Source organism: Streptomyces sp. NPDC043726, from assembly GCF_056436565.1.
Map to the genome: position 1 here is coordinate 339609 of NZ_JBWKCI010000001.1, position 452326 is coordinate 791934.

General features: G+C 71.0%; 416 protein-coding genes, 3 pseudogenes and 2 riboswitches (2 of these 421 only partly in view). Of the genes and pseudogenes, 162 read left to right on the forward strand and 257 right to left on the reverse strand.

What is annotated here, in order from left to right; translation table 11 throughout:
- From AC068Z_RS01565 to AC068Z_RS01585, 5 genes are all read right to left on the reverse strand, one after another.
- On the reverse strand, positions 1-187 hold the beginning of the coding sequence (locus tag AC068Z_RS01565) for an ABC transporter permease (RefSeq protein WP_478551235.1). 794 nt of this gene lie to the left of the window's left edge; only the first 187 of its 981 coding nucleotides appear in the window; it begins with the start codon at positions 185-187; its stop codon lies off the left edge, out of view.
- A 90-nt stretch (positions 188-277) separates the two neighbouring features.
- Positions 278-2086: an ABC transporter substrate-binding protein gene (locus tag AC068Z_RS01570; RefSeq protein ID WP_478551237.1), complete on the reverse strand. Its 1809-nt coding sequence runs from the start codon at positions 2084-2086 to the stop codon at positions 278-280.
- A 108-nt stretch (positions 2087-2194) separates the two neighbouring features.
- Positions 2195-3229: an ABC transporter permease gene (locus AC068Z_RS01575; RefSeq protein ID WP_478551239.1), complete on the reverse strand. Its 1035-nt coding sequence runs from the start codon at positions 3227-3229 to the stop codon at positions 2195-2197.
- A 662-nt stretch (positions 3230-3891) separates the two neighbouring features.
- Entirely contained in the window at positions 3892-5799 is a 1908-nt protein-coding gene (gene typA / locus AC068Z_RS01580) for a translational GTPase TypA (RefSeq protein WP_478551241.1), read from the reverse strand.
- 159 nt (positions 5800-5958) lie between these two features.
- Positions 5959-8034, reverse strand: coding sequence for an ABC transporter family substrate-binding protein (locus AC068Z_RS01585; protein ID WP_478551243.1), 2076 nt, complete (start codon positions 8032-8034; stop codon positions 5959-5961).
- 287 nt (positions 8035-8321) lie between these two features.
- On the opposite strand from AC068Z_RS01585, the gene AC068Z_RS01590 reads away from it, so the two are divergent.
- The 4 genes from AC068Z_RS01590 (at position 8322) to AC068Z_RS01605 (ending at position 12383) form a co-directional block, all read left to right on the forward strand.
- Positions 8322-8621 (forward strand): hypothetical protein, encoded by a 300-nt coding sequence (locus AC068Z_RS01590; RefSeq protein WP_478551245.1) that lies wholly within the window; start codon positions 8322-8324, stop codon positions 8619-8621.
- 227 nt (positions 8622-8848) lie between these two features.
- Complete coding sequence (locus AC068Z_RS01595; protein ID WP_478551247.1) at positions 8849-9682, forward strand: hypothetical protein; 834 nt, start codon at positions 8849-8851, stop codon at positions 9680-9682.
- Positions 9682-11610, forward strand: coding sequence for a fumarate reductase/succinate dehydrogenase flavoprotein subunit (locus AC068Z_RS01600; RefSeq protein ID WP_478551249.1), 1929 nt, complete (start codon positions 9682-9684; stop codon positions 11608-11610). Before AC068Z_RS01595 ends, AC068Z_RS01600 begins: the two co-directional genes overlap by 1 nt.
- Positions 11607-12383: a succinate dehydrogenase/fumarate reductase iron-sulfur subunit gene (locus tag AC068Z_RS01605; RefSeq protein ID WP_478551251.1), complete on the forward strand. Its 777-nt coding sequence runs from the start codon at positions 11607-11609 to the stop codon at positions 12381-12383. Before AC068Z_RS01600 ends, AC068Z_RS01605 begins: the two co-directional genes overlap by 4 nt.
- On the opposite strand, the gene AC068Z_RS01610 is transcribed toward AC068Z_RS01605, so the two are convergent.
- Positions 12375-13298, reverse strand: a complete 924-nt coding sequence (locus tag AC068Z_RS01610) for a class I SAM-dependent methyltransferase (RefSeq protein WP_478551253.1) — start codon at positions 13296-13298, stop codon at positions 12375-12377. The genes AC068Z_RS01605 and AC068Z_RS01610 overlap by 9 nt on opposite strands.
- Before the next feature lie 123 nt (positions 13299-13421).
- Positions 13422-13947 (reverse strand): annotated as a pseudogene (locus AC068Z_RS01615) (hypothetical protein); the annotation flags it as partial.
- A 62-nt stretch (positions 13948-14009) separates the two neighbouring features.
- Between AC068Z_RS01615 and AC068Z_RS01620 the strand changes: the two are divergent.
- Entirely contained in the window at positions 14010-15425 is a 1416-nt protein-coding gene (locus AC068Z_RS01620; protein WP_478552255.1) for a hypothetical protein, read from the forward strand.
- A gap of 3 nt (positions 15426-15428) precedes the next feature.
- Here AC068Z_RS01620 and AC068Z_RS01625 read toward each other — a convergent pair whose 3' ends face one another.
- From AC068Z_RS01625 to AC068Z_RS01650, 6 genes are all read right to left on the reverse strand, one after another.
- The gene (locus AC068Z_RS01625; RefSeq protein ID WP_478551255.1) at positions 15429-18077 is read right to left on the reverse strand and encodes a SpoIIE family protein phosphatase; all 2649 of its coding nucleotides are present in this window, start codon (positions 18075-18077) and stop codon (positions 15429-15431) included.
- Between the two features lie 262 nt (positions 18078-18339).
- Entirely contained in the window at positions 18340-18768 is a 429-nt protein-coding gene (locus AC068Z_RS01630) for an ATP-binding protein (RefSeq protein ID WP_478551256.1), read from the reverse strand.
- A 128-nt stretch (positions 18769-18896) separates the two neighbouring features.
- Positions 18897-19295, reverse strand: a complete 399-nt coding sequence (locus AC068Z_RS01635; RefSeq protein ID WP_478551257.1) for a (deoxy)nucleoside triphosphate pyrophosphohydrolase — start codon at positions 19293-19295, stop codon at positions 18897-18899.
- 32 nt (positions 19296-19327) lie between these two features.
- A complete protein-coding gene (locus AC068Z_RS01640; RefSeq protein ID WP_451728810.1) occupies positions 19328-19519 on the reverse strand; it encodes an SPOR domain-containing protein in 192 nt (63 codons plus the stop codon).
- 325 nt (positions 19520-19844) lie between these two features.
- Positions 19845-20597: a GntR family transcriptional regulator gene (locus AC068Z_RS01645; RefSeq protein ID WP_451728813.1), complete on the reverse strand. Its 753-nt coding sequence runs from the start codon at positions 20595-20597 to the stop codon at positions 19845-19847.
- Between the two features lie 147 nt (positions 20598-20744).
- The gene (locus tag AC068Z_RS01650) at positions 20745-21926 is read right to left on the reverse strand and encodes a DUF4190 domain-containing protein (RefSeq protein ID WP_478551259.1); all 1182 of its coding nucleotides are present in this window, start codon (positions 21924-21926) and stop codon (positions 20745-20747) included.
- A gap of 120 nt (positions 21927-22046) precedes the next feature.
- On the opposite strand from AC068Z_RS01650, the gene AC068Z_RS01655 reads away from it, so the two are divergent.
- Entirely contained in the window at positions 22047-23240 is a 1194-nt protein-coding gene (locus AC068Z_RS01655) for a serpin family protein (RefSeq protein WP_478551261.1), read from the forward strand.
- On the forward strand, positions 23237-24439 hold the full coding sequence (locus tag AC068Z_RS01660; protein ID WP_478551263.1) for a serpin family protein: 1203 nt from the start codon (positions 23237-23239) through the stop codon (positions 24437-24439). The genes AC068Z_RS01655 and AC068Z_RS01660 overlap by 4 nt, the downstream gene beginning before the upstream one ends.
- 3 nt (positions 24440-24442) lie before the next feature.
- Here the strand turns inward: AC068Z_RS01660 and AC068Z_RS01665 are convergent, their stop codons facing one another.
- Together AC068Z_RS01665 and AC068Z_RS01670 are read right to left on the reverse strand one after the other, a co-directional pair.
- On the reverse strand, positions 24443-26017 hold the full coding sequence (locus AC068Z_RS01665; RefSeq protein ID WP_478551265.1) for a S8 family peptidase: 1575 nt from the start codon (positions 26015-26017) through the stop codon (positions 24443-24445).
- A 260-nt stretch (positions 26018-26277) separates the two neighbouring features.
- A complete protein-coding gene (locus AC068Z_RS01670; protein WP_478551267.1) occupies positions 26278-27108 on the reverse strand; it encodes an oxidoreductase in 831 nt (276 codons plus the stop codon).
- 93 nt (positions 27109-27201) lie between these two features.
- Here AC068Z_RS01670 and AC068Z_RS01675 point away from each other — a divergent pair, with 93 nt between their 5' ends.
- Positions 27202-28101 (forward strand): LysR family transcriptional regulator, encoded by a 900-nt coding sequence (locus tag AC068Z_RS01675; RefSeq protein WP_478551269.1) that lies wholly within the window; start codon positions 27202-27204, stop codon positions 28099-28101.
- Positions 28102-28492: 391 nt separating this feature from the next.
- Here the strand turns inward: AC068Z_RS01675 and AC068Z_RS01680 are convergent, their stop codons facing one another.
- Complete coding sequence (locus AC068Z_RS01680) at positions 28493-30805, reverse strand: DUF4132 domain-containing protein (protein ID WP_478551270.1); 2313 nt, start codon at positions 30803-30805, stop codon at positions 28493-28495.
- A 158-nt stretch (positions 30806-30963) separates the two neighbouring features.
- Between AC068Z_RS01680 and AC068Z_RS01685 the strand changes: the two genes are divergently transcribed.
- Positions 30964-34383, forward strand: coding sequence for a DUF4132 domain-containing protein (locus AC068Z_RS01685; protein WP_478551272.1), 3420 nt, complete (start codon positions 30964-30966; stop codon positions 34381-34383).
- 58 nt (positions 34384-34441) lie between these two features.
- Here AC068Z_RS01685 and AC068Z_RS01690 read toward each other — a convergent pair whose 3' ends face one another.
- On the reverse strand, positions 34442-35653 hold the full coding sequence (locus AC068Z_RS01690; RefSeq protein ID WP_478551274.1) for a hypothetical protein: 1212 nt from the start codon (positions 35651-35653) through the stop codon (positions 34442-34444).
- The gene (locus AC068Z_RS01695) at positions 35650-36771 is read right to left on the reverse strand and encodes a HesA/MoeB/ThiF family protein (protein WP_478551276.1); all 1122 of its coding nucleotides are present in this window, start codon (positions 36769-36771) and stop codon (positions 35650-35652) included. Before AC068Z_RS01695 ends, AC068Z_RS01690 begins: the two co-directional genes overlap by 4 nt.
- Positions 36772-36989: 218 nt before the next feature.
- Here AC068Z_RS01695 and AC068Z_RS01700 point away from each other — a divergent pair, with 218 nt between their 5' ends.
- The gene (locus AC068Z_RS01700) at positions 36990-38273 is read left to right on the forward strand and encodes a M14 family zinc carboxypeptidase (protein WP_478551278.1); all 1284 of its coding nucleotides are present in this window, start codon (positions 36990-36992) and stop codon (positions 38271-38273) included.
- Positions 38274-38314: 41 nt separating this feature from the next.
- Positions 38315-38908, forward strand: coding sequence for a Uma2 family endonuclease (locus tag AC068Z_RS01705; RefSeq protein ID WP_478551280.1), 594 nt, complete (start codon positions 38315-38317; stop codon positions 38906-38908).
- Between the two features lie 57 nt (positions 38909-38965).
- Here the strand turns inward: AC068Z_RS01705 and ychF are convergent, their stop codons facing one another.
- Positions 38966-40054, reverse strand: a complete 1089-nt coding sequence (gene ychF, locus AC068Z_RS01710) for a redox-regulated ATPase YchF (RefSeq protein ID WP_478551282.1) — start codon at positions 40052-40054, stop codon at positions 38966-38968.
- A 377-nt stretch (positions 40055-40431) separates the two neighbouring features.
- Between ychF and AC068Z_RS01715 the strand changes: the two genes are divergently transcribed.
- Complete coding sequence (locus tag AC068Z_RS01715; protein WP_478551284.1) at positions 40432-40824, forward strand: DUF6542 domain-containing protein; 393 nt, start codon at positions 40432-40434, stop codon at positions 40822-40824.
- Positions 40825-40849: 25 nt separating this feature from the next.
- Here the strand turns inward: AC068Z_RS01715 and ppgK are convergent, their stop codons facing one another.
- Together ppgK and AC068Z_RS01725 are read right to left on the reverse strand one after the other, a co-directional pair.
- Positions 40850-41590, reverse strand: a complete 741-nt coding sequence (ppgK, locus tag AC068Z_RS01720; RefSeq protein WP_478551286.1) for a polyphosphate--glucose phosphotransferase — start codon at positions 41588-41590, stop codon at positions 40850-40852.
- A gap of 29 nt (positions 41591-41619) precedes the next feature.
- Complete coding sequence (locus AC068Z_RS01725) at positions 41620-42630, reverse strand: 4-hydroxy-3-methylbut-2-enyl diphosphate reductase (RefSeq protein WP_478551288.1); 1011 nt, start codon at positions 42628-42630, stop codon at positions 41620-41622.
- Positions 42631-42693: 63 nt separating this feature from the next.
- Here AC068Z_RS01725 and AC068Z_RS01730 point away from each other — a divergent pair, with 63 nt between their 5' ends.
- The 4 genes from AC068Z_RS01730 (at position 42694) to AC068Z_RS01745 (ending at position 46660) form a co-directional block, all read left to right on the forward strand.
- Positions 42694-44070: an APC family permease gene (locus AC068Z_RS01730; RefSeq protein WP_478551290.1), complete on the forward strand. Its 1377-nt coding sequence runs from the start codon at positions 42694-42696 to the stop codon at positions 44068-44070.
- Between the two features lie 371 nt (positions 44071-44441).
- The gene (gene xseA, locus AC068Z_RS01735) at positions 44442-45650 is read left to right on the forward strand and encodes an exodeoxyribonuclease VII large subunit (RefSeq protein ID WP_478551292.1); all 1209 of its coding nucleotides are present in this window, start codon (positions 44442-44444) and stop codon (positions 45648-45650) included.
- Between the two features lie 9 nt (positions 45651-45659).
- Complete coding sequence (locus AC068Z_RS01740; RefSeq protein ID WP_478551294.1) at positions 45660-45896, forward strand: exodeoxyribonuclease VII small subunit; 237 nt, start codon at positions 45660-45662, stop codon at positions 45894-45896.
- 173 nt (positions 45897-46069) lie between these two features.
- A complete protein-coding gene (locus tag AC068Z_RS01745) occupies positions 46070-46660 on the forward strand; it encodes a malonic semialdehyde reductase (protein ID WP_478551296.1) in 591 nt (196 codons plus the stop codon).
- 57 nt (positions 46661-46717) lie between these two features.
- On the opposite strand, the gene AC068Z_RS01750 is transcribed toward AC068Z_RS01745, so the two are convergent.
- A complete protein-coding gene (locus tag AC068Z_RS01750) occupies positions 46718-47239 on the reverse strand; it encodes a DUF4245 domain-containing protein (protein ID WP_478551298.1) in 522 nt (173 codons plus the stop codon).
- A 128-nt stretch (positions 47240-47367) separates the two neighbouring features.
- Between AC068Z_RS01750 and glpX the strand changes: the two genes are divergently transcribed.
- Positions 47368-48402 (forward strand): class II fructose-bisphosphatase, encoded by a 1035-nt coding sequence (glpX, locus tag AC068Z_RS01755; RefSeq protein WP_478551300.1) that lies wholly within the window; start codon positions 47368-47370, stop codon positions 48400-48402.
- Between the two features lie 65 nt (positions 48403-48467).
- Here the strand turns inward: glpX and AC068Z_RS01760 are convergent, their stop codons facing one another.
- Together AC068Z_RS01760 and AC068Z_RS01765 are read right to left on the reverse strand one after the other, a co-directional pair.
- Complete coding sequence (locus tag AC068Z_RS01760; protein ID WP_451728868.1) at positions 48468-48845, reverse strand: WhiB family transcriptional regulator; 378 nt, start codon at positions 48843-48845, stop codon at positions 48468-48470.
- Positions 48846-49008: 163 nt separating this feature from the next.
- Complete coding sequence (locus AC068Z_RS01765; protein ID WP_478551302.1) at positions 49009-49692, reverse strand: DUF1707 SHOCT-like domain-containing protein; 684 nt, start codon at positions 49690-49692, stop codon at positions 49009-49011.
- A gap of 156 nt (positions 49693-49848) precedes the next feature.
- Here AC068Z_RS01765 and AC068Z_RS01770 point away from each other — a divergent pair, with 156 nt between their 5' ends.
- The 6 genes from AC068Z_RS01770 to AC068Z_RS01795 all read left to right on the forward strand — a co-directional run bounded on the left by AC068Z_RS01770 (position 49849) and on the right by AC068Z_RS01795 (position 59558).
- Positions 49849-51516, forward strand: a complete 1668-nt coding sequence (locus AC068Z_RS01770; RefSeq protein WP_478551304.1) for a fumarate hydratase — start codon at positions 49849-49851, stop codon at positions 51514-51516.
- Positions 51517-51791: 275 nt separating this feature from the next.
- Positions 51792-52118: a hypothetical protein gene (locus tag AC068Z_RS01775; protein ID WP_478551306.1), complete on the forward strand. Its 327-nt coding sequence runs from the start codon at positions 51792-51794 to the stop codon at positions 52116-52118.
- Positions 52119-52131: 13 nt separating this feature from the next.
- Positions 52132-54987, forward strand: coding sequence for an NACHT domain-containing protein (locus tag AC068Z_RS01780; RefSeq protein ID WP_478551308.1), 2856 nt, complete (start codon positions 52132-52134; stop codon positions 54985-54987).
- Positions 54988-55042: 55 nt separating this feature from the next.
- Entirely contained in the window at positions 55043-56428 is a 1386-nt protein-coding gene (locus AC068Z_RS01785) for a class II fumarate hydratase (protein ID WP_478551310.1), read from the forward strand.
- 72 nt (positions 56429-56500) lie between these two features.
- On the forward strand, positions 56501-57208 hold the full coding sequence (gene fomD, locus AC068Z_RS01790) for a cytidylyl-2-hydroxypropylphosphonate hydrolase (protein WP_478551312.1): 708 nt from the start codon (positions 56501-56503) through the stop codon (positions 57206-57208).
- A gap of 268 nt (positions 57209-57476) precedes the next feature.
- On the forward strand, positions 57477-59558 hold the full coding sequence (locus AC068Z_RS01795; protein WP_478551314.1) for a SpoIIE family protein phosphatase: 2082 nt from the start codon (positions 57477-57479) through the stop codon (positions 59556-59558).
- A 49-nt stretch (positions 59559-59607) separates the two neighbouring features.
- On the opposite strand, the gene AC068Z_RS01800 is transcribed toward AC068Z_RS01795, so the two are convergent.
- Positions 59608-61899: a transglycosylase domain-containing protein gene (locus tag AC068Z_RS01800; RefSeq protein ID WP_478551316.1), complete on the reverse strand. Its 2292-nt coding sequence runs from the start codon at positions 61897-61899 to the stop codon at positions 59608-59610.
- Between the two features lie 247 nt (positions 61900-62146).
- Between AC068Z_RS01800 and AC068Z_RS01805 the strand changes: the two genes are divergently transcribed.
- From AC068Z_RS01805 to AC068Z_RS01825, 5 genes are all read left to right on the forward strand, one after another.
- Positions 62147-63082 carry an SPFH domain-containing protein gene (locus AC068Z_RS01805; RefSeq protein ID WP_478551318.1) on the forward strand — a complete coding sequence of 312 codons (936 nt, stop codon included), beginning with the start codon at positions 62147-62149 and terminating at the stop codon, positions 63080-63082.
- The gene (locus AC068Z_RS01810) at positions 63079-63306 is read left to right on the forward strand and encodes a type II toxin-antitoxin system antitoxin (protein WP_478551320.1); all 228 of its coding nucleotides are present in this window, start codon (positions 63079-63081) and stop codon (positions 63304-63306) included. Before AC068Z_RS01805 ends, AC068Z_RS01810 begins: the two co-directional genes overlap by 4 nt.
- Before the next feature lie 105 nt (positions 63307-63411).
- The gene (locus AC068Z_RS01815; protein ID WP_108708487.1) at positions 63412-63936 is read left to right on the forward strand and encodes a PadR family transcriptional regulator; all 525 of its coding nucleotides are present in this window, start codon (positions 63412-63414) and stop codon (positions 63934-63936) included.
- Entirely contained in the window at positions 63933-64622 is a 690-nt protein-coding gene (locus AC068Z_RS01820) for an ABC transporter ATP-binding protein (protein ID WP_478551323.1), read from the forward strand. The genes AC068Z_RS01815 and AC068Z_RS01820 overlap by 4 nt, the downstream gene beginning before the upstream one ends.
- Complete coding sequence (locus AC068Z_RS01825) at positions 64619-66946, forward strand: ABC transporter permease (protein ID WP_478551324.1); 2328 nt, start codon at positions 64619-64621, stop codon at positions 66944-66946. The genes AC068Z_RS01820 and AC068Z_RS01825 overlap by 4 nt, the downstream gene beginning before the upstream one ends.
- Before the next feature lie 45 nt (positions 66947-66991).
- On the opposite strand, the gene AC068Z_RS01830 is transcribed toward AC068Z_RS01825, so the two are convergent.
- The 4 genes from AC068Z_RS01830 to AC068Z_RS01845 all read right to left on the reverse strand — a co-directional run bounded on the left by AC068Z_RS01830 (position 66992) and on the right by AC068Z_RS01845 (position 69916).
- Positions 66992-67420, reverse strand: coding sequence for a hypothetical protein (locus AC068Z_RS01830; RefSeq protein WP_478551325.1), 429 nt, complete (start codon positions 67418-67420; stop codon positions 66992-66994).
- Between the two features lie 4 nt (positions 67421-67424).
- On the reverse strand, positions 67425-67841 hold the full coding sequence (locus AC068Z_RS01835) for a roadblock/LC7 domain-containing protein (protein ID WP_478551326.1): 417 nt from the start codon (positions 67839-67841) through the stop codon (positions 67425-67427).
- Positions 67842-67883: 42 nt separating this feature from the next.
- Positions 67884-68771: a MarR family transcriptional regulator gene (locus AC068Z_RS01840; RefSeq protein WP_478551328.1), complete on the reverse strand. Its 888-nt coding sequence runs from the start codon at positions 68769-68771 to the stop codon at positions 67884-67886.
- A 185-nt stretch (positions 68772-68956) separates the two neighbouring features.
- On the reverse strand, positions 68957-69916 hold the full coding sequence (locus AC068Z_RS01845) for a LysR substrate-binding domain-containing protein (RefSeq protein ID WP_478551330.1): 960 nt from the start codon (positions 69914-69916) through the stop codon (positions 68957-68959).
- 133 nt (positions 69917-70049) lie between these two features.
- Here AC068Z_RS01845 and AC068Z_RS01850 point away from each other — a divergent pair, with 133 nt between their 5' ends.
- Positions 70050-70604, forward strand: coding sequence for a peroxiredoxin (locus AC068Z_RS01850; RefSeq protein WP_478551331.1), 555 nt, complete (start codon positions 70050-70052; stop codon positions 70602-70604).
- 3 nt (positions 70605-70607) lie between these two features.
- Positions 70608-71141 carry an alkyl hydroperoxide reductase gene (locus AC068Z_RS01855; protein WP_478551332.1) on the forward strand — a complete coding sequence of 178 codons (534 nt, stop codon included), beginning with the start codon at positions 70608-70610 and terminating at the stop codon, positions 71139-71141.
- 25 nt (positions 71142-71166) lie between these two features.
- Here AC068Z_RS01855 and AC068Z_RS01860 read toward each other — a convergent pair whose 3' ends face one another.
- From AC068Z_RS01860 to AC068Z_RS01880, 5 genes are all read right to left on the reverse strand, one after another.
- Positions 71167-72471: an AI-2E family transporter gene (locus AC068Z_RS01860; RefSeq protein ID WP_478551333.1), complete on the reverse strand. Its 1305-nt coding sequence runs from the start codon at positions 72469-72471 to the stop codon at positions 71167-71169.
- A gap of 122 nt (positions 72472-72593) precedes the next feature.
- Positions 72594-73286 (reverse strand): aggregation-promoting factor C-terminal-like domain-containing protein, encoded by a 693-nt coding sequence (locus tag AC068Z_RS01865; protein WP_478551335.1) that lies wholly within the window; start codon positions 73284-73286, stop codon positions 72594-72596.
- Between the two features lie 398 nt (positions 73287-73684).
- Entirely contained in the window at positions 73685-75010 is a 1326-nt protein-coding gene (locus tag AC068Z_RS01870) for a PhoH family protein (protein WP_478551337.1), read from the reverse strand.
- A gap of 370 nt (positions 75011-75380) precedes the next feature.
- A complete protein-coding gene (locus AC068Z_RS01875) occupies positions 75381-76154 on the reverse strand; it encodes an isoprenyl transferase (protein WP_478551339.1) in 774 nt (257 codons plus the stop codon).
- A 117-nt stretch (positions 76155-76271) separates the two neighbouring features.
- The gene (locus tag AC068Z_RS01880) at positions 76272-76706 is read right to left on the reverse strand and encodes a hypothetical protein (protein WP_478551341.1); all 435 of its coding nucleotides are present in this window, start codon (positions 76704-76706) and stop codon (positions 76272-76274) included.
- A 657-nt stretch (positions 76707-77363) separates the two neighbouring features.
- Here AC068Z_RS01880 and AC068Z_RS01885 point away from each other — a divergent pair.
- Entirely contained in the window at positions 77364-78515 is a 1152-nt protein-coding gene (locus AC068Z_RS01885) for a winged helix DNA-binding domain-containing protein (protein WP_478551342.1), read from the forward strand.
- Here AC068Z_RS01885 and AC068Z_RS01890 read toward each other — a convergent pair.
- Positions 78512-79390, reverse strand: a complete 879-nt coding sequence (locus tag AC068Z_RS01890) for a class I SAM-dependent methyltransferase (protein WP_478551344.1) — start codon at positions 79388-79390, stop codon at positions 78512-78514. The genes AC068Z_RS01885 and AC068Z_RS01890 overlap by 4 nt on opposite strands.
- A 51-nt stretch (positions 79391-79441) precedes the next feature.
- Between AC068Z_RS01890 and AC068Z_RS01895 the strand changes: the two genes are divergently transcribed.
- A complete protein-coding gene (locus AC068Z_RS01895; protein WP_478551346.1) occupies positions 79442-79963 on the forward strand; it encodes a DinB family protein in 522 nt (173 codons plus the stop codon).
- Here the strand turns inward: AC068Z_RS01895 and AC068Z_RS01900 are convergent.
- From AC068Z_RS01900 to AC068Z_RS01935, 8 genes are all read right to left on the reverse strand, one after another.
- Complete coding sequence (locus AC068Z_RS01900) at positions 79958-80437, reverse strand: GNAT family N-acetyltransferase (protein ID WP_478551347.1); 480 nt, start codon at positions 80435-80437, stop codon at positions 79958-79960. The genes AC068Z_RS01895 and AC068Z_RS01900 overlap by 6 nt on opposite strands.
- A gap of 35 nt (positions 80438-80472) precedes the next feature.
- Positions 80473-81345, reverse strand: a complete 873-nt coding sequence (locus AC068Z_RS01905; protein WP_478551349.1) for an LLM class flavin-dependent oxidoreductase — start codon at positions 81343-81345, stop codon at positions 80473-80475.
- Complete coding sequence (locus tag AC068Z_RS01910) at positions 81342-82043, reverse strand: hypothetical protein (protein WP_478551351.1); 702 nt, start codon at positions 82041-82043, stop codon at positions 81342-81344. Before AC068Z_RS01910 ends, AC068Z_RS01905 begins: the two co-directional genes overlap by 4 nt.
- Positions 82040-82669: a hypothetical protein gene (locus AC068Z_RS01915; RefSeq protein ID WP_478551353.1), complete on the reverse strand. Its 630-nt coding sequence runs from the start codon at positions 82667-82669 to the stop codon at positions 82040-82042. The genes AC068Z_RS01910 and AC068Z_RS01915 overlap by 4 nt, the downstream gene beginning before the upstream one ends.
- 97 nt (positions 82670-82766) lie before the next feature.
- A complete protein-coding gene (locus AC068Z_RS01920; protein ID WP_478551355.1) occupies positions 82767-84038 on the reverse strand; it encodes a zinc ribbon domain-containing protein in 1272 nt (423 codons plus the stop codon).
- Entirely contained in the window at positions 84035-84355 is a 321-nt protein-coding gene (locus tag AC068Z_RS01925; protein WP_478551357.1) for a hypothetical protein, read from the reverse strand. The genes AC068Z_RS01920 and AC068Z_RS01925 overlap by 4 nt, the downstream gene beginning before the upstream one ends.
- A gap of 86 nt (positions 84356-84441) precedes the next feature.
- Positions 84442-85464 (reverse strand): hypothetical protein, encoded by a 1023-nt coding sequence (locus tag AC068Z_RS01930; RefSeq protein WP_478551359.1) that lies wholly within the window; start codon positions 85462-85464, stop codon positions 84442-84444.
- Positions 85452-86111 carry a hypothetical protein gene (locus AC068Z_RS01935; RefSeq protein WP_478551360.1) on the reverse strand — a complete coding sequence of 220 codons (660 nt, stop codon included), beginning with the start codon at positions 86109-86111 and terminating at the stop codon, positions 85452-85454. The genes AC068Z_RS01930 and AC068Z_RS01935 overlap by 13 nt, the downstream gene beginning before the upstream one ends.
- 298 nt (positions 86112-86409) lie before the next feature.
- Here AC068Z_RS01935 and AC068Z_RS01940 point away from each other — a divergent pair, with 298 nt between their 5' ends.
- Positions 86410-86817 carry a DUF192 domain-containing protein gene (locus AC068Z_RS01940; RefSeq protein WP_478551361.1) on the forward strand — a complete coding sequence of 136 codons (408 nt, stop codon included), beginning with the start codon at positions 86410-86412 and terminating at the stop codon, positions 86815-86817.
- A gap of 17 nt (positions 86818-86834) precedes the next feature.
- Here AC068Z_RS01940 and AC068Z_RS01945 read toward each other — a convergent pair whose 3' ends face one another.
- From AC068Z_RS01945 to AC068Z_RS02010, 14 genes are all read right to left on the reverse strand, one after another.
- Positions 86835-87461: an OmpA family protein gene (locus tag AC068Z_RS01945; RefSeq protein WP_478551363.1), complete on the reverse strand. Its 627-nt coding sequence runs from the start codon at positions 87459-87461 to the stop codon at positions 86835-86837.
- 8 nt (positions 87462-87469) lie between these two features.
- Positions 87470-88054 carry a hypothetical protein gene (locus AC068Z_RS01950; RefSeq protein WP_478551364.1) on the reverse strand — a complete coding sequence of 195 codons (585 nt, stop codon included), beginning with the start codon at positions 88052-88054 and terminating at the stop codon, positions 87470-87472.
- Positions 88055-88088: 34 nt separating this feature from the next.
- The gene (locus tag AC068Z_RS01955; protein WP_478552257.1) at positions 88089-88685 is read right to left on the reverse strand and encodes a pilus assembly protein TadG-related protein; all 597 of its coding nucleotides are present in this window, start codon (positions 88683-88685) and stop codon (positions 88089-88091) included.
- Positions 88685-88849 carry a Flp family type IVb pilin gene (locus AC068Z_RS01960; RefSeq protein WP_478551366.1) on the reverse strand — a complete coding sequence of 55 codons (165 nt, stop codon included), beginning with the start codon at positions 88847-88849 and terminating at the stop codon, positions 88685-88687. Before AC068Z_RS01960 ends, AC068Z_RS01955 begins: the two co-directional genes overlap by 1 nt.
- A 105-nt stretch (positions 88850-88954) precedes the next feature.
- Entirely contained in the window at positions 88955-89701 is a 747-nt protein-coding gene (locus AC068Z_RS01965) for a response regulator (protein WP_478551368.1), read from the reverse strand.
- Positions 89702-89705: 4 nt separating this feature from the next.
- The gene (locus tag AC068Z_RS01970; protein ID WP_478551369.1) at positions 89706-91049 is read right to left on the reverse strand and encodes a sensor histidine kinase; all 1344 of its coding nucleotides are present in this window, start codon (positions 91047-91049) and stop codon (positions 89706-89708) included.
- 42 nt (positions 91050-91091) lie between these two features.
- On the reverse strand, positions 91092-91979 hold the full coding sequence (locus AC068Z_RS01975) for a DUF5936 domain-containing protein (RefSeq protein WP_478551370.1): 888 nt from the start codon (positions 91977-91979) through the stop codon (positions 91092-91094).
- 15 nt (positions 91980-91994) lie between these two features.
- Positions 91995-92942: a type II secretion system F family protein gene (locus AC068Z_RS01980; RefSeq protein WP_478551372.1), complete on the reverse strand. Its 948-nt coding sequence runs from the start codon at positions 92940-92942 to the stop codon at positions 91995-91997.
- 13 nt (positions 92943-92955) lie between these two features.
- Positions 92956-94293 carry a CpaF family protein gene (locus AC068Z_RS01985; protein WP_478551373.1) on the reverse strand — a complete coding sequence of 446 codons (1338 nt, stop codon included), beginning with the start codon at positions 94291-94293 and terminating at the stop codon, positions 92956-92958.
- On the reverse strand, positions 94290-94691 hold the full coding sequence (locus AC068Z_RS01990; RefSeq protein ID WP_478551374.1) for a TadE/TadG family type IV pilus assembly protein: 402 nt from the start codon (positions 94689-94691) through the stop codon (positions 94290-94292). Before AC068Z_RS01990 ends, AC068Z_RS01985 begins: the two co-directional genes overlap by 4 nt.
- 1 nt (position 94692) lies before the next feature.
- Entirely contained in the window at positions 94693-95070 is a 378-nt protein-coding gene (locus AC068Z_RS01995) for a TadE/TadG family type IV pilus assembly protein (protein ID WP_478552258.1), read from the reverse strand.
- Positions 95071-95228: 158 nt separating this feature from the next.
- Positions 95229-96464, reverse strand: coding sequence for a CpaE/TadZ family protein (locus tag AC068Z_RS02000; RefSeq protein WP_478551376.1), 1236 nt, complete (start codon positions 96462-96464; stop codon positions 95229-95231).
- A 9-nt stretch (positions 96465-96473) separates the two neighbouring features.
- Positions 96474-97181 carry a Flp pilus assembly protein CpaB gene (gene cpaB / locus AC068Z_RS02005; RefSeq protein WP_478551378.1) on the reverse strand — a complete coding sequence of 236 codons (708 nt, stop codon included), beginning with the start codon at positions 97179-97181 and terminating at the stop codon, positions 96474-96476.
- Between the two features lie 60 nt (positions 97182-97241).
- Positions 97242-98105 carry a hypothetical protein gene (locus AC068Z_RS02010; protein ID WP_478552259.1) on the reverse strand — a complete coding sequence of 288 codons (864 nt, stop codon included), beginning with the start codon at positions 98103-98105 and terminating at the stop codon, positions 97242-97244.
- 220 nt (positions 98106-98325) lie between these two features.
- Between AC068Z_RS02010 and AC068Z_RS02015 the strand changes: the two genes are divergently transcribed.
- The 3 genes from AC068Z_RS02015 to AC068Z_RS02025 all read left to right on the forward strand — a co-directional run bounded on the left by AC068Z_RS02015 (position 98326) and on the right by AC068Z_RS02025 (position 101937).
- A complete protein-coding gene (locus tag AC068Z_RS02015) occupies positions 98326-100023 on the forward strand; it encodes a chitinase (protein WP_478551379.1) in 1698 nt (565 codons plus the stop codon).
- An 88-nt stretch (positions 100024-100111) separates the two neighbouring features.
- The gene (locus AC068Z_RS02020) at positions 100112-100645 is read left to right on the forward strand and encodes a SigE family RNA polymerase sigma factor (protein ID WP_478551381.1); all 534 of its coding nucleotides are present in this window, start codon (positions 100112-100114) and stop codon (positions 100643-100645) included.
- Positions 100646-100689: 44 nt separating this feature from the next.
- Positions 100690-101937 (forward strand): hypothetical protein, encoded by a 1248-nt coding sequence (locus tag AC068Z_RS02025; RefSeq protein ID WP_478551383.1) that lies wholly within the window; start codon positions 100690-100692, stop codon positions 101935-101937.
- A 16-nt stretch (positions 101938-101953) separates the two neighbouring features.
- Here the strand turns inward: AC068Z_RS02025 and AC068Z_RS02030 are convergent, their stop codons facing one another.
- The 4 genes from AC068Z_RS02030 to AC068Z_RS02045 all read right to left on the reverse strand — a co-directional run bounded on the left by AC068Z_RS02030 (position 101954) and on the right by AC068Z_RS02045 (position 107491).
- Positions 101954-103273 carry an Nramp family divalent metal transporter gene (locus tag AC068Z_RS02030; RefSeq protein WP_478551385.1) on the reverse strand — a complete coding sequence of 440 codons (1320 nt, stop codon included), beginning with the start codon at positions 103271-103273 and terminating at the stop codon, positions 101954-101956.
- 58 nt (positions 103274-103331) lie between these two features.
- Positions 103332-103745 (reverse strand): ATP-binding protein, encoded by a 414-nt coding sequence (locus AC068Z_RS02035; protein WP_478551386.1) that lies wholly within the window; start codon positions 103743-103745, stop codon positions 103332-103334.
- 76 nt (positions 103746-103821) lie between these two features.
- Complete coding sequence (locus AC068Z_RS02040) at positions 103822-104718, reverse strand: anti-sigma factor RsbA family regulatory protein (RefSeq protein WP_478551388.1); 897 nt, start codon at positions 104716-104718, stop codon at positions 103822-103824.
- Between the two features lie 52 nt (positions 104719-104770).
- The gene (locus AC068Z_RS02045) at positions 104771-107491 is read right to left on the reverse strand and encodes a LuxR C-terminal-related transcriptional regulator (protein WP_478551390.1); all 2721 of its coding nucleotides are present in this window, start codon (positions 107489-107491) and stop codon (positions 104771-104773) included.
- A 423-nt stretch (positions 107492-107914) separates the two neighbouring features.
- Between AC068Z_RS02045 and AC068Z_RS02050 the strand changes: the two genes are divergently transcribed.
- Positions 107915-109261, forward strand: coding sequence for a M14 family metallopeptidase (locus AC068Z_RS02050; RefSeq protein WP_478551391.1), 1347 nt, complete (start codon positions 107915-107917; stop codon positions 109259-109261).
- Here the strand turns inward: AC068Z_RS02050 and AC068Z_RS02055 are convergent.
- From AC068Z_RS02055 to AC068Z_RS02075, 5 genes are all read right to left on the reverse strand, one after another.
- The gene (locus AC068Z_RS02055) at positions 109258-109758 is read right to left on the reverse strand and encodes a hypothetical protein (protein ID WP_478551392.1); all 501 of its coding nucleotides are present in this window, start codon (positions 109756-109758) and stop codon (positions 109258-109260) included. The two genes, AC068Z_RS02050 and AC068Z_RS02055, sit on opposite strands and share 4 nt — an antisense overlap.
- Before the next feature lie 98 nt (positions 109759-109856).
- A complete protein-coding gene (locus AC068Z_RS02060; RefSeq protein ID WP_478551393.1) occupies positions 109857-111323 on the reverse strand; it encodes a GntP family permease in 1467 nt (488 codons plus the stop codon).
- Between the two features lie 91 nt (positions 111324-111414).
- On the reverse strand, positions 111415-111825 hold the full coding sequence (locus AC068Z_RS02065) for a RidA family protein (protein ID WP_478551395.1): 411 nt from the start codon (positions 111823-111825) through the stop codon (positions 111415-111417).
- The gene (locus AC068Z_RS02070; RefSeq protein WP_451720892.1) at positions 111822-112583 is read right to left on the reverse strand and encodes an IclR family transcriptional regulator; all 762 of its coding nucleotides are present in this window, start codon (positions 112581-112583) and stop codon (positions 111822-111824) included. Before AC068Z_RS02070 ends, AC068Z_RS02065 begins: the two co-directional genes overlap by 4 nt.
- Entirely contained in the window at positions 112580-113623 is a 1044-nt protein-coding gene (locus tag AC068Z_RS02075; RefSeq protein ID WP_478551398.1) for a sugar kinase, read from the reverse strand. Before AC068Z_RS02075 ends, AC068Z_RS02070 begins: the two co-directional genes overlap by 4 nt.
- Positions 113624-113736: 113 nt before the next feature.
- Between AC068Z_RS02075 and AC068Z_RS02080 the strand changes: the two genes are divergently transcribed.
- On the forward strand, positions 113737-115002 hold the full coding sequence (locus AC068Z_RS02080) for an amino acid deaminase (RefSeq protein WP_478551400.1): 1266 nt from the start codon (positions 113737-113739) through the stop codon (positions 115000-115002).
- 10 nt (positions 115003-115012) lie between these two features.
- On the forward strand, positions 115013-116599 hold the full coding sequence (locus AC068Z_RS02085; RefSeq protein ID WP_478551402.1) for an N-acyl-D-amino-acid deacylase family protein: 1587 nt from the start codon (positions 115013-115015) through the stop codon (positions 116597-116599).
- 10 nt (positions 116600-116609) lie between these two features.
- Here the strand turns inward: AC068Z_RS02085 and AC068Z_RS02090 are convergent, their stop codons facing one another.
- A complete protein-coding gene (locus AC068Z_RS02090; protein WP_478551404.1) occupies positions 116610-117452 on the reverse strand; it encodes a S1 family peptidase in 843 nt (280 codons plus the stop codon).
- A 158-nt stretch (positions 117453-117610) separates the two neighbouring features.
- The gene (locus AC068Z_RS02095; protein ID WP_478551406.1) at positions 117611-118198 is read right to left on the reverse strand and encodes a hypothetical protein; all 588 of its coding nucleotides are present in this window, start codon (positions 118196-118198) and stop codon (positions 117611-117613) included.
- Positions 118199-118323: 125 nt separating this feature from the next.
- Between AC068Z_RS02095 and AC068Z_RS02100 the strand changes: the two genes are divergently transcribed.
- The 6 genes from AC068Z_RS02100 (at position 118324) to AC068Z_RS02125 (ending at position 124591) form a co-directional block, all read left to right on the forward strand.
- Positions 118324-119535, forward strand: a complete 1212-nt coding sequence (locus AC068Z_RS02100; protein ID WP_478551408.1) for a pyridoxal phosphate-dependent aminotransferase — start codon at positions 118324-118326, stop codon at positions 119533-119535.
- Between the two features lie 81 nt (positions 119536-119616).
- Positions 119617-120030 (forward strand): SCO4983 family protein, encoded by a 414-nt coding sequence (locus tag AC068Z_RS02105; protein ID WP_478551409.1) that lies wholly within the window; start codon positions 119617-119619, stop codon positions 120028-120030.
- A gap of 202 nt (positions 120031-120232) precedes the next feature.
- The gene (locus AC068Z_RS02110; RefSeq protein WP_478551411.1) at positions 120233-121309 is read left to right on the forward strand and encodes a substrate-binding domain-containing protein; all 1077 of its coding nucleotides are present in this window, start codon (positions 120233-120235) and stop codon (positions 121307-121309) included.
- Positions 121310-121321: 12 nt separating this feature from the next.
- Positions 121322-122485 carry a toxic anion resistance protein gene (locus AC068Z_RS02115; protein ID WP_478551413.1) on the forward strand — a complete coding sequence of 388 codons (1164 nt, stop codon included), beginning with the start codon at positions 121322-121324 and terminating at the stop codon, positions 122483-122485.
- Positions 122482-124008: a substrate-binding and vWA domain-containing protein gene (locus tag AC068Z_RS02120; RefSeq protein ID WP_478551414.1), complete on the forward strand. Its 1527-nt coding sequence runs from the start codon at positions 122482-122484 to the stop codon at positions 124006-124008. Before AC068Z_RS02115 ends, AC068Z_RS02120 begins: the two co-directional genes overlap by 4 nt.
- Positions 123995-124591 (forward strand): hypothetical protein, encoded by a 597-nt coding sequence (locus tag AC068Z_RS02125; RefSeq protein WP_478551416.1) that lies wholly within the window; start codon positions 123995-123997, stop codon positions 124589-124591. The genes AC068Z_RS02120 and AC068Z_RS02125 overlap by 14 nt, the downstream gene beginning before the upstream one ends.
- A gap of 133 nt (positions 124592-124724) precedes the next feature.
- Here AC068Z_RS02125 and AC068Z_RS02130 read toward each other — a convergent pair whose 3' ends face one another.
- Entirely contained in the window at positions 124725-126512 is a 1788-nt protein-coding gene (locus AC068Z_RS02130; RefSeq protein WP_478551418.1) for a phosphoenolpyruvate carboxykinase (GTP), read from the reverse strand.
- A 282-nt stretch (positions 126513-126794) separates the two neighbouring features.
- Here AC068Z_RS02130 and trhA point away from each other — a divergent pair, with 282 nt between their 5' ends.
- The 4 genes from trhA to AC068Z_RS02150 all read left to right on the forward strand — a co-directional run bounded on the left by trhA (position 126795) and on the right by AC068Z_RS02150 (position 130533).
- Positions 126795-127508 (forward strand): PAQR family membrane homeostasis protein TrhA, encoded by a 714-nt coding sequence (gene trhA, locus AC068Z_RS02135; protein ID WP_478551419.1) that lies wholly within the window; start codon positions 126795-126797, stop codon positions 127506-127508.
- A 101-nt stretch (positions 127509-127609) separates the two neighbouring features.
- Positions 127610-129142: an MFS transporter gene (locus tag AC068Z_RS02140; protein ID WP_478551421.1), complete on the forward strand. Its 1533-nt coding sequence runs from the start codon at positions 127610-127612 to the stop codon at positions 129140-129142.
- A 5-nt stretch (positions 129143-129147) separates the two neighbouring features.
- Positions 129148-129774 (forward strand): TetR/AcrR family transcriptional regulator, encoded by a 627-nt coding sequence (locus AC068Z_RS02145; protein WP_478551422.1) that lies wholly within the window; start codon positions 129148-129150, stop codon positions 129772-129774.
- Between the two features lie 33 nt (positions 129775-129807).
- Positions 129808-130533: a Mut7-C RNAse domain-containing protein gene (locus tag AC068Z_RS02150; protein ID WP_478551424.1), complete on the forward strand. Its 726-nt coding sequence runs from the start codon at positions 129808-129810 to the stop codon at positions 130531-130533.
- Positions 130534-130621: 88 nt separating this feature from the next.
- Here AC068Z_RS02150 and AC068Z_RS02155 read toward each other — a convergent pair whose 3' ends face one another.
- From AC068Z_RS02155 to AC068Z_RS02175, 5 genes are all read right to left on the reverse strand, one after another.
- Positions 130622-133024, reverse strand: coding sequence for a galactose oxidase-like domain-containing protein (locus tag AC068Z_RS02155; RefSeq protein ID WP_478551425.1), 2403 nt, complete (start codon positions 133022-133024; stop codon positions 130622-130624).
- Positions 133021-134220, reverse strand: a complete 1200-nt coding sequence (locus AC068Z_RS02160; protein ID WP_478551426.1) for a glycosyltransferase — start codon at positions 134218-134220, stop codon at positions 133021-133023. The genes AC068Z_RS02155 and AC068Z_RS02160 overlap by 4 nt, the downstream gene beginning before the upstream one ends.
- A complete protein-coding gene (locus AC068Z_RS02165) occupies positions 134217-135845 on the reverse strand; it encodes an ArnT family glycosyltransferase (protein ID WP_478551428.1) in 1629 nt (542 codons plus the stop codon). The genes AC068Z_RS02160 and AC068Z_RS02165 overlap by 4 nt, the downstream gene beginning before the upstream one ends.
- The gene (locus tag AC068Z_RS02170) at positions 135842-137110 is read right to left on the reverse strand and encodes a glycosyltransferase (protein ID WP_478551430.1); all 1269 of its coding nucleotides are present in this window, start codon (positions 137108-137110) and stop codon (positions 135842-135844) included. Before AC068Z_RS02170 ends, AC068Z_RS02165 begins: the two co-directional genes overlap by 4 nt.
- 202 nt (positions 137111-137312) lie before the next feature.
- Complete coding sequence (locus AC068Z_RS02175) at positions 137313-139343, reverse strand: thioredoxin domain-containing protein (RefSeq protein ID WP_478551432.1); 2031 nt, start codon at positions 139341-139343, stop codon at positions 137313-137315.
- 139 nt (positions 139344-139482) lie between these two features.
- Between AC068Z_RS02175 and AC068Z_RS02180 the strand changes: the two genes are divergently transcribed.
- The gene (locus AC068Z_RS02180) at positions 139483-142677 is read left to right on the forward strand and encodes a tetratricopeptide repeat protein (protein ID WP_478551433.1); all 3195 of its coding nucleotides are present in this window, start codon (positions 139483-139485) and stop codon (positions 142675-142677) included.
- Between the two features lie 99 nt (positions 142678-142776).
- Here AC068Z_RS02180 and AC068Z_RS02185 read toward each other — a convergent pair whose 3' ends face one another.
- Both AC068Z_RS02185 and mca read right to left on the reverse strand, forming a co-directional pair.
- A complete protein-coding gene (locus AC068Z_RS02185) occupies positions 142777-143019 on the reverse strand; it encodes a hypothetical protein (protein ID WP_478551435.1) in 243 nt (80 codons plus the stop codon).
- Complete coding sequence (gene mca, locus AC068Z_RS02190) at positions 143012-143893, reverse strand: mycothiol conjugate amidase Mca (RefSeq protein WP_478551437.1); 882 nt, start codon at positions 143891-143893, stop codon at positions 143012-143014. Before mca ends, AC068Z_RS02185 begins: the two co-directional genes overlap by 8 nt.
- Positions 143894-144020: 127 nt before the next feature.
- Here mca and AC068Z_RS02195 point away from each other — a divergent pair, with 127 nt between their 5' ends.
- The gene (locus AC068Z_RS02195) at positions 144021-144419 is read left to right on the forward strand and encodes a DUF4307 domain-containing protein (protein WP_478551439.1); all 399 of its coding nucleotides are present in this window, start codon (positions 144021-144023) and stop codon (positions 144417-144419) included.
- Between the two features lie 191 nt (positions 144420-144610).
- Positions 144611-145111, forward strand: coding sequence for a transcription elongation factor GreA (gene greA / locus AC068Z_RS02200; protein WP_451720832.1), 501 nt, complete (start codon positions 144611-144613; stop codon positions 145109-145111).
- Between the two features lie 98 nt (positions 145112-145209).
- Here the strand turns inward: greA and AC068Z_RS02205 are convergent, their stop codons facing one another.
- The 3 genes from AC068Z_RS02205 to ilvA all read right to left on the reverse strand — a co-directional run bounded on the left by AC068Z_RS02205 (position 145210) and on the right by ilvA (position 148359).
- A complete protein-coding gene (locus AC068Z_RS02205; protein WP_478551442.1) occupies positions 145210-146016 on the reverse strand; it encodes an ABC transporter permease in 807 nt (268 codons plus the stop codon).
- Positions 146013-146996, reverse strand: a complete 984-nt coding sequence (locus tag AC068Z_RS02210) for an ATP-binding cassette domain-containing protein (RefSeq protein ID WP_478551443.1) — start codon at positions 146994-146996, stop codon at positions 146013-146015. The genes AC068Z_RS02205 and AC068Z_RS02210 overlap by 4 nt, the downstream gene beginning before the upstream one ends.
- 133 nt (positions 146997-147129) lie before the next feature.
- Complete coding sequence (gene ilvA / locus AC068Z_RS02215; protein WP_478551444.1) at positions 147130-148359, reverse strand: threonine ammonia-lyase; 1230 nt, start codon at positions 148357-148359, stop codon at positions 147130-147132.
- Positions 148360-148520: 161 nt separating this feature from the next.
- On the opposite strand from ilvA, the gene AC068Z_RS02220 reads away from it, so the two are divergent.
- The 3 genes from AC068Z_RS02220 to AC068Z_RS02230 all read left to right on the forward strand — a co-directional run bounded on the left by AC068Z_RS02220 (position 148521) and on the right by AC068Z_RS02230 (position 150105).
- Entirely contained in the window at positions 148521-149027 is a 507-nt protein-coding gene (locus AC068Z_RS02220; protein ID WP_478551446.1) for a MarR family winged helix-turn-helix transcriptional regulator, read from the forward strand.
- Between the two features lie 329 nt (positions 149028-149356).
- Positions 149357-149860: a sigma factor-like helix-turn-helix DNA-binding protein gene (locus AC068Z_RS02225; RefSeq protein WP_478551448.1), complete on the forward strand. Its 504-nt coding sequence runs from the start codon at positions 149357-149359 to the stop codon at positions 149858-149860.
- On the forward strand, positions 149857-150105 hold the full coding sequence (locus AC068Z_RS02230) for a hypothetical protein (RefSeq protein ID WP_478551450.1): 249 nt from the start codon (positions 149857-149859) through the stop codon (positions 150103-150105). The genes AC068Z_RS02225 and AC068Z_RS02230 overlap by 4 nt, the downstream gene beginning before the upstream one ends.
- A gap of 16 nt (positions 150106-150121) precedes the next feature.
- Here AC068Z_RS02230 and AC068Z_RS02235 read toward each other — a convergent pair whose 3' ends face one another.
- Positions 150122-151276 carry a cystathionine gamma-synthase gene (locus AC068Z_RS02235; RefSeq protein WP_478551451.1) on the reverse strand — a complete coding sequence of 385 codons (1155 nt, stop codon included), beginning with the start codon at positions 151274-151276 and terminating at the stop codon, positions 150122-150124.
- A gap of 108 nt (positions 151277-151384) precedes the next feature.
- On the opposite strand from AC068Z_RS02235, the gene AC068Z_RS02240 reads away from it, so the two are divergent.
- The 6 genes from AC068Z_RS02240 (at position 151385) to AC068Z_RS02265 (ending at position 156265) form a co-directional block, all read left to right on the forward strand.
- On the forward strand, positions 151385-152503 hold the full coding sequence (locus tag AC068Z_RS02240; protein WP_478551453.1) for a hypothetical protein: 1119 nt from the start codon (positions 151385-151387) through the stop codon (positions 152501-152503).
- A gap of 59 nt (positions 152504-152562) precedes the next feature.
- Positions 152563-153267, forward strand: coding sequence for a peptide-methionine (S)-S-oxide reductase MsrA (gene msrA / locus AC068Z_RS02245; RefSeq protein WP_478551455.1), 705 nt, complete (start codon positions 152563-152565; stop codon positions 153265-153267).
- A gap of 49 nt (positions 153268-153316) precedes the next feature.
- A complete protein-coding gene (locus tag AC068Z_RS02250) occupies positions 153317-153832 on the forward strand; it encodes a hypothetical protein (protein ID WP_478551457.1) in 516 nt (171 codons plus the stop codon).
- Positions 153833-153968: 136 nt separating this feature from the next.
- Positions 153969-154469, forward strand: coding sequence for a DUF4291 domain-containing protein (locus AC068Z_RS02255; RefSeq protein ID WP_478551459.1), 501 nt, complete (start codon positions 153969-153971; stop codon positions 154467-154469).
- A 63-nt stretch (positions 154470-154532) separates the two neighbouring features.
- Positions 154533-155642 (forward strand): serine hydrolase domain-containing protein, encoded by a 1110-nt coding sequence (locus AC068Z_RS02260; RefSeq protein ID WP_478551461.1) that lies wholly within the window; start codon positions 154533-154535, stop codon positions 155640-155642.
- Entirely contained in the window at positions 155639-156265 is a 627-nt protein-coding gene (locus AC068Z_RS02265) for a hypothetical protein (RefSeq protein WP_478551462.1), read from the forward strand. Before AC068Z_RS02260 ends, AC068Z_RS02265 begins: the two co-directional genes overlap by 4 nt.
- Here the strand turns inward: AC068Z_RS02265 and AC068Z_RS02270 are convergent.
- Positions 156176-157429 (reverse strand): MFS transporter, encoded by a 1254-nt coding sequence (locus tag AC068Z_RS02270; RefSeq protein ID WP_478551463.1) that lies wholly within the window; start codon positions 157427-157429, stop codon positions 156176-156178. The genes AC068Z_RS02265 and AC068Z_RS02270 overlap by 90 nt on opposite strands.
- A gap of 54 nt (positions 157430-157483) precedes the next feature.
- Between AC068Z_RS02270 and AC068Z_RS02275 the strand changes: the two genes are divergently transcribed.
- Positions 157484-158224 carry an AraC family transcriptional regulator gene (locus AC068Z_RS02275; protein ID WP_478551464.1) on the forward strand — a complete coding sequence of 247 codons (741 nt, stop codon included), beginning with the start codon at positions 157484-157486 and terminating at the stop codon, positions 158222-158224.
- 126 nt (positions 158225-158350) lie between these two features.
- On the opposite strand, the gene AC068Z_RS02280 is transcribed toward AC068Z_RS02275, so the two are convergent.
- Entirely contained in the window at positions 158351-159394 is a 1044-nt protein-coding gene (locus tag AC068Z_RS02280; RefSeq protein WP_478551466.1) for an NAD(P)-dependent alcohol dehydrogenase, read from the reverse strand.
- Between the two features lie 169 nt (positions 159395-159563).
- On the opposite strand from AC068Z_RS02280, the gene AC068Z_RS02285 reads away from it, so the two are divergent.
- The gene (locus AC068Z_RS02285; RefSeq protein ID WP_478551468.1) at positions 159564-160484 is read left to right on the forward strand and encodes a helix-turn-helix domain-containing protein; all 921 of its coding nucleotides are present in this window, start codon (positions 159564-159566) and stop codon (positions 160482-160484) included.
- Here the strand turns inward: AC068Z_RS02285 and AC068Z_RS02290 are convergent.
- Complete coding sequence (locus AC068Z_RS02290) at positions 160475-161245, reverse strand: globin domain-containing protein (protein WP_478551470.1); 771 nt, start codon at positions 161243-161245, stop codon at positions 160475-160477. The two genes, AC068Z_RS02285 and AC068Z_RS02290, sit on opposite strands and share 10 nt — an antisense overlap.
- Positions 161246-161437: 192 nt before the next feature.
- On the opposite strand from AC068Z_RS02290, the gene AC068Z_RS02295 reads away from it, so the two are divergent.
- From AC068Z_RS02295 to AC068Z_RS02305, 3 genes are all read left to right on the forward strand, one after another.
- A complete protein-coding gene (locus AC068Z_RS02295; RefSeq protein ID WP_478551471.1) occupies positions 161438-162925 on the forward strand; it encodes an ABC transporter permease in 1488 nt (495 codons plus the stop codon).
- A 45-nt stretch (positions 162926-162970) separates the two neighbouring features.
- Entirely contained in the window at positions 162971-163654 is a 684-nt protein-coding gene (locus AC068Z_RS02300; protein WP_478551472.1) for an ABC transporter ATP-binding protein, read from the forward strand.
- 199 nt (positions 163655-163853) lie between these two features.
- Positions 163854-167090, forward strand: a complete 3237-nt coding sequence (locus AC068Z_RS02305; protein WP_478552261.1) for a S8 family peptidase — start codon at positions 163854-163856, stop codon at positions 167088-167090.
- 70 nt (positions 167091-167160) lie between these two features.
- On the opposite strand, the gene AC068Z_RS02310 is transcribed toward AC068Z_RS02305, so the two are convergent.
- Complete coding sequence (locus AC068Z_RS02310) at positions 167161-168423, reverse strand: L,D-transpeptidase (RefSeq protein WP_478551474.1); 1263 nt, start codon at positions 168421-168423, stop codon at positions 167161-167163.
- 203 nt (positions 168424-168626) lie between these two features.
- On the reverse strand, positions 168627-168971 hold the full coding sequence (locus tag AC068Z_RS02315) for a hypothetical protein (RefSeq protein ID WP_478551476.1): 345 nt from the start codon (positions 168969-168971) through the stop codon (positions 168627-168629).
- A gap of 120 nt (positions 168972-169091) precedes the next feature.
- Here AC068Z_RS02315 and AC068Z_RS02320 point away from each other — a divergent pair, with 120 nt between their 5' ends.
- Positions 169092-169394: an LPXTG cell wall anchor domain-containing protein gene (locus AC068Z_RS02320; protein WP_478551478.1), complete on the forward strand. Its 303-nt coding sequence runs from the start codon at positions 169092-169094 to the stop codon at positions 169392-169394.
- Positions 169395-169436: 42 nt separating this feature from the next.
- Positions 169437-170219: a hypothetical protein gene (locus tag AC068Z_RS02325; RefSeq protein WP_478551479.1), complete on the forward strand. Its 783-nt coding sequence runs from the start codon at positions 169437-169439 to the stop codon at positions 170217-170219.
- A 52-nt stretch (positions 170220-170271) separates the two neighbouring features.
- Here the strand turns inward: AC068Z_RS02325 and hutH are convergent, their stop codons facing one another.
- The 3 genes from hutH to AC068Z_RS02340 all read right to left on the reverse strand — a co-directional run bounded on the left by hutH (position 170272) and on the right by AC068Z_RS02340 (position 173944).
- Positions 170272-171810, reverse strand: coding sequence for a histidine ammonia-lyase (hutH, locus tag AC068Z_RS02330; RefSeq protein ID WP_478552263.1), 1539 nt, complete (start codon positions 171808-171810; stop codon positions 170272-170274).
- 64 nt (positions 171811-171874) lie between these two features.
- A complete protein-coding gene (locus tag AC068Z_RS02335; protein ID WP_478551481.1) occupies positions 171875-173023 on the reverse strand; it encodes a GGDEF domain-containing protein in 1149 nt (382 codons plus the stop codon).
- Between the two features lie 117 nt (positions 173024-173140).
- Positions 173141-173944, reverse strand: coding sequence for an enoyl-CoA hydratase/isomerase family protein (locus AC068Z_RS02340; protein ID WP_478551482.1), 804 nt, complete (start codon positions 173942-173944; stop codon positions 173141-173143).
- A 181-nt stretch (positions 173945-174125) separates the two neighbouring features.
- Here AC068Z_RS02340 and AC068Z_RS02345 point away from each other — a divergent pair, with 181 nt between their 5' ends.
- On the forward strand, positions 174126-174776 hold the full coding sequence (locus AC068Z_RS02345; RefSeq protein ID WP_478551484.1) for a hypothetical protein: 651 nt from the start codon (positions 174126-174128) through the stop codon (positions 174774-174776).
- A gap of 9 nt (positions 174777-174785) precedes the next feature.
- Here AC068Z_RS02345 and AC068Z_RS02350 read toward each other — a convergent pair whose 3' ends face one another.
- Complete coding sequence (locus AC068Z_RS02350) at positions 174786-175895, reverse strand: adenylate/guanylate cyclase domain-containing protein (RefSeq protein ID WP_478551486.1); 1110 nt, start codon at positions 175893-175895, stop codon at positions 174786-174788.
- A gap of 136 nt (positions 175896-176031) precedes the next feature.
- Positions 176032-176901, reverse strand: coding sequence for a biotin--[acetyl-CoA-carboxylase] ligase (locus tag AC068Z_RS02355; protein ID WP_478551488.1), 870 nt, complete (start codon positions 176899-176901; stop codon positions 176032-176034).
- Positions 176902-177012: 111 nt separating this feature from the next.
- Between AC068Z_RS02355 and AC068Z_RS02360 the strand changes: the two genes are divergently transcribed.
- The 4 genes from AC068Z_RS02360 to AC068Z_RS02375 all read left to right on the forward strand — a co-directional run bounded on the left by AC068Z_RS02360 (position 177013) and on the right by AC068Z_RS02375 (position 179671).
- Positions 177013-178599 (forward strand): acyl-CoA carboxylase subunit beta, encoded by a 1587-nt coding sequence (locus AC068Z_RS02360; protein WP_478551490.1) that lies wholly within the window; start codon positions 177013-177015, stop codon positions 178597-178599.
- Between the two features lie 34 nt (positions 178600-178633).
- Positions 178634-178843: an acyl-CoA carboxylase epsilon subunit gene (locus tag AC068Z_RS02365; protein ID WP_478551492.1), complete on the forward strand. Its 210-nt coding sequence runs from the start codon at positions 178634-178636 to the stop codon at positions 178841-178843.
- A gap of 74 nt (positions 178844-178917) precedes the next feature.
- Positions 178918-179046 carry a morphogenic membrane protein MmpB gene (gene mmpB, locus AC068Z_RS02370; protein ID WP_451720774.1) on the forward strand — a complete coding sequence of 43 codons (129 nt, stop codon included), beginning with the start codon at positions 178918-178920 and terminating at the stop codon, positions 179044-179046.
- Positions 179047-179050: 4 nt separating this feature from the next.
- The gene (locus AC068Z_RS02375; RefSeq protein ID WP_478551495.1) at positions 179051-179671 is read left to right on the forward strand and encodes a Maf family protein; all 621 of its coding nucleotides are present in this window, start codon (positions 179051-179053) and stop codon (positions 179669-179671) included.
- Here AC068Z_RS02375 and AC068Z_RS02380 read toward each other — a convergent pair.
- Positions 179640-180113 (reverse strand): hypothetical protein, encoded by a 474-nt coding sequence (locus AC068Z_RS02380; protein ID WP_478551497.1) that lies wholly within the window; start codon positions 180111-180113, stop codon positions 179640-179642. The genes AC068Z_RS02375 and AC068Z_RS02380 overlap by 32 nt on opposite strands.
- A 392-nt stretch (positions 180114-180505) precedes the next feature.
- Between AC068Z_RS02380 and AC068Z_RS02385 the strand changes: the two genes are divergently transcribed.
- Positions 180506-182278: an acetyl/propionyl/methylcrotonyl-CoA carboxylase subunit alpha gene (locus AC068Z_RS02385; RefSeq protein WP_478551498.1), complete on the forward strand. Its 1773-nt coding sequence runs from the start codon at positions 180506-180508 to the stop codon at positions 182276-182278.
- Here AC068Z_RS02385 and AC068Z_RS02390 read toward each other — a convergent pair.
- The gene (locus AC068Z_RS02390) at positions 182268-182756 is read right to left on the reverse strand and encodes a hypothetical protein (protein ID WP_478551500.1); all 489 of its coding nucleotides are present in this window, start codon (positions 182754-182756) and stop codon (positions 182268-182270) included. The genes AC068Z_RS02385 and AC068Z_RS02390 overlap by 11 nt on opposite strands.
- Before the next feature lie 213 nt (positions 182757-182969).
- Here AC068Z_RS02390 and AC068Z_RS02395 point away from each other — a divergent pair, with 213 nt between their 5' ends.
- A complete protein-coding gene (locus AC068Z_RS02395; protein ID WP_478552264.1) occupies positions 182970-183518 on the forward strand; it encodes a TetR/AcrR family transcriptional regulator in 549 nt (182 codons plus the stop codon).
- Between the two features lie 102 nt (positions 183519-183620).
- Here the strand turns inward: AC068Z_RS02395 and AC068Z_RS02400 are convergent, their stop codons facing one another.
- Positions 183621-184556, reverse strand: coding sequence for a DeoR/GlpR family DNA-binding transcription regulator (locus AC068Z_RS02400; protein ID WP_478551502.1), 936 nt, complete (start codon positions 184554-184556; stop codon positions 183621-183623).
- 166 nt (positions 184557-184722) lie between these two features.
- On the reverse strand, positions 184723-186171 hold the full coding sequence (locus AC068Z_RS02405) for an NAD(P)H-quinone dehydrogenase (protein WP_478551503.1): 1449 nt from the start codon (positions 186169-186171) through the stop codon (positions 184723-184725).
- A 97-nt stretch (positions 186172-186268) separates the two neighbouring features.
- Between AC068Z_RS02405 and AC068Z_RS02410 the strand changes: the two genes are divergently transcribed.
- The 5 genes from AC068Z_RS02410 to AC068Z_RS02430 all read left to right on the forward strand — a co-directional run bounded on the left by AC068Z_RS02410 (position 186269) and on the right by AC068Z_RS02430 (position 191284).
- Positions 186269-186706 (forward strand): gamma-glutamylcyclotransferase family protein, encoded by a 438-nt coding sequence (locus AC068Z_RS02410; RefSeq protein ID WP_478551505.1) that lies wholly within the window; start codon positions 186269-186271, stop codon positions 186704-186706.
- Positions 186707-186733: 27 nt separating this feature from the next.
- Positions 186734-187015 (forward strand): type II toxin-antitoxin system RelE family toxin, encoded by a 282-nt coding sequence (locus AC068Z_RS02415; RefSeq protein ID WP_478551507.1) that lies wholly within the window; start codon positions 186734-186736, stop codon positions 187013-187015.
- Between the two features lie 103 nt (positions 187016-187118).
- Positions 187119-187943, forward strand: a complete 825-nt coding sequence (locus tag AC068Z_RS02420) for a purine-nucleoside phosphorylase (protein ID WP_478551509.1) — start codon at positions 187119-187121, stop codon at positions 187941-187943.
- 132 nt (positions 187944-188075) lie between these two features.
- On the forward strand, positions 188076-189707 hold the full coding sequence (locus tag AC068Z_RS02425; protein ID WP_478551511.1) for a phospho-sugar mutase: 1632 nt from the start codon (positions 188076-188078) through the stop codon (positions 189705-189707).
- 383 nt (positions 189708-190090) lie between these two features.
- Positions 190091-191284 carry a hypothetical protein gene (locus AC068Z_RS02430; RefSeq protein WP_478551513.1) on the forward strand — a complete coding sequence of 398 codons (1194 nt, stop codon included), beginning with the start codon at positions 190091-190093 and terminating at the stop codon, positions 191282-191284.
- Between the two features lie 135 nt (positions 191285-191419).
- Here AC068Z_RS02430 and AC068Z_RS02435 read toward each other — a convergent pair whose 3' ends face one another.
- Both AC068Z_RS02435 and AC068Z_RS02440 read right to left on the reverse strand, forming a co-directional pair.
- Positions 191420-192880 carry a hypothetical protein gene (locus AC068Z_RS02435; RefSeq protein WP_478551515.1) on the reverse strand — a complete coding sequence of 487 codons (1461 nt, stop codon included), beginning with the start codon at positions 192878-192880 and terminating at the stop codon, positions 191420-191422.
- 441 nt (positions 192881-193321) lie between these two features.
- The gene (locus tag AC068Z_RS02440) at positions 193322-194032 is read right to left on the reverse strand and encodes a PH domain-containing protein (protein WP_478551517.1); all 711 of its coding nucleotides are present in this window, start codon (positions 194030-194032) and stop codon (positions 193322-193324) included.
- 82 nt (positions 194033-194114) lie between these two features.
- Here AC068Z_RS02440 and deoC point away from each other — a divergent pair, with 82 nt between their 5' ends.
- Genes deoC through AC068Z_RS02455 form a run of 3 tightly spaced genes read left to right on the forward strand, consistent with a single transcriptional unit; the run spans position 194115 to position 197417 of the window.
- Positions 194115-195077, forward strand: coding sequence for a deoxyribose-phosphate aldolase (gene deoC, locus AC068Z_RS02445; protein WP_478552266.1), 963 nt, complete (start codon positions 194115-194117; stop codon positions 195075-195077).
- Positions 195078-195082: 5 nt separating this feature from the next.
- The gene (locus AC068Z_RS02450) at positions 195083-196525 is read left to right on the forward strand and encodes an aldehyde dehydrogenase family protein (RefSeq protein WP_478551519.1); all 1443 of its coding nucleotides are present in this window, start codon (positions 195083-195085) and stop codon (positions 196523-196525) included.
- Positions 196518-197417, forward strand: a complete 900-nt coding sequence (locus AC068Z_RS02455) for an aldehyde dehydrogenase family protein (RefSeq protein ID WP_478551521.1) — start codon at positions 196518-196520, stop codon at positions 197415-197417. Before AC068Z_RS02450 ends, AC068Z_RS02455 begins: the two co-directional genes overlap by 8 nt.
- 76 nt (positions 197418-197493) lie before the next feature.
- Here AC068Z_RS02455 and AC068Z_RS02460 read toward each other — a convergent pair whose 3' ends face one another.
- Positions 197494-197904, reverse strand: coding sequence for a hypothetical protein (locus tag AC068Z_RS02460; RefSeq protein WP_478551523.1), 411 nt, complete (start codon positions 197902-197904; stop codon positions 197494-197496).
- 59 nt (positions 197905-197963) lie between these two features.
- On the opposite strand from AC068Z_RS02460, the gene AC068Z_RS02465 reads away from it, so the two are divergent.
- Complete coding sequence (locus AC068Z_RS02465) at positions 197964-198668, forward strand: uridine kinase family protein (protein ID WP_478551525.1); 705 nt, start codon at positions 197964-197966, stop codon at positions 198666-198668.
- A 139-nt stretch (positions 198669-198807) separates the two neighbouring features.
- Here the strand turns inward: AC068Z_RS02465 and AC068Z_RS02470 are convergent, their stop codons facing one another.
- Positions 198808-199575, reverse strand: coding sequence for a SigE family RNA polymerase sigma factor (locus AC068Z_RS02470; RefSeq protein WP_478551526.1), 768 nt, complete (start codon positions 199573-199575; stop codon positions 198808-198810).
- Positions 199576-199806: 231 nt separating this feature from the next.
- On the opposite strand from AC068Z_RS02470, the gene afsQ1 reads away from it, so the two are divergent.
- The 5 genes from afsQ1 to AC068Z_RS02495 all read left to right on the forward strand — a co-directional run bounded on the left by afsQ1 (position 199807) and on the right by AC068Z_RS02495 (position 203632).
- Entirely contained in the window at positions 199807-200484 is a 678-nt protein-coding gene (afsQ1, locus tag AC068Z_RS02475) for a two-component system response regulator AfsQ1 (protein WP_031477770.1), read from the forward strand.
- Positions 200481-202049 (forward strand): ATP-binding protein, encoded by a 1569-nt coding sequence (locus AC068Z_RS02480; RefSeq protein WP_478551529.1) that lies wholly within the window; start codon positions 200481-200483, stop codon positions 202047-202049. Before afsQ1 ends, AC068Z_RS02480 begins: the two co-directional genes overlap by 4 nt.
- Positions 202049-202651: a hypothetical protein gene (locus AC068Z_RS02485; RefSeq protein ID WP_478551531.1), complete on the forward strand. Its 603-nt coding sequence runs from the start codon at positions 202049-202051 to the stop codon at positions 202649-202651. The genes AC068Z_RS02480 and AC068Z_RS02485 overlap by 1 nt, the downstream gene beginning before the upstream one ends.
- Before the next feature lie 133 nt (positions 202652-202784).
- Positions 202785-203330 carry a VanZ family protein gene (locus tag AC068Z_RS02490; protein ID WP_478551533.1) on the forward strand — a complete coding sequence of 182 codons (546 nt, stop codon included), beginning with the start codon at positions 202785-202787 and terminating at the stop codon, positions 203328-203330.
- 101 nt (positions 203331-203431) lie between these two features.
- The gene (locus tag AC068Z_RS02495; protein ID WP_478551535.1) at positions 203432-203632 is read left to right on the forward strand and encodes a PspC domain-containing protein; all 201 of its coding nucleotides are present in this window, start codon (positions 203432-203434) and stop codon (positions 203630-203632) included.
- A 73-nt stretch (positions 203633-203705) separates the two neighbouring features.
- Here the strand turns inward: AC068Z_RS02495 and AC068Z_RS02500 are convergent, their stop codons facing one another.
- Positions 203706-204068: an ATP-binding protein gene (locus AC068Z_RS02500; protein WP_478551537.1), complete on the reverse strand. Its 363-nt coding sequence runs from the start codon at positions 204066-204068 to the stop codon at positions 203706-203708.
- A gap of 138 nt (positions 204069-204206) precedes the next feature.
- Positions 204207-205364: an adenosine deaminase gene (locus AC068Z_RS02505; protein ID WP_478551539.1), complete on the reverse strand. Its 1158-nt coding sequence runs from the start codon at positions 205362-205364 to the stop codon at positions 204207-204209.
- A 113-nt stretch (positions 205365-205477) separates the two neighbouring features.
- Here AC068Z_RS02505 and AC068Z_RS02510 point away from each other — a divergent pair, with 113 nt between their 5' ends.
- A complete protein-coding gene (locus AC068Z_RS02510; RefSeq protein WP_478551541.1) occupies positions 205478-206233 on the forward strand; it encodes an alpha/beta hydrolase in 756 nt (251 codons plus the stop codon).
- A 12-nt stretch (positions 206234-206245) separates the two neighbouring features.
- Here AC068Z_RS02510 and AC068Z_RS02515 read toward each other — a convergent pair whose 3' ends face one another.
- Positions 206246-207199 carry a LysR family transcriptional regulator gene (locus AC068Z_RS02515; protein ID WP_478551542.1) on the reverse strand — a complete coding sequence of 318 codons (954 nt, stop codon included), beginning with the start codon at positions 207197-207199 and terminating at the stop codon, positions 206246-206248.
- Positions 207200-207261: 62 nt separating this feature from the next.
- Here AC068Z_RS02515 and AC068Z_RS02520 point away from each other — a divergent pair, with 62 nt between their 5' ends.
- Both AC068Z_RS02520 and AC068Z_RS02525 read left to right on the forward strand, forming a co-directional pair.
- The gene (locus AC068Z_RS02520; RefSeq protein ID WP_478551544.1) at positions 207262-208539 is read left to right on the forward strand and encodes an MFS transporter; all 1278 of its coding nucleotides are present in this window, start codon (positions 207262-207264) and stop codon (positions 208537-208539) included.
- A gap of 112 nt (positions 208540-208651) precedes the next feature.
- Positions 208652-209665, forward strand: coding sequence for a sigma-70 family RNA polymerase sigma factor (locus AC068Z_RS02525; RefSeq protein WP_478551546.1), 1014 nt, complete (start codon positions 208652-208654; stop codon positions 209663-209665).
- Here AC068Z_RS02525 and AC068Z_RS02530 read toward each other — a convergent pair.
- A complete protein-coding gene (locus AC068Z_RS02530; protein ID WP_478551548.1) occupies positions 209549-209938 on the reverse strand; it encodes an STAS domain-containing protein in 390 nt (129 codons plus the stop codon). The genes AC068Z_RS02525 and AC068Z_RS02530 overlap by 117 nt on opposite strands.
- A gap of 120 nt (positions 209939-210058) precedes the next feature.
- Here AC068Z_RS02530 and AC068Z_RS02535 point away from each other — a divergent pair, with 120 nt between their 5' ends.
- Complete coding sequence (locus AC068Z_RS02535) at positions 210059-210979, forward strand: AEC family transporter (RefSeq protein WP_478551550.1); 921 nt, start codon at positions 210059-210061, stop codon at positions 210977-210979.
- Positions 210980-210984: 5 nt separating this feature from the next.
- Here AC068Z_RS02535 and AC068Z_RS02540 read toward each other — a convergent pair whose 3' ends face one another.
- The 10 genes from AC068Z_RS02540 to AC068Z_RS02585 all read right to left on the reverse strand — a co-directional run bounded on the left by AC068Z_RS02540 (position 210985) and on the right by AC068Z_RS02585 (position 223232).
- Complete coding sequence (locus tag AC068Z_RS02540) at positions 210985-211572, reverse strand: Uma2 family endonuclease (protein WP_478551552.1); 588 nt, start codon at positions 211570-211572, stop codon at positions 210985-210987.
- Positions 211573-211666: 94 nt separating this feature from the next.
- Positions 211667-212959, reverse strand: coding sequence for a thymidine phosphorylase (locus tag AC068Z_RS02545; protein WP_478551554.1), 1293 nt, complete (start codon positions 212957-212959; stop codon positions 211667-211669).
- Positions 212960-213029: 70 nt separating this feature from the next.
- Positions 213030-213425, reverse strand: coding sequence for a cytidine deaminase (locus tag AC068Z_RS02550; protein WP_478551556.1), 396 nt, complete (start codon positions 213423-213425; stop codon positions 213030-213032).
- Positions 213422-214699 carry an ABC transporter permease gene (locus tag AC068Z_RS02555; protein WP_478551558.1) on the reverse strand — a complete coding sequence of 426 codons (1278 nt, stop codon included), beginning with the start codon at positions 214697-214699 and terminating at the stop codon, positions 213422-213424. The genes AC068Z_RS02550 and AC068Z_RS02555 overlap by 4 nt, the downstream gene beginning before the upstream one ends.
- Positions 214696-215817, reverse strand: coding sequence for an ABC transporter permease (locus tag AC068Z_RS02560; RefSeq protein WP_478551560.1), 1122 nt, complete (start codon positions 215815-215817; stop codon positions 214696-214698). Before AC068Z_RS02560 ends, AC068Z_RS02555 begins: the two co-directional genes overlap by 4 nt.
- The gene (locus tag AC068Z_RS02565) at positions 215817-217385 is read right to left on the reverse strand and encodes an ABC transporter ATP-binding protein (protein WP_478551562.1); all 1569 of its coding nucleotides are present in this window, start codon (positions 217383-217385) and stop codon (positions 215817-215819) included. Before AC068Z_RS02565 ends, AC068Z_RS02560 begins: the two co-directional genes overlap by 1 nt.
- 208 nt (positions 217386-217593) lie before the next feature.
- The gene (locus tag AC068Z_RS02570; protein WP_478551564.1) at positions 217594-218643 is read right to left on the reverse strand and encodes a BMP family lipoprotein; all 1050 of its coding nucleotides are present in this window, start codon (positions 218641-218643) and stop codon (positions 217594-217596) included.
- 290 nt (positions 218644-218933) lie between these two features.
- Entirely contained in the window at positions 218934-219983 is a 1050-nt protein-coding gene (locus AC068Z_RS02575) for a BMP family lipoprotein (protein ID WP_478551566.1), read from the reverse strand.
- Positions 219984-220242: 259 nt separating this feature from the next.
- Positions 220243-221466, reverse strand: coding sequence for a M20 family metallopeptidase (locus AC068Z_RS02580; protein ID WP_478552268.1), 1224 nt, complete (start codon positions 221464-221466; stop codon positions 220243-220245).
- Between the two features lie 218 nt (positions 221467-221684).
- On the reverse strand, positions 221685-223232 hold the full coding sequence (locus tag AC068Z_RS02585; RefSeq protein ID WP_478551568.1) for a PH domain-containing protein: 1548 nt from the start codon (positions 223230-223232) through the stop codon (positions 221685-221687).
- 100 nt (positions 223233-223332) lie between these two features.
- Here AC068Z_RS02585 and AC068Z_RS02590 point away from each other — a divergent pair, with 100 nt between their 5' ends.
- Entirely contained in the window at positions 223333-224001 is a 669-nt protein-coding gene (locus tag AC068Z_RS02590) for a class I SAM-dependent methyltransferase (RefSeq protein WP_478551570.1), read from the forward strand.
- Here the strand turns inward: AC068Z_RS02590 and AC068Z_RS02595 are convergent.
- From AC068Z_RS02595 to AC068Z_RS02610, 4 genes are read right to left on the reverse strand one after another with little or no spacing between them, the layout of a single operon-like run.
- Positions 223998-225068, reverse strand: a complete 1071-nt coding sequence (locus AC068Z_RS02595; RefSeq protein WP_478551572.1) for a hypothetical protein — start codon at positions 225066-225068, stop codon at positions 223998-224000. The genes AC068Z_RS02590 and AC068Z_RS02595 overlap by 4 nt on opposite strands.
- 47 nt (positions 225069-225115) lie before the next feature.
- The gene (locus tag AC068Z_RS02600) at positions 225116-226057 is read right to left on the reverse strand and encodes an N-acetylneuraminate synthase family protein (protein WP_478551574.1); all 942 of its coding nucleotides are present in this window, start codon (positions 226055-226057) and stop codon (positions 225116-225118) included.
- Between the two features lie 14 nt (positions 226058-226071).
- Positions 226072-227301, reverse strand: a complete 1230-nt coding sequence (locus AC068Z_RS02605; protein WP_478551576.1) for a cytidylyltransferase domain-containing protein — start codon at positions 227299-227301, stop codon at positions 226072-226074.
- Between the two features lie 35 nt (positions 227302-227336).
- Positions 227337-228692 carry a DUF6716 putative glycosyltransferase gene (locus tag AC068Z_RS02610; RefSeq protein ID WP_478551577.1) on the reverse strand — a complete coding sequence of 452 codons (1356 nt, stop codon included), beginning with the start codon at positions 228690-228692 and terminating at the stop codon, positions 227337-227339.
- A 177-nt stretch (positions 228693-228869) separates the two neighbouring features.
- Between AC068Z_RS02610 and AC068Z_RS02615 the strand changes: the two genes are divergently transcribed.
- The 3 genes from AC068Z_RS02615 to AC068Z_RS02625 all read left to right on the forward strand — a co-directional run bounded on the left by AC068Z_RS02615 (position 228870) and on the right by AC068Z_RS02625 (position 232317).
- Positions 228870-229856 (forward strand): glycosyltransferase family 2 protein, encoded by a 987-nt coding sequence (locus tag AC068Z_RS02615; protein WP_478551579.1) that lies wholly within the window; start codon positions 228870-228872, stop codon positions 229854-229856.
- The gene (locus AC068Z_RS02620; RefSeq protein ID WP_478551581.1) at positions 229856-231190 is read left to right on the forward strand and encodes an alpha-2,8-polysialyltransferase family protein; all 1335 of its coding nucleotides are present in this window, start codon (positions 229856-229858) and stop codon (positions 231188-231190) included. Before AC068Z_RS02615 ends, AC068Z_RS02620 begins: the two co-directional genes overlap by 1 nt.
- Before the next feature lie 140 nt (positions 231191-231330).
- The gene (locus AC068Z_RS02625; protein WP_478551582.1) at positions 231331-232317 is read left to right on the forward strand and encodes an O-methyltransferase; all 987 of its coding nucleotides are present in this window, start codon (positions 231331-231333) and stop codon (positions 232315-232317) included.
- A gap of 68 nt (positions 232318-232385) precedes the next feature.
- Here AC068Z_RS02625 and AC068Z_RS02630 read toward each other — a convergent pair whose 3' ends face one another.
- Both AC068Z_RS02630 and AC068Z_RS02635 read right to left on the reverse strand, forming a co-directional pair.
- On the reverse strand, positions 232386-234710 hold the full coding sequence (locus AC068Z_RS02630) for a glycosyltransferase (RefSeq protein WP_478551584.1): 2325 nt from the start codon (positions 234708-234710) through the stop codon (positions 232386-232388).
- The gene (locus tag AC068Z_RS02635) at positions 234707-236161 is read right to left on the reverse strand and encodes a glycosyltransferase family 29 protein (protein WP_478551586.1); all 1455 of its coding nucleotides are present in this window, start codon (positions 236159-236161) and stop codon (positions 234707-234709) included. Before AC068Z_RS02635 ends, AC068Z_RS02630 begins: the two co-directional genes overlap by 4 nt.
- A gap of 256 nt (positions 236162-236417) precedes the next feature.
- Between AC068Z_RS02635 and AC068Z_RS02640 the strand changes: the two genes are divergently transcribed.
- Both AC068Z_RS02640 and AC068Z_RS02645 read left to right on the forward strand, forming a co-directional pair.
- Positions 236418-237527 (forward strand): acyltransferase family protein, encoded by a 1110-nt coding sequence (locus AC068Z_RS02640; protein WP_478551588.1) that lies wholly within the window; start codon positions 236418-236420, stop codon positions 237525-237527.
- A 93-nt stretch (positions 237528-237620) separates the two neighbouring features.
- On the forward strand, positions 237621-238556 hold the full coding sequence (locus AC068Z_RS02645; RefSeq protein WP_478551590.1) for a class I SAM-dependent methyltransferase: 936 nt from the start codon (positions 237621-237623) through the stop codon (positions 238554-238556).
- Here the strand turns inward: AC068Z_RS02645 and AC068Z_RS02650 are convergent.
- Positions 238480-239169, reverse strand: coding sequence for a TetR/AcrR family transcriptional regulator C-terminal domain-containing protein (locus AC068Z_RS02650; RefSeq protein ID WP_478551592.1), 690 nt, complete (start codon positions 239167-239169; stop codon positions 238480-238482). The two genes, AC068Z_RS02645 and AC068Z_RS02650, sit on opposite strands and share 77 nt — an antisense overlap.
- Positions 239170-239242: 73 nt before the next feature.
- Here AC068Z_RS02650 and AC068Z_RS02655 point away from each other — a divergent pair, with 73 nt between their 5' ends.
- A complete protein-coding gene (locus AC068Z_RS02655; protein WP_478551594.1) occupies positions 239243-240634 on the forward strand; it encodes an FAD-dependent oxidoreductase in 1392 nt (463 codons plus the stop codon).
- A 25-nt stretch (positions 240635-240659) separates the two neighbouring features.
- Here AC068Z_RS02655 and leuE read toward each other — a convergent pair whose 3' ends face one another.
- Positions 240660-241310 carry a leucine efflux protein LeuE gene (gene leuE / locus AC068Z_RS02660; RefSeq protein ID WP_478551596.1) on the reverse strand — a complete coding sequence of 217 codons (651 nt, stop codon included), beginning with the start codon at positions 241308-241310 and terminating at the stop codon, positions 240660-240662.
- A gap of 68 nt (positions 241311-241378) precedes the next feature.
- Entirely contained in the window at positions 241379-242959 is a 1581-nt protein-coding gene (locus tag AC068Z_RS02665; protein WP_478551598.1) for an acyl-CoA mutase large subunit family protein, read from the reverse strand.
- A gap of 283 nt (positions 242960-243242) precedes the next feature.
- Between AC068Z_RS02665 and AC068Z_RS02670 the strand changes: the two genes are divergently transcribed.
- Positions 243243-244088, forward strand: a complete 846-nt coding sequence (locus AC068Z_RS02670; RefSeq protein ID WP_478551600.1) for a L,D-transpeptidase family protein — start codon at positions 243243-243245, stop codon at positions 244086-244088.
- A gap of 239 nt (positions 244089-244327) precedes the next feature.
- Here AC068Z_RS02670 and AC068Z_RS02675 read toward each other — a convergent pair whose 3' ends face one another.
- The 5 genes from AC068Z_RS02675 to AC068Z_RS02695 form a co-directional block, all read right to left on the reverse strand.
- Positions 244328-245350 (reverse strand): hypothetical protein, encoded by a 1023-nt coding sequence (locus AC068Z_RS02675; RefSeq protein WP_478551602.1) that lies wholly within the window; start codon positions 245348-245350, stop codon positions 244328-244330.
- The gene (locus tag AC068Z_RS02680) at positions 245350-246024 is read right to left on the reverse strand and encodes an RNA polymerase sigma factor (protein WP_478551604.1); all 675 of its coding nucleotides are present in this window, start codon (positions 246022-246024) and stop codon (positions 245350-245352) included. Before AC068Z_RS02680 ends, AC068Z_RS02675 begins: the two co-directional genes overlap by 1 nt.
- Before the next feature lie 305 nt (positions 246025-246329).
- On the reverse strand, positions 246330-247031 hold the full coding sequence (locus tag AC068Z_RS02685) for a hypothetical protein (protein ID WP_478551606.1): 702 nt from the start codon (positions 247029-247031) through the stop codon (positions 246330-246332).
- Between the two features lie 72 nt (positions 247032-247103).
- Entirely contained in the window at positions 247104-247721 is a 618-nt protein-coding gene (locus AC068Z_RS02690) for an RNA polymerase sigma factor (protein WP_478551608.1), read from the reverse strand.
- A gap of 123 nt (positions 247722-247844) precedes the next feature.
- A complete protein-coding gene (locus tag AC068Z_RS02695) occupies positions 247845-248276 on the reverse strand; it encodes a hypothetical protein (protein ID WP_478551609.1) in 432 nt (143 codons plus the stop codon).
- 232 nt (positions 248277-248508) lie between these two features.
- On the opposite strand from AC068Z_RS02695, the gene AC068Z_RS02700 reads away from it, so the two are divergent.
- Positions 248509-251184 carry an FG-GAP-like repeat-containing protein gene (locus AC068Z_RS02700; protein ID WP_478551611.1) on the forward strand — a complete coding sequence of 892 codons (2676 nt, stop codon included), beginning with the start codon at positions 248509-248511 and terminating at the stop codon, positions 251182-251184.
- A gap of 65 nt (positions 251185-251249) precedes the next feature.
- Here AC068Z_RS02700 and AC068Z_RS02705 read toward each other — a convergent pair whose 3' ends face one another.
- Both AC068Z_RS02705 and AC068Z_RS02710 read right to left on the reverse strand, forming a co-directional pair.
- On the reverse strand, positions 251250-253109 hold the full coding sequence (locus tag AC068Z_RS02705; RefSeq protein ID WP_478551613.1) for a glycine-rich protein: 1860 nt from the start codon (positions 253107-253109) through the stop codon (positions 251250-251252).
- A 186-nt stretch (positions 253110-253295) separates the two neighbouring features.
- Complete coding sequence (locus AC068Z_RS02710) at positions 253296-253682, reverse strand: hypothetical protein (RefSeq protein WP_478551615.1); 387 nt, start codon at positions 253680-253682, stop codon at positions 253296-253298.
- Positions 253683-253840: 158 nt separating this feature from the next.
- Here AC068Z_RS02710 and AC068Z_RS02715 point away from each other — a divergent pair, with 158 nt between their 5' ends.
- On the forward strand, positions 253841-254335 hold the full coding sequence (locus AC068Z_RS02715; RefSeq protein WP_478551617.1) for a DUF1877 family protein: 495 nt from the start codon (positions 253841-253843) through the stop codon (positions 254333-254335).
- Positions 254336-254347: 12 nt separating this feature from the next.
- Here the strand turns inward: AC068Z_RS02715 and AC068Z_RS02720 are convergent, their stop codons facing one another.
- The 4 genes from AC068Z_RS02720 to AC068Z_RS02735 all read right to left on the reverse strand — a co-directional run bounded on the left by AC068Z_RS02720 (position 254348) and on the right by AC068Z_RS02735 (position 258092).
- On the reverse strand, positions 254348-254905 hold the full coding sequence (locus tag AC068Z_RS02720; RefSeq protein ID WP_478551619.1) for a hypothetical protein: 558 nt from the start codon (positions 254903-254905) through the stop codon (positions 254348-254350).
- A 75-nt stretch (positions 254906-254980) separates the two neighbouring features.
- A complete protein-coding gene (locus AC068Z_RS02725) occupies positions 254981-255481 on the reverse strand; it encodes a hypothetical protein (protein ID WP_478551621.1) in 501 nt (166 codons plus the stop codon).
- A 138-nt stretch (positions 255482-255619) separates the two neighbouring features.
- Positions 255620-256315: a DUF4328 domain-containing protein gene (locus tag AC068Z_RS02730; protein WP_478551623.1), complete on the reverse strand. Its 696-nt coding sequence runs from the start codon at positions 256313-256315 to the stop codon at positions 255620-255622.
- Positions 256316-256433: 118 nt separating this feature from the next.
- Complete coding sequence (locus tag AC068Z_RS02735) at positions 256434-258092, reverse strand: beta-N-acetylhexosaminidase (RefSeq protein WP_478551625.1); 1659 nt, start codon at positions 258090-258092, stop codon at positions 256434-256436.
- 154 nt (positions 258093-258246) lie between these two features.
- Between AC068Z_RS02735 and AC068Z_RS02740 the strand changes: the two genes are divergently transcribed.
- The 5 genes from AC068Z_RS02740 to AC068Z_RS02760 all read left to right on the forward strand — a co-directional run bounded on the left by AC068Z_RS02740 (position 258247) and on the right by AC068Z_RS02760 (position 262369).
- The gene (locus tag AC068Z_RS02740) at positions 258247-258798 is read left to right on the forward strand and encodes a 2-oxo-4-hydroxy-4-carboxy-5-ureidoimidazoline decarboxylase (RefSeq protein ID WP_478551627.1); all 552 of its coding nucleotides are present in this window, start codon (positions 258247-258249) and stop codon (positions 258796-258798) included.
- Between the two features lie 167 nt (positions 258799-258965).
- A complete protein-coding gene (gene sdhC, locus AC068Z_RS02745; RefSeq protein WP_451720603.1) occupies positions 258966-259346 on the forward strand; it encodes a succinate dehydrogenase, cytochrome b556 subunit in 381 nt (126 codons plus the stop codon).
- 5 nt (positions 259347-259351) lie between these two features.
- On the forward strand, positions 259352-259834 hold the full coding sequence (locus AC068Z_RS02750) for a succinate dehydrogenase hydrophobic membrane anchor subunit (protein ID WP_478551629.1): 483 nt from the start codon (positions 259352-259354) through the stop codon (positions 259832-259834).
- 19 nt (positions 259835-259853) lie between these two features.
- Positions 259854-261608, forward strand: a complete 1755-nt coding sequence (gene sdhA / locus AC068Z_RS02755; RefSeq protein WP_478551631.1) for a succinate dehydrogenase flavoprotein subunit — start codon at positions 259854-259856, stop codon at positions 261606-261608.
- Positions 261608-262369, forward strand: a complete 762-nt coding sequence (locus AC068Z_RS02760; RefSeq protein ID WP_478551632.1) for a succinate dehydrogenase iron-sulfur subunit — start codon at positions 261608-261610, stop codon at positions 262367-262369. The genes sdhA and AC068Z_RS02760 overlap by 1 nt, the downstream gene beginning before the upstream one ends.
- 67 nt (positions 262370-262436) lie before the next feature.
- Here the strand turns inward: AC068Z_RS02760 and AC068Z_RS02765 are convergent, their stop codons facing one another.
- Positions 262437-262712, reverse strand: coding sequence for a hypothetical protein (locus AC068Z_RS02765; protein WP_478551633.1), 276 nt, complete (start codon positions 262710-262712; stop codon positions 262437-262439).
- Positions 262713-262779: 67 nt separating this feature from the next.
- Here AC068Z_RS02765 and AC068Z_RS02770 point away from each other — a divergent pair, with 67 nt between their 5' ends.
- The 5 genes from AC068Z_RS02770 to AC068Z_RS02790 all read left to right on the forward strand — a co-directional run bounded on the left by AC068Z_RS02770 (position 262780) and on the right by AC068Z_RS02790 (position 266030).
- Positions 262780-263190 (forward strand): VOC family protein, encoded by a 411-nt coding sequence (locus AC068Z_RS02770; RefSeq protein WP_478551634.1) that lies wholly within the window; start codon positions 262780-262782, stop codon positions 263188-263190.
- 104 nt (positions 263191-263294) lie between these two features.
- Entirely contained in the window at positions 263295-263690 is a 396-nt protein-coding gene (locus AC068Z_RS02775) for a hypothetical protein (RefSeq protein ID WP_451720585.1), read from the forward strand.
- The gene (locus AC068Z_RS02780; protein ID WP_478551636.1) at positions 263687-264142 is read left to right on the forward strand and encodes a thiol-disulfide oxidoreductase DCC family protein; all 456 of its coding nucleotides are present in this window, start codon (positions 263687-263689) and stop codon (positions 264140-264142) included. The genes AC068Z_RS02775 and AC068Z_RS02780 overlap by 4 nt, the downstream gene beginning before the upstream one ends.
- A gap of 134 nt (positions 264143-264276) precedes the next feature.
- The gene (locus tag AC068Z_RS02785) at positions 264277-265257 is read left to right on the forward strand and encodes a trypsin-like serine peptidase (protein ID WP_478552270.1); all 981 of its coding nucleotides are present in this window, start codon (positions 264277-264279) and stop codon (positions 265255-265257) included.
- Between the two features lie 23 nt (positions 265258-265280).
- Positions 265281-266030, forward strand: a complete 750-nt coding sequence (locus AC068Z_RS02790) for a TetR/AcrR family transcriptional regulator (RefSeq protein ID WP_478551638.1) — start codon at positions 265281-265283, stop codon at positions 266028-266030.
- Between the two features lie 8 nt (positions 266031-266038).
- On the opposite strand, the gene AC068Z_RS02795 is transcribed toward AC068Z_RS02790, so the two are convergent.
- Positions 266039-268417, reverse strand: coding sequence for an MMPL family transporter (locus AC068Z_RS02795; RefSeq protein WP_478552272.1), 2379 nt, complete (start codon positions 268415-268417; stop codon positions 266039-266041).
- A 169-nt stretch (positions 268418-268586) separates the two neighbouring features.
- On the opposite strand from AC068Z_RS02795, the gene AC068Z_RS02800 reads away from it, so the two are divergent.
- Both AC068Z_RS02800 and AC068Z_RS02805 read left to right on the forward strand, forming a co-directional pair.
- The gene (locus tag AC068Z_RS02800; RefSeq protein WP_478551640.1) at positions 268587-269276 is read left to right on the forward strand and encodes a response regulator transcription factor; all 690 of its coding nucleotides are present in this window, start codon (positions 268587-268589) and stop codon (positions 269274-269276) included.
- Positions 269273-270715, forward strand: a complete 1443-nt coding sequence (locus AC068Z_RS02805; RefSeq protein WP_478551642.1) for a sensor histidine kinase — start codon at positions 269273-269275, stop codon at positions 270713-270715. Before AC068Z_RS02800 ends, AC068Z_RS02805 begins: the two co-directional genes overlap by 4 nt.
- On the opposite strand, the gene AC068Z_RS02810 is transcribed toward AC068Z_RS02805, so the two are convergent.
- The 3 genes from AC068Z_RS02810 to AC068Z_RS02820 form a co-directional block, all read right to left on the reverse strand.
- Positions 270712-272268: an ABC transporter substrate-binding protein gene (locus tag AC068Z_RS02810; RefSeq protein ID WP_478551644.1), complete on the reverse strand. Its 1557-nt coding sequence runs from the start codon at positions 272266-272268 to the stop codon at positions 270712-270714. The genes AC068Z_RS02805 and AC068Z_RS02810 overlap by 4 nt on opposite strands.
- A 374-nt stretch (positions 272269-272642) precedes the next feature.
- Positions 272643-273872, reverse strand: a complete 1230-nt coding sequence (locus AC068Z_RS02815; protein ID WP_478551646.1) for a metallophosphoesterase — start codon at positions 273870-273872, stop codon at positions 272643-272645.
- A 39-nt stretch (positions 273873-273911) separates the two neighbouring features.
- Positions 273912-274154 (reverse strand): SCO4848 family membrane protein, encoded by a 243-nt coding sequence (locus tag AC068Z_RS02820; protein WP_186281261.1) that lies wholly within the window; start codon positions 274152-274154, stop codon positions 273912-273914.
- A 91-nt stretch (positions 274155-274245) separates the two neighbouring features.
- Here AC068Z_RS02820 and AC068Z_RS02825 point away from each other — a divergent pair, with 91 nt between their 5' ends.
- Positions 274246-275541: a D-alanyl-D-alanine carboxypeptidase family protein gene (locus AC068Z_RS02825; RefSeq protein ID WP_478551648.1), complete on the forward strand. Its 1296-nt coding sequence runs from the start codon at positions 274246-274248 to the stop codon at positions 275539-275541.
- Here AC068Z_RS02825 and AC068Z_RS02830 read toward each other — a convergent pair.
- The 5 genes and pseudogenes from AC068Z_RS02830 to AC068Z_RS02850 form a co-directional block, all read right to left on the reverse strand.
- Positions 275495-276397, reverse strand: a complete 903-nt coding sequence (locus AC068Z_RS02830) for a YihY/virulence factor BrkB family protein (protein WP_478551650.1) — start codon at positions 276395-276397, stop codon at positions 275495-275497. The genes AC068Z_RS02825 and AC068Z_RS02830 overlap by 47 nt on opposite strands.
- The gene (locus AC068Z_RS02835; protein ID WP_478551652.1) at positions 276385-276846 is read right to left on the reverse strand and encodes a GtrA family protein; all 462 of its coding nucleotides are present in this window, start codon (positions 276844-276846) and stop codon (positions 276385-276387) included. Before AC068Z_RS02835 ends, AC068Z_RS02830 begins: the two co-directional genes overlap by 13 nt.
- On the reverse strand, positions 276843-277829 hold the full coding sequence (locus AC068Z_RS02840) for a decaprenyl-phosphate phosphoribosyltransferase (protein WP_478551654.1): 987 nt from the start codon (positions 277827-277829) through the stop codon (positions 276843-276845). The genes AC068Z_RS02835 and AC068Z_RS02840 overlap by 4 nt, the downstream gene beginning before the upstream one ends.
- Positions 277826-277966 (reverse strand): annotated as a pseudogene (locus tag AC068Z_RS02845) (phosphatase PAP2 family protein); the annotation flags it as partial. The pseudogene AC068Z_RS02845 and the gene AC068Z_RS02840, both read right to left, overlap by 4 nt.
- 312 nt (positions 277967-278278) lie before the next feature.
- Positions 278279-278632: pseudogene (locus tag AC068Z_RS02850) on the reverse strand (phosphatase PAP2 family protein); the annotation flags it as partial.
- 133 nt (positions 278633-278765) lie between these two features.
- Here AC068Z_RS02850 and AC068Z_RS02855 point away from each other — a divergent pair.
- Both AC068Z_RS02855 and AC068Z_RS02860 read left to right on the forward strand, forming a co-directional pair.
- On the forward strand, positions 278766-280121 hold the full coding sequence (locus tag AC068Z_RS02855) for an FAD-binding protein (protein ID WP_478551656.1): 1356 nt from the start codon (positions 278766-278768) through the stop codon (positions 280119-280121).
- Between the two features lie 53 nt (positions 280122-280174).
- Positions 280175-280930, forward strand: coding sequence for a decaprenylphospho-beta-D-erythro-pentofuranosid-2-ulose 2-reductase (locus tag AC068Z_RS02860; protein ID WP_478551658.1), 756 nt, complete (start codon positions 280175-280177; stop codon positions 280928-280930).
- Between the two features lie 69 nt (positions 280931-280999).
- On the opposite strand, the gene AC068Z_RS02865 is transcribed toward AC068Z_RS02860, so the two are convergent.
- Complete coding sequence (locus tag AC068Z_RS02865) at positions 281000-281578, reverse strand: 2'-5' RNA ligase family protein (protein WP_478551660.1); 579 nt, start codon at positions 281576-281578, stop codon at positions 281000-281002.
- 138 nt (positions 281579-281716) lie between these two features.
- The gene (gene trpS, locus AC068Z_RS02870; RefSeq protein WP_478551662.1) at positions 281717-282727 is read right to left on the reverse strand and encodes a tryptophan--tRNA ligase; all 1011 of its coding nucleotides are present in this window, start codon (positions 282725-282727) and stop codon (positions 281717-281719) included.
- A gap of 199 nt (positions 282728-282926) precedes the next feature.
- On the opposite strand from trpS, the gene AC068Z_RS02875 reads away from it, so the two are divergent.
- The 3 genes from AC068Z_RS02875 to AC068Z_RS02885 all read left to right on the forward strand — a co-directional run bounded on the left by AC068Z_RS02875 (position 282927) and on the right by AC068Z_RS02885 (position 285201).
- Entirely contained in the window at positions 282927-283487 is a 561-nt protein-coding gene (locus AC068Z_RS02875; RefSeq protein ID WP_478552274.1) for an RNA polymerase sigma factor, read from the forward strand.
- Entirely contained in the window at positions 283480-284358 is an 879-nt protein-coding gene (locus AC068Z_RS02880) for a hypothetical protein (RefSeq protein WP_478551664.1), read from the forward strand. The genes AC068Z_RS02875 and AC068Z_RS02880 overlap by 8 nt, the downstream gene beginning before the upstream one ends.
- A gap of 99 nt (positions 284359-284457) precedes the next feature.
- The gene (locus AC068Z_RS02885; protein ID WP_478551666.1) at positions 284458-285201 is read left to right on the forward strand and encodes a hypothetical protein; all 744 of its coding nucleotides are present in this window, start codon (positions 284458-284460) and stop codon (positions 285199-285201) included.
- Positions 285202-285399: 198 nt separating this feature from the next.
- Here AC068Z_RS02885 and AC068Z_RS02890 read toward each other — a convergent pair whose 3' ends face one another.
- On the reverse strand, positions 285400-286848 hold the full coding sequence (locus AC068Z_RS02890; RefSeq protein WP_478551668.1) for a glycine hydroxymethyltransferase: 1449 nt from the start codon (positions 286846-286848) through the stop codon (positions 285400-285402).
- A gap of 34 nt (positions 286849-286882) precedes the next feature.
- A riboswitch (ZMP/ZTP riboswitch) is annotated at positions 286883-286972 on the reverse strand.
- Between the two features lie 102 nt (positions 286973-287074).
- Here AC068Z_RS02890 and rocD point away from each other — a divergent pair.
- Positions 287075-288280: an ornithine--oxo-acid transaminase gene (gene rocD / locus AC068Z_RS02895; protein WP_478551670.1), complete on the forward strand. Its 1206-nt coding sequence runs from the start codon at positions 287075-287077 to the stop codon at positions 288278-288280.
- Positions 288281-288379: 99 nt separating this feature from the next.
- Here the strand turns inward: rocD and AC068Z_RS02900 are convergent, their stop codons facing one another.
- The 3 genes from AC068Z_RS02900 to pdxR are packed head-to-tail and all read right to left on the reverse strand — an operon-like array spanning position 288380 to position 291387.
- Positions 288380-289564, reverse strand: coding sequence for a glutathionylspermidine synthase family protein (locus tag AC068Z_RS02900; RefSeq protein WP_478551672.1), 1185 nt, complete (start codon positions 289562-289564; stop codon positions 288380-288382).
- Between the two features lie 20 nt (positions 289565-289584).
- The gene (locus tag AC068Z_RS02905) at positions 289585-289950 is read right to left on the reverse strand and encodes a hypothetical protein (RefSeq protein ID WP_478551674.1); all 366 of its coding nucleotides are present in this window, start codon (positions 289948-289950) and stop codon (positions 289585-289587) included.
- A 39-nt stretch (positions 289951-289989) separates the two neighbouring features.
- Positions 289990-291387 (reverse strand): MocR-like pyridoxine biosynthesis transcription factor PdxR, encoded by a 1398-nt coding sequence (gene pdxR, locus AC068Z_RS02910; protein ID WP_478551676.1) that lies wholly within the window; start codon positions 291385-291387, stop codon positions 289990-289992.
- A 47-nt stretch (positions 291388-291434) separates the two neighbouring features.
- On the opposite strand from pdxR, the gene AC068Z_RS02915 reads away from it, so the two are divergent.
- A complete protein-coding gene (locus tag AC068Z_RS02915) occupies positions 291435-291965 on the forward strand; it encodes a carboxymuconolactone decarboxylase family protein (protein ID WP_478551678.1) in 531 nt (176 codons plus the stop codon).
- Positions 291966-292144: 179 nt separating this feature from the next.
- Here the strand turns inward: AC068Z_RS02915 and AC068Z_RS02920 are convergent, their stop codons facing one another.
- The 5 genes from AC068Z_RS02920 to AC068Z_RS02940 all read right to left on the reverse strand — a co-directional run bounded on the left by AC068Z_RS02920 (position 292145) and on the right by AC068Z_RS02940 (position 299328).
- Positions 292145-293098, reverse strand: coding sequence for an ABC transporter substrate-binding protein (locus tag AC068Z_RS02920; protein ID WP_478551680.1), 954 nt, complete (start codon positions 293096-293098; stop codon positions 292145-292147).
- A 1-nt stretch (position 293099) separates the two neighbouring features.
- Entirely contained in the window at positions 293100-295037 is a 1938-nt protein-coding gene (locus tag AC068Z_RS02925; protein WP_478551682.1) for an ABC transporter permease, read from the reverse strand.
- Positions 295037-296221 carry a quaternary amine ABC transporter ATP-binding protein gene (locus AC068Z_RS02930; protein WP_478551684.1) on the reverse strand — a complete coding sequence of 395 codons (1185 nt, stop codon included), beginning with the start codon at positions 296219-296221 and terminating at the stop codon, positions 295037-295039. The genes AC068Z_RS02925 and AC068Z_RS02930 overlap by 1 nt, the downstream gene beginning before the upstream one ends.
- Entirely contained in the window at positions 296221-297750 is a 1530-nt protein-coding gene (locus tag AC068Z_RS02935; protein ID WP_478551686.1) for a GMC family oxidoreductase, read from the reverse strand. Before AC068Z_RS02935 ends, AC068Z_RS02930 begins: the two co-directional genes overlap by 1 nt.
- Before the next feature lie 78 nt (positions 297751-297828).
- The gene (locus AC068Z_RS02940) at positions 297829-299328 is read right to left on the reverse strand and encodes an aldehyde dehydrogenase family protein (RefSeq protein WP_478551688.1); all 1500 of its coding nucleotides are present in this window, start codon (positions 299326-299328) and stop codon (positions 297829-297831) included.
- A 170-nt stretch (positions 299329-299498) separates the two neighbouring features.
- On the opposite strand from AC068Z_RS02940, the gene AC068Z_RS02945 reads away from it, so the two are divergent.
- The gene (locus AC068Z_RS02945; protein ID WP_478551690.1) at positions 299499-300323 is read left to right on the forward strand and encodes a LolA-like protein; all 825 of its coding nucleotides are present in this window, start codon (positions 299499-299501) and stop codon (positions 300321-300323) included.
- Between the two features lie 2 nt (positions 300324-300325).
- Here the strand turns inward: AC068Z_RS02945 and AC068Z_RS02950 are convergent, their stop codons facing one another.
- The gene (locus AC068Z_RS02950; protein ID WP_478551691.1) at positions 300326-300889 is read right to left on the reverse strand and encodes a DinB family protein; all 564 of its coding nucleotides are present in this window, start codon (positions 300887-300889) and stop codon (positions 300326-300328) included.
- An 83-nt stretch (positions 300890-300972) separates the two neighbouring features.
- On the opposite strand from AC068Z_RS02950, the gene AC068Z_RS02955 reads away from it, so the two are divergent.
- Positions 300973-301863: a GNAT family N-acetyltransferase gene (locus AC068Z_RS02955; protein ID WP_478551692.1), complete on the forward strand. Its 891-nt coding sequence runs from the start codon at positions 300973-300975 to the stop codon at positions 301861-301863.
- Positions 301864-301896: 33 nt separating this feature from the next.
- Here AC068Z_RS02955 and AC068Z_RS02960 read toward each other — a convergent pair whose 3' ends face one another.
- From AC068Z_RS02960 to AC068Z_RS02980, 5 genes are all read right to left on the reverse strand, one after another.
- Positions 301897-302631, reverse strand: coding sequence for a hypothetical protein (locus tag AC068Z_RS02960; RefSeq protein WP_478551694.1), 735 nt, complete (start codon positions 302629-302631; stop codon positions 301897-301899).
- A 123-nt stretch (positions 302632-302754) separates the two neighbouring features.
- The gene (locus AC068Z_RS02965; protein ID WP_478551695.1) at positions 302755-303744 is read right to left on the reverse strand and encodes a malate dehydrogenase; all 990 of its coding nucleotides are present in this window, start codon (positions 303742-303744) and stop codon (positions 302755-302757) included.
- 506 nt (positions 303745-304250) lie between these two features.
- The gene (locus AC068Z_RS02970; RefSeq protein ID WP_478551696.1) at positions 304251-305549 is read right to left on the reverse strand and encodes a helix-turn-helix domain-containing protein; all 1299 of its coding nucleotides are present in this window, start codon (positions 305547-305549) and stop codon (positions 304251-304253) included.
- 573 nt (positions 305550-306122) lie between these two features.
- Positions 306123-306593 (reverse strand): DUF3017 domain-containing protein, encoded by a 471-nt coding sequence (locus AC068Z_RS02975; RefSeq protein ID WP_478552276.1) that lies wholly within the window; start codon positions 306591-306593, stop codon positions 306123-306125.
- A 148-nt stretch (positions 306594-306741) separates the two neighbouring features.
- Positions 306742-307599: a bifunctional methylenetetrahydrofolate dehydrogenase/methenyltetrahydrofolate cyclohydrolase gene (locus tag AC068Z_RS02980; RefSeq protein ID WP_478551698.1), complete on the reverse strand. Its 858-nt coding sequence runs from the start codon at positions 307597-307599 to the stop codon at positions 306742-306744.
- Positions 307600-307889: 290 nt separating this feature from the next.
- Here AC068Z_RS02980 and AC068Z_RS02985 point away from each other — a divergent pair, with 290 nt between their 5' ends.
- Both AC068Z_RS02985 and AC068Z_RS02990 read left to right on the forward strand, forming a co-directional pair.
- On the forward strand, positions 307890-308486 hold the full coding sequence (locus AC068Z_RS02985; protein ID WP_478551700.1) for a hypothetical protein: 597 nt from the start codon (positions 307890-307892) through the stop codon (positions 308484-308486).
- A 1410-nt stretch (positions 308487-309896) separates the two neighbouring features.
- Entirely contained in the window at positions 309897-310100 is a 204-nt protein-coding gene (locus AC068Z_RS02990) for a hypothetical protein (protein ID WP_478551702.1), read from the forward strand.
- A gap of 166 nt (positions 310101-310266) precedes the next feature.
- Here the strand turns inward: AC068Z_RS02990 and purH are convergent, their stop codons facing one another.
- Complete coding sequence (gene purH, locus AC068Z_RS02995; RefSeq protein WP_478551704.1) at positions 310267-311832, reverse strand: bifunctional phosphoribosylaminoimidazolecarboxamide formyltransferase/IMP cyclohydrolase; 1566 nt, start codon at positions 311830-311832, stop codon at positions 310267-310269.
- Entirely contained in the window at positions 311829-312446 is a 618-nt protein-coding gene (gene purN, locus AC068Z_RS03000; RefSeq protein ID WP_478551706.1) for a phosphoribosylglycinamide formyltransferase, read from the reverse strand. The genes purH and purN overlap by 4 nt, the downstream gene beginning before the upstream one ends.
- 296 nt (positions 312447-312742) lie before the next feature.
- Here purN and AC068Z_RS03005 point away from each other — a divergent pair, with 296 nt between their 5' ends.
- Positions 312743-313603, forward strand: a complete 861-nt coding sequence (locus tag AC068Z_RS03005; protein WP_478551708.1) for a hypothetical protein — start codon at positions 312743-312745, stop codon at positions 313601-313603.
- 104 nt (positions 313604-313707) lie between these two features.
- On the opposite strand, the gene AC068Z_RS03010 is transcribed toward AC068Z_RS03005, so the two are convergent.
- A complete protein-coding gene (locus AC068Z_RS03010; protein WP_478551710.1) occupies positions 313708-315399 on the reverse strand; it encodes a cell division protein PerM in 1692 nt (563 codons plus the stop codon).
- Between the two features lie 96 nt (positions 315400-315495).
- Here AC068Z_RS03010 and AC068Z_RS03015 point away from each other — a divergent pair, with 96 nt between their 5' ends.
- Positions 315496-316671 carry a helix-turn-helix domain-containing protein gene (locus AC068Z_RS03015; protein ID WP_478551712.1) on the forward strand — a complete coding sequence of 392 codons (1176 nt, stop codon included), beginning with the start codon at positions 315496-315498 and terminating at the stop codon, positions 316669-316671.
- A 102-nt stretch (positions 316672-316773) separates the two neighbouring features.
- Here AC068Z_RS03015 and sucD read toward each other — a convergent pair whose 3' ends face one another.
- The 8 genes from sucD to AC068Z_RS03055 form a co-directional block, all read right to left on the reverse strand.
- Entirely contained in the window at positions 316774-317658 is an 885-nt protein-coding gene (gene sucD / locus AC068Z_RS03020) for a succinate--CoA ligase subunit alpha (RefSeq protein ID WP_315885969.1), read from the reverse strand.
- Positions 317659-317685: 27 nt separating this feature from the next.
- A complete protein-coding gene (gene sucC, locus AC068Z_RS03025; RefSeq protein ID WP_478551715.1) occupies positions 317686-318867 on the reverse strand; it encodes an ADP-forming succinate--CoA ligase subunit beta in 1182 nt (393 codons plus the stop codon).
- Between the two features lie 450 nt (positions 318868-319317).
- Positions 319318-321345 (reverse strand): TrbL/VirB6 family protein, encoded by a 2028-nt coding sequence (locus AC068Z_RS03030; RefSeq protein WP_478551717.1) that lies wholly within the window; start codon positions 321343-321345, stop codon positions 319318-319320.
- A 114-nt stretch (positions 321346-321459) separates the two neighbouring features.
- Positions 321460-322458 carry a hypothetical protein gene (locus tag AC068Z_RS03035; protein ID WP_478551719.1) on the reverse strand — a complete coding sequence of 333 codons (999 nt, stop codon included), beginning with the start codon at positions 322456-322458 and terminating at the stop codon, positions 321460-321462.
- A gap of 142 nt (positions 322459-322600) precedes the next feature.
- Positions 322601-323764 (reverse strand): vWA domain-containing protein, encoded by a 1164-nt coding sequence (locus AC068Z_RS03040; protein WP_478551721.1) that lies wholly within the window; start codon positions 323762-323764, stop codon positions 322601-322603.
- The gene (locus AC068Z_RS03045; protein WP_478551722.1) at positions 323761-323922 is read right to left on the reverse strand and encodes a hypothetical protein; all 162 of its coding nucleotides are present in this window, start codon (positions 323920-323922) and stop codon (positions 323761-323763) included. The genes AC068Z_RS03040 and AC068Z_RS03045 overlap by 4 nt, the downstream gene beginning before the upstream one ends.
- Positions 323919-326309 carry a DUF5682 family protein gene (locus AC068Z_RS03050; protein ID WP_478551724.1) on the reverse strand — a complete coding sequence of 797 codons (2391 nt, stop codon included), beginning with the start codon at positions 326307-326309 and terminating at the stop codon, positions 323919-323921. The genes AC068Z_RS03045 and AC068Z_RS03050 overlap by 4 nt, the downstream gene beginning before the upstream one ends.
- A 289-nt stretch (positions 326310-326598) precedes the next feature.
- A complete protein-coding gene (locus AC068Z_RS03055) occupies positions 326599-327729 on the reverse strand; it encodes an ATP-binding protein (RefSeq protein WP_478551725.1) in 1131 nt (376 codons plus the stop codon).
- A 133-nt stretch (positions 327730-327862) separates the two neighbouring features.
- On the opposite strand from AC068Z_RS03055, the gene AC068Z_RS03060 reads away from it, so the two are divergent.
- Both AC068Z_RS03060 and AC068Z_RS03065 read left to right on the forward strand, forming a co-directional pair.
- Positions 327863-329218 (forward strand): SWIM zinc finger family protein, encoded by a 1356-nt coding sequence (locus tag AC068Z_RS03060; protein WP_478551727.1) that lies wholly within the window; start codon positions 327863-327865, stop codon positions 329216-329218.
- A gap of 52 nt (positions 329219-329270) precedes the next feature.
- On the forward strand, positions 329271-330908 hold the full coding sequence (locus tag AC068Z_RS03065) for a DUF5691 domain-containing protein (RefSeq protein WP_478551729.1): 1638 nt from the start codon (positions 329271-329273) through the stop codon (positions 330906-330908).
- 175 nt (positions 330909-331083) lie between these two features.
- On the opposite strand, the gene AC068Z_RS03070 is transcribed toward AC068Z_RS03065, so the two are convergent.
- The gene (locus AC068Z_RS03070) at positions 331084-331500 is read right to left on the reverse strand and encodes a cobalamin B12-binding domain-containing protein (RefSeq protein WP_478551730.1); all 417 of its coding nucleotides are present in this window, start codon (positions 331498-331500) and stop codon (positions 331084-331086) included.
- Between the two features lie 572 nt (positions 331501-332072).
- Here AC068Z_RS03070 and AC068Z_RS03075 point away from each other — a divergent pair.
- Together AC068Z_RS03075 and AC068Z_RS03080 are read left to right on the forward strand one after the other, a co-directional pair.
- Positions 332073-332936 (forward strand): esterase/lipase family protein, encoded by an 864-nt coding sequence (locus AC068Z_RS03075; protein WP_478551731.1) that lies wholly within the window; start codon positions 332073-332075, stop codon positions 332934-332936.
- 95 nt (positions 332937-333031) lie between these two features.
- Positions 333032-334696: a M23 family metallopeptidase gene (locus AC068Z_RS03080; RefSeq protein WP_478551733.1), complete on the forward strand. Its 1665-nt coding sequence runs from the start codon at positions 333032-333034 to the stop codon at positions 334694-334696.
- Positions 334697-334727: 31 nt separating this feature from the next.
- On the opposite strand, the gene pcrA is transcribed toward AC068Z_RS03080, so the two are convergent.
- Positions 334728-337202, reverse strand: a complete 2475-nt coding sequence (gene pcrA / locus AC068Z_RS03085) for a DNA helicase PcrA (RefSeq protein WP_478551734.1) — start codon at positions 337200-337202, stop codon at positions 334728-334730.
- A 63-nt stretch (positions 337203-337265) separates the two neighbouring features.
- The gene (locus AC068Z_RS03090) at positions 337266-338342 is read right to left on the reverse strand and encodes a ScyD/ScyE family protein (protein WP_478551736.1); all 1077 of its coding nucleotides are present in this window, start codon (positions 338340-338342) and stop codon (positions 337266-337268) included.
- 266 nt (positions 338343-338608) lie between these two features.
- Positions 338609-338780: riboswitch (cyclic di-AMP (ydaO/yuaA leader) on the forward strand.
- 8 nt (positions 338781-338788) lie between these two features.
- Here AC068Z_RS03090 and AC068Z_RS03095 point away from each other — a divergent pair.
- Together AC068Z_RS03095 and AC068Z_RS03100 are read left to right on the forward strand one after the other, a co-directional pair.
- On the forward strand, positions 338789-339973 hold the full coding sequence (locus tag AC068Z_RS03095) for a C40 family peptidase (RefSeq protein WP_478551738.1): 1185 nt from the start codon (positions 338789-338791) through the stop codon (positions 339971-339973).
- Between the two features lie 199 nt (positions 339974-340172).
- Positions 340173-341183: a tellurite resistance/C4-dicarboxylate transporter family protein gene (locus tag AC068Z_RS03100; protein ID WP_478551740.1), complete on the forward strand. Its 1011-nt coding sequence runs from the start codon at positions 340173-340175 to the stop codon at positions 341181-341183.
- On the opposite strand, the gene AC068Z_RS03105 is transcribed toward AC068Z_RS03100, so the two are convergent.
- A complete protein-coding gene (locus AC068Z_RS03105) occupies positions 341161-341514 on the reverse strand; it encodes a hypothetical protein (RefSeq protein WP_451720412.1) in 354 nt (117 codons plus the stop codon). The genes AC068Z_RS03100 and AC068Z_RS03105 overlap by 23 nt on opposite strands.
- Positions 341515-341929: 415 nt before the next feature.
- Here AC068Z_RS03105 and AC068Z_RS03110 point away from each other — a divergent pair, with 415 nt between their 5' ends.
- Entirely contained in the window at positions 341930-342991 is a 1062-nt protein-coding gene (locus AC068Z_RS03110) for a C40 family peptidase (RefSeq protein ID WP_478551743.1), read from the forward strand.
- A gap of 12 nt (positions 342992-343003) precedes the next feature.
- Here AC068Z_RS03110 and AC068Z_RS03115 read toward each other — a convergent pair whose 3' ends face one another.
- Positions 343004-343714: a LuxR C-terminal-related transcriptional regulator gene (locus AC068Z_RS03115; protein ID WP_478551744.1), complete on the reverse strand. Its 711-nt coding sequence runs from the start codon at positions 343712-343714 to the stop codon at positions 343004-343006.
- Positions 343711-345003, reverse strand: coding sequence for an ATP-binding protein (locus AC068Z_RS03120; RefSeq protein WP_478551746.1), 1293 nt, complete (start codon positions 345001-345003; stop codon positions 343711-343713). Before AC068Z_RS03120 ends, AC068Z_RS03115 begins: the two co-directional genes overlap by 4 nt.
- A gap of 180 nt (positions 345004-345183) precedes the next feature.
- Between AC068Z_RS03120 and AC068Z_RS03125 the strand changes: the two genes are divergently transcribed.
- Both AC068Z_RS03125 and AC068Z_RS03130 read left to right on the forward strand, forming a co-directional pair.
- A complete protein-coding gene (locus AC068Z_RS03125; RefSeq protein WP_478551748.1) occupies positions 345184-346632 on the forward strand; it encodes a PspC domain-containing protein in 1449 nt (482 codons plus the stop codon).
- The gene (locus AC068Z_RS03130) at positions 346619-346873 is read left to right on the forward strand and encodes a hypothetical protein (protein WP_478551750.1); all 255 of its coding nucleotides are present in this window, start codon (positions 346619-346621) and stop codon (positions 346871-346873) included. Before AC068Z_RS03125 ends, AC068Z_RS03130 begins: the two co-directional genes overlap by 14 nt.
- A 64-nt stretch (positions 346874-346937) precedes the next feature.
- Here AC068Z_RS03130 and AC068Z_RS03135 read toward each other — a convergent pair whose 3' ends face one another.
- Together AC068Z_RS03135 and AC068Z_RS03140 are read right to left on the reverse strand one after the other, a co-directional pair.
- Positions 346938-347465 (reverse strand): DoxX family protein, encoded by a 528-nt coding sequence (locus tag AC068Z_RS03135; RefSeq protein ID WP_478551752.1) that lies wholly within the window; start codon positions 347463-347465, stop codon positions 346938-346940.
- Between the two features lie 146 nt (positions 347466-347611).
- The gene (locus AC068Z_RS03140) at positions 347612-348889 is read right to left on the reverse strand and encodes a hypothetical protein (RefSeq protein ID WP_478551754.1); all 1278 of its coding nucleotides are present in this window, start codon (positions 348887-348889) and stop codon (positions 347612-347614) included.
- Positions 348890-349162: 273 nt separating this feature from the next.
- On the opposite strand from AC068Z_RS03140, the gene AC068Z_RS03145 reads away from it, so the two are divergent.
- A complete protein-coding gene (locus AC068Z_RS03145; RefSeq protein WP_478551756.1) occupies positions 349163-350050 on the forward strand; it encodes a DUF4429 domain-containing protein in 888 nt (295 codons plus the stop codon).
- Between the two features lie 4 nt (positions 350051-350054).
- Here the strand turns inward: AC068Z_RS03145 and AC068Z_RS03150 are convergent, their stop codons facing one another.
- The gene (locus AC068Z_RS03150; protein ID WP_478551758.1) at positions 350055-350849 is read right to left on the reverse strand and encodes a class II aldolase/adducin family protein; all 795 of its coding nucleotides are present in this window, start codon (positions 350847-350849) and stop codon (positions 350055-350057) included.
- Positions 350850-351022: 173 nt separating this feature from the next.
- On the opposite strand from AC068Z_RS03150, the gene AC068Z_RS03155 reads away from it, so the two are divergent.
- Positions 351023-351649: a hypothetical protein gene (locus tag AC068Z_RS03155; RefSeq protein WP_478551760.1), complete on the forward strand. Its 627-nt coding sequence runs from the start codon at positions 351023-351025 to the stop codon at positions 351647-351649.
- Between the two features lie 42 nt (positions 351650-351691).
- Positions 351692-352165 carry a pyridoxamine 5'-phosphate oxidase family protein gene (locus AC068Z_RS03160; RefSeq protein WP_478551761.1) on the forward strand — a complete coding sequence of 158 codons (474 nt, stop codon included), beginning with the start codon at positions 351692-351694 and terminating at the stop codon, positions 352163-352165.
- Positions 352166-352168: 3 nt separating this feature from the next.
- On the opposite strand, the gene guaA is transcribed toward AC068Z_RS03160, so the two are convergent.
- Entirely contained in the window at positions 352169-353743 is a 1575-nt protein-coding gene (guaA, locus tag AC068Z_RS03165) for a glutamine-hydrolyzing GMP synthase (RefSeq protein WP_478551763.1), read from the reverse strand.
- A gap of 305 nt (positions 353744-354048) precedes the next feature.
- Between guaA and AC068Z_RS03170 the strand changes: the two genes are divergently transcribed.
- Complete coding sequence (locus tag AC068Z_RS03170; protein ID WP_478551765.1) at positions 354049-354330, forward strand: chorismate mutase; 282 nt, start codon at positions 354049-354051, stop codon at positions 354328-354330.
- Positions 354331-354942: 612 nt separating this feature from the next.
- On the forward strand, positions 354943-356013 hold the full coding sequence (locus AC068Z_RS03175; RefSeq protein ID WP_478551767.1) for an LAETG motif-containing sortase-dependent surface protein: 1071 nt from the start codon (positions 354943-354945) through the stop codon (positions 356011-356013).
- A 132-nt stretch (positions 356014-356145) separates the two neighbouring features.
- Here AC068Z_RS03175 and AC068Z_RS03180 read toward each other — a convergent pair whose 3' ends face one another.
- From AC068Z_RS03180 to AC068Z_RS03215, 8 genes are all read right to left on the reverse strand, one after another.
- Positions 356146-357921 carry a GMC family oxidoreductase N-terminal domain-containing protein gene (locus AC068Z_RS03180; RefSeq protein ID WP_478551769.1) on the reverse strand — a complete coding sequence of 592 codons (1776 nt, stop codon included), beginning with the start codon at positions 357919-357921 and terminating at the stop codon, positions 356146-356148.
- A gap of 80 nt (positions 357922-358001) precedes the next feature.
- Positions 358002-359615: a succinic semialdehyde dehydrogenase gene (locus tag AC068Z_RS03185; RefSeq protein WP_478551771.1), complete on the reverse strand. Its 1614-nt coding sequence runs from the start codon at positions 359613-359615 to the stop codon at positions 358002-358004.
- A 104-nt stretch (positions 359616-359719) separates the two neighbouring features.
- Complete coding sequence (locus tag AC068Z_RS03190) at positions 359720-361345, reverse strand: serine/threonine-protein kinase (protein ID WP_478551773.1); 1626 nt, start codon at positions 361343-361345, stop codon at positions 359720-359722.
- A 14-nt stretch (positions 361346-361359) separates the two neighbouring features.
- Positions 361360-363027, reverse strand: coding sequence for a serine/threonine-protein kinase (locus tag AC068Z_RS03195; RefSeq protein ID WP_478551775.1), 1668 nt, complete (start codon positions 363025-363027; stop codon positions 361360-361362).
- Between the two features lie 81 nt (positions 363028-363108).
- The gene (locus tag AC068Z_RS03200) at positions 363109-364212 is read right to left on the reverse strand and encodes a serine/threonine-protein kinase (protein WP_478551777.1); all 1104 of its coding nucleotides are present in this window, start codon (positions 364210-364212) and stop codon (positions 363109-363111) included.
- Between the two features lie 58 nt (positions 364213-364270).
- The gene (locus tag AC068Z_RS03205) at positions 364271-365854 is read right to left on the reverse strand and encodes a protein kinase domain-containing protein (RefSeq protein ID WP_478551779.1); all 1584 of its coding nucleotides are present in this window, start codon (positions 365852-365854) and stop codon (positions 364271-364273) included.
- 163 nt (positions 365855-366017) lie between these two features.
- A complete protein-coding gene (locus tag AC068Z_RS03210) occupies positions 366018-368867 on the reverse strand; it encodes a protein kinase (protein ID WP_478551781.1) in 2850 nt (949 codons plus the stop codon).
- Positions 368868-369041: 174 nt separating this feature from the next.
- Positions 369042-371156 (reverse strand): serine/threonine-protein kinase, encoded by a 2115-nt coding sequence (locus AC068Z_RS03215; protein WP_478552278.1) that lies wholly within the window; start codon positions 371154-371156, stop codon positions 369042-369044.
- 194 nt (positions 371157-371350) lie between these two features.
- Here AC068Z_RS03215 and AC068Z_RS03220 point away from each other — a divergent pair, with 194 nt between their 5' ends.
- Positions 371351-372397 (forward strand): serine hydrolase domain-containing protein, encoded by a 1047-nt coding sequence (locus AC068Z_RS03220; protein ID WP_478551783.1) that lies wholly within the window; start codon positions 371351-371353, stop codon positions 372395-372397.
- A 98-nt stretch (positions 372398-372495) separates the two neighbouring features.
- Here AC068Z_RS03220 and AC068Z_RS03225 read toward each other — a convergent pair whose 3' ends face one another.
- Positions 372496-374202, reverse strand: coding sequence for a glycerol-3-phosphate dehydrogenase/oxidase (locus AC068Z_RS03225; protein ID WP_478551785.1), 1707 nt, complete (start codon positions 374200-374202; stop codon positions 372496-372498).
- A 294-nt stretch (positions 374203-374496) separates the two neighbouring features.
- Between AC068Z_RS03225 and AC068Z_RS03230 the strand changes: the two genes are divergently transcribed.
- Positions 374497-375705 carry a nucleotide sugar dehydrogenase gene (locus AC068Z_RS03230; RefSeq protein WP_478551787.1) on the forward strand — a complete coding sequence of 403 codons (1209 nt, stop codon included), beginning with the start codon at positions 374497-374499 and terminating at the stop codon, positions 375703-375705.
- Between the two features lie 66 nt (positions 375706-375771).
- Here the strand turns inward: AC068Z_RS03230 and AC068Z_RS03235 are convergent, their stop codons facing one another.
- The 4 genes from AC068Z_RS03235 to AC068Z_RS03250 form a co-directional block, all read right to left on the reverse strand.
- Entirely contained in the window at positions 375772-376896 is a 1125-nt protein-coding gene (locus tag AC068Z_RS03235; protein WP_478551789.1) for a GuaB3 family IMP dehydrogenase-related protein, read from the reverse strand.
- Between the two features lie 105 nt (positions 376897-377001).
- Entirely contained in the window at positions 377002-378510 is a 1509-nt protein-coding gene (gene guaB, locus AC068Z_RS03240; protein ID WP_478551791.1) for an IMP dehydrogenase, read from the reverse strand.
- Positions 378511-378652: 142 nt separating this feature from the next.
- Positions 378653-379240 carry a sigma-70 family RNA polymerase sigma factor gene (locus AC068Z_RS03245; RefSeq protein ID WP_127178445.1) on the reverse strand — a complete coding sequence of 196 codons (588 nt, stop codon included), beginning with the start codon at positions 379238-379240 and terminating at the stop codon, positions 378653-378655.
- 256 nt (positions 379241-379496) lie between these two features.
- Positions 379497-380108, reverse strand: coding sequence for a response regulator transcription factor (locus AC068Z_RS03250; RefSeq protein WP_003948568.1), 612 nt, complete (start codon positions 380106-380108; stop codon positions 379497-379499).
- Between the two features lie 381 nt (positions 380109-380489).
- Here AC068Z_RS03250 and AC068Z_RS03255 point away from each other — a divergent pair, with 381 nt between their 5' ends.
- The gene (locus AC068Z_RS03255; RefSeq protein ID WP_186281178.1) at positions 380490-380819 is read left to right on the forward strand and encodes a WhiB family transcriptional regulator; all 330 of its coding nucleotides are present in this window, start codon (positions 380490-380492) and stop codon (positions 380817-380819) included.
- Positions 380820-380860: 41 nt separating this feature from the next.
- Here the strand turns inward: AC068Z_RS03255 and AC068Z_RS03260 are convergent, their stop codons facing one another.
- Positions 380861-381823 (reverse strand): LysR family transcriptional regulator, encoded by a 963-nt coding sequence (locus AC068Z_RS03260; protein ID WP_478551794.1) that lies wholly within the window; start codon positions 381821-381823, stop codon positions 380861-380863.
- Positions 381824-381902: 79 nt separating this feature from the next.
- On the opposite strand from AC068Z_RS03260, the gene AC068Z_RS03265 reads away from it, so the two are divergent.
- The 3 genes from AC068Z_RS03265 to AC068Z_RS03275 all read left to right on the forward strand — a co-directional run bounded on the left by AC068Z_RS03265 (position 381903) and on the right by AC068Z_RS03275 (position 384188).
- Positions 381903-382571: an MOSC domain-containing protein gene (locus tag AC068Z_RS03265; RefSeq protein WP_478551796.1), complete on the forward strand. Its 669-nt coding sequence runs from the start codon at positions 381903-381905 to the stop codon at positions 382569-382571.
- A gap of 88 nt (positions 382572-382659) precedes the next feature.
- The gene (locus tag AC068Z_RS03270; protein ID WP_478551798.1) at positions 382660-383433 is read left to right on the forward strand and encodes an SDR family NAD(P)-dependent oxidoreductase; all 774 of its coding nucleotides are present in this window, start codon (positions 382660-382662) and stop codon (positions 383431-383433) included.
- A 47-nt stretch (positions 383434-383480) separates the two neighbouring features.
- Complete coding sequence (locus AC068Z_RS03275; protein WP_478551800.1) at positions 383481-384188, forward strand: ester cyclase; 708 nt, start codon at positions 383481-383483, stop codon at positions 384186-384188.
- Between the two features lie 147 nt (positions 384189-384335).
- Here AC068Z_RS03275 and groL read toward each other — a convergent pair whose 3' ends face one another.
- From groL to AC068Z_RS03295, 4 genes are all read right to left on the reverse strand, one after another.
- Complete coding sequence (groL, locus tag AC068Z_RS03280; RefSeq protein WP_478551801.1) at positions 384336-385964, reverse strand: chaperonin GroEL; 1629 nt, start codon at positions 385962-385964, stop codon at positions 384336-384338.
- Positions 385965-386082: 118 nt separating this feature from the next.
- Positions 386083-386391, reverse strand: coding sequence for a co-chaperone GroES (groES, locus tag AC068Z_RS03285; protein ID WP_190072550.1), 309 nt, complete (start codon positions 386389-386391; stop codon positions 386083-386085).
- 186 nt (positions 386392-386577) lie between these two features.
- Entirely contained in the window at positions 386578-387273 is a 696-nt protein-coding gene (locus tag AC068Z_RS03290) for a polysaccharide deacetylase family protein (protein ID WP_478551804.1), read from the reverse strand.
- The gene (locus AC068Z_RS03295; protein ID WP_478551806.1) at positions 387270-388157 is read right to left on the reverse strand and encodes a polysaccharide deacetylase family protein; all 888 of its coding nucleotides are present in this window, start codon (positions 388155-388157) and stop codon (positions 387270-387272) included. Before AC068Z_RS03295 ends, AC068Z_RS03290 begins: the two co-directional genes overlap by 4 nt.
- A 141-nt stretch (positions 388158-388298) precedes the next feature.
- Here AC068Z_RS03295 and AC068Z_RS03300 point away from each other — a divergent pair, with 141 nt between their 5' ends.
- A complete protein-coding gene (locus AC068Z_RS03300) occupies positions 388299-389486 on the forward strand; it encodes a THUMP-like domain-containing protein (protein WP_478551807.1) in 1188 nt (395 codons plus the stop codon).
- Here AC068Z_RS03300 and AC068Z_RS03305 read toward each other — a convergent pair.
- From AC068Z_RS03305 to AC068Z_RS03325, 5 genes are all read right to left on the reverse strand, one after another.
- Positions 389483-390736, reverse strand: a complete 1254-nt coding sequence (locus tag AC068Z_RS03305) for an RNA polymerase sigma factor (protein ID WP_478551809.1) — start codon at positions 390734-390736, stop codon at positions 389483-389485. The two genes, AC068Z_RS03300 and AC068Z_RS03305, sit on opposite strands and share 4 nt — an antisense overlap.
- Positions 390737-390775: 39 nt before the next feature.
- Entirely contained in the window at positions 390776-391129 is a 354-nt protein-coding gene (locus AC068Z_RS03310; protein WP_478551810.1) for a YciI family protein, read from the reverse strand.
- 108 nt (positions 391130-391237) lie between these two features.
- A complete protein-coding gene (locus AC068Z_RS03315; protein WP_478551812.1) occupies positions 391238-392281 on the reverse strand; it encodes an LCP family protein in 1044 nt (347 codons plus the stop codon).
- A gap of 73 nt (positions 392282-392354) precedes the next feature.
- The gene (locus tag AC068Z_RS03320; protein WP_478551813.1) at positions 392355-393707 is read right to left on the reverse strand and encodes an endo-1,4-beta-xylanase; all 1353 of its coding nucleotides are present in this window, start codon (positions 393705-393707) and stop codon (positions 392355-392357) included.
- Positions 393708-393796: 89 nt separating this feature from the next.
- Positions 393797-394861, reverse strand: a complete 1065-nt coding sequence (locus tag AC068Z_RS03325; RefSeq protein ID WP_478551815.1) for a LacI family DNA-binding transcriptional regulator — start codon at positions 394859-394861, stop codon at positions 393797-393799.
- Between the two features lie 173 nt (positions 394862-395034).
- Between AC068Z_RS03325 and AC068Z_RS03330 the strand changes: the two genes are divergently transcribed.
- Both AC068Z_RS03330 and AC068Z_RS03335 read left to right on the forward strand, forming a co-directional pair.
- Positions 395035-397329 (forward strand): beta-xylosidase/alpha-l-arabinosidase, encoded by a 2295-nt coding sequence (locus tag AC068Z_RS03330; RefSeq protein ID WP_478551817.1) that lies wholly within the window; start codon positions 395035-395037, stop codon positions 397327-397329.
- Positions 397308-397622 (forward strand): hypothetical protein, encoded by a 315-nt coding sequence (locus AC068Z_RS03335; RefSeq protein ID WP_478551819.1) that lies wholly within the window; start codon positions 397308-397310, stop codon positions 397620-397622. The genes AC068Z_RS03330 and AC068Z_RS03335 overlap by 22 nt, the downstream gene beginning before the upstream one ends.
- Here the strand turns inward: AC068Z_RS03335 and AC068Z_RS03340 are convergent.
- The 4 genes from AC068Z_RS03340 to tsaB are packed head-to-tail and all read right to left on the reverse strand — an operon-like array spanning position 397544 to position 400044.
- Positions 397544-397822, reverse strand: a complete 279-nt coding sequence (locus AC068Z_RS03340) for a hypothetical protein (protein WP_478551821.1) — start codon at positions 397820-397822, stop codon at positions 397544-397546. The genes AC068Z_RS03335 and AC068Z_RS03340 overlap by 79 nt on opposite strands.
- Positions 397819-398904, reverse strand: coding sequence for a tRNA (adenosine(37)-N6)-threonylcarbamoyltransferase complex transferase subunit TsaD (gene tsaD / locus AC068Z_RS03345; RefSeq protein ID WP_478551823.1), 1086 nt, complete (start codon positions 398902-398904; stop codon positions 397819-397821). Before tsaD ends, AC068Z_RS03340 begins: the two co-directional genes overlap by 4 nt.
- Positions 398897-399370 carry a ribosomal protein S18-alanine N-acetyltransferase gene (rimI, locus tag AC068Z_RS03350; RefSeq protein ID WP_478552280.1) on the reverse strand — a complete coding sequence of 158 codons (474 nt, stop codon included), beginning with the start codon at positions 399368-399370 and terminating at the stop codon, positions 398897-398899. Before rimI ends, tsaD begins: the two co-directional genes overlap by 8 nt.
- Before the next feature lie 17 nt (positions 399371-399387).
- Positions 399388-400044 carry a tRNA (adenosine(37)-N6)-threonylcarbamoyltransferase complex dimerization subunit type 1 TsaB gene (gene tsaB / locus AC068Z_RS03355; RefSeq protein WP_478551824.1) on the reverse strand — a complete coding sequence of 219 codons (657 nt, stop codon included), beginning with the start codon at positions 400042-400044 and terminating at the stop codon, positions 399388-399390.
- Positions 400045-400143: 99 nt separating this feature from the next.
- Between tsaB and AC068Z_RS03360 the strand changes: the two genes are divergently transcribed.
- Complete coding sequence (locus AC068Z_RS03360) at positions 400144-400698, forward strand: hypothetical protein (protein ID WP_478551826.1); 555 nt, start codon at positions 400144-400146, stop codon at positions 400696-400698.
- A gap of 26 nt (positions 400699-400724) precedes the next feature.
- Here the strand turns inward: AC068Z_RS03360 and AC068Z_RS03365 are convergent, their stop codons facing one another.
- The 5 genes from AC068Z_RS03365 to AC068Z_RS03385 form a co-directional block, all read right to left on the reverse strand.
- The gene (locus tag AC068Z_RS03365; RefSeq protein WP_478551827.1) at positions 400725-400889 is read right to left on the reverse strand and encodes a hypothetical protein; all 165 of its coding nucleotides are present in this window, start codon (positions 400887-400889) and stop codon (positions 400725-400727) included.
- A 150-nt stretch (positions 400890-401039) separates the two neighbouring features.
- Positions 401040-401546, reverse strand: coding sequence for a tRNA (adenosine(37)-N6)-threonylcarbamoyltransferase complex ATPase subunit type 1 TsaE (tsaE, locus tag AC068Z_RS03370; protein ID WP_478551829.1), 507 nt, complete (start codon positions 401544-401546; stop codon positions 401040-401042).
- A complete protein-coding gene (locus AC068Z_RS03375) occupies positions 401518-402735 on the reverse strand; it encodes an alpha/beta fold hydrolase (RefSeq protein WP_478551830.1) in 1218 nt (405 codons plus the stop codon). The genes tsaE and AC068Z_RS03375 overlap by 29 nt, the downstream gene beginning before the upstream one ends.
- Before the next feature lie 21 nt (positions 402736-402756).
- Positions 402757-403944: an alanine racemase gene (gene alr / locus AC068Z_RS03380; RefSeq protein ID WP_478551832.1), complete on the reverse strand. Its 1188-nt coding sequence runs from the start codon at positions 403942-403944 to the stop codon at positions 402757-402759.
- 44 nt (positions 403945-403988) lie between these two features.
- A complete protein-coding gene (locus tag AC068Z_RS03385) occupies positions 403989-404861 on the reverse strand; it encodes a L,D-transpeptidase family protein (protein WP_478551834.1) in 873 nt (290 codons plus the stop codon).
- Between the two features lie 101 nt (positions 404862-404962).
- On the opposite strand from AC068Z_RS03385, the gene AC068Z_RS03390 reads away from it, so the two are divergent.
- The 3 genes from AC068Z_RS03390 to AC068Z_RS03400 all read left to right on the forward strand — a co-directional run bounded on the left by AC068Z_RS03390 (position 404963) and on the right by AC068Z_RS03400 (position 407445).
- Positions 404963-405334, forward strand: coding sequence for a holo-ACP synthase (locus AC068Z_RS03390; protein WP_451730636.1), 372 nt, complete (start codon positions 404963-404965; stop codon positions 405332-405334).
- A gap of 96 nt (positions 405335-405430) precedes the next feature.
- Positions 405431-406861, forward strand: a complete 1431-nt coding sequence (locus AC068Z_RS03395) for an NAD(P)H-hydrate dehydratase (protein ID WP_478551836.1) — start codon at positions 405431-405433, stop codon at positions 406859-406861.
- Between the two features lie 71 nt (positions 406862-406932).
- Entirely contained in the window at positions 406933-407445 is a 513-nt protein-coding gene (locus tag AC068Z_RS03400; protein ID WP_478551838.1) for a hypothetical protein, read from the forward strand.
- Positions 407446-407453: 8 nt separating this feature from the next.
- Here AC068Z_RS03400 and glmS read toward each other — a convergent pair whose 3' ends face one another.
- The 3 genes from glmS to AC068Z_RS03415 all read right to left on the reverse strand — a co-directional run bounded on the left by glmS (position 407454) and on the right by AC068Z_RS03415 (position 411194).
- Positions 407454-409301 (reverse strand): glutamine--fructose-6-phosphate transaminase (isomerizing), encoded by a 1848-nt coding sequence (glmS, locus tag AC068Z_RS03405; RefSeq protein WP_478551840.1) that lies wholly within the window; start codon positions 409299-409301, stop codon positions 407454-407456.
- Positions 409302-409383: 82 nt separating this feature from the next.
- Positions 409384-410193, reverse strand: coding sequence for an ABC transporter permease (locus AC068Z_RS03410; RefSeq protein ID WP_478551842.1), 810 nt, complete (start codon positions 410191-410193; stop codon positions 409384-409386).
- 2 nt (positions 410194-410195) lie between these two features.
- On the reverse strand, positions 410196-411194 hold the full coding sequence (locus tag AC068Z_RS03415; RefSeq protein WP_478551844.1) for an ATP-binding cassette domain-containing protein: 999 nt from the start codon (positions 411192-411194) through the stop codon (positions 410196-410198).
- Between the two features lie 175 nt (positions 411195-411369).
- Here AC068Z_RS03415 and coaA point away from each other — a divergent pair, with 175 nt between their 5' ends.
- Positions 411370-412338 carry a type I pantothenate kinase gene (coaA, locus tag AC068Z_RS03420; protein WP_451730619.1) on the forward strand — a complete coding sequence of 323 codons (969 nt, stop codon included), beginning with the start codon at positions 411370-411372 and terminating at the stop codon, positions 412336-412338.
- Positions 412339-412354: 16 nt separating this feature from the next.
- On the forward strand, positions 412355-413302 hold the full coding sequence (locus tag AC068Z_RS03425) for a DUF389 domain-containing protein (protein ID WP_478551847.1): 948 nt from the start codon (positions 412355-412357) through the stop codon (positions 413300-413302).
- On the opposite strand, the gene glmM is transcribed toward AC068Z_RS03425, so the two are convergent.
- The 4 genes from glmM to AC068Z_RS03445 form a co-directional block, all read right to left on the reverse strand.
- Positions 413299-414657, reverse strand: coding sequence for a phosphoglucosamine mutase (gene glmM, locus AC068Z_RS03430; protein ID WP_478551849.1), 1359 nt, complete (start codon positions 414655-414657; stop codon positions 413299-413301). The genes AC068Z_RS03425 and glmM overlap by 4 nt on opposite strands.
- 191 nt (positions 414658-414848) lie before the next feature.
- On the reverse strand, positions 414849-415361 hold the full coding sequence (rpsI, locus tag AC068Z_RS03435) for a 30S ribosomal protein S9 (RefSeq protein WP_019526966.1): 513 nt from the start codon (positions 415359-415361) through the stop codon (positions 414849-414851).
- Positions 415362-415403: 42 nt separating this feature from the next.
- Positions 415404-415847 (reverse strand): 50S ribosomal protein L13, encoded by a 444-nt coding sequence (gene rplM / locus AC068Z_RS03440; RefSeq protein WP_478551851.1) that lies wholly within the window; start codon positions 415845-415847, stop codon positions 415404-415406.
- Positions 415848-416055: 208 nt separating this feature from the next.
- On the reverse strand, positions 416056-417204 hold the full coding sequence (locus AC068Z_RS03445) for a glycosyltransferase 87 family protein (protein WP_478552282.1): 1149 nt from the start codon (positions 417202-417204) through the stop codon (positions 416056-416058).
- A gap of 110 nt (positions 417205-417314) precedes the next feature.
- Here AC068Z_RS03445 and AC068Z_RS03450 point away from each other — a divergent pair, with 110 nt between their 5' ends.
- On the forward strand, positions 417315-418205 hold the full coding sequence (locus AC068Z_RS03450) for a hypothetical protein (protein WP_478551853.1): 891 nt from the start codon (positions 417315-417317) through the stop codon (positions 418203-418205).
- A 31-nt stretch (positions 418206-418236) separates the two neighbouring features.
- Here AC068Z_RS03450 and AC068Z_RS03455 read toward each other — a convergent pair whose 3' ends face one another.
- The gene (locus AC068Z_RS03455; protein ID WP_478551855.1) at positions 418237-419658 is read right to left on the reverse strand and encodes a cellulose binding domain-containing protein; all 1422 of its coding nucleotides are present in this window, start codon (positions 419656-419658) and stop codon (positions 418237-418239) included.
- A 287-nt stretch (positions 419659-419945) separates the two neighbouring features.
- Here AC068Z_RS03455 and AC068Z_RS03460 point away from each other — a divergent pair, with 287 nt between their 5' ends.
- Positions 419946-421217, forward strand: coding sequence for a nucleotide sugar dehydrogenase (locus AC068Z_RS03460; RefSeq protein WP_478551856.1), 1272 nt, complete (start codon positions 419946-419948; stop codon positions 421215-421217).
- Complete coding sequence (locus AC068Z_RS03465; RefSeq protein ID WP_478551858.1) at positions 421214-423250, forward strand: glycosyltransferase; 2037 nt, start codon at positions 421214-421216, stop codon at positions 423248-423250. Before AC068Z_RS03460 ends, AC068Z_RS03465 begins: the two co-directional genes overlap by 4 nt.
- Before the next feature lie 3 nt (positions 423251-423253).
- Here AC068Z_RS03465 and AC068Z_RS03470 read toward each other — a convergent pair whose 3' ends face one another.
- A complete protein-coding gene (locus AC068Z_RS03470) occupies positions 423254-424648 on the reverse strand; it encodes a polysaccharide deacetylase family protein (RefSeq protein WP_478551860.1) in 1395 nt (464 codons plus the stop codon).
- 173 nt (positions 424649-424821) lie between these two features.
- Between AC068Z_RS03470 and AC068Z_RS03475 the strand changes: the two genes are divergently transcribed.
- Positions 424822-426627 carry a glycine-rich protein gene (locus tag AC068Z_RS03475; RefSeq protein WP_478551862.1) on the forward strand — a complete coding sequence of 602 codons (1806 nt, stop codon included), beginning with the start codon at positions 424822-424824 and terminating at the stop codon, positions 426625-426627.
- Positions 426628-426667: 40 nt separating this feature from the next.
- Here the strand turns inward: AC068Z_RS03475 and truA are convergent, their stop codons facing one another.
- The 36 genes from truA to fusA form a co-directional block, all read right to left on the reverse strand.
- Positions 426668-427510 carry a tRNA pseudouridine(38-40) synthase TruA gene (gene truA / locus AC068Z_RS03480; RefSeq protein WP_478551864.1) on the reverse strand — a complete coding sequence of 281 codons (843 nt, stop codon included), beginning with the start codon at positions 427508-427510 and terminating at the stop codon, positions 426668-426670.
- Between the two features lie 138 nt (positions 427511-427648).
- Positions 427649-428149 (reverse strand): 50S ribosomal protein L17, encoded by a 501-nt coding sequence (rplQ, locus tag AC068Z_RS03485; RefSeq protein WP_478551866.1) that lies wholly within the window; start codon positions 428147-428149, stop codon positions 427649-427651.
- Positions 428150-428234: 85 nt separating this feature from the next.
- Entirely contained in the window at positions 428235-429257 is a 1023-nt protein-coding gene (locus AC068Z_RS03490; RefSeq protein ID WP_003966937.1) for a DNA-directed RNA polymerase subunit alpha, read from the reverse strand.
- 150 nt (positions 429258-429407) lie between these two features.
- A complete protein-coding gene (gene rpsK / locus AC068Z_RS03495; protein WP_003956432.1) occupies positions 429408-429812 on the reverse strand; it encodes a 30S ribosomal protein S11 in 405 nt (134 codons plus the stop codon).
- A 66-nt stretch (positions 429813-429878) separates the two neighbouring features.
- Complete coding sequence (rpsM, locus tag AC068Z_RS03500) at positions 429879-430259, reverse strand: 30S ribosomal protein S13 (RefSeq protein ID WP_451730588.1); 381 nt, start codon at positions 430257-430259, stop codon at positions 429879-429881.
- Positions 430260-430449: 190 nt separating this feature from the next.
- Entirely contained in the window at positions 430450-430563 is a 114-nt protein-coding gene (rpmJ, locus tag AC068Z_RS03505) for a 50S ribosomal protein L36 (RefSeq protein WP_003998809.1), read from the reverse strand.
- A 59-nt stretch (positions 430564-430622) separates the two neighbouring features.
- Entirely contained in the window at positions 430623-430844 is a 222-nt protein-coding gene (gene infA / locus AC068Z_RS03510; RefSeq protein WP_003948620.1) for a translation initiation factor IF-1, read from the reverse strand.
- Positions 430845-430985: 141 nt separating this feature from the next.
- On the reverse strand, positions 430986-431822 hold the full coding sequence (gene map, locus AC068Z_RS03515; protein WP_478551869.1) for a type I methionyl aminopeptidase: 837 nt from the start codon (positions 431820-431822) through the stop codon (positions 430986-430988).
- Positions 431823-431925: 103 nt separating this feature from the next.
- Complete coding sequence (locus AC068Z_RS03520) at positions 431926-432588, reverse strand: adenylate kinase (RefSeq protein WP_478551871.1); 663 nt, start codon at positions 432586-432588, stop codon at positions 431926-431928.
- Positions 432588-433901 (reverse strand): preprotein translocase subunit SecY, encoded by a 1314-nt coding sequence (gene secY / locus AC068Z_RS03525; protein WP_478551873.1) that lies wholly within the window; start codon positions 433899-433901, stop codon positions 432588-432590. Before secY ends, AC068Z_RS03520 begins: the two co-directional genes overlap by 1 nt.
- Positions 433902-434135: 234 nt before the next feature.
- Positions 434136-434591: a 50S ribosomal protein L15 gene (gene rplO / locus AC068Z_RS03530; RefSeq protein ID WP_067018996.1), complete on the reverse strand. Its 456-nt coding sequence runs from the start codon at positions 434589-434591 to the stop codon at positions 434136-434138.
- Positions 434592-434593: 2 nt separating this feature from the next.
- Positions 434594-434776 (reverse strand): 50S ribosomal protein L30, encoded by a 183-nt coding sequence (gene rpmD / locus AC068Z_RS03535; RefSeq protein WP_003974250.1) that lies wholly within the window; start codon positions 434774-434776, stop codon positions 434594-434596.
- Between the two features lie 2 nt (positions 434777-434778).
- Positions 434779-435384 carry a 30S ribosomal protein S5 gene (gene rpsE, locus AC068Z_RS03540; protein WP_009190144.1) on the reverse strand — a complete coding sequence of 202 codons (606 nt, stop codon included), beginning with the start codon at positions 435382-435384 and terminating at the stop codon, positions 434779-434781.
- A gap of 38 nt (positions 435385-435422) precedes the next feature.
- Positions 435423-435806, reverse strand: coding sequence for a 50S ribosomal protein L18 (rplR, locus tag AC068Z_RS03545; RefSeq protein WP_055632352.1), 384 nt, complete (start codon positions 435804-435806; stop codon positions 435423-435425).
- Positions 435807-435809: 3 nt separating this feature from the next.
- Positions 435810-436349: a 50S ribosomal protein L6 gene (gene rplF / locus AC068Z_RS03550; protein WP_478551876.1), complete on the reverse strand. Its 540-nt coding sequence runs from the start codon at positions 436347-436349 to the stop codon at positions 435810-435812.
- 24 nt (positions 436350-436373) lie between these two features.
- Positions 436374-436772: a 30S ribosomal protein S8 gene (gene rpsH / locus AC068Z_RS03555; RefSeq protein WP_015658459.1), complete on the reverse strand. Its 399-nt coding sequence runs from the start codon at positions 436770-436772 to the stop codon at positions 436374-436376.
- A gap of 213 nt (positions 436773-436985) precedes the next feature.
- Positions 436986-437171 carry a type Z 30S ribosomal protein S14 gene (locus tag AC068Z_RS03560; RefSeq protein ID WP_003948630.1) on the reverse strand — a complete coding sequence of 62 codons (186 nt, stop codon included), beginning with the start codon at positions 437169-437171 and terminating at the stop codon, positions 436986-436988.
- Positions 437172-437176: 5 nt separating this feature from the next.
- Positions 437177-437734, reverse strand: coding sequence for a 50S ribosomal protein L5 (gene rplE / locus AC068Z_RS03565; RefSeq protein ID WP_189958138.1), 558 nt, complete (start codon positions 437732-437734; stop codon positions 437177-437179).
- Positions 437734-438057 (reverse strand): 50S ribosomal protein L24, encoded by a 324-nt coding sequence (rplX, locus tag AC068Z_RS03570; protein ID WP_269661072.1) that lies wholly within the window; start codon positions 438055-438057, stop codon positions 437734-437736. Before rplX ends, rplE begins: the two co-directional genes overlap by 1 nt.
- 2 nt (positions 438058-438059) lie before the next feature.
- Entirely contained in the window at positions 438060-438428 is a 369-nt protein-coding gene (rplN, locus tag AC068Z_RS03575; RefSeq protein WP_003998823.1) for a 50S ribosomal protein L14, read from the reverse strand.
- Positions 438429-438528: 100 nt separating this feature from the next.
- Positions 438529-438813 carry a 30S ribosomal protein S17 gene (gene rpsQ, locus AC068Z_RS03580; protein ID WP_018543912.1) on the reverse strand — a complete coding sequence of 95 codons (285 nt, stop codon included), beginning with the start codon at positions 438811-438813 and terminating at the stop codon, positions 438529-438531.
- Complete coding sequence (rpmC, locus tag AC068Z_RS03585) at positions 438813-439037, reverse strand: 50S ribosomal protein L29 (protein WP_007494763.1); 225 nt, start codon at positions 439035-439037, stop codon at positions 438813-438815. Before rpmC ends, rpsQ begins: the two co-directional genes overlap by 1 nt.
- Positions 439037-439456, reverse strand: a complete 420-nt coding sequence (gene rplP, locus AC068Z_RS03590) for a 50S ribosomal protein L16 (RefSeq protein WP_009327094.1) — start codon at positions 439454-439456, stop codon at positions 439037-439039. Before rplP ends, rpmC begins: the two co-directional genes overlap by 1 nt.
- A 5-nt stretch (positions 439457-439461) precedes the next feature.
- Complete coding sequence (rpsC, locus tag AC068Z_RS03595; protein WP_015658463.1) at positions 439462-440283, reverse strand: 30S ribosomal protein S3; 822 nt, start codon at positions 440281-440283, stop codon at positions 439462-439464.
- Positions 440283-440630, reverse strand: a complete 348-nt coding sequence (rplV, locus tag AC068Z_RS03600; RefSeq protein ID WP_019329637.1) for a 50S ribosomal protein L22 — start codon at positions 440628-440630, stop codon at positions 440283-440285. Before rplV ends, rpsC begins: the two co-directional genes overlap by 1 nt.
- Positions 440631-440674: 44 nt before the next feature.
- Positions 440675-440956 carry a 30S ribosomal protein S19 gene (gene rpsS, locus AC068Z_RS03605; RefSeq protein WP_003992359.1) on the reverse strand — a complete coding sequence of 94 codons (282 nt, stop codon included), beginning with the start codon at positions 440954-440956 and terminating at the stop codon, positions 440675-440677.
- A gap of 12 nt (positions 440957-440968) precedes the next feature.
- Positions 440969-441805, reverse strand: a complete 837-nt coding sequence (gene rplB, locus AC068Z_RS03610; RefSeq protein ID WP_059192905.1) for a 50S ribosomal protein L2 — start codon at positions 441803-441805, stop codon at positions 440969-440971.
- A gap of 38 nt (positions 441806-441843) precedes the next feature.
- Positions 441844-442263, reverse strand: coding sequence for a 50S ribosomal protein L23 (rplW, locus tag AC068Z_RS03615; protein WP_451730568.1), 420 nt, complete (start codon positions 442261-442263; stop codon positions 441844-441846).
- Positions 442263-442919: a 50S ribosomal protein L4 gene (gene rplD, locus AC068Z_RS03620; protein WP_478551882.1), complete on the reverse strand. Its 657-nt coding sequence runs from the start codon at positions 442917-442919 to the stop codon at positions 442263-442265. Before rplD ends, rplW begins: the two co-directional genes overlap by 1 nt.
- A gap of 8 nt (positions 442920-442927) precedes the next feature.
- Positions 442928-443572, reverse strand: a complete 645-nt coding sequence (gene rplC, locus AC068Z_RS03625; RefSeq protein ID WP_387508150.1) for a 50S ribosomal protein L3 — start codon at positions 443570-443572, stop codon at positions 442928-442930.
- A gap of 17 nt (positions 443573-443589) precedes the next feature.
- Positions 443590-443898 (reverse strand): 30S ribosomal protein S10, encoded by a 309-nt coding sequence (gene rpsJ / locus AC068Z_RS03630; RefSeq protein ID WP_003948644.1) that lies wholly within the window; start codon positions 443896-443898, stop codon positions 443590-443592.
- 445 nt (positions 443899-444343) lie between these two features.
- Positions 444344-444856, reverse strand: a complete 513-nt coding sequence (locus AC068Z_RS03635) for a hypothetical protein (protein WP_478551884.1) — start codon at positions 444854-444856, stop codon at positions 444344-444346.
- Positions 444844-449490, reverse strand: coding sequence for an RHS repeat-associated core domain-containing protein (locus tag AC068Z_RS03640; protein ID WP_478551885.1), 4647 nt, complete (start codon positions 449488-449490; stop codon positions 444844-444846). Before AC068Z_RS03640 ends, AC068Z_RS03635 begins: the two co-directional genes overlap by 13 nt.
- A gap of 108 nt (positions 449491-449598) precedes the next feature.
- The gene (locus tag AC068Z_RS03645) at positions 449599-450714 is read right to left on the reverse strand and encodes an acyltransferase family protein (protein WP_478552284.1); all 1116 of its coding nucleotides are present in this window, start codon (positions 450712-450714) and stop codon (positions 449599-449601) included.
- Positions 450715-450956: 242 nt separating this feature from the next.
- Positions 450957-452150 (reverse strand): elongation factor Tu, encoded by a 1194-nt coding sequence (gene tuf / locus AC068Z_RS03650; RefSeq protein ID WP_451725270.1) that lies wholly within the window; start codon positions 452148-452150, stop codon positions 450957-450959.
- Positions 452151-452305: 155 nt separating this feature from the next.
- On the reverse strand, positions 452306-452326 hold the 3' portion of the coding sequence (gene fusA / locus AC068Z_RS03655) for an elongation factor G (protein ID WP_478551888.1). Its footprint extends 2106 nt past the window's final position; the window shows 21 of its 2127 coding nt (coding positions 2107-2127); its start codon lies beyond the right edge, outside the window; it ends in the stop codon at positions 452306-452308.

Sequence of the window (452326 nt, forward strand, 5' to 3'; positions counted from 1 at the left end):
CGGGGATCGACTTGTCGATGCCGAGCGTGCGATGGATGTTCTCCAGGGCCTCGGGCGTACACGTCTTGCCGCACATCAGCAGCGCCGGATCACGGGGCATGCCGAAGAAGAGCAGGAAGGCGACGACGGTCAGCAGGATCAGGATCACGATCGAGCCGAGGATCCGGCGGAAGAGGAAGCGCAGCATCTCAGTGGCAGCTTTCGGACTCGAAGGCCGTGCGGCGCGGTGCGCCCCGTCACGGGACGGGGCGCACCGGGCACCGCGGTCGGGAAGGGATTACTTCACGAACAGCCGGCGCGGGTCGACGCCACCGATGACGTCGTCGTACACCAGGCCGCCGATCTTGGAACCGGCGATCTGGGTCTGCTTGTAGTACGCCGTCGGGATGTTGGAGATGACGTCCTTGACGATGTACTCGTTGATCGCGTTCCACGCCTCGGCGGCCTTCACCGGGTCGGTGATGGTGCCGGCCTTGTCGATGTCCGCGTTGACCTTCGGGTCGTCGATGTGCGAGTAGTTCGAGGCGCCGTCCTGGATCTGGCGGCCGTCGTACAGCGGCGGGATGACGGTCGAGGCGCTCGGCCAGTCGGCACCCCACGCGGTGTGGAAGATGTCGAAGTTGTTCTTCACCTTGGAGACCTGGTCGTAGTAGGTCTCGGCCGGGATGTCCTGGCGCTGCACGTCGAAGCCGGCCTTCTCCAGGCCCGCCGCCATGGCGGTGGAGTACTGCTGGCCCTCGGGGGTGTTGATGTAGCCGAAGGTCAGCTTCATGCCGCTCTTGCCGGCCTTCTCCAGCAGTTCCTTGGCCTTCTCCGGGTCACCGGCCGGCTTCTTCTTCTTGCCGAAGGGGTCGAAGCTCGGGTCGTAGCCGGAGACGGTCGGGCTGATCAGACCGCCGGCGACCTCCATCGCGTCGGTGCCGCCGTAGGCGCGCACGAACGGCGTGATCGGCAGGGCGTAGGCGATGGCCTCGCGGACCGTCTTGTCCTGCATCTCCTTCTGGGACAGGTTGACGTTGATCTGGCCCACGTACGGCTGGTAGCCGGAGATCGTACGGTTCTTCAGCGAGGCGTCCCCGAGCACCTTGGACAGGTTGCCCGCGTCGACCTGGTTGCTGAAGCTGACCGCGGTGGCGTTGGCGCCGGAGTCGTCGAGGATGGCCTTGGTGGAGTCCTCGTACTGCTTGTTGAACTGGAAGTTGAACTGGTCGACGTACTGCCGGCGGATCGGGTCCGTGTTGCCGTCCCAGTTGGTGTTCTTCACCAGGGTCATCGACTTGCCGGACTTGAACTCCTGGATCTTGTACGGACCGGCCGTCATCGGCTCCTTGTCGTACTTCTCCTTGGTGTCGTTCTTCTCCGAGACGATCGAGTAGCCCGCCATGGCCAGCGCGTAGGGCAGGTCGGGCTTGGCCGTCTTGAACTTGAAGACGATCGTCTTGTCGTCCGGGGTCTCGAGGATGGTGTCCGGCAGGTGCTTGCCCTTGTACGGACCGTCCTTGAGCAGACCGCGGTAGTCGGTGCCCGGGGTGTCGGCGAGCCACTGCTGGATGTAGGTCGGACCGTTGGAGATGAACGGCGCGAACAGGCGCTCGAAGGTGTGCCGTATGTCGGCGGAGGTGATCGCGGAGCCGTCGGCCCACTTGATCCCGTCCTTCAGCGTGTACTTCCAGGTCTTGCCGCCGTCCGTGGTGGTACCGGAGTCGGTGGCCAGGTCGCCGACGACCTCGTGCTCCTTGCCGTCGTCGCTGGTGGCCTTGTAGCCGGTGAGCCCTCGGTGGATCAGCTGCGACAGGGCCATCTCGTCGGAGACGTAGATCTGGCCGGGGTCGAGGTGCGCGAAGCTGTCGCGCTGGAGCACCGTGATGCTGCCGCCCGGCTTGGCGCCGGCGACCTCCTCGGCGGGCCCGGTCGAGGCCTTGGCGTCGCCGAACTCGATGCCGGACTGCTGGCGTTCGGCGTTCTCCTTGTCCTGCTTGTCGTTGTTGGTGCCTTCACTGCCGCCCTCGCTGCAGCCGGTGAGCACAAGAGCTCCCGCCGCGAGCAGGGAGATCGCGGCGTACGCGTGGCGTCCACCCTTACCCATCACTCAATTCCCACCCATCTTTGTGTTCACCAGTGCCGATGAAGTGCTGTCCCGCCGACGGTCGTGCCGTCGGCCGGGTTCGGGCGAGGACGCCCCTCAATTGCTCGGTCAGCGGGCCGTCTTGGGATCGAAGGCGTCCCGGACCGAGTCCCCGAGCAGGTTGAAGGCCACGATGAAGATGATCATCGAGATGCCCGGGAAGAACATGTAGGTGATGTCGTTCTGCATGACGAGCTCGGTGGCCGCCTTGGAGAACATCTGGCCCCAGTCCGGGGTCGGTTCGACGAGCCCCACTCCGAGGAAGGACAGACCCGCCTCCGCGGTCACGAAGTTGGGCAGCATGTAGGTGGCCTGCACCAGGATCGGGGTGACCAGGTTGGGCAGGATCTCCTTGCGGATGATGCGGCCCGGTGGTGCCCCGCTCACCTTGGCGGCCTCGATGAACTCCCGTTCTCGCAGGGCGAGTGCGGTGCCGCGCAGAATGCGCGCGAGGCTCATCCAGCCGAGCACCCACATCACCGCGATCAGCGCCACCACCCGGACGTAGACCGGGGTTTCGTCGCGTGGGCTGACGAACAGGGAGACCACGACCGGCATGCTCGCGATGAAGAACAGCTGGGAGGGGATGGCGAGCAGGAAGTCGATCACCCGGCTGATCCAGAAGTCCGTCTTGCCGCCCAGGTATCCCGCGGCGACACCGAGGAGGATGCCGGTGAGCACGGTGGCCAGGGTCACCGCGAGCGAGATGCCGAGCGAGTTGCGGATGCCGTAGAGCAGCTTGGTGAAGACGTCGTAGCCGTTGCCCGGTTCGAGGCCGAACCAGAACTCGCCGCTGATGCCGCCGTTGGGCTGCACCGGCACACCCGCGCTGTCGAACAGCTCCGGACGCTCGTCGGCGAAGACCGTGTACGGGTCCTTGCCGTACAGCTTGGAGATCAGCGGGGCGAGCAGTCCGACCACGAAGAAGAAGATGACCACGTAGGCCGAGATCACGCCGGTGCGGTCGCGTTTGAAGCGGATCCACATCAGCTGGCCGGGGGACCGGCCGACGAGTTGCTCGTCCTCGGGCTTCGTCTTCGGCTCTGGTTCGCCGTCGACGAGGACCGAACTCCCGCCGCCCTCGATGTCGATAGGACTTGTCACAGTTCGTCCGTTTCACAGGTGTGGGTGTGCCGAACCCACGACCGGCGCAGGGTGTGCGTGGTCGCGGATCGGATCATGAAGAAACGTCGGGGCACCCCGGGGCGTGCGGAAAATCCGCAGCCGGACGCGCGTAGGCGAACGGCGGTTCTAGCCCGCCGACGGCCACGTCAGCGGCAACTGCCCCGAGCGGAGCGTGGTGCGACGAAAACGGACGGCACGACCCACCTGGTGCACAGGACACCGCACATGGGTTCCTCCTCGTGACTCAACGCGTTCACCGACTGGAGGGGAAACGTGTCTTTCCTCCGACACCCCTGACGGAGGGTCAGACACCCCCTGGTGCTCGTGAGCCGGCGCTGTCCCCACAGCGCGAGACCCATTGACCCGAGCGCTACGCGGCTAACTATCTGCCATGTGCCAACTACCGACCACTGTCTTTAAATCTCAATTCAGTCACAGCTGACGCGTAGACCTTCCAAAATCTGGACAAACTGTTCGCCCCGAGAAGGGCGCGAAACGGACGTGTTACATGGCTATCGGGCGAGGATCTCCGCATTTCGGACACTCGGGGGTCGAAAAACCGGTTGCAAAAAGCCCGGATCCCCTCACCATGAGGGGACCCGGGCTCAAGTGCCGGTGCCAGGCGTGCGCCTGGCGGCGGATCAGCCGTGCTTGGCGCGGCTCGCGGTACGGGCGCGGTCCCGCTGGTCGAGCACGACCTTGCGGATGCGAACGGCCTCCGGGGTGACCTCGACGCACTCGTCGTCGCGGCAGAACTCCAGGGACTGCTCCAGCGAGAGCTTGCGCGGCGGGACGATCGCCTCGAACGAGTCGGCCGAGGACGACCGCATGTTCGTGAGCTTCTTCTCCTTGGTGATGTTCACGTCCATGTCGTCGGAGCGCGAGTTCTCGCCGACGATCATGCCCTCGTACACCTCGGTGCCGGGGTCGGTGAACAGCACACCGCGCTCCTGGAGGTTCGTCATCGCGAACGCGGTGACGGCGCCGGCCCGGTCGGCCACCAGCGAACCGTTGTTACGGGTCTGCAGCGTGCCGAACCAGGGCTCGAAGCCCTCGTGGATGGAGTGGCCGATGCCGGTGCCGCGGGTCTGGGTCAGGAACTCGGTACGGAAGCCGATCAGACCGCGCGAGGGGACGACGAACTCCATGCGGACCCAGCCGGAGCCGTGGTTGGACATGTTGTCCATACGGCCCTTGCGGACGCCCATGAGCTGCGTGACCGCGCCCATGTGCTCCTCGGGCACGTCGATCGTCATGCGCTCGACGGGCTCGTAGGTCTTGCCGTCGATCTCCTTGGTGACGACCTGGGGCTTGCCGATGGTCAGCTCGAAGCCCTCGCGGCGCATCTGCTCGACCAGGATGGCGAGCGCGAGCTCACCACGGCCCTGGACCTCCCAGGCGTCCGGGCGCTCGGTGTCGAGCACGCGGAGCGAGACGTTACCGATCAGCTCGCGGTCCAGGCGGTCCTTGACCTGCCGGGCGGTGACCTTGCGGTCCTTGACCACGGCCTTGGCGTCCGCGCCCTTGCCGGTGGCGCCACGGCCGACCAGCGGCGAGGTGTTCGTACCGATGACCATGGAGATCGCGGGCTCGTCGACCGTGATCAGCGGGAGCGCGACCGGGTTCTCGGGGTCGGCGAGGGTCTCACCGATCATGATGTCCGGGATACCGGCGACGGCACAGATGTCACCGGGGCCGGCCACCTCGGCGGGCTTGCGGGTGAGCGCCTCGGTCATCAGCAGCTCGGTGATGCGGACGTTGGACATGGTGCCGTCGCGCTTGATCCACGTGACGGTCTGGCCCTTGCGCAGCTCGCCCTGCTCGACGCGGAGCAGCGCGATACGGCCGAGGAAGTTGTCGGCGTCCAGGTTGGTGACGTGGGCCTGGAGCGGGGCGGCCTCGTCGTAGTTCGGGGCCGGGATGTGCTCCAGGATCGTCGAGAAGAACGGCTCCAGGCTGGTGGAGTCCGCGGGAACGGTCCCGTCCTCCGGCTTGGTCAGCGAGGCGACGCCGTCGCGGCCGCAGGCGTAGACGATCGGGAACTCGATCTGGTCCTCGTCGGCGTCCAGGTCGAGGAAGAGGTCGTACGTCTCGTTGACGACCTCGTCGATCCGGGAGTCCGGGCGGTCCGTCTTGTTGATGCACAGGATGACGGGCAGGCGCTGCTGGAGCGCCTTGCGCAGCACGAAGCGGGTCTGCGGGAGCGGGCCCTCGGAGGCGTCGACCAGGAGCACCACACCGTCGACCATCGACAGACCGCGCTCGACCTCGCCACCGAAGTCGGCGTGGCCCGGGGTGTCGATGATGTTGATGGTGATCGGGTCCCCGCCGTCCTTGGGGTGATACTTCACCGCCGTGTTCTTGGCGAGGATCGTGATGCCCTTCTCACGCTCCAGGTCGTTCGAGTCCATCATGCGGTCGTCGACGGAGTCGAGCTGGTGAGCGGCGAAGGCACCGGCCTGCTTCAGCATGCCGTCGACGATGGTGGTCTTGCCGTGGTCGACGTGGGCGACGATGGCGACGTTGCGGATGTCGTGGCGCGTGGCCATATTGCGGCGTTCTCCCGGAGTGTGAGGACGGCCTGCGCGTACGTCTGTGTCTACGCGGGCCCTGCCGGGCTTGACATGCCACGGCCTCACCCCATGGTACGGGGCCCCGGCACTACAAGCGCGCCGGGTCCCTTCTGTGCAGGTCGGAGCGGGTTCGGGCTACTTCTTGCTGGGCCCGGCGGCCGGGCGAGCGCCCTTCTTCAGGAAGCCCATGTCCTCGTAGACCGGGGTCTGGAAACCGAAGGCGCCCGCGTTGACCAGGCTCTTCCTGGCCGCCGTCAGCTGGGGGCGCTGGTAGAGCGGGATGGAGCCCGCCGCCGCCCAGATCCGGGAGTCGGCCTTGCGGATCAGGCTCCTGGTCTCGCCCTCGTCCAGGGTGGAGATCGCCTGGTCGAAGAGCTGGTCCACCTGGTCCGTGCCGACCCGGGTGTAGTTCTGCTCGACGTTCAGGGAGCCGTCCGCCGCCGGGACCGGCTTGGCGTAGATCGGCCGCGCGTCCGTGGCCGGGAAGGCCGAGGCCGGCCAGGAGTACAGGGCCAGGTCGTACTCGCCGGAGGCGATGTGGTCCTTGAAGTAGCTCTCGTCCGAGACCTTCGACAGTTCGGTGCGGATCCCGACCCGGTCCAGCATCCGCCGGATCCGCTCCGCCACCGTCCGCAGCGACTCCGAGCCCGGCCCCGAGGGCAGCACGAACCGCAGCGTCAGCGGCTTGCCGTCCTTCGCCAGCGCCGCGGGCGCCGCCGCCGCGGGAGCGGCCGTGCCCTTCGGGGCGTACGCGCCCGGCGCCCCGCCCTGCTTCAGCTCGTGCCGCTTCTTCTCCCGGTCCGCCTCCGCGGGCGCCTTGTCGTCCTCGCCGACGATGTACGTGCCGTCCTCGCCACCCCCGGACTCCTTCTCAGAACCCTTGCCCTCGGAGCCCTTCTTCTCCTTCTCCCCCTCCGACCCGGCCGCCTTCTCGCCCTTCTCCTTCACCGGGCCGCCGAGCACCCACCCGGCGTCGGCGAGCAGCGCCCGCGCCTCGGCCGTGTCCTGGTCGCCCAGCGCGCCGCTGTTGTCGGCGTAGGCGGCCTGCCCGGCCAGCGCCAGATGACTGCCGACAGGCTCGGCGGGCAGCCCCAGCGGCTTCAGTACGGCCCCGGCGAGCTTGTCCCGGTCCAGGGCCCGGGCCACCGCCCGGCGGACCCGCTCGTCGGCGAGCGGACCGTCCGCGCCGTTGAGGGCGAGCTGGGTGAAGGCGGGCTCCAGGGAGCGGCGCACGTCGATGTCCCGGAAGGCGGGGTCCTTGGCCTTGGCGCCCTTGGCGGGGCCCGGCAGCGGGGAGGCCGAGCCCTTGCCCTCCGGGGCGGCCGTGCCCTTGCCGCCGGCCCGTCCGGAGAACCCGATGCGGTGCGCCGTCCCGGGGTCGATCTCGGCGAGGTCGAGCTTCCCGGCGGCCAGCTCCGCGGCCCGCTCGTCGCGCGGGACCGCGCGCAGCACGATCTCGTCGAGCTTGGGCGGGGCGCCCCACCAGCGCGGGTTACGGGCGAGGGTGATCTCGTCGTCCTTGCGGTCGACCTTGCGGACGGCGAAGGGCCCCGCGGTGACCTTGAGCTTGCGCCGGGCGCCGTCGTTGAAGGAGTCCGGGGTGCCCATGACGTCCTTCGGGTACAGCGGCGAGAACAGCGAGCGCCAGTCGGCGTAGGGCCGGGCGAAGGTGACCTTGACCTCCAGGTCGTTCTCGCCGCGCTCGATGCGCTGGATGCGGTCGTAACCGGCGTTGCGCGCGGTCCAGTACGCCGAGTCCTTGCCGGACAGCGCCCGCCACTGGGCGGCGAAGTCGGCGGCGCCGATCTCCCGGCCGTCGCTCCAGACGGCCTGCTGGTTCAGCTTGTACAGCACGACCTGCTTCGGCTCGGTGTCGACGACCTTCGCGGACTCCAGGTAGTCGGGGTTCAGCTCCGGCCGCCCGGTCCCGTCGAGGCGGTACAGGGACGGCAGTACGGCCTGGGCGACCCGGGTGGTGGTGGCGTCGGCGTCGGCCTGGAAGGTGTTCAGGGTGTCCGGTACGGCGTCCACGGCCCAGCGCAGGGAGCCGCCGTCGGCGACCAGGGAGCGGGCGGCGGGGGCGATGTCCTGCTCGGCGAGCGGCTTGCCCGCGGGGTCCTCGGTGGCACATCCGGCCAGCGCGAGCGCGCCGGCGGTGAGGAAGAGGACCGAACGCGTCACAGCACGTGGTCCGGGGCCGTCGTAGGACATCTCTGCTTACCTCCGGGAGCCGCGGGGGTTATGATCACTTTTGGCGGTATATGGAGCTGATCACATCTATGCGGCCACTGAAGAGGAAAGGGTTCGGCAACGGGCGGCGACACGGCGAGGGACGCCGGGAAGCCCACCCGTGCGGCGCAACGCACCACGGGATGCACCTACGCGCCTCGGCCAATCGGTGCACGTCCCTTCACAGCGACAGGTGTGACGCGCAACACTCGCAGGCGCATGAACGTTGCCGCCCACGGCCGCAGAGCCGACGGAAGTGAGGTCACGTCATGTCCGTGCACGACGACCTGACGGCAGTCCAGCGGTGTCTCGACGATCTGAACCGGTCGGTGAGCCGCCTGGAACAGCAGCTCGGCAGCGGCGGTCTGGACATCCGCCGCGTCCGTACCGACTGCGATCACCTGCGCGAGAGCGTGGCGCTGCTGCGCGCGGCGGCCTCCGCCCCCGCGGCCCAGCAGACCCAACGGCGCCCCGACCTCGTCACGATCCCCGACACCCCCTACGACGGTTCGCTCTGGATCGACACGGACGACGAGGGCCTCGGCGCCCGGGACCGGCGAGCACCCTGAGGGTCTGTCCGGCGGATCATCCCGGCGTCGCGGGCCCTGGCACGCGCTCCCCCAGAGGGGGGACCCCCAGCCGCGTTGTCGTCGGTCGCCGACGCTCCGCGTCGACTCCCTCCTCCGCCTTGCAGCTGCACGCACCAGACCCCGCTCGGCCCCGCCGACACGCCCCCTTCTCACAGCCGGCCTGATCCGCCGGACAGACCCTCACCCGAACCGACCGGAGTCAAAAGTTGGCCACTGGTACGGAACCCCCTGACACCGACCCCCATCCGCCCGGCGGCGTGCGTGCGCCTTCGCGCGCCGCCATCAGCGCCCCGCATCTGCGGACCGACCGCTGGTGGCTGGCGCCCGCCGCCACCGCGGCCGGGCTGCTGGCGTTCATCGTCTACTCGACGTGGCGCGCCTTCGCCAACGCCGACTACTACGCGGCCCCGTACGTCTCGCCGTTCTACTCCCCCTGTCTCGCGGAGAACTGCGAGCCGATGCGGGGCGGTCCCAACTGGGAGATTTTCGGCGGCTGGTGGGGCATCTCACCCGCGATCATCATCCTGATCTTCCCGCTGGGCTTCCGGCTGACCTGCTACTACTACCGCAAGGCCTACTACCGGGGCTTCTGGGCGTCCCCGCCGGCCTGCGCGGTGGCCGAGCCGCACAAGAAGTACACCGGCGAGACCCGCTTCCCGCTGATCCTGCAGAACATCCACCGGTACTTCTTCTACGCCGCGATCCTGGTCGCCGGAATCCTGACCTACGACACCGTGCTGGCCTTCCGCGATGAGCACTACGAGTGGGGCCACATGGGCCTCGGCACCCTGGTGTTCCTCCTCAACATCGTGCTGATCTGGGCCTACACGATCTCCTGCCACTCCTGCCGGCACATCGTCGGCGGCAAGCTGAAGCACTTCTCCAAGCACCCCGTGCGCTACCGGATGTGGCAGTGGGTCGGCAAGCTGAACGCCCGGCACATGCTGCTCGCCTGGTCGTCGTTGGTGAGCGTGGCGCTCGCCGACTTCTACGTCTATCTCGTCGCGTCCGGTGCCTTCGACGATCCGAGGTTGTTCTGATGTCCGTGGTGGACCGGCAGGAGTGGGACGTCGTCGTGATCGGCGCGGGCGGCGCGGGCCTGCGGGCGGCCGTCGAGGCGCGCGAGCGGGGCGCCCGTACGGCGGTGATCTGCAAGTCGCTGTTCGGCAAGGCGCACACGGTGATGGCCGAGGGCGGGATCGCGGCCGCGATGGCCAACGCCAACGAGCACGACAACTGGCAGGTGCACTTCCGCGACACCATGCGCGGCGGCAAGTTCCTCAACCAGTGGCGGATGGCCGAACTGCACGCGCAGGAGGCCCCGGACCGGGTCTGGGAGCTGGAGACCTGGGGCGCCCTGTTCGACCGTACGAAGGACGGCCGGATCTCCCAGCGCAACTTCGGCGGCCATGAGTATCCGCGGCTCGCGCACGTCGGCGACCGCACCGGTCTGGAGCTGATCCGCACGCTCCAGCAGAAGATCGTGTCCTTGCAGCAGCAGGACTTCAAGGAGACCGGCGACTACGAGTCCCGCCTGAAGGTCTTCCAGGAGTGCACGGTCACCCGGGTGCTCAAGGAAGGCAACCGCGTCTCCGGTGTCTTCGCCTACGACCGTGAGACCGGCCGCTTCTTCGTCCTGGAAGCGCCTGCCGTCGTCATCGCCACCGGTGGCATCGGCAAGTCCTTCAAGGTGACGTCGAACTCCTGGGAGTACACCGGCGACGGCCACGCGCTGGCGCTGCTCGCGGGGGCACCCCTGCTGAACATGGAGTTCGTGCAGTTCCACCCGACGGGGATGGTCTGGCCGCCGTCGGTGAAGGGCATCCTCGTCACGGAGTCCGTCCGCGGCGACGGCGGGGTGCTGCGGAACTCCGAGGACAAGCGGTTCATGTTCGACTACGTCCCGGACGTCTTCAAGGAGAAGTACGCCGAGTCCGAGGAGGAGGCGGACCGCTGGTACGAGGACCCGGACAACAACCGGCGGCCCCCCGAACTGCTCCCCCGCGACGAGGTGGCCCGCGCCATCAACGCCGAGGTGAAGGCGGGCCGGGGCTCCCCGCACGGCGGGGTCTTCCTGGACGTGTCGACGCGGATGCCCGCCGAGGTGATCAAGCGCCGGCTGCCGTCGATGTACCACCAGTTCAAGGAGCTGGCGGACGTCGACATCACCGCCGAGGCGATGGAGGTCGGGCCGACCTGTCACTACGTGATGGGCGGGATCGCGGTCGAGTCGGACACCGCGGCGGCGCGCGGGGTGCCGGGGCTCTTCGCGGCCGGTGAGGTCGCGGGCGGGATGCACGGCTCGAACCGGCTCGGCGGCAACTCCCTGTCCGACCTGCTGGTCTTCGGGCGCCGGGCGGGCTGGCACGCGGCCGAGTACGCGGCGGCCCTCGCCTTCGAGCGGCCCGAGGTGGACGACGTCCAGGTCGACACCGCGGCGGCGGAGGCCCTGCGCCCCTTCTCCGCGGAGAGCCCCGATCAGGCCGCGCCGGAGAACCCGTACACCCTCCACCAGGAGCTCCAGCAGACCATGAACGACCTGGTCGGCATCATCCGCCGGGAGGGCGAGATGGCGCACGCGCTGGAGAAGCTGGCCGAGCTGCGGGTCCGGGCCCGCAGGGCCGGGGTCGAGGGGCACCGGCAGTTCAACCCGGGCTGGCATCTGGCGCTGGACCTCAGGAACATGCTGCTGGTCAGCGAGTGCGTGGCGCGGGCCGCCCTGGAGCGCACCGAGTCGCGCGGCGGCCACACCCGCGAGGACCATCCCGCGATGGAGCGCACCTGGCGCAACGTCAACCTGCTGTGCCGGCTCGCCGATCCCACCGGCGGGCTGGCGGCCACCGACCCGGAGCGCGGCCAGATCGACCTCAGCCGGGAGACCACCGACCCCATCCGCTCTGACCTGCTCGCCCTCTTCGACAAGGAGGAGCTGGTCAAGTACCTCGCCGAAGAGGAGCTGTACGAGTGAGCAGCTACGAGGCCCGCTTCAAGGTGTGGCGGGGTGACGTCGGGGGCGGCGGCCTGGAGGATTTCAAGGTCGAGGTGAACGACGGCGAAGTGGTGCTGGACATCATCCACCGCCTCCAGGCCACGCAGGCGCCCGATCTGGCCGTCCGCTGGAACTGCAAGGCGGGCAAGTGCGGTTCGTGCTCGGCGGAGATCAACGGCCGCCCGCGGCTGATGTGCATGACGCGGATGTCGGTGTTCGAGCGGGAGGAGACGATCACCGTCACTCCGCTGCGCGCCTTCCCGGTGGTCCGGGACCTCGTCACGGACGTCGGCTTCAACTACCAGAAGGCCAGGGAGGTCCCCTCGTTCGTCCCGCCGGAGAAGCTGGGCCCCGGCGAGTACCGGATGATGCAGGAGGACGTGGACCGCTCGCAGGAGTTCCGCAAGTGCATCGAGTGCTTCCTGTGCCAGGACACCTGCCATGTGGTCCGTGACCACGAGGAGAACAAGCAGGCGTTCGCCGGGCCGCGGTTCCTGATGCGGGTGGCCGAGCTGGACATGCACCCGCTGGACGCCGCCGCCGAGTCCGGCCTGGACCGCAAGAGCACCGCCCAGGACGAACACGGCCTCGGTTACTGCAACATCACCAAATGCTGTACGGAGGTGTGCCCCGAGGGCATCAAGATCACGGACAACGCGCTGATCCCGCTGAAGGAGCGGGCGGTGGACCGCAAGTACGACCCGCTGGTGTGGCTGGGATCCAAAATCCGCAGGCGCTCCGGCTCAGGCTGAGGCGGCTCGCAGGTACCCCGAGTGGGCCACCTGGCCCAGGAACGTGAACCGGGTGTCCGTGGTCATGTGCTTCTCGAACGCCTCCTTGATCCCGGGCCACTTGGGGTGCCCGAAGTCGTCCAGCACGACGATCCCGCCCGGCGCGACGATCTGCTCGGCCCACTCCAGGTCGGCGGCGACACCGGCGGCGGAGTGGTCGCCGTCGACGATGACCACGCCGTAGGAGCGATCGGCGACCAGGGCCCGCACCTCGGGGTCCTCGGAGAAGCCCTGCTGGATGCGGGCGGCGGCGCCGGCCGCTCCGGCGAGGCTCAGATTGGTCCGTACGGCGGCCAGGTTGACCGGGGTGCCGGAGGCGTCGTCGCCCATGCTCGCGCCGGGCTGGAGCTGGGTTCCGGCGAGCGGGTCGACGATGGTCAGGCTCGGTGTCCGCCCGGCGCGCTCCGACATCCGGATGAGCGCGGCGCTGAACATGCCGTACAGCGTGCCGATCTCGAGGATCTCGTCGTTCGGGGGGTCGAGCAGGGGTACGGCGGAGAGCTTGCCGACGATGTTCATCGTGCCGCCGGCGATCCGGCCGACGCCGAGCGCCTCCATCGCGATCAGGAGCCGGAAGGCCTGGGCGACATTGCGCTCGGCGGCCTGCCGGTCGACGCCCGCGGTCTGCTCCAGCTCCGTGATGGTGCGGTTGAGATGGGGCGCGGAGGGCAGCCGGGACGCGCCGCGTCCGGTGCCGTCGAAGAAGAGCTCCAGGGGGCGCTGGCGGTTGCGCAGCGTCCGCAGCTCCTTCTGGAGGGCGTCCTTCGAGGAGATCTCGATGTGGCGGCGGACCTCGCGTTCGATCCGCTGGTCGATCAGCTGCACTATGGGCCGCAGGGCGCGTCTGGCGGCCTTGCTGGATATCAACGCTCGCATTGGTGGACCGTAGGTCGCCCACAGCTCGGCCACAACTAACAAGAGGGTGCGCCGAGTTAAAGCACGCATGACGTCTGGGTCACGGTTTGTTCACCGCACCACCCAGTCCTCGCGGTACGCGGTCCAGTGGGCGCCGTCGAAGCCGGTGTCGAGGATCTGCCGGGTGGAGGCGACGACGGCGGCCCGGGTGTCCGGTCTGTCGAGGCGCAGCCCGTCCGGGCTCTCGCCGGCGAGCTTGTCGCCGAGCCAGGCCTGGACGCGGATGTGCGGGGCCGATCGCTGTACGGCGTCCAGGAACCAGCGGGCCCTGGGGTACTTGCGCGCGGGAAGGGTGCCGTCGTGCTCGAGGGGCCCGGCGTGGACGTAGAGGTCACGGATCCCGGTGCTCTCCAGCCGCCCGCTTGCGTCCGTCGACCCACGCATGGCCGAGCCGGATCGCGTCACGGTTTCTGGTGTACGTGCCGTCCTCGGGGGCGCCCGCGTAGTTCAGGCGCAGGGCCAGGGCTGCGGTGAGGGTGGGCAGGAGGAGCAGGAGGGCGAGGACCAGGGCGGTGCGGACCGCCCTTCGGCGCCACTTGGCGCGCCGCCGCGGACGCACCCCGGTCGCGTCCGTGCATTCCTGCTCATACTCTCCGAAATGTGACGTCATCCTTGATCCGGGGTCGGCCTCGGCGGGCCACCGCGCAGATATCCGTGCGGGTGGCGCTTGCCCTGGTGGGTGTGCTGATCGCCTTGGCGTGGCTGGTTCTGCCGGGGATGACGACAAGGGCCGATGTGCCGGTCGCGGCCGGCACGGACGGACCGGTCGCGGGCGCTGCCGCCCAGGAGGAGCCGGACGACTCCTCGGCCGGTGATCTCGTGCTCCCGCTGGTCGCGGCCGTCGCCGCCGTCGCGGTCGCCGGATACGCGTACGTACGGCGCAGTCGGCGGGCGCGGACCCGGACCACACCGGGCGGCGGACCCTCCCCGGCGTCCGAGCCGAACCTCGCCGAGCTCGACGAACGGGCCCGGGGCCTGCTCGTCGAGGCCGACGACTGGGTGCGCACCAGCCGGGAGGAGCTGTCCTTCGCCGAGGGGCGCTCCGGGACGGAGGCCGCCGCGTCGGCCCTCCGGGCCGCCTCCGCCGAGCTGGCCTCCGCCTTCCGGATGCGGCAGCGCTACGACGACGGGCTTCCGGAGGACGACGCCGGGCGGCGGCAGGCGCTCGCGGGGATCGTCGGCCGGTGCGAGGAGGCGGGGCGGCGGCTGGACGCGGAGGCGGCCGGGTTCGATCAACTGCGGGGTCTGGAGGGCGACATCGGCGGGGCGCTGGAAGTCGCGGAGGGCCGCTTCCGGGAACTCACCGCCCGTACCTGGAGCGCGGGCGCCGCGCTCGCCGAGCTGGGGAAGCGGTACGGCTCGGCGGCGGTCGCCGATGTGGGCGGTCACGTCGAACAGGCCAAGGACCGGCTGGTGTTCGCCACCTCCCGGCTCAACGAGGCCCGGCAGGGCGCCGACCGCGCCGAGACCGACGTGGCCGTCCGCCAGCTGCGGGCCGCCGAGGGGGCCGTCGCGCAGGCAGAGATCCTCGTCCACGGCGTCGAACGGCTCGCGGAGGAGCTGGCGGCGGCCGCCGCCCTGGTCCCGGCCGCGCTGACCGGCGCCGAGGCCGAGATCGCCGGGGCCCGCGCACGGGCCAGGGGCACGGGCTCCCCCGGGGGTCCGCCGGACGTCCGGACCGGCCACGCGGACGGCGTCCTGGCCGCCGTACGAGAGGAGCTGACCTCGGGGCCGTACGACCCGGTGGACGCGTTGCGGCGGATCGTGCGCGCAGTCGTGCCGGTCGCGGACGGGCGGGCCGGGGTGCTGTCGGCCGCCGCGTCGCTCGTGGCGCGCAGTGCCACCGCGGCGGCGGACGATCACATCGCGGCCCACCGGGACGCGGTGGGCGGCACGGCCCGCACCCGGCTCGCGGAGGCGGTACGGCTGCTGTCCGCCGCCCCCGGCCTCACCGACCTGCTCGCCGCCGACGCCCTCGCCCGCCGGGCCCGGGAGCTGGCGGAGCAGGACGTACGCCTGCGCGGCGCCGGCGAGGCTCCGGCGGCGGGGAGCTACGGCGGGCCCCGGACCCGGGCTCGCCGCGGGTGAGGGTCAGAACAGGCTCAGCAGGGCCTCCGCCGGGTCCGTGAGGCCTGTCTCGCCGTCCGGGAGGGGCAGCTCGAACCAGACCGTCTTGCCGCGCGGGGTGCGGCGCGAGCCCCAGGCCGCGCTGAGCAGGCCCACCAGCTGGAGGCCCCGGCCGCCCTCGTCCGTGTCGCGGGCCCTGCGGCGGCGGGGCTGGACCAGACCCGCGTCCCAGACCTCGCAGACCAGGGTGCGGTCGAGGAGGAGGCGGAGCCGGATGTCGCCCTCGCCGTACCGCAGGGCGTTCGTCACCAGCTCGCTGACCAGCAGTTCCGTCGTGTCGACCAGGGGCTCAAGGTCCCAGGTGAGGAGCTGGCCGCGGGCGTACTCGCGGGCCCGGCCGACGCTGCGCGGCTCGCGGGGCAGCGTCCAGTCACCCACCGATTCGGCGGGCAGGCCTTGGACGCGGGCCATGAGCAGCGCGATGTCGTCCTCGCCGTGATGGGTGTCGAGGGTGTTGAGGACGTGGTCGCAGACGTCCTCCAGCGGGCTGGCCGGGTCGGTCAGCGCCCCCACGAAGGCCTGGAGTCCTTCGTCGAGGGGGTGATCGCGGCTTTCGACCAGTCCATCCGTGTAGAGCGCCAGCAGGGCGCCTTCGGGCAGTTCGACCTCCACCTCCTCGAAGGGCTCCCCGCCGACGCCGAGCGGCATGCCCGGCGGTACGTCCAGCATCAGCGCGTCCTCGCCCGGCTCGACCAGGACGGGCGGCAGGTGGCCGGCGTTGGCGAAGGTGCAGCGGCGGGTCACCGAGTCGTACACGGCGTACACGCAGGTGGCCAGGTACACCTCGGAGAGGTCGGCCTCGCGGGGGCGGCGGGCCGCCCGGGTCGCCTGCTGCACGCCGCCCGGGGCGCCGAGCCCGCGCGCGATCTCGTCCAACGCGCTCAGCACTTCGGCCGGTTCGAGGTCCAGCAGGGCCAGGGTGCGCACAGCGGAGCGGAGTTCGCCCATCGCGACCGCGGCGCGCAGCCCGCGGCCCATCACGTCGCCGACCACCAACGCCGTACGGTGTCCGGGCAGTTCGATCACGTCGAACCAGTCGCCGCCCACCTCGCTCGGCCGGTCCGAGGAGGAGTTGCCCGGCAGATAGCGGCAGGCGATGTCCAGGCCCGAGGCGACCGGGTCGCCGGGCGGGAGCAGGGACCGCTGCAGTATCAGCGCCCGTTCGTGCTCCCTGCGGTACAGCCGGGCGTTGTCGATGCACACGGCCGCCCGCGCGGCCAGCTCCACCGCGAGGTCCCGGTCCCGGTCCCCGAACGGCTCGCTGCCCTTCGTCCGGGAGAACTGCGCGAGGCCGACGACCGTGTCGTGGGCGACCATCGGCACGGCCAGCGTGGACTGGACGAGGCCGCCCTCCTCGGCGGGCACGGACTGCGGCCGTGCGGTGCGCAGGGCGTCCGCGCACGGGGAGTTGAAGGGGTAGTGGTGGACCGCGCCGACCGCGACCGGGGCGCCGCCGCCGACGAAGGGCGCGTCGGAGACCGCGCTGGCGAAGGCGACCCGGCGCAGTTCGGCGCTGCCGTCGGCGAGTCCCGGCGGGGTCTCGTCGCCGGCCAGGAGCCCCTGGTAGAGGTCGACGGTGGCCAGGTCGCAGAAGCCGGGGACGACCACGTCGAGCAGTTCGCGGGCCGTGGTCTCGAGGTCGAGGGAGTTCCCGATGCGGGCGCCGGCCTCGTTGAGAAGGGCGAGATTGCGCCGCGCGGCGGCGGCTTCCCGGGCGGCGGCCCTGCGGGCCGTGATGTCGGTTCCGAGCCAGGCGATCCCGATGGGGCGGCCGGAGCCGCTGTGCACCCGGTAGAGGTTGACGGACCAGTGCCGACGGTCGTCGGAACCCGGCAGAAAGCCGGTGACGTGCATGTCCGTGATGGAGTCGCCGGTCTCCATGACGCGGCGCAGGGTGGCCGTCACCCGCTCCGCCTCGGGCCTCGGCAGATAGTCGTGCACGCCCTTGCCGCGATGCTCGTCGGGGGTGCCGCCGAAGAGCGAGGCGAACCGCTGGTTGGCGCGGCGCACCCGCAGGTCGGGGTCGATCAGCAGGAAGCCGAAGGGAGATTGACCGAAAATCGCCTGAGCCGCGGCGAGGTCGGTCTCGATTCCGCGCAGGGTCCGCACATCGACGACGATGCAGACGGCGGCCTTCTCCCCGTCCTCGGTCCGCGTCGGCATGACGTAGACCTCGGCCAGCGCCTCCTCCCCGCGTCCGCCGGTCTCCGGGTCGGGCTTGCGGAAGGGGACGACTCCGGTCCACTCCCGGCCGTCCAGGATCTCGGCCATCTTGCGGTGGCCCTGCTCACGCCGGTCGGGGTCGATGAAGGCCGCGATGGGGTCCATGCCGACGGCACGTGAGGCGGGGATCCCGAAGAGCTGCTCGGCGCGCAGGCTCCACTGGTCGACCAGACCGTCGGGGCCGATGGAGAAGGACGCGACGCGGATGTAGTCGTACATGGAGCCGGGCGGGCTGCTCTGCCACATGGCGTCGGCGGGCGGCACCTCGTCGGAGGCACGCGCCGCGTCGACCGCATCGACCGCGGCGGCCCCGTCGGCAGCCGCGGCCGCCGTCCTCGCGCCGTCCGACGGGTCCTCGGACTCCGTGGCCTTCGCTGGTATCTCGCTCACGCGAACCGTCCCCTCCAGCTCACCGCGTCCGGCACCGGTCACCGAAAGGCGGCTGCCCGCAGTATCCAGCACTACGGGGCCGCGCAACACGGTGTTCACGATCACAGCACGTTCCCGATCGTTTTTGGACCGGACCGCGGAAACACTTCCAGTCTTCTAACCAGCCAACACGCTGTCGAATCCCGCACTCCGACAACTGCCAGTGGCCTGAACCAGTAGGTCGACAGGGCGGGGGCGGACGTACAGGGTTCCGCCACGCCTCTCAGGGCACCGCGAGTTCGAACCACACCGTCTTGCCGGAGCCCCCGGGGCGGGTGCCCCAGCGGCGGGAGGAGTGGGCGACCAGCTGCAGGCCGCGGCCGCTCTCGTCCTCGGGGCGGGCGACCCGTTCGCGGGGCAGGTCCGGGATCGGGTCGGAGACCTCCACCAGCAGGACGTCGCCGATGTGGGAGGGGCGGACGAGGCGGACGCCGATGGGGCCGGTGGCGTGCCGGAGTGCGTTGGTGACGAGCTCGCTGACCAGAAGGGCGGCGATGTCGGCGAGGCTGTCCAGGTCCCAGGCGTGCAGTCGGCTGCGGACGGCGGCCCGGGCGGCACGAACGGCACCGGGCTCGGCGGAGAAGGTCCACTCGACACAGTCGCCTTCGGTGTCGATCACACCGATCACTTCCCAGGCAGCGGCTCTACCCATGTCCGATTTCGTGGGGTTAATGGCCACATACCCGATATTCGGGGCGGTGTATCGCCCCTACGGGCGCACAGTGGCACGAACGGCGTAGGAAGCGCGCACTCTCAGCGCGCCCCAGCGGACGCACGCCCTCACCCCAGCCCGCGCGCCACCTCACGCACCGCCGGTACGTCCTGCGGCAGCCAGTCCACGTCCCACAACTCGTCCGGCGTGAGCCAGCGCAGCTCGTCGTGGTCCTCCAGGGGCTTGGGCGCCGGGGAGCCGGGCAGCAGGCGCGCCGTCCACACCTTCAGTACGTACGGATCGCGCAGGGGCCATTCCCCGGGTACCCGCTCGCGCGGCTCCGCCTCCACACCCAGCTCTTCGCGCAGCTCGCGGACGAGTGCCGCCTCCGGGGTCTCGCCCGGTTCGACCTTGCCGCCGGGGAGTTCCCAGCGGCCGGCCAGCTCGGGGGGCGCGCTGCGGCGCGCGGCGAGGAGGCGGCCGCCGTCCAGCAGGGCGGCGCCCACCACCACGATCGGTTCCGTCATGTGCCGGAGCCTACGGGAGCCCGGAGGGCGGCTCAGTTGGCGGTCTCGCTGCCGCCCTGGCCGATCCGCTCGACCCAGTAGAGCTGCTTGTGCCCGCGCGAGTCGAGGCTGTCCGCGATCTTCTGGGCCTCGGCCCGGGTCGCGTACCGGCCGACGCGGTAGCGATTGCCGTTGTCGTCCTGGCGTATCACGAGCCAGGGGAGAGTGATCGTGCTGTCGTTCATCGCGCCCCACCACCCCTTCCCGCCCGAGGCCGTCCCGCCCGCGGCCTGTGCCGTGCCCCGCCCGCTAAGGAAACCGCAATCCGCATATGCCCGAGCCTACGCCTAACCTTTACGCAGCGAATACGCCTTTTCACAAAGAGGTACGCAACCGGCCAGGACGCAGGGGGCGCACGTCATCGAATGCGCCGTCCGCGCAGGCCGACGCGTCCGGTCAGCGGCCTGCTGGAAACATCGTCGGCGACCTGCGAGAACGACCAGATTCCAACCCTGCGCCAAACGGGTCCGGTTGACCGGGTGACGGGGGCAACCGCCCCGGAGTTGTGCGCTACTTCACTGGAAGGTGATAGGCGACCCGGTAGCGGTCGGCCGGGACGACCACGTCCGCGGTCTCCACGGGGCGTCCCGAGGCGTAGTAGGTGCGCTGGACGACCAGGACGACATGGCCGGGGACGCCGCCCAGCGCGTGCAGTTCCTCGGCGAGGCCGGGGCGGGCGCCGACCTCCTCGGTGACGTTGTCCACGATGACGTCGATCGCGCGCATCCGCTCCACGACGCCCATGCCGCCCAACGGCCCCTCCTCGGGCAGCATCACGGGGGTGCGGCCGGTGACCGCGAGGGGCTCCCAGGAGGTGGAGAGCATCATCGCCTCGCCGGCCTCCCGGAACAGATACCGGGTGCACATGACCCGGTCGCCGGGCTGGATGCCGAGCCGCTCGGCGACCGCCCCGCTCGCCTCGGCCTGCTCGCTGCTGGACTCCCAGGTGCCGCGCGTCTCGCCGTCGGCCTGCTCCTGCCGGAAGGGCGTGGCCCCGCCGGAGGGGCGGAACCCGGAGCGGGCGATACGGCGGGGCACCGGCCGCTCGCGGACGTAGGTCCCGGAGCCGGAGCGGCCCTCGACCAGCCCTTCGGCCATCAGCACCTTGCGCGCCTCCAGGGCGACGGTGTCCGAGACGCCGTACTCCTCGCGGATCCGCGCCTGGGACGGGAGGCGGGTGTGCGGGGGCAGTGAACCGTCGACGATCTTCTGGCGGAGATCACCCGCGACGCGCAGGTAGGCCGGCTGCTCACCGAATGTCACTGGCCGCTCCCATCAGGTTGTACAGACAGCAACAGCGTGGCAACCGTGGGTTGTGCCATGCAAGCAAAGGCCAGAGAATCACTCGATGTGATGACTTGTGCCCGGTGAGGGCTTTACGCAGGCACTTTCTCCCCGCTATAGCCGCGCTCACACATCGAGTTCGTCACCGCCCGGGCTCTCGCTCCCGCCGTCGTACTCCCCGTCGTAGGCCGGCACCGTGGTGGCGAGGCCCAGAGCCTCGCGCGCGGTGACGGTGGTGGGGCCGTCGACGTACCCGTAGCCGGTGTCGTAGTGCTCGTAGAAGGTGTCCACGTCGTCCGTGCCGGCCGCCTTCGCCCACGCGGTACGGGCGCCCTTCATGTCCTCGACCAGGTCGGCGACCGGCTTCTCGGCGGCGGCCGGCCAGCCGTGTCCCTCCAGGGCCTCGATCTGCTCGCCGAGGACGCGCTCGACGTCCTTCGCCCAGGCCCGGTTGGCGGGCAGGTCGTCCTCGGGGAAGTCCTCGGGCTCCTCGAAGAGCACGTCGTCCACGGTGTTGAGCGCCTCCAGGAGGGCGATCTGGTCCGCGTCGAGCGTGGTCGCGTCGCTGCGCAGCGAGCCGGTGAGGGTGCCGGCGTCCTCGGTGCTGCCGAACAGGCAGGTGATCTCGCGGTCCCCGTAGCGCCAGCTCTGGCTGGACGGGACGAGGTAGTAGACGTCCACGTCCTCCGGTACGGCCCAGGGGTCCATGGCGTACTCGGCTTCCAGGGTGTAGCACCTGTCCTCGGCGGTCCGGGTCACCGAGTCGTCACCGGGGTAGCGTCCGCCGGGCAGCGTGACCACGGCGAACACCTCGCCGTCGTGCCGCCCGGCGCAGGGCACCTCCTCGACGTCGTAGGTGGCGCCCTCCAGGGATCCCGACGGGGAGTCGAAGCAGTCGCCCTTGTCGAGCGCGTAGGCCGTGCCGTTCTCGCTCGCGGCGGCCTTCAGGTCGTCCCAGACGTCGGTCGCGAACCCGGTGGACAGCGTCACCGTCCACAGCACGAGCCCGACCGTGGACAGCACGGAACCGGCGATCGCCATGCCCCGGCCGCGCTCACCCTTCCTCTTGATCTGGGCCAGCGCCACCAGACCGAGGACCAGGCCCACGGCCGGCAGGAAGCAGAGGATGCCGAGGACCAGGGCGGCGATGGCGAGGCCGTTGAGCGGCGCGGGGCGGCCGTAGGGCCCGTAGGGGTGGTACGTGTACGGGGCGTAGGGGCCCGGAGCGGGTGCGTACGGTCCGTAGGGTCCCGGGGGCTCCTGGGGCCCCTGCGGCTGGTGCGGCCCGTGAGGCGGAGGTATGGACACGAGTACCGTGCTCCTGGTTCGGGCGGTGAGGCCGGGACGACGGGGGAACCGCCGTACGACGCGAACTGTCGTACGAGGAAACGCAACGCGCATGGTAAGCGCGGTACGGGTGGGGGTGGAATGCGGGTCACGAATGCCACGATCCGGGCGGTCAACGGGCTGACCGCGCGCTGGGCCGGGGTCGCGGAGGGCGGCACCGTCTTCTCGGCGGCCGGCGTGTGGCCGCTGCTGGCCTTTCTCGCGGACGGCGCGGCGGGGCGGGCGCGCGAGGAGCTGGCGGACGCGGTGGGAATGCCGGCGGACCGGGCGGCGGGTGCGGCGCGGGAGTTGCTCGCGGGGCTGGGGGCGGCGCGCGGGGTGGACGCCGCGCTCGGCCTGTGGACCAGCCGGGCCCTGGAGCTGCGCGAGCCGTGGGAGGCGGGCCTGCCGGCGGACGCGCACGGGGTGCTCTCCGGTGACGGCGACGCCGACAAGCGGGCGCTGGACGCCTGGGCCGCCAAGCGGACGGGCGGGCTGATCGAGCGGATGCCGGCTCGGGTGACGGCCGGGACGCTGCTGGTCCTGGCCAGCGCGCTGGCGATGCGGACGCGGTGGCTGCGGCCCTTCCGCGAGTGGCCCTGGCAGCCGGAGGGCGGGCCGTGGGGCGAGCGCGTGCTGCTCGGGCTGCGGCGGACCACCGAGCTGCTGGACCGGATCGGGGTCGCGGACACGCCCGCGGGCCATGTCACCGAGCTGAAGGTGCTCGGGAACAACGCCGTCGACGTCCATCTCCTCCTCGGCGAGGAGGGAATGACGCCGGGACAGGTGCTGGGCACGGGCGTGGACCTGCTCGGCGACCGCCACCTGGTCGTCCCCGGGTCCCGGCTTCCCTACGGCGAGGTGGGACCCGGCCTGCGCGTGGCGAGAGAGCTGTCCACGAGCCCCGCGCCGCCGACCCTCGACGTCATCACGCCGGCCTACGAGGTGACCGCGAGCCACGACTTGCTGAAGCACCACGAGCTGTTCGGCCTGACGACCGCCCGCACGGCGGTCCCCGGCCACTTCCCGGACGTGAGCCCGACGCCGCTGTGCGTCGAGGCGGCCCGGCAGTCGGCGATGGCGCGATTCGGCGCCCGGGGCTTCGAGGCCGCCGCGGTGACGGCCGTGCCCATGGCGGCGGGATCGGCGATGCCCCGGCTGCGCTGGCGGGTGACGACCGTCGAGGCCGAATTCGACCGCCCCTTCGCCTTCCTCGCCGTACACCGCCACACGCGGTTGGTCCTGGCGGCCGGCTGGGTCACGGATCCGACGCCGTTTCCCGGGATGAGGTGGTGAACCCGGTTCACGCCGTGAACCGGCTGACCGCGCGCTGGGCCGACACCGTGGAGCACGGCACCGTCTTCTCCGCCGTGGGGGTCTGGCCACTGCTCGCCTTCCTCGCGGACGGTGCCGCCGAGCTGACCCGGGAGGAGCTGGCGGAGGCTCTCGGGGTGCCCGCGGATGAAGCGGCTGCCCTGGCACGGGAGTTGCTGCAGTCGCTGGATCACGTCGAAGGGCTGGACTCCGCCCTCGGGCTCTGGACCAGGCGCACGCTGAGCCCCCGCGAGGAGTGGCTGGCCGGGCTCCCCGCAGGGGCCCACGGTGTGCTCGGCGGGGAGCCCGAAGCCGATCAGAAGGCCCTGGACGCCTGGGCGGTGGAGCGGACCGGCGGGCTCGTGGACGCCCTGCCGGTGGAGCTGACGGAGCTGACCGAACTGGTGCTGGCGAGCGCGCTGGTGCTGCGGACGACGTGGGAGGAGCCGTTCGAAGGGGCCTACGGCTTCTGGCTCGGCTCCTTCGGCCGCGCCGGGCTCAGCCGCACCACCGAGGGCCTGGACGCCCTCTCGGTCGCCCGGACGGACACCGGCAAGGTCACCCGGGTCGAGGTGCGCGGCGACAGCGGCGTCGACGTCCATCTGCTGCTCGGCGAGCAGGAGATGCCCCCTGGTCAGGTCCTCGGCGCCGGTCTCGGCTGTCTCTCCGGCGAACTGCGGCCGACCCCCGGCGAGCGGCTGAAGCAGGAAGCGGCGGGTCCCGGCCTGCGCATCTCCACACACGGCAGCGCACATCCGGTGACTCCGTGTCTGACCTTGGACACCGTCGAGTTCGGCATCGATGTCAGGCACGACCTGCTCGCCCGTCCTGAGCTGTTCGGGCTCTCCTGTGCCACCGACCCGGCGTGGGGCGGCTTCCCCCTCATCAGTGACGCCCCGCTCGGCGTCGGCTCGGCGGGGCAGTCCGTGACCGCCGTCTTCAGCGCCGAGGGCTTCCGGGCGGCGGCGGTGACCGTGGCGGGCATGGCGTGGCTGGGCGCGCCGGGCGGGGAGCTGCCGTACGAGACGACCAAGGCGTACGTCCGGATCGACCGGCCCTTCGGGTTCCTCGCCGTCCACCGGGCGACGCGGCTCGTCCTCGTCGCGGGCTGGGTGACGGATCCCAGGCCCTGGGACGAGGACGAGTACAGCGGTCCGGAGGACACTCCGGACGTCATGTGAGCGTCAGAACTGCAGGGCCCAGGCGTCGATCCGCCCGGTGTCCAGGTTCGCGTTGTCGCTGACCCTCAGCTTCCACGTGCCGTTGGCGGCCTCGGAGGAGGCGTTCACCGTGTACGTGGTGTTGATGTTGTCCGAACTGCCGCCGGTGCCGTAGCCCTTGAGCGTGTACGCCGTCCCGTCGGGGGCGATCAGCTGGACCTGGAGGTCACCGATGTAGGTGTGGACGATGTTCACCTGCACGGCCAGGGCCGCCGGAGCGTTGCCGGACACGCCGGAGACGGTCACCGGGGACTCCACGGTGGAGTTGTCGCTGATCGCGTAGTCGCCGGTGTTCTCGAAGCGCGGTCCGGGCGGGGTGGTGGTGCCGCCGCCGACGTAGAGCAGCCGGTTGGGCGAGCCGGTGCCGGGGCTGGTGACGACGTTCGGGGTGGCCGCGGTCGTCAGTGCCGAGGAGACCTGCGCGGGTGTGGCCGTCGGGTTCGCGGCCAGGTGGAGCGCGGCCGCGCCCGCCACGTGCGGCGCCGCCATCGACGTACCGGAGATGGTGTTGGTGGCGGAGTCGCTGGTGTTCCACGCCGAGGTGATGGACGAGCCGGGGGCGAACAGGTCCAGAACCGAACCGTAGTTGGAGTAGCTGGCCTTCGCGTCCGACGAGGTGGTCGCGCCGACCGTGATGGCCTCCGTCACGCGGGCGGGGGACCTGGTCGAGGCGTTGGTGGACTCGTTGCCCGCCGCGACCGCGAAGGTGACGCCGGAGGCGATGGCGTTGCGGACCGCGGTGTCGATCGCGGTGTCCGCGCCGCCGCCGAGGGACATGTTGGCCACGGCCGGCTTGACCGCGTTCCGGGCCACCCAGTCGATTCCGGCGACGACCTGGGCGGTGGTGCCCTGACCGCTGTTGTTGAGCACGCGGACGCCGACGATCCGGGCCTTCTTGGCGACACCGTAGGCGGTGCCCGCGACGGTGCCGGCGACATGGGTGCCGTGGCCGTGGCCGTCCTGGGCGGTGTTGTCGTTGTCGACGGCGTCGTAGCCGTAAGAGGCACGGCCGCCGAAGTCGCCGTGGCTGATACGGACGCCGGTGTCGATGACGTACGCGGTCACGCCCTGCCCGCCCGAGTCCGGGTAGGTGTACGAGCTGTTGAGCGGGAGGTTGCGCTGGTCGACCCGGTCCAGGCCCCAGGAGGGCGGGTTGGGCTGGGTCGCGGCGATGCCGAGGGTGCGGTTCTGCACGACGGAGGCGACGGCCGGGTCGGCGGCGAACCGCTTCGCCTCGGCGGCGGAGGCCTCGACCGCGTAGCCGTTGAGCGCCTTCTGGTACGTGCGCTCGATGTCGGCCCCGTACTTGTGGGCCAGCGCCCGGCCCTCGGCGGAACCGGCGCGGGCCGCCTCCGGCTTGAGGGTGACGATGTAGCTGTCCGCCACGGCGTTGGCCGCTCCGGCGTACTGGACCCGGCCGTCGTCGGCGGTCGGGGCGGCACCGGCGGGGAGGGCGGAGACGAGGCCCGCGGTGAGTACCGCGGAGGCCGCCACGCTGATCGCGGCCAGTCTTCGCCGGGTAGAACGCATCACTGCCATCTGAGGGATCCTCCTCAATCGGTGGTGCGCTGGTGGGGGGAGGTGCGGGCACGCCGGAGTCCGCCCAGGATGGACGTGATCATGTCAACTCGGTTCCTGTGCGAACTCTGTGCACCAGCCGAAAGATTGAGGCTTCCACAGGAATTCCACAAGGGCCCTGCACGGACGTAACACACGTGCCATGCGCCTGTCATGACACGCCGTCACCTCGTACGGGGCCCTTGCGATCGGGGTGGTCCAGGTTCCGGATCCGGTCCTCGTCAGTCGTCGAACGCGGTCGCCCGGGTGCGCTTCTCCCAGGCGACGACGTCCTCGCGCACCTGGTCCAGGTGGCCGAGTACGGCGGTCACCGCGTCGTCGCCGAGCGGCAGCCGGAGCGGGGTCCGCTCGGCCCGGAGCGCGGCCAGGACGGCGGCCGCCGCCTTCGCCGGGTCGCCGGGCTGGGTGCCGTCGCCGCCCTCGACCATGCCCCGGGTCCCGCTGACCTTGGGGTACAGGCCGCTGTCGGGGCTGGCCCCGGCCCGGTCGGCCGCGAACAGCGAGGTGCGGAAGGCACCGGGCTCCACGATCAGCACCTTGATCCCGAACTCGGCGACCTCGTCCGCGAGGCCCTCGGACATGCCCTCCAGCGCGAACTTGGTCCCGCTGTACGCGGAGAACCCCGCGAAGGACAGCTGCCCGCCCATGCTGCTCATCTGCACGATCGCCCCGGCCTTCCGCTCGCGCATGTGCGGCAGCACCGCGCGGGTGAGGGCGGCCGGGCCGAAGACATGCACGTCGAACAGGTCCCGCAGCTCCTGCTCGGTGGTCTCCTCGAAGGCGCCCACATGGGTGCGGCCCGCGTTGTTGACCAGCACGTCGATCCGCCCGTGCCGAGCGAGCACGTCCCGCACGGCGGCCTCGGCGGCCGAGGTGTCGCCGACGTCCAGGCGCAGCGCCTCCAACTGGTCCGGACGGGTGGCCACGAGTTCGTCCAGCGCCTCGGGGCGCCGTACCGCGCCGACCACCACATCGCCCTCGGCGAGCGCGGCCTCGGCGATGGCCCGCCCGAAACCGCTGCTCGCGCCCGTGATCAGCCAGACCTTGTTCATCGGTAGCTCCCCGTGGTCGGTGTCGCATCGACTTGACGTGAACCACCTTGTGGGTGCGGCCGGTTGCCTGTCCAAGACCCACGGTGATAACCGATGGCTATGACGACGGACGTTCATGTGCGGGACCTGCGCTACTTCGTGACGGTGGCGGACGAACTGCACTTCACCCGCGCGGCCGAGCGGTTGTACGTCTCCCAGCCCGCGCTCAGCAAGCAGGTGCGCGCGCTGGAGCGGCAGCTGGGCGTGACGTTGTTCCGGCGCGGACCCCAGGGCGTGACGCTCACCGGGGCGGGCGCGGCCCTGCTGCCGCACGCCCGTCGGGTGCTGTCCGCCTGGGAGGAGGCCTCGGCGGCGCTGGGGGCGGCGGGCGAGGCCCTGGTGGTGGGGATGAGCACCAGCCCCGGGCGGGGCGGACTGCTGCCCGCGATCCGTTCCCGGTTCACGGCCGCCCACCCGGAGACCGTGCTGCGGCTGCGCCAGGTGAGCTGGGACGATCCGACGGCGGGCCTGGCGGACGGCGAGGCGGACGTGGCCTTCGTCTGGCTGCCGCTGCCCGACGCCGACCGCTACGGCTGGGTCGTGGTCGCCGAGGAGCCGCGGCTCGTGGCCCTGCCGGAGGACCACCGGCTCGCCCGGCACGCCGAGATCGACCTCGCCGACCTCTTCGACGAGCCCTTCCTCGCCCTGCCGCCGAGCGCGGGCCCGCTGCGCGACCACTGGCTCGCGGTGGAGGAACGCGCGGGGCGACCGCCCCGGATCGGCGCGGAGATCGCCGGTACGGAGGAGACGTACGAGGCGCTGGTGGCCGGCCTCGGCGTCTGCCTCGTCGCCACCGGGAACGCTCCGCTGGTCACCCTGGGCGGTGTCGTCACCCGCCCGGTACGGGGCCTCTCGCCGAGCCGGTACGCACTGGCCTGGCGGAGGGAGGACGAGCACCGGGGTGTGGTGCGGGGGTACGCGGAGGCGTGTGCGCGGGTGGTGGCTGGGGCATGACGGGGTGGCCGGTGGGTCATGACGGGCAGGCGGTGGCTCATGACCGGGGGGCCGGTGGGCCATGACGGGTGGTCGCTGGGTCATGACCGGGTGACCGGCAGGGGCCAAACCGGGTGGCCGGCAGGGGCCAAACCGGGTGGCCGCAGGGGTCATGACCGGGGGGCCGGTGGGCCATGACGGGTGGTCGCTGGGTCATGACCGGGTGACCGCAGGGACCAAACCGGTTGGCCGCAGGGGTCACGACCGTGTGGCCGCAGGCCATGACGGGTGGTCACTGGGTCATGACCGGGTGACCGCAGGGACCAAACCGGGTGGCCGCAGGGGTCACGACCGGGGGGCCGGTGGGCCATGAGCGGGGCGCCGTAGGGGCCACGGGCGGGTGGACCGTGGGTCATGGGTGGGTGGTGCGTCTGCCTATCTGTCTGCGGATCGTCTCGTCCGTGATCTCCGTGTCCGCGGCCAGCAGGAACGCCTTGCTGAGGATCAGGGAGAGGCGCTCGTCCTCGAAGGGCAGGAAGACCCTGCCGTCGCCCTTCCGGCGGTCCGGGACGACGCAGAGGTAGGCGCCGTCCGGGTCCATCAGGATGTTGGCCGAGCCGAGGTGGATCCGGTACGTGCGCAGGTCGCCGCGGACCACCAGGAAGCGGCCGTCCAGGGCGCAGCGGTCGGCAATCTTCAGCCGGGGCAGGATGCGCGCCAGGGCGTCCCGGCGGGCCTCGGCGGTCTCGGGCAGTTCGGCGACCGAGGCCCGCTCCCAGTACGCCCGCACGGGGCCGCCGTCGGTCCAGTCGGGGTCGGCGGCGATCGAGGTGACGCCGATGAACAGGTCCACGTCCCGCATGGCCTCGCTGAACACCAGCTCGGGCACCTCGGCCAGCGGCACCGCGCGCCAGCCGGTGTCGTCCCTGCGCTCGAAGCGGACCCGTTCCGTCGCCGCGATCCCGTCCTCGCCCGCCTGGTCGTACCAGCCGTGGTCGAAGCCGATCCGCCACTCCCCCGCCCCGAGGACACGTTCCGCCGCCTCGACATCGCAGTCCCAGGGCCCGATCCGGGGGCTCGACCAGCCCCGCGCGCGGAACAGCGCGAACAGTCGGCGGTAGTGGACGAGGTGCCCGGCGAAGCGGTTGGAGTAGAGGCGGGTCTCCTCCTCGGCCGGGGTGAGCCGGTAGGTCTCGCGGAAGGCCTGCTTGAACGGCTGCTGGACCCGCGCTTCGAGCAACAGGTCCCGCCAGCCCCGGACGGAGTCGGCGTCGGCGCGCAGGGGGTGCCAGAGCCGTACGGACTCGCCCTCGGGCACCTCGTCCGCCGTTTCCGGGAGTACGGCCCGCCACTCGCCGGGCGCGGTCTCGATCTCCCAGATCAGTCGGCGGACGACGGTCCGGGCGAGGGGGTGTTCGGCCAGCTCGGCGCGCCACCAGGCGTAGGGGTGGGCGGTGTCCACGGTGAAGCCGCCCTCCAACGCGCGGGCGAGGGTGCGGAGGTGGGCGTCCACCCGCTTGACCAGCTCGCGCAGCTCCTTCACCAGCTCGGGGTGGTCGCGGCGGACCGGCGCCGGGGTGCTGCGCAGCGGGCGGCCGTCCTTCTCCCAGGTCAGCGTGGCGCTGTCGGTGACCGTGACGACGGCGGTGTAGTCGCCTGCCTCGCGGCGCAGGACGCCGTCGTCGGGGAAGTCCAGTCTGGGCAGGCGGAGCGCCACGTCGGTGCGCTCGGCCAGGGCCGCCTCGACCTTGCTGAGCATCTTGTCCAGCTGCTTGGGCACCCCGGCGTGCCGGACCTGCCGGCGCACCGTGCGGATCGTGGTGACCAGCTCGGGCGTGGGGAAGTCCTGGGCGGCGCGCATCAGTTCGTAGAGCATCGCCTGCGAGGGGAGCGTCCGGGCGGCCGTGGGGGCGAGGGCGACGCCGGGGAGCAGCCGGTCGAACACCTCCGGCAGCCACGGCTCGTCGCGCAGCAGCGCCACCCGCGCCGCCTGCCCGATCGTCATGACCTCCCGGTCCGTGAACGCCTTGTCCGAGCGGTAGGGGATCTCGCCCGCGCGGATCGCGTCGGTGCGGTCGGCAGCCGCCTCCAGGGCGCGGCGGGCGAACGCGACGTAGGCGGAGTTGGCGGCCGAGTGGCGCCAGGCCTCCGGGGGCGGCTGGGTGCCGAACGGGTGGTCGCGGTCGATCGCGGCGATGAGTCTCTGTTCCGCCCAGGGAAGGGCGGCGACCACGGCGATCTCGTCCGCCACGATGGGCCCCTCCCGCTGGGCCATGCGCTCCACGGTGTAGCCCAGGACGGCCTCGCCCGCGAGCCGGGCGAGCGCGAGGATGGCGTACGCCTGGCGGTACTTGTCCTCGTCCAGCCGCCATTCGACCAGGCCGGCGACCAGGTCCGAGAGGTCCGGAAGCGGGCCCGTGCAGTGCTCCACGGCGGACAGGCCCAGGGTGAGATCCGCGAAGTCGAACCCCTCCGTGCGCTCGACCAGCGCCTCGAACATCCGGCGGCACGCCTCGGGCGTGAAGCGCGGCTGCCGTTCCCCGGCCGCCCGCTGGATCGCGAAACCGGCCTGCACGGCCGCCTGGGTCCGGGCGGTCGTGCCGTAGGACTCGGCGAGGAGAGTGCCCAGTTCCTCGTCGGAGATCCGGGACAGGTCGGGGAACGGCTCGTCGTACGACGATTCGGGGTCGGTGAGCGCGTTCTGCAGCCGGTCGGCGAGGTTCATCGGGCGTGCCTCTCGTTGAGCCTGCCCGGATCATGGCAGCCGCCACTGACAACGCCGCCGGCCCGGCCGCCCGGCGGTCACTGTCAGTGGGGGCGGCTACGGTGACAGCCACTTGATCGAGAGGTCACGGCCGGGGGGCCGGGCGGAGGGGAGGGGCCGTGCGCCGGACGGAAGCGGAGGTCGGGGAGGTGCGCCCGACGGAAGCGGGGGCCGGTCAGGCGCGCCCGACGGAAGCCGGTGTGGGTGAGGTGCGCCCGGACGAGGATGTCTTCGTCATGCCCGCCGCCTGGCGGCGGCTGGTCCACCCCAGGCGCGGCGGCATCCGCCGGACGGTGCCCGAACCGCGCTCCGACGCCGAGGAGTTGCTGGCCGCGCGACTCAGGGAGGAGTCGGCGTGGATCGAGGAGGTGCTCGCCGCGCCGGAGAGCGATCCGACCGTCGTCGAGGCCCTGCGCGCGCATCTGAACGGCGGTCACAGCCCGCTCGGCGCCGCCGCGCTGGCCCCGCTGACGATGCACTACCAGCTCCCCGAGGGCGTGTTCGTGGACGCCTGGACGCGGGCGCACGGTCTGGTGTTCGCCGCTCGGGCGGTCGTGGAGTACTTCGAGGTCGAGGCCCACTGGATCCAGTACGGCATGCGGCGGGAGGACTCCCGGATCCGCTTCCGCGCCGACTCGGTCTCCGCTGACGGCCAGTGGGCCCGGCCCTTCGCCGACCGGCTGCGTGCTCTGCTGGCCGTGACCGACGAGAAGACCTACCGGCAGGCGGTCACCGTTCTGGCCAAGTGCCGGACCACCCCGCGTGGCCGCGTCGTCGTGTCGTACGTCGTGCCCGGCGAGCGCGAATGGGTGGCCGAGGCCGCGGCGGACGCCGGTGCGGTCGACCCGACGCTGCGCGCGATGCTGCTCTGCTCGCTGAACTCCCCCGAGCAACTGGAGGCTTTCGGCAGCCGCTTCGAGCTCGGCTGGAACGACTGGTCGATGGCCCTGGTCGCCACGCTCGCCGAGGGCCTCGGCAAGGACATCGCGCCCGTGCTGGAGCGGGGCATCGAGGAGGCGTACGGCACCGACCGGCTGCGCACCTTCGCCGGCGCCCTGGTGGAACTGCCGACGGACGACGCGTTCCGGGTGCTGCTGTCCCGCGTCGAGGACAAGAACGTACGGCCGTACCTGATGGAGGCGATGCGCCGGTGGCCGGTGCGCGCGCTGCGGCTGATGGGCGCGGCGGCGACCGGTACGGGCAAGAGCGCCACGATGGCGGAGCAGTTGCTGGCCGCGCACATCCGCACCCACCCCGAAACGACCGCCGCCGTGCTGCCCGAACTACCCGCGCGGGTGGTCGAGTTCGTGGAACCGTGGCTCTCCTTCCGGGACCGGGTGGCAGAGGCGCCGGCGGAGGCGCTGCCTAAGCTGCTGGTCAGCCCGCCGTGGGCGACGAAGCGCAAGGCCGCGAAGGCGCGGGTCGCCTCGTCGCCGCCCGCGGCCCCGGAGCCGCGGGTCGTCTGGCAGCCCGACGAACGGCAGGCGTGGGCCGGGACGACGTCGTGGTACAGCAGCTGGCGGGGCAAGTACGACTTCAAGGAGGAGATCAAGGAGCTGCGCGACGGCGGGCGGATGCCGGACGTCCGGCAGGCCCGGCTGTTCGTCACCGGGCCCGAGGACGTCGTACGCCCGCTGCTCGCCGACTGCGCTCCCGAGGACTACTGGGACGGCGAGGCCGCGCTCAAGCCGGTGGCCGCGCGGTTCGGGGTGGACGCCCTGCCGCTGCTGTCCCGCGCCGCCACCCGGCATCCCGCCACCCTGGGCGTGCTGGTCATGCCGTATCTGAGCGTCGAGGTCGCCGCGCTGGTGGGCGACTGGGTGACCCGGCTGAAGTCGGCGGACGCCATGGGCCGCGCCTGGCTGAAGCGGCACGCTCTGGCCGCCGTTCCGTACCTGCTCCCGCACGCGCTGGGGAAGGCGGGCCCGGCCCGCCGCGGCGCCGAGCGGGCACTGCGGCTGCTGGCGGAGGCCCACGGCGGGGAGGCGGTGCTGGCGGCCGTCGCCGGGGCCTGCCGGGAGGGCGCGGGCGCCGAAGCCGTCGGCATCGTCGGGGAGGCGCTGGCCGCCGATCCGCTGGTCAGCGCCCTTCCGGCCCGGATGCCGGTCGTCGGTGCCTGGGCCGAGCCCGCGCTGTTGCCGCAGATCGTGCTCGAGGAGGGCGGTGCGCTGCCCGTCGAGGCGGTGCACCACGTCCTCACCGTCCTCGCGCTGTCCAAACCGGGCGACGTCTACCCCGGCCTCGACATCCTGACCGAGCACTGCACCGCCGACTCGCTCGCCGGCTTCGCCTGGGGCCTGTTCGAGCAGTGGCGCCTGGCCGGCATGCCCCCCAAGGAGAGCTGGGCCCTGCACGCGCTCGGCTGGCTCGGCAACGACGAGACCGTACGGCGGCTCACCCCCGTGGTGCGGGCCTGGCCCGGCGAGAGCGCCCACCACCGCGCGGTGGAGGGGCTGAACGTGCTCGCGGCGATCGGCACCGATGTCGCCCTGATGCATCTGCACGGCATCGCCCAGCGGGTGCCGTTCAAGGCCCTGAAGACCCGCGCCCAGGAGAAGATCGCCGAGGTCGCCGAGGGGCTCGGGCTCACCGCCGAGCAGCTGGGCGACCGGCTCGTCCCCGACTTCGGCCTGGACGCGGACGGCAGCACAGTCGTCGACTACGGCACCCGGCGGTTCACGGTCGGCTTCGACGAACAACTGCGCCCCTACGTCCGGGACGCCGACGGCAGGCTTCGCAAGGCGCTGCCCGCACCGGCCGCGAAGGACGACCCGGAGCTGGCCCCGGCCGAGCGCAAGCGGTTCGCCGCGCTGAAGAAGGACGTCCGGACGGTCGCCGCCGCCCAGGTACGGCGGCTGGAGGCGGCGATGGTCGCCCAACGGTCCTGGACGGCGGGCGAGTTCCAGGAGCTGTTCGTGGCGCATCCGCTGCTGTGGCATCTGGTCCGGCGCCTGGTCTGGCTGCGCGAGGCCGGCGACGGGGTGACGGCGTTCCGGGTCGCGGAGGACCGTACGTTCGCCGACGTCCGGGGCGAGGAGCTGACGCTGCCCGAGGGGGCGGGCGTCCGGCTGGCCCACCCGCTGCGGCTGGGCGAGGAGTTGGGCGCGTGGGCGGAGCTGTTCGCCGGCCACGAGATCGTGCAGCCCTTCCCGCAACTGGGCCGGGCCGTGTACGCCCTCACCGAGGAGGAGACCCTGGACCACCGGCTGGCCCGGTTCGAGGGGGCCACGGTGCCGGTCGGCAGACTGCTCGGCCTCACCAAGCGGGGCTGGGAGCGGGGGCAGCCGCAGGACGCGGGCGTGGAGCGCTGGTTCCACCGGCGGATCGACGACGACCGGTACCTGGTCATCGACCTGGACCCGGGCATAGCCGTCGGCGCCGTCGACATGCTCGGCGACCAGACCTTCAACGCCGTATGGCTGAACGCCGGCCCGGACGACTACTGGCCGGGCCGCCGCAACGAGCTCCGCTTCTCCGGCCTGGACCCGATCACGGCCTCCGAACTGCTCGCCGACCTCACGGAGGTGACCACCGAGTGACGGACACCCCGGCGGCCGTCGCCCAGGGCAGGCGGAGCCGCTTGTTCCGGCGTGATCCTCAGCTGCCGTGGTGCCGCCGCTTCCCGCGGTTGCGCCACCAGGTGACCAGCCACAGCACGTTGACCCCGCCCAGCACGACCAGCACGACCAGCGAGTCGAGGTTCCCGGCGAGGGAGTGCCCCGGCCCGAGGCCCCGTGCGGCGCGGACCAGCAGGGCGATGTCGAGGGGGAGGGTGACGGCGGCCATGAACGCCAGGCAGGCCGCCGTACCGACGACCAGGACGACGCTGTAGACGCGGACGGCGCGGCGCTCGTGCGCGGGGAGCGCCGTGCTCGGGTCGGCGGCGCCGCGCGCGCGGCGGACGGTCCGGCGGAACAGATAGCGGGCGTAGGCGAGGCCGTCGCCGTACAGGTTCCGGCAGCGGGTGAGGTCCTGGAGGACGAAGTAGAGGTCCGTGCGGGTGAACACCATGCACTGGAAGGGGAGCGGGAGCAGGGCCAGCAGTACGCCCGCGGCCAGCAGCCGGTGGACGGTCGTGCCGGGGTCCGTGACGGCGAGGACCAGGAGCAGGGACGCGGCGACGGAAAGGTTCAGGGCGATACCGGCCAGGTAGGCGGTCAGCCGCTGGCGCCGGGGCGCGAGTTCGATGCCGCTGATGTCGGTCTGCATGACGAGGAACTGCAGCCGGGTGCCGAGCCGGATCCTCCCCGGTACGCCCACGGCGCGGGCGGTGACCAGGTGCGCCAGCTCATGGGCCAGCACCAGCGTCCATCCGGCGGCCGCGCCGCTGAGCAGCACCAGGCTGCCGTGCGGGCTCCACAGCAGGTCGCGGTAGCCCGGCAGCAGGTCGGGGCGGCGGATCAGGACGACGACGGCGGCCAGCAGCAGCGCCCCGACCAGCACGGGGAGCGCCGGGTGCAGGGCGAGGCGGACATGGCGGGGGCGCAGCCGGGGCAGCGAGGCGGGCGGCGGTTCGGCGTCCGGCAGCGGGCGGTCACCGATCCGGGCCACGAACCCCAGCGCGGCCAGATCGCCCACGAAGTCCGCGATCCCGACCTCCTCGCCGGTCTCCTCGTACAGGACCTCGGCGGTCCGGGCCACGGTCAGCCCTTCGCCGAGCAGTTCCACCGCGCGCGCCCCGACCGCCGGCAGGGCGACGAAGGTCCGGGTCGCCATCCGGCCGACGATCCACTCGTCGCCGTCTCGGCGCATCGCCAGTTCGTGCAGCGTCACCCGGGCCGACGGCGCGATCGCCGCCGTCTCCGTCATGCGCGGTCCCCTCCGCAGGCGGGGCAGTCGGGCCGGCGCTCCGAGCGCTGGAGGATCGGGTCGCCGGGCACCATGAGGTTCAGCCCGAACCGGCAGCCGGGGTCCACATGCGGGACGCCGCACAGCAGGGCGAGGCCGGCGTGCGCGAGCAGGCTCCCCGAGAGGCTCGCGGTGACGGCGTTCGCCGGATTCCAGGGCATCCGGGGAGAGGCGACCTCCTCGTCCTGACCGGGCCCGAGCCGCAGGTCGCGGCGCTCGGCCTCCGAGCCGCGCAGGCACTCCCAGCACGCGCCCCGGCCGGGCGTGAACACCCCGACGCTCACCAGCGGCCCGCGATACCCCGCTTCGGCCCAGGGGGTGCCGGTGGCGAGGCAGACCTCGTTGGCCCAGCGCCGGATGACGGCGGGGCGGTCGGCGGCGAGTAGCAGGAGGTCGTACGACGGCACCAGGCGCCGGAGGTCCTCCGGCCCCCGCACCTCGCGGCGCTCCCCGGTGACCGTCGCGTCGGAGTTGAGGGCGCGCAGGGCGGGCAGCGCCGCGTCGAGCTTGGGCGTCCCTATGTCGTGCTCGCCGTAGAGGGTCTGCCGGTTGAGGTTGGACAGCTCGACGACGTCCGGTTCGACGCAGTGCAGCCGGCCCACTCCGGAGGCCACGAGGTCCCGTGCGGCGGCTCCGCCGGTGCCGCCGAGGCCGACCAGCAGGACGCGGGCCCGGCGCAGCCGCAGTTGCGGTTCCCAGGTGCTCTCCCGCGGCCGGAGATCCATCCACCGCTGCAGGGTCATGCTCCGGCTGTACCGCTCGCGCTCCCGCTCCGACAGCTCCACCGGGGGCGGGGCGCCGACGTCCTCCACGTATCCGGCGTCGGTGAGGTCGGTCATGGCCCGCGCGATGTCGGGGGCCGGAAGGCCGGGGTGGCCGCGGGACACCTCGGCGACGACGTCCTCGGCGGTGCGAGTGCCGTCCATGGCCTCGACCAGCGTCCACACCCAGCCGTCGGGATCCTTGACCTCGGCGCCGATGCCGTAGACGACGCTCCCGATCCTGATGTGCCCGTCCGACGTCCGGTAGGCCCGGTGCTCCGGCTTGATCCGCGGCCGCCGCATCGCGCGCAACGTCATTTTCCCGCCAATGTCACAGACCTCAACTACCCCTCCAGCAACGGACATTGACAACAGTGACCCGAGAGGCGAACGCTGGCAAGAGCACGATCACCGCACGCCACGGCCATCAACGGGAGGACACGGCATGCCGAACAAGATCGAGATTCGTCCGCTGGACAAGAAGGAGACCACCGGCGACAGCGGTGGCAACGGCGGCTCCTGACCGGCCGCAGCCGATGGACCGCTACCTCACGGTCGCGGACGTCACCGAGTCGGCGCGGCGGCTGGTCTCCCGGTTCCCGGGGGCGGTCCGCCTGCGCCGGATCGGGATGTCCCGCGCGGGCCGCCCACTGCTGATGCTGTCCGTGGGACACGGGCCGCGACACGTCCTGGTGGTCGCCCGCCCGCACCCGGACGAACCGGCCAGCGGCGCGACGGCGCTCGCGCTGGCGGAACACGTGGCTTTGAACGAGCGGCAGTTCGCCGCGACCGACCCCTCCATGGTCACCTGGGACATCGTGCTGTGCCTCGATCCGGACGGCGCGGCGCTGGCCGAGGGGATCGAGGCGGCGACGGCCGGCCCCGCCCCGACGCTGGAGGGCTACTACGGCACGGCCTACCGCCCGGTCGCGGCGGAACAGCCGGAGTGGGCGCCGATCGAAGGGTGCCGACTCCCGGAGAGCCAGGCCCTGTTCCGGGTGATCGACGAGGTGCGTCCGTTTCTCCAGTGCTCCCTGCACAGCGTCGAAGCGGGCGGCAGCTGGCTCCAGTTGACCCGGGACCTGCCCGAACTGGCCGCCCCTTTCCAGGCGTCGGCGAGGCGGCACGGCATCCCGGTCCAGCACGGCACGTTCGACGCCCTGTACTGGGAGAACCCGAGCCCGGGAACCTACGTCCTGCCACCCCCGGACAGTACCGCCCGCCTGGCGGCCGGCTCCGAGAACATCGCTCTGTCCACCTGGTGCGCGCCCCAGGGCTACGGCGGCGCGACGGCGATCATCGAAGTCCCCATGTGGGCAACGGACCTGGCGGAGGACCCGACCCCCCACCCCGCCCCCGTGCGGGCACTGCGCGACCTGTCGGCCCTGGTGCGGGACGGCGGCCGCCAGGTGACGGAGATCCTCGAGAAGTCCCGGGACTTCCTGCCGCCACCCGATACGGACCCTCTCCGGCGCGTACTGGAGTGGATGGCGGACGGCCTCTACGACCTCGTCGCCGACTCCTGGCAACCCCTGGCCGAAAACCCCCGGTCGGTGACGACGGCCCAGATCTGCACCCTGGACATCGTCGCCCGCCGCCAGCCCCTACGAGCGGCAGGCCTCCTCCTGCGCCTCCTGAAGGCATCGAACGCCCCCCAGGCCCCCGCCCTCCACCACGACCTGACGGAACTCTTCACCACGTGGTGCACGGACTTCGAGAAGTCCCTCCACCTGCGCTGGGTCCCGATTTCCCACCAGGTCGCCCACCAGACCCGCACGGTCGTGGCGGCGGCGGAGAGCGCACTGAGGGCCCGGGGGTGAGGCGGACCACACGCGATGCCGGGTGCCGCTACGGTAGTGCCATGACCGCACTGCCCGACTGGATGCGCCCCCCGCGCGCGGAAGGCTGGTTCGCGGAGGACCTGGACCGCCTGCCCGAGGCGCCTCGCCACACCGAGCTCATCGACGGAGCGCTTGTCTTCATGATGTCGCCGCAGAGGTGGTGGCACGGCCACCTCGTCACCATGCTCACCGTTGCTCTCATGGAACAGGCGCCGGCCGACAACAGAGTCAGCCGGGAGATGGCCATCAAGCTTGATGAGCGAAATCGGCCCGAACCGGATCTGCTGGTGACCACCGCTGCCTTCGAGAGTGACCGCACCTGGTTCGCGCCGGACGAAGTCCGCCTCGTCGTCGAAGTCGTGTCCCCCGAGTCCGCTCACCGCGACCGCACGGTCAAGCTCCGCAAGTACGCCGAGGCCGGCATTCCCCACTACTGGTGTGTCGAGGACGAGGACGGCGCACCCGTCGTCCACGTCTACGAGCTGGACGAACCCACCCGCGCCTACGCCCCCGCCGGAATCTTCCGAAACGATCTCCGCCGCCCGGTGCCCTTCGAGATCACCCTCGACCTCGACAAGCTGACACCGCCCGGCGCCAGCCGGGTTCAGACGTAGCATCAAGCCGATGCCCGACCCACCGAGCGGCGGGCCGGGCACGGTTCTTGCGCGGCGTCAGACGTTGAAGCGGAACTCCACCACGTCCCCGTCCTGCATGACGTACTCCTTGCCCTCCATGCGCGCCTTGCCCTTCGCGCGGGCCTCGGCCACCGAGCCCGTCTCCACCAGGTCGGCGAAGGAGATGACCTCCGCCTTGATGAAGCCCTTCTGGAAGTCGGTGTGGATCACGCCGGCCGCCTCGGGGGCCGTGGCGCCCTTCTTGATGGTCCAGGCGCGGGATTCCTTGGGGCCGGCCGTGAGGTAGGTCTGCAGGCCGAGGGTGTTGAAGCCGACGCGGGCCAGGGTCGCGAGGCCCGGCTCCTCCGCGCCCACCGACTCCAGCAGCTCCAGCGCGTCCTCCTCGTCCAGCTCGGCGAGGTCCGCCTCCAGCTTGGCGTTGAGGAAGATCGCCTCGGCGGGGGCGACCAGCGCGCGCTGCTCGTCCTTGAAGGCGTCGTCGGTCAGCTCGTCCTCGTCGACGTTGAAGACGTAGAGGAAGGGCTTCGTCGTCAGCAGGTGCAGGTCGTGCAGGAGCTCCTCGTTGCCGGAGCCCTGGACGATGCCCGCCGAGAACAGCGTGTCGCCCTTCTCCAGGATCTCTTTGGCCTCCTCGACGGCCTTCACCTTCGGCGCGATGTCCTTCTTGATCCGCGACTCCTTCTGGAGCCGGGGCAGGACCTTCTCGATGGTCTGCAGGTCGGCGAGGATCAGCTCGGTGTTGATCGTCTCGATGTCGTCCTTGGGCGAGACCTTGCCGTCGACATGGACGACGTTCTCGTCCTTGAAGGCGCGGATGACCTGGCAGATCGCGTCGGACTCACGGATGTTCGCCAGGAACTTGTTGCCCAGGCCCTCCCCCTCGGAGGCGCCGCGCACGATGCCCGCGATGTCGACGAAGTCGACCGTCGCCGGGAGGACCCGCTGGGAGGAGAAGATCTCGGCCAGCTTGGTCAGACGCGGGTCCGGGACGCCGACGACGCCCACGTTGGGCTCGATCGTGGCGAACGGGTAGTTGGCCGCCAGCACGTCGTTCTTGGTCAGGGCGTTGAACAGGGTCGACTTGCCGACATTCGGCAGACCGACGATTCCGATCGTGAGCGACACGTTGCGACTTCCCGAAGTGAGAGGAGGACTGGAGGCCGGCGGGCCCGATCCACCAGTCTACGGCGTGACCCGCGCGGTACCGGCTGCCTGTCGAACGCTTGGCCAAGGTCCGCCCCTCGGCGTGTCCCATGGGCGATTCGGCACATAAACAGACCTAAGTTGGTCCAGTGGAGCAACACAGGACGCGCCCAGCGCAGTACAAGCAGCACGGGCAGCCCGGGCAGCAGGGCCCGCGACGGGCCGCGCCGCCCCTTCCGCCGCAGGCCAGAGGGGGCGCGCAGGCCAGAGGGGGCGCGCAGGCCCGGACGGGAGCCCCCCGCCGGCCCCCCACCGCCGTCCGGCGCCCGCCGCCCCCGGTGGTGCAGGCGCTGCGCCGGATGCCGAACCCCCGCCTCACCGGACTGGGCGTCGGGCTCTTCTGCGCGGTCGTGATGCTCGCGCTCGGCTCCCTGGACGCCCTGCTCCTCGGCTCGTCGCTGACGGTCTACGGCGTGCTGTTCCTGCCGGTGTGCGTCCTGACCGCCGTCTGGGTGCGCAAGGCGGACCTGGTGACCGCCGTCATCGTCGTACCGATCGCCTTCGCGCTGGGCCTGGTGACGGTGGCCGACAGCGGCGACAGCACCGGGGACCGGCTGATGGGCCTGTTCACCGCGCTCGCCACCCAGGCCGGATGGCTGTACGGCGGAACGCTGGTCACCGGTGTGATCGTCACCGTGCGCAAGGTGCGCCTGATGCGGCGCAGGACGGCCCGCGGCCGCCCGCCCGTCTGACCGATCCGCGACCCGCCCGTCCGAGCTACTCCGCCGCCCGCATCGCCGCCCCCACGATGCCCGCGTTGTTCTGCAGCTGCGCCGGGACGATCTCCGCCTTGATCCCCTCGATGTAGTGCAAGAACTTCTGCGACTTACGGCTGACCCCGCCGCCGATGATGAACAGCTCCGGCGAGAACAGCATCTCCACATGGGCGAGGTACTTCTGGACCCGGTGCGCCCAGTGCTCCCAGGTCAGCTCGCCGTCGTCCTTGGCCTTGCTGGAGGCCCGTTTCTCGGCGTCATGGCCGTGCAGCTCCAGATGGCCCAGCTCGGTGTTGGGCACCAGGGCGCCGTCCACGAACAGGGCGCTGCCGATGCCCGTGCCGAAGGTGAGCAGGATGACGGTGCCCTTGCGGCCCTGACCCGCGCCGAAGGCGATCTCGGCGACTCCGGCGGCGTCCGCGTCGTTGACCACCGTCACCGGCAGGCCGCCCAGACGCTCGCTGAACAACGCGCGCGCGTCGGTGTCGATCCAGCTCTTGTCGACGTTGGCCGCCGTGCGGATGGTCGAGCCGCCGGTCACCACGCCCGGGAAGGTCAGCCCGACCGGCCCCGTCCAGCCGAAGTGGTCGACGACCTGCTTGACGCCGTCGGCCACCCCGTCGGGAGTCGCCGGCTGCGGGGTGAGCACTTTCAGTCGCTCCTGGGCCAGGTCGCCCCTGTCCAGGTCCACAGGAGCGCCCTTGATACCGGAACCGCCGATGTCCACACCGAAGATCTGCATGGCTCTACGTTACGACGGACGACTGACCGTCACTCCTGCGAGTCACCCTTGCGCTCCGCGATCAGGGCCGCGGCCTCCTCGCGCAGATCCCGGCGCAGCTCCTTCGGCAGCGAGAAGGTGATCGACTCCTCGGCCGCCTTCACCAGCTCGACATCGCCGTAGCCGCGCTGGGAGAGCCACTCCAGGACCTCCTCGACGAGGACCTCGGGGACGGAGGCGCCGGAGGTGACGCCGACGGTGGTGACGCCCTCCAGCCAGGCCTCGTCGATCTCGCTGGCGAAGTCCACGAGGTAGGCCTCGCGCGAGCCGGCCAGCTTGGCCACCTCGACGAGCCGCTTGGAGTTGGAGGAGTTGCGCGAGCCGACCACGATGACCAGCTCGGCCTCGGCGCCCATCTGCTTCACGGCGAGCTGGCGGTTCTGCGTGGCGTAGCAGATGTCGTCGCTCGGCGGGGAGATGAGCTGCGGGAACTTCTCCTTGAGCGCGTCGACGGTCTCCATGGTCTCGTCGACGCTCAGCGTGGTCTGGGACAGCCAGACGACCTTCGACTCGTCGCGCACCTCGACCTTGGCGACGTCCTCCGGGCCGTCGACGAGCTGGATGTGGTCGGGGGCCTCGCCGGAGGTGCCGATGACCTCCTCGTGGCCCTCGTGGCCGATGAGGAGGATGTCGTAGTCCTCGTTGGCGAAGCGGACGGCTTCCTTGTGGACCTTGGTGACGAGCGGGCAGGTGGCGTCGATGGTGGCGAGCTTGCCGCGCGCGGCCTCGTCGTGGACGACCGGGGCGACGCCGTGGGCCGAGAACATGACGATGTTGCCGGGCGGCACCTCCTCGGTGCGCTCGACGAAGATCGCGCCCTTCTTCTCCAGGGTCTGGACGACGTACTTGTTGTGCACGATCTCGTGCCGGACATAGACCGGAGCCCCGTACTGCTCGAGGGCTTTCTCGACGGCGATCACGGCGCGGTCCACACCCGCGCAGTAGCCACGGGGGGCGGCGAGCAGGACACGGCGGCCAGGCGAAGCAGTCATGCGTCCCATCGTAAGGGTGCGTTCGGCGGGTCGAAGATCGCGGCGGTGACGAGGGTTCTGGACACTGGCGGCATGTCCGACATTGGTACGGCGTCCCCTACGGCCGACGCGGAACACCACGGTCTGCGACGCACCCTGGGCTTCCGCGACCTGGTGGTCTACGGGCTGCTCTTCATCGCCCCCATGGCCCCGGTCGGCGTCTTCGGCACGCTGGACGCGAGGTCGCACGGCGCCGTCGCCCTCGTGTACGTGGTCGCCACGGTCGCGATGGCGTTCACCGCATTCAGCTACGCGCAGATGGTGCGGGTGGTCCCCCAGGCGGGGTCCGTGTTCGCCTACGCGCGGGCGGGGCTCGGTCCGCGGGCCGGTTTCGTCGCGGGCTGGATGGCGATGCTGGACTATCTGCTGATCCCGGCGGTCGCCTACCTGTTCTCCGGGATCGCCATGGAGGCGCTGGTCCCGGAGGTCAGCCGCTGGGTGTGGACGGCGCTCGCGGTGGTCGTCACGACGCTGCTGAACCTGTGGGGGGTGCGGACCGCGGCCAAGGTGGGCTTCCTGGTGCTGGCCATGGAGATCGTGGTCCTGCTGGTGTTCGCGGTGTCGGCGGTGGTCGTCCTCGCGCGGGACGGCGCCGAGCGGGGCTGGCTGTCGCCGCTGTCGGGGGACGGCACGCAGGGCGCGTTCGCGCTGTCGGCGGTGCTCGGCGCGGTGTCGATCGCGGTTCTGTCGTACCTCGGCTTCGACGCCATCGTCTCCTTCGCGGAGGAGGTCACCGGTGGTTCGGAGAAGGTCGCGCGGGCGGTCCTGCTCTGTCTGGCGCTCGCGGGTGTGCTCTTCGTCGCGCAGACCTATCTGGTGGCCCTGCTGGAGCCCACGTCCTCGGCCGAGCTGGCCGCCGATCCGGGCCGGCAGGGTTCCGCGTTCTACGACGCCGTAGACGCCTCCGTCGGGACGTGGCTGCACGACCTGGTGGCCGTGAGCAAGGCGATCGGCGCCGCGTTCGCCGCGCTGGCCGGGCAGGCGGCGGCCGGACGGCTGCTGTTCGCGATGGGGCGTGCCGGACGCCTGCCGCGGCTGCTGTCCCGCACGGACTCCGGCGTCCCCCGGCTCGCCCTGTCCTGCGCGGCCGTGATCACCCTGGTCGCGGCGGTCTGGGCGGCCCGCCGCGACGACGGCATGGACCATCTGGTCTCGGTGGTCGACATCGGCGCCCTCACCGCCTTCACGCTGCTGCACGCGAGCGTGGTGGGCTGGTTCGCGGTACGGCGCAACGACGGGCCGGTGAGCTGGTGGCGCCATGTGCTGGTGCCGGTCGTCGGCGCGGCGATCACGATCGCGGTGATCGTGGAGGCCTCGGGCACGGCCCAGGTGGTGGGCGCGATCTGGCTGGCACTGGGCCTGGCGGTGCTGGTGGCACAACGGGGGCGAGAGCCGACCGGGAACACGTGAGACCGCCGCCCCGGCCGGGGGCGGTTCGACATCGGCGTCCGGGAACGGTCCACCGCCGGTGGCCGGGAACGGTTCGCTAGCGGAGGCCGGGCACGCTTCGCCGCCGGAGGCCGGGAACAGCTCGCCGCCGCCCGGCCGGGAACGGTCCACCGCCGGAGGCCGGGACAGTTCGCCGCCGGAGGCCGGAGACGCTTCGCCGCCGGAGGCCGGGGACAGTTCGCCCCGCCCGGCCGGGAACGGTCCACCGCCAGGGGCCGGGAACAGTTCACCGTCGCCCCGCCGGGAACGGTCCACCGCCGGAGGCCGGGAACAGTTTGCCGTCGGAGGTCGGGGGCGGTTCGTTGTCGGTGGGGGCGGATACGCTCACGGGCATGGCTCTCAACACGTCCGCGGAATCCCCGCTGCCCGTAGGCGAGGTGTCACGGCTCATCGGGGGGTGGATCGACCGGCTCGGGGCGGTCTGGGTCGAGGGGCAGATCACCCAGCTGTCGCGGCGGCCGGGCGCGGGAGTGGTCTTCCTGACGCTGCGGGATCCGTCGTACGACGTCTCCGTGAGCGTCACCTGCTACCGGCAGGTCTTCGACGCCGTGGCGGACGTGGTGAGCGAGGGCGCCCGGGTCGTCGTCCTGGCGAAGCCCGAGTGGTACGCCCCGCGCGGGCAGCTGTCGCTGCGGGCCACCGAGATAAGGCCCGTGGGGGTCGGCGAGCTGCTGGCACGGCTCGAGCAGCTGAAGAAGGCGCTGGCGGGCGAGGGGCTGTTCGCCCCGGAGCGCAAGAAGCCGCTGCCGTTCCTGCCGCAGCTCATCGGTCTGGTCTGCGGCCGGGCCTCCGCCGCCGAGCGGGACGTGCTGGAGAACGCCCGGCACCGCTGGCCCGCCGTCCGCTTCGAGGTGCGCAATGTCGCCGTGCAGGGCGTGCACGCGGTGTCGCAGGTCGTGCAGGCGGTGAAGGAGCTCGACGAGATCGACGACGTGGACGTGATCGTCGTCGCGCGCGGCGGCGGCAGCGTGGAGGACCTGCTGCCGTTCTCCGACGAGCAGCTGGTGCGCACGGTAGCCGCGTGCCGTACACCGGTGGTCTCCGCCATCGGGCACGAGCCGGACAACCCGCTCCTGGACTACGTCGCCGACCTGCGCGCCTCGACGCCCACCGACGCGGCCAAGAAGGTCGTACCGGACGTGGGCGAGGAGTACGAGCGGGTGCGGATGCTGCGCGACCGGGCCCGGCGGTGCGTCGGGGCGGTCGTCGAGCGGGAGGAGCGCGGGCTGGCCGCGGCGCTGGCCCGGCCGTCGATAGAGGATCCGCACCGGATGATCGACGAGCGCGCCGATCATGTCGCGTCCCTGCTGGACCGCGGCCGCCGTACCCTCGGCCACCTCCTCGACCGCGCCGACTCCGAGCTCACGCACACGCACGCGCGCGTGGTGGCCCTCTCCCCCGCGGCGACCCTGAAGCGCGGGTACGCCGTGCTCCAGAAGGCCGACGGTCATGTGGTCCGGGCTCCGGAGGAGGTCGGCGGCGACGAGGTGCTGCGGGCGCGGGTTTCCGAGGGTGAGTTCAGTGTCAGGGTCGATGTCTGAGGTGAATGGATGACCGGCAAGGTGGATGAGGCGCTCGGGTACGAGCAGGCGCGGGACGAGCTGATCGAGGTCGTACGACGCCTGGAGGCGGGCGGTACGACGCTGGAGGAGTCCCTGGCGCTGTGGGAGCGCGGGGAGGAGCTCGCCAAGGTGTGCCGGCGCTGGCTGGACGGCGCGCGGGCCCGCCTGGACGCGGCGCTGGCCGAGGAGGCGGCGGAAGAGGAGAAGGAAGCCGCCGGGGAGTAGCGAGCCGGGGCCTGGCGCCCGGGGACTGGCTCCCGGGGACTGATGCGCGGGGCGTTGTGAAGCGGATCACCACGCCCCGCTTTTTGTTGAAGGGTCAACTTCACTGCCATATGGTTGACGTGTCAGCTGATCCGGCGAACGGATCCGACGTACACCCCCGAGAAGGTTCACGCATGTCTCTCGTTCTTGACCCCGCCGCCCAGGACCTGCTCTTCCGTGAGGCCCGCACCGCGAACAGCTTCACCGACGAGCCGGTGACCGACGAGCAGGTGCAGGCCATCTACGACCTGGTCAAGTACGGCCCGACCTCCATGAACCAGTCGCCGCTGCGCGTCACGCTGGTCCGCTCCGCCGAGGCCCGCGAGCGCCTCGTGCAGCACATGGCCGAGGGCAACCAGGCCAAGACCGCCGCCGCCCCGCTGGTCGCGATCCTCTCCGCGGACAACGAGTTCCACGAGGAGCTGCCGACCCTCTTCCCGCACTTCCCGCAGGCCAAGGACCTCTTCTTCGGCGAGCGCGCGGCCCGCGAGGGCTCCGCCGCCCTGAACGCCGCCCTGCAGGCCGCCTACTTCATCATCGGCGTCCGCGCCGCGGGCCTCGCCGCCGGCCCGATGACCGGCCTGGACTTCGAGGGTCTCCGCAAGGAGTTCCTGGACGACGACCACACCCCGCTGATGGTCGTGAACATCGGCAAGCCCGGCGCCGACGCCTGGTTCCCGCGCTCCCCGCGTCTGGCGTACGACGAGGTCGTCACGACCGTCTGAGCGTGACCGCACGACGAAGGCCCCCCGGCTCGAACGCCGGGGGGCCTTCGTCGTGCGTCACTTCGTCTCCAGCGCTCCCGCCATCTCCGCGAGCTGCTCGAACGACCCCGTGCCGGCCACCACCGTCGTGGCGTCGTCGGCCTTCAGCACGAGCGCGTCGTAACGGCCGCCGGTCCAGCGGGTCCACGTCCGGCCGTCGATCCGCTGCGTGGCCTTGGTCTCGTGGGCGCCCTGGGTGGCATCGGAGATGAACGCCTTCGGCTTCTGAGTGGACTGCTGGAGCTGGACGTACTCCCCGTCGGGGGCGTGGAAGCCGAGGTGCCAGGTGTCGCCCTCGGTGCCCTGGAACCGCACCGAGGTCGCCTTCCACTCCTTGGCCAGGCCCTCGGGGGCCGCGACCGGGTAGGCGGCGGCGCGGCGGGCGGTGAGCAGCTCGACGCGGTAGTCGACCCGCGGGAGGTCCGGGGCGGACTCCTCGTGCGGGATGAAGAGGTACACGACCCCTGCCGCGAGGATCGTCACCCCGAGGGAGAGGACCATGTTCCGGACCGACTGCCGCTTAGCGTTCGTACCTGCCACGCCCCCTATCGTCGCAGGTGCCCTGGTCCGCTCATCCGTGGGGTCCCCTGCTCATTTTGTCGACCTGACGATAGAGTCTGGGCCATCACCCTCATCCGGCCGTCGTCGTATCAGAAAGGTGCGCTCCGATGACCGAACATCATCACTTGCCGTCCGAGCTCGATGTACCCTCCGAGGCCCCCGACCGCAACCTCGCCCTGGAACTCGTCCGGGTGACCGAAGCAGCCGCGATGGCCGCGGGCCGCTGGGTCGGGCGCGGCGACAAGAACGGCGCCGACGGTGCCGCGGTGCGCGCCATGCGGACCCTCGTCTCCACCGTGTCGATGAACGGCGTCGTCGTCATCGGCGAGGGTGAGAAGGACGAGGCGCCGATGCTCTTCAACGGGGAGCGGGTCGGCGACGGCACCGGGCCCGAGGTGGACATCGCGGTCGACCCGATCGACGGCACCACGCTGACCGCCAAGGGCATGCCGAACGCGATCGCCGTCCTCGCGGCCACCGAGCGCGGGGCGATGTTCGACCCGTCCGCCGTCTTCTACATGGACAAGCTGGTCACCGGGCCCGAGGCGGCGGACTTCGTCGACATCAACGCGCCGGTGTCGGTGAACATCCGCCGGGTCGCCAAGGCCAAGCGGTCCACGCCCGAGGACGTCACGGTGGTCATCCTCGACCGGCCGCGGCACGAGGGGATCATCAAGGAGATCCGGGACGCCGGCGCGCGTATCAAGCTGATCTCCGACGGCGATGTCGCCGGGTCGATCTACGCGCTGCGCGAGGGCACCGGTGTCGACATGCTGCTCGGGATCGGAGGTACGCCGGAGGGCATCATCTCCGCCTGCGCCGTGAAGTGCCTCGGCGGCACGATCCAGGGCAAGCTGTGGCCGAAGGACGACGAGGAGCGGGCTCGGGCGATCGACGCCGGGCACGACCTGGACCGGGTGCTGACCACCGAGGACCTGGTGACCGGGGAGAACGTGTTCTTCGTCGCCACCGGCATCACCGACGGTGAGCTGCTGCGGGGTGTGCGGTACCGGGCGGACTCCGCGGTCACCGAGTCGATCGTGATGCGCTCGAAGTCCGGGACGGTCCGGCGGATCAGCTCGGAGCACCGGCTCAGCAAGCTGCGGGCCTACAGCGCGATCGACTTCGACCGGGCCAAGTAAGCCGTACCGACAAAGAAGTGGGGCGCCCCCGGTGCGGTGGGGGCGCCCTCTTCTTGCCGGGGGGGTCAGCCCGCCTGAGCTATGCGGCCCGTCGTTCGCGCCGCCTTCTTCAGTTCCAGGTCGCGGCGCCTGCGCCGGGCCAGGACCACTCGGCGTTCGGCCGCGGTGAGGCCGCCCCAGACGCCGTACGGCTCGGGCTGGAGGAGGGCGTGTTCGCGGCACTCGACCATGACCGGGCAGCGTGCGCAGACCCGCTTGGCCGCCTCCTCACGGGAGAGCCGGGCGGCGGTCGGCTCCTTGGAGGGGGCGAAGAACAGGCCGGCCTCGTCGCGTCGGCACACCGCCTCGGTGTGCCACGGGGCGTCTTGGTCCCTGTCTCGCACTGGCACCCGCTGGGCCGGAACGGCAGCGACCTGCAGGGACGAATGCGGCGGTTGCAGCACGGTCTACTCCTGACGACGGCTTCGCGAGCGAGAGACGATGCAGCAAGGTCTACCCGTTGTGCGCGTGCCTATGCAGGGAGTTCCGAAGCGCTGGATTCCGGGGGCTCCTGAGGGGACGGATGAGCGGACTGGTCGCTTTCGGTTGTGGTGGGATTCGCAACCGTCAATGATTCAGATGCTTGCGCAAACTCTTCTCGACCTTGGCGTGGACCCGGTCGAGGATGTCCGTCACGAACTTCCCGCGCTTCGGCGCGCCCTCGACGCTGCCCAGGACGGCCCACCCGTCCAGGTAGATCACGGGCGCCGCCGGGTCCTCCGCGTCGACGGTGTCCACCTCGAAGCTGCCGAGGACGCCGCCGCCCGTGCCGCGCAGCGACACGTTCTCCGGGACGCGGACCTCGATGCTGCCGAAGAGCGAGAACGCCTTGATGACGACCTGCTGGTACTCGAAGAGTGCCTCGCTGAGGTCTATCTCGACGCTGCCGAAGATCGCGTACGCGTGGATCCTGCGCCCGGCGCGCCAACGGCCCTTGCGGACGGCGCTGCTGAAGATCGCGACGGCGGTGTCGTCCGGATCCGCGGGGAGGTTGGTCGGGCGGTTGGGGACGGTGGCGTACGACGAGGTGGTCCGGGGCCGATGGGCCGCGGGCAGGTCCTGGATGAAGGCCTCCAGCTCGCCCACCGTCTTGGCGTTCAGCACCCCCTCGACGCGCTCGCTGTGCTCGTCGGCGGTGAGGCGGCCCTCGGCGAGCGCCTCACGCAGGATGTCCGCGATCCGGTCGCGGTCGGCGTCGGAGGCGCGCAGCTCGGTGGCCGCGACGGGCGCGGTCTGCTTCTGAAGGTCCACGGCAGCAGCGTACCGAAACACGATAGATCGCGATAGCCCCTGCCGGAGTCCAACTGAGCCTTACCTCACAAGCTCTCCATCGGCGGCAGGTTCTACGCTGGGGAGGCTCGCCAGCGTCGGCGGGCGGCCGTCCGTCAGAGTGAGGAATGGGCTGAGATGCCTGAGTTCGCGTACACCGATCTGCTCCCCATGGGAGAGGACACCACCCCGTACCGGCTGGTGACCTCCGAGGGTGTCTCCACCTTCGAGGCCGACGGGCGCACGTTCCTCAAGGTCGAGCCGGAGGCGCTGCGCCAGCTCGCCGCGGAGGCCATCCACGACATCCAGCACTATCTGCGCCCGGCCCACCTCGCCCAGCTGCGCCGCATCATCGACGACCCCGAGGCGTCCAGCAACGACAAGTTCGTCGCGCTGGACCTGCTGAAGAACGCCAACATCGCGGCGGCGGGCGTCCTGCCGATGTGCCAGGACACCGGCACGGCGATCGTGATGGGCAAGCGCGGCCAGAACGTGCTGACCGAGGGCGGCGACGAGGAGGCCCTCTCGCGCGGCATCTACGACGCCTACCTGAACCTCAACCTGCGGTACTCGCAGATGGCTCCGCTCACCATGTGGGAGGAGAAGAACACCGGCTCCAACCTGCCGGCCCAGATCGAGCTGTACGCCACCGACGGCGGCGCCTACAAGTTCCTGTTCATGGCGAAGGGCGGCGGCTCCGCCAACAAGTCCTTCCTCTACCAGGAGACCAAGGCCGTCCTGAACGAGGCCTCCATGATGAAGTTCCTGGAGGAGAAGATCCGTTCGCTCGGTACGGCCGCCTGCCCGCCGTACCACCTGGCGATCGTCGTCGGCGGCACGTCCGCCGAGTACGCGCTGAAGACCGCCAAGTACGCCTCCGCGCACTACCTGGACGAGATCCCGGCCGAGGGCTCGCCGCTCGGGCACGGCTTCCGGGACAAGGAGCTGGAGGAGAAGGTCTTCGAGCTGACGCAGAAGATCGGCATCGGCGCGCAGTTCGGCGGCAAGTACTTCTGCCACGACGTGCGCGTGGTGCGCCTGCCCCGGCACGGCGCCTCCTGCCCGGTCGCCATCGCCGTCTCCTGCTCCGCCGACCGACAGGCCGTCGCGAAGATCACCGCCGAGGGCGTCTTCCTGGAGCAGCTGGAGACCGACCCGGCGCGGTTCCTCCCCGAGACGACGGACGAGCACCTCGAGGCCGACGGCGACGTCGTGAAGATCGACCTCAACCAGCCGATGGACGACATCCTCGCCGAGCTGACCAAGTACCCGGTGAAGACCCGGCTGTCCCTCACCGGTCCGCTGGTCGTGGCCCGCGACATCGCGCACGCCAAGATCAAGGAGCGGTTGGACGCGGGCGAGGAGATGCCGCAGTACCTCAAGGACCACCCGGTGTACTACGCGGGCCCGGCGAAGACGCCCGAGGGCTACGCGTCCGGCTCCTTCGGCCCGACCACGGCCGGCCGCATGGACTCCTACGTCGAGCAGTTCCAGGCGGCGGGCGGCTCCAAGGTCATGCTGGCCAAGGGCAACCGCAGCAAGCAGGTCACGGACGCCTGCGGCACGCACGGCGGCTTCTACCTGGGCTCCATCGGCGGGCCCGCCGCCCGTCTGGCGCAGGACTGCATCAAGAAGGTCGAGGTCGTCGAGTACGAGGAGCTCGGCATGGAGGCGGTCTGGAAGATCGAGGTCGAGGACTTCCCGGCGTTCATCGTGGTGGACGACAAGGGCAACGACTTCTTCCAGGACCCGGCCCCGGCGCCGACCTTCACGTCGATTCCGGTACGGGGTCCCGGGCTCGCGTAAGAACGGCCGGCCTCAGCTCCCGCGGCCTCAGCTCCCGAGGCCTCAGCTCCCGAGGTAGAAGTCCAGCCGCTGGTAGTCCCCGTCGTCGGCGAAGGAGAAGGTGTCGCCGACCTCGGGAACCTGCTGCTGCGGAGCATGTCCAGCCTCCTGCACTCCCCCTTTCCGTGTCGTACGTCACCATTGTCCGGCCGCCCTGGTGGGGTCGCTGGCCGGATCGGTGGAGGGGGCCGTCGCCGCGCTCTACGCTGAGGGACAGTCACTCCCGGGGGAGCGTTATGGCGTCTTTCGACCAGTCCGGCTGGCAGCTTCGGAGCAGCAGGGTCTACAACATCGCGGGGAACCTCACGCTCACCGAGCACAGCGGGCCGGACGAGTTGGCCGAGGTGGTGGCCGGACTGCAGTCCCGGGTGCGTGAGTTGACGGGGATCGCGGAGGCGGACCGGGAAGCCGTCAACGCCGCGCTCGCCGAGGCGGTGGCGAGTGGTGACGAGGAGACGGCCGAGCGGCTCACCGAACTCGGGAACCGGCTGCGGGCCCTCGGCGGCACCGAACTCGGCACCTCCGTGGACGTCCTGGCCCAGTGGGCCCGACAGCACTTTTGATCGGCCCCGCGCGGTGCGGGGCGGCCCCGACTTCGACCAGCAGGCCTGGCGTCCGGACACGGTCATCAACGCCGGCGTCTACCAGGCCGTACCACCACAGCCGGACCGGGCGGCGGCTCCCCCGCCGTCCGACGACCCGCAGTTCCGTCGCGCCCTCGCCCGGCTGCTCCTGCGCAAGCTGACCTCCACGCTGGACGAGATCCACTGGCTGGACGACGAACTGATCGAGCTGACCGCCATCGTCGAGGACGTGGACGGCTACCCCGCCACCCGCCGCCGGGGCCTGCTGCGCCGCCGCGGCCGGTACGCGACCAGCCCGCTGAGCCGCGCGCTGACCCGCCCCAGGACGGATCTCATCCTGCTTCAGGGCCAGGCGGGTTCGGGTAAGAGCGTCGCGCTACGGCAGTACGCCACGGCACAGTTGCGGCAGATCGCCGAGGGCCACGCACCCAACGCCCCGCTGCCCGTCTACGTCAACCTCCGTGAGCTGCACGCGAAGCCGCACGAGATCACCACGGAGGTGCTGCGGCGCTACATCATGGAGCAGACCGGTCCGCGGGGCAGTGCCGACATCGCCGCCTACTTCACCCACCAGTTCGCCGACGACCTTCGGGACCGCAAGGTCACCCTGCTGCTGGACTCCTTCGACGAGATCCCGGCCGTCCTCGGCAGCGCGACGGTGGACGCGGTGGTCGCGCCGTACGTCCAGACGGTGATCGAACTCGTCGGGGGCGGCGGGCGGTGCGTGGTCGCGTCCCGGGAGTACAAGGGGCTGCGCGCGAACGGCTGGACGCGGCTGCACATCCTGGGTCTGTCGACCCCTCAACAGGAGGACTTCCTGCGCCGCGTGGGCCTGGACCAGCAGGAACTGGCCCTCCTCCAGCCACTGTTGACCGACCCCCGGCGGGGTTTCACGGCCGAGGCGCAGAACCCGTTGGGCCTGAAGCTCCTCGCCACCTACGTCCAGACCCACCGCGCCCTGCCGGACCGGCCGAGCACCCTGTTCGCCGACTACGCGGCCGTGCGGCTGCGGGCGGTGCAGACCGAGGCCGGGGACGTCCAGCGGCGCCTTGAGGACTTCCTGGCCCGGTTCGCGTTCCGGCTCACGGACTCCGGCGGCGGACTTTCCGTGGACGAGCACAGCCACCAGCGCGACCTGGCGCGGCTCGCGGAGGAGGACCCGGACACGCGGGTCCTGCTGATCCGGGCCCTGTCGGAGTCCCGGATCCTGGTCTCCTCCGGCCGCCGCGTCTTCTTCGGGCACCGGCGGGTCCAGCAGTACTTCGCGAGCAAGTACGTCGCCGACCACCCCGACGCGGTGCCGCCGCGCGAGCTGGCCACGAACGGGCGGTGGCGGGAGACGGCGGTGACGGTCCTCCAGGACGGCACACCGGAGGTGACGGAACCACTGCTGGGCGCCCTCGCCGAGATCCTGGCCGCCGAGCGGACGGACGCGGAGGCCTTCGAGTGGTCCCCGGCGGCGGTGCACTGCCTGGAGCTGCTGACGGCGGCGTACCAGGGGCGAGCGCGGTGGCCGCACGAGGCGGTACGGCCGCTGGTGGAAACGCTGGTCGCGGCCGCGTGGGAACGGGGCAGTGTGAGCGACCGGAAGTTCGCGCTGGACTGTCTTCCGCTGCTGTCGGAGTCGACGCGGGAGCTGTACATCGACCGGGCGTTCGCGGGGGACAGTGGCTGGTTGCGGACCACGGCCCTCCGGGACTGCGCGACGCTGCCCAGCCTGTCACCGGCGATCCAGGGCTCGATCCGGCGGCTCCTGATCACGATGCTGGGGCAGAAGGTGTCTCCGGCGGAGGCGCATGCGATCAAGACGGATCTGCAGCGGCTTCGCGGGGACGGGGATCTGGCCAGGGTGCGGCGGGTGGTGGAGCGGGTTCCCTCGGGGGTCCTGATCCTGGGGGTCGCCTATTCCGCGACCCTGCCGTTCAGCATGCCTGATCCGAGTACAGGGGCGGTGCTGATGAGCCCGATGCTCACGTTCCTGCTGCCGGTCGCACTGTTCTGGCTCTTCCAGTCGACCCAGCCGCTGGCATACGGCGCGGCCAACGGCCGGTTCCGCAGATTCGTGGAGGACACGCTCCGACGCTGGGTCGACTTGAGCGAACGACGTCTGGAGACGGACTCGTTCCTCTCAGTCATCAGCGGAGGCGCCTGCTTCGTGCTCCTCCTGCACCTCTCGGGGACAGCAAGCGCACTTGTCCGCGGTCAACCGACTGTCGTCGCGGCCAGTGCCCTCACCGCGCCGATCGCGGCTCTCGCGCTGCTCTGGGGGCCGAGCACGCTCTACGTGATACGACACTCGAGCGGTACCGAACAGCTCGGCCCTGTCGGACTGGCCCGGATGCCCCTGACGGCCCTCCACCTGGAGGCTCACCCGCTTCATGGCTGGCTCGACGGCCCGTGGCACATTAACGCGCTTCGCTGGTTGAGGAGCAGCGGGCTCATCCTGTTGATGTCGGCCGCGTTCGCCGGTGGCCTGATCTATCTGGTCGAACGCTTCAGCAAGGAATCCTTCCTGGCCTGGGTGTCCGGGGTCGGGCTGTGCGCGCTCGTACTCGCCACCGACCTCACCCGCACCCTCCTCCGCCACCTCCTCAGCCACCGCCGAGTAGTCCGCGCAGCCGAGCGCGGCTCCGCCGGCGGTCCCGCCTTCTTCTCCGCTCTCCACACCCTGCGCGACACGGCCGAAGCCGCCGAGTTCGTCCGGCTCGTGCGGGCCGTTCCCCGGGCCGAGCCGCTCGCCCTCGACCGGCAGGCCCTCCGTGAGTACATGGCGAGTCTGCCCGAGGCCGACAGCAATGAGCTTCTCGACGAGCTCGGTCGGCTGGACGAGCAGTTGCGCACCCGCTGACCCCGTTCGGACCAGATCCCGGAACATCCTCGGCCCCCCAACCGCTGTACCCGGTATGACCGACTACCGCATCGAGCACGACTCCATGGGCGAGGTACGCGTCCCCGCCGAGGCCAAGTGGCGGGCGCAGACGCAGCGTGCCGTCGAGAACTTCCCCGTCTCCGGGCAGCGGATCGAGCGGGCCCACATCGAGGCGCTGGCCCGGATCAAGGGCGCGGCCGCCAAGGTCAACGCCGAGCTCGGTGTGCTCGACAAGGACGTCGCCGAGGCCATCCAGGCCGCCGCCGAGGAGGTCGCCGGCGGAAAGTGGGACGAGCACTTTCCCGTCGATGTCTTCCAGACCGGCTCCGGCACCTCGTCCAACATGAACACCAACGAGGTCATCGCCACGCTGGCGAGCGAGAGGCTCGAGAAGGACGTCCACCCCAACGACCACGTCAACGCCTCCCAGTCCTCCAACGACGTCTTCCCGTCCTCCATCCACATCGCCGCCACAGCCGCCGTCACCCGCGACCTCGTCCCCGCGCTCCAGCACCTCGCCGACGCGCTCACCCGCAAGGCCGAGGAGTTCTCCGACGTCGTCAAGTCCGGGCGTACGCATCTCATGGACGCCACCCCGGTCACCCTCGGCCAGGAGTTCGGCGGGTATGCCGCCCAGGTCCGGTACGGCATCGAGCGGCTCCAGGCGTCCCTCCCCCGGCTCGCCGAGCTGCCGCTGGGCGGGACCGCCGTCGGGACCGGGATCAACACCCCGCCCGGATTCTCCGCCGCCGTCATCGAGGAGGTCGCCCGAGTCACCGGGCTGCCGCTCACCGAGGCGCGCGATCACTTCGAGGCGCAGGGCGCGCGGGACGGGATCGTCGAGGTCAGCGGGCAGCTCAGGACGATCGCCGTCAGCCTGACGAAGATCGCCAACGATCTGCGGTGGATGGCCTCCGGGCCGCGGACCGGGCTCGCCGAGATCTCGCTGCCCGATCTGCAGCCCGGGTCCTCGATCATGCCCGGCAAGGTCAATCCCGTCATCCCCGAGGCCGTGCTCATGGTCGCCGCGCAGGTCGTCGGGAACGACGCCACCGTGGCCACCGCCGGGGCCGCCGGGAACTTCGAGCTCAATGTGATGCTCCCGGTCATCGCCAAGAACGTCCTGGAGTCGGTACGGCTGCTCGCCAACGTCTCCCGGCTGCTCGCCGACCGGACCGTGGACGGCATCGTCGCGCACCGCGAACGGGCCCGCGAATACGCCGAGTCGTCACCCTCCGTGGTCACGCCGCTGAACAAGTACATCGGCTACGAGGAGGCCGCCAAGGTCGCCAAGAAGGCGCTCGCGGAACGCCGGACCATCCGTCAAGTCGTGCTGGAGGGCGGTTATGTGGAACGCGGCGACCTCACCCTCGCTGAGCTGGACGAAGCCCTTGATGTCCTGCGGATGACACGCCCGTGACAATTGACCCGGTGACTGCGAACCGTGACGTTCGCCGCAGCGTCGTCAGTCAGTGACACCTAATATCTGTGCATGGCAGACGGCGGAGCGATGACGGCAGTGGAAGCGGGCGGGTCTACGGCACACTGGGCGCCCGGAAGTCACATCCTGTGGCGGTACCGGGAGAACGCCGGCACGCGCTTCCACATCGTGCGTCCGGTCACCGTCGTCCGGGACGACGCCGACCTGCTCGCCGTATGGCTGGCGCCCGGGACCGAGTGTCTGAAGCCCGCGCTCGCCGACGGCACCCCTGTGCACCAGGAGCCGCTGCGGTCGCGCTACACCAAGCCCCGGACGGTGCAGCGCGACCGCTGGTTCGGCACCGGGGTGCTGAAACTGGCCAGACCCGGCGAGCCGTGGTCGGTGTGGCTGTTCTGGGATGCGGGCTGGCGGTTCAAGAACTGGTACGTGAACCTGGAGCAGCCGCTGGTCCGTTGGGCGGGCGGAGTCGATTCCGAGGATCACTTTCTGGACATCTGCGTCTACCCCGACCGCAGTTGGGGCTGGCGCGACGAGGACGAGTTCGCGCAGGCTCAGCAGGACGGCCTGATGGACGCCTCCGCGGCCGAAGGGGTCCGGGAGGCCGGGCGGGCCGCGGTGGAGGTGATCCGCGCCTGGGGGCCACCCTTCTCGGACGGCTGGCAACACTGGCGCCCGGAGCCGTCCTGGGCTGTACCGTCACTGCCGGAGGAACCGTCGGAGGAGGACCTGGGCCGTACGCCCGCGCACGTGTCCTCATGAGACCCTTGATGCGCCCCCGGGCGAGAAACGTAGGATCGTCCTCCGCAAGGGCGCACGGCGGCAACTACCGGAGCGCGCACTGGGCTTGACCGATCGTCACCGAGGGGCGGCAGGACGTGAGCGAGGGGTACGAGGGCAACACCGGTACGGGCGGCGCACAGCCCGCCGGTGGCACAGGAACAGCCTCTGGCCACGCGGGAATCCCGTTCCTGGGGCACGTATTGCGGGTATCGGGACTTCGGCGGGACGAACGACACGCCCCGGACGGATGGATGCGACACGCGTGACGGAGCAGCCGACCTCCTTCGAGCGCCCCCTGGGCGCCGGCCCCGCGGACCCACGCGGGGCGCTCCGGCGTACCCCGAGCCCGCCCCGCGCCTCCGGAGCCGCCGCGTTACCCGCGCAGGCGCGCACCGGCGAACCGCCCACCACCCCGGGCACGACCGCACCGTCCGGCAACGACAAGGCCCCCGTGAGCAACGGTCCCGAGCATGCGCAGCCCTCCGCCGCCGCGGAGGCCGACACCCATCGTCCCCGGCCGGTGCCCGAGGGCATCCCGGCGCAGCCGAGCACCGCGGCGACGCCGGACGAGCGCCGTACCGGACAGGGCCTGCCGCCCGGCCGGCCCACGCCCATGCGGCGGGACGGCGACCGGCTGCGGTTCGTGGGCGCGGCGACCCGCAGGATCGCCCGCGGCATCGATCTCGACGAGATCGTGATGGGGCTGTGCCGGGCCACCGTGCCGACCTTCTCCGACGCGATCCTGGTCTATCTGCGCGATCCGCTGCCGGTCGGCGACGAGCGGCCCACCGGGCCCGTCGTGCTGCGGCTGCGCCGCACCGACCGGATACCGGAGGAGCGGGACACCGAGGGCTTCCTGGCCGTCCCGGGCGTGCCGGAACCCACCGAGCTGGCCGAACTGTCCGCCGTCACCGCCGAGTTGTGCGAGGTACGGCCGGGCGGCGCGCTCGCCGAGGTGCTGCGCGGAGTCCGCCCGGTCTTCGCCGACGCGCCCGCCGCCAGCGCCGCGCTGCCGGAACTCCTCGGCGAGGACGGCGAACTGGTCGTGCCGGGCGGACAGCGCGCGATCCTCGCGCCGCTGCGCGGCCGGCGCCGGGTGATCGGCGCCGCGCTCTTCCTGCGCCGCCCCGAGCGCATCGCCTTCGAGGCGGACGACCTCCTGGTCGCCGCCCAGCTCGCCACGCACAGCGCGCTCGGCATCGACAAGGCGGTGCTGTACGGCCGTGAGGCCTACATCGCCGACGAACTGCAGCGGACCATGCTCCCGGAGACCCTGCCGCGCCCGACCGGCGTACGGCTCGCCTCCCGTTATCTCCCGGCCGCCGAGACCGCGCGGGTCGGCGGCGACTGGTACGACGCGATCCCGCTCCCGGGCAGCCGGGTGGCGCTGGTCGTGGGCGACGTCATGGGCCACTCCATGACCTCGGCGGCGATCATGGGCCAGTTGCGTACGACGGCCCAGACGCTCGCGGGTCTCGACCTGCCGCCCCAGGAGGTGCTGCACCACCTCGACGAGCAGGCGCAGCGGCTCGGCACGGACCGCATGGCGACCTGTCTGTACGCCGTGTACGACCCGGTCTCGCACCGCATCACGATCGCCAACGCCGGTCATCCGCCGCCCGTTCTGCTGCACCTGGGCGGCCGGGCCGAGGTGCTGCGGGTGCCGCCGGGCGCGCCGATCGGCGTCGGGGGCGTCGACTTCGAGGCCGTGGAACTGGACGCGCCGGCCGGGGCGACGCTGCTGCTGTACACCGACGGTCTGGTCGAGTCGCGGCTGCGGGACGTGTGGACCGGGATAGAGCAACTGCGCGAGAAGCTCGCCGCGACCGCTCAGCTGACCGGACCCGATCATCCGCCGCCGCTGGAAGCGCTCTGCGACGAGGTGCTCGACATGCTCGGGCCCGGGGACCGGGACGACGACATCGCGCTGCTCGCCGCGCGGTTCGACGGGATCGCGCCGAGCGATGTGGCGTACTGGTTCCTGGAGCCGGAGGACGCGGCGCCGGGGCGGGCCCGGCGGCTGGCGCGGCGCGCGCTGTCCCGCTGGGGCATGGAGGAACTCACGGACTCCGTGGAGCTGTTGGTGAGCGAGGTCGTCACCAACGCGGTGCGGTACGCGTCCCGGCCGGTCACACTGCGGTTGCTGCGGACCGACGTACTGCGGTGCGAGGTCGGCGACGACGTGCCCCAGTTGCCCCGGCTGCGGCAGGCCCGCGCGACGGATGAAGGCGGGCGGGGGCTGTACCTCGTCAACAGGCTGGCCCGGCGGTGGGGAGCGACGCGCCTCAGCACCGGCAAGGTGGTCTGGTTCGAGCTGAATCGCGGCTAGGAGCGCTGGGACAAGAAAGGGCGCCCGGAGTTCTCCGGGCGCCCTTTTCTCATTCCTCCGCGTCCGGATCCACCGGATCCTCCGGGATGTCGTCCGTCGGCGGGGTCGTCGTCGGTTCCTCCGTCGTCGGCTCGCCCGTCGGTTCGGTCGTCGTCGGGGTGTCCGTGGGCGTCTGGGTCGGGGACTGGGTCGGCGCCTCGGTGGTCGGCTCCTGGGTCGTCGGCTCCTGGGTGGGCGTCCGGCTCGGCTCCTGGGTCTTCGTCGGGGTCCAGGTCGGCTCCACCGCCGCGCCCTGGTCGGTGTCCAGGTCGAACTCGGCGTCCGGGTCGGTCACTCCGAACATGTACGCCGCCCAGATCTGCGCCGGGAAGCTGCCGCCCGCGACCCGGCCGGTGCCGGGCAGGGTGCCCGTCGCGCCCTTCATGTTGACCTGGTCGCCCGTCTTGGCGTCCTCACCGAACATGCCGACCGAGGTCACCAGGTCCGGCGTGTAGCCGGTGAACCAGGCCGACCTGCCGAAGTCGGACGTACCCGTCTTGCCGGCCACCTCTTGGCCGTCGCGGGCCGGGTTCTCGCGCACCGAGCGCCGGGCCGTACCGTCGTCGACCACGCCCGTCAGCACCGAGGTCACGGTGTCGGCGGCCTCGGGGCTGAGCACCTGCTCGCCGATCGCGTCGGGCATGGTGATCGTGCGGCTGCGCTGCTCGGCGGACTTGATCAGGGTCGGGGTGACCTGCTTGCCGTGGTTGTCGAGGGTGGCGTAGACCCCGGCCATCTGGAGCGGGCTCGCGCCCATGGAGCCGAGGGTCTGCGCGGGCACCGCCTCCAGGTCGTCGGACATGCCGAGTTCGGCCGCGGTGTCCATCACCTCCTCCATCCCGACGTCGATGCCCATCTGCGCGAACACCGAGTTGATGGACTTGTTCATCGCGGTCTGGACGGTGACGTCGCCGTAGTCGACGTCGTCCTCGTTCGGCGGGGCGAAGCCGACCTTGTTGCCGTTGGCGTCCACCACGGGCCGCTTGCTGTTGCCGTCGTAGACCGTCTTCGCGCCGATCGTCTCGCCGTCCTGCGTCTTGGCCTGGTTCTCCAGGGCGGCGGCGAGGATGACCGGCTTGAAGGTCGAGGCCGGCTGGTAGTCGGTGCGGGTCGCGTTGGAGCGGTAGTGCTTGAAGTAGTCCTCGCCGCCGTAGAGGGCGACGATCTTCCCCGTCTTCGGGTCGACGGAGACGGCGCCCGCCTGGATGTCGCCGTCGACGGGTCGCTTCTTCGCGTCCAGCTTGCTGTTCAGCTGGGTGTCGACCGCCTTCTCCAGCTGGGCCTGCTTCTTCTTGTCGATGTTCAGGGTGATGGTCCAGCCCTGGCCCTTGACCTGGGTCTCGGCCTCGGAGCGGGAGATCCCCTCCTCCTTCATGAGCTGCTCTTCGAGCTGGTTGTTGGCCAGTTCGACGAGATAGCCCTTCTGGCCCTCGAGACCGGCGGCGGCCTTGGGGTCCTTCGGGACCGGGAACTTCATCTCCTGGCGCTCGGAAGAGCTGAGCCAGCCTTCCTCGACCATGTTGTTCAGGACGTAGTTCCAGCGGTCCTTCACGAGCTTCTTGCCGGTCTCCGAGGCGACGGCCCAGTCGTACTGGCTCGGCGCCTGGAGCAGTGCGGCGAGATAGGCGCCCTGCGCGACCGAGAGCTCCTCCGCGTCGACGCGGTAGTAGGCCTGGGCGGCGGCCTGGATGCCGTAGGCGTTACGGCCGAAGTAGCTGGTGTTGAGATAGCCCGCGAGGATGTCGTCCTTCGACATCTGGCGGTCCACCTTCAGCGAGATCACCAGCTCCCGGAGCTTACGGGTGACCGTCTGCTCCTGGGTGAGGTAGTAGTTCTTGACGTACTGCTGGGTGATCGTCGAACCGCCCTGCGCGCCCTTGCCGCTGAGCGTGTTGATCAGGCCGCGGGCCGTGCCCTTGAAGTCGACGCCGGAGTCCTTGTAGAAGGTCTTGTTCTCGGCGGCGACGAAGGTGTTGCGGACCTCCTCGGGCACCTTGGAGAGGTCCACGATCTCGCGGTTGACCTCGCCGTCGCGGGCGAGGACCGTGCCGTCGCTGTACTGGTAGACGTTGCTCTGGAGCTTCGCGGCGGCGTTGCCCTTGGGCACCTCCACCATCATGTACAGCACGATGAAGCCGCCGATGCCGAGCAGGCAGAGGCCGAGGAAGGTGCCGAGGACCTTCTTCCAGGTGAAGAACCGGCGTATGCCGGGCCTGCCCGGCGTCCCCGACGAGCGGCGACGCCTGGGCGCCGCGCGGCGGCCACCGCGCTGCCGCGCTCGTCTCTCTTCCGCTCGTCCCATGAGTCCGATCCGCTCCGCTTCGCTCAGGTGTGCACCGATGCCACACAGGTTCGCCGCTCAGGTCAGCTCAGAAAGCTAACACCGGGAGATGTGACAAAGGGCCGCCGATCCCGTCTTTTACGGACGTGACAATCAGCACCCGTCCCAACGGAACCGACCGCTGACAGATGCGTAGGGTTGCCCGGCGCGCTAAAGTGATATCACTTAGCTAGACAGAAGCTAGTACATGGAAACGGGGGACCCACCTATGCCGAACGACCACACCACCGCCGCCGCGGACGTACCGGACATGCCCGCCCCGCGCGTGCGGGAGTTCACGGCGCACAGCATCGGCGGGGGCCTCGCCCTGCTGCTCGGCCTGGTCGGGCTCACCGCCGGCGCCGGCTGCGTCGTCGGCGCCACCGCCGTCGCCGGGGCCGGAGCCAAGGCCGCGCTGATCATCGGCGGCATCCTGATCGCCCTCGCCGCCTTCCTCGCGATGTGCGGGCTGAACATGGTCGCGCCGGGCGAGGCCCGGGTGGTCCAGCTCTTCGGGCGGTACCGGGGCACGATCCGGCAGGACGGACTGCGCTGGGTGAACCCCCTCACGTCCCGGACGAAGATCTCGACCCGGGTCCGCAATCACGAGACGGCGGTCCTGAAGGTCAACGACGCCTACGGCAACCCGATCGAGCTCGCCGCGGTCGTGGTGTGGAAGGTCGAGGACACCGCGCAGGCCACCTTCGAGGTGGACGACTTCCTGGAGTTCGTCTCCACCCAGACCGAGGCGGCGGTCCGGCACATCGCCATCGAGTACCCCTACGACGCCCATGACGAGGACGGTCTGTCGTTGCGCGGCAACGCCGAGGAGATCACCGAGAAGCTCGCCACCGAGCTGCACGCGCGCGTGGAGGCGGCCGGAGTGCAGATCATCGAGTCGCGCTTCACGCATCTCGCGTACGCTCCCGAGATCGCCTCGGCGATGCTCCAGCGGCAGCAGGCCGGGGCGGTCGTCGCGGCCCGGCGGCAGATCGTGGACGGAGCGGTCGGAATGGTCGAGGCGGCGCTCGCCCGGATCTCCGAGCGGGACATCGTGGAACTGGACGAGGAGCGCAAGGCGGCGATGGTGTCCAACCTGATGGTGGTGCTGTGCGGTGACCGCGCGCCGCAGCCGGTCCTCAACACGGGGACCCTCTACCAGTGACAGCTCCTCAGGGCCGGCCGCAGCGCAAGCAGGTACTGCTGCGGCTGGACCCGGCCGTGTACGAGGCCCTCGCCCGCTGGGCCGGGGACGAGCTGCGCTCGGCCAACGCGCAGATCGAGTTCCTGCTCCGCAAGGCCCTGGCCGACGCGGGCCGCCTGCCGAGGGAGACGGGACCGATCCCGCGCCGCGGCAGGCCGCCCGCGACCCCGCCCGAGACCGAGTAGCAGAACCGTGACAATCGGCCCTCACCTGGGCCGACCCACCCTCCGCCAGGAGCTAGACACTCGGCGTATACATGGGGCGTATACACCCCGTGTAGAGTCCTCGGCATGTCCATCGGTCACACCCTCCTGGGGCTCCTGGAGTCGGGCCCGCGTCACGGCTACGACCTGAAGCGGGCCTTCGACGAGAAGTTCGGTCACGACCGGCCGCTGCACTACGGCCAGGTCTACTCGACGATGTCCCGGCTGCTGAAGAACGGGCTCGTCGAAGTCGACGGCATCGAGCCCGGCGGCGGTCCCGAGCGCAAGCGGTACGCCATCACCGACGCCGGCGTCACCGACGTACAGCAGTGGCTGGCGACGCCCGAGAAGCCGGAGCCGTATCTCCAGTCGACGCTGTACACCAAGGTCGTCCTCGCGCTGCTCACCCGGCGGGACGCGGCCGACATCCTCGACACCCAGCGGGCCGAGCATCTGCGGATGATGCGGATCCTCACCGACCGCAAGCGGAAGGGCGATCTCGCGGACCAGCTGATCTGCGACCACGCCCTGTTCCATCTGGAAGCCGATCTGCGGTGGCTGGAACTGACCGCCGCGCGGCTCGACAAGCTGGCGGAGGTGGTGGTCAAGTGACGCCGCCGCCCGGTGCCCTGCTCGCGGCCGAGGAGCTGCGCAAGGCCTACGGTCCGACCGTCGCGCTCGACGGTGCCGAGTTCTCCGTGCATCCCGGGGAGGTCGTCGCCGTGATGGGGCCCTCCGGCTCCGGGAAGTCGACGCTGCTCCACTGTCTCGCCGGGATCGTCCCGCCGGACTCCGGCTCGATCACGTACGCGGGCCGTGAGCTCGCCACGATGAACGACGCCGAGCGCAGCGCCCTGCGCCGCTCGGAGTTCGGGTTCGTGTTCCAGTTCGGCCAGTTGGTGCCCGAGCTGACCTGTGTGGAGAACGTGGCGCTGCCGCTGCGGCTGAACGGCACCTCCCGCAAGGAGGCCGAGCGGACCGCGCTGTCCTGGATGGAACGGCTCGAGGTCGACGACCTCGGCAAGAAGCGGCCCGGCGAGGTCTCCGGCGGTCAGGGGCAGCGGGTCGCCGTGGCCCGGGCCCTGGTCACCAGCCCCCGGGTGGTGTTCGCCGACGAGCCGACCGGCGCGCTGGACTCCCTCAACGGCGAGCGCGTGATGGAACTGCTCACGGAGGCCGCCCGGTCCACCAACGCGGCCGTCGTGCTGGTCACGCACGAGGCGCGGGTGGCGGCCTACTCCGACCGCGAGATCGTCGTACGGGACGGGCGGTCCCGGGACATGGAGCGGATCGTATGAACCAGTGGGGGAGGGACCTCGCCCTGGGTTTCCGGTTCGCCTTCGCGGGCGGGCGGGAGGGCTGGACCCGGGCCCTGCTGACCGCCGTCGGGGTCGGGCTCGGGGTGGCGTTGCTGCTGCTGACCACGGCGATCCCGAACGCGCTGGCGGCCCGGGACGACCGGGGGAACGCCCGCACCGACATCACCTACAGCTCCGAGGCACCGCCCAAGGGCGACGACACCCTGCTCGTCGCCGACGCGAGCACGGCGTTCCGCGGTTCGGACGTGCACGGACGGACGCTGGAGCCCGAGGGGCCGGACGCCCCGCTGCCGCCCGGGGTGGAGCAGTTCCCCGCGGCGGGCGAGATGGTGGTCTCGCCCGCGCTGAAGCGGCTGCTGGAGTCCGGTGACGGCGGGCTGCTGCGCGAGCGGCTGCCGGACCGGATCGTGGGCACCATCGGCGAGAGCGGGCTGATCGGCTCGGCCGACCTCGCCTTCTACCAGGGCGGCGAGGGCCTCGCCCGGTACGTCGACGGCGCCGAGGTCACCCGGATCTCCGAGTACGGCGACCCCAACCCGTACCGCGAGAAGACCGACCCGGTGCTGGTGCTGCTGATCCTCGTCGTCTTCGTGGCGCTGCTGATGCCGGTCGCGGTGTTCATCGCGGCGGCCGTGCGGTTCGGCGGCGAGCGTCGCGACCGACGGCTCGCGGCCCTGCGTCTGGTGGGCTCCGACGGCCGGATGACCCGCCGTATCGCGGCCGGCGAGGCGCTCGCGGGCGCGCTGCTCGGTCTGGTCTTCGGTACGGTCTTCTTCCTGATCGGACGTCAGATCACGGGCTCCGTCGAGGTGTTCCGGTTCAGTGTGTTCCCGAGCGACCTGAACCCCTCCCCCGCGCTCGCCCTGCTGGTGGCCGTGGCGGTTCCGGCGGCCGCGGTGCTGGTGACGCTGCTCGCGCTGCGCGGGGTGGTCATCGAGCCGCTGGGCGTGGTGCGGACGGCGAAGCCCGCGCGGCGCCGGCTGTGGTGGCGGCTGCTGCTGCCGCTCGGCGGGCTCGCGATGCTCTACCCGATGATCGGGCAGGGCAACGACGAGGGCGACTTCAACCAGTACCTCGTCATCGGCGGTGTGCTGTTGCTGCTGGTCGGCGTGACGGCACTGCTGCCCTGGGTGGTGGAGACGGTCGTGGCCCGGCTCGGCGGCGGTGGCGTGGCCTGGCAACTGGCCGTACGGCGGCTGCAGCTGAGCAGCGGCACGGCCGCCCGGCTGGTCAACGGCGTCGCCGTGGCGGTCGCCGGTGCCATCGCGCTGCAGATGCTGTTCTCCGGGGTGGAGAGCGAGTACACCAAGGACACCGACTACGACCTCACCAAGGCGCAGATGCAGGTGAACGTGGGCGGTGGCGTGGAACTCGCGGACGCGGCACGGAAGTTGCGCGCGACCGAGGGCGTGCGCCAGGTCGTCGCCCACTCCGAGGGCTACTTGGGCGACAAGCGCGTCGACCCCGAGCGCAGCTCCGCGGTGACCGTCGGCGACTGCGCGGCGCTGCGCGAGGTGGCCGACCTGGGTGCCTGCCGCGACGGTGACGTGTTCGCCGTGCGCGGCGCCGAGTACGACACCGACACCGAGGGACTGGCCGTCCCCGGCCGGAAGTTGTACCTGGACCCGAGCTACGCCGGGTCCGTCCCGGGCAAGGAGGTCGCCTGGAAGGTGCCGGCGGGGATCCGCACGGTCGACTCGCGCACGGATCTGAGCGGCATGGAGCGGGGCGGCTTCCTGATCACCCCCGAGGCGCTGCCCGAGGGCGCCCTGGCGGGGATGGTCGGACGGGCGTACATCGGGCTGGAACCGTCGGTGCGCGACGCCCGCGAGTACGTCCGCAACACGTCCGCGGAGCTGGGCCCGCTGGTGCGCTCCAACGACTGGTCGGCCTCCGAGCGCTCCGACCGCTACGCCTCCATCCGCACCGGGTTGTTCGTCGGCGCGGTGTGTGTGCTGGTGCTGATCGGGGCGAGCCTGCTGGTGTCGCAGCTGGAGCAGTTGCGCGAGCGCAAGAAGCTGCTGTCGGCGCTGGTCGCCTTCGGCACCCGGCGGCGCACGCTGAGCCTGTCGGTGCTGTGGCAGACGGCGATCCCGATCACGCTGGGCCTGGCGCTCGCGTCGACGGTGGGTCTGACGCTCGGCGCGGTCCTGCTGCGGATGACGGCGACTCCGGTCCGGGTGGACTGGGGAAGCCTGCTGTCCATGACCGGCGCCGCGGCCGGGGTCGTCCTCGCCGTGACCCTGCTGAGCCTGCCTCCGCTGCTGAGGCTGATGCGCCCGGACGGTCTGCGCACGGAGTGACCGCGGGGCCCCTCCCCGGATCCGCCGGGGAGGGGCCCGTCCGTCTCACAGCCCGTACTCCCGCACCACCCGCCTGACCTGGGCGAACAGCATGCCGACATTCACCGACTTACGGCACACGACCACGGCGACGACATCCTGCTGCTCGCTCATCCGCACGAACAGATGGGTGAGGTTCTCGCTGTTGACGAGGATCTCCTGGAAGAAGTGCTGGTCGCTCTCGACGCCCCGGCGCTCCTTGAAGACGTCCTCGATCATCACGACCGTACGGCCCTGGAAGAGATCGAGGGTGGCACCCGCCAGCAGGTCCAGCACCTCCGGCGGATGGTTGTCGACCGTCTCGTAGGACAGCAGCATGCCGGTGCCCATGTCGACCACCCCCGAGGCCACGCAGTCCGGGGCGTCCGTCCGCAGGGCCTTGACCAGGCCCATCACCTGGTCGGAGAAGCCGGTGGTCATCCGTTTGGTGGCCATGTGCTCAGACACCTTCCGTCGCTTTCTCGGTACTCGTGAGGATCGAGTTCTCGGTGCTCGTGAGGATCGAGTGGATCCGGCGCACGGCCGGCTGGGTCGCCTGGTGCAGTCGGTCCAGGTCCATGCCCTCGTCGCCGACGACGACCATCAGCGCGGTGTCGCCGACGGCGTAGAAGGCCGCGCAGCCGGCGCTGCCGTAGGTCACCGTCCGGCGCAGGGCGCCCCGTTCGGCGGCCTGGGCGGTGCGCCGGGCGAGGCCGAGGCCGGCCGCGGCCAGGGCGGCGAGGCACTCCGCGTCGATGGAGTCGGCGGTGTCGGCGGCGATGAGCAGCCCGTCCGACGCGGCGACCGCCGTATCGGTGATGCCGGTCACCTGTTCACGCAGACCGCGCATCTCGCGTGCCAGCGCTTCGTGGTCCATGTCGTCAACGCTCCTCTTGCTGTTCTCATGGGGTCGTCCGGCTCATTCGGCGGGTCCGTTCCTCAGGCGGAAGAGCCATTTCCAGCTCGCCGCGGTCCGTTCCGGGGCGAGCGCTTCGGCGATGCCGCTGGCGCCGGGTTCACGGCGGGGCAGGGCGTCCGGTGCGGGGGGTGGTCCAAGGGGTGGTCCGAGGGGCGGCTCCGGGAGCGCGCGCTCTCTGCGGCGGAGGCCTTCGGGAGGGGTGCGGATGCGGACCGGCCGGGGTTCCGGGGGCAGTTCGAGGAGGCCGTCGGCGAGCATCCGGGCCATCTCGACGGTGACGGTGTAGACCCCGCGCCCGGTACGGAAGGCGAGGTCCCGGGCGGTGCTGCGGCCGTCGGCGAGGGTGAGCAGATCGTGCTGGAGCGGGGTGAGGGGACCGTCCTGCCGCGGTACGGGAAGCGGGCGTTCGCGGTCGGGGTGCACGGGGTGGGGCAGCGCGTCGAGGGCGGCGATCCTGCGGGCCGTGTCCTGGAGCAGCCGGGCCGGCGGTTCGCCGGTCGCGAGCGGCGCGACCGGTTCGGCGTCGAGCACGGGCCGGCAGTGGTCCACCGCGCCCGCGGCGATGGCGAACACGGCGTCGTACAGCGCCATCACACAGACCACCCGCAACTGGGCGTCGCCCGCGTAGCCCTGGGCGACGAGCCCGGCCGCGGGCCAGTGCGCGCCCCCGGACTCCCGCACCAGCGCGGCCCACTGCTCGGCGCCGACCCGGCCGGAGCGCAGCAGCAGCGCCTCGGGGCCGGGTGCGCCGGCGGTCTCGGCGGCGACGACGAGTCCGGCTCTGAAGTGGACGGTGCCGCCCGGTGTTCCGGCGACGCGCAGCGCGCCCGTGTAGCCCTCGCGCCCGCATCCGGCCAGGGCCGGTGCCAGGTGGTCGTAGCCCGACATCACTCCCCTTGGCCTCTCGCACATACGCCTGACGCGTAGCGCTGAGGGGGGAATTCCTATCAGTCACGTGGTGGCCACCGACCGCGAGTTTCCGACCTGCCGCTAGTTGACGGAAGTTGACGTGCCCAGCGGTTCAAAGCGCTGACTTGGGCGCCGATTTGACCGACTGGGCTCGCGGTTCTCCGTCAGTCCTCGCCGTCCACCACCCGTACCGGCAGCGGGCGCAGCGCGTCCCGCAGGGCGGTGGCCAGTTCCTGGTACTCCGCGCCGCGGGCCGCGCCCGTGCGCATGGCGAGGGCGATCCGGCGGGTGGGGGCCGGGTCGGAGAAGTAGCCGGTCATCAGCTGGTTGCTGCGGGTCGTCTCGACCCTGACGGCGGTCCGCGGCAGCAGCGTGACGCCCAGACCGCCGGCGACGAGCTGGACCAGGGTGGACAGCCCGGCGGCCGTCGTGGTCACCGGGGCGTCCTCGCGCCCCGCCTCCCGGCAGATGTCGAGGGCCTGGTCGCGCAGACAGTGCCCCTCGTCGAGGAGCAGCAGGTTGAGCTCCTTCAGCACCTCCCGCGCGATCCCCTCCCGGCCGCCGAGCTCGTGGTCCAGCGGGGTGACCAGCACGAAGTCCTCGTCGAACAGCGGGAGTTCGACCACCCCGGGCATCCCGAGCGGGACGGCGAGCAGCAGCAGGTCGAGCCGGCCGGTGTGCAGTCCGTCGACGAGGGAGGCGGTCTGCTCCTCGTGCACCTGGAGGTCGAGGTCCGGGTAGCGGTCGTGGACCAGCCGCAGGACGGTCGGCAGCAGATACGGCGCCACGGTCGGGATGACGCCGAGCCGGAGCACTCCGGTGAAGGGCGCCCGCACCGCCTCCGCCTCCGCCAGCAGGGCCCCCACCTCGGCCAGTACGGCCTTGGCGCGTACGGCGAGCCGCTCGCCGGCCGGGGAGAGCAGCACCTTGCGGGTCGTACGCTCCAGCAGCGTGACGCCCAGGGTCTCCTCCAGCGCGGCCACGGCGCCGGAGAGCGCGGGCTGGCTCATGCCGATGGCGGCGGCCGCGTCCCGGAAGTGCAGATGCTCCGCCACCGCGGCGAAGGCCCGCAGTTGGGCCAGGCTGGGCAGCCGCCGCTTGGCGCCCGTATTACTGACGGTCACTGATAATCGCCTCCGATCAACCTGACCGAGTGTAGCGATTTCTCTAATCAATGCACGGTGTGCCAGCATCGGGCACGTCCAACCCATGGGAAGTGTCCGCGATCCGGACGCTTCTTCGCTGCAAGGAGAGCGTGTGCTCACTGTTGGTGACAAGTTCCCCGAGTTCGAACTGACCGCCTGTGTCTCGCTGGAGAAGGGCGAGGAGTTCGAGCAGATCCACCACAAGTCCTACGAGGGCAAGTGGCTGGTGGTCTTCGCATGGCCCAAGGACTTCACCTTCGTCTGCCCGACCGAGATCGCCGCGTTCGGCAAGCTGAACGAGGAGTTCGCCGACCGCGACGCCCAGATCCTCGGCTTCTCCGGTGACTCCGAGTTCGTCCACCACGCCTGGCGCAAGGACCACCCGGATCTGACCGACCTGCCCTTCCCGATGCTGGCCGACTCCAAGCACGAGCTGATGCGCGACCTCGGCATCGAGGGCGAGGACGGCTTCGCGCAGCGCGCCGTCTTCATCGTGGACCCGAACCGCGAGATCCAGTTCACGATGGTCACCGCCGGCTCCGTCGGCCGAAACCCCAAGGAGGTCCTGCGGGTCCTCGACGCCCTCCAGACGGACGAGCTCTGCCCGTGCAACTGGAGCAAGGGTGAGGACACCCTGGACCCGGTCAAGCTGCTGGCCGGTGAGTGACGGATGTCCCTCGACTCCCTGAAGTCCGCCGTCCCGGACTACGCCAAGGACCTGAAGCTCAACCTGGGTTCGGTCATCGGCAACTCCGACCTCCCGGCGCAGCAGCTGTGGGGCACCGTGCTGGCGACCGCCATCGCCTCGCGCTCCCCGATCGTGCTGCGTGAGCTGGAGCCGGAGGCGAAGGCGAACCTGACGCCGGAGGCGTACAACGCCGCCAAGTCGGCCGCCGCGATCATGGCGATGAACAACGTCTTCTACCGCACCCGGCATCTGCTGTCGGACCACGAGTACGGCACCATGCGCGCGGGTCTGCGGATGAACGTCATCGGCAACCCCGGGGTCGACAAGGTCGACTTCGAGCTGTGGTCCTTCGCGGTCTCCGCCATCAACGGCTGCGGCATGTGTCTCGACTCGCACGAGCAGGTGCTGCGCAAGGCGGGCGTCGAGCGCGAGGTCGTCCAGGAGGCGTTCAAGATCGCCTCGGTGATCCAGGCGGTCGGCGTCACGCTGGAGACCGAAGCGGTGCTCTCCGCGTAGGCGGCCGGTACCACATGGGCCCCGTTCACCCTTGGTGGGCGGGGCCCTCGGCGTTGCCGGCGTCGGACACCGGCACCGGCTGCTGCGCCTGCTCCTGGGCGTACTTGCGCAGGTAGCCCACCACCGTGTTCGCCACCGCCACCAGCGGTACGGCCACGACGGCGCCGCCGATGCCGGCCACCAGGCCGCCCGCGGCGACCGAGAGGACCACGGCGAGGGGGTGGACGCGGACCGCCCGGCCGAGGATGAACGGCTGCAGGATGTGGCCCTCGATCTGCTGGACCGCGAGCACCACGACCAGGGTCATGACGGCCGTGAACACGCCCTGGGTCACCAGCGCGACCACGACGGCCAGCGCCCCGGAGGCCACCGCGCCCACGAGCGGGATGAAGGAGAACAGGAAGATGAAGACGGCCAGCGGGACGGCCATCGGAACGTCCAGGAAGTAGATCCCGATCCCGATGAAGATCGCGTCGATCAGCGCCACTATCACCGTGCCGCGCACATACGCCGTGAGCGTCCGCCACGCCGCCGGACCGGCCCCGGCCACGCCCGGCCGCGCCGCCGCCGGCACCAGCTTCAGCGACCACTCCCAGATCCGCCTGCCGTCGTAGAGCAGGAACAGGGTCGAGAAGGCCGCCAGCAGGATGCCGGTCAGCGCCTCGACGATGACCGTGACGCCCTCCAGGCCCGCCGAGGTGATCTCGTCGGTGTTGGCGCCGATCGCGTCGCGCAGGTTCTCGGCGATGTCGTTGATCTGCTTGTCGGTGACGTGGAAGGGGCTGTTGAGCAGCCAGTCCCGCAACTCGTCGATGCCGTCCTGGACCTGGTCGGAGAGGTTGTCGATGTTCTCCATGACCTGCCAGGTGACGAACCAGCCGATCAGGCCCATCACCACGAAGCCCAGGACCGCGGTCAGCGCGGTCGCGAGGCCCTGGGGGACGCCGTAGCGGCGCAGCCGGGCCACGGTGGGCTGGAGAAGCGCCGTCATCAACAGCGCGGCCACGAAGGCCAGTACCACCAGCTGTACGGCGCTGATGACCCGCATCAGCACCCACACGGTGCCGGCCAGCACCAGCAGCCGCCAGCCCGCCTCGGCGGCGACCCTGACTCCCCACGGCACGGCCAGCGCGGGATCGGGACGTGCCGGGGCGGCCGTCACGGGTTCGGGGCGCGGCGGCACCCGGTCGGCGGGCGGCGGAGCGGGCTCGGACTCGGGCGCGGTGTCGGCGTTCTCACGCTCCACCTCCGCGCGGCGCTGGTCCAACCGCTCCCCCATCCTCGTCAGACCGGATCCGACCCGGCCGAGCCACCCTGGAACTCGCGACATGATTCGTCCTCTTCCCCCGTCTTTCCCCACCACTCCCCCCGGAGTCGTCCCGTCCGACCGTACATGGCAAAGCCCCCCACCGTAGGACGGTGAGGGGCTGAGCGAGGTTGAGAGGCGCGGGCCTAGTACCAGTGGTTGGCCTGCCAGAACGACCAGGCGTCACAGGGACTGCCGTAGCGCTCGTTCATGTAGTTGAGGCCCCACTTGATCTGCGTGGCCGGGTTCGTCTGCCAGTCGGAGCCCGCGGAGGCGTACTTGCCGGCCGGGAGCGCCTGGAACAGACCGTAGGCACCCGAGGAGGGGTTGACCGCCTGGTAGTTCCAGCTGGACTCGTGGTCCACGATGTTGCTGAAGCACGTCCACTGGCCGGACGGCACCATCTGCTGGGCCATGGCCTGGATCTGCGCGACGGTGTAGGAGCTCTGCACCGGGAAGCTGGAGGAGGACCGGGAGGCCTTCGCCTCGGCCTCTTCGCGCTCCTTGGCTTCCTCAGCAGCCTTCGCCGCCTTCTCGGCGGCGTCCTTCTTCTCGATCGCGGTCTGGGCGGCGGCCTTGCGGGCCGCTTCCTCCGCGGTCTTCTTGGCGCTCGCGTCCGCGGCGATGGCCTGGACGTTCGCCTGCTGCGTCAGGGACGCGGTCTGTACCTGGGCCTGCTGGCCCGTCGGTATGTCCGCGAGGAGCGTCGCGTCGGCTGCCGTCGCTTCGGCGTCGTTGTTCTGCGCGGTGCTGCCCGAGGCAACGCCGACGACGCTTCCGACAGCGGTGACCGCGGTGGCCGAGGCCACTGCGAATCCCCGGACCGAGATCCGGCTCACACGGTTTCCTTCCAGCATCGCCCGCTTCGGTGACCCTGGCGGACGCAATCGTGCCCCTGGCACTGGCCTCCCAACTGCGGGGTCACGGGAGGCACGGGCCCGGTGGGCAACTCCCCTGCGGGGAGCGCCGCGTGGTGCGCGGGCGGCATACGACGACGCTATGGAGTTAGCGGTGTTTCTCAGGTGGTGCCGTACCGCTGGGGGTACAGGTGTGTCGCATGCGGGGCCTGACAGGAGTGAGACTCTGCCGTACCCGGACGCCGCAAGGCAATTCTGTGTTGCGTGTGAAAGCTCACATCCTGTTTGGCCCAGGGAGTTCCGCGAAACGGCCACACGCGAAAGCGCCGCCCGGCTAGGCTCTTGGCCTTTCCGGACGGCGCCAACTGGCCGCTATGACCTCAGATTTGGCCGTCCTCCAGCATTTCGGTCACAAGGGCCGCAATCTGGGACCTCTCGGACCGCGTCAGCGTGACATGCGCGAAGAGCGGGTGGCCCTTCAGCTTCTCCACGACGGCGACGACACCGTCGTAGCGTCCGACGCGCAGATTGTCCCGCTGTGCCACGTCATGGGTCAGAACGACCCTTGAATTCGCGCCGATTCGGGACAGAACAGTCAGCAGGACATTCCGCTCCAGCGACTGCGCCTCGTCGACGATCACGAACGCGTCGTGCAGTGAGCGACCGCGGATGTGCGTGAGCGGCAGCACCTCCAGCATGCCGCGCGCGGTGACCTCCTCGATGACCTCGCGGCTGGTGACCGCGGACAGCGTGTCGAAGACCGCCTGCGCCCAGGGGCTCATCTTCTCGGCCTCGGTGCCCGGCAGATAGCCGAGCTCCTGCCCGCCCACCGCGTACAGCGGCCGGAAGACCATCACCTTCTGGTGCTGACGGCGCTCCAGGACCGCCTCCAGACCCGCGCACAGCGCCAGCGCCGACTTACCGGTGCCGGCCCGGCCGCCCATCGAGACGATCCCGATGTCCGGGTCGAGCAGCAGATCGAGCGCGATGCGCTGCTCGGCGCTGCGGCCCTTGATGCCGAAGGCCTCCCGGTCGCCGCGCACGAGACGGATGTTGCCCTCGGCCGTCACCCGGCCGAGCGCCTTGCCGCGCTCGGACTGGATGGTGAGCCCGGTGTGCACCGGCAGGTCCGACGCCTCGGGCACATACACGTGCCCCTCCTCGAAGAGGATGTCCACCTGCTCGCCGGGCAGCGTCAGTTCGGACATCCCGGTCCAGCCGGAGGAGTCCGTGATGGCGAGTTCGGCGCGGTACTCCTCGGCGAGGAGCCCGACGGACGAGGCCTTGATCCTGAGCGGGAGGTCCTTCGACACCACGGTGACGTCGAACCCCTCGGCCTGCAGATTGCGGGCGACCGCGAGGATGCGGGAGTCGTTGTCCCCCAGGCGGTAGCCGGTCGGCAGAACGCTGGGGTCCGAGTGGTTGAGCTCGACACGAATGGTTCCGCCGAGTTCCCCGATCGGGATGGGGGCATCGAGACGGCCGTACCGGACCCGGAAGTCGTCCAGCAGGCGCAGTGCCTGCCGGGCGAAATAGCCGAGTTCGGGATGGTGCCGCTTGGCCTCCAGCTCCGTGACCACGACGATGGGGAGCACGACCTCGTGCTCGTCGAAGCGGCTCAGGGCGTTCGGGTCGGCCAGCAGGACGCTGGTGTCGAGAACGTAGGTGCGCCGGTCGGGCTTGTGGCGCTTTGTGCTGGTCACCACGGAAGGACGTACCCCCTCGGAAGAGGTCGGGGAGCGACGGAGAGGAAGCAGGGCCGGGAGGGCGGGAAGAACCAGGCCGGTCGACGGCCGCGATGCGCGGGCCGAGAACCGGCCCTCCGCTGCTTCGTCCGTGCGGTGCGCGCACGATCGGGCTGGTGCAAAGGGCCTCCCGGGCGGACGGCCCCGTGCCGTCCGCTGAGATCCGACACCCGTGGTTCGGGTGTCGACCTGCTTGGCTTATGCCCTCGAACGAGCGCTGCCATGCCACGGCATATGACGGCGCGCCGGTGAACTCCTGGGGTCCCTGGGGACATACCCCGGAAAACGCGGCACTTCCGCCCCCGACAGGTCGGTTTGGGCGACCGGAGGCTCAGCCGCCGTAACGGCGGTGCCGGGCGGCGTAGTCGCGCAGGGCGCGCAGGAAGTCGACCTTGCGGAAGGCCGGCCAGAAGACCTCACAGAAGTAGTACTCCGAATGGGCCGTCTGCCACAGCATGAATCCGGACAACCGCTGTTCGCCGCTGGTGCGGATGACCAGATCGGGGTCGGGCTGATCGCCGGTGTAGAGGTGGCGGCCGATCATCTCGACGTCGACGGTGTCCGCGAGCTGCTCCAGCGAGGCGCCCTTGTCCTGCGCGTCGAGCAGCATCGCGCGCACCGCGTCGGCGATCTCCTGGCGTCCGCCGTAGCCGATGGCGACGTTGACCGTTATCCCGTCGACGTGCGCGGTGGTCTGCTCGGCTTCCTTGAGCGCGGTCTGCATCTGCTGCGGGAGCAGATCGCGGGTGCCGACGTGGTGGACGCGCCAGCGGCCGTCGGCGGCGAGGGAGCGGACGACGTCCTCGATGATGCCGAGCAGCGGGACGAGTTCGTCCTGCGGCCGGTCGAAGTTGTCGGTCGACAGCAGCCAGAGGGTGACGACCTCGACATCGGTCTCGGAGCACCAGCCGAGGAACTCCTCGATCTTCTCGGCGCCGGCCCGGTGACCGTGCACGGTGGTGGAGCCCGCGGCCTTCGCCCAACGCCGGTTGCCGTCCATGATGACGCCGATGTGCTTGGGCACCTGAGCGTGGTCCAGGTGGCCTTCCACCCGGCGCGCGTACAGCCTGACGAGCAGGCCGCGCAGCTTGTCGCGCAGGTTCACGTGATTGTCAGCCCCTCCGTACGGATCGGGCGGCCGCTGCCCCGGCCAGAGTGCCGAGGGCGGTCCCTGCCCGGTGGCGGTCCCCGCCGCCGAAGCCTACCCCTGCGGGGCGGCGGGTCAGGAGTACGGGGGTGCGGGCGTGCGAGGGCGGGCGAACCAGGCCTCCGCAGGGTCCTTCCTGAGCAGGACCAGTACGGCGACGGCGGCGGCGAGCGGGATGAGGCCGAGGAGCGGGTGTCCGTTCACCAGCGCCGACAGAGCGAAGACGACCTGCAGCACCGCCAGGGTCACCGAGGCCGTGTGGACACCGCCGCGGCCGGTCGGGTACCAGAGCGCCACGATCGCGAGGATCCACGTCATGAGGTAGCCGCCTATGACGTATCCGCTGCCGTAGGCGGTGTCGGCAGCGTAGGCGTGGGGAAGGGAGATGCCGACGGTGATCCAGACGATGGCGCGGGCGGCGTAGACGGAGTCGGGCATGGCCTGCGCGTACGCCGACGGTTGCGGCTGGGGCTGCGGTTGCGGCTGCGGCTGGGGCGGTCCGAATGACATGTACGGGACCCTAGCCGGGCGCCGTGGCGGGAGGGAAAAGAAAAAACGGGCCGGTCCGTGGGGGGGAGACGGACCGGCCCGAGGGGGGGTTTCCACCATAACCCTTCGTGAGGGATGCCGCGCGCATCGGCGCGCCACAACTACTCTCCGAAACCGGGCAGCGACGCGGCGATGGGCGCGGGCAGGGGGTTTCACAGGCTGCTCATGGCCGGAACACAGCGGATTTCCAGGGGATTCCGGCGGGATAAGGAGGTAAGCGGCCGGGTTTGGCGCGTCTTGTGAAGACCTCGGCGAGTTGTCCGAGTGTCCCTCCCCCGGGTGACCCGGGCGGTGAACGCCGCCTTGACGTCCGGGCGAGGGTTCTACGGCGGCCCGGGCGCCGCAGGTGGGCAGGCACCGCGCAGCCCCCTCCACCGCGCGGTGCCGCCCGCGCAGCTTTGCTGACGCGAATTACCTTGGTCTGAACTTACGCGAGATGCGGGTGAGACGCGAGCGACAAGCGATAACAATGTGGATAAGGCGTGAATCCTTGGAAGCGTAGGCAGACCTGCCATTGACGCACTATTTGCCCTATTTGCTCCACATCGAGAGTGAGCCCGCCGCCCCGACTGCCCCAAGAGGACACAACCCGACCTATCGGCGCCCTACCGTCACCCCATGACGGCGACGATCTCCTGGCAAGAGGCGAGCGCGCGGCGGCTCGAACGGCAGTTCCTGGCCAATCCGGCGCCGGAGGGCGTTTCGCTCCCCGGCATCGTCTCGGCGATGCTCGGCGCCCACGCGCAGGTGCTGTCCGCGGCCGAGCTGTCGATCGGCGTCCGGTCCACCGGCCTGACCCGGGCGGACGTCCGCACCGCGCTCCGGACCGACCACTCCCTCGTGAAGACCCACGGCCCGCGCGGCACGGTCCATCTGCTCCCCGCCGAGGAACTCCCCCTGTGGTCGGCCGCTCTGACGGCGATCCCCTCCGGCCCGCATCAGTTCGGCCCCGACGTCCGGGTCACCCAGGAACAGGAGCGGGAGATCGTGACGGCGATCGCGGACGCACTCGACGGGGTCTGCCTGACCGCCGACGAACTGAGTGAGGAGGTGGTGGCGCGCACCGGCCCCTGGGCCGGCGACCCGGTCATGCCCGCCTTCCAGGGCATGTGGCCGCGCTGGCGCCAGGTCATGCACCGGGCGGGCCAGGCGGGCGCCCTCTGCTTCGGCCCCGACCGAGGCCGCAAGGTGACGTACACCCGCCCACCGCACTTCACTCCCCTGCCGCCCGACGAGGCCCTGGCCGAGCTCGTACGGCGCTACCTGCGCGCCTACGGCCCCGCCACCCCCGCCTACTTCGCCAAGTGGCTCGCGGCGCCCGGCGGTTGGGCGACCCGGCTCTTCGGTGAGCTGGCCGCCGAGGGCACGATCGAGGAGGTCGTCCTCGATGGGGTCCCGGGCTGGGTGGCGGCGGGTGACACGGAGTTCCCGTCCACGGGATGTCGGGGCGTGCGGCTGCTGCCGTACTTCGACGCGTACGTCATCGCCGCGCAGCCCCGGGAGTCGCTGTTCCCCGGGGAGGCGTACCGCAGGGCGCTGGCGCGGGGGCAGGCCGGGAACTACCCGGTGCTGCTGGTGGACGGTGTGGCGGCCGGGGTCTGGCACCAGCGGCGCCAGGGCCGCCGTACGACCGTCACGGTGGAGACGCTGGTCGGTCTCACGGCACGGCAGGAACGGGAGCTGGCGGAGCGGGTGGAACGGGTGGGGGAAGTGCTGGAGGCACGGGCGGAGTTGGTGCGCGGGGAGGTGACGGTGGGGCCGCACGCTTAGGGAGCGGCTCCAGCAGCGCTCGGCTTGCGTGCCTCGAAGAGGTGGCGGGTGCTGTGGGCGATGAAGGGGCCCTGCTCCTCGATGTGCCGGTGCAGGGAGCGGAGTTGGGGCTCATAGGCCTCCACCGTGAAGCCGGGGACCATCCAGATCACCTTGCGCAGGAAGTGGACGACGGCGGCGATGTCGTAGAACTCCATGCGGAGTTCCTCGGCGCGCAGATCGACGATCTCCAGTCCGGCGGCCTCGGCGGCGGCGCGCTCCCGCTGCGGATCCCGGCCGCCGCGCACCTCGTCGGGCTGGCGGCCGAGGAACCACTCGACGAGTTCAAAGGCGCTGTGGGGCCCGACGTGCTGGGCGAAGTAGGTGCCGCCGGGCGCGAGGACGCGGGCGATCTCGGTCCAGTGCGCCCGGACCGGGTGCCGGCTGCTGACCAGGTCGAAGGCACCGTCGGCGAAGGGGAGCGGGGCGTCTTCGGGGGAGGCGACGACCGCGACACCCCGGGGGCGCAGCAGGGCGGTCGCCTTGGCGACGTTGGGTGCCCAGCCTTCGGTGGCGACGGTGAGGAGGGGCGCCTCGGTGGCCCTGCCGAGGGCGAAGTCCAGCACCTCCCCTCCCCCGGTCTGGATGTCGAGGGCCGTGGCGCCCGGCAGCCTGCGGGCGAGGGAGACGGCGTACCCCCAACTGGGCCGCGCCTCGGTGGCCCGCGCGTCGGAGGCCGGCCCGTCGGTGGCCGGCCCGTCGGTGGCCGGCCCGTCGGTGGCCGGCCCGTCGGTGGCGCGCCCCTCGAACCAGGAGAAGTCCCACCCCTCGGTGGGTACGGCGGCGCCCTCGGCGACGAGGTCCTCGAAGGAGCGGTGGTCGTGCGGGTGGCCCATGGGTCGATGATCGCAGCCGCCTGTCAGAGGCCGCTGCTAATTTTCGGCGCTATGACGAACTCCGAACCTGTTACCGAAGACGGGCAGTACACGGCCGATGACAAGGAGACCCTGCACGCGAGTCTCGACCGGATGCGGGACGCGGTGCTGTGGAAGCTGGAGGGCCTGGACGACGAACAGCTCCGCCGCCCCCTCACCCCCTCGGGCACCAGCCTGCTGGGCCTGGTGAAGCATCTCGGCTCGGTGGAGTACGGCTGGTTCGTCGGGACCTTCGGCGCCGAGGTCGAGCCGCTGTGGTTCGACCCGCACAGCGACGAGGACATGCGCGTGGACCAGGGCGAGACGACCCAGCAGATCGTCGACTTCTACGGCCGCGCCCGCGCCGCGGCGGACCGCACGATCCGCGAACGCTCCCTGGACGACCTCGGCCGCCCGGACTGGCGGAGCCACGAGGTGTCCCTGCGGTGGGTCCTGGTCCACATGATCGAGGAGACGGCACGGCACGCGGGGCACATGGACATCGTGCGGGAGCTGATCGACGGGGCGACCGGGGACCGCCGCCCGGCTTCATGACCCCGCGGTGCCCGACCCCGCTTCGAGCACCAGCAGGATGTGCTCGTCCTCGCCATGGGTGAGGGTGCCGGTCCGCCGGAAGCCGTGCTTCTCCAGGAGCCGGACGGAGGCGGTGTTGTCCTTGAAGGGGTCGGCGTACAGGGGCCGTACCGGCTCCGCCCGGAGGAACAGCGCGAGGGCGCGGCTGCCGACGCCGCGCCCCCAGTGGTCCCGCCCTAGCCAGTAGCCGATGAATCGCCGGTCGCCGTCCCACCAGGAGCAGAGGTTCCCGGCGACTTCACCGTCCACGGTGACGGTCCGCACCAGGCAGTCCGGGTCGCCGAGCACCCGCTCCTTCCAGTGCCGGATGAACCGGTCCCGCGGCCGGGGCGCGAACCTGGACCGCCGTACGGCCTCGGAATCGTGCTCGTAGGCGAGAAACGTCTCGAGATCGGCTTCCAGCACATCGCGCAGCTCTACGGTGTCGTCACCCATGCCCACGAGCATGGCACCCGCCACTGACAACGCCCTCAGGGCACCAGCGGCCGCACCTGTTGGGCGACGAACCGCACGAACCCCTCGGGGTCGGGCTCGTCCCCCGTCGGCTGCAGTACGACGGTGTCGGCGCCGGCGTCCGCGAGCCGCTGCACGGCCTTGGCGACGTCACCGGCGTCCCCGGCGACCCCGACCTCGGGCACGGACTCAAGCCCTTCCGCGGCGAGCTCGCGCCGCAGCCGGTCCTGAGCACCGACGCCGGTGGCGGCGAGCAGATAGACGACAACAGGATGCGGTTCGCCCCTGCCACCCGTCCGCCTCCCCTCCTCGACGAGTTGCCGAGCCCGCCGTACGCCGTCCGGCGAGGTGGAGGCGGTGAGCAGGGTTCCGTCGGCGATCTCGCCGGAGAGCCGCAGCGACCGTGGCCCGGTGACCCCGGCGATGACCGGAACGGCGCGCTCGGGAACCCAGTCGAGGGCGACCCCGTCGAGCCGGACGTACCGCCCCTCGACACTCAGCCGCTCCCCGCGCAACAGCCCGCGCAGCGCGACCAGATGCTCTCGCAGGAGGGTCACCGGAGACTCGACCCGAGCCCCCACCTGCCCCATCCACTCCTGCACCCCGTGCCCGACGGCGAAGAGACCGCGCCCTGGGAACATCCGCTCGATGGTGGCGACCTCCATGGCGGCGACGGCGACATTCCGCAGCGGCACGGGCAGCAGCCCGATCCCCACCCGAACCCGCTCGGTCCAGGCAAGCGCGGCGGCGGCCGCGGAGACCCCGCCCTCCCTGAAACAGTCCTCCCACAACCAAAGCTCCTCAAGCCCGGCCTCATCGGAGAGCCGGGCAACGGAACGCAGACCTTCAGGCGGAACCTGAGGCCGAAACACTGCACCGAGTGTGGTCATGGGGGTGTTCCTACCCCTTCGGCGCCGGCTGTCCTCAATGGACTTTCGAACCGGACACTCTCGACGATCCGCCGAAGGATCACCCGGTACTCCTCACGACGATCCACGGCGGTGGTGCTGAGAGTGAGCACGGCCAGGCGCCGGCAGTCGGGATGGGGCAGATGTGCGCGGATCTGAAGCAGCGCTTGCCGGGGCAGCCCGCTGTCTACGGGCGGTACGGTCGTGGCCTCGCTGAACGTCACCGGGCCACAGGGAAGCTCTCCGTACTCGACGTGCTCATGGCCTGAGGCGGAGGTCACCGCACGGGCCGCTGTCGCGGCACGGGAAGCGGCGGCGCTGTCCCGCCAGGAGATGGTGAACCAGGAGACCAGCGGCGTCGTCGCGCGGGTGTGCGCGTCGCCGACGTCGTCACGGTGCAGGCCGAGGGCGCAGTGGACGGCACCAATCTCGCGGAGGGCGGCCAGGACTTGCTGACCGGACGCCATGTGCGCGATGAGCTGAAGGCGCAGCTGTTCGTCGGGGGCCGACCCCAGCAAGGGTGCCGCCGCGGTTCGTAGGGCGTCGGCCGCGCGGGAGTCCGGCTCTGGGAGCAGGGCGTCCAGGGGAAGCGGAATGAATCCGGGCGGTTCGGCGAACCACAGTTCCGCGTGGGGGTCCTCGGCGGATTCGTCGACGACGAGGGCGGGCGTGGCGCTCATGACTCCTGTCCGGCGGGGCTGGCCGCGGGGGCCGACGTGAGGAACCGGGCTCCGGCCCGGCGTGCGCGTTCGAGGTCGGCCGGGGAGGCGTCGTCCCAGCGCATGCGTGCGGCCCGGCGGACGAAGGCGGACGGCCGGTAGAGGAAGTGCAACCGGCGCGGCGCCGCCCCGCGCCGCCCGTTCACCGCGACGACCCCCAGGAACCGGGGGTCACCGGCGAACCACAGTGGCTCCAGGCGGGCCTTGAGCTCGGGTTTGGTACGGGGGCCTCCGATGTGCCGTAGCCACCAGTAGGCACGGTGGTGCGTGACGAAGGTGAGCGGAACCCCCTCCTCCGCCCGCCCGCCCGGATCCGGAAACTCGATCCACACCCCACCGTCCTCAGCACGGGGGTGCTCATCGAGCCCTCGGGGAGTCCCGGAGAGCAGTTGCCAGGGGTAGTGCTGTAGGACGCGGAGGATGTGGAAGGCGGTGGGGATGTGGCGGAGTTGCAGGACGGTTCGGTACATCACGTAGCAGAGGGGCACTGCGAAGAGGAGGGCGAACCCAGGGGTCAGGTGGACGACCAGCACATAGAGCAGTCCGATCCACGCAGCGGGCCAGCCCAGGAGACCGGCTGCATTCATGGCCAAGTGTCGCCACCAGGATCGGCGAGTCGGTGCGTGATCCCACGCTGTGCGGTAGTAGGAGGGATGCACGGGATTCCTCTCTCCGTACGAGGTGTCAGAAGACATGGCGCGCGAGGCTGTAGATACCGCCGCCATCAAGCACCAGGCGTGAGCCGTCGATACCGGCGACAGCGCCGTCCTTGACCCCATCGTCGTCCGCGTCCACGAGCTTGTTGTGAAGGCCGAATCCGCCGGTTCCCACGCCGGCCAGGCCCGAGGCGCCCTGCACGGTTTTGGCAGCCCGGTCCGGATCGGAAAGACCGCGCACCGCTCTGAGGACCAGCGGGTTGTCCAGCTGGGCGACGGCTTTCGCCTCATCCAGAGTCTTGGTGCCGTACAACGCCACTTTCTCGCCGAGACTGAGGGCTTCCGTGCTGTGGGCGACGGCCCTCACTCCCGCGTACGCGCCCTTCCCAATGGCCCCCACACCTGGCAAGGCGCCAGCGGCGTCAGCCCCCACCGACACGAGGTTGCTCCAGAAGTCCGCATCGAGCTCGCCCTTGGTAAAGCCATCCTTCAGAGACTCCCACGTCTCCGCGTCGGAAAGCCGTAGCGACAGCGCCGTCAGGCTGATCGTCGATGAGCCGAGCAGGAGGAGACCCAGCGTCGCGAGGCTCCATCCCAACGGGCCGGACAGGAGCAGCGCGGCTACCGCGATCGTGCCTGCCAGGAAGCTCAGGACGTCCGGCAGGTTGTCGCCCAGCCAGTCGAGCGCGTCGTCGAACCAGCCCGGTTCATGCGGCGCCAGCTTCTTCGTCGCCTCGCGGATCTTCCGCGCCCGGTGCCCCGCCTTGGCCTCGTGTTCCTCCGCCAGCGTCCGCGCCCGCCCGAGGACCTTCTCCAGCTCCGACTCGGCCTCCGCCAGCGCCCTCCCCTCCGCCCGTTCCACCGCTGCCCGTGCGTCCTCCGCGTCGCCTTCCAGCCGCTTGGCGCGTCGCTGGAAGTCATCGAGTTCCGTCTCCCAGCGGGTGAGCTGGGTGACCGCCTTGCGGAGGGAACGCGCGGCGTTCTTCAGGTTGCGTGGGAGCGGGCCGCCGTCAAGCTGTTCTCGGAAGGCGACCGCGGCGTCGCCCTTCCAGTAGCTGCCGTCCAGGAGCTTGGTGACGAGGTCGTACGCGTCCTCCAGGACCGTCGCGCAGGCAGTGAGCTTCCGGTGCAGATCCCGCACGGTCGCGGTGCTGCCGGGTACGGGGTTGAACCCCAAGTGGGGGTAGTGGGGATTGGGGACGACAGGCGCCGACTTGAGGCCCTGCGGCTTGTCAAGGTCGGCGCGGGACTGTGGATCGAGGGCGGCGCCGGTCCGTTCGGTGCCCGGGGCGAGGGTCATGTCCGGGCACCCTTCCCGCCGCCCGCCCGGACCTTCTCCAGAGCCGCCTCGAGGGCCTTGTCGACCTCCAGGTAGCTGTCCCGGCTCTTGCCGATGATCTCGGCGAGGTCGTCCGTCTGCTTGCCGAGCTCCTCGGCGCCGTACTTCCAGTCCTCCTGGAAGGCCTCGCACGCGCAGTCGAGATCGTCCGTGCCGAGGCCGGTGACCGTGGAATCCAACAGCGCCTTGCGGACGCCGTTGAGTGAACTGATCGACTTTCGCAGCGAGTTCATGAACCGCGTGAGTTCGTCGCCGTCGACGGCCAGCCGCTCCGCCATCCTTCGTCCCCTCTCCCCGCACGTCGAGCACTGCACGGTGGAACGACGGAGCCCGTCATTCGTGACGTGCGGGGAGTGGATGCCGGTCAGCGGTTGACGGCCTGGATTTCCTGGACTGTGACGTTCTGGGTGGCGCCGAAGGTGCCGTCGGGGAGGTCGCCGCCGGCTCCGCCGGTGCCGGTCCAGGTGATTTTCCAGGTGATGGTGGCCTGGAGGGGGAACGTGCCTTCGCCGGAGGAGCGGAGGTACTTCACTCCGCAGGGCGGAGTCCGGTCGGCCTTGCCCTTGGCGTACGGCTCGCCGATGCGGCCGTTGTCGATCTCGCAGACGCCGGACGCGGGGTAGGTGACGGCGTCGGCCGTACCGGGCTCGATCTGGAGGGAGACCGGTTCCGCCGTCGCTGTCGCCTCGAGGGCCAGAACCGGCACGGACGCCGTGACCGACACCGGCTTGAACTCGGCGCCGTTCAGCCAGGCCCAGGTCGGGAGGTTGACCTTGGTGGCGTTCTCCGGGGCGAGGGTGACCTCGGTGCCCGGGACGCGGATCTCTGCGTAGGCGAGTTCGGCGAGGATCTCCGGGGTTATGGCGTTCTCGACGTCGGCGGGTGGGGGGTCGCCCTGGTCCACCCAGAAGTAGTCGCGGTTACAGGAGTCCCAGCCCGGGGGGAAGCTCTCGTCGACGTACGAGCCCCACCAGTAGCCCTTGCCGGACTTGTCCTTGTTGAAGCCCTTCTCCTCGTCGTCGGCGTTGTACTTCTCCCGCTGCTCGGCGTCCCACTGATACCCCGTCGACTCCGCCTCCCAGATCGGCTCCAGATACTTCTGCAGCTGTTCGGGGGTGTACTTGGGGGCGTACCAGCAGGGCGGCGGCGACCAGTTGGTGGCCGAGGTGAGCGCGCCTGTGGAGTTGCCGGTGCCGTTCTTGGAGTGGTCGAACTTGACACCGCCGACGGTGACGGAAACGGTGTCGCCGTTGGTTCCGGCGCTCTGTTCCGTGTCACCGTTACTGTCGTAGCCACCTCGGGCAACGGCCGTCTGGGCAGCGAAAAGGGACGCGCATACGAGCGTCAGAACCGTTGCGGCCCTCCCCGAGTTCCTTACGGTTGGCACGCCTTGTCTCCCCCGTTCGAGACGATGTTCGTGGTCTGCCAGACTCCCTTGTCGTTCTTGGTGAGGCTGGTGTTGTACAGGACGTAGGAGTCCGCGGTGGCGGGCGACTTCTCGACCTTCCCGGTCTTCCTGTTCTTGACGTAGGACTTGCTCTCGTCGGAGCAGTAGGTGACGTAGGCCTTGTCCGAGCCGGACAGGGTCACCTTGTAGTCGAAGTAGCGGGTCTCACCCGTCCAGGTGTCACCACCGTCGATGTACTGCTGCACGAAAGTGATCGACGATTCCAGGGCTTTCCCCGTGTTGTAGAAGCCGAGCGCCTGCGTGCCCGTGCTCCCCTCGAAGATCGCCTCGTCCACGGAGTTCACGCTCAGGGCGCTGTCCGCAAGAACGGCGTCCTTCGTCGCGTCACCCGTCTTCTGGTCCTCGAAGACGTTCTTGGCGTCGGACGGGAAGCTGATCTCGGGCCGGCCACCGGCGTCCGACGCACCGGCCGTCGGGGACGGAGACTTCTCAGCCCCCGTATCGGCTCCCGCGATTTTGTCGTTGTCCTTGTTTTTGGAGCTGTCGTCGCTTCCGCACGCGGACAGCGTCAGGGCCGCTGCGGCGGTCAGCGTGATCGCTGCGAGGAGGGTGGGGCGGCGGTTCACGGTCGGCTCCCGGTGAGGCGAGGCTTCTCTTGAGCGAACCAACGCTATCCAGAGCACCGCAACGACACCAGGGTGAGGCTTGCCGATCGACGGGGCGTATGGGGTTAAATCGACCGCCCGTCGCGGCAGTTGTGCCGTAACGGTTGCGTAACACGGTCACGCCCGTTACTCAAACCGTCGTGAGCAGGCGGTTCCACTTATGAACAAGCAAAGGAGGCCCGCCACGGGGACGCCTAGCGGTCTGGTTCGCAGCGCGGCTTCGTGAGTAGCGCCGCTCGGATCGGGGAGATAGCCGGGCATGGGGCGGCAATGGCGTGACGGGCGTGGGAAGTTGGTTGTGCTGGACGGGGACGGGGGTTCGAGGGGGGGCACCACCCTGCCGCTCGAAATCGCCTCGTCCTACCGTGCCCGCACTCGCGGGCTGCTCGGCCGGGACTCCGTGGACGGTGTTCTCCTGCTCTCCCCCGCCAACAGCGTGCACACCGTCGGCATGCGGATCCCCATCGACGTCGCCTATCTGGATCGGGGCATGCGCGTCATCGCCGTACGCACCATGCCGCCCCGGCGCCTTGGCCTTCCCCGGCTCCGGGCCCGCCATGTGCTGGAGGCCGAGGCCGGGGTCATGGCGGGGTGGGGGCTGCGGGTCGGGGTGCGGGTGGAGGTCGAGGTCGGGGACGAGGTCGCGTACGGGGTCCCGGAAGGGTAGCCGGACCCCGCGTCCGGTCAGTTCTCCGAGCGCGGGAAGGTGACCTCCACCCTTCGGTTCTTCTTGCGGCTGGCTTCCGTGTCGTTGGAGGCGATGGGGTACTGCTCGCCGTAGCCGCGTACCTCGTAGGTGATGTTCGGGTCGTTCAGTTCGGACTTCAGGACGTCCTCCACGGCGTTGGCCCGCTGTTTGGAGAGGACGTCTCCGTGGGCTGACGAACCCAGGTTGTCCGTGAAGCCGAAGACTCGGATCTTTGTCGCGTTCTGGGTTTTGATCTCTTCCGCGATCGCGGCGATCCGGGCCTTTGCCTCGCCGTTCAGTCTCGCGCTGTCCTTCGGGAACAGAACCTCTGCCTGGAGGGCGAACTTCACGTCCGCGTTGGTGTCCTCGCGGCGTTCGTCACCGCTCTGGTCCTCGACGACCTGCTTGATGTCCAGCACCTTGGGCTCGGCGAGCGTGGCACCCTCGGGGAGCTTCAGGTCGGGGTCGTTGGGGTCCACCTCCACGGGGGCGGTGGCTGTGGGTTCTGTGCCCGGTGGAACGCTCGGATTGTCGTCGGCGTGGGCCACCGCGGCGCCGTACAGGTTCGTCGCGGCCATGACTGTGGCGGCCGTCAGCGCCACGGAGAGACGGATGGGGATCATGGTTCGCCTCACCCAGAGATCGTGATGTCGGTCGGGGCGAACATGGGCAGTTGGAAGGACACCTGGGTGGTGTCGTTGGGCGGGGACGGGAACTGCATGAACACCGGGATCGACTCGCCGGACTTGATCGAGGTGATGCCGGTCGTCGTCAGCGGGCGTCCGTCGGTGTCCCGCAGGACGTAGTAGCGCTTCTTGCCCTTGGAGTCGACGAGCGTGGCTCCGCCGAACGACCTGCCGTTTCTGATGATCTCGGTCTCGTTGCCGCTCAGCGCAGAGGGAATGGTCTGCGTCTTGTCGCCGTCGTTCCTCAGGTCGCCTTCCACCGTGATGAAACCGCCGGCATCCCTCTGTGCTGCCGTGATCTGGAGCGCGAGGCCGTCGGGCCCCTTCAACTCGGCCAGTGGCTCATCCGACTGCCCTTCCTGAGCACTCGGTTCGGATCCGCCGTCCTTGGACGCCGACGCCGACGTCTCCGGCTTCTCGTCCCCGCCACCGTCACCGCCGCCGCAACCGGCCACACCGAGGGCCAGACCGGCCGCAACACTCACCGCGACCATCCCCCTGCGGGCCTTCGTTGTGAACCGAATGCTCATTCCCCTGATTCCTTCACCATTCGTCGTTCGCGTATTAGTCGGCCAGATGGACGTCGAAGAGATCCTCGGGCCGTGGCAGGTCGGTGAGATTCTCCGGGTCCAGATCCCAATCCCCGTCCTCGCAGGTGAGCCGGGGCAGTTCGTCGTCCCCGGCTTCCTCGCCCGGGAGCTCGAATTCGCAGCGGGCCTCGATTACAGCTTGGGCGGACGCCTTCGCGTACTTGTCCTCCGTACCGGGGACGATGGAGTCTCCAACGGACTTGTCCATCTGGACCTCGACCGCGTACTCCAGGGGACCGATCTGATCGCACCCCGTCACGTGCGCATCGTTCTGTCCCGCGAGCTGATTCCCGCGCGCGCAGGAGAAAACGACGCCGGGCGCGTAACCGTCAAAGATGTCCTGCCACTGCGTGGGGTCGAGGACCGCCTTGACCCACTCCCCCGCGAGCTGGTCCCGGACGTCCTGCGCCACCGCGAGGGCCGCCGCGTCGGCAGCTGTCTGCGCATCGCTCCGATTCGCCGCGGCCTGGCCGACCGCGAGGTAGGCGAACGCAAGAAAGAGCAGGCCTCCCACCACCGTGATGTAGATGGGGAATGCCTGCCCTGTGTCGCCGTACCGGTGAGGCCGGATCAGCCGCCTGTGACCTCGGTGATCTTGTCCGTGATCGCGTCGAAGATCGTCTGCCCGATGTCCGTCCCCGTGATCGCCAACACAATCGCCACCACCACCGCGATGATGCCCAGGTACTCCACCGCGGTCTGGCCCTTGTCGTTCGTGTTGAACCGCTTTGTCATGGTGTTTCCCTTCGGTGGCGGCTGTGGTGCCGGCACTGTAGGGCTGGGAATACGTGGGTGCCGAGGGTCCGTGGGCCCAAAGTGAGGCCCAAAGGTGGTGGAGGTTCATGCCACCCCCAGCCACTTCGCCGCGGCCTGGGCGCGGGTGGTGCTGTGGAGTTTGGCGAAGATCCGGTTGATGTGGTTCTTCACCGTCTTCTCGCTGATGAAGCACGCGGCGGCGATCTGATGGTTGGTCATCCCGGATGCGATGAGGTCCATGATCTCCGCCTCCCTCGCGCTGAGTTGGAACCTCGCCCTGCCTGAGGACTGTCCCATACTTGGTTGCACTTGCGAAAGGGGTTTCGCGCTACTGGGGGGAGGAGTGTCGTATTCCGTATGCTGGTGCGAATCATTTGAGCTACGGAGTTGGGTCAGCAGCGCGTCCGCCGCGGTGGGGGTGAAGTGCGGTTTGCCGTCCTTGAGGTCCCGGACCGCGTCCACCAGTTGGGCCGCGGTGAACTCGCCATGGACCAGGTAGCCGTTGGCTCCGCGGCGCAGGGCCTCCTTCACCGTCTCCGACTCCCTGCTGTACGTCAGCATCATCACCGGGGCGATGCCGACGAGGTACGGGAGTGCCGAGATGCCGTCCATTCCCGGCATCTGGACGTCGAGGAGGACCACGTCGGGGCGGTGGCGGCGGGCCGCTTCGTACGCTTCGCGGCCGTCCGCCGCCTCCGCTACGACGGTGATGTCCTCTCGGCCCGTCAGCAGGGCCGTCAGGCCTGCCCGGACCACCGGGTTGTCGTCCGCCACGACCACCCTGAGGGGGGCCGTCGTCCGTGTCGGGCCGGGGAAGTCGCGGTGTGTCATTCCGTCATGTCCTTCGCGCCGCCAGTGGGAGTTCCAGGAGGACTTCCGTGCCTTTCGGGTGGTCGCCGCGGCCCATGCGGATGCGGGCGCCCACCGCCGCGGCGCGTTCGACCATGCCGATCAGGCCGAAGTGGCCCGCGCTGCGCAGTTGTTCGAGGGTGGTGCCCGGGGGAAGGCCGCGGCCGTCGTCGTAGACGCTGATGCGCAGCAGGTCGCCCTGGACGCCCGCGCGTACGGCCACGGTGGTGGGGGTGGCGTGGCGGTGGGCGTTCTCCATGGCCTCCGTGGCGATGGAGAGGAGTTGGCGGGTGACCTTGGGGGGCAGGGGTGGGGCGGTCGTGGCCGGTGGGCTGGTGTCGTACGTCGTGGGGATGCCGGTGCGGGTGGTGAAGGCGGTCGTGCGCGCCGCCAGTTCGGTCAGGACGTCCGTGTCCGTGGTGCTGTCCTGCTCGCGGCGCAGGTCCGTGAGGAGTTCTCGGGACTCCGTCGCCGCCCTGCGCGATGCTCTGGCCACCAGTTGGGCCTGTTCCTTGATCAGGGTCGGGTTCTGGGGGGTCGTGGTCGCTGTGGCTGCCAGGGCGTCCGCCGCCAGGGCAACTCCGTGCAGGGTCTTGGCCACCGAGTCGTGCAGTTCCCTTGCCAGGCGGGCCCGTTCGGCGGCTACGGCCTCCGTTGCGGCCAGGCGGGCTCTGGTGGTCGTCAGGGCCTGGGTCGCGGCGCCGAAGCGTAGGACGAGGTTGCGCAAGGCCGAGCCGGCGGCGCCCGTGATCACGCAGAAGCCCGGGAGGAGGAGTTTCTCCGCGAGGGTGGTGTCCGCCTCCGCCGTGGTGGCGTAGACGAGGAGCAGGATCAGGGACTGGAGGCTGGCGAAGACCGCGGCGGCTCGGTAGCCGTAGGCGATGCCGGCGAGGAGGGGGGTGCAGACGCTGACGTAGGCGAGGGGGGTGTCCGGGCCCGCGGAGATGAGGAGCAGGGCGCCGAAGAGGGTGTCCAGGGCCAGGAGGGTGGGGTGGCGGAGGAGCAGGGGGCCGAAGCGTTCCCAGTCCCTGAAGAGGACGTAGCTGGCCATGAAGGTGGCGATCACGGCCGCGGCGACCAGGCGGGCGCCCAGGCCGGGGGCGGCGTTGAGGAGGGCGGCGGGGGCGGAGATCGCGAGCATGGCGAGTCTGAAGCCGAAGACCATGCGGGCGGTTGCCTGTAGGGCGCTTATCTCGAGTGCGGGGGCGGGGGCGGGGGCGGGTGCCGGGGTGAGTGCGGGCGCGGGTGGCTCCTCCGGCAGTTCCCCGCCATCGGTGGCGAACGGGTCCTCCAGACCCTGTGGTTCGTTCAGGTCCAACGGCGTGGCCATGCTCGACCTCAACCCCCTCACCCGCATACCAAGCCCCATGCCCTACTCCCCCGTGATGGATCCGAAGTCCGTGCCGGAGCCGAGCAGGAGGCCTGCGCCGAGGAGGATCATCGTGGCCGGGACCATGAAGGTGGTGATCATCATCGTGGCCTTGGGGACCGCCCTCGCGGCCTTGCGGCGGGCGTTCTGGGCGTCCGTCCTGCGCATGTCCTTGGCCAGGGCGACCAGGGTGTCCACGATGGGGGCTCCCAGTTCCTCGCCCTGCTGCAGGGCCGTCACGAACATCGCCACCTGTTCCGAGTCGTTGCGGCGGCGGAGTTCCGCGAACGCCTGGCGGCGGCTCATGCCGAGGTCCATCTGGCGGAGCGTGATGCGCAGTTCGTCCGCCCAGGGGCCCTCGTAGCGGGACGCCACGCGGTCCAGGGCCTGCCGGAAGCCCAGGCCCGCGCTCACCACGACCGCCAGCACGTCCAGGAAGTCCGGCAGCGTCCGTTCGATGACGTCCTTGCGCACCCGGATCGCCGACCAGATGCCGACCTCCGTCCAGAAGGCGCCGAAGGCCAGCAGCAGCAGCGTCACCAGGTACTGGCCCCGCAGCAGGAACACCAGGCCGCCCACCCCGCCCAGGAAGCCGTACACCGCTCGCCGCGCCGCGTAGCGGTCGATCGTCAGGCCCCCGGGGTTGCCCGCGAGGTCGATCTTGCGGCGGTACTTCGCCACCTGCTTCGGGCCCATCAGACGCAGCACCGCGGGCGCGTACCGCATGCCCATGCGGTCGATCACGGAGTCCACCGCGCCGGTGCGCGTGGCGCCCACTTCCAGGGCCAGTCGCAGGTCACCGGGGAGTTTCGCGTCCGCCCGGTACATGCGGACGCCCGCGAACACGCCGTACACACTCACTGCCATCAGCAACGCGAGCAGCCACGCCATCCGTCCGCCCTCCCCCTACACGTCGATCCGCGACAGACGGCGGATCATCACGAAGCCGATCGCGTACAGCGCGAACGCCACGATCACCGCCACCTGGCCCGCCGGTGAGCCCGTCATCCGGTCCAGGGCGCCGTCCTTCACGCCGTTCATCAGGAACAGGGAGCCGATGCCGAGGGCGGGGACGGCGTACGAGGTCATGCTGACCTGGGAGAGCTGGGTGCGGATCTCCCGGCGGGTCTCCTTGCGCTCCTCCAGCGTCTCCGTCAGGTTGCGCAGGGCGCTGACGACCTGCCCGCCCGCCCTGTTCGACAGGACCAGGGTCGTCACCAGGACCACCAGTTCGCGCGAGGGGAGGCGGTCCGCCAGTTCGCCCAGCGCGTCGTCCATCGACGCGCCGATCGCCAACTGGTTGGCCACCTTGGCCAGTTCCTCGCCCGCCGGGGCCTCCAGCTCCTCGGCCGCCATGCCGATCGCCGTGCGCAGCGCCAGACCCGCCTGGGTCGCGTTGGCCAGGATGCGGGCCAGTTCGGGGAGTTGGTTGATGAAGCGTTCGATGCGTTTCTGGCGCTGCCAGTTCAGGAACTGGACCGCCGCCCAGACGCCCAGCAGGCCCGCTATCGGGCCGAAGAAGGGGGCCAGCGTCGACTGGCCGACCAACCACAGGCCGGCCACCGCCGCCAGCATGTAGACGAAGAACTCCCCCGGCGTCACGTCCAGGCCCGTCGCCGCGAGCCGCAGTTCCAGTTTGCGGCCCGGTTTCGTACGGCGAAGGCGGCGGTCCAGGTTGCCGAAGCGGCGGCGTCGGCCGGTCGCGCCGGTGACCTGGCCGGTGGACGACAGGCGGTCGATCAGGGCCTGGCGCTGGGCCCGGCCCGAGGCGTACGCGTGCAGGCCGGCCACCGCGAGGGCGCAGGTCAGGAGGGCCACTCCGGTGGTGAGCGTGATGCGGGTCTCGAAGTCCATGAGAGGTCCTGTCCTACCTGGCTTCTCGGATGGCCAGCTCCAGCGGGGACTGGGCCACGCCGAAGGCCTGGGGGATCGGCTGGCTCGCCATGTAGAGGCGGTCCGCCGTCCGTCGTGGGAGGGGGAAGTAGGCGAACGTGCCGTGGACCCGGCCGTCCGGGGTCATGGGCTGCGCGAGGAAACGGGCCACCGTCGCCAGGCGGTACGGCTCCGATCCATGGCTGTCCAGGACCGCGATCTCGGTGATCCGGCGGACGCCGTCCTGGAACCGGGTGAGCTGGATGATGACGTCGACCGCGCTGTTGATCTGGTCGTGCAGCGCCTCGAAGGGGACCTCGACGTCGGACATGGACGCGAGGGTCTTCAGCCGCATCAGGGCGTCCTCGGTGCTGTTGGCGTGGACGGTGGCGAGCGAGCCGTCGTGGCCGGTGGACATCGCCTGGAGCATGTCCAGGGACTCGCCGCCGCGGACCTCACCGACGACGATGCGGTCGGGGCGCATCCGCAGCGAGTTGCGGACCAGGTCGCGGATGGTGACCCGGCCCTGGCCCTCCACGTTCGGCGGGCGCGACTCCAGGCGGATCACATGGCCCTGCTGGAGCTGGAGTTCGGCCGAGTCCTCGATGGTGATGATCCGCTCCACCTCGGGGATGAGCCCCGAGAGCGCGTTCAGCAGGGTCGTCTTGCCGGTGCCGGTCGCGCCGGAGACGATGATGTTGAACTTCGCCTGCACCAGGCCCGCCAGCAGATACACCATGTGCTCGTCGAGCGAGCCGAGGCCGATCATCTCGTGCAGGGTGAAGGAGCGCGGGAAGCGGCGGATGGTGAGCGTCGCGCCGGTCAGGGACAGGGGCGGGATGATGACGTTCACGCGCTCGCCGGAGGGCAGCCGGGCGTCGACCATCGGGTTCGACTCGTCCACGCGGCGGTTCACCGTGGAGACGATCCGCTCGATGGTCTGCATCAGCTGGTCGTGGGAGGGGAAGCGGAGCGGCAACTGCTCGACCCGGCCGCCCCGTTCGACGAAGATCGCGTCGGGGCCGTTCACCATGATCTCGGTGATCGACGCGTCCTCCAGCAGCGGCTCCAGGATGCCGAGGCCCAGCGCCTCGTCGACCACCCGGCGGATCAGCTGCGAGCGCTCGACCGTCGACAGCACCGGGCCCTCACGGCTGATGATGTGGCCCAGGACGCGTTCGAGGCGGGCCCGGCGCTCGGCCGGCGCCAGCGAGCTCATCTCCGCGAGGTCGATCTCCTCCAGGAGCTTGGCCCGGTAGGAGGCGACCAGGTGGCCGTCCTCGCCCCGGCTGCCGTTCTCCTCGGGCACGTTGATGCGTGAACGCAGGCTCATCCGGCCGGCCCTTCCCCGTCGATCGGCATGGTGGCGGACTTGGTGGCGTCGCCGAAGTCCCAGCCCGGGACCACGGACGGGATGTCGACCGTCGCGGTGACCTGCACCTCGTCGCCGAGCGTGGCGCTGGTGCAGCCGGTGCCGTCGGCCAGCCAGCCGCTCACGGCGGCCTGGCAGTCCGCCGCGAAGGGCCCGTCCAGGGAGGCGCTGCGCGCTCCGGTGCGGGCGGCGGTGCCCGCCTGCTGGCCGGTGTAGGCGATGAGCCCGATCTGTACGGCGGCCATGGCGACCAGGATCAGGATCGGGATGAAGCCGAGGTATTCCAGGGCGACTTGTCCGCGGTCACGGCGGCGGGCCGAGCGGGACATTGAGCCACGTCCCTCACGCTCGTACGTCATCTCAGTCCCCCTCCTCCACGACCGCCCCCGCGTGACCGTCGACGTCGAAGGGGAAGCCGATCGCGCCGGGGAAGAGGACCGGCACCTTCAGGTGGACGTCGGCCGTGACCAGGCCGCCGCTCTCCCCGCAGGTCACGTCGGCGGCGCCCTGCCAGGCGTCCGGCAGGTGTGCCAGCCCCGCCGCCTGGCAGGCGCCCTGCCGGTCCTCGGCCGCGGTGCCCGCTCGGGCGGCCATGTCGGCGGCGTTCCCGGCGAGGGAGAACGTGTAGCCGACGAGCACGCACTGCCAGAGCAGCACCAGCGTGAGGATGATCAGGGGGGTCATCCCGAGGAACTCGATGGTCACCTGACCCCTGTCGGAACGCGCGGAACGGCTCATCCGCCAGGAACGCGCGGAACGGCTCATCCGCCAGGAACGCGCGGAACGGCTCATCCGCCACGATCGCGCGGAACGGCACATCCCCCAGGAACACGCGGAACGGCTCGCCCGCCACGAGCACGTGGAACGGCTCAACCGCCGCGAACACGCGGTACGGCTCATCCCCCACCGTCCTTGCGCCTGCGGAACGACCCCCGCCCGCCCCTGCGGTCCACCTCCGCCGCCTTGACCAGGCCGAGTTCGCCCGCCAGGGTCCACAGGGCCTGCTTGACCGTGCTCTTGGCGTCCAGTTCGTGCAGGCGGCCCGCGTCCACCACGCCCTGCAGCTCCTTGAAGGCCGCCGGGACCGTGGTCGCCGCTACCGGGGTGGCGGTGATCCTCCGGACCAGGGACGGCTGGATCTCCGTGCCCCGGGTGTGGCGGTTGACGACGACCAGCGTCTCCTCCGCCTTCCTGATCTGCAGCCGGTCCCACATCCGGACGGCCCGCTTGGCGCCCCGGACGGCGACCACATCGGGGGTGGTGACCAGCAGGGCCGTGTCGGCCATCTCCACGGCCGCCGCTCCGGCGCCGCTGAGCTGGGCGCCGCAGTCGACGACCACGACCTCGTAGCGGGAGCGCAGGGCGCTGATGATCTGGCGGGCGGCGCGGTCGGTGACCTCCTCGCCGCGTTCGCCGTCGCCGGGGGCGAGCAGCAGGGCGAGCCCGGTGTCGTGCCGGAAGACCGCGTCGGCGAGGACCCGCGGGGAGATGTCGGTGATGGCGGCGAGGTCGACCACGGACCGGCGGAACTGGACGTCCAGGTAGGAGGCGATGTCGCCGGTCTGGAGGTCCATGTCGAGCAGGGCGGCCGTGCGGCCGGAGGCCTGGGCGGCGAGGGCGAGCTGGATGGCCGCGACCGTGGCTCCCACGCCTCCCTTGGCGCCGCTCACCGTGACGACCGTGCCGCCGACGCCGGTGAACACCTCCAGCGCGCCGCCGCCCAGATGGCGCCGTACCCCCGCCGACCAGGAGGCGACCGCCTGGACCCGGCTGGCGAGTTCCTCGTATGACAGGGGCAGTGCCACCAGGCCCCGCGCGCCGTAGTCCATGGCGGCCTGGAACAGGCCGGGCGAGGCGTCGGAGGTGACGAGGATGACCCCGACCGCGGGGAAGCGGAGGGCGACCTCGCGGATCAGTTCCAGGGCGGGGACCGGGCCGATGCGCTCGTGGACGACCACCACCTCGGGGAGTTCGTCGACGGACTCGGCGGCCAGCCGCGCGAGGGTGTCGATGAGCTGGGTGGAGTCGATCACCGGGGCGACCGGTTCGGCGTCCGGGAGCTGGCTGAGCAGGGTCGTGATGGACCGGACCGCGTCCGCGTCGCCGACCGCCGGGAGGATCCTCGTGGGCATGCGGGCCTCTCACTTGTCCTTCGCGAGTTCGTACGTCCGGTCCGACTCGGGGACCGTGGTGTCGCTGCCGGGCGCCACCAGCGCGAGCCGGACCCGCTGGGCGAACGACTCGGCGTAGGTGAGGCGCTGGGCGTCGAGGGTGGACAGTGCGAAGGTGATCGGGACGCCGTCGGTGGGCTGCCGGTCGCGGTCGCTCGCGTCGGGCTTCAGCGCGGCCACATCGCCCACGTCAAGGACCCTGGCGTTCGTCACGATGATCTTGGACTGGTCGGGATCGCCGTCCCGTTGGCCCTCGAAGGTGGCGTAGACGTTGACCTTGCTGCCCGGTGTGATCTTGCCCGCGACCCCGGTCGCCGCGTCGATCATGATGGCGACCTCCTGCTGCCCCGCCTCCAGGGCGGGCTTGGCCACGATCATGTCGCTCTGGAGCAGCGAGCCTTCCTTCAGGGCGGTGACCGCGATCTTGCCCTCGACCTCACGGAGGTCGGTGACGGCGTTGTCCGACAGCCATCGCTCGGGCATCGAGATCTTCTCGAACTGGTCGGCGCCGAGGGGCGTGTAGGGCTCGACGTTCGATTTCAGCCGGTACGCCGTCACCTCGGGACCGACCTTGGACTCGGCGTCGTCGATGACGGACAGCACGCCGGCGAAGGCGCCGAGGGCGCAGACGACCGACAGGATCAGGAGTATCACGCCGCGGCGCTGACGGGAGTTCATGAACCGTGCAACCTCATTGGGGGAATCGGTCGGGACCGGTCTGGAGGAGCGTGCGGGCGGTCAGCCGGCGCGGGTCTCGGGGAGGGGTACGGGCGGGGTCGCGGAGCAGAACACACAGCGGTCGCCGATGACGTCGATGCCGCACCAGTGGCAGGCGGTCCGGCGGACCGAGGTGACGAGCTGGTACAGCACCGACAGGTCGGACAGGTGGGCGCAGAACTCGATCAGCCGGCCCGTCCCCCACCACCGGGCCGACTCGGCGGGCAGCGGCACCTCGCGCAGTCCCTGGACGTTCCAGGACTTGGCCAGGGTCTCGGTGACCCAGTCGGACTGGAGCTGACCTCTGGCGACCAGCATCCGGGTGCCGAACTCCGGTCCGGTCAGGGCGGCTTCGGGGCCGATCCGCACGAGCTGCGGTTCGGGGTGGGCGAGGACGCCGAACTGGGCGCCCGGCACCCAGGACTTGGCGTGGGACTTGAGGCCGACGGGGACGCGGTCGAGCTTGGCGACGGAGCCGAGCAGCGCCCCGGCGTGGATGTAGTGGGTGAGCAGGCGGCCCGCCGAGGCGAGGACGCCCGGGCTGAGGTCGCAGGAGGCCAGCTGGCGCAACTGCCGCGCCAGGACGGCGAGTCCGAGCGGGGGCAGTTCGGGGCGGAAGAGGGCGATCCGGTCGCTCTCCATGAGGGAGCGGAGGGTGTACAGACGGCGTTCCACGGCGGGGTCGAGCGCCTGGGAGCAGACGACGATGAGATGGCCGTAGCTCTCGACGATCGCTTGAAGGGCGCTCAAGGACCGCTCGAGGGGCTGGCGGTCCAGGTCCTGGAGCACGACGGCGGGGACGGTGCGCTCGTCGTGTGGTGGCAGCGCCAGGTCGGCACTGGTCACGGCGATGGCAGTTGGCACGCGCGGCTCCCCACTCCCCATGCCCGCCGGCCCGACCGGCGTCACTCCGGTACACCCAGGACACACAGTCCACTTCACTGCGTGACTACGTGAGCACTGTATCCACGGCTCCATGACCGGAGAACAGCGTTTCTGTAGCTATGAAGGAACTGCCGTTGCACAAGTTGCGCCAAATCGGGGCAGGTTGAGCATCTCGGTGCCGCCTCTTGACAGGCGCATTGGTCTGGACCAACGTTTTGGCATGTCCATACGAAGACGCCCTGGAGCGCGATCTACACGTCTGTGGACGGGAGCCGTCACCCTGGCCCTCGCCCTCTCCCTCGCGGGCACCGGCCAGGCGTCCGCCGCCGATGTCAACAACGCCAAGAACGCCGGCTTCGAGTCCGGCCTGACCAACTGGACCTGTTCCGCGAACAGCGGTACGACCGTCTCCTCGCCGGTGCACGGCGGCTCGGCCGCCCTCAAGGCGACCCCGGCCGGGCAGGACAACGCCCGCTGCACCCAGGCGGTCGCGGTCCAGCCGAACTCGACGTACACGCTCAGCGCGTGGGTGCAGGGCGGATACACCTACCTGGGTGTCACCGGCACCGGCACCACCGACGTGTCGACGTGGACGCCCGACTCCGGCAGCTGGAAGCAGCTGACCACGACCTTCACCACCGGTGCCGCGACCCGCTCGGTGACGGTCTACACGCACGGCTGGTACGGACAGGCCGCCTACTACGCCGACGACCTGTCGGTGTTCGGCCCGGACGGCGGCGGGGGCGGCGACCCCACGCCGACGATCCCGGGGGCGCCGGGCGGCCTCACCGTGTCCGGACGCAGCTCCTCGTCGATCTCGCTGGCCTGGAACACGGTCTCCGGCGCGACCGGCTACAACGTCTACCGCGACGGCACCAAGGTGACGGCGGTGACCGGCACTTCGGCGACCGTCACCGGGCTCGCGGCCTCGACGTCGTACTCCTTCCAGGTCACGGCGACCAACTCGGCCGGTGAGTCGCCGAAGTCGGCGGCGGTGACCGGGACCACGACGCAGACCCCGACGGGCCCCGCACTGCCGAAGCACGCGGTGACCGGGTACTGGCAGAACTTCAACAACGGCGCGACCGTCCAGCGGATCTCGGACGTGCAGGCGCAGTACGACATCATCGCGGTGGCCTTCGCGGACGCCACGGGGACTCCGGGCGCGGTGACCTTCAACCTGGACTCGGCCGGGCTCGGCGGCTACACCGTCGACCAGTTCAAGGCGGACATCAGGGCGAAGCAGGCGGCCGGGAAGAAGGTCATCATCTCGGTCGGCGGCGAGCGGGGCACGGTGTCGGTGAACGACTCCGCCTCCGCGACGAACTTCGCCAACTCGGTGTACGCGCTGATGCAGGAGTACGGCTTCGACGGCGTCGACATCGACCTGGAGAACGGGCTCAACGCGACGTACATGACGCAGGCGCTCAGGTCGCTGTCGGGGAAGGCCGGCCCCTCGATGATCCTGACGATGGCGCCGCAGACCATCGACATGCAGTCGACCTCGAACTCCTACTTCCAGACGGCGCTGAACGTGAAGGACATCCTAACCGTCGTCAACATGCAGTACTACAACAGCGGTTCGATGCTGGGCTGCGACGGCAAGGTCTACAGCCAGGGCTCGGTGGACTTCCTCACCGCCCTCGCCTGCATCCAGCTGGAGGGCGGCCTGGCGCCGTCCCAGGTGGGCCTCGGTCTGCCGGCCTCGACCCGGGGCGCGGGCAGCGGCTACGTCTCCCCGACCGTGGTGAACAACGCCCTGGACTGTCTGGCCAAGGGCACCAACTGCGGTGCGTTCAAGCCGTCCAGGACCTATCCCGACCTCAGGGGCGCGATGACCTGGTCGACCAACTGGGACGCGACGGCGGGCAACGCGTGGTCCAACGCGGTCGGTCCGCACGTGCACGCGCTTCCGTAATCGGCGCCGACCACCGTGAAACATTTGCCCGGGCCCACCGCATCAATGAAGTGAGGACGATGCGAGTGGGTTCGGGCAGGGGGATTGCATGAGACAGGGCCGCGCGGGCGCGTCACACGACACGTCCGAGGAGTACGCGGCGTTCGCCACCGCGCGGGCCGGGCATCTGTACCGGTCCGCGTGTCTGCTCACGGCCGGGGACACGCATCTGGCCGAGGACCTGGTGCAGGAGACGTTCGGGCGGCTGTACGCCCGCTGGGGGCGGGTGTCACGGGTGGGGAACCCCGCCGGGTACGCGCAGACCGTCCTCACCCGGACCTTCCTCGCCCACCAGCGGCGGCGCAGCAGCACCGAGCGGGCCACGGACGTGCTGCCGGACCGGCCGGCGGACGGCGGGCACCCCGATCTCCCGCTGCGGCTGACCCTGCTGGAGGCGCTCGCGCTGCTGCCCGCCAAGGACCGGGCGGTGATCGTGCTGCGGTACTGGGAGGACCGGTCCATCCAGGAGACCGCGGACGTCCTGAACGCCAGTTCGGCGGCCGTGCGGACCCGGTGCACCCGGGCGCTCGGGCGGCTGCGCGAGCTGCTGGGCGAGGACCTCGGCGAGTACGCGCGGCCCTGACGCCTCGACAACACCCCTGGACTGCGGAGAGACGGTGGTTTGCCATGCCTGTTGAGCACGACGAGGAACGTTTTGAAGGGCGGCTGGGGCACGCGCTGCGGGACGCGGTCGACGGCTTCGACGCCGACCGGACCGCGCTGGTCGCCGGGGGCCGGTCCCGTGGCCGAAGGCTGCGGCTGAGGCGGCGGGCCGCGGTACTGGGCGGGGCGGCCGGCATCGCGCTGGTCGGCGTGGGTACGGCGCTGCTGGTGCCCTGGAGCGGCGGGTCCGCCCCGTCGGCGGCCGGGTCCGACGTGGCCGGGCAGCCGTCCGCCACGCCGTCCGCCGAACCCCTGACGAGCCGCGAACTCATCGCGACACTCGAAGGGCTCCTCCCCGAGGGAAAGGTCAGCGAGCAGCGGGCCCGGGGCACCGAGGACCCGAAGCTTCCGCCGTACGTCCATCTCGTCTACGACGACGGCGAGGGCCCCGGGGCCATCGGCGTCAGCCTGAACCGGGTCGAGCCCGGCAGCGACCGGGCCCGCGAGGCGGTGGACTGCCCGGACAAGACGCTGGTCCCGCACGACAGCTGCGTCTCCACCAGGCTGGCCGACGGATCGCTGCTCAAGCTGTTCCAGGGCTACGAGTATCCCGACCGGCGCGTCGACACCAAGTGGTGGTCGGCCGATCTGATCACCCCGAGCGGACAGCACGTCTCCGTCAGCGAGTGGAACGCGGCCGCCGAGAAGGACGCCCCGATCAGCAGGAGCGAACCCCCGCTGTCCACAGCCCAGTTGAAGGAGCTGGCGGCGGCCCAGGTGTGGCGCAAGTACGTCGAGTTCATTCCCGAGGACACCGGGAAGCCCTCGGCGAGCACGCCCGCCGAGCCGGTCACCGAGCCGGGCACCGAGCCGGTCCTGGACACCCTGGTGTCCCTCCTCCCCGAGAACCTGGAGGTCGTCGAGCGGGGCACGGACTACAGCTACCTCGTCCTGGACGACGGCAAGGGCAGGAGCTACGTCCAGATCAACGTCCAGCCCGGCATGGGCGACATCGCCGGGGACGTCCTGGCCGGCGCCGAGACACTCCCCGACGGCACGCTGGTCGCCACCGGCAAGAGCGGCGGCGACAAGGGCGTCGCGGGCACCGCGATGTGGACCGCCGACACCCTGCGCACCGACGGTTTCCGGGTCGTCGTCAGCGCCTTCAACGCGGGGAGCCAGCAAGACGCCCCGAGCCGCGAGGAGCCGGCGCTGACCCTGGAGCAGCTCCGGGAGATCGCCCTGAGCCCGCAGTGGGACCAGTTCCGCTAGGAGAACCTGGGAGAACCTAGAAGAACTCGGACCACGGCTGGTCCCAGATCTGCTTCACGCACAGGATCAGGAACAGCAGCCCCGCGATCGCCAGCATGGCGTTGCTCAGCGGCCCGTTGCGCCACTGGGCCGGAGTGCGCGAGGAGTTGAGCAGCCACATCAGCGTGCCGGCCAGGAACGGCAGGAAGGCCGCGCCCAGGACGCCGTAGATGATGATCAGGCGGAAGGGCTGGCCCTGGAAGAGCAGGACGATGGGCGGGAAGGTCAGCCAGAGCAGGTAGGCGCGGAAGGGCCAGGAGCGCTCCCGCTCGCCGGAGGCGACCTCCTCGCCCTTCACCCCGTCCCGCCGCCGGTAGCGCTCGACGAAGTCGGCGAACATCAGGCTCACGCCGTGCCAGACGCCGATCAGCGAGGTGAAGGAGGTGGCGAAGAAGCCGATCAGGAAGAACTTCGCCGTCGCGGTGCCGTACTCGTCCTCCAGGATGTCGCTGAGCTGGAGCAGGCCCTTGTCGCCGCTCGCGAGAGCGACGTTCGCCGAGTGCAGCAGCTCCGCGCCGACGAAGAGCATCGCCACGACGAAGATGCCGGTGGTGGCGTAGGCGACCCGGTTGTCCAGGCGCATGACCTTCATCCAGCCGGTGTTCGTCCAGCCCTTGGCGTTGACCCAGTAGCCGTACGCGGCCAGCGTGATGGTGCCGCCGACGCCGCCGATCAGGCCGAGGGTGTTGAGGACGGAGTCCTCCTCGTCGGGCAGGACGGGCAGCAGGCCCGCGAAGGCCTCACCGAGGTTCGGGGTGACCCGGATCGCCAGGTAGACGGTCACCACGAACATGACGCCCACCAGGACCGTCATGACCTTCTCGAAGACGGCGTACTTGTTGAACCAGACGAAGACCAGGCCGACCAGGCCGCAGGCCACGCCCCACCACTCCAGGTCCATCACGTCGGGGAACAGGGCCTGGAGGGGCAGCGCGCTGGACGACATCGCCGCGGCGCCGTAGACGAAGCCCCAGATCACGACGTAGCCGACGAAGAACCACGTCGTCCAGCGGCCGAGGCTCGCCCAGCCGTCGAAGAGGGTGCGGCCGGTGGACAGATGCCAGCGGCCCGCCGCCTCGGCCAGGGAGATCTTCACCAGGCAGCCGATGACCGCGGCCCACAGCAGCGTGTACCCGAAGCTGCTCCCGGCGATCAGCGTGGCCACCAGGTCCCCGGCGCCGACGCCGGTCGCGGCGACGACGATGCCGGGGCCGATGTACTTCCAACTGGACTTGCGGGGGGAGGAGTCGATTCCGTCGGCCTGTGTTGCCTGAGAGTTTCCCGAGCTGTCCACCATGCAGATCAAGAAACCGCAGCGGGGCCCGAGGGACAAGAGGGCCGACAAGAGGCGTGGGTCAGAGTTCGAACCAGACCGTCTTGCGCTCCCCGTCCTGATGGCATCCCCATCTCCGGGCCAGCGCGTTCACCAGGAACATCCCCCGTCCGCTCTCCGAGCTGCCCGCGTCCAGCACCTGCGGGGTGCGCCGGCCGGCGTCCTCGACCTCGCAGCGCAGCACGCCGTGCGCGGCGGAGAGGGTGACCCGGAACCGGCTCGCCGAGTGCAGCAGTGCGTTGGTGGCCAGCTCGCTCACCAGCAGCTCGGCCGTGTCCAGCACGTCCTCCTGGCCCGCGAGCCCCCATCCCTCCAGCTGCCTGCGCACCTCCACACGGGCCTCGCGAACCGCTGAGGGGCGGGGGTCGTACTCCACGGTCACATGACCGGCTCCGACGGGCGGTTGACGGAAAGGGCCGTTCCGGAGTTGCAGCATGCTGTCCATGGTGGTCCGGCCCCCGGCGCGGCACACGGGTAGATATACCTGCTTACCTACCTGCGTCCGGTGCGCACTACCCGTACTGCAGGCGTACGGACGTCCCGCGGTCGTCGTCCCGGACGTCGACATAGGCGCACACCTGGCGGGCGTACCAGAGCCCCTGCCCCGGCTCCAGCTCACCGGTGGCGGGCGGGACGAACCCGGCGAGCGTATCGGCGACCTGTCGGGCGCCCCGGAGTTCGCAGACGCAGCCGCGCCCCTCGCCCCACATCCGTACCACGGTGACCTCGCCCAGCGCCCCCGCCGCCTCGGTGACGGCCAGCGCGAACAGTTCCGCGTCCGCCGCGCCGAGCCCCCGGCCGCCCGCCCAGGCGCGTACCGCGTCCGCGTCGGGCCGGTCCAGGGTCGCCGCGTCGGCGGGGGGCGGTGCCAGCGGTACGGCGTCCAGCTCAGCGGCGAGCCGCACCGGGTCCTCGTACACGCCGGTGCCGGGGTGGGCGCGGCGGGCCTCGGCGATGAGGGCGGCGCCTGCCGTGCGGGTGTCGTACACGCACAGGGCGGTGGTGGCGAGCGGGGCGAACAGGAGGTTGGCGAGGGCCTCGTAGCGGATCCACTCGGCGCTCTCGCGCGGCGAGCGTCCGGCACGGCCGCTCCAGACGGGTTCCATGAGGAGGTGGATACGGCCGCCGGGGCCGCCGTGCGCGGCGAGGTAACCGGCCGCCTGCGCAACGGCATTGGCCGCGGACCCCGTGTACCACTCGGTGTGCGGGATGAGCACGGCCCGCTTCTCCCCCAGGGCCTCGCGCAGCAGGGCCAGCTTCTCGGGGGCGGCGATGGCGACGGGCGGGGGTTCGCCGGGGCCGTCCAGGGCCTCGGCGAGGAAGGGGAGGGCGGCGGCCACGAACTCGTCGTCGGCGCCGAGGACGGCCATGCGGTGGTCGAACGCTGCGGGTTGGCTACGGCTGATCACGCGGTCCCCTGTCTGTCTGTGTCGCTGCGGTGTCGCTCCGATGGCGGGTGGGTCAGCGCCGGGCCGTCACCCAGGCGGCGAGCTGACTGCGGTTGCGCAGGCCGAGCTTGCCGAGGATGCGCTCCACATGACCCTCGGCGGTGCGGCGCGCGATGACCAGGCGGTCGGCGATCTGGTGGTTGGCGAGCCCCTGGGCGACCAGATCGGCGACCTGGCACTCGCGGGGGGTGAGCCGGGGGGCGGTGCTGTGCGCACGGGCGGCGGGGGTGCTGGGGGCCTGGGGGTGGGGCGCTGCGGAGCCCGGGGCGAGGGTGCCGGGGGCGGGGGTGCCGGGGGCGGGGGTGCCGGGGGCCGGACGGCTGAGGGCCGGTGTTCTGGGCGCCGGTGCCGGGGGGCGGTGGTTCTCGTGGAGGGCCGCCGCGGGGCGGTGGTTCTCGCCGAGGGCCGCCGCGGGGTAGTAATTCTCGCCGAGGGCCGCCGCGGGGCAGTGGTTCTCGTGGACGGCCGCCGCGGGGTAGTAATTCTCGTGGAGGGCCGCCGCGGGGCAGTGGTTCTCGTGGACGGCCGCCGCAGGGCGGTGGTTCTCGGCGAGGGCCGCCGCGGGGCGGTGGTTCTCGTGGGCGGCCGCCGCAGGGCGGTGGTTCTCGCCGACGGCCGCCGCAGGGCGGTGATTCTCGCCGACGGGCGTTGCGGGGCGGTGGTTCTCGCCGACCGGCGTTGCGGGGCGGTGGTTCTCGGTGAGGGCGTGTTCCGCCAGCCGGGTCAGGTCCAGTGCGGCGCCGTGCCGGTACGCCTTCTCGTACGCCCGCTCGCCGAGGGCTTCGCGCGCCCGGCGCTCGCTGTCCTCGCGGGGCCTCTTCAGGGCGGCCGAGCCCCAGCGGTCGCGGTCGATGTCCGACCAGACGCGGTCGGCGCCGCCGAGCACGACGGCCGCGTGGTCGTGGGCTCCGGTCTCCGTGGCGATCCGGGCCAGCAGGTCGAGGGTGAGGGCGATGCCGGTGACGTCATGCACGGCGAGCTTGAGGCGCAGGGCCTGCCGGGCGTGGCCCACGGCGGCCGGCCAGTCCCGCTTGACGGTGTGCGCGAGGGCGAGCATCCGCAGCACGTACGACTGCACCCACTCCTCGCCGTGCCGCACGCAGAGCCGCCGGGCCTCCTCGCCCACGGCGACCGCCCGGTCGGCCTCGCCCAGGAAGCCCAGCGCGCAGGCCAGCTCGACGCGGTCGAGCCCGACCATGCTGAGGTGCTGTCCCGGGACGGGTTCCCGGGCGGCGGCGGCCTCGAAGTGGGCGAGGGCGGTGGGCAGGTCGTCGAGGAAGAGGGTGATGACCCCGACGACGTAGTCGGCGTGCGCGGCCTCGGCGGGGTCGTCGAGCCGACGGGCGAGCGCGCGGGCCTCCTCGGCGAGCCGGCGCCCGGGCACGAGTTCCCGGGTGACCGCGGCGAGCAGCCCCGCGATCCACAGCGCCCTGGCCCGCTCACGCGTCGGCTCGGGGTTGGCGTCGAGGGCCCGCTCCAGCCAGTGCCGGCCCTCCCGGGGGGCGCCGCAGGCATGCCAGTAGAACCAGAGGGTGCCCGCGAGCCGGAGGGCGGCGAGCCGGTTGCCGGGCGACGCCAGGCCGCAGTCCAGAGCCGCTCGGAGGTTGTCCTGGTCGGCTCTGAGGCGGGCGACGATCAGTCGCTGGCCGGGGCCGAACCAGGCGCGTTCGCAGGCGGTCGCCCGGCGCTGCATCCACTCCAGTTGGCGTCGGCGGGCGGCGGGCTCCTCGCCGGGGAGGGCACGCAGGCGGTCGAGGCCGTAGTGGCGCAGGGTGTCCAGGAGGCGGTAGCGGACCTCTCCCGCAGCCGTCTCCCTGGTCAGCACCGACTTGTCGACCAGGCCGGTGACGGCCTCCACGACCTCCTCGCGGCGCAGGAGTTCCCCGTCCGCGCACACCGCCTCCGCGGTCTCCAGGTCGAAGCCGCCCGCCAGCACCGAGGCCCGGGCCCAGGTCAACTGCTCCTGGGGCGTGCAGAGTTCATGGCTCCAGTCGATCGTGGCGCGCAGCGACTGGAGTCGGACGTCGGCGAGACGGTCGAGGCCCACCTCCCCGACGCGTCCCGCCGCGAGCTCGATGGCCAGCGGAAGTCCGTCGAGGCGGCGGCAGACACGGGCCACCGCGGCCCGGTTGGCGGGGGTCAGCCGGAACCCGGGGACCACGGCCGCGGCCCGGTCGGCGAACAGGGCGAGCGCCGGATGACGGTCCGCGCCGGACAGGTCGCCGTCCGGGTCGGGGACGGGCAGGGGCCGTAGCTCCAGAAGGTGTTCCGCGGTCAGGCCCAGGCGGTGGCGGCTGGTCGCCAGCACCCGTGCGTGCGGGGTGCCGTGCAGCAGGGCCGCGGACAGCTCCGCGCAAGCCGGCAGCAGATGCTCGCAGTTGTCGAGGACGAGGAGCAGCCGCCGCTCGCCCACGTGTTCGGCCAGTGCGTCCAGCGGATGCCGGTCGGTGTGGTCGTGCAGGCCGAGGGCGTCGGCGGCGGCGAGCGGCACCAGGGCCGGATCGTCGAGGCCGGACAGGTGGACGAAGCGGACGCCGTGGGGGACGGACCGGTGGACGCGGTCCGCGAGCCGCGCCGCGAGCCGGCTCTTGCCGACGCCCCCCGGACCGGTCAGTGTGACCAGCCGTGATCGGGCCAACAGCCGCTGCCCCAGCACGAGTTCGGCCCGCCGGTCGACAAAGCTGGTCGACTCGGCGGCCCCGTGGTCGTCCCGCCGGGGCGCTGATCCGCCCATGATCAGCCAGTCCAGTCTGTGGGGGGTCGTGGTCCGATGAGCCGGTCGGAGCGTCCCGGAGGATCGGGCTCCGCGGACCACCCACTGTCCCCCGCCCCGGCCCGGACTCGCACACGGGGCTCACACCCGCGAGTGCAACTTCGCCCAGGCCCGTGTCACATGACACGAGCGCGCGTACACTGCGCGACCCTCTATATCGCAGCGACCCTCTGTATCGCAGCGACCCTCTGTATCGAAGCGGCCCTCCGTATCGAACCGTTCGCGCCAGCGCGACCGTATTCAACCTTGACCTGCCCATGCCATGCGCGGACGATGAGCGCCACCCGCACAGCTTCACCCCGCACAGCTCGTCGCTGAACCACCCCCCTGCTCCACTCCCCACTTCCGGAGATCCCGGAATTCCTGGAGACACAAGGAGAATTCATGCGACTTCGCATCCGAGGCTCGGGCGCCCGCAGCGGCAGACGCACCGCCGCGCTCGCCACCCTCCTCGCCCTGGCCCTCGCGGCACCCCTCTCCGCGAACGTCACGGCGAACGCCGACAGCGCCGCCAAGGCGGCACCCTCGGCCGACGACATCCGTCAGTACGAGATCCACACCCACTCCACGGCCAAGGACCGCACCGCGATCCAGCGGGCCGGCGTCAGTGTGGACGCGGTCGACGCGCACGGCCTGGTGGTCTCCGGCCGCGCCGACCAGATCCGCACACTGCGCGCGATGGGCTACGAGGTCACCCGGCTCGGCGCGGTGCCGGACCGGTCGAACGGCGAGGACGACGTCCGGCTGCTCGACTTCCCCTCGGCCGACTCGCGCTACCACAACTACGCGGAGATGACGAGCGCGATCAACTCGATCGTCTCGGCGAACCCCGGCATCGCCAGCACCCGCACGATCGGCACCTCGTACCAGGGCCGGAACATCACCGCCATCAAGATCAGCGACAACGTGGCCACGGACGAGTCCGAGCCCGAGGTGCTGTTCACCCACCACCAGCACGCGCGCGAGCACCTCACCGTGGAGATGGCGCTGTACCTGCTGCGCGAGCTGACCTCCGACTACGGCACCGACTCCCGGGTCACCAGCATGGTGAACAGCCGCGAGATCTGGATCGTCCCGGACATCAACCCGGACGGCGGCGAGTACGACATCGCCACCGGCTCGTACCGCTCGTGGCGCAAGAACCGGCAGCCCAACTCCGGTTCCTCGTACGTCGGAACCGACCTCAACCGCAACTGGAACTACCGCTGGGGCTGCTGCGGCGGCTCGTCGGGGTCCACGTCCTCGGACACCTACCGGGGTACGGCGCCCGAGTCCGCGCCCGAGGTGCGGGTGGTCGCGAACTTCGTGCGCAGCCGGGTCGTCGGCGGAGTGCAGCAGATCAAGGCCGGGATCGACTTCCACACGTACAGCGAACTGGTGCTGTGGCCCTTCGGGTACACCTACTCGGACACCACGACCGGGATGACGGCGGACGACCGGAACGCCTTCGCCACCGTGGGCGGGAAGATGGCCGCGAGCAACGGCTACACGCCGGAGCAGGCCAGCGATCTGTACATCACCGACGGGTCGATCGACGACTACCTCTGGGGCGCCCACAAGATCTTCGGCTACACCTTCGAGATGTATCCGCGGTCCGGGGGCGGCGGGTTCTACCCGCCCGACGAGGTGATCGAGCGGGAGACGTCCCGGAACCGGGACGCCGTCCTGCAACTGCTGGAGAACGCGGACTGCATGTACCGCTCGATCGGGAAGGAAGCCCAGTACTGCTAGGCGGGCTCTTCCTCGGACTCCTCGAAGTAGGCGTCCAGCACGGCGTCGAGCTGTGACTCCCACTCGCTGAAGCGGCTCCTGGCCGCCGCCTCGATCTCGATCGGGTACCAACGGCGGTCAGGAGTGTGCACGGTGACGGTGAACCGCTTGCCGAAGCGGGCGGTCTCCGTCTCCACCGCGCCGATCTCGTCCCAGCGGAACTCGCACTCCTGGTCGTCCAGGGAGAGCCGGACACCGCGGTGATCGGCGACGATCCTCGCCCGGCGGTCCGACGCCTCGAAGACCGGCCCGTCGGCCGCCTCTTCGTCGTCCTCTTCCTCCGGTACGACGGTCTCCTCGGCCTCTTCGACCACTGCGGCGGAGGACTTGTCCTCGGCCTCGGCCGGCTTCTCCGCCTCCGTCTCCTTGGACACGGGCGTAGTGATCCCGGGGACGAAGGCCGGGTCGAATCCGGCGCCCTCCAGGGGCTGGCTGCTCGATCCTATGCGCTGCTCCACAGCGGGCAGTATGGTCGACGATCCTGTGCCGTACACAGCCAGCCCCTGCATCGTTATACGAATCTGCCGGGTTGTACGAATCCGCCGCGTCCCACGACTTACACGACGAGGCTCAGTGCCGCGGCCACCACGAACCCGGCCACCGACAGCACCGTCTCCAGCACGGTCCAGGTCTTCAGGGTGTCCCGCTCGCTGATGCCGAAGTACTTGGCCACCATCCAGAAGCCGCCGTCGTTGACGTGCGAGGCGAAGATGGAGCCGGCCGAGATCGCCATGATGACGAGGGCCACGAAGGCCTGGGAGTGGTCGCCCTCGGCGAGGAGCGGGGCCACGATGCCCGCCGTGGTGACGATGGCGACCGTCGCCGAGCCCTGGGCCACCCGCAGCACCACGGAGATCAGGTAGGACAGCACGATCACCGGCAGGCCCACGTCGTTGAAGGTGTCCGACAGCGCCTGCGCCACCCCGCTCGCCTTCAGCACGGCACCGAAGACCCCGCCCGCGCCGACGACCAGCAGGATGTTGCCGACCGGCTTCAGGGAGGACGTGGACACGGTCTCCAGGGACTTGCGGGACCAGCCGCGGCGGATGCCGAGCAGGTAGTAGGCGAGGAGCAGCGCGATCGTCAGGGCCACGAAGGGGTGGCCGAAGAACTCGATGACGGAGCGCGCGGTGGAGGGGTCCAGCGCGATCGAGGAGAAGGTGGCGGCGAGGATCAGGACCAGCGGCGTACCGATGATGGCGAGCACCGTGCCGAGGGCGACCGGCTGTTCGCGCGGCTCGGCCTGCTCCCGGGCGACCGCCCGCTTGGCCTCTTCGGCCGCCTCGACCATGTCCTGCGGTACGGCGACGAAGATACGGCGGCCGATCCACGCCGAGAACACCCAGGCGGCCAGTACGGCGGGGATGCCGCAGACCACGCCCATGAGGATGACCCAGCCGAGGTCCACGTGGAGCAGGCCCGCCGCGGCCACCGGGCCGGGGTGCGGGGGCAGGAAGGCGTGGGTCATGGACAGGCCCGCGAGCAGGGGCAGGCAGTACAGCAGGATCGACTTGCCGGAGCGCTTGGCGGCGGCGTAGACGATCGGGGCGAGGACGAAGATGCCGACGTCGAAGAAGACCGGGATGCCGAAGACGACACCGGTGACGCCCATGGCGAGCGGGGCGCGCTTCTCGCCGAAGAGGTTCAGCAGCCGGGACGCCAGCACCTCGGCGCCGCCGCTGACTTCGAGGATCGCGCCGAGCATGGTGCCGAGTCCGATGATGATCGCGACATGGCCGAGGATGCCGCCCATGCCGGACTCGATGGTGGAGACGGCGTCGGAGCGCTGGACGGTGCCGAAGAGTTCGGTGACCGAGAGGCCGGCGAGCAGGCCGACGGCTATGGAGACGGCGAGCAGTGCGACGAACGGCTGGAGCCGGGCCTTGATGATCAGGAAGAGCAGCAGGGCGATACCGACGGCGGCGACGGTCAGCAGTCCTGCGGTGCCGTCGATCAGGAGGAGCAGTCCGCCGGTGTGGGGTGGGGTCTCTGGCATGGGTGGGCCTCTTGCTAAGGGGGGCATGGAGCTTTCGGGCAGGGGGGATCGCGGCACGGCACCCGGGAAGGGGTGCCGTGCCGTGCGGGACGTGCGGGGGGACGTGCGGGGGTGCGGCTCAGCCGAGGACGGCGAGCGCGTCGATCTCGATGAGCAGCCCCGCGGGCAGGCCGACGTAGACCGTCGTGCGCGCGGCGGGCGGGGCGGTGAGCTGCTGCGCCTCGAAGTAGTCGTTGTAGATCTCGTTCATCTCGGCGAAGTGGTCCACGTCCGTGAGGTAGACGCGGATCATCATCACGTCGTCCCAGGAGGCACCGCCCTCCTGAAGGATCGCCTTGACGTTGTCGAGGGTCTGGAGGGTCTGCTCGCGCAGGGTGGGGCCGGCCGGCGTGGGCGGCTTGCCCTCCTCGGCGGGCAGGAAGCCGACCTGGCCCGCGACCTGGAGGATGTTGCCCTTCCTCACACCGTGCGAGAACTTGGCGGGCGGGGTGGTGTGGGTCGTGGGGGTGAGGGCGGTCTTGTCCGTCATACGGGGTCCTTTGCTGGGGTCTTGCCTGAGTACTCGCCACTGATCTCGTCGGCCGTGCGGCGCACCAGCGGGAGCAGGGTGAGGAGTTCGTCGGCGGTGACGACGACGTTGGGCGCGGAGACCGACATCGCGGCGACGACCCGGCCGTCCGCGCCGCGGATCGGCGCGGCGACGCAGTTGATGGACTCCTCGTGGCCACCGAGGTCGGTGGCCCAGCCCTGTTCGCGCACGCGCTCCAGCTCCTTGAGGAAGGCGGGGGCGTTGGGTGTCGAACGGGCCGTGTACATGGGGTAGTCGAGCTTGTCGGCGAGGGCGCGCCGCTCGATCTCGCCGAGGTCGGCCAGGAGCAGCTTGGCGACGGCGGCGACCGTGATGGCCACCGGCTTGCCGATCCGGGAGTACATCCGCACCGGGTAGCGGCTCTCGACCTTGTCGATGTACAGCACCTCGTCCTCCTCGTAGACGGCGAGGTGGACGGTGTGGCCGCAGGTCTCGTTGAGGCGTACGAGGTGGGGGTGGGCGATCTCGCGGATGTCGAGGTTCTCCATCGCCTCCTGGGCGAGGGCGATGAGGCGGGCGCCGAGGCGGTAGCGCTGGTCGGACTGGCGGTAGACCATGCCGTGTTCGTGGAGGGTGCGCAGCAGGCGGAGGGCGGTGGACTTGTGCACCCCCAGGCGGTCGGCGACCTGACCTAGGTCTGCGGGGCCCTCGGCGAGCAGCGGCAGGATGCTGAGCGCGCGGTCGACGGTCTGGCTCATGGGGTGCGTACCTCCTCCTCGGCCCGCTGTTCGGCCTGTGTCCAGCCGGGGCCGAGTCGAAGTCTCCCCCACGCGTCGTCGCCGAGAGCGGCGAGGCGGTCGGCGGTGTCGCGGGCGGGGGGCGGGGCGAGGTCGCCGGGTGCGGTGAGGGCGGCGGCGGCCCAGAGGTGCCCGTGCCGGAGCCGGTCGCGGGCGGGCAGGCCGCGGAGGGTGGCGGAGAGGTATCCGGCGGCGAAGGCGTCTCCGGCGCCGGTGGTCGCCACGGGGGTGACGTGGAGGGCGGGTTGGACCGTGGGGTCATGGCGGTACTCCACGGCCCCGCGTGCCCCCTGCTTCACCACCAGCACCTCCGGCTCCGGCAGCAGTTCTCGGATCGCCGAGGGACCGCCGGAGATCCCCCACGCCTCCTCCGCCTCGTCCTCCCCCACGAACACGATGTCGGCGCCCCGGGCCAGGTCCAGCAGCACGCGCGTCTCGTCGGCGTCCCGCCACAGGCCCGGGCGGTGGTTCACGTCGAAGGAGATCAGGGGGCGGCTCTCCCGGGGAGCCGTCAGTTCGCGCAGCAGGTTCCGGCAGTCCTCCGACAGCGCGGCCGTGATGCCCGACAGATGGAGGATCCGCCCCGCGCGCACCGCGGCCAGGTCCACCCCCGTCACCGACATCGCCGAAGCCGCCGAGCCGGCCCGGTAGTACGCCACCTCGTGCGCGTCGGTGCCCCGGTCGCCCGCCGTACGGAAGTACACGCCCGTGGGCCGCACCGGATCCCGGCGCACCGCGGACACGTCGACGCCGTACGCGCCGATCGCCTCGACGAGATGGTCGCCGAAGCCGTCCGCGCCGACGCGGCTTACCCAGCGCACGGTGTGTCCGGCCGCCGCCAGGGCGCAGGCCACGTTGGACTCCGCGCCCCCGATGGACCGGTCGAAGGACGGTACGTCGGCGAGGCGGCCCGCCCGGGTGGGCAGGAACGCGACCATGGACTCGCCGAGCGCGACGACGTCGGCCACGCCGGGGGTGTCGCAGGGTCCTGTACCGGTCACGATCGTCGTGGCTCCCGTTCTTGTGCTCGTGTTGGCCGAGATGTTAGACAGCAGTAAGCGACATACGCAATGAACGTTGCAGTGAATGCAACGCTCCTGATCAGGGAGGCCCCATGGCCGCTGAAGCGCTCGCCCTACTGGCCGAGGAACGCGTCGACCACCGCTTCAAGGGCCTCCCGCCGGACGCCATGGGCCGTACCGTCGGCGAGCTGACCGCCGAGCGGCGGAACCTGTTCACCGACGGTTTCGCCACCCCCGTCCTCGCGCTCTCCGCCGAGCGCCTCGACCACAACCTCCGCCTCATGGAGACGTACGCCGAACGCCACGGCCTCGCGTTCGCCCCGCACGGCAAGACCTCCATGGCCCCGCGGCTCTTCCGGCGGCAGATCGAGCACGGCGCCTGGGGCATCACCCTCGCGGTCCCGCATCAGGTGTGGGTGGCGCGGGAGTTCGGGATCGAGCGGGTGTTCCTCGCCAACGAGCTGGTGGACGCGGCGGCCCTGCGCCGCATCGCCGCCGAACTGGCCGCCGACCCGTCCTTCCGGTTCGTCTGCTACGTCGACTCCGTGCGGGGTGTGGAGCTGATGGACGCGGCGCTGGAGGGCGCCGCCCGGCCCGTGGACGTCGTCGTGGAGCTCGCCGCCGGTGAGGGCGCCCGGACCGGCGTGCGCACCGAGGCCGAGTGCGCTGCCGTCGCGGACGCCGTGGCCGCCACCCGCACCCTGCGGCTCGTCGGCGTCGCCGGGTACGAGGGCGAGGTCCCGCAGGCCACCCCGGAGAAGGTGCACGCCTGGCTGCGCCGACTGGTCGCCCTGGCCGCCGACTTCGACAAGGCGGGCCGCTTCTCCGGCACGGACGAGATCGTCGTCAGCGCGGGCGGCAGCGCCTGGTTCGACGCGGTGGCGGACGTGTTCGCGGAGATCCCCGCACTGTCCCGCCCGGTCCTGAAGCTGCTGCGCTCGGGCGCGTACGTCTCGCACGACGACGGCCACTACCGCAAGCTGACCCCGTTCAACCGGGTCCCGGAGGAGGGCGCCCTGGAGCCCGCGTTCCGGCTGTGGACGCAGGTCGTCTCCCGCCCCTCGGCCGAGCAGGCCTTCCTCAACGCGGGCAAGCGGGACGCCGCCTACGACCTCGACCTGCCCTTCGCCCAGGTCGTCCGCCGCGACGGCGCCGAGCGCCCGGCCACCGGCATCGAGGTGACCGCCCTGTCCGACCAGCACGCGTGGCTGCGGACCGCGCCGGAGGCGGACCTGGAGGTCGGCGACTGGGTCGGCCTCGGGCTCTCCCACCCGTGCACGTCCTTCGACAAGTGGCAGCTGATCCCGCTGGCCGAGGCGGACGGCACGGTCGTCGACTACATCCGTACGTTCTTCTAGGAGGCCCGCTGTGCAGGACCTGGTCATCCGGGACGCCGAGGTGGTGGACGGCTCCGGCGCCGACTCCTACCGCGCCGACGTGGTCGTCGACGACGGCCGGATCGTCTCCATCGTGCGCGAGGCAGCGGCGGCGGGCTGCCAGCGCCCTTCGGCCATGCGCGAGTTGGACGCAGAAGGGCTCGTCCTCTCGCCCGGTTTCATCGACATGCACGCCCACAGCGACCTGGCCCTGCTGCGGGACCCCGACCACAGCGCCAAGGCCGCGCAGGGCGTGACCCTGGAGGTGATCGGCCAGGACGGTCTGTCGTACGCCCCGGTCGACGACCGCACGCTCGCCGAGGTGCGCCGGGCGATCACCGGCTGGAACGGCCACGGCGACGACATCGACTTCGACTGGCGGTCGGTGGGCGAGTACCTGGACCGCCTGGACCGCGGAATCGCGGTCAACGCCGCCTACTTGATCCCCCAGGGCACCGTCCGCGCGCTCGCCGTCGGCTGGGAGGACCGCGAGGCGACGCCACAAGAGCTGGACCGGATGCGGCGGTTGGTCGCCGAGGGCCTGGAGCAGGGCGCGGTCGGCATGTCCTCGGGCCTCACCTACACCCCGGGCATGTACGCCAAGGACGCCGAACTGACCGAACTGTGCCGGGTGGTGGCCTCGTACGACGGCTACTACTGCCCGCACCACCGCTCCTACGGCGCCGGCGCGCTGGAGGCGTACGAGGAGATGGTGGCGCTGACCCGGGAGGCGGGCTGCGCGCTCCACCTCGCCCACGCCACGATGAACTTCGGTGTGAACAAGGGGCGGGCGCCGGAACTCCTGGATCTGCTGGACAAGGCGCTGGCCACGGGCGCCGACATCAGCCTGGACACCTACCCGTACACCCCGGGCTGCACGACGCTCGCCGCGCTGCTGCCGAGCTGGGCGAGCGAGGGCGGCCCGGAGGCGGTGCTGGCCCGGCTGGCGGACGACGGGACCGCCGAGCGGATCCGCCACCACCTGGAGGTGGTCGGCTCGGACGGCTGCCACGGGGTGCCGATGGAGTGGGAGACGATCGAGATCTCGGGGGTGAGCGACGCCTCGCTCACCCCGTACGTCGGCCGGCGCCTCACCGACTGGGCGACCGCCCGGCGCCTGATGCTGGCGGACCGCCTCGGCACGACGATCCTCCAGCACGTCGGCCACGAGGAGAACGTCCGGGCGATCATGCGCCACCCGGTCCACACCGGCGGCTCGGACGGCATCCTCCAGGGCACCAAGCCGCATCCGCGGGCGTACGGCACGTTCCCCCGGTATCTCGGCCACTACGTACGGGAGTCGGGGGTGCTGTCGCTGGAGGAGTGCGTGGCGCATCTGACGTCCCGCCCGGCGGCGCGGCTGCGGCTGCCGGACCGGGGCCTGGTCCGGGAGGGCTACCGGGCGGACCTGGTCCTCTTCGACCCGCGGACGGTGGCGGCGGGTTCGACGTACGAGAACCCGCGGCAGCTGCCCACGGGCATCCCGTACGTGCTGGTCGACGGCCGTTTCGTGATCGACGACGGCCGCCGCACGAACGTGCTGGCGGGGCGGGCGGTCCGCAGAACGCCCGCCCCGTGACGGCGGACGGCTACGGCTTGGGCAGCACGCACCCGGCGGCGCCGAGGTCAAGCTTGTTGTCGATCCCGAAGCAGGCGGGGAACTGGTAGGTCTGCTGGGCGTAGTTGATGCCCTGGCGGACGGTGACGTTGCCGCTCGCGTCGACCTCGCAGGGGTTGTTGACGGTGCAGCTCTGGCCGTCCTCGTTGCCGGTGTTGTTCACGGCGACGACCTTGCCGGTGGCCTGGTCGAGGACGGGCGAGCCGGAGGTGCCGCCGATCGTCTGGCAGGCGGAGGTGTAGCGGACGGAGTCCTTCCAGGTCCAGCCGCCCTCCTTCAGCCGGTAGGCGAAGCCGTCGATGGAGCAGTTGTAGATCCGCTTCCAGTAGCCGGAGACGACGCTGATGGCCTTCCCGGCGACGGGGCGGGTGTCGTCGAGGGTGAGCGCGTTGATGCCGTACGACGTCCTGATCTGCGCGTAGGTGCGGGTGAGCTGGTAGATCGCGGCGTCGGTGTCGGTCATCGTGGCGTAGGCGATCTTGCTGGCGCGCAGGGTGCCGACGCGGGTGCCGGCGGAGTTGAGCAGCCCGAAGGAGCGGGTGGAGGCCCGGTCGACGACGACCTCGCCGGCGGCCGGGAAGCCGGTCTCCAGACAGTGCCCGTTGGTGAGCACCAGCGCGGGGTCGTCGTCCTCGGAGTCGGGCATCCGGACGACGGAGCCGGAGCAGTTGCTGAGCGACACGGTCCCGGCGAAGTTGACGGCCTGGACCGCGGGTGCCGCGGTGTCGCTCTTCGCGGGAGCGGCGACCGCGGGTGCCGCACCGGCCCCGGCGATGACCAGGGCGAAGAGCGCGGCGACGAGAGGCTTGCGCATGTGGGGTCCCCTCTTGCAACAAAGGTGACCGGAGATCCTCCGGCCACCCGCTGATTTGTCATGCGCATTGTTGTGTGAGGGGGCAACGAGAACAAGCAGTGGTTTCCGGCCACGCACTGGGGCCGTTCCGGCTGCATCGGCCGGGCTCTGCCGGCCGGTTACTTCGGTTTCTTGGTGGCGCCCTGGCCGCGGCCGGGCTTGGTGGTCTTCGGGTCGGCCGGGGCCGGCGTCGAGGCCGTGGGGGACGCGGTCTCCGCGGGGGACGTGGTGCTCGGCCTCGGGTCTGGGCTCGTCGCGCCCGCCTCGGGCGCCGCCGTCGCGTCCGGACCGCCGGAGGAGGGGGCCGAGGTCGTCGCCGGGTCGGTCATCGGCCCCGTGGGCAGGGACGCCTCGGTGACCGAGCGGGCCGGCTCGCGCTTGCCGTCCGGGTCGCCGGAGGAGCCGGAGGAGAACGCGAAACCGGCGACCAGGGCGGCGACCGACACCGTGCCCAGCGCACCGGCGGCCATCATCGCGCGGCGCCGGTTGCCCCGTCTGCGGCGTGCACGGCGGGCGGCGCGGCCGCCGTACGCCGCCCCGGAAGCCTGCCGGCCCTCGGGTATCCGCGGCAGCTCGCTCGTCTCGTCGTACGCGTTCTCCCAGCCGTGAGCCCTCGCCGGATCGGCGTACTCCTCGTAGACGGGGGACTGGTCGACCCGCGGGACGTAGACGTTCGGCGGGTCCTCGGGATGAGGTGGCCTGGACATGGGGGCGCATTGTAGAGACGGGAGGGGCTCCAGGAGGAGGCGAGGGCGATAAGGGGGCAAACTTCCCGTCTCACGTGGCGGAAGACACGGCCCACAGCGCGTTACAGGGCCGTAAGCTCCCAGACATGCAGGTGATCCAGTCGACCAAGCTCGCCAACGTCTGTTACGAGATCCGGGGCCCGGTTCTCGAAGAGGCCATGCGGCTCGAGGCGGCGGGCCACCGCATCCTCAAGCTGAACACCGGCAACCCCGCCGCCTTCGGGTTCGAGTGCCCGCCCGAGATCCTCGAGGACATCCTGCGCAACGTGTCCTCCGCGCACGGCTACGGCGACGCCAAGGGCCTGCTCGCCGCCCGCCGCGCCGTGGTGATGCACAACCAGACCCTCGGCATCGAGACCGACGTCGAGCACGTCTTCATCGGCAACGGCGTCTCCGAGCTGATCGTCATGGCGATGCAGGGCCTGCTCGACGACGGCGACGAGGTGCTGGTGCCCTCGCCGGACTACCCGCTGTGGACCGCCGCGGTGTCGCTCTCCGGCGGTACGGCCGTGCACTACCGCTGCGACGAGCAGGCCGACTGGACACCCGACCTCGCCGACGTGGAGCGGAAGATCACCGACCGCACCAAGGCGATCGTCATCATCAACCCGAACAACCCCACGGGTGCCGTCTACGACGAGGCCGTGCTCAAGGGGCTCACCGACATCGCCCGCCGGCACAACCTGCTGGTCTGCTCGGACGAGATCTACGACAAGATCCTCTATGACGGCGCCACGCACACCCCGACCGCGAAGGTCGCCCCCGACCTGCTCACGCTCACCTTCAACGGCATGTCCAAGGCCTACCGGGTGGCGGGCTACCGCGTCGGCTGGATGTCGATCTCCGGGCCGCGCGCCCACGCCGACTCCTACATCGAGGGCCTGACGATCCTCGCGAACATGCGGCTGTGCGCCAACATGCCCGGACAGCACGGCGTCGTAGCCGCCCTCAGCGGCCGGCAGACCATCAACGACCTGGTGCTGCCGGGCGGGCGGCTCAAGGAGCAGATGGACGTCGCCTACGAGCTGCTGACCCAGATCCCCGGAGTGAGCTGCGTCCGGCCGAAGGGCGCCCTCTACCTCTTCCCGCGCCTCGACCCCAAGGTGTTCAAGGTCAGGGACGACCGGCAGCTCGTCCTGGACCTGCTGCGACGCGAGAAGATCATGGTCGTCCAGGGCACCGGCTTCAACTGGAGCGAGCCGGACCACTTCCGGGTCGTGACCCTGCCGACGGTCGGAGACCTGCGGGACGCAGTGACCCGGATCGGGAACTTCCTCGACGGCTACGGCCAGCCCTGACAGGCAGTTCTACGACCAACTCAACTTTAGACGGAATCTAAGCTAGGATGGTTTCCTGTCAGAGCACAGGAGGCCATCCCCATGTACGAACCGATCCGCAGCAAGTCGGTCCACAGCACGATGGCCGGCACCACCTCCGACTTCCCCCACCGGTCGCGCGAGGAGGAGCTGGACATCCAGCTGGCGGGCCATCTCGCCGCACTGCTGGCCGTCACCGACGAGCTGCGCGCACTGACCCCGTCCGCCGATCTGGACACCGCCGCCGAGCGGCTCGCGCAGCAGGTGACCCGGCTGCGGGGCGGCCACGCGGTTCGTGCCGTGCCCACGGGCGAGGCCCGCGAACTGGCGGCACTGCACCAGCGGGCGCACACGCTCGCCGGACGCGCCCTGGTCGTCGCGGCGTCCCGCGCCGACACGGCGGTCGCCATCCTGGCCGCCGAGCGCATGGACGCGCACACCGCGGCGGTGGAGTCCCAGGCGCTCGCCGCCCACTGAGCCTTCGCCAGGCTCCCTTGACGGCCCCGGTCCGCGTGCACCCGCAGCGACGCGCGGACCGGGTGCCACACACCCGGCTCCGCGTCCCCACTGACCCGGTCGGCTGAATCCCGCGTTCCCGTTGCATTCCGGGTCGCCCCCTTCACCCCCCGTTCATCCGAGGCGCCCCGGAACGTGGAGTTCCGAGAGCACGCTCCCCGGCGTGAGACGAATCACGGGAATCGTCCTCGCGGTGTTGCTGATCGGCGGCGTGGTGGCAGCCGTCGTAGCGGGCCGGGAATCCGGGGACAAGGGCGCGGCAACGAAGACCGTGCAGGCAGTGATCGGATCGGAGAAGGCGGAGTTCTTCGCCGATCCCGACGTGGTGAAGGCCCTCGCCGCCAAGGGCTACACCGTGCGGACGGAGACGTCCGGGTCCTGGGCGATGGAGGGGCTCGACCTCGCGGGGTACGACCTCGCCTTCCCCTCCAGCAAGGCACCCGCCGACGAGCTCGCCGACAAGTACCAGGCACGCCAGCCGTTGCCCCGCCCCTTCTACTCGCCCCTCGTCGTCGTGGCGCACCGAAGCGCCGCCGAGGTGCTCGCGGACAACGGCCTGGTCACGCTGGACGGCGAGCACTGCGGCACCCTCAAGATGGCCGCCTACCTGGCCGCCGCCGACGCCGACAGGACCTGGCAGCAGCTCAAGGGGGCCGGCAAGTACGGGGAGCTGACCGGCACCCTCTACATCGCCTCCACCGACCCGGAGACCTCCAACTCCGGCGCCCTGTACCTCGCCGCCGCCTCCTACGTCGAGAACGGCGGCCGGGTCGCCGCGAGCGGGCAGGACGTGGAGCGGACCGCCCCGCTGATGCGCAAGCTGGTCAGCGTGCAGGGCGCCCAGCAGTCCAGCACGGACGCGGCCTTCCGGGACTTCGTCAGCGGCGCGGGGAACCCGCTGGTCCTGGTCTACGAGTCCCAGGTGGCCGCGCTGCTCGGGCGGGGCGAGGGCGTGGACGACCTGACCGTCCTCTACCCGGACACCACCGCCACCAGCGACCACACCGTCGTACCGCTCACCGACGAGGGCCGAGCCCTCGGCGAACTGCTCAGTTCCGACCCGGAGTTGCGCAAGCTCGCGGTCCGGCACGGGTTCCGGCCGCAGGGCGCCTCCGCCGAGTTCACCGCTGCCACCGCCGCGCACTCGGCGTATCTCAACCAGAAGCTCACCGGCGTCCGGCAGGCGCCCGTGCCCACCTCCGCGGTGCTGCACGACATGGCGCGCCGGGCCGGATCCTAGGGGGGAACACAGATGACCGAGGAAACCTTCACGCTCACCCCGCCCGAGGCCGTCGCCCCGGTGCCCCGGGAGAAGGCCGGCGGGCTGGTCCCCGTCGAGGAGACCGTCCGCGCGGGCATCGCCCAGAAGGCCTCCGACTACGTCCAGAGCCTCGCCGCGCTCGACGCCCGCTCCCCGGAGTTCGCGGGCAAGGTCGGCGAGATCACCTCGCTCGGCGCGGGCGAGATGCGCAGCGCCGCCGCCCAGTCCAACCGGATGCTGGAGCGGACCGTCCGCAGCCTGCCCGACAAGGGCGGCGACGCCCAGTCGAAGGTCGCGGGCTCGCTGGTGGAGCTGCGCCGGGTGGTCGAGGACCTGGACCCGCGTGACCTGCCCGCCTCCAAGGGGCGCAAGTTCCTCTCCAGGCTGCCCGGCGGCAACAAGCTGCGCGACCACGTCGCCAAGTACGCCTCCGCCCAGGGCACTCTCAACAGAATCGTGGGCTCGCTGCGCGGCGGCCAGGACGAACTGCGCCGGGACAACGCCGCGTTGCAGACCGAGCGGGTCCGGCTGTGGGAGACGATGGGCAAGCTCCAGGAGTACGTCGTCCTCACCGAGGCCCTGGACACGGCCGTCGAGCGGCACATCACAGGGGTCGGGGACCCCGAGGCCGCAGACTCGCTCCGCGCGGACGTCCTGTTCCCGGTCCGGCAGAAGCACCAGGACCTGCTCACCCAGCTCGCGGTGTGCGCGCAGGGCTACCTCGCCATGGACGTCGTACGACGCAACAACGACGAGCTGATCAAGGGCGTCGACCGGGCCGCGACCACGACCGTCTCCGCCTTGCGGATCTCCGTGATGCTGGCCTCCGCCCTGGACAGCCAGAAGAAGGTCATCGAGCAGGTCAACGCCCTGCGCGGGACCACCGAGGACCTCATCCGGGGCAACGCCGAGATGCTCGCCACGCAGAGCGGCGAGATCCAGCGCATCGCCGCCGACCCGGCGGTGGGGGCGGAGACCCTGCGCAGCGCGTTCCAGCAGATCTACCGGACCCTCGACGCGATCGACACGTACAAGGTCCAGGCGACCGAGGCGATGGCCACGACGGTGGAGAACCTGACGTCCGAACTCCAGCAGGCCTCCGCCTGTCTGGAGCGCAGCCGGACGCGGGGCGCGCTGGAAGGGGGCCTCGGATGAGACGTGTCGCCGCGCTGCTCTCCGTCGCCCTGCTGGCGACCGCCTGCACGACCGGGGGCGGGGAGGAGCCCGAATCGCCCGAGCCCGGCACCCTGCGCGTCCTCGCCTCCAGCGAGCTGGCCGACATGACCCCGGTCCTGGAGCGGGTCGAGCAGGAGACCGGCATCAAGGTCGACCCCTCCTACATCGGCACCCTCGACGCCGTGGAACAGCTGGCCGCGGGCAAGGCGGACGGGAAGTACGACGCCCTGTGGCTGTCCTCCAACGACTCTCTGCGGTTGCGCCCCGAGGCGGCGAGGAAGATCGTCTCCGAGACCCCGGTGATGAGCAGCCCGGTCGCCATAGGCGTCAGGCCGGCCACCGTGAGGAAGCTCGGCTGGAAGCCGGAGAAGGTCACCTGGTCGCAGGTCGAGCAGGCGGTGCGGGACGGTGAGCTGACCTACGGCATGACGGACCCGGCCCGCTCCAACTCCGGTTTCGCCACGCTCGTCTCGGTCGCCTCGGCGCTCTCCGGCGCCCAGTCCGCGCTCACCGACGCGGACGTCATCGAGGCCACGCCCCAACTGAAGGAGTTCTTCCGCGGCCAGCGGCTGACCTCGGGCTCCTCGGGCTGGCTGGCGGCGGCCTACGAGCGGCGCGGGGACGTCGACGCGATGCTCAACTACGAGTCCGTCCTCCAGGGCATTCCGGGCCTGACCGTGATCCGGCCGAGCGACGGTGTCGTCACCGCCGACTACCCGGTCTCCTCGCTCGCCTCGACGGACGCCGCCACCCGCGAGAACGTCCGCCGGCTGACCGAGGCCCTGCGCGCCCCGGACATGCAGAAGGAGATCACCGACCTCACGCACCGCCGCCCGGTGGTCGCCTCCGTCCGGCCCGGGGCGGGCCTGGACATCACGCGCCGCCGCGAACTGCCCTTCCCCGGCACCCGTTCCGTCGCCGACGGCCTGCTCGACTCCTACGAGAACAAGCTGCGCCGCCCCTCGCGGACGGTGTACGTCCTCGACACCTCGGGCTCGATGGAGGGCGACCGGCTGACCGGCCTGAAGACCGCCCTCACCGGGCTGACCAGCGACTTCCGGGAGCGCGAGGAGGTGACGCTGATGCCGTTCGGCTCGGACGTGAAGAGCGTGCGCACGCATGTCGTGGACCCCGCCGACCCGCAGTCGGGGCTGGACGCGATCAAGCGGGACACCGAGGCGCTGACCGCCGAGGGCGACACCGCCGTCTACACCTCGCTGCAGAAGGCGTACGACCATCTGGGCGCCGACCAGGACACGTTCACGTCGATCGTGCTGATGACGGACGGCGAGAACACCGCGGGCGCCGAGGCGGGCGAGTTCGACTCCTTCTACGCCGGGCTCGACCGCGACCGGCGGGCGACGCCCGTCTTCCCCATCCTCTTCGGCGACTCCGACCGGTCCGAGCTGGAGCACATCGCCGACCTGACCGGGGGCCGCCTCTTCGACGCCCAACAGGGCTCGCTGGACGGCGCCTTCGAGGAGATCCGTGGGTATCAGTAAGTACCTGGAGTCACGCAAGAACATCGCCGGCAGCGTCTGCGGGATCGCCGGGCTCGGGCTGACCTTCGCCGGGGTGGCGGGCCCGTACTGGCCGGTCGTGGTGGCGGGGCTGTACGGCGCGGGCGCGCTGATCGCCCCGCCGGAGCGGCCCCCGCTGCCGGACTTCCCGGACCCCTCGGCCCAACTGGAGGAGCTGCGGGCCGACTTCGAGAAGCTGTGCGGGTACCTCGCGGAGGTGGAACTGCCGCCCGGCGCCGGGGGCCGGCTCACCGAGCTGACGAACCTGCTGTCCGCCCTGCTGGCCCCGGGCTGGGCCACCCAGTTGCTCGGCCAGGATCCGGAGGGCCTGCACACCCTCTCCCGAGCCGTACGGCAGGACGTCCCCGAGGCCGTCGACAGCTTCGTACGGGCACGGTGGTGGACCCGCCTCACCCCCGGCCAGGAACCACCGGAACGGCACCTGGAACGCCAGCTGGGCCTGCTGCACCAGGAGGCGGAAACCCTGGCGGCGGCCCTCCGCGACACGGAGTCCCGCCGCCAGGAGACCCACACCCGGTACCTGGAGGGCCGCGGCCAGGGGTGAGCGCTCGGCGAGAAACGCCGGAGCCCCGCACGCCGTTGTGCGGGGCTCCTGCGGGTGTGCACCGCGGCCGGCCGTGACGATCTAGCTGGTCAGGGCACAGTCGGTTCTGACCGGCCGCGGAGTCCTACGGGGTTCAGCCCAGGCGCCGCACCAGCGCCCGGTACTCGTCCCACAGCTCCTTCGGGGTGTGCTCGCCGAAGGTGTTGAGGTGCTCGGGGACCAGCGCGGCCTCCTCGCGCCAGACCTCCTTGTCGACCGTGAGCAGGAACTCCAGGTCGGAGTCGGCCAGTTCCAGGCCCTTGGTGTCGATCGCGTCCTTCGTCGGCAGGATGCCGATCGGGGTCTCGACGCCCTCGGCCTTGCCGTCCAGCCGCTCCACGATCCACTTCAGGACGCGGGAGTTCTCGCCGAAGCCGGGCCAGACGAACTTGCCCTCGTCGTTCTTGCGGAACCAGTTGACGTAGTAGATCTTCGGCAGCTTGGACTGGTCCTTGTCCTTGGCGACGTCTACCCAATGGCCCATGTAGTCGCCCATGTTGTAGCCGCAGAACGGCAGCATGGCGAACGGGTCGCGGCGCAGCTCGCCGACCTTGCCCTCGGCGGCGGCGGTCTTCTCGGAGGCGACGTTGGCGCCGAGGAAGACACCGTGGTTCCAGTCGAAGGACTCCGTCACCAGCGGTACGGCGGTGGCGCGCCGGCCGCCGAAGAGGATCGCGGAGATCGGCACGCCCTTGGGGTCCTCCCACTCGGGCGCGATGATCGGGCACTGCGAGGCGGGCACGGTGAAGCGGGCGTTGGGGTGGGCGGCCGGAGTCTCCGAGTCCGGAGTCCAGTCGTTGCCCTTCCAGTCCGTCAGGTGGGCCGGGGTCTCCTCCGTCATGCCCTCCCACCAGATGTCGTTGTCGTCGGTGAGGGCGACGTTGGTGAAGACGGAGTTGCCCCACAGCGTCTTCATCGCGTTGGCGTTGGTGTGCTCACCGGTGCCGGGCGCGACGCCGAAGAAGCCGGCCTCGGGGTTGATGGCGTACAGGCGGCCGTCCTCGCCGAAGCGCATCCAGGCGATGTCGTCGCCGATCGTCTCGACCGTCCAGCCGGAGATCGTGGGCTCCAGCATGGCGAGGTTGGTCTTGCCGCAGGCGCTCGGGAAGGCGGCGGCGACGTACTTCGACTCGCCCTGCGGCGGGGTCAGCTTGAGGATCAGCATGTGCTCGGCGAGCCAGCCCTCGTCGCGGGCCATGACGGAGGCGATGCGCAGGGCGTAGCACTTCTTGCCGAGGAGCGCGTTGCCGCCGTAGCCGGAGCCGTAGGACCAGATCTCGCGGGACTCCGGGAAGTGCGAGATGAACTTGGTGCTGTTGCACGGCCACGGGACGTCCGCCTCGCCCTCCGCGAGGGGCGCGCCGAGGCTGTGGACGGCCTTCACGAAGTGTCCGTCCTCGCCCAGCTCCTCGAGCACGGCGCTGCCCATGCGCGTCATCGTGCGCATGGAGACGGCGACATAGGCGGAGTCGGTGATCTCCACGCCGATCGCCGAGAGCGGGGAACCGAGCGGGCCCATGCAGAAGGGGACGACGTACATCGTCCGGCCTCGCATGGAGCCGCGGAACAGTCCCTTCTCGCCCTGGAAGATCTCCCGCATCTCGGCGGGGTCCTTCCAGTGGTTGGTCGGACCGGCGTCCTCCTCCTTCTCGGAGCAGATGAAGGTCCGGTCCTCGACCCGGGCGACGTCGGTCGGGTCGGATGCCGCGTAGTAGGAGTTGGGGCGCTTGATCGGGTCGAGTTTCCGGAAGGTGCCCTTCGCGACGAGCTCCTCGCACAGTCGCTCGTACTCGGCCTCTGATCCGTCGCACCAGACGACGTTGTCCGGTTGCGTCAGTTCGGCGATCTCGTTCACCCACGAGATCAGTTCCGGGTGCGCCACGATTGCTCCTAAATGAGGGATTTTTTGTTGGAGGCCCCGTGGGGGCTGCGACCCGGATGCTGCACTACGGCACTGCTGCCGCTCATCCGGTGCCGACCGCACTCATTTGATCATCCGACGACCATGCCCATATGTCCAGAGGGCGTCACAGGTGAGCGAGCGTGAGACCGGCCACGTCCGCTTCAGGGGCCGGCCACGCGGACGTCAACTCCCGTGAGACGATGGCCACTCTTGGCGGCCGGACTGATCCGTAACTTACGGTTCCGTAGGTACGATTCGTCCATGACTGCGTCCGTCCCCGAGGCGCGCACGGACACACCGGCCGTCGGCCGCGGTCCCGTCGCGCTCTCTTTGCCGCATCCGATCAAGCCCAAGCTCCGGGGCTGGCTCCATCTCGGTATGTTCCCGGCCGCACTCGTCGCGGGCCTGGTGCTGACCGCCCTCGCGGACTCCCCCAGAGGCCGGGTGGCCTGCGGGATCTACGCCCTCACGGCCTGTCTGCTGTTCGGCGTGAGCGCGCTGTACCACCGGGGCGACTGGAGCCCGCGCATGGACGGCATCCTGCGCCGCCTCGACCACTCCAACATCTTCCTGATCATCGCCGGCACCTACACCCCGCTGACCCTGCTGCTCCTGCCGGGCACCAAGGGGCGGTGGCTGCTGTGGGGGATCTGGGCGGCGGCGCTGGCCGGAATCGCCTTCCGGGTCTTCTGGGTGGGCGCCCCGCGCTGGCTGTACACGCCCTGCTACATCGCGATGGGCTGGGCGGCCGTGTTCTTCCTGCCCGACTTCCTGCGCACCGGCGGGATCGCGGTCCTGGTCCTGGTGATCGTCGGAGGAGTGCTCTACAGCGCGGGCGGCGTGGTGTACGGCATCAAGCGCCCGAACCCCTCACCGCGCTGGTTCGGCTTCCACGAGGTGTTCCACTCCCTCACCCTGGCCGCCTTCGTCGTGCACTACGTCGGCATCTCCCTGGTCGCCTACCAGCACGCGTAACCCGCTCCCGTCCGCCCAGGGCCACGGCTTCAGCGCCGTGGCCCTTTTTCGCGTCCGGATTTTATTGACAGTGGGCATCTTTTGAAAGCTACTCTCATTTCATGGTAACTGTCACTCAGACTCCCGACCCCCGCCGCTGGTGGGCCCTCGCCGCCCTCGTCGCGAGCATGCTGACCCTCGGCTTCGACATGACGATCCTCAATGTCGCCCTGCCGACCATGGCCGCAGAACTGGGCGCCACCACTGGTGAGCAGCAGTGGATGGCGGACGCGTACATCGTCGTGTTCGCGGCGCTCATGCTCCCCGCCGGACTGCTCGGCGACCGGTTCGGGCGACGCTCGATGCTGATCACCGGCCTCGGGATCTTCCTGGCCGGATCCGTCGTCGGCGCCCTCGCCGGGGACGTGACCACCGTCGTCGCCGCCCGCGCGGTGATGGGCGTCGGCGCCGCGCTGGTCACCCCGCTCGCGCTGTCCGTGCTGCCCTCGCTCTTCGGCCCCGACGAGCGCACCAAGGCGGTCGGCGTCATCTCCGCCGCCTCCGCGCTCGGCCTGCCGCTCGGCCCGATCATCGGCGGCTGGCTGCTGGACCACTTCTGGTGGGGCTCGGTCTTCCTGGTCAACGTGCCGATGGCCGCGCTCGGCATCGCCGCCTGCGTGTTCCTGCTGCCGGAGACCCGCGACCCCGCCTCCCCCAAGGTCGACACCGTCTCCACCGCGCTCACCGCGGCGGGGCTCGCCCTCCTCGTCTACGCGATCATCGAGGCGCCCGGGCACGGCTGGGGCGACCCGCTCACGCTCGCCCTGTTCGCGGGCTCAGCGGTGCTGATCGCCGGTCTGGTGGTGCGCGAGCGGCGCATGACACGCCCCATGCTCGACATGACGCTCCTCGCCCACCGCGGCTTCCTCTTCAACGCCCTCGCCGCGACCCTGGTGATGTTCGTCCTCTCGGGCCTGCTGTTCGTGCTGCCCCCGTACCTCCAGGCCGTCCTCGGCAACGACGCCCTCGGCACCGGCGTGCGGCTGCTGCCGATGATGGGCGGGCTGCTGGTCGCCGCACGGGCCGCGCAGCCCGTCGTCGCCCGCTTCGGCGCCCGTGCCGTGGTCAGCGCGGGCCTCGTGGCGCTGGCCTTCGCCGCCCTGCTGGGCAGCCGTACGACCGTGGACTCCGGCTATGGCTTCACCGCGCTGTGGCTCTCGGTCGTCGGCTTCGGATTCGGCTTCTCGGTCGTGCCCGCGATGGACGGCGCGCTCGGCGCCCTGCCCGCCGACCGGGCCGGCAGCGGCTCCGGGCTGCTGATGACACTGCGCCAGGTCGGCGGCGCGATCGGCATCGCGCTGCTCGGCAGCCTGCTCGCCGGGATCTTCCGCGACCGCCTGGACGTCGGCGGACTGCCCGAGGGGGCCGCCGACACCGCCGGGGAGTCCGTGGTCGCCGCCCACCTCGTCGCCGAACGCACCGGCACCCCCGACCTGGTGGCCTCCGCGAACAGCGCCTACGTGCACGGCATGGGCGTCGTCCTGCTGGTGTGCGCGGTCGCCTCGCTCGTCGCCGCGCTGCCGGCGGCGGTGTTCCTCACCGACGGCAAGGAAAGGGCGGAGTTGGTCCCGGCCTCGGCCGATGCCGGACAATGACCGGCATGACGGCCGCACGCACCACCTCCGCCGACCTCTCCCACCTGGGACTGCGGGAGCGGAAGAAGATCAAGACCCGGACGGCGATCCGTGCCGCGACGTACGCCCTGATCCGGGAACAGGGCTACGACGCCACGACGGTCGAGCAGATCGCCGAGCGCGCCGAGGTGTCGCCGTCCACGGTCTTCCGGTACTTCCCGACCAAGGAGGACATCGTCCTCACCGACGAGTACGACCCGCTGCTGCTGGAGGAGATCCGCAAGCGGCCGGCCGACGAGCCGTGGATCGACACCCTGCGGTACGTGATGCGCAAGGCCGTGGGCGCCGGGATGGAGGGGGACTCCGCCGACCTGCGGCTGCGCTCGCGTCTGATGGTCCAGGTGCCCGCGGTGCGCTCCCGGATGCTGGAGAGCATGTCCGTCACCGGGAAGATGCTCACCCAGGCCATCGCCGAGCGCACCGGCCGGGACCCGGAGAGCCTGGAGGTGCGGGTCTACACGATGTCCCTCATCGGCGGTCTCGCGGAGATCACCCTGTACTGGGCGGAGCACGACTTCCGCGACGACCTCCACGATCTGCTGGAGCGCGCGCTGGACGTCCTCGCGAACGGACTGCCCCCGGAAAAGCCCTGAGCCGGCGCCCCTCCCCCATGACATCCTGACCGGGTGACCGCACCGGAGATCCACCTCGAAGTCGCCCCCGAGCTGGCCCTGTTCGTTCCGCACGGCCGCCGGACGGGCGCGACCGCGCTCGTCACCGACGGAGTCTCCTCCCTCGGCCACGTCGTGGAGTCCCTCGGCGTACCGCTCACCGAGGTCGGGACGCTGGAGGTGGACGGCAGCGTCGTCCCCCTCTCCTACGTCGCCCGGGCGGGCGACAGGGTGGCGGTCCGCCCGGTGGAGCGTCCCCAGCGGGTGCCGGGCGCGCCCCTGCGCTTCCTGCTCGACGTCCACCTCGGCACCCTCGCCCGGCGCCTGCGCCTCCTCGGCGTGGACACGGCGTACGAGTCGACGGACATCGGCGATCCGGCCCTCGCGGCGCGTTCGGCGGCCGAGAAGCGGGTCATGCTGAGCCGGGACCGGGGGCTGCTGCGGCGGCGCGAGCTGTGGGCCGGGGCGTATGTGTACAGCACCCGCCCCGAGGACCAACTCCGGGACGTCCTGGAGCGGTTCCGCCCCGAACTGCGCCCCTGGACCCGCTGCAGCGCCTGCAACGGTCTGCTGAGGGAGGCCACGAAGGAGGAGGTCGCCGACCAGCTCCACGGCGGCACGCAGCGGTCGTACGACGTGTTCGCCCAGTGCCAGGACTGCGGCCGGGCGTACTGGAAGGGCGCGCACCACGATCAGCTGGTGGCGATCGTGGAACGCGCCCTGGCGGAGTTTGCGGGTTAGCTGCGCGACCCGGGGTGCCACGACGGTCGGCTTGCGGCTTTCTCGCCGTCGTGGCTGGTCGCGCAGTTCCCCGCACCCCTAAGGGGGTTCAGCGCCGCCTGAGATCCTTCTTGCCGCAGGCGATTCCGTCCCGGTTCCTGTCCAGGCCCAGCGGGTCGTCCTTGCCGTTGAGCTTCAGGCGGCCGTAGTCGTTGGCCTTGAGCCAGGTGCAGCGGGCGGCCGTCGTCTTCTTGACCTCCTTCGGGAAGGCCGTGGGGACGCAGACGTTGGCGGAGCCGTAGTGGCGGTCGCAGCCGGAGATCGTCGGGCTGACCGGCTGGGCCTTGCGCTTCTTGCCCGGCCCCGTGACCTTGCCGGACAGGTCGTCGGCGAAGGAGTGGACGTGCGCCGAGGCGTCCGTCGCCTTCAGGGCCGTAGGACCTTGCAGGTGGACCCACTTGGCGACCGACGGGACGCCGTTGGCGTCGACCGCGAAGAGCATGTACCAGCCGGGCGGGGCCAGGTTGGGGTTGCTCGTCACATTGAGGTCGATGTTGTTTCCGTCCACCGACAGCGGCAGGTCGACGAAGCGCTGGTTCGGGTCGGAGGAGTGCGTCACCGCCGCCGGGCGGATCAGCTCCGCCTTGGCGATCGGCCGGTCCACCGTGATCCGCTGCGTGTCGCCGTAGTTCCACTCGGTGTCGATCACCGAAGTGATCGCCGGACGCTCGCCCTTGAGCAGATAGGGCGGAGTGTAGATCGACACGTTGTGGTTCCAGGAGCCGTTGCCCGGGTTGTCACCGGTCGTCATCACCCGGCCGTCCGGGAGCAGGAACGCCGAGGAGTGGTAGCCGCGGGCCTCCGGGTCGGCGGCGACCTGGTCGAAGGTCTCCGTCGCCGGGTCGAAGATCGACGTCTCGTAGACGGGGTTCGCCCGGTTGTGCAGCGCGCCGCCCGTCTCCAGCACCTTGCCGTCCGGCAGCAGTACGGCCGAGACGTACATCTTGCCCTGGGCGCCGGTCTGCGCCACCGGACCGTTGCCGAGGTCGACCTTGCCCTGCGGGATCTGCGGCCCGGCCACGTAGGACGGGTTCGGCTGCTTGAGGTCGATGATGTCGGTCAGCCGGTTGGCGTCGGGGTTGGAGTCGATGTTGCCGCCGCCGAGGGTGAGGACCTTCTGGTCCTGCGCCGGAGGCAGCAGCACGCTCGCCGACTGGTCCCGCTCGTCCTTCCTCTGCAGCCCCGGCACCTGCGTGACGGTGTTGGCGCCGTAGTCGTAGATCGCCGAGCCGGTGCCCGGGATGTTGTTGCCGAAGACATGGCTGCCCGAGTAGAAGAGGCGGCCGTCCTGCATCAGGATCATCGACGGGTACAGACCCCAGTACGACCAGGTCTGGTTGACCTTCCACAGTTCGAGCCACTTCTGCTCGGCCTGCGAGAAGACCTCCGCGGTCACCGAACCGGTGGAGTCCTCCTTCAGCCCGCCGAAGGAGATCACGTCACCGTTGCCGAGGATGGTCGCCGACGGGTACCAGTGGCCGTCGTTCATGTCGTTGGTCTTGGTGTACGTCTCGGTCTCGGGGTCGAAGATGTACGAGTCCTTGTACCCCTGGTAGCCGATCGTGCCGTCCGCCGACGGATAGCCCTTGTTGCCGCTCATCACCAGCACCCGGCCGTCCTGCAGCTGGACATGGCCGGCGCAGAACATGTCCTTCGGGGTGGGGATGACCTTGTAGGTGCCGTTGGCGGGGTCGTACACGGCGGAGGTGAAGGTGCCCGCCTCGAACATCTCCTCGCTGTTGCCGGAGCCCGCGATCAGCAGCACCTTGCCGTTGTGCAGCACGACGGAGTGCATGGAGCGCACCGGGTTCTGGACCGGCAGCACGTCCCAGCGGCCGTTCGCGCACTCCTCGGCGGTGCCGGTGCACTCCGGCGGCGGGGTGACGTCGGGGACCTGTTCCATCGTGTAGTCGTCGGTGGTCGCCGAGCCGGTGCCGTACACCGAGACGCCCCAGCTGATCCGGTCGGTGCCGGCCGGGACCTCGGGGGTGCGGACGGTGGCCTCGGTCCAGCTCCCGGCCATCTCCAGCGTCTTGAGGTCGGTCCAGTACTGCCAGCCGGCCGTGGTGTCGTGCCGGAACAGGGTGACGTTGGCGTCCGGGGTGGTCGTCTTGTACCAGAGGCCGAGGTCGTACTGCTTCCCCGGCGTCACCACCGGCGCGCAGTCGGTGGACTCGGTGATCAGCGCCTTGCGGTCGCCCTCGACGCGCCGGGTCAGCTCCACCTTCATGGCCTTGGAGCCGGAGTGGGCGTCGGCGACGGTCTCGAAGGTGAAGTCGTTGTCGCCCCAGCCGGACTTGGACCAGCAGTAGGGCATGTCACCGTTGCCGGCTGTCTCGAAGCCCGGGTTCTTGATCAGGTTGGCGGCGGAGGCGGACTGAGGTGTGGTCAGGAGGAGGCCTGCGGTGAGCGTGCCCACCGCGAACAGGGCCGTTCTCCGTCGGTGTCTCATGCGGTGCTCCTTGCTGTGCGGCTCCTGTGCTGCTCCCCGCCGGTGTTCTTGCGGTTGCGGGGCAGGTAGACCAGCGCCTCGGTCGCGGCGAAGCGCAGGACGAAGGTGGTGACCAGGGCGACGGCGGTGGCGGTCAGGGCGTCCATCCCGAACTCGCCGACGAACAGCGCGATCAGCGGTATCCGCAGCACCAGGTCGGCGTTGGCCAGCAGCGCGAACCGGCCCGCCCGGTCCCACCAGCGGCGGTGCTGCCGTCGGTCGCGGAACAGCAGATGCTCGATGAGCAGGAAGTTCCAGGCGACCCCGAACTGGTTGGCGACGATCTCGGCGGGCAGGTAGTGCATGCCGAGGCCGGTGAGGATCCACAGGGCGAGCAGGTTCGGCACGAAGCCGGAGGCGCCGATCAGGCCGAAGCCGATCATCCGGGCGGCCGGGGTGGCGGTGCGCAGTCCGGCCAGATGGCGCAGGAAACGCAGGCCCTCCTGGGCGGTGGACTTGGACTCGCCCGCGAACCGGTCCTGGAAGACGAACGGCACCTCGGCGACCCGGCGCGGGCGGCTGCGGACGGCGAGTTCCAGGAGGATCTTGTAGCCCAGCGGCTTGAGGACGTCGGCGGTGACGGCCTGGCGGCGGATCGCGAAGAAGCCGCTCATGGGGTCGCTGATGCCGTGCAGCCGGCGCGGGAAGAGCGACTTGGTCAGCCAGGTGGCACCGCGGGAGACGGCGACCCGGTAGCTGCCGGCGAGCCCGGCCCGGCTGCCGCCCTTGATGTACCGGGAGGCGACGACGAGTTCGGCGCCCGCCCGCTCACCGGTGGCGACCAACTCCGGTACCAGGGACGGCGGATGCTGGCAGTCGCCGTCCATCACGACGATCCAGTCCGAGGTGGCCGCCTTGAGCCCCTCCACGACCGCCCCGCCGAGCCCGCCCACGGGCTCGTCCCGGTGGATCACTGCCACCGGGAACGGGCAGTCCTGCGCCGCCTCCTTGATCACCTCGGGGGTGTCGTCGGTGGAGTCGTCCACGAAGACGACCTCACAGGGCAGCCGGGCCGGCACCGACTCGGTGATCTGGTGCAGCAGTTCACGGATGTTGGCGGACTCGTTGAAGGTCGGTACGACGATGGTGACGGCGCCGGGCTCGGGGACCTCGGCGGCCTCCAGATCCGGGATCGGGGTGGTGTACTCCTGGCTCATCGGACGCCGCCTCCCGCGGTCTGGATCTGCCGGATCTCGATGCGGTCCTCGCCCTTGCCGAAGACGGCGACAGGGGTCGAGTGCTCCATGGCCGCCTTCACGTTCGGCAGGTCGGCCGCGTCACGCCGTACGGTCGGGGAGGCGACCACGTAGTCGATGTCCCGCCAGCCGCGGGGCATCGTCTTGGTCACCGCGGGGTCGAGGTCGGCCTTGTAGAACCAGATGACGCCGTTGCCGGGCCGGTACCCGGCGTGCACCAGGTCCAGCCAGAGCGCGTCGTCGACGAGGACACGGGTCTTCTCGGGCTGCTCCACCTCGGTGCTGAGCCACTTCGAGGCCGCCCGGTAGGGGGCGTTGGCGTCGGCCGTGACGGCGGTGCGGCCACCGTCGTACCAGCGCGGTACGACATAGGCGCCGGCTCCGATCGCGAGGACGGCGGCGAGGGTGTACCGACCCGCCAGCGGCAGCCGGCCCTTGCGCAGCACCGCGTGCGCGACCGAGGCGGTGCCCCCGGCGAGGACGAGGGCGAGGAACGGCAGCGCCTGGATGATGTACATCGCGGGCAGATAGCCGCTCGGGCGCATCGCGACCAGGGCGAGGATCGCCACCGCCGCGCAGGGCCCGGCGAGCGCGCGGGCCGTGACCGACCAGCGCCAGGTGGCCAGCAGCAGGAGGGCGCCGGCGAGGCCGCCGAGGGGGAGGACACGGTCGTAGTAGAGCCACGACTGCAGGACGCCGTACGAACCGGAGCCCTGGTCGAGGATGAAGCCCGAACCCGGCCTGGTCATCTGGTACTTGATGCCGTCCCACAGCGAGACGTGCCCGGCGCCGGGGAACAACTCGCCCTTCAGCAGGGCGAAGAGGGGGTACGACAGACCGATCAGGGCGCAGGCGGTGATCGCGCCGGTCACCGCGAACTTGCGGGTGTCGCGGTGGCTGTGCCGCCACATCGTGATGAGGATCGCCGGGAGGACGAACAGCATCGTCTCCTTGGTCAGCACCGCCGTCGCGGCGGCGATGCCGGCGCCGAAGTGGTGCCAGAGGTGGCGGCTCGGGGACGCGGCGAGGGTGAACGCGAGCAGCGTCCACATCACCGCGAGGTTGTCGAGGAAGATCTCGCGCTGCAGGATCACGGAGAGCGGGGAGAGCCCGAACAGCACCATGCCGAGCCCGGCGGCCCAGCGCGGCAGCGAGAGCCGGCGGCCGAGCACGTACACCAGGACCGCGCTGATCCCGCTGACCACCAGCATCGCGGCCCGCATCGAGCCGACGGTCATCGACTCGGGGCTGATCAGTGACGGTATCCAGGTGAGCAGTGCTATCTGGATCCAGCCGAAGGGCGGGTGGTCGTACCAGTACGTGTAGTGGGCGAGCCCCTTGCCCTCCTGGACGGCCCAGGCCTGGGCGAGGTAGGTGCCCTCGTCGTCGCTGAGCGTCGGGTAGGCGGCGATGTTCCAGCCCTGGACGACGAGGATCGCCACGAGGAGGAGACCGCACAGCAGGAGGTCGGGTCGGGAGCTGCGCAGCCTCTTCGGCGGGGCCGTCCGACCGGTCGAACCGGTTTCCGGCGCAGGCTGCCGCTGCGCGGGGACCTCGGCGGTCACCGCGGGGAGGGTGGAGGTCACGCGGGGACGTCCTCTCGGATCACGTCGGCCTGGTTGAGGTGGGCGCCGACATGGGTGGTCAACTCCCAGTCGTTGCGGCCGCGTTGCTCGCGCCAGACGGCACGGATCGCGGCGCCGGCGAGCAGCACCTGGTAGAAGGGACCGCCGACGATGAGCTTCAGGTAGTGCACGAAGCGGACGCGAAGTCCGTACTGCTTGCCGAAGTCGTGCAGTCCGACGACCTCGAAGACGAAGGTGACGAAGGCGGTGACGGCCGGCAGGAAGGTGATGAACGCGATCGACACCGGTACGTCGAGGAACAGGGCGATCGCCACGTTGAGCGGGATGATCAGACCGGTGAAGGCCTGGAGGAACGGCGTGGTGAGGGTGTAGCGGGCGAGCAACCGCTGCCCGAAGGTGGGCAGTTGCTTCCAGTCCTTCTTCCGGTAGACCTGAAGGAAGCCCTGGTTCCAGCGGGTGCGCTGCTTGAGCAGCGACATCAGGCTGCCGGGCGTCTCCTCCTTGGTCACCATGTCGGAGTCGTAGGCGACGACGACCTTCTTGCCGACGCTGGACAGACGGACGCCCAGATCGCAGTCCTCGGCGAGGCAGTTGGGGTCCCAGCCGTCGGCCTCCCGCAGCACGTCGGTGCGGACGAAGACGGTGTTGCCGCCGAGCGGGATGAAGCCCTTCTGCGCGTGCAGGTGGAGCCGGGAGCGGAACCAGAAGAAGTACTCCAGGCAGTTGCGCAGGCTGTACCAGCTGGAGTGGAAGTTGATGAGCTGGACGCCGCCCTGCACCACGTCCGCCCGGGTGGTGCGGAACGCGTGGTCGACGTGGGCGAGCAGCTCCGGGTGGACCTGGTCCTCGGCGTCGAAGACCCCGACGACGTCGCCGCGGCAGTGCGGCAGCGCCGTGTTCATGGCCTTCGGCTTGTTCTTCTTCTCGTGCGTGTCGACGACGACCCGGACCCGTGGGTCCCGCGCGGCCGCCCGCTCGGCGACGGCCGTTGTCTCCGGGTCGTCGTGCCCGACGATCACGATGATCTCGAAGTCGGTGTGGCTCGACTCCAGCAGCCGCTGGATGGTGTGGTCGAGCACGGCCTGCTCGTGCCGGGCGGGAAGCAGCAGCGAGAACGACAGGTGCTCACCGCCGTCCGGTCTGCTGAACCGGGTGGAGGCGAGCACCTCGGGCGTACGCCACGCGTGCATCTGCCACCACAGGGTGAACGCCGCCATCCAGAACAGGGCCAGTGAGACGACAGCGATGAAGACAGACGTGAGCAAAAGATCCCCCCAGATCCCAAATCCCCCTGTCGCGACGGGGAGTCACAACCGTCGCGCCACTGTGCAGAGATTAGGGGGGAACTGTGAAGCGCGAGAGGTGTTCCGATAAATAGCTTGTTTCGGAACGGTGCGGCGCCTAGCGGGAGCTATCCGAACACTTGCCCAATTTGGGCAGGCCGAACGGACCCTCCCGGCCGGCCTTTCAGCCGCTCAGCGCCGCGCGCAGTCGCTCCGGGTCGGTCGTCGGGGCGTCACACGTGAAGTTACGGCAGACGTACGCGGCCGGTTCACCGCCGACCAGCGGCCGTCCCGCGAGCAGCGGCAACTCGTCACTGTCCGCTGTCCCCACGGCGACGACGGCACCGGGCGCGGTGCCGAGCAGAGCCGTGCGATGCAGGGTCCGGGTGGCCGGGTCGTCCAGCGCGGGCCCGACGACCGCGACCTCCCGGGGCCCGTCGAGCCGCGCCTCGGCGGCGGCGAGCCCCCAGCCGATGAACCGGGGCACGCGCGGCCCGAGCGCCTTCACGACCCCGAGCGCCCGCTCGGCGGCGGTGCGATGGGGCTCGGCGCCGGTCTGCGCGGCATAGCTGAGCAGGGCCGCCGCGGCGGCGGTCCAGCCGGACGGCGCCGCGTTGTCGGTCGGGTCCTGCGGCCGCCGGATGAGCCGCTCGGCGTCCACGGCGGTGTCGTACAGGGCCCCCGACTCCGCGTCGACGAACCGGGTGAGCACATGGTCGAGCAGGAACCCGGCGAACTCCAGCCACACCCCCTCACCGGTGACGGACGCGAGCGCGAGGAACCCCTCGGCGACGTCGGCGTAGTCCTCCAGAACCCCGGCGTTGGCCCCGACCTGCCCGTCCTTGCTGGTACGGGCGATCCGCACCTGCTCGTCCAGATGCAGGCGTACGAGGAGATCGGCGGCGCACACCGCGGCCTCGACGAGGTCGGGGCGGTCGAAGTAGGCCCCGGTCTCGGCCAGCGCGGCGATGGCGAGCCCGTTCCAGGCGGCGACGACCTTGTCGTCCCGGCCGGGCGCGGGCCGCTCGGCACGGGCGGCGAGCAGCCGCTCCTTGATGCCGGAGACCTTGTCGGCGTCGAAGACGCCTTCCTGCTGCGGGAGTTGGAGGACGGAGGCGCCCTCCTCGAAGGTCCCCTCCTCGGTCACGCCGAAGTACTGGGCGGCGAGATCGGCGTCGTCCCCGAGGACGTCCCGGAGCTGCTGCGGAGTCCAGACGTAGTAGGCGCCCTCGACGTGCTTGCCGCTGCCGTCGTCGCTGTCGGCGTCGAGCGCGGAGGCGAACCCGCCCTCGGCGGTGCGCAGTTCCCGCACCATGAAGTCGGCGGTCTCCAGCGCGACCCGCCGGGCCGCCTCGGAGCCGGTGGTCCGCCACAGGTGGGCGTACACCCGGCACAGCAGGGCGTTGTCGTAGAGCATCTTCTCGAAGTGCGGCACGACCCAGTCACGGTCCACGGAGTACCGCGCGAATCCGCCGCCGAGCTGGTCGTAGATCCCGCCGCGGGCCATCCGCTCACAGGTGTCGGACGCCATCTGCAGCGCGCCCTCGGACCCGGTCCGCGCGTGATGGCGGAGCAGGAACTCGATGACCATGGACGGCGGGAACTTGGGCGCGCCCCCGAACCCGCCGCGCTGCGGGTCGTACTCCCGGGTGAGCCCGAGTAGCGCCTTCGCCAGCTCCTCCTCCCCGGGCGCCTGGCTGTCTCCGTAGGAGATCTCCCGCCCGGCGAGGTCCCGCACGATCTTCCCGGCCACCTCGGAGACCTCGTCCCGCCGCCCGTCCCAGGCCTGCCGCACCCCTTCCAGCACCTGCCGGAAGGAGGGCATGCCGTGCCGGGGGGCGGGCGGGAAGTAGGTGCCGAAGTAGAAGGGCTCGGCGTCGGGCGTCAGGAACACGGTCATCGGCCAGCCGCCCTGCCCCGTGGCGGCCTGCACCGCCTCCATGTAGACGGCGTCCACGTCGGGACGCTCCTCGCGGTCGACCTTGATGTTGACGAAGTGTTCGTTGAGGTAGTCGGCGGTGGCCTGGTCCTCGAAGGACTCGTGGGCCATGACATGGCACCAGTGGCAGCTCGAGTAGCCGACGCTCAGCAGTACGGGTTTGCCGGTGCTGCGCGCCCGCTCGAATGCCTCGTCCGACCAGGGCCACCAGTCGACGGGGTTGTCGGCGTGCTGGAGCAGGTACGGAGACGTCTCATGGGCCAGTCGGTTCGGCATGAGGTCCATCCTGCCGCAGTACCCCGGGGAGCGCGGGACAGCACACCCCACGAGCCCGATCATGCCGCCCCCTCCCCACGGCGTCCGGTCCGCAGCACACTTGACCAAGAAAGCCGTTGCCGCCGGAGGGGGACGTGACATGCGGGACAGCCATCGGACAGAGGCCGAGCGGCTGTTGGCCCGGGCCGTGGAGGAGGAGGTGCGGCGCTCCGGCGGGCGCACCGACGGAGGTGTGCTGCTGTCCCGGGCGAAGGGAGCGCTGGACGCCATGGCCGCGTCCGCGGCGGAGGAGTACGAGACGTACAGCCGCGCGGTCGAGGAGGCGGAGGCCGGACGGCTCACCTTCGGGCAGCGGTACGCCCGCGAGGGCGGCGGTACGCCGCTGCTGGTCGCCGGGGTGGCGGGCGTCGCCGCCGTGGTGGCCGACCTGGCGCTCGGCACCGGCACCGGGACGGCCCTGGGCGCGGGCGTGACCGTGGGCGTCGTCGGCGCCGCGGCGACGGTGGTGAAGGTGGCCGGGGCGCATCTGCCGGCCGCGCACCACCGGGCCGGGGCGGTCGGGCAGCCCGGCGGCCTGGAGCAGCTGCGGCTGCAGTGGCTGACCGCGCTGGAGGTACGCGGCATCCGGCCGTTCCTGGACCAGCAGCGGGTGCTGAGCGCCTCGACGGGGAAGAAGCCGACCCTGCGCGGCACCGACAAGAGCGCGGCGGCCCGCGGGCGCAGCGTGCTGGAGCAGTCCTTCGGCCAGCTCCCGGAGCCGGAGGAACCGTTCGCGGGCCGCCGCCAGGAGCTGGGGCGGATCCGGCAGTGGGTGCAGGCGGCCCGCGCGAGCACGGAGACCCGTCCGACGGTGGTCGTGCTGCACGGGGAACCCGGCAGCGGTCGTACGGCGCTGGCGGTGCTGGCGGCGCACGACCTGAAGGACCAGTTTCGCGGCGCCTGTGTGGTGGACCTGCGCGGCGACACCGCGGAGGAACCGCCGCTGTCGACACGGGACGCCCTGCTGCATCTGCTGAACCGGCTGGGCGCGCCGCGCGAGCAGCTGCTGTTCCGGGAGCGCTCCTCCCCCGAGCACCAGGTCAAGCGGCTGAGCGAGCTGTACCACCAGCATCTGACCGGACTGCCGGTCACGATCGTCCTCGACGACGCCAGTGACCCGGAGCAGGTGCGCACCCTGCTGCCCGAGCGGTCCGAGAGCCTGCTCCTGGTCGCGGCCCGCACGCCCCTGGAGCTGCCCGGGGACCTGCCCGCCTGGGTGCACCGGCTGCCGGTGGAACCGCTGGACGCGGCGGGCGCGGAGGAGCTGCTGAGCGCGGTGGCGCAGGACGCCTCCGGCCCGTACGACGCCGAATCCGCCGACCGGATCCGCCAGTTGTGCGGGGGCCTGCCGCTCGCCCTGCGCATCGCGGGCTCCTCGCTGGGCCCGCGCTCCCCGCGCCGGCTGGCCACGGACCTGTCCGCGTACGGTCCCGTGGAGCCGGTCGAGCGGGTGCTGTGGCTGCGCTACACCGACCAGTCGGAGCCGGCCCGGCGGCTGCTGCGCCGGCTGGCGCTGGCCGGGCGGGCCTCGCTGGGCGCCGCGGCGGCCGCCGCCCTGCTCGCCACGGACGAGCCGGAGGCGACCCGCCACCTGGTCGCCCTGTCCGAGGCGGGCCTGATCGACCATGTCCGCGGCAACCGCTACCGCCTGCACGACCTGGTCCGCGCCTTCGCCCACGCCCGTCTCCTGGACGAGGAGGAGCCGGCCGAGCGCACCTCGGCGCAGGAGCGGCTGATCGTGAACTACGCCGATCTGGCGGACTCGGTGCTGCGCCTGGTCGACGGCAACATGTCGACACGCTCGGACCGTTTCAGCCCGCACGGCTTCACCTCCCTGGACGAGGCCCTGCGCTGGCTGGACGACGAGTCGAGCTTCATCACCTCGGCGCTGCGGCACGCGGAGGGCGTGAACCAGGCGGCGGTACTGGAGCTGCTGGGCGCGCTGTGCGACTACTGCCTGCTGCGCGGGGACCTGTACCGCCTGGGCGAGATCAGCGAGCTGGCGCAGGCCGTGGACCAGGGCCTGCTGATGCGTTCGGTGCAGTGGCGCACGGGCATCGCGGCGCGGCAGCTGGGCGAGCTGGACAAGGCCCGCACGACGCTGGCCTCGGTGGTCGACCTCTACATGGAGGCCCACCACGACGCGGGCGCGGCCCGCGCCCTGTGCTCGCTCGGCATCACCCTGCACCACCAGGGCCAGCTGACGGAGGCGGCGCGGAAACTGCGGGAGGCGCTGGACCTCCAGACCCCTCCCCAACTGGCCACGGACCGGGCCTGGACGATGCACGCCCTGGCCGCGGTGGAACGCGACCGGGCACATCTCTCGGAGGCCCTGGACCTCCTGACCCGCTCCCTGGAACTGCACCGCGCGGGCGAGTCGGTGCACGGCGAGGCCTGGGCCCACTTCCAGCTCGGCCAGCTGGGCCTGCGCATGGGCGACGTCCCGAGAGCGGAGCGCGAACTGCGCTCGGCCCTGGACCTGTACGGCCGTACCCACGACGCACGCGGCGAGGCGTGGGCGCTGACCCAGCTGGCCCGCGCCCGCCTGGTGGCGGGGGACGCGCCGGCGGCGGTGGAGGGCCTGCGCGCGGCGGCCTCCCGCCACCGCGACAACGAGGACGCGCGCGGCGAGGCCTGGACGATCTACTACCTGGGCCAGGCCCTGGAGGAGACGGGCGACCTGGACCAGGCGGTCCGCGAACTGGAACGTTCCCGCACGATGTTCTCCCGCATGCGAGACGTCTACGGCCTGGCCTGCGCCCGGCACCACTCGGCGAGGGCGACGAGAGACCTGCGAGCGGCCCAGACGGGCTCGCTCAGGAACTCCGGGTTCGCCCGCCAGCTCCTGGTGGACGCCCGCGCCGACTTCCAGCGCATCGGCGTGGCCCACGGCGAGGCCTGGACCTGCCTGGAACTGGCGGTGGTGGAGGCGGGCAACTCCCGCACCCAGCAGGCGCTGGCCCTGTGCGACGAGGCGATCGGCCTCTTCACGTCCTACGGCGACCGCCGAGGCGAGGACTGGGCCCGCTTCCTCCGCTGCACCCTGCTCCCCTACGCGGCCCCGGGAGGCGTCGAGGTGGGCACGGCGGTGGCCCAGGAGGAACTGTCCCAGCTGTCGCGGGGCGGCCACGTGACGCGGGACGAGAAGCTGGACGAGTACGTGGGCGCGTACCGGCTGCTGCTGGAACGAGGCGTGAACCTGGAGGCGGGCTGGCAGGCCTGGCGCCTGCGCATGGTCCCGAACCGGCATGCCCGGGAGGTCATGGGGGTGGCGGTGGGGGCGTCTTCGGGGTGAGGGGGAAGCCGTGAGAGCCCACTTCGACCACCCGCGGCCACAGACAGCGCACCTGCTGCTGTCCGTGGCCGGACACTCACGGTGACGAGCGGGCGCCGCTCAGTCCTTCGCCTTCGGGGAGTCCTCCGCGGGGGCGTCCGCCTCCGGGTCCGGGGCCTCCGTGAAGGCGACCTTGCTCATGTGCTTGTTCATGGACTTCATCAGGCCCCACACCGCCAGTGCCATCACCGCGAAGACGATGAAGCCGAGGACGCCGGGGGTGACCTTGTCCTCGTCGACCTCCTTCGCGAGGGTGGCGAGGTGCGTCATTGCCAGGCTTGCGCTTGCGCTCATGTCAGGCATTGTCGCGGACGCCCGCGAAGAGGTCGTCCTCGGGGAGGGAGGTAGCGACGAGGGACTTCGCCAGCTCGTACTCCTCCGTCGGCCAGACCTCCCGCTGGAGCTCCATGGGCACCCGGAACCAGCCGCCGTCGGGGTCGATCTGCGTGGCGTGCGCGATCAGGGCCTTGTCGCGGATCTCGAAGAAGTCCGCGCACGGAATGTGCGTGGTCAGCGTGCGCTCGGTGCGCTCGAACTCGTCCCAGCGCTTGAGCCACTCCCCGTACGGCGACTCCAGGCCCCGGTCCAGCATCGCCTGGTGCAGCGCCTCGGTGCGGGGGCGGTTGAAGCCCTGGTTGTAGTAGAGCTTCTGCGGCTGGTACGCCGGGCCGAACTCGGCCTCCGGGTACTTCTCGGTGTCCGCGGCGCCCTCGAAGGCCACCATCGAGATCTTGTGGGTCATGATGTGGTCGGGGTGCGGGTAGCCGCCGTTCTCGTCGTAGGTGGTGATCACCTGGGGACGGAACGCGCGGATCTTCCGCACCAGCTCGCCCGCCGCCTTGTCGACGTCCTCCAGGGCGAAGCAGCCCTCCGGCAGCGGGGGCAGCGGGTCGCCCTCGGGCAGGCCGGAGTCGACGAAGCCGAGCCATTCCTGCTTGACCCCGAGGATCTCGCGGGCCTCGTCCATCTCCCTCTTGCGTACCTCGTGGATGTGCTCCTCGATGTACTTGTCGCCCTGGAGCTTGGGATTGAGGATGGACCCGCGCTCCCCGCCCGTGCAGGTCACGACCAGCACGTCCACCCCCTCGGACACGTACTTCGCCATGGTGGCCGCGCCCTTGCTCGACTCGTCGTCGGGGTGGGCGTGCACGGCCATCAGTCGCAGCTGGTCAGTCAAGACTCAATCCTCGTCGGTCGGCGCCCCCGGTGTGAACGGGCGCATACGGCGGCTTCTATAGTGACCGAATCGGGGGCCGAATAATTCCTGGGCCCGCTGCACGGCCCGCCCCGCCGAGAGGACGATCATGACCACGGCGAGCACGCGACTGCCCGAGGGCCGGTACGGGCGCTCCTCGGACGAGCGCGCCGACCGCAGGCTCAAGCTCGCCGGCGTCGTCCTCGGGGCCCTGCTCGTGGCGATGACGGGGTACTTCGGCTACCACTACGTCGGCCAGAACAATATCAGCGCCGAGATCATCGAGTACGACTTCACCGAGAGCGCGGTCAAGGTGCACCTGGAGGTCCGCAAGGACGCCGGCGCCTCCGGCTACTGCACGATCCGCTCGCAGGCGGAGGACGGCGCCGAGGTGGGCCGGGCGGACTTCCGGTTCGACGGGGACGCGACCCGGATCGACAAGGTCGTCACGCTTCGTACGACCTCGACGGGCACGACCGCCGAGCTGCTCGGGTGCCACGCCGACTGACCCATACGGGTCCACGGGAGCGGTTTCCCTCACATTGCGTAGGCGCTGACCTGCGTTGACGTAATTCTGGTGGCTTATGTCCTCCCCCTGGAGCCATTGAATTGTTAGGCTCGTGGTTTCGCCCATCCGTGAAGGAACATTCTTCTGGGTAGGGCGATGCTTTGTATTCCCAGTACCGACGAGGAGCACCTGTGACCCAGACCAGCGAGTCCGTCACCTGGCTGACCCAGGAGGCGTACAACAAGCTCAAGGACGAGCTTGAGTACCTTACTGGTCCTGCGCGCACGGAGATCGCCGCCAAGATCGCGGCCGCGCGCGAGGAGGGCGACCTGCGCGAGAACGGCGGGTACCACGCGGCCAAGGAGGAGCAGGGCAAGCAGGAGCTCCGTGTGCGCCAGCTGACCCAGCTCCTCGAGAACGCCCAGGTCGGCGAGGCTCCGACCTCCGCGGAGGGCGAGGTCGCGCCCGGCATGGTCGTGACGATCGCCTTCGACGGTGACGAGGACGACACCCTGTCCTTCCTGCTCGCCTCGCGCGAGTACGCGAGCGCCGACATCGAGACCTACTCGCCGCAGTCCCCGCTGGGCGCCGGCGTGATCGGCCACAAGGTCGGCGAGGACGCGGAGTACGAACTGCCGAACGGCAAGAAGGCCTCGGTGCGGATCCTGAAGGCCGAGCCCTACAGCGGCTGACCCCGCCCCAGCACGCCCTTGACCCGCCCCCGGCGTCCGCGCGACCTGCGCGTGACGCCGGGGGCGTCGTCATGCGGTACCGAGCGGGGCGGTGGCGGTCAACCGTCCGCCGAGCGGTACTTCCGCACCGCCAGCGTCCGGAAGAGCGCGACGATCACCACGGACCAGATCAGGGACGCCCAGACCGGATGCTGCATGGGCCAGGCGTCGGACTGCACCACTCCCGGATTGCCGAACAGCTCACGGCACGCCTGCACCGTCGCACTGAACGGGTTCCACTCGGCCACATGCCGGAGCCAGGGCGTCATCTGACTGGAGTCGACGAAGGCGTTCGAGATGAACGTGACCGGGAACAGCCAGATGATCCCGCCCGAGGTGGCCGCCTCCGGGGTCCGGACCGAGAGCCCGATCAGGGCCCCGATCCAGGTGAAGGCGTAGCCGAGGAGCAGCAGCAGGCCGAAGGCCGCCAGGACCCGGCCCGCGTTGGTCGGCTCCGCCGAGCCGGTACGCCAGCCCACGAGCAGAGCCACGATCGCGAGCACGAACAGCGTGATGCACGTCTGGACGAGATCCGCGACGGTCCGGCCCGTCAGCACCGCACCGCGGGCCATCGGCAGCGAGCGGAAGCGATCGACGAGCCCCTTCTGCATGTCGTCCGCGATACCGGCCGCCGACCCCGCGGTCGCGAACGTCACCGTCTGGGCGAAGATGCCGGCCATCAGGAAGTTGGTGTAGACGTCCGGGTCGGTGCTCCCGCCGACGCTCATCGAGCCGCCGAAGACGTACGTGAACAGGACCACGAACATCACCGGCTGGATGACACCGAACAGGATCATCTCGGGAATCCTGGTCATGCGGATCAGGTTCCTGCGGGCGATGACCAGCGCGTCAGTCGCGGAACTCATGCGACCTGCTCCTTCCCGGGCTCCTGCTCCTGGTCCTTCGCCTCGGCCACGTGTCCCGTCAGGGACAGGAAGACGTCGTCGAGGGTCGGGCGGCGCAGGCCGATGTCGTCGATCTCGATACCGCGGGCGTCCAGCTCGCGGATGACCTCGGCGAGGAGCTTCGCGCCGCCGGTCACCGGGACCGTGAGCTTGCGCATGTGGTCCTCGACGGTGGTCTCGCCCTTGCCGAAGCCGCTGAGCACCTCGGACGCGCCCTGTATGTGCTCGCGCTCGTGCACCACGACCTCGACGCGCTCGCCGCCGGTGCGGGCCTTGAGCTCGTCGGAGGTGCCCTGGGCGATGACATGGCCGTGGTCCACGACAGCGATGTCATGCGCGAGGTGGTCGGCCTCCTCCAGGTACTGGGTGGTCAGCAGCAGGGTCGTACCGCCGGAGACGAGCCGCTTGATGACCTCCCACAGCAGTTGCCGGTTGCGCGGGTCGAGGCCGGTGGTCGGCTCGTCCATGAACATCACGGGCGGTGAGACGACCAGGGCCGCCGCGAGGTCGAGGCGGCGGCGCATCCCGCCCGAGTAGGTCTTGGTGGGACGGTCGGCGGCCTCGGCGAGGTCGAACTGCTCCAGCAGGTCCTGCGCGCGGGCCTTGGCCGCCTTCGCCTTCATCTGGTAGAGCTGGCCGACCATCTGGAGGTTCTCGCGGCCGGTGAGATATTCGTCGACCGCCGCGAACTGGCCGGACAGACCGATGGAGCGGCGCACGGCGTCGGGGTGCTTGAGCACGTCGACACCGGCGACGACGGCCTTGCCGCTGTCGGGGCGCAGCAGGGTCGTCAGACAGCGGACGGTGGTGGTCTTGCCCGCTCCGTTCGGCCCGAGCAGGCCCAGGACGGTGCCTTCCGGCACATCGAGGTCGACACCGTCCAGTGCCCTTACGTCGCCGAAGGTCTTCACCAGACCTTCGGCATGGATGGCGCCTGGCATATAAGTCTCCGCGTCGTCGGGGATGCTTCGGTGAGCCTGGGTGGTGCGATGGACTCTGTGACACACACCATAACGCGATGTATCGCGTCTCTCAATGGGATTACTCGAACGAGTGACGCAGTCGGTTCTGACCTCAGTCGATGACCGTGTAACCGGCCTCGCGCAGGGCCTGGCCGACCTCGGCGCAGTGCGCCGGACCCTTCGTCTCCAGGTGCAGCTCGACCTCCGCCTCCGTGAGCCCGAGCCGGGGATCGGTCCGCACATGGCTCACGTCGAGGACGTTAGCGTCCACCACTGACAACACCCCGAGCAGCGTCGCGAGCGCCCCCGGACGGTCCGTGAGCCGCAGCCGTACGGCCAGGTAGCGGCCCTGCGCCGCCATGCCGTGCCGCAGCACCCGCTGCATCAGCACCGGGTCGACGTTGCCGCCGGACAGCACCGCGACCACCGGGCCCTCGACGGAGCCGGGATCGCTCAGCAGCGCGGCGACCGGGCTCGCCCCGGCCGGTTCCACCACCAGCTTGGCCCGCTCCAGGCACAGCAGCAGCGCCGTGGACAGCTCGTCCTCGGTGACCGTGCGGACCTCGTCCACCAGATCGCCGATGATCCGGAACGGCACATCGCCGGGCCGCCCGACCTTGATGCCGTCGGCCATCGTCGCCGGGTTCCGCACCGACACCGGACGCCCGGCCGCCAGGGAGGGCGGATACGCCGCCGCGCCCGCCGCCTGCACACCCACGATCCGCACGTCGGGGCGGATCGCCTTCACCGCCACCGCGATGCCCGCCGCGAGCCCGCCGCCGCCGATGCCGACGACGATGGTGCGCACCTCCGGGCACTGCTCCAGGATCTCCAGGCCGACCGTGCCCTGGCCCGCGATGACGTCGGCGTGGTCGAAGGGGTGGATGAACACCGCACCGGTCTCGTCCGCGTACTCCTGCGCGGCGGCCAGCGTCTCGTCGACGACCTGTCCGTGCAGGCGCACCTCGGCGCCGTAGTCCCGGGTCGCGCTGATCTTCGGCAGCGGGGCGCCCCTGGGCATGAACACCGTCGACCGCACCCCGAGCAGGGACGACGCCAGCGCCACACCCTGCGCGTGGTTGCCGGCGCTGGCCGCGACGACTCCGGCGGCCCGCTCCTCCGGCAGCAGCCCGGCGATCCGGACGTAGGCGCCGCGCAGCTTGAACGAGCCGGTCCGCTGGAGGTTCTCGCACTTGAGGTGCACCGGCGCGCCCACCAGCTGGGACAGGTGCCGGCTGCCCTCCATCGCCGTCACCCGAGCCACGCCCGTGAGCATCTTCTGGGCGCCGCGCACGTCGTCGAGCGTGACCGGGGGCAGCAGGTCGGCCTTGCGGTAGCTCATGACCCAAGTCTCGCAGTTCACACAGGCGCACTCCTGGTGTGACCAACCACCGAGACGGGTTTGCGCAGCGCCGGTACGGCCCGCCTCCCAACCCCGTACCCTGTCCCCCAACCCAGCACCCTTCATGAAGTGAGCCCCCGGCCATGCCCACAACACCTGGAATGTCGATGGACATGTCGACCGTCGGTGACACCGGTCTCCTCGACACGCTGCAGCACGAGGTGGCGGTGTTCGCCCGTCGTGCCGAACAGACCCGGCTCGGCGGGGTCGGGCAGGTGCGCAACTCCATGGACCGCGCCGCCTACCTGCTGCTCAACCGCCTGGACAAGGAAGGCCCCATGGGGGTCAAGGCGCTCGCCGCGAGCATGGGGATCGACTCGTCGACGGTCACCCGGCAGGTGGCTCCACTCGTGGACACCGGGCTTGTCAAGCGCACTTCGCACCCCGAGGACGGCCGGGCCGTGGTGCTGCAGCTCTCCCCGCGCGGGCAGTCCCGCCTCGAGGAAGTACGGTCCTCCAGGCGTCAGTTGATGGCCGAGCTGACACACGACTGGGCGCCGGAGGAGCGCGAGGCGTTCTGCACGCTCCTCACGCGCTTCAACAGCGCACTGTCCGCCCGCATGGCCGCCCACGGCGTGCCGGGCGCGGAACCGGCACCGGCCTCCTGAGGAACTGAACTGGGCCTCCTCAAGATCCCGGCCTTCTGAGGCTCTCGGCCCTCTGAGGCTCTCGGCCTCCTGAAGATCCCAGTCTTCTGAAGATCCCGGCCTCGCGAAGGTCCCGGCCTCATGAAGATTCCGGCCACCCGAAAGTCCCGGCCTTCTGAGGATCCGGGCCTCCCGAAAGTCCCGGCCTCCTGAGGATCCGCACACGCGCGTGCCGCCCGGCTCTTGACCCCGGGCCTCCCCTGGCCTCATATGAAACCGGGTCCCCTTCGTACGCCCCGTACGTGGCCGGATCCGCTGACTCAGGGGGTCGCCCTCAGGCGGGAGGCGCGGTGCGAGAACGGCTTGCGTTCCAGGACGCCCGCCGGGCCCGGGAGTTCGAGGCGTTCGTCGCGGGCGCGGCGGGCCGGCTGCTGCACACCGCCCTGCTGCTCACGGCGGAGGCACCGGCCGACCACCCCCGCGCGCGGCGCCTGCTGACACTCGCCCTCGCCCATACCTACGCGGTCTGGGACCGGCTGCGCGGCGAGGACCCCTACGACCACGCCCGGCAGTATCTGGCCACCCGCTTCGCGCGCGGGGCGTGGCACCAGTACGGCGGTCTCGGCCGGGCCCGCCCGCACCCCGAGAGCCCACTGGCCGTGCTGAGCCCGCAGGAACGTCTCGTCCTGGTGCTCCGGCTGTACGAGGGGGTCGCCGAGGAACAGACGGCGGCCCTGCTGGGACTGCCCACCGAGCGGGTACGGACCCTGTGCGACCGGGCCACGGCGACCCTGCTGCACCCCCCGCGCGGGCCCGCCCCCGCGGTCGTACGGGCGAGGGCGGCCGCGTCATGAACCGGACCGAACGCGAGGCCGCCGTACGGCGGATCATGGAGCGCACGTCACCGGCCGTACCGCCCGACCTGTACGGGGACTCCGTCCGGCGCGGCGGGCGGATGCTGCGGCGCCGCAGGGCCCTCCGCCGGCTGCTGTGGCTGCTGATGCTCGCCGCGACGGTGGCGTTCCTGGTGTGGGCGCTGACGGCACACCCCTGGGTGGAGCCGCCGTCGGAGACGACTCCACCGCTGACCGGCTGGTGAGCCCACCTGGGGGTGGCTAGCCGAGCGCCTGCTGGAGGTCCTCCAGGAGGTCCTCCACGTTCTCGATGCCCACGGACAGACGGACCAGGTCGGCGGGCACCTCCAGCGCGGAACCGGCGGCCGACGCGTGCGTCATGCGGCCCGGGTGCTCGATCAGCGACTCGACACCGCCGAGGGACTCGCCGAGCGTGAACACCTTGGCGCGGTTGCAGACCTCGACGGCCGCCTCCTCACCGCCCGCCACCTGGAAGGAGATCATGCCGCCGAACGACCGCATCTGCTTGGCGGCGACCTCGTGACCGGGGTGCTCGGGCAGGCCCGGGTAGAGCACCTTCGTCACGCGCGCGTGCCGGGAGAGCATGTCGGCGACCTTGGCGGCGTTCTCGCTGTGCCGGTCCATGCGCACCGACAGCGTCTTGGTGCCGCGCAGCACCAGCCACGAGTCGAAGGGCCCCGCGACGGCGCCCATCGCGTTCTGGTGGAAGGCCAGTTCCTCGCCGAGCCCTTCGTCGCTCACGATCAGCGCGCCGCCGACGACGTCGGAGTGGCCGCCCATGTACTTGGTCAGGGAGTGCACCACGACATCGGCGCCGAGCGACAGCGGCTGCTGGAGGTAGGGCGTGGCGAAGGTGTTGTCGACGACGAGACGCGCGCCCGCGTCCCGGGCGATCTGGGCGACCGCCGCGATGTCGGTGATACCGAGCAGCGGGTTGGAGGGGGTCTCGACCCACACGGCCTTGGTCTTCGGGGTGATCGCGGCCCGTACGGCGGCCGGGTCGCTGGTGTCGGCGACCGACCACTCCACGCCCCAGCGGGCGACGACCTTCGCGAACAGGCGGAACGTGCCGCCGTACGCGTCGTTGGGGATGACCACGTGGTCGCCGGGGCTGAGCAGCGTACGCAGCAGGCAGTCCTCGGCCGCCAGTCCGGACGCGAACGCGAGCCCCCGACGGCCGCCCTCGAGGGCTGCGAGGTTCTCCTCCAGGGCGGTCCTGGTGGGGTTGGCGCTACGGCTGTACTCGTAGCCGCCGCGCAGGCCGCCGACGCCGTCCTGCTTGTAGGTCGAGACCTGGTAGATGGGCGGGACGACCGCACCGGTGAGGGGGTCCGCCGTGTTGCCCGCGTGGATGGCGAGCGTCTCGAAGTGCTGACTGATGTGCCTGTCGCTCATGAGTCACGAGCGTAGTGCGCCGACGGCTCTGATGGCGGAGCGGAGGAGTTTTCCACAGGCCGCGGACCGGGTTGGCCAATTGTCCGTGCGGTCTGGAACGCTTGTGGCATGGAAATTCTCTGGGTCCTGGTGGCGCTGGTCATGATCGGCTTCGTGGTGCTGCCGTTCATGCGGCGCCGGCGGGGCATGATCGAGCAGGTCTCGCCGGGTCACCCGGACGCGGCGGACCCGGCGAACTACGGCTTCGCACGGCAGGAGGAGCTGGACGTCCGGATGCCCGGACCCGACCAGGACCTGCTGGACGTGCTGGACGTGGTGCAGCGCACCCAGGACTACCGCGCGGCCTCGCAGCTGCTCGCGGGCACCGAGTCCGAGGGCGAACGGCGCTGGCAGCGGGTGCAGGCCTTCGCGGGCGCCGCCTCGCTGGAGCTCCAGCAGCGGCCCGGCGGGGTCAGCGATTCGCCCGGCGGGCAGTGGCTGCGGGTGTGGCGGGCCGAGCAGCCCAAGGACGCGGGTGGCGCGGCCGTGCACGCGGAGTTCCTGGTGCAGCAGGCGTGGCGCACCGCGACGCCCGGCACGGACGAGTTTCGGATCATCATGGAGGAGGCGAGGTCGGCCTGTGGCGAGGCGGCGCTGCTCGCCCCCGGCGACCCGATCCCGTACATCGTCGAGCTCTCGGTCGCCCGGGGCCTCGCCTATTCGCAGCCGGAGTTCGAGCAGCTCTGGCTGAAGATCCTGGACCGCGCGCCGAACCACATGGGCGCCCATCTGGCGGCCCTGCACTACTGGTGCGAGAAGTGGCACGGCTCCCGTGAGCAGGCGTACGGCTTCGCGGAGGCCGCGGCCGCCCGGGCGCCCCGGGGTTCGCTGCTCGCCGCGATGCCGCTGTTCGCGGTGTTCGAGCACCTTCCCGAGGTCAACCTGGTCAGCGGCTTCTATCAGAGCGAGGTCGTGACCAAGGCGATGCACGGCGCGCTGCACGCCGTGCACTCGGCCCGCCCCGACGACCCGATGCTGGCGCACGTCCGTCATCTGCTGGTGTTCTTCCTGGTCCGGGCCGAGCGCTGGGCGGAGGCCATGAACCAGCTGATACACGTGGACGGCCATGTCGGCGCCCTGCCGTGGACGCTCTCCCCGGACCCGGCCGCCGAGTTCGCGGTGTACCGGGCGCTCGCGGTCGCGGGCTACGAGGCCAACGGCGGCAGCCCGGCGACGCTCCCGCACTGAGGAATGCCCGGGGGTGGCGGGCATGTTGACGTGTCCGCCACCGTGGGATGGGAGCCCGCATGTTCCTGTACAGCCGTACGCCCCAGCTGCCGACGCCCGAGCAGGCGCTGCGCGGCCGCCCCGAGCCGGTCTTCGCGGTCCCCGACCGCCACACCGTCCTCGGCACCCCGCTGCTCGGCCCCTACCCCGAGGGCCTGGAGACCGCCGACTTCGCCCTGGGCTGCTTCTGGGGCGCCGAGCGCAGGTTCTGGCGGCTCGGAGAGGGCGTGTGGACGACACTGGTCGGCTACCAGGGCGGCTACACCGAGCACCCCACGTACGAGGAGGTCTGCTCGGGTCTGACGGGCCACACGGAGGTGGTCCGCGTGCTCTTCGACCCGGCCCTGCTCCCGTACGAACGCCTCCTGAAGACCTTCTGGGAGTCCCACGACCCCACACAGGGCTTCCGCCAGGGCAACGACGTCGGCACCCAGTACCGCTCGGCGATCCACACCCACACCCCCGCCCAGGCAGCGGCGGCGGCCTCCTCCCGAGCGGCCTACCAACAACGCCTCACAGCCTCGGGCCACGCCACGATCACCACAGAAATCCTCCCCGCGAAGGACCGCCCCTTCTACCCGGCAGAGCCCTACCACCAGCAATACCTCGACAAAAACCCGGCGGGGTACTGCGGGATCGGCGGGACGGGAGTCAAGCTGAGTACCCCGTTCGAGACTGACTGGGGGGCGTCTTGCCCCACGGGCATTGGACCTGGTGGGGAGTAGGCGAAACGCTCGTTCGAGCTTCGCGCAGCGGCTCTGGGGGTGGGCTGGCATGGACGAACTCTGGAGTGCGATCGGCGCCATCAGCGGTGCCGGAGCTTTGGTTGTCACCCTTGCGGCCTGGTGGAGCCAGCACCGGCGAACGCTCACGGTCGGCCGAGAGGCAACCGCGCGTGACGCCAGGGCAGCCCAAGGACGAGCGGCCTTGGTGATCGCGTCTGCTCCCTGGTCAAGCAGCACGACAATCGATGTACTGATCACCAACGGAGGCTCCACCGCCATCACGGACGTCGAAGTCATGGATGTCCGGCGCCACCCTGCTCACCCCGGGGAGGGCTGGCGCCTCGCCCCCGCCCCCATACCGACCAGCCGGGCCGCGTGCATTCTTCATCCGCGGGAGTCGCTGGCAACGAAGGTTGAGTTGGTCGATGCTTCCGGTGAGGTTGTCGGCCAGGCCACGCGCATTGGCCTGATGGTCGTCTTCAGATTCATGGACGCGGACGGGCAGTGGTGGCGCCGGGAAATGGGTCGGCCACCAGAGCGATACGAGATGCAGCCTGCTGCGTAGCCTGTTCACCTGACAGCACAGGATCGGCGGGACGGGGGTGGCCTGTCCGATCGGTGTGGCCTCGTCCGGCGGCTGAGGCGAGGCGCGGGCGTAAATCAGTGGTCGCTCAGCCCGGGTCGTCGCCAGGCTGTGCGTCATGGAAGAACCGCACCGCAGGATCCATGCCGTCTACGCGGAATCCACGATCACCGTCTATCAGGCCTACGCCCCGGAGATCGGCCTGCCCGCCGCCCGTGAGGGGCGTTTTCCCCCTGCGTGGAAGCGGGACCGGATGACGTGGATCAAGCCGTGGGCGCTGGGCAACGCCTGCCTGTCGAGTCACGTGCCCGGCCTGCACCCCGATCGGGCCGCCTGGCAGCGGCAGTTGAAGCGGGCGCCCGCTCGCGTGCAGTGGGATCCCGAGCGGGACCTGCGCCTGCGGCCGCTGCCGTATCGGTCCCTGCAACTCGGCCTTTCCCATGAGGCCGCACGACGCTACGCGGACGAATGGACGGTCTCCATCAGGGACGTCACCCCACTCGCCCGCGAAAGCCACGCCCTCGTCAGCGGCGGCGACCTGGACTCCGCCGGCCGGCTGCTTCCGCGCGAACGTCCCTACCCTGTTGACGAGGAGTTTCTTACCCATCTGCGGGGATGACGGCGCGGTCGCCCCCAGGAATTCGGTTGCGTCCCGACGCCGTGCCCCCCTTGCATGGACGCCATGGCCGATGTTCAGGGCTCGTACGACGACCTGTTCGCCGCTGTGCCCGGGGCGCTGGCGGAGTTGGTGGATGGTGGGGATCTGGGGGGCTCGGTGGCTGTCTTCGTGGACGGCGAGCCCGTGGTGGACGTGTGGGGCGGGTTCGCCGACGCCGGGCGGAGTGTGCCCTGGGAGCGGGACACCCTCGTCAACGTCTGGTCCGTCACCAAGACCATGACGGCCCTGTGCGCCCTCGTCCTGGCCGACCGCGGCGAGCTCGACCCGGACGCGCCCGTCGCCCGGTACTGGCCCGGGTTCGCCGCGAACGGCAAGGAGCGCGTCCTCGTACGGCATCTGCTCGCGCACACCGCCGGGCTGCCCGACTGGGATCCGGCGCTGCCCGTCGAGGACTTGTACGACTGGGGCACCGCCACCGCCCGGCTCGCGGCGCAGGCTCCGCGCTGGGAACCGGGTACCGCCGCCGGATATCACTCGCTCACCCAGGGGTTCCTCGTCGGGGAGCTCGTACGGCGGGTCAGTGGGCGGGAACCTGGCGTGTTCTTCGCTCAGGAAGTCGCCCGTCCCCTCGGCGCCGACTTCCACATCGGGCTGCCCGCCGAGCACGACCCCCGGGTCGCGCTCACCGTCCCGCCCCCGGGCCGGGACCAGGACTACGCCGCGAGTACGGCCGGACAGAGCGCACCCGCACCAACCACGGGCGTCCGCGTCCGTGACGGCAACAGCGTCGCCTGGCGTCGCGCCCAGATCCCCGCCGCCGGCGGCTTCGGCAACGCCCGCTCGGTCGCCCTGGTCCAGTCGGTGATGGCCTGCGGCGGTGCCGTGGGCACGACCCGGCTGCTGTCGCGGGCCGGCTGTGACCGCGCCTGGGAGGAACAGTTCGCCGGCGAGGACCTCGTGCTCGGCATGCCGGCTCGCTGGGGCCTCGGCTACGGTCTGTTCGGCACCACCTACGGGTGGGGCGGCTGGGGCGGCTCGCTCGTGATGATCGAGCCCGAGACCCGCTCGGTCGTGGCGTACGTGACCCACCAGATGCGCGAACCCGCCGAGGACACCCGGGGGTTGGAGATCGTGATGGCGGCTCAGGACGGGATCGAGGCACTGCGGAAGTGATCACCGAGTATCAGCGGACCCTCCGGGACCGCCTCCTCGCCGCGCCCGTCGTCCCCGCCCCGCACCCCTGGCGGCCGGTCTTCGCGCCCCACGGCGACAGCGGCGCCCCGCGCTACGGCGACAGCGGCGTCCCGCCCTGCGCGGCCGTCGGCGGCCTGCTCGGCATCGGCTTCGCCACCGACCCCGGCACCGGGCACGACCTCGTCATGGTCGTCTCGCACGACGGCCACGGCCTCTTCGACGCCGTGACCGGCGAGAAGATCGCCCGCGACCGGGACCCCGACCCCGAGCACAGCACCCCCGACACCGCCCCCGACCTCACCTGCCCCGGATTCGGGCCGATCGCCGGGAGCCGGGTGCCCATCGCCGGGCTCTTCGGCGGCGGGCTGCATTCCGGCACCGGTGACAGGTGGGACGTAGAGGTGGAAACGCCCGAGTGGCCGCACCAGCGGGTCCTGCTCTCGCACGGCGGCAAGCGGTTCCACAACAGTGCCCACGGCGACGGCTGGTGGCACGTCCTGCACTCCTCCTACTCAACCTTCCGCGCCGCGGGCTTCTCCCCGTCCGGCGAGACGCTCGCCGTCGCCACCAGCAGCGACGTCACCCTCTGGACGCGCCGCTGACGGTTCGCGCAGTCCCCGTGCCAGCAGCCAGGCGAGGGCGGGCAGTACGGCCAGGGGCGCCATCGCCGTACGGAGCGAGGTCGCGTCGGCGAGGGCGCCGATCACCGGGGTCGCCAGGCCGCCGACGCTCACCGTCAGGCCCAGCGTGATGCCGCCGGCCGTGCCGACCCGGGTGGGCAGATAGTCCTGGCCGAGGGTGACCTGGAGGGAGAAGGGGACGTACAGGCCCGCCGAGGCCAGCGCGACGAAGACGTAGACCGAGGGGCCCGGGGCCAGGACCACGCCCGTGACCGCCACGACCGTGAGCAGGTACGACCGGCGCACCACGGTGACCCGGTCCAGGCGTTCGGCCAGGGCCCCGCCCAGCACACTGCCCACGGCGCCACCCGCGTACAGGACGCACAGCGCGGCGGTACCGGCCGCCGTACCGCCGCCGGTGCGCTCCTGGACGAGGAACGCGACGAAGGTGCTCAGGCCGATGAAGGTGATCGACCGGCAGACCACGGCCAGGGACAGCCTCGTGAAGGAACGGACGTCGTCCCGGGCGGGCTTCGACTCCGCGTCCCCACGAACCTCAGCACCATCGTCAGCCGCACCCGCACCCGCAGGTCCGTCACCCCCGGACAACCCCCGCACCGCCGCAAGACACAGCGCGCCGCCCACCACCGCCGGGATCACCAGCCACGGCGTCAGCACCAGCCCGCCCGTCGCGACCACCGCCGCGACCAGCAGGGGCGCCGCCGCGAAGCCGAGTGTGCCGCCGAGCGAGAACCAGCCCATCGCGGTGTGGCTCCCCCGCGCCGCGAGCCGCGCCACGCGCGCCGACTCCGGGTGGTACGCCGCCACGCCCACCCCGGACAGCGCCACCAGCGCCAGCGTCGGAGCGTAGGAGTCCGTAAGGCCGCTGAGCGCGATGCCGGTGCCGCCGAGGAGCGTGCTCACGGGGAGCAGCCAGGGCAGGGGCCGGCGGTCGGTCAATACGCCGAACAGCGGCTGGGTCACGGAGGAGAGCAGGGAGGCGGCGAGCACGATGCCCGAGGCGGCCGCGTAGGAGTAGGCGCGCTCGGCGACGAAGAAGGGGATGAGGGACGCCACGGCGCCCTGGTAGACGTCGACGCAGGCATGCCCGGCCGACAGCAGAATGATCGACTTGTTTCTCCGCACCGGGCCATCGTGGGCGGAGCGCACCCTGTCGGGCTTCCGATAATCTGCCATTCAATGCAGCAGATCCGCCATCAGCCCACCGCCCCCACCCGCGCCCAATGGCTGGCCCCGGGCGCCGCCATCGACGCCCACCGCCACGACGAGCACCAGATCGTGTACGCCGCCCGTGGGGTCCTGGCGGTCACCACCGACGCCGGGTCCTGGGTCGCGCCGGCCACCCGGGCGGTCTGGGTGCCGGCCGGCACCGTGCACGCGCACCGGGCGTACGGAGGGCTCGAACTGCACCTCGTCGGGCTGCCCGCGGCCGAGAACCCCCTCGGCCTGGACGAGCCGACCGTGCTCAGCGTCGGGCCGCTGCTGCGCGAGCTGATCGCCGCCTACACCGAGGCTCCGCGGGAGGACAGCCCCGAGCGGTCGCGGCTGCGGGCGGTGCTGCTCGACCAGTTGCGCGCCTCGCCCCAGCAGCCCCTGCACCTGCCCGCCCCCACGGCGCCCCAACTCCGCTCGCTGTGCGCCCTGTTGCACGAGAACCCCGCCGACCAGCGCACGCTCGCCGCACTGGGCCGGGAAGTCGGCGCCGGTGAGCGGACGTTGTCCCGGCTCTTCCGGGCCGATCTCGGGATGACCTTCCCGCAGTGGCGCACCCAACTGCGGCTCTACCACGCGCTGGTGCTGCTGGCGGAGGGCCGGGCGGTGACCGCGGTGGCGCACGCGTGCGGCTGGTCGTCGGCGAGCGCGTTCATCGATGTCTTCCGGCGGGCCTTCGGGCACACGCCGGGCACGCACCAGCAGTGAGGGCCCCGGAGGGGGGTGACCCCGGGGCCCTCACCGGCACACCACTCGGATCGTCGCGGTGGCGATCACCGCTCGGATCGTCGCGGTGGCGATCACCGCTCGGATCGTCGCGGTGGCGATCACCGCTCAGATCGTCGCGGTGTCGATCACGAACCGGTACCGGACATCGCTGGCCAGCACCCGCTCGTACGCCTCGTTGATCTCGGACGCGGCGATCAGCTCGATCTCCGCGCCGATGCCGTGCTCGGCGCAGAAGTCCAGCATCTCCTGGGTCTCGGGGATGCCGCCGATGGCGGAACCGGCAAGGCTCTTGCGGCCCAGCATCAGCTCGAACAGGTTGAGCGAGATCGGCTCCTCGGGGGCGCCGACGTTCGCCAGGGTCCCGTCGACCTTGAGCAGTGACAGCAGTGCGGCGAAGTCCATCGGCGCCGACACCGTCGAGACGATCAGGTCGAAGGTGCCCGCCAGTTCCTCGAAGGTCTTCGGGTCGCTGGTGGCGTGGTAGTGGTCCGCGCCCAGCTTCAGTCCGTCGTCCTTCTTGCGCAGGGACTGCGACAGGACGGTCACCTCGGCGCCCATGGCGTGCGCGATCTTGACGGCCATGTGGCCGAGGCCGCCCAGGCCGACGACCGCGACCTTCTTGCCGGGGCCTGCGTTCCAGTGGCGCAGCGGGGAGTAGGTGGTGATGCCCGCGCACAGCAGCGGCGCGGCCACATCGAGGGACAGGCCGTCCGGGATGCGGACGACGTAGCCCTCGTCGACGACGATCTTCTCCGAGTAACCGCCGTAGGTGGGCTCGCCGTTCCTGTCGAGGGCGTTGTACGTGCCCACCATGCCGCCCCCCGTGCAGTACTGCTGGAAGCCGGCCTTGCAGTTGTCGCACTCGCGGCAGGAGTCGACCATGCAGCCGACGCCCACGCGGTCGCCGACCCGGTACTTGGTGACGCCGGAGCCGACCTCGGCGACGATGCCCGCGATCTCGTGGCCGGGGACCATCGGGAAGATGGCCTCGCCCCAGCCCTCACGGGCCTGGTGGATGTCCGAGTGGCAGATGCCCGCGAACTTGATGTCGATCAGCACATCGAACTCGCCGACCGCACGGCGCTCGATGGTGGTGCGCTCCAGCGGCGCCTTGGCGGCGGGAGCGGCGTACGCAGCGACAGTGGTCATGGGAGTGGCTCTCCTCAGAGGTTGCGTGCCCGGCTGCCTTCCGCCGGGCACGTCCTCCAGACTGCCGAGGGCGCGAGCGTTTACCCAGGTCACGGCTTTGCGTACGTCTGGCGTTCCTACTACTGAGAGGGTCAGGCTGGTGGGCGTACGACCGGGAATACTGGACGGCATGGACGAGCAGCCCGAATCTCCGGCCGGGCCCGGCGGCGGCCTGGACCCGCGTGCCGAGCTGAGCGAGTTCCTGCGCACCCGGCGTGCCCGGCTGAAGCCGGAGGATGTGGGGCTGCCCGACTTCGGACGGCACCGCAGGGTGCCGGGGCTGCGGCGCGAGGAGCTGGCGCAGCTGGCCGGGGTGTCGGTGGCGTACTACACGCGCCTGGAGCAGGGCAACGGGCGGAACGTGTCGGCGGAGGTGCTGGACGCCATCGCGCGGGCGCTCAGGCTGAGCGAGGCCGAGTACGCGCACCTCATGCATCTGGCCAAGCCGAAGCCGCAGAAGAAGAAGCAGCAGGCCGGGCGGACGGAGCAGGTGCGCGGGGCGCTGCGGCAGCTGCTGGACTCGATCGACACCGTCCCGGCGTACATCACCGGACGGCGCTCGGACCTGCTCGCCTGGAACCGGATGGCCGCGGCCGTCTTCGGGGACTGGGCGGAGCTGCCGGCGCAGGAGCGGAACTGGGCGCGGCTGGTGTTCTTGCGCCCGGACTACCGGGAGCTGTTCGTGGAGTGGGACCAGAAGGCCTACGACATGGTCAGCTATCTGCGCATGGACGCGGGCCGCCACCCGGACGACCCCCTGCTCTCCTCCCTGGTCGGTGAACTCTCCCTGAAGAGCGAGGAGTTCCGACGGCTGTGGGCCACGCATGACGTCAAGGAGAAGAGCTACGGCGTCAAGCGGATGCGGCACCCGTTGGTCGGCGAACTGACCCTGAACTTCGAGTCGTTCACCCTGACCGACGGCTCGGAGCAGTCCCTGGTCACCTACCACCCCGAGCCGGGCTCACCCTCGGCCGAGGCGCTGCGCCTGCTGGCGAGCTGGGGCGCGGACGCGACCAGGGCCGGGACCGGAGCCGGGGCCGTTCAGCCCTGATACGGCGGCGCGGCCCCCCAGTTCCACTTCGGCACCGGCTGCTCGGCCGGAGGCTTGGCGTCGGGGCTGGAGAAGTAGACCGCCAGGCGGGTGCCCCATTCCACGTAGGCGAGGAACGCGCTGCGGAACTCGGCGTCCGTGGGCAGGCCCGCCTCGTCGGCCGCGTCCTGGATGAGGTTGACCCAGCGGCGCCGCTGGGGCTCGGTGATGTTCAGGCCCAGGTGCTTGGCGACCATGTGTCCGTGGCCGCCCTGGGTGTCGGAGTAGGCGGTCGGGCCGCCGAGGACCTCGCCGAACCAGAGGGCGACATGCTCGGCATGGGCCTCGGGCAGGCCCTGGAACAGCGGGGCCAGGAGGTCGTCCTTGCGGACCCGGTCGTAGAAGGCGGTGGTCAGGCGGGCGAGTGCTTCGGCGCCGCCCGCCCACGCGTACAGCGTCGGCACCGCGGAGCCGGTCCCGCGCACGCTGGTCGCCTTGTAGTGCCGCATCTCCTCGATGTTGCCGATGAAGGGGCGGATCTCGGCCAGGAAGTCGGGGAACAGTTCCGAGTTGCGGAAGCCCTCGACATGGTCCTCGGTCGAGGTCCAGGTGATCCGGAGGACGAAGTGCTCGAAGTCCTCCTCGCAGCGCGTGAGTTCGTAGTCCACGCACTCCGGGGCGGCCGCGAGACTGATCGCGGCGCGGGTGTAGGCGGCCAGGAACTCCGCCGACTGCTGCTCGGGAATGCGGTACCGGACGTATTCCACCGTGTGAGCCGTCATGCGCCCACACAAGCACGGACGCCGGGCGGAAGCTGCTCTTCCGGCGCTGGGCGGACCCGTGTCAGCGCTTGGCGTAATCAAGCCACGCTGACAGTGGTGTGCGGGCCCGCTCCTGGCTCGCGGACAGCCTTCTCATGCTTCTCTTATTTCAGCCTTATCGAGTCATCACGCGCTGTCCCTAGCTTGCGGCGCATGTTCTTCACCTACCTGAGGCGCGAGCTGCGCCGCCGCAGAAAGGCGGCCCTCGTCGTCGCCTCCGGTCTCGCGCTGGGCATCGCCCTCGTCATCGTGGTCAACTCCGTGTCCTCGGGCATGTCCAAGGCCCAGGACAAGGTCCTGGAGTCGCTGTACGGGCTCGGCACCGACATGACGGTCACCAAGGCGGCCGCCGCCGAGGGGAGTCAGCCGGAGCGGCCGCGCTTCGAGTTCGACGCGCGGGACGAGGACTCCGACGAGGAGCAGAGCAGCGACCGGGTCATGGTCCAGGGCTTCCAGACCCTGGCGAGCTCGACCGTGGACAAGGTCGGCTCGCAGAGCGGGGTCTCGGACGCGGTCGGCGGGCTGAGCCTTCAGGTCATCAAGGTCAGCGGGCAGTTCCGGCGGGGTGAGTTCCAGCAGGACGGGGGCTCGGCGCAGGGCCAGGGACAGGGCGGTCCGGGCGGCGGCATGCAGTCTCCCGAGGGCCGGGTCGAGGGCGGCGGCGCCGAGTTCGACGTCAACAACTACTCGGTCTACGGCACGGACGTCACCGAGCCGGCGCTGGGTCCGCTGACCTCCTCGAAGATCACCAGCGGCCGTACGTTCAAGTCGTCGGAGACCGACGCCAAGGTGGTCGTGGCCGATGCGTCGTACGCCAAGGAGAAGGAGCTGAAGGTCGGCTCCACGGTGACCGTCAAGGGCACCAAGTTCGAGGTGATCGGCATCGCGACGCCGGAGAGCGGGGACGCGGCGGCCAACCTCTACATCCCGCTGAAGCAGGCGCAGACGCTGAGCGACTCGAAGAACAAGGTCACCACGATCTACGTCAAGGCGACCGACTCGCAGCGGATCGAGGCCGTGAAGTCGGAGATCCAACAAAACATCTCCGGTACGACGGTGACGACGTCGGCGGATCTGGCGGACACGGTGTCGGGGTCGCTGTCGACGGCGTCGGACCTGGCGTCGAGCGTCGGCAAGTGGCTGTCGATCGCGGTACTGGCGGCGGCGTTCCTGGTCGCCGGACTGCTGACCTCCTCGGCGGTGTCGCGCCGGGTGCGGGAGTTCGGCACGCTGAAGGCGCTGGGCTGGAAGTCGGGCCGGGTGACCCGGCAGGTGGTCGGTGAGGCGGTCGTCAACGGCCTGGTCGGCGGCGCGCTCGGCATCGCGGTGGGCCTGGCGGGCGCCTACGTGGTGACGGCGATCAGCCCGACCCTGGAGGCCCAACTCGGCGGCACGGGCGGCGGCTTCGGCGGCGGCCCGGGTGGTGGTGGCATGGGCGGCGGCCCCGGCGGCGGCATGGGCGGCCCGGCGGCCCAGCAGTCGTCGAACGCCCTGGAGGTCGCCCTCACGGCCCCGGTCAGCGCGACGACGATCGCCCTGGCGGTGGGCCTGGCGGTGGCGGGCGGCCTGATCGCGGGCGGCTTCGGCGGCTGGCGCGCCTCCCGTCTCCGCCCGGCGGACGCACTGAGGCGAGTCGAGTAGCGAACTCCCCCGAAGCAGCCCGAACACCACTTCAGGAGCCACCCCATGTACGAACTCAGAAACGTCTCCAAGCTCTACACCCGGGGCAAGGAAACGGTCCGCGCCCTCGACGGAGTCGACCTCACCATCGCCGACGGCGACCGGCTCGTCATCCAAGGCCCCACCGGCGGGGGTAAGTCCACGCTTCTCCAGATGCTCGGCGGACTCGACCGGCCGACATCCGGTGAGGTCGTTTTGGATGGCACAGATCTCGCCAAACTGTCCGAGGCCAAACTCACCGGCGTGCGCAGCGCGAACATCGGCTTCGTGTTCCAGAGTTTCAATCTGATCCCCACACTGACCGCACAGGAGAACGTCGAAACCGCGCTCGTACCGCTCGGCGTGAAGGTGAAGGACCGGCGTGAACAGGCGGCGGAGGCGCTGAAGTCGGTGGGCCTCGGGGAGCGGCTCACGCATCTGCCCTCGGAGATGTCCGGCGGTCAGCAGCAGCGTGTCGCGATCGCTCGTGCCCTGGTCAAGCAGCCCAAGGTGCTGCTCGCCGACGAGCCCACCGGCAACCTCGACGAGTCGATGCGCGACGAGATCATGGACGTACTCGAACGCATGTGGAAGGAGTTGGGGCTCACTTTCATCATGGTCACGCACGATTCGTCCATCGCGAAGAAGGCCCCCCGCCTCGCGACCATCCGCAAGGGAAAGATCTCCGTCAAGGAAAACGCGGGCGCGTAAGTCTATTGAGGTCGCTGATCACCCCCCGGCATACTTCGTATTCCGGGGGGTGCACGTACGTCTGTGCAGGACTGCCCCCGGCCGGGTGAACGGGGAAATTCGCCCGGTACTTCAGCAAGGGGGAAACTTGCGCAGACAAGTGAAAAGAGCATGCGCGGCCACCGTCGCCACGGCGGCCGCCGTCGCCCTCGCCGCCGGCATGACCAGCCCGGCGTCGGCGAAGCCCGAGCAGCGGACCGGTTCCGCCGCCGCCCAGCTCACCGCCCACCACCGCATCACCCTCATCACGGGTGACCGGGTCAGCGTGGACGCCAAGGGCCGGGTCGTCGCCCTGCAGCGGGCGGAGGGCCGGAAGCACATACCCGTTCAGATCCGCAAGGACGACGGGCACACGCTCGTCATACCCGCCGACGCGGCCCGGCTGATCACCGCCGGCAAGCTCGACCAGCGGCTGTTCGACATCACCGAGCTCAGCAAGTCGGCGACCCGCAAGTCGCAGGCCAAGGGCCTGAAGGTGATCGTCGGCTACAAGGGCGCCGCCGCCGGCACCAAGGCCGACGTCCGGGACGCGGGCCAGCTCCGCCGGACCCTGAAGTCCCTCAACGCGGACGCCGTGCAGACGCCGTACACCGAGACGCCCGACCTCTGGGACGCCGTCACCAACGGCGACCGGACGGCCTCCGGCATCGCGCACGTCTGGCTCGACGGCACCCGCAAGGCCACGCTCGACAAGTCCGTCGCCCAGATCGGCGCCCCCAAGGCGTGGTCGGCCGGGTACGACGGCAAGGGCGTCAAGATCGCCGTGCTGGACACCGGCGTCGACGCGAACCACCCGGACCTCAAGGACCAGGTGATCGCCTCGAAGAACTTCACCCCGGCCGCGACCGACGAGGACAAGGTCGGCCACGGCACGCACGTCGCGTCCATCGCGGCGGGCACCGGAGCGAAGTCCGGCGGCAAGTACAAGGGTGTGGCGCCCGGCGCCGACATCCTCAGCGGCAAGGTCCTCGACGACACCGGCTCCGGTGACGACTCCGGGATCCTCGCCGGCATGGAGTGGGCGGCCGAGCAGGGCGCCCAGGTCGTCAACCTCAGCCTCGGCGGCATGGACACCCCCGAGGTGGACCCGCTGGAGGCGGCGGTCAACAAGCTGTCCGCCGAGAAGGGCATCCTGTTCGCCATCGCGGCGGGCAACTCGGGCCCGGAGTCGGTCGGTTCGCCGGGCAGCGCGGACGCCGCGCTCACCGTCGGCGCGGTCGACGACAAGGACAAGCTGGCCGACTTCTCCTCCACCGGCCCGCGGCTCGGCGACGGCGCCATCAAGCCGGACGTCACCGCGCCGGGCGTGGACATCACCGCCGCGTCCGCCAAGGGCAGCATGATCGAGCAGGAGGTCGGCGAGAAGCCGGCCGGCTACCTGACCATCTCGGGTACGTCGATGGCGACGCCGCATGTCGCCGGTGCCGCCGCGATCCTGAAGCAGCAGCACCCGGAGTGGACCTACGCCGAGCTCAAGGGCGCGCTGACCGCGTCCACCAAGGGCGGCAAGTACACGCCGTTCGAGCAGGGTTCGGGCCGCATCCAGGTCGACAAGGCCATCAAGCAGACCGTGATCGCCGACCCGGTGTCGGTGTCCTTCGGGGTGCAGCAGTGGCCGCACACCGACGACACCCCGGTCACCAAGGAGCTGACGTACCGCAACCTCGGTACGGCGGACGTCACGCTGAAGCTGTCGTCGACCGCCACCGACCCCAAGGGCCGGCCGGCCCCGGCGGGCTTCTTCAAGCTGGGCGCCACCACGGTGACCGTCCCGGCGGGCGGCAAGGCCACCGTCGGCTTCACGGTCAACACCAAGCTGGGCGGCACGCTGGACGGCGCCTACTCGGCCTACGTGACGGCGACGGGCGGCGGGCAGAGCGTGCGTACGGCCGCCGCGGTGCAGCGCGAGGTGGAGTCGTACGACGTCACCGTCAAGCACATCGGCAAGGACGGCCGGCCGACGGACGTCTACAACACCGTCCTGCTCGGCTACTCGAGCCTGGCCAACGGCCGTGCCTTCGGCGTTCCGCCGGTCGCTTCCGGCACCACCACGATGCGGCTGCCCAAGGGCCAGTACCTGCTGGACGCCTGGATCGCCAAGGACTTCAGCGACCTGGAGGGCGGCCTCGACTGGCTGGTCCAGCCGCGGCTGAACGTCACCAAGGACACCTCGGTCACGATCGACGCCCGTAAGACCAAGGCGGCCGACATCACGGTGCCGGACGCCGAGGCCAAGCAGCTCTCAGCGATGATCAACTACATGTACGACCCGGCGGGCATCGGCATCGGCGTCGGTCTCGACTCCTTCGCCAATGTGCGCATGGCCCACCTGGGCGGCGAGGTCTCCGGTCTCCAGCAGACCTGGAGCGGCCAGTGGACCAAGGGCGCCAGCGCCGAGTACGACGTGGCCACCACCGCCAAGGTGAAGAAGATCCAGGGCGACAAGGTCCGCCACTTCAAGGCCAACGAGCTCGCCACGGTGAAGAACCGGCTCGGCGCCTCCTCCTCCGGCAAGACCGGTGGTGTGGTGTCGTGGGGCATGTTCCCGCAGGACGTGGTGATCGGCATGCCCGTCGAGCAGAAGCTGCCGGGCACGCGCACGACGTACGTCTCGACGGCCGACAAGATCCAGTGGACCTTCGACCTCGAGCAGTACGGCAGCCGCAGCCCCGAGGGCTTCCCGATCCCGGACGCCTTCTACACGCTGGGCGCCCCGCAGACCTTCAAGGCGGGCCAGACCTACCAGAAGACCTTCAACAACGCGGTCTTCGGTCCGCACATCAACGCGGACTACGGCCTGTTCCGTGAGGGCAACAGCATCTACGGCTTCCTGCCGCTGTTCGCCGACGCGGCCAAGCACGCCGGCTCCTCGGACTTCACCTCGGTGAAGACGGAGCTGTACCGCAACGGCACCAAGATCGGATCCAACACCGACCCGCTGTTCGGTGAGGGCGCCTTCAAGGTTCCCTCCGCCGAGGCCGAGTACAAGCTGACGACCTCGGTGAAGCGGAGCGTCAAGGTCGCCGCCGCCTCCACGCGGATCGACGCGAGCTGGACGTTCAAGTCCAAGAAGCCGGCCTCCGACCAGGTCAAGCTCCCTGCCTCCACGGTCCGCTTCAACGCGAAGACGGGTCTGGACAGCCGGGTCGAGGCCGACAAGAAGCAGACCTTCCCGGTCAGCGTCGTGGGCGCAGCGGCGGGCGGCAACCTCAAGTCGCTGTCGGTGTACGTGTCGTACGACTACGGCCAGACCTGGAAGAAGGTCAAGGTCACGGGCGGCAAGATCACCGTGAAGAACCCGGCCGAGGGCAAGGCCGTCTCCTTCCACGCGAAGGTCGCCGACAAGAAGGGCAACAAGGCGACCATCTCGATCTACAACGCGTACTACGGCAAGTAGCAGCGACAAGTGAGCGGCCCCCGGGACCTGATGGTCCCGGGGGCCGCTTGCTGCGGGGAAGGCAGGCGGCTCAGACCGCCGAGCCCGCCTTCCAGTCCGCCCAGCTCATGTTCCAGCCGTTGAGGCCGTTCTCCGGGGCCACCGTCTTGTCGCCGGTGTTCTGGACGACGACGACGTCACCGACGATCGAGTTGCTGTAGAACCAGTAGCCCTCGGTGCCCTTGTCGTTGGCGCCCTTGGTGTCGTTCAGGCCCACGCAGCCGTGGCTGGTGTTGACGTTGCCGAAGACCGAGTCGGCGCCCCAGTAGTTGCCGTGGATGAAGGTGCCGGAGTTGGTCAGGCGGATGGCGTGGGGCACGTCCTTGATGTCGTACTCGCCCTTGCCGTCGTCGTCGGTGAAGCCCACGGTCGCGCCGTTCATGCGCGTCTCCTTGAACATCTCCGACATCACCATGATGCCCTCGTAGGTCTTGTTCTCCGGCGAACCGGCCGAGATCGGGATGGTCTTGACGACCTTGCCGTCCTGGGTGACCTTCATCTGCTTGGTGTTGGCGTCGACGTAGGACACCTGGTTGCGGCCGATGGTGAAGGTGACCGTCTTCTGCTGGACGCCGTAGACGCCCTCGGCTCCCTCGACACCGTCGAGCGCGAGCTTCAGCGTGACGGTGGAGCCTTCCTTCCAGTACTCGTCCGGGCGGCAGTCCATGCGCTGGTCGTTGAACCAGTGGCAGGCGACCTCCTGGCCGCTGGTGGTGGAGACGGTCACGCCCTTCTGGACGTCTGCCTTGTTGGTGATCGCCTTGTCGAAGTTGATCGAGACCGGCATGCCCACGCCGACGGTGGAGCCGTCCTCCGGCGTGAAGTAGCCGAGGAAGCTGTTGTCCGGGGAGACCGTGCTGAAGGAGGCGTTCTCGTGGGCCTCCAGGCCCTTGGCGTCCTTCGCGGTGACCGCGATCTTGTAGGTGGTGGACCGCTCCAGCGGGGCGTTGGGCTTCCAGCTGGTCTTGTCCGCGGATATCGCGCCCTCGACGGCGGCACCGTCGGCGGTGGTCATCGTCACCTCGGTGAGCGTGCCCTTGCTCACGGTGACGGCGGCGGAGTTGTTGATGGAGGCGTTGTCGGTGCCGTCCTTCGGCGTGATCTTGATCTGCGCCTCGGAGGTCTTCTGAGCCGCCGCCTCGTCGACCTTGGCCTGCGAGGTGTCGCCGCCGTCGTCACCGGACGCTTCGTCGCCGCCGGAGCACGCCGAGAGCACCAGCACACCACCGAGCAGAGCGGACGCGACCGTCAGGCCCCTGCGCCGCTTACCGACCGTCATCACACGCTTCTCCATCGTCGCCGAACCCGGAAACCCGAGAGTCCCCATCAAGAATCTTCAACGCTACGACCGGTTCGTCCCGTTCCACATCCCTGGGATGTGTGGGGCACGCCACGTCCGCCGCGCCGGGTGGGGTGGATGTCGGTCAGTGCGCCGCTTGAGACGAAGAAACCCCGGACGGCGGTTGCCGGCCGGGGTCACGATTTCCCCAAGCCGCGCTAGCCGACCGTCTCCTCGTCGTCGTCCTCGTCGACATCATCCTCGTCGAGGTCCCAGTCGGGCGAATCGGGGTCGTAGTCGATCTGCTCGCTGGACCAGGAGGCCTGCGCGAGGTCGACCCCGGGCACCTCACTGACCAGGTCGAACGGGTCCACGAGATAGGCGAGCGCCTCTGCGGTGTCTTCCGTCACAGCGCTCTCGGCGTGCGCCCGCTCGTCGGCGGGCATCTCGGTGTCGTCGGCGATGCGGCGCAGGGCCGCCTTGGTCACGGCGTCCGCGTCGTCCACTTCCAGGACGAGCTCCACCCGAAGCCGGACAAAAGGTGATGTCTCTTCAGTGCTCATGGTCGGAGAGTACGGCCCGGGACGGGCTTGAGGCTCCCACGACTTTCCCGCGACCCGGCCCTTTCATTAGCATCGCCCCACACGGCCAATTCGCCAGCGTCACAAGGGGATCGATATTCCGTGTCATCCGCTCGCCGTCCGTTGCTGACCGCCACCGCCGCGGGAACCCTGCTGGGCGCCCTGTGGTTCGTCCCGTCCGCCAACGCGACCGGTGACGAGCCGGCCAGACAGGCTCCCCCGGCCACACAGGTGACCCAGCAGGCACGGGTCGCCGCCACGGGCACCTCCGACGACTCCGGGGTCGAACTCGCCGACACCGGAAGCTTCGACACCACGCCGTACGTCGTCGGCGGAACCGTCTCGCTCGCCCTGGGTGCGGGCTTCGTGGTCTATTCGGTCCGACGGGAACGTCACGGTTTCTGAACTGACTTGACGATTCTTTAAACAAACCTTCATAGTCCGCCCATGAAGAGATCATCGAGGGCGCGCATAGGCGCCACGGTCGCCCTGAGCGCGGTGACGCTCGCCCTCATCACGGGTTGTTCGAGCGAGGAGTCCGACGGCTCCAAGTCCACGGACGCGGGGAACTCCTCCGCATCCCCCACCCAGGCCGCGAAGGCGCTGAGTGCGGCGGAGCTGAAGAAGCTGCTGCTCACGCAGGGGGATCTGGACGCGAAGAAGTTCAAGATCGAGGACACGAGCGATCTGCCGAAGTCCAAGTCCGAGGCCGAGGTGAGCAAGGCCGAGTGCGAGCCGCTGCTCTGGTCCATGGTCGCCCTGCCGCCGGGAGACACCGACGCGCAGGCGTCCACCGGCGTCTCCTCGGTGCCGGCGGGCGCCGACACGGCTGATCCCGAGAACCTCGAAGCCGCCTTCGACGTCAACGCGACGTTCGTGGGGCTGTCCTCCTACGAGGGCGACGGCGCCGAGAAGGCCCTGAAGGCCGTCTCCGAGGGTGTCTCGGCCTGCGCCGGCGGCTACAGCTTCACCGGTGACGGCGAGACCACGAAGGTCAACAAGGTCTCCGCGGCCGAGGGTTCCGGCAAGGGCGACGAGTCCGTGGCGTACACCCAGGAAGTGGCCATGGAGGGCGCGAGCGCGGCCGGCTTCACCATCGAGGTCGTGCGCAAGGGCAACACCGTCGCCACCTTCTACACGATGAACCTCGCCGCGCTGGCCGGGGAGTCGACGAAGCCCACCGCGACCTCGGCGGAGCTGATCACCGCCCAGGTCGACAAGATCAAGTAAGTACCGCGGAGCCCCGCCGTCACGTCCGGACGGCGGGGCTCCGTACTGTCCGCTACTGCAGCGGCCCCGTGACGCTCTCCACGGCCGCGACGAGCCGGCCGTCCCGCACGAAGGCGTCCGCCGCCGCGAGGTCGGGGGCGAGGAAGCGGTCGGGGCCGGGACCCCGCACACCCGCCTTGCGTACGGCCTCGATGACGGCCCGGGACGCCGGCGCGGGCGTCAGCCCCTCGCGCAGCTCGATGCCGCGGGTGGCGGCGTAGAGCTCGACGGCGATGACCCGGGTGAGGTTGTCGACGGCGGTACGGAGCTTGCGCGCGGCCGACCAGCCCATCGACACGTGGTCCTCCTGCATGGCGGAGGACGGGATGGAGTCGGCCGAGGCGGGTACGGCCAGCCGCTTCAGCTCGCTGACCAGGGCGGCCTGCGTGTACTGGGCGATCATGAGCCCCGAGTCGACACCGGCGTCGTCCGCGAGGAACGGCGGCAGGCCGTGGCTGCGGTTCTTGTCGAGCAGCCGGTCCGTGCGCCGCTCGGCGATGGAGGCGAGGTCGGCGGCGGCGATGGCGAGGAAGTCCAGGACGTAGGCGACGGGGGCGCCGTGGAAGTTGCCGTTGGACTCCACGCGCCCGTCCGGCAGGACCACGGGGTTGTCCACGGCCGAGGCCAGCTCCCGCTCGGCGACGAGCCGGGCGTGCGCCATGGTGTCCCGGCCCGCCCCGGCGACCTGCGGAGCACACCGCACGGAGTAGGCGTCCTGGACCCGCGGGGCGTCGTCCTGGTGGTGCCCGGTGAGCTGCGAGTCCTTCAGTACGGCGAGCATGTTGGCGGCGGAGGCGCCCTGCCCCGGGTGGGCGCGGATGGCGTGCAGCTCGGGCGCGAGCACCTTGTCGGTGCCGAGCAGCGCCTCCAGGGAGAGCGCGGCGGTGATGTCGGCGGACTTGTACAGGGTGTCCAGATCGGCGAGGGCCATGATCAGCATGCCGAGCATGCCGTCGGTGCCGTTGAGGAGGGCGAGGCCCTCCTTCTCGCGCAGCTCGACGGGGGCGATGCCGTGCTCGGCGAGCAGTTCCCCGGCGGACCGCACGGTCCCGTCCGGGCCCTCGGCCTCGCCCTCGCCCATGAGCGCGAGGGCGCAGTGGGAGAGCGGGGCGAGGTCGCCGGAGCAGCCGAGGGAGCCGTACTCGTGGACGACCGGGGTGATACCGGCGTTCAGGAGGTCCGCCATGGTCTGCGCGACCTCGGGGCGGACGCCGGTGTGCCCCGAGCAGACGGTCTTGAGCCGCAGGAACATCAGCGCGCGCACGACCTCGCGCTCCACGCGGGGGCCCATTCCAGCGGCATGCGAGCGGACGATGTTCCGCTGGAGCCGGCCGCGCAGCTCCTGGCTGATGTGCCGGGTCGCGAGGGCCCCGAAGCCGGTGGAGACGCCGTAGACGGGCTCGGGCTTGGCCGCCAGCGCGTCCACGATCTCGCGGGCCGCGGCGAGGGCGCTCACGGCCTCCTGGCTCAGCTCGACCCGGGCGCCGTCGCGCGCCACGGCGAGAACGTCGGACGCGGTGACTCCGGACGTCCCCACCACCACAGTGTGCATATCCATATTCAGGAGCGTACGCACTGAATTCCAAGATGTCACCAGTGGGAGCGGGGTTCGCCCCTTACCTTCGTCCGCGGAACCGGCGGCGCTCCGCGGTCTGCGGTTCGGTGGAGGGAGCGTCGGCCAGTTGCACGACGGGGTCGTCGGGACCCTCCCGGCCCGCGACCACCGGTTTCGTCGCGCGCATGGCCTTGGCCCGGTACTGGGCGGCGTCGGCGAGCCGGAAGAGGCGGCGGGCGGAGCGGACCGGGCCGATGGGGTCGGCGGTGGAGGCGACCCCGCAGGCGACCCCCTCGCCCAGTTCCAACTCGGCCGCCCTGCGGCACAGTTCGTCGGCGGCGCGGACGACGTCGCCGGCGGGCGGGCCGACGGCGAGCAGACAGAACTCGTCGCCGCCGAGCCGGGCCGCGAGCGCGCCGGGGAGCATGGCGCCGCACAGGGAGAGCACCGAGCCGAAGCGTTCCAGCAGGCGGTCGCCCACGGCGTGCCCGCGGGTGTCGTTGACGCGCTTGAGTCCGTTCAGGTCGCAGACGACGAGGCTGACGACGACGCCGTCCCTGCGGTGCCGTTCGACGGCCTCGTCGAGCCGCCCGTCCACGGCACGGCGGTTGGCCAGACCGGTGAGCGCGTCGGTGTACGCCAGCCGCCGGGCCTCCTCCAGCCGCTCCGCCTGGGCGATACCGGCGGCGACGACGGAGGCGAGGACGGTGGCGAAGTCGGCGTCGGCGCGCTCGAAGAGCGGGGCGCCGACGGGGCGGGCCACGTACAACTCCCCCCACGCCCGGCCGTGCAGCACGATAGGGGCGACGACACAGCACCCGCGGCCACGGCGGCGCAGCGCGGCGACGCGCTGGTGGACGTAGCCGGGGGGCCCTCCGGCCGCCGGACCCTCCGCGGTCTCGACCCAGGCGTTGGGCTCGCCGCCGCCGGCCCAGCGCTCGTGCAGGAACTCGGTGATCTCGGGGAACTGGTGCACGGGATAGGCCTCGTCATCGGGGAACTCGGCCTCGCCGTCGGCCCGGTCGCCCACATTGGCGAGGACCCGCAACCGCCCCAGCTCACGCTCCCACACGGACAGCGCGGCGAAGCTCCCCCCGAGCGCCCGGCAGGCCCCACTCGCGGCGGCCCGCCAGGCCTCCCGCGAAGAATGCGCCGCCGCCATCCCCTGCGCCAACCCCACAACGGCCGCCAGTCGAACGTCCTCACCCATCACACCAGGCTAGGGAGGTTCCCGACAAACAGGGACATTGATACGGCGAACAGGTGTCACGGAACCGACGCCGCCGCCCCATACGAGCGGCGGCGCCGTCCATGACCTGCCGAACCGTCACTCACCCGGCCACTGCGGCTTGCGCTTCTCGTTGAAGGCCGCGACCCCCTCCGCGCGGTCCCCCGAGAACGCCACCGACCTCCAGGCCGCGTCCTCGACCTCCAGGCCCGCCCGCAGATCCAGGCCATGACCGAGACGCAGGGCCCGCTTCGCCGCCCGCAGCCCCACCGGCGAGTTGCCCGCGATCGTCGCGGCCAGGGACAGCGCGGCCTCACGGTCGCGCCCCGGCTCCACCAGTTCGTCCACGAGCCCCAGCGCCTTCGCCTCCGCCGCCTCCACCCGCCGCGCCGAGAAGATCAGCTCCGCCGCCCGCGCCGCCCCGACCCGCCGCGGCAGCAGCTGCGTACCGCCGCCCCCGGGAATCACGCCCACCGACACCTCGGGCAGCCCCACGACAGCCGTCCCGTCGGCCACGATCAGGTCGCACGACAGCGCCAGCTCGAACCCGCCCCCGAGCGCGAACCCGTGCACCGCGGCGATCGTCGGCACCGGAAGCTCCAGCACCCCCGTGTACGCCCCCCGCGCCACCGGCCGCTGCCGCACCAGATCCGCGTCACTGAAGGAGTTCCGCTCCTTCAGATCCGCCCCCACACAGAACGCCCGCTCGTGCGTGGAGGTCAGCACCACCACCCGGACCGAGCTGTCCGACCCCAGCGCCGCACAGGCCGCCCCCACCGACCGCGCCATCTCCGTCGACACCGCGTTCATGGCCTTGGGCCGGTCCAGGGCGAGTTCCGCGACATGCCCGCCGTCCCCGTGCCGCCGTACCAGCACGAACTCCCCGTACCGCTCCTCGCTCATGACACCCTCCGGTTAACGCGGGTTAACAACAACCGTCCCGATCATCGCAGCCCGTCCCCCCAGGGGGAAGCCACCCCGTTCGGGTGATATCCCCCGTAACCGCACTCCCCCCGCCCGCCGGAGCGCATAGCGTGCGTCCGCCACGGCGCAACGGGGGCGCGCGCAGCGGGAAGGAATCGTCATGGCGGTTACGGAATCAGCGAAGGCGGTGACCGGGCAGGGCGCGGAGGACTTCACGGCCGCGGTCACACCGCCCCGGCTCTTCGGGCCCCGCGGACGGCACCGCCGCCCCCGTCCCCGCAAGGTCCTGCTCGCCGCGGGCGGCCTCGCCCTGGCCGCCGGCGCCCTGAGCCTCGTACGGCTGACTCCGGAGTCCGGGCTCGGCGGCCTCGGCCCACCGGAGGCGGAACCGTGGGCGGACGGGGACACAGGCACCGGCCCGTCGGGCACGGACCGCGCCACGAACGCCGCCGCGACGGTGGGCTCTCTGCCCCGGGTCAGCCCGTCCGCGACCTCCGCCATGGGCGGCCTGACCGCCACCCCCACGGCACCCGCCACCCTCGTACCGACGCCCTCCGCCACGACGGCCGCACCGCCCCCGGACCCGGGGACGACGACGATCCCGCAGGCCCCGGACACCCCCGCGCCCCAGCCACCGCGGACGACGAGTCCCCGTACTCCTCAGCCACCCGCGGCCGCGCCGACGCCCGCCCCCAGCAGGCCCGCGGAGCCCCCGAGCCCCCAGCCGTCGCCCAGCCCGTCGGACCGTCCCGGGGTCTGTGTGCCGATCATCGGGCTGTGCGTGGACCCGCTCACCGCGCGCCACGACTGACCGCGAGGGCTACGCCGGCGGTCCGTCACGCCGGGTGAGCAGCCAGGGCTCGACGACACCGAGTCCACGCACGGGCCGCTGCCACATCGGCTGCAGCGCGAAGCGGTACGTCGGGGGCTCCTCGCCCTCCTTCTCGGCGGTCGCCGCGGCCTCCGCCGCCTCCGCCTCGGAGGCCGGCGCCTCACCGGTACGGATCAGCTCCTCGGCGAAGGCGCTGTCCACGAGGACGGCGTCCCGTGGCGCTATCGACGTCAGCCGGGAGGCCAGGTTCACGGTCGTGCCGAAGACATCGCCCATCCGGGTGGTCACCGTGCCGAACGCGATGCCGACCCGCAGTTCGGGCATGGTCTCGTCGTTCGCCATCGTCTCGATGAGCCGCAGCGCGATCTCGGCGGCGACGCCCGCGTCGTCGGCGGAGTAGAGCACCTCGTCACCGAGCGTCTTGATGAGCCGCCCGCCGCGCGCCGCCACCAGGTCGGCGGCGGTGGTCTCGAAGGCCTCGACGAGTTCGCCGAGCTCCTCCTCCTCCATACGGCGGGTCAGCCGCGTGAACCCGACGAGGTCGGCGAAGCCGACGGCGAGGCGGCGGTCCACCATCTCCTCGTCGTCGGCGGCCTGGACGACACGGCCGGTCGCGGCGGCGAGCTGGCGGCGCCAGACGTAGACGAGGAACTCCTCCAGTTCGGGCAGGAGCAGCTCGACCAGCGGGTACGTGACCTCGGTGCGCGTCATGCCCGGCTCGGGCGGCTCGGTCAGGCCCTCCAGGAAGGAGTCGATCTGCCACTCGGCGAGACGGGCGGTGGTCTGGCCGGTGGATCTGGCCACCTGCACGGCCATGGCCTCGCTCAGCAGCCCCGCCTCGACGAGACCGGCCAGGCGCCGGAGCGCCAGTACGTCGGCCTCGGTCAGCGCCTTGGCCTGCCCGATGTCGGCGAAGCCCATGGCCCGCCAGAAACGGGAGGCCAGCTCCATGGAGACACCGGCGCTGCGGGCGGCCTGAAAAGGGGTGTAGCGCCGCTCCGCGCCGAGGATGAGCTGTTCGAGACGCAGGGCGAGGGGGTCGTCGCCGGGGTCGGCGGCGTGGGGGTCCATGCCGGAGCCCGTGTCGTCGACGGTCACGCCTGCTGCCCTTCCGATCTGCCGCGGTCAGGTATCGACCGGCCCCAACTCTACGGCAGGTGTGCGCCAGCTCACTCCGTGAAGCACGGCTGACCCTTCCGCGACGGCACCGGTTGCTGTACGCGCCCTGGCGCGCTCACGCCGGACGCAGGTGCACGATGTCCCCCGCCCCCACCGGCTCCTGTACCCCGTCCTCCGTCGCGATCACCAGCCGTCCGTCGCCGTCCACGGCCACCGCCTCGCCCACGATCGCCCGGTCCCCCGGCAGCTCCGCCCGCACCACCCGCCCGAGCGTCGCGCACCCGGCCGCATAGGCCTCCAGGAGCCCGCTCGCGCCCGGGTCGCCCCCGGCCGAGCGCCACCGCCCGTACCAGTCCTCCAGGGACCGCAGCACCGCCCGCAGCAGCGGATCCCGGTCCGTGCTCACCGCCCCGGCCAGCGCCAGCGAACCCGCCTGGGGCACCGGCAGCTCGTCCTCCTTCAGGGTGACGTTGATGCCGACGCCCACCACCACCCCGTCGTCCCCGGCCCGCTCCGCCAGGATCCCCCCGGCCTTGCGCTCCTCGTCGCCGACGGTCACCAGCACGTCGTTCGGCCATTTGAGTGCCGTGTCGACCCCCGCGGAACGCGAGAGCCCCGCCGCGACCGCCACTCCCGTGAGCAGTGGTAGCCAGCCCCACCGGGCCACCGGGATCTCGGCGGGCTTCAGCAGGACCGAGAAGAACAGGCCCGAGCGCGGCGGCGCCGTCCACTGGCGGTCCAGGCGTCCCCGCCCGGCCGTCTGCTCCTCCGCGACGAGGACCGCGCCCTCCTCCGCGTCGCCCGCCACGGCCAGCGCCACGAGGTCGGCGTTGGTGGAGCCGGTGCGCTGCACCACCTCGACATCGCAGTAGAGGCCCTCGTGCCCGCCGTCCCGGACCAGGGCCCGGCGCAGCGCGGCTCCGTTGAGCGGCGGGCGGTCGAGGTCGGACCAGCGGCTGTCGTCTGATGCATCTCGCGGCGTCATGCAAGCCACCCTAGGTGTGGTAAACGCCGCACTGCCGATTGGTAGGCGCGCCACTACTCTACGGATGAGTAACCGTCCCCCCTTTTGAGCAGGCAGGGAGCCGCGATCCCGATGTCCGAGCCGGAAGAGCAGATCGACATCCACACCACCGCGGGCAAGCTCGCGGATCTTCAGCGCCGCATCGAGGAAGCGACGCACGCCGGCTCCGCACGTGCGGTGGAGAAGCAGCATGCCAAGGGCAAGCTGACGGCCCGTGAGCGCATCGAACTCCTCCTGGACGAGGGTTCCTTCGTCGAGCTGGACGAGTTCGCCCGGCACCGTTCCACCAACTTCGGCCTGGAGAACAACCGCCCCTACGGCGACGGTGTCGTCACCGGGTACGGGACGGTCGACGGCCGTCCGGTGGCGGTGTTCTCGCAGGACTTCACGGTCTTCGGCGGGGCGCTGGGCGAGGTCTACGGGCAGAAGATCGTCAAGGTGATGGACTTCGCGCTGAAGACCGGGTGCCCGGTGATCGGCATCAACGACTCCGGTGGTGCGCGGATCCAGGAGGGTGTGGCCTCGCTGGGCGCCTACGGGGAGATCTTCCGCCGTAACACGCACGCGTCGGGGGTGATCCCGCAGATCAGCCTGGTTGTCGGGCCGTGTGCGGGCGGGGCGGTGTACTCGCCGGCGATCACCGACTTCACGGTGATGGTGGACCAGACCTCGCACATGTTCATCACCGGTCCGGACGTCATCAAGACGGTCACCGGTGAGGACGTGGGTTTTGAGGAGCTGGGGGGTGCGCGCACCCACAACTCGGCGTCGGGTGTGGCGCATCACATGGCGGGGGATGAGAAGGACGCGATCGAGTACGTCAAGCAGCTGCTGTCGTACCTGCCGTCCAACAATCTCTCCGAGCCGCCGGTGTTCGCGGAGGAGGCGGACCTCGAACTCACCGACGAGGACCGCGAGCTGGATGTGATGGTGCCGGACAGCGCCAACCAGCCCTACGACATGCACGCGGTGATCGAGCATGTGCTGGATGATGCGGAGTTCTTCGAGACGCAGCCGTTGTTCGCGCCGAACATCCTCACCGGGTTCGGGCGGGTGGAGGGCCGTCCGGTGGGGATCGTCGCCAATCAGCCGATGCAGTTCGCGGGCTGTCTGGACATCGACGCGAGCGAGAAGGCGGCGCGGTTCGTGCGCACGTGTGACGCCTTCAATGTGCCGGTGCTGACGTTTGTGGACGTGCCCGGGTTCCTGCCGGGGGTGGACCAGGAGCACACCGGGATCATCCGGCGGGGTGCGAAGCTGATCTACGCGTATGCGGAGGCGACGGTCCCGCTGATCACGGTGATCACGCGGAAGGCGTTCGGCGGCGCGTATGACGTGATGGGGTCCAAGCACCTGGGTGCCGATCTGAACCTGGCCTGGCCGACCGCGCAGATCGCGGTGATGGGTGCGCAGGGTGCGGTGAACATCCTGCACCGGCGCACGATCGCGGAGGCGGACGATGTGGAGGCGACGCGGGCGCGGCTGATCCAGGAGTACGAGGACACGCTCCTGAATCCCTATGTCGCGGCCGAGCGTGGGTACGTGGACTCGGTGATCATGCCGTCCGAGACGCGCCGGCACATCGTGCGGGGGCTGCGTCAGCTGCGTACGAAGCGCGAGTCCCTGCCGCCGAAGAAGCACGGCAACATCCCGCTGTAGAAGCACGGCAACAACCCGCTGCGAAGGAGCCGCTGTGACGATCAAGGTTTTGCGGGGCAACCCGACACCGGAGGAGCTGGCCGCCGCCCTGGCGGTGGTCCGCGCCCGCGCCGCGGCGGCCACGACCGAGCCGCCCGGCGCACAGGGCCCGAGGGACGCCTGGTCCGACCCGGCGAGGATCGCAACCCGCCGTCTGCCCCAGCCGGGCGCGGCGACGTGGGTGCGTAGTTACTGGCCGAGCTAGAACCGGAACCCCGGCGCCAACTTGAGTACGCGTACTCAGGCGCCGGGGACCGGCCATTCCGCACCATCGAATGCATGCTGTGGTCCGACCCCGAAGACGAACCCCCCCAAGAACTGCGCGACATGCAGAACATGCTGCGCAGACTGGGCGTCTTCGTGGCCGTGGCCATGGTGCTCGCGATGCTCGTGACCGGACTACGCTGATCCCATGACCGATCAGCCGCGCCGCCGACTCGTCCTGGCCTCCCAGTCCCCCGCCCGCCTGAACCTGTTGCGTCAGGCCGGACTGGACCCCGAGGTCATCGTGAGCGGCGTCGACGAGGACGCCGTCACCGCGCCGACCCCCGCCGAGCTGGCGCTCGCCCTGGCCGAGGCGAAGGCCTCCGTCGTGGCGGCGAACCCGGAGGTCATGGGCGCGCTGGTGATCGGCTGCGACTCGGTCCTGGACCTCGACGGCCAGGCGCTCGGCAAGCCCGCCGACGCCGAGGAGGCCACGGCCCGCTGGAAGTCGATGCGCGGCCGTGCCGGCACCCTCCAGACGGGCCACTGCGTCTGGGACACGGCCGGCGGCCGGTACGCCTCCGCCACCGCCTCCACGGTCGTCCGCTTCGGCGAACCGACCGACGAGGAGATCGCCGCGTACGTCGCCTCCGGCGAACCCCTCTACGTCGCGGGCGCGTTCACCCTCGACGGCCGTTCGGCCCCCTTCATCGACGGCATCGACGGCGACCACGGCAACGTCATCGGCATCAGTCTGCCGCTGGTCCGCCGGCTGCTGGCCCAACTGGGCGTCGGGATCACGGAGTTGTGGGCGCCGGCGGACCGGTGACCGGCGTCGGCCCCTCTCCCTCGGGCGCGGGCACCGCGTCGGAGGGCTCCTCGGTGCTGTCGTAGGTCATCAGCAGCAGCACGATCAGGCCCAGCATCACCACCATGAACAGGAACTCCGCCACGCCCAGCAGCCCCCAGGCGAAGGCGCCCAGCAGGCCGTGGACCACCGCCGCGCTGATCAGCAGGACGCGGCCGAGGCCCGCCGCCGGGCGGTCCCGCAGGGCCATCAGGAGCGCCACGACCCCGCACAGGGCGAAGTAGGCGCCGAAGAGCAGGCCGCCGATCTTCGAGGACAGCGACATCACGTCGGGGTCCAGGCCTGCCAGGGACATGTCCTGACGGTCGACCACGACTCCCATGAACCACTGGACCGCCGCGATGCCGAGCGCCTCGGCGAAGAGCACGACCGCCACCACCCACGCCACCGGTCTGCGCACCACCGGCCCCCACCCACTTCCCACACTTCCGAGCGCTCTAGCGCCGTCCTAGCAGGACTGCGGTTACTCCAAGTACGTTCAAGACATCGCGAACGCTACTAACGGGTAAACCTCGGGACAAGGGTTCTGGGAGGGGCAAAGAATCGTTGGGCCATTCGTAGGGACTCCACAAAGAATCGGAGTGGGCCGCAGCACGCCTTTACAGAGACCTTGACCACACCCGAGGGCTAGGGTTGCCCCGAGGAGTCCGGCGTACCGCGGTGCGACAAGGGATTTCGCGGGTCGAGCGAGCCTCGAATCACGCTCCGTGTGGGCAAGCTCACCATTGGGGACGGGTCGAAGTGCCGTGTCGGCAGTCCCTAAACTCGGCTTGTTTCAAGGAGGGAGCCTCAATCGTGCGCAAGGTGCTCATCGCCAACCGTGGCGAAATCGCTGTCCGCGTGGCCCGGGCGTGCCGGGACGCCGGTATCGCGAGCGTGGCCGTATACGCCGACCCGGACCGGGACGCTCTGCATGTCCGCGCCGCGGATGAGGCGTTCGCCCTGGGCGGTGACACTCCGGCCACCAGCTATCTGGACATCGACAAGGTCCTGAAGGCGGCGCGTGAGTCCGGCGCCGACGCCATCCACCCGGGCTACGGCTTTCTGTCGGAGAACGCCGAGTTCGCTCAGGCGGTCCTGGACGCGGACCTGATCTGGATCGGTCCGCCGCCGCAGGCCATCCGGGACCTCGGTGACAAGGTCGCCGCCCGGCACATCGCCCAGCGCGCGGGCGCCCCGCTCGTCGCGGGCACCCCGGACCCGGTCTCCGGCGCGGCGGAGGTCGTCGCCTTCGCCGAGGAGCACGGCCTGCCGATCGCGATCAAGGCCGCCTTCGGTGGCGGCGGCCGCGGTCTGAAGGTGGCCCGGACCCTCGAAGAGGTGCCCGAGCTGTATGACTCGGCGGTGCGTGAGGCGGTCGCCGCGTTCGGGCGCGGGGAGTGCTTCGTGGAGCGCTACCTGGACAAGCCCCGGCACGTGGAGACCCAGTGCCTGGCCGATCAGCACGGCAACGTGGTCGTCGTGTCCACCCGTGACTGCTCGCTGCAGCGCCGCCACCAGAAGCTCGTCGAGGAGGCCCCCGCCCCCTTCCTCTCGGACGCCCAGATGGAGGAGCTGTACTCCTCCTCCAAGGCGATCCTGAAGGAGGCCGGTTACGTCGGTGCCGGCACCGTGGAGTTCCTCGTCGGCATGGACGGCACGATCTCCTTCCTGGAGGTCAACACCCGGCTGCAGGTCGAGCACCCGGTCACCGAGGAGGTCGCCGGCATCGACCTGGTGCGGGAGATGTTCCGGATCGCCGACGGCGAGGAACTCGGCTACGGCGACCCGGCCCTGCGCGGCCACTCCTTCGAGTTCCGCATCAACGGCGAGGACCCGGGCCGCAACTTCCTGCCCGCCCCCGGCACCGTCACCACCTTCGACCCGCCCTCCGGCCCCGGTGTCCGCCTCGACGCGGGCGTGGAGTCCGGCAGCGTCATCGGCCCGGCCTGGGACTCCCTGCTGGCCAAGCTGATCGTCACCGGCCGCACCCGCAAGGAAGCCCTCGAGCGCGCCGCCCGCGCGCTGGAGGAGTTCCAGGTCGAGGGCATGGCCACCGCCATCCCCTTCCACCGCGCGGTGGTCAAGGACCCGGCGTTCGCCCCGGAACTGACCGGCAGCCAGGACCCCTTCTCGGTGCACACCCGGTGGATCGAGACCGAGTTCGTCAACGAGATCAAGCCCTTCGCCGCCCCCGCCGACACCGACACGGACGAGGAAGCGGGCCGGGAGACGGTCGTCGTCGAGGTCGGCGGCAAGCGCCTGGAGGTCTCCCTGCCCTCCTCGCTGGGCATGTCGCTGGCCCGGACCGGACTCGCGGCGGGCGCCAAGCCCAAGCGCCGCGCGGCCAAGAAGTCCGGCCCCGTCGCCTCCGGCGACACCCTCGCCTCCCCGATGCAGGGCACCATCGTCAAGGTCGCCGTCGAGGAAGGCCAGGAAGTCAAGGAAGGCGACCTCGTCGTCGTCCTGGAGGCCATGAAGATGGAACAGCCCCTCAACGCCCACCGCTCCGGCACCATCAAGGGCCTGTCCGCCGAGGTCGGCGCCTCCATCACCTCCGGCGCCGCGATCTGCGAGATCAAGGACTGACGCGGTCGTACGACACCCGAGGCGCCCGGCGGACTGGAGCAGACAGTCCGCCGGGCGCCTCGTTTTCCCCGTCCCCCGTGACGGCGGCTCCTGGGTGGCGCGCGTCCAGCCCGGGCCGTGCCGGACGACGACGAGTCCGGCGAGGGCGAAGGCGACGCCCATCATCACGAACGACAGGACGGTCAGCGGCATGATGCCGCCCGCGTAGCCGACCACGTTGGATGATGTCGGTCAGCGGGTGGTCGAGCGGATGGTCGTAGATGACCATCGAATCCTCGTGAAACGACTCCCGGGGCAGCGACAAGGCCCAGGCCCCGCCCCCGTCCAGCGTCAGCCGACAGCACTGGGCCGCGTCCGCACGCACCAGCCCCAACAGCTCGGGCAGCACCCGGGCCTGCAACTCCGCGACGGAGTCCACCTCTTCGAGCTCTTGTACGACGGTCAGCACGCGCCGGGTGTCCGCGCCACTGATCTCCATGTGCACTCCCTCGGCGCTGCTCCCGCCCGAGACGTCGTGCACAAGACGTCAGGGCCCGCGCACCGTCGGGGAAGTCCGCTCGCGCGTCCGCGATGGCATCCTGAGGGAAGGCCTTGGCGCGGAGGAGAGCAGGTGGGAGCCATGGTGGGCGCGAGCTCACAGGGGACGGCGGAGAGCGGGGGCGCGGCGGCACCGGGGGTCGCCCCGCGCGCCATGCGCGCCGATGCCCGGCGCAACTACGAGCGCCTCCTCTTCGAGGCCCGCACCGCCTTCGCCGAGCACGGCACGGACGCGTCCCTGGAGGACGTGGCCCGGCGCGCGGGTGTGGGCATCGGCACCCTCTACCGCCACTTCCCCAACCGGCACGCCCTGCTGAGCGCGGTCTTCGAGGACGCGGTGAGCGATCTGCTGTCCCGGGCCCGGGAACTGAGCCGGGCCCCGGAGCCGTGCGCGGCCCTGGTGACCTGGCTGAGGGAGATGGTCCAGCACGCCGGCGAGTACCGCGGCATCTCCCGGGCCCTGATGTCGGTCACCACGAACGACACCTCGGCCCTCTCCCGCTGCAGCGACCCCATCAGGGAAGCGGGCGGCGAGCTATTGGGCCGAGCCCAGCGAGAGGGCAGGATCCGAGCGGACGTCGCCATCGGCGACCTGCTCCAGCTGACCCACGCGATCGCACTGGCGGCGGAGGAGACACCGGGGGATCCGGAGGTGGCAGACAGGTTGCTGATGCTGACGCTAAGGGGCCTGAAACCCACCTAGGGACGCGGGGCTTGTCGACTTGCGGCTCCGCCGCGTGGGCGCGACCAGCCACAGACAACGGGCACCCGCGCACGAATCCGAACCCCGACGGCGAATAGGTAATTAACGCCGTCGCAGATCCGCGACTCGCGACCGCTCCGTCCCCTGCACCGGCTCCCCCATCACGGCGGACCGAAGCCCGGTCGGAGCCGCCCGCCTAGGGCCCGGCACGGATCGTGTGCGCCGCGCCGGGACTTCGTCACCCCCCGGGTTTCCGTTCGCCCCGGCCACGGCGATCTGCACCCCCTGATCGGCCAGGGCCTGCAGCTCGGTCTGGGCGCGGTCGTCATGAGCCGGCGGCTCATCGGTCACCAACCGCGTGATCACGTCGGTGGGCACGGTCTGGAACATCGTGTCCGTACCGAGCTTGGTGTGATCGGCGAGGACGACGACCTCCGCGGCCGCCTGCACCAGCGCGCGATCCACCGACGCCGAGAGCATGTTGGAGGTGGAGAGCCCGCGTTCGGCGGTGAGGCCGCTCCCGGAGAGGAAGGCCCGGGAGACCCGCAGCCCCTGGAGGGACTGCTCGGCTCCGGAGCCGACGAGGGCGTAGTTGGAACCGCGCAGGGTGCCGCCGGTCATCACGACCTCCACCCGGTTCGCGTGGGCCAGCGCCTGGGCCACCAGCAGGGAGTTGGTGACGACGGTCAGCCCGGGCACCCGGGCCAGCCGGCGGGCCAGCTCCTGCGTGGTCGTACCGGCCCCGACCACGATGGCCTCGCCCTCTTCGACGAAGTTCGCGGCGAGATCGGCGATGGCCGTCTTCTCGGCGGTCGCGAGATGTGACTTCTGCGGAAAGCCGGACTCCCGCGTGAACCCGCCCGGCAATACCGCACCGCCATGCCGGCGGTCGAGGAGTCCTTCTGCCTCCAGCGCGCGCACGTCCCGCCGTACGGTCACTTCGGAGGTCTGGACGACGCGGGCGAGCTCACGGAGCGACACGGCCCCGTTCGCTCGCACCATTTCGAGGATCAATTGGCGACGTTCTGCAGCGAACACGAAACTGACAGTAACCCCAACGACCGTCTGCTTTCAGCAGTTTGCGCCGAATAGCAGAAGTTGTTCGCACAGCAGGACGGGTAGTGGTATAAGGCCTAGCCCCGGCGCCTATGCCGTACGCATGCTCGACAACTCCCCGTGACCAGCGGGGAGTCGGTTCAAGCCGTCAGAGTTCGCCGCCGCTCTTGCGGGTGTGCAGCTGCCGGGCCACCTCGGCGATCGACCCCGAAAGGGAGGGGTACACGGTGAACGCGTTCGCGATCTGTTCGACCGTCAGATTGTTGTCGACGGCGATCGAGATGGGGTGGATCAGTTCCGAGGCGCGGGGGGACACGACCACACCGCCGACCACGATGCCGGTGCCCGGGCGGCAGAAGATCTTGACGAAGCCGTCGCGGATGCCCTGCATCTTGGCGCGCGGGTTGCGCAGCAGCGGCAGCTTGACGACCCGGGCCTCGATCTTGCCGCCGTCGATGTCGGCCTGGGTGTAGCCGACGGTGGCGATCTCGGGGTCGGTGAAGACGTTGGAGGAGACGGTCTTCAGGTTCAGCGGGGCGACCGCGTCACCGAGGAAGTGGTACATGGCGATACGTCCCTGCATCGCCGCGACGGAGGCGAGCGCGAAGACGCCGGTGACGTCACCCGCCGCGTACACACCCGGGGCCGTGGTGCGCGAGACCTTGTCGGTCCAGATGTGCCCGGAGTCGCGCAGCCTCACGCCCGCCTCCTCCAGGCCGAGCCCGGCGCTGTTGGGGATGGCGCCGACGGCCATGAGGCAGTGCGAGCCGGTGATGACGCGGCCGTCGGCGAGGGTGACCTCGACCCGGTCGCCGACCCGCTTGGCGGCGGAGGCGCGGGAGCGGGCCATGACGTTCATGCCGCGGCGCCGGAAGACGTCCTCCAGGACGGCGGCGGCGTCCGGGTCCTCACCCGGCAGCACGCGGTCCCGCGACGACACGAGGGTGACCTTGGAGCCGAGGGCCTGGTAGGCGCCGGCGAACTCGGCACCCGTCACACCCGAGCCGACCACGATCAGCTCCTCGGGGAGCTCGTCGAGGTCGTAGACCTGGGTCCAGTTGAGGATGCGCTCGCCGTCGGGCTGGGCGTCGGGCAGTTCGCGGGGGTGACCGCCGGTGGCGATGAGCACGGCGTCGGCCACGAGGGTCTCCTCGGTGCCGTCGGCGGCGGTGACGACGACCTTGCGGGAGCCGTCGAGGGCCTGCATGCCGTCGAGCCGGCCGCGGCCGCGCATCACACGGGCGCCGGCGCGGGTGACGGCGGCGGTGATGTCGTGCGACTGGGCGAGCGCGAGCCGCTTCACGCGTCGGTTGACCTTGCCGAGGTCCACGCCGACGACCCGGGCGGGCGTGTCGATGTGGGGGGTGTCGTCGGCCACGATGATGCCGAGCTCCTCGTAGGAGGAGTCGAAGGTGGTCATCACCTCGGCCGTGGCGATCAGGGTCTTCGACGGCACGCAGTCGGTGAGCACCGACGCTCCGCCCAGACCGTCGCAGTCGACGACGGTCACCTCCGCGCCGAGCTGAGCGGCTACCAGCGCCGCTTCGTATCCGCCGGGTCCGCCACCGATGATCACGATCCGAGTCACGTACTCCATTGTCCCGCACGTATCGCGGTGCTACGGCCCAGGGCCCCGCCCGAGACCCCACTGTTACGGGAGGGACTGCCGTTGCGCCCTGCCGTACCCTCTCCCCATGTCGCTCTACGCCGCGTACGCCGGCAACCTCGACGCGCGGCTGATGACCCGCCGCGCCCCGCATTCGCCGCTGCGCGCCACCGGCTGGCTGAGCGGGTGGCGGCTGACCTTCGGGGGCGAGCAGATGGGCTGGGAGGGCGCGCTGGCGACGATCGTCGAGGACCCGGCGTCCCAGGTCTTCGTCGCCCTGTACGACATCGCCCCGATGGACGAGGACTCCCTGGACCGCTGGGAGGGCGTGGGCCTCGACGTCTACCGCCGGACCCGGGTCCGGGTCCTCACCCTGGACGGCGAGGAGGGCGCCTGGACCTACGTCCTCAACGGCTACGAGGGCGGCCTCCCCTCGGCCCGCTACCTGGGCGAGGTCGCCGACGCGGCGGAATCCGCGGGGGCACCCCACGACTACGTGATGGAGCTGCGGAAGCGGCCTTGCTGAGCGCGGGGCGGTTCATAAACTCGGCTCATGACCGGTTCGCGCACCTACCAGACCTACTTCACCGAGCAGGCCGCCGCCGCCCGTGACCGGCTCGACGACCAACAGCGTGCCGCGTTCGACAAGGGCATCTCGTTGCTGGCGCGTGACCCGTTTCCGGCCGTGTCCCGGCCCATAAGCGCCACGGGCGACGACAGGACCATCCGGCTGACCCATAACATCCTCGTCGAGTACACCGTGAGCATGGGCCGGCTACTGATCTTCATCGTCGAGGTCTTCAACGACAAGGACGTCCTCGTCCCCGAGGAATGACCGCGACCCGCCAAGCGTTCGTCGGAAACAACAAGACAACGATCCCCATCCCGTGGGCTCTGTCATCTACGCGCGTAGGCCTTGACCGGCTACCCTCGTCGGCGTGAACGCATCTCTTCTTCCGGACGACATCCAGGGCGACCCCTACGCCGCCGCCGACGCCGCCGCCGCTCGCCTGCGCGAACTGACGGGGGCCGAGACCCACGACGTCGCCCTCGTGATGGGCTCCGGCTGGGCGCCGGCCGTGGACGCCCTCGGTGATCCCGACGCCGAGTTCCAGGTCACCGAGCTGCCCGGGTTCCCGCCGCCCGCGGTCGCGGGCCACGGCGGCAAGGTCCGCTCGTACAAGATCGGCGACAAGCGGGCGCTGGTCTTCCTCGGCCGTACGCACTTCTACGAGGGCCGCGGAGTGGCCGCCGTCGCGCACGGCGTCCGTACGGCGGTCGCGGCCGGCTGCAAGACGGTCGTGCTGACGAACGGCTGCGGCGGTCTGCGCGAGGGCATGCGCCCCGGGCAGCCGGTGCTGATCAGCGACCACATCAACCTGACGGCGACGTCCCCGATCGTCGGCGCGAACTTCGTCGACCTGACGGACTTGTACTCGCCGCGGCTGCGGGCGCTGTGCAAGGAGATCGACGCGACGCTGGAGGAGGGTGTCTACGCCCAGTTCCCCGGCCCGCACTACGAGACCCCGGCCGAGATCCGCATGGCGCGGGTGATCGGGGCCGACCTGGTGGGCATGTCGACGGTGCTCGAGGCCATCGCGGCGCGTGAGGCGGGCGCGGAGGTGCTGGGCATCTCGCTGGTGACGAACCTGGCGGCGGGTATGACCGGCGAGCCGCTGAACCACGAGGAGGTCCTCCAGGCGGGCCGCGACAGCGCCACCCGCATGGGCGCCCTGCTGACGCAGGTGCTGGACCGCCTGTAGTCCGCCAGGAGCCTGCGGTCCGCCAGGAGCCTCGCTCCGGACGCCGGACGGGCTGAAAACGCCGGCGCGCCCTTCAGCCCCTCCCGCGTGGTACGACACCCCACCCGAACAGAACCGAGAGGTTGACCGACCGTGCATGACGATCTCATCGCCCGTGCCAAGGCATGGCTGGCCGAGGACCCCGACACGGACACCCGTGCCGAACTCGCCGAGCTGATCGACGCCGAGGACCACGCCGAGCTCGCCGCACGCTTCGGCGGCACCCTCCAGTTCGGCACCGCGGGCCTTCGGGGCGAGATCGGCGCCGGCCCCATGCGCATGAACCGCACCGTCGTCATCCGCGCCGCCGCCGGCCTCGCCGCCTACCTGAAGAAGCAGGGCCAGGTCGACGGCCTCGTCGTCATCGGCTACGACGCCCGCCACAAGTCGGAGGACTTCGCCCGCGACACCGCCGCCGTCATGATCGGCGCCGGCCTCCGTGCCGCCGTACTCCCCCGGCCCCTCCCCACCCCCGTCCTCGCCTACGCCATAAGGCACCTCGGCGCGGTCGCCGGGGTGGAGGTCACCGCCAGCCACAACCCGCCCCGGGACAACGGCTACAAGGTCTACCTCGGCGACGGCTCCCAGATCGTCCCGCCCGCCGACGCCGAGATCGCGGCCGAGATCGACGCCATCGGCTCCCTCACCACCGTCCCCCGCCCCACCACCGGCTGGGACACCCTCGACGACAGCGTCCTCGACGCCTACCTGGAGCGCACGGACGCCGTCCTCGCCGCCGGCTCCCCGCGCACCGCCCGGACCGTCTACACGGCCATGCACGGCGTCGGCAAGGACGTCCTCCTCGCCGCCTTCGCCCGCGCCGGCTTCCCGGCCCCGGACCTCGTCGCCGAGCAGGCCGAGCCCGACCCGGACTTCCCGACCGTCGCCTTCCCCAACCCGGAAGAGCCCGGCGCGATGGACCTCGCCTTCGCCAAGGCCGCCGCGACCGACCCCGACCTCGTCATCGCCAACGACCCCGACGCCGACCGCTGCGCCGTGGCCGTGCGGGACGGCGGCGACTGGCGGATGCTGCGCGGGGACGAGGTCGGCGCCCTGCTCGCCGCCCACCTCGTGCGGCGCGGGGCCCGGGGCACCTTCGCCGAGTCGATCGTCTCCTCCTCCCTCCTCGGCCGGATCGCCGAGAAGGCGAACCTGCCGTACGAGGAGACCCTCACCGGCTTCAAGTGGATCGCCCGCGTCGACGGCCTGCGCTACGGCTACGAGGAGGCCCTCGGCTACTGCGTCGACCCCGACGGCGTCCGCGACAAGGACGGCATCACCGCCGCCCTCCTGATCACCGAGCTGGCTTCCGTGCTCAAGGCCGACGGGCGCACGCTCCTCGACCTCCTCGACGACCTCGCCGTCGAGCACGGTCTGCACGCCACCGACCAGCTCTCGGTCCGCGTCCAGGACCTGTCCGTGATCGCCGACGCGATGCACCGGCTGCGCGAGCAGCCGCCGACCGAGCTGGCCGGACTCGCCATCACCCGGGCCGAGGACCTGACCCGGGGCACCGAGACGCTCCCGCCCACCGACGGGCTGCGCTACACGCTCGACGGCGCCCGCGTCATCGTCCGCCCCAGCGGCACCGAGCCGAAGCTCAAGTGCTATCTGGAGGTCGTCGTCCCGGTCGCCGGTCACTCCGGGCTCCCGGCGGCCCGCGCCAAGGCCACCGACCTCCTCGCGGCCATCAAGCGGGACCTCTCGGCCGCGGCCGGCATCTGAGCCGTACGCAGCCGCCTTCATGCGGAATTGGGCTGTCGCTTGCTTCTCGGCTGCCCGCTTCCGTCGCCGACGGCACCGTCTCCACCACCGTGCGCGCATACGCGGACGGCGACTACCGCTGGTCCCACGCCGGCTCGACGGCCACGGCGGCGGCCGTCTCGGAGGCGGACTACGTCGACGTGCGCTGAGCCCCACCCGGTGGGTGCCTCGCCTGGGGCACCCACCGGGTGACACCGGCAGAGGCCGGTGCGGAAGCCGCCGCGGCGGGACACCTCATCGGGTGATTTCCGCCCGTCCGTTGACCTGGGCTCCCCGCCCCGTCCCGCTACCCGGGCAACCGTGGACCGGCAAGTGCCCGCCACGTCAGCCCTGGAGCCGCCGCCGTGTCCTCGACCGCCTTCCGGCCGACGCCCCGGCCGTCACCCCGGGCGACCCCCGCCCAGGCCGGCCCGCGGTGCCCGCGAAAGGCCCCGTTCCCGTCCCCGCGCCGCGCGGCACCCGCCCTCCTCGCCTACGTCGCCGTACGCGCCACGAGCCTGCTGGTCCTGACCCTCTGGGCGCACCAGCAGCGGCACGGCGTCTGGCCGATCCTCGCGACACAGTGGGACGCCGACTGGTACCTCGGCATCGCGGAGAACGGCTACGCCCACGAGCTCGGCACCGCCCCCAACGCCAACAACCTGGCGTTCTTCCCGCTCTACCCACTCCTGGTGAAGACCGTGGCGGCCTTCACCCCCGGCACGCGCGCCAGCACCGGCCTGTGCCTCGCCGTCGTCGCCTCACTCCTGGCCGCCTGGGGCATCTTCGCCGTCGGCGAGCACGTGTACGGCCGACGCGCGGGCGTCCTGCTGACCGTCCTGTGGGCCGCGTACCCGGTCGGCCTCGTGCAGTGGATGGGCTACACCGAGTCCCTGTTCACGGCCTGCGCCGCGTGGGCCCTGTACGCCGTGCTCACCGGCCGGTGGCTGTCGGCAGCGACCTGCGCGGCCCTCGCGGGCCTCACCCGCCCGACCGGCATCGCGGTGGCGGCGGCCGTCACCGTCCCGGCCCTACTGGCCCTGCGCCACCGCCCCTTCCCGCGCCGCGCCCTCGCCGCCGCCCTCCTGGCACCGCTCGGCTGGTGCGGATACGTCGGCTGGGTCGGCCTGCGCACGGGCCGCTGGGACGGCTACTTCGCCGTACAGCGGCTGTGGCGCAACGAGCTGGACGGCGGCGCCGGAACGCTGCGCCGGATGCGCGAGTACCTGTTCCACGACCCGACACCCCACCTGTTCCTGGTGCTGGTGACGGCCACGCTGCTGGCGTCGGTGGTGCTGTTCGCGCTGTCCGCGGCGGACCGCCAGCCGCTGCCGCTGCTGCTGTTCACGGGCGTACTGCTGACGATCGTCCTGGCCAGTGACGGCGTCTACTTCCCCCGGGCCCGCTTCCTCCTGCCCGGCTTCCCCCTGCTGCTCCCCCTCGCCCTGCACCTGACCCTCGCCTCCCGCCGCTACCGCACACTCACACTGACGGCGGCCGTGGCGGGTTCGGCGTACTGCGGCGCGTACATGGCCCTGGTGTGGCCTACGGCGCCATAGCCCCGACGCTGTGGCCGACGACGCCAAAGCTACGACGCTGTGGCCTACGACGCCGTAGCCCCGAAGCTATGGCCTACGACGCCGTAGCCCCGGATCCTCAGCGCTCAGAGCCCCGCCTGGACCACCCCGTCGCACCTAGAGCCCCGACCTGGCCACGAGGAGAGCCCCGGCCCAGCCGAGCGCGAGCAGCAGGGCCCACGGCCACAGCGCACGCCCGCGCTCACGTTCGTCGCTGTCCCCCGTCGGCCGCAGGGCCGGATCGGCGGCCAGGGCGGTGAGTTCGGCGGCCAGCCGGTCGTACGGATGGGTCAGCTCCCGCCGCCGCTCCAGCCACTTCCAGCGGGGCGCGGAGACGGCCCAGGAACCGCCGCCGCGCCACCGCAGCTTCAGCTCCAGCGACTGATGGCGGGCCGAGCGGAAGTCGTCCCAGGGAACGTGGGTCGTCCGGAACAGCCCGTTGATCCACAGCCCGTCCCGGTCGGCGGTGATCCGCCACCCCGCCTTCACGGGCACCCGAGCGGCACCCCAAAGACCCACGACCGCGACCAGGAGCAGTTCCCAGAGCGGGTAGTCGGCTTCGGTGAACGCCCGCCACCCCACCCAGACGCCCCACTGCGCCAGCAAGACGGCGGCCAGCAGGTCCAGCCACCCCGCTCGCCACCGCAGCACGGCCTGCGGCACCAGGGCCACCACGGCGACCCGGGGCTCCTCGCGCACACCGGCCACCGGCCGCACGGGCCCGGAGGACCGCTCCACGACCGGCGGACGGTCGGGATCCTCGTCAGCACTGACGACCACGACCTCGGCACCGTCACAGGGCACGCCGTAGATCACGGCTTCGCGCAGGGGCCCGGGCTGGTCGTCGTCGAGCAGCTCAAGGAGCTTGTCATCGTCGTCCCCGTCGTCCCCGTCGTCCCCGTTGTCCTCGTCGTCCCCGTCCTCCTCGACGCCGTTGTCCAAGGGCATCAGGGACACGACGAACAGCGGCCGCTGGGCGTCGACGTCATCGGCTGCGAACACCTCGGTCCGGGCCCCCGAGTCGTCCCGCACGAGCACCCGCAGCACCGGTACGGCCGCCGCGTGCAGCCGGGCGGCCCGGTACCGCCCGAACAGGGCGGACGCGAGCGCGGTGACCCCGAACCCGATCAGCAGAAACCCGACGGCACCGGAGACTCCGGACGTGCGGCCGAGCACACAGCCGCCGACAACCAGGGCCAGCCCGACCGCACCGAGCCACAGTCCCCGCCGCAGGGGCTGTTCGGCGCCGGGCACAGCGGCCGTGACACCCCCGGCGGCGTCCAGTACGGCCTTCCGCTGCCGCTTCCGGGCCCCCATCCGCAATTCGGCCAGCCCGAGCGCGACCCCGGCGACGATCCCGGCCCCCACGAGCGCCGGCCACCCGCCCTGTTCCAAGGCAACGGCAGCGACAAGCCCAGGCGCGGAAACCCGTACGAGCTCGGGCCGCAGCACGACCCACAGGGCCTGCAGCGGCACCAGAGCGGCGAGGTAGGGCTCGACCCCGGCGAACCCGAAGGCGAGCGCGCTCCCCACGACGCCGAGCGCCACCAGCTCGTCGTACAGCCCACCCCTGGGCACCCACCGGGGCGGCAGGGCCCCGACCCAGGGCCGGACCCGCTCCCCCTCCCAGCTCAGACACCCATCAGGCACAACAGACTCAGGCAAAGGCCGAGGTGAAACCGGCCGAACATCAGTACTCATCGCAAGCAAGACACCCAAAAGACCGACTTGGTTGCGGCTCAAGCCCACAGCAAAGTCGGCTGCGGATGACCGCAGCAGGCAGGCGGAGGGGGCAAGGCTGCATCAATGTGTGCGCTCAGCCGCTCGGGACGCAACCGACCGCCGCAAGCGAGCCCTCAGGGGCGCAAGGCTGCATCAACGCAAGGCTCCACCACGGAAAGCGACGCCCACCCCCCACAAAGGCCGCCGCAGGCGTGCCTTCAGGGGCGCGGGGAACTGCGCGACCAGCCCCCACGAGCCCGCACCCGGCAACGAACCCCCGCCCACCCCAGACGCCGCTCAGGCCACCACCAGCAGGATCAGCAACAGAACCGCCCCCGCCACCACAGGCCCAAGCACCTCATAGGCCCACCGCACGGTCACCTCACCCTGCGCGGACCCGGACTCCTCCCCCGCTCCCCACAGCTCCCGCAGGTCATCCATCACCTTGTCGGTCTCGGCCCGAGCCGGCCCCTCGACCTCACTCCCGGCACCGACCCCACCAAGCCCGGACCCGCCGAGCCCAGACCCCCCGAACCCGAAGCCCAGCCCCCCACCACGGCCACGCCCACCCCGCTGCCCACTCCGCTCGGCCTCCGCCCGCGCCTGCTGCCGGGCCGCCTTCTTCCGCGCCCGCAGCGACACGGGAATCGCCCACAGCTGATACTTCGCCCCACCCTTCGCGACGACCTCGTTCGAGTACCCGGACCGCAGCGAGGCCACCTGCCCCCACGGCAGCACGACCACCCGGAACGGATTCCGGATCCGCAACCGTTCCGCATTGGCGAAGACAGCCGGCCGCACCGTGAACGCGGCCACCCCCGGCACCACCAGAATCAACGACGCCAGCGCCAGCCAGGGCGTACTCCCACTCCCCTGCACCAACGCGTCGATCCCGAGCCACAACATGATCACCAGCAACAGCACCCCGCCCACGATGCCCATGGGCGAGCGGTACACCCGGTCCCGGGAGGGGGGAACCGGCACGGAGGAAGGGTTCGGGCTCGTCATGGCCCCGATTGTGCATGACGAGCTCATCGACCTCCGGGGGGTGTACAGCCGCTACGCGCGTAGATATGCTCGTCTGGTGACCATGCCCACCAATGCACCCACCGCAGCGAAGACCCTCTCGGACGTCACCGCGTCCGACAGCACGCTGCGCCGCTTCCTCCACGGGCTGCCCGGCGTCGACGCGGTCGGCCTGGAGGCGCGCGCCGCGTCCCTCGGCACCCGTTCCATCAAGACGACCGCCAAGGCCTACGCCATCGACCTGGCGATCTCGATGGTCGACCTGACGACGCTGGAAGGCGCGGACACCCCGGGCAAGGTCCGGGCGCTCGGCGCCAAGGCGGTCAACCCCGACCCGACCGACCGCACCACGCCCACCACGGCGGCGGTCTGCGTCTACCCCGACATGGTGGCCGTCGCCAAGGAGGCCGTCGCCGGCTCCGGCGTGAAGGTCGCCTCCGTCGCGACCGCCTTCCCGGCTGGCCGCGCGGCCCTCGAGGTGAAGCTGGCCGACGTCCGCGACGCCGTCGCCGCGGGTGCCGACGAGATCGACATGGTCATCGACCGCGGGGCCTTCCTCGCGGGGAACTACCTGAAGGTGTACGACGAGATCGTCGCCGTGAAGGAGGCCTGCGGGGCCGTAGCCCGGCTCAAGGTCATCTTCGAGACCGGCGAGCTGTCGACGTACGACAACATCCGCCGGGCCAGCTGGCTCGGCATGCTGGCCGGGGCCGACTTCATCAAGACCTCGACCGGCAAGGTGGCGGTGAACGCCACGCCCGCCAACACCCTCCTCATGCTGGAGGCCGTGCGCGACTTCCGCGCCCAGACCGGGGTACAGGTCGGCGTGAAGCCCGCCGGCGGCATCCGTACGACCAAGGACGCGATCAAGTTCCTGGTCCTGGTGAACGAGACGGCCGGCGCCGACTGGCTGGACAACCACTGGTTCCGCTTCGGCGCCTCCTCCCTCCTGAACGACCTGCTGATGCAGCGTCAGAAGCTGGCCACCGGCCGCTACTCCGGCCCCGACTACGTGACGGTGGACTGATCACCATGACATCCGCATCCGCATTCGAATACGCCCCGGCACCCGAGTCCCGCTCGGTCGTCGACATCGCGCCCTCCTACGGCCTGTTCATCGACGGCGAGTTCGTGGAGGCGGCGGACGGCAAGGTCTTCAAGACCGTCTCCCCGTCCACCGAGGAGGTCCTCTCCGAGATCGCCCAGGCGGGCGAGGCGGACGTCGACCGAGCCGTCAGGGCCGCCCGCAAGGCGTTCGAGAAGTGGTCGGCGCTGCCCGGTTCCGAGCGCGCCAAGTACCTGTTCCGCATCGCCCGGATCATCCAGGAGCGCAGCCGCGAGCTCGCCGTACTGGAGACCCTGGACAACGGAAAGCCGATCAAGGAGACCCGCGACGCCGACCTGCCCCTGGTCGCCGCGCACTTCTTCTACTACGCGGGCTGGGCCGACAAGCTCGACCACGCGGGCTACGGCGCGAACCCCCGGCCGCTCGGTGTCGCGGGCCAGGTCATCCCCTGGAACTTCCCGCTGCTGATGCTGGCCTGGAAGATCGCCCCGGCGCTGGCGACCGGCAACACGGTCGTCCTCAAGCCCGCCGAGACCACCCCCCTGTCCGCGCTGTTCTTCGCGGACGTCTGCCGCCAGGCGGGCCTGCCCAAGGGCGTCGTCAACATCCTTCCGGGCTACGGCGACACGGGCGCGGCCCTGGTGGCCCACCCGGACGTGAACAAGGTGGCGTTCACCGGCTCCACCGCGGTCGGCAAGGAGATCGCGAAGACGGTCGCCGGCACCCGCAAGAAGCTCACCCTCGAACTGGGCGGCAAGGGCGCCAACATCGTCTTCGACGACGCCCCGATCGACCAGGCCGTCGAGGGCATCGTCAACGGCATCTTCTTCAACCAGGGCCAGGTCTGCTGTGCGGGCAGCCGGCTGCTGGTCCAGGAGTCGATCCAGGACGAGCTGCTGGACTCCCTCAAGCGCCGGCTCTCCACGCTGCGGCTCGGCGACCCGCTGGACAAGAACACGGACATCGGCGCGATCAACTCCGAGGAGCAGCTGACCCGGATCACCTCCCTCGTCGAGCAGGGCGAGGCGGAGGGCGCGGAGCGCTGGTCGCCGGTCTGCGACCTCCCGGAGAGCGGCTACTGGTTCGCCCCGACGCTGTTCACGAACGTCACCCAGGCGCACCGCATCGCCCGCGACGAGATCTTCGGCCCGGTGCTGTCGGTCCTCAGCTTCCGCACCCCGGACGAGGCCGTCGCCAAGGCCAACAACAGCCAGTACGGCCTGTCCGCGGGCATCTGGACGGAGAAGGGGTCGCGGATCCTCGCCGTCGCGAACAAGCTGCGCGCGGGCGTGATCTGGTCCAACACGTTCAACAAGTTCGACCCGACCTCGCCGTTCGGCGGTTACAAGGAGTCGGGCTTCGGCCGCGAGGGCGGCCGCCACGGCCTGGAGGCGTACCTCGATGTCTGACAAGTCCGAGCAGCAGCGTCTGAGCGTCTTCAAGACCTACAAGCTGTACGTCGGGGGCAAGTTCCCCCGCTCCGAGAGCGGCCGGGTGTACGAAGTGACCGACTCCAAGGGCAACTGGCTGGCCAACGCGCCTCTTTCGTCCCGCAAGGACGCCCGTGACGCGGTGGTCGCGGCGCGCAAGGCGGTCGGGCCCTGGTCCGGCGCGACGGCGTACAACCGCGGTCAGATCCTCTACCGCATCGCCGAGATGCTGGAGGGCCGCCGCGAGCAGTTCACGCGTGAAGTGGCCGACGCCGAGGGCCTGTCGAAGTCGAAGGCCGCCGCCCAGGTGGACGCGGCGATCGACCGCTGGGTCTGGTACGCGGGCTGGACCGACAAGATCGCCCAGGTCGTGGGCGGCGGAAACCCGGTCGCGGGCCCCTACTTCAACCTCTCCTCGCCCGAACCGACGGGCGTGGTCGTCGTCCTGGCCCCCCAGGAGTCGTCCTTCCTGGGCCTGGTCTCCGTGCTCGCCCCGGTGATCGCGACCGGCAACACGGCGATCGTGATCGCGAGCGAGAAGTCCCCGCTCCCGGCCCTCTCCCTGGGCGAGGTGCTGGCCACCTCCGACCTGCCCGGCGGTGTCGTGAACGTCCTGTCCGGCCGTACGGCGGAGATCGCGACGCCCCTGGCCGCGCACCAGGACGTCAACGCCATCGACCTCGCGGGCGCCGACGACGTGCTGGCGAAGGAGCTGGAGATCGCGGCGGCGGACAACCTCAAGCGCGTTCTCCGTCCACAGGCTGTGGATTACGCGGCGACTCCGGGCATCGACCGTATGACGGCGTTCCTGGAGACCAAGACGGTCTGGCACCCCACGGGTTCGCTGGGCGCGTCCGGCTCGTCGTACTGACGTACAGAGGAGTCCCGAAGACCGGAGAGCCGCGCCTCCCCTCCGTCCGGGGGAAGCGCGGCTCTCTGCGATGCCGTCAGCCGCCCAGCAGGCCCGTCGCCTGGCCCAGGACCGGGATCGCGCCGATCGACCGGGCCTGCGCCACCGGAGCCGTGAGCATCTGCGAGGTCAGCGGCTGGAAGTCGGCGAGCTGGGTGCCGACGCCGTTGTCGAGCGGGTCGACACCCGTGCCCGCCAGCGGGTTGGGCTTCAGACCCGCCACCGGGCCGGTGACATAGCCGACCGTGCCGGTGACCGCCCGGAGACCGGCCTGCGGGTCGACCTTGCCGAGGGAGGTGGGGCGGGTGCGGACCACGTGGTCGAGGACCGGCTCGCCGTCCATCGCGGCGGCCAGCGGCGCGGCGGCACCGAGGGCGGCACCGGCGGTCGCGAGGACGGCCAGCGCACGCTGGGCGGTGGGGTGGGGGAAGGACGCTTGTCCGGCCATCGGCTCTGCCACCTTCTGATGCATGGGGTAATCAGGTCGACACGAAGGGTAGTTGAGGTGTGACGCGCGCTTCAAAGCCGACCCGCGGACTCGATGAACAGCAGGTGAATGCGTCATATTGGTGTTCCGTGAGTTCCCTCCCGACCGTTCCGACGCGAGTCGTGCTGCTCTGCGGCCCCTCCGGCTCCGGCAAGTCCCTTCTCGCGGCCCGCTCCGGCCTTCCGGTGCTGCGGCTCGACGACTTCTACAAGGAGGGCGACGACCCGACGCTGCCGCTGGTCCTCGGAAGCTCCGACATCGACTGGGACCACCCCGAGTCCTGGGACGCCGACAAGGCGGTGGCGGCAATCGAGAGCCTGTGCCGCACCGGCCGTACGGGCGTCCCGGTCTACGACCTCTCGCTCAGCGCCCGCACCGGCGAGGACATTGTCGACATCGGCCGGACCCCGCTGTTCATCGCGGAGGGCATCTTCGCGGCGGAGATCGTCACGCGCTGCCGCGAACTGGGCCTGCTGGCCGACGCGCTGTGCCTGAGCCGCGGCCCGGTGAAGACGTTCCGCCGCCGTTTCCTGCGCGATCTGAAGGAGGGCCGCAAGTCCGTGCCCTTCCTGCTGCGCCGCGGCTGGCGGCTGATGCGGACCGAGCGGTCGATCGTGGCCCGGCAGACGGCGCTGGGCGCGTACGCCTGCGACCGGGACGAGGCGATGGGCCGCCTGGCCGACGCCGCCGCGGGCCGCCACGTACCGGCGAGGACGCCGGCGTAACACCCGGACACGGAAGAAGAGCGGGACTGGACGGACCCCCCGGCCCTCCAGTCCCGCTCCCTTTGGTGCTCCCCCGTTGAGCCAACCCCCGTGAGCCCCCCGGTCACCGCTCCCCCGTTACTTGCTTCCCCCCATACCTTCAGGCCACGAGCTCGCCGAAGGCGTCCTCCTCGTCACGGCCGAAGCTGAGGACCTCGTCCTCGCGCAGCCGGCGGAGCGACCGCCAGATGCTCGACTTCACCGTGCCGACACTGATGTCGAGGATGTCCGCGATCTCCGGGTCGGTCCGGCCCTCGTAGTAACGCAGGACCAGCATCGTCCGCTGGAGTTCGGGCAGCCGGGCCAGCGCCTGCCACAGGACCGCGCGCAGCTCGGTGCCGCGCATCGCGTCCGTGTCGCCGGGCGTCTCCGGCAGTTCCTCGGTCGGGTACTCGTTCAGCTTGCGGCGGCGCCACGCGCTGATGTGCAGATTGGTCATCGTCCGCCGCAGGTAACCTCCGACGGCGGCCTTGTCACTGATCCGGTCCCAGGCCTTGTACGTCGAGAACAGCGCGCTCTGCAGCAGGTCCTCGGCCTCGAAGCGGTCACCGGTCAGGTGGTACGCGGTGGCGTACAGGGAGGCGCGGCGCTCCTGGACGTAGGCGGTGAACTCCGCCTCCGACAGCGAGCGACGCTCCCCCGTGTCCTCCCTGTACGCGCTTCCCCCGTGTGCTTCCCCCGTGAAACCGTCAACCACCGTGATGTAGGGCTGAAGCCCTTGCTGTGCATACGCGGTGTGCTGACGCCCGGTGCCGCGAGCGCACCCCCGCCCGCTCACGGCACCGGACTTCTCCGAACCCCGGCCCCCGTTCACGTCGTGCAGACGCGTGACCACTGCGCTGGTGCTCTTGCTGTGCAGCGTGTTCATCTCGCGCCCCCCGTCGTGGACTTCCGGTGTTCGGCTTGCTTCAGGCGGTGCTTCCTTGCCTGTGCCGAAAAGCTTGCCGGGGCCACTTCATGGCCGTGTCCGCCGACTGTCACAGACCTGTCACAGGGGTCGGTCGTACATCACGCACAGCGCGAACACAGAGCGAAGCGGTACGTGCACGTAGCCGTACAGGTGTCGAAACCCTCCCCCACCATGGGCCAGAATGAGCCCGTGCCTTCCCTGTTGCTGATCGAGGACGACGACGCCATCCGCACGGCCCTGGAGCTTTCTCTCACCCGCCAGGGTCACCGGGTTGCCACGGCTGCCACCGGTGAGGACGGCCTGAAGCTGCTGCGTGAGCAGCGGCCGGACCTGATCGTGCTGGATGTGATGCTGCCCGGCATCGACGGCTTCGAGGTGTGCCGTCGTATCCGGCGCACCGACCAGCTGCCGATCATCCTGCTCACCGCGCGCAGCGACGACATCGACGTGGTGGTCGGCCTGGAGTCCGGCGCCGACGACTACGTCGTCAAGCCGGTCCAGGGGCGGGTGCTCGACGCCCGGATCCGGGCCGTGCTGCGCCGCGGGGAGCGGGAGTCCAACGACGCGGCGACCTACGGCAGCCTCGTCATCGACCGTGCCGCGATGACGGTGACGAAGAACGGCGAGGACCTCCAGCTCACGCCGACCGAGCTGCGGCTGCTGCTGGAGCTGAGCCGGCGGCCCGGACAGGCGCTGTCCCGGCAGCAGTTGCTGCGGCTGGTGTGGGAGCACGACTACCTGGGCGACTCGCGTCTGGTCGACGCCTGTGTGCAGCGGCTGCGCGCCAAGGTCGAGGACGTGCCGTCCTCCCCGACCCTGATCCGTACGGTCCGCGGTGTCGGTTACCGGCTGGACGCGCCTCAGTGACGCAAGCGCAAGGGGGGTTCCGCGGCTGGTTCGCGGATCGCAAGGGAGTCTGGTCGCGGCTGCGCTTCACCAGTCTGCGGCTGCGGCTCGTGGTCGTCTTCGGCCTGGTGGCGCTGACCGCCGCCGTGTCCGCGTCCGGGATCGCCTACTGGCTCAACCGCGAGGCGGTGCTCACCCGCGCCCAGGACGCGGTGCTGCGTGACTTCCAGCAGGAGATGCAGAGCCGGGCCGGCGTGCTGCCCGAGCGGCCGACGCAGGACGAACTCCAGCGCACCGCGGGCCAGATGGCGGGCAGCAGTCAGCGGTTCAGTGTGCTGCTGGTCGCTCAGAACCCCGACGGCCGGACCGTGTTCGGCACCTCCGGCGGACTGAGCGGCTTCACCATGGAGGACGTGCCCGAGTCACTGCGCGAGGCGGTGAACGAGGAGCAGGAGGTCAACTCCACCAACAAGTACGCGTACCACCTCTACTGGCAGCGCATAGTCGAGGACGACACCCCGTATCTGGTCGCCGGGACCAAGGTGATCGGCGGCGGTCCGACCGGGTACATGCTCAAGTCCCTCGAGCCGGAGGCCAAGGACCTCAACTCGCTCGCCTGGTCGCTGGGGATCGCCACGGGCCTCGCGCTGATCGGCTCCGCGCTGCTCGCGCAGGCCGCCGCGACGACCGTACTGAAGCCCGTGCACCGGCTGGGAGTAGCCGCCCGGCGGCTCGGCGAGGGCAAGCTGGACACCCGGCTCAGGGTGTCCGGCACCGATGAACTGGCCGATCTTTCCCGGACGTTCAACAACGCCGCGGAGGCGTTGGAGAAGCGGGTCGCCGACATGGCCGCGCGGGACGAGGCCTCGCGGCGGTTCGTCGCCGACATGAGCCATGAGCTGCGCACCCCGCTGACCGCGATCACCGCCGTCACCGAGGTGCTGGAGGAGGAACTGGAGGCGGAGACCGGGTCCATGGACCCGATGATCGAGCCCGCCGTCCGGCTGGTGGTGAGCGAGACCCGGCGCCTGAACGACCTGGTCGAGAACCTGATGGAGGTCACCCGCTTCGACGCGGGAACCGCCCGTCTGGTGCTGGACGACGTGGACGTCGCCGACCAGATCACCGCCTGCATCGACGCAAGGGCCTGGCTGGACGCGGTCGATCTGGACGCCGGGCGCGGGGTCCACGCCCGCCTGGACCCGCGCCGCCTGGACGTCATCCTCGCCAACCTCATCGGCAACGCCCTCAAGCACGGCGGATCGCCGGTGCGCGTCTCGGTGCGCGAGGAGGACGACGAGGTCGTGATCGCGGTGCGGGACCACGGCCCCGGCATCCCCGAGGACGTCCTGCCGCACGTCTTCGATCGCTTCTACAAGGCGAGCGCGTCCCGCCCCCGCTCCGAGGGCAGCGGTCTCGGCCTCTCCATCGCCCTGGAGAACGCCCACATCCACGGCGGCGAGATCATCGCCGCCAACTCCCCAGAGGGCGGCGCGGTGTTCACCCTGCGCCTGCCCAAGGACGACTCGGCGCTCGCTCAGGAGGCCGAGGAGAACAAGGGCCCGGACGAGAAGGGCGAGGCGTGATGACCGTACGCCGACTGCTGGCGCTCCCGCTGCTCGCCGGGGTCCTCGCCGGATGCGGCATCCGGGCCACCGAGGTCCCGACCGACTTCGGCGCGGCGCCGTCGCGGGTCCAGTGCTCGCTGGCCGAGCCGAACGTGTCGACCCAGGCCTCGCGCGGGGTGCCCGCCCAGGTGTTCCTGCTGTGCCGCTCGTCCCTGGTGGCCGTGGACCGCACGGTACGGGTCCCGGAGGGCGCGCCGGACTCGCAGCGGCGCGTTCTGGTGGCCCAGGGCCTCCTGAACGAACTGGAGGCGACCCCGTCGGAGCCCGAACTGGAGGCGGGCTACACGACGAACGTACGCGGCGACCTGTCGGTGACGGGCCCCCGTCAGGGCGACCCGGACGACACGCTGCGCCTGTCGACCCCGCCTGAGGCCCTGGCCCCCACAGCCCTGGCCCAAATCATCTGCACCTTCTCCGACTCGACAGCGGCAGAGGGCGACGGCTCGGTCATCCTGGGCGGCCCCACGGAGGACGACCTACGACGCTACGAGTGCACGGACGAGGTGAGAGCGAGACCGACGACCAAGGAGCCTCCGTGGTCGGATGTGACGGGGAACTGAGGAACGCCGGCAAGGGCAGCGCAGGCAGGGGCGCGGGGAACTGCGCGACAAGCCCCCACCGGGCCCGCGCCCAACACACAACCCCTCAACAGTCACCGGAACCAACCGCACCGAAGTCGGCGTCTAGAGCTTCGTGCAGCGTCAAGGCTCCAGCGGAACAGCAATCCGCGTCCGAGTAATAGGCGGCGTCCTCCTCGCCGCCCACCTCGCATTCGTCGCCTGGTTCACGCTGCGTCCCCTGGACGTCCCCTGGGTGGTCCCACCGAACCTGCGCCCGTTCGCCGGCCTCGAGGCCGACTTCGCACTGGGCTGGCAGCAGGGCGTACGACGCCTCGCCGAGGGACTCGCCCTGCTCGCCCCCCTGGGCGTACTGCTCCCGGCGGTCCACGGCAGGATCGCCGTGTCGCCCATCGCGTCACTGCTGCGCACGATGGTCGCCGCCGCCTGGATCTCCCTGGGCATCGAACTGCTGCAGACCGGCGTACCGGGTCAGGTCGTCGACATCGACTCCGTACTCCTGAACACCGTCGGCGTCGCGCTCGCCCACACCGCGGTCGTACCCGCGACACGTCACGCCCTCCGCCGCAGGACCGAGCGCGCGCACCGCACGACGGCCCTGAAGGAGGAGGCTCCTCAGGGTAGGACCCCGACGATTCCCAGGGTCGGGATCGCACCGTAGAGCGACGCTTTGCCCCCTTCGTCTCCGTAGCGTGGAAGGCAGATGAGGCAGCCGGACAGAAGCCGCCTCCGACCACCGACGCTCACCCGAAGGAGCCGCAGATGTCCCGCCTCGCCCGCCCCACCAACGGCCGCATGATCGGCGGAGTCTGCGCCGCGCTGGCCAACCGCTTCGGCACCTCCGCGACCACGATGCGCGTGATCTTCCTGCTGTCCTGTCTGCTGCCGGGCCCGCAGTTCCTGCTCTACATCGCGCTGTGGATCTTCCTGCCCGTCGAGAACAAGGCCCGCACCGCCTGGTGACCGGTCACTGCATACGCCGATGGGGCGCACCCCGTGTCCAAGGGGTGCGCCCCGCCGGCGCGTTCGGGAGGGCTCAGCCGAGCGGCAGGCCGTTCACCCCGGTGCCGCTGCCGCCGCCGGGCAGGACCTTGCCGACCGGCAGACCGCCCAGGAGCCCCGCGACCGGAGCGGTCGGGCCGTCGGCGAGCACCTTCTGGGCTACCGGCGTGGCGGCGGCCGCGCTCGCACCGACCGCGTTCTGCCCCTGGGCCAGCGCCTCACCGGCACCCGGGAGCGCCTTGGTGACGTTCTCCGCGGGCAGCGTCCGGGTCACCGTGTCGAGCGCCGAGCCGGCGTCGGGCACGGCCGGGGCGGCGTTCGCGGCGCCGGCACCGGCGGCGGCGAAGGCGGCACCGAGGGCGGCGACACCGAGGGTCTTGGCAGCAGACTGCTTCATTGAATGCGTCCTCGAAATGGGATGACGGGGATGTGAGCGGTCCACGACCGTAAACATCCCGAGGCGCCCGCCGCAAACATCGAAATGCGGACGGATTGTGAACACCCGCCCGCATTCCTGGTCCGCGAAATCCCCGGATCAGCCCTCTTCGGCCGCAGAACCGCTGGTGGAGGCGGCCTGCTGGAACAACCACTCGGATTTCAGCTCGGCGTAACCGGGCTTGACGACGTCATTGATCATGGCGAGTCGTTCATCGAAAGGAATGAACGCTGATTTCATCGCATTGACGGAGAACCACTGCAGGTCGTCGAGCGTGTAACCGAATGCGTCGACAAGGTGCTCGAATTCCCGGGTCATGCTGGTGTGCGACATGAGCCGGTTGTCGGTGTTGACCGTCGCCCGGAAGTGCAGCCGGCGCAGCAGCCCGATCGGGTGCTCGGCGTAGGAGGCGGCGGCGCCGGTCTGGAGGTTGGAGCTGGGGCACAGCTCCAGCGGGATGCGCTTGTCGCGGACGTAGGAGGCGAGCCGGCCGAGGTGGACGGTGCCGTCGTCCTTGACCTCGATGTCGTCGATGATGCGCACCCCGTGCCCGAGCCGGTCGGCGCCGCACCACTGGAGGGCCTGCCAGATGGAGGGGAGCCCGAAGGCCTCGCCGGCGTGGATGGTGAAGTGGTTGTTCTCGCGCTTGAGGTACTCGAAGGCGTCGAGGTGCCGGGTGGGCGGGTACCCGGCCTCGGCGCCGGCGATGTCGAAGCCCACCACGCCCGAGTCGCGGTAGCGGTTGGCGAGTTCGGCGATCTCCAGGGCGCGGGCGGCGTGCCGCATGGCGGTGAGCAGGGCGCCGACACGGATCCGGTGACCGGCCGCGCGGGCGAGCCGCTCCCCTTCCCGGAAGCCCTCGTTGACGGCCTCGACGACCTCTTCGAGGCTGAGCCCGCCTTCGAGGTGCTGCTCGGGGGCGTAGCGCACCTCGGCGTAGACGACACCGTCCTCGGCGAGGTCCTCGGCGCACTCGCGGGCGACCCGGACCAGGGCCTCGCGGGTCTGCATCACGCCGACGGTGTGCGAGAAGGTCTCCAGATACCGCTCGAGCGAGCCGGAGTCGGCGGCCTCGTGGAACCAGACGCCGAGCTTGTCGGGGTCGGTCTCGGGGAGCTGGGAGTACCCGCTGTCGCGGGCGAGTTCGACGATGGTCCCGGGGCGCAGGCCGCCGTCGAGGTGGTCGTGCAGCAGAACCTTGGGCGCCCGGCGGATCTGGTCCGGTGTCGGGGTGTTCGCGATGGTCTGGCTCGTCATTTTCGCACTCTAACTCCTACGCGCGTAGATCGCTTGTTGTCGAAACGCGCCGATACGTAACGGTGACCCTACGGACGGGTGGCGTACATCCATGCTTCTGACACTGTTCTGTCATGGCACAGCAAGCGACGCCGGTCCGCACGGCCCGGCTGGGGAGACCGCTCGGCCCGGAGCCGACGACGGTCAGCGGGGTGGTGTTGCTGCTCCCCGGAGGTGACGAGACGTCACATCGCCGCCCCTCCTCGATGTTGGCGACGGCCTCCGTCCGCACGCTCGGCCGCCGGCTGGCCCGCGCGGCACGCGAGGACGGCCTGGCCGTGCACGCCGTGCACTACCGCTGGCGCGGCTGGAACGGCAGCGAGGCGAACCTGGCGCGGGACGCGAACTGGGCGGTGGAGGAAGCCGTACGGCGCTACGGGGACGTTCCCGTGTGCCTCGCGGGGTGGGACATGGGCGGCCGGGCCGCGCTGCGGGCCGCAGGCCACGAGGCCGTCAACTCCGTGCTCGCGATAGCCCCTTGGCTGCCGGAGGACGATGTCGCGGTCCCACCCGAACCGGTGAAACAGCTCGCCGGGCGGCAAGTGCTGCTCGTGCACGGCACGAACGACCAGCGGACCGATCCCGAGCTGTCCTTCCGGCTCGCGGCCCGGGCGAAGAAGACGAACCGCGAGGTGTGCCGCTTCGAAGTGCACTCCGACGGGCACGGGTTGCACCAGCACCGGGACGAAGTACTGGCACTGGCCGAGGACTTCGTGATGGGGGCGTTGTTCGGGCGGGCCTTCTCCCGCCCGGTCAAGGACGCGTTCGCCGCGCCGCCGCCGCTCGGGTTGCGTATGCCGCTTGCCTCCGGGTTCGGGCGGAGACGGTAGAACGCGGGTCAGTCAGTCGGGAAGCAGGTTGCCCTTCTTCGACAGCAGGAACTTCTTGAAGGCCGCCACCGGGGGCGTGTCGGGATGCCCCTCCAGCCACGCCACGCCGATCTCCCGTACCGCCCTCGGCGCGGTCACCGTCAGCTCCACCACACCCGGACGAGGCACCGCCGGCGGGGGCAGCAGGGCGACTCCCAGGCCCGCCGCCACCAAGCCCCGCAGCGTCTCCGCCTCCTCCCCCTCGAAGGCCACCCGCGGCTTGAAGCCGGCCTCCCGGCAGAGGTCGTCGGTGATGCGGCGCAGCCCGTAGCCGGGCTCCAGGGTGACGAAGGCCTCCTCCGCGGCCTCGGCGAGGCGGACGCGGCGGCGGGACGAGAGACGGTGGTCGGCGGGGACGACGAGACGCAGCTTCTGCTCGTCGAGGCGGCGGCCCACCAGGTCGGGCGCGTCCGGGACCGGGGACGTGAGGCACAGGTCCAGCTCACCCGCCCGCAGCCGCTCGATCATCGCCTCGCCGTAGTTCTGGACGAGGCTGAAGCGGACGCCCGGATGGTCGGCGCGGAAGGCGCTGATCAGGCCGGGGACCGTCTCCCAGCCCATGGTGTGCAGAAAGCCGAAGGCGACCTTGCCGGTGGCGAGGTCGGCGTCCGCCCGGACCTCCCCGGCGGCGCGCTCGATCTCGGCGAGGGCCCGCTCGACGGAGGCGAGGAAGGTGCGCCCGGCCGGGGTGAGCGAGACCGTACGGCCGCGGCGGGCGAACAGGTCGACGCCCAGGTCCTGTTCGAGGCGGACCATGGCCCGCGAGAGCGTCGACTGAGGGACCCCCGTCTCCTGCGCGGCACGGGTGACGTGCTCGGTGCGGGCGACGCCGGCGAAGTGGGCGAGGCGCGGGGCGAGCAACATCGCCATGTCTTCTGTGTCACTGGACGGTGACAGCCGCCCCTGTGACCTCTGCTGATGCTCCATAGGAACGATTATGACGATTCCATGCATTGGACGGATGAGTGAGAGGTCCATACCGTCGAAGCATGTCTCCCGCCAGTACCGGGGCGTCCACCACCGTGGGCGCCGTCTCGAACGTCCCTGCCCCCGACTCCCGTCTGACTCCGGGCGGCGCCGGCTACCGCCGGATGAGCTTCGCCCTGTTCCTGGCCGGTGTCGCGACCTTCGCGCTGCTGTACTCCACCCAGGCCCTGCTGCCGCTGATCTCCGGCGAGTTCGGGGTGGCGGCGAGCGAGGCGAGCTGGACCGTGGCGGCGGCGACGGGCGGTCTGGCGCTGTTCGTGCTCCCGATGAGCGCGCTGTCGGAGCGTTTCGGACGTCGTACGGTCATGACGGCGTCGCTGGCGGTCGCGGTGACCGTCGGACTGCTGGTCCCCTTCGCGCCGAACCTCACCGCGCTGGTCGCGCTGCGGGCGGTGCAGGGCGCCGCGCTGGCCGGACTCCCGGCGTCGGCGACGGCTTATCTGGCCGAGGAGGTCCGCCCGAGGGCGCTGGTCACGGCGATCGGTCTGTTCGTCGCGGGCAACAGCGTGGGCGGGATGAGCGGCCGGGTCGTGACCGGCTGGGTCGCGCAGGAATGGGGCTGGCGGGTGGCCCTCGGCGTGGTCGGAGCGCTCGCTGTGGCGTGCGCGGTGGCCTTCCGGCTGCTGCTGCCGGCGCCGAAGCACTTCGTGGCGGGCTCGCTGCGCCCGCGGGTCCTCGCCCGCACCGTGAAGGACCACCTCTCGGACCCGCTGCTGCGCCGCCTGTACGCGATCGGCGCGCTGTTCATGACGGTGTTCGGCGGGGTGTACACGGTGATCGGATACCGCCTGAAGGAGGCGCCGTTCGGTCTCGGGCAGGGCATCGTGGGCTCGATCTTCCTGGTGTACCTGGTGGGCACGGTCTCGGCGTCGACGGCGGGCCGGCTGGTGGGCCGCCTCGGCCGGCGGGGCGCGCTGTACGCGGCGGGCGGCACGACGGCCGCGGGTCTGCTGCTGTCTCTGGCCGACTCGCTGCCCCTGGTCCTGCTGGGCCTGGTGCTGATCACCGGCGGCTTCTTCGCGGGGCACGCGGTGGCGTCGGCGGCGGTCGGCAAGACGGCGACGCACGGGCGCGCGCAGGCGGCGGCGCTGTACCAGTCCTCGTACTACGTCGGTTCGAGCCTCGGCAGCACGGTGGGGGCGATGGCCTTCCACACGGGCGGCTGGGCCGGAACGGTCGGGGTCGGACTGCTGGCGGTGCTCGGCGTCGTGACGATCACGGTTCTCGGCACCCGGGCGGCCCGCACCGCCGCTCGACGAGGTCCCGTCGCACCGCACTGACCTGCACGTTCTTCCACTCCGCACGCCATTGTCAGTGGGCTGCGGTAGCTTCCGAAGTGCTGGACGCAATGAGGCGTACTTCACAGGGAACGGCCACAGGGGTGGGTGGACGATGAGCAACACGGCGACTACGACGGACCTGGACGCCACGCTGGAGCGGCACCGGGTGGAACTGACCGGGTACTGCTACCGCATGCTCGGCTCCTCCTTCGAGGCCGAGGACGCGGTGCAGGACACCCTCGTCCGGGCCTGGCGCAGCTACGACAAGTTCGAGGGGCGTTCCAGCGTCCGGTCCTGGCTGTACCGCATCGCGACCAACGTCTGCCTGGACATGCTCAGCGCGGGCAACAAGCGCGCCCGGCCGATGGACCTCACCGAGGCGACGCCGCTCGCCCAGGCCGCCCTCTCGCCCCGCCCCGACCACACCTGGCTTGAGCCCATGCCCGACGCCCGGGTGCTGCCGACGGTCGAGGACCCGGCGGAGGCTGCCGTGGCCAAGGAGTCCGTGCGGCTCGCCTTCATGGCCGCGCTCCAGCAACTGCCGCCCAAGCAGCGCGCGGTGCTCATCCTGCGCGAGGTGCTGGCCTGGAAGGCGAGTGAGGTCGCCGAACTGCTGGGCACCTCGGTCGCCTCGGTGAACAGCGCGCTGCAGCGCGCCCGAGCGACCCTCGCCGAGCGGGAGCAGCAGGGCGCCGACGCGTCCGTGTCGGACCCGCTGGACGAGGAGCAGCAAAAGCTCCTGGAGCGCTATGTCGCGGCCTTCGAGGGCTACGACATGACCGCGCTGACGGCGCTGCTGCACGAGGACGCCATCATGACGATGCCGCCGTTCGACCTGTGGCTGGCCGGCCCGGCGGACATCACCGGCTTCATGACCACGCTCGGCGCGTCCTGTGCCCACTCCCGTCTGGTGCCCGTCCAGGCCAACGGCCTGCCCGGCTTCGCCCACTACAAGCCGGACGAGGAGACCGGCGGCTACACCGCGTGGGCGGTGCAGGTGCTGGAGATCTCAGACGGCCGGATCACCGGGTTCCACTGCTTCCTCGACACCAAGCGCTGGTTCCCGCTGTTCGGGGTCCCCCTCCACCTCGAAGCGGAGGCCGACCAGGTCGAGCAGGGCGTGTAGGGCCGGATCGGGGTCGCGCAGCCGTATCCGGCCGCCGGAGCGCCGCGCGGCGAGCTGGAGCCGGGCCAGCAGGTCGACGACGCCGAGCCCCGGGGGCCCGAGACCTCCGACATCGCACACCACGACGCCGACGCCGGGCGCCCCTTCCAGCAGCGCCCGCACGTCGTCGCACAGGCCGGTCACCTCGTCCTTGGTGACGGGTCCTGCCAGCACGAGTACAGCGGGTGTCATGGCATCCACGACCGGTAGACCGGGCGGACCCGCGGAACTCATCGCAGGCCGCCGAGGATCACATTGACCTGCCTCCACCCTTCCCGCGAGGGTTGGGTGTATGTCCCATGAATCAGCGTCCCCCGCAGGACCCGACGGTTGTGCCGCCGCCGAGGAGGTGCTGTGCAGGGAGTGCTGACGGGCTTCGCGGTCATCGCGGTGGTGATCGTGGTGGGGTACGGCATAGGCCGCCGGGGCCACCTCGGCGAGCACGGCCGGGAAGTCCTGACCAAGCTGGCCTTCCACGTGGCCTCCCCCGCCCTCCTCTTCACCACCCTCGCGGACACCGACCTCTCGGTGGTCTTCTCCGGCCGCCTCCTGGTCACGGCGCTGAGCACGGCGATCATGGCGGGCGTCTTCGTGGCGGTGGCGGTCGTACGGCGCTGGGGCGTGGGCTACACGACGATCGGCGCCCTGTGCTCCAGCTACGTCAACTCGGGCAACCTCGGCATCCCGATCGCGGTGTACGTCCTGGGAGACGCGTCCCTGGTCGCACCGGTGCTGCTGTTCCAACTCGTGCTGGTGGCCCCGGCCGCGGTGACGATCCTGGATCTGTCGGGAGAGGGCGACAAGGGCCCGCTGTGGCGCCGGGTACTGACTCCCCTGCGCAACCCGATAGCGGTGGGCTCCCTGGCGGGCGTGGCGGTCTCGGCGGCGGACATCGAGATCCCCGCCCCCGTCCTGGACCCCCTCACCCTCATCGGCGGCATGTCGGTCCCGGCGGTCCTCCTGGCCTTCGGCATCTCCCTGTGCGGCAGCACGATGCCCGGCCGGGGCCCGGACCGTAACCCGGTCCTGCTGTCGGTGGCCCTGAAGTCCTTCGGCCAGCCGGCGGTGGCGTGGGCGCTGGCGGCGGGGGTGTTCGGTCTGCGAGGCGCGCCGCTGCTCGACGTGGTGGTGACGTCGGCGCTCCCGGCGGCGCAGAACCTCTACACGTACGCGTCGACCTACGGGGTGGGCGAGCGGTTGGCGCGGGACTCGATCCTGGTGTCGACGGTGGTCTCGGTGCCGGTGCTGGTGGTCGTGGCGGCGTTGCTGGGGTGAGGTCCTCAGTTCAGCGGGAAGATGCCGGTGTCGAGGACCAACTTGAACGGCTCGGGCAGCGTCAGCTTCTCCCCATACTCCACTGAGGCAAGCACTCGGTATGTACTGTTCTGCGGTTCCCCGTAGAGCGTCGCCGTGGGACGTCCTGACTGCCAGGCATCCAGCAGGAGATAGAGCGGTACGCCCGCGACCGCGTAGCTGTGGGCCTTCTTGATGCGGTCGTGGTTCGCGTTGCTCTTGGACGTGACCTCGACGACGAGTTCGGCTTCGCCGGCATGCACGCGCGTCCCGCGGCGCAGGGCAGCCCGCGGTACCACGCACAGGTCGGGCATGAAGGCGCCGCCCGTCTCGGGACACATGAGGCCGAGCGTCTGATAGACACCCCAGTCATCTGGAATCGCCGTGTAAAGGCGACGCTGAACCAGCTCGGCAGTGTCGTTGTGCTCTTCGGACGGAGGAGGCGACACGGTGACGATCCCTTCAATGATCTCCACCTTGCTGCCCTCGGGAGCGTCCGTCTCCTCCCAGACACGGACGACCTCGTCCCAGTCCCCGTTCCCAGGGGAGCCGGACTCGGCGGCGAGTGCGCTCATGGCGGTCTCCAATCGGTCGTCACTGATCCCAGCATGCCGAACGGGACCGGCGCCGGTCCACCGATCCCGTTCACCCGAATGAGGAAACGCCTGGTCAGGCGATACGTTCCAGCACCACCGGGGACGCCGTGAAGTCCGTGCCCGGCGCCGCGATGTCGTACGAGCCCTCGATCGACCGGAGGGCGTACTCGAAACGCTCGGGGGTGTCCGTGTGGAGGGTCAGCAGCGGCTGGCCCTCGGTCACCGTGTCGCCGGGCTTGGCGTGCATCTCCACGCCGGCGCCCGCCTGCACCGGGTCCTCCTTGCGGGCGCGGCCCGCGCCGAGGCGCCAGGCGGCCACGCCGATGTCGTAGGCGTCGAGGCGGGTCAGGACGCCCGCGGACGGGGCCTTGATGACGTGCTGCTCCTTGGCCACCGGCAGTTCCGCGTCCGGGTCGCCGCCCTGCGCCGCGATCATCCGGCGCCAGACGTCCATCGCCGAGCCGTCGGCCAGGGCCTTCGCCGGGTCGGCGTCGTGGATACCCGCCGCCGTCAGCATCTCGCGGGCCAGGGCGACCGTCAGCTCCACCACGTCCGCCGGACCACCGCCCGCCAGGACCTCCACCGACTCGCGGACCTCGAGCGCGTTGCCCGCGGTGAGGCCGAGGGGGGTGGACATGTCCGTCAGCAGCGCGACCGTCTTCACGCCGTGGTCCGTGCCGAGGCCCACCATCGTGGAGGCCAGCTCACGCGCGTCCTCGATGGTCTTCATGAAGGCGCCCGAGCCCACCTTCACGTCCAGGACCAGCGAACCCGTGCCCTCCGCGATCTTCTTCGACATGATCGAGGACGCGATCAGAGGGATCGCCTCGACCGTGCCGGTGACGTCCCGCAGCGCGTAGAGCTTCTTGTCGGCGGGAGCGAGACCGTCGCCCGCCGCGCAGATCACCGCGCCCACGCCGTCGAGCACGGACAGCATCTCCTCGTTCGACAGGAGCGCGCGCCAGCCCGGGATCGACTCCAGCTTGTCCAGCGTGCCGCCCGTGTGGCCGAGGCCCCGGCCCGACAGCTGCGGGACCGCCGCACCGCAGGCCGCCACCAGCGGCGCCAGCGGCAGCGTGATCTTGTCGCCGACGCCACCTGTGGAGTGCTTGTCCGCCGTCGGGCGGGAGAGCGACGAGAAGTCCATGCGCTCGCCGCTCGCGATCATCGCGGCCGTCCAGCGGGCGATCTCGCGCCGGTTCATGCCGTTGAGCAGGATCGCCATGTTGAGGGCGGCCATCTGGTAGTCGGCCACCTCCCCGCGGGTGTACGCGTCGATGACCCAGTCGATCTGCTCGTCGTCGAGCTCACCACGGTCCCGCTTGGTGCGGATGACGGAGATGGCATCCGTCGACAAACCAGCCATGACTTTCCTTCCGACGTTCTCAAGAAAGTGCGCGGCCCCTCTGAAGCGGTTCAGAGGGGCCGCACGGGAGTTACTTGCGAAGATGGCCCGGCCCGAAGGCCTGCGGCAGCATCTCCGACAGCGGGCGGATCCCCTCCGGGGTCTCCAGGAGGAGATCGGGGCCGCCGAACTCGTACAGCAGCTGCCGGCAGCGTCCGCACGGCACGAGGATCTCGCCCCGGCCGTCCACGCAGGTGAAGTGCGTGAGCCGGCCGCCCCCGGTGCGCTGGAGCTCGGAGACCAGACCGCACTCGGCGCACAGGCCGAGGCCGTAGGAGGCGTTCTCGACGTTGCAGCCGGAGACCGTGCGCCCGTCGTCGACCAGGGCCGCGACGCCGACCGGGAAGCCCGAGTAGGGCGCGTACGCGTGGCCCATGGCCTCGCGTGCCTGCTCCCGAAGGGCGTCCCAGTCGACCTCGCGCGTCACTTGCCCTGGCCCTTCCGGTACGGCAGACCGTCCGCCTTCGGCATCCTGAGGCGCTGGGCCGACAGGGCGAGGACGATCAGCGTGATGACGTACGGCGTGGCCGAGACGACCTGGTTCGGGACCTCGTTGGTGCCCGCGTACCAGGCGAACACCAGGGCGCCGATGACCGCGGTGATCATCGAGTGGGCGTACTTCTTCCGGACCACCAGCCAGACCGCGCCGATGATCAGCAGCAGCGCGCCGAGCAGCAGCAGGGCGTGGACGTTCTCCGAGCCGCCGCGCAGGTTGAGGCTGTCGGTGTAGCCGAACAGACCGGCGCCGAGGGCGAGACCGCCCGGCATCCAGTTACCGAAGATCATCGCGGCGAGACCGATGTAACCGCGGCCGCTGACCTGGCCCTCCAGGTAGAAGGGGTTGGCGACGATGGAGAGGAAGACGCCACCGAGGCCGGCCAGGCCGCCGGAGATGATGACCGCCAGGTACTTGTACTTGTAGACGTTCACACCGAGGGACTCGGCCGCGACCGGGTTCTCACCGCAGGAGCGCAGCCGCAGACCGAAGGCCGTACGCCACAGGATCCACCAGGTGGCGGGGATCAGCGCGATCGCGATCAGGGTCAGCCAGGAGACGTTGGTGACCAGGCCGCCGAGCAGACCGGCGATGTCCGAGATGAAGAACCAGCCGTGGTTGTTCAGGTCCCGCAGCCAGTCGGACAGTCCTGGCACGGTGAAGTGGCCGAGCGAGTCGACCGCCGGGGACTGCTTGGCGGAGCCGCCCGCCTCGCCCTCGAAGGCGAGCGGGGCGAGATAGCGGGTGATGCCGAGGGCCAGGATGTTGATCGCCACACCGGAGACGATGTGGTTGACGTTGAAGGTGACGGTCGCGATGGCGTGCAGGATGCCGCCGATGCAGCCGCCGATGATGCCGACGACGACACCGGTCCACGGGCCCCACTGGAAGCCGGCCCAGGCACCGAACCAGGTGCCGAGGATCATCATGCCCTCGAGGCCGATGTTGACGACGCCCGCCCGCTCGGCCCACAGACCGCCGAGACCGGCGAGGCCGATCGGCACGGCGAGCTGGAGCGCGGTGGACATCTGGCTGACGTTGGTGATGCCGTCGGCGCCGGTGATGATGCGGACGATCGAGGTCAGCGCCAGGGCTCCGGCGATGACCAGCAGCAGCACGGGCCACGTCATACGGCGGCCGGTGGGCGCCGTGGGCTGCAGCGTGGGCTGGTTGACGTCGACCGCCGAGGTCTGCGGGGTGGTCATCGGCCGGCCACCTCCTTCGTGTTGTTGTCGGCGCCGAGGACGTGCCCGGCGGCCAGCTCCGCGCCGACCCGGCGCTGCTGGCGGCGCAGGCCCCACTCACGGACGGCCTCGTAGGAGACGACGACCGAGAGCACGATCAGGCCCTGCATGATGACCGCGATCTCCTTGTCGTAGTCGTGGAAGTCCAGCTCGGGCGAGGCCTTGTCGAGCCAGGCCCACAGCAGGGCCGCGAACGCGATGCCGACCGGGTTGTTGCGGCCGAGCAGGGCGATGCCGATACCGAGGAAGCCGATACCCGTGGGGAAGTTCAGGCTGTAGGTGTGGGTGTCGCCGAGCAGGATCGGCAGACCGGCGAGGCCCGCGATCGCGCCGGAGATCAGCATGGCGGTGAGCACCATGCGCTTGGGGTCGACACCGCTGGCCGCGGCGGCCGACTCCGAGGCACCGGAGGCACGCAGGTCGAAGCCGAAGCGGGTGCGGTTGAGGACGATCCAGTAACCGATGCCGAGCAGCACGGCCAGGATGACCAGGCCGTAGATCTCGCCGGCGTCGCCCATGTCGATACCGGGGATCCAGCCGGACTCGTGCATCTCACCGGTGGTGTTGTTGTTGCCGACCTTCACGCCGAAGACGTCGGGCAGCCACAGGTAGGCGATGACGGAGGTCGCGATCGCGTTCAGCATGATCGTCGCGACGACCTCGCTGACTCCCCGGGTGACCTTCAGGACACCGGCGATACCGGACCAGAAGGCACCGGTGCACAGGGCCGTCAGGAGCAGCAGCGGGACCTGGATCACGGCGGGGAGGTTGGCGTGCGCGCCGACGATCGCGGTCATCATGGCGGCGAGCTGGTACTGGCCGTCGACGCCGATGTTGAACAGGTTCATCCGGAAGCCGATGGCCACCGCGAGGGCCGCGATGTAGTACATCGAGGCCTGGTTGATGATCAGGACCTGGATGTCGGAGTAGGTGGCCTGCTCGAACATCAGGGTGTACGGCTCGACCGGGTTCTTGCCCGAGGCGATGAGCACGATCGAGCTCAGCGCGAAGGCCACGGCGAGCGCGATGACCGGTCCGGCCACCGCGAGGAGCACGCGCTCCTTGTCGAACTTCTTCATCAGCGGGCCTCGTCTTCGCCGGGCTCAGAAGACTCAGGGGTGTCTTCGGGGGTCTCTTCGTGCGCCAGGTGACCGGTCGCGGCGCCGGTCATCGCCGAGCCCAGTTCCTCCGGGGTGACGGTGGCCGGGTCGGCGTCCGCGACCAGCTTGCCGTTGTAGATCACCCGGAGCGTGTCGGACAGGCCGATGAGCTCGTCCAGGTCGGCGGAGATCAGCAGGACGGCCAGGCCCTCGCGGCGGGCCTCACGGATGTGGTCCCAGATCGCGGCCTGCGCGCCGACGTCCACACCGCGGGTGGGGTGGGCGGCGATCAGGAAGCGCGGCTTGTGGCTCATCTCGCGGCCGACGATCAGCTTCTGCTGGTTGCCGCCGGACAGCGAGGCGGCGGTGACGTCGATGCCGGGGGTGCGGACGTCGTACTCCGTCACGATCCGCCGGGTGTCCTCCTGGGCCGCCTTCGGGTTCAGCCAGACACCCTTGGCGAGGGGCTTCTCGGTGACATGGCCGAGGATGCGGTTCTCCCAGAGGGGGGCCTCCAGGAGCAGACCGTGCCGGTGGCGGTCCTCGGGGATGTAGCCGATGCCCTGCTCGCGGCGCTTGCGCGTGGACCAGGAGGTCATCTCCTCCTCGCCCAGCGCGATGGTGCCGGAGTCGGCGCCCTTCAGGCCGATGAGGGCGTCCACCAGCTCGGTCTGGCCGTTGCCCTCGACGCCGGCGATGCCCAGGATCTCGCCCGCGTGGATGGTGAAGCTGATGTCGTCCAGCAGGGCCTTGCCGCCGGGCGCCTCCAGGCGCAGCTTGTCGACGGTGATGACCGGGCGGTCGGTGACCGTGGACTCGGCGGTCTCCGGGGTGGGCAGCTCGCTGCCGACCATCATCTCGGCGAGCTGACGCGGGGTCGTCTCGGCGGGCACGGCGGTGCCGACGGTGGTGCCGCGGCGGATGACGGTGATGTCGTCGGCGACGGAGAGCACCTCGCCCAGCTTGTGGGAGATGAAGATGACCGACAGGCCCTCGGACTTCAGCTCGCGCAGGTTCTCGAAGAGCGCGTCGACCTCCTGCGGCACGAGGACGGCCGTGGGCTCGTCGAGGATCAGCGTGGTGGCGCCGCGGTAGAGGACCTTGAGGATCTCCACGCGCTGGCGGGCGGCGACACCGAGCTCCTCCATGAGGCGGTCGGGCTCGACGCCGAGGCCGTAGCGGTCGGAGAGCTCCTTGATCTTGCGGCGGGCCTTGGCGCCGATGCCGTAGAGCTTCTCGCTGCCGAGGACCACGTTCTCCAGGACGGTGAGGTTGTCGGCGAGCATGAAGTGCTGGTGGACCATGCCGATACCGCGGGCGATGGCGTCGGCCGGGGACGAGAAGGAGACCTGCCGGCCGTCGATCGCGATGGTGCCCTCGTCCGGCTTCTGCATGCCGTAGAGGATCTTCATCAGGGTCGACTTGCCGGCGCCGTTCTCGCCGACGAGGGCGTGGACCGTGCCCTTGCGGACCGTGAGGTGGATGTCGTGGTTGGCCACGACGCCCGGGAATCGCTTAGTGATCCCGGCGAGCTCGACGGCGGTCACCTGACCGTTGACCGCCGCGCCGGCCGGAGGGCTGCTGGACGCGTTGATGGCGCACTCTCCTGGGGACGGGGGTCGTCTACGCGCGTAGCGCCCCTACGGCATACAAAGGGGTGACGGATCGCTGACAACGGGGCACGAGGAGATGCCTCCCCGTACCCCGTCGAGCGACCGCGACCCCGCGGTTACACGCTGCTCAGGGTGTTGCTCTTCAGCTGCTCTTGACCTTGATCTCGCCGTTGATGATCTTCTCCTTGGCCGTCTCGATGGCTTCCTGGAGCTCGGCGTTGTCCGCGAACTTCGGGTTGGAGTTCGACAGGCTCACCTCGCCGGTCTTCAGATCGCCACGAACGATACCGGTCCCGGGCTTGCCGTCCTCGACCGACTTCGCCAGGTTGTACACCGCCTTGGCGACATCCTTCATCGCCGAGGTGAGGATCGAGTCCTTGTACTTGGCGAGGGCTTCCTGGTTGTACTGGTCGGAGTCGACGCCGATGGCCCACACCTTGTTGGCGGCGGCGGCCTCGATCACGCCCTGGCCGGAGAGACCGGCGGCCGCGTAGACGACGTCCGCCTTCTTCTCGATCTGGCCCTCGGCGGCCGACTTGCCCTTGTCGGGGCTGGAGAAGCCACCCTCCTCCGCGGTCTGCGTGAGGTACTGGGAGATGACCTTCGCCTTGGGGTTGGTGTCCTTGACGCCCTGCTCGAAGCCCGCCTGGAACTTGTGGATCAGCGGGATGTCCACACCGCCGACGAAGCCCACGGTGTTGGTCTTGGTGCTCTTGGCGGCGGCGACACCGGCCAGGTACGACGCCTCCTCCTCGGAGAAGACCAGGCCGGCGACGTTCTTCGCCTCGACCGTGGAGTCGTCGACGATGCCGAAGGTGGTGTCCGGGAACTTCTCCGCGGCGCCCTTCACGGCGGCGGCGTACGCGTAGCCGACACCCACGACCGGGTTGTAGCCCTGCTTGGCGAGCGACTCCAGGCGCTGCTGCTTGTCGGCGTCGGTCTCGCCCTCGGTCGGCTCGACGTCCTGCGTCTCGTAGCCGAACTCCTTCTTCGCCTGCTCCAGGCCCGCGAACGCGGCGTCGTTGAAGGACTGGTCGCCCTTGCCGCCGACGTCGTACGCGATGGCCAGGCCCTTGTTGCCCTTGTCGTCGGACGAGCTGGAGGAGGTCGAGGTGCCACCACAGGCGGACAGGGCGAGGGCCAGAGAGGCGGTCGCTGCGCCTGCGACCGTGATCCGGGAAATCCGGCGCATGTGAAGTGCTCCTAGTTCGGTACAAGCGCCGGACGGAAGTGCTTCACAGCTTCGGCGCTGGCTTCGCCGCAGATTAACGCGCGTAGACCTGCCTGAAAACCCCTTCTGTCCACCTTGTTATCCGGCCGTGTTCAACTCCACTCGGGCACTGACCAAGGCCTTGCCGACCGCAAAGGGAGGGTGGCGGTGGGTGACATCGCCCGGCGACACGGAAGCGGGCGCGGACGCGGACGCGGAAGCGGGCGGGGCCCTGAGGCGCCCGCCCGCTTCCAACCGGTCCGATCAGCAGGTCACTCGGTGTTGACCTTGATGGTGCCGTCGACGATCTCTTCCTTCGCCTTGGCCACCGCGTCCGTCAGGCCCGGGATCTCGGCCATCTTCGGGTTGCTCTCCGCGAGGCCGACGCCGTCCACCTTCAGGTCGAAGGTCTGCACGCCGGTCAGCGGCTTGTCGTCGTTGACGGACTCGGCGAGGGTGAACACCGCGCCGCCGACGTCCTTGAGCGCGGAGGTGAGGATGAAGTCCTTGTACGCCGCCAGCGCCTCCTGCTGGTACTGGTCGGAGTCGACACCGATCGCCCAGACCTTCGCCTTGGCGGCGGCCTCGATCACGCCCTGCCCGGACAGACCGGCCGCGGCGTAGAGGACGTCCGCGTTCTTCTCGATCTGGCCCTCGGCGGCGGCCTTGCCCTTGTCGGGGCTGGAGAAGCCGCCCTCCTCCGCGGTCTGGGTCAGGTACTGCGAGACGACCTTGACCTTGGAGTTGGTGTCCGCGACGCCCTGCTTGTAGCCGGCCTCGAACTTGTGGATCAGCGGGACGTCCACACCGCCGATGAAGCCCACGGTGTTGGTCTTGGTGGCCTTGGCCGCGGCGACGCCGGCGAGGTACGAGGCCTGCTCCTCGGCGAAGACCAGGGAGGCGACGTTGTCGCCCTCGACCACGGAGTCGACGATGCCGAAGGTGGTGTCCGGGTACTTCGCGGCCACGGCCTCCATGGCGGGACCGTAGGCGAAGCCGACGCCGATCACCGGGTTGTAGCCCTGCTTGGCGAGGGAGGCCAGCCGCTGTTCCTTGTCGGCGTCCGTCTCGCCCTCGGTGGGCTCGATGTCGGCCGTCTCATAGCCGAATTCCTTCTGAGCCTTCTGAAGACCGGCGTACGCGGCGTCGTTGAAGGACTGGTCGCCCCTGCCGCCGATGTCGTACGCGATGGCGAGGCCCTTGTCGCCCGTGGTCTCGCTGCCGCTGTCGCTGTCGCTGCTGGTACCACCGCACGCCGTGGCGGCGAGCGCGATCGACGCGACCCCCACCGCGATACGGGTCAGTCTGGATGTCCGACGCATCGTGAAGCTCCCCATTCTCCAAGCCCCGCAGTGGGTGCTGAGTTCGGCGCACATTAACGCGCGTAGACACTCCTGGGAACGGGGTATCGCGTGGCCGTTATCCATTCGTGCCGATGGCCGGTTACGTCCCCGTGAACCACCGGATCGAAAGTGTGCGTTCCCGGACATCCCGGGGGTTCCTGTCGTGTCGGCGCGCACGCGTGAGCGCCATGGGGTCAGACTCCCCCGGGGCCGCTCCGGCCGCAACCGGAGCTGGTCCCTACAGGTCGATCAGCGCCGCCGCCGTGAACAGCTCCACGCCGACCGTGATCGCGTGCTCGTCCACGTCGAAGTCGCCCTGGTGCAGGTCCCGGACCGTGCGCTCGCCCGGTGCCCGGACGCCGAGGCGGGCCATCGCGCCGGGGACGTGCTCCAGGTACCAGGAGAAGTCCTCCCCGCCCAGGCTCTGCTCGGTGCCCTCGACGGAGTCGGCGCCGCGGCGGGCGATCATGGCGTCGCGGAGGAGTTCGGCGACACCGGAGTCGTTGACCACCGGCGGGACGCCTCGGACGTAGTTGATCTCGGACTTGGCCCGGTGCAGGTTGGCGACCTCGTCGATCGCGGCGACCAGGATGTCGGGCGCCTGGCGCCAGGCGTCGATGTCCAGGCAGCGCACGGTCCCGGAGAGCTCGGCGTGCTGCGGGATGACGTTCGGGGCGTGGCCGGACTCGATACGGCCCCAGGTCACGGCGAGCCCGCTGCGGGTGTCGACGCGGCGGGCGACCAGCGCGGGGACGTCGGTGACGACCCGGGCGACGGCCGTGACGAGGTCGGTGGTCAGGTGGGGGCGCGCGGTGTGGCCGCCGGGACCGTCCAGCGCGATCTCCAGGCGGTCGCAGGCGGAGGTGATGGCGCCGTCGCGGATGCCGATCCGCCCGGCGTCGACCCGGGGGTCGCAGTGCACGGCGACGATCCGGCCGACGCCCTCCAGCACCCCGCACTCGATGGCGTCGGCGGCGCCGCCCGGCAGCACCTCCTCGGCCGGCTGGAAGATCAGCCGCACCGGGCGCGGCAGCAGGCCCTTGCGGTGCAGGTCGGCGAGGACGAGACCGGCGCCGAGGACGACGGTGGTGTGCACGTCGTGACCGCAGGCGTGCGCCCGGTCGGGCACGGTCGAGCGGTACGGGCACTCCGCCTTGGCGTCCGGGATGGGCAGCGCGTCGATGTCGGCCCGCAGGGCGAGCGCGGGCAGCCCGTCGTCCCAGTTGCCGATGTCACAGACGAGCCCGGTCCCGACGGCGAGCACGCGCGGCTGAAGACCGGCCCGCTCCAGCCGTTCCTTGATCGCGGCGGTGGTGCGGAACTCCTGGTTGCCCAGCTCGGGGTGCATGTGCAAGTCGCGGCGGAACGCGACGAGTTCGACGCGCAGCGACTCGGGCAGCGTGCCCGGGAGCAGCGCTTCCCCGGCTTCCGCCTGGAGATCGGCCTCGGACTGTACGGACATCATGTGTTTCACCCTCTGAAGGGTAGGACGCCCGGGTGGCCAACTGACCCTCGATCAACAAAAGTTCAGCCCGTTAGGGGAAGAAAAACTGACCCCCGGACGCATAGGTGCGGTCTGGGATGGGTAAACTCCAGCACTTTTCGAGCAAGTCGATCATGAGCACCCATCCGCTCTCTTACCAACCCATACCACGCCCCGGACAGCCGCGTCGGTTCTGTTCACCTTTCGGAACCCGGCGTCGAGGCGTCCTCGAGCGTTCGTACGGCCTCCAGGGCGCGCAGGACGCGGGCCAGATCGGCCGGGGCGGCGGCCAGGCGGACGGGGGTGCCGGCGTCGTCGAGGTCGGCGATGTGCCAGCTCCGGGGCACGTCGTCGCCGTCGGCGCCGCGGACCCGGCGCACCTCCTTGACGGTCAGCCGCCGTGCCGGAATGGGCCGCGCCGCGAACCGGCCCGGACCGGGGGTCACCGCGGGCGGCTCGGAGCCGCCGAGGGCGATGTGGGTGCCGAAGCCGTTCGGGTTGTAGTCGGTGGACTCCAGGAAGCGGGCGCGCAGGAAGACCTCCTCTGCCTCCTCCCGCTCCTCCTCGGGACCGGTGCTGTCCTGCCGGGGGCGGATCCCGGTGGCGCGCCAGGCCCAGGCGGTCATGGCGAGCGTGGCGGCGGTGCCCGCGAGCGCCCAGGTGAGCGTCGTGGGCGACGCGAGGAGGGTCGTGGGGTGGCGGTGGACCAGCGGCAGCAGCCACGCCCCGGTGCCGACGAGGACGGCGGCGAAGGGCAGGGCCGAGGGCAGGACCTCGTCGTCGGCGAGGCCACGCCCGCGCCGGCGCAGCAGCAGCTGGGCGGCGGGATATCCGGCGGCGAGGGCGAGCCCGGCCGCGACGGCGGCCACGTCGCCGGGCGGGGTGATGTGCTCGCGCCAGACGTAACGGCTTCCGGAGACTTCCATCACCTCGCGGCGCCAGACGGTCAGCTCGACTTTGTCGCCGGGCTCGAACTCCTGCGCGGCCTCCCGGGAGACGGTGAGCCGGTCGAGGGGCCGGTCCCCGGCGAAGTAGAGCAGGCCGCTCCCCCGTCGCTCGTCGTCGTCCGTCCGCTCGATCACCGCCGGGAGGGTCGTCAGGCACTCGCGCGTGTCCTCGGCGGGGGCCGTCGCCGCGCACGGCCGGGCCGCCTCCCACTCCCGGCGCTCCCCGTCGGCGCCCGGAACCAGCGCGGCGGCGAGGCCGGCGCCCGCGAGCAGCAGGACGCACGCGGCCAGGGACCAGGCCCGGCGGCCACCGGCGGTGCGGTGGCTGACGACGGCGAGGCGCTCGGAGTCGGGGCTGCCGTGCCGGCGGTGCAGGGCGCGCAGAGCGCCGAGGTCGGTGTCGAAGTCCTGGGTGTACGCGTCCCAGGCCGCCGGGAAGGGCAGCAGCCGCTTGTGTCCGTCGCGCGGGACGAGGATCACATGCCGCGACTCTCCGCCGCGCGGCAGCGTCCGCAACTGGACGGCGAGGCCGGCGACGTCCCGCCACGGCACGCTCCGGCGGCCCGTCAGCGTCCGCGTACGGATGCCGTGGGCGTCGGCGCGGACCTCGGCGGTCGCGGAGCGCAGCGCGGCGCCCGCGGCCGCGAGGCACAGGGCGCCCACGACGGCGAGCGGAACCGGACCGCCCAGGACGAGACCCACGACGGCGAGGGCGGCGCCGGGCGCCGTGATCGCCACGACGACCCACTGCGCGCGCCGCCACCGGGATCGAAAGATGACTTCTTCCACGCGCGCCATCCTGACGTGTTCAGAGCGCTGGAGCTTGTCCGGTGTCCGGCAGCTTTCGGGCCGGTGAAGTTGCCGACCCCCGTCCTTCGCGTCGGTAGGCTCCGGCCGTGTGACGGAACCCATGACGGACACGGACTTCCTCCGGGCCACCAGCACGTCGTACGACGCGATAGCCCCGGCCTACACCGACCGCCACCCCGACGGCCTCGGCGACCACCCGCTGGAGCGGGCCCTGCTGACCGCCTTCGCCGAGCAGGTCCGGGCGCACGGCACCAGACCCGTCGCCGACCTCGGCAGCGGTCCCGGCTACGTCACGGCCCGGCTGGACGCGCTCGGGGTCCCGGTCTTCGGGGTGGACGTCTCGCCGCGCATGGTGGCGATGGCCCGTGACGCGCATCCGCACCTGCGGTTCCACGTCGGCACGATGACGGCGCTGGACCTGGCGGACGAGACGCTGGGCGGGGTCATCGCCCTGTACTCGATCATCCATGTCCCGACGGAACAGCTGACGGCCACGTTCGCGGAGTTCCACCGGGTCCTGGTCCCGGGCGGCCATCTCATGCTGTCGTTCCAGTTCACGGAGGGCGCGGACGAACTCCTCCACCTGACGGAACGATTCGGCCAGGACATCTCGCTGCACTACCACCTGCGCGGCCCGGAGACGGTGACGGCCCACCTGCGGGAGGCGGGCCTCCAGCTCCAGGCCCGGGTGGTGCGGGAGCCCTTGGCGGACCAGAACTACACCCGGGCGTACGTGCTGGCGCGCAGGCCCGGCTAGACCGCCGTCACCGCCGCCAGCCGGTGCACGTCCCGCGCCGAGCCCGTCACTCCGGACAGGAACCCCTGCGCCCGCGGTGAGGCGTGGTCGGTGAGCCAGGTGGGGTCGATGTCGCAGACCGCCACCCGGACGTCCGTGCCGGCCAGGGCGAGCGGGAGGGTGTGGACGACCGTCGAGGGGAAGCTGAGGATCGTCGAGCCGATCGGGCCGCGGCGGGCGATCAGCTCCAGGGGAAGGTCCGGACGCACTATCTCGAGCCCGGTCTCCACCGCGAGCCGGTGCAGCTTGTCCGTGCTCTCCCGGCGGTGGGCGAAGTAGCGGGTCGCCCCGTGGGCCTTGGCCAGGGTGCGGACGGCTTCCTGATAGCGCTCGCCGTCCACCACCCCGGTCTCCACCAGCGAGGTGCCCACCAGGTCGGCGCCCTTGCTGATGCGGGGCGGGCCGAAGCGGGACCGGGTCCAGGCGAAATCGTTCGCCGACATCTTCAGGCCCGGCAGGGTCTCCTCCATCGGCATGGAGGAGAAGATCTCGACCCTGCGGTGCTCCCCCGGCGTCAGCCGGCGGCGGGCCGCCGAGGACGCCGGGGCGAGGAGGAGGTCCCGGGGGCCCGGGCGGCCGCCCTTGCGGTGCCAGCGCACCAGGCGTTCGCCGCGGGCGAGCTGGGCGACGAACTCCATCGTCGCCGTGCCGTCGTCGACCACGACCAGGTCCCGGGCCCGGGTGATCGTCAGCAACAGCTGGACGTAGCGGGAGAAGGGGTCCCCCAGGACCACGCGGGAGGCCTTGCGGAGCGTGCCCGCGAGACCCCCGATCGTCTGGAACGGCGCCGCCGCGCCGCCCCGCGCCTCCTCCCAGCGCACCTCGTGGCCCTCTTCCCGGGCCAGCTCCGCCATACGGCGCAACTGGCCCCGGGTCATCGGGTCGATCGGGGACAGGACCACGAGCGTGAGCCCCGCGCCGAGCGCCTGCTCCTGGGCATGCGCCCACTCCAGCACATTCAGCAGCTGTACCGGACTCTCGACGAACGCGAGAGTGCGGGGGCCGGCGTTCCCGGCGCGGGGGCTCATCTACGTACGACCGTCCCGTCGTAGGCGATCTTCTGGAAGGGGGTGACTCAGACCGAGAGCGGCTCGCCGGCCGCGGCGGCGATCTCCGCCTCGGCGACGACGCCCTGGACGCGGCGCAGCTTCTTCATCGGGCCGAGCTCGGAGTCGTAGACCTTCTTGACGCCGTCACCCAGGGAGGACTCGATGGTGCGGATGTCGCGGACGAGGCGCGTGAGGCCCTGCGGCTCCACCGAGGCGGCCTGGTCCGAGCCCCACATGGCGCGGTCGAGGGTGATGTGACGCTCGACGAAGGTGGCGCCCAGCGCGACCGCGGCGAGGGTGGTCTGCAGGCCCGTCTCGTGGCCGGAGTAGCCGATCGGGACGTTCGGGTACTCGGCCTGCAGGGTGTTGATCACGCGCAGGTTGAGCTCCTCGGCCTTGGCCGGGTAGGTCGACGTGGCGTGGCAGAGCAGGATGTTGTCCGAGCCGAGGACCTCGACCGCGTGGCGGATCTGCTTCGGGGTCGACATGCCGGTGGAGAGGATGACCGTGCGGCCGGTGGCGCGCAGGGCGCGCAGCAGCTCGTCGTCGGTCAGGGAGGCGGAGGCCACCTTGTGGGCCGGGACGTCGAACTTCTCCAGGAAGGCGACGGCCTCGGTGTCCCACGGGGAGGCGAACCAGTCGATGTTCTTGCTCTTGCAGTACTCGTCGATCTGGCGGTACTCGTCCTCACCGAACTCCACGCGGTGGCGGTAGTCGATGTAGGTCATGCGGCCCCAGGGGGTGTCGCGCTCGATGTCCCACTGGTCGCGCGGGGTGCAGATCTCCGGGGTGCGCTTCTGGAACTTGACCGCGTCGCAGCCGGCCTCGGCCGCCACGTCGATCAGCTTGAAGGCGTTCTCCAGGTCGCCGTTGTGGTTGATGCCGATCTCGCCGCAGATGTAGACGGGCTGGCCGGGGCCGGCCAGGCGCGACGAACCGAAGCTACGGAGACGGGAGTTGGTGCTCATGACAGGAGGGGTCCTTACTTGGTGAGGGAATCGAGAGAGGGGCCGAGGATCCAGCTGGCGATCTCTCGGATCGCGCCGTCGCCACCCGGAACGGTGGTGACCGCGCGTGCGGCGCCGCGCACGACGTCGTGGGCGCTCGCGACCGCCACGGGCCAGCCCACGAGGGCGAAGCACGGAAGGTCGTTGACGTCGTTGCCGACGTAGAGCACGCGCTCAGGCGCGATGCCCTGCTCCTCGCACCACTGCTTCAGTGCGAGGTCCTTGCGGTCGATGCCGTGCAGGACCGGAATCTGCAGCTTCCGGGCCCGGGCGGCGACCACAGGGTTCTGTTCCGTGGAGAGGATCAGCATCTTCAGGCCGCTCTTGCGCAGGGCCGCGATGCCGAGGCCGTCTCCGCGGTGCACGGAGACGAACTCCTTTCCATCGGAGTCGATCAGCACCCGGTCATCGGTCTGGGTGCCGTCGAAGTCCAGGACGACCGCGTCGATGTCGGCGCCGGTCGGGAGCGAACCGGGGCGGTCCGCGTCGAAGAGGGGGGCGAGCGCGCGGGCGCGCGCGAGGTCGTGCGGGTCGTCGATCTCCAGGACCCGGGCGGGGTCGGTGCGGACGAGTTCCGTACGGCCGAAGAAACGGTGGTTGTGCTCGCGGAAGCCGGGGGCGTCCATCGCGTAGGCGGCGCCGGTCTCCAGGTAGTCCTGGGGGCGGTCCTGGCGACGGGGGCGGTAGGACTTGTCGTGGTTGACGCCGACGCCGCCCTCGGCGGGCTCCTCGGCGTCGCGCCAGACGAAGCCGTGGAAGGGGGCCACGGTGACCGCGGTGTCGGCGCCGTTCTCCACGACCGCCGCCGCGACCCCGTCGATGTCCTCGCGGATCACGAAGGGGCTGGTGCACTGCACGAGCAGCACCACGTCGACCGGCGAGCCGTGCAGCGCCTCGTGGGCGTCCATGGCGTGCAGCACGGCCGCCTCGGAGGTGGCGGTGTCCCCGGCGATGGCGGCGGGCCGCAGCACGACCTCGGCACCGGCGGAACGGGCGGCGGCGGCGATGGCCTGGTCGTCGGTGGAGACCACGACGTCGGTGACGAGCCGGGTGGCCAGGCACTCCCGCACGGCCCGGGCGACCAGCGGCACCCCGCCGACCGGGGCGAGGTTCTTGGCGGGCACGCCCTTGGAGCCACCGCGAGCGGGGATCACCGCGAGCACGCGGCGCACCTCGGCGCCTGGGCCCGCTTCCGGGTTGGACATGGGCTGAACTCCTTGCAGGAAGTCGGTAGGGCGGCTCACAGCTCCCCCATCCGCCGGATGACAGGTGCAACGCGCTGGACGCCGTGGCGATACGCGCCACGGGCGGCTCGGCGCACGATCTGCCGGACCGGGCCCGGCTCCTTGTCGTGCGCCGGAGCGCCGGGCAGCGGGCTGCCGTCGGGGCCGAGGTGGTGGCGGGCGAGGATGCCGGGGAGGTAACCCGGGGCCGTCGCGGGCGTGTAGTACGGGGTCAGCGGGGCCAGTCCGCCCGGCTGGGCGAGCAGCTTCGCGATCCGCTCGCGGGCCGCGTCGAACGCCCCCTCGGTCGCCACGCCCTGCCGGGCCACCCACTCCTCGTCGGGGGCCGGACGGTGTCCCTCGTCCAGCTGGTCCCAGGAGGCCAGGCAGCCGGAGCCGACGAAGTGGTGGTTGCCGAGCGTCTCGCGCACCCCGAGGTCGGTGAGCACGACGGTGGGGATCCGGCGGTGGAGGGACTCCAGCGCGGCCGTCGAACTGACCGTGACCAGCAGGTCGGTACGGTCCAGCACCTCGCCCATGTGCCCGTACACCAGCTGGAAGTTGGACGGCAGGTCCAGCTTCTGTGCCAGCTTCTGGTAGGGCAACTCCTCGATGTGCGTGGTGTGTTCGCCCGGCTTGGAGCGCAGCTTGAGCAGCACCTCGCGCTCGGGGTGCAGCCGCGCGTGCTGGACCAGGCGGTTCAGCAGGTACGTACGGTCCTTGCGGTTCTCGGGGACGGAGGGCTGGGCGGCGAAGACGACCCGGTACGGGTCGTGCTCCCCCTCGTAGGGCGCTCCGCCGAGGAACGGCAGCGCCACTTCCGTCACCGAGGAGGCGTCGGCGCCGACCCCGTCGTACACCGCGCGGAAACGCTCGGCGTCCTGGCGGGAGTTGGCGAGGACGAGGTCCGCGCCGTGCCGCAGCAGGAGGCCGTCGGCGAGCTTCTCGTAGACGACGCCGACGTAGCCGGTGACGACGACGGGACGCTTCTCGCGGCCCTCCCAGACCCGCTTGAGGCCGTGCAGCATCGCCTGCACGCCACCGCCGACGAGCGACAGTACGACGATGTCGTACTGCTCCTCGGCCATCGTGCGCAGGAATTCCACCGCCGTCACCTCCCGCAACGAGTCGGCCCGCACGCCGACTTCCGCGAGCTGGCGGGCCGTGGGTGTGGCCCGGCCGCGCAGCAGGAATCCGTTCAGGGCGGGGGCGACTTGCGTGCCCCCTTCGGCTCCGGCTTCCATGGACGGGCCCGGGGCGATGCGGCCCGCCGTGAGCGCACCCCATTTCCATCGGGTGTCGGAGTCCGCGAGGACGGCGATGCGCGGCGGCTTCGTTGTACTTGCTGGCACGTGGAAGACGCTAGGAACCATTTCCTAGGTATAGCCCAACCGCGAATCAACGAAGAGTTAACAACACACCACCGAGAGCCGAACTGGCCCGTCAGAGCCCGGGAAGTACATGGGATGCACCATTCCGACACATCGAGTTCACCCGAAGTACGTACACCGGCAAGATCCGTTGCCGGGCACCCAACTAATCTTTTGCAGGTGCCAAAGCTTTCCGTGATCGTGCCGTTCTACAACGTGCAGCAATACGCCCAGGAGACCCTCAGAAGCCTTCGCGCGAACGCCCGGCGCGACTTCGAGTTCATCCTGGTGGACGACCATTCGAAGGATGAAACTCCCGCCATTCTCGAACGGGCGGCCGAACAGCTCTCGGATGTCGCACAAGTGCGTTACATCCGCCATGAAGTGAACGGAGGACTCGCCACCGCCCGTAACACCGGCCTGGACGCGGCGACCGGGGAATACCTCACCTTCCTCGACGGCGACGACTGGCTCGCGCCCGGCTACTTCGGCGAGCTGGTCGGCGCCATCGAGAAGCTGGGCTGCGACTTCGTGCGCACCGACCACGTCCAGGCCAACGCCCGCGCCCGGTCCGTGCACCGGGTCCCGCACGGCCGCCGCGGCGAGGTGCTCGACCCGCGCGCGGCGATCCTGCCCGCCGACCGCACGACCTCGGTGGACTACGCCTACGCCTGGGCCGGCGCCTATCACCGCCGGCTGCTGGACAAGGGCCTGCTGCACTTCACCGACGGACTGCGCACGGCCGAGGACCGGCCGTGGATCTGGAAGCTGCACCGCGAGGCGGAGTCCTTCGCCGTGGTGAGCCTGCTCGGTGTCTTCTACCGCCGGGGCGTCGCCGGTTCCCTCACCCAGATCGGTGATGTCCGTCAACTGGACTTCATCCGTGCCTTCGATCAGGTCATCGAGGAGACGGCGGCCGACCGGGACGCGGAGCAGTTGCTGCCCAAGGCGGTGCGCACCTACTGCGCGATCATCGCGCACCACCTCTCGGACGAGTCCAAGTGGGAACCCTCGGTGGCCAAGCAGCTGCGGGCGATGAGCGCGGCGGCCATAAAGCGGATGCCGCAGGACGCCCTCGGCGATGTGCTCGAAACCATGGACCTGCGCCGGGCGAGCAAGCTGCGCCGGCTGCGGCGCCGGGCCACCACCCAGAAGGCGGCCGCGTGATGTCCGTTAAGACCACCCAGATCTTCTGCGTCTCGACGCTGTACGGCGCCGCCACCCTGGCCGCCGCGCTGGACTCGGAGGTCTTCGAGAAGGCGGACCGCCGGCTGCTGCTGGTGTTCAACAACTCCGCCTGCCCCGAAACCACTCCGACCGTGGACGAGATGCCGGGCTTCGAACCGCTGCGCGTCCACTTCGACGGGGTGGTCTCCTTCAACGAGGCCATCCGCCCCTTTCACCCGGGCGCGTGGTCGCCGCGGGTGGACGACCTTCCGCTGTTCGAGCGGTATCTGCGGCTGCTGTGGGGCCTCGGCGACGACAGGGTGGAGCTGGTCCTGGAGTCCATCCAGGTCAACCCGGCGCTCGCCCTCGCCCAGATGTTCACCGGCGCCCCCGTGCACGTCTACGCCGACGGCCTGATGAGCTACGGCCCCACCCGCAACAAGCTCGACCCGCTGGTCGGCACCCGTGTGCGGCGCCTGCTCCACCTGGACCTCGTGCCGGGCCTGACGCCGACGCTGCTCACCGAGTTCGACGTGCCCGCCGAGATCCTGCCGACCGAGGCCTTCCGCAAGGTCATGGGCGAACTCGCCGGAGTGGTCGAGGACCTGCCGGTGCTGCCGGAGAACTCCGCGGTGCTGCTCGGCCAGTATCTGTCCGCGCTGAACATCCTCACCCCGCAGGCGGAGGAGGAGCTGCACGTACGGATGCTGCGCGGGGCGGTGGAGCGCGGGCACCGCTCGATCGTGTTCAAGCCCCACCCGACGGCGCCGGCCCGCTACAGCCGCGCCCTGGAGACCGAGGCCGAGAAGCTCGGCGTCGAACTCACCGTGCTGGACACGCCCGTGCTCGCCGAGGTGCTGTTCGAGAAGTCCCGGCCCGGCCTGGTCGTCGGCTGCTTCTCCACCGCGCTGTTCACCGCCTCCGCCTTCTACGACCTCCCCGTGGCCCGCATCGGCACCGAGCCGCTCCTGGACCGGCTCACGCCGTACCAGAACAGCAACCGCATCCCCGCGGTGCTGGCGGACGCGGTGCTGCCGGACCTGGAGAACCGCGACGGCGAGGAGACCGTGCCGGCCGAGACCCTGGGCGCACTGATCGCCGCCATAGGGTTCACCATGCAGCCGCAGATCTACCCGACCTTGCGTCCCGCTGCCGAGCGCTATCTCTCCGAGCACTACAAGCCGCGGACCCAGCGCTACTTCAAGCGCAAGCGGCTCACCTCGCTGGGCCTGCCCGGCGGGATCCCGGAGCGGCTGTCGTTCCTGCCGCGCAACTCCGCCGCGCGCCGGGTGGTGCGGCGGGCCAAGGCGCTGAAGAAGGCGGTACGCCGCTGAGCCAATACCCGGTGAACTGCCGGGAACAGCCGAGGAAACGGTGGCACACCGTCGGATTAAACCGATGAATCCATGGTGTGGGCGGCGTTCGAATCCCTAGGATTCCGGAACGCCGCCCCATCCCACCCCGTGAGGCACTCATGACGAACCTCGGCCGGCTGTACCCCATGCTCGACGGCGTAAAGCTGCCGGACGATCTCCCCTACTCCCAGGTGAGCTCCTGGGAGCTGCGCTTCCTCTACCTCCTCGGCCGCCATCGCCTCACGGGCGAGGACCGGCTGGTCGAACTGGGCTCGGGCGGCGGCGGATCGACGTACGCGCTCGCGCTCGGGCTGCGCGACAGCCCCGTGTTCGACGAGAAGACGGGACGGCTGCACGCGTACGACTTCTTCCACGTCGGCAAGGGCACCTTCGCCACCGAGAAGTTCTTCACCTCCGGCGCCAAGCCCTCGGACGGCGACTCCTCGTTCCTGGACGACTTCCGGGAGCGGCTCAATCCCTTCCTGGGGTTCCTGGAGATCCACGCCGGTGACATCTGGCAGACCTCGGATCCGCACGACACCACGCCGATCGAGTTCCTGCACATCGACATCGCCAAGACGCCCCGGGTCTTCAAGTGCGTGTCCGAGCGCTTCCTGACCCGGCTGCGGCCCGGATCGGTCGTACTGCACCAGGACTTCGCCGGACCCCGGCTGCCGTGGCTGCACTACAGCACGGGCGCGCTGCTGCCGTACATCGAGATAGCCGGCCCGCCGATCCGCTCCACGCTCGCCTTCGAGGTGACGAAGCCGATCCCCGAGCAGGTGCTGAGGACGATCTCCGAGGACGCCTTCACCCTCGACGAGAAGCTGAAGCTGATCTCCGCCGTGCAGGAGCGGATCGACCGCGACCACACCGGCGGGATCCCCTTCAAGTCCGTGCTGGAGCTGGCGAAGGCGTACGTCGCCCACTACGACGGGCGGCACAAGCAGGCCTGGTCCATCGCGCGGAAGCTCACCGATGACGAGTACCTGAGCCGGACCCGCGCCGACCACTTCAAGCAGCTCAGGACGGCGTACGAGAAGGACGGGGGCGGCTCGTCACCGTCGCTGCTGAGGAAGCTGGCGAAGAAGTTCGCGGGCCGCTGAGATTCGCGGGCCGCTGAAAAGCGTGCGGGGCCCCTCACCGTCACCGGTGAGGGGCCCCGCGCGTTCGCTCAGCCGCCCAGGATGACCCTGAGGTCGGCGGCGTTCGCCTCGGTGACCTTCCACAGCTCCTGCTGACGGCCGTGGACGTCCGCGACGGTCGCCGCGTGGTCGCGGAGCAGGTCCTTCGAGCGCTCCACCAGGCGGGCGGCCAGGTGGCGGTCGTGAACCGAGACTCCCCACTCGGGGCGCTCGATGTCGCGCAGGAAGTACGCCATCTTCGGGTGCGAGATCAGGCTGATGATCGGCGTGCCGCAGCCGAACGGGATCATGCCCGCGTGGCCGCGCATGCCGATGACCAGCTTGGTGCGCGCGTACAGATCGCGGATCTCGTCGTTCTCGAAGTCGTACATCGGGATGACCGGCATCGAGATGCCGTGCTCGCGGCGGAGATCGAAGGCGATCTTCTCGTCGTCGAGCGAGTGCGCCACGCACTTGACCTCGGCCAGCTCGCCCAGGTCCCGGACGGCCCGGGCCATCTGGGCCAGGAAGTGGCCGTAGTCGTGGCCGAAGCGCAGGCCCGCGCGGTCGTAGGCGGCGTTGACGAGGATGGTGTCCTCGCGGCGCGCCGGGTCCTGCCAGCCCGGCACCAGCTGACGGGTGACCGTCGTGGGGCAGGGCTGGAAGCGGACCTTGTCGTGCAGGTGCGCCGGGATCATGGCGCGCACCTTCTCGATCGAGCCGTGGTTGCGCAGCCCGAAGAAGGAGGACTTCTCCACCAGGAGCCGCAGCGACTCACGGAACCGGCTCGCGCGGTAGGACTGGCCGTCGAAGGCGTTGAAGCCCACGGCGTACACCGCGATCGGCACGTCGATCCGGCGCATCAGCTCGTCCGGGACGTTCCACTGCCACGCGCTGTTGCCGTTGGGCATGGTGTCCGGGATGAACAGACCGCCACCGCCGATGACCAGACCGCGGCGGGCGTTGACGCGCTCCAGGGCGGCCTCGTCGAACAGCCGGTGGGCGTGGACCGAGTGCCAGCGGCGGGAGGTGGTGTCCGGGCCGAAGGCGCTGCGCACGCTCTCCGGGAGCAGCTTGTCGCCCGCGTTGCCCTGACGGTCCATGTAGAAGGCGACGTGCGCCAGCTGGTCCTCGGGGGCACCCAGCTCCTGGGCCGGGACGGAGGCGGCGCGCTGCGCCCACAGGCGGCTGGAGCGGTGGGTGATGTCGACGGACAGGCCGGCCGTCGCGTACTTCAGCGCTCCGGCGTTGTCGCCGTGCACCCAGGCCATCTGGGCCAGCCGGGCGTAGGCGGTGGCGGCCCGGTTGGGGGCGGCCGTCGCCAGCAGCAGCTGGGCCTTGGCCTCGTCGTAGCGCGAGACGCTCATCAGGGCGTGGCCCAGCACCTCGTGCGGCCAGGCCTCGTCGAGCGGAATGCGGACGCTCTCCAGGACGTCCACGGCGTCCTGGTAGTCACCGGAGGCGATGTGCGCGGCGGCGACCTTGCGGGCGGTCTCGACATCGCCGGTGCGGGCGACGTGGGGGGTGCCGTAGTGCACGATCAGGTCGTGGTGCAGGCCGCCGGACCTGGCGAGGTACTCGGCGTGGAACTCGGCGTCGGACAGCTCGAACTCGCGCCACTTCTCCTCGGCCAGGCTGTACCCGGACTCGCCGCCCTGCCACGGCTTGTGGCGGCCGGTGAAGTGCAGGATCGCGGTGTCCTCGGGAACCGGCAGATCGCCGGACAGGCGCCGCTTGACGAAGTTGTAGCGCGGGTCCAGACGGACGAAGTCGCCGTCCAGGACGGCGTTGAGGATGCCCTGGTCGTGCTTGTCGAGCTCGTAGTCGCCGCTGCGTCCGGTGGCGTCGAGCCGGGCGCAGAACTCGTCGCTCAGGTACTCGCGCTGGATGACCAGCAGACCGGAGTTGAGCTTGTGCTGGCCGTAGAAGAACTGCGGGACGGCCGCGAGGCCCTCGCGCAGCTTCAGCAGTTCGCCGAGGTCACCGAGGACGACCATGTCGGTGTCGAGGGTGATGACGGTGTCGTACTCGCGCAGCCGGAAGACGTCGAGGATGAAGTACGCCTTGCGGACCAGGTAGTTGTCCTGGTCGCCCTTCTTGTACGAGTCGTAGTGCGTGTCGTTGACCCGCTTGAGGACGATCCGCGGGTGCAGGGCGCGGATCTTGGCGATGGAGCCGGGGCGCAGATCGTCGTACAGGACGACGAAGTCCTCGCACACGGTCGGGTTGGACAGGGCGAGGCTGCGCAGCAGGACGAGGAAGCCGGGGAGGTAGTTCTCGTCGACGTAGGACGCGAAGGCCATGCGGCGCTTGCCGGTGAGGGCGGCCGCGTCGGTGACGGGAGCCTGTGTCGCGGACAGGGTGGTCGTGGTCATCGCAGGGATATCCTCATGTCGGTCACGCTCTGGGCCCGCTCCATGACCCATGCCTTCTCGCTGGTGTACTCGTGCACGGAGGTGATGGCGAGCTTCATGGCCTCCTGCACGCGGTAGGCGCCGCTCTCGTAGAAGTCGAAGCCGATCAGGTCGAGCTTCGGGCTGACGTCCAGGAAGTCCAGCAGGTACAGCATGTTGAACCCGGTGGTCGGGATGCCGGACCAGACGTCGGTGGAGAGCTTGCCGATGTTGCGCACGGGCCAGCGCAGCGACTCGTCGCCCAGGTGGGTCTGGGCGCCGGGCACCAGGCGGTTGCGCAGCGACCACTTCCAGTCGCCGGAGACCCCGCCGAAGACGAGCCGGGTGTCGACCTGCTTCTCCCAGTTGAAGCCGTGCTTGTGGATCGTCGCGTGGATGTCCGTACGGCTGCCGGTGTGCCTGGGGTCGATCTTGAAGGAGTTGAAGCGCACCACGAGGTCGTACGCGTCGATCTCGGCGCCCATCGAACTGGTGCCCACCCGGCCGGAGTTGGCGATCAGACAGATCGACTTCCCGGCGATGCGGTTGCGGAACTCACCGAGGCTGATCCACTGCACCCCGCCGACGGTGGGGTCGGCGACCGCGCCGCGCATCCGGCTGCGGCGCTGCTCGGCGTAGAGGGCCAGCACCTCGGTCAGGGCGGTGACATCGGTGTCGAGGGCGATCCGCAGGTCCAGGTACTGGCTGAGCAGGTCCTGGCGGTCGGCGGCCGGGGCGTCCGCCATGGCCAGCAGTGCGCCGACGAGCCGGGGTTCGGCCGCGGCCCAGTCGCCGACGGCGTGCGCCGCGAGGCCCTCGGCCCACACCTCGGTGGTGTCGCCGCGGGTGAACTCCTCGGCGCGCGGGCACTGGCGGCGCAGCACGGCGAGCAGCTCGCGCTCACGGTCGCCCGCCGTGCGCAGGCCGGCGATCCGGGCCTTGACGCCGAAGCCGTCGTCGTCGGTGAGCCCGAGGTACTTCTCGTACGCCTCCAGCGCCTCGGCGTCCTCGCCGAGGGTCTCCATCAGGCGGGCGCGCAGCCGCCAGCCGGCGCGGGAGTTCTTGCGCTGGGCGAGCACGGTGTCGCTGATCACCAGGGCGAGGTTCAGCTCGTCGTCGTAGCCGCACTTGAGCGCCTGGTTGGCGACGGCGAGCAGCGCGTCGAGCAGTTCGTTGCCGATACCCGCGGCGGGGGTCGCGGCGCCCTTGACAGCGCGCTTGAGCAGCGCGGTCGCTCCGGTCGCCGGGGCGGGTGCGGGGGCGGCGGGGGTGGTGCCCCACACGACGAGCAGCTTTCTGAGCTGCTCGGCGAGTTCAATGCGTCGGCGGTCGATGCTGCCGACGACTTTGCCGCTGTGCACCGCGCAGGCACGCAAACAGTCGTCCAGCTCCCCTCCGCGCGCACGTGCCCGTCTGTTCTGGACCCTCGTCATGGCACTCCTGGTTTTCGCCAAGCCAATGCTGTGTTTGCCGCGGTTTGCCGGCGGGTGGGGGGATCTTGAAACCGTCTGATTATCCGTGGGGGGATGCTGAGAAAAATTAGGAAGGCAAAACGACGTTCAGGTGAACTGATAGGTACTACAGGGCTAATCGTTGGCAGGGCACCCAAGACATCCCAGTGATTCGGACTAACGTGCCTAGCTCCACCCTCATGAGGAACACCTGGCAAGGGGAATTTCTGTGACCAGCATGACCGTCCGAACGGTGATCGAGCCGCCGCGGAGGGCGGCCCGGACGGCACCGAGGGAAACCCGGCTACGGGCCCTGGACGGACTGCGACTGGTCGCGGCACTGATGGTGGCGGCCTACCACTACGGCGGACGCGGCGGCGAGGTCACCGCCGCCTGGGGCAGCTCGCCGACGGTCCAGTTCCCCACGCTGCACGAGTTCTTCGCGTACGGCTGTCTCGGCGTCCAGGTCTTCTTCGTCATCAGCGGGTTCGTGATCTGCATGAGCGGCTGGGGACGGCCGCTGAAGTCCTTCTTCGCCTCCCGCGCCTCCCGGCTGCTGCCCGCCTACTGGGTGGCGGTGCTGCTGGTGACGGCGGTGTTCGCGCTGCCGATGGTCGCCTACAAGGCGGTCTCGCCGAGCGACGCGCTGGTCAACCTGACGATGCTGCAGCAGCCGCTGGGCGTCGACCGGGTGCTCGGGGTGTGCTGGACGCTGTGGGCCGAGGTCCGCTTCTACGCCCTGTTCGCGCTGTGCGTGGTCCTGCCCGGCGCCACCAGGCAGCGCGTGATCATGTTCTGCGGGATCTGGACGCTCGCGGCGGTCATCGCCGAGGCCGCGAACGAACCGCTGCTGGACCTGGTCCTGATGCCCGAGTACGCGCCCTTCTTCATCGGCGGTGTCGGCCTCTACCTCGTCCACCGCAACCGGCGGGACGCCTACGCCTGGGGCATCGTCGGGGTCAGCTGGCTGATCGGCCAGCACTACGCGGTGCAGAACCTGTGGCGGGCGCCCAGCCCGGACGCCTTCGCCAACCGCACCTCGTTCGGCATCATGCTGATCGTCACCCTCGGCTTCGTGGCGGTAGCGGCCATCGCGCTCGGCTGGCTGAACTGGGCGAACTGGCGCCGGCTGACCGTGGCCGGGGCGCTGACGTACCCGTTCTACCTGGTGCACGAGCACCTGGGCTGGGTCGTCATCGAGACCCTCCACCAAGACCTCGAACTGTCCTCGTGGGCGACCTTCTCCCTGACGATCGCCTTCATGCTCGCGCTGGCCTGGCTGCTGAACCGTTACGTCGAGAAGCCGCTGACGCCACGCCTCCGAACGGCCCTCACCAAGATGCGCTGAGCGCCGGGCGCGACCAGACTGCGGAGAACCGTTGTTCACCGGACGTTCAGCCCGGTGATGGATTTTCCGGACTTCAGTGAGCAGGCTCGTCGCATGGCCAACGCACAGCAGACCTCCGTACTCCCCGGTGAGCTCGGCGACGTGCCGGGCTGGTTCCCGGCGCTCGACCAGACCTTGTTCACCTGGTTCCTCAGGCGGCAGGAGGCCCTCGGACAGCGGGGGGACCTGCTGGAACTGGGGGCCTACATGGGCAAGAGCGCGATCCTGCTGGGCCGGCATCTGCGCCCCGACGAGACCTTCACGGTCTGCGACCTCTTCGAGAGCGACGCGCCGGACGGGGCGAACCAGGCGGAGGCGTCGAAGTCGTACGCGTCACTGACGCGGCAGGTCTTCGAGCGGAACTACCTGGCGTTCCACGACGATCTGCCCCGGGTGATCCAGGGGCCGAGCTCCCTGATCACGGGGGAGGTCGAGCCGGGCACGTGCCGGTTCGTCCACATCGACGCGTCTCACCTCTACGAGCATGTGTACGACGACATCGGGGCCGCGCGGTCCCTGCTGGTGCCCGACGGGATCGTGGTGCTCGACGACTTCCGGTCCGAGCACACGCCCGGCGTGTCCGTCGCGGCCTGGGAGGCGGTGCTCAACCGAGGGCTGCGGCCGGTGTGTCTGAGCACGCAGAAGCTGTACGGCACGTGGGGGGACCCCGGGCCGGTGCAGGAGGAGTTGCTGGCGATGCTCCGGGCGCGGGAGGACTGCGGTCTGAGCGTGCAGGAGGCGGCGGGGCATCGGCTGGTCCGGGTCCGCTCGCGCGGGATGCAGCCGCCGGCCTTTCCTACCTCTCGGCACTTCGTGCAGCCGGTGGAGGTAGCGGCACCCGTTGCCCCGTCCGCCGGTAAGCCCCGGAGGTCTCGGCCCCGGGCGCTGGCTGTTGATCTACTGCCGCCGATTGTCACTCGGGCTGTGCGGCGGATGCGTCGTCGGCCGCGGGCCGGTGGGGGCTTGGCGCGCAGTTCCCCGCGCCCCTGAGGTAAGTCGCCTCGACCCCCGCCATGACGAGCCGCAGGCCCTCCTCGAAGTGCTCGTCGTAGTTCGCGAAGATCTCCGCGCCCGCCGCTGCCGACAGGGGGAAGTCGGCCAGTAGGTCGGCTCGTTCGTCGGGGACGGGCTTGGGGCCCTGTTCCTCCGTGACGAAGCCGAGGGTGTACGAGTACGTCGTCATCGTCGCCCTGACCGCCTGGGGCAGCGTGAAGCCCGCTGCCGTGAACAGGCCCAGGGTGGCCTCCATCTGCTCGGCGTGTTCGATGCCGGTGAAGCGGGAGCCGCTGAAGACCTTGGCGCCGTCGCGGTAGCCGAGCAGGGCCGCGCGCAGGCCCCGGTTGACCTTCAGCAGGCGTTCCTGCCAGGTGTCGGCCGGGTCCATTGCCGTGCCCGCGATCATCCGCCGGTACATCTCGGTCGCCATCTCGTCCAGCAGCGCCTGCTTGTCCTTGAAGTGCCAGTACAGGGCAGGCGCCTTGACGTCCAGTTCCTTGGCGATGGCGCGCAGGGTCAGGCCGTCGAGACCGACCTCGTTCAGGAGCTCCAGGGCGGCGACGGCGACCCGGCGGCGGTCGAGGGGGGCTCGGCGTTCCGTGTTCACGCTTGACAGCTTAACGGCGTTAAGGCCACTCTCGTCATCGTTGGAACTTAACAGCGTTAAGGAGAGTGGCGTCATGGACGTACTGATCGTGGGCGCGGGGCCGACCGGGCTTGCCCTCGGAGTCGATCTCGCCCGGCGTGGAGTGGACGCGCTGGTGGTGGAGCGGGCCGAGGGGCTGTTCCCCGGCTCCCGGGGGAAGGGGATCCAGCCCCGGACCATGGAGGTGTTCGACGATCTGGGGGTGCTCGGGGCGGTCCGGGCGGCGGGCGGGACCAATCCCGTCGGGATGATCTGGCAGGACGGGCGCCGGGCGGGCGAGCACCGGATGTTCGAGCCAGCCGAGGCGACGGAGGACTCGCCGTACAACGAGCCGTGGATGGTGCCGCAGTGGCGGACGCAGGAGATCCTCTTCGACCGGTTGCGGGAGCTGGGCGGGAAGGTCGGCTTCGGGCGGGAGGTCGTCGGTCTCGAGCAGGACGCCGAGGGCGTGACCGTGCGCTTCGCGAGCGGTCCCGACGTCCGGGCGCGGTACGTGGTCGCGGCCGACGGAGGGCGGTCGACCGTGCGGCGGGCGCTCGGGATCGGGATGGCCGGGGAGACCGTCGATCCGCAGCCGACGCTCGTGGCGGACGTCCGGATCGACGGGCTCGACCGGGAGAACTGGCATGTCTTCCCGCCGAGCGGCGAGGGCGAGGGCTTCCTGGCGATCTGCCCGCTCGCGGGCACCGAGGACTTCCAGGTGGTGGCGCAGTTCCCGGAGGACACGGACGTCGACCTCTCCCTGGAGGGGATCCGCAAGACCGTGAGCGCTCGCTCCCACATCGCCCCCGAGGCCGTCACCGAGGTCCGGTGGGCCTCGGACTTCCGGCCCCGGGCGGCCCTCGCGGACGCCTTCCGCGCCGGGCGCGTCTTCCTCGCCGGGGACGCCGCGCACATCCACTCCCCGGCCGGCGGACAGGGCCTGAACACCAGCGTGCAGGACGCCTACAACCTGGGCTGGAAGCTCGGGGCGGTCCTGCGGGCGGGGGCGGACGCGGGGCTGCTCGGCACCTATGAGGAGGAGCGCCGGCCGATCGCCGCGCAGATGCTGTGCCTGTCGACGAGCGTGCACCGCGGGGAGACCCGGCGCGGCGAGGCGACCCGCCAACTGGGCCTGGGGTACCGCGACTCGTCCCTCACCACGGAGACCCGTACCGCACCGGGTCCGCTCCGGGCGGGCGACCGCGCACCCGACGGCACCCTGGACGGCGTACGGCTGTTCGACGCGTTCCGGGGGCCGCACTGGACGCTGGTGGCCGTGGGCGTCCCGGCACCCGGGCTGCCGGGGGCGGTACGGGCCGTCAGCGGGCCGGAGCAGGCGTCGTACGGGAAGGGGCTGTTCCTGGTGCGGCCGGACGGCTATGTCGGCTGGGCGGGTGACACGGGTGACACGCTGCCCGCCTATCTGACACGCGTGGGCTTCTGATCACGGGCCGGGGGCCGGCCTCTGATCACGCGCCACTGGCCAGCGACAGCTTCACCGCGAAGCCGAAGAACAGCGCGCCCGCCGCCGAAGTGGCCCCCGCCGACAGCCGCTTGCGGCGCCGGAAGGCGGCGGCCAGCTTGGTGCCGCTGAATATCAGCGCGCTCAGGTACAGGAAGCTCGCGACCTGGGCGAAGGCGCCGAGGACGACGAAGGACAGCGCCGGGTAGGCGTACCCCGGATCGACGAACTGCACGAAGAAGGCGACGAAGAACAGGATCGCCTTGGGGTTGAGCAGGCTGATCACGAACGCCCTGCGGTAGGGCCGCTCGTCACCGGCGGGCGCCTGGGCGTCCTCCAGCGCCTGCTCCCGCCGGGCCCGCCACATCCCCCACGCGGCCCGCAGCATCCCGACCGCCAGCCAGGTCAGATAGCCGGCGCCGGCGTACTTCACGATGCCGAACAGCAGCGCGTTCGTCTGGAGCAGCGAGGCCACTCCGGCCGCGGACAGGGTCATCAGCACGGTGTCCCCGCACCACACGCCGGCCGCGGCGGTGTACCCGGCGCGAACGCCCTTGCGGGCGGCCACGGACAGCACGTACAGCGAGTTGGGACCGGGCAGCAGGACGATCAGGATCAGGCCCGCGAGATAGGTGGGGAGGTCGATGACACCGAACATGGAAAGGAGTGTCGCACGGGGGTACGACACTCCGATTCCGGGTTTCGCGGGCCGAGACGGTCAGCCGCTCAGAAGGCGTCCGAGGGCACGTAGGTACCCCAGATCTCCCGCAGCGCGTTGCACACCTCGCCCACCGTCGCGCGGGCGCGCAGGGCGTCCTTCATCGGGTACAGGACGTTGTCCTCGCCCTCCGCCGCCTTCTTGAGCGCCGCGAGCGCGGAGTCCACCGCCTCCTGGTCCCGCTCGGCCCGCAGCTTCGCCAGCCGCTCCGCCTGCTGGGCCTCGATCGCCGGGTCCACGCGCAGCGGCTCGTACGGCTCTTCCTCGTCCAGCTGGAAGCGGTTGACGCCGACCACGACCCGCTCGCCGGAGTCGGTCTCCTGGGCGATGCGGTAGGCGCTGCGCTCGATCTCGTTCTTCTGGAAGCCGTGTTCGATGGCGGTGACCGCGCCGCCGAGGTCCTCGACCTTCTTCATCAGCTCAAGGGCCGCCGCCTCGACGTCGTCGGTCATCTTCTCGATGACGTAGGAGCCGGCGAAGGGGTCGACGGTCGCCGTCACGTCCGTCTCGTAGGCCAGCACCTGCTGGGTCCGCAGGGCCAGCCGGGCGCTCTTGTCGGTCGGGAGGGCGATGGCCTCGTCGAAGGAGTTGGTGTGCAGCGACTGGGTGCCGCCCAGCACCGCCCCGAGGCCCTGCACGGCCACGCGGACCAGGTTCACCTCGGGCTGCTGGGCCGTCAGCTGCACGCCCGCGGTCTGCGTGTGGAAGCGCAGCATCAGGGACTTGGGGTTCTTCGCGCCGAACTCCTCCCGCATCACCCGCGCCCAGATCCGGCGGGCCGCGCGGAACTTGGCGACCTCCTCCAGGATCGTCGTACGGGCCACGAAGAAGAAGGACAGGCGGGGCGCGAAGTCGTCGACGTCCATGCCCGCCGCGACCGCCGTGCGGACGTACTCGATGCCGTCCGCGAGGGTGAACGCGATCTCCTGCGCGGGGGAGGCGCCCGCCTCGGCCATGTGGTAGCCGGAGATCGAGATCGTGTTCCACTTCGGGATCTCGGCCTTGCAGTACTTGAAGATGTCGGCGATCAGCCGCAGGGACGGCTTCGGCGGGAAGATGTACGTGCCGCGGGCGATGTACTCCTTCAGCACGTCGTTCTGGATCGTGCCGGTCAGCTTGTCCGCGCTGACGCCCTGCTCCTCGGCGACGAGTTGGTACAGCAGGAGCAGCAGGGCCGCCGGCGCGTTGATCGTCATCGACGTCGAGACCTTGTCCAGCGGGATGCCGCCGAACAGCACCCGCATGTCGTCGACCGAGTCGATGGCGACGCCGACCTTGCCGACCTCGCCGTGCGCGATCGGCGCGTCGGAGTCGTGGCCCATCTGGGTGGGCAGGTCGAAGGCGACCGACAGGCCCATCGTGCCGTTGGCGATCAGCTGCTTGTACCGGGCGTTGGACTCCGTCGCCGTGCCGAAACCGGCGTACTGACGCATCGTCCAGGGGCGGCCGGTGTACATCGACGGGTACACGCCCCGGGTGAAGGGGTACGACCCCGGTTCGCCCAGCTTCTCGGCCGCGTCCCAGCCCGCCAGGTCATCCGGCCCGTAGACCGGCTCGATGGGCAGTCCGGACTCCGACTCGCGCGCCATGGTGTGTTGCCTCCCGCCGAGCTGTCGCTCGCTGCTTACTCACTGGTACAGACCGACCCTTCGACGGACTGTAGCGGCGTGACGCACACCCGGAGGAGTGCAGCACGCTGGGACCTTGCTCACAGCCGGGATGCGGCCCCGGTCACAGGTCCCGGGCCCGGCTGCCGGACACGGTTGCCGGACACGGTTGCCGGACAGGTCCCGGTCACCACGATGCACCGCCGTTCGCAACCAGTCATCCGCGGGGAGCATCCATAAGGACATCGGCGGCAGTGGGGGTCGGATGGGAAGCAAGAGGAGATCGACGGGCGTGCTCGCCTCGGCGGCGGCGCTCGCGGTCGTGTGCGCCGGCTGCACGGTCGAGGCGGCGGAGGGGGACGGGCGCTCCCCGATCCGCATCGAACTCCCCAGCGGCAAGCCGTCCGGCACGCCGTCCGGCACGCCGTCCAGGTCACCGGACGACGCCAAGCCGAGCCGTTCGCCCTCCCCCGAGCCGCCCGAGGTGCTCTGGTCGCGCGGTGACACCGGCCGGGACGTCCGCGAGCTCCAGGCCCGGCTGCGCCAGGTCGCCTGGCTCTTCGACGGGCCGACCGGGACGTACGACGATCTGACCGAGCGGGCGGTCAAGGGGTTCCAGGGCAAGCGCGGGCTGCCACGGACCGGTGAGACGGACTCCGTCACCTGGCAGCGGCTGCTGAAGATGACGCGGGAGCCCGGGAAGTGGGATCTGTACCTGATGGGCGGGCAGCCGGCCGCCGAGCCCGATCCCCGCTGTCTGACGGGCCGGGTGCTGTGCATCGACAAGACGAGCCGCACCCTGCGCTGGATGGTCGGCGGCCGGACGCTCACCACGGTGGCGGTGCGCTTCGGCTCGGAGTACACGCCGACCCGGGAGGGCGTGTTCCGGGTCTACTGGAAGTCCCGGTACCACCACTCCACGCTCTACGACTCGCCGATGCCGTACGCGATGTTCTTCAGCGGGGGCCAGGCCGTGCACTTCTCCTCGGACTTCGCGGCCCGCGGGTACGCCGGGGCCTCGCACGGGTGCGTCAACATCAGGGACGAGGCCGCCATCGCGGAGCTGTTCGCGCAGGTGAGGAACGGCGACAAGGTCGTCGTCTCCTGGTAGCCGCAGGGCTTACGGGGTGAGTGTGGGGCGCGGACGGGACCGGGGGAACGTGTCCCGCCCGCGCCAGGTGCACGAGCCGTAGGTACGGGGGGAACCCCGGCTCAGTGCAACGGCCGATGACCAGTCGGCTCACTGAATACTGCGCCGGGATCGGCGAAAACGTCACACCCCGCGCGAAAAAAGTTAAGCGGCTTACAAAACCGCAGGTCAGTGGGCGTGTCGTCGTGCGGACCCGCAGCTCACAGCGCTGAGTACGTCGGGGTCGGTGAGGTGGCCGGGGCAGCCGGGTCCACAGGGGCCGGGGACACCGGCGGGGTCACGGGGGCGGCGCCGTCGGTGCGGCGCTCGGGACGGCCGTGGCCGTCGCCCTTGCCGTTGCCCTTCCCGTCGCCCTTGCCGTCGCCGTCCTCGTCGTCCTCGTCGTCGCCCTTGCCCTTGTCCTCGATTCCGCCGTCGCCCTTCTCGGCGTCGCCGTCACCGGCGCCCATGCCGTCGGCGAGCAGGCCCTGGCAGTACGTCGACACGCGCTTGGGGCCGCCCGCCGCGCCTTCCAGGGCCTTGCGCACGTCGTCCGACAGGCGCCTGCCCTCGCGCAGGTCGCGGCAGGCCGAGCCGGTGGCGCCCTTCCACCAGCCGTCGGCGTGGTCCTCCGCGTCACCGGCCGTGGCTCCGGGGTCGGGGCTCTGCCGGGAGGGGTCCGGGCGCTCGGGCGGTGCGCTCGCGTCGTCGGGCACGGTCTCGCTCTCGAGCGATTCCTTCGCGGACGGCGACACCAGCGGCTGTTCGGGCGCCGGTACGGCGGCCGAGACCGAGGCGGCGGGGGCCACCGGTTCGTCACCGTCGAAGGGTGTGGGCAGCACTCCGGTTCCGGCCGCGACCGCGACCCCGCCGACCATGCCGACGGCGAGCGCGGCGGCGAGGCCCAGGCGCACCGGGCGGGCCCAGCGGGACGGGCGGGCGCCGCGCTCGGGGGCGCCGATGCGGACGAGTCCGGCGTCGGAGGCGTCGGGGCGGGGGCGGTGACCGAGGGCCGCGGAGGTGTCGGCGCGTTCGGCGCGGGCGGCGCGGAAGGCGGCCAGCGCGGCGGCCTCGCCGGGGAGTTCGGCGCTGGTCGGCGGGGGTTCGTGGGCGAGTGCCTCAAGCGTCTTGGCGAGGCGTTCCGCCTGGTCCCGGTCGGCCGCGTCGACAGCGTCCAGTGGCTCTCCGTTCAGCAGACGTTCCGCCGTCTCCCGGTCCAGCCATCTGTACTGCTCGTCGGCCATCACACATCCTTCTGCGTCCGCGCACGCGTATGCGTCACACTGGCGGACGTCACCGCGCGGTCACGCGGTTCTCGCTGGGCCGGCAGGGCGTCGAGGACGCCGGCCGATTCCGGATCGGTCTGCTGGCGGTCGCCAAGGAGTTCGGCGAGCCGTTTCAGACCCCGGTGCGCCGCGGTGCGTACCGCGCCCGGGCGTTTGCCCAGGGTCGCCGCGGCGGACTTCGCGTCGAGGCCCACGACCACGCGCAGGACGACGGCCTCGGCCTGGTCCTGCGGCAGCCGGGCGATCAGGGAGAGGGTGCTGTCGGTCGCCAGGGACTCGATGGCCTCGCCCGCGGTGTCGGACTCGGCGGCCCGGCCGGTCAGTTCCGTCTCGTCGCCGCCTATGGCGGGGCGGCGGCCGCGCATGCGTATGTGGTCCAGCGCGCGGTTGCGGGCTATCCGGGCGGCCCAGCCGCGGAAGCGGTCGGCGTCCCCGTCAAAGCGATCCAGGTCGCGGGCTATCTGCAGCCAGGACTCCGACGCCACGTCCTCGGCATCCGGGTCGCCGACCAGCGTCCGTACGTATCCGAGCAGCCGCGGATGCACCGAGCGGTACACAGTCCGGAACGCGGTCTCGTCCCCGTCCTGTGCCGCAAGCAGCGCGGCCGTCAGCTCCGCGTCGTCCCCCAGCACTCGGTACCTCGGTAGATGGTCGGGTGGATGGCCCCGGCTCGGCGGCCCGCCGACGGGTTCGGTGCACATTGAACTTTCCCCGTCCGGCGCGAAAGGCACGTTACGACCTGAAACCGCTGCTCGTCCATGTCCGTACAAGGTGCAACCCACTCGGGACGGCCCGGGGTGTGACAGAAAACGCACTCATGGCGCTGTAGGAAGTACGGGCCGCCGCGCGGCCCGTGCCGCGCGACGGCCGGGGCCTCTCCTGTGGGGGGTGGCGGCCCCGGCCGTTGCCTCGGCGGTGAAGTCCGGGTCCCGCCGCGTCAGTTCTTCTCGGACGCCTTCGCGCTCTTCTCGGACGCCTTGGCGCGGCCCTTGCCCTTCTCGTGGCCCGGCTCGCTCTTCGTCCTCTCCTCCGCCAGCCGCTCCGCGCAGTACACCGCGACCTTCTCCTCGCCGCCCGCGGCCTCGACCAGCCGCTGCCAGGCCGTCGATGCCAGCGCCTTGCCGTTGCCCGCCACCTGGTCGTACGCCCGGCACTTGGCCTCGATGTCCTGGGCGGTGGCCGGACGGTCGGCCGGGACGTGGGTGCCCTTCGGTGCTGAGGCGCCCGGCCGGACGGGGCCGTGGGAGGACGGCGAGGAGGTGCCGCGGTCCTCGGGGGAGCCGGCGGAATCGGTCGACGACCCCGTCGTACCGATCGCGGCGAAGGCGGCCCCGCCGAGGGCGAGGCTCGCGAGGAACAGGGAGAGCGTGGCCCGCAACGAGCGGGCGGTACGACGGCGGGTCCGGGGCCGCCAGTCGTCCCGGCGCCGGGTGCGGGCCCGGTGCGCGCCCGCGTCCCGGGCGGCCTGGAAGGCGGCGACGGCGCGCCGCTCGCGCTCGCCGTCCACCTCGGCCGGGCGCATGGCGGCGGCGAGCAGCGCCTCCAGTTCGTGGCGGGTGCCGGCGTCGTGGGAGGCGGGCACGTCAGGGTGCGCAGGCCGACGGCCGGCGGCCCCGCCGTCGCTCAGCTGTTCACCCATGTCCGCTTCCGTTCCTGTCCGACACGTGTCCGAGGGTCCCCGCGGGTCGTACGCCCGCGCTTCCCTCTTCGTTCATTCCGACTCCCCCAGCGTTCGGGGGTCGTCATCCGTCACACCTTCCACGCCGAGCCTGCTCGCCAGGCGCTTCAGACCCCGGTACGCGGCGGTGCGCACCGCGCCCGGGCGTTTGCCGAGGACCCGGGCGGCCGCCGGGCCGTCCAGCCCCACGACCACCCGCAGCAGCACGGCCTCGGCCTGGTCCCGCGGCAACTCGCGGACCAGGTCCAGCGCGCGCTCGGTGGACATGGACTCCAGTGCCTGGTCGTGCGTGCTGTGCGGTCCCGGCAGATCGAGCACGTCCTGTTCGGTCGCCGTGGCCCGCGGCCGTACCCGCTGCCTGCGCAGATGGTCCAACGCCCGGTGCCGGGCGATGGTCGCGGTCCAGCCCCGGAACCCCGCTCCGTCGCCCTTGAACCGCCCGAGGTCCCGGGCGATCTCCAGCCAGGCGTCGGAGGCCACGTCCTCGGCGTCGTCGCCGACGATGCCGCGCAGGTAGCCGAGCAGTCCGGGCTGCACGATCCGGTAGGCGACCGCGAAGGCCGCCTCGTCGCCCTCCTGCGCCCGCGCGACGGCCGCGCCCAGCTCCCCGTCGTACGCGTGCGTGCGACGGGGTTCCGCTCTCTGGCCCAAGTACTGTCCTCGTCCGAACCGAGTTCACGGCGGGTCCGTGCCCCCGTGGCACACCCCGCCCTCACGATCAACAGCGCCGGGCTTCACAGAAGTGTCACAGCGAGCGCGCTTCCCTCACCCGGCTCAGGCCACGACCCGCCGCGCCCGGCCGTGCAGGGTCAGGTAGAAGGTCTGCAACGACTCCTCGGGGCCGCCGGTGTCGAAGCGGTTGTGGACCTTGCCGAGCGGATTCCAGACCCGGCCGTCCGGCATCCGCACGCCGACCGGCTGGCCGAACCAGTCCCGCTGGTGCGCGTCGAGGTCGACCCAGACCGCGCCCGCCCGGCGCACCAGCACCTCACCGACGTACGCGCCGAGGCCGAAGAGCGTCTCGCGGGCCCGGTCGCCGTCGGCGCCGCCCTTGCGCAGGCCGTCGATGAGGAAGTCGACGATTCTGAGGCTGGCCACGGAATAGTCCAGCGGGAGCCGGCCCCGGACGGCGACCCGCGCGACGAAGGCCGCCGCGCACCCACGCATCCGGCCCGCGTGGGCCACCCGCTCGTGCGCCTGGTCCATCGGCCCCACCCCTCCGCTCGGTCGCGGGGGAACCTTTTCGACTCCCCCACCGCGTCCAGCGGATCCGGTCACACGAGCATCACAGGTCCCGGATGTGGTCATGGACACACAGAAAATGCGTGTCCTCGTACAACCATGTGGACGGGTGACGTTCGGCGCGGTCCCGACGCTAAGGGGAGAGCACGCCTGTTACAGGTGTGGCGATCGTGTCCAACCAATAGGGGTGGGGTAGTTGAGTCCTCGTAGGACCCATGCGTACAAGCCGCTCAGTCTCGGGCGACGAGCCTGGCTGACCGTCGGGGCGGTCGTGCTGAGCGGGGCGGGAGTCGTCACGTACGCGATGGCCGATCAGTCCTCGCCCTCCGACGACAAAGCCGGCGAGCGCGAGCCGTCGGTGCACACGCTGAAGCTGCAGAACGAGGGCGGGGGCCGCAAGGGCCTCGACAAGCGGGGCACCGACCAGTTCAGCGCGGTCGTGGTGACTTGGGACGACCCCGAGGCGAAGACCAAGGGCACGCCCGAGGTGCGGACCCGGGACGCCGAGACGGGCGAGTGGTCCGGGTGGCAGGAACTGGTCCTGGAGCCGAGCCAGGCCGACGGTGCCGAGGCCGAGCGGGCCGCGCTGCGCGGCGGTACGGAGTCGGTGTGGACCGGTGAGTCCGACGGCATCGAGGTGCGGGTGGTGAACGCCGACGGTACCGAGATCGGCGGCCAGCCCGCGGGGATGGACGTGAAGCTGCTCGACCCGGGCACGGACCCGCAGGGCGGGATCGAGCCCGCCGCGTTCGCGGCGGAGACCACCTCTCCCGCCCCGACCTCGGCCGCTCCCACGGAGACCGTGACCGGCTCCCCGTCGCCGACGACCTCGGCGTCCGCGACTGACTCCACGACCCCGACCGGCTCGGCGTCCCCGACCGGCTCGGCGTCCCCGACCGGCTCGGCGTCCCCGACGGCGACCTCGACGGTCCCGGCGCCCCGTCCCTCGACGGTCGTCAAGCCCCCGATCATCACGCAGGCCGAGTGGGGCGCGTCCACGGACTACAACGGCACGCCGAGCTACGGCACCGACATCAAGGCCGCCGTCATCCACCACACCGGTGTCGACAGCGACAACACGCTCTCCTGCGCCGAGTCCGCGGCCCGGATGCGCACGATCCAGCAGGCGCACTTCGGTCAGGACTACTTCGACGTCGGCTACAACTTCGTCGTCGACAAGTGCGGCCAGATCTTCGAGGGCCGCAGCGGCGGCATGGACCTGCCGGTGACCGGCGCGCACGACGCCGGCTTCAACACCGACACGCTCGGCATCTCCTACATCGGCAACTTCGAGTCGGCGAAGCCGAGCAAGGCGGCCCTCGACGCCATCGCGCGGGTCGTGGCGTGGAAGTTCGGGATGTACGGCATCGACCCGACCGGCAAGGTCACGCTGACCTCGCGGGCGCCCTTGAACTACAGCGGCAACAAGGTCGCCGAGGGCCGGCAGATCACCCTGCCGCGGGTGTTCGGGCACAAGGACACCAACGCCACGGCCTGCCCCGGCCTCAACCTCTACCCCAAGCTCGGCAGCATCGCCTCGCTCGCCAAGACCCCGGGCATCTCGCACGCCCTGGCCACCACCGACGTCAACCGCGACGGCGTCAGCGACCTGGTCGCCGGCACGCCCAAGGCGAACCGCGTCACCGTGGTCCCGGGCGGGATCGACGGCCCCGCCACGGCGGCGCGGATCAGCTTCACCCAGAACACCGCGGGCGTCCCCGGCACGTCGGAGACCGGTGACTCCTTCGGCGCCGCGACCGCATGGGGCGACGTCAACGGCGACGGCCACGCCGACCTCGCGATCGGCTCCCCCGGCGAGGACGACACCAGCGGCAACGCCGACCGCGGCCAGGTCACGGTGTTGTACGGCCCGGCCCTCAACACCGGTTACTCGTTCACCACGTCCGGCGTCACCGCGGCCGGCGCCAAGCTCGGTTCGGCGGTCACCGTCGGCGACTTCAACGGCGACGGCAAGGCGGACGTCTTCTCCGCGGGCACCGGCAAGGGCGGCAGCTACCACGTCCGGCTCACCGGCGGCTCGACGACGTACGGCGCCCTCACCACCGCCACCGGCGCGATCGCGTACCTCGACGCCGCGACCGGCGACTTCAACCGGGACGGCTACGCGGATGTCGCCCTCAACTACCGCGACAGCGGCGGCATCGGCCGCGTGGTCCGCTTCGCGGGCTCGGCGAACGGTCTGACCAAGGCCGGGGTGCTCTCGGTCAAGGGCGGCCGCTCGATAGCCGCCGGCGACTTCAACGGCAACGGCTACGACGACATCGTCATCGGCCAGCCGGTCGCCTCGGAGTCGGGCGCCATCTCGGGCGGGCAGATCACCATGCTGTTCGGCACGTCGACCGGGTTCACCACCACCGGGATGAAGGTCGTCCACCAGGACACCGCGGGCGTCCCGGGCGGCAACGAGTCCGGCGACTCCTTCGGCATCTCCGTCTCGGCCGGGGACTTCAACGCCGACGGCTACGCCGACGTCCTGACCGGCGCCCGCGGCGAGGACCTCACCCGCAGCGGCGCCAACTACGCCAACGCGGGCACCGTGGTCCTGGTCAGGGGCGGCTCCGCCGGGCTCACCGGCACCGGCTCGGTGGCGGTCTCGCAGGACACGACGAACGTCCCCGGCAGCGCGGAGGCGGGCGACCTGTTCGGTACGTCCGTGTCGCTGACCGACCTGTCCGGCTACGGCCGCGCCGACGTCACGGTCGGCGCCGACGGCGAGGACGGCACGGACGGCATCCTGCTGCACATCCCGAGCAACAGCACGGGCCTCGGCTACGGCGACTCGCTCATCTACAGCAAGACCACCCTGGGCACGCCGACGGACGGCGGGCTGGGGCAGGTGCTCGCGTCCTGACGGCGAGCAGCGAGACGGCCGGGACCCACTCCACTGCGTGGGTCCCGGCCGTTTCCGTTTCTCCGTCAGCCCCGGTTCTGCAGGCGCACCCTGAGCCGCATGGCCAGGACACCCAGGCCGGCCAGGACCACGGCCGTACCCGCGAGCAGGCCGATGCCGCCCGCGCCGGTCAGGGCCAGGCCTCCGCCGGTGTCGTCGGAACCGTCGTCGGAACCGCCGGTGCCGGAACCGTCCGTACCGCCGTCCGCGGACGCGCTCGGCGACGGCGAGGCCGATCCGCTCGGTTCGGCGGAGGCCGAGGGCGTGGGCGTGGGCGTGGGCTCATCCGGAGAGTCCCCGACCTCGACCGTGAAGGTGGCCGAGGCATCGCCGCGCGTGGCGACGATGGTGTACGTGCCCGGGTCCGTACCGGCGTACAGCACCGGTGTGGTGGCGACTCCCTCGGCGTTCGTCTTCGCGTCGACGCCGACGACGTAGAAGTCGGGCGAGAAGCGCGGACCGCTCCTGGAGCCGGTGTCCTCGATCCTGAACTGCACGGTCACCCCGGCCTTGGGCTCGCCGTCCACCTCGACGAGGGCCTGGAGCTTCTCACCGAAGGCCTTCTCGGGGCGGGCCTGCTGCCCGTCGCCCTGGACCGCGGTCACGTCGTACGGCAGCTTCTTCACCTCGGCGGTGAAGACCGCCGCCCTGCCCTGGGCGACGGCCCGGACGGTGAAGGCGCCTTCCTTCTGCTTGGTCTGCACAGCGGGCGCCTGGGCGCGGCCGTTCTCGTCGGTCGCGAGGACGACCTTGCCCACGGCCTCGCCGTCGCTGAAGCTCACGCCGGTGCCGTTCGGGTCCTCGATGGTGAACGTCACGCTGGCCTCCGCGACCGGCTTGCCGTCCTTGTCCCGGGCGACCACGGCCAGCGGGTCGAACGCGTCGCCCGGGTCGCGGGTCTGGCCGTCGCCGGACGCCTTCGCCAGTTCGGCGAGCGCGGGCGTCGCCCACTGGAGCACGACGCGGCCGACGCCGCCCGGGGCGTTGATGCCGCCCTCGCCGATGCCGGAGTCGATCGGGTTGTCGGAGGAGTCCCAGAAGGGGTCGTCCTTCGCCGGGGCCTTGGCTCCGTCGCTGACCACCACGCGCACGCCGGTCACGCGCCCGGGGTCGGTGTAACTGGTGCCGCCGCCACCGCTGCCGGCGGCCGTGTCGTCGTCCGACCCGGCGCCTCCGCCGCCGCCCGCGTAGCCACCGCCACCGCCGCCACCGCCGTAGCGGCCCGCGCCGCCGTCGCCGCCCTTGCCACCCGCGGCGGCGTCGGCGCCGTCGCTGCCGTTGCCTCCGCCCGCGCCGCCCTTCGCGCCTTCGGCGCCCTTGCCGCCCGTGGCCTCCGTGGCGTCCTGGCCGCGTTCGCCGCCACCGGCGCCCGCGTCACCCGCGCCGGGGATCACGACGTCGGTGCTGCCACCGCCACCGGCGGCGATCAGCAGCGGCTTGCCGTCGCTCGCGCGGACCGCGCTGCTGGCGCCGCCTTCGCTCGCGCCGCGGGCACCGCCCTTGCCGCCGAGGGCGTCACCGAAGCCCTGGCCCGCCACGGCGACGGACAGTTCCTCGCCCTCGTCGACCGACAGCTTTCCGGCGACGTAGGCACCCGCCCCTCCGCTCGACATGGAATCGCCCCGCCCGCCCTGACCCCAGGCGCGGACGTCGAGTTCCTTCACCCCGGCCGGAACCTTGAACTTCTCCACCGCCCCCTCGACGGTGAAGAGCCGGCAGCCGACGAACCCTTCGGTGGGCTCGCACACGCTCCCGGCACCGGCCGGAGCGGCCCCGGCGGTCGGCGCGGCCGCCCAGGCGCCCGTGGCACCCAGCGCGACCACGGCCATCGCGGCCACACCGCGGCGCCACGCGTTTCGGCGCAGCCCGAGGTAACCCTGATCCATCCCCACCCCTCCAGAAGTCCGACAAGCTCCCCTCCCCAGAGGAGCTTCAGAAGACGATCGGATATCACCCATTGGTGATCAAAATCCGATCAAGGAGGAGACTACCTACACGTCCATGAAGGTTGAACTGATAGACGGAAGTGAAAGAAGTGACGCATCACACCGGTCGCCCGGTACAACCCCCGCTCATCTCCCGCTCGTTGCGTCCCGGCACAGCAGCCGCAGCGATCCGTCCGCGGTGAAGGCGCGGCGGGCCTCGTCGATCGGGTCCCACATCCGGCCGTCGGGGGTGCGTATCCAGTGGTCGCCACCGGTCGCCCACCACTCGGCGCCGGTCTGACGGACGATCACCTCACCGGCGTACGCCCCCAGCCCGCGCAGCACGCTGTCCACGGCGGCCCGCGGAGTGCCCTCGCGGCGCAGATCGTCGATCATCCGGTCCACCCGCCACAGACTCTGCGCCGAGTAGTCGAGGCGCAGCCGCGCCCCCTCACGCATCGTCGACACCGCGTCCGCCGCCCATCGCACCGGCCTCGCCGCAGCTGAGGGCCTGGTCTGCTGCTCAGTCGTCACATCCCCTAAGAGCGCGGTCGCCGCGGGTTTCGTCACCCCGATCCGGGGGGCTTCCCGCAACCGGCGCAGGACCGCCCCAGCTCCACCCCAGGACGGTCACAGGACGCCCTCGGAAGCGGGGTGTGACAGCCGGCCGTCGCCGTGCGCTCCAGTCACTGATGAGCATGTACTTCCATCTGCGAGCGGTGCCGCCCCCGGCACTGCGCAACAGCGCGACCTGGTTCGAGCGGCTGTTCGTCGACGACTGGGAGACGGTACGGGAGCGGATCGGCCGGCGCCGTGAGGAGGTCCTCGACAAGGCCTACCTCCAGCACGAGCTGCTCTACACCGGCTTCCCCCCGCACCACGCGCCGGAGGGCCCGCGTACCCAGGTGGTGCTGGGCGGCCGTCCGGTCTTCCACCGCGACGCCGCCCTGCCCCCGTTCCTGCTGCTCACCGCCGCCCAGACCGGCCGCGTCGCCGCGTATCTGGAGAAGGCCGACTTCGAGGAGCTGTGGCGAGGGGCCCGCGAGGCACTGATGCGCGCGTACGGCGTGCCGGAGGCGGAGCGGGACGTGCGAGGCGCCTTCGCCTCCGCGCACCGGGACCTGACGGCGTTCTACGCGCAGACCGCGTACCACGGCGACGCGGTGGTCAAGTGGCTGCTGATCTGAGAGGGGGGTGGGTCAGACCCGCCCCCGCGCCCGCCGCGACACCACCGCGCGCAGGACGCGGCGCCCCTCGACGGACACCTCCAGCGCCTGCCGCAGTCCGCCCGCGCCGTGCCCGGCGAGCAGTTCCAGGACGGTGACCTGGCGGCGCAGTTCGGCGGCGACGAGCGGCGGCATGCCCTCGGTGCGGCCCTCCCGGCGGGCGTCGACCGGGGCGTCGTCCTCGGCGGTGTCGAGCAGCCGGTGGATCTGGAGCGAGGCGACCGAGCAGGCGTCGGCCCACAGACGGACCTCGGCCGCGGCGGGCGCGGAGGGGGCGGCGTCGAGCATGCGGCGGGCGAGGACGGTGGCCTCGTCCTCGGCGGGGTCCTGCCCGGCGCCGAGCTTGTCGCGCACCTGGGCCAGGCGCTCGCCCCACAGTCCGGTGTCACCGCCCTCGGTGAGCGTCGCCCACAGCGGTCGCAGCAGCTCGTCGTCGCCGCCGAGCAGCGGCACGCACCGATCCAAACAAGCCAAGCCGCTGGCGGCCAGTCCGCGTTCGTCGGCCTGAGCGATCAGCTCCACCAGACTCATCCACGCCTCCCTCGCCTGCGGTCTTCCCTTACGGAGGCCGCACTTCCCCTTACTGCGTGCAACTGACCCGGAGTGTCACAGGGGCACCACGCCGAGCCGATCGAGCAGTCGGAAGAAGAGGTTTTCGGCCAAGGGGTCGGGGTCGGCGCTGAGCACCTCCAGCAGCGGCTCGGCCGCCACGGTGTGCCCGGCCTCGGCGGCCCAGGCGACGGCCCGCTCGGCGGCGTCGCGCGGCTGGAGGAAGTAGTCCTCCAGCAGGACCCCCTCCCCCGCGCCGAGCCGTGCCGCCATGGCCTCGCGCCCCAGACAGGTCGTCCACGCCCCGCTCTCCGGCCCGGCCGCCTCCACCACCGCGCAGTCGCTGTCCATGACGTAGCCGAACAGCGCGGGCTCCCCGGTCTGATGGGCGAGTTCGTGCATGTTCCCGACCTCGCCCTCCCCGACCGGGTACTCCCAGACCTGCCAGCCGTCCGGCGCCTCCTGGCGCAGCGTCAGTCCCGGCGCGCCCGCCAGCGCGGCCAGCTCCGCCAGCGGCCGCTCGGCGCGGCCCACGACGAAGTACCCCCAGTAGCCCATGTCCGTTCCCCCAGGCTGTTCCGTTCCGCTGCGGCCGAACGCACCGCATCCGACCGCGGCCGATCGCACCGCATTCGACTGCGGCCGAATACACCACAGCCGTACGCCCGTTCGCAGCCGATTCGGACAATCCGGTGTCTAGGCGGGCACAGGGGCGGGGCCTGCGAGGGCCTTCGCGTGCTGCATGCGGGTCAGCCGCAGCACCACGGCGATGGCGAGGGCCGCGGCCACGATGTCGACGGCGTCCGCGAACAGGATCTGCCCCACGGCGTTCTGGATCTCCTCGGGCGTCTCGGCCTTGCGGTACGCGGTGTACGCGGCCCGCCCCACGATCAGCTCGATGACCCAGAACGTCCACCACGCGTTGACCAGGCCGTGCGGCCGGGGCGCGCCCCACGGGCTGCTGGCGTCCCAGATGTCCAGGGTGATCCGGCGCGGGAACCAGAGGTTCACGACCGGTGTGAACCATCCGCCGATCGCCCAGCCCCGCTTCTTCCGGTGCCCGTAGGGCTCGAACACCTCGGCGTTGACCCGCGCCCGGTGGAACCAGCACAGGAACAGCACCGCGCTCACGAGCAGCGCGACGGTCTGGATGACACCGCCCGCGGCGAAGAGCCGGTCCGCCCGGTCGGCCCGCTCCACCGAGACGTTCCCGAAGCCGTCGCCGGCCAGGTCGCTCACCACGTCGTACATGACGACGTCGGTCCACAGCGCGAACAGGTCGGTGGCGATGACGACTCCGAGCGCCGCGACGGCGGCCCGCCCGAGCCCGATCGGCGACCGCAGCCACGCGGCCGGGGCGGGCGAGTACTGGGCATGCGGATTTTCGATCATGGTGAGGCGTCCCCCCGAGTGCGATACGTGGAAATACGCGCGCACGGTTCTCCCCAGAACCTCGCGCGCGGCATGCGGAACATACGGTTCAGCAGCGCCGTACGTCCATTCCTTTCGCTCAGCCCAGGCGGTCGGCCAGTGCCTTGAAGTCCGCCCAGGACTGCCCGGGGGTCCCCGGGTTCCAGAGCTTCTCGACGGTCGCGCGCAGCGGCATGCGGATGCCGGCCGCGACCTGGTCCTGGGTCTGGGAGTTCGCGAGGTCGCACCAGACGGCGAAGGAGCCGCCGAGGATCTGGCCGTCGTACTTCGCCGGGACGGCCTCGGTGCCGCGCACCACCAGCGGTGTCCACTGCTCGTAGATGCGCTGCCCGGTCGGATAGACGAAGGTCTGCGGCTGTCCGAGGACGTAGTAGAGGAACTCGTCGTTGTAGTTGGTGAGCTCGCGGCCCTCGGCCAGGTACTCCACCGGCGGCCGGGCGCCGATCTCCTTGCCGGTCCAGTAGGCGACCTGGATGTCCTTGTCGGCCTTGACGGAGGTACCGCGGAAGAAGCCGTCGTTCCAGGCCCGGGGGGTCTTGTCGTGGACGCGGACCGTGGCGGCGCGGTCGTTGAGCCAGCCGGTGGTCAGATCCTCGACGGTCGCCCCGGAGCCGTACGCCTCCCGCGCCGCGGTCGCGAGCTGTGGGAAGGACGCCTCGGGGTCGGACACGGTCAGCGCCTGGTACTCGTCGCCGCCGAGATGCCACTGGCCGCCGGGGAACAGCTCGGCGAACTCGTTGAGCAGGTCGTCGACGATGTCGTGGGACTCGTCCTTGGAGATGTCGATCGCCCCGCGCGTCGCCACGCCCTGGGCGTTGCGCAACTGCAGGTCCGGATGGGCCGCGATCACCGCGCCCAGATGCCCCGGCGAGTCGATCTCGGGCACCACGGTGATGTGCCGGGCGGCCGCGACCTCGACGATCCTGCGGACCTCCGCCTTCGTCAGATGCGGGTCGGACACGATCTCGGGATGCGAGGTCGACTCGATCCGGAAGGCCTGGTCGTCCGAGAAGTGCAGCCCGAGCTGGTTGAACTTCAGATCGCCCAGCTCCCGGACCCGGTCCTCGATCCAGTCCGCGGTGAAGTTCTTGCGCGCGATGTCCAGCATGAACCCGCGCACCGGCTTGGCCGGCTCGTCGCGCACGACGCCCTCCGGCGCCGTGGCGCCGCCGTGCACCGCCTGCTTGAGCGTCCGGGTCCCGTAGAACACGCCCGCGTCGGCGGCCCCGCTGATGTTCACCCGGCCGCCGCGCACGGTCATGGTGTACGACTCCGGATCCGCGCCCTCGTCGTCGTTGAGCGACAGCCGTACGTCCCCGGCCAGCACGTCGTCCTTCTCGCCCGCGTAGGTCAGCCCCAGCTCCTGCGCGATCAGCCGGCCCTCGTCGGCCAGATCGGCGTCCGAGACGACCACCCGCTCCCCCCGCACCGCCCGCCACCCGGGCCCGCGCGCCGGAGTGTGCGAGCGGACCGCGGGGATGGTCTGCGGCGTACTGGACAGCGCGTACGACCGACTGGGGCTCGGCGTCGGCTCGGCCGCGGGCATCGAGGCCCGCCCCGACCGGGACGACGACTCGCCGCTCGGCTGCCGCACCGCCGACCCGGTGGGCCCGCTGTCGCCGTCACCGCCGGAGGCCCACAGCCCCAGGCCCACCCCGAACGCGGCGACCACGGCCCCGACCAGGAGGGCACGCTGTCCGACCTTCTTCTCCGGCGCCCGGCGCCTGTGCTGGCTCACTCAGCCAACGTACGACCGCTGCGCCTCGCGTGCGTCCACGAGAGGTTCCGAAACTCTCCCGTTCGGCTGAAATTCGGGCATCCGTCGGACGTGTCACGCCCACTGTCGATAACGTGGCGACACACCCCTCACAGCATCCTCTGCCGAAACACACGTGACGCCCACACATCTTCCTGGCCGAGTGGCCGTACCGGAGCACTTCAACGCGGCACCCGCCGACGAGCTCCGGCGCACCCTGCTGACCTGCCTCCACAGCCTCCGCTGGGCCCACCGCATCGCGACACACCGCCCGTACCCCACGCTGGACGCCCTCCTGGCGGCCTCCGACGAGGCGGCGTACGACCTGACCCCGGCCGACCTGGCGGAGGCCCTGTCGGCGGAGACGCTGCCCGTTCTGCCGGAGGGGGCGTACTCGGCGGCACAAACGGCATTGGACGCGGCGAACGCGGCATACGAGGCGAAGTTCGGCCATGTGTTCGTGATCTGCCTGGACGACGTACCGCCGGAAGAGTCACTGAACCACGCACTCGCAGGGATCCGGTCACGATTGGCAAACGATCCGGAGGAAGAACGGGTCGTTGCGGCCGACGAACTGAGGCGCCTGGCCAAGGGGCGCCTGCTGCGGCTCCTCAGGGGCGCGGGGAACTGCGCGACAAGCCCCGTGACCGCCGCACTCGGCAGACAACGGACCACCCCACCCCGTTAGCCGCCGGTCACCCATCCGCGTGCCAGTTTGATCACACAGGTAGGCCCGGCGTAAGCGCCACGGGCAACCGTCGCTACGATGCTGGGGGCCGGTGGACCGTACCCGGCCGGGCCCGACCGACAGCACAAGCCGGCGCGGCCCCAATCCCCGCTCCCGGAGGGACTTCCGTGCCGGCTGGAACGCTGTACCGCGGCCGGGAAGGAATGTGGTCCTGGGTGGCTCACCGAGTCACCGGCGTCCTCATCTTCTTCTTCCTGTTCGTTCACGTGCTGGACACCGCACTCGTGCGTGTCTCCCCCGAGGCCTACGACGAGGTCGTGGCGACCTACAAGACGCCGATCATCGCTGTGATGGAGTACGGCCTCTCGGCCGCCGTCCTCTTCCACGCGTTCAACGGTCTGCGCATCATCGCCGTCGACTTCTGGTCGAAGGGCCCGCGCTACCAGAAGCAGATGCTCTGGGCCGCCGTCGGTCTGTGGCTGGTGCTGATGCTGGGGGCGATCTACCCCCTCCTCGGCCACGCCGCTCGTGAACTCTTCGGGAGCTGACGCCCATGTCCACGACTGAGAAGACCGCGTCCGGGATCGGCCCCGTCGAGGGCGGCTCCGTGTACAACGTCGACAACCCGGCCCCGCTCATCGAGGCCCCGCGCAAGCGCACCAAGAAGACCCCGCGGTCCACCCGCGGCAACTTCGAGATGGCCGCCTGGCTGTTCATGCGCCTGTCCGGCATCGTGCTGGTCGTCCTCGTCATCGGCCACCTGCTGATCCAGCTCGTGCTGGACGGCGGCGTCTCCAAGATCGGCTTCGCGTTCGTCGCCGGCCGCTGGGCGTCCCCGTTCTGGCAGGTCTGGGACCTGCTGATGCTCTGGCTCGCGACTCTGCACGGCGCCAACGGCCTGCGCACGGTCATCAACGACTACGCGGAGCGCGCGAACACGCGGCTGTGGCTCAAGGGCCTGCTCTACACCGCCACGGCGTTCACCATCCTGCTGGGCACGCTGGTGATCTTCACCTTCGACCCGAACATCCGCTAGGCACGGGGCTGCGAGAATCATGAAGATCCACAAGTACGACACCGTCATCGTCGGCGCCGGTGGCGCGGGCATGCGCGCGGCCATCGAGTCCACCAAGCGCAGCCGCACCGCGGTGCTCACCAAGCTCTACCCCACCCGCTCCCACACGGGCGCCGCGCAGGGCGGCATGGCCGCCGCGCTGGCCAACGTGGAGGAGGACAACTGGGAGTGGCACACCTTCGACACGGTCAAGGGCGGTGACTACCTGGTCGACCAGGACGCCGCCGAGATCCTGGCGAAGGAGGCCATCGACTCGGTCCTCGACCTGGAGAAGATGGGCCTGCCGTTCAACCGCACCCCGAACGGCACGATCGACCAGCGCCGCTTCGGCGGTCACAGCCGCAACCACGGCGAGGCCCCGGTGCGCCGGTCCTGCTACGCCGCGGACCGCACCGGCCACATGATCCTCCAGACGCTGTACCAGAACTGCGTCAAGGAGGGCGTGGAGTTCTTCAACGAGTTCTACGTCCTGGACCAGCTGATCACCGAGGTCGACGGCGTCAAGAAGTCGGCGGGCGTGGTGGCCTACGAGCTGGCCACCGGCGAGATCCACGTCTTCCAGGCGAAGGCCGTCATCTACGCGTCCGGCGGCTGCGGCAAGTTCTTCAAGGTGACGTCGAACGCGCACACGCTGACGGGTGACGGTCAGGCGGCCGTCTACCGCCGGGGTCTGCCGCTGGAGGACATGGAGTTCTTCCAGTTCCACCCGACCGGCATCTGGCGCATGGGCATCCTGCTGACGGAGGGCGCCCGCGGTGAGGGCGGCATCCTCCGCAACAAGGACGGCGAGCGCTTCATGGAGAAGTACGCGCCCGTCATGAAGGACCTCGCGTCCCGTGACGTCGTGTCCCGCTCCATCTACACGGAGATCCGTGAGGGCCGCGGCTGCGGTCCCGAGGGCGACCACGTCTACCTCGACCTCACCCACCTCCCGCCGGAGCAGCTGGACGCGAAGCTCCCGGACATCACGGAGTTCGCCCGCACCTACCTCGGTATCGAGCCGTACACGGACCCGATCCCGATCCAGCCCACCGCGCACTACGCCATGGGCGGCATCCCGACCAACGTCGAGGGCGAGGTCCTGGCGGACAACACCACCGTCGTCCCGGGCCTGTACGCGGCCGGCGAGGTCGCGTGCGTGTCGGTGCACGGCGCCAACCGTCTGGGCACCAACAGCCTCCTGGACATCAACGTCTTCGGCCGCCGGGCCGGCATCGCGGCGGCGGAGTACTCGCAGCAGGCCCAGTTCGTCGAGCTGCCGGAGAACCCGGCCCAGCTGGTGATCGACCAGGTGGAGCGGCTGCGCACCTCCACGGGCACCGAGCGGGTGGCCGAGCTGCGCAAGGAGCTGCAGGAGACCATGGACGCGAACGTCATGGTGTTCCGCACCGAGCAGACGATCAAGACGGCGGTCGAGAAGATCGCGGAGCTGCGCGAGCGCTACCGGAACGTCTCGATCCAGGACAAGGGCAAGCGGTTCAACACCGACCTGCTGGAGGCCATCGAGCTGGGCAACCTGCTGGACCTGGCCGAGGTCATGGCGGTGTCGGCGCTGGCCCGCAAGGAGTCCCGCGGCGGTCACTACCGCGAGGACTACCCCAACCGCGACGACGTCAACTTCATGCGCCACACCATGGCGTACCGCGAGGTGGGCGACGACGGCACGGAGTCCGTACGTCTCGACTACAAGCCGGTCGTCCAGACCCGCTACCAGCCGATGGAGCGTAAGTACTGATGGCAACCCCCGTTCTGGACAAGGTGGAGGCGGAGTCCGCCGCGTCCCCCTACATCACGGTCACCTTCCGGATCCGCCGCTTCAACCCCGAGGTCGCCGCCGAGGCGGTGTGGGAAGACTTCCAGCTGGAGATCGACCCCAAGGAGCGTGTGCTCGACGGCCTCCACAAGATCAAGTGGGACCTGGACGGCACGCTGACCTTCCGTCGCTCCTGCGCCCACGGCATCTGCGGCTCGGACGCGATGAGGATCAACGGCAAGAACCGTCTTGCCTGCAAGACCCTCATCAAGGACATCAACCCCGAGAAGCCGATCACGGTCGAGCCCATCAAGGGCCTGACGGTCCTGAAGGACCTGGTCGTGGACATGGAGCCGTTCTTCCAGGCGTACCGGGACGTGATGCCCTTCCTGATCACGAAGGACACCAACGAGCCGACGCGCGAGCGCTTCCAGACGGCCGAGGACCGCGAGCGCTTCGACGACACGACGAAGTGCATCCTCTGCGCGGCCTGCACGTCCTCGTGCCCGGTCTTCTGGAACGACGGCCAGTACTTCGGCCCGGCGGCCATCGTCAACGCGCACCGCTTCATCTTCGACTCGCGTGACGAGGCCGGCGAGCAGCGCCTGGAGATCCTCAACGACAAGGACGGCGTGTGGCGCTGCCGCACGACCTTCAACTGCACGGACGCCTGCCCGCGCGGTATCGAGGTCACCAAGGCGATCGCCGAGGTCAAGAAGGCCCTGATCACCCGCCGCTTCTGACGACGCCGCGTCCTTGGGCCCCGCTCTTCCCGGAGCGGGGCCCTCGGCGTTCTCCGGCGCGCCCTCGTCAGCCGCCGACCAGAGGTATGAGCCGCAGGAACGTGACCTCCGTGTCCGCGGTGAGCTCGACCTCCTCGTCCAGGTCGAGAAGCTGTCGGTCACCGACCAGGACGAGCAGGCCGTTCCCGGCGAAGGCCGTCAGCGCCCGCTCCCTGTCGGCCTCCCGACGCATCCGGCGCCGGATCAGCTCCCGGACCGTCAGCCGCTCCTCCGCGACCTCGAGCCGTGGGCCCGTCTCGCGCTCCCCCGTGGTCGTCTCGTCGACGAATGTCACCTGTCCCATGGGCCGACAGTACGAGCCGCCACTGACAATCCCGGGATCGGGCCGATCATCGACCTACTCTGACTGTGTGTCAGATGACGAGTCGTACGAACTGCTCGGGTTCGACAACGTGCTGCTGCCGGTCGGCGACCTCGGTGAGGCCGTGGACTTCTACGAACGCGCCGGGTTCACGGTGGGATTCCGGTTCGACGAGGCGGGGATCGCGCTGCTGCGGGTGGGCAAGGAGACGCCCGGGATCCTGCTGCGGGAGGAGGACGGACTCGGCCACCGGCCGCCGCCCTGGCACTCGCCCCGCGTGTGGCTGGAGGTGCCGGACGCCCGTGCCGCCGCGCGGCGGCTCGCCGAGGCCGGGATCGTGCCGCCCGACGAGCCGTTTCCGGTGGCCACGGGGTGGACCGTCGAGATCGCCGATCCCTGGGGGAACGTCGTCGGGTTCACCGACTACTCCAAGCGCCCGGCGCTCGGCCGGAGGGCGTGACGCAGACCTCACGCGGGCCCCCGCAAGCGAGTTGAACACGTTCAAAGACAGGTCTACAGTCATCCCTGTCAGCGTTTTGAACGCGTTCAACAAGGGGGCCCGGCATGGACCGCACGGTCATCGCCTACGTCATCTACCTGGTCGTCAGCATCGCCCTGACCGTCTGGGTGGCCCGCACGCTCAGCCGTAACGGGCGCATCTTCCTCTCCGACGTCCTGCGCGGAAACGAGCAGCTCGCCGACGCCGTCAACCACCTGCTGGTGGTCGGCTTCTACCTCGTCAACCTCGGCTTCGTCGCCCTCTACCTGAGCGACGACGAGACCATCACCGACACCCGGGGCGTCTTCGAGGCCCTGTCGACCAAGCTCGGCGTCGTACTGCTGGTGCTCGGCGTGATGCACCTGGGCAACGTCTACGTGCTCAACAAGATCCGCCGGCGCGGGGTGATGGAGCGCGAGCAGGTGCCGCCGGTCGCTCCGCAGGACTGGGTCCGCGCGTGAGCGCCGCCGAGGCCGCGCGGGTCCCGGTCCACCGGCTCACCGTCCTGTACGACGCCGAGTGCTCGCTCTGCTCCTTCCTGCGCGACTGGCTCGTCCGGCAGGCGCGGTTGGTGGAGCTGGAGTTCGTGCCCGCCGGGTCCGAGGAGGCGGCGCGCCGGTTCCCGGGGCTCGGCTCCACGCTGGACGAGATCACCGTCGTGGGCGATGGCGGGCAGGTCTACCGGGAAGCGGCGGCCTGGATCGCGGTGCTGTGGGCGCTGCGCGAGTACCGGCGCCTCGCCCACCGGCTGAGCACACCGACCGGGATGCTGCTGGCCAAGGGCGCCGTCGTGGCCGCCGCCAAGTGGCGGGGGTCGCAGTGGGGCGGGCGGGCGTATCAGCAGCGGGACGGCTGGCGGTACGAGCCGCAGCTCGGCTGGATGTACGTCCCCAAGGGGTGCGACACCGACTGAGGGCGGCTGGATTTCACCCCTCGCCTTGGCATGCACCCTTCCAAAATGGCGCTCAGGTGGGACGCTCCTGACAGCTTCGACCCACTCCGCACCCCCAACTCCGCACCCCCACAGAAGGAGTACGCGTGAGAGGCATGCCCCGGATATCCCGCTCCCTCCTCGTCGGCGTCACCGCGCTGCTCACCGCCGGCGCACTGGCCGCGCCGGTGAGCGCCGCGCCGGCGCCGGCACCCGGCACCGCCGTCCGCCCGGTCACGACGGCGGCGCAGGAGACGGCCGCCGCCTTCTGGACGCCCGCGCGGATGCGGGCGGCCGAGCCGCTGGACCTGCTCTCCGCGAGCGGCCACGGCGGCTCGTCGCCGGCCAGGGGCGAGAAGTCCACGGTCCCGGCCACGCCCGCCGCGACCACCCCCGCCGACGTCGGCATCCATGCCTTCCCCAACGGCGGCAGCGCCTGGGCCGGCGGCGGGGCCGTGGTCGCCACGGCGGGCCGGGTGTTCTTCACCTACCAGGGCCGGACCGCGTCCTGCTCCGGCAACGCCGTCACCAGCGCCAACAAGAGCACGGTGATCACCGCGGGCCACTGCGTGAGAATGGGCGGCGCCTGGCACACCAACTGGGTCTTCGTGCCCGGCTACCACGACGGCCAGTCCCCGTACGGCCGCTGGACCGCGTCGAAGACGCTCTCCACCCCGCAGTGGACGGCGAGCGAGGACATCAACTACGACATCGGCGCGGCCGTCGTCGCCCCGCTGAACGGGCAGTCGCTGACGGACGTCGTCGGCGGACAGGGCCTCGCCTTCAACACCGGCTACAGCCTGCGCATGTACTCCTTCGGCTTCCCGGCCGCGAGCCCGTACGACGGCGAGAAGTTCATCTACTGCTCCGGCACCACCAACCGGGACTTCCTGCTCTCCAACGACCACGGCATGACCTGCAACATGACCGGCGGCTCCAGCGGCGGCCCCTGGTTCACGCAGTTCAACGAGTCCACCGGCACCGGACTGCTGTCGTCGGTGAACAGCTTCAAGTACAACTTCTTCCCCAACCGCATGTACGGCCCGTACTTCGGGGCCGACGCGCAGAACCTGTACCAGGCGGCTCAGTCGTCCTGACCAGCACTGGTTAGTCTCGCTCCGTGCCCTCGAAGAACGACAGCCCCGAGCCCAGCAAGTCCGAGCAGACCCGCGCGCTGATCCTGGAGACGGCGATGCGGCTGTTCCGGGAGCGCGGCTACGACAAGACCACCATGCGGGCCATCGCCCAGGAGGCAGGGGTCTCGGTCGGCAACGCGTACTACTACTTCGAGGGCAAGGAGCACCTGATCCAGGGCTTCTACGACCGGATCGCCGCCGAACACCGGGTGGCGGTCCGGGAGGTCCTGGCCCGCGAGACCGATCTGGAGGCGCGGCTCGCCGGGGTGCTGAAGGCGTGGCTGGACGTCGCCACGCCGTACCACGAGTTCGCCGTCCAGTTCTTCAAGAACGCCGCCGACCCGGACTCCCCGCTCAGCCCCTTCTCCCCGGAGTCTGAGCACGCGCGCGTGGAGGCGATCGGGGTCCACCGGGAGGTGCTGGCGGGGGCGACGAAGACCAAGGTCCCGGAGGAACTGCGCGACATCCTGCCCGAGTTGATGTGGCTCTCCCAGATGGGTCTCGTCCTGTACTGGATCTTCGACCGCACGGAGGGCCGCGAGCGCAGCTACCGGCTGGCCGCGCGGGGCGCCCGGCTCACCGCGCGGGGCGTCGCGCTGGCCCGCTTCCGGGTGCTGCGCCCGCTCGTGCGCGAGGTGCACGAGCTGTTCACGGACTTCCTGCCGGGGATGACACGGATGATGCCGGACCCCGGAAAGCCGAAAGGGGCGCCCGAGGAGGACGAGCGCCCCTGACCGCTCCCTCAGTTGACCGCGTCCAGCTCACCCTCGGCCAGCTCCACGTCGTACACCAGCGGCTCCTCGTCCACCACCACGTGCCGCGCGCGCGAGCCGTACGCCGGGGCCGTCGCCGCCAGCAGATAGGTGCCCGGCGCCGGTACCGCCACGATGTAGGAGCCGTCCGCCAGCGAGGTCACCCGGTCCAGCTGACGGCCGCCCTTGGTCAGCAGCGTCACGGCCGCGCCCGGCACCGGGTCGCCGTCCGCCGTACGGATGAAGCCGTGGACGACCGAGGCGCCGCCCTCCGGCGCGGGCTCCGGCTCGTCCTCCTTGGGCTCCACCGCCAGATGCGGCAGCCGCTTCTCGAGGCCGGCCGGGAGCCACCAGTTGGAGTTGCCGAGCAGATGCATCGCGGCCGGCACCAGCGCCGTACGCAGGATGAACGCGTCCAGAGCCACCGCCGCCGCGAGACCGACGCCCGCCATCGCGCCCTCCATGTCGCCGCTGAGGACGAACGCGGAGAAGACGCAGATCATGATCAGGGCCGCGCAGTTGATGACCCGGCTGGTCTCCGCGAGGCCCACCCGGACCGCCCGCGCGTTGTCCTTGGTGTGCACCCACTCCTCGTGCATCCGGCTGACCAGGAACACCTGGTAGTCCATGGAGAGGCCGAAGAGCAGGGAGAGCATGATCACGGGCAGGAAGGAGGTGATCGGGCCCTCCTTACCGACGCCGATCAGCTCGGTGCCCCAGCCCCACTGGAAGATCGCCACCAGGACGCCGAAGGAGGCCGCCGCCGCGATCAGGTTCATCAGCGCGGCCGTCAGCGGGACGACCAGCGAGCGGAACGCCACCAGCAGGAGCAGGAAGCCCAGCGCGATGATCGTGGCGACGAAGTACGGCAGCCGGTCGCTGGTCACCGCCGCGAAGTCCTTGAACACGGCCGTCACACCGCCCACATGGGCCTCGACGTCGGCCTCCGGGATGACGTCGTCGCGCAGCCGGTCGATGAGCACGTCGGTCTGTTCCGACTGCGGTGAGGTCGTCGGCACCACGTTGATCACCGAGACCCCGTTCGCGGGCGGCACGGCGACCGCCTGGGCCACTCCCTCGGTCGACTCGATGGCGGTGACGAGCGAATCGGGCGCCGTGCCGTCGACGACGACCTGGAGCGGTCCGTTGAAGCCGGGTCCGAAGCCCTCGGCGAGCAGGTCGTACGCCTGCCGGGTGGTCGTCGACTCCTGGTGGTTGCCCTGGTCGGTGGCGCCGAGCCGGATCGACAGCACGGGCAGCGCGAGCACCGCCATGACCACGAAGGCGCCCGCCGCGATGGAGCGCGGCCGCTTCTGGACGTACGTCGACCAGCGCGCCGCGAGCCCGCTCGCCTCCTCCGGCTCCGGTCCCGTCGCGGCGAGCCGGCGTCGCTGCCGGCGGCTGAGCACGCGCGGGCCGAGCAGGCCCAGCAGGGCCGGGAGCAGGGTGATCGCGGCGAGGACGCTGAGCACCACGGTCAGCGAGGTCGCGATGACCACGCCGTCCAGGAACCGCATGTTCATCACCAGCATGCCCGCCAGGGCGATGCACACCGTGCCGCCCGCGAACAGCACCGCGCGCCCGGAGGTGTTGAGGGCCGTCACCGCGGCCTCCTCCGGCTTCGCCCCGCGCAGGATGCCGCGCCGGTGCCGGGTGACGATGAACAGCGCGTAGTCGATGCCGACGCCGAGTCCGATCAACGAGCCGAGCAGCGGGGCCACTTCGGGCACGTCCGTGACATGGCTGAGCAGCATCGTGGAGAGCATCCCGGTGCCCACGCCGAAGATCGCCACGACGATCGGCAGCAGCATCGCGAACAGCGAGCCGAAGGCCAGGAACAGCACGACCGCCGCCGCGAGGATGCCCACCGCCTCGGCGGTGCCGGCCGGCGGCTCCTGGGTGCGGGCGATGGCCTGACCGCCCAGCTCCACCTGGAGACCGTCCCGTTCGGCGGCCTGCGCGATGTCGACGAGATCCTCGATCACCTCCTTCTCGATGGCGTTGGCCTGCTCCTTGAAGGTGACCTGGGCGTACGCGATCCGCCCGTCCTCGCTCACCGTCGGCTCGGTGACCTCGCCGACCCCGTCGAGCGTGCCGATCTCGGCGAGTGCCGGCTCGATCCGCGAGGTCACCGCCTCGTCCCGCACCGAACCCTCGTCCACCTTCCACACCACCGTGTCGGTGTCGCCGGCGCGCTCCGGGAAGGCCTTCTCCATCAGGTCGTACGCGCTCTTGGAGTCCGTGTCCGGCAGGGAGAAGACGTTCGCGTAGTCCGTGCCCGCGGCGGTGCCGCCGAAGCCCAGGCCGAACAGCGTCCCCACCCACAGAAACAGGACCACCAGCCGGTGCCGATAGCACCACCGTGCCAATGCCGCCACGCTGCAACGCTCCTTCATCGGTCGTCGGTCGGTCCCCCAGGTCCTGCACACCAGAATTGGGGACCCGGCTCGCGCGCGGACATGCGACGGGCTCGACTCTCAAGGAACTCCAAAGCGCGGAACCGGCCCCGTCGTCGGTGGGCGTGCCGATACTGGGGGCATGACCACTGCTGCGGGGACCGTGCTGGTCGTGGAGGACGAGGAGAGCATCGCGGACGTGCTCGCCATCGCCCTGCGCTACCACCGGTTCGAGGTGATGACCGCGGGCACCGCCCGCGAGGCCCTGGCGCTGGCCGGGCGCACCCGGCCGGACGTGGCGCTGCTCGACGTGATGCTGCCGGACGGCGACGGCCGGGCCCTCGGCCGCCAACTGCGCGCGCAGCGGCCCGATCTGGCGCTGGTGTTCCTCACCGCGCGCGACTCGCCCGCCGAGATCGTCGGCGCGCTCGGCTTCGGCGACGACTACATCACCAAGCCCTTCGACATCGACGTGGTGATCGCCCGCGTCACCGCCGTGCTGCGCCGCACCCGCGCCGCCGACGTCCTCCCCCAGCGCCCGCCGCTGCGCTACGGCGACCTGGAGCTGGACGAGTCGACGTACTCCGTGCACCGGGCGGGCCGCACGGTCGAGCTCACCCCCACCGAGTACGCCCTGCTGCGCTTCCTGGTGCGCAACGGCGGCCGGATCGTGCCCAAGGAGCAACTCCTGCGGCATGTCTGGCAGTACGAGCACACCCCGCCGGAGTCGACCGTCGTGGAGACCTACATCAGCTATCTGCGCCGCAAGCTGGACACCCTCGGACCGCCGGTCATCACCACCCGGCGGGGCGTGGGCTACGGACTGGCATGAGGCTGCGCCGCCCGGGCCGGGGGCATCGCGGCATCCACTCGCTGCGCGCCAAGCTGACCCTGGCCAACGTGGCGCTGCTGGCGCTCGGCATCGTCGCCGCGACCGCGATCAGCCTGATGGCCGCCCGGCACTATCTCCTCGACAAGATCGACTCCGAGCTCCTGGCGACCCGCGCCACCCTGCAGAACGCCGGGTTCAGCATGCGCCAGATCGAGTCCCTCGGCGAACTGGGCATCGCCATGGACCAGTTCGCGGGCAAGGGCGCCGAGGCGCTGCCCAGCTCCACGGGTTCGGTGTTCGTCGCCGTCGACGCGGAGGGCCGCCCGATCGCCCTCGGACCGCTGGCGCCGACCGCACGGCAACACGCGGTGGCCGAGGCGGCCGGTGACCCCGCCGCCCTCGCCGCCGAGGCCGAGCCGAGCGACCTCCGGGTGGACGACATGCCGTACCGGATCATCGGCGCCCGGCTCGCCGACGGCACCCTCGTCCTGATCGCCACCTCCACCGACGCCCTGCACGAGGGCATGGCCAAGGCCGTCAAGCTCGACCTCGCCTTCGGCACCGTGCTGCTGGCGCTCCTGGCCTGTCTGACGCTGATCAGCGTGAGCCGCAGAATGCGCCCGCTGGAGGACATGGTGGAGACCTCCTCGGCCATCGCCGAGGGCGATCTGACCCGCCGGGTGCCCTCCAGCCGCGAGGCGACCCTGGAGGTGGAACAACTGCGGCTGGCCCTCAACTCCATGCTCCACCAGGTGGAGCTGGCCTACCGCACCCGCGAGCGCAGCGCGGCCCAGCTGCGCCGCTTCGTGGCGGACGCCTCCCATGAACTGCGCACCCCGCTGTCCGCGATACGCGGCTACCTCCAGCTCTACGACAAGGGCATGCTGAACGACCCCGACCAGCGCAAGCGGGCCTGGGAGCGGGTCAACGCGGAGGCCGACCGGATGGGCCGCCTGGTGGACGAACTGCTCTGCCTGGCCCGCCTGGACCAGCGGCCCGAACTCCGCTTCCGCAATGTCGACGTAAGCCGGCTGGTCCGGGACGCGGCGGAGGACCTGCGCATGCAGCAACCGGACCGCCCGGTCACGGTCTCCGCCGACGGCGCCCTCCTGATCCGCGCCGACGAATCGGGCCTGCGACAGGTGCTGGGCAACCTCACCACCAACGTCCGTGTCCACACCCCGCCCGAGGCGCCGGTCCACCTGGGAGCGCGCCGCGAGGACGGCGTCGTACGGCTGTACGTGGAGGACCAGGGCCCGGGGCTCGCCCCGGAAGACGCGGCACGTGTCTTCGACCGGTTCTTCCGGGCGGGCGGGGGCGCGGGGAGCGGTCTGGGCATGGCGATCGTGCAGGGGGTGGTGAAGGCGCACGGGGGTGAGGTGACGGTGGACACGGCACCGGGCGAGGGGTTGAAGGTGACGGTGACTCTGACGACCTAAATCCAGCCCAGCCGCCATAGCCGGAATACACCGGTCCCGTCGCTCAAATACTGCCCTCCCCCCACATCCGCACTGCTCACCACATACTCCTTGGCCTGCCACAGCGGAATCACCGGAACATCCTCGGCAATCACCTGCTGCACCTCACGAAAGTCATCCGCGGCCTCCGCCCGATCGGCGAACCGCTGGCTCTCCTGAATGAGCCGGTCGACCTCCTTGTCGGAGTACCCGGTATTCATCGTTCCCCCGGTACCGACCAGCGGCGCTCCGTACGTATCCGGATCTGGAAAGTCCGCGACCCAGCCCACGCCGTACGCGTCCAGCTTCCCCGCGGCCCACTGCTGCTGGAAATCGGTCCACTCATAGCCCTTGAGCGTGACCTCGAACAGTCCACCGGTCTCCAGCTGCTTCTTCAGCTCGGCGGCCTCCTCCTCGGCGGCGCCGCGGCCCGTGGCATAGCCGTACGTGAACCGGACCGGAAGTTCGACCCCGGCCGCTTCGAGCAGGTCCCGCGCCTTGCCCGGGTTCTGCCGCGGATACGCGTCGAAGAACGACGTCGTGTGCCCCGTGATCCCGGTGGGGATCAGCGAGTACAGCGGATCCACGGTCCCCCGGTACACCGTCGCCGCGAGCTTCTCCCGGTCGACCAGCCAGGCCAGCGCCTGCCGCACCCGCACGTCGTGCAGCGGGGAGGCCTTCCGGGTGTTGAGGTACAGGTTGCGCACCTCGGAGCTGTCCGCCTCGGACACCCGCTGCTCGGGGTCACCGGGATCGAGTTCGGCCAGCACCTCCGGCGGCAACTGGCGGGTGGCCACGTCGATCCGCCGCGCCCGCCAGGCCCGGTCCAGCTTGTCCGCGTCCGCGAAGTACCGCAGCTTCACCGGCCGCCCGGTGTCCTGGACGGCGCCCCGGTAGTTGTCGTTGGGGACCAGCACCGCCGAGTCGGCCTCCGTGTACGAGGAGAGCTCGTACGGGCCGGTGCCGTCGACGCCCTCGTCGGTCCGCAGGCCGTTCTTCGGGTACTTGGTGCGGTCGACGATGGAACCGGCGCCCGTGGCCACCTTGAACGGGAAGGTCGCATCCGCCGAGGAGAGCTGGAAGGTCACCGTGAGCCCGTCGGCGTCCACGGAGTCCAGCGTGTCGAAGAGCGAGGCGGGACCGACGTCGGAGTCGATCTCCCGGACCCGGTCGAAGGAGTACCGGACGTCCTCCGCGGTCATCGTCCGCCCGCTCGGGAAGGTGAGCCCCTCGCGCAGCTCGCAGCGGTAGGTGCGCAGTCCGCCGCCCTCCCACGCACAGCTCTCGGCCGCGTCCGGCACCGGCGCGGCGCCGCCCGGCTCGAAGGTCAGCAAGGACTGGAAGATGTTGCTGAACAACGCCCAGGACCCGGCGTCGTAGGCGCCGGCCGGGTCGAGCGAGGTGACCGCGTCCGTCGTACCGACCGTGATGGTCCGGTCCTCGTCGCCCTGCGACGGCAGCATCTGCCAGCCGACCGCTCCCACGGCCGCCAGCACGAGCAGCGTCGCGAGAATCCGCATGCGAACCGATCGCATGGTGCCCTCCCCGGGCCCTTTTCCGGACCCCAGCGCATATGCCACTCCCCTAGTGGCGGGCACACCTAATCACACGTGTTTCGGCCGGGGGAAGGGGGATTTGGTCGATTGGGAAAGAACTTACCTCGCGGTGTTTCCGGAATGTTTCACAGGCGGCGCACAGCGCCGGAATCAATACACGATCGCGAACACGAAAACGCCCGCGCACACCGCGCTCACCATTCCCGCGCGCACCAGAATCACCCGGTCCACGAACCGCCACGGCGGCCGGCAGACAGAAGGGCCCGGCGGGCGGGGACGTCGGATCCCACGGCTCGTGTGGCCCGTTCTCCAGGTACGGCAGCCCGGCGAACGCGGACCAGCCCTCCCCCGGATCAGGCCTGCCTGGAGGCCAGTTCGATCACCGTGATGTCCGACGGGGCCCCGACCCGCGTGGGCGGTCCCCACGCTCCGGCGCCCCGGCTGACGTAGAGCTGAGTATCGCCGTAGCGCTCGAGCCCCGCCAGGGTCGGATTGGCGCCCGCCGCGATGAGGTTGCCGGGCCAGAGCTGGCCGCCGTGGGTGTGGCCGGAGAGCTGGAGGTCGACGCCGTGCTCGACGGCGTCGTGGATCTGGACCGGCTGGTGGGCGAGGAGCACGCACGCGCGTGCCGGGTCGCGGTCGCCGAGCGCCTTGGCGAAGTCGGGGCCCTGGCCCTCGCTCTCGCCCGCGATGTCGTTGACCCCGGCCAGGTCGAACCAGGGCAGTTCGGTGCGGGCGTTCTCCAGGGGCAGCAGGCCCAGTCGCCGCACCTCCTCGACCCACTGCTCGGCGCCGGAGAAGTACTCGTGGTTGCCGGTGACGAAGTAGGCGGGCGCCTTGAGCTGCCGCAGGGGCGCCGCGGCCGGGCCGAGGTCCTTCACGCTGCCGTCGACCAGGTCGCCGACGACCGCGACGATGTCGGGCTGCGTCGAGTTGATCGTGTCGACGACCTTCTGCGCGAAGCCCCGCCCGATGACCGGGCCCAGATGGATGTCGCTGACCACCGCGATGCGGTAACCGTGCGCCCCGCGCGGGAGCTTGGCCAGCGGGACGGTGACCCGCTTCACACTCGGGCCGTTCAGCACGCCGTACGTGCCCAGCCCGACCGTCCCAACGGCCCCCGCGGCCACCGCCCCGCCGATCACGCGGGAGACGAACAGACGGCGGGAGGGCGCGGCGAGGAGCGAGGGCCCGTCCTCGTCGGGCTCCGGCGGGGTGGGGGCGCCCACCGGCACGGGCTCGGCCTGCCGTACCGGCACCTCGGCGGGCCTGCGCCGCTCCAGCCACCGCCGCAGCAGCGGTCGTACGGCCTCACCCGCGAGCAGGCCCAGCAGCAGGTAGATCGAGAGCGCCAGCCACAGGAAGCCGGGCCAGGCCAGCACGCGCTGGAGCCAGAACGGCGCGCCGGTCCGCTCGGCGATCAGCGCGCCGAACGCCATCAGCCAGCCGCCGCCGATGAGTACGGCGCCGGCTCGGCGCACCCAGCCGGGGCCGCTCGTCGTGTCGCGGAACAGGCGGCGCCACACGTACCAGTTGGCCGTCACCAGGACGGCCAGGACGAGCGCGATGAAGACGAGGACCACGGAGCCGTATCTCTCTGTCTGGGCGGGAGGTGCCGCTGGTTATGACGTCCGGCGCAATGCGCGCACTCCGCGCAACCCGATGCCCCCGACGACCGTCCCCAATACGAAGGAGACGACCGCGAGCAGCAGGTGCACCCAGAAGTACCCGGTCGGATCGCCCGCGTCGTCGAACGCGAGCCCGCTGCCGTCCTTGACGAGGTTCTTGACGAAAGTGATCCAGATGACCCAGCTCCACACCCCGAAGGCGAGCAGGAACCAGGAGACGGGACGGCTGAGCTTCATACCCTCAGTATCACCGCCGCGTGTCCTGATCCGTGGCCGGGGTGGGGGCCAGGGCGCGACTTCACGGGCCGTGCCCTGTACGTTCTCGTCCGTGTCCGCACCCCAGAAGACCACCAGGCGATCGCTGCTGGTCACTTCCGCCGTTCTGTCGTCCCTGGCGCTGACCGCGCCCGTCTCGTACGCGGCGCCGAGCCCGTCCCCGACGCCGTCCGCCACTCCCCCGGCGAACATGTCGACGGTGGGCGGCGAGCGGCTCGGGCAGGCGGGTACGCAGGTCGATCTGGCGAGCGGGGTGCCCGTACTGCCCAAGGGCCTGTCCGCGCGGTCCTGGATCGTCGCCGACGCCGAGTCCGGCGAGGTGCTCGCGGCGCACAACGCGCACTGGCGGCTCGCGCCGGCCAGCACGCTGAAGATGCTGTTCGCCGACACCCTGCTGCCGAAGTTCCCCTCCTCCACCGAGCACAAGGTGATCCCCTCCGACCTGGCGGACGTGGGCTCCGGCTCCAGCATGGTCGGGATAAAGGAGGGCGAGACCTACACCGTCCACGACCTGTGGCTGGGGGTCTTCCTGCGCTCCGGCAACGACGCCGTGCACGTGCTGTCGAAGATGAACGGCGGCATCAAGAACACCGTGGAGCAGATGAACGCCCACGCCGAGGAGCTCCAGGCGCTCGACACCGAGGCGGTCTCCCCCGACGGCTACGACGCCCCGGGCCAGGTCTCCTCGGCGTACGACCTGACCCTGATCGCGCGCTCCGGGCTGCAGAAGAAGGACTTCCGGGAGTACTGCTCCACCGTGAACGCGAAGTTCCCGGGCGAGACGAAGAAGAACAAGAAGGGCAAGTCGGTCCGCAGCACCTTCGAGATCCAGAACACCAACCGGCTGCTCAGCGGCGACTCCGACGTCCCGGTCTACCAGGGCATCGCGGGCGTGAAGAACGGCAACACCACCAACGCGGGCGCCACCTTCACCGGTGTCGCCGAGCGCGACGGCCGGGTGCTGCTGGTCACCGTCATGCACCCGGAGAAGGACGAGTCCAACGAGGTCTACAAGGAGACCGCGAAGCTCTTCGACTGGGGCTTCAAGGCGGCCGGCAAGGTGCAGCCGGTGGGTGAGCTGGTGCCGCCGAGGAGCGCGGCCGAGGCCAGCGCCCAGCCGGGTGCCAACGACGCCGCATCGGGCTCGGACTCGGGTGAGGCCGGGGGCGGGTCCGGGGGCGGCTCGTCGTCGGACAAGCCGGTGGCGGGCGCGGCGGCCGACGGCGGCTCCAGCGGCATCGGCATCGCGCTGGGGGTGACCGGCGGGCTGCTGGCGCTGCTCGCGGCGGGCGCGTTCCTGGTCAACCGCCGGTGGCCGCTGCCCGATCTGGTACGTCGTCGGCGGTGACCTCCTCCGCCTTGGTGCCGGTCGCCGTCCACGCCGCGCAGAACACCACGAGTTTCGTGGTGAAGTTGATCCACAGCAGCAGGGCGACCGGCACCCCGAAGGCGCCGTACATGCTCTTCGCGGCCACGCCCTGCATGTAGCCGCTCAGCAGCAGCTTCAGCAGTTCGAAGCCGATCGCGCCGATCAGCGCGGCCACCATCAGGCGGCGGCGCGGCGGTTCGACGCCGGGCAGCAGGGTGAGGACGTAGAGCAGGACCAGGAAGTCGGCGAGGACGGCGACCGAGAAGGCGACGACACGCAGCAGGACGCCGCCCCAGCCGCCCTCCTCGATGCCGATCTCGCGGGTGATCCAGCCGACCATCGCGGAGGCCACGGCGGAGGCGGCGAACGTGACGAGCACGGCGCCCCCGAGGCCCACCAGGACTCCCGCGTCCTTGGCCTTGCGCAGGACCGGGTTGTCCTCATCGTCGTCCAGCTCCCACACCGCGCGCAGGCATTCGCGCATGGAGCCGACCCAGCTGATGCCGGTGAACAGCAGCAGGGCGCCGGCGATGAGGCCGACGGTGCCGGCGTTGTCCACCAGTGCGTCGATGTTCAGCTGGTCGGAGATGCCGGGGATCTGGTCGGCGATCTTGTCCTCCAGCGTGTCCTGCTGATCCTGGCTGAGCGTCGCCGCAGCGATGGAGGCCGCCACGGCGAGCATGGGGAACAGCGCCAGGAAGCTGGTGAACGTCATCGCCGCGGCCAGCCGCGTCCACTTCACCCGGTCCATGCGCTCGTACGACCGCCACGCGTGCGTGGTCATCAGCCGGGCGGCGTACGGCCCGACGACGGGGAGCTTTTTCAGCCAGTCCATGATCCGACTCTCCCCTCATCACGGAAAACCCATGTACGGGTTCCCCAGAACCGCAGGACAGTAGCCAGTGCCATGCCCACTCCTGCGCCCGAGACGAGGTCGGCGCGCCGGGAGGTGAGGCCGAGGCCGTAGTGACTGACGGCGAGACAGAGCAGTTGTACGGCGGCGCCGGCGACGTTCACCGCGACGAAGGCGGCGTACGTCCTGAGGCCGCCGGCCCGGGTGTGCCGGTAGGTGCCGAGGGCGTTGCCCGCGTAGGCCACCGAGCAGCCGGCGACGAAGGAGAGCACCTTGGCGGTGAGCGGATCGAGGCCGGCCGGTCCGCGCAGGGCGACGAAGAGGGCGGTGTCGACGGCGTAGGCGAGCAGGCCGGCGGCGGCGAAGCCGAGGAGCTCGCGGCGGTGGGTGAACGCGCGCGTGCCCTTGGGTCGGCTGGGGCGCCGCTTCACCAATTGGCCACCGCCAGGCCGTACATGGCGAGCCACACCACGGCGATCAGGGCGAGGGCGCGGTCGCGCAGGACGACGTCCTCGGGCTCACCGGCGGTCCCGCGGTCGGCGAAGACGGCGTACCGCAGGATCGCGAGGATGAAGGCGACCACGGAGAGCTGCCGCCAGGGCAGCACGCTGGTGTGCGGGACCCCGCCCTCCTCCAGGGCCCACAGGCAGTATCCGAGGACGGCGACGCCGGCCGCGAGCTGCCAGACGAAGCGGAGGTAGCCGGTGGTGTACTCGGTGAGCAACGCGCGCGTGGCGCCCGCTTTCCCGGCCATCTGCACGGCCTCGGAGTAGCGCTTGGCCGACACCATGAACAGCGCGCCGAATCCGGTCGTGATCAGGAACCAGCGGGACAGCGGGATGCCGAGGGCGAGCCCGCCGACCATGGCCCGCATCAGGAAGCCGGTCGTGACGACGACGAGGTCGACGACCAGGACGTGCTTGAGGCTGACGCAGTAGGCCAGTTGCATGCCCAGGTAGGCCGCGAGCAGGGCGGCGACCAGGGGGTGGCTGAGCCAGAGCGCCGCGGCGGGCGCGAGGACGGCGAGCGCGCCGCCGACGGCGTAGGCGACGGGTACCGGCACCTGTCCGGCGGCGACCGGGCGGTGGCGTTTGGTGGGGTGCGCGCGGTCGGCTTCGGCGTCACGGGCGTCGTTGATGAGATAAACGGCCGCGGCGCAGGCGGTGAAGAGGGTGAAGACCAGCGCGAGTTGGGTGAGGGCGCGGCTGGTGAACAGCTCTCCGGCGGCTGCGGGGGCGGCGACGACCAGGACGTTCTTGACCCACTGCTTGGGGCGGGCGGTCCTGAGCAGCCCGCGCAGGAGGCCGCGGGCGGGGGGCTGGGGGGCGGTGTCGCGCGGGGGCGTGCGCTGTTCGTGGAGCGCGGGTTCCCTGCTGGGGGCGGCCGCCCCGGCGAGGGGCGCGGTCTCGGTCATGCGCGCACTCCTGTCATCCAGCGCGCTCCCACGCAGGCCGTGAACGCCCCCAGCGCCGCGCCCGCCACCACGTCGGAGGGGTAGTGCACGCCGACGACCATCCGGGAGAGGCACATGGCGAGGGCGAGGGGAGGGAGGACGGCGCGGGTGGCGATGAGGGCGGCGGAGGGGGGCGCGGGGAGGGCGGGGGTGGGGGGCGCGGGGTGCGTGGGCGTCGCGTGGGGCGCGGGGTGCGTGGCGGTCCCGTAGGGCGTGGAGTGCATGGCCGTCCCCTGGCGCGCGTGGGGCGCGGAGTGCGTGGCCGTCGCGTGGGGCGCAGGGTGCGTGGCGGTCCCGTGGGGCGTGTTGTGGGCGCCGTGCGCTCCGCTCGTGGCGAGTGCGTTCGGCGCGTCCATCGGCGTACGCGCCCCGCGGCGGCGGGCGGGGACATCCGGCGCCCGGAATCCTCCGCGCGCTCCCAGGATGCCGAAGGCGATCGCGGCGGCGGTGGCCGAGGCCGCGTGGGAGCTCGGGAAGGAGTGGCGGCCCGCGGTGCGCACCAGGGGTTCGAGGTGCGTGGGGCGCGGGCGGCGCACCACCCTTTTCACGCCCATGCTCACGACGTGCGCGCCCGCCGTGAGCGCGGTCCCGCGCAACCAGGCGCCACGCCGTGAGCCGTCCACGGCGGCGCCCGCGAGACCGGCCGCCAGCCACAGGGCACCGTGCTCGCCGGCCCAGGACAGGGCGCGCGCGGCGCCGGCGACGCGCGGGTCACCGCCGTACGCGCGCAGCGCCGAAAGGATTCGGTGGTCCAGTTGGTCCATGTGGACTCACTGTTCACGCCGACCCCGCCGGAACTCCGGCAATATTGAGCGACATCCCATTAATCACCCATTTCGGGGAGAGCAGGGATGTTTCACAACGAATCCTTCCGTAACCGGCGATACGGTCGCCGACATGCCTGCCGACACCGTTTCCGTCACGGGATGGGGCCGCACCGCTCCCACCACCGCCCGCGTGATCCGCCCCCGGACGTACGAGGAGGCCGCGGCCGCCGTCCGTGACTGCGGGGCCCGGGGCGGCATCCCGCGGGGCCTGGGGCGGGCGTACGGCGACGCGGCGCAGAACGCCGGCGGAGCCGTGATCGACATGACGGGCCTGGACCGGATCCACGCCATCGACGCCACCGGCGGCACCCTCCTGTGCGACGCGGGCGTCTCCCTGCACCGCCTGATGGAGGTCCTGCTGCCGCTCGGCTGGTTCGTGCCGGTGACCCCCGGCACCCGCCAGGTCACCGTCGGCGGCGCGATCGGCGCCGACATCCACGGCAAGAACCACCATGTCTCCGGCTCCTTCTCCCGGCACGTCCTCTCCCTCGAACTGCTCACCGCCGACGGCGCGATCCACAACGTCGGCCGCGGCACGCCCCTGTTCGACGCGACCACGGGCGGCATGGGCCTGACCGGCATGATCCTGACGGCCACGCTCCAACTGCTGCCGGTCGAGACCTCCCTGATGTCGGTGGACACCGAGCGCGCGACGGACCTCGACGACCTGATGGCCCGCCTCACCGCCACGGACCACCGCTACCGCTACTCGGTGGCCTGGATCGACCTCCTGGCCCGCGGCTCCGCCACCGGCCGCGCGGTCCTGACCCGCGGCGACCACGCCCCCCTTGAAGCGCTGCACGCGGGCACGCGCGCGCGGAAGGACCCGCTGGCCTTCCGCCCCGCCCAGCTCCCGTCCCCGCCCGCCCTCTTCCCCGAAGGCTTGCTGGGCCGTGGCACCGTCGGCCTGTTCAACGAGTTCTGGTACCGCAAGGCCCCACGCGCGCGTACCGGCCGGCTCCAGCGCATCTCCGCCTTCTTCCACCCCCTGGACGGCGTCCCCCACTGGAACCGCGTCTACGGCCGCGGCGGCTTCGTGCAGTACCAGTTCGTCGTCGGGTACGGCCAGGAGGACGCCCTGCGCCGGATCGTGCGGCGCGTCTCGGAGCGCCGCTGCCCGTCCTTCCTCGCCGTCCTCAAGCGCTTCGGGGACGCAGACCCCGGCTGGCTGTCCTTCCCGCTCCCGGGCTGGACGCTGGCCCTGGACATCCCGGCGAACCTGCCGGGCCTCGGCGCCTTCCTCGACGAACTGGACGAGGAGGTGGCCGCGGCGGGCGGCCGCGTCTACCTCGCCAAGGACTCCCGGCTGCGGCCCGAACTGCTCGCGGCGATGTACCCGCGCGTGGACGACTTCCGCGCGCTGCGCGCCGAGGCGGACCCGCGCGGGGTGTTCACCTCGGACCTGTCCCGCCGCCTGGGTCTCTGAACCGGCGCCACGCCCCTCCCCCAAGAAGCCGTCATGTCCCCTAAGGAGCCGTCATGAAGGACGCCTTCGGCCTCCCCCAGTCCCTGCTCGTCCTCGGCGGCACGTCCGAGATCGCGCTGGCCACCGCCCGGCGGCTGATCGCCCGCCGCACCCGCACGGTGTGGCTGGCGGGCCGCCCGACCCCCGCCCTGGAGGAGTCGGCGGAGCAACTGCGCGCCCTGGGCGCCCGCGTGCACACCGTCGCCTTCGACGCCCTGGACACCGAATCCCACGAGTGGGTGCTCGGCAAGGTCTTCACCGAGGGCGACATCGACCTCGTCCTCATGGCCTTCGGCGTCCTCGGCGACCAGGCTCATGACGAACGCGAGCCGCTGGCCGCCGTACGCGTCGCGCAGACCAACTACACCGGCGCGGTCTCGGCGGGCCTGGTCTGCGCCCGGGCCCTCCAGGCCCAGGGTCACGGCTCCCTGGTCGTGCTGTCCTCGGTGGCCGGTGAACGGGCCCGCCGCGCCAACTTCATCTACGGCTCCAGCAAGGCGGGCCTCGACGTCTTCGCCCAGGGCCTGGGCGACGCCCTGCACGGCACGGGCGCCCACGTCATGGTCGTACGCCCGGGCTTCGTACGTTCGAAGATGACGGCCGGGCTGGAGGACGCGCCCCTGTCGACGACACCGGAGGCCGTGGCGACGGCGATCGAGCTGGGACTGCGGCGCCGCGCGGAGACGGTGTGGGTACCCGGCACGCTCCGGGTGGTGATGTCGGCGCTGCGGCACATGCCACGAGCGCTGTTCCGACGCCTGCCGGTCTAGGTTTGCCGCCCGCAGGTCCGGGCCCGACGCCCGCCGGTCCAGGTCCGACGGCTGCCGGTCCCGGCGGGGCTAGCTCGCCGGGATGGACCCGCGGTCCACGGGGCCGGCCTGCGGCGGCACCACCGCGCCGCCGAAGGCGAACTCGCGCAGCTTGCGCCATACGCCGTCCGCGCCCTGCTCGTACAGCGCGAACCCGGTGCACGGCCACTCGGCCTCGTAGTCGGCGAGTTCCTCGAACGCGCGGTCCATCGCGGGCTCGTCGATGCCGTGCGCGACGGTCACGTGCGGGTGGTAGGGAAACTGCAGATCCCGCGCCAGGGGACCGGACGCGCGCCGCACCTGCTTCTGCAGCCAGGTGCACGCCGCGGCGCCCTCGACGACCTGCACGAAGACGACCGGCGACAGGGGACGGAAGGTCCCCGTGCCGGACAGCCGCATGGGGAACGGCCGCCCCGCGGCGGCGACCTCGACGAGGTGCGCCTCGATCGCCGGCAGCAGCGAAGCGGCCACCTCGGTCGGCGGCAGCAGGGTGACGTGCGTGGGGATGCCGTGAGCAGCGGCGTCGCCGAAGCCCGCGCGCCGCTCCTGGAGCAGGCTGCCGTGAGGCTCCGGGACCGCGATCGACACGCCGATCGTTACGGTCCCCACGTCGTCTCCTGTCGTCGTGACGGTCGGTTCTGTCAGCCGTCGGCTATCGACTGTACGGCCACGGCTGTGCCGTGGGCAGGCGCAACCGTAGTGATGTGCAGCGCTCTGCCCAGTGGTACGTCTGTGCGGTGGTGCGCCTCAGTGCTTGGCGGGCAGGAAGCCCACACTGTCGTAGGCCTGCGCCAGCGTCTCCGCGGCGACGGCACGCGCCTTCTCCGCGCCCTTGGCCAGGATCGAGTCGAGCGTCTCGGGGTCGTCCAGGTACTGCTGGGTCCGCTCCCGGAACGGCGTCACGAACTCGACCATGACCTCGGCGAGGTCCGTCTTGAGCGCACCGTAGCCCTTGCCCTCGTACTTCTGCTCCAGTTCCGCGATTCCCTCGCCCGTGAGGGTCGAGTAGATCGTGAGCAGGTTGCTGACGCCCGGCTTGTTCTCGGTGTCGTAGCGGATGACCGTGTCGGTGTCGGTGACCGCGCTCTTGACCTTCTTCGCGGTGGCCTTGGGCTCGTCGAGGAGGTTGATCAGGCCCTTCGGCGTCGACGCCGACTTGCTCATCTTGATCGACGGGTCCTGAAGGTCGTAGATCTTCGCCGTCTCCTTGAGGATGTACGGCTTGGGAAGCGTGAACGTCTCGCCGAAGCGGCCGTTGAAGCGCGTGGCGAGGTCGCGGGTCAGCTCGATGTGCTGGCGCTGGTCCTCGCCGACCGGGACCTCGTTGGCCTGGTAGAGCAGGATGTCCGCGACCTGCAGGACGGGGTAGGTGAACAGGCCGACGGAGGCCCGGTCGGCGCCCTGCTTGGCGGACTTGTCCTTGAACTGGGTCATGCGGGAGGCCTCGCCGAAGCCGGTGAGGCAGTTCATGACCCAGGCGAGCTGGGCGTGCTCGGGGACGTGGCTCTGGACGAAGAGCGTGCAGCGGTCCGGGTCGAGGCCGGCCGCGAGCAGCTGGGCGGCGGCCAGCCGGGTGTTCGCCCGCAGGTCCGCGGGGTCCTGCGGGACCGTGATCGCGTGCAGGTCGACGACCATGTAGAACGCGTCGTGGGTCTCCTGCAGGGCCACCCACTGGCGGACGGCGCCGAGGTAGTTGCCGAGGTGGAACGAGCCCGCGGTGGGCTGGATCCCGGAGAGCACTCGCGGGCGACGCTGCATGGCGGAGCCATTCCCCTGAGGGTGGTGGTGGGTGACGGGCGGGCGATCAGAGGCCATGTTCACCATTCTCTCAGGTCTCGGGGAGCGATCCGGAACCCTTGGCGAACTGGTCGGCAACAGGTGGGAACCGATCCGTCTCCGGCGGTGTAACAAGGGTGTGAGAACGCGGGAGGGGGGCCGCATCGTCGATGAGGCCGCGGTGATCGCCCGGGTACGCGCCGGAGAGCCGGAGGCGTACGCGGAGTTGGTGCGTGCCCATACGGGCATCGCACTGCGGGCGGCCGCCGCGCTCGGGGCGGGGGCGGACGCGGAGGACGTGGTGCAGCAGGCGTTCGTGAAGGCGTACTGCGCGCTGGGCCGGTTCAAGGACGGAGCCGCCTTCAAGCCGTGGCTGCTGTCGATCGTCGCCAATGAGACGAGGAACACAGTGCGGACGGCGGCCCGGCAGCGCACGCTCGCCGGCCGGGAGGCGGCCTTCGTGGAGGCCGAGCCGCTGATACCGGAATCGGCGGACCCGGCGGCGGCGACATTGCGGACGGAGCGCCGCGCGGCCCTGCTGGCCGCCCTGGACAAGCTGAGCGAGGAGCACCGCCTGGTCGTCACCTACCGCTTCCTGCTGGAGATGGACGAACCGGAGACGGCCCAGGCCCTGGGCTGGCCCCGGGGGACGGTGAAGTCCCGGCTCAATCGCGCGCTGCGCAAGCTGGGCAGGCTGCTGCCGGACTTCGAGCCCGGGAAAGGGGGTGAGGAGCATGAGTGAGGAGCGTCGTTCGTACGACGGTGACGGTGACCGCGGGCTGCCGGAGGAGCTGCGGTCGCTCGGGAGGTCCCTGGACCGGCCCGGTGCCGACGGCGCCGAGACGATGGTCGAGCGGGTGCTGGGGCAGATACTCGCCGAGCACGTCCCGACCCCGGTGGCCGAGCCGGCCGGGGCGAGGGGGCGGCTGCGCGCGGCACGCCGGTGGACCCGGGCGCGCTGGCGGTCGCTGACGGCGGCGCTGTGCGGTCTGCTCACGGTGCTCGTGCTCACGCCCCCGGTGCGGGCGGCGGTCTTCGACTGGTTCGGCTTCGGCGGGGTCGAGGTGCGCTACGACCCCTCGGCCCGGCCGTCGGCGAGCGCCGAGGTGCCTCGCTGTACGGGCCCGGGGTCGGTGTCGTTGCCGGGTGCCGAGCGCAGGGCCGGGTTCGCCCCCGTGGTGCCGAAGGCGCTCGGCGCGCCGGACGCGGTGACCGTCACGGACCAGCAGCAGCGAGGACGGTTCCTGGTGAGCCTGTGCTGGCAGGAGGGCGGTCGGACGATCCGTCTCGACGAGTTCCGGGCCCGTCTGGACCCCGGCTTCGTGAAGACCGTGCGGGAGCAGCCGGAGTGGATCAGCCTGGGTGCCGGGGACGCCACGGCGCCGACGGAAACCGCCCTGTGGTTCGCGCGCCCGCATCTGCTGAGCTTCCCCCTGATCGGGGCGGACGGCTCCGCCTACACGTACAGGGAGCGGACGGCCGGACCGACGCTGCTGTGGATGCACGAGACGGACACGGCGGTCGACGGCACGCTGACGCTCCGGCTGGAGGGGGTGGCGTCGAGACAGCGGGCGGTGGAGATCGCGAAGTCGCTGGAGAAGTCCTCCGGATAGTCGGTCGGGGGTGGGAACCCCGGCGGCTCGGGCGGTGTACCAGAAGTGACACGCGGCTCGGGGACGGGCCGCACGGCGATCGACTTGCTGGGGGTTCGGATGCGCGGTCGAGTGCGTGGACTGGCGGCGGGATGGCGTCGGCTGACGGCGTCGGCGGGGGCGTTGACGGTGACGCTGGCGATGCTCGTGTGGGGTGCGGCGCCCGCCTCGGCCGGAGGTCCGACGAGCGTGTTCCTGGTCTCGCCGGAGACCGGTCGGACGGCGGGGCTGTACTACTCGGACCGGGAGTACGGCCGGCTGGACTCCCTCCTCAGGGCGGGCTCGTTCCGGGCCCCGCCCGAGGGCGTGCGGGCCGACCGGCGGATCACCCTCACCTGGCTCGTCCATGACACCAGCCCCTGGCGGGTCGACTGGATCTTCCCGGTCAGCGGGAGCGAGGACGTTTGGGTGCGCCGGGCGATGATCCCCTCCGATCCGACGACCCCGAGTTGGCACCGCGCCGCCGACCCCGGCCCCATCCGCGCCCTGCTGTCCGACCTGGACCTGCTGGGCCGCCCCGACTCCGGGGAGGACCTGTCCGCCTTCTCGCTGCGGGATGTGTACCGCGACGACTCGGCGGCGGGAGCGCCGGTCGAGCCGACCGAGCCGGTCGAGGCGGAATCCCCGCCCGCGCCCCGGAGCACGGCGGCAGCGCGCTCGGACGACGACACCGGCTGGTGGTGGGCCCTGGCAGGGGGTGCGGCGGGAGCGGCGCTGGCACTGGTCCTGCGGCCCTTCGCCACCCGGTGGCCGCTGGGCGGTCGGGGGGACCCGGGGCCCCGGCAGGAGCTGCGGGACGTGTGAGGCGGCGGGACCGGCGCTGTACGGCGGGACGGCGGCGGCCGGGGTGGGCGGCAGGCTCGCGATACGCCGCGCGGCGGCCCGGCCGGGTGCCGGACCGCCGCGTGAGGGGCCGCGTCAGCGGCTCATCGATCTGTGAGAGTCACCTTCGAGAGGCGACTTCGAGGATCGCTGCTCTTTGACAACTCAAGAGAGTGCTGATCAGCCGAGGTCGATCTCCGGGTACAGCGGGAAGCCGGCCACCAGGTCGGTCGCCCGGCGCGAGATCTCGTCCGCGATCTTCGCGTCCAGGACGTGGGCGGCCTTGGAGGGGGCACCGGATTTGGTGGTACCCGCCTCGGTGGTGGTGAGGACGCGGTCGATCAGGCCGGCGACCTCGTCCATCTCGGCGGCGCCGAGACCGCGGGTGGTCAGGGCGGGGGTGCCGATGCGGATGCCGGAGGTGTACCAGGCGCCGTTGGGGTCGGCCGGGATGGCGTTGCGGTTGGTGACGATGCCGGACTCCAGGAGCGCGGCCTCGGCCTGGCGGCCGGTCAGGCCGTAGGAGGTGGCCACGTCGATCAGGTTCAGGTGGTTGTCCGTGCCGCCCGTCACCAGGGTCGCGCCCCGGCGCATCAGGCCCTCGGCGAGGGCCCGGGAGTTGTCGACGATGCGCTGGGCGTAGTCCTGGAAGGAGGGCTGCCGGGCCTCGGCGAGGGCGACGGCCTTGGCGGCCATGACGTGCGGGAGCGGGCCGCCGAGGACCATCGGGCAGCCTCGGTCGACCTGGTCCTTGAGGGAGTCGTCGCACAGGACCATGCCACCGCGCGGGCCGCGCAGCGACTTGTGAGTGGTCGTGGTGACGATCTGGGCGTGCGGGACCGGGTCGAAGTCGCCGGTGAGGACCTTGCCGGCGACCAGGCCCGCGAAGTGGGCCATGTCGACCATGAGGGTCGCGCCGACCTCGTCGGCGATCTCCCGCATGATCCGGAAGTTCACCAGACGGGGGTAGGCGGAGTACCCGGCGACGATGATCAGCGGCTTGAACTCCCGGGCGGAGGCGCGCAGCGCCTCGTAGTCCAGGAGGCCGGTGGTCGGGTCGGTGCCGTAGGAGCGCTGGTCGAACATCTTGCCGGAGATGTTCGGGCGGAAGCCGTGGGTGAGGTGGCCGCCGGCGTCCAGGGACATGCCGAGCATGCGCTGGTTTCCGAAGGCCTGGCGCAGCTCGGCCCAGTCGGCGTCGGAGAGGTCGTTGACCTGGCGGACGCCGGCCTTCTCCAGGGCGGGTGCCTCGACGCGGGCGGCGAGGACGGACCAGAAGGCGACGAGGTTGGCGTCGATTCCGGAGTGCGGCTGGACGTAGGCGTGGCGGGCGCCGAAGAGCTCCTTGGCGTGTTCGGCGGCGAGGGACTCGACCGTGTCGACATTGCGGCAGCCGGCGTAGAAGCGGCGGCCGACGGTGCCCTCGGCGTACTTGTCGCTGAACCAGTTGCCCATCGCCAGCAGAGTGGCCGGCGAGGCGTAGTTCTCGGAGGCGATCAGCTTGAGCATCTCGCGCTGGTCGTGGACCTCCTGGCCGATGGCGTCGGCGACCCGCGGCTCCACGGCGCGGATGACGTCGAGGGCGGCGCGGAAGGCGGTGGATTCGTGGGACAGGGGCTGCTCGGACAAGTCGGCCTCCGGACGGCGTGGCGTTCAGCGTTCACGGTTCGGCCCAGGCGCACGGCACACAGTCACGACCGGGCCGCTCCCCGATGGTCGGTCCCATCCCAGCGCGCCAGTCACGGCCCGCTGGTCAGCCTACCGGGCGCGCCGTCGGGTGAAGGTCCCGCGTCCACCATCCGAGCAAGGATAGGAAGGGGGTCCCGCTTGTCTTCGGGTGTCTTCTGGAGGTGCCGTGACCACTACGGAAACCCTCATCGCCGCGGCCGAGGCGCACGGCGCGCACAACTACGCGCCGCTGCCGGTCGTCGTCGCGTCGGCCGACGGGGCTTGGATGACGGATGTGGAGGGGCGGCGGTATCTGGATCTGCTCGCCGGCTACTCGGCCCTCAACTTCGGGCACCGCAACCGGCGGATCGTCGAGGCGGCGAAGGCGCAGCTGGAGCGGGTGACGCTGACGTCGCGGGCGTTCCATCACGACCGGTACGCCGCGTTCTGCGAGCAGCTCGCGCAGTTGTGCGGCATGGAGATGGTGCTGCCGATGAACACGGGCGCGGAGGCGGTGGAGACCGCGGTGAAGACGGCCCGGAAGTGGGGCTACCGGGTCAAGGGCGTGCCCGCCGAGATGGCGAAGATCGTGGTCGCGGGCAACAACTTCCACGGCCGTACGACGACCCTGATCAGCTTCTCCACGGATCCGGAGGCACGGGCGGACTTCGGGCCGTACACACCCGGGTTCGAGATCGTGCCGTTCGGGGATCTGACGGCGATGCGTTCGGCGCTGAGCGAGAACACGGTGGCGGTGCTGCTGGAGCCGATCCAGGGCGAGGCGGGGGTGCTGGTGCCGCCGTCCGGCTATCTGGCGGCGGTGCGGGAGCTGGCCCGGGAGCGGAACGTGCTCTTCGTGGCCGATGAGATCCAGTCGGGGCTCGGGCGGACGGGGCGGACCTTCGCGTGCGAGCACGAGGGGGTCGTGCCGGACATGTACGTGCTGGGCAAGGCGCTCGGGGGCGGAGTGGTGCCGGTGTCGGCGGTGGTGTCCTCGGCCGAGGTGCTGGGGGTGTTCGGGCCCGGCGAGCACGGCTCGACGTTCGGCGGGAATCCGCTGGCCTGTGCGGTGGCGCTGGAGGTGATCGCGATGATGCGGACGGGTGAGTTCCAGGCGCGTTCGGCGGAGCTGGGTGGCCATCTGCACCGGGAGCTGACCGCGCTGGCCGACACCGGCAGGGTCACGGCGGTGCGGGGGCGGGGGCTGTGGGCGGGCATCGACATCGCCCCGCGCTACGGCACCGGGCGTGAGGTGTCGGAGAAGCTGATGGACCGGGGTGTGCTGGTGAAGGACACCCATGGCCCCACGGTCCGGATCGCGCCGCCGTTGGTGATCGGCAAGGAGGACCTGGACTGGGGGCTCGCCCAACTCCGGTCCGTACTGGGGGTATGACCGATCACTTTGGTCCGTACTGGCGGTGCAGCCGATCGGGTCGCCCCGGGCCCGGACCGGGCCGTACCGGCCTGGAGGGTCGTGTGCGCCGTACCGGCCTCAGAGGATCACGTGCGGGAGGAAGCGCGCGTACTCGTCCGTGATCAGTCCCGCCGACTCGCGGATGCCCAGGCCCGCCGACTCGTCCTCGACGACCCAGGCGCCGAGGACGACCCGGTTGCCGTCGAAGTCGGGCAGCGGGGCCAGCTCCTGGTAGCAGCAGGGCTCGTCGCGGATGACGGGGTCGGCTCCCGGTTCGTGGACGGTCACGCCCGCGCCCTCGCGGCCCAGCAGGGGTTTGGCGACGTAGCCGGTGGTGCGGGCCAGGTCGCGCGGGCCGTCGAGGTGGGCCGGGAGGAGGTTGGGGTGGCCGGGGTAGAGCTCCCAGAGGACGGCCAGCAGGGCCTTGTTGGACAGGAGCATCTTCCAGGCCGGCTCGATCCACAGGGTCGTCCCGGTGCCGCCGCCGTTGTCGAGGGTGTCCAGGACCTGGCCGGCGAAGCGGTCGGTGGTGAGCCACTCCCAGGGGTAGAGCTTGAAGCAGCTGCGGATGAAGCGGAGCCGGTTGTCGACGAAGCGGCCCGAGAGTCGGTCCCAGCCGATCTCCTCCATGGAGATCCAGTCGGTGTCGAGGCCTGCCTGCTCGGCGGTCTCCTTGAGGTAGGCGACCGTCATGAGGTCTTCGCCCAGCTCGTCGGCGGAGGAGTGCGCGAAGTACAGGGGGCTGCCGGGCGGGAGGAGGGCGGCCTGCTTCCTCCAGGCGGCGACCAGGCGCTCGTGCAGGGAGTTCCACTGGTCGGCGCCGGGGAAGCGCTCCTCCATCCAGAACCACTGCGGGGAGGCGGCCTCGACCAGGGAGGTGGGGGTGTCGGCGTTGTACTCCAGCAGCTTCGCCGGGCCGCGGCCGTCGTAGCGCAGGTCGAAACGGCCGTAGACGGAGGGCAGTTCGGCCCGGCGGTGCCAGGCCTCGGTGACCGCTGCCGCTACGCGCGGGTCGGTGATGCCGAGATCGGCGAGGCGGCCGGAGCCGACGATGTGGTCCGCCGCCCGCAGGCACATGCGGTGCAGTTCCTCGACGACCACCTCCAGCGCTTCGACCTCCTCCAGCGAGAAGACGTAGTAGGCGCTCTCGTCCCAGTAGGGGCGCAGGGTGTCGTCGGGGTAGCGGGTGAGCGGGTAGATCAACCCCTGTTCCTCGACGGTCTGTTGCCAGTCGGGGCGGGGGGCGATGGTGCGGCGTTCCATGGGGATGCGTCCGGAGAGGCTCAGCCGCCGCCGCTGCCGGAGCCGGAGCAGCCGAAGCCGCCGCGGTCGACGGCCTCGCTGCGGCTGAACGTGCCGTAGTCGGCGCGGCCGCCGTCGACTTCGGCGTCGTAGTACCAGGCCGCGTCGGAGCCGCCCTTGCCGGTCTTCTTCTTGCCGCTCTTGCCGTACGACGAGCCGGAGGAACCCGAGGAACCGGACTTGCAGTTCTTGTCCGCGATGACCTTGTAGCCGTCCCAGGTGTAGCTGTCCCGGTCGACGCAGCGGCGGTCGGGTTCGGAACCGCAGGAGGTCAGTGCCGCCGCGACGACTCCCATACCGCCGAGCACCACCGTGCTGGACCGCAGTCGGCGCTTCGTCTGAGCCATGTCCCGTTCTCTCCCGTGTCCTTCGGCTGGGCGATCACCTTACGGCAGCACCCTGCACAGGGCTTCGAGGGCCCCCGACCACGCGTGGTCGGGCGGGGTCGCGTAGCCGACAACGAGCGCGTCGAGGGGGTCGGCCAGGGCCTGTTCGTGGCGGAAGTGCGCCAGGCCGTGCAGGAACAGCCCCTGCCAGTGGGCGGCCTGGACGACGGACGCCTCGGTGCCGGGCGGCAGGCACAGGACGGCGTGCAGGCCGGCCGCGATACCGGTGACCCGGACGTCCGGGGCGCGTTCGGCGAGGGCGGTGATCAGGGCGTCGCGGCGTCGGCGGTAGCGGAGGCGGGAGGCGCGGACGTGGCGGTCGTAGGCGCCGTGGGTGAGGAACTCGGCCAGGGTCAGCTGGTCGAGCACCCCGCAGGTGTCCACGTCGCCCTTGGCCGCGGCCACCGCCTCCACCAGGTGCGCCGGCAGGACCAGCCAGGCCAGTCGCAGTCCCGGGGCCAGGGACTTGCTGGCGGTGCCGAGGTGGACGACGTGCTCGGGGTCCAGGCCCTGGAGGGCGCCGACGGGCTGGCGGTCGTAGCGGAACTCGCCGTCGTAGTCGTCTTCCAGGATCAGGCCGCCGGTGCGCCGGGCCCAGTCCACGACGGCCGCCCGCCGGGCGCGGTGGAGGACGGCGCCCATCGGGAACTGGTGGGCGGGGGTGAGCAGCACGGCACCGGCGTCCGTCAACCCGCCCGGATCCGTGCCGAGTTCGTCGAAGGGGAGCGGGGTGGTCGCGAGGCCCGTTCCGGTCAGCACCTTGCGGTGCTCGGGGAGCCCGTAGGACTCGACGGCGATCGTCCGTGCGCCGCGAGCTCGCAGGACCGTGCCGAGGAGGCGCAGGCCGTGGGCGAATCCGGCGCACACGACGATGCGTTCGGGGTCGGCGCGGACGCCTCTCGCCCGGGAGAGGTAGGTGGCGAGGGCGGTGCGCAGCTCGATCCGGCCGCGTGGGTCGCCGTAGCCGAGGACGTCGTGGGGAGCGGCGGTCAGGGCGCGGCGGGCCGCCTTGAGCCACTCGGCGCGGGGGAAGGCGGAGAGGTCGGGGCGGCCCGCGGCGAGGTCGTGGGTGGGGCGGGCGCTGGTGCGGCGGGCCGGGGTGGCGGCCGTGGGGGGTGTGGAGCGGCCCTCGGCGACGCGGGTGCCCGAGCCCTGGCGGGCGGTGAGCCAGCCCTCGGCGACGAGGTCGGCGTAGGCGTCGGCGACGGTGTTGCGGGCGATGCCGAGGTCGGCGGCGAGGGTGCGGGAGGACGGCAGCCGGGTGCCGGGGGCCAGCCGTCCGGTGCGGACCGCCTCGCGCAGGGCGTCGGTGAGGCCCCGGCGCAGCCCCGGTCCGGTGGCCGGCTCCAGGTGGAGGTCGATGCCCAGCGCCGAAGAAGTGGCCCATGCTTCCGCCATGGAAATGGACCATACTCCTGGGTCTTTGGGTTCGTAGGGTCGAGGACATGACGACGACCACTGATCACACCGCCGCTGCCGCTGCCTCTTCCGCCGCCTCCGTCGAGTACGCCCCCGAGCACCCCCAGCGGCTCAACTGGGCCGAGCATGTTCCCGAGGTCTACAAGGCCATGGTCCGGCTGGACGCCGCCGCCCGGCGGGGCATGGAGCCGAAGCTGCTGGAGCTGGTGAAGATCCGGGCCTCGCAGCTGAACCAGTGCGCGTTCTGCCTCGACATGCACACCAAGGACGCGCTCGCGGCCGGGGAGAGCGTGGAGCGGATCATCCAGCTCTCGGCCTGGGAGGAGTCGGCGCACTTCTACACCGAGAAGGAGCTCGCGGCGATCGCCCTGACCGAGGCGGTCACCGTGCTCACGGACGGCTTCGTGCCGGACGAGGTGTTCGCGAAGGCCGCCGCCCACTTCGAGGAGGCCGAGCTGGCCCAGCTGATCGCCGCGATCACGGTGATCAACGCCTGGAACCGGTTCGGCGTGACCTGCCGGATGACGCCGGGCCACTACCGGCCGGGCCAGCGGTGACCGACCGGGCCGGGATCTTCCGGGCTCCGCACCGACGACCGGCCCAGGACGACCCTCGCCAGGGTGGGCGAGGCCCCTCGGCCATCGGACTCGGGGAGCGAGGGGCCACGCGGGTCACGTTCGGGCCGGGGCTGCAGCGGCGGGCGATCGAAGGGGTCGCCGCGCTGCTGAGGTGACCGTCAGGACAGCCACGACCGCCAGGTGGACTCGTGGCTGTCCACCCACTTCTTCGCCGCCTCCTCGGGGGTCAGCTTCTGGTCGGCGATCATGAGGGACACCTCGTTCTGGTCCTCGGTCGTCCACTTGAACTTCTTCAGGAAGGCCGCCGCCCGGCCGCCGTCCTCGGCGAAGTCGGCGTTGAGGTACTTCTGCAGCGGGGTGTGCGGGTAGGCGCAGGCGACCTTCTCCGGGTCCGCGTCGCAGCCCTCCTTGTACGCGGGCAGCTTCACCTCGGTCATGGGGACCTTCTCGAAGAGCCACTGGGGGGCGTACCAGTAGGTCAGGAAAGGCTTCTTCTCCTTGGCGAACTGCTTGATCTGGGTGATCTGGGCGGCCTCGGAACCGGCGAACACCACCTGGTAGTCCAGGTCGAGGTTCTTCACCAGCGCCTTGTCGTTGGTGACGTAGGAGGGCGAGCCGTCCATCAGCTGGCCCTTGCCGCCGCTCTCCGGGGTGCGGAGCCGGTCGGCGTACTTGTCGAGGTTCTTCCAGTCGGTGACGTCGGGGTGCTGCTTCGCGAAGTACGTCGGGACGTACCAGCCGATGTGGCCGGTGACGCCGAGGCCGCCGCCGTTCACGATGGTCTGCTTGTCCTTGACGTACCGCTCTTCCTGGTCGGGGTGGCCCCAGTCCTCCAGGATCGCGTCGACCCGGCCCTGGCTGAGCGCGTCCCAGGCGGGGACCTCGTCGACCTGGACGGTGTCGACGCGGTAGCCGAGCTCGTGCTCCAGCAGGTACTGGGCGACGGCCACATTGGCCTGGGCGCCCACCCAGGACTGCACCGACAGGGTCACGGTCTTCGCGCCCTGGGCGTTCGCGAACGGCGATGCCTGCTTGGTCATGTCGGCGGCGCCGCAGCCGGTGAGCAGCAGGAGGGCGCCCACCGCGGCGGTCGTGGTGATACGGACGCGCATGTCACGCTCCCTTCTTCGGCCGGCGTTCCGTCGGCTGGGTGACCCGGTCGAGCATCAGGCCCAGGCAGACGATCGCGGCACCGGCGACCAGCCCCGTCGCCAGGTCGCCCTGGGCGAGGCCGAAGACGACGTCGTAGCCGAGCGCGCCCCCGCCGACCAGGCCGCCGATGATGACGACGGCGAGGACCAGGACCACGCCCTGGTTGACCGCCAGCAGCAAGGAGCGGCGGGCGAGCGGGAGTTGGACCTGCCACAGCTGCTGGGCGGGGGTGGCGCCGAGCGAGCGGGCCGACTCCAGCGCCGCGGGGTCGACCTGGCGCAGACCCTGCGCGGTGATGCGGACGACGGCGGGCAGCGCGTAGACGACGGCCGCGGCCACCGCGGGGGCACGGCCGACGCCGAACAGCGCGACGACCGGGATCAGGTACACGAACTGCGGCATCGTCTGGAAGACGTCCAGCACCGGGCGCAGGACGCGGTCCACACGGTCGCTGCGGGCCGCGGCCACACCGACGCCGACGCCCAGGACCAGGGTGACGGCGACGGCCGCGAGCACCTGGGACAGCGTGTCGAGCGACGGCTCCCACACGCCGAGGACGCCGATCGCGGCCATGGCGAGGGTCGCGGTGAGCGCGGTGCGCCAGGTGCCGATCAGCCAGGCGAGGGCGGCGACGACGAGCAGCACGGCCCACCAGGGCAGCCACTGCAGGCCGTCGCGCACGGGGTCCAGGACCCAGGTGGTGAAGTGGCCGGCCCAGTCGGCGGTGCCGCCGATGACGGGGACGCCGGAGTAGAGGTGGGCGGTCATCCAGTCGACGGCCCGGTTGACCGGCTCGGCGATGTGCAGCTCCCAGGCCTCGGGCCAGTCGAGCCGGCCCATGAGGCGTCCGGCCACGGCGACGGCGAGCACGGCGATCAGGGCGTACGCCCGTCCCGCGCGGCCCGTGCGGCGCTCGGTGCCGTCGCCCGCGGCGGCCGTGACACGGTCCAGGACGACCGCCAGCAGCACGATCGGGATGCCGGCCGCGAGGGCGGCGCCCACGTCGACCGAGGCCAGCGCCTGGTAGACGCGGTCGCCGAGGCCGCCGGCGCCGATGACGGAGGCGATGACGGCCATGGACAGCGCCATCATGATCGTCTGGTTGACGCCGAGGAGGAGTTCCTTGCGGGCCAGCGGGATACGGGCGGTGAGCAGCCGCTGGCGGGCGGTCGCGCCGAGGGAGTCCACCGCCTCCAGGACCTCCTTGTCGGCGCCGCGCAGGCCCAGGGCGGTGAGGCGGGCCATGGGCGGGGCGGCGTAGACGACGGTCGCGAGGACGGCGGCGGGGACGCCGATGCCGAAGACCAGGACGACCGGGAGGAGGTAGGCGAAGGCCGGGAGGACCTGCATGGTGTCCAGGACCGGGCGCAGGGCTCGGTCCATACGGTCCGACAGGCCCGCGGCGAGGCCGAGGACAGCGCCCACGGCGACGGAGGCGAGGACCGCGACGACCATCAGCGCGAGGGTCTGCATGGTCGGGATCCACATGCCGAGGGCGCCGCAGGTCAGGAACGCGGCGGCGGTACCCAGGGCGAGCCTCGGCCCCGCGGTGCGCCAGGCGACGAGGGCGGCGAGAGCGGTGGTGCCGGCCCATCCCGCGGCGAGGAGGAGCAGGTAGACGGCGCGTACGGCCAGGGTGACCGCGTTGCTGACGTGGCCGAGGAAGTACAGGAACAGGGGGTGGCTGTCCCTGTTGTCGATGATCCAGTCGCTCGTGGTGGTGAGGGGGCTGGTGAGGTCGACGGTGAGGGCCGTCGGCCAGGTGCCGCCGCCCCAGCGGGCGTGGGCCAGGGGGACGAGGATCGCGGCGGCGAGGGCCAGGACGGCGAGCTTGGTGGCCGTCTCGTTCTTAAGCAGGCGCGGGAGGGTGCCCGGGGTCGGTGCGGTGATCGTTGCCATCAGACCGGCTCCGGGGTGGTGTCGGCGCCGGGGGAGGTCGCCCGCCCGCTCCGGCGGGGTGCGCCCGGCCGCGGGACGGGCGCCGCCTCAGCGGCACGACGGCCGGCGGCTACGACGGATACGGCGGATACGGCGGCAGCCGCGTCGGCCTCCGTCTTCGGAGCGACCCCCGCCACCACGTCCAGCAGCCCGTCCGCGTCCACCACGCCCATGCAGCGGCCCGCGTCCACCACGCGTGCCGGGGTGCCTGCTCGGGCCACCGCTTCGATGGCCTCCGACACCGTCGCGGTCGGAGGGACCGCCGGGCCGTTGCCCGCCTCGTGGGCGGACGCGGGGCGCATCGCCGTGCGGACCGTCAGGACCTGCTCACGGGGGACGTCGCGGACGAATTCGCGGACGTAGTCGTCGGCCGGGGAGCCGACGATCTCTTCCGGCGTGCCCAGCTGGACGACTTCGCCGTCTCTCATCAGGGCGATGCGGTCGCCGAGCTTGAGGGCCTCGCTGAGGTCGTGGGTGATGAAGACCATCGTGCGGCCCTCTTCGCGGTGCAGGCGGACGACCTCCTCCTGCATGTCCCGGCGGATCAGCGGGTCCAGGGCGCTGAAGGGCTCGTCGAAGAGCAGCACCTCGGGGTCGGCCGCCAGGGCGCGGGCCAGGCCCACCCGCTGCTGCTGGCCGCCGGAGAGCTGGCTCGGCCTGCGGCTCTCCATGCCCTCCAGGCCGACCTTCGCCACGAACTCGGCGGCGCGTTCACGGCGCTCGGCCTTGCCCACGCCCTGGATCTCCAGGCCGTACGCCACGTTGTCGAGGACCGTGCGGTGCGGCAGCAGGCCGAAGTGCTGGAAGACCATCGCGGCCCGGTGGCGGCGCAGTTCGCGCAGCCGGGACTTGTCCATCGCGCGGACGTCCTCGCCGTCGATGGCGATCGTGCCGGAAGTCGGTTCGATGAGCCGGGTGAGGCAGCGGACCAGAGTGGACTTGCCCGAGCCGGACAGGCCCATCACCACGAAGACCTCGCCCTTGTGGACGTCGAAGGAGACGTCCCGGACCGCGGCCGTGCAGCCGGTGCGGGCGCGAAGGTCGGCGGGGGCCAGTGCGGCGAGTTCGGGGTCCGTCGGGACGCGGTCCGCCTTCGGGCCGAAGACCTTCCAGAGACCCTGCACGGAGAAGACCGGAGTACTCATCACGCGTCACCACCGATCAGGTCGACCGCGCGCTCCCCGACCATGAGCACGCCGATCATCGGGTTCACGGCGGGCATGGTCGGGAAGACGGAGGCGTCCGCGATCCGGATGCCCTCCAGGCCCCGGATCCGCAACTGTGGGTCCACCACGGCGAGTTCGTCGTCCTCGGCGCCCATCCGGCAGGTACCCGCGGGGTGGTAGACGGTGTGCGCGACCTTGCGGGCGTACTCGCTCAGTTCCGCGTCGCCGACGACCTCCGGGCCCGGGCAGACCTCGCGCTTGAGCCAGCCGGCCAGCGGCTCGGTCCTGGCGATCTGGCGGGCGATGCGGATGCCGTCCACCAGCGTGCGCCCGTCGTAGTCGTCCTCGTCGGTGAAGTAGCGGAAGTCCAGGGCGGGCTTGACCGAGGGGTCCGGGCTGGTCAGGTACAGGCGGCCGCGGGACTTCGGCTTGGGGATGTTCGGGGTCATCGAGACGCCGAACTCGGGGCGTTCGTAGCCGAGGCGCTCCGGGTTGTCGGTGAACGGGATCTGGTAGAAGTGGAACATCAGGTCGGGGCCCGCGTGTTCGGGGTCGCGGCGCACGAACAGGCCCGCGTCGGAGTCCATCGCGGAGTTCTCCGGGATGGGGCCGTTGGTCTCCCAGACGATCACGGACTCGGGGTGGTCGAGCAGGTTCTCGCCCACGCCCGGCAGGTCGAGCGCCACGGGTATGCCGAGCGCCTCCAGGTCCTCGCGGCGGCCGATGCCCGAGTGCAGCAGCAGGCGGGGCGAGTCCACGGCGCCCGCGCACAGCAGCACCTCGTTGCGGGCGCGGACGAGGAACTCCTCGCCGTTTTTGGCGCGGACGTGCACGCCCTCGGCCCGGGTCCCGTCGAGTTGCAGCTTGTACGCCCAGGTCTCCAGCAGGATCGTCAGGTTCGGGCGCTCGTCCATCACCGGGTGCAGATACGCCACCGAGGCGGACGACCGCTTGTTGTCCTCGGGGTGGTAGGCGAGGTCGAAGAAGCCGGCGCCCTCGGTGAACGGCTTCTGGTTGAAGCCCTCCACGCGGGGTACCCCGAGTGCTGACTGGGCCGCGTCGACGAAGTCGCGGGCGATGGCGTTCCGGTCCTTCTCGTCGACCGGGACGATGTTGTTCAGCAGGCGGGCGTAGTACGCCTCCATCGGCACGGCACCCCAGCCCTTGGCGCCGGCCTCCTCCCACTCGTCCCAGTCGGACGGCAGCGGCTTGAACGCGATCAGGGTGTTGTGGGACGAGCAGCCACCGAGGACCCGGGCACGGCTGTGCCGGATGTGGGAGTTGCCGCGCGGCTGTTCGGTGGTCGGGTAGTCGTAGTCCAGTTCGCCGCCGAGCAGGCCCATCCAGCGGCGCAGGGTCAGGACGTCGTCACGGCCGACGTCGCTGGGGCCGCCCTCGATGACGGCGACGGTGACATCGGGGTTCTCGGTCAGCCGGGAGGCGATGACGGAGCCCGCGGTGCCGCCGCCGATGACGACGTAATCGTAGACATGCGTGTTCTCGGACATGGGGGGTCGCTCCAGAGAGGTGCGGGGAGGAGGGGGTCGGCCGGGTTCGGGGACGGACCGGCCCGGTTCGCGGAGGGGTCAGCCCGCGAACCAACGGACGGGCTTCGGCGCGAGGTTCTGGTAGACGTGCTTGCTCTCGCGGTACTCGGCGAGCCCGGACGGGCCCAGCTCACGGCCGACGCCGCTCTTGCCGAAGCCGCCCCACTCCGCCTGCGGGAGGTAGGGGTGGAAGTCGTTGATCCAGACGGTGCCGTGGCGCAGCCGCCCGGCCACGCGGCGGGCGCGGCCCGCGTCGGCGGTCCAGACGGCGCCCGCGAGGCCGTACTCGGTGTCGTTGGCGAGCGCGACGGCCTCGTCCTCGGTGCGGAAGGTCTCGACGGTGAGGACGGGACCGAAGACCTCCTCGCGGACGACCTTCATCTCGCGGTGGCAGGCGTCGAGGACGGTCGGCTCGTAGAAGTAGCCCTCGCCGAGGCCTTCGGGCCGCTTGCCGCCGGTCCGCAGGACCGCGCCCTCGGCCAGCGCGGAGGCGACGTACGACTCGACCTTCGCGCGCTGCTGCTCGGAGACGAGGGGGCCGCACTCGACGCCGTCGTCCGTGCCCCGGCCCAGCCGGATACGGGCGGCCCGGCGGGCGAGTTCGGTGACGAAGCGCTCCCGCACGGACTCCTCGACGATGAGGCGGCCGCCGGCCGAGCAGACCTGGCCGCTGTGGATGAAGGCGGCGTTGAGGGCCTGGTCCACGGCGGTGTCGAAGCCCTCCTCGGTGGCGCAGGCGTCGGCGAAGACGACGTTGGGGTTCTTGCCGCCGAGTTCGAGGGCGACCTTCTTCACCGAGACGGCCGCCGCCTGCGCCACCCTGACGCCGCTGACCAGGCCGCCGGTGAAGGAGACGAGGTCGACGTCGGGGTGCTCGCAGAGGCGGGCGCCGACGGTGTGGCCGGGGCCCGTGACGATGTTCGCGACTCCGTCGGGCAGGCCCGCCTCCGCCAGCAGGTCGATCAGCGCGACGGTCGTCATCGGGGTGATCTCGCTCGGCTTGACCACGAAGGTGTTGCCTGCGGCGAGCGCGGGCGCGATCTTCCAACTGGCCTGGAGGAGCGGGTAGTTCCAGGGGGTGATCAGGGCGCACACACCGACCGGCTCGTGTACGACGACGCTGTGGACGTCGGCCGAGCCCGCGTCGACGACCCGGCCCGGGGCCTCGGCGGCGACGAGGTCGGCGAAGTAGCGGAAGGCGTCGGCGACGCAGTCGATGTCGACGCGGCCCTCCTCGAGGGTCTTGCCGGCGTCCCGGCTCTCCAGGGCGCCGAGTTCCTCGCGGTCGCGGGTCAGGAGGTCGGCGACGCGGCGCAGGAGGGCGGCGCGTTCGGCGACGGGGGTGCGGGGCCACTCCCCCTCGTGGAACGCGCGCCGGGCGGCCTCGATCGCCAGGTCGGTGTCCTGCTCGTCGCCCTCGGCGACCACAGCGAAGGGCCGGGCGACCGCTGGGTCGATGATGTCGCGGGTGGCGCCGGAGATCGATTCCCGCCACTCGCCGTCGACATGGATCGTCCGTCGTTCGTGCTGCCTTGCCATGATCGGTATTGCCTTCCGTTCCTGTTCAGTGCCCCTGAGTGACAGAGGTGTCACCTTCGGGGACCGGCACCACCTGCCCGGAGCCCGTCGCGGGCATGCGCAAATCGGGGCCGAAAGTGGGCGGCGTCACTGAACATGCGGGCAAATAGGGCGAAACGTACGCTGAGGGCGTGAGGCGGACCACTGCGGCCGCGCACCACGACGGTCGCGCACCACGGAGGTCGCGCACCACGGAGGTGACGTCCATGGCCGTACGGGCGCTGATCTCGGCCGCCGCGGTGAGCGCGACGCTGCTGCTGGCCCCCGCGGCGGCCGCGGGCGACGACCCCGGCGCGCGGCAGCTCGCCGACGAGGCGGAGCGCAACCTCCTGGACGCGAAGTCGGTCCGTCTGAAACTGACGGACCGCGGCGCGGAGGCGCGGAAGAGCACAACGCAGCCGGTCTCGATGGATCTGTCCCTGGACCGGGACGGCAACTGCGCCGGCACGCTGGAGATGGGCGCCGACGGCGGCAGCGTCGAGATCGTCAAGCGCGGCGAAGAGGTGTGGATGAAACCCGACACCGCGTTCTGGAAGGCGCAGGTGCCGGGCGGCGAGGGCGACGCGGTCGCCGAGCTGTTCGAGAACCGCCACATCCACGGCTCCACGGACGACGCACTGCTCAAGGGCATGGCCGACACCTGCGACCTGAGCAACTTCCAGCGGGACGTCGGCACCGGCTCCGCATCCGGGGACACCGCCCTGAAGAAGGGCGAGGAGACCGAGCGGGACGGCACGAAGGTCATCCCGCTCACCGGCGACCTCGACGGCGCGCGCACCACGCTGTACGTCACCTCCGACGCCCCGCACCTGCTGGTCGAGGCGACCCAGCGGGGCGACGGTGTCGATGTGACCCTGGCCTTCTCCGAGTACGGCGAGCCGGTCCCGTCCGAGACCCCTCCGGCGGAGGAGACGGTCGACGTCGGCAGGCTGGAGGACGAGCTGCGGAGCGTGTGAGGCTAGAACGGCCGGTACTCGTCCGGCGGGTCCTCCCCCACCCGGCCGTCGATCGATTCGCGGATCAGGTCCACCTGGCCGACATGGCGGGCGTACTCCTCGACCATGTCGATGAGCAGGCGGCGCAGGCTCGGGGACTCGCCGCCGCGCGACTTGTACGCGACGAGCCGACCGGGTCCGCCCTCCGCGAGGGCCTTGCCTACGTTCACGCGGGAGCGGGCCACCGTCTCGCGCCAGAGCGTGTACAGCTCCTCGGGGCTGTCCTGGGCGGCGGAGCGCCACTCCCAGTCGGGTTCGGCGTCCCAGTCGACGGTGTTCCACGGCGGGCCCGGGTCCTCCCCGAGCAGCCGCAGGGTGAAGTACTCGGCCTCCACGAGCGCCAGATGCTTGAGCATCCCGCCGACGGTGAGCGCGGAGGGCGCGAGCCGCGCGGTCAGGGCCGCGGCGTCCAGGCCCTCGCACTTCCAGGCGAAGATGCGGCGCTGCCGTTCGAGGGAGCCGACCAGGGTGTCGGCCTCGTCCCCGGCGACCGGGGGTTCAAGCAAGATCTCGGTGTCCTCACTCATGCGAGGCACCCTAGGCGCGAGCACGGACAGCCGGGCCGACTTCTCTGGACAACCCCGAATCCTTTGACTAACGTCAAAGAAATATGGAACCCGTGTCGACGGAGCAGGTGACGGCCTTCCGCCGTTTCAACCGCTACTTCACGCGCCGTATCGGCGTCCTCCACGACCACTACCTCGGCCAGGACCGCCCGCTCGGCGAGGCCCGGCTGCTGTTCGAGATCTCCCACGCCACGGAGGGGGTCTCCCTGCGCGAGCTGCGGGCCCGACTCGGCCTGGACGCCGGGTACTTGAGCCGGATGGCCAAGGCGCTGCAGGCGCAGGGCATGATCCGGCTCCGTGTGCATCCGGACGACAACCGGCTGCGGACGGCCGAGTTGACCGCGGCCGGCCGGACCGAGCTTAAGGAGCAGGAGCGCCGGGCCAACGCCCTGGTGGCCGACCTCCTCGGCGGCCTCACCCCGGGCCAGCGCGGCGAACTGACCGAGGCCATGGGCACCACCCGGCGCCTTCTGCGCCTCGCCGCCATCACCGTCGAGCCGGTGGACGGCGCCTCCGCGGACGCGCGTGCCTGTCTCGACGCCTACGCCGCCGACATCGACGCGCGCTTCCCCGAGGGCTTCGATCCCGCCGATCTCGTACGGCCCGAGGAGGTCTCCGGGGACGCCGGGGCGTTCTTCGTGGCGTACGAGGAGGGGCGGCCCGTGGGATGCGGGGCGCTGCGGCGGCTGGAGCCGGGGGTGGGTGAGATCCGGCATGTGTGGGTGCACCCGGACGCCCGCCGCCTCGGACTCGCCCGCCGGCTCCTCGGCGCGCTGGAACGCGAGGCGACCGCACGGGACTTGTCGGCCGTACGACTGGACACGCACGCCTCGCTCACGGAGGCGCAGGCGATGTACCGGGCGTGCGGGTACGCGGAGATCCCCCGGTACGGCGACAACGTCTACGCGAGCCACTGGTTCGAGAAGCGGCTCTGACACTTCGCGACCGGCTCTGGCCCTGACGTGCCGTCACGGGCAGTCCGCTCCTGTGGGGCAGAAGGAGGTCAGGGCCGTGGTGAGCGGGGCGCGGACCTGGTCCGGGGGCAGGTTTTCGGGGCCGCTGGCGCGGATCGCGTACGGCGTGCCGTCGGCGGCCTCGAAACGGTGGTCGACGACCAGGCGGGGGCCCTTGTCCTCGTCGTCGTAGCGGTAGGTGAGCTCCTCGAAGCCGGGACCTGAGTCGCGGGCGAGGGGGCGGTAACCGGGGCGGGCGGCGAAGCCGTAGCCGGGGGCGGTCTCGGCCTTCGTCAGGGACTCTTCGGGGGTGCGCTCGCTGACCTCGAAGATCTGCAGCTGACGGCCGTCGTCGGGGGCGTCGTAGTAGACGACCGGGGCTTCCTCGCCCGGTTTCTGACGGCGGATCCAGTCCTCGGGGACGAGGAGGGTGTAGCCGACGGGGTCCTGGGCGCGGCGGTAGCCCGGGGTGGCCGGTGCGGCGGAGGAGGACGTGGCGGTGACGACGTCCGTGGGCGGGGTGGCGGCGGGTGCGGTGCCGCCGTCGTCCCTGAGGAGGGCCCAGACCCCGGCGCCGACGCCCACGCCCAGGACCACCGCGGCCAGGAGGGCCAGGAGCAGCCGGGGTGCGCGAGACGGGGGCGGGGAGGGTGCGGGGGCGGAGGGGAAGCCGCCGTAGGTCTGGGTCTCCGCGGACGACCAGGGAGCCTGGCCGCGCTCCTCGCTCGGGTCGTGTCCCCAACCGCTCATCGCGAACCCCCGAATCGCCGTGCCGGCAACGCTTTTCCGACGGTAGCGGCAGAACGGGCCACAGGCCCCGTTCCGGCGGAAACCGGAACGGGGCCTGTGGGCTTGCGCGATGAGCCGGGACGCTCAGATGAGGCCGAGACCGCGGACCGCGTCGCGCTCCTCCGCCAGCTCGGCGACCGAGGCGTCGATGCGGGTGCGGGAGAACTCGTTGATCTCCAGGCCCTGGACGATCTCGTACTTGCCGTCCTTGCAGGTGACGGGGAAGGAGGAGATGAGGCCCTCCGGGACGCCGTAGGAGCCGTCCGACGGGATGCCCATGGAGACCCAGTCGCCGTCGGCGGTGCCGTTGACCCACGAGTAGACGTGGTCGATGGCGGCGTTGGCGGCCGAGGCGGCGGAGGAGGCGCCACGGGCCTCGATGATGGCCGCGCCGCGCTTGGCGACGGTCGGGATGAAGTCGTCGGCCAGCCACTTCTCGTCGTTGACGACCTCGGCGGCGTTCTTGCCGGCGATCGTGGCGTGGAAGATGTCCGGGTACTGGGTGGCGGAGTGGTTGCCCCAGATCGTCAGGCGCTTGATGTCGGCGACCGTCGAACCCGTCTTCTTCGCGAGCTGGGTGAGCGCGCGGTTGTGGTCCAGGCGGGTCATCGCGGTGAAGCGCTCGGCCGGTACGTCCGGGGCGGCGGCCTGGGCGATCAGGGCGTTGGTGTTGGCCGGGTTGCCGACCACGAGGACCTTGATGTCGTCCGCGGCGTGGTCGTTGATGGCCTTGCCCTGCGGCTTGAAGATGCCGCCGTTGGCCTCCAGCAGGTCGCCGCGCTCCATGCCCTTGGTGCGGGGGCGGGCGCCGACGAGGAGGGCGACGTTGGAGCCGTCGAAGGCGACGTTCGGGTCGTCGGTGATCTCGATGCCCTGCAGCAGCGGGAACGCGCAGTCGTCCAGCTCCATGGCCGTGCCCTCGGCGGCCTTCAGCGCGGGCGTGATCTCCAGGAGGCGCAGCTTGACCGGCACGTCCGCGCCGAGCAGCTGGCCGGAGGCGATGCGGAAGAGCAGGGCGTAACCGATCTGGCCGGCCGCGCCGGTGACGGTGACGTTCACGGGAGTGCGGGTCATGGCGTTCTCCGTATGACAGCTGGCGGTGGGGCGTCCCTGCCCCGGATGTTTGATCGATCTCTTGGCGTCAAGAGAGATCCAGCGGTCAGGCTATCGCGCATCCGGGATGCCGGACGTCCGGGTCGGTGTGGCCCACCCCACAGACCCCCGAAAAGGGCGGCCGCCCGGTCCGGGAGAGGGAAGGACGCGGGCGGCCGTCTGGTGGGGGTACCGGGGTGCCGGACTCCCGTGGGGGTACCGAGCGCGTGCCCGCATCGGCCGGGACTATTCCTGCGGCGGCGGGATTTCTTTCGCCCCCGCCGCCCGGCCGACTACCGCACCCCCACTCAGCCGCACGGCCGACAACGCACCCCCACTCAGCCGCACGGCCGACAACGCACCCACTCAGCCGCGCGAGTACGGCGTGCAGCACTCAGCCGCACGATTACCGCCCGCAGCACTCAGCCGCACGACTACCGCCCGCAGCACCCAGCCGCGCGCTTACCCCGCAGCCCTCAGCCGCGTGCTTACTGCGTGCAGCCCTCTTCGCCCGCCGCCAGCGTCACGCACGCCGTCGCGTCGCCCGCGTCTTTGACCGCGACCATCGGGGTGTACGCGATGGTGTCGCCGGTGACCGTGATCTTGCCGGTCTGCTCCGTCTTGCCCACCGTCACCCGGACCTCGTCGCCCTCGGATGCCTGCGTGACGCGGCCCCAGGCCGCCCCACAGGTCTCGCTGTAGCGGACTTCCACGACCGCCGTGCCGACGGTCGCCGTCTTGGCCGTGGTCACGAGGTCGCCGCTGCAGCCCATGCTCTCGGCGTCCTTGCCCGTGCACGAGGCCCCGCTGCACTCCACCCCGGGGGGCAGGTTCTGGTCCGTCGTCACTGTCGGGGACGGGGACTTCGTACCGCCCTCGTTCTCCTTGCCGTCGCCCCGGTCAGTCAGGAAGAAGGCCGCCGCGACCACGACCAGCACGCCCACGACGCCCGCGAGGAACATGGTCAGCCGTCGCTTGCCCTTGCCCTCGCCCGAGGGCCCGGCACCCGGCCGCGGCATCCGCGGCGGTTCGCCGTACGACGCAGCGGAGGAGGAAGAGGAGGGGCTGGAGGGAGCGGAGGAGGAGGCGGCGGGCGACGCATGCCTCGCACCGCCACCCGTTCCGCCGATTCCGCTTCCGCCCGTTCCGCTTCCGCCCGTTCCGTTTCCGCTCGCCCGCGACGGACCGCGGTAGCCCGCGACGCCCCACGAGTTGCCGCCCGCCGACGACGCCGACTCCTCGGCCGCGTCCCGAACGGCACCGGAGTCCCGGACGGCACCCGAATCCCGGACCGCACCGGAGTCCCGGACCGCGCCCGAGTCCCGGCCGGTCCCCGCGCCCGCTCCCGTCGACTGCGGTGGCACCGTGGGGGCCACTCCCGCCGGTCCCGCGATGCCCGGCGTCGCCGTCGCGCTGCCGCTCTTGCGGGCCACCCTGTCGCCCTTGGCGTTCGCCGGAGGCGCGCCGAACTCCCCGAGCGCGGCCCGCGCCTGGGAGATCCGGATCGCCTCCATCGTCATGTCGTGCCGCATCTCCGAGCGGCTCCACGCCCGCTCGGCCAGCTCCCACATGGTGGTGAGGTGAATCGGATTGGTCCCGGTCACCTCGGCCAGTGCGACGATCGCACCCTTGGGCGCCAGCAGCCGCCCGTTCAGATACCGCTCCCAGGACGTCTTGCTGTAGCCCGTCCGGTCGGCGACCGCCGCGACGCTCAGTCCACTGCGGTCCACCAGCCGGCGCAGCTGGCTGGCGAACTCTCTGACCTGCGGATCCAGTTCATCCGGCAAGGCCCTCCAACGAGGCATTGCTTCCCCCCTCTTCCCCCCGGTCCGTGCTGTCTCTTCCCCCGCGCGTGTCGCCCAGTCAGGATCTCAGGTCCCCGGGTGGGGGCGCACGGGAGCAAGGGGGCCGTGGGCATGCACGGTCGCACGCCCACCGGGCCGCGGTCCAGTCTCCCACCGCCCGTTCCCCTGCGGCCGCTCTCCCCCCGCGGCAAGCGCTCACAGCCGTGCGGGACGTCCCGGACCGTCCCGATTGGCCACGCTAGCCCGACTGTCGAACGACTTCCCTCCAAATCCGCAAACTTGTCAACACATCGCCACACAGAACGCACATGTACGGTCACTCAGGGCACGCGAATCCGGCCTGTTCACCCCAGCCCCAACGCCCCGTCTTCGGGGCGGACCGACTCGGATGACGGCACCCGATGTCGCTTCGGTTCCCGACGTTCCGGAACGGTCACCGCTGTGCCACAGCGCCCTGACAGTCGTTGAACAGGGACTTCCCGGTGCACGAAGGTGAATGCGACGGCGGCCCGTCCTTCCTCGGGGGAGAGGGCGGGCCGCCGTCGTGCGCGCGTCTCAGTTGCTGACCGTGAAGTGCAGGGTGTCCTTCAGGAACGGGATCTCCAGCCAGGGCTTCGGCTGCACCATCATCGCCAGCAGGGCGATCGCCGTGCCGAGCACCGCGTAGGTGACGATGTCCGTGAAGCGGGAGCGGACCGCGAGCATGCCGACGTCCGGCAGCAGCCAGCGCAGCGCCCCGCCGAGCAGCAGCGCGACACCGATCAGCAGCGTGCCGACGCGGAAGGTGTCCAGGGCGGTCAGCAGCAGCCCCAGGCCGACCAGCGCCAGCACCAGCAGGACCGGCCACTGCCGGGCCGGTGCCGGGGCGTCCCCGGGGGCCGCCCGGCCGCCGCCCTCGGGGCGGGCCGTGTCCCGTGTGAACAGCGGGAAGCGGCGGGTCGTACGGCGCGGCCGGCCCTCGGCGTCGGGCGCGCTGATGGGGTCGCGCACCTCGATCTCGTCGGGCGCGCTGACGGGGTCGCGCACCTCGGCCTCGTCGGGCGCGTCGGCAGCGTTCCGCACCTCGGCAGTGTCACCGGTCTCCGCGGCGTCACGGACTTCCACGGCATCCTCCACGGCGTCCCGCGCCTCCGCGTCAGCCGCCTCCGCCGCGTCCACCGCCGCGTTCTCCGGCTTACCGGACGACACTGCGCTCCGCCGCCTCGACCACGTTGACCAGCAGCTGGGCCCGGGTCATCGGGCCGACACCGCCGGGGTTCGGGGAGATCCAGCCCGCCACCTCGGCCACGCCCGGGTCGACGTCGCCCACGATCTTGCCCTCGGCGCTGCGCGAGACACCGACGTCGAGCACGGCCGCCCCCGGCTTGACGTCCTCGGGGCGGATCAGGTGGGCGGAACCGGCGGCGGCGATGATGATGTCGGCGCGCTTGAGGTGCGACGACAGATCCCGCGTCCCCGTGTGGCACTGGGTCACCGTGGCGTTCTCGCTGCGCCGGGTGAGCAGCAGGGGCATCGGGCGGCCGATGGTGACGCCACGTCCCACGACCACGACCTCGGCGCCCTTGATCTCCACGCCGTAGCGGCGCAGGAGGGTCAGCACGCCGTTGGGGGTGCAGGGCAGGGGGGCCGGCTCGTTCAGGACCAGGCGGCCGAGGTTCATCGGGTGCAGGCCGTCGGCGTCCTTGTCCGGGTCCATCAGTTCGAGGATGCGGTTCTCGTCGATGCCCTTGGGGAGCGGCAGTTGGACGATGTAGCCGGTGCAGGCCGGGTCCTCGTTCAGTTCCCGGACGACCGCCTCGATCTCCTCCTGCGTGGCGGTGGCGGGCAGTTCGCGCTGGATGGAGGCGATGCCGACCTGGGCGCAGTCGCGGTGCTTGCCGGCGACGTACTTCTGGCTGCCGGGGTCCTCCCCGACCAGGATCGTGCCGAGGCCGGGCGTGACGCCCTTCTCCTTCAGCGCCGCCACGCGGGCGGTCAGATCGGACTTGATCGCGGCTGCGGTGGCCTTGCCATCGAGAATCTGGGCGGTCATGAGCCCATCCTCGCGGATGACGGGGTCCCGGTTCCAATCCGGGTCCCGGCCGTCGGTCCGGCCGGGACCGCGCCGGCGTCGTGCCCATGATCAGCGAGGTTGCACTTGCACAACACATAGGGATTGCGGCTGGACAACGAACCGGCCACTGAAGAACGATTGTCGCCACAGTGCCGCGGGCAGTACCGGGGGGACGAACCGCATCTGTTGAACCTTCCTCCGAACCGTGCCGCTCGACGTCCCCACACCCATCGGTCACAGCACTTTCGGTCACACGGAGGAACACCGCCATGAGTTTCGGCGACCCGAACAGCCCGTACGGGCCCCCGCCCCAGCAGCAGCCCCCGGCCCCCGGTTACGGCTACCCGCAGCAGGCCCCGCCCGGCGTCCCGCCGCAGTACGGCGCCTACCCGGCCGCTCCTCCGATGCAGGGCTACGGCTACCCGCCGGCCGGTCCGGCCCAGATGCCCGGCATCACGCGCGCCGCGCAGATCATGCTCGGCATCATCGTGCTCGCGCACGCGGTCATAGCGGGGCTGTACGGCTACAGCCTCACCGAGTGGGACGAGATCGTGGCGGAGGCCGACCTCAGCGGTGACTCGCAGGCCCAGGCGATCGCCGACCTCGGCAAGGGCATCCTCGTCTTCTTCATCGGCCTCGCCGGCATCTTCGCGCTGCTCGGCCTCGCACTGCTGCTCCAGTACGCCAAGGGCGGCAACGGCGTCCGGGTCTGCTCCATCGTGTACGGCTCGTTCGCGATCGTCACCGGCGTCTTCATGATCGCCGCGTGGGGCATCGGGCTGCTGATCATCGCGGTCGCGATCCTGCTGATCGTGTTCGCGGCGAAGCGGGCCAGCGCGCAGTGGTTCCAGCGCCCGCGGTTCTGAGCACCTCGCGACAGTCCTCGACCAGGGCCGTGTCTCACCCGAACGAGGGGGGACACGGCCCTGTTTTTCACCGGCTCGCTGCCACGGACAATCCTCCGGAAACTCCTGGCCCGTCGCCTGCCCTCCCCTTCGTCGGACCGGGGGACGCGGCCGGACCGCTGGAGGCCTGGCGGAAGATCGTCCGGGACTGTCTGGCGCGTACGCAGGACGAGCATGGGGAATTCGGCAGGGACGTACGCCTCGCTCTCGCACCAGCTGGTCGGCAGTTGCACCTACAACCCCTCGCTGTGGGGGGGGTGCCGCGCTCGCTGCTCTGAGCGCGGGCCCGGGCCGCGCGGAGCACCGAGGCGCCGACCGGGGTGAGGGAGTGCAGGCGCTCGCGCCGTGCCGCCGGCTGGTGATGAGGCCCGCGTCCCGCAGGGCGGTCGCGTGCCGGCTGGCGGAGGAGGCGGAGACACCGGCGGCCCGCGCGATCTCCCCGGTGGTGGCGCCGTGCGCGACCGCCCGCAGTGCGGTGGCTCGGGCCTGCCCGAGGAGCGCGGTGAGCGGCGCGTCCGACGAGGGCGCGGGCGGTTCGTGGACGAGGGGGTAGACCAGGACGGGCGGCAGGCCCGGATCGGCGAAGGTGATGGGCCGGCGGAGCAGGAAGTACGACGGCACGAGCAGCATCCCGCGCCCGTCCAGGTGCACGTCCCGGTCCACGGCGGGGTGGTAGTCGGCGTACAGGACCGGTCGCTCCCACCGCGTCCAGGGCCCGAGCCCCGCCGGCAGTGCGTCGACGCCGCCGTCCAGCAACTCCCGCCCCCGCAGCGCCCTTTCGGCCTCGACGTGGGCGTGCAGCCGCTCCTCGTAGGGCGCCACGGCGATGTCGTAGTAGGCCCGCAGCAGCCGTACGAACTCCTCCCGTGCGCCGCGCTCGGCGAGTCCGGCGGCCCATGCGGGCGCGCCCACGACCTGGTCGAGACGGCGCATCTCCTCCCGGACCCGGCCGGCCGGCCACGCCGACTGGTACCGGACCACGCGGGCCCGGCTGCGCGAGGCCGGACTCGAGCGGGCCGTACGGAAGGTGCTGCTGGGCCCAACGCCCTTCCCTGGTCCGCAGCCTGTGCAGGCTGACGGCGATGTCCCAGAGGGGGGCGGACGTGGTGCGCAGCCGGAGCCCGGCCAGGTCGGCATCGCTGAAGTGGACGCGGAGCATCTCGTTCTCCCCCGGTGAACTGAGCTTTTGCGTTCAGCCCCAACAGGATCGCCAAAGACGCCTCGGCCGGGCAACAGTGGAGATCGGCGAGGTGCGGGCCCGATTCGCCCTCGCCTGAACGGTTTCAGAAGGCCGCCGCTCTCCGCCCCCGCCACCCGGCCGGGGCCCACCCGGAGCACGGCGGCCGCGAACCGACGGGGGACGGCCGGACCGTGTTGCTGGCATTGGCGGTGAGCTGCGGGTTCCGGGTGGTCGGCGAGGAGCTCAGGATCGCGTACGACCCCGACGACCCGAGCTACGCCGAGAACCTCGACCACATGGCCAGGGCGTCCTTCGGCCGCGAGGACCTCATCGTCGCCGGGGTCTGGATCGCCGGGTTCCTGGTGATGGCGTCCTGCGCGGCGACCGCCGACTGAAGGCGGTACGGCGGCACCGCCGTTACACGAGCGAGGGCCCGTACCGGGCTGGCTCGGCGGCCGCGTCGAGCCGCATGACCCACAGCGGCTGCAGCTGACAGCGGTCCGGGTGCCCCTCGAAAGCAGGGGCACCCGGGTCTAGTTCAGGGATCGGCCGTGTTCAGGGTCAGTGGAAGAAGTGCCGCGTCCCCGTGAAGTACATCGTGATCCCGGCCTTCTTCGCGGCCTCGACCACCAGCTCGTCGCGGACCGAGCCGCCCGGCTGGACGATCGCCTTGACACCGGCCTCGCCCAGGACGTCGATGTTGTCCGGGAACGGGAAGAAGGCGTCCGAGGCGACGTACGAGCCGCGGGCACGGTCCGCACCGGCCCGCTCCACCGCCAGCTTGCACGAGTCCACCCGGTTGACCTGGCCCATGCCGACGCCGACCGAGGCGCCGTCCTTGGCGAGCAGGATGGCGTTGGACTTCACCGCGCGGCAGGCCTTCCAGGCGAAGGACAGCTCGGCCAGCTCGTCGGCCGAGAGGGCCTCGCCCGTGGCCAGGGTCCAGTTCGCCGGGTCGTCGCCCTCGGCCTGGAGGCGGTCGGTCACCTGGAGCAGCGCGCCGCCGTCGATCGCCTTGACTTCGACCGGGCTGGCCGGAGCCTCGGGGCAGCGCAGCACGCGGATGTTCTTCTTCTTGGTGAGGGCCTCCAGGGCCCCCTCCTCGTAGTCCGGCGCGACGATGACCTCGGTGAAGATCTCCGCGACCTGCTCCGCCATCTCCTTCGACACCGGGCGGTTGACGGCGATCACTCCGCCGAACGCCGACAGCGGGTCGCAGGCGTGCGCCTTGCGGTGCGCCTCGGCGACGTCCGCGCCGACCGCGATACCGCAGGGGTTGGCGTGCTTGATGATCGCGACGGCCGGCTCGTCGTGGTCGTACGCGGCACGGCGGGCGGCGTCCGTGTCCGTGTAGTTGTTGTACGACATCTCCTTGCCGTGCAGCTGCTCGGCGCGGGCCAGACCGCCACCGGTGCCGTCCACGTAGAGCGCGGCCGGCTGGTGCGGGTTCTCGCCGTAGCGGAGGGTGCTCTCGCGCTCCCAGGTGGCGCCGAGGAAGTCGGGGAAGCGGGAGTCGTCGACGGGGGCGTACTCGTCGGCGAACCAGCTCGCCACCGCGACGTCGTAGGCCGCCGTGTGCTGGAAGGCCTCCGCCGCGAACCGCTTGCGGGCGGCCAGGTCGAAGCCGCCCTCCTTGACCGCGGCCAGGACGTCGGCGTACCGCTCGGGGCTGGTGACGACCGCGACGGACGGGTGGTTCTTCGCGGCGGCGCGGACCATCGACGGGCCGCCGATGTCGATCTGCTCGACGCACTCGTCGGGCGACGCGCCCGAGGCGACGGTCTCGCGGAAGGGGTAGAGGTTCACGACGACCAGGTCGAACGGCGCCACGCCCAGCTCGTCGAGCTGCTGCCGGTGGCTGTCGAGCCGCAGGTCGGCCAGGATGCCGGCGTGCACCTTCGGGTGCAGCGTCTTGACGCGGCCGTCCAGGCACTCGGGGAAGCCGGTGAGCTCCTCGACCTTGGTGACGGGGACGCCGGCGGCGGCGATCCGGGAGGCGGTGGACCCGGTGGAGACGAGTTCGACGCCCGCCTCGTGGAGCCCGCGGGCGAGCTCCTCGAGCCCGGTCTTGTCGTAGACGCTGACCAGTGCGCGACGGATGGGCCGCTGGTTGCTCTCGGCGGTCACTGGATAACTACCTTTCGTCCCTCAATGCGATAGCCGTTGCGGGCGAGCCGCCCCACGACCTCGACGAGCAGCCTGCGCTCGACTTCCTTGATGCGCTCGTGCAGAGCGCTCTCGTCGTCCTCGTCCCGGACCTCCACCACGCCCTGGGCGATGATCGGTCCGGTGTCGACGCCGTCGTCGACGAAGTGGACGGTGCAGCCGGTGACCCGGGCGCCGTACGCGAGCGCGTCACGGACGCCGTGGGCGCCGGGAAAACTGGGGAGCAGAGCGGGGTGGGTGTTGACGAACCGCCCGCCGAACCGCGCGAGGAATTCCTTGCCGACGATCTTCATGAACCCCGCGGAGACGACGAGGTCGGGCTGGTGGGCGGCGACGGCCTCGGCCAGCGCGGCGTCCCACTCCTCGCGGGTGCCGTAGTCCTTGACCTTTCGTACGAAGGTCGGGATGCCGGCGCGGTCGGCGCGGACCAGGCCCTCGATGCCGTCGCGGTCGGCGCCGACGGCCACGATCTCCGCGCCGTAGGCCTCCGTGCCCTCGGCGGTGATGGCGTCGAGCAGCGCCTGAAGGTTGGTGCCGGATCCGGAGACCAGCACGACTAGGCGCTTGGCAGCCACGGTGAGGGCCTTTCTCGGGGGTACGTCGGTACGGTGGCCGGACACGCTCGCGACTCTGTACGTTCGTACGAATGCTTCGCGCCCCCGGATACGGGGAAGCCTACGAAGCGGCCGACCGTCAGCAACGATACCGGCACACCGGGCGGCCCCCACGGGACGGGGGCGTGGCCGGAAGGTAGCGTCTGGGAGGGGCCTGGTCGGGAACGCCGTTCGTGCACGGTGCGTTCTGGTAAGTGACGGACCTGGTCGCACTCGTAAGAGACAGCCGTACTCACCAAGGGGAAGACGCTCACTTGATGCCGGACCGCAGCCTGCGACTCCTCACGCTCCCCCCGCAGTCGGTGCAGGGAGGGGAGCGTCACGGCGTGCTGCTGCGCGAGCGGCCCGCCTCGCCGCCGGACGCGCCGTCGGGCGGTAACAGCGGCAACGACGGCGACGAGCGGGGCAGGGGAGGCGCCGGGGCGTCCCAGCCGGGGTCCTCCCAGCCCGGGTCCTCCCAGCCGGGGTCCTCCCAGCCCGGGGACGACAACCCGTTCGCTCCGCCGCCGGAGGGCACGCCCGACCGTCCGTGGCGGCCTCGTCGGCCGGCCTCGGGCTCGGGTGACGGTGAGGGCGGCGACCAGGGTTCGCCCTGGGGCAGCCAGTGGAGCGACCGCCAGCCCGGCCGGTCCTCCGGGAGCTTCGGCGAGCGCCCCGGCGCGGCGCCCGAGAACCCGAGCGGCAGCGGTAACGGCAACGGCTCCGGCGCGAACATGCGCTGGGACCCGACGGACCCGGCCCAGCGCCGCGCGCGGTACGCGCTGCTGTGCGGTATGTGGGCCTTCTTCTTCGCACTGTTCAGCTGGCCGTACGTCGCTCTGCTGCTCGGCGCGCTGGCCCTGTACTGGGGCATCAGCGCCCTCCGCGCCAAGCCCCGCACCCCCGACCCCGACACCCCGGCCCCGCAGCCGACCGGCCGCCCGCAGACGACGGCGGCGATCAGCGGCCTGGTCACCGCGTCCCTGGCCATCGCCCTGGTGGCGGCGGGCTTCACGGCGAAGCTGGTGTACAGCGACTACTACACCTGCACGAACGACGCCCTCACCAACGAGGCGAAGCAGTCCTGCGAGGACCTCCTGCCGGAGGAGCTGCGGGGAGTACTGGGCGTCAACAGCTGAGGCAGCCGGGCGCACCCAGCCCGCCCGGCGTTTGAGGACGAGGCCCCTTCAGGGCCGACGGGGGTCCCGGGGGCGGAGGCCCCCTGGGTGCGCGGGCGGAACACTCACGGTGTCTCCGGTTCGTCGCCCCTGCTGGAGGCCTCCCGCAGTGCCGCCCAGCGGGCCTCGCGGGTCGGGTCGTCGGTGGGCCATGGCGTCAGCTCCGCGTAGGGGCCCGGTACCGGCTCCGTGGGCAGGAAGTCGTACGGCTCGAAGGACTCGGTGTCGTACGACGGTCTCCGCTCCTCCTCCGACGCCACCTCCGCCTTCCCGGCCTTCCCGGCCTTCCCCGCCTTTCCCACCCTCTCGGCCTTCCCCGCCTTTCCCACACTCTCGGCCTTCCCCACCCTCTCGGCCTCCCCCGCCTTCCGCACGAACCAGCCCCGTCCGGCACCCCGCTCCTCCCCCGCCCTGGGCTTCGCCACCCTCGGCTCACCGGTCCCCGGCCCCGGCTCCCCGCCCCGCCCCCGGCACCGCCAAGCCCGCACCCCCAACGCCACCGGCACCCCCACCACCGCGCCCCACACCAACGCCGCCGCCCCCACCTGCCACCACACCGGCCCGAACCCCGCGAGCGCCGCCGCCCCGAGCGGCCCACCCGCCATCCCGGCGAGCCCCGCCGTCACCACCGCGCACAACCCCGCCGCCCACAAGGCGACCCCAGCCGTCCGCCGCCGTGACCAGGCCCCCTCATGCACGTCATGCACGCTCCCCCGCCCCACGAACCACCCCACCGTCACCCCGGCCGCCACCGGAACCGCCCCCGCCGCCCAGTGGAGCGGCGTTCCGGGGCCCGGCGACGGAACCGCTGCCAGCAAGGGGAACGGGGGAAGCAGCGCGGCCGGCGAGGAGGCCAAGGGGCCCACGACGTGCCCCGTGCCCAGGGAGAAGCCGGGGCCCAGGGCGTACGCCGTGCCCCACACCGCCGCGTTCGGCATCAGCGCCAGACAGAGCAGCAGCACCGCGAACTGCCCGGACATCCCCTCCGTGAGCTGGAGGAACGAGCTGCGCGCCGCGCCCCCGTGCCAGACCAGCGACACCGCCAGCAGCAACGATCCGCCCCCGACCAGCACGGCCACACCGGCTCCGGCCGCCCGCCCCGCCGCGTCCAGCCGCCCCCTCGCCTCCGGCCCGACGAACAGCCGCCGTACCCCCGCGGGCATCAGGATCAGCACCTCGTCCACCGCGTCCCGCGGCCGGCCGTACGCCGTCCACACCCCCGCCCCCGCCGCCAGCACCGCGACGAGCGGCACGCACACCCCTGTCCACGCCCAGTCCGGCCGTAGCACCCCGCCCGCCGCGTAGACCGCCGCGGCCGTGCCCACCGTGAGGTAGCCGAGCACGACGCCCGCCCACGCGGTGCGGCCGGAGACCACGGCCTCCTCCCCCTCCTCCCCCTCCACCGCGTCCCGCGCGGCCCGGTGCACCAGCCACACGGGCAGCACGACCAGCAGCAGCGGCGTGACGCCGACCGGCGCGGGGATCCCGGACAGGGTGTCGGCGCGGACCAGTTCGGCGCCGTGCGCCAGCAGCCACAGCGCCGCCGCCACATGCAGCGCGCCCCCGGGCCCACTGTCCGGATACGGCGAGCTGATCCACAGCACCATCACCAGGACGGCGAACGAGCCAAGACCTAGCCCCGCCGCCACCGCACCACCCAGGAGGCTCGCAGCCAGTCCGGGCGATCGGTCGCGCAACCGGGTGAGCAGGGACGACAACGGCGATCGACGAACGGTCATCTGGATCACGCCCGCCATGCTCCCAACGACACGCGCTTTCCCGTCGTAACAGGCGAACCCCCGCTGTGTCGCTCAATATACGTTTATGTACTTTTTCGTACGGAGGGGCGCCCTGTGACGCAGAGCCCTGCAACTCCGCTCCCCCCGCCCAAGGAACGCCGACGCCTGCGCGAGGCGCAGTCGTTGACGGTGGCTCAGGTCGCGGCGCGGATCGGCGTCACCCGGGAGACGGTCCGCGCCTGGGAGACCGGTCGTACGACTCCGCGCGGCCGGAAGAGGGTGGCGTACGCACGGCTGCTGAGCGAGCTGAGCAGGCCGACGGCCGGTCAGGCAGCCCCGGCCGAGCAGGACACGGAGGCCGTCGAGATCCCCGTACGAACTCAGTCGCCCGAGCCCGCGCGCGACGTACTGGCGCTCCGTCCCGAATCGGGGTCGGTCCGTCCCGAATCGGGATCGGTCCGTCCCGAAACCGGGTCCGCCCGGACACCCGCCGACCTGACGCCCGCTCAGGCCTTCGACGCGCTGTACGCGTTCTGCGCGCCCGCCCTCGTGCGGCAGGCCTATCTGCTCACCGGGCGGCGGGAGCTGGCGCGGGAGTCGGTGGAGCGGGCCTTCCAACTCGCCTGGCAGCGCTGGCCCGAGGTGGCCGTCGACCGGGATCCGGCGGGCTGGGTGCGGGCGACGGCGTACGAGTACGCCCTCTCCCCATGGCACCGCTTCCGCCCCCGCTACCGGCACCCCGAACCCCCGCCCGCCGACGCCTCCCACCGCGCCCTGCTGGACGTACTCCTGACCCTGCCGCCGCCGTACCGCCGCACGCTGCTGCTCTACGACGGTGTCGGCCTCGATCTGCCGGACACGGCGGCGGAGACGGAGGCGACCACGCCGGCCGCGGCGAACCGGCTCCTGCACGCGCGCGAGGCCGTGGCCGAGCGGCTGCCGGAACTGGCGGATCCGGCCGAACTCCACCAGCGGCTCGCCGAGGTGGCCGCGGCGGAGCGGCTGCGCGCCGCCAAGCCGCCGACGGTACGGACCGGCAGCGAGCGCCGGGCCAGCTTCTGGACCCGCGCCGCCATCGCCTTCACGGTCGCCCTGATCGGCACGACCGCCCTCACCCTCCGCACGGCCCCGACCCGGTACGAGCCCCCGGTGCCCCCGGGCGAGACGGTCCAGGGGGTGCCGCCGCGGGTGGCCCCGGGGCCGCTGTCGGAGTCGGAGCAGGAGCTGCGCGTGAAGCTGAGGGAGGAGACGGCGAGCGGCCCGGAGCGGCTGGTGCCGCAAGCCGGCTAGGGCCCTTCTAGGACCCCTCCAGGACCCGGCCAGGACGTCGATGGGCCCGCCCCCCGACCGGGGAGCGGGCCCATCGACGATCAGCCGGACGGCCGGGACGGCTCAGGCGGAGAGGATCTCCCGCGCCAGCTTCGCCGTCTCCGTCGGGGTCTTGCCGACCTTGACGCCCGCGGCTTCCAGGGCCTCCTTCTTCGCCTGGGCGGTGCCCGACGAACCGGAGACGATGGCGCCCGCGTGACCCATGGTCTTGCCCTCGGGGGCGGTGAAGCCCGCGACGTAGCCGACGACCGGCTTGGTCACGTTCTTCGCGATGAAGTCCGCGGCCCGCTCCTCGGCGTCGCCGCCGATCTCACCGATCATCACGATCAGGTCGGTGTCGGGGTCGGCCTCGAACGCGGCGAGCGCGTCGATGTGCGTGGTGCCGATGATCGGGTCGCCACCGATGCCGACGGCGGTCGAGAAGCCGATGTCACGCAGCTCGTACATCATCTGGTACGTCAGCGTGCCGGACTTCGAGACCAGGCCGATACGGCCCGGCTTGGTGATGTCGCCCGGGATGATGCCGACGTTCGACTGGCCCGGGGTGATGATGCCGGGGCAGTTCGGGCCGATGATGCGGGTCTTGTTGCCCTTCTTGCCGGCGTACGCCCAGAACGAAGCCGAGTCGTGCACGGCGATGCCCTCGGTGATCACGACGGCCAGCGGGATCTCGGCGTCGATGGCCTCGACGACCGCGTCCTTGGTGAACTTCTCCGGCACGAAGATGACGGAGACGTTGGCACCGGTGGCCTCGATGGCCTCCTTCACGGTCCCGAAGACGGGTACCTCGGTGCCGTCGAAGTCCACGGACGTGCCCGCCTTGCGCGGGTTCACGCCGCCCACGACGGTGGTGCCGTCGCCCAGCATGAGCTTGGTGTGCTTCATGCCCGTGGCGCCGGTCATGCCCTGGACGATGACCTTGCTGTCCTTGTTGAGCCAGATAGCCATGGTGTGTTCTGTCCTCGTCCTGAGTGCTTACTTGGCGGCGTGGGCCAGCTCGGCGGCCTTGTCGGCCGCGCCGTCCATGGTGTCGACGCGCTGCACCAGCGGGTGGTTGGCGTCGGTGAGGATCTGTCGGCCCAGCTCGGCGTTGTTGCCGTCGAGGCGGACGACCAGCGGCTTGGTGACGTTCTCGCCACGGTCCTCGAGGAGCTTGAGGGCCTGGACGATGCCGTTGGCGACCTCGTCACAGGCGGTGATGCCACCGAAGACGTTGACGAAGACGGACTTGACGTCCGGGTCGCCGAGGATGATCTCGAGGCCGTTGGCCATGACCTGGGCGGAGGCGCCACCGCCGATGTCCAGGAAGTTGGCCGGCTTGACGTTGCCGTGGTTCTCACCGGCGTACGCGACGACGTCCAGGGTGCTCATCACGAGACCCGCGCCGTTGCCGATGATGCCGACCTCGCCGTCGAGCTTGACGTAGTTGAGGTTCTTCTCCTTGGCGGCGGCCTCGAGCGGGTTGGCCGCGGCCTTGTCGTGGAGCTCCTCGAAGTCGGGGTGACGGAACTCGGCGTTGTCGTCGAGCGACACCTTGCCGTCGAGGGCGATGACCTCGCCGGAGGCGACCTTCGCCAGCGGGTTGACCTCGACCAGGAGGGCGTCCTCCTTGATGAAGGTGTCCCACAGCTTGACGAGGACGTTCACGACCTTGTCGGCGACCTCGGCCGGGAACTTCGCGGCCGCGACGATCTCGCGGGCCTTCTCCTCGGTCACGCCGTCGATCGCGTCGATCGGCGTCTTGGCGACGGCCTCCGGACGGGTGGCCGCCACCTCCTCGATCTCCATGCCGCCCTCGACGGAGGCGATGGAGAGGAAGGTGCGGTTGGCACGGTCCAGGAGGAAGGAGACGTAGTACTCCTCCAGGATCTCCGGAGCCGTCTCGGCGATCATCACCTTGTGGACCGTGTGGCCCTTGATGTCCATGCCGAGGATGTTGTTCGCATGCTCGACGGCCTCGTCGACGGTGGCGGCGAGCTTCACGCCACCGGCCTTGCCGCGGCCGCCGACCTTCACCTGGGCCTTGACGACGGACTTGCCACCGAGGCGCTCAGTGGCTGCGCGGGCCGCCTCAGGCGTGTCGATGACTTCACCGGCCAGCACCGGTACATCGTGCTTGGCGAAGAGGTCCCTCGCCTGGTACTCGAACAGGTCCACGCGCTTCCGTCCCTATCAGTGATCTCGCGGTTCGTTGGATGCGTGGGCGTGCCGCGAAGGGCAACGTGACGTCCGCTGTCACAAGGGAGGCGCACACGGTGTCCGAGCGCGCGGCATGTCCGTCTCGCAGGTTATCGCTGCTTGAAGGAGGCCCCTAAATCGAGGGTCACACCTGAGCGGTGATACCTGTCACATGATGCCGCGCTCACTGGCACGGGGTGCCCTGTGTGAGGGGCGGGGATCTTCGACGGGTAGGGCCTCACCGGGGTGGGGTTGCCCCGGTGAGGCCCCTTGAACAGCCCGTAGGGGCCCGAAACGGTACGCCCCTGGGGGCTTCGCCCGGGCGTTCCCCACCCCAATGGGGACCGCCCGGGCCGCCCGTGAGGTCCCGGCCGGACATCACCGACGGCTTTCGGCCGTCCGGGTCCTGTCGCCTCACGGAGATCGGTTTCAGAGGTGTCGCGCGTAACCCGGGGTGACCGAGTGGGCGACGCTCTGCACGCCGGTGACGGCGTGGCCGGCGAGCGGCGTGGAGATCACGTCCTCGGCGACGGGAACCACGTGCCCGGCGAAGGGCCGGACCTCACCCGTGACGCCGTACGCGAACGCCTCCCCGGCCCGCGCGACCGGCGGGACGAAGCCGGTCACGGCCTCCGCGACCGGCTGGACGACATCGGTCACGGCCTCCGCGACCGGCTGGACGACATGGGTCACTGGCTGGGCGACACCCTCGGCGAACGCCGGCACGTGTCCGGCGACCCCGTGGGCGAAGGGCCCGACCTCACGGGTGAGGCCCTGGGCATCCCCCGCGACCCCGTACGCCAGCGCGGCGGCGTCCGCCACGGCCTGCCCGGCGACGGGAGCGAGCCCCCGCACGGCGGTCCGTGCGACGGGCGGCAGCACGGCGTGCTCCGCATCGGCGACGGCCTGACCGGCAAGACCGGTGGCGTACGGCGGCACGTCCGCGACGACGCCGTCGCCGACGGACCGGACGCCGCGGGCGACGGGGTACACGTCGGCGACGGCACCGGTGGCGATGCCCTGCACGTCGGAGGCGGTACCGACGGCGAGGGGGTGCACACCGGCGACGGCACCGGTCGCGGTGGCCTGTACGTCGGTGGTGGTGCCGGTGGCCGTGGCGTGTACGCCGGAGGCGGCGCCGGTCGCCGTGGACTGTACGCCGGAGGCGGCGCCCTGGGCGACCGGCCGGACGTCGGCGACGACGCCGTAGGCCAGTGTGGTCGCGGCGTCCACGGCATGTCCGGCGGTCGTGGAGACACCGGCGACGGCCTGCCCGGCGGCCGTGCCGACGCCACCGACGGCCTGCCCGGCGGAGGTCCCGACGCCCCCGACCGCGTATCCGGCCGCGCTGCTGACTCCGTCCACGGCTCCACCGGCGACGGGCCTCACGCCGTCGACGACGTGGCCACCGACCGGCCGCACGCCTCGGACCGCGTGGCCGACCACAGGTGCGACCCCGGCGACCGTCTGCTCGGCGACAGGCGTGACGCCGTGGACTGTGCCGGTGACGGTGGGGAGGGCTCCCTCTACGGCGGAGGCGACGAGCGGGGGGACGACCGCGGCGGCGGTCTCGTCGAGGACGGGACTGACGGTGTCGACGGCGCTGTGCCGCACGCCGGTGACGGTGCCGAGCGCCTGGTGGCGGGTGGCGGCGACGGTGCCGAGCGCCTGGTCCTGTACGGCGCCGACCGTGCCGGTGATGTGGCTGGGGACGGCGGAGACGCTCGCCTCGGCGGCTCCCCTGGCCGTCCGGGCCTCCGCGCCCGCGGTCGCGGCGACGCCGGCCACGCGGCCCTGGCCTCCGGCGACGGTCTGCTGAGCCGTCGTCCGTACGGCGCCTTCGACACCGTACGCCCGGGCGCCTGCCGCCGTCCGGGTGCCGTGGATCCGGGTCTGCGCGGCGGCGAGGGCCTGCTCCAGCTCGGGGGCGAAGGCGGCGAGGGGGCCGAAGAGGTAGTCGACGGCATCCGGGGTGGCCGGGGTGGCTGGCGTCTCGGGCGCGGCCTGGGCCAGGTGCGCCGCGTCGGCCACGGTCGAGCGGGCGGTACCGGTGGCCGTCGCCGTCGCGTGCTCGGCCGTCCGCTGCGCGGCCTGCGCGGCGCGGGCCGCCTTCACGCCCTCGGTGAGCTGCGCGGCGCCGCCCTTGAGCTGGGCGGCCTTCTCGGCGGTGGGCTCGACGGGCGCCGTCCGCCGCGAGGTGTCGGCGACCGTGTCGTTCACACGCTCCGTGACGTCTTCGGTCACGTCACCGGTCGCGCCTTCGGTCACGCCGGAGACGGTGTCCCGCACACCGGAGACGACACCCTCGACGGTGTCACCGACCGGGTCGGCCGTGGCGTCCGGCACGGACAGGGTCGAGGAGGGCAGTTCGGAGGCATTGGCGCCGGTGGAGCCGAGCGCCCACGCGCCGGTGACACCGGCGGCTATCACGATGGAACGGCGGATGTTCTTGTTCATACGTGCGTCAGATCCTTAAGGGGGATTCCGAGACATCAGAGAGAGTTCGGGGACATTCCGGGCAGACCTCTTCCGCCCCCGCGCGGCAGGTCCACTGCGCGGGAAAGGTCTGCTCTAGGCAGGGGATACAGGAATGTCCCGGTACTCGTCCCGGGTCTCGTCCGCGTCGACGCGCGCCGCGGCACCGGCCACCAGCAGCAGCGGCGCCCGGTCGTTCAGGGCGAGGCCGTGCGCGTCGCCGTGTCGGGGCGTGCCGTTGTCGACCGTCGCCCGGTGGTCCAGCGCACCGCCCGAACCGTCCGCCGGCGCGTGATGCGCGGGGGCGGGCCCGACCGAGTCGGCCCCGTGGCGGTGGGTGCGCGCCGAGCCGCGGGGCGCGGGGGCGTCGTACGAGGTGCTGAACCGCGGTCCGTACGACGCGCTCGACCCGTCCTCTGCGGATCCCCCGGAGTTCTCCTCGCCGCCGCGTGAGACCGGAGCCGTTTCCGGAGCCGTGCCGTCGGGTGCCGTCAGGTCGGGTGCGGGCAGCGTCTGCCCCGGCAGCACGGGGAGGTCCGGCAGACCGGGCAGCACGGGCACGCCCGGCGACGACGGCGACTCGGGCAGCTCCGGCAGGACGGGCAGTGACGACAGCGGCGGCGCCTCGGAGCGCGCCCCCTCCAACTCGTCGGTCACCGCCCCGACGACCTCGCCGACCGGCCGCACGACATGCTCGTCGACGGCCGGGACGAGACGCTCGGTGACGGCCGGGACGAGACCTTCCGTGACGGCCGGAACGATGCGCTCGGTGACAGCCGGGACGACGCGCTCGGAGGCGGGACGTAGGGCTCGGTCACCGTCAGCCGCTTCAGCCCCGGCTCGAGCAGTCGGCCGCTCGGGAGCCGAAGGCTCGGGGAGCCTCAGCTCGGGCGTGCGCACCTCGGCCGACAGAGCGGCCGCAGAGGCGTCGGACAGCGCCGTGGGCCCGTCCTCCGCCGCCTCGGCCCGCTGCCCGCCGAGGAGCCCGAGCGCGAACAACCCGCCCACCAGCAGTGCCAGGTACAGCGCACGCCGTCCGGCCGCCGTGCGCGGGAGGCGCAGAGCGGCACCGGGCAGGGCTGCTGGCGGGGTCAAGAGGGGGAGGGTCCTCCCGTGCGGCGGAACTGGACGCGTGACGCTCCGGGCGTGACGAGCGTCGATCCTCGCACGGGACTCCCGCGGTTACGCAAGCCCCCTGTGACCGATGGGCACTCATGTCCCTTTTACCGGGCCTGAGCTACGCCGGATCCGGCACCGGTATCGGCCGCTTCTCGATCGCCGCCGCCATCACCTCGGGGAACAGGTCCGGCGTACAGGCGAAGGCCGGCGCGCCCAACGCGGCGAGCGCGGACGCGTGTTCCCGGTCGTACGCCGGCGCCCCCTCGTCGGACAGCGCGAGCAGCGCCACGAACTGCACTCCGGACGCCTTCATCGCCGCCACCCGCTTCAGCATCTCGTCGCGGATGCCCCCTTCGTAGAGGTCGCTGATCAGCACGACCACCGTCTCGGCGGGCCGGGTGATCTGTGACTGGCAGTACGCCAGCGCCCGGTTGATGTCCGTCCCGCCTCCGAGCTGAGTGCCGAACAGCACGTCGACCGGATCGTCGAGCTGATCGGTGAGGTCGACCACCGCGGTGTCGAAGACGACGAGCCGGGTGTCGATCGACCGCATGGAGGCCAGCACCGCCCCGAACACCGACGCGTACACCACCGAGGCCGCCATCGACCCCGACTGGTCGATGCAGAGCACGACCTCCTTCTTCACCGACTGGGAGGCGCGCCCGTACCCGACGAGCCGCTCGGGCACGATCGTCCGGTACTCCGGCAGATAGTGCTTGAGGTTGGCGGCGATCGTGCGGTTCCAGTCGATGTCGTGGTGGCGCGGCCGGTTGATCCGCGCGCTGCGGTCGAGGGCCCCGGTGAGCGTGGCCCGGGTACGGGTGGCGAGCCGTTTCTCCAGGTCCTCGACGACCTTGCGCACGACGGCCCGTGCCGTCTCCTTCGTCGTCTCCGGCATCGCCTTGTTGAGGGAGAGGAGGGTGCCGACGAGATGCACGTCGGCCTCCACCGCCTCCAGCATCTCCGGCTCCAGGAGCAGCGTGGACAGACCGAGCCGGTCGATGGCGTCGCGCTGCATGACCTGGACGACGGAGGAGGGGAAGTAGGTGCGGATGTCCCCGAGCCAGCGCGCGACGGACGGCGCCGACGCCCCGAGCCCCGCCGAACGGTCCTTCCCCGTGCGGGGTTTGTCCCCCTTGCCGTAGAGCGCGGCGAGCGCTCCGTCCATCGCGGCGTCCTGGCCGGACAGCGCGCATCCGGTGCCGTCGGCGGTGTCGCCGCCGAGCACGAGCCGCCAGCGCCGCAGCCGCTCCCGCGCCGGGTCCGTCAGCTCCGTCGTCATCCGCGCACCCCTCCGCCCAGCCGCTCCCAGAGCGGGATCACCGGCACGGTCGTCGCGGGCCGCCGGCCCACCGCCGCAAGTCCCTGCCCGTGCCGCGGTCCTGCGGCCTCCGCCGCTCGGGCCCGCTCCCCGTGCTCACTCGGCCTCTTGACCGTCATCGCGCCACCCCCACCAGTTCGTCGTCGTCCATGTCCAGCCCCAGCAGCAGCCGGACCACCGGCAGCACGGCGTCCGCCCGCGCCGGGTCGAGCTCGGCCGCGAATCCCGGCACCCCCGAGCCGGTGGCAGCCACCCCGGCGTGCTGCCCCGGCCCGCGCCGCACCAGCTCGCCGAGTGTTCTGCGCACCCCCGGCTCGTACGCCGAGAAGGTGCGCCGCAGCAGCGGCAGTACGTCGGTGAACGCGTCCGCCGGTACCCCGGTCAGCCAGGCGTCGACCAGGCCGAGCAGGCGCTCGTCGTGCACGAGCAGCATCCCGCCGCCCGAGCCGCCGCCGACGAAGCCCTCGATCCAGGCCGCCGCGTCCCCGGGCGGGGTTCCCGGCGACAGCACGAGCCCCATGAGCCGCGCCGCCTCGTCCTGCGCCAACTCCCCTTCGTCGAGCAGGAGCCGGACGGCCCGCCCCCGGATCACGCCGGGAACCGTGTCCCGCACGGACAGCTTCCTGAGCACCGCCTGCCAGCGGGCACGCAGATCCCCGTGGCCCGGGGCGGGGGCATCGCCGAGCAGGCCCACCGCGCCGTGCACGGCGTCCACATGGCGCCGTATCTCCTCGGCGGCGTCCGCGTCGAGCCCGGCGCAGGCCGGGGGCAGGCCGACGAAGATCCGCTCGGCCAGCCCGGCCGCGACCTCCGCGAGCGCCCCGGTGCCGGTGCCGCGCACATCGCCGTAGCGCAGGGAGCGGACCAGGGCCGGAAGAGCCTGGGCGAGGTGGCCGACGTCCGTGTCGAGCGCCGCCCGGTCCGCGAGCACCCGCATCACCGTCGGCAGCGCGTCCGGCAGTTCGGCCAGCAGACACAGCTCGGCGAGCCCGGTGACATCGGCGAGACCCGGCGCCGAGACGGCGTCGGACTCGGCCTTGGCGGTGGCCGCGCCGAGGACGGTCGTCCCCCACACCCCGGCCTCGGCGATCCGCACCGACAGCTCGGGTTCCCAGCGCAGCCGCCAGGTCTCCCGGAACGTGCCCGTGCTCCCGCGTGAGGCGACCGGCTCCCCCCACGGGATGCCGAGCAGCCGCAGCCGGTGCAGCAGCCGGCTGCGCCCGGCGTCGGTCTCCTTGCGCAGGTCCAGCTCCAACTCCCGCTCCAGCGCCTCCGGTTTGAGCCGCAACCGGCGCTGGATCCGGTCGAGGTCCCGTTGCAGCGGCACGGCGGGCGCGTCGGGCGGTACCTCCCCCAGCACATCGCCCACCACCAGCCGGTCGTGCACCAGCGCCAGCGGTACGTCCGAGCCGTCGCACATCACCGCCCGCACCGCGTCGGTCGTCTCGCTCAGGCCGGGCAGCGGGCGGCCGCGCATCACCGCGAGCGTCTCGGCCAGCCGCACCGCCTCGATGACATGGGCGGAGGACACGATCCGGTCCTCGGCCCGCAGCAGCCCCGCCACCTTGGTCAGCCAGCGCTCGACCGGCCGGTCCCGCGCGCGGAACAGATGCCCGTACCAGCCCGGGGAGTCGATGCCCGCCCCGTAGCCACTGGCCCGCGCCAGCCTGCGGTACGTCCACGGCACCCAGGTCATGTCCGCCTTGACCTTGGGCAGCCCCTTCAGCCGGGCCCGGTCGGCGGCGACGGTGGTCCGCTCCTTCAGCGCGGGAACGTGCCACGCGCCGCACACGACGGCCACCGCGTCCCCGAACTCCTTCTGTGCGGAACGCACTTGGAGTCGCATGTACGCCTCCCGCACGAGGTCCCGCTCGTGCCCGCCGCTGCCGTACACCTCCCGCAGCGCCGCCATGGCCTCCGCCAGCACGGCGAACGGCGCGAGCGGGTCCCCCGCGCCGGCTCCCCGGTGCTCGACGACGTCCTCCCACCAGCGCTCGGCGTCGTCGTAGCCGGCGGCTTCGGCGAGCACGGCGAGGGGGTCGATCCGGACGGCGGCCCCTCTCTCCTCGTCGGGGTCGGTGGCGTCGTCCTCCGAAGGTGCCTCGGTGGGCCCCTCCGCCTCCTCCTTCTCCCACGCCAGCGTGTGCGTGGCGGGCAGGTCGATGAAGCGGGCCGGAACCTCGTGGTCCAGGGCCCAGCGGATCGCGACCCACTCCGGGGAGAACTCGGCCAGCGGCCAGAACGCCGAGCGGCCGGGCTCGTCCACGGCGTGGGCGAGGAGCGCGACCGGCGGGCGCATGTCCTCCTCGGCCGCGAGCGGGATCAGCGCGTCGGCCTCGGGCGGCCCCTCGATCAGCACCACGCCCGGCCGGGCCGCGTCCAGCGCCGCCCGCACGGCCCGCGCGGACCCGGGCCCGTGATGCCGTACACCGAGCAGCAGCGGCCCGGCGCCGGTGCCGGTGCCGATGCCGATGCCGGTGCCTGTACGGTCAGCCTCCGTCGTCACACCGTCCCCCTCGCTCGGCAGGGCCACCGAGTGTCATCCCCGCTCGCCCCCTCCCCTTCACCCGGCAGGGCCACCGAGTGTCATCCCCGCCCATCCCGTCCCCCTTGTCGAAACCGGGCCCCCGCCCGTCATCCACGCTCATCCCGTCCCCCTCACCCGAACCGGCCCGCCACACGCCACCCTCGCCACTCGCGCCACCCTCACCGCTCGCGCCCCCTGGCCCGGCGGCCCCCGCGCCCGGCCGGCCACCTCGTGTCGTCGGCCCTCTTGCCGTCCCCCTGGTACGCGGTCACGCGCTCACCTCCCGGCAGGCGCGGTAGAAGTCGGTCCAGCCGTCCCGCTCACGGACGACCGCCTCCAGGTACTCCTGCCATACGACCCGGTCCGCCGCCGGATCGCGGACCACGGCGCCGAGGATGCCCGCGGCGACGTCACCGGGCCGGAGCACGCCGTCGCCGAAGTGGGCGGCCAGCGCCAGGCCGCTGGTCACGACGGAGATCGCCTCGGCCGTGGACAGCGTGCCGCTCGGCGACTTCACCTTCGTCCGGCCGTCGGCGGTCACGCCGTCCCGCAGCTCACGGAAGACCGTGACCACCCGCCGGATCTCGTCGACGCCGTCGGGCACGGCCGGCAGATCGAGGGACCGGCCGATCTGGTCGACGCGCCGGGAGACGATGTCGACCTCGGCCTCCACGCTCTCCGGCAGTGGCAGCACGACCGTGTTGAAGCGGCGGCGCAGGGCGCTGGACAGGTCGTTGACCCCGCGGTCACGGTCGTTTGCGGTGGCGATGAGGTTGAAGCCGCGCACGGCCTGCACCTCCTGGCCCAGTTCCGGGATCGGCAGGGTCTTCTCCGACAGGATCGTGATCAGCGTGTCCTGCACATCGGCCGGGATCCGGGTCAGCTCCTCGACCCGGGCCGTCATCCCCTCCGCCATGGCCCGCATCACCGGGCTCGGCACCAGCGCGTCCCGGCTCGGCCCGTGCGCGAGCAGCTGCGCGTAGTTCCAGCCGTAGCGGATGGCCTCCTCCGGGGTGCCGGCGGTGCCCTGCACCAGCAGGGTCGAGTCGCCGCTGACGGCCGCGGCCAGATGCTCGGACACCCAGGTCTTGGCGGTGCCGGGCACGCCGAGCAGGAGCAGGGCACGGTCGGTGGCGAGGGTGGTGACGGCGACCTCGACGATGCGGCGCGGCCCCACGTACTTCGGAGTGATCACCGTGCCGTCCGGCAGCGTGCCGCCGAGCAGATAGGTCGCCACCGCCCACGGCGACAGCTTCCAGCGGGCCGGGCGGGGGCGGTCGTCCTGCGCGGCGAGGGCGGACAGTTCGGCCGCGAAGGCGTCCTCGGCGTGCGGTCGCAACGCCTCGGTCGGTGCGCTCTCACGGGCGGTCTCGGTCTTCGGGCTCACGGATGTGGTCATGGCGAAGTCCCCCTCCAGCTCGGCCGGTTCGGATCTGTCACCAACCGTGCACCACGCCACTGACAATCGGTCCTGACCTGCGAGAACGCGCTCGCCGGACCGATTGTCAGTGGGGGGATCTACCTTCGATGACATGACTCAGCAGGGGGTGCGCTGGAGCGCGGAACAGGTGCTGGCACTCGCGCCTGACGCCGCGTCACGCAAAGCGGGCGGCAAACTCGGCGCGGCCGGGCCGTGGTCCGAGACGGGCAGTTCCGACGAGGGGACGGTGTGGGGGCTGTGCAAGGGCAGTGGCAGCAAGCCGTATCAGACGGTCGTGGACATCGCGGACGCTGCGGGTCCGGCGTACAAGTGCAGTTGTCCGAGCCGGAAGTTCCCGTGCAAGCACGCGCTCGGGCTGCTGTTGCTCTGGGCGGGCGGGGACGGCTCGGTGCCGCAGGGGCAGCCGCCGGACTGGGCGCGGGAGTGGATCGAGGGCAGGAAGAAGCGCGCGGAGCGGAAGCGGGCGGAGGGCGAGGGCGCCGCCCCGGCCGGCTCGGCCGATCCGGAGGCGGCGCGGCGGCGGGCGGAGCGCCGGGCCGAGAAGGTGACCGCGGGGGCGACGGAGCTGGAGCAGCGCCTCGCGGACCTGCTGCGCGGCGGCCTCGCGGGCGCGGAGCAGGCGGGGTACGGGCTGTGGGAGGAGACGGCGGCCCGGATGGTCGACGCCCAGGCGTCGGGGCTCGCGGCGCGGGTCCGGGAGTTGGGGGCGATCCCGTCGTCGGGGCCAGGCTGGCCGGTGCGGCTGCTGGAGGAGTGCGCGCTGCTCCATCTCCTGGACCAGGGCTGGCTGCACCGCGAGCGGCTGCCGGAGGGCCTGGCGGCCACGGTCCGCTCCCGCATCGGCCTGCCGGCCTCGCCGGACGGCCCGCCGATCCGTGACCGCTGGCTGGTCCTCGCCCAGTACGACACGGCGGACCCGCGTCTGACGACCCGCCGGATCTGGCTGCACGGCGCCGACTCGGCCCGCACCGCGCTCCTCCTCTCCTACGGCGCCGCGGGCCGCGCCCCGGAGCTGGCGCTGCCGGTCGGGCTGGCGCTGGAGGCCGAGGTGTCCCCTTATCCGGGCGCCGGACAGCTGCGGGCGTCCCTCGGCGAGCGGTTCGCCGCTCCCGTACCGACGTCGCTGCGCCCGCGGGGAGTGACGACGGTCGAGGCCGCCGCCCGCTACGGCGAGGCGTTGCGGGACGATCCCTGGCTGGACTCGGTCCCGGTGACGCTGGAGCGGGTGATACCGACCCCGGACGGGGAGTCCTGGCAGCTGGCGGACGCCGACGCGGACACGGCCCTGCCGCTCACCCCCTCGGCCCGGTCCCGCCCCGGCCTGTGGAAGCTGGTCGCCCTCTCGGGCGGCGCCCCGGTCAAGGTCTTCGGCGAGTGCGGCCACCGTGGCTTCACCCCGCTCGCGGCCTGGCCGCAGGGGCCGGGCGAGGCGGTGCCGCTGTGCTGAACCGAGCCGAGTCCCGGCCCTTTGCACGTCCCACTCCGCAGAAGGGACCCTCATGAACAGCACCCCGACTCCCGCCTGGGAGGAGCTCGTCACCACGGCCCTGCTCGGCACCGACCGCCGTACCCCGCCGGGCGGGCAGGCACAGGGCTCCGGCACCGGCGCCCCGCCCAGGGAGGCTCCGGTGGCGCTGCTGGACGCGGCGGCCGTGGAGACCGTACGGCGAAGGGCGGGCCTGCTGCCGGCCCGTGCGGCGGACCGGCCGGAACCGGCCCCCGAGGATCCGCGCCCCGCGCTGCCCGAGCCGGCCGCCCGCAGACTGGCGCTGCTGCTGGCCGACCGGGGCGCCGGGGCGGGCGGCGGGCGCAGAGGCACGGCGCCCGACCTCATGGAACTGCTGCCGCAATGGCTCACCACGGCCAACGCCCATGGCTACGCGGCGCCCTCGCAGATGCTGCCCGCCCTCTTGGACGCGGCCCGGGGCCGGACCGACCTGCGCCCGGCGGCGCTGCGCTTCGCGGGCCCCCGCGCGGTATGGCTGGCCCGGCTGAACCCGGACTGGCGGTTCGCCCTGCGCGCGACACCCGGCGGAGGCACGGCACTGCCCGGACCGGACGAACAGGACCGGGTACGACGGCTGTGGCAGGAGGGACTGTTCGCCGAGCGGGTCGCCCTGCTCTCGTCGATCCGCGCGCGGGAGCCCGCCGCCGCGCGGGAGCTGCTCGAGACGACCTGGGCGACGGAGCGGGCCGAGGACCGGCTGATGTTCCTCGACTCGCTGCGGACGGGACTCGGCCCGCCGGACGAGCCGTTCCTGGAGCAGGCGCTGGCCGACCGGAGCCGCAATGTGCGGGCGACGGCGGCGGAGTTGCTGTCGGCGCTGCCGGGGTCCGCGCTGGCCGGGCGGATGGCGGTGCGGGCCGGTGCGTGCGTGGCCGTCGACCGTATGCGGGACACGCCGACGATCAGTGTTGAGGCGCCGCACGAGTGCGATCCGAGCATGGAGCGCGACGGTGTGGTGCCCAAGGCTCCGGCGGGACGCGGGGAACGGTCGTGGTGGCTGGGACAGTTGGTGGAGGCGGCACCGCTCGGCACCTGGCCGGAGCGGCTGGGTGGTCGTACGCCCGCCGAGATCGTGGCGCTGCCCGTGGCGGACGACTGGCAGGCCGAGTTGCACGCGGCGTGGTGCCGGGCGGCCGTACGCCAGCGGGACGGCGAGTGGGCGCGGGCGCTGCTCGGGACGCCGTCGGCGCCGGAGGCCGGGGGACCCGGCGCGGTCTCCCTGGCCGAGCGGGCCAAGCTGCTGGGCACGCTGGGCGCCGCCGAGCGGGCCGAGTGGGTGGCCGGGTTCATCGCCCGGCACGGACTGTCCGAGGCGTTCCAGCTGCTGGGGGTGTGTGCCGTGCCCTGGGCGGCGCCCCTCGGGCGGGCGGTCGTCGACGCGCTGAACATCGCCCGGGACGCGGGGAGTTACCCGTGGAGCTTCAGCGGAGTGATGGGACTTGCCGAGCGCTGCCTCGACCCGGCGGAGGCAAGCCGCCTCGACGGACTGCTGGCGGTACCGGACGAGCCGGAGGACGCCTCGCCGGGGGCGGGCGGGTACTGGGCGGAGGCGTTCCAGCGCCTGGTCACGACCCTGCGCCTGCGGGCCACGATGCTGCAGGAACTGACGAACCCCCAGCCGCCGGGCTGACGCGGGCCGGGGCCGGGGGTGGAACGCGCGGCCCGGCACCGAGGGGCCGCGCACCCGGACGTACGGCATACGCGCCGACGGGCCGCGCACCTGGACCTACGGCTTACGCCCCGACGGACCGATCACCCGGACCTCCGGCTTACGCCCCGACGGACCGATCACCCGTACGTACGGCTCACGCCCCGGCGGGCTGGCGCACGTTCGCGCGGACCCAGTCCACGATCGACTGCGTCGTCGCCCCGGGAGTGAAGATCTCCGCGACGCCCTTCTCCTTCAGCGGAGCGATGTCCGCCTCCGGGATGATGCCGCCGCCGAAGACCAGGATGTCCGCCGCGTCCCGCTCCTCGAGCAGCGCGATCACCGCGGCGAACAGCGTGTTGTGAGCGCCGGAGAGGATGGACAGACCGATCGCGTCGGCGTCCTCCTGGATCGCCGTGTCGACGATCTGCTCGGGCGTCTGGTGGAGCCCGGTGTAGATGACCTCCATACCGGCGTCACGCAGCGCCCGCGCGATCACCTTCGCCCCTCGATCGTGGCCGTCGAGCCCCGGCTTGGCCACCACCACGCGGATCGGACCGGCTGCCACACCCATCACTGCCTCCATGAAGCGACTACATCCATCCGTACCGACAAGTACCGCACACATCACTCGCGCCGTACACGCGGAACACGTCGTGGCACGGACGCCCCGCGCCACACCGCCCGGGGAAGTGAACGAACGTTATCGCCAGCATCCCGCAACCGGCAGTTTCGCGGTGGATACCGAGGGGGAAATCACACGGTGGGACACGTTAGCCGCGCACCGTTCCGAACCTCTGCGGCACAGGGACCGCGGACAGAGGCGGCCACCGGGCCACAGCCGGGACTCGCGCATCGGGAGCCGCAACGAGGTCGCCGCACCGCCGCGACGCAGGCCGCGCGCCGTGGTGGTGCGGCGCGTCGGCGAGGGCACGAAGAGCACGCAGGGCAGGTACGGCACGACAGCGGGGAGCCTCGTCGCCACACCGGCAGAGAGCCTCGTCACGTCACCGGCGTCACGCACGCCACACGCCACGCTCACCCCGCGCGGCCCGCTCGCGCACCGTCGACGCGCCTCGCCGCGACTTCCCATGAGGGCACACGGGGGATCAAGGGGTCCTCGGGTGTGCCGACAGGAGGTCGGCCATGAAGGTCACCAAGGCTGTTCTGCCCTTTCTCCCGCTCTGTCAGCGGCTCCTGCCGAGCCGGCTGGCCGGACTCTCCCTGGCGCTCCTGAAGGCCACCGCCCTCGAGATCGCGATCCTCACCGGACACCTCCTCCTCTACCCCTCCGGAATCACCCAGGAGCGCAGGGCGGCGCTCCCCGCACCGGGCGGTCCCGACACACCGCAGCTGCCGACGGAGTCGAAACCCCCGGTCGTGCTGCTGCACGGCTTCATAGACAACCGCTCGGTCTTCCTGCTGCTGCGCCGCAGCCTCGCCCAGCACGGCAGGCATCAGATCGAGTCGCTCAACTACTCGCCGCTGACCTGTGACATCCGGGCCGCGGCCGAGTTGCTGGGCCGGCACATCGAGGAGATCTGCGCGCGCACCGGCAGCGAGCAGGTGGACGTCGTCGGACACAGCCTCGGCGGGCTCATCGCGCGTTACTACGTCCAGCGGCTCGGCGGCGACCTGCGCGTGCGGACCCTGGTCACCCTCGGCACGCCGCATGCGGGCACGAAGGTGGTGCCCCTGGCCAACGCGCACCCCATCGTGCGCCAGATGCGCCCCGGTTCGGCGGTGCTGGAGGAGCTGGCCCTGCCCGCGCCCGGCTGCCGCACGCACTTCGTCGGCTTCTGGAGCGACCTGGACCATCTGATGGACCCGCTGGAGACGGCCTGCGTCGACCACCCCGACCTGCTGGCGCAGAACGTGCGGGTGAGCGGGGTCGGACACCTCGCCCTGCCGGTGCACCCGGCCGTGGCCGCCGGAATACGCCAGGCCCTCGACGCGGAGCCGAGCGGAGGCGCGGAAGCCGCCCGCGCGGGCGGGCTGACGGTGGCTTAGCCACCCTGCCGGGGCGCCAAACCACCCCTGCCACATCGAACACTCTTCGAACACAAGGCCAAAGTCGCGCCCGCAGTCCCCCGAAACACGGCCGAATGCCCGTTTCACGGAAGCACGAAACCTGCCGAAGATTGTCGTGCCCGCGTACCGCCGGGTACAGTCGCCGCACTGCTCTGCCAGCCCCTGTTGTCGAGGCGAAAGAGAAGTTGGTGAACGACCGTCACCCGTCGGGGACCATGACCACCCCGGCTACGGCTTCCGAGGCCGACTCGGCGCACTACGCGTCGTACGGCACCCAGGAAGCCCCGTACGGCGACTTCACCACGCACGGTCACTACGACGCCACCGGTTTTCAGCACGCCACGCAGACCACCGGGACCTTCGACACGGACCCGCTGTTCGGCACCATGCCGGGCGACGGCACCGGCTCCTACGACGCGAGCCAGTGGACGACGGGCGGCCACGAGACCCTGAACTACGACGCGTACGCGGCCCAGCACCACGCCGCCTACGACACCGGCGCGTACGAGACGACCGCCTGGTCGGCCGAGTACCAGCAGCTGTCCGTCGTACCGCCGCAGTCCACCGGCCCCGACGCCAGCGGCCATTGGGACGCCAACGCCTGGCTCCAGCCCGATCAGTCCGGTGCTGCCGCCGACCGGACCCAGCAATGGGAATGGGGCACGCAGACCTTCGACACCGGCGCCTACGACGCCACGCAGTGGAACTCCGACGGCGCCACCACCGGGGCCGACGACTACGAGCACCGGGCCGAATCGTTCGACCAGCAGGCGACGGCCACCTTCGAACAGGTCTCGGCGGAGGAGACGCCGTACGGCGAGGCGCTCCACGACGAGTACGCCGAGCCGTCCCACGACGAGTACGGCACGCCGTCCCAGGAAACCGCCTCCGGCGAGGACGAGTTGACCGCCACCGGTGAACTCCCCCCCGTCACGTCCCTGCTCGACGAGCAGGAGGAGACCGCCCCGGTCCCGGGCTCCCGCACCGCCGCCCGTGCCGCGGGACGCTCCCGCCGCCGTCCCCCCGCCAAGCGCTCCGCGCTGCTGACGGTCGCCGTGCCCTCGGCGTGCGTGATGGGCGTGGCCGGGATCGCCGCCGCCTCCGTCGGAACGCTGACGGACGAGAAGGAAACGGCGACGACCGCCTCGGACACCACCCAGGCCGTGAAGCCGTCGACCGCGAACAACAAGCTGGACACCCAGCTGGAGAGCCTGTCCGCCGGGGCCGACGACTTCGCCGACCGGGCCAGCCGGACCCAGGAGCGCATCGACCTCAAGGCCGAGCAGGAGGCCGAGCGGAAGAAGGCGGCCGAGGAAGCGGCCCGCAAGGAGCGACTGCGCCCGAAGTTCGCGCTCCCGGTCGCCCAGCACGGGCTCAGCGCCTACTACGGCCAGGCCGGCATCAACTGGATGTCGGTGCACAGCGGCATCGACTTCCCGGTGTCGTACGGCACCACGGTGATGGCCGCGACCGACGGCACCGTGCGCACCCAGTGGAACGCCGCCTACGGCAACATGATGATCGTGACCGCGATGGACGGCACGGAGACGTGGTACTGCCACCTCTCCACCTACCAGGTCGCCTCCGGTACGACCGTGAAGGCCGGCGACGCGATCGCGTACTCCGGGAACTCGGGCAACTCGACCGGCCCGCACCTGCACTTCGAGGTGCGCCCCGGCGGCGGCTCGGCCATCGACCCGCTCGCCTGGCTGCGCAGCCACGGGCTGGACCCCTCCTAGGCCCAGCCCCGGCCGGCTCGCACGCGCGGAGCTACAGCTTCTCCACCGGCGCGTACCGCAGCAGCAGCCGCTTCGGCTTGTCGCCGAAGTCGATCGTCGCCTCCGCGTTGGCACCCGTGCCCTTGACCGCCATCACCGTGCCGAGCCCGAACTGGTCGTGCGTCACCCGGTCCCCCACCGCCAGCGCGACGACCGGCTTCTCGGACGTACGACGGGTGGCGAAGCCGGAGGCGCCGGACGCCGCCGAGCGGGAGCGGGACGAGGACAGCGAGGCCGCCACGCCGGACGCGGGGCCGGAGGACATCGGCGCGGTGGCGCCGGTGCGCTTCCAGTCCACGTGCTGCGCCGGGATCTCCTCCAGGAAGCGGGAGGGCGGGTTGTACGACGGCTGCCCCCACGCGCTGCGCATCGACGACCGCGTCAGGTACAGCCGCTCCCGCGCGCGGGTGATGCCGACGTACGCCAGCCGCCGCTCCTCCTCCAGCTCCTTGGTCTGGCCGAGGGCGCGCATGTGCGGGAAGACACCGTCCTCCATGCCGGTCAGGAAGACGACCGGGAACTCCAGGCCCTTGGCGGTGTGCAGGGTCATCAGGGTGATGACTCCGGAGCCGTCCTCGTCCTCGTCGGGGATCTGGTCGGAGTCGGCGACGAGCGCGACCCGCTCCAGGAAGTCGGACAGGCCGCCCGGAGCTTCCTCGGACTCCTGCTCGAACTCCAGGGCGACGGCGGCGAGTTCCTGGAGGTTCTCGATGCGGGTCTCGTCCTGCGGATCGGTGGAGGCCTGCAACTCGGCGAGGTAGCCGGTGCGTTCGAGCACCGCCTCCAGGACCGTGGCCGGTCCGGCGCCGGACTCCACGATCGTACGGAGCTCCTCCATCAGCGTGTTGAACCGCTTGACGGCGTTGGTGGAGCGCGCGGCCATGCCGTACGCCTCGTCCACGCGCTTGAGCGCCTGCGGGAAGCTGATCTTCTCGCGCTGGGAGAGGGCGTCGATCATCGCCTCGGCGCGCTCGCCGATGCCCCGCTTGGGGACGTTCAGGATGCGCCGCAGGGGGACCGAGTCCTCCGGGTTGGCCAGGACGCGGAGGTAGGCCAGGACGTCCCGGACCTCCTTGCGCTCGTAGAAGCGGACGCCGCCGACGACCTTGTAGGGCAGGCCGACGCGGATGAAGATCTCCTCGAAGACGCGGGACTGGGCGTTGGTGCGGTAGAAGACGGCGACGTCGCCGGCCTTCGCGTCCCCCGCGTCCGTGAGGCGGTCTATCTCGTCGGCGACGAACTGGGCCTCGTCGTGCTCGGTGTCGGCGACGTAGCCGGTGATGCGCGCGCCCGCGCCCGCGTTGGTCCACAGGTTCTTGGGGCGGCGGGACTCGTTGCGCTCGATGACGGCGTTGGCGGCGGTCAGGATCGTCTGGGTGGAGCGGTAGTTCTGCTCCAGCAGGATCGTCGTCGCGTCCGGGTAGTCCTCCTCGAACTGGAGGATGTTGCGGATGGTCGCACCGCGGAAGGCGTAGATCGACTGGTCGGCGTCGCCCACGACGCACAGTTCGGCGGGCGGGATGTCGTCCGCGCTGGGCGGGACGTCGACGGGGTGCTCGCGGGTGCCGACCAGTTCGCGCACGAGGGCGTACTGGGCGTGGTTGGTGTCCTGGTACTCGTCCACCAGCACATGGCGGAAGCGGCGGCGGTAGTGCTCGGCCACGTCCGGGAAGGCGCGCAGGAGGTTGACCGTCGTCATGATCAGGTCGTCGAAGTCGAGGGCGTTGGCCTCCCGCAGCCGCGACTGGTAGAGCGCGTACGCCTGGGCGAGGGTCTTCTCGAAGCCGTCGGTCGCCTGGGCGGCGAAGTCCTCCTCGTCGATCAGCTCGTTCTTCAGGTTGCTGATCTTGGCGCTGAAGGACTTGGGCGGGTACCGCTTGGGGTCGAGGTCTAGGTCCCGGCAGACGAGGGCCATCAGGCGCTTGGAGTCGGCGGCGTCGTAGATCGAGAAGGAGGACGTGAAGCCGAGCTTCTTGCTCTCCCGGCGCAGGATGCGCACGCACGCGCTGTGGAAGGTCATCACCCACATCGCGTTCGCGCGCGGGCCGACGAGCTGCTCGACGCGCTCCTTCATCTCGCCCGCGGCCTTGTTGGTGAAGGTGATCGCGAGGATCTGGCCGGGGTGCACGCTCCGCTCGGCGAGCAGATACGCGATGCGGTGGGTGAGCACCCGGGTCTTGCCGGAGCCGGCGCCCGCCACGATGAGCAGGGGGGTGCCGGAGTGGACGACGGCCGCGCGCTGGTTCTCGTTGAGCCCCTCGATGAGCGCGGCCGCGTCGATCGCCGGACGCGGGGCGCCGTCGCGGTAGTAGGCGTCCCGGTCCGGCGGCACGTCGAACTTCCCGCCGAACAGATCGTCCGGAACGGGCTCCGGAGCGTGCTCGTCCTCGGGCGGCGGCGGTTCTTCCTCGTGGGCCCGAGGGGCCTGGAGATTCGCCAGGAAGCTGTCGTCAAAGAGGCTGCTCATCGCTCTCCGAGTCTAGGGCGCCCCACTGACAGCCCGCCGCCACCCTGAGGAGATCGGCCGGTTTCAGAAGCCGAGGATCTTCCAGACCTGGCCACCCGGGGTCTTCTCACCTTCCAGGACGGTGCCGTCACGGTCGGCGATCGACCAGGCAGAGACGTAGACCTTGCCGTCGTACGGGTCCACGGCGACGCCCGCCGGGAACGGCACCTTCACGTGCGTACGCCTGCCGTTCGAGACCTTCGTCACGACGCCGCCGAAGAGCTGGCTGACGTACAGGTCGCCGCTGCCGTTGACGGCGAGGCCGCTGATCGGGCCGAAGCCGGACTTCCAGCCGAGGATCTTGCCGCTCCAGGGGTCGACGCGCCACACGCGCGCGGTGGGCTTCTCGGTGAGGCCGTTCAGCTCGCCGACGTAGAGCTTGCCGTCGGGGCCGAGGGCAAGCGACGTGGGGACGGACTCGCGGCCGTTGTGGTCCGGGAAGACCGTGAAGGGGCGGGCCTTGCCGGACCTGGAGATCTCGACGAGGTCGTTGCCGGCCGCGTCCGCGACGATCTTCCGGCCGTCCGGGAGGGCGAGGACGGCGTACGGGTTGGACTCCAGGCTCGCCTTGTGCGGGTTGTGCTTCAGCTCCACGGCCGACACGTCGGCGGCGATCCTCGCCTTGCCGTGGCCGACGCGCAGCAGCTTGCCGAGGGTGTTCCAGGGCGGGCTGGCCGGCACCCCGGCCTCCGGCGGCACGAAGGTCTCCACGCCCCACACCTCGCCGTACAGGGCGGAGACACCGTCGACGCCGGTGGCGAATCCGCCGTCGGGGGCGGCGCCCGAGGGCAGCCCCTTCACCACCCTGTGGTGCTTCCACGCGCCCCCGTCCCAGTAGATCTTGGTGACGGCCGAGGTGAGCCCGACGCAGGTCTCCCCCTCCGGCCCCTCCCCGATGCACTTCCCGCCGCCCCGGCCCGCCTCGGCGACGTACAGCCTCCCCTGGTCGTACGAGAGCTGGCGCGGGTTGTCGAGCCCGCTCGCGATCACCCGGACGACCGGCCGGCCGTCCCCTCCCCCGCTCGCGCCGGCGGGCGCGACGCCCGCCGTGGCGGCGAGCGCGACGCCCGTGGCGACGACGAGTGACGTGCGCTTCCTCATGCCCTTACCCCCTACTCACCACCGCGGCTCACACGACCGCGGCTGGCTGGAAGCTAGCGCCCGGAAGCGGGCGGAAGACGTCACTCCGGAGGAAATACGTACATGTCGATGCAGATCAGTCCGCATTGGCCACGCCCCGCGATGCCCTGACCTAAGGTCACGAAAATGTATCGGGCATATCACCCATCAACCTTCACAGGGGCCACACGAGTTGGCTACCGTGCCGGTCAGGCCGTACGACCCCCACCGGCGAACCCCGCCGGGCCGCGCGGCCTCCGCCGAGTCCGTTGCCCGCCCACGGCAACCGGAGCCGGGGACCCAACCGACATTGGGGTGAATCGACCCGACTCCCTTACCGGGACGAGGTCGTAGGGCAACCCTTCCTAACCACCCGCCCGAACCCGACAGCTAACTCGGTAGGCGGAGCACGGAAGGAGTCGCCTCCCTTGGCGTCGCACCGCAAGTCGCGTCCCGCCGGTACGCGCGTAGCAGGCATACGCACCCCTGCCCTGGCCACCGCGGCCCTCACCTCCGTGGCCCTGCTGTCCCAGACGGCCGACGCCAGCCCGGCCGCGGACGACAAGCCGAGTCTCGAAGAGGTCGAGAAGAAGGTCGATGACCTCTACCGCCAGGCGGAGACGGCGACCGAGAAGTACAACGCGGCCAAGGAAAAGACGGCCAAGCAGCGCAAGCAGGTCGACACGCTCCTCGACGACGTCGCCAAGCGCACCCAGAAACTCAACGACGCGCGGGAGGAACTCGGTTCCTTCGCCGCCGCGCAGTACCGCACCGGTGCCGCCGCCCCCGACACCGCGACCTTCCTGCTGGCCGACACCCCGCAGGACTACTTCGACCAGACCCAGCTGATGAACCGGATGACCGGCCGTCAGAAGGAAGCGGTCGACGACTACGTCACGCAGCAGTCCGAGACGATGAAGAAGCGCCAGGAGGCCACCGAGAGCCTCCAGACGCTGAACGAGTCGCAGAGCGATCTGAAGACCGCCAAGTCCACGGTCCAGAAGAAGCTCTCCGACGCGCGAAAGCTGCTCTCCGAACTCACGGCCGAGGAGAAGGCGCGGCTCGCGGAGATCGAGCGCAAGAAGCAGGAGGAGGCCGCGCGCAAGGCGGCCGAGCTGGCGAAGCAGCAGGCGGAGGAGCAGCGCCGCCAGGAGGCCGCGGAGGCGGCACAGCAGCAGGAGACCGGCTCCACCGGTTCCGGCTCCACCTCGACCGGCACCGGCGAGTCCGACTCCACGGCGGACTCCTCCTACGCCACGAAGGCCGAGAAGGCGCTCGCCTTCGCCCGCGCGCAGATCGGCAAGCCGTACGTCTGGGGCGCCACGGGCCCGGACTCCTACGACTGCTCCGGCCTCACGCAGGCCGCCTGGAAGGCCGCGGGCGTGGACATCCCCCGCGTCACCTACGACCAGGTCAACGCCGGCACCACGGTCTCCCTCGCCAGTGCCCAGCCCGGCGACCTCGTCTTCTTCTACGACGACGTCACCCACGTCGGCATCTACATCGGCAACGGCATGATGATCCACGCCCCGAAGCCCGGCACGTACGTGCGCGAGGAGTCGATCTACTACGACGGCGAGGGCTCGATCCACAGCGTGGTCCGGCCCGCCTGAGCCACGGCGGCACGCGCGCGGGGCTTCCTTTCCGGTACCCCCGCGTGACGGGGGCTTCCCTTTCGGCGCCCCCGCGTGAGCCCCCGCTCTCCCGTGCGGCCGACCTCGGAGCCACACCGCACGCGCGCGTGGGTGCTTTCGTGCCCCACGCGCGCGTGGCCCGCCGGGAACGCGCCCGGTGCTCCATAGCATCGGCCGCATGCCCGGCACCTCTGCCCTTCGCTCACTCCGCGCCTGGTGGGCGCCGCGTCCTCCGGCGGCCGGTGCCGCGGTGATGGCGACCGGCATCATCTCGGTCGGCCTGCATCTCACCGGCTACGAGGTCCTGTCCCGGATCGCCCTGGCCGTGGGCTGCGTCGCCTGGCTGGGCCTCGCCGGGGACTTCGTCGTACGGCTGGTGCGGCAGCCGGAGCGCTGGCGGCAGGAGGCCGGCACGCCCGCCGCGCTCACCGCCGTCGCGGCGACGACCGTGCTCGGCACCCGCTTCTCCCTGCTGGGCTGGCAGTACCTTGCCGAGGCCCTGCTGGCCCTGGCCGCCCTGCTGTGGCCGGGCCTGCTCTACGTCGTCGTACGGCACTGGCGGCGCCCGATGCCCGGCGGGGTGTTCCTCGGCTGTGTGGCCACCCAGGGGCTCGCGGTGCTCGGCGCCGTCCTCGCCGCGGCGGAGTCCTCCGCCTGGCTCGCGCACGCGGCGCTGGTGCTGTTCTGGCTGGGCCTCGTCCTCTACGCCTGCGCCCTCGCCCTGTTCGATCCGCGCCAGGTGCTGGACGGCGCCGGTGACCAGTGGGTCGCGGGCGGCGCGCTGGCCATCTCCGCGCTCGCCGGTTCCAAGCTGATCGCCGCCGACGGCCCGCGGCTGTACCTGTGGAACGAGGACGCCGACGACGTCCTGCACACGGTCACCGTCGCCCTGCTGGTGCTCGACCTGGCGTGGTACGCCGTCCTCGCCGTCGCCGAGCTGGTCCGGCCGCGGCTGCGCTACGACGTCCGCCGCTGGGCGACCGTGTTCCCCCTCGGCATGACGGCGGCGGCGACCCTGTCGGTGGCCACCGCCGTCGATGTGTCCTGGCTCGAGACCCCCGGCGAGGTCCTGCTGTGGATCGCCGTCGCGGCCTGGCTGGCCGTCGCCGTGGGGGCGGTGCGGGAGGAGCGGGCCTACGCCGCCGCCGCGACCGCGGACGCCGAGCTCACGTCCACAGCACCGCGATGAAGATGTTCGCCGTGGTGAGCAGGCCCACCAGGCCGAAGAGGTTCTTGTCCACCTTCTCGTCGTCCCGCTTCACGTAGACGAGACCGAGGATCACGATCAGCAGGGCCAGCTTCACGCCGATCTTGACGTTGTCGACGGTCTGGTCGTCCGCCTGGTTCAGCCCGACCAGGATCACGCCGGTGACGAGCATCGTCGCCGCGCCGTGCAGCATCGCCGGCACGAACCGTGCGGTGCCCTGGCCCATCGCCTTCATCTGGGTGAGGAAGCCGCCCAGGAGCGAGGCGATACCGATGATGTGCAGGCCGACGAAGAGATGGATGAGTACGTCCATGAGGCCGGAGCCTAATCAGGGGCCTGCGGGGCGCCCGACACCGGCCCACCCCCACGGCGGCCGATCTTGCATATATGCGCTCCATAGCACCCCGCCGTTCCCACCCGCCCCCGAAACCACGACATCGGTCATCGCACAGCGTGAAGGCGACCGCCCCGATCGCGGATCACGGTCACATACGGTCACCCAGCGATCCCCTCATGGCAGTTCCGCACAACGCGTTACCAAGCCGACACACCCAGGTTTAGCGTCCTCCCCCAGGTGACCGGCTCCCCACCGCCGCCCGGGCCAGGGGCGGCAGCCGGACACCTCCGCCGAGAAGGTCCGGCGGCGGCCGGCTCCCCCTGTGCGGGCCGCCGCCGGACCTGCAGCTCAGGGCGGTCGTAGCAGTCGTGCGAAAGGACGTGCAGTCCACGTGGCAGCGCACCGCAAGCCCCGACAGCGCTCGGCCGGCGGCAACACCGTCCGTACGGCCGCGACGGTCGCCCTCGCGGGCGCGGCCACCGCTACGGGCTTCGACGGGACCGGGCACGCCGAGCCCGAACTGACACCGGCGCAGGTCAAGGCGAAGGTGGACCGGCTGTACCAGGAGGCGGAGACCGCCACCGAGAAGTACAACGGCGCCAAGGAGAAGGCCGAGGCGGCCGAGGCGCGGCTGAAGTCACTGCGGGACACGGCCGCGCGCAAGACGGAGAAGCTCAACTCGGCTCGGGACGCGCTCGGTTCTATGGCGGCGGCGCACTACCGCGAGGGCGGTCTCGATCCCGCCGTACAGCTCGCCCTCTCCGACGACCCCGAGCGGTATCTGGACGGCGCCGAGTTCGTCGAGCGGGTCGGCACCCGGCAGCGGGCGTCCGTCGCGGACGTCCGCAAACAGCTGCGGGAGATCGAGCAGTTGCGCGGGGCCGCGCACATCGAGCTGGCCTCGCTCACGTCCCGGCAGGCGGAGCTGAAGCGGCACAAGAAGACGATCACCGGGAAGCTGGACGCGGCCAACCGGCTGCTGTCGCGGCTGTCGGCCGAGGAGCGCGCGGAACTCGACGAGGGCACCGACCGTGCTTCCCGCGGGGTCTCGCAGGAGCGCGCGGGGCTCACGGCTCCCGGCTCCGCCACGGCCCAGGCGCCCACCTCCCGCGCGGCGGACGCGGTCGCCTACGCCTACCAGAAGCTCGGCAGCCCCTATGTGTGGGGCGCGACCGGCCCGAACGCCTTCGACTGCTCGGGGCTGACCCAGGCCGCCTACCGCGCCGCGGGCGTCTCGCTCCCCCGCACGACCTACTCCCAGATCGGCGCGGGACGCCGGGTCTCCCGCTCCGAACTCCTCCCGGGCGACCTGGTGTTCTTCTACTCCGGGATCAGCCATGTCGGCATCTACGTCGGCAACGGCCAGATGATCCACGCCCCGAACCCGTCCGCTCCGGTGCGCCTGGCGCCGATCAACGAGATGCCGTTCGCGGGAGCGACCCGGGTGGTGTGAGGCGCTCTGCCGTCAGACCAGCCGCCGGGCCGTCGCCCACCGGGTCAGTTCGTGCCGGTTGGACAGCTGCAACTTCCGCAGGACCGCCGAGACATGGGACTCGACCGTCTTCACCGAGATGAAGAGCTGCTTGGCGATCTCCTTGTAGGCATAGCCCCGGGCGATCAGCCGCAGCACCTCCCGCTCGCGCTGGGTGAGGCGGTCCAGGTCCTCGTCGACCGGGGGCGCGTCGGTGGAGGCGAAGGCGTCCAGGACGAAGCCGGCCAGCCGGGGCGAGAAGACCGCGTCGCCCTCCTGCACCCGGAAGATCGAGTCGACCAGGTCGGTGCCGGTGATCGTCTTGGTCACATAGCCCCGCGCGCCGCCCCGGATCACGCCGATCACGTCCTCCGCGGCATCCGACACGGACAGCGCGAGGAAGCGCACCGGCTGCTCGGCGTCGGCCATCAACGGAGCGCAGCGGCGCAGCACTTCGACCCCGCCGCCACCGGGCAGATGCACATCGAGGAGGACGACCTCGGGCCGGGTCGCGGTGATGACCGTGACCGCCTGGTCGACGTCCGCGGCCTCCCCGACGACCTCGACGCCGGTCTGCTCGGTCCGGCCGATCTCGGCCTGGACTCCCGTACGGAACATGCGGTGGTCGTCGACGAGGACCACGCGGACCCGGCGCCCGCCCGCACTGCCGATGGCCTCCGCCGTACCGTTCGCCTCGTCGCTCATGACGTCTTCTCCGCCCTCTCCATCTCCAGTTCGACCTCCGTGCCGCCGTCGGGCACCTGGCGCAGCCGCGCCGTGCCGCCGTGGCGCTCCATCCGGCCGATGATCGATTCTCTGACGCCCATGCGGTCGGCGGGTATCGAGTCGAGATCGAAGCCCGGGCCGCGGTCCCTGACGGACACGAAGACCGTCTTTCCCTCGACCTCGGCGTAGACCTGCACGGCGCCGCCCTCGCCACCGTACTTGGCGGCGTTCACCATCGCCTCGCGCGCCGCCTGCATCTGTGCGCCGATCCTCTCGTCGAGCGGGCAGTCGCCGACCACGACGACCTCTATGGGGACGCCGTGCTTGTCCTCCACCTCGGCGGCGTTGCGCCGGACCGCGTCGGCGAGCGTGGTGGGTTCGTCGGCCTCTTCCTTGCCGGTGCCCTCGGGCTTGTAGAGCCAGGTGCGCAGGTCGCGCTCCTGGGCGCGGGCGAGGCGGCGCACCTCGTTCGCGTTCTCCGCGTTGCGCTGGATCAGGGTCAGGGTGTGCAGCACCGAGTCGTGGACATGGGCCGCGACCTCCGCGCGCTCCTGGGCGCGGATGCGCATCAGGCGCTCCTCGGAGAGGTCCTGGGTCATGCGCACGAGGTACGGCCCCGCGAGGAGCGTTATCCCGACGAGGACCGCGAGGGCCGCCTGGAGCACGGAGCCGAGGTGGGCGGCCGAGCCCTGGAGCACGAAGACGCCGGAGACACCGGCGGTGACCAGCAGCACTCCGCCGGCCGCGCGCAGCAGGGTCAGGGTGCGCCGGCGGCGGCCGACCTCCATCCAGCGGGCCCGGCGGGCGTTGTCCGCCTGCCGCCAGACCAGGGCGACGCCCGCGGCGACGAGCACGGCGGGCAGGAGATAGGCCTGGGCGCCGCTGCCGAGGTTCACACTGCTGACGAAGATCATGGCCACCACGACCATGAGGAGCAGGGCGACGATCTGGCCCTTGTCCGGCTTGCGCGCGACCAGTCTGCGCCGGCCGTCCGCCGAGGTCTCCGCGGTGACCAGGGAGGGCGGCTTCTGTCCGGCGACGCCACCGACGCCGAGCGGCACGAAGAACCAGAAGGCCGCGTACAGCAGCGCGCCGAGGCCGTCCGCCATGAACAGGCCCACGAACACGAGCCGCACCCAGATCACGGGCAGCCCGAGATGCCCGGCGAGCCCCCGCGCCACGCCCCCCAGCCAGCGTCCGTCACTGCTGCGGTAGAGCTTGCGCGGCGGCCGCGGTTCGACGAGGGGCGCGCTTGCGGCTTCCGACATGCCATCGATGGTCACACGGCCGACCGGGCGGAGCATCAGGGTTGACCCCCGAGACTCCCCCGATCTTCGGGCCGCGTGCCGGGTCGAACGCGTCCCCGGCGTCGGCTCAGGGGCGATATCAGGGTCCGGCCAGGGTCGTTCCCACTGCCGCCGGGGCGCCGCGCCCGTCACCATGGACGCATGACTGATCACGAGCACGCCGCGACGGGTCCGGGACCCGGCTCCGGCCCGCGCCCCGCCGCGGGCGCCGGGCCGCAGGATGCCGTGCCCGCCGCGGGCCCGGCTCCCGGCGCGGGCGGAGGCTCGCACACGCACGGGCGGGCGCCCGGGCAGGAAGAGGGAGGGGGCGCTGAGCCGCCCGCCCGGTTCCGGCGGGACCGGCGGCACAAGATGCTCGCGGGGGTGTGCGCGGGGCTCGGCCGGCAGTGCGACATGGACCCGGTGATCTTCCGGATCACCCTCACCGTGCTCTCCGCGACCGGCGGCCTCGGCCTGATCTTCTACGGCTTCGCCTGGCTCCTCATCCCGTACGAGGACGACGAGCAGAACGAGGTGCGCAGGCTCCTGACCGGCCGGGTCGACGGCCAGGCGCTGACGGCGGTGCTGTTCGCGCTGGTCGGCTGCGGAGTCTTCCTGACGATGATGACCAACGGCGGGGTGCTGAGCTTCGCCGTCATACTCTCGCTGCTGCTCGCGGGCGCCGGGTACTGGTCGCGGCAGCGCGGTGGCGCGGACCCCGATCCGCTGGCCGCGCAGGCCGTCGCCGACGCCCCGCCGGAGGCCCAGGCGCCGCCGGTGCCCGCCGCGTACCCCTCCTGGTGGCGCGACCCGATCGTCAAGGACGGCACCCACGACGGCGGCACCGGCTATCTGTGGGGGCCCCGGGACTCCCGCGACCGCGACATCGCGGCGGCGGTGAACATCAGCCTCGGCACGGACTACGTGCACCTCCGGGAGGATCTGCGCGCCCGGCCCACCGAGCCGGCCAAGCGGCGCGGGCAGCGCTGGATCGGCGGCTGGATCTTCCTGCTGGCGCTGGTCGCGGGCGGTATCGGCACCCGGGTGACGTGGGACGACCGGCCCCTCGGCACCAGCCTCCAGACCGGCCTGTCCTGCGCGCTGATCGTCTTCGGTGCCGGCATCGCCATCAGCGCGTTCCGGGGCCGCACGGGAGCCGGGTCGATCTTCCTGGCGGTCGTCACGGCGGGGTTGCTGGCCGCTTCGGCCGCCCTGCCGAAGGACATCGGCACCGAGTGGATACGCACGACGTGGAAACCGGCCGCGGCGGCGGCCGTCGAGCCGCGCTACGACCTCGGCACGGGCGTCGGCACGCTCGATCTGCGCGGGCTGGAGGTCGCCGAGGGCAAGACGGTGACCACCGGCGCCGAAGTGGGCGTGGGACAGCTGAAGGTGATCGTGCCGCCGGAGGTGACGGTGAAGGTGAGCATCGACGTGGGCGTGGGCGACATCCAGCTCCCGGGCGACGACAAGGAGGACGTGGATGTGGCGCCGGACAAGCACAAGGACGTGACGCTGAAGCCGGCCAAGGGGTCCGAGCCCGCGGGGACCATCGAACTCGACCTCAATGTGGGCGTGGGACAGGCGGAGGTGAGCCGTGCGGGGTCATGAGTTCCAGCCCGGGCGGCTGGTCGCGGGCGCGTTCCTGGCGCTGGCGGGCCTTGTCTACTTCGGTGACGCGGGCGACGCCTGGGAGACGCCGTGGTTCGTGGTGATCCCGCTGGTGATGGGGGGCCTGGGTCTGGCGGGCGCGGTGGCCGTCCTGACCCGGGGGATACGCAGGCACCGTCAGGTGGGCCGCACGACGGGCACTGCGGGGGCGACCAGGGCGGAGCGGGAAGCACGGCTCTGACGAGGATCCGGACCGGGCGGCCGGGCTCGGGCGGCCAGCCCGCGGCTCCCTGGCTCGCGCCCGCCTACACGTACCCGGCGCGCTGCCGTTTGCGGGCCCGGATCATCGCGTCCAGGGACAGATAGGGGGCGCCCGCGAGGATGAGAGGGATCCAGGCCATCAGATACGGGAGGTCGTTGCCGAAGTAGTACGGATCGGCGGCCCAGCTCATCGTCAGCCACAGGCTGAGCGAGAGGAGGGCACCGCCGAGGGCCGCGATGCGGGCGAAGAGGCCGAGGAGGGTACCGATGCCGACGGCCAGCTCGCCGAGGGCGATGGCCCAGCCGAAGGCGACGGGGTTCTCCAGACCCAGGTCGACCAGGGAGGGGATGGCGGAGGAGTCACGGACGGCGCGCATCTGGTCGCCGATGGAGCCGGAGCCGGAGTCCTTCAGGAACTCCCCGCCGAGCATCTTGTCGAGGGAGGCGTAGACGAAGGTGACGCCCAGGAAGATGCGGAGAGGGAGGAGGGCGTACTGGGTGGCCAGGTCACGCCAGTCACGGCGGCCGTCCATATAGGGGGAGTGTGTGTCGGTACGGAAGCCGTGAGTCATCGGTGCCGCCTCTCGCCCGTCGGGACGTGCCCCTCAAGGGACGATACGTTCACCGCGCGGGCCCCGCTCAATCCTGACCAGACCATTTTCTCCGTGTTGACGGTTTTTCGCCCCTGCCCGGGGTGACGCTCTCACTCCGTCACCGCTCACTCCGTCACATCGATCGCGTACCGCCCCGTCTCCACCCCCGCGGCCGTCACGACCTGCACTTCCACCCGTCCCGGCTCCACGTCCGCCGGGACCGGGACCGTCAGGACCGTGTCGGTGGGGTTGCTGAAGCCTCCCCGGACCGGGATCAGCGGGACGTGGACGTTGACGGGGCCGATGCGGACGACCATGCGGGAGAGACGGTCTGCGGTGCCGGCGCCCGGCGGTACGAACCCGGCGCCGCGGATCTCGATGTCGTCGCCCGTGCGGATCGGGCCGTCCAGATCGCCGGCCTCGCGGGAGCGGACCACGGAGAGGATGACCGGTCGGCCGCCCTCGGCGTACTTTCCGGCGAGGTAGGTCGCCGCGGAGACGAGGACCACCACGGCGAGGCCCCAGGGGAGGTCGGGGAGCTGGTCGGGGCGGCGGGCGAGGCGTACGGCGGCGAAGAGCAGGGCCACCGCGCCGATCACCACGTACTGGATATCGGCGAACGTGCCCCGGCCCGCGTCGTCGGTCAGGAGGTCCGCGGCACGGGGGCGGTCCGCCCGCGTCTTCTGCAGGCGCTGGCCGAGGACGCGCAGCCCCACCACCCGGCGGACCAGCACCGCGACCGCGGACACCACCGCCAGGACCGTCACGACGCCGGCGCCGCGGGCCAGGTCGAAGCCCGCGATCAGCGCGTCGCGTTCGGCGGGGTCGGAGGCGGAGGCGAGGCGGCCCACCAGGACGAGCACCGCGTAGGCCAGGAACAGCACCCAGGCCGCCGCGACCGCGCGGGAGGTGGACAGCCGGTTGTCCTCACCGATGACGGGGGCCAGGACTCCGCCCCGGGCGCGGTGGAACCACGAGGCCGCGGTCAGCGCGCCCGCCGTCACCACCGCGGCGAGCAGTCCGGCCGTGCGGGCGCTCGTCCAGCCCGCGCCGATCGCGGTGAGCGCCTGCACCAGGAGCAGCACGACCACCAGGGCCCACACCGTGCAGGCGGTGTGCCGCCACAGGCGGGACAGCCAGGCCTCGCCCTCGGCGCGGCCGCGTTCGGCGACCAGTTCGGCGGACTGCGTGAGCTCCTCCGAGACCCACTGCCGGGACGCCGAGGCCGAGTGCGCGACCCCCGCGGGCAGCCCCTGCCCGGCCGCGAACCCGTCCCGCATCAGCAGGAATTCGGCGACCGCGCGCCGGTGCCCCGCGCGTGTCCCGTGCGGACAGTCCCCGCAGGTGCAGCCGCCCGCGTGCGCGCCCGGGTCCGTGCCCTGTCTCGCCTCCTGCACCGCCACGTCCGATGCCGCCTTCCCCGCGCTCCGTGCCGCCACAACTCCAGTGCAATGCCAGCGAATTGTGCCCTACGCCACCCCGGCCGCGCCCGCCAGGTCCGGTCCGTGGGAGGGCCGGGGACGGGATCGAGGGGTGTGTGGGATCAACCGCCCAGCTCACACGAGCGCGAGCACGACCGGGCGAACATCCGCTCGCCCGGCGGAATCCCGCGCGCCGGAGCCGTACCGGGTGTGACACACCGGCCGCCGTGTTGACCCGGCTGGGAGAATTTCCTCATGGCCGAGATCATCCAGCGCGACGGGACCTGGGCCTTCGACGGCACCACGGTCAGGATCACGCCGGGTCTGCACCGCTCGGTGCCGCTGTTCCGGCAGACGTACGGGGAGATCGCCGTGCCGCTGGAGGCCGTCGCCGGGGTCGTCTTCGAGCCCGAACGCAAGCGCGGGCGGCTGCGGATGCGGCTGCGCGAGGGCGCCGACCCGCTGCTCCAGGCCACCGGCGGACGGCTGCCGGAGCCGGCGGATCCGTATCGGCTCGCGGTGGACGTCGACCGCGCGGGGGTCGCCGAGTACGTGGCCGAGGAGATCCGCCACGCCCTGCTGCTGGACCAGATCCCGAACGAGCCCACCAAGGCCTATCTGCTCCCCGGCCCCCCGGTCCCGGTCTCGGTGCGCTCCTCCGACGGCGTGGTCTCCTTCGACGGGATCCAGGTGCGCATCGACTGGAACGACACCTCCGACCGGGTCAAACGGGCCACCGGGCCCCGGATCGTCAACATCGCCGATGTCGTCGGCGTCGAGTGGCTGCCCAACTCCGGCTACGAGGACGGCTTCCTGCGGTTCCTGACCCGGGAGACGGCGTTCTCCAAGCTCCCGCCCGACAAGGACCCCTATGCCCTCGACCTGTGGGGCAGCGCCCGCCGCGACCTGCTCACCGCGCTGGTCGCCACCGCCGTGACCGCCCGCCTGCCGCACCCCTCCACCCGCAGCGGGGTGGCGTACGCCGAGCGCGCCCGCCCGCTCACCGCCGCCGTACCGCCCCCGGCCGACCATCACGACGTACTCCTGCGCAGGTTGCGGGAGTTGGGCGAGCTGCACCGCGACGGCGTGCTCACGGACGAGGAGTTCGCGATGACGAAGGCAGCCGTGCTGAGAGGCTTCTGAAGCCCTAGCTCAACAGATCCGGCTCGCTCCTGCTGATGTCCTGCCACATCGGCTGGTAGTTGATCCACGCCACCAGGTCCCCGCCCAGCTGCTCCCGCGTCGCCACCGCCGCCTTGTGGTCGATCAGGACCGGGCGGCCGGCCGCCTTCGCGGTCAGCTGGACCTGGCAGGACCGCTCCAGCGACAGAAACCACCAGGCCGCCGCGTCCACCGAGTCCCCCACGGTCAGCAGCCCGTGGTTGCGCAGGACCAGCGCCTTGCGCGAGCCGAGCGCGGAGGCGATACGGCGGCCCTCCACGGCGTCCACGGCGACCCCGCTGTAGGCGTCGTACAGGGCGATGTCCTCGTAGAAGGCGCAGCTCTCCTGGGTGATCGGGTCGAGCAGGTCGCCGAGGGCGGCGAGCGCGCGGCCGTGCACGGAGTGGCAGTGGGCGACGGCGACCACGTCGGGGCGGGCGGCGTGCACCTGGGCGTGGACGGTGAAGGCAGCCTGGTTGACGTGGTAGCGGCCGTCGACGACCTGTCCGTCGGAGTTGGCCAGCACCAGGTCGCTGACCGTGACGTGCCGGAAGGGCATCCCGAAGGGGTTCACCCAGAAGCAGTCGCTGAACTCCGGATCGCGCGCGGTGATGTGCCCCGAGACCCCGTCCTCGAAGCCGAGGCGCCCGAAGATCCGCAGCGCGCCCGCGAGCCGTTCCTTGCGGTGCCGGCGTTCGTCCTCGACCGACTCGTGCATCGGCGGCATCGCGAAGCGCAGCCGGTCGGTGGGGAGCGGAACCGGCGGCGTGGGCCCGGGCATGTGGCAGCCTCCTGCACTGATTGCTTTACGGCCCGGAAGTTACCGTCGGTCAGGGCAAAAGGGCAGGGCCGAGTTGTAAAGATGACGCGCAACCCTTTCAGGCGATCAGGGGTCTGGTATCCGGAATCAGCAAATCCGCGTCACTTTCCAGCCACGCACCGCCAGGAGTCCCCGTGAGCATCGCCGACCGCCACGTCACCGCCCTCATGCGACAGCTCGCATCCCAGGACGTCGTCGAGCTCGTGCACCCCTTCGCCGAGTGGGAGACCGTCGGGGCGCTCGCCTACATAGCCGAGTGCTACGGCTTCGCGTACGCCGACGTCCGCCACCTCGGCCAGCAGAAGATGCTGTGCGTCCGCATGGTCCGGGACGCCGACCCGCGGGCGCTGCGGCGCGCGGCGGCCAACGCGGCGGCGTTCCCGCAGGCGGGCGCGGGCGGCCCGGTGCCCGGCATGTACCAGGGCTCGCTGACGCCGGTGCCCGCGGCGCAGCCGGACGTCGACCTGATCACGACGCTCATCCGGTACGACGCCCTGGGCGCCGCCGGCAACCGCAAGCAGTTGCTCACCATGGCCTGGGCCCTCCCGCCGCTGTTCGTGCTGCTGGCCGCGCTGACCGGGAAGTTCGCGGTCCTGCTCACGCTGGCCGCCCTGACCCCGGCCTTCCTGCTGATCACCCTGCGCGTCAACGAGACCAGGCGTGCCAGGCTGGCCCGGCGTCTGACGGCGGCGGGCTGCACGCCGGTGCGCGACGCACAGGGGCGGGAGCGGTTCGTACGGCCGGTGCCGTACGGCGTCTGATACCGGACAGCGGATGTCGGGATTCGGCGCCACACTCGCCGTATGACGGAGAACTGGGCAGCCTTCAGCTCTGCCGAACCCGCGTTCGCGGCGCTCGTGGAGAAGCGCTTCGGCGCCTTCACGCACCACGTCCTCGCCACCCTGCGCAAGGACGGCTCCCCGCGCACCACCGGCCTCGAGGTGACCTTCCGGGCCGGTGAGCTGTGGCTCGGCATGATGCCGGACTCGCTCAAGGCGCTCGACCTGCGCCGCGACCCGCGCTTCGCGCTCCAGGCGAACCCCGGGGAGGGCCAGTCGATGGGCGGCGGGGACGTGCGGATCAGCGGCCGGGCGATCGAGGTCGACGACCCGGCGCAGAAGGCCGCGTACGGCGAAGAGGTGGAACCGCCGGAGCCGTTCCACCTCTTCCGTACCGAGCTGACCGAGGTCGTGAGGACCTACGTGGAGGACGACAAGTACCTCGTCCTGCAGATCTGGAAGCCCGGCGAGCCCGTGCGCCTGGTCAAGCGCACCTAGGGCCTACTCCCACTCGATCGTGCCCGGCGGCTTCGACGTCACGTCGAGGACGACGCGGTTGACGTCCCGCACCTCGTTGGTGATCCGGGTGGAGATCTTCGCGAGGACGTCGTACGGCAGCCGCGACCAGTCGGCCGTCATGGCGTCCTCGGAGGAGACCGGGCGCAGCACGATCGGGTGGCCATAGGTGCGGCCGTCGCCCTGGACGCCGACCGAGCGGACGTCCGCCAGCAGGACCACCGGGCACTGCCAGATGTCGCGGTCCAGGCCGGCCGCGGTCAGCTCCTCGCGGGCGATGGCGTCGGCCTCGCGCAGCAGGTCCAGGCGCTCCTTGGTGACCTCGCCGACGATGCGGATACCGAGGCCGGGACCGGGGAACGGCTGGCGCTGGACGATCTCCTCGGGCAGGCCCAGCTCCTGGCCGACCATGCGGACCTCGTCCTTGAACAGCTGGCGCAGCGGCTCGACGAGCTCGAACTCGATGTCGTCGGGGAGGCCGCCGACGTTGTGGTGGGACTTGATGTTGGCGGTGCCGGTGCCGCCGCCGGACTCGACGATGTCCGGGTAGAGGGTGCCCTGCACGAGGAAGGCGACCTCGGGACCCTCCTCCTGGAGGATCTCCAGCTGCGCCTGCTCGAACACACGGATGAACTCGCGGCCGATGATCTTGCGCTTGGTCTCCGGGTCCGAGACGCCGGCCAGCGCGGCGAGGAACCGCTCCTGCGCGTCGACGACCTTCAGGTTGGCGCCGGTCGCCGCCACGAAGTCCTTCTCGACCTGCTCGGTCTCGTTCTTGCGCATCAGACCGTGGTCGACGTAGACGCAGGTCAGCTGGGAGCCGATGGCCTTCTGCACGAGGGCGGCGGCCACCGCGGAGTCGACGCCGCCGGACAGGCCGCAGATGGCGCGCTTGTCGCCGACCTGCGCGCGGATCGCGGCGACCTGCTCCTCGATGACGTTGCCCGTGGTCCACGAGGGGGTGAGCCCGGCGCCGCGGTACAGGAAGTGCTCGAGCACCTGCTGGCCGTGCGTGGAGTGCATGACCTCGGGGTGGTACTGGACGCCGTAGAGCTTCTTCTCGTCGTTCTCGAAGGCGGCGACCGGGACGACGTCCGTGGAGGCCGAGACGGTGAAGCCCTCGGGGGCGGCGGAGCAGGCGTCGCCGTGCGACATCCAGACGTGCTGCTCGGCCGGGGTGCCCTCGAAGAGGGTGGAGGAGGAGCGGGACACGTGCAGGTCGGTGCGGCCGTACTCGCGGGCGCCGGTGTTGTCGACGGTGCCGCCGAGGCTCTGCGCCATCAGCTGGAAGCCGTAGCACATGCCGAAGACGGGGACGCCGGCCTCGAAGATCGCGCGGTCGAGGCGGGGGGCGCCCTCCTCGTAGACCGACGAGGGGCCGCCGGAGAGGATGATCGCCGCCGGGTTCTTGGCGAGCATCTCGGCGACCGGCATGGTGCTCGGCACGATCTCGCTGTAGACCCGGGCCTCACGGACGCGACGGGCGATGAGCTGGGCGTACTGCGCGCCGAAGTCGACGACCAGGACGGTGTCGGGGGCGGCGGGGGTCGCTGGTGACACGGGTTGCCTTCCGGCGGCTTGAAAGGGGCTGTGCCATCGATTCTAACGGGGCGCAAAACGGCGGCCCACGTCTCAGGATGCGAACCGGGTTCGGCGGTCACCCCGGGCCACGGCATACTGACCCCATGCTCACGCACCCGACCTTCCTCTTTACCTATGGCATCCGGCCCGCCGGCTGCCATGGTCGTGCTGCTTGAGCAACTGACAAGCGACTTCCCAGGCGCCCCGGGCCGACAAGGCCCGGGGCGCCTGTCGTTTCCCGGGCCGTGCCGATCCGGGGCCCCGCCCCCAAAGGAGCCCCTGAAATGACCGCTCTCGACGTCACCGGCGCCCGCACCTCCGAGGCCGCCGACGTGATCACCGGTGCCCGTGAGCGCATCGACTCGCTCGACGACCGGATCATCGGTCTGATCCAGGAACGGATGGCCGTGTCCGCCGTCATCCAGGAGGCCCGGATCGCCTCGGGCGGGCGTCGGGTGAACCTCTCCCGCGAGATGGAGGTCCTCGACCACTTCCGGCAGGCGTTGGGCAAGCCGGGCACGGCCCTCGCGATGACGCTGCTCGAACTGTGCCGCGGTCGCATCTGAGTTCGAGCCCGCCCTCACCCGTACGGCGCGTGACCGTCGCGCGAGACGCTTCGTTGGTCGTGGTGTCCGTGCCAGCCAGGGGCGGGCCCGAAAGAACCACGCGTGGCTCACTGGAGCGATGAGACGTACGGATCGTGCCGTGCGTCGTGGGACCTCGCTCCAGTCAAGTGACCGGACGGCAGGGGACAGCAGCCCGGTCACCCAAGAGAACGGTCGGCTCCGGGGACGCCCGGGGCCGGCCGGCGGGACGCACCGAACGGTCGAAGAGTCCCCATGTCCCGCCGAGACAACCGCATGGCACCGCGTCACCGCCAGAGGTCGAGATGCGCGGCGACGCACGACAGAGACAAGCGGCGCAACCCCCCGGCGCCGCTCCCCAGGCACCGGCGCTGCCCTGACGCCGGTGCTGACGGAAGAAGGGCCCCGCGACTCCGTCCCGCGGGGCCCTTCGCCGTATTCGCACATCCGCCCGGAAAGTGGCCCAGCTCACATAAAAACTGTGTGAGTGAAGGGACAACCATTCGCAGGCTTCGCGGATCCAACCATGCGAACCAAGGGCCACACCCGCTCCCCCATGCGGAGGCCTCTCAGCATCGACTCCTCGAGGTCTTCATGAAGCTTCGCCGTGCTCTGGCCGCCGCGGCGGCGACGGCCGCCATAGCGCCGATCGCCCTGCTGTCCGCTCCGGCCGCGTTCGCCACGGACGAGACGTCGCCGGCGCCGAGCTCCTCGGAGAGCACCCCGGCCGCCGACGACTCCACGCCGCCGGCCGACGACACCACGAGCCCGGCGCCCTCGGACTCCACCCCGCCCGCGGACGACACCACGAGCCCCGCGCCCTCGGACTCCACCCCGCCCGCGGACGACACCACGAGCCCCGCCCCGTCGGACAGCACCCCGCCGGCCGACGCGAGCACCTCCCCGACCGCCACCGCGAGCCCGTCCGCCTCGGAGTCCGAGGACGAGGACGAGGAGGGCGACGACGAGGTCGTCGAGGAGTGCCCGGTCGACGAGAACGGCGACCCGGTCATCGACATCAGCGAGGTGCTGCACAGCTCGATCACCGGTCTGCCCGAGCAGGTCGTGGCCGGCAGCGGCTGGACGAACTTCAAGTTCAACGTCAGCAACTCCAGCGACGAGACGATCGAGGAGATCCTGCCGATCGTCGGCGTCGCCGCGATGGACTGGGAGCTGGAGGACGACTACACCGACCTCGTCACCGTGCAGGTGCGCAGCGGCGGCACGTGGGTCGACATCGCCACCCAGTTCGGCGAGGGCGGCGCGCTCAACACGTTCAGCCTCGAGGGCGGCCAGTCGATCAGCTACGACCTGCGGGTCAACGTCAGCCGCGAGGTCCCGAGCGCGGTCGGCATCGCCATCGGCCTCGCCGAGTACTCCACCGAGGACGGCTGCTGGACCTCCGAGGACGAGAACTACGGCATCTACTTCTTCGAGGTGCTGCCGGCCGGCTCCAACCCCGGCAAGCCGGACGACTCCAAGCCGCAGACCGGCGGCAAGGACGAGATCACGGACGTCAGCGAGGTCGACGTCGACGGTGAGCTGGCCGAGACCGGTTCGGACTCGAACCTGCCGGTCATCGCCACCGTCGGTGGTGTCGCGATCGTCGCCGGCGCGGGCGTGATGTTCGCGATGAAGCGCCGCCGGGCGGGCGCCGAGGCGTGAGCCTCACCAGCGCCTGAGGCACGGGCCTGGCACAAGGGCCTGACAGACGGGCCTGACAGAAGAGCTTGACGCAAGAAAAAGAGAGAAGGACCTGCGCTCGGAGGGGGGTGCAGGTCCTTCTCGCTGTCTGCGTCAGTTCTTCGGCGGCACCGCCGGCATCCCCAGGAAGGGCAGGCGCAGCGCGCCGAACGCCTCCGCCGGGACCGCGGGCATCTTGGGCTCGACCGGCTGGAGCCGCTCGTACGGCTGTTCCTGCGCCGGTCGCGGATCCTCCTCGCCCTTGTTGGGCCAGTACGACATCGCCCGCTCGGCCTGCGCGGTGATGGTCAGCGAGGGGTTCACGCCCAGGTTGGCGGAGACCGCGGCGCCGTCGACCACCGAGATGCCCGGGTGGCCGTAGAGGCGGTGGTACGGGTCGATCACACCGGTCTCGCGCGTGGCGCCGATCGGGCAGCCGCCGAGGAAGTGGGCGGTGAGCGGGGTGCCCATCAGTTCGCCGACATTGGACCCCGCGAAGCCGTTGATGGACTCGGCGAGCGCGGTCGCGCCCTCCGTGGCCGCCTTGATCTGCATCGGGTTGGGCGAGCCGTGGCCCTGGCGGGCGGTCAGCATGCCCTTGCCGACGCCGTCCGGCTTCAGGTACGTCGTCAGCGAGTTGTCCAGCGACTGCATCACCAGGCCGATGATGGTCTTCTCCGACCAGCGCCGGTTGGACAGCGAGCGCAGGACCAGCAGCGGATGCCGGACGGAGTTGCGCAGCCAGGCCGCGACGCGCGACGCGCCCTCGGTGTACGGGACCTGGAGGATCGTCAGGCCGCCCATGGAGTTGGAGCCCTTGCCGTAACGGACCGGCTCGATATGGGTGTTCGCGTCCGGGTGGATCGAGGACGTGATGGCGACGCCGCGGGTGAAGTCGACCTTCTTCTGGCCGGTGACCTTCCGGTAGCGCCGGTTGTCGGTCTGCGCGCCCACCAGGGCCTCGGAGTTGGTCCGGGTCAGCTCGCCCAGCTTCGGCGAGAGATACGGCAGCTGCCCGCTCGCCTTCATTCGGTGCAGCAGGGTCTGGGTGCCGTAGGTGCCGGCGGCGAGGACGACCCGGCGGGCCTTGAAGACGCGGCCCTCGCCCTTCTTCCGGTCGGTCGGAAGGGTCGCGACCGCGTATCCGCCCTGCGAGTCGTCGGTGACGGACACCACGGTCGTCATGGGGTGGACGACCGCGCCGGCTTTCTCGGCGAGGTAGAGGTAGTTCTCGTTCAGGGTGTTCTTCGCGCCGTGCCGGCAGCCCGTCATGCACTCGCCGCACTCGGCGCAGGCCGTGCGGGCGGGACCCGCGCCGCCGAAGTAGGGGTCGGCGACCCGTTCACCCGGGCGCGCCCGCACCGAACCGTCCGCGTCCTCGCCGTCGCCGAAGAACACGCCGACCGGGGCCATGTGGAAGGAGTCCCCCACACCCATGCGCTCGGCCGCGTCCTTCAGATGGACGTCGGAGGGGGTCATGGTGGGGTTGAGCCGCACGCCGAGCATCCGCCGGGCCTGGTCGTAGTACGGCTTCAACTCCTCCTGCCAGTCGGTGATGTCCCGCCACTGCGGGTCGTCGAAGAACGGCTTCGGCGGTACGTAGAGGGTGTTGGCGTAGTTCAGCGATCCGCCGCCCACTCCCGCGCCCGCCAGCACCATGACGTTGCCCAGCAGATGGATGCGCTGGATGCCGAACATCCCGAGCTTCGGGGCCCAGAGGAAGTTCTTCAGGTCCCAGGAGTTCTTCGGGAGGGTCTCGCGGGTGAAGCGTCGGCCCGCCTCCAGGACACCGACGGTGTAGCCCTTCTCCGTGAGGCGGAGGGCGGTCACCGAGCCGCCGAAGCCTGATCCGACGACGATGACGTCGTAGTCGTAAGCGTCTTTGCTCACGCGCGCTCTCCTCTTGACCGACTGACCGAGTGACGGGCTGACCGAGTGACGGACTGACTGGCGCTTCAACGCGGGCCGGGCTAGCGGAACCGGAACGCCTTCATCAGCCTGAGGCTGCGGCTCATGAGCTGGGCGTACTTCTCGTCGTCCATGCCCAGCGAGGGGGCCATCGGCAGCAGCCGCTGGTGGGCGACCGTCTGGGCCTCGGTGTACTTGAGGATGCCCTCGGAGCCGTGCCGACGGCCGAGCCCGGAGTCCTTCATGCCGCCCATCGGGGACTGGACGCTGCCGTAGGCGGGGGCGTAGCCCTCGTTGACGTTCACCGTGCCGGTGCGCAGCCGTGCCGCCACCGCGCGGCCCCGGGCGCCGTCCTTCGTCCAGACCGAGGAGTTGAGGCCGTACGGCGTGGCGTTGGCGTGCTCGATCGCCTCGTCCTCGCTGGAGAAGCGGTAGATGGAGACGACCGGGCCGAAGGTCTCCTCGCTGCAGACCGCCATGGGCTCGGTCACCTCGTCGAGGATGGTCGGCTCGAAGAAGTACGGGCCGACGTCCGGGCGGGCGACTCCGCCGGCGACGAGCTTGGCGCCCTTGGCGACGGCCTCCTCCACATGCCGCTTGACCGTCTCCAGCTGGCGCTCGCCGACCAGCGAGCCCATGTCGGCGCCGTAGGCGAGGGACCGGCCGAGCCGCATGGCCTTCGTACGGGCGGCGAAGCGCTCCAGGAAGGCGTCGGCGATCGACTCGTGGACGTACAACCGCTCGATGGAGATGCACAGTTGGCCGGCGGAGGAGAAACAGGCGCGGATCGCGCCGGCCGCGGCCTTCTCTATGTCGGCGTCCTCAAGGACCAGCATGGCGTTCTTGCCGCCGAGTTCGAGCGAGACGCCGACCAGGCGGGCGGCGGCGCTCTGGGCGACCTCGCGGCCGGTGCGGGTGGAGCCGGTGAAGGAGACGTAGTCGGCGCGGCGGACGACCTCGGGTCCGACGACCGGGCCCTCGCCGAGCACGACCTGGAAGACCTCGGCGGGCAGCCCCGCCTCGATCAGCAGGTCACGGGCCCACAGGGCGGTCAGGCAGGTCTCGGTGTCCGGCTTCATGACGACGGCGTTGCCCGCGACGAAGGCGGGCAGGGCGTCTCCGACGGAGAGTTCCAGGGGGTAGTTCCAGGGCGCGATCTGGCCGACGACCCCGCGCGGGTGGCGCAGCTCGGTGACCCGCGTGAGCGTGGGCATGGCACCCGCGTGCCGCTTCGGCTTCAGGTAGGCGGCGGCCCTGCGGCCGTAGTGCCGGGCGGCGATCGCGACGGCCTGCACCTCCTCGTGGGCGTGCAGCCGGGCCTTGCCGGTCTCCAGCTGGATCAGGTCCAGCACCTCGGCCTGGCGTTCCAGCACCAGGTCGTGAAAGCGCAGCAGCACCGCCGCGCGCTGCCGTACCGGGGTCTGCGCCCAGACCGCCTGGGCGGCGCGGGCCGCGGCGAACGCCTTCTCCACGTCCTCGGGCGTGGACTCCGGCAGGTCCGCCAGCTTCTCGCCGGTGAAGGGCGTGTGGTTGGCGGTGCGGCCCGAACCGACCACACCGCGGGTCAGCTGGGCGACCAGCTCCGGGGTCACCACGTCGGCGGCGGTGCGGGCGCCCGCCGGGGCGGGGGCGAGGGGGTTCGTGCCGGTCTGTGCCGGGGCCTGCGAGTCCGTCATGACGCGCAGGGTATGCCGCGCCGAAGGCTTTGTGTACCCGGCGGTAATGGGGATTCACGGAGTGCTCACATGCTGCCAGTGACTGCTGGCAGCAAATGCGCTGATCAGGGCGTTGTGGCAATCCTGAGCCGATCGCGGGCGGATGTGAAAACCGCCGTGCCCGTCTTCTCCTCCGCCGTGCCCTTGGGCATCTCGACGCGCAGCTCGTACAGCCGGTTGTCGTCGGTGCGGACGAACAGCTCCATGACGCGGCGCCGCAGCTCCGGGTCCCCGTAGACGCTGTCGGACTGCACGGCCTCCCAGCCGCGGAAGGTCGTCTCGGTGTACTGGGTGCTGGGGCGCTCGAAGAACTCCCATGTCGCCGCGTGCTGCTTCGCCTGGCGCATGGGGCTTCCGGGCGCTTTGTCCCACTGGGTGAGGCGGATCTGCACGGCGGCGTCCGGGTCCGCGTACTCGACGACGCGGGGCTGGATGGCGGCGGTGCCCTGGCGGGCGAACTCCTCGTACTCGGTGGGGAGGGCGATGGTGGCGTGCATCGCCTTCTCCGGGTGGGCGGCCCAACCGGGTTCGGCGCTGGGCCGGGGCGACGCCGATCGGGTCGCCGTGGTGTTCTTCGTGGCCGCGCCGCTGTCGGGGCCCGTGAGGAGCGCGATGCCGAGCCAGGAGGCGCCGACGAGGGTGCCGCCCAGGAGGGCGAGCGGGAGGGGGCGGCGGTGGAGGGGGCGAGGCGGGTCCGGTCGTACGGCGGATATGACCGCCATCGGCTCGGCGGCTACGACGGCCATCGGCTCGGCGGACGTGTCGGCCTCCGGCGCCAGCCGCACGGTGCCGATGTCGTCTCCGAACTCGGCCAGCTCCGAGGCGTCCTGCGGCTCGGACTCCCCCGGCTCCACGGCGTCCCGGGCCCCGGGTGCCGGCCGGCGTGCCGCGGGGGCCACCGCCTGCAGCGCCGCCGCGGTCTCCTCGGCGTCCGGTCGCGCCTCGGGGTCCTTCGCCAGCAGCCGGACCAGCAGCGGCCCGAGGGCGCCCGCGCGCTTCGGCTCGGGCGGGTCGACGGCGAGGATCGCGGCGAGCGTGGACTCCACCGTCGTACGACGGAAAGGCGACCAGCCTTCCACGGCGGCGTAGAGCAGGACGCCGAGGGACCACAGGTCGGACGGGGGTCCGGCGGTGCGGCCCGACATGCGCTCGGGCGCGATGAACTCCAGGGAGCCGACGAACTCCCCGGTGGCGGTGAGGGATTCCTCGCCCTGGACATGGGCGATGCCGAAGTCGGTGAGGACGACCCGGTCGTGCCCTCCGAGCAGGACGTTCGCCGGTTTCACGTCCCGGTGCACGATGCCGACGGAGTGCGCGGCACGCAGGGCGCCGAGGACCGCGAGGCCGATCCCGGCCGACTCGGCGGGCTCCAGGGGGCCGCCCCGGAGCCGCTCGTGCAGGGACTCGCCGCGCACCAACTCCATGACGATCCAGGGGAGTCCGTCCTCCTCCACGACGACGTCGTGGATGGCGACGGCGGACGGATGCTCGACCCGCGCGGCGGCCCGGGCCTCGCGGTAGAGGCGATGGGCGGCCCGCTGGTACGACTCGTCCTCCGGATCACCGGGCAACCGCGGCTGCTTCACGGCGACTTCGCGCTCGACCAGTTCGTCGAGCGCGCGCCACACCGTGCCCATGCCGCCGGAGCCGATGCGTTCGAGCAGCCGGTAACGTCCGCCGACCAGTCGCACGTGGGAGCCTCAGTTCAGAGCGTCTTGATGTCCAGATCCGCGATCACGTTCTCGGCCACCTCGCGTCCCCGCTCGGTGAAGTCGCCCTTGCCGGGATAGCTGATCGTCACCTTATACATGTCCTTCTTGGAGTTCATGTAGTAGAAGATCCTCAGCTCGCGCGGGCGGGGGTTCTGGGTGTCGTTGGTGGTGTAGACGACCGTGTTCTCGGCCGACTTCTTGCCCTTGTACGTCGTCAGCTTCGTGTTGGTCCTCGGGTTCTCGGGCATGGCGAGGTCGTATTCGCCGGAGGCCTCGAACTCCTCGTTCTCGGCGTACATCTGGGCCGCGGCGGAGCCCTTGAGGGTGCCCGAGGTGTCGTCGGCCCTCCGGGTCACGTTCACGCCGATCCAGATCGCGCCGCTCGCGTCGGAGTACGTCACCCAGTTCTTGTCCGTGTCGTCGGCGTCCGGCTTGCCCACCTGGTAGCCCTTGGGCACGCTCAGCGTCACGCCCAGCTTCCGGTCGGTTTCCTGGACCCAGGAACCGGCCGGGCCGTCCTCCCCGCCGAACGGGTCCGCGACCACCAGTCCCGCCGCCGCCACGACGACCGCGACGAACGCGGCGCCGATGCCGACGAGTGCTCCCCGGCCGACCCGGACGCCCTTCTCCGGGCCTCCCGCGAACCGCACGACCTGCGTCTGCGCCGGGGGCGTCGGCGGGGTCGCGGCCCGGTCCAGCAGCGCCCGCACCTGGGCCGCGTTCGGGCGGTGGGCCGGGTCCTTCTGGAGCAGTCCGGTGATGACCTCGGCGAGCGGGCCCTGCGCGGAGGCGGGCGCGGCCGGGGTGGCGTTGAGGACGGACTGGAGCGTGGCCGGGGTGTTGCTGCGGCGGAACGGCGAGACGCCCTCGGTCGCCGCGTACAGCACCACACCGAGGGACCACAGGTCGCTCGCCGGGCCCGGACGCTGGCCCAGCACACGCTCGGGCGCGATGTACTCGGGCGAGCCGACGAAGCCGCCGGTGTCGGTCAGATTGGTCTCACCCTCGATCTGGGCGATGCCGAAGTCGGTGAGCACGACCCGGTCGTGCCGTCCGAGCAGCACGTTGTCCGGCTTCACGTCCCGGTGCAGGATGCCCGCCGCGTGCGCAGCCTCCAGGGCGCCGAGCACGTCGAGGCCGATACGGGCGGCCTCGCGGGCGTCGAGGGTGCCCTCCTGGAGGAGGTCACCGAGGGAACGGCCCTGGACCAGTTCCATCACGATCCACGGCTGGCCGTCGACCAGCGCCACGTCGTGCACGTTCACGACGGAGGGGTGGTCGAGCCGGGCGGCGGCACGGGCCTCGCGGCGCATCCGCTCGAAGGCGTTGGCGCGTTCGCGTTCGGGAAGGTGGTCGGGGATCCGGGGTTCCTTGACGGCCACCTCGCGGTCCACGGTCTCGTCCTTGGCCCGCCACACCGTGCCCATGCCGCCGTGCCCGAGCTTGCTCAACAGCCGGTAGCGGCCCGCGATCAGCCGTCCGGCACCGGGGTCCGCGGGCGCGGGCTGCTGCGGCGGGACGACCTGGGTGGGCGCCGCGTACGGGTTGCCCGGGTGCGGCACATGGTCCGGATGCGGCACGGCCGCCGGCGGTCTCGGCGGTTGCAGGCCGAAACTGGTTGGCTCGTCGGACCCGTAAGGGCTTCCCCCGTTGCTGTTCATGTGTCCATCCATATCGCGCCGAGGCACAGTGGAGCCACCTCGAACGCCGTCCGGTCACAGAGCCGTGACCCCTCGTAGGGCTTATCTCCGGTTTGGGCCGGTAGCGGCGGGCGAGGAGGGGCTAGGGAAGGCGCTGTCAGATGGGCTCGCCGAGGTCTCGGGCGCCGAACTCGACGGCACCGGCGGAACGTTTCCGCCGCTCTCCCCGTCGACCAGCAACGCCACCGCCGACACCCCGGTCACCGCCGTCGCGGCGACCAGGACCAGGCTCACCAGCACGCTCCTCGGGGACAGCCGGAGCGAGGGCGCCGGCACCGGCGCGGGGCGGTGGACGCCGGCCAGGAAGTCCCGCAGCATCCACTCGGCCTGTGCCGCGTCGAGCCGTCGTAGCGGATCGCGCTCCAGCAGGCCCCGTACGACCGGCAGCAGCGGGGTGGCCTGCGGGGGCGGCCGTATCTCGTCGAAGACGACCGCGTGCAGGATGCCGCCCAACGAGTCGCGCCGGAACGGCGATTCACCGCTGACGGCCGTGCACAGCAGTGCGCCCACCGACCACAGGTCGGAGGCGGAACCGGTACCGGCGCCGGACATCCGCTCCGGCGCGGTGTACTCGGGCGGGCCCACGAAGGTGCCGGTCTCGGTGAGGGTGCTGGCGCCCGCGACCTGCGCGATGCCGAAGTCGGTGAGCACGACCCGGCCGGTGCCCCCGTCGATGAGGACGTTCGCGGGCTTGATGTCCCGATGCAGCACGCCCGCCGAGTGCGCGGTGCGCAGCGCGCTCAGCAGCTCGGCGCCGATCCGCGCGGCCTCGACGGCGTCGACGGGCCCGTGCGCCACGATCCGGTCGGCGAGGGAGCCGCCGTCGATCAACTCCATGACGATGTACAGCCGTTCGGCGTGCTCCACGACGTCGTGCACGACGATGATGTGCGGATGCCGCAGCCGCGCGACCGCCCGCGCCTCGCGGAGCGTGCGCTCACGGCGGCGCCGCAGGTCCGCCGGGGAGAGCGCGCCGGGGTCGGTCTCGTCGAAGGGGAACTCCTTCACCGCCACGCGCCGCCCGAGGAGTTGGTCGGTGGCCCGCCACACGACCCCCATCCCGCCGCGCCCGATCCGCACCTCCAGGCGGTAACGGCCCGCGATGACCCGGAAGTCGCCCTCCCCCTGATCCCCGTGGGTCGCCATACGCCCCATCATGCCCCGCCGGACGGCCCCCTTCCGCGGCGCTGACCGGCCAACTGCGTCAGTCTTCGCGCCAGCTCTTCAGCACGGTCTCGAACCGCTCCTCGGCGGGGGCCCATTCGTCCACGGGGGCGGACATGTAGAAGGCGTACTCGGCGCCGCTGTCGGCGATGTACATCTGATCGACGGCCCGGAACGGACCGGGGAAGTCGGAGTCCTTCGCCAGCTGGGTCCAGGTGTACTCCAGGCGCGAGGCCTGGCGGTCGCGGTACACCGTGCGCTTCATGGCGACCGTGGTGTAGTCCACGAGCCGCTGCTTCAAGTGCCCGTCCAAAGCGACCTGATGGGCGTACGGATCATCGAAGTCCGGCGCGCTGTCGACGGCGATCCGCAGGAGGTTCTTGCCCCCGTCGGGCGAGTAGTCGATCTGCGTCAGGCCGTCCTGGTCACTGAACACGCTGCGCTCCCAGCCCTTGGGCAGGGAGAGGCTGAATCCCAGCGGGTCGTCGACACGCACCCAGCCCGCGGGGACGTTGGACTCCGGGCTCCCGGTCGACTTGTTCGTGGGAGTGGGAGTGGGGGTGGGAGTCGGCGTCACGGTCGTGCCCTGGCGCCGTCCTTCGTCCCACTTCTGGAGCGCGACGACCGTGCCTCCGCCGACCAGGGCGGCGACCACCACGACAAGGGCGAGCGTGCGCAGGCGGCGCCTGGGAGGGGCGGGGGCGAGGGGAACCGCCGGGGCCGGGGCGGGCTCCGGGGTCGTGGGCCGCTCGGGACCGACCCGGGGGTGCGCGGCCTGCGTCGGCACGTACATCTGCGCCGCGTTCGGCCGCCGGCCCTCCGCCGCCTCGGCGAGCATCAGTTCGGCCGCCGCCGCGTCGGGGCGCACCGCGGGGTCCTTGTGCAGCAGGGCGGCGATGACGGGGCCGAGCGCGTCGGCGTACGCGGGCCGCGGGGCCTCCTCCTCGACGACCGCCTGCATGGTGGAGAGCGGGGAGGTGCGGCGGAACGGCGACCTGCCCTCCACCGCCGTGTACAGGGTGGCGCCCAGCGCCCACAGATCGGACGCCGGGCCCGGGTCATGGCCGCGGATCCGCTCCGGGGCGAGGTAGTCGACGGAGCCGACGACCTCTCCGGTGCGGGTGATCGTGGTGTCGCCCTCGATCTGCGCGATGCCGAAGTCGGTGAGCAGGACGCGGCGGTCCTCGGCGAGCAGCACGTTGCCGGGCTTGACGTCGCGGTGCAGGACACCGGCGGAGTGCGCGGCGCGCAGGGCGCGCAGCACCCACAGTCCGATCCGGGCGGCCTCGCGCGGCTCGACCCGGCCCCGCTCCTTGACCGCGTCGGCCAGCGAGTGGCCCTCGACCAGCTCCATCACGATCCACGGCCGGGCGTCGTGATCGAGCACGTCGTGCACGGTGACGACCGCCGAGTGGTTGATCCGCGCCGCCGCGCGGGCCTCGGCCCGGGTGCGCGCGAGGAGCCGCTCCTGATCGCTCTCGGAGACGAAGTGCGCTGCGGTCAACTCCTTGATCGCGACGGCCCGGTGCAGCACCTCATCGTGCGCACGCCACACCCGGCCCATACCGCCGCTGCCGATGGCGTCGGTCAGTCGGTAGCGCCCCGCGAGGAGCCGGCCCTGCATCTGATTCACGTTGCCCCGCAATGCTCTTGACAGGGTCACATTAAGGACCGGGGCACGCCCAGGGAACCTGCGGGGCCGCACAGAGACAGCACTGTGACGGTTGTCGCTTCCACCCCCGGAACGCAACCGTCCGCGCCCCGTCACCCACAGTCGGGAGGCTGGCTCAGCCGGTGACCCGATAGGTCGCCGACGCCTGCTCGAACAGCCGCGTCACCTCGTCCCGCTCGGCCTCCGGCCCGCGCACCTGCACGACGTGGTACCGGTCGCCGACCAGGATCGCGAGGTTGCGCACGAAGCGCTCGCGGCCCGCGTCGTCGGTCCAGGTGAACTGGCCCTCCGCCATGGTCCGTCCGCCCACCTCGATGGTCTTCAGACCGGTGGAGGTGGCCCAGCTGGAGTCCCGGTAGGGCTGCAGCTCCGGCTCGTCCTCCCGCTGGTACGCCATCGGGTCGCTGCCGAACTCCGCGGCGGTGTCCCGGCCCGGTACGACGATGAGCTCGAAGTCCCCGTGGGAGTAGACGACCTGCCCGCGGCCGTTCTTCCCCGTCCGGTCCCACCCGTTGGCGACGGCGACCTTGAAGCCCTCGTCGTCGGCGCGCAGGGCGAATCCGTCCGGGACGTCGGGGTCGGTGCCGGTCTGGGTCTCGGTGGAGCCCGAGCCCTTCGAGGGGGTGTTGCCCTCCGCCGGTGACGTCTGGTCGGGGCGGGGCTCGCTGCTCGCCTCGGGTGCCTGGCTGACCTCGCCGGTGGCCCCGGTGCGGTCGGTGTCGTCGGCGCCGCCGCCGGTGTCGGCCTTGGGCATGAAGAGCATGGCGTACGCGATCGCCCCCGCCATCAGGAGCAGTATCAGCACGAGCAGCGTACGGCCGAGGCGGCGCGGCGAACCGGCCTCCTGCCGCGCCCGCTTGTGCCGCCCGTGGTGCGCGGGCAGCCCGGCGCGGCGCCGGCGCACCAGCTCGCCGCGCCGACGCACGACGGGCAGCCGGCTGGCGTCGACGGGCGGCGCCGCCACGACATGCGCCCCGGCCTCGGGCTCGGGCGCCGACCGCACGAGGGAGCGCAACCAGCCGCGCAACTCCTCGAAGTCGAGCCGCTCGGTGGGGTCCTGGCGCAGCAGCGACTCGACGACCGGCCGGAGCGGTCCGCACTCCTCCGCGAAGGCGGGCGGCTCGGCGCACACCATCTGCACCAACTCGGCGGTGGACTCCTCCGGGTACGGCGCATGCCCCTGCACGGCCCGGAACAGCAGCGCCCCGAGCGCCCACAGATCGGTGGCGGGACCGATCGGCGCCGCCAACTGCCAGTTCTCGTGCACGGGCCCGGCCTGCTCGGGCGCCCATCGCTCGGTGACCGGGCCGACGACCGCCATCCGGGCCTGCCGAGCGCGCTCCGCGGCAAGCGCGGTGGCGGGCCCCCGACGCACGGGAGCGACCGCGGCCAGCTCGTCCCAGCGGGCGGCGACGGGGGCGCCGGGGGTCGCGGGGACCGGGGCGCCATGGCCTGCCTGACCCGGGAGCCGGGCGCCCGTGCCGGGGGTGCCCGCCGCGGGTCCGAGAGCTCCGGGGCCGTTACGGCCGGGTGCGGCGAACCCGCCCCCGGTGGACCCTGCCTGGCCCGGGAGGGCGGTGCCTGGGGGCAGGGCGGTGCGGCCGGGGTGCGGCTGGGTTCCCGGCCGTTCGCCCGTCGCCGGGGGTGCACCGGGGGTGCCGGTGCGGGGTGCGGCGCCGTGCCAGGGCGTGGCGCGCACGCCGTAGGGGTCGGCGATCTGCCCGGGCGGCCCGGCAGTGGGGGCGGACGGGTGCTGCTGGATGCCGTTGGCGGAGGGATACGGCGGTTGCGTCACGCCGTTGGCGGAGGGATACGACGGCTGGCTCGCACCGTTGGCGGAGGGATACGGCGGCTGGCTCGCACCATTCGCCGAGGGATACGGCGGTTGCGCCGAGGCACCGTTCGCCGAGGGGTACGGCGGCTGCGCCGAGGCACCGTTCCCCGAGGGATACGGCGGTTCGGCCGAGGCGCCGTTGGCCTCCGGTGCCGGGCGGGCACCCGGGAGAGCCGCTCGGCCGTTCTGGGCCTCCTGCACCCGGGCAGCGGCCCTCGCCCCCGCGCGGTACGCGGCGATCGCTCCGGCCCGCGCCGCCCGGATGTCCCCGCCGCTCTCGACAGCGCGGGGCGTCGGCGCCCCGGCACCCGCACCGCCCGTACCCGAGCCCCCGCGCGGTCCCTCGACCGGCGGCAGCCCTCCGGCCGCCCGTGCCTCGATCGCGGCCCGGCGAGCCGCCTCGGGATCCGCCTCGACGGAGACGGACGCCCCCGCGCCACCGGAACCGCCACCGGAACCGCCACCGGGTCCCGCCCCGGGCCCGCTGAGGCCGACGCCACCGGCATCGTCGTCCGCGGGCACCGGGTCGTACCCGCACAGCGCCTCTTCCGCCGCCCCGACCGCGAGCCCGGTCAGCATCACCCGTCCGTCGTCGCAGACGAGAACCGTCCGCGCGGTGATGTTCCGGTGCACCCAGCCGTGCGCGTGCAGCACCCGCAGCGCCATCAGCACGTCGGAGGCGACCTCCGCCGCCCGGTACGGCGTCAACGGCTTCTCGGCGAGCAGCGCGGCCAGCGGTCGCGCCGACACCAACTCACTGACGATCCACAGCGAACCGCCCTCGGCGAACACGTCGAAGACCTGGTCCAGCCGGGGATGGTCCGGGATCCGGGCCGCCGCCTGCGCGGCCTCCACGGCCCGCCGCACGGCCGGCTCGGTGGGCCGCCGGGTGCTTCCCCGCGCCGCGGGCCGCCGCATCGCGCCCCGGTCACGGGCGGTGAAACCGTCGGGCAGCCCCTCCGCGTCGAGCACCTCGGCCTCGACGACCTCCGGCAACGGCACCTGCCGGACCAGGACTTCCTGTCCGCTGTAGGTGTCGAAGGCCCGGGTCTCGGTGAGTTCGTACTCGTCGGACGGCGGCAGCGGCAGGCGGTAACGGTCGGCGAGCACCCGACCCGCGTACTCGTCCACGATGCCTCCCCCGGCCGCCCGGTCGGTCAATTCCGTTCGCCTCACGTCCCGTTGTGCATACATACCTGGATGCGTACGGTCCGCAAGCACTCACGATACGTGCCGGAGGCAACTCACCAAGAGGGGATGCGAGATCTCACGCCCCAAACCGTGACCCGTCACTCCAAGTGACGGTCACTCCTCCGGTTCGAAGGTCTTCGTGAGCGTCCGCCATGTGTCCTTACGCAGCTCGCTGCCCCAATTGGCGGCTTTCGCCGTGTACATCAGCCCGTACCCCAGATCGTCGTCCACGACGAACCCGCGGTCGATGCTCCGGTACTTGGTCCCGCCGTCGACGTACGTGAACTCCCAGTCGGCCGTGTTCCAGCCCCGGTAGTCCACGGCCTCTATACGGATCCGCTGGTACTGCGCACGCTGCATGCCGCCTTCCTGGTTCTCCCAGTCGGCGACCGGATCGTCCTTGGGCGTGGTGGTCCAGCCGATGAGCAGCTTCTGCCCGTCGGGCCCGGTGAAACGGTCGCCCGCGGCGCTGGTGGACTGGTACTTCCACCCCTTGGGCAGCCCGATCGAGTACCCCTGACCGCCCTCGTGCGTTGCCACCGCACCGCCACCCTTGCCGGAGGACCCGTCGGACGAATCGTCAGAACCCGTCCCACTGCCGGTGGTCGCACTGGCCTCGGCGCTCGGGTCCGCCTCGGAGGTCTCCCCGGACGTGGCCGACTCGCTCGCCTTCCCGTCCGGACTCGCCCCGCCGCTCTCGTCCGCCTTGGTGTCGTCACCGGCGCTCGCCCCGGCCGACGCCTTGGTGTCCCCGCCCGCGGAGTCCTTGGAGTCGTCCCCGCTGAACGCGACGGCCAGCACCACCCCGAGCAGGGCCAGCGCCACGACCACGGCGATGACCACCAACGTCCGCCGCGGCACCACATCGGTCAACGGCGCCCTGGGCACCGCCCGAGGCGGCAGATCCGCCGGCGGCGTCATCACGGGCCACCCAGAACTACGCCCACCGGAAGCCGCGTCACCACCGGCCCCCGAACCGGACCCCGAGCCACCCCCGGCCCCCGAGCCGGCCACAGAACCCGAGCCGGAGCCGACGCCGGAGCCGGCCCCCGAACCACCGACCGCACCCACACCGGCACCGGCCCCGGCACCCGCGCCCGACCCAGATCCGGACCCCGCACCAGTGCCAGTGCCCGAACCCGTGCCAGTACCCGAACCAGCCGCCCCGTCCCCCGACTTGGCCCGAGCAGCCGCCCCGGCCCCCGCCGCGACAGCCGCCTTGCGCACCGAGCGCAGCGCCCCCCGCAGCCGCTCCCCGGCCTCGCCGGAGCCGCCGGAACCACCCGAACCGCCCTTCTCCGAGGGCGCGTCGGGCTGTGCCGGCAGCGGCACGACCTTCGTCGCGTCCAGCGCCTCGGACCCCGCGTTCTTGGGCTCGGGCGCCTGGATGACGGCGTTCAGCATCCGCCGCGCACCCGCGTCGTCGAGCCGCTTGGCCGCGTCCTTGGTGAGCAGCCCGTGGATGACGTCCCGCAGCGGCCCGGCGTTCTTCGGCTCCTCCAGCGGCTCGGTCATCACCGCGGTGAGCGTGGCGATCGCGGAGCCCTTGTCGTACGGCGGCACACCCTCGACCGACGCGTACAGCAGACCGCCGAGCGACCACAGGTCGGCCGCGGGCCCCGGCTTGTGCCCGCGGGCCCGTTCCGGGGAGATGTAGGAGGGCGCGCCGACGAGCATGCCGGTGGAGGTGATGGACGGGTCGCCCTCGACCTGGGCGATGCCGAAGTCGGTGAGCACGACCCGGCCGTCCTCGGCGATCAGTACGTTGGACGGCTTCACGTCACGGTGCAGGATGCCCTGCCGATGGGCCGAGCGCAGCACGTCGAGCACCGCGAGCCCGACCTCCGCCGCGCGCCTCGGCTCCAGCAGGCCGTCCTCCCGGATGACCTCGGCGAGCGACTTGCCCTCGACGAGCTCCATCACGATCCAGGGCCGGTCGTCCTCGTCGACCACGTCGAAGACCGTCACCGCGCTGTTGTTGCGGATCCGCGCGATGGCCTTGGCCTCCCGCAGCGTCCGCGTGATCAGCCGGCGCTTCTCCTCCTCGTCGATGTTCGAGGGGAACCGCAGCTCCTTGACGGCGACGGTGCGCCCCAGGGTCTCGTCCTCGGCACGCCACACCGTGCCCATGCCCCCGCGGCCCAGCACATCTCCCAGCCGGTACCGCCCGGCGAGGAGACGTGCGCTGTTGTCCTGACGGGATGTCCCCGCCCGCTCCGCCTCCGACATGCGTCCCCTCATGCAACCCGCCCTGACAGAGCCTCCATTGTCTCTCACCCGACAAGTGCCCGACGCCCAGGGTGCCCGTGGGACGTGAGAGCTCCAGCGGCCGGAGTCACCCCCACCGGAACCGAACGTTCCGCACCCTGCATGATGGGCCGCGACAAGGAGGTCCCGCCGTGCCGACAAGGAGGGTTCCCGCCGTGCCGTCCCTCCGGACCCTACTGGCCGTTCCTGTGGCCGCGGCCCTCCTGTGCCTGACCCCGGCCGCCTCCTCGGCGCCCCCCGCACCGGCCGCGGACGCGGTCCTTCCGCTGCTGGTCACCGAGGGCGGCGCCCCGGCCGCTGCCCTGCTCTCCCGCGAGGAGGACGGCACCACCCGTTTCGCCACGACCGGCCCCGGCATCGGTCCCGCCGACCACTTCCGGGCGGGCAGCATCACGAAGACCTTCATCGCGACGGTCGTCCTGCAACTGGCCTCCGAACACCGGCTGTCCCTGTCCGACACGGTGGAGCGCCATCTGCCGGAGCTGGTGCGCGGAGCCGGGAACGACGGGCGCGCACTGACCCTGCGTGCCCTGCTCACCCACACCAGCGGCCTGTACGACTTCACCGCGGACACCGGGGGCCTGGTCGCCCTCACCCCTCGTCAGGCCGTACGCCTGGCACTCACCCACCCTCCGGCCGACCGCGGCCGCTTCGCCTACTCCAACACCAACTACGTCCTGCTCGGCCTGGTCGTCCGGCAGGTCACCGGCCGCTCCTACGCGGCCGAGGCCGAACGCCGGCTGATCGCTCCCCTGGGCCTGACCGGCACCTCCTTTCCCGGATCGCGCACCTCCCTCCCCGAACCGCACGGCCGCGCCTACACCGCCGACGGCCGCGACGTCACCGAGCTCGACCCGCGGGTGGCCGGAGCCGCGGGCGAGCTGGTGACCACGCTCGCCGACCTGGACCGCTTCTACGCGGCGCTGCTCGGCGGTGAACTGCTGCCCCCGCGCCGGCTGCGCGAGATGCTCGACACCCGTACCGCGCACGGCTCGTACGGCATGGGCCTGTTCCCCGTGAAGCTGCCGTGCGGCACCACGGTGTGGGGGCACGGCGGACGCATCTCCGGCAGCTCCGTGCGCACCGCGGCCACCGTCGACGGACGCCATGTCCTCACCTACCGGGTGAACACGACAGCGGTGACGGACCCCGGTCTCGAACCCCGGTTGCTCGCAGCCGAGTTCTGCCCCCGCACCTCGTAGAACGCCCGGGTTCCGAGCAGAGATCCCAGCTCACGACACTCGTTCGAGTGAAGAAGGGCCCCGCCGAGAGAGCAGGGCCCGCTGGACGAACAGCCCGGTTACAGCGGCACGATGTCCGGCGCCCCCAGCCGCGCCGCGTCGGCCGTCAGATCGTCCGGCTGGCGCTGGGACTCCCGCTCCGCCTCCACCCGCTTCTCGTAGTGCTGGATCTCCCGCTCGATGTGGTCCTTGTCCCAGCCGAGCACCGGCGCCATCAGCTCGGCAGCCTCACGGGCGCTGAGCGTGCCCCGGTCGAAGGTCTCGATGGAGATGCGAGTGCGCCGGGTCAGCACGTCGTCCAGGTGCCGGGCGCCCTCGTGCGAGGCGGCGTACACCACCTCGGCGCGCAGATAGTCCTCCGCCGCCTTCAGCGGCTCGCCGAGCGAGGGGTCCGCGGCGACGAGGTCGAGGACCTCCTCGGCCAGGGCGCCGTACCGGTTCAACAGGTGCTCCACGCGCACCACATGAAGCCCGGTCCGGGCGGCGATGCGCGCCCGCGCGTTCCACAGCGCCCGGTAGCCCTCCGCGCCGATCAGCGGGATGTCCTCGGTGACGCACTCGGCGACCCGCAGGTCGAGGCCGTGCACCGCCTCGTCCACCGCGTCCTTGGCCATCACCCGGTACGTCGTGTACTTGCCGCCCGCCACCACGACCAGACCCGGCACCGGGTGGGCCACGGTGTGCTCGCGCGAGAGCTTGCTGGTGGCGTCGGACTCACCGGCCAGCAAGGGCCTGAGCCCCGCGTAGACGCCCTGCACGTCGTCGCGCGTGAGCGGCACCGCGAGCACGGAGTTCACATGCTCCAGCAGATAGTCGATGTCCGCGCTGGACGCGGCCGGGTGCGCCTTGTCGAGGTCCCAGTCGGTGTCCGTGGTGCCGATGATCCAGTGCCGGCCCCAGGGGATGACGAACAGGACCGACTTCTCGGTGCGCAGGATCAGTCCGGTCGCCGAGTGGATGCGGTCCTTGGGCACGACCAGGTGGATGCCCTTGGAGGCCCGCACATGGAACTGGCCCCGCTCCCCCACCATCGCCTGGGTGTCGTCGGTCCACACGCCGGTTGCGTTGACGATCTGCTTGGCGTGGATCTCGTACTCCCCGCCGGCCTCGACGTCCTGCACCCGGGCGCCGACCACGCGCTCGCCCTCGCGCAGGAACCCGGTCACCCGCGCGCGGTTGGCCACCTGGGCGCCGTACGCGGCGGCGGTCCGCACCAGGGTGGCGACGAAGCGGGCGTCGTCCATCTGGGCGTCGTAGTACTGCAGGGCCCCGACCAGCGCGTCCTTCTTCAAGGCGGGCGCGACCCGCAGGGCGTGACGGCGGCTCAGGTGCCGGTGCATGGGCAGGCCCCGGCCATGGCCGCGCGCCATCGACATCGCGTCGTAGAGGGCGACGCCGGAACCGGCGTAGAGCCGCTCCCAGCCCTGGTGCTGAAGGGGGTACAGGAAGGGCACCGGCTTCACCAGGTGCGGGGCGAGCCGCTCCAGCAGCAGGCCGCGCTCCTTGAGCGCCTCGCGGACCAGGGCGAAGTCGAGCATCTCCAGATAGCGCAGGCCGCCGTGGATCAGCTTGCTGGACCGGCTCGACGTGCCCGACGCCCAGTCACGCGCCTCGACCAGGCCGGTGGACAGCCCCCGGGTCACCGCGTCCAGCGCGGTCCCCGCGCCGACCACTCCGGCCCCGACGACCAGCAGGTCCAACTCGCGCTCGGCCATTGATGCGAGTGACTCGGCGCGCTGCGCCGGCCCCAGTGTCGCTGTCCTCACCGCTGCCTCCCGCTGTAGGTCGTACCGGCCGCACCCGTGGGGAGTGGCCCGGTCGTATCCCCCATGCCCAAATTCTGACCGTGTTGCCCGACTTCAGCCACCAGTCGCCCCCAGCCTGTGGACAACCTTCACGGACCTGTCCGGCGGACGTCGTCCGCCGGACGGAAAGACACAGGGGGATCAATCCCGTACTTCGGTCATATTTACTCCTAGTCTGACATTGCGCTCGCTCATTCTGTCCACAGGGCTTGCGCACCTGTCCCGCTTCGGTTACTGGGAAGGACGGCCCACGCCATGCCCGCAGATCTCGCCGTCATCGGACTCGGCCCGTACGGCCTGCCGCTGGCCCAGGCCGCCGTGGCCGCCGGCATCCCCACGCTCGGATACCCGACCGGGCCGGAACCAGGCTCCCTCAGCCCCGCCGAACTGCGCCGCATGCTCGCGGCGGGCTTCCGGCACGCCACCAGCCCCGCCGAACTCGGCCGCGTACGCACCGCCGTCATCTGCGCGCCCACCCCGCGCGGGGCGGACGGCGGGCTGGACCTCGCCCAGGTGGAGACGGCCGCCCGCACGCTCGCCGGACGCATGCGCCCGCACACCACCGTGATCCTGGAGTCGCCCGTCCCCCCGGGCACCACCGAGGACCTCCTGCGCCCGCTCCTCGAGGAAGGCTCGGGCCTGCGCGCGGGACGCGACTTCCACCTCGCCTACTCCCCCAGCCGGGTCGACCCCGGCAACCGCGACTTCACCCCCGCCAACACCCCGAAGGTGATCGGCGGCCTCACCCCCGCCTGCACCGAATCGGCCGCCGCCTTCTACTCACGCCTCACCGACAAGGTGGTACGCGCGCGTGGCCCGCGGGAAGCGGAGACCGTGCAGCTGCTGGAGACCAACTTCCGCCACGTCAACATCGCCCTCGTCAACGAGATGGCCGTCCTCTGCCACGACATGGGCGTCGACCTGTGGGACGTCATCCGCTGCGCCGAGACCAAGCCCTTCGGCTTCCAGGCCTTCCGCCCCGGCCCCGGCGTCGGCGGCCACGCCGTCCCCCAGGACCTGACCGCACCCACCGGCCGCACCCTGCGCATGGTCGAACTGGCCCAGCAGGTCAACAACCAGATGCCGCGTTACGTCGTCCAGCGCGCGGCCACCCTCCTGAACGAACACGGCAAGTCCGCGCGCGGGGCGCGTGTTCTGCTCCTCGGCGTCACCTACAAGGCGGACCTCGCCGACCAGCAGTCCACCCCCGCCGAGGAGATCGCCGTCCGCCTGATGAGCCTCGGCGCCTCCGTCAGCTACCACGACCCCCACATCCCGTCCTGGAACGTCCTGGACCGCCCGGTCCCCCGAGCGGACTCCCTGTACGAGGCGGCAGCCGACGCGGACCTGACCATCCTGCTCCAGCAGCATCGGACGTACGACCTCCAGGGCCTGTCGGTGAAGGCCCAGCTCCTCCTCGACACACGGGGGGCCACGCCCACGGGGGCGGCGCACCGGTTGTGAGGCCCCCTCGGGCATGCGAAAGGGCCGGTCGCCGCCAGGCAACCGGCCCTTTGGACGCCGTACGGTTTACCGCTTGTGCTGCGAGTCCGCCACCGTGACCTCGACGCGCTGGAATTCCTTCAGCTCGCTGTAGCCGGTCGTGGCCATCGCGCGGCGCAGGGCGCCGAAGAGGTTCATGGAGCCGTCCGGGGTGTGCGACGGGCCCGTGAGGACCTCCTCGATCGTGCCGACCGTGCCGAGGTCGACCTTCTTGCCGCGCGGAAGCTCCTCGTTCACCGCCTCCATGCCCCAGTGGTGGCCGCGACCCGGCGCGTCCGTCGCACGGGCCAGCGGGGAGCCCATCATCACCGCGTCCGCGCCGCAGGCGATGGCCTTCGGGAGGTCGCCGGACCAGCCCACGCCGCCGTCGGCGATGACGTGGACGTACCGGCCGCCGGACTCGTCCATGTAGTCACGGCGGGCCGCCGCCACGTCCGCCACGGCCGTCGCCATCGGGACCTGGATGCCCAGCACATTGCGCGTGGTGTGCGCCGCGCCGCCGCCGAAGCCGACCAGGACGCCCGCGGCGCCGGTGCGCATCAGGTGCAGGGCCGCGGTGTAGGTGGCGCAGCCGCCGACGATCACCGGGACGTCGAGCTCGTAGATGAACTGCTTCAGGTTCAGCGGCTCGTGCGAGCCGGAGACGTGCTCCGCCGAGACCGTCGTACCGCGGATGACGAAGATGTCCACGCCCGCGTCCACCACGGCCTTGGAGAACTGCGCCGTGCGCTGCGGGGAGAGCGCGGCGGCGGTGACCACGCCGGAGTCGCGCACCTCCTTGATGCGCGCGCCGATCAGCTCCTCCTTGATGGGGGCGGAGTAGATCTCCTGGAGACGGCGGGTCGCGGCCTCCGGGTCCAGCTCCGTGATCTCGTCGAGCAGCGGCTGCGGGTCCTCGTACCGCGTCCACAGACCCTCGAGGTTCAGCACGCCGAGGCCGCCCAGCTCACCGATGCGGATCGCGGTGGCCGGGGAGACGACCGAGTCCATGGGGGCGGCCAGGAACGGCAGCTCGAAGCGGTAGGCGTCGATCTGCCAGGCGATCGAGACCTCCTTCGGGTCTCGCGTACGGCGGCTCGGGACGACGGCGATGTCGTCGAAGGCGTACGCCCGGCGGCCGCGCTTGCCGCGCCCGATCTCGATCTCAGTCACGTCTGTGGCCTTTCCCTGATGCGTTTCAGCGTCTTCCAGTATCGCCGACGGGCACGGCGAGGGCGGCCCCGGATGCTCCGGGGCCGCCCTGGCAGAAGCTCGCGCCTACTTGTTGCGGCTGTAGTTCGGCGCCTCGACCGTCATCTGGATGTCGTGCGGGTGGCTCTCCTTCAGGCCCGCGGACGTGATCCGGACGAACTGGCCGTTCGCCTGGAGGTCCGGAACCGTGCGGCCGCCGACGTAGAACATCGACTGGCGCAGGCCGCCGACCAGCTGGTGGACGACCGAGGAGAGCGGGCCGCGGTAGGGCACCTGGCCCTCGATGCCCTCGGGGACCAGCTGCTCGTCGGAGGCGACGCCCTCCTGGAAGTAGCGGTCCTTGGAGAACGACTTGCGGTCGCCGCGCGACTGCATGGCGCCCAGCGAGCCCATGCCGCGGTACGACTTGAACTGCTTGCCGTTGATGAACATCAGCTCGCCCGGCGACTCCTCGCAGCCCGCGAGCAGCGAGCCGAGCATCACCGTGTCGGCGCCCGCGACCAGGGCCTTGGCGATGTCGCCGGAGTACTGCAGACCGCCGTCGCCGATGACCGGGATACCGGCCTCCTTGGCGGCGAGGGACGCCTCGTAGATGGCGGTGACCTGCGGGACGCCGATGCCGGCGACGACGCGGGTGGTGCAGATGGAGCCCGGACCGACACCGACCTTGATGCCGTCCACGCCGGAGTCGATCAGCGCCTGGGCGCCCTCGCGGGTGGCGATGTTGCCGCCGATGACGTCCACGCCCGCCGAGTTCGACTTGATCTTGGCGACCATGTCGCCGACCAGCCGGGAGTGGCCGTGCGCGGTGTCCACGACGATGAAGTCGACACCGGCCTCGATCAGGGCCTGGGCGCGCTCGAAGGCGTCACCGGCCACACCGACCGCGGCGCCGACCAGCAGCCGGCCCTCGGCGTCCTTGGCGGCGTTCGGGTACTTCTCCGCCTTGACGAAGTCCTTGACCGTGATCAGGCCCTTGAGGACACCCGCGTCGTCGACCAGCGGAAGCTTCTCGATCTTGTGCTTGCGCAGCAGCTCCATGGCCTCGACACCGGTGGTGCCGACCTTGCCGGTGACCAGCGGCATCGGGGTCATGACCTCGCGGACCCGGCGCGAGCGGTCCGTCTCGAAGGCCATGTCACGGTTGGTGACGATGCCGAGGAGCTTCTTGTCCCCGTCGGTGACCGGCACACCGCTGATGCGGAACTTGGCGCAGAGCGCGTCCGCCTCGGCGAGGGTGGCGTCCGGGTGCACGGTGATCGGGTCGGCCACCATGCCGGACTCGGAGCGCTTGACCAGGTCGACCTGGTTGGCCTGGTCCTCGATGGAGAGATTGCGGTGCAGTACGCCGACGCCGCCCTGGCGGGCCATCGCGATCGCCATGCGCGACTCGGTGACCTTGTCCATGGCGGCGGACAGCAGCGGGATGTTGACCCGTACGTTCTTGGAGACGTACGAGGCGGTGTCGATGTCGTCGGGCGCCATGTCGGACGCGCCCGGCAGCAGCAGCACATCGTCGTAGGTCAGCCCGAGTGTCGCGAATTTGGCGGGCACTCCGTCGACGTTGGCAGTCATGACACCTTCCCCAAATGGCCTTGATCGGTGCGGATGTCCATGCTAACGGGAAGCGCGGGTCTCAAATTCCACGGTTCTGGATGGCATCCGGCTTCGTATGTTCGTACGGAATCGAGGCGATGCCTGTTCACGAAAGGGCCGACTACTGCTCGGCCAGTGCCCGCAGCCTGCTCAGCGCACGGTGCTGGGCCACTCTCACCGCACCGGGTGACATTCCCAACATCTGACCCGTCTCCTCCGCCGTCAACCCCACCGCGATCCTCAGCAGCAGCAGCTCACGCTGGTTCTCGGGCAGGTTGGCCAGGAGCTTCTTGGCCCATTCGGCGTCGCTGCTGAGCAGGGCGCGCTCCTCGGGGCCGAGGGAGTCGTCCGGGCGCTCGGGCATCTCGTCGGAGGGCACCGCGGTGGAGCCGGGGTGCCGCATGGCCGCGCGCTGCAGGTCGGCGACCTTGTGCGCGGCGATGGCGAAGACGAACGCCTCGAAGGGGCGGCCGGTGTCCTTGTAGCGCGGCAGGGCGAGCAGGACGGCCACGCAGACCTCCTGCGCGAGGTCCTCCACGAAGTGCCGGGCGTCCCCGGGAAGCCGGGACAGACGGGTGCGGCAGTAGCGCAGGGCCAGGGGGTGGACATGGGCGAGCAGGTCGTGCGTGGCCTGCTCGTCCCCGTCGACGGCGCGATGGACGAGTGCACCGATCGCCCCTGCGGCAGTCGCCGCCTCGTCGTCGCGCATCGGTCCATGGTGCCTTGCGCCTTCGCGGTCCGTGGCACCGCGTCCGATGTTGTGCACCGAAGCGTTATGAGCAGGTGCGCCGGAACTCATCTCCTGCGCCCTCCCCTTCCGCTCGACCGACTCGTCCCCGAGAGACTCCACATCTTCAAGGATGCGGCATCCGCGGCGAAACGAGCACCCGCGCCCCTTCAGGGGCGCGGGACTGCATCAATCTGCGGCCACCGGCACGTGGGTCCGGCGAGCCAGGACCGCGCTCTCAGCGCACCAGGCCCCACCGGAAACCGAGGGCCACCGCGTGCGCCCGGTCCGAGGCGCCCAGCTTCTTGAACAAACGCCGGGCGTGCGTCTTGACGGTGTCCTCCGAAAGGAACAGCTCCCGCCCGATCTCCGCGTTGGACCGGCCGTGGCTCATGCCCTCGAGCACCTGGATCTCACGCGCGGTGAGCGTGGGCGCCGCGCCCATCTCGGCGGACCGCAGCCGCCGCGGGGCGAGCCGCCAGGTCGGGTCGGCGAGGGCCTGCGTCACGGTCGCCCGCAGCTCGGCACGCGACGCGTCCTTGTGCAGATAGCCCCGGGCACCGGCGGCGACCGCGAGGGCCACGCCGTCCAGGTCCTCGGCGACGGTGAGCATGATGATGCGCGCACCGGGGTCGGCGGACAGCAGTCGGCGGACGGTCTCGACGCCGCCCAGGCCGGGCATGCGGACGTCCATCAGGATCAGGTCCGAGCGGTCGGCGCCCCAGCGGCGGAGGACTTCCTCGCCGTTGGCCGCCGTCGTCACGCGCTCGACGCCGGGCACGGTCGCGACCGCGCGGCGGAGCGCCTCTCGGGCAAGCGGGGAGTCGTCGCAGACGAGGACGGATGTCATGGCCGCCCTCCGCAGCTGATGCACGTCACCTTGAGCCTCCAGGCTGGTACGGAATCGTCACCTGTGCGGTCGACCGTCTCGGACGCCTGCCCGAGCCCTTGTTGTTTCAACCGCCTCCGCACTCTCAACGACGGTCACTCGAAAGAGTTACGGGGCCGTGCGCCGTCTTCGGCACTCTACGTGAGGGGGCGGACACGATGCAGACATGCAGGGCAGACCCTCAAGCTTTCATCACAAGCCGTGCCCCATTCAGCCCTTTTTCTTCCCATTTACTGGTGTCTGCGGCTAGATTCGCAATGAGTCATATTTTCATCTCCTTAGATCGTAGATGTACGGTCGTGGACACCGTATCCGCCCAGAACGGCTACAAGGGGTCACGCAATGGCAGATTTCTCCCGCCTTCCCGGACCGAACGCGGACCTGTGGGACTGGCAGCTCCTGGCTGCCTGCCGCGGGGTCGACAGCTCTCTCTTCTTCCATCCGGAGGGCGAGCGCGGTGCGGCTCGGAGCGCTCGTGAGAACTCGGCCAAAGAGGTCTGCATGAGGTGCCCTGTCCGCGCCCAGTGCGCGGCGCACGCGCTGGCGGTGCGCGAACCGTACGGCGTGTGGGGCGGCCTGACCGAGGACGAGCGCGAGGAGCTCATGGGGCGGGCGCGCCACCGGCTGGTGTCGGCGTCGACCGGCGGCGGTCAGACCGCCTCGAACAACTGAAGTAACGTTTCTTCAATTCAAGGGCACGCGCACGCGTGCCCTTACTTCTTGGCCGCCGACCGCCCCGGGTGCCCCGACTCCCCCGACTCCCCCTGGGAGTCCGCCACTTGACGGCTCGCCGCCCGCGCCAGCTGCTCCAGCGTCGCGGTCACCGCCGGCACCTGGGCGAGGTCGGGCAGGGTGAGGGCGACGATCTCCCGTCGTACCGCCGGTTCCAGCGCCACCGTGCGTGCCCCGCGCGGCCGTACCGACTCGACCGCGAGCTGAGGCAGGACCGCCACGCCCAGACCGGCGCCGACCAGGCCCACCACCGCCGGGTAGTCGTCGGTGGCGAAGTCGATGCGGGGGGTGAAGCCGGCACCCTCGCACACCTCGACCAACTGGCCGCGGCAGCGCGGGCATCCGGCGATCCAGGGCTCGGCGGCGAGTTCGCCGATCGCCACGGACTTCGCCCGCGCGAGCCGGTGCCGCTCGGGGACGAGCGCGACGAGGCGGTCGCTGAGCAGGGGGCGTACGACGAGGTCGTCCCACTCGCCCTCCTGGGCCGCGCCCTCGTAGCGGAAGGCGAGGGCCAGGTCGCAGTCGCCCTCGCGGAGCAGTTCCACGGACCTGGGCGGCTCGGCCTCCTCCAGGGAGACCCGGGTGCCGGGGTGGGCGGCGCGCAGGGCGGCGAGGGCGGTCGGGACCAGGGTGGAGCTGCCGCTGGGGAAGGAGACCAGGCGGACCCGTCCGGCGCGCAGGCCCGCGATGGCGGCGACCTCCTCCTCGGCGGCGGTGAGCCCGGCGAGGATGCCGGACGCGTGCCGCACGAGCGCCTCGCCGGCCTGGGTCAGCCGCATCTCGCGGCCGCTGCGGATCAGCAGGGGCGTGCCGACGGACGTTTCCAGCGCCTTCATCTGCTGGCTGACGGCGGGCTGGGTGCAGCCCAGTTCGCGCCCCGCCGCGGAGAAGGAGCCGGTGGCGGCGACGGCACGCAGCACGCGGAGATGTCGGGCCTCGATCACGCCACAAGAATAAGCGAACCTTTGATACGGCGCCGAATAATGCCGTGACGCTTTGATCGGCCTCGCCTACCGTGCTGCCATGAAGCTTCTCTCTGTGAACCTGGGCCGCCGCACGCACGTCCCCTACACGGACCATCCCGAGGGTGTGACCGGGATCGACAAGCGGCCGACCGACGCGGCCGTGCGGGTGGCGGCGCCCGGGGCGAAGGGCATAGGGGCGAGCGGTCTGGCCGGGGACGAGGTCTGCGACACGCGCCATCACGGCGGTGACGACCAGGCCGTGTACGCGGTGGCGCGCGAGGACCTGGACGACTGGGAGCGGGAGTTGGGGCGGTCGCTGACGGCCGGCTCCTTCGGGGAGAACCTCACGACGCTCGGCGTCGACGTCTCCGGCGCCCTGATCGGCGAGCGCTGGCGGGTCGGGCCCGAGGTGGTGCTGGAGGTGACGTGCGGGCGGATCCCGTGCCGTACGTTCCAGGGCCATCTGGGTGAGGAGCGGTGGGTGAAGCGGTTCACCGCGAAGGGGGCGCCGGGGGCGTATCTGCGGGTGATCGAGCCCGGTGAGGTGCGGGCGGGGGACGCGATCGAGATCCTGCACCGGCCGGACCACGAGGTGACGGTGGCGCTCCAGTTCCGGGCGGTGACCATCGAGCGCCAACTGCTGCCGCGGCTGCTGGCGGCGGGCGAGGCGCTGCATCCGGAGTCGCTGGCGGCGGCGCGGAAGTACGTGGCCCAGCACGGCATCTGAGCTGCCGTCCGTCGGTGAGGTGGGTGGGTCCTGGGCAGGAGCGGGGCGGAGAGCGGATCCGGCCGGTCCGGGTAACTAATCTTGCGCCATGACAACGGCTCTCATCACGGGATCGACCGCGGGCATCGGCGCCGCGTTCGCGCGGCGGCTCGCCGCCGACGGGCACAACCTCGTCCTGGTCGCGCGGGACACCAAGCGGCTGCGCGAGCAGGCGACCGAGTTGCACGACCGGCACGGCATCGAGGCGGAGGTGCTGACGGCCGACCTGGCCACGGACGAGGGGATCGAGGCGGTGACCGCCCGGCTCTCCGACCGGCGCAACCCCGTCGACCTGCTGATCAACAACGCCGGCTTCGGCAACAAGGGCCGCTATCTCGACGTCTCCATGGCCGACGAGCTGAAGATGCTCAAGGTGCACTGCGAGGCGGTGCTGCGGCTGACGTCCGCCGCGACGGAGGCGATGCGCGAGCGCGGCCGGGGCGGGGTGGTCAACGTCGCCTCGGTCGCCGCCTTCGTCCCGCGCGGGACGTACGGTGCCTCCAAGGCGTGGGTCGTGCAGTTCACGCAGGGCGCGGCGAGGGACCTGGCGGGCAGCGGCGTACGGCTGATGGCGCTGTGCCCCGGCTTCGTGCGCACCGAGTTCCACGAGCGGGCCGGGATGGGCACCGACAACATCCCGGGCTGGATGTGGCTGGATGCCGACAAGCTGGTCGCCGCCGCCCTGGCCGACCTGGCGCGCGGCAAGACCCTGTCGATCCCGGACCCCCGGTACAAGGTGCTGATGGGCGTCACCAAGGTCGTCCCGCGCCGGATGCTCGGCGGGATCACCTCGCGGACGGGTCGCAAGTACGGGCCGCAGTAGGAGAATGGAGCTGTTCGACCGGACCCTCGGGGGACGGAGGCGACGCCATGACGTTCGTACAGCTCATCGACTGCAGGACGAGCCGGTTCGACGAGATGAACCGGCTGATGGACACGTGGGTCGAGCAGACCAAGGGGAAGCGCACCGCGACGCACAGTGTGATCGGCAAGGACCGGTCCGACGCGTCGCACTTCATCGAGATCGTGGAGTTCCCGTCGTACGAGGAGGCGATGCGGAACTCGAATCTCCCGGAGACCGACAAGGTCTTCCAGGAGATGATCGCCCTCTGCGACGAGATGCCGACGTTCACGGACCTGGACGTGGTGCGTGACGAGCAGTTGTACGCGGCGACCGCGCGGCGGTTCTTCGAGGAGCTGGCCGGGCCGGGCGACCCGCCCACGTTCAACGACGTGCTCATCGAGGACTACCACGACCACGATCCCGCCAACCCGCAGGACAACATCGGGCTGGACGCGATCCGGCGCGAGGTGGGGATGTGGCGCGGCGGCTTCGACTTCTCGTTCACCGTCGAGGACCAGATGGCCCAGGGCGACCGGGTGTGCACCCGCTGGACCTGGAACGGCCGGCACAAGGGTGACTTCATGGGCATCGCGGCCACCGGCAGACAGGTCTCCATGACCGGAACCACCGTCCACCGCTGCACCCCGGACGGAAAGATCGCCGAGGCCTGGTGGCAGTACGACCGGCTGGGGCTGATGGAGCAACTGGGGGCGCTGGACGACCTGGAGCAGTAGATCCGTTTCAGCAGTGGAGGCGGGGTTGGGCGCGGACCAGAAGGGGGCACCAGCAGCCCTCGCCGACTCCGTCCGCCAAGGGGCAGGACAGCCGAAGGCCCGGCACCCCCCTCGGAGCGGGGTGCCGGGCCTCGGTGCTGACGTGCGTCAGTGGGAGTGGCCGTGACCGTGGCCGTGGCCCGCCTCGGCCGGCTCCTCTTCCTTCTTCTCGACGACCAGGGTCTCGGTCGTCAGCAGGAGGGAGGCGATGGAGGCGGCGTTCTCCAGGGCGGAGCGGGTGACCTTCACCGGGTCGATGACGCCGGCCTTGACCAGGTCGCCGTACTCGCCGGTGGCGGCGTTGAAGCCCTGGCCCTTGTCGAGCTCGGCGACCTTGGAGGTGATGACGTAACCCTCCAGGCCGGCGTTCTCGGCGATCCAGCGCAGCGGCTCGACGGCGGCCTTGCGGACGACCGCGACACCGGTGGCCTCGTCGCCGGTCTTGTCGAGGTTGCCCTCGAGGACCTTGACGGCGTGGACCAGAGCGGAGCCACCACCGGAGACGATGCCCTCCTCGACCGCGGCGCGGGTCGCGGAGATGGCGTCCTCCAGACGGTGCTTCTTCTCCTTCAGCTCCACCTCGGTGGCGGCGCCGACCTTGATCACGCACACGCCGCCGGCCAGCTTCGCGAGGCGCTCCTGGAGCTTCTCGCGGTCCCAGTCGGAGTCCGTGTTCTCGATCTCGGCCTTGATCTGGCCGACGCGGCCCACGACGTCCTCGGAGTTGCCGGCGCCGTCGACGATCGTCGTGTCGTCCTTGGAGATCGTCACGCGGCGGGCGGAGCCCAGCACGTCCAGACCGGCCTGGTCGAGCTTGAGGCCGACCTCCTCGGAGATGACCGTGGCGCCGGTGAGGACGGCCATGTCCTGGAGCATCGCCTTGCGGCGGTCACCGAAGCCGGGGGCCTTGACCGCGACCGCGTTGAAGGTGCCGCGGATCTTGTTGACCACCAGGGTCGACAGGGCCTCGCCCTCGACGTCCTCGGCGATGATCAGCAGCGGCTTGGAGGCACCGGCCTGGATGACCTTCTCCAGCAGCGGCAGCAGGTCCTGGATGGAGGAGATCTTGCCCTGGTTGATGAGGATGTAGGGGTCCTCCAGGACGGCCTCCATGCGCTCCTGGTCCGTCACGAAGTACGGCGACAGGTAGCCCTTGTCGAAGGCCATGCCCTCGGTGAAGTCCAGCTCCAGACCGAAGGTGTTGGACTCCTCGACGGTGATGACACCGTCCTTGCCGACCTTGTCCATCGCCTCGGCGATGAGCTCGCCGACCTGCTGGTCCTGGGCGGACAGCGCGGCGACCGCGGCGATGTCGGACTTCTCGTCGATCGGGCGGGCCGAGGCGAGCAGGTCCTCGGAGACGGCGGCGACGGCGGCGTCGATGCCCTTCTTCAGGGCGGCCGGGGAGGCACCCGCGGCGACGTTCTTCAGGCCCTCACGCACCAGCGCCTGGGCGAGCACGGTGGCGGTGGTGGTGCCGTCACCCGCGATGTCGTTGGTCTTGGTCGCCACCTCCTTCACCAGCTGGGCGCCGAGGTTCTCGTACGGGTCCTCGATCTCGACCTCGCGGGCGATCGTGACACCGTCGTTGGTGATGGTGGGCGCGCCGAACTTCTTGTCGATGACGACGTTGCGGCCCTTGGGGCCGATCGTCACCTTCACCGTGTCGGCCAGCTTGTTGACGCCGCGCTCGAGGGCGCGACGGGCGTCCTCGTCGAACTTCAGGATCTTCGCCATGACAGCGGGAGCCCTCTCGGAATCTGTGGGTTAAAAAAGACACTGCGCCCCGGGCGCCCGGCTTGTTAATGGTCGCGGGGGCCAGGGGCGCAGCTCAAAGCAGTTGCTTCGGGGTGACTTACTTCTCGATGATCGCGAGCACGTCGCGGGACGAGAGGACGAGGTACTCCTCGCCGTTGTACTTCACCTCGGTGCCGCCGTACTTGCTGTACAGCACGATGTCGCCGACCTTCACGTCGAGCGGAAGACGCTCGCCGTTCTCGAAGCGACCCGGGCCCACGGCCAGGATGACGCCCTCCTGGGGCTTCTCCTTGGCGGTGTCCGGGATGACCAGGCCAGAGGCGGTGGTCTGCTCGGCGTCGAGCGGCTGGACCACGATGCGGTCCTCGAGCGGCTTGATGGCAACCTTGGAGCTGGTGGTCGTCACGATCCGACCTCCCCCTTCGGAGATCTCACGGGGTTAACTGTCTGAGGTGGCGACCAGGTGGATCCGTCGTCGCGGGTGCCGGACCTGCCCGTCGCGTAGTTGGCACTCTCCAGTGGGGAGTGCCAGAGCCGAGACTATGACCGCGATTAGCACTCGGTCAAGCGGACTGCTAATCGCGTCCGATGCTCACAGGTAATCCTCCAGCTTCCCCACCCTCAGTCCCCGCCTCCCGAGTTCCCCGAGGAGCAGCCGGGTGCGGGTCACCAGCGGCAGGCCGGTCGGATCGTCCGACGGGACGGAGACGATGTCGCCGGGGTTCAGACGGCGCGGGCCGCGGGTGTACGTCAGGACGCCGTCGCCGCCCATCGCCGCGCGCCACAGGACCACCGCCGAGATCCCGCAGTCGCCCGCCGCGCGGAGCGTGGTCGTGTCGTACGTGCCGTGCGGGGGCCGGAAGAGGCGAGGGCGGACGCCGAAGCGGGCGCGGAGCTTGTCCTGCTGGCCGCAGATCTCCGCGCGCTGGCCGCCGTAGGGCAGTCCGCGCAGGGCCGTGTGGTCGAGGGTGTGGTTCTGGATGGAGGCGCCCACCGACCGCAGCCGCGCGAAGTGGGCGTAGCCCGGGCCGGCCACGCTGTCCGTGAGGAACATCCCGACCGGGAGCCGCAGTTCACGGACCAGGTCGATGAAGCGGGGGTCCTGTTCGGCGCCGTCGTCGTAGGTGAGGAAGACGACCTTGTCGTCGGTCGGGATCCGGTGCACGACCGGCGGGAGGGCGGCCCCGGGCGCCCGCAGGGGCGGCCGGTCCGAGGGACCCGCGGCCTGGGCGCAGCCCGCCAGGAGTACGGCCGCCACCGCCCCGGCCAGCAGGCCCCGCGGCCTCACAGGTAGTCCTCGAGACGGGCCACCGCGTACCCCTCGGCGGTGATCCTGTCGAGGAATCGGCGGATCATGTCGGGCATCGTGCCCTTCCACTGCTCCCTGCCCCGGAAGTGGCTGAGCACGATGTCACCCGGATGGATGTCCCGGTCCCACTCGCGGTACTCCCAGCGGTCGACGAAGACCTCCTCGTTCCACAGCGGCGCGTGGGTGATGCCGCAGGCCTTGGCGGCGACCAGGGTGTCCTCGTTGTAGCTCCCGAAGGGCGGCCGGAAGAGGACGGGCCGCTTGCCGTACCGCTTCTCGATCACCTCCTGCATGCCGCAGATCTCGCGCTTCTGGCGGGCGTACGACAGCCCCGGCAGGTACGGGTGGTGGAGGGTGTGGTTGTTCAGGCCCACCCCGGAGCGCTGCATCCGCTTGAAGTAGCCGTAGTCCTCCTTGACCAGGTAGTCGCTGAGGAAGGCCGTGTACGGGATGTTCAGCTCGGTCATCATGCGCAGGAAGGCCGGGTCCTTCTCGGCGCCGTCGTCGATGGTCAGGAAGACGATCTTCCGCTCGGTGGGGACCGTGGTGAAGACCGGCGGGAGGTTCCGCTCGGCGTGGCCGTCGACCTCGAAGCCCTTGCGGGTGGTGATCCTCGGCTTCTTCGCGGGCGGCGCCGGGGCGGTCAGCGGGACCCTGGCCAGGCCCCAGCGCTTCGCGGCTGCGGCCCTTGCCGCGGCGGAGGCGCGCAGCTTGGTGGCGTAGGAGTCCAGGGCCCGGGCCGGCGGCGCCAGCGGGGGCTGCCGGCCGGGGGCCGGGCGGGCCGGTGAGCCACTGGAGTTCTCGCCCTGGGCGCACCCCGAGGCGATGGCGGCGACGGCGAGCACGGCGATTCCGCCACGCATCCGCAGCCTTCGAGCGGACCGATTTTTATCCTTTTGTACTACTACTCGCATGGGCCCGGATCCTCCCAGGCCCCCGTCCCGCCCCCGGGCCGACACCGCCGCCGCGGGCGCACCATCCACCGACTGGCCCACAATGACCCGGTGAACGACCTCGCCCCCCTCCTCACCCCCGAGGGCCGCGCCCTCCTCGACGAAGTGCGCGGCACCGCCCTCGCCGACGAGCTCGCGGTCGCCACCCGGTTGCGCCGGGACCATCCCGCGGAACTGGTCTCGGCCGCGCTCGGCCAGGCCCGGCTGCGGCAGCGGGCGGAGGCGAAGTTCGGCGCCGAGGACGCCCGGCGGATGTTCTTCACGCCCAACGGCGTGGAGCAGTCGACGCGGGCGAGCGTGGCGGCCTACCGGGCCGGGCGCCTGCGCGAGCTGGGGGTCACCTCCGTCGCCGACCTGTGCTGCGGGATCGGCGGGGACGCCGTCGCGCTGGCGCGGGCCGGGATCCGGGTGCTGGCCGTGGACCGGGACCCGCTGACGGCGGCCGCCGCCCGCGCCAACGCCGACGCGCTCGGGCTCGCCGGGCTGATCGAGGTGCGCGAGGCGGACGTGACGGAGGTCGACACCGCCGGCTACGACGCCGTGTTCGTCGATCCGGCGCGGCGCGGCGGCCGGGGCCGCATCTTCGACCCCGAGGCCTATTCGCCGCCGCTGTCCTGGGCCGTCCAGGCCGCCGTCAGGGCCCCGCACGCCGCCCTGAAGCTGGCGCCCGGCATCCCGCACGAGGCCGTTCCCGAGGGCGCGGAGGCCGAGTGGATCTCGGACGGCGGGGACGTGAAGGAGGCGGTGCTGTGGTTCGGGACCGGGTCAGGGGTCAGGGCGACCCTGCTCCCCGGCCCGCGCACCCTCCTGGGCCGGGGCCTGCCCGACCCCGCGGTCCGGCCCGTCGGGCGTTACCTGTACGAGCCCGACGGCGCCGTCATCCGGGCCCACCTGGTCGCCGAGGTGGCCGAGGACCTGGCGGGCGGGCTGATCGACCCGACCATCGCCTATGTCACCGCCGACGAGCTGCGTGCCACCCCGTACGCCACCGCCTATGAGATCACCGACCGGCTCCCCTTCAACCTGAAGAAGTTGAAGGCCCTCCTCCGCGAGCGCGAGGTCGGCGTCCTCACCGTCAAGAAGCGCGGGTCGGCCGTCGAGCCGGAGGAACTGCGCAAGAAGGTCAAGCCGCAGGGGCCGAACTCGGCGACGGTGTTCTTGACCCGGGTGGCCGGGGCGCCGACCATGCTCATCGGGCACCCGGCCGACCTGCGCACGGCCCAACCGCCCTCCGCCTAAAGGCACTCCGCCGCCCGGCGCTCCAGCAGCTCCCGTTCCCGTTCGTTGCGCGTCAGCGCCGCCGCCCGCTCGAACTCCGCCCGCGCCTCAGCCGTACGGCCGATGCGCTGGAGCAGGTCTCCGCGGACGCTCGGGAGCAAGTGGTAGTCGCGCAGGGCGGGTTCGCCGGTGAGGGCGTCGACGAGGGCCAGGGCGGGCGCGGGGCCCTCGGCCATCGACACCGCCACGGCCCGGTTGAGTTCGACGACCGGGGAGGGGGCGCGGGCGGCGAGCAGGGCGTAGAGGGTGGCGATGGACTTCCAGTCGGTCTCCTCGTAGGTGTACGCCTGCGCGTGGCAGGCGGCGATGGCCGCCTGGAGGGCGTACGGGCCGGGGGCGCCGGTGGCGTGTGCCTGGCCCAGGGCCTTGATGCCGCGGGCGATGAGCATGCGGTTCCAGCGGCCGCGGTTCTGGTCCCTGAGCAGGACCGGCGCGCCGTCCGGTCCGGTGCGGGCGGCGGTGCGGGAGGCCTGGAACTCCAGCAGGGCGGTGAGGCCGTGGACTTCGGGCTCCTTCGGCATCAGCGCGCAGAGCACTCGGGCCAGGCGCAGGGCGTCCTCGCACAGGGCGGGGCGCAGATAGTCGTCGCCGGCGGTGGCGGCGTAACCCTCGTTGAAGATCAGGTAGATGACGTCCAGGACCGAGCCGAGGCGGGCCTCGCGGTCGGGGCCGTAGGGGACCTCGAAGGCGACGTTCTTTGTGGCGAGGGTGCGTTTGGCGCGGACGATGCGCTGGGCGACGGTGGGTTCGGGGACCAGGAAGGCGCGGGCGATCTCGGCCGTGGTCAGGCCGCCGAGGAGGCGCAGGGTGAGGGCGGTGCGGGCCTCGGTGGACAGGACCGGGTGGCAGGCGGTGAAGACCAGTCGCAGCAGGTCGTCGTCGATGTCGTCGGGATCGGCGACCTCCTCCGGCTCGGCCGTCTCCGGCAGGTCCCGGCCGATCTCGGCCAGCTTGCGCGCGTAGTTCTCGCGCCGCCGGACCAGGTCCACGGCGCGGTGCTTGGCGGTCGCCGTCAGCCAGGCACCGGGGTTGTCGGGCACCCCGTCCCGGGGCCACCGCTCCAGGGCCGCCACCAGCGCGTCCTGGGCCAGTTCCTCGGCGATGCCGACGTCACGGACGATCCGGGTGACGGCGGCGACGACGCGGGGGAACTCGATGCGGAAGACCGTCTCGATGGCACCGCGCGGGTCGGCGGTGGGCTGTGCTGTCACAACCCACCATCAGACACCCCACCGGCCGTCCCGCCAAGGTCAGCCCTCGGCGATCTCCCGCACCTCGCAGGTGACCGTCCAGTGCGGCTCGTGGACCTTCAGGAACCGCTTGGTCCACTCGATCGCCTCGGCCTTGTCCTTGGCCTGCACCAGCGCGTAGCCGCCGATGACCTCCTTGGACTCGGTGAACGGACCGTCGGTGACGGAGATCTCCCCGCCGCTGTAGTGCACGCGGGTGCCCTGGGCGGTGGGGGTGAGCCCGGCGGTGTCGAGCAGCACCCCGGCCTTCGTCATCTCCTCGATCAGTTCGCCCATGCGCTGCATCAGCTCGGGGCTGGGGCCCTCGGCGGCGGCGTTCTCGTCGATCCGGACCAGCGACAGGTAGCGGGGCATGGTGACTCCTCGAGTCTCACGGGCCGGGTCGTTCCCGGCCTCTCACCCATGCGTCGAACGGGAGACACCCGGATCGACAGGTCCGCCAAAAATAATTCCAAGATCTTTTCAGCGCAGCGAATCCCACAACTCGCCCGCCTCCGGCTCCTCGGCCACCACCCGGTTGGCGTCCGAGGGCGCCGGCACGACGGGCATGGTCACCGTGGTCGCGGAGTCCGCCGAGAGGCTTCTCAGACTCTGGCCGAGGCGGGTCAGCTCGGTCAGGGAGTCCAGGCCGGTGTCCGTGGTGAGGCTGCCGGTGACGGCGTCGGCGACCCGGTACAGCTTGGCGGGGTCGGTGAGCAGGTTCGTCGCGGAGATCTGCGTCAGCAGCGCCTTCACCAGCTGCTGCTGGAGACCTATCCGCCCCAGGTCGCTGCCGTCGCCTATGCCGTGCCGGGTGCGGGCGAGGGCGAGGGCCTGCTCGCCGTCGAGATGGTGGGTGCCGGCCTCCAGGGTGAGGTGGCTGTCCTCGTCGTCGATGTCCTCCTCGGTGGTGACGGTGACCCCGCCGAGCGCGTCCACCAGCTTGGCGAAGCCCGCGAAGTCGATCTCGATGTAGTGGTCCATGCGGACGTCCGTCATCGACTCGACCGTCTTGACCGCGCACACCGGCCCGCCCACCGAGTAGGCGCTGTTGAACATGGCGCTGTACGCGACCTCGGTCGACTCGCCGTCCTCCAGCGGGCAGGACGGACGGGTGACCAGGGTGTCGCGCGGGATGCTCACCACCGTGGCCTCGGACCGGCCGGCGTCCAGGTGGACCACCATCGCCGTGTCGGAGCGCGCGCCGCCGCTGTCGCCGCCGCCGAGGGCCTGGTTCTCCGCGCCGTCGCGCGAGTCGGAGCCGAGGACCAGGATGTTCAGCGCCTCCGTGGGCAGTTCCTCGGCCGTCGAGGTCGCCGACGGTGTCGGCTTCGCGGGCCGGTTGTCGCCGAGCGCGCTGTCGATGTCGACGCTGGTGATGTTGTCGTTGAGCTGCCAGTACATCCAGCCCGCCGCCCCGGCTGCCAGCACCAGCACGCCCGCCAGGGTGAGGCCGGCGATCTTCAGCGCTCTCGACCGCCGGCCCACTCGTCTGCCCGCGTCCCCGTTCGTCTCGTCTCCGCTCACGGACAGGAACGTAAGTCCGAATTATTACGGCGAGCGCTTCGGGGACCGTTTTCTTGGGAAATTCTCAGACTTCTCAGCCCAGGGTCACCACCGGCACCGGATTGCTCCCGCTCCACGACCCGTTGAACCCGAAGGTCACCGAACCGCCGCTCGGCACGGTGCCGTTGTAGGAGGCGTTGGAACAGCTGACGGCCGTGCCGCTCTGGGTGCAGGTCGCGTTCCAGGCCTGCGTGATCCGCTGCCCCGCGCCGTACGCCCAGTTGACCCTCCAGGACGACAGGGCGGCCCCGTCGCAGGCGATCCGCACCTGCCCGGTGAACCCGGAGTTCCACTGGTTCAGCACGCTGTACGTCGCCGTGCAGGCGCCCGTCGGCGGGGTGGTCGTACCGCCGAGGGCCTCGGCGATGGCGTAGTACGCCGGTTTCGGCGCGAAGTTCTCGTCGTACGGCGTCGCCGCGCCCTGGCCCGGGAAGGTGTCCGGGATCCAGGAGTCGGAGTCGGCGAAGCCCCACACGGTGACGCCGACGCAGCGGGCGACGGCCACGCAGGCGCCGACCACCTGCCGGTACTCGGCGGCCTGCTGGGCGAGTTCGGCGCTGTCCGCGGGGAGGTTCACCCGGATGTCCAGCTCGGTGATCGCCACGTCGACGCCGAGGTCGGCGAAGCGCTGGATGTTCTGCTGGAGCGTGGCGGGCACCTGACCGAGGATCAGGTGGGCCTGCAGTCCGACGCCGTCGATCGGGACACCGCGCGCCTTCAGATCCCGGACCAGGTTGTACAGGGCCGTGGACTTCGCGTTGACGCCCTCGACGTTGTAGTCGTTGATGTACAGCTTGGCGCTCGGGTCGGCCGCGCGCGCCGCGGTGAGCGCCTCGGCGATGTAGTCGGCGCCGAGGCCGTTGTACCAGAGGGTCTGCCGGTAGGTGCCGTCCTCGTTGAACGGCTCGTTCACCACGTCCCAGGTGGCCAGGCGCCCTTTGTAGCGGCCGACCTCGGTGGCGATGTGGTCGGTCATGAGCTGGCGCAACTGGGCCGCGGTCCAGGTGCCGTTCGTCAGCCAGCCCGGGTTCTGGCTGTGCCAGACCAAAGTGTGGCCGCGCACCTGCTGGCCGCTCGCCTCGGCGAAGTTCACGATCTGGTCGGCCTCGGCCCAGTCGAAGCTGCCCCGGGTGGGCTCGACCGAGCCCCACTTCATGGCGTTGCCGGGGGTGAGCGCGTTGAACTCGCGGGCGGCGATCTCGCCGTAGGTGCCGGTGAGTTTGGAGCCGGTGACGGCGGTGCCGATCACCTTGCCCTTGGCGTCGGCGAGATCGCGCAGGGGGGTGTCGGCGGCCTGCGCGGCGGGCGCCGTGACCAGCAGCCCTCCGAGCAGTGCGACGCCCGTCAGGAGTGAAGCCAGGGTGGAGCCCGTTCTCAGAGATCTCATTGCGGGTGCCTCCGAAAGTTTCGGTCGTACAACCGACTGGCTTCGGGCAGTGTGGAGGCCGCGCGGAACACCCGTCAATACACGTCCCGTCAAACAGCGGGCGGCACTCCGGTACTGCTGCGCACCACCAGGCTCGTGGCCAGCTCGACCCTGGTCGCGGCCGGGTCCCCGTCCTGCTTGGCGAGGTCCAGCACCAGCTTGGCGGCGGCCTCGGCCATCTCGGTCAGCGGCTGCCGTACGGTCGTCAGCGGCGGCCCCACCCAGCGCGCGACCGGCAGATCGTCGAAGCCGACGACACTCAGGTCCTCCGGGATGCGCAGGCCCAGCTCGCGCGCGGCCTCGTACAGGCCGAGCGCCTGGAGGTCGTTGCCCGCGAAGACGGCGGTGGGCCGGTCCGGGCCGCGCAGCAGCTCCAGGCCTTCCCGGTAGCCGGTCTCGTGGTGGAAGTCGCCGGGCCGGATAAGGGCGGGGTCGACCGGCAGGCCGGCCGTCTCCAGGGCGGCCCGGTAGCCGTCGATCCGGGCGCGGCTGCACATCATCCGCGAGGGTCCGGTGATGGCGCCGATCCGGGTGTGCCCGAGCTCGACCAGATGCCGGGTGGCGGCGAGCCCGCCCTGCCAGTTGGTGGCGCCGATGGACGGCACGTCGGCGCCCGGGTCGCCGGCCGGGTCCATCACCACGAACGGGATGGAGCGGCTGGTGAGCAGCGCGCGCTGGGACTCGTCCAGCCCGGAGAGCACCAGGATCACGCCGTACGGACGGCGGGCGGCGACCTGGTCGGCCCAGGTGCGGCCGGGCGTGAGCCGCCCCGCGCTCTCGCTGAGCACCACGCTGAGTCCGGCGTCCCGGGCCACGTTCTCCACGCCCCGGATGACCTCCATCGCCCACGCGCTCTCCAGCTCGTGGAAGACCAGGTCGATCAGGGGTGAGCGGCTCGCCTCGGCGCGGCGGCGCCGGTAGCCGTGGGCGCGCAGCAGCTCCTCGACGCGGCTGCGGGTGGCGGGGGCGACGTCGGCTCTGCCGTTCAGGACCTTCGAAACAGTCGGCGCCGAGACGCCGGCCTCCCGGGCGATCTCGGCGAGCGTCGCGGTCTGCGCGGACCGACCTGTCGCGCGGGTTGTCGTCCGGGTTTCAGCGGGCTCGGAGGGTGTCATGGCGGCGATCGTATCCCTGCGCCCCCTCTTGACGAACCCTTCTCGCCGCCCCTAGGTTCCCGGAACATTCGAGGTGAACAACGAAACATTCGCGAGAGGTCGTACGTTTCCTTCGCGAGAGGTCACGAGAAGTCACGTTCCTTCGCGAGAGGCCACCGCCCGACAGGAGTTCCATGACCACCGCCCCCTGGCGCGACCCCGCCCTGCCCGCCTCCGCCCGCGTCGACGACCTGCTCTCCCGGATGACCCTTCAGGAGAAGACCGCCCAGCTCTACGGCGTGTGGGTGGGCGCCAGCACCGACGGGGACGGAGTCGCCCCGCTGCAACGCGAGATGACCGCCGAGTACGACTGGGACGAGCTGATCACCCACGGCCTCGGCCAGCTCACCCGCCCCTTCGGCACCGCGCCCGTGGACCCGGCGCTGGGCGCCCAGGCCCTGGCCCGCGCCCAGCGCCGGATCGCCGCCGCCGGACGGTTCGGCATCCCGGCCCTCGCGCACGAGGAGTGCCTGGCCGGGTTCACCGCCTGGCGGGCCACCGCCTATCCGGTGCCGCTGGCCTGGGGGGCGAGCTTCGACCCGCCGCTGGTGGCGGAGATGGCCCGCCGGATCGGCCGGGACCTGCGCTCGGTCGGCGTCCACCAGGGGCTCGCGCCCGTCCTGGACGTCGTACGCGATCCGCGCTGGGGGCGGGTGGAGGAGACCATCGGCGAGGACCCCTATCTGACCGGCACCATCGGCACCGCCTATGTGCGGGGCCTGGAGTCCGCCGGGGTGATCGCCACGCTCAAGCACTTCGCCGGGTACGCCTCCTCCGCCGGCGCCCGCAATCTCGCTCCCGTGCGCGCGGGCGTGCGCGAGTTCGCCGATGTGACCCTGCCGCCGTTCGAGATGGCGCTGCGCGAGGGCGGGGCGCGCAGTGTGATGGCCGCGTACACCGAGACGGACGGCGTGCCCGCCTCGGCCGACCCCGGGCTGCTCACCGAACTCCTGCGGGAGCAGTGGGGGTTCACCGGCACGGTCGTCGCGGACTACTTCGGCATCGGCTTCCTCCAGTCCCTGCACCGCGTGGCGGGCACCGACGCCGAGGCGGCGCACGCGGCGCTCCGGGCCGGCATCGACGTGGAGCTGCCCACCCTGAAGTGCTACGGCAAGCCCCTCGTGGACGCCGTCCGGGCGGGCGAGGTCCCGGAGGAGCTGGTGGACCGGGCGGCGCGCCGCGTGCTGCTCCAGAAGTGCGAACTGGGCCTGCTGGACGAGGACTGGGACCCGGAGCCGGCCGAGCGCGTCGACCTGGACTCCACCGAGGGCCGCGCCCTGGCCCGGCGCCTCGCGGAGGAGTCGGTGGTGCTGCTGGACAACCCCGACGGGGTGCTGCCGCTGGCCCCGGACACCCGGATCGCGGTCGTGGGCCCGCGCGCCGCGGACGCCCTGGCGATGCTGGGCTGCTACTCCTTCCCCTCGCATGTCCTCACCCACCACCCGGACGTCCCGATGGGCATCGAGATCCCGTCGCTGCTGGAGGCGCTGCGCACCGAACTGCCCGACGCGAAGGTCACGTTCGCCGAGGGCTGCGGGGTCTCGGACCCCGACACCGGGGGCCTGGAGGAGGCGGTGGCCCGGGCGTCCGAGGCGGACGTGTGCCTGGCCGTGCTGGGCGACCGGGCGGGCCTGTTCGGGCGCGGCACCTCGGGCGAGGGCTGTGATGTGGCGGACCTGGAACTGCCGGGCGTACAGGGCGAGTTGCTGGACGCGCTGGTGGCGACCGGCGTCCCGGTGGTGCTGGTGCTGCTCACCGGCCGCCCCTACGCGCTCGGCCGCTGGCAGGGCCGCCTGGGCGCGGTCGTGCAGGCCTTCTTCCCGGGCGAGGAGGGCGGCCCGGCGGTCGCGGGAGTGCTGTCGGGCCGGGTGAACCCGTCGGGACGCCTCCCGGTGAGCGTCCCCCGGGCGCCCGGCGGCCAGCCGTGGACGTATCTCCAGCCGCCACTGGGCCTCGCGGGCGAGGTCAGCAACCTCGACCCGACCCCGCTGTACGCCTTCGGCCACGGCCGCTCGTACACCAGCTTCGCCTGGGAGTCCGACGCGGCGGACGCGGAGATCGGCACGGACGGCTCGTACGAGATGGCCGTGACCGTCCGCAACACCGGTGACCGCGCGGGCGCGGAGGTCGTGCAGCTGTATCTGCACGATCCGGTGGCCTCGGTGACCCGGCCGGACATCCGGCTGATCGGCTACCAGCGGCTGGAACTGGCCCCCGGCGAGGCCCGGCGGGTGAGCTTCCGCTTCCACCCCGATCTCTCGGCCTTCACCGATCGTTCACATGCGAAGGTGGTCGAACCCGGCCTGCTGGAACTGCGGTTGGGAACATCCAGCGCGGAGGTGCTGCACACGGCACGGCTGACTCTCTCCGGCCCGGTGCGGGCGCTCGGCCCGGACCGACGGCTGGTGTGCGAGGCGGAGGTGTCCTGAGCCCGGGGGACGAGCCGCCCGCCGAGTCCTCCCTGCTCCGGCGTCCCCTCAACCCGTGGCTGTTCGCCGTGACGGGGGCCGGGACCCTGGGCACGGCACTCGCCCGGGATCCCGTGGCGGCCCTGTTCCCGCTCCGGCTCGCGCCGGCCTGGCTGGGCCAGGCCGGTCCGGCCGCCGACTGGGAGCGCCGCGACGGCAGGACCCTCCGGCGCGGTCACGACCCGGAGCGGTCCCGGCTGCTCTCCGCCACCGACTCGAACCGCCAGCGATGGACCGCCCGGGTGACCAACTGACCGTCCGGCTCGGGCAGTTCCGGCAGTTCGGCGTCCAGGTCGGCGTCCCACCAGGTGATCACCAGCACCCGGTCGCGCGGGGCCCGGAAGGTCTCCCGGCGCAGCGGCCGCGAGGCGAGCCGCTGCTCGGCGACCCAGGCCAGCAGCTCCTCGCCCCGCCCGGGCTCCGCCCGCGCCTCCCACATCAGCGCGACTGTCACGGGTAGAGGTTCTCCTTGCTGACCTGGTGCACATGGTCGTGCCCGGGGACGTGCGGGTCGGTCACCGGCAGCGAGGAGTCGGCCGACAGGTCCCAGCTCGACGCGGCCCGGTTCCGGGCGACCATCTCCGCGCCCAGCGCGGCGACCATCGCGCCGTTGTCCGTGCATAGCTTCGGACGCGGCACCCGCAGCTGGATACCGGCGGCCTCGCAGCGGTGCCGGGCCAGCTCCCGCAGCCGGGAGTTGGCGGCCACCCCGCCGCCGATCATCAGGTGGTCGACGCCCTCGTCCTTGCAGGCCCGCACGGCCTTGCGGGTCAGCACGTCCACGACCGCCTCCTGGAAGGAGGCCGCCACGTCCCGCACCGGCACCTCCTCCCCCGCCGCCCGCCTGGCCTCGATCCAGCGGGCCACGGCCGTCTTCAGACCGGAGAAGGAGAAGTCGTACGCCGGATCGCGCGGCCCGGTGAGCCCGCGCGGGAACGGAATCGCGTTCGGGTCGCCCTCCTTGGCGTACCGGTCGATGACCGGGCCGCCCGGGAAGCCCAGGTTCAGCACCCGGGCGATCTTGTCGAAGGCCTCGCCCGCCGCGTCGTCGATGGTCGCGCCCATGGGACGGACGTCGGAGGTGATGTCGCCCGACAGCAGCAGGGAGGAGTGCCCGCCGGAGACCAGCAGCGCCATCGTCGGCTCGGGCAGGGGCCCGTGCTCCAGCTGGTCCACGCAGATGTGCGAGGCGAGGTGGTTCACGCCGTAGAGCGGCTTGCCGAGCGCGTAGGCGTACGCCTTGGCCGCCGAGACGCCGACGAGCAGGGCGCCGGCCAGGCCGGGCCCCGCGGTCACGGCGATCCCGTCCAGGTCCCGGGCCGTGACGCCGGCCTCCTTCAGCGCGCGGTCGATGGTCGGCACCATCGCCTCCAGGTGCGCCCGGGAGGCGACCTCGGGCACCACCCCGCCGAAGCGGGCGTGCTCGTCGACGCTGGACGCGATCGCGTCGGCCAGCAGGGTCGTCCCGCGCACGATGCCGACGCCGGTCTCGTCGCAGGAGGTCTCGATCCCCAGGACCAGGGGTTCGTCAGCCATGGATCTCGGTTCCTTGTACGGAGGTTGATGGGTCTGTCAGGCGCATCACGAGGGCGTCCACATTGCCCGGCTGGTAGTAGCCGCGCCGGAAGCCGATGGCCTCGAAGCCGAAGCGCTCGTACAGCTTCTGGGCGCGGACGTTGTCGACCCGGCACTCCAGCATCACTTCGGCGCACTCGAAGGTCGTGGCCGCCCGCAGCAGCTCGGTGAGCAGCACTCCGCCGAGGCCGGTGCCCCAGTGGTCGCGGGCGGCGGCGATGGTCTGGATGTCGGCGAGGTCTCCGGAGGCCGCGAGTCCCGCGTAGCCGACGATCCGGTCGCCGTCCTCGGCGACGACGTACCGCCGGGTCGCCTCCGGGCCGCGCGCGTGGGCCAGCTCGGACCAGAACATCCCCCGGGACCAGGCGTCCTCGGGGAAGAGGTCCTTCTCCAGCTCCAGTACCCGGTCGATGTCCCACCAGCGCATCTCGCGCAGCACCGCTGTCACTTGGGGGTGACCACCTTGTAGTTCTTGGGGACCTGGGCGTCGGGCCGGCGCAGGTACAGCGGCCGGGGAGCCGGCAGCTCCTCGCCCGCGGCGAGCCGCTCGGCGGCCAGCGCGGCCAGGGCCGCGGCGGAGACGTGCTCGGGCTCGTGGGCGGCCGGGAAGGTGTCGGGGTACAGCAGCGCCCCGGCCCCCACGGCCGGCATCCCCGCGACGCGCTCGGCAATGTCGGCGGGCCGGTCGACCGCCGGGTCGGTCAGCCGGGTGCGGGAGTCGGCGTACGTCGCCCAGTAGACCTCCTTGCGCCGGGCGTCGGTCGCCACGACGAAGGGGCCCTTGTCGAGGTCGGTCGCGTAGGCGAGGCCGTCGAGGGTGCACACACCGTGCACGGGGACGCCCAGCGCGAGCCCGAAGGTGTCGGCGGTCATCAGACCGACGCGCAGCCCGGTGTACGGACCGGGCCCGGTCCCCACGACGATCCCGGTGACGGCGTCGAGCTTCAGTCCCGCCTCGGCGAGCACCCGGTCGACGGCCGGCAGCAGCAGCTCGCCGTGACGGCGGGCGTCGACCTGGCTGGAGGAGGCGATGACGTCCGTTCCGTCGTGCAGCGCGACGGTGACGGCGGGGGTGGCGGTATCCAGAGCGAGCAAGAGCACGCAAACAGCCTACGGCTCCTCGCGCCAAGGCACGGCCGCCCCGGTGCACGCTGCTACGGTCGCCGGGAATCACGACGTACGACGAAGAGGTGGGCGACGGTGGCAGGCAGCAGCTCCGGAATCGTGGCCGGGCTCACCACGGCGGCCCTCCTGACCGTCGGATTCCTCGGCTACCAGGCCAGGGTGACCGTCCCGGCCGCACTCGGCACACCGGACACGGACAGCGCGCGTGTGGCGGCCGCCGCCAAGGCGCCCCGCGACAGGAAGCACCCCACCGCCCTGCCTTCGGGGTCCGGCAAGGGTGAACGGGTCGTGTACTCGGTGGACGACGACCGGGTGTGGCTGGTCGGGGCGGGCGACAGGGTGAAGCGCACCTTCAAGGTCACCCCCGGCACGGTCGACCCGGCGCCGGGCGCCTACGCGGTCACGTCCCGCTCGAACAGGGTCACCGGAACGGACGGCGTCCCGATCGAGCACGTGGTCCGCTTCACCAGCGTGCAGGGCGTGGTCATCGGCTTCAGCGCGGCCGTGGACGACTCGCTGCCGTCCGCCGACGCCCCCGCCCGCACCGGCGGCATCCGCGAGTCCCGGGCGGACGGCGACGCGATGTGGGAGTTCGCGACGATCGGACAGCGGGTCGTCGTGATCCGCTGAGGGCCGCTCCGCGTTCCTGCTGAGGGCTACGCCGCTCTGCGTTCCTGCACGGGTGCCTGCGGCGCCCGCGGTTCCGGGGCGCGCGGCGGTGTCGACACGGCGCTGGCCGCGGCGCACGACGCCAGCAGGTCGCGCATGGACACTCCGGACGACGGACGCGGCTGCGTCGCGTCCCGTTCCGTGACCGGCATGGTTCGCCTCCTGGGAGCCGGGGGCGGGCGTAGTTAGGTACACCTAACTACGGGCTGGGTACCATGTGACCACGCCCGGGACGGCGAACGCAATATCTTGCCGACGTCTTGTCGGAATGTTCATGGAGGTCTCAGGCCCCCGGGGCTCCCCTAAGCGGTCAGGGCCGCGAGACCCGCCTCCGCCCAGCGCTCCCCGAGTCCGGTCACCGTCACGTGCCGCACCTCGTCCGTCGTGTCGCCGACGGCCCGGTGGATGACGATCTGGAGCCGGTCGTCGGTCAGCTCCTCGACCTTGCCCTCGCCCCACTCCACGACGATCACCGACTCCGGCAGCGAGACGTCGAGGTCCAGGTCCTCCATCTCGTCGAGCCCGCCGCCGAGGCGGTAGGCGTCGACGTGGACCAGCGGCGGGCCCTCGCCGAGGGACGGGTGCACGCGGGCGATCACGAAGGTCGGCGAGGTGACGGCGCCCCGGACCCCGAGCCCCTCGCCGAGCCCCCGGGTCAGCGTCGTCTTGCCCGCGCCGAGCTCCCCGCTGAGCATCACGAGGTCACCGGCGCGCAGCAGCTTGGCGAGACGGCGGCCGAGCTCGCGCATCTGCTCGGGGGAGGTGACGGTCAGCTCGGTCTCAGCCTGGTTGTGCGGTGCTGCTTCCATAGCCACCCACGGTAGCGCCCGCGGGCACCGCCCCCGCGCGGGTGAGGAGGTCGGCGAGACGGTCGGTGACCACTTCCGGGTGTTCCAGCATGACCAGATGCCCGGCGTCCGGCACGAGCACCAGTTCGGCGTCGGGCAGCAGATCGGCGATCGCCTCGCTGTGCTCGCTCGGGGTGACCAGGTCCTTGACCCCGGCCAGCACCAGCACCGGCAGCTCCGTGAAGTGGGCGAGCGCCTCGGTCTTGTCGTGGTCGGCGAAGGCCGGGTAGTACTCGGCGACCACGTCGATCGGCGTGGCCTCGATCATCCGCTCGGCGAACCGCGCCACCGCCGGATCGACGTCCCGGGAGGCGAAGGAGTACCGCTTGATGATCCCGGCGAACAGGTCGGCGGTGGCCCGGCGCCCCTTCTCCACCAGCTCGGCCCGCTGCCCGAGCGCCTTCAGCACGCCCGGCAGCACCCGCCGTACCGCGTTGACACCCGCGACGGGCAGCCCGAAGTTGACCTCGCCGAGCTTGCCCGAGGACGTACCCACAAGGGCGACGGCGACGACTCGGTCCCGGATCAGCTCGGGGTACCGGTCGGCCAGCGCCATGACGGTCATCCCGCCCATGGAGTGCCCGACGAGCACGATCGGCCCCTCCGGCACGGCCGCGTCGATGACGGCCTTCAGATCCTCGCCGAGCTGGTCGATGTCGACCGGCACCCCGTCCCGGGTCTGCGCCACTCCGCGCGCCGAGCGGCCGTGGCTGCGCTGGTCCCAGTGCACGGTCCGTACGACACCCCGCAGCGCCGCCCGCTGGAAGTGCCAGGAGTCCTGGCTGAGGCAGTAGCCGTGGCTGAAGACGACGGTGACCGGAGCCGGGGCCTTGCGGCCGAAGAGGCGGCGCCGGCGCGGGGCCGAGCCGCCCTCGGGCTCGACGTCGTCGACCTCGTAGTAGAGCTCGGTGCCGTCGTCGGAGACCGCCTTGCCGGGCATGCCGCGCAGCGAGCCGTAGGGGCCCGCCGAGTCGAGCGCGAGCCGGGCCTTCTGCCGCATCCCCCGGCCGACGGTGAGCCGCTCTATGGCGACCCCGGCCGCGGCGCCGGCGGCGACCACGCCTATCGCGGCGCCCGCGATACCGGTCGCGCGGCGCCAGTTGCCGGCGGAGGCGACGGCCGCGACGGCCTCCGCACTGCTCTCGCTCACGTACCGCTCCTCTTCGCCGGACTAGTGCCGGACGTCAGCCTGCCCCTCGTTCACATAGACGCGGGGAACACGGGTTCCGATCCGGGTGACGATTTCGTACGCGATGGTGCCGGCGGCCTGCGCCCAGTCCTCGGCGGTGGGTTCACCGCCGTCACCGGGCCCGAAGAGCACGGCCCGCTCACCGGGCTCGGGCTCGTCGCCGCCGAGGTCCACCACGAACTGGTCCATCGCCACCCGCCCCGCGACCGTCCGCCACTTGCCGCCGACCAGGACCGGACCGGCGGAGGAGGCGTGCCGCGGGACACCGTCCGCATACCCGACGGGGATGAGTCCAAGGGTGGTCTCCCCGGCGGTGGTGTAGCGGTGGCCGTAGCTGACGCCGTGGCCGCCGGGCACCTGCTTGACCAGGGCCATGGACGCCGACAGCGTCATCACCGGACGCAGCCCGAAGTCGGCGGGGGCGCCCAGCTCGGGGCTGGGCGAGATGCCGTAGACGGCGATCCCGGTCCGCACCAGGTCGAAGTGGCTGTCCGGCCGGGTCAGCGTGGCCGGTGAGTTGGCGATGTGCCGCACCTCGGGGCGTGCGCCCCGGTCCTCGGCGTGGGCGACCATCTCCCGGAACAGGGCGAGCTGGGCGTCGATGGAGGGGTGCCCGGGTTCGTCGGCGCAGGCGAAGTGGGACCAGAGCCCGGTCACCCGGACGAGCCCCTCCCGTTCCGCGACGAGGGCCTCCCGGACCAGCTCGGTCCAGTCGTCGCCCGGCTGGCAGCCGCCGCGGCCGAGCCCGGTGTCGGCCTTGAGCTGCACACGCGCGGGAAGACCGGCCGCGCGGGCGGCGGCGGTGACCTCCCGCAGGGCCCACATCCCGCTCACGGACACGTCGATCCGGGCCTCGATCGCCTCGCGCCAGGGCCCGCCCAGGGTCCACAGCCAGCACATGATCCGGACGTCGTCCGGCAGCCGTCCGTCCGCCCGCAGCGCCAGGGCCTCCTCGGGCGTGGCGGTGCCCAGCCAGCTCGCGCCCGCCTCGACGGCCGCGCGGGCGCACGGCAGCGCGCCGTGGCCGTACCCGTCGGACTTCACGACGGCCATCAGGGCCGCGCCCGGCGCGCAGGCGCGCAGGGCCCGCACGTTGGCCCGCACGGCGGCCAGGTCGATCTCGGCGCGGGCCCGCAGCGGCGAGCTCCGCAGAGCAGCTGTTTCAGTCATGGCGCCCCCAGTGTCTCAGAGGGGTCCGACACCCCGGTCGAGTGCTAGTTCCCGGGCCTGCGGCCCCACACGTACACGCGGTCCCCCTTCCTCAGCACGTTCCACAGCTTCTTCGCGTCCCCGAGGCGCAGGTTGACGCAGCCCATGGAGCCGACGGTGGTGTAAATCGTGCCGTAGACGGCGTGGAAGGCCTGGCCGCCGCTGAAGAACTGGGAGTAGGGCATGGGCTGGTGGTACAGCGTCGACACGTGGTTCTTGTGCCGCCAGTAGATCTTGTGCCAGCCGGCCCGGGTCCCGTGTCCGGCCCGTCCGCTGCGCATGGGCACGGGCCCGTACACGACCTTCCTGCCCTTCTGCACCCAGGTCAGCTGCCGTCCGAGATCGACGCAGGCGACGCGGTACGTCCGCACCGGGCACTTCCCGGCGGCGTTGGGGTTCTTGCGCGCGCCGACGAGCTGCATGGTGGCCCAGGTCACCGGTCCGGCGAACCCGATGGCGGGCTTGATCTTGTGCTTGACCTGGAACGCCCGGATCGCCCGGCAGTCGGCCGCGGACTGCCTGCCGTCCACCTTGAGCCGCAGCCACCGCTCCACCTGCCGTTGATAGGGCCCGGTCTGCTTGCTGCACGCCACGCGCGCGACGGCGTCCCCGAGCGGCACGTACTCGACCAGGTCGTACGCCCCCTCGTCCGCGTCCCTCGGCTCCACGGCGTCCTCCCGCGCGCCGGGTGTGTACACGGCGGGCGGCAGAGCTTGGTCGGGGGTGTCGACGACCCACGACTTCGGCGCCACACCCGGTACGAGGCTCCCCTCGGGAACGGGCGGCGCCGGAACGGCCGCGGCGCTCCCCACCGGCAGCACCAGGGCAGCGGCGAGCAGGACCGCTCCACCCCGACATGCGATACGCGAGCAGATCATGCGATCAGCCAAACGCGGCGACGGATCACAAAGGGCGTGGCACGCGGCGGGGTCACTCGGACGTACGCAGGCGTCGTCGCACCGGCCGTAGGGTGCTCGGCATGAGCATCATCGGGGTCGGTATCGACGTGGCGGAGATCGACCGGTTCGCGGCATCGCTGGAGCGCACGCCCGGAATGGCCCGACGCCTCTTCCTGGACAGCGAGTTGCTGCTGCCGAGCGGGGAGCGGCGCGGTGTGGCGTCGCTGGCGGCCCGGTTCGCGGCGAAGGAGGCGCTGGCCAAGGCCCTGGGCGCCCCGGCCGGCCTGCTGTGGACGGACGCGGAGGTCTTCGTCGAGGACAGCGGCCGGCCGCGCCTGAGAGTGACGGGCACGGTGGCGGCGCGGGCGGCCGAACTCGGCGTACGGAACTGGCATGTGTCCCTCAGTCACGACGCGGGCGTGGCCTCGGCGGTGGTGGTGGCGGAGGGGTGAGCGGTCCGACGACCCCGGTCGTGGTGGGCGCGGAGAGCGCGGTGCCGTCGGTCGTCTTGGTCGCGTGCGGCCCGGGGGCGCGAGAGACTCGGGCCCATGCGTACTGCGTACAGCGTGGAGACGGTCAGGACGGCTGAGCGGGAGCTGATGGCACGGCTGCCGGAGGGGGCGTTGATGCAGCGGGCGGCGGCGGGGCTCGCCGCGGCCTGCGCGGACCTCCTCGGGCGGGTGTACGGCAGCCGGGTCGTGCTGCTGGTCGGCAGCGGCGACAACGGCGGTGACGCCCTGTACGCCGGCGCCCGGCTGGCCCGCAGGGGCGCGGGGGTGACGGCCGTGCTGCTGGCACCGGAGAAGGCGCACGCGGGCGGCCTCGCGGCGCTGCGCAGGGCGGGCGGCAGGACGACCGAGGGCGCGGCCGTCGCGCTCGTCGAGCGGGCCGACCTCGTCGTGGACGGCATCGTCGGGATCGGCGGCAAGGGCGGGCTGCGGCCGGACGCGGTGCCGCTCGCCGAGGCGGTGGCGCGGTCCCGGGCCGCCGTGGTCGCCGTGGACCTGCCGAGCGGCGTCGACGTGGACACCGGCCAGGTCCGGGGCACCGCGATCCGCGCCGATCTCACCGTCACCTTCGGCACGCACAAGCCGGGGCTGCTGGTCGATCCGGCACGGGAGTACGCCGGCAGCGTCCGCCTCGTCGACCTCGGCCTGGAGCTGCCGGACGAGGCCGAGTTGGAGGCGTTGCAGCACGCGGACGTGGCGCGGCTGCTGCCGGTGCCGGGTGCCGAGAGCGACAAGTACCGGCGGGGCGTGGTCGGCATCGCCGCGGGTTCCGCGCGGTACCCGGGGGCGGCGGTGCTGGCGGTCGCGGGCGCGCTGCGCGGCGGCGCCGGAGCCGTGCGGTACGTCGGCCCGGCCGGGGACGCGGTGATCGCCCGCTTCCCCGAGACCCTGGTGTCGGACCGGGGCCCGGCGAAGGCGGGCCGGGTCCAGGCCTGGGTCGTGGGCCCGGGCGCCGGGGACGACGCGGCGACGGTGGCGGAGGTCCTGGAGTCGGACGTACCGGTATTGGTCGACGCGGACGGGCTGCGCCTCGCGGACCGGGACGCCGTACGGGCCCGGACCGCCCCGACCCTGATGACCCCGCACGCCGGGGAGGCGGCGGCGCTGCTCGGGGTGGCGCGCGAGGAGGTCGAGGGGTCCCGGCTGACGGCGGTACGGGAGCTGGCGGGGCGGTACCGGGCGACCGTGCTGCTGAAGGGCTCGACGACGCTGGTGGCGGACCCCGACGGGGTGTCGGCGGTACGGGTCAACGCGACCGGCACCTCCTGGCTGGCCACGGCGGGCAGCGGTGACGTGCTGTCGGGCCTGACCGGCTCCCTGCTGGCCGCCGGCCTGTCGGCGCGGGACGCGGGCAGCGTGGGCGCCTATCTGCACGGGCTCGCCGGACGGTACGCGGCGGACGGGGCTCCGGTGGGGGCGCAGGACGTGGCGGACGGGATCGTCGGCGCGTGGCGGGACGTCCGGGGCTGAGAGGGGCTGAGAGGCGCTCGGGACGGAAACGCGGGTGCGACCGGCGGTGGCGGCGGCCTACCGTGCTGAGCATGCGTGTGGTCTTCACCAAGGGTCCGGGAACGAGTTACGACATCGCCGTGCACCGCGAGAAGGGCCCCGCCCTCGCTCCTCGCAACGGCCCGGGCGGGCATCCCTGGCTCCCGCACGACCTGGTGCACTTCATCGTCGAGGCGGAGGCGGGCATCGGACTCGGGGTCTACGGCCGCCTCGCCGCGGGTGACAACGGGCTGTTCTGGCCGGCCGACCCCGCCGAGCGCGCCAAGGCCGCCCGGCGCCGCAGGGCGAAGCGGCCCAGGCCCTCCGACGAGGCGCGGGCCGACATGGCCAGGTCGGAGGAGCTGGCGGGCATCGCCGTACCGGTGTGGGAGGTACGGCGGGGTCACGCGGCGGAGCTGCCGGCGTATGTGACGGCGCGGGAGCTTCCCCCGGTGGTCGACCGGATCGTGGCCCGCCTCGACGACTACGCCGAACGCTGGCACGCCCTGCCGGTGGGCGGCTCGCTCGCCCTGACCTGGGAGGGCCGGGAGAACCAGCGCCGGTAGCCGGCGCCCTACTCCACCGTCACCGACTTCGCCAGGTTCCGCGGCTGGTCCACCTCGTTGCCCCGGGCCGTCGCCAGCTCGCACGCGAACACCTGCAACGGCACGGTCGCCACCAGGGGTTGCAGCAGCGTCGGGGTGGCCGGGACCCGGATGAGATGGTCCGCGTACGGCACCACCGCCTCGTCGCCCTCCTCCGCGATCACGATCGTGCGGGCGCCCCGGGCGCGGATCTCCTGGATGTTGGAGACGATCTTGTCGTGCAGGACGGACCGCCCGCGCGGTGAGGGCACCACCACGACCACCGGCAGATCGTCCTCGATCAGCGCGATCGGCCCGTGCTTCAACTCGCCCGCCGCGAAGCCCTCGGCGTGCATGTAGGCGAGCTCCTTGAGCTTCAACGCGCCTTCCAGCGCCACCGGATAGCCCACGTGCCGGCCCAGGAACAGCACCGTGTCCTTGTCGGCGAGCGAGCGGGCCAGCTCCCGTACCGGCTCCATCGTCCCCAGGACCCGGCGCACCGCGCCGGAGATCTCCGCCAGGTCCCGGATGACCGCCCGGATCTCGTCGCCCCACTTGGTGCCGCGCACCTGGCCCAGGTACAGCGCCACCAGGTAACAGGCCACCAACTGCGTCAGGAAGGCCTTCGTCGAGGCGACCGCCACCTCGGGCCCCGCGTGCGTGTACAGCACCGCGTCCGACTCGCGCGGGATCGTCGAGCCGTTGGTGTTGCAGATGGCGAGCACCTTGGAGCCCTGCTCCCGGGCGTGCCGCAGCGCCATCAGCGTGTCCATGGTCTCGCCGGACTGGGAGATCGCGATCACCAGGGACTGCGCGTCCAGGATCGGGTCCCGGTAGCGGAACTCGCTCGCCAGCTCCACCTCGCAGGGAATCCGCGTCCAGTGCTCGATGGCGTACTTGGCGATCAGGCCCGCGTGGAAGGCCGTACCGCAGGCGACGATGACGACCTTGTCGAGCTCCCTCAGCTCGGAGGCGGAGATCCGCACCTCGTCCAGCGTCAGGGCCCCGGAGGTGTCGATGCGGCCGAGCAGGGTGTCGGCGACCGCCTTGGGCTGCTCGGCGATCTCCTTGAGCATGAAGTAGTCGTAGCCGCCCTTCTCGGCCGCCGAGGCGTCCCAGTCGACGTGGTACGAGCGGACCTTCGCCGGGCTGCCGTCGAAGCCGGTCACCGTCACTCCGTCGCGGCGCAGTTCCACGACCTGGTCCTGGCCCAGCTCGATCGCCGAGCGGGTGTGGGCGATGAACGCGGCCACGTCCGAGGCCAGGAACGCCTCGCCCTCCCCCACGCCCACCACCAGCGGCGAGTTCCGGCGGGCGCCCACCACCACGTCCGGCTCGTCGGCGTGCACCGCGACCAGCGTGAACGCGCCCTCCAGGCGGCGGCACACCAGCCGCATCGCCTCGGCGAGGTCGGCGCAGGAGGAGAACTCCTCCGCGAGCAGATGCGCGACGACCTCGGTGTCGGTCTCGGAGGTCAGATCGTGGCCGCGCTCGGCCAGTTCGGCGCGCAGCGGCGCGAAGTTCTCGATGATGCCGTTGTGCACGACGGCCACGCGTCCGGCGTTGTCGAGATGCGGATGCGCGTTGGCGTCCGTCGGCCCGCCATGGGTCGCCCAACGGGTGTGCCCGACGCCGGTGGATCCGCTCGGCAGCGGCCGGTCGACCAGCTCCTTCTCCAGGTTGACGAGCTTTCCGGCCCGCTTCGCGGCGGCGAGCCCGCCGTCCGCGAGCACGGCCACGCCCGCCGAGTCGTAACCCCGGTACTCCAGTCGCTTCAGCCCGGCCATCACGACATCGAGCGCCGACTGCGACCCCACGTATCCCACGATTCCGCACATGACCGGCAGCCTACGATCGAATCAGCCGCCAAACCGGCCACAGCGTGCCCGATTTCGGAAATTCTCGACCCTCTTTCGGGCGTCAGGTCTTCGCCCGGTACGCCCGCATCGCCAGCGGATAGAACACGAGCGCTATCCCGGCCGCCCACAGCAGCGACCACAGCACCGGCTCCGCCACCGGCCCGCCGAGCAGCAGCCCGCGGAAGGCGTCGGAGAGATGGGTCACCGGATTGACGTCGCTCCACGCCTGGAGCCAGCCCGGCATCGTGTCCACCATGACGAAGGCGCTGCTGGTGAAGGTGATCGGGAAGATCAGGGTGAAGGCGAACGCCTGCACCTTCTCCGCGTCCCCGGCCAGCATCCCGATCAGCACCGCGCCCCAGGACACGGCCGCCGCGAACACGATCACCAGCAGGGTGCCGAGCAGGAAGCCGCCGAAGCCGCCCGTGACCCGAAAGCCCAGCAGCAGGCCGAGTCCGATCATCAGCAGCAGCGCCCACAGGTGCTTGGCGAGGTCCGCGGTGATCCGCCCGATCAGCGGCGCGGAGCGGGCTATCGGCAGGCTGCGCAGCCGGTCGAAGACGCCCTTGGTGAGGTCGGTGTTGAGCGCCATCGCCGTGTACATCGTCATGAACAGGGTGTTCTGCACGATGATCCCGGGCAGCGCGTACTTCAGATACGCCTCGGGCGATCCGGCCATCTGCCCGCCCAGGACATAGGTGAACAGGAAGACGAACATGATCGGCGTGATGCTGTAGTCGACCAGTTCGAGCGGGTTGTGCTTGACCGCGACCAGGCTCCGCCAGGCCATGGTGAAGGTCTGTTGGAGCCCCGCGAGCGGCCGGACCCGGCCCGAGCCGGTGATCGGGGCCGTGACGGTCGTAGCGGCCATGATCAGTTCACCGCCCTCTCCAGCTCGCTCTCGTCCCGGACCGACTCGTCCTCCTCGGAGTCCTTCGAGGGCTCGGCGCGATGGCCGGTCAGGGCGAGGAAGACCTCGTCGAGCGAGGAGCGGCGCAGTGCCAGCTCGCCCACCGCTATGCCCTCCCGGTCCAGGGTGCGCACGACGGCCGGCATCAGCTCGGGGTCCTTCACGGGGGCCGTGACCGTCTCGCCCTCGATCTGGGTCTGGTCACCGGCCGCCCGGGCCACCAGCCGGTGCACCCGCCCCAGTTCCTCGGCGAGCAGCGGCCGCACCTGCAGCACCTGCCCGCCGACCTGCGACTTCAGCTCGTCCGGGGTGCCCTCGGCGATCACCCGGCCCTTGTCGATCACCACGATGTCGTCGGCGAGCACATCGGCCTCGTTCAGATACTGCGTGGTCAGCAGGGCGGTCGCGCCGTCCGCGACGAGACCCCTCAGCAGATCCCACAGCTCCCCTCGGCTGTGCGGGTCGAGGCCGGTCGTGGGCTCGTCGAGGAAGAGGATGCTGGGCCGTCCCACCAGGCTCGCGGCGAGGTCCAGCCGCCGTCGCATACCGCCCGAGTACGTCTTCACGGCCCGCCCGGACGCCTCCGTCAGCTGGAACCGCTCCAGCAGCTCCCGGGCCCTCGCCTTCGCCTCCCGCCGCGGCAGACCAAGCAGGCGGCCGATGAGCAGCAGGTTCTCCGTACCGGTCAGGTTCTCGTCCACGGCGGCGTACTGCCCGGTCAGGCCGACCAGCGCGCGCACGATCCCGGCCTCCCGCACCACGTCGTGTCCCGCCACCCGGGCGCGGCCCCCGTCCGGCTGGAGCAGCGTCGCGAAGATCCGTACGGCGGTCGTCTTCCCCGCGCCGTTGGGGCCCAGCAGCCCGAGCACCGAGCCCTGGCGGGCCCCCAGGTCGACCCCGGCCAGCGCCTCGGTCTCCTTGAACCGCTTGACCAGTCCTTCCGCCTCAATCGCATACGTCATGGGTCACCCCTCGCGGTTCGGTGGACCCCGACCCGGGCCCACCTCTTCCACAACTGTGACGCACGCCACTGACATTCCCCACCTTGTCCGGGTTCGCCCGGAATCGGAACACGGGTGACGGATCCCACCCCACCGTCCGTTCATCCGCCCGCAACAATGAACTGTGATCTCTCCGATGCCCCGGACCGCCCACCGGCACAAGGCGGAGGCGACGCCCTACGTCGACCTCACCCGAGCCGAGTGGAGCGCGCTGCGCGACAAGACGCCGCTGCCGCTCAGCGCCGAGGAGGTCGAGAAGCTGCGGGGTCTCGGCGACGTCATCGACCTCGACGAGGTACGGGACATCTACCTCCCGCTGTCCCGCCTGCTCAATCTGTACGTCGGCGCCACCGACGGCCTGCGCAGCGCGCTCAACACCTTCCTCGGCGAGCAGGGCTCCCAGTCCGGCACCCCCTTCGTCATAGGGGTGGCCGGCTCGGTCGCCGTCGGCAAGTCCACGGTCGCCCGCCTCCTCCAGGCCCTGCTCTCCCGCTGGCCCGAGCACCCGCGCGTGGAGCTGGTCACCACGGACGGCTTCCTGCTGCCGACGCGGGAGCTCCAGGCCCGGGGCCTGATGTCGCGCAAGGGTTTCCCGGAGTCGTACGACCGCCGTGCGCTGACCCGTTTCGTCGCCGACATCAAGGCCGGCAAGGACGAGGTCACCGCCCCCGTCTACTCGCACCTGATCTACGACATCGTCCCCGGCCAGAAGCTCACGGTCCGCCGCCCGGACATCCTGATCGTCGAGGGCCTGAACGTCCTGCAGCCCGCGCTCCCCGGCAAGGACGGCCGCACCCGGGTCGGTCTCGCCGACTACTTCGACTTCAGTGTCTACGTCGACGCCCGCACCGAGGACATCGAGACCTGGTACCTCAACCGCTTCAAGAAGCTGCGCGCGACCGCCTTCCAGAACCCGTCCTCGTACTTCCGCAAGTACACCCAGGTCTCCGAGGAGGAGGCCCTGGACTACGCCCGGACGACCTGGCGGACCATCAATAAGCCCAATCTCGTGGAGAACGTGGCCCCGACCAGGGGCCGGGCCACTCTGATCCTGCGCAAGGGACCCGATCACAAGGTGCAGCGGCTGAGTCTGCGGAAACTGTGACCGCTACGCTGCCGCCATGCTGCACCTGCGTCTGATCACCCCGGCCGACCGGACCGACGAGGTGGTCCGCCTGATCGAGGCCACCGTCGGCACCACCCACCTGGTGGTGCTGCCGGGAGCGGCCCGCGACCCCGCCGGGGACGTCGTGCTGTGCGATGTGGCGCGGGAGGCGGGCGACGAACTGCTCAGCGAACTCCAGCGGCTCGACATCGAGGACTGCGGGTCCATCGCCGTGGAGAACATCGACCTCTCCCTGTCCAAGCGCGCGGACAAGGCGGAGGCGGACGCCCCCGGCGAGGGCGTGGACGCGGTGCTGTGGGACCACCTCACGGAGGCCACGCACGAGGAGTCCACGCTCTCCTTCACCTACCTCGCGTTCATCACCCTCGCCACGATGATCGCGGCCTGCGGTGTGGTGCTGGACAACGCGATCCTGATCGTGGGCGCGATGGCGGTGGGCCCCGAGTTCGGCCCGCTGGCCGGGTTCTGCACGGCGGTGGTGCAGCGCAGGCCGCGGCTCGCGTGGCGGTCGCTGACCGCGCTGCTGGTGGGCTTCGCGGTGGCCATGGCGGTGACGGTCCTGTTCAGCCTCTTCATGGACTCCATCGACCTGTTCAGCAGGGAGCAGCTGGACGCCGACCGGCCGCAGACGGGCTTCGTCTACGCCCCCGACTGGTTCTCGTTCATCGTCGCGGTCCTGGCCGGCATGGCCGGCACGCTCTCCCTGACCTCGTCGAAGTCCGGCGCCCTGGTGGGCGTGGCCATCTCGGTCACCACGGTCCCGGCGGCGGCCAACGCGGCGGTGGCCCTGAGCTTCGGCGACCTCAAGCAGACGAAGGGGTCGACGGAACAGCTCCTGCTGAACCTCCTGGGGATCATCCTGGCGGGCCTCCTGACGCTGCTGGCCCAGAAATGGTTCTGGGCCAGACAGACGCGTCGGACGGAGGCAGCCGCCCAGGGCTAGCCGAGCGCCGACTTCACCACGTCGGCGAGGCGGCCGGCCACGGAACGGGCCTGGTCGATGTCCGCGGCCTCGACCATCACCCGGACCAGCGGCTCGGTCCCGGAGGGCCGCAGCAGCACCCGCCCGGTGGACCCGAGCTCCGCCTCGGCCTCGGCGACGGCGGCGGCGAGCCCGCCCGAGGTCTTCACCCGGGACTTGTCGACGTCGGGGACGTTGATCAGCACCTGGGGCAGCCGCTCCATCACGGCGGCCAGCTCCCGCAGCGACCGCCCCGTCTCCGCGACCCGGGCCGCGAGCAGGAGACCGGTCAGCGTGCCGTCCCCGGTGGTCGCGTGATCGAGGATGATCACGTGCCCGGACTGCTCACCGCCCAGCGCGTACCCGTGCTCCTTCATCTCCTCCAGCACGTACCGGTCGCCGACGGCGGTCTGGACGAGCCGCAGGCCCTCCCGCTCCAGCGCCAGCTTGAAGCCGAGGTTGGACATCACGGTCGCGACGACGGTGCCGGAGCGCAGTGCGGAACGCTCCCGCATCGCCAGCGCGAGCACGGCCAGGATCTGGTCGCCGTCCACCTCGTCGCCGGTGTGGTCGACGGCGAGGCAGCGGTCCGCGTCGCCGTCGTGCGCGATGCCGAGCGCGGCGCCGTGCTCGAGGACGGCGGCCTTCAGCAGGTCCAGGTGGGTGGAGCCGCAGCCGTCGTTGATGTTGAGCCCGTCCGGCGCGGCGCCGATCGTGATCACCTCGGCACCGGCCCGGGTGAAGGCCTCCGGCGAGACCCCCGCGGCGGCGCCGTGCGCCTCGTCGAGGACGATCTTCAGCCCGTCCAGCCGGTTCGGCAGCACGGTGATCAGATGGGCCACGTACTGGTCGAAGCCCTCGTCGTAGTCGCGCACCCGGCCGACGCCCGCGCCGGTGGGCCGCTCCCACGGCTCACCGTGCCGGTGCGACTCGTAGACGGACTCGATGCGGTCCTCGAGCTCGTCGGCGAGCTTGTGCCCGCCGCGGGCGAAGAACTTGATGCCGTTGTCCGGCATGGCGTTGTGGCTGGCGGAGAGCATCACACCGAGGTCGGCGCCGAGCGCACCGGTGAGATGGGCCACGGCGGGCGTCGGCAGCACACCGACGCGCAGCACGTCGACGCCGGCGCTGGCCAGTCCCGCGACGACGGCGGCCTCCAGGAACTCCCCGGACGCGCGCGGGTCCCGTCCGACCACCGCTTTCGGCCGGTGGCCCTCGAAGGTGCCCGCCTCGGCGAGCACGTGGGCCGCCGCGACGGACAGACCGAGCGCCATCTCGGCGGTGAGATCCGCGTTGGCGACACCGCGCACGCCGTCCGTGCCGAAGAGTCGTCCCACTTGTCCTCCTGATGAAGCGTCACTTTCGAAAGATCGCGCCCACGATCATCCGATCACACCAGCCTTTGAGCGCCTTGTGCCGTTATACGCCCAAGACTGTGATAAACGAACGCCCCGGCGGCACAGTGGCGTGCCGCCGGGGCGTTCGGACGTACCGCTGAACTGCGAGTACGCGCTGCAGGCAGCGAAGCTTAACGCTTGCTGTACTGCGGAGCCTTGCGGGCCTTCTTGAGACCGGCCTTCTTGCGCTCGACCGCACGGTCGTCGCGGCGGAGGAAGCCGGCCTTCTTGAGCGGGCCGCGGTTGTTGTCGACGTCGGCCTCGTTCAGCGCACGGGCGACACCGAGACGGAGCGCACCGGCCTGACCGGAGACACCGCCACCCGCGATGCGGGCGATGACGTCGTAGCGGCCCTCGAGCTCGAGCACCTTGAAGGGCTCGTTGACTTCCTGCTGGTGCACCTTGTTCGGGAAGTAGTCCTCGAGGGTGCGACCGTTGATCTTCCACTTGCCGGTGCCCGGGACGATCCGGACGCGGGCGATGGCGTTCTTGCGGCGGCCCAGGCCCGCGGCGGGCTGGGGCTCACCGAAGCGCGAGGCCATGGACTCGGAGGTGTACTCACCCTCCACAGGAACCTCGGACTCGGTGGTGTAGCTGTCGATGTCAAGCTCTTCGAGCGGCTGCTCGGCAGTGGTCTCGGCCACGATTCTCCTCAGATTCTGTTCAGTCTTAGGGGGTGGCCGGACTTACTGCGCGACCTGGGTGATCTCGTACGGCTGCGGCTGCTGCGCGCCGTGCGGGTGCTGGTCACCCTTGTAGACCTTCAGCTTCGAGAGCATCTGACGGCCCAGAGAGTTCTTGGGAAGCATGCCCTTGACGGCCTTCTCGATGGCCTTCTCGGGGTTCTTGTCGAGCAGCTCGTCGTAGCGGACGGAGCGCAGACCACCCGGGTAACCGGAGTGGCGGTATGCCATCTTCTGGGTCCGCTTGTTGCCGGACAGGTGCACCTTGTCCGCGTTGATGATGATGACGAAGTCACCAGCGTCGACGTGGGGGGCGTAGATCGGCTTGTGCTTGCCTCGGAGGAGGGTCGCGGCGGTGGTGGCGAGACGGCCGAGGACGACGTCCTGAGCGTCAATGACGTGCCACTGGCGAGTGATATCGCCGGGCTTAGGGCTGTACGTACGCACTTCGCAGCCTTCTTCTTCAGGGATGGGTGCTGACACATGGCATCACTGAAGCGATCGTGCAGCTGGGGACGACAGAAGCCGGGGACGCTGCCCGTATGCCGCCCACTGGTAACTGCTCCAGGGAACCTACGTAAGGGCTTCTCGCGTGAGAACGACTGAGCCAATACGCATAACAAACGGCAAGGGTACCCGCGCTGCCCCGGACGGGTCAAAACGAGGTCACTGCCGTCACAGGAGCCGATTTTACGGGCATACGACGCTCCCCCGCCCAGCCCTGCCGCAGCACCGTGAACGCCAGCCCACACAGCGTGAGCGCGTCCTTGAAGGCCCGCCGCTGCACCGGCTCCAGATACGGCCACGTCACACCGGGGATCTGCGGCACCAGCGCGAGCCAGAACCAGGGCGACCGGGCCACCGAGCCCGCGCACGGCAGCGAGGCGAGCAGCAGCGGCACGACGATCACCAGATAGTGGTCGTACGACGGCCTGGACACGAGGAACGCCGAGAGCATCAGGGCCGCCGCCGTCTCCGTCAGCCGCCGCGGGCCGGGGTCGGCGCGCCGCCAGCGCCGGTACGCGCAGAGGACCCCGGCGCCCGCCGCCAGCAGGGCGAGCCCCCCGGCCACCCCCTCCGGCACCCCGAGCCGGGGCAGCACCGCGGCCGGGGAGGCCTCGTAGAGCCGTACGAAGTCGTCGTCGCCCTTCAGCAGGAAGGGCAGGGTGCGCGTGACGAAGCCCGTCGGGTCGGGGAGGAACAGGGCCGCGGCCGCCGAGGCGGTGGCGGGGACGGCGGCCAGCACGGCCAGGGCGCGCCACCGGGCGGCGAAGGCGAACAGCAGCGCCAGCGGGACCAGGACCGGCTTCAGCGCGACCGCCGTACCGATGACCACGGCCGCCGCCGTCCAGCGGCCCCGGCTCATCAGCAGCAGTCCCAGCGGCAGCGCGAGGGCCGCCGTCGCCGTCCAGTTCGCCAGGAGGACCAGGTGGGCGAAGGGGGCGAAGCCGGCGGCGAGGCCCGTCAGGCCGAGGGCGGCGAAGCGGCTGCGCCGCGGGACACCGTGCAGCCGCAGGGCGCAGGCCCAGCCGGCGGCCAGGCAGACGGTCACGGTGAGCGGCACCAGGACGCGCAGCGCGGCCGGCGAGAGCAGGGCCTGCGGGGCGGCGGCGAGGACGGCGCCCGGGAGATAGAGGAAGTGCGGATCGTCGTACGGGGAGCCTCCGGCCAGCCAGGTGCGCGCGGCCCGCACCACGATGGCGTTGTCCATGCCGCCGTCCGAGGTCACACGGGCCGTGCGGGCCGCCGTCGCCCCGAGCACGGCGGTGAGCATCACCCACAGATGCCAGGACGCGGGTCGCACCAACCACCCGGAGATGTCGCTTTTGCGCTCGCTCACCGGCGCAACGCTAGGCGCCCCAGGGCCTCTTGAGGCGGAACGGCACACCCCGGTACCCGTCTAAGATGCGCCCCATGAGCTACGGGCAGCAGGGGGGACCCCAGTCCCAGTGGGATCCCTGGAAACCGCAATCCCAGCAGCCGTGGAACAGCGGCGGCGACAGCCAGACCCCGGACTGGGCCGCGCTCGCCGAGGCGTCCGAGTCCCGTAACAAGCGGCGTCGGCTGCTGTTCATCGGCGGCGGCGCGCTGGCCACCGTCGGCGTGGCCGCCGCGGTCGCCGTGGCCGTGGTGTCGGCCAACGGCGGCGACGAGGCGTCCAACAATCCGACCGCCCAGTTGCCGGCGACCGCGGGCATACCGAGCGGGTCCACCGGACCGGCCCCGTCCTTCGAACCGACGAGCGCGCCGCCCCCGCTGGACCCGGACGACTTCATCGCGAGCGCGAAGAAGGACACCGCCCCGCTCAGCCCCGAGACCCTCTTCCCGGGTACGCAGCTGACGATGGGCGAGACCCTGTACAAGAAGGGTCCGACGGCCGACACCAAGGACTGCGCGGCGGCCGCCCTGAAGACGCTGCCGAAGATCCTCGAGAACAACGGCTGCACCCGTCTGATGCGGGTCACCTACGTCAAGGACGGCATCGCCGTCACGGTCGGCGTGGCCGTCTTCGACACCGAGGCCGAGGCGGCGAAGGCCCGCACCCAGACCGACGACAAGAGCATCATCAAGGCGCTGACCGGCAAGGGCGTGAAGCCCTTCTGCAACGCCGCCGTCTGCCGCTCCACACGCATCTCCTACGGCCGGTACGCCTACTTCACCGTCGCCGGCTTCCTCAACGGCAAGGACGTCACGACCAAGGACACCGCGGTCTTCGCGGCGGGTGACGACCTCCAGGAGTTCACCACCCGCCAGATCCGGCGCCGGGGCGAGGCCCAGGCGTCGGCGGCGGCCCAGGCGGGCTGACGCCCGCCGGGCAGGAGCCCGCTCCGGTCGCTCAGGAGGAGGGCAGGGTGTCGAAGAAGCCGACACCCTCGCCCTGGAACTTCTTGGCGGCCGCCTCGGCCTCCTTGGCCGTGAGCTTCTCGCCGGCCTGGTGGTAGACCCAGTCGACCTTCATGTCCCAGGCCCGGTCGCCGGTGAACGGCAGGTCCACGAACCAGGTGTTGAAGTTGATGGCCATGTCGGCGCGCGGGGCGTACTCCGCGCCGCTCCGGTAGAGGGTCCTGCCGTCGAGGCTGTAGGTGACGGAGTCCTTCTCGACCGTGATCACCATGGTGTGCCAGCCGGCCAGGCTCTCCTCGGTCTTGCGGGTGACCCGGTCGCCCTCGTCGGCGTTCCGCCAGGTGGTGGTGTCCAGCTTCGGACCGGGCGCGCCCCAGCCGCCGTTGGGCATGTACTCGTTGTCGAGTTCGGCGTACTTGCTGCCCGAGCCGCCGATGGTGAAGAACGTCTGGTTGACGTGGTCGCCGTTCTCGCCGCTCGTCGGCTTGTCGGTGAAGTGGATGCGCGCCGCGTAGGTGCCGACCCGGAACTTCGACTCCTTGGTGCCGAGGGCCGACTGCTCGGTGCCGGACTCGGTGCCGTCGGTGGCGGCGCGCAGGTTCAGCACCTGTCCGCCGAGCGCCTCGTCGTCGCCGGGGAAGGAGACGCCCTTCGCCGTCCAGGTGTCCTCGATGCCCGGACCGCCCTCGCTGGTCCGCACCAGCCAGCCGTGCTTGAACAGCGCGGTGTCCTTCGGGCCCCGGTAGTTGAAGTCGTCGAAGAAGCCGCCTTCGGGCAGCTCGGGCACGGCCCGGGAGACGGGCTTCGCGGAGGCCTTCGCGCCCTCGCCACCGGGCTCCTCGCCCCAGACCAGGGCGCCGCGCTTGTAGGCGGGGACCCGGTCGGAGTCCTGGTACGTCTTCTTCGAGGCGTCGTAGGACCAGTCGCCGTCCTGCTGCACCGGCTTGTGGTCGGTGCGGTAGAGCTGGATCTCCAGACCCCGGCTGTTCGCGCCGGGCTTCAGCACGCCCGCCTTCTCGGTGAACCCGAGCTCCAGGTAGTGGTCGGCGTCCTCGCCGGGCGTGTCCATCGCGACCACGGTGCCCGTCAGATTCGAGCAACCGACGGCCGCTTCCACACAGTTGAAGCCGTACGACGCGTCCCCGTCCGCCGTGAAGTAGTAGCGCAGGGCGACCTCGCTCAGCGGCACGGGCTGCTCGGAGGTGTTGAAGACCTCCAGCCACGGCCGCACGGCGTCGGCCTCGGCCGCGGTCTCGGTCCGGTAGCGGACCGTGAGCTCGGGCTCCTCCGGGTTGAAGTGGTTCCAGACCGGCTTGGCGGCCAGGACACCACCGGCGAGGACGGCGACCACGAGCAGGACCTTGAAGGCGCGGGCTATACCGCTGCGACGGCGGGGTTGACGTCGGGACGCCACGGAGATCTCCTTCGGGGGCGCGGGGCCTGCGCCCGGCGGATGGAATCGGCAAGAGGGTACCCGTCGCCGCGCCCCGCGCCAGGGGTCGGTTTTAAGCGGAATCCGACGACTAAGGGCCCGACTCATGACCATGAGGAACGGTTGTACGGGCTTGGAGTGACAATCGTGACTGTGATCGACATGTGAACATCTGTGTGGACACTGTTAGCCTTCACGCTCCTGTGTCTTCGATGTGACTGTGCGCCTGGGCTGGGGGCTTGGGTGGCGCCGGGGTGGGAAGTATTGCCGTGAACCGAAACTCCTCTGTCGACCTCGTGATCATCGGGCTCGGCTATGTCGGGTTGCCGCTTGCCCGGGCGGCAAGCGCTTCCGGTCTCAAGGTCGTCGGCCTCGACCGCAGCCCGTCGGTGGTCCAGGGGCTGAGCTCGGGTTCCTCGCACGTCGACGACATCAGCGACGCCGATGTACGCGCCATGCTCGGCCAGGGCTTCCGGGCGGTCACCACGCCCGAGGTCATCGCGGACGCGGCGGCCGTCGTGATCTGCGTGCCGACCCCGCTCAACGAGCACGGCGCGCCCAACCTCGGCGCGGTCGACTCCGCGGTCGAGGACATCGCCGCCCATCTGAGGCCGGGCACCCTCGTCGTCCTGGAGTCCACGACGTACCCGGGCACCACCGAGGAGGTCGTCCGCCCGCGCCTGGAGGCCGGCGGCCTGACCGCGGGCGTCGACTTCTACCTCGCCTTCTCCCCCGAGCGCATCGACCCGGGGAACCCGACCTACGGCCTGGAGAACACGCCCAAGGTCGTCGGCGGCACGACCCCGGACTGCACCAAGGCGGCCCGCGCGCTGTACGAGCGCTTCGTCGGCAGCGTGGTGGAGGCCAAGGGCACCCGTGAGGCCGAGATGGCCAAGCTGCTGGAGAACACCTACCGGCACGTGAACATCGCGCTCGTCAACGAGATGGCGATGTTCTGCCGCGAGATCGGCGTCGACCTCTGGGACTCCATCCGCTGCGCCTCCAGCAAGCCCTTCGGCTTCGCGCCCTTCTACCCGGGTCCCGGGGTGGGCGGTCACTGCATCCCGATCGACCCCAACTACCTCTCTTACAAGGTGCGTTCGCTCGGGATACCGTTCCGGTTCGTGGAACTGGCCCAGGAGATCAACCAGCGGATGCCCGCCCATGTCGTCTCACGCGCCGCCGATCTGCTCAACGAGCAGGGCAAGCCGATCCGCGGCTCGCGCGTGCTGCTGCTCGGCGTCACCTACAAGCCGGACATCTCCGACCAGCGGGAGAGCCCCGCGGTGGATGTGGCCGAGCTGTTGCTCGAGCGCGGCGCCGACCTCGCCTACTACGACCCCCGCGTGGCGAACTGGACCGTCGAGGGCGCCGAGGTGCCCCGGGTCGAGGACTACCTCGCCGGCGCGGCCGAGGCCGACCTGACCATCCTTCTCCAACAGCACAGCGAACTCGACCTGGACGAACTGGCCGACCGCTCCCGCCTGCTCTTCGACACCCGCGGGAAGTCGGCCGACCATCCCCAGGTGGTCAAGCTGTGACCGACACCTACATACCCTCGGCCGTCGACTCCGACGGCCGCCGCAGGCACAAGCGGCGACGGCATCTGAAGGTCTCGTACTTCTTCTTCCTCGCCATCGCCGCCGTCATCGTCACCAAGCTCGACCCGGACTCGCTCCACCTGTACTCGTTCGGCGCGCTCGGGCTGCTCGCCCTGAAGATGTTCGGCGCGCTCTTCTACCGGCCCGCGAAGGCGGACCGGGAGGAGCTGCTGCTGCTGGACAACTCCTGGGTCACCGCGGTCATCCCGATCTACAACGAGGACCCGGTGATGTTCGAGCAGGGCATGCGCAGCCTGCTCGCGCAGAGCCGGCTCCCCAACGAGATCCACATCATCGACGACTGCAGCGCCGACTCCTCCGGCATCAAGGCGGCGAAGAAGCTGCGCCGCGAGTTCGAGGCCAAGGGCGTCAAGTACACGGTCAGCGTCCAGCCCGAGAACAAGGGCAAGCGCGAGGCCCTCGCCCTCGGCTTCGAGGCGGCGCCGTACACCGATCTGTTCCTGTGCGTGGACTCGGACACGATCCTGTCCCGGGACACGGTCCGTGAGCTGCTGCTGCCCATGGCCGACCCGAAGATCATGGCCTCCACGGGCATGGTGCTGGCGCTCAACCACGACAGCAACATCTTCACCCGGCTCCAGGACCTCCGGTACGGCAACTCGTTCCTGTTCGAGCGGGCCGCGTACTCCCGGCTGAAGTCGGTCCTGTGCTGCTGCGGCGCGCTGTCGGTGTACCGCGGCACGCTGGTGCGCAAGTACCTGCCGGACTTCCTCAACCAGCAGTTCCTCGGCAAGCCGGCCGTCTTCGGCGACGACCGGCGGATGACCAACTACTGCCTGATCGAAGGCCAGGTCGTCTTCCAGGAGACGGCCGTCGGCTACACCGCCGTCCCCGAGAAGCTGCCGCACTTCCTGCGCCAGCAGGTGCGCTGGAACAAGTCCTTCTTCCGTGAGTCCCTGTGGGCCTTCAGGAACCAGAAGAAGTTCCGGCCCGCCTTCTGGCTGACCTGCATGGAACTCGCGCTGTGGCTGATCTTCGGCTCGGCGATGTTCTACTCCATGGTCATCCTGCCGATCATGCAGCCGGAACGGTTCGTCAACCACATCGGCGACTACCTGCTCTTCATGGTCCTCATGGGGTACCTGCGCAACGTCCGGTACCTCGACTTCCCGCGCCGCGGCATGGGCTTCATCAAGCGGTTCGGCATGTTCCTGCTGGCACCGCTGTACGGCGTCATCCAGCTCGTCCTGCTGACCCCGCTGCGCTTCTACGCCCTGCTCACCCTGCACAAGGGCAGCTGGGGCACGCGTCAGGGCGGTGTCGAGGTCTCGGTCGCCGGCGACCACGAGCAGGACGTCTCGGCGGTGTACGAGGAAGAGGACGAGTACTCCTCGCAGCAGGTCTCCTCCACCATCGAGATGATGCGGCTCGAGGGCATCGCCCTCGCCCGTACGTCCCCGCACGCCTCCCCGCGCAACCCTGGCGGCGTGCCGCAGAACTACACCACCCACACCCAGGGCGAGCTGCGGGACATGGGCCGCAACGCGCCCCAGCAGCAGGTGGCGTGGAACGGCGTGACGGACCCGCAGCCGCTCCCCCAGCAGGGGTACCCGGCACAACAGCAGCCCGTCCCCCCGCAGGGCTACGGCGCACCGCAGTACCACCAGCAGCCTCAGCAGCACCATCAGCAGCCTCAGCAGCAGCCGATGTACAACGGCCAGGCGCAGGACCCCTACCAGCAGCAGCACACGCAGACGTACGACGAGTGGCAGTTCCAGCAGGGCCACCACGGCCAGCAGGGCCACCAGGCTCCCCAGCCCCACCAGCCCCACCAGCCCCAGGGCCAGCAGCCGTACATCCCGCACATCCCGCAGCAGCCCCAGGGCCAGTACCCGCAACAGCAGCCCCAGCAGCACCCGCAGCAACAGCCCCGGCCGCACCAGCCGCAGCCTCAGCAGCACCAGCAGCACTGGGCTCCCGAGGACGACGGCTGGTTCGGCGACCGCCGCTAGCCGTCAGCTGTAGTACGCCATCGCCTCCTGGACGGTGAGCACCTCGATGCCGCGCTTCTGGATCTCCGTCATCAGCGTACGGAGACCGGCCTGGCTGATCTCGGTGCTCGCCGCCGGCGTACCGGCGACGACCTTGTGGAGGCAGAGGATCAGCCAGCTGCCGCTGCGGGCACACCGGTCGAGCGCTCCGCCCGCGCCGGTCACCTTGCTGAGCGCGGTGCCGCCGATGCCGGTTCCGTCGGTGATCCCGGTGAGTGCCTTCAGCCGGTAGGGCATGGCCGGCGCATAGCTCTCGATGGTCTCTGAAATGATCGAGCGGGCCGTGGTGAAGTGGCGGGTGGCGAGCTCGTCGACGGGAACTCCGTCGGTGGTCTTCTGAAATGCGCCGTGCGGATAGGCGAAGTGCTCGCTGGTGAATCCATTGCCGACGAGCCATTCCCGGAGCCGCGCGAAATCCTGGTCGACCTGCTGGGCGGTGAGTTTGGGATAACTCGCCGTGTGCGTGGCGTTGGCGTAGGCGTGCCCGGCCATCTCCCAGCCCGAGGAGTCCTGGAGCGAGCGCATCTGCGCGAGGCTCACGAAGGAACCCGTGCCGATCGCGTCGGCGATGTTGTAGAGCGTGCCGGGTATGCCGAAGGGGTCCATGACCGGGCGCGCCAGGTCGTGGACCGACTTGTGCGAGTCGTCGAAGGTCACCGACACCACGCCCTTGGGGAAGACGGCCGCGGTGTCGGGCACCAGCTCGACCGCCTGGAGGTGGTACGTCACCGGGGCCGCCGCGTCGTCGTACACCGCGAAGGACATGTCGGTGAACCCGGTCTTCGTGGACGGCTCGCCCTGCGCGGAGAGCGTGTACGCGCCGGACGCGCCGGTGACGTCGGCCCACTGCAGATGGACCGTGACCCACTCCCCCGACTGGACGAAGTTGGCGCCGGTCGCCGAGTGGTTGTGCACCCGCCAGCTGAAGGCGTCCTTCAGCCCGTTGGAGCCGAGGTAGAAGACGACCCGGCCGAGGTGGGCCGTGTCCGTGACCCGGAAGATGAGCCGGATCATCTTCCCGCTCAGGTTCATCGCGGTCATACCGGTCTTGCGGACGTACGACTGGACGCCACTGCCCGCCGTGGTCACCCGGACCGAGGAGGTGCCGCGGGTGAAGACCGCGGTGTCGGCCGGGTTCGAGGAGGCGGTGCCCGCCCCGCCCGCGGTCCAGCCGTGCCCCGACTGGAACTGCTGGCTCCAGGTCGCCCGCCGATAGCGCGGCCGCCGCCCGGTCGGCGCGTACGGCGGCACCGCGAGCCCCTCGGCGGGGGCCGCGTCCGCGGTGGCCAGCGCGCCGATCCCGCCGACCGTGACCAGTCCGCCGAACCCCATGGCCCGCAACGCGGAACGCCGCCCCATCGAAGCGGAATCCCGTTTACCTCTGCTCAAAGCGTCCTCGTTCGTCAAAAGCGTTCACTATTTCATGTGCACCATGTGACTACGGTGACAGTAAACTCACCGTAGAACAGGTGAGGTTGATGTTTTCGGTCCTGACCTGTTTTTTCAAGGGGTGGGACGACACAGGGGAATACATGAACAGGGTTTCTGTCGGCCTGCGCGCGATCGGCGCGGCCGCACTGCTCGTGGGGGGACTGGGAGTGGGGGGTGCCTTCCCGGCCGCGGCTGCCGCCCAGGCGCCGTGCAAGCCCACGGAGGGCTTCACCCACTGCAAGATCTTCGACCACTCCGGTGCCGCCGTGGACTTCCAGGTCCCCGTCGGCATCGAGGAGTTGGACTTCCGCGCCTGGGGCATGGGCGGTGACGGCAATCCGTTCGCCAGCGGCGGCAACGGCGCGTACGTGGGGGGCTCGCTGGACGTCACCCCCGGTGAGCACCTGACGGTGAAGGTCGGCGGCTGGCGCACCGGAGGAGGCAAGCTCTTCGGTGACGCGCTCGGCGGCGAGGGCGGCGGGGGCAACTGGAGCGAGCGGGGCGGCGCGAGCACCGCGGTCCGCGCCGCCGACGGCTCCGCCCTGTTCGTCGCCGCCGGTGGTGGCGGCGCCGGTGGCGGCAGCCACGACATGGGCCCCGGGGGAAGCGGTGGCGCTCCCGACGGCACCGACGCCCGCGACGACTTCGGGGGCAAGGGCGCCAAGGGCGGCCAGGGCGGCGCGGCCGGAGTCGAGGGCGGCAAGCCCGGCGCCGACCAGGCACAGGGCGGCGCGGGCGGGGCCGGCAGCACCAACGCGGGCGGTGGCGGCGCGGGCTACGCGGGAGGCGGCGGCGGTGGCGCCCGGACCGCGAAGGGCGACGGCGGCAGCGGCGGTGGCGGGTCCAGCTACGTCGACCCCGAGCGCACCTCCGACGTACGCCTGCTGAGCAGCACGACGAGCTATCCGGCGGCGAAGGACGACCCGTTCTGGGTGCACAACCCGCTCGACGACAACGAGCCGGATCTCTCCGGCGTCGGTCAGGGCGGGAGCAACTCCCGGGGCGGCGACGGCCGTGTCGTCCTCCAGTGGAAGGACCCCAAGGGCACCCCCGTGGTGACCGAGCTGGCCCGGGAGTCCGGCGACGACCAGACGATCCCCCCGACCTTCCACGCGGACCCCATGGTCGTCGTGGCGCGCGACAAGGACGGCGAGCCGCTCCCCGACCAGAAGGTCACCTTCACCCTGGAGGACCCGAACGACCTCGGGGTGGAGTGGCAGGACGAGGAGAAGCCCACCGTCGAGGTGTGGACGGACGCCCAGGGCCGCGCCCGGACCCCCGAGCTCGTCACCCACACCAAGGAGGGCGACTTCACGGTCCTGGCCACGTCCGGTACCGCCACGACCAGGTTCACCGCCCGTGTCGGCCAGACCTCCCACGTTCTGGAGATCACCGGCGGCGACGAGCAGCAGGCCAAGACCGGCGAGACCTTCGCCGAGCCGCTCACGGTCAAGGTGACCAAGTCCGGTGCCCCGGCCGTGGCCACCGAGGTGGAGTTCGCCGTGGAGGGCGAGGCCGAGGGCGCCCCGGCCTTCGACGGCGAGGAGGACAGCGTCAGCGTGTCCACCGACGCGGAGGGCGAGGCCGCGGCCCCGGAGCTGATCGCGGGTCAGGAGCCGGGCACGTACACCGTCGTGGCGACGGTCGGCGAGGCCACGACGCGCTTCTCCCTCGAGGTGGTCGAGGACGACACGACCCCGTCCCCGTCCCCGAGCCCGTCCGGCGGCTCGGACACCACGACCGGCGGTTCTGACGGCACGGACGGCACCGACACCCAGGGCGGCTCGGGCAGCCTGGCCCTGACCGGCGCCGCCGGCATCGGCACGCTGGCCGGTGCCGCCGCGGCCCTGGTCGGCCTCGGCTGGGCCGTGACCCGCCTGCGCAAGCGCACCCGCACGCAGGACTGACGCGGACCAGAAGGGGGGCCCTGAGACTCAGGGCCCCCCTTCAGTGCACCTGCCCCCGCACCCGCCGGGCCTGCCGCTGGCGCTCGGCGAGCTGGTCCGGCGCCGGGTAGGCGACCTCTTCCAGGGTCAGCCCGTGCGGCCGTACGACATGCACGGCACTGTCCCGCACCCGGGCGTCGAGGACCTTCCGCGGCCACTCCACCCCCCGGTGGCCGTCGCCGACGAAGAGCAACGCGCCCACCATGGACCGCACTTGGTTGTGGCAGAACGCGTCGGCCCGGACCTCGATCTCGACGACGCCGTCGGCGGTCCGGCGCACGTCGAAGTCGAAGATCTCCCGGACGGTGGACGCGCCCTCCCGCTTCTTGGCGTAGGCGGCGAAGTCATGCTCCCCGACGAGGGACTTGGCGGCGGCGTCCATGGCGGCGACGTCCAACTCCCAGTCGTGCCAGTGCACATGACTGCGCAGCAGCGGGTCCACACCGCCGGGCCGATCGCCGACGCGGTAGATGTAGCGCCGCCACAGCGCGGCGAACCGCGCGTTGAACCCCTCCGGCGCCTCGGTGAGCGCCCACACCCGCACGTCCTTGGGCAGCCGCCCGGCAAGCCGCTTCAGCAGCTTCTCCCGGTGCTCCTCCCACAGTTCCACCGGCAGATCGACATGCGCGACCTGCCCCCGGGCATGCACACCGGCGTCCGTCCGACCGGCCACGGTCAGGTCGTACGACTCCTTGGACCGCGTCACGGTCCGCAGCGCGTCCTCGACCTCGGCCTGCACGGTCCGCTGCCCCCCGGCCTGCTTGGCCCACCCGGAGAACAGGGTCCCGTCGTAGGACAGGTCGAGCCGCACCCGCACGAACCCGGGCTGTACGTCGTCGTTCACACAGAGATCCTCTCAGCAACGCAAAGCGGGCCCGCTCCTCGAAAGGAACGGACCCGCAACGCCCTAGGGGCGCGGGGAACTGCGCGACAAGCCACGACGAAGCCGCACCCGCCGACTAATCAGTCCCCGGCAGGACGCTTACGCGTCCTTGGACTCCTCGGCGGGGGCCTCGACGGCCTCGTCGGACTTGGCCTCGACGGCCTCGTCCTTCTTGAGGGCGTCTTCCTTGACCGCGCGCTTCGTCGCGGCCTCGGCCTCGCCGGTCGCCTCCTGAGCCACCGTCAGCGCCTCGACCAGCTCGATGACAGCCATGGGCGCGTTGTCGCCACGGCGGTTACCGATCTTGGTGATGCGGGTGTAGCCACCCGGACGGTTCTCGTAGCGCGGGCCGATCTCGGTGAAGAGCGTGTGCACGATGCTCTTGTCCGTGATCACCTGGAGCACCTGACGGCGGTTGTGAAGGTCGCCCTTCTTCGCCTTGGTGACCAGACGCTCGGCGTACGGCCGCAGGCGGCGGGCCTTCGCCTCGGTGGTGGTGATACGGCCGTGCTCGAACAGCGACTTCGCGAGGTTCGCGAGGAGCAGCTTCTCGTGCGCGGCGCTGCCGCCCAGACGGGCACCCTTGGTGGGCTTCGGCATGTTCTTTCTCCTGTGTGTCTGCCCCGGCCGTGTCAGGTACCGGGGTCAGGAACCCGATGAGCGGATGCTCACCGGCTACGACCGATCAGTACTGCTCGGTCTCCACGAAACCCGCGTCCGCGTCGTCGTCGGCGCCGAAGGCGTCGGCGGCGGCCGTGGGGTCGAATCCGGGCGGGCTGTCCTTCAGGGCCAAGCCCATGCCGGCCAGCTTCGCCTTGACCTCGTCGATGGACTTCGCACCGAAGTTGCGGATGTCCAGGAGGTCGGCCTCGGAGCGCGCGACGAGCTCACCCACGGAGTGGATGCCCTCACGCTTGAGGCAGTTGTAGGAGCGGACGGTCAGCTCGAGCTCCTCGATCGGGAGCGCGAGGTCGGCCGCCAGCGCCGCGTCCGTCGGGGACGGACCCATGTCGATGCCCTCGGCGTCGATGTTCAGCTCGCGCGCGAGACCGAACAGCTCGACCAGGGTCTTACCGGCGGAGGCCATGGCGTCACGCGGACGCATCGCCTGCTTGGTCTCGACGTCGACGATCAGCTTGTCGAAGTCGGTGCGCTGCTCGACACGCGTGGCCTCGACCTTGTACGTGACCTTGAGAACCGGCGAGTAGATCGAGTCGACCGGGATACGGCCGATCTCCTGGCCCACCTGCTTGTTCTGCACGGCGGAGACGTAACCGCGACCGCGCTCGACGGTCAGCTCCATCTCCAGCTTGCCCTTGCCGTTGAGCGTGGCGAGGACGAGGTCGGGGTTGTGCACCTCGACACCGGCCGGGGGCGCGATGTCGGCGGCGGTGACCAGACCCGGGCCCTGCTTGCGCAGGTACATCACGACCGGCTCGTCGTGCTCCGAGGAGACGACCAGCTGCTTGATGTTGAGGATCAGGTCGGTGACGTCCTCCTTGACGCCCGGCACGGTGGTGAACTCGTGCAGCACGCCGTCGATCCGGATGCTGGTGACAGCAGCGCCGGGGATCGAGGAGAGGAGGGTACGGCGGAGGGAGTTGCCGAGGGTGTAACCGAAGCCCGGCTCCAGCGGCTCGATCACGAACCGGGAGCGGAACTCGTCGACGACCTCTTCGGTCAACGAGGGACGCTGAGCGATCAGCATGTGTGGATCAGATCCTTCTTTCGTGGACGCCCGCTATTTGACGCCCGACGGAAACCGCACCCATGAGAGGCACGGGTACTACAAGGGTACGGGCGATACGGCCCAACAGAGCCGTACCGCCCGAACCCGAAGCCTGCGCGAAGCAGCGCGTCAGACGCGACGACGCTTCGGCGGACGGCAGCCATTGTGCGGGGTCGGGGTGACGTCCTGGATGGAGCCGACCTCGAGACCCGTCGCCTGGAGCGAACGGATGGCGGTCTCACGACCGGAACCCGGGCCCTTGACGAACACGTCGACCTTGCGCATGCCGTGCTCCTGGGCGCGACGGGCAGCCGACTCGGCGGCCATCTGCGCGGCGAACGGCGTGGACTTCCGGGAGCCCTTGAAGCCGACGTGGCCGGCGGAGGCCCAGGAGATCACGTTGCCGGACGGGTCCGTGATGGAGACGATCGTGTTGTTGAACGTGCTCTTGATGTGCGCGTGGCCGTGAGCGACGTTCTTCTTTTCCTTGCGGCGCACCTTCTTGGCAGCGCCCTGACGACCCTTGGGGGGCATCTGTACTCCTACGGGAGGTGGTCGGTCCTACAGCGAAGACCGCTGGACGGCGAAGTCCGCTGTGGACTACTTCTTGCCCGGCTTCTTCTTGCCGGCGATGGCGCGACGCGGGCCCTTGCGGGTGCGGGCGTTCGTGCTGGTGCGCTGACCGCGGACGGGCAGGCCGCGACGGTGACGGAGACCCTGGTAGCAGCCGATCTCGACCTTGCGGCGGATGTCGGCCTGGATCTCGCGACGGAGGTCACCCTCGGTCTTGATGTTGTTGTCGACGTACTCACGAATCGCGACGAGCTGCTCCTCGGAGAGGTCGCGAACGCGGGTGTTGGGGTCGATGCCGGTCGCGGCCAGCGTGGCCTGCGACAGGGTCCGGCCGATGCCGAACACGTAGGTGAGGGCGACCTCCACGCGCTTGTCGCGCGGGATGTCAACACCGGAAACGCGTGCCATTCAATGGCTCCTGGTGATCTTCGGAGGTCTTCCGCAGAACCGGTTCCCGGCCGCCGTACCAGGTACGAACCGGGTCCCCGGCCTCCGAACCGGGGGTATCAGACACAAGGTCTGGGTCCTGCGTATGAACATATTCAGCTCGCGTCGCGCGAAGTCTCTGCGATAGAGGTGCAGAGGGATTGGCCTGCGATCAGCCCTGGCGCTGCTTGTGGCGCGGGTTCTCGCAGATGACCATGACCCGGCCGTGACGGCGGATCACCCTGCACTTGTCGCAGATCTTCTTGACGCTCGGCTTGACCTTCATTGGGTGAGGTTCTCCGGGTCAGTGCCATCGCCTCGGGAGTCCCGGGGCTCGGGCAAGATCTACTTGTACCGGTAGACGATCCGGCCACGCGTCAGGTCGTAAGGAGACAGCTCCACCACGACCCGGTCGTCAGGGAGGATGCGGATGTAGTGCATACGCATCTTGCCGCTGATGTGTGCCAGGACCTGGTGGCCGTTCTGGAGCTCGACCTTGAACATGGCGTTCGGCAGAGACTCGACGACAGTGCCCTCGATCTCGATGGCACCTTGCTTCTTGGCCACGCTTCGCCCTTCGAATCGACTACCTTGATCGACTCAGTGTGAGCGCATGCAGACATGCGGGTACACAAGAGCCGACGAGTCAGTCTACGTCAGCGCACCCGGAAAGACGAATCGAGGAAGTCTGCCCCACGAGGGAGATCCTTACGCCAGCGGGTCCGGGGCCGCGGTGACCCCGTACTCGGCGAGCTTGGCCCTGCCGCAGTCCGGGGCGGTCAGGACCAGGGGGCCCTGCTCGGTGAGCGCGACGGAGTGCTCCCAGTGGGAGGACCAGGTGCCGTCGGTGGTGATGACCGTCCAGTCGTCGGAGAGGACCTCGGTCTTGGGCGTGCCCAGCGACACCATCGGCTCGATGGCCAGGCAGAACCCGGGCACCAGCTTCGGGCCCTTACCGCGCCGGCGCTCGACGTAGTTCAGCAGGTGCGGGTCCATGTGCATCTCGGTGCCGATGCCGTGGCCGCCGTAGTCCTCGATGATCCCGTAGCGGCCGCCGCCTGCCTTGGGCTGGCGGCGGATGTACGTCTCGATGGCCTTGGAGACGTCGACGAGCCGGTTGCCCTGCTTCATGGCCGCGATACCGGCCCACATCGACTCCTCGGTCACCCGGGAGAGCTCGATCAGCTCCGGAGCGTGACCGGACCCCACGAACGCGGTGAAGGCGGCGTCACCGTGCCAGCCGTCCACGATGGCGCCGGCGTCGATGGAGATGATGTCCCCGTCCTTGAGGACGACCTCGTCGGAGGGGATGCCGTGGACGACGACCTCGTTCACGGACGTGCAGATGGTGGCCGGGAAGCCGCCGTAGCCGAGGAAGTTCGACTTGGCCCCGTGCTCGGCGATGACCTTCCGCGCGACCTCGTCCAGATCCTTGGTGCTGGCCCCCGGCACCGCCGCCTCGCGCGTGGCCGCGTGAATGGCGGCGACGACCAGCCCCGCCTCACGCATCTTGGCGATCTGCTCGGGGCTCTTGATCTGCACCATGGGGACGAGGGCCTTTCTCGGACCGGTAGAGGGACTACGTCAACCATACGGCGCGGCCGCGGCCCCCATAAAAGGGACCGCGGCCGCGGCGACGTACGAAGACCTACTTCTCGGCACCCTCACGCTTCAGGGCGGCCAGTGCGCGGCCGGTGACCTCGTCCACCGGGCCCATGGCCTCGATCGTCACGACCAGGCCCTGCGCCTTGTAGTAGTCGATGATCGGCTCGGTCTGCGTGTGGTAGACCTCCAGCCGCGTACGGACGGTCTCCTCGGAGTCGTCCCCGCGCAGGTACAGCTCGCCGCCGCAGACGTCGCAGACGCCCTCCTGCTTCGGCGGGCTGTAGGTGACGTGGAAGACGTGCGCGGAGTCGTTGCGGCAGGTGCGCCGGCCGGCGATCCGCTTGACGACCTCCTCCTCGGGGGCCTCCAGGTCCAGCACCGCGTCCAGCTGCATGCCTTCGGTCGACAGCAGCTCGTCGAGCGCCTCGGCCTGCGACACGTTGCGCGGGAAGCCGTCGAGCAGGAACCCGCCCTCGGCGTCCGGCTGCTCCATGCGGTCCTTGGCCATCGCGATGGTGACCTCGTCCGGAACCAGGTTGCCCGCGTCCATGTAGGACTTCGCGAGCTTCCCGAGCTCCGTCTGCTGGCTGATGTTGGCGCGGAACAGGTCGCCCGTGGAGATGTGCGGGATGTTCAGCTTCTCGGCAAGGCGCGTGGCTTGCGTTCCCTTACCGGCGCCCGGCGGCCCGACGAGGACGATTCGCATCAGCGGAGGAACCCTTCGTAATTGCGCTGCTGGAGCTGGCTCTCGATCTGCTTAACGGTCTCGAGTCCGACACCCACGATGATCAGGATGCTGGTACCACCGAACGGGAAGTTCTGGTTGGCGCCGAAACCGGCCAACGCAATCGTCGGGACGAGAGCGATCAGACCCAGATACAGCGAACCCGGCCAGGTGATCCGGTTGAGCACGTACGACAGGTACTCAGCGGTCGGTCGGCCAGCCCGGATGCCCGGGATGAAGCCACCATACTTCTTCATGTTGTCGGCGACTTCCTCGGGGTTGAAGGAGATCGCCACGTAGAAGAACGCGAAGAAAACGATGAGCAAGAAGTACAGAGTGATGTAAATCGGGTGGTCGCCTGTGACGAGATTCGCTTCGATCCAGGATTTCCAGCCCGACGTACTGCTCGAGAACTGCGCGATCAGGGCCGGAATGTAGAGCAGCGACGAGGCGAAGATGACGGGAATCACACCCGCCTGGTTCACCTTGAGCGGGATGTACGTGGACGTACCACCGTAGGAACGGCGGCCGATCATGCGCTTCGCGTACTGCACGGGGACCCGGCGCTGGGCCTGCTCGACGAAGACCACCAGGCCGACCATGACCAGGCCGACGAGCATGACGGTGCCGAACTCGATCCAGCCGTCGGCGAGGGTGCCCTGCGTCTTGATGGCCCACAGCGCGGACGGGAACGTCGCGGCGATCGAGATGAACATCAGGATCGACATGCCGTTGCCGACACCGCGGTCGGTGATCAGCTCGCCGAGCCACATGACCATGGCCGTACCGGCGGTCATGGTGATGACCATGGTGACGGTCACGAAGATCGAGCGGTCCGGGACGATCTGGCCGGCGACCGTGCAGCCGGAGAAGAGGGCGCCGCTGCGGGCGGTGGCGACGAGGCCGGTGCCCTGCAGGATGGCGAGCGCCACCGTCAGATAACGCGTGTACTGCGTGATCTTCGCCGTACCGGCCGAGCCCTCCTTCTTGAGGGCTTCCAGACGCGGAATCACCACGGTCAGCAGCTGGAGGATGATGCTCGCCGTGATGTACGGCATGATGCCCAGCGCGAAGACCGTGATCTGGAGCAGCGCGCCGCCGCTGAACATGTTCACCAGACCGAAGAGGCCCTGGTTGCCGGACGCCTCGTCCACGCACTGCTGGACGGACGTGTAGTCGACGCCAGGGATCGGGATGTGGGTACCGACGCGGTAGACCACGATGATCCCGAGCGTGAAGAGCAGCTTCTTGCGCAGGTCGGGCGTCTTGAACGCCCGGGCGAACGCGGTGAGCACGGTGCCTCCTGCGACCCCCGCGCTACTGCGTCAAGGGTGACGGTCTTGAGGTTCGACGATTAGGTAACGGTCAACTGCCGCTCAGAGTGCCGCTTGTGAGGCACACGTTAAAAGTTGGCAGTGCAGGCCACCTTACCCGCGAGACTGCCACCCTAGGAACGACCAACCGGGGATACCCCATTTGTGGGGTATCCCCGGTCGGGATCGCTCAAGTCATCGAGACGCCTGATGTGTTCAGACGAGCTCGGTGACGGTACCGCCGGCGGCGGTGATCTTCTCCTTGGCGGAGCCGGAGACGGCGTCGACCGTCACCTGCAGCGCCACGGAGATCTCGCCCTGGCCCAGGACCTTGACGAGGCTGTTCTTGCGAACGGCACCCTTGGCCACCAGACCCTCGACCGTGACCTCGCCACCCTCGGGGTAGAGCGCGGCCAGCTTGTCGAGGTTCACGACCTGGTACTCGGTCTTGAACGGGTTCTTGAAGCCCTTCAGCTTCGGGAGGCGCATGTGGAGGGGCATCTGCCCACCCTCGAAGCGCTCCGGAACCTGGTAGCGGGCCTTGGTGCCCTTGGTACCACGACCGGCCGTCTTACCCTTCGACGCCTCACCACGACCCACACGGGTCTTGGCGGTCTTGGCGCCCGGGGCGGGACGGAGGTTGTGGATCTTGAGCGGGTTGTTCTCCGCCATGATCAGTCGACCTCCTCGACCGTCACGAGGTGGCGGACGGTGTGCACCATGCCGCGGAACTCGGGGCGGTCCTCCTTGACGACCTGCGTGTTGATGCCCTTGAGACCAAGGGAGCGCAGGGTGTCACGGTGGTTCTGCTTGCTGCCGATGTAGGACTTGACCTGCGTAATCTTGAGCTGCGCCATGATTACGCACCCGCCCCGGCACGCGCACGGAGAAGAGCCGCGGGAGCGACGTCCTCGAGCGGCAGACCACGGCGGGCCGCGATCTCCTCGGGACGCTGCAGACCCTTCAGGGCCTCCACGGTCGCGTGCACGATGTTGATGGCGTTGTCGGAGCCGAGCGACTTCGACAGCACGTCGTGGATACCGGCGCACTCGAGCACGGCACGCACCGGACCACCGGCGATAACACCGGTACCGGGCGACGCGGGCTTCAGGAGCACGACGCCGGCAGCCTTCTCACCCTGGATGGGGTGCGGGATGGTGCCCTGGATACGGGGGACCTTGAAGAAGTGCTTCTTGGCCTCCTCAACACCCTTGGCGATGGCGGCCGGCACCTCCTTGGCCTTGCCGTAACCGACACCCACGGTGCCGTCACCGTCGCCCACCACGACCAGCGCGGTGAAGCTGAAGCGACGACCACCCTTCACAACCTTGGCGACGCGGTTGATCGCGACGACGCGCTCAACGTACGCGGTCTTCTCGGCGGCAGCTGCGCCGCCGTCACGGCCCTTCCGGTCCCGCCGCTCGCCGCCACCGGCACCGCCACCGCGGCGCTGGGGTCCAGCCATTGGATTTACCTCTCTCTTTTCCGCTAGCTACGAACGGCTCAGAACTTCAAGCCGGCTTCGCGGGCGGCGTCCGCCAGGGCGGCGATGCGCCCGGCGTACTGGTTGCCACCACGGTCGAATACGACGGCCTCGACACCGGCGGCCTTGGCACGCTCGGCGACCAGGGCGCCGACCTGCTTGGCCTGCGCGGACTTGTCGCCCTCGCCACCGCGGACCGAGGTGTCCAGGGTGGACGCCGACGCCAGGGTGTGACCCTTGATGTCGTCGATCACCTGGGCCACGATGTGGCGGTTCGAGCGGGTAACGACCAGACGGGGACGCTCCGCCGTGCCGGAGATCCGCTTGCGGATCCGGATGTGACGGCGCTTGATCGCGGCGCGCTTGTAGGCGTCGCCCTTCAGGATCTTCTGTCCGTATGCCATGGCTTACTTACCCGCCTTTCCGACCTTGCGGCGGATGACTTCGCCCTCGTACTTGACGCCCTTGGCCTTGTACGGGTCGGGCTTGCGCAGCTTGCGGATGTTGGCCGCAACCTCGCCGACCTTCTGCTTGTCGATGCCCTCGACCGAGAAACGGGTCGGAGCCTCGACCTTGAAGGTGATGCCCTCGGGGGCCTCGACGAGGATCGGGTGGCTGTAACCGAGCGCGAACTCGAGGTTCGAGCCCTTGGCGGTCACGCGGTAACCGACACCGCTGATCTCGAGCTTCTTCACGTAACCCTGGGTCACGCCGGTGATCATGTTCGCCACCAGCGTGCGGGACAGGCCGTGCAGGGCCTTGTTCTGACGCTCGTCGTTGGGGCGGGTGACGTTGAGAACGCCGTCCTCACCCTTGGCGATGTCGATCGGCGCAGCGACGGTGTGGGTCAGCGTGCCCTTGGGGCCCTTGACCGAGACCGTACGGCCGTCGATGGTGACGTCCACGCCGGCGGGAACCGTGATGGGGAGCTTGCCAATACGCGACATAGCTGTTTCCTCCGTTCCCTTCCGCTACCAGACGTAGGCGAGGACTTCCCCACCCACGCCCTTCTTGCCGGCCTGCTTGTCGGTCAGAAGACCGTGCGACGTGGAGATGATCGCCACGCCGAGGCCACCGAGGACCTTGGGCAGGTTGGTGGACTTCGCGTAAACCCGGAGACCGGGCTTGGAGATCCGCTTGATGCCCGCGATGGAGCGCTCACGGTTGGGGCCGAACTTCAGCTCCAGGACGAGGTTCTTGCCGACCTCGGCGTCCTCGACCTTCCAGCCCGTGATGAAGCCCTCCTGCTGGAGGATCTCCGCGATGTGCGACTTGATCTTCGAGTGCGGCATCGCCACGGTGTCGTGGTACGCCGAGTTCGCGTTCCGCAGACGCGTAAGCATGTCTGCGATCGGATCAGTCATGGTCATGAATTGGCCTTCGGCCTCTCTCGCCGGGGTTTCCTGGTGCGCCATCCCTCTCCCCGATCCGAGACGGGACGGGTGCGGCGCGGTGGACCTACGGCGTAGTAAGTCGTACGGGCGCGACAGGCGCCCAACCCCACAAGCCTAAGCCATGCGGGGGTGGGCCCCTGTCCACCCAGATGCTTACCGAGAGACTCCGGAATCCCTGAAAAGCAGGGACTACCAGGAGCTCTTGGTCACGCCCGGCAGCTCGCCACGGTGAGCCATCTCACGAAGGCACACGCGGCACAGGCCGAACTTGCGGTACACGGAGTGCGGACGGCCGCAGCGCTGGCAGCGGGTGTAGCCACGCACACCGAACTTGGGCTTGCGAGCAGCCTTGGCAATCAGAGCCTTCTTCGCCATCTCGCTCACGCCTCCTTGAACGGGAAGCCGAGGTGACGAAGGAGCGCGCGGCCCTCAGCGTCGTTGGTCGCCGTGGTCACCACGGTGATGTCCATACCCCGGGTACGGTCGATCTTGTCCTGGTCGATCTCGTGGAACATGACCTGCTCCGTGAGACCGAAGGTGTAGTTGCCACGGCCGTCGAACTGCTTGGGGGACAGACCACGGAAGTCGCGGATGCGCGGCAGCGCGAGCGACAGGGTGCGGTCCAGGAACTCCCACATGCGGTCGCCACGGAGCGTGACGTGGGCACCGATCGGCTGACCCTCACGCAGCTTGAACTGCGCGATGGACTTGCGGGCCTTGGTGACCTGCGGCTTCTGGCCGGTGATCGTGGTGAGGTCGCGGATGGCGCCCTCGATCAGCTTGGAGTCGCGGGCGGCGTCGCCCACACCCATGTTGACCACGATCTTGACGAGGCCGGGGATCTGCATGACGTTCTCGTACTTGAACTCGTCACGCAGCTTGCCCGCGATCTCCTCGCGGTACTTCGTCTTCAGACGCGGAGTGGTGGTGGTAGCCATCAGATGTCCTCACCCGTCCGCTTGGCAACGCGGATCTTGTTGCCCTCTTCGTCGAAGCGGTAACCGACACGCGTGACGACCTTGTTGCCGTCCTTCTCCACGACCAGCTGAACGTTGGACACGTGGATCGGGGCCTCGGTGGTCACGATGCCGCCGGCCTGGGAACCGCGAGCGGTCGGACCGGCCTTGGTGTGCTTCTTGACCCGGTTGACACCCTCGACCAGGACACGCTCGTCGCGCGGGTAAGCGGCAATGACCTTGCCCTGCTTGCCCTTGTCCTTACCGGTGATGACCTGGACCAGGTCGCCCTTCTTGATCTTCATGCTTACAGCACCTCCGGCGCGAGCGAGATGATCTTCATGAACTTCTTCTCGCGCAGCTCACGGCCGACCGGGCCGAAGATGCGGGTGCCGCGAGGGTCGCCGTCGTTCTTCAGAATGACGGCGGCGTTCTCGTCGAAGCGGATGTACGAGCCGTCCGGACGGCGGCGCTCCTTGACGGTGCGAACGATGACCGCCTTGACGACGTCACCCTTCTTCACGTTGCCGCCGGGGATCGCGTCCTTGACGGTGGCGACGATGACGTCACCGATGCCCGCGTAGCGGCGACCGGAGCCACCGAGCACACGGATGCAAAGGATTTCCTTCGCACCAGTGTTGTCGGCGACGCGCAGTCGCGACTCCTGCTGGATCACGTCTATCTCCTGTTTGTCTGCCGGTTCCCGGCAGGGGCCTCAGTACGAGCGCCCCTGCCGAGCCTGGCGGAACTGACCTGCCGGGTTTGCCCCGCAGGAATTACTTGGCCTTCTCGAGGATCTCGACGACGCGCCAGCGCTTCGTCGCGGACAGCGGCCGGGTCTCCATGAGGAGGACACGGTCGCCGACACCCGCGGCGTTCTGCTCGTCGTGGGCCTTGAGCTTGTTCGTACGGCGGATGACCTTGCCGTACAGCGCGTGCTTCACGCGGTCCTCGACGGCGACGACGACGGTCTTGTCCATCTTGTCGCTGACGACGAGACCCTCACGGGTCTTGCGGAAGCCACGGGCCTCTGCGTTCTCAGTCACGTTCTTCTCGCTCATCAGGCGTTCTCCACCGTTTCGATGCCCAGCTCACGCTCGCGCATCAGGGTGTAGATCCGCGCGATGTCCTTGCGGACCGCCTTCAGACGGCCGTGGTTCTCGAGCTGACCCGTCGCCGCCTGGAAGCGGAGGTTGAACAGCTCTTCCTTGGCCTCGCGAAGCTTCGCAAGAAGCTCCTCGTTGCCCAGTTCGCGCAGCTCGGACGCCTTGGTACCGGCCGACATCACGCTTCACCTGCCTCGCGCTTGACGATCCGGCACTTCATCGGCAGCTTGTGGGCGGCGCGAGTCAGGGCCTCACGGGCGATCTTCTCGTTGGGGTACGACAGCTCGAACATCACGCGTCCGGGCTTGACGTTGGCGATCCACCACTCCGGAGAACCCTTACCGGAACCCATGCGGGTCTCGGCAGGCTTCTTGGTGAGGGGACGGTCCGGGTAGATGTTGATCCAGACCTTGCCACCACGCTTGATGTGACGCGTCATGGCGATACGAGCGGCCTCGATCTGGCGGTTCGTCACATACGCCGGGGTGAGCGCCTGGATGCCGTACTCGCCGAACGCAACCTGCGTGCCGCCCTTGGCAGCGCCGGAGCGCTTCGGGTGGTGCTGCTTGCGGTGCTTGACCCTACGGGGGATCAGCATGTCGGTCAGGCCTCCGTTCCGGTGCTCTCAGCCGGAGCGGCGGCGGGAGCCTCGGCCTTGGGGGCCTCGGAACCGGCAGCCTGCTGCGGCTTGCGACCGCGCCGCTCGCCACCACGGCCACCACGGGCCGGGCGGTCGGCACCACCACGGGCCGGGCGGTTACCCGCACGGGCCGCAGCGTTCTCGGCGCGGACCTCGGCGATGTTCTTGACATCGCCCTTGTAGATCCAGACCTTCACGCCGATGCGGCCGAAGGTCGTCTTGGCCTCGAAGAAGCCGTAGTCCACGTTCGCGCGGAGCGTGTGCAGGGGCACGCGGCCCTCGCGGTAGAACTCCGAGCGGGACATCTCGGCGCCACCGAGGCGGCCACCGCACTGGATCTTGATGCCCTTGGCGCCGGCCTTCATGGCGGACTGCATGCTCTTGCGCATGGCCCGACGGAAGGAGACGCGGGAGGAGAGCTGCTCGGCGACGGCCTGGGCCACCAGCTGAGCGTCGGTCTCCGGGTTCTTGACCTCGAGGATGTTCAGCTGGACCTGCTTGCCGGTCAGCTTCTCCAGGTCACCGCGGATGCGGTCCGCCTCGGCGCCACGGCGGCCGATGACGATGCCGGGACGCGCGGTGTGGATGTCCACGCGGACACGGTCACGGGTGCGCTCGATCTCAACCTTCGAGATACCGGCGCGCTCCATGCCGGACGTCATCATCCGACGGATGGCGACGTCTTCCTTGACGTAGTCCTTGTACAGCTTGTCGGCGTACCAACGCGACTTGAAGTCGGTCGTGACACCGAGCCGGAACCCGTGCGGGTTTACCTTCTGGCCCATTACCGGGTTCCTTCCTTGCTGCTGACGACCACGGTGATGTGGCTGGTCCGCTTGCGGATCCGGTAGGCACGGCCCTGGGCACGCGGCCGGAACCGCTTCAGGGTCGGGCCCTCGTCGACGTACGCCTCGGAGATGTAGAGGCTGTCGGCGTCGGTGTGGTCGTAGTTGTGCGCGGCGTTGGCAATGGCGCTGTCGAGCACCTTGCCGACCGGCACGGAGGCTGCCTGCGGAGCGAATCGCAGAACAGCCTGAGCCTCCGTGGCATCCATGCCACGGATCAGGTCCACCACGCGGCGGGCCTTCATGGGCGTGACGCGGATGTACCGCGCCTGGGCCCTGGCTTCCATGGTTGTCCCTCTCAGTTACTTACGTGTCTGAATGCGATCCGCTACTAGCGGCGCTTCGACTTCCGGTCGTCCTTGACGTGACCCCGGAAGGTGCGCGTCGGCGAGAACTCGCCGAGCTTGTGTCCGACCATCGACTCGGTGACGAACACCGGGATGTGGGTCTTGCCGTTGTGCACCGCGAGCGTGTGGCCGAGCATGGCCGGCACGATCATGGAGCGACGGGACCAGGTCTTGATGACGTTCTTGGTGCCGGCTTCGTTCTGGGCGTCCACCTTCTTGATCAGGTGGTCGTCGACGAAGGGCCCCTTCTTGAGACTGCGCGGCATCTAAACCCGCTCCTAGCGCTTCTTGTTCGTCTTGCGGCGGCGGACGATGTACTTGTTCGAAGCCTTCTTCGGCGAACGAGTACGACCCTCCTTCTGACCCCACGGGGAGACCGGGTGGCGACCACCGGAGGTCTTGCCCTCACCACCACCGTGCGGGTGGTCAACCGGGTTCATCGCCACACCGCGAACGGTCGGGCGGACGCCCAGCCAGCGCTTGCGGCCGGCCTTGCCCCAGTTGATGTTGCTCTGCTCGGCGTTGCCGACCTCGCCGACGGTGGCGCGGCAGCGCACGTCGACCAGGCGGATCTCACCGGAAGGCATACGGAGGTGGGCCATCTGGCCCTCCTTCGCGAGCAGCTGCACGGAGGCACCGGCGGAGCGGGCGAACTTGGCACCGCCACCGGGACGGAGCTCGATCGCGTGGATCGTGGTACCGACCGGGATGTTGCGGAGGGCCAGGTTGTTGCCCGGCTTGATGTCGGCCCCGGGACCGTTCTCGACACGGTCACCCTGCTGCAGGTTGCGCGGGGCGAGGATGTAGCGCTTCTCGCCGTCGGCGTAGTGCAGCAGCGCGATGCGCGCGGTGCGGTTGGGGTCGTACTCGATGTGCGCGACCTTCGCCGGCACGCCGTCCTTGTCGTGACGACGGAAGTCGATCACGCGGTAGGCGCGCTTGTGTCCGCCACCCTGGTGGCGAACGGTCACACGACCGGCGTTGTTACGGCCGCCCTTGCTGTGCAGGGGGCGGACCAGCGACTTCTCCGGCGTGGACCGCGTGACCTCGACGAAGTCGGCGACGCTGGAGCCACGACGGCCCGGCGTAGTCGGCTTGTACTTGCGGATTCCCATTTCTCAGTCCTCGTCCGATATCGGACGATCCGACCCGCTTACGCGGTCGGACCGCCGAAGATGTCGATACGGTCGCCCTCGGCAAGGGTCACGATCGCGCGCTTGCTGTCGGCACGCTTGCCGAAGCCGGTGCGGGTCCGCTTGCGCTTGCCCTGGCGGTTGATCGTGTTGACCCCGGTGACCTTGACCTGGAAGACCGCCTGGACGGCCTGCTTGATCTGGGTCTTGTTGGCGCTCGGGTCCACGATGAACGTGTACTTGCCCTCGTCGAGAAGCGCGTAGCTCTTCTCGGAGACGACCGGCTTGAGCAGGATGTCACGGGGGTCCGTGAACGACTTGCTCAGCGGGGTCTCGACGGTGTTCTTGCCCTCGGCGGCGTGGCGACGCGCCTTGGCGACGCGCGCGGCCTTGGCGGCCTTGGCGGCCTTGGAGGCAATAGCGGGGTGACGGATAGCCATCAGGCCTCGCTCCCTTCGGTGTCATTGGCCTTCGGGCCCGACACGAAGGACTCGAACGCGGCCTGGGTGAAGACCACGTCGTCCGAGACGAGAACGTCGTACGTGTTCAGCTGGCCCGGCTCCAGGATGTGGACCTGGGGCAGGTTGCGGGCGGACAGCCACGCGGCCTCGTCGGCGCGCTCGACGATCAGGAGCAGGTTCTTGCGCTCCGAGATCTTGCCGAACAGGCTCTTCGCGGCCTTGGTGCTGGGGGCATCGCCCTCGATCACGCCGGAGACGACGTGGATGCGGTTGTTGCGGGCCCGGTCGGTGAGGGCGTGGCGCAGGGCCGCGGCCTTCATCTTCTTCGGGGTCCGCTGCGAGTAGTCACGCGGCACGGGACCGTGCACGACGCCACCACCGGCGAACTGTGGCGCGCGGGTCGAACCCTGACGGGCGCGGCCGGTGCCCTTCTGGCGGTAAGGCTTCTTGCCACCACCACGGACTTCGCCGCGGGTCTTGGTCTTGTGCGTGCCCTGACGGGCAGCGGCCAGCTGTGCGACGACGACCTGGTGAAGCAGCGGAACGCTGATCTTCTCTACGCCGAAGATCTCCGCGGGGAGCTCGACGGTACCGGCCTTGTCGCCCGCCGGCGAAAGGATGTCAACAGTGCTCATCGGTTACCTCAGGCCCCCTTGGCCGCGGTGCGGACCAGGACGAGGCCGCCGTTCGGACCGGGAACCGCGCCCTTGATGAGCAGCAGACCCTTCTCCGCGTCAACGGCGTGGACGGTCAGGTTCTGGGTGGTGACCCGCTCGTTGCCCATACGACCCGCCATGCGGAGGCCCTTGAACACACGGCCCGGGGTGGCGCAGCCACCGATGGAACCGGGAGAGCGGTGCTTGCGCTGGGTGCCGTGACCGGCGCCGAGGCCACCGAAGTTGTGGCGCTTCATGACACCGGCGAAGCCCTTGCCCTTGCTCTTGCCGGTGACGTCGACCTTGACGCCCGCCTCGAACACCTCGGCGGTGATCTCCTGGCCGAGGGTGTACTCGCTGGCGTCAGCGGTACGGATCTCGACGAGGTGGCGGCGGGGGGTGACGTCGGCCTTGGCGAAGTGGCCCTTGAGGGGCTTGTTCACCTTGCGCGGGTCGATCTCGCCGAAGGCGATCTGGACCGACTCGTAGCCGTCGATGTCGTTCGTACGGACCTGGGTCACGACGTTGGGGCCGGCCTTGACGACGGTGACCGGAACAACACGGTTGTTCTCGTCCCACACCTGCGTCATGCCGAGCTTCTCGCCCAGGATGCCCTTGATCTGCTTAGCCATTCTCAGATCACCGACCCTCAGAGCTTGATCTCGATGTCGACACCGGCCGGGAGGTCGAGTCGCATCAGAGAGTCAACGGTCTTGGGGGTGGGGTCGAGGATGTCGATCAGGCGCTTGTGCGTGCGCATCTCGAAGTGCTCGCGCGAGTCCTTGTACTTGTGCGGCGACTTGATGACGCAGTACACGTTCTTCTCAGTGGGCAGCGGCACCGGGCCCGCGACCGACGCACCAGTGCGGGTCACCGTCTCGACGATCTTCTTCGCCGAGGAGTCGATGACCTCGTGGTCGTAGGCCTTGAGCCGGATGCGGATCTTCTGTCCCGCCATGGCTACTCAGTAGTCCTTTGTCTCGTAACGCTCTGGAACCCGGTGTTCCTGACTCCCGCCCCTCCGACCCACGCGGTCGGGCGTGTCGCGCTCCCGCTGACACAGATGCCCCTTGTTCGAACATCCCTTGCCTGGGAACACGGCCCTTCCGGAAACCGCAGGCCGGGGGCTAGGAGGCCCACCGGGTGCCTGGCCGGTGCCGCACTGACACTTCCCGAAAGATTCCCGTACGTCCGCCCCAGTGCTGCCTTGCGGCAGTTAGGACGACGAGTACTGTGGGACTCGCTTTCGGTCCTCCCGGCGGGAGGCGCGCAGCATCAACACTCGACCGAGCAACTCCGACAGTCTGCCATATGGGGCAGGGGCCTGGCCAATCGAGCCGGAGAGAATACCCCGGGAGTGACGCAGGTCAAACACCGGTCGCGACGAGGGCGGGGCCAGGGCCTCAGAGCCACTCCCCCGCTTCGTCCTCGGCGTCGTCACCCGGCTCGCGCACCACCACGACCAGCTGCACCGGCGCTTCGGTGTCGTCGTGCTTGACGCCGGCCAGCAGGACCTTCCCCGAGAGCCACCACGCGGTGTGGTCGATGTAGTCCGCGCCGTCGGTCAGATCCTCCTCGGCGGGCTCCAGCCGGTCCCCGAGACCGGATTCCAGCTGCGCGACGACGCGCGGGAGCTCGGCCGAGCCCGCGTCGTAGAGGTCATCGAAGTAGGTGTCGGGGTCCGGCCGTTCGTCCTCGACCTCCCGGTACCAGAGCGTGAACTCGACCTGCACGGACGGCCCGTCGCCCTGGATCCACGCATGCGCGTCACCACGTCGCCAGGTGGTCGCCCACGCCTTCGCCGGATTCCTGCGCTCACCCTCCCAGCCCGCGGCCTCGAGCACACCGGCCGCCGCCGGGCCGGTGAGTTCGCCGAGTCCGGCCAATCGCCCCAGTTCCAGGCTTACGTCAACCATTTACTCATTCCGCTCATACCGTTTCCGGGCACGTGAAAGACCGACAGCGTACCATTTGCCATGGCTTCCGGGAAATGAGTACCGAGCACTTCTCGGAAATGGGCAGCGCCCGCCTCGTTCGAAATGGCGTAACGCACCCCCTTCCCGCCCAGTTCCTCATTCAGTTTCAATAGCTTGGCGGCTTGGTCGGTGATTTTCGCCTCCTTGTAGAAAGAGCTCTCGGGATTGTAGGCGGACTTGGCCCACTCGCTCTCTCGCCCTCCGGTGAACTTCGCCTCCATGATCCAGCCGTTCGTGGGGCCGCCGTCCACATGCACCTCCCGGCCGTTGGAGAGCTTCCATATCTGCTCGTAGTCCACGCCGGAGACGACCCGCTGGTATCGGAACGAGGGACGCTTCAGCATCTTGTCGGTCAGCCAGGCGAGCCCCTTGAAGGTCGGACAGGTCTGGAGCCCCAGCGGGTCGGACCAGACCAGCGGGTTGACCACGTACGCGTAGTGGTCGGGGCCGGCGGCGAGCCCCAGCGGGTCGGGCGAGACGTACCGGGACGTGTACGGGTCGTAGTAGCGGAAGCAGTTGTAGTGGAGTTCGCTCTCGGCATCGAAGTACTGGCCGGGAAAACGAAGCCGACAGGTTTCTTCCGAGTCATGGAGTTCCCTCGGCTCGCCCCACAGGCTCGATCTGTTCTTCCAGACCGCCTCTCCGTCCGGCGAAAGCAATTCACGAGGACTTCCCGCGAGATCGCTCACGATGAGCCGGAATCTCCGGTCCACCTCGCCCTGCGGAGCATCACGGAGCCATTCACAAGTGCTCTGCGCGACCGCCCGGTGTCCCTCGGGATCGTATTCCCAGGTGACACTGGTCGCGCCGTCTGATCCCCGATCGTGTATTTCCTCCGCCAGTCGGCTGCCGTCCCAGACGAAGAAGACGGCCTCGGCCACCTCCCCCGAGGAATCCAGACGCTCCTTCGATATGCGGCGCCCGAGGGGGTCGTAGGTGTAGCGCCAGGTCGTCCCGTCCGGGGTGACCAGACCCGTCAGCCGGTCATCGGCGTTCCAGCGGTACGTCCAGATCTTTTGCCGGCCCGAGAGCGTTCTCCTGGTCCGCCGGACCACGCGGCCCTGGGCGTCGTACGCGTAGGTGGTCCGTCCGGCCCGCCTCAGCCGGTTTCCGGTGTACTCGAACCGCTGCGCGGGTTCCTGCCGGCCCCCGTCCGCGTGCTCCCGGCCGGACTCGATCAGTCGGCCGCCGGCGTCGTAGACGTAACGCTCGGTCCAGGACTGTGCGTCGACTCCGGCGGGCCGGCCCGCCGCGTCCAGGGCGTATCGCGTCCGGCCGTCCAGGGCATCGACCTCCTCGACGGGACCGGCGGGGCCCTGCAGGTACTGACGGTCCGTCGACGCCGTTCCCGAGGCCCCCTGCCGCGCGCTGACGACCGTCTGCCGCCGCATGCGGTGCAGCGCGTCCCAGCTCTGGCGCACGGACAGCTGATCACCCAGCTTGATCTCCGTCTCCCTGCCCGCGGCGTCGTACGCGAAGTGCAGGGCGTGGTCGAAGGCGGCGAGCTCCCGCGGCTGCCCGTCCGGGGTGTAGGACCAGGTGCTCAGCGCCCCGGACGGCGTGACGCGTGTGGTGCGACGGCCGGCGAGGTCGTAGCGGAAACTGCTCGTTCTTCCGTTGACGGTCTCCTCCGTGACGCGGCCGTACTCGTCGTGGGCGAAGGTGAGACGGACACCGGGCGACCGCGCTTCCGTCAGCAGCCCGGCCTCGTCGTACCGGAACACCGTGGTCGAGTCTCCGGCACGCTTCTCGACGACGTTGCCGACCGTGTCCCGCAGGTACTCGACCGCCTCGCCGGCGCCGTTGATCTGCCTGACCAGCCGCCCCACCTCGTCGCGCACGTAGCTGAGGGAGCGCCCGTCGAAGTCCTGCTCCGCGGCCAGGTGACCGGCCGCGTCGTATTCATAGCTCCACGTGAGCCCCTGGGCGTTGGTGACGGCGGTGAGGCGCAGCTCGGTGTCGTGGTCGAAGCGGAGCGTCGCGCCCGCGGAGTCGGTCCTGCTCACCAGGAGGTCGAAGTGCGAGTACGCCGACGTGGTGGTCGCCCCGGCGGCGTCCGTGTACGCCAGCAGGTTGCCCTCCGCGTCCCAGGTCCAGGACTCCCTGGTGCCGTCGGCCGCGACCCGCTCCCTCCTTCTGCCCTCCGTGGTCCACGAGATACGGGTGATGCCGCCCAGGGGATCCGTCACGGTGTCGATCCGACCGAACGCGTCGCGGGTGTACTCGACGGCCGCACCGGAGGCACTCGTCACCCGTACCGGCAGTCCGGCGGCGTTCGTCACCAGGGACATGGTCGAGCCGAGCGGATCGGTGATCCCGGTGAGCGCGCCCCCCGGGCCGTAGCGGAAGGTGGTCTCGGCGCCCCCCGGCTCCACCACGGACGTGCGGTTCCCGCGCTCGTCGTAGGAGTAGGTGCGCACGGCGCCGTCGCCGCCGACGGTGACGACCGGCAGGTGCCACCGGTTGTATTCGGCCGTGGCCCGGCGGCCGTCGGGGCCGGTGATCGATGTGACGTTGCCGGCTTCGTCGTAGGTGTACGCCGTCTGCCGTCCCACCGGGTCGGTCTGCTTGAGCAACCGGCCGTGCCGGTCCCACTCGAGCGACTCCCGCCGGCCCAGCGGATCGGTCACCCCGACGAGTTGCAGCAGCTCGTTGTAGTCGTAGCGAAGAGCGTGCCCGAGCGAGTTCGTGTAGGTCGTGCGGCGCCGGGCGGTGTCGTAGGCGATGACACAGTTCAGGTATCCGTCGGCACCCTGACCCGCCACACAGCGGTCCTCGCCGTCGTACGTGAACCGGTACCAGCTGCCGTTGCGGTCGGTCCAGGAGACGATCCGTGCGCGGTCGTCGTACGCGAGCCGGAGGGGCCGCCCGGACGAGTTGTAGATCTCGGTGAGGTTCCGGTCTGCCGAGTACGCGTACCGCACCACCGGCGTCGCGCCCTCGGTGTCGGTGCCGCCCCGCAGCCACAGGCCTGTGACCAGGCCGTCCGTCGTCCGGACGTCGATGTGATAGCCGCCTGAGTGCCGTACGGCCGTCGGGGCGCCGTCGGCACTGCGGTCGAAGTCGACTCGGTTGTCGTTACGGTCCGTGATCGCGGACAGTGCCAGTGTGTACGGCATGTCCGGCAGCGGCTCGGTGACGACCGCGAAGTGCCGGGTGACGCCGAGGGCGGGGTCATGGATGCGCAGGGTGCCGTGGTCCGGTCCGTCCCACTCCAGAGGCCAGCGCGGGCCTTCCAGCGGCATGGTCGGCACGCCGGGGCTGGGCACGGGATAGGCGAGGATCATGCCGTCCTCGGCGGCGAACAGCACGCCCTGCCCGTCGAGTTCGACCCGCTCGTCGAGCGTCGACGCCCACGACCTTCCGAACCATCGTCCTTCCCGGTAGGTCGAGATGTGGGTGCGCTTCAGCGCCACGGACAGGACACCCGGCAGTTCGATGTCCGTCTCGTACATCAGCATTTCGCCGCTGACCATGTCGATGGGGTCACCGCCCGGGCATCTCCCGGCCAGCGCCTTGGCTCGGTTCACCAGGTTGCCGGCGCCGCCTCGAAGCGACCTGCCGAGCCCCTTGACGCCCGCGGCCATGCCCTTGAGACCGGTCTTGCCGACGGCTTTGAGGCCCTTGGCGAGTCCGCCGAGCGTGGTCAGACCCTTCATGCCGGGTATGCAGTCCAGCGCCGCCAGCCCCACATCCCACAGAGACGCCCGGCCCTGGGAGTATTTGTAGAGCGTGTCCGCGAGCACGACGAGTGCTGCCACCAGCACGATCGCGGCGAGGATCGGCCCACCGATGATCATCGCGATCACGCCCACCACCGCGACCACGACCTTGCACACCGCGACGATCGTGTCCCAGTTGTCCACGAACCAGTCGCCGATGTCCTCCCACCACGACCGGTTCTGGATCCCCGCGTCCGACGCCTCGTCGATCTTCGTCTTCGCGGTCCGCGCGGCCTCCTCGCGCATCTTCCGCGCGTCCTCGGCCATCTTCTTCGCCGCGTCCAGCGCACCCTGCGCATCGGCCACGTCCGACTTGGCCCGACCGTGCGCGGCCTCCGCCTGCTGCGCGTCACGGGTGGCGGCTCGGACCTTCGCCTCGTCCGGCTTGTCCGCGCCCTTGCTGCCCGTCGGATCGTCCTTGTACTTGTCCGCCTCCTTGCCGGCCCGGGTCACCCAGGAATCCGCCGACGCGAGACGCGACTTGGCCGACGACAGGTCCGACTGCGCCTCCCGGCCCCGCGCCAACGCCCGGTCCGCCAGCGCCTGCGCCCGCTCCAGCTTCGGCCAGTAGTCCGCCAGAGCGTCGCCGCACAACTCGTAGGACTTCTTCAGCTTCCGCAGGTTCTTCGGGACATCGGCGAAGTCCTCCTTGAACACCTGCGCCGACTTCCCCGCCCACTCGGCAAGGGTGGTCTCGCCCGCCATGCCTTTGACCAGACGCAGGGCGTCAGACACGTCGTCCGCGAAGTCGTGCAGTTCCCTGGCGAGTTGGCGGACCTGCTGCGGATCCCCCGGCACCGGATCCCCGTCCAGATCCAGGACATGCCAATCCGTGGGCCGATGCCCCGCCATACCGCAACCCCCGTCACGCACGCATCACCAACAACCGTATGCACACGTGAACTTACACGGCACGTCAGTTCGGGGTGAAGGGAGAAAGGGCGTGCGTGGCGCGCCCTCTCAGCGGCCCGGACGCAAGCGGGCGAACGACGAGTCCAGCCCCCGCTTCAGCAGCCGGGCCACAGGCCGCTCCACCACCCGGTGCACCAGCCGGCTCAGCAGCAGGAAGCCGGCGATCACCAGGGCGACCAGCAGGCGGGGGTCCATCGTGCCCTGGAGGCGGGCGATGACCGCCGTACCGGCCGTGTAGTGCATCAGGTACAGCGGATACGTCAGAGACCCGGCCGTCGCCAGCCAGCGCCACCGGACGCGGTCCGTCCAGCCCAGTGACACCGCGACCATCACCAGCATGAACACGGTGAAGATCAGGACCGCGCCGCGCCAGCCGGACACGCCCTCGTAGTGCACCCGCTCCCCCAGCTCCAGCTGTCCCATCAGCCAGGCCATCGCGAGGATCCCCCACAGCAGCAGGTCCTGGCCGAACCGGTGCATCAGGAAGAGCGCCAGGCCCGCGATGAAGTACCAGGCTCCGTCGGGGTTGGCGAGCAGCACCAGCAGCGGGAAGCCGGACACCGGCGCCAGCATCGCCGCCGTGCCCCAGACACAGCAGAAGACGATCACCCTGCGGTACGTCAGGCCCATCGCCACGACCACCAGGAAGAGCAGGTAGAAGCGCAGCTCCGACCAGAGCGTCCAGTACACCAGGTCCACGTTCGGGACGTCCGAGCCCGCCTGCAGCATCGTCAGGTTGAGCAGCACCTCACGCAGGGGCAGCCTCTCCCACACCCCCGGCACGGCCACCAGCACCGCCGTCGTGAACAGCACCGCGAACCAGTACGCCGGGTACAGCCGGATCACCCGCGACACGAAGAACTGCCGCGGCGTGCGCCCCCAGCACGACATGCAGATCACGAAGCCGCTGATCACGAAGAAGATCTCGACGCCGATCCAGCCGTAGGCGGCGACGTGGAACACCGACGGCATGAGGTCCGACACCGGGCGGCCCCAGATCGCGTTGCCGGGCTGGTCCACCCGCCGGGTGCCGGCGTAGTGGTGCAGCACCACCATCAGCGCGGCGACGAGCCGGATGCCGTCGACGACGTACAGCCGACGGGTGCGAAGCGGTTGCAGCGGGCGTTCCGCCGCCGCGACCGGGGCTTGCTTCGGCAGCGGCATCGACAGAGCGCCGCGCACTTGGTGCATCGGGAAACCTGGCCGTCCTCGGGAGAACACTGAACCCGTAACAGCCAAGACCATCTCCGGGGCGCGCGGGGCGGCGTAACCGGAACCCTCGCAAATCCACCGCACAAGGTTCGGCCAGGTTTCATTCGCGGCCACGGCCACGGCAAAGGGGCCCGTACGACCGAAGTCGTACGGGCCCCTTCAGAGACCTACCGGTCAGCCCTGTCGGGCCAAGATCACTTGGTGATCTTGGTGACCTGGCCGGCGCCCACGGTCCGGCCACCCTCACGGATGGCGAACTTCAGGCCCTCTTCCATGGCGACGGGCTGGATGAGCTCCACCTTCATCTCGGTGTTGTCACCCGGCATGACCATCTCGGTGCCCTCGGGGAGGGTCACCACGCCGGTCACGTCCGTCGTACGGAAGTAGAACTGCGGACGGTAGTTGTTGAAGAACGGCGTGTGGCGGCCACCCTCGTCCTTGGACAGGATGTAGGCCTGCGCCTCGAACTCGGTGTGCGGGGTGACCGAGCCCGGCTTGATGATGACCTGGCCGCGCTCGACGTCCTCGCGCTTGATGCCGCGGAGCAGCAGACCGACGTTCTCACCGGCCTGGCCCTCGTCGAGCAGCTTGCGGAACATCTCGATGCCGGTGACCGTGGTGGTGGTCTTCTCCTGCTTGATGCCCACGATGTCGACGGTCTCGTTGACCTTCAGGACACCACGCTCGATACGGCCGGTGACGACCGTACCGCGACCGGTGATCGTGAAGACGTCCTCGATCGGCATGAGGAACGGCTTGTCGACGTCACGCTCGGGCTGCGGGATGTTCTCGTCCACGGCCTTCATGAGCTCGAGGACGGAGTTGCCCCACTCCTTGTCGCCCTCGAGGGCCTTGAGCGCCGAGACCTTGACGACCGGCAGGTCGTCGCCCGGGAACTCGTACTCGGAGAGCAGCTCGCGGACCTCGAGCTCGACGAGCTCCAGGATCTCCTCGTCGTCCACCATGTCGGCCTTGTTCAGGGCGACGACGATGTACGGAACGCCGACCTGGCGGGCCAGGAGCACGTGCTCCTTGGTCTGCGGCATCGGGCCGTCGGTGGCGGCGACCACGAGGATGGCGCCGTCCATCTGGGCAGCACCGGTGATCATGTTCTTGATGTAGTCCGCGTGACCGGGGCAGTCGACGTGGGCGTAGTGACGGGTCTCCGTCTGGTACTCGACGTGCGCGATGGAGATGGTGATACCGCGCTGGCGCTCCTCAGGAGCCTTGTCGATCTGGTCGAACGCCGAGGCCTCGTTCAGGTCCGGGAACGCGTCGTGCAGCACCTTGGTAATGGCGGCCGTGAGGGTCGTCTTACCGTGGTCGATGTGACCGATGGTGCCGATGTTGACGTGCGGCTTAGTCCGCTCGAACTTCGCCTTCGCCACTGGGGTCCTCCTGTGGAGTGGTTCTGAACGCCTTGCTTCATCGGCGCCAGGTGATCTTTGCTGGAAAGCCCGGGCCCGGGGGCACTTCACCACGATTGCGGTGGAATGCCCCACGAGGCTCCGGAGTCAAGCCTAAGGCGTGGGAACGCGGAGCGTTACTCGCCCTTGGCCTTCGC

Excerpts from the sequence above, each read along its gene's own strand:
- AC068Z_RS01665 (WP_478551265.1), bottom strand. The coding sequence starts at position 26,017 with ATGGCAGTGATGCGTTCTACCCGGCGAAGACTGGCCGCGATCAGCGTG.
- AC068Z_RS02855 (WP_478551656.1), top strand. The coding sequence starts at position 278,766 with ATGCCTGCCGACACCGTTTCCGTCACGGGATGGGGCCGCACCGCTCCC.
- AC068Z_RS02220 (WP_478551446.1), top strand. The coding sequence starts at position 148,521 with ATGTCGATGGACATGTCGACCGTCGGTGACACCGGTCTCCTCGACACG.
- rpsS (WP_003992359.1), bottom strand. The coding sequence starts at position 440,956 with ATGCCGCGCAGTCTCAAGAAGGGGCCCTTCGTCGACGACCACCTGATC.
- AC068Z_RS02640 (WP_478551588.1), top strand. The coding sequence starts at position 236,418 with ATGACCGTCCGAACGGTGATCGAGCCGCCGCGGAGGGCGGCCCGGACG.
- AC068Z_RS02395 (WP_478552264.1), top strand. The coding sequence starts at position 182,970 with ATGCGCGCCGATGCCCGGCGCAACTACGAGCGCCTCCTCTTCGAGGCC.
- leuE (WP_478551596.1), bottom strand. The coding sequence starts at position 241,310 with ATGTTCGGTGTCATCGACCTCCCCACCTATCTCGCGGGCCTGATCCTG.
- fomD (WP_478551312.1), top strand. The coding sequence starts at position 56,501 with ATGGCAGACGGCGGAGCGATGACGGCAGTGGAAGCGGGCGGGTCTACG.
- AC068Z_RS01915 (WP_478551353.1), bottom strand. The coding sequence starts at position 82,669 with ATGAATGCAGCCGGTCTCCTGGGCTGGCCCGCTGCGTGGATCGGACTG.
- AC068Z_RS02355 (WP_478551488.1), bottom strand. The coding sequence starts at position 176,901 with ATGACGCCGCGAGATGCATCAGACGACAGCCGCTGGTCCGACCTCGAC.
- rpsH (WP_015658459.1), bottom strand. The coding sequence starts at position 436,772 with ATGACCATGACTGATCCGATCGCAGACATGCTTACGCGTCTGCGGAAC.
- AC068Z_RS01585 (WP_478551243.1), bottom strand. The coding sequence starts at position 8,034 with ATGTCCTACGACGGCCCCGGACCACGTGCTGTGACGCGTTCGGTCCTC.
- AC068Z_RS02455 (WP_478551521.1), top strand. The coding sequence starts at position 196,518 with ATGTCTGACAAGTCCGAGCAGCAGCGTCTGAGCGTCTTCAAGACCTAC.
- AC068Z_RS02600 (WP_478551574.1), bottom strand. The coding sequence starts at position 226,057 with ATGAGCACCAACTCCCGTCTCCGTAGCTTCGGTTCGTCGCGCCTGGCC.
- AC068Z_RS02960 (WP_478551694.1), bottom strand. The coding sequence starts at position 302,631 with ATGAGCGGTTGGGGACACGACCCGAGCGAGGAGCGCGGCCAGGCTCCC.
- AC068Z_RS03395 (WP_478551836.1), top strand. The coding sequence starts at position 405,431 with ATGCGTACTGCGTACAGCGTGGAGACGGTCAGGACGGCTGAGCGGGAG.
- AC068Z_RS03100 (WP_478551740.1), top strand. The coding sequence starts at position 340,173 with ATGCCCGGCACCTCTGCCCTTCGCTCACTCCGCGCCTGGTGGGCGCCG.
- groL (WP_478551801.1), bottom strand. The coding sequence starts at position 385,964 with ATGGCGAAGATCCTGAAGTTCGACGAGGACGCCCGTCGCGCCCTCGAG.
- AC068Z_RS02540 (WP_478551552.1), bottom strand. The coding sequence starts at position 211,572 with ATGAGCGCACTCGCCGCCGAGTCCGGCTCCCCTGGGAACGGGGACTGG.
- rpsC (WP_015658463.1), bottom strand. The coding sequence starts at position 440,283 with ATGGGCCAGAAGGTAAACCCGCACGGGTTCCGGCTCGGTGTCACGACC.
- deoC (WP_478552266.1), top strand. The coding sequence starts at position 194,115 with ATGCCCACCAATGCACCCACCGCAGCGAAGACCCTCTCGGACGTCACC.
- AC068Z_RS03230 (WP_478551787.1), top strand. The coding sequence starts at position 374,497 with ATGCCCGCAGATCTCGCCGTCATCGGACTCGGCCCGTACGGCCTGCCG.
- AC068Z_RS02450 (WP_478551519.1), top strand. The coding sequence starts at position 195,083 with ATGACATCCGCATCCGCATTCGAATACGCCCCGGCACCCGAGTCCCGC.
- AC068Z_RS02560 (WP_478551560.1), bottom strand. The coding sequence starts at position 215,817 with ATGAAGAAGTTCGACAAGGAGCGCGTGCTCCTCGCGGTGGCCGGACCG.
- AC068Z_RS01675 (WP_478551269.1), top strand. The coding sequence starts at position 27,202 with ATGGCTATGACGACGGACGTTCATGTGCGGGACCTGCGCTACTTCGTG.
- AC068Z_RS02080 (WP_478551400.1), top strand. The coding sequence starts at position 113,737 with ATGGCCGCTGAAGCGCTCGCCCTACTGGCCGAGGAACGCGTCGACCAC.
- AC068Z_RS03450 (WP_478551853.1), top strand. The coding sequence starts at position 417,315 with ATGAGCTACGGGCAGCAGGGGGGACCCCAGTCCCAGTGGGATCCCTGG.
- AC068Z_RS01895 (WP_478551346.1), top strand. The coding sequence starts at position 79,442 with ATGACGAACTCCGAACCTGTTACCGAAGACGGGCAGTACACGGCCGAT.
- AC068Z_RS02715 (WP_478551617.1), top strand. The coding sequence starts at position 253,841 with ATGAGCATGTACTTCCATCTGCGAGCGGTGCCGCCCCCGGCACTGCGC.
- AC068Z_RS03635 (WP_478551884.1), bottom strand. The coding sequence starts at position 444,856 with ATGGTTGACGTAAGCCTGGAACTGGGGCGATTGGCCGGACTCGGCGAA.
- rplE (WP_189958138.1), bottom strand. The coding sequence starts at position 437,734 with ATGGCTACCACCACCACTCCGCGTCTGAAGACGAAGTACCGCGAGGAG.
- AC068Z_RS02375 (WP_478551495.1), top strand. The coding sequence starts at position 179,051 with ATGACCGATCAGCCGCGCCGCCGACTCGTCCTGGCCTCCCAGTCCCCC.
- AC068Z_RS02230 (WP_478551450.1), top strand. The coding sequence starts at position 149,857 with ATGAACCGGACCGAACGCGAGGCCGCCGTACGGCGGATCATGGAGCGC.
- alr (WP_478551832.1), bottom strand. The coding sequence starts at position 403,944 with ATGACTGAAACAGCTGCTCTGCGGAGCTCGCCGCTGCGGGCCCGCGCC.
- AC068Z_RS03365 (WP_478551827.1), bottom strand. The coding sequence starts at position 400,889 with ATGCCGGTCACGGAACGGGACGCGACGCAGCCGCGTCCGTCGTCCGGA.
- AC068Z_RS03415 (WP_478551844.1), bottom strand. The coding sequence starts at position 411,194 with ATGACGTATGCGATTGAGGCGGAAGGACTGGTCAAGCGGTTCAAGGAG.
- AC068Z_RS02060 (WP_478551393.1), bottom strand. The coding sequence starts at position 111,323 with ATGCCCCCCTTAGCAAGAGGCCCACCCATGCCAGAGACCCCACCCCAC.
- AC068Z_RS01965 (WP_478551368.1), bottom strand. The coding sequence starts at position 89,701 with ATGACACACCGCGACTTCCCCGGCCCGACACGGACGACGGCCCCCCTC.
- AC068Z_RS02105 (WP_478551409.1), top strand. The coding sequence starts at position 119,617 with ATGTACGAACCGATCCGCAGCAAGTCGGTCCACAGCACGATGGCCGGC.
- AC068Z_RS02260 (WP_478551461.1), top strand. The coding sequence starts at position 154,533 with ATGGCCGATGTTCAGGGCTCGTACGACGACCTGTTCGCCGCTGTGCCC.
- AC068Z_RS01980 (WP_478551372.1), bottom strand. The coding sequence starts at position 92,942 with ATGGACTTCGAGACCCGCATCACGCTCACCACCGGAGTGGCCCTCCTG.
- AC068Z_RS02950 (WP_478551691.1), bottom strand. The coding sequence starts at position 300,889 with ATGAGTGAGGACACCGAGATCTTGCTTGAACCCCCGGTCGCCGGGGAC.
- AC068Z_RS02750 (WP_478551629.1), top strand. The coding sequence starts at position 259,352 with ATGTCCACGACTGAGAAGACCGCGTCCGGGATCGGCCCCGTCGAGGGC.
- AC068Z_RS02575 (WP_478551566.1), bottom strand. The coding sequence starts at position 219,983 with ATGCGTCGGACATCCAGACTGACCCGTATCGCGGTGGGGGTCGCGTCG.
- AC068Z_RS02495 (WP_478551535.1), top strand. The coding sequence starts at position 203,432 with ATGTCCCGCCTCGCCCGCCCCACCAACGGCCGCATGATCGGCGGAGTC.
- AC068Z_RS02965 (WP_478551695.1), bottom strand. The coding sequence starts at position 303,744 with ATGACCCGCACTCCCGTGAACGTCACCGTCACCGGCGCGGCCGGCCAG.
- AC068Z_RS01730 (WP_478551290.1), top strand. The coding sequence starts at position 42,694 with ATGTCCGACATTGGTACGGCGTCCCCTACGGCCGACGCGGAACACCAC.
- AC068Z_RS02035 (WP_478551386.1), bottom strand. The coding sequence starts at position 103,745 with ATGCTGCAACTCCGGAACGGCCCTTTCCGTCAACCGCCCGTCGGAGCC.
- AC068Z_RS02295 (WP_478551471.1), top strand. The coding sequence starts at position 161,438 with ATGTTCTTCACCTACCTGAGGCGCGAGCTGCGCCGCCGCAGAAAGGCG.
- AC068Z_RS02140 (WP_478551421.1), top strand. The coding sequence starts at position 127,610 with ATGGTAACTGTCACTCAGACTCCCGACCCCCGCCGCTGGTGGGCCCTC.
- AC068Z_RS02205 (WP_478551442.1), bottom strand. The coding sequence starts at position 146,016 with ATGAGTTCCGCGACTGACGCGCTGGTCATCGCCCGCAGGAACCTGATC.
- msrA (WP_478551455.1), top strand. The coding sequence starts at position 152,563 with ATGTTCCTGTACAGCCGTACGCCCCAGCTGCCGACGCCCGAGCAGGCG.
- AC068Z_RS02185 (WP_478551435.1), bottom strand. The coding sequence starts at position 143,019 with ATGCCTGACATGAGCGCAAGCGCAAGCCTGGCAATGACGCACCTCGCC.
- AC068Z_RS02410 (WP_478551505.1), top strand. The coding sequence starts at position 186,269 with ATGTCGCTCTACGCCGCGTACGCCGGCAACCTCGACGCGCGGCTGATG.
- AC068Z_RS01950 (WP_478551364.1), bottom strand. The coding sequence starts at position 88,054 with ATGAGCATTCGGTTCACAACGAAGGCCCGCAGGGGGATGGTCGCGGTG.
- AC068Z_RS02470 (WP_478551526.1), bottom strand. The coding sequence starts at position 199,575 with ATGAACACGCTGCACAGCAAGAGCACCAGCGCAGTGGTCACGCGTCTG.
- AC068Z_RS02720 (WP_478551619.1), bottom strand. The coding sequence starts at position 254,905 with ATGAGTCTGGTGGAGCTGATCGCTCAGGCCGACGAACGCGGACTGGCC.
- AC068Z_RS02915 (WP_478551678.1), top strand. The coding sequence starts at position 291,435 with ATGACGACGACCACTGATCACACCGCCGCTGCCGCTGCCTCTTCCGCC.
- AC068Z_RS02275 (WP_478551464.1), top strand. The coding sequence starts at position 157,484 with ATGCAGCAGATCCGCCATCAGCCCACCGCCCCCACCCGCGCCCAATGG.
- xseA (WP_478551292.1), top strand. The coding sequence starts at position 44,442 with ATGGCTCTCAACACGTCCGCGGAATCCCCGCTGCCCGTAGGCGAGGTG.
- AC068Z_RS02685 (WP_478551606.1), bottom strand. The coding sequence starts at position 247,031 with ATGGGTGAACAGCTGAGCGACGGCGGGGCCGCCGGCCGTCGGCCTGCG.
- AC068Z_RS02485 (WP_478551531.1), top strand. The coding sequence starts at position 202,049 with ATGACCGTACGCCGACTGCTGGCGCTCCCGCTGCTCGCCGGGGTCCTC.
- rpsK (WP_003956432.1), bottom strand. The coding sequence starts at position 429,812 with ATGCCCCCCAAGGGTCGTCAGGGCGCTGCCAAGAAGGTGCGCCGCAAG.
- AC068Z_RS03310 (WP_478551810.1), bottom strand. The coding sequence starts at position 391,129 with ATGCCCCGCTACCTGTCGCTGGTCCGGATCGACGAGAACGCCGCCGCC.
- AC068Z_RS02930 (WP_478551684.1), bottom strand. The coding sequence starts at position 296,221 with ATGAGTACTCCGGTCTTCTCCGTGCAGGGTCTCTGGAAGGTCTTCGGC.
- AC068Z_RS02530 (WP_478551548.1), bottom strand. The coding sequence starts at position 209,938 with ATGAGTTCCGCGGGTCCGCCCGGTCTACCGGTCGTGGATGCCATGACA.
- AC068Z_RS02235 (WP_478551451.1), bottom strand. The coding sequence starts at position 151,276 with ATGAGCGACAGGCACATCAGTCAGCACTTCGAGACGCTCGCCATCCAC.
- AC068Z_RS01770 (WP_478551304.1), top strand. The coding sequence starts at position 49,849 with ATGCCTGAGTTCGCGTACACCGATCTGCTCCCCATGGGAGAGGACACC.
- rplW (WP_451730568.1), bottom strand. The coding sequence starts at position 442,263 with ATGGCTATCCGTCACCCCGCTATTGCCTCCAAGGCCGCCAAGGCCGCC.
- AC068Z_RS03385 (WP_478551834.1), bottom strand. The coding sequence starts at position 404,861 with ATGATCTGCTCGCGTATCGCATGTCGGGGTGGAGCGGTCCTGCTCGCC.
- AC068Z_RS01795 (WP_478551314.1), top strand. The coding sequence starts at position 57,477 with ATGGATGCGACACGCGTGACGGAGCAGCCGACCTCCTTCGAGCGCCCC.
- AC068Z_RS01690 (WP_478551274.1), bottom strand. The coding sequence starts at position 35,653 with ATGACGGAGACGGCGGCGATCGCGCCGTCGGCCCGGGTGACGCTGCAC.
- AC068Z_RS02285 (WP_478551468.1), top strand. The coding sequence starts at position 159,564 with ATGGACGAGCAGCCCGAATCTCCGGCCGGGCCCGGCGGCGGCCTGGAC.
- rplB (WP_059192905.1), bottom strand. The coding sequence starts at position 441,805 with ATGGGAATCCGCAAGTACAAGCCGACTACGCCGGGCCGTCGTGGCTCC.
- AC068Z_RS03145 (WP_478551756.1), top strand. The coding sequence starts at position 349,163 with ATGGCCGAGATCATCCAGCGCGACGGGACCTGGGCCTTCGACGGCACC.
- AC068Z_RS03490 (WP_003966937.1), bottom strand. The coding sequence starts at position 429,257 with ATGCTGATCGCTCAGCGTCCCTCGTTGACCGAAGAGGTCGTCGACGAG.
- AC068Z_RS02760 (WP_478551632.1), top strand. The coding sequence starts at position 261,608 with ATGGCAACCCCCGTTCTGGACAAGGTGGAGGCGGAGTCCGCCGCGTCC.
- AC068Z_RS02955 (WP_478551692.1), top strand. The coding sequence starts at position 300,973 with ATGGAACCCGTGTCGACGGAGCAGGTGACGGCCTTCCGCCGTTTCAAC.
- AC068Z_RS02625 (WP_478551582.1), top strand. The coding sequence starts at position 231,331 with ATGACGAACCTCGGCCGGCTGTACCCCATGCTCGACGGCGTAAAGCTG.
- AC068Z_RS01655 (WP_478551261.1), top strand. The coding sequence starts at position 22,047 with ATGCGGGTCACGAATGCCACGATCCGGGCGGTCAACGGGCTGACCGCG.
- hutH (WP_478552263.1), bottom strand. The coding sequence starts at position 171,810 with ATGCACACTGTGGTGGTGGGGACGTCCGGAGTCACCGCGTCCGACGTT.
- AC068Z_RS02015 (WP_478551379.1), top strand. The coding sequence starts at position 98,326 with ATGTCCATACGAAGACGCCCTGGAGCGCGATCTACACGTCTGTGGACG.
- AC068Z_RS03030 (WP_478551717.1), bottom strand. The coding sequence starts at position 321,345 with ATGAACAAGAACATCCGCCGTTCCATCGTGATAGCCGCCGGTGTCACC.
- sdhA (WP_478551631.1), top strand. The coding sequence starts at position 259,854 with ATGAAGATCCACAAGTACGACACCGTCATCGTCGGCGCCGGTGGCGCG.
- AC068Z_RS01940 (WP_478551361.1), top strand. The coding sequence starts at position 86,410 with ATGGGGCGGCAATGGCGTGACGGGCGTGGGAAGTTGGTTGTGCTGGAC.
- AC068Z_RS01890 (WP_478551344.1), bottom strand. The coding sequence starts at position 79,390 with ATGGGCCACCCGCACGACCACCGCTCCTTCGAGGACCTCGTCGCCGAG.
- AC068Z_RS02785 (WP_478552270.1), top strand. The coding sequence starts at position 264,277 with ATGCCCCGGATATCCCGCTCCCTCCTCGTCGGCGTCACCGCGCTGCTC.
- AC068Z_RS01610 (WP_478551253.1), bottom strand. The coding sequence starts at position 13,298 with ATGCGAGCGTTGATATCCAGCAAGGCCGCCAGACGCGCCCTGCGGCCC.
- AC068Z_RS02905 (WP_478551674.1), bottom strand. The coding sequence starts at position 289,950 with ATGGCTCAGACGAAGCGCCGACTGCGGTCCAGCACGGTGGTGCTCGGC.
- AC068Z_RS02010 (WP_478552259.1), bottom strand. The coding sequence starts at position 98,105 with ATGGGGAGTGGGGAGCCGCGCGTGCCAACTGCCATCGCCGTGACCAGT.
- AC068Z_RS03195 (WP_478551775.1), bottom strand. The coding sequence starts at position 363,027 with ATGAACAGCAACGGGGGAAGCCCTTACGGGTCCGACGAGCCAACCAGT.
- AC068Z_RS02765 (WP_478551633.1), bottom strand. The coding sequence starts at position 262,712 with ATGGGACAGGTGACATTCGTCGACGAGACGACCACGGGGGAGCGCGAG.
- AC068Z_RS02580 (WP_478552268.1), bottom strand. The coding sequence starts at position 221,466 with ATGTCCGTACAGTCCGAGGCCGATCTCCAGGCGGAAGCCGGGGAAGCG.
- AC068Z_RS02415 (WP_478551507.1), top strand. The coding sequence starts at position 186,734 with ATGACCGGTTCGCGCACCTACCAGACCTACTTCACCGAGCAGGCCGCC.
- AC068Z_RS03065 (WP_478551729.1), top strand. The coding sequence starts at position 329,271 with ATGAACAGCACCCCGACTCCCGCCTGGGAGGAGCTCGTCACCACGGCC.
- AC068Z_RS02155 (WP_478551425.1), bottom strand. The coding sequence starts at position 133,024 with ATGAGACACCGACGGAGAACGGCCCTGTTCGCGGTGGGCACGCTCACC.
- AC068Z_RS03090 (WP_478551736.1), bottom strand. The coding sequence starts at position 338,342 with ATGAGGAAGCGCACGTCACTCGTCGTCGCCACGGGCGTCGCGCTCGCC.
- AC068Z_RS02635 (WP_478551586.1), bottom strand. The coding sequence starts at position 236,161 with ATGACGAGGGTCCAGAACAGACGGGCACGTGCGCGCGGAGGGGAGCTG.
- AC068Z_RS02840 (WP_478551654.1), bottom strand. The coding sequence starts at position 277,829 with ATGACCGAGACCGCGCCCCTCGCCGGGGCGGCCGCCCCCAGCAGGGAA.
- AC068Z_RS03330 (WP_478551817.1), top strand. The coding sequence starts at position 395,035 with ATGACCACCGCCCCCTGGCGCGACCCCGCCCTGCCCGCCTCCGCCCGC.
- AC068Z_RS01825 (WP_478551324.1), top strand. The coding sequence starts at position 64,619 with ATGAACCAGTGGGGGAGGGACCTCGCCCTGGGTTTCCGGTTCGCCTTC.
- glmS (WP_478551840.1), bottom strand. The coding sequence starts at position 409,301 with ATGTGCGGAATCGTGGGATACGTGGGGTCGCAGTCGGCGCTCGATGTC.
- AC068Z_RS02630 (WP_478551584.1), bottom strand. The coding sequence starts at position 234,710 with ATGACCACGACCACCCTGTCCGCGACACAGGCTCCCGTCACCGACGCG.
- AC068Z_RS03125 (WP_478551748.1), top strand. The coding sequence starts at position 345,184 with ATGACTGATCACGAGCACGCCGCGACGGGTCCGGGACCCGGCTCCGGC.
- AC068Z_RS02115 (WP_478551413.1), top strand. The coding sequence starts at position 121,322 with ATGACCGAGGAAACCTTCACGCTCACCCCGCCCGAGGCCGTCGCCCCG.
- AC068Z_RS03245 (WP_127178445.1), bottom strand. The coding sequence starts at position 379,240 with ATGCGCGACGACGAGGCGGCGACTGCCGCAGGGGCGATCGGTGCACTC.
- AC068Z_RS03325 (WP_478551815.1), bottom strand. The coding sequence starts at position 394,861 with ATGACACCCTCCGAGCCCGCTGAAACCCGGACGACAACCCGCGCGACA.
- AC068Z_RS03045 (WP_478551722.1), bottom strand. The coding sequence starts at position 323,922 with ATGACGGTCAAGAGGCCGAGTGAGCACGGGGAGCGGGCCCGAGCGGCG.
- AC068Z_RS02440 (WP_478551517.1), bottom strand. The coding sequence starts at position 194,032 with ATGACGAGCCCGAACCCTTCCTCCGTGCCGGTTCCCCCCTCCCGGGAC.
- AC068Z_RS03185 (WP_478551771.1), bottom strand. The coding sequence starts at position 359,615 with ATGACGGACTCGCAGGCCCCGGCACAGACCGGCACGAACCCCCTCGCC.
- AC068Z_RS01985 (WP_478551373.1), bottom strand. The coding sequence starts at position 94,293 with ATGAGCCTGCGTTCACGCATCAACGTGCCCGAGGAGAACGGCAGCCGG.
- AC068Z_RS01725 (WP_478551288.1), bottom strand. The coding sequence starts at position 42,630 with ATGGGACGCATGACTGCTTCGCCTGGCCGCCGTGTCCTGCTCGCCGCC.
- AC068Z_RS03410 (WP_478551842.1), bottom strand. The coding sequence starts at position 410,193 with ATGGCCGCTACGACCGTCACGGCCCCGATCACCGGCTCGGGCCGGGTC.
- sucD (WP_315885969.1), bottom strand. The coding sequence starts at position 317,658 with ATGGCTATCTGGCTCAACAAGGACAGCAAGGTCATCGTCCAGGGCATG.
- rpsQ (WP_018543912.1), bottom strand. The coding sequence starts at position 438,813 with ATGAGCGAGAAGAACGTGACTGAGAACGCAGAGGCCCGTGGCTTCCGC.
- AC068Z_RS03320 (WP_478551813.1), bottom strand. The coding sequence starts at position 393,707 with ATGAGATCTCTGAGAACGGGCTCCACCCTGGCTTCACTCCTGACGGGC.
- AC068Z_RS02160 (WP_478551426.1), bottom strand. The coding sequence starts at position 134,220 with ATGAGCCAGGAGTACACCACCCCGATCCCGGATCTGGAGGCCGCCGAG.
- AC068Z_RS02300 (WP_478551472.1), top strand. The coding sequence starts at position 162,971 with ATGTACGAACTCAGAAACGTCTCCAAGCTCTACACCCGGGGCAAGGAA.
- AC068Z_RS01925 (WP_478551357.1), bottom strand. The coding sequence starts at position 84,355 with ATGGCGGAGCGGCTGGCCGTCGACGGCGACGAACTCACGCGGTTCATG.
- AC068Z_RS02900 (WP_478551672.1), bottom strand. The coding sequence starts at position 289,564 with ATGGAACGCCGCACCATCGCCCCCCGCCCCGACTGGCAACAGACCGTC.
- AC068Z_RS02925 (WP_478551682.1), bottom strand. The coding sequence starts at position 295,037 with ATGGCAACGATCACCGCACCGACCCCGGGCACCCTCCCGCGCCTGCTT.
- AC068Z_RS02240 (WP_478551453.1), top strand. The coding sequence starts at position 151,385 with ATGGAAATTCTCTGGGTCCTGGTGGCGCTGGTCATGATCGGCTTCGTG.
- AC068Z_RS02360 (WP_478551490.1), top strand. The coding sequence starts at position 177,013 with ATGTCCGAGCCGGAAGAGCAGATCGACATCCACACCACCGCGGGCAAG.
- AC068Z_RS02570 (WP_478551564.1), bottom strand. The coding sequence starts at position 218,643 with ATGCGCCGGATTTCCCGGATCACGGTCGCAGGCGCAGCGACCGCCTCT.
- AC068Z_RS02525 (WP_478551546.1), top strand. The coding sequence starts at position 208,652 with ATGAGCAACACGGCGACTACGACGGACCTGGACGCCACGCTGGAGCGG.
- AC068Z_RS01900 (WP_478551347.1), bottom strand. The coding sequence starts at position 80,437 with ATGGGTGACGACACCGTAGAGCTGCGCGATGTGCTGGAAGCCGATCTC.
- AC068Z_RS02665 (WP_478551598.1), bottom strand. The coding sequence starts at position 242,959 with ATGGCGCGCGAGTCGGAGTCCGGACTGCCCATCGAGCCGGTCTACGGG.
- AC068Z_RS03640 (WP_478551885.1), bottom strand. The coding sequence starts at position 449,490 with ATGGCGGGGCATCGGCCCACGGATTGGCATGTCCTGGATCTGGACGGG.
- AC068Z_RS02860 (WP_478551658.1), top strand. The coding sequence starts at position 280,175 with ATGAAGGACGCCTTCGGCCTCCCCCAGTCCCTGCTCGTCCTCGGCGGC.
- rimI (WP_478552280.1), bottom strand. The coding sequence starts at position 399,370 with ATGCGCTGGTGGGACATCGACCGGGTACTGGAGCTGGAGAAGGACCTC.
- AC068Z_RS01975 (WP_478551370.1), bottom strand. The coding sequence starts at position 91,979 with ATGGCGTGGCTGCTCGCGTTGCTGATGGCAGTGAGTGTGTACGGCGTG.
- AC068Z_RS03075 (WP_478551731.1), top strand. The coding sequence starts at position 332,073 with ATGAAGGTCACCAAGGCTGTTCTGCCCTTTCTCCCGCTCTGTCAGCGG.
- AC068Z_RS03390 (WP_451730636.1), top strand. The coding sequence starts at position 404,963 with ATGAGCATCATCGGGGTCGGTATCGACGTGGCGGAGATCGACCGGTTC.
- AC068Z_RS02510 (WP_478551541.1), top strand. The coding sequence starts at position 205,478 with ATGGCACAGCAAGCGACGCCGGTCCGCACGGCCCGGCTGGGGAGACCG.
- AC068Z_RS01640 (WP_451728810.1), bottom strand. The coding sequence starts at position 19,519 with ATGAACGACAGCACGATCACTCTCCCCTGGCTCGTGATACGCCAGGAC.
- AC068Z_RS02100 (WP_478551408.1), top strand. The coding sequence starts at position 118,324 with ATGCAGGTGATCCAGTCGACCAAGCTCGCCAACGTCTGTTACGAGATC.
- AC068Z_RS03135 (WP_478551752.1), bottom strand. The coding sequence starts at position 347,465 with ATGACTCACGGCTTCCGTACCGACACACACTCCCCCTATATGGACGGC.
- AC068Z_RS02030 (WP_478551385.1), bottom strand. The coding sequence starts at position 103,273 with ATGGTGGACAGCTCGGGAAACTCTCAGGCAACACAGGCCGACGGAATC.
- AC068Z_RS03150 (WP_478551758.1), bottom strand. The coding sequence starts at position 350,849 with ATGCCCGGGCCCACGCCGCCGGTTCCGCTCCCCACCGACCGGCTGCGC.
- AC068Z_RS02935 (WP_478551686.1), bottom strand. The coding sequence starts at position 297,750 with ATGTCCGAGAACACGCATGTCTACGATTACGTCGTCATCGGCGGCGGC.
- cpaB (WP_478551378.1), bottom strand. The coding sequence starts at position 97,181 with ATGAACTCCCGTCAGCGCCGCGGCGTGATACTCCTGATCCTGTCGGTC.
- AC068Z_RS02195 (WP_478551439.1), top strand. The coding sequence starts at position 144,021 with ATGACCACGGCGAGCACGCGACTGCCCGAGGGCCGGTACGGGCGCTCC.
- AC068Z_RS02775 (WP_451720585.1), top strand. The coding sequence starts at position 263,295 with ATGGACCGCACGGTCATCGCCTACGTCATCTACCTGGTCGTCAGCATC.
- map (WP_478551869.1), bottom strand. The coding sequence starts at position 431,822 with ATGGTGCAGATCAAGAGCCCCGAGCAGATCGCCAAGATGCGTGAGGCG.
- AC068Z_RS01880 (WP_478551341.1), bottom strand. The coding sequence starts at position 76,706 with ATGTCATTCGGACCGCCCCAGCCGCAGCCGCAACCGCAGCCCCAGCCG.
- AC068Z_RS01815 (WP_108708487.1), top strand. The coding sequence starts at position 63,412 with ATGTCCATCGGTCACACCCTCCTGGGGCTCCTGGAGTCGGGCCCGCGT.
- AC068Z_RS01680 (WP_478551270.1), bottom strand. The coding sequence starts at position 30,805 with ATGAACCTCGCCGACCGGCTGCAGAACGCGCTCACCGACCCCGAATCG.
- AC068Z_RS01990 (WP_478551374.1), bottom strand. The coding sequence starts at position 94,691 with ATGACGTACGAGCGTGAGGGACGTGGCTCAATGTCCCGCTCGGCCCGC.
- AC068Z_RS03055 (WP_478551725.1), bottom strand. The coding sequence starts at position 327,729 with ATGACCACATCCGTGAGCCCGAAGACCGAGACCGCCCGTGAGAGCGCA.
- rpsJ (WP_003948644.1), bottom strand. The coding sequence starts at position 443,898 with ATGGCGGGACAGAAGATCCGCATCCGGCTCAAGGCCTACGACCACGAG.
- AC068Z_RS02730 (WP_478551623.1), bottom strand. The coding sequence starts at position 256,315 with ATGATCGAAAATCCGCATGCCCAGTACTCGCCCGCCCCGGCCGCGTGG.
- AC068Z_RS01695 (WP_478551276.1), bottom strand. The coding sequence starts at position 36,771 with ATGACGTTGCGCGCGATGCGGCGGCCGCGGATCAAGCCGGAGCACCGG.
- rplO (WP_067018996.1), bottom strand. The coding sequence starts at position 434,591 with ATGGCGGAGAACAACCCGCTCAAGATCCACAACCTCCGTCCCGCCCCG.
- rplD (WP_478551882.1), bottom strand. The coding sequence starts at position 442,919 with ATGAGCACTGTTGACATCCTTTCGCCGGCGGGCGACAAGGCCGGTACC.
- AC068Z_RS02310 (WP_478551474.1), bottom strand. The coding sequence starts at position 168,423 with ATGGAGAAGCGTGTGATGACGGTCGGTAAGCGGCGCAGGGGCCTGACG.
- AC068Z_RS02090 (WP_478551404.1), bottom strand. The coding sequence starts at position 117,452 with ATGCGCAAGCCTCTCGTCGCCGCGCTCTTCGCCCTGGTCATCGCCGGG.
- AC068Z_RS02655 (WP_478551594.1), top strand. The coding sequence starts at position 239,243 with ATGGACGTACTGATCGTGGGCGCGGGGCCGACCGGGCTTGCCCTCGGA.
- AC068Z_RS02545 (WP_478551554.1), bottom strand. The coding sequence starts at position 212,959 with ATGGCTGGTTTGTCGACGGATGCCATCTCCGTCATCCGCACCAAGCGG.
- AC068Z_RS03275 (WP_478551800.1), top strand. The coding sequence starts at position 383,481 with ATGACGTTCGTACAGCTCATCGACTGCAGGACGAGCCGGTTCGACGAG.
- AC068Z_RS03475 (WP_478551862.1), top strand. The coding sequence starts at position 424,822 with ATGAACAGGGTTTCTGTCGGCCTGCGCGCGATCGGCGCGGCCGCACTG.
- rplF (WP_478551876.1), bottom strand. The coding sequence starts at position 436,349 with ATGTCGCGTATTGGCAAGCTCCCCATCACGGTTCCCGCCGGCGTGGAC.
- AC068Z_RS02805 (WP_478551642.1), top strand. The coding sequence starts at position 269,273 with ATGAGGCTGCGCCGCCCGGGCCGGGGGCATCGCGGCATCCACTCGCTG.
- AC068Z_RS02290 (WP_478551470.1), bottom strand. The coding sequence starts at position 161,245 with ATGACGGCTCACACGGTGGAATACGTCCGGTACCGCATTCCCGAGCAG.
- AC068Z_RS03255 (WP_186281178.1), top strand. The coding sequence starts at position 380,490 with ATGGCAGATTTCTCCCGCCTTCCCGGACCGAACGCGGACCTGTGGGAC.
- AC068Z_RS02810 (WP_478551644.1), bottom strand. The coding sequence starts at position 272,268 with ATGCGATCGGTTCGCATGCGGATTCTCGCGACGCTGCTCGTGCTGGCG.
- AC068Z_RS01800 (WP_478551316.1), bottom strand. The coding sequence starts at position 61,899 with ATGGGACGAGCGGAAGAGAGACGAGCGCGGCAGCGCGGTGGCCGCCGC.
- rplX (WP_269661072.1), bottom strand. The coding sequence starts at position 438,057 with ATGAAGATCAAGAAGGGCGACCTGGTCCAGGTCATCACCGGTAAGGAC.
- AC068Z_RS02920 (WP_478551680.1), bottom strand. The coding sequence starts at position 293,098 with ATGCGCGTCCGTATCACCACGACCGCCGCGGTGGGCGCCCTCCTGCTG.
- AC068Z_RS03295 (WP_478551806.1), bottom strand. The coding sequence starts at position 388,157 with ATGCGTGGCGGAATCGCCGTGCTCGCCGTCGCCGCCATCGCCTCGGGG.
- rpmJ (WP_003998809.1), bottom strand. The coding sequence starts at position 430,563 with ATGAAGGTCAAGCCGAGCGTCAAGAAGATCTGCGACAAGTGCAGGGTG.
- AC068Z_RS02210 (WP_478551443.1), bottom strand. The coding sequence starts at position 146,996 with ATGCCAGGCGCCATCCATGCCGAAGGTCTGGTGAAGACCTTCGGCGAC.
- rplC (WP_387508150.1), bottom strand. The coding sequence starts at position 443,572 with ATGGCTAAGCAGATCAAGGGCATCCTGGGCGAGAAGCTCGGCATGACG.
- AC068Z_RS01960 (WP_478551366.1), bottom strand. The coding sequence starts at position 88,849 with ATGACAAAGCGGTTCAACACGAACGACAAGGGCCAGACCGCGGTGGAG.
- pdxR (WP_478551676.1), bottom strand. The coding sequence starts at position 291,387 with ATGGCGGAAGCATGGGCCACTTCTTCGGCGCTGGGCATCGACCTCCAC.
- AC068Z_RS01740 (WP_478551294.1), top strand. The coding sequence starts at position 45,660 with ATGACCGGCAAGGTGGATGAGGCGCTCGGGTACGAGCAGGCGCGGGAC.
- AC068Z_RS02175 (WP_478551432.1), bottom strand. The coding sequence starts at position 139,343 with ATGCCGAACCGACTGGCCCATGAGACGTCTCCGTACCTGCTCCAGCAC.
- AC068Z_RS02595 (WP_478551572.1), bottom strand. The coding sequence starts at position 225,068 with ATGAGCCCCCGCGCCGGGAACGCCGGCCCCCGCACTCTCGCGTTCGTC.
- AC068Z_RS02885 (WP_478551666.1), top strand. The coding sequence starts at position 284,458 with ATGCGCGGTCGAGTGCGTGGACTGGCGGCGGGATGGCGTCGGCTGACG.
- rplQ (WP_478551866.1), bottom strand. The coding sequence starts at position 428,149 with ATGCCGAAGCCCACCAAGGGTGCCCGTCTGGGCGGCAGCGCCGCGCAC.
- AC068Z_RS02180 (WP_478551433.1), top strand. The coding sequence starts at position 139,483 with ATGCGGGACAGCCATCGGACAGAGGCCGAGCGGCTGTTGGCCCGGGCC.
- rplR (WP_055632352.1), bottom strand. The coding sequence starts at position 435,806 with ATGGCATACGGACAGAAGATCCTGAAGGGCGACGCCTACAAGCGCGCC.
- AC068Z_RS01775 (WP_478551306.1), top strand. The coding sequence starts at position 51,792 with ATGGCGTCTTTCGACCAGTCCGGCTGGCAGCTTCGGAGCAGCAGGGTC.
- AC068Z_RS01970 (WP_478551369.1), bottom strand. The coding sequence starts at position 91,049 with ATGGCCACGCCGTTGGACCTGAACGAACCACAGGGTCTGGAGGACCCG.
- AC068Z_RS02045 (WP_478551390.1), bottom strand. The coding sequence starts at position 107,491 with ATGGGCGGATCAGCGCCCCGGCGGGACGACCACGGGGCCGCCGAGTCG.
- AC068Z_RS02980 (WP_478551698.1), bottom strand. The coding sequence starts at position 307,599 with ATGACCGCCCAGATTCTCGATGGCAAGGCCACCGCAGCCGCGATCAAG.
- AC068Z_RS02520 (WP_478551544.1), top strand. The coding sequence starts at position 207,262 with ATGTCTCCCGCCAGTACCGGGGCGTCCACCACCGTGGGCGCCGTCTCG.
- AC068Z_RS01635 (WP_478551257.1), bottom strand. The coding sequence starts at position 19,295 with ATGACGGAACCGATCGTGGTGGTGGGCGCCGCCCTGCTGGACGGCGGC.
- AC068Z_RS02800 (WP_478551640.1), top strand. The coding sequence starts at position 268,587 with ATGACCACTGCTGCGGGGACCGTGCTGGTCGTGGAGGACGAGGAGAGC.
- AC068Z_RS01600 (WP_478551249.1), top strand. The coding sequence starts at position 9,682 with ATGTCCGTGGTGGACCGGCAGGAGTGGGACGTCGTCGTGATCGGCGCG.
- AC068Z_RS01700 (WP_478551278.1), top strand. The coding sequence starts at position 36,990 with ATGGACCGCTACCTCACGGTCGCGGACGTCACCGAGTCGGCGCGGCGG.
- AC068Z_RS02705 (WP_478551613.1), bottom strand. The coding sequence starts at position 253,109 with ATGGATCAGGGTTACCTCGGGCTGCGCCGAAACGCGTGGCGCCGCGGT.
- AC068Z_RS01745 (WP_478551296.1), top strand. The coding sequence starts at position 46,070 with ATGTCTCTCGTTCTTGACCCCGCCGCCCAGGACCTGCTCTTCCGTGAG.
- AC068Z_RS02675 (WP_478551602.1), bottom strand. The coding sequence starts at position 245,350 with ATGGCCGACGAGCAGTACAGATGGCTGGACCGGGAGACGGCGGAACGT.
- AC068Z_RS01785 (WP_478551310.1), top strand. The coding sequence starts at position 55,043 with ATGACCGACTACCGCATCGAGCACGACTCCATGGGCGAGGTACGCGTC.
- AC068Z_RS01835 (WP_478551326.1), bottom strand. The coding sequence starts at position 67,841 with ATGGACCACGAAGCGCTGGCACGCGAGATGCGCGGTCTGCGTGAACAG.
- AC068Z_RS02725 (WP_478551621.1), bottom strand. The coding sequence starts at position 255,481 with ATGGGCTACTGGGGGTACTTCGTCGTGGGCCGCGCCGAGCGGCCGCTG.
- guaB (WP_478551791.1), bottom strand. The coding sequence starts at position 378,510 with ATGACTGCCAACGTCGACGGAGTGCCCGCCAAATTCGCGACACTCGGG.
- AC068Z_RS01570 (WP_478551237.1), bottom strand. The coding sequence starts at position 2,086 with ATGGGTAAGGGTGGACGCCACGCGTACGCCGCGATCTCCCTGCTCGCG.
- AC068Z_RS02620 (WP_478551581.1), top strand. The coding sequence starts at position 229,856 with ATGTCCGTTAAGACCACCCAGATCTTCTGCGTCTCGACGCTGTACGGC.
- AC068Z_RS01905 (WP_478551349.1), bottom strand. The coding sequence starts at position 81,345 with ATGACCACACTCGGTGCAGTGTTTCGGCCTCAGGTTCCGCCTGAAGGT.
- AC068Z_RS02305 (WP_478552261.1), top strand. The coding sequence starts at position 163,854 with ATGACCAGCCCGGCGTCGGCGAAGCCCGAGCAGCGGACCGGTTCCGCC.
- AC068Z_RS01855 (WP_478551332.1), top strand. The coding sequence starts at position 70,608 with ATGTCCCTCGACTCCCTGAAGTCCGCCGTCCCGGACTACGCCAAGGAC.
- AC068Z_RS03265 (WP_478551796.1), top strand. The coding sequence starts at position 381,903 with ATGAAGCTTCTCTCTGTGAACCTGGGCCGCCGCACGCACGTCCCCTAC.
- rpmC (WP_007494763.1), bottom strand. The coding sequence starts at position 439,037 with ATGTCGGCCGGTACCAAGGCGTCCGAGCTGCGCGAACTGGGCAACGAG.
- AC068Z_RS02390 (WP_478551500.1), bottom strand. The coding sequence starts at position 182,756 with ATGGAGATCAGTGGCGCGGACACCCGGCGCGTGCTGACCGTCGTACAA.
- AC068Z_RS02255 (WP_478551459.1), top strand. The coding sequence starts at position 153,969 with ATGGAAGAACCGCACCGCAGGATCCATGCCGTCTACGCGGAATCCACG.
- AC068Z_RS02645 (WP_478551590.1), top strand. The coding sequence starts at position 237,621 with ATGGCCAACGCACAGCAGACCTCCGTACTCCCCGGTGAGCTCGGCGAC.
- AC068Z_RS03645 (WP_478552284.1), bottom strand. The coding sequence starts at position 450,714 with ATGCCGCTGCCGAAGCAAGCCCCGGTCGCGGCGGCGGAACGCCCGCTG.
- AC068Z_RS02605 (WP_478551576.1), bottom strand. The coding sequence starts at position 227,301 with ATGTCCAACCCGGAAGCGGGCCCAGGCGCCGAGGTGCGCCGCGTGCTC.
- AC068Z_RS03175 (WP_478551767.1), top strand. The coding sequence starts at position 354,943 with ATGAAGCTTCGCCGTGCTCTGGCCGCCGCGGCGGCGACGGCCGCCATA.
- AC068Z_RS02315 (WP_478551476.1), bottom strand. The coding sequence starts at position 168,971 with ATGAGCACTGAAGAGACATCACCTTTTGTCCGGCTTCGGGTGGAGCTC.
- AC068Z_RS01885 (WP_478551342.1), top strand. The coding sequence starts at position 77,364 with ATGACGGCGACGATCTCCTGGCAAGAGGCGAGCGCGCGGCGGCTCGAA.
- AC068Z_RS03005 (WP_478551708.1), top strand. The coding sequence starts at position 312,743 with ATGCCGGACCGCAGCCTGCGACTCCTCACGCTCCCCCCGCAGTCGGTG.
- AC068Z_RS03470 (WP_478551860.1), bottom strand. The coding sequence starts at position 424,648 with ATGGGGCGGCGTTCCGCGTTGCGGGCCATGGGGTTCGGCGGACTGGTC.
- rpsE (WP_009190144.1), bottom strand. The coding sequence starts at position 435,384 with ATGGCTGGACCCCAGCGCCGCGGTGGCGGTGCCGGTGGCGGCGAGCGG.
- AC068Z_RS03080 (WP_478551733.1), top strand. The coding sequence starts at position 333,032 with ATGCCCGTTTCACGGAAGCACGAAACCTGCCGAAGATTGTCGTGCCCG.
- AC068Z_RS02340 (WP_478551482.1), bottom strand. The coding sequence starts at position 173,944 with ATGAGCGAGGAGCGGTACGGGGAGTTCGTGCTGGTACGGCGGCACGGG.
- AC068Z_RS02505 (WP_478551539.1), bottom strand. The coding sequence starts at position 205,364 with ATGACGAGCCAGACCATCGCGAACACCCCGACACCGGACCAGATCCGC.
- AC068Z_RS01705 (WP_478551280.1), top strand. The coding sequence starts at position 38,315 with ATGACCGCACTGCCCGACTGGATGCGCCCCCCGCGCGCGGAAGGCTGG.
- AC068Z_RS02050 (WP_478551391.1), top strand. The coding sequence starts at position 107,915 with ATGCGACTTCGCATCCGAGGCTCGGGCGCCCGCAGCGGCAGACGCACC.
- AC068Z_RS01945 (WP_478551363.1), bottom strand. The coding sequence starts at position 87,461 with ATGATCCCCATCCGTCTCTCCGTGGCGCTGACGGCCGCCACAGTCATG.
- AC068Z_RS02280 (WP_478551466.1), bottom strand. The coding sequence starts at position 159,394 with ATGACCACTGTCGCTGCGTACGCCGCTCCCGCCGCCAAGGCGCCGCTG.
- AC068Z_RS02120 (WP_478551414.1), top strand. The coding sequence starts at position 122,482 with ATGAGACGTGTCGCCGCGCTGCTCTCCGTCGCCCTGCTGGCGACCGCC.
- AC068Z_RS03200 (WP_478551777.1), bottom strand. The coding sequence starts at position 364,212 with ATGGCGACCCACGGGGATCAGGGGGAGGGCGACTTCCGGGTCATCGCG.
- AC068Z_RS03560 (WP_003948630.1), bottom strand. The coding sequence starts at position 437,171 with ATGGCGAAGAAGGCTCTGATTGCCAAGGCTGCTCGCAAGCCCAAGTTC.
- AC068Z_RS03060 (WP_478551727.1), top strand. The coding sequence starts at position 327,863 with ATGACTCAGCAGGGGGTGCGCTGGAGCGCGGAACAGGTGCTGGCACTC.
- AC068Z_RS02985 (WP_478551700.1), top strand. The coding sequence starts at position 307,890 with ATGAGTTTCGGCGACCCGAACAGCCCGTACGGGCCCCCGCCCCAGCAG.
- AC068Z_RS02820 (WP_186281261.1), bottom strand. The coding sequence starts at position 274,154 with ATGAAGCTCAGCCGTCCCGTCTCCTGGTTCCTGCTCGCCTTCGGGGTG.
- AC068Z_RS01860 (WP_478551333.1), bottom strand. The coding sequence starts at position 72,471 with ATGTCGCGAGTTCCAGGGTGGCTCGGCCGGGTCGGATCCGGTCTGACG.
- coaA (WP_451730619.1), top strand. The coding sequence starts at position 411,370 with ATGCCCCGGACCGCCCACCGGCACAAGGCGGAGGCGACGCCCTACGTC.
- AC068Z_RS03400 (WP_478551838.1), top strand. The coding sequence starts at position 406,933 with ATGCGTGTGGTCTTCACCAAGGGTCCGGGAACGAGTTACGACATCGCC.
- AC068Z_RS03250 (WP_003948568.1), bottom strand. The coding sequence starts at position 380,108 with ATGACATCCGTCCTCGTCTGCGACGACTCCCCGCTTGCCCGAGAGGCG.
- AC068Z_RS01910 (WP_478551351.1), bottom strand. The coding sequence starts at position 82,043 with ATGAGCGCCACGCCCGCCCTCGTCGTCGACGAATCCGCCGAGGACCCC.
- AC068Z_RS01805 (WP_478551318.1), top strand. The coding sequence starts at position 62,147 with ATGCCGAACGACCACACCACCGCCGCCGCGGACGTACCGGACATGCCC.
- AC068Z_RS03010 (WP_478551710.1), bottom strand. The coding sequence starts at position 315,399 with ATGGCGGGCGTGATCCAGATGACCGTTCGTCGATCGCCGTTGTCGTCC.
- AC068Z_RS03160 (WP_478551761.1), top strand. The coding sequence starts at position 351,692 with ATGACGGAGAACTGGGCAGCCTTCAGCTCTGCCGAACCCGCGTTCGCG.
- rpsM (WP_451730588.1), bottom strand. The coding sequence starts at position 430,259 with ATGGCACGCGTTTCCGGTGTTGACATCCCGCGCGACAAGCGCGTGGAG.
- AC068Z_RS02250 (WP_478551457.1), top strand. The coding sequence starts at position 153,317 with ATGGACGAACTCTGGAGTGCGATCGGCGCCATCAGCGGTGCCGGAGCT.
- AC068Z_RS02020 (WP_478551381.1), top strand. The coding sequence starts at position 100,112 with ATGAGACAGGGCCGCGCGGGCGCGTCACACGACACGTCCGAGGAGTAC.
- AC068Z_RS03520 (WP_478551871.1), bottom strand. The coding sequence starts at position 432,588 with ATGCGAATCGTCCTCGTCGGGCCGCCGGGCGCCGGTAAGGGAACGCAA.
- AC068Z_RS02695 (WP_478551609.1), bottom strand. The coding sequence starts at position 248,276 with ATGGACCAGGCGCACGAGCGGGTGGCCCACGCGGGCCGGATGCGTGGG.
- AC068Z_RS03215 (WP_478552278.1), bottom strand. The coding sequence starts at position 371,156 with ATGTCGGAGGCGGAGCGGGCGGGGACATCCCGTCAGGACAACAGCGCA.
- AC068Z_RS01920 (WP_478551355.1), bottom strand. The coding sequence starts at position 84,038 with ATGACCCTCGCCCCGGGCACCGAACGGACCGGCGCCGCCCTCGATCCA.
- AC068Z_RS01830 (WP_478551325.1), bottom strand. The coding sequence starts at position 67,420 with ATGGCCACCAAACGGATGACCACCGGCTTCTCCGACCAGGTGATGGGC.
- AC068Z_RS02145 (WP_478551422.1), top strand. The coding sequence starts at position 129,148 with ATGACGGCCGCACGCACCACCTCCGCCGACCTCTCCCACCTGGGACTG.
- AC068Z_RS02500 (WP_478551537.1), bottom strand. The coding sequence starts at position 204,068 with ATGAAGCAGTCTGCTGCCAAGACCCTCGGTGTCGCCGCCCTCGGTGCC.
- AC068Z_RS03070 (WP_478551730.1), bottom strand. The coding sequence starts at position 331,500 with ATGGGTGTGGCAGCCGGTCCGATCCGCGTGGTGGTGGCCAAGCCGGGG.
- typA (WP_478551241.1), bottom strand. The coding sequence starts at position 5,799 with ATGGCCACGCGCCACGACATCCGCAACGTCGCCATCGTCGCCCACGTC.
- AC068Z_RS02880 (WP_478551664.1), top strand. The coding sequence starts at position 283,480 with ATGAGTGAGGAGCGTCGTTCGTACGACGGTGACGGTGACCGCGGGCTG.
- AC068Z_RS01840 (WP_478551328.1), bottom strand. The coding sequence starts at position 68,771 with ATGTCGGGCTACGACCACCTGGCACCGGCCCTGGCCGGATGCGGGCGC.
- glpX (WP_478551300.1), top strand. The coding sequence starts at position 47,368 with ATGACCGAACATCATCACTTGCCGTCCGAGCTCGATGTACCCTCCGAG.
- AC068Z_RS03425 (WP_478551847.1), top strand. The coding sequence starts at position 412,355 with ATGCTGCACCTGCGTCTGATCACCCCGGCCGACCGGACCGACGAGGTG.
- AC068Z_RS03170 (WP_478551765.1), top strand. The coding sequence starts at position 354,049 with ATGACCGCTCTCGACGTCACCGGCGCCCGCACCTCCGAGGCCGCCGAC.
- mmpB (WP_451720774.1), top strand. The coding sequence starts at position 178,918 with ATGCTGTGGTCCGACCCCGAAGACGAACCCCCCCAAGAACTGCGCGAC.
- AC068Z_RS02070 (WP_451720892.1), bottom strand. The coding sequence starts at position 112,583 with ATGAGCCAGACCGTCGACCGCGCGCTCAGCATCCTGCCGCTGCTCGCC.
- AC068Z_RS02335 (WP_478551481.1), bottom strand. The coding sequence starts at position 173,023 with ATGGGTGAGGACGTTCGACTGGCGGCCGTTGTGGGGTTGGCGCAGGGG.
- AC068Z_RS02940 (WP_478551688.1), bottom strand. The coding sequence starts at position 299,328 with ATGGCAAGGCAGCACGAACGACGGACGATCCATGTCGACGGCGAGTGG.
- AC068Z_RS02830 (WP_478551650.1), bottom strand. The coding sequence starts at position 276,397 with ATGGACTGGCTGAAAAAGCTCCCCGTCGTCGGGCCGTACGCCGCCCGG.
- pcrA (WP_478551734.1), bottom strand. The coding sequence starts at position 337,202 with ATGAGCAGCCTCTTTGACGACAGCTTCCTGGCGAATCTCCAGGCCCCT.
- rplV (WP_019329637.1), bottom strand. The coding sequence starts at position 440,630 with ATGGAAGCCAGGGCCCAGGCGCGGTACATCCGCGTCACGCCCATGAAG.
- AC068Z_RS02405 (WP_478551503.1), bottom strand. The coding sequence starts at position 186,171 with ATGGAGTACGTGACTCGGATCGTGATCATCGGTGGCGGACCCGGCGGA.
- AC068Z_RS03115 (WP_478551744.1), bottom strand. The coding sequence starts at position 343,714 with ATGAGCGACGAGGCGAACGGTACGGCGGAGGCCATCGGCAGTGCGGGC.
- AC068Z_RS01590 (WP_478551245.1), top strand. The coding sequence starts at position 8,322 with ATGTCCGTGCACGACGACCTGACGGCAGTCCAGCGGTGTCTCGACGAT.
- AC068Z_RS01715 (WP_478551284.1), top strand. The coding sequence starts at position 40,432 with ATGCCGAACCCCCGCCTCACCGGACTGGGCGTCGGGCTCTTCTGCGCG.
- AC068Z_RS02095 (WP_478551406.1), bottom strand. The coding sequence starts at position 118,198 with ATGTCCAGGCCACCTCATCCCGAGGACCCGCCGAACGTCTACGTCCCG.
- AC068Z_RS01995 (WP_478552258.1), bottom strand. The coding sequence starts at position 95,070 with ATGAGCCGTTCCGCGCGTTCCGACAGGGGTCAGGTGACCATCGAGTTC.
- AC068Z_RS03105 (WP_451720412.1), bottom strand. The coding sequence starts at position 341,514 with ATGGACGTACTCATCCATCTCTTCGTCGGCCTGCACATCATCGGTATC.
- AC068Z_RS02555 (WP_478551558.1), bottom strand. The coding sequence starts at position 214,699 with ATGACCACCCCGCAGACCTCGGCGGTCGACGTCAACCAGCCCACGCTG.
- rpmD (WP_003974250.1), bottom strand. The coding sequence starts at position 434,776 with ATGGCGCAGCTCAAGATTACGCAGGTCAAGTCCTACATCGGCAGCAAG.
- AC068Z_RS02000 (WP_478551376.1), bottom strand. The coding sequence starts at position 96,464 with ATGCCCACGAGGATCCTCCCGGCGGTCGGCGACGCGGACGCGGTCCGG.
- AC068Z_RS03205 (WP_478551779.1), bottom strand. The coding sequence starts at position 365,854 with ATGCAGGGCCGGCTCCTCGCGGGGCGCTACCGACTGACCGACGCCATC.
- AC068Z_RS02585 (WP_478551568.1), bottom strand. The coding sequence starts at position 223,232 with ATGGCGCGCGTGGAAGAAGTCATCTTTCGATCCCGGTGGCGGCGCGCG.
- AC068Z_RS01630 (WP_478551256.1), bottom strand. The coding sequence starts at position 18,768 with ATGGGTAGAGCCGCTGCCTGGGAAGTGATCGGTGTGATCGACACCGAA.
- AC068Z_RS02670 (WP_478551600.1), top strand. The coding sequence starts at position 243,243 with ATGGGAAGCAAGAGGAGATCGACGGGCGTGCTCGCCTCGGCGGCGGCG.
- AC068Z_RS03270 (WP_478551798.1), top strand. The coding sequence starts at position 382,660 with ATGACAACGGCTCTCATCACGGGATCGACCGCGGGCATCGGCGCCGCG.
- ppgK (WP_478551286.1), bottom strand. The coding sequence starts at position 41,590 with ATGCAGATCTTCGGTGTGGACATCGGCGGTTCCGGTATCAAGGGCGCT.
- AC068Z_RS02325 (WP_478551479.1), top strand. The coding sequence starts at position 169,437 with ATGAAGAGATCATCGAGGGCGCGCATAGGCGCCACGGTCGCCCTGAGC.
- AC068Z_RS02460 (WP_478551523.1), bottom strand. The coding sequence starts at position 197,904 with ATGGCCGGACAAGCGTCCTTCCCCCACCCCACCGCCCAGCGTGCGCTG.
- AC068Z_RS02345 (WP_478551484.1), top strand. The coding sequence starts at position 174,126 with ATGGCGGTTACGGAATCAGCGAAGGCGGTGACCGGGCAGGGCGCGGAG.
- tsaE (WP_478551829.1), bottom strand. The coding sequence starts at position 401,546 with ATGGAAGCAGCACCGCACAACCAGGCTGAGACCGAGCTGACCGTCACC.
- AC068Z_RS03040 (WP_478551721.1), bottom strand. The coding sequence starts at position 323,764 with ATGACGACGGAGCTGACGGACCCGGCGCGGGAGCGGCTGCGGCGCTGG.
- trpS (WP_478551662.1), bottom strand. The coding sequence starts at position 282,727 with ATGCAGCGTCGCCCGCGAGTGCTCTCCGGGATCCAGCCCACCGCGGGC.
- AC068Z_RS02065 (WP_478551395.1), bottom strand. The coding sequence starts at position 111,825 with ATGACGGACAAGACCGCCCTCACCCCCACGACCCACACCACCCCGCCC.
- rplP (WP_009327094.1), bottom strand. The coding sequence starts at position 439,456 with ATGCTGATCCCCCGTAGGGTCAAGCACCGCAAGCAGCACCACCCGAAG.
- AC068Z_RS01670 (WP_478551267.1), bottom strand. The coding sequence starts at position 27,108 with ATGAACAAGGTCTGGCTGATCACGGGCGCGAGCAGCGGTTTCGGGCGG.
- AC068Z_RS02515 (WP_478551542.1), bottom strand. The coding sequence starts at position 207,199 with ATGGAGCATCAGCAGAGGTCACAGGGGCGGCTGTCACCGTCCAGTGAC.
- AC068Z_RS03120 (WP_478551746.1), bottom strand. The coding sequence starts at position 345,003 with ATGTCGGAAGCCGCAAGCGCGCCCCTCGTCGAACCGCGGCCGCCGCGC.
- trhA (WP_478551419.1), top strand. The coding sequence starts at position 126,795 with ATGACTGCGTCCGTCCCCGAGGCGCGCACGGACACACCGGCCGTCGGC.
- ilvA (WP_478551444.1), bottom strand. The coding sequence starts at position 148,359 with ATGAGCTACCGCAAGGCCGACCTGCTGCCCCCGGTCACGCTCGACGAC.
- AC068Z_RS02025 (WP_478551383.1), top strand. The coding sequence starts at position 100,690 with ATGCCTGTTGAGCACGACGAGGAACGTTTTGAAGGGCGGCTGGGGCAC.
- tsaD (WP_478551823.1), bottom strand. The coding sequence starts at position 398,904 with ATGGCTGACGAACCCCTGGTCCTGGGGATCGAGACCTCCTGCGACGAG.
- AC068Z_RS02610 (WP_478551577.1), bottom strand. The coding sequence starts at position 228,692 with ATGGTTCCTAGCGTCTTCCACGTGCCAGCAAGTACAACGAAGCCGCCG.